Source organism: Aeromicrobium panaciterrae, assembly GCF_031457275.1.
Taxonomy (GTDB): domain Bacteria; phylum Actinomycetota; class Actinomycetes; order Propionibacteriales; family Nocardioidaceae; genus Aeromicrobium; species Aeromicrobium panaciterrae_A.
In genome coordinates this window covers 1179948-1633070 of record NZ_JAVDWH010000001.1, presented here as the reverse complement: position 1 = coordinate 1633070, position 453123 = coordinate 1179948, and the positions used below count along the sequence as shown (strand labels likewise).

Below are 453123 nucleotides of genomic sequence, written 5' to 3'. Positions count from 1 at the left end.
TCCGTCGAGGAGATGGGTCGCAAAAGAGTGCCGCAACGTGTGTGGAGATACGTCCGATGTGATCCCCGCACGCTTGGCCGCCTTCGTGAGTACGGTCCATGCGCTCTGTCGTGAGAGGCGCCCACCTCGTGCGTTGAGGAACACGGCTGGCGAGTTCTGCCGGGCTGACACCAACGCCGGTCGCGACGAGGTCAGGTAGTCGCTCAGCGACGCGAGAGCGAAAGAGCCCACCGGGAGTATGCGTTGCTTGCCGCCCTTGCCTCGCAAGAGGACGGTCGAGTCCTCGAGATCCAGATCGTCCAGGTCGATGCCGACGGCCTCGGAGATGCGCGCGCCGGTGCCGTACAGGACTTCGAGCAGCGCGCGATCGCGTGATGACAGCGTCGTGCCAGGCGCTCCAGCGGCGTCGAGGATCGCCTCAATGTCACTCAGCGGCAAAGCCTTGGGCAGTCGTGCCGCTGGTCGTGGTGGCTTCACGGCTGCCGTCACGTCAGACGTGACGAGTTGCTCTCGCACCATGAAGCGATGCAGTCCGCGCGCCGAGACGATGGTGCGAGCTGCGCTGGCCGTCCCGAGGGCCGAATGCTCGTCATCGCCGGTACGCAACGACCCAAGGAATGCCGCGATGTGGTTCTCGGTGATCGCTGTCGGCTCCGTCAGGCCCTCTGCGTTGAGGAAGTCGACGTATCGCCGCAGGTCACGGCGGTAGGAACGGATCGTGTTGTCAGCCAGGCCGCGCTCGACGCTGAGGTGACTCAGGTAGTCCTGGACGACCCGATCCATGCTCATTTGGAGCGCAGCACCTGCGCGGCAAGGATCGCAGCGACCGTGAGCGAGTCGCTGATCCGGCCAGCGAGTACGGCGTCAACCGCCTCGTCGAACGGCATCCACCACTGGACCATGTCCGCCTCTTCAGCATGGCGCGCAATGCGATCGGCTTCGGGAACCGGGCTCAGATCGGTAGCGGTGAAAACTTGCCAGGCCTCGGTCGAATATCCCGGGGTCGCCAGCAGCTTGAGCTGCGGCTCCCAGTGTCCCGCGATCAGGTCAGCTTCTTCGGCGAGCTCGCGGATCGAAGCGTCGAGTGCGGACTCCCCCGGTACGTCGAGAGTTCCGGCTGGAATCTCGAGCAGACGTCGACGTACGGGATGGCGATACTGCTCGACGAGCAGCAGACGATCCTCGTCATCAAGCGCCAAAATGCCGATGGCGTGATTGGGGCTCACGACCGCCCGAGCGTGCTCAGCACCGTCCGGGGCAACAATCGTGTCGATGCCAAGGCTGACGTACGGGCTTTCATACTTCGACTCGCTCGATGAGACCGGCCACGAAGCCTCGGCGTCGCTCAGGATGCTGCCGGCAAGTTTTCCCGGCAGATGAGGGTGGTCGGTCATGCGAGCTGCTGCTCTTCGACCGGCAAGCGGGTCTCGAGCTGACGTACGAGTGCCGCACCAATCAAGCCTGCGAACAGCGGATGCGCCTTTGTCGGGCGCGAGCGAAGCTCGGGGTGTGCCTGGGTCGACACGTAGTACGGGTGCACTTCACGCGGCAATTCGACGAACTCGACCAACGTCGAGTCGGGCGACGTGCCACTGAAGACGAGCCCGGCCTTCTCCAGCTGCTCACGGTAGGAGTTGTTGACCTCGTAGCGGTGACGGTGGCGCTCTTCGACCTTGACTGCGCCATATGCCTCCGCCACCACACTTCCGGCCTTGAGCGTCGCGGGATACAGGCCAAGACGCATGGTGCCGCCCAGATCGCCCTCGCCGTCCACAATCGACAGCTGTTCAGCCATTGTCGCAATGACGGGGTGGGGGGCTTCCGGATCGAACTCAGAGGAGCTCGCACCTTCGATGCCAGCGACGTTGCGGGCGTATTCAATGACCATGCACTGCAATCCGAGGCACAGGCCGAGGACTGGAATGCCTCGCTCGCGGGCATACTTCAACGCGCCGAGCTTGCCTTCGATACCGCGAATTCCGAACCCACCGGGCACACAAATGCCATCGACGTCGCCGAGATGCTGTGCAGCACCCGCCTCGGTCTCGCAGTCATCTGACGGCACCCAGCGAATCTTGACCCGGGCGTCGTGGGCGAATCCACCGGCACGCAACGCTTCAGCCACCGAGAGATAGGCGTCAGGCAGATCGATGTACTTGCCGACGAGCGCAATGGTCAGCTCCTCAGCCGGCTCATGCACGCGGCGAAGGAGTTCGTCCCACTGCGTCCAGTCGACATCGCGGAACGGCAGGTCGAGGCGACGCACCACGTACGCGTCGAGGCCCTGACTGTGCAGCACCTTGGGGATGTCATAGATCGACGGCGCATCGGCTGCCGTGATGACGGCTTCCTGGTCAACGTCGCACATCAGCGAGATCTTGCGCTTCATGCTCTCGGGGATGTCACGGTCTGCGCGGCACACGATTGCATCGGGCTGGATACCGATCGAGCGGAGCGCGGCGACAGAGTGCTGGGTCGGCTTGGTCTTCAGCTCACCCGACGGCCCAATGTAGGGAACCAACGAGATGTGCAGGAAGAACACGTTGCCGCGTCCGACGTCATGGCGTACCTGACGTGCTGCTTCGAGGAACGGGAGTGATTCGATATCGCCGACGGTGCCGCCGATCTCGGTGATGACGACATCAACGTCAGGACCAGCCATCGCACGGATGCGTGACTTGATCTCGTTCGTGATGTGCGGGATGACCTGCACGGTGTCACCGAGGTAGTCGCCGCGGCGTTCCTTGGCGATGACCTCCGAGTAGACCTGACCGGTCGTGACGTTGGCCATTCCAGCGAGGTCGACATCGAGGAAGCGCTCGTAGTGCCCGATGTCGAGATCGGTCTCGGCGCCATCGTCGGTGACGAAGACTTCGCCGTGCTGGAACGGGTTCATCGTTCCGGGGTCGACGTTCAGGTATGGGTCGAGCTTCTGCATCGTCACGCGGAGACCGCGAGACTTGAGAAGTCGCCCAAGGCTTGAGGCGGTGAGACCCTTGCCGAGCGAAGATGCGACTCCGCCGGTCACAAATACGTGTTTGGTAACCGCGCTACCTGCCAAGGTGACTCCCGTGGTCGAAAACCGATGTCGAGCGCTCACGATGCTTGGAAAAGCATCAGGCCTCCACGGGATTCCAGCCTACCAAGAAGAACGCCGTGTTGGTTACCAACGAGCGTGTCGGCTGCCCCACATCGGGAGATTTAGTCAGGCAATCCGCCGTCAGCGCTGCGGGAGGTGCCCCACGAGCCGCTGAGTCCTGACGCTTCCTTGGCTGCGGCCAGGACCGTGACCACGCGTCCGGCAGCCAGATCCGTCACATCGACGGTCGAGACACTGCTCGTTGCATCGCTGTCGCGTACGGCTTTGACGATTCCGCCGTCGGTGCTCGCGGACGAAGGCCCTGCGACGACAACACCCTTGCCGCTGGCGTCGAGCGCGGCAGCCATGGCGGCCACGACACTTCCCTGGTCTCCGGAGTTGCCTGCCTTCGGGGCAGTGAGGATGACGGCGAGTGTGGCTCGCTTGGTCGGAGTGGACGTCAGGGTGATCAGGTCACCTTCGACGAACGCCGACTGGATCGTGGTGGCCGTGGGGTCAACAGCGGCGGTCTTGTTGGCCATGATCGCCCGGCCCAGTGCTGCGCCGATGCGGCCGTAGCTGTCTCCAGCCGCAGAAACTCCCGGAACATCGGTCGCGGCTTGCTGCGCGATACCCTCGGCGAACTGTCGGTTCGATGAGCTCAGGAGCTTGGACGTCAGCTCGACCTGGCCCGTCACCTCGGCATCCGCCTGCTGCAGCAGTGTCGAAATGCCCTTGGCCTCAGCCGCGCTCGCGCCAGGCATCGTGATCACCACAACCGACTGACCCTTGAGCGCTCCCTTGAACAACGGGAGCGACGTACGCGCGGCATACGCCGACTCAAACGACGTCACCGCAGGATCGGCCGACGCCGTCGTCGACGAATCGTCACCGTCCAGCGCGGATCCGGCATCATCCAGCGGGCCAGATCCGAGCGCAATGCCCGCGGCCAGAGCCAGCAGAATCGCCGCAATCGAGACGAGGTGGTAGCGGAAGTTGATCACGAGACAAGTCCTTTGATCCAGGTGCCGAGGTCGCCGAGCTGTGACCCGATCGAGTCGAACCAGTCCTGTCCGACCGGAGTCACACCAACTGCCGTGATGACGGCAGCCAGTCCGGCGAACAGGAGGAGGGTGATGGGCCAGAGCGGCATACGGTCGTTGCTGAAATGGTGAACGGCCTTGGCGTCGACGATCTTCGACCCAGCCCGCAGGCGCGAGACGAACATCCGCGCAGCCTCAGTCGGAGCCCGATCCAGGAACTGCGAAAGGTCGGCCGGAGCACCCACATGGATGATCACCGATGCTTCGTTGGTGTCTGCCAAGAGAATCGCAAGATCGTCGTCAGCGCCGGTCGAGACGAAGGTGGCCACCTGCTTGCCGTGCTTTTCGAGGCGTTCAGGCATCTCGACGCGTCCAGACGCCGTGGTCACGACCACTTCGCCGGCGGCGCGAATCGCCCGGTCCGACAGATTGTCCAAAGCGCCAATCACGATCTTGGGCGTGTAGCCAGAATCCAGAAGTAGGTCCGCGCCCGCTCCGGCGCCGATCAGGACGGGATCGCTGTCCCGGATGTAGCGGCGAAGGCCACGAAGGTCTGCCACATCATCGTGTCCTCGTGAGACCACGACCACCGGTCGCCGACGCAGTCTGGTGCGAAGACGAGGGATCCGTGCGCCGCCAATGAGCATCGCGTGCTCACGCTGAATGTGGTCAGACGCATTCGCCGCCAACGAGTCGAGCTTGGTGGCGAGGCCGGATTCGGCAGAGGCGAGGTCGGTGCTGGTGCGCTGTTGGTCGAGCTCCGCCCCTGAGGCAACCAGGATCTCGTCCTTGAAAATCTTGCCGGCCTCAATACGCACGGTGTCGCCGGTCTTGAGACGAAGACTGAGATCGATCTGGGACACGTCGACCAGCGTGATTCCCGCGTGCGCGAGCATCTGCGGCCCCACATTGGGTATGCGCCCAGAACTGGATCGTGATGTGTTGACGACCGCCCGAACCCGCCGGTCGATCAACACCTCGGCCTGCTGACTGTCGAGGTCAGGGTGGTCAACCACGGCAATGTCGCCCTCACGGAGGGCGGCGAGATCTTTGTCGCGACGGGCGAACCGAACGGTGCCCACAATCCCCTTCGCCTCAGGCGGCAGGGGCGTCTTGCGGTTGCGGATGGCCATCGCGAACCATGCTGCCACGGACCTCAAGCGATGATCGGGAGGCGCGACGGCGGCGTGTGGCCTAGGCGCGCGCGAGTTCGAGCAGCTCGCGAGCGTGCGCCTGTGCAGCTGCGGAGTCTTCCTGGCCAGCCAACATGCGAGCAAGCTCGTCGACGCGATTGTCTTCGCCGAGCTCGACCACCGAACTGCTGGTGATGGTGCCATCGTCGTCCTTGGTCACGACGAAGTGATGGTGCGCAAACGCGGCCACCTGAGGCAAATGCGTCACTGCGATGACTTGAGCATGCTCGGAGAGCTTCGCCAGTCGGCGTCCCACTTCAACTGCCGCCTTGCCACCGATTCCAGCGTCGACCTCGTCGAACACCAGCGTTGGCACGGTCGTGCGATCGGCCAGTACGACTTCGAGCGCCAACATCAGGCGCGAAAGCTCGCCGCCACTTGCTCCCTTGTGCAGCGGTCGCAGTCCCGTACCGCTGTTGGCGGCGAACTGGAACTCGACCTCATCGATGCCGTGGGCTCCTGGAACTGCGTCCTCCGCAGAAGTCACCTGGACGACCAGACGAGCCGAGGGCATCGACAGCTGTGCGATTTCGGTGTCGACGAGTCCTGACAGCCGCTGAGCGGCTTCTGTGCGGAGATCCGACATGACCTTGGCCAGTCGCATCGTCTCTGGGACGAGTTGGGCCTGCTCTGCCTCAAGCTCTTCGATGGATGCGTCGTCGTGGCTGAGCTCGTTGAGCCTCGCGGCACTCTTCTCGGCCCACGCCATTACGTCGTCGAGCGTTGGCCCGTACTTGCGCTGCAGACCCGACAGCGCCGCGCGCCGTTCCTGAATCGTCGAGAGGCGTTCTGGGTCGAGCTCAACACCACCGGAGTAGGCCGCAAGCTCTGTTGCCACCTCGTCGAGCAGGATGCCGAGCTCGTGAACTCGCTCCCCCAGCGCATCGAGTGCTGGGTCGTGCCCGGCGGATTCTCGCAACGCCGTTGATGCTTCGGCGATTTTGGTGCGTGCCGCCTGCACATCACCATCACCCGCGAGAGCACGTTGCGCCTGATCGGCCGCCCTTGCCAAGGATTCGGAGTGGGCAAGCCGGCTCTCGTCGGCCTTGAGAGTCTCGTCCTCGCGCGGTTCGGGTGCTACCTGCTCGATCTCATCGAGTCCGTAGCGGAGCACGTCGAGCTCGCGGGCTCGCTCCTGTGCATGCGTGCGCAACTCATTGAGAGTTCGCTCGACGATCCGCCACCGCCTGTAAACCGGCTCGTAGGCCTCAGCAGCAGCGGTGAACTCCGCGCCGGCAAAGCGGTCGAGCGCTGAGCGCTGCTCGGTCGAACGCAACAGGCGGTGCTGATCGGATTGACCGTGTACGGCGACGAGCTCGTCGGTGACCTCGGCCAGCAACGCCGCCGGAACCGTGGCACCACCAGCGAGTGCCCTCGACCGGCCCTGGGCAGACAGCACGCGTCCCAGGATCACGACGTCGTCGTCGATCCGACCGCCGGCTTCTTCAACTGCCGCGACGGCCGCCGCTCCCGCAGGAACGCCAATGCTGGCTTCAACCCGCGCCTGATCAGCGCCCTGTCGTACGAGGCCAAGGTCAGCACGATCGCCGCGCAGAAGTCCGAGCGCTGTCACGACCATGGTCTTGCCCGCACCAGTTTCGCCTGTAATCACAGTGAATCCCGCGGACAGCTCGAGTTCAGCGGAGTCGATCACTCCCAACGATGAAAGTCGCAGGTGTTGCCACATCAGCTCTCACCGCGCTGTCGACGCTCAGCTGCTCCGCGCCAGCCATTGATGGGGAGGTCGAACTTGCGCACGAGGCGATCCGTGAACGATGCGGGCTGGAGGCGTGCCAGACGTACGGGTGTCGCGCCCTTGCGGACCTCGACTCGTGCGCCGAACGGCAAATCAGCCGCACGTCGACCGTCGCACCACAGGACTCCAGTGGACTGCTCGCCGACGATCTCAATTGCCAAAGTCGAGTCGGGCGAAACCACGAGTGGTCGCGCGAACAGAGCATGAGCACTGATCGGAACCATCAGCAGCGCCGAAACTTCGGGCCAGACGATCGGTCCGCCCGCACTGAAGTTGTATGCGGTCGAGCCGGTTGGCGTTGCACAGACGACACCGTCGCAGCCCCAGCGAGACACGGGCCGACCGTCGATTTCGACGACGATCTCAAGCATGCGCTCGCGGGCCGCCTTCTCGACGGATGCTTCGTTAAGTGCCCAGTTGGTCGCAACGATCTCGCCGCCCACCGTGACCGCGACATCGACCGTCAAACGCTCCTCGACGGTGAAGCTGCGATCCACAACGCCGCGTACGACGTCGTGCAGATCTTCGGCGTCGGCCTCAGCCAGGAAGCCGACGTGTCCCAGGTTGACTCCGAGCACCGGCGTATCGGTGCCTCGGCACAGCTCGGCGGCGCGCAGGATCGTGCCATCACCACCGAACACAACCGCGAGCTCGCAGCCCTGAGCAGCCCCAGGAGCCGACGGGACAACATCAGTCGCCTCAAGACCCGCGGCCCTGAGTTGATCAACTTCTGTGTCGAGGATGCGTACGTCGAGACCTTCAGCCCGCAGATCAGCCGCAAAGGCCGCAGCAATCTTCGTGGCCTCGTCGCGAGCGACATGCACCGCAAGCAGGATCGTCCTCATGATGGCGTCCTCGAAGTGTCGAGCGGGCCGGCCGCGACAACGTCATGGGCAGCATCAATCGAGGGAGGTTCGGCGTCCGTGCGCAGCCAGCAGAAGTATTCGACGTTGCCGGCAGGACCCGGAAGCGGACTCGGCGCCAACGCGCGTGTCCCCCATCCGAGCTCCGAGGCTGACAAGCACACGCGGTGGACGGCATCGGCATGCAGAAGTGGATCGCGGACCACGCCGTTCTTGCCGAGGTTGCTCTTGCCAACCTCGAACTGCGGCTTGATCATCAGCACGATGTCGCCTCCGTCCTCGCACACCCGCGTCAATGCCGGCATGACCACCGTAAGGGAGATGAACGACAGATCGGACACGACGAGCCCTACCTCTCCCCCAATGTCACCTGCCTCGATGTTGCGGATGTTGGTGCGATCGAAGACGTGAACACGATCGTCGGACTGCAGTGCCCAGACCAACTGTCCGTAGCCGACGTCGACTGCAGCCACCTCGCGTACGCCCTTGCGCAGCAGAACATCGGTGAACCCACCGGTCGAGGCACCGGCGTCGAGCGCCCGACGTCCCTCGACGTTGAGGCCCAGAGGTTCGAAGACCTCGAGTGCACCCAACAACTTGTGGGCGCCGCGAGATGCATAGGTCGGTCCCGAGCTCGTGCGCACCACGATTGCCTGGTCCGTGGTGACTCCCGTGGCTGCTTTGGTCGCCACCGAGCCTGCGACAGAAACCGATCCTTCACCGATCAATGTCGCGGCGTGGTCGCGCGACTTCGCCAGTCCTCGACGTACGAGTTCAGCGTCGAGTCGAAGCCGACGGGTCATGGTGACTCCGGTGCGTCCCCGTCACGACCTGCGCTTGCCAACGACTCACGGAGAGCCTGATGGATGGCGTCGAATTGCTCCGGGTGGTCGTTGATGTCGAGCTCGTCGAGTGACTCGAGTCGCTTGAGAGCCTCGTCGATTCGTTCGTTGCCTGTTGACTCCACCTCGGCCGACTCTGGCTCGGGGGTCGTCACGTCGTCGGCAGGCGTCTCGGTCATGGCTTCATTGTCCCATCGAGCCGTACGTGTTGGCCGGAGTGATCGGCAAGATGCCACGCGAGTCCCACGGCTGCACGGAAACCCGATGTGCTGCGGTCAGCCGCCTCGATGGTCAGGACACCATCACTGACCTGCGCCGATGCCCCATCACAACGTGCCGTCGATCCCTCGATCTGGATGGGTGCATGCGCTTCGTTCAGCCCGCCCAGGTCGTACGAGATGTAGGTCGGCCGATGTCCGACGCCGGCATCGATCACATCCTGCAGACCGTTGACCCCTGTGAGCACGAACAGTGTGTCGATGTCGGCTCCGATCGCACCATCGATGTCGGTGTCGAGGCGATCGCCAACCATCAACGGTCGCTCGCCACCAAAGCGCTCGAGCGTCTCGCGGAACAGCGCTGCTTCGGGCTTGCCCGCAACAGTCGGCTTCGTACCGGTCGCGTTGGAAATCGCTTGGACGAGTGAGCCATTGCCAGGTGCGACTCCACGAGCTGTCGGGATCGTGAGATCGGTGTTGCTCGCGAACCACGGAATACCGGCCTCGATGGCATAGGACGCTTCTGCCAGCTGGACCCAGCTGACATCCGGGTGGAACCCCTGGACCACGGCGAGCGGACCATCATCTAACGTCGCCACGCATCGCAGACCACGTTCTTCCAGAGGCTGACGCAGTCCTTCCCCGCCCACCAAAAGCACGGGCGAACCGGCTGGAAGTGCATCGGCAACGAGATGCGCGACGGCCTGGGCGGAGGTGACCACGTCACCGTCTTCGGCGTCCGACAAGCCGAGCTCGCGCAGATGCGAAGCAACCTCGGCAGCCGTCCGCGAAGCGTTGTTCGTGATGTACGCCAGTTGCGTGCCACTCGCTCGCGCTGCACCAAGAGATTCGACTGCACCAGGCACGGCATCCGGGCCGACGTAGACAACCCCATCAAGGTCGAGCATCGCAAGGTCGTAGGCCCTGCTCAACGGTCGGTCGCTCGAGCCCAAGGTCATGACGATGAGGCTACCGCCGCCTTGTCTGACGCTCGCTCAGCCCTCTGGCACGAATCGAGCTCAACCGTCACGCGGCTGGTCGGTCCGCTCGCTCCTCGCGAGAATCGTCGGCGGATCTCGCCGGTCACCACGACCTCTGTTCCGGCTTCGAGCTTTCGAACAGCACGCCTCATGGCAGTCGTCCAGGCAGCGCAGTCGATCGTGTCGACAGGTTGCTTGGACCGTCGCCGTGCAGCCGGACTCCGCTGCACGATCAGGCGAAACGAGACGACCTCGTCGCCACTGGGCAGGATGTGGGCTTCTGGACTAGCGGACACGCGGCCCGCCAAGCTCACGTGATTGTGTGTTTGGGTCATGAAACGACTCTGCCCCTCACCAATGGCGAGGGGCAGAGTGCAGATTTCGTGCTGTGGACGCGGACAAATCGTCGAGCGCCTGTGGACTATTCGCCCAGGTCAACGAGGCGCTCGTGAGCATCCGTCGCCTGGTTGCCGTCAACAGCAACCGTGCGGTGGAACCACTCAATCGCTTCTTCCTTGCGACCAGCGTCGAGCAAGGCATCGGCGTACGCATAGCGGAGCCGTGGCACCCATTCGCCACGTCCCTTGGTGTGCAGCGGCTCGGTCTCGAGGAGACGAATCGCAGCGTCATACTGGCCCTGGTCACGGCGGGCGCCGGCAACCACGATCGATAGCTCGATCTGGCCGGCGTCGTCGAGGTGGGCTCGGACGGCAGGCGTGTCGTACTCGATCGCCTTCTGCGGACGCTTCAACGCGCGCTCACAGTCGGCCATCATCGGGGCGTAGAGGTAGCTGCCATTCATGCGCTTGGCAGCCCTGAACTCTGAAAGTGCCTCAGCAAACTTGCCCGACGCATAAGCCGTTTCGCCGCACGCTTCGCGGACCAGACCGGTGCGCGTGGCACGTGCGCGAGCTGCGAGTGCGTGCAGATGCGCCTGCTCAGGGTTTTCGTGGATCAACAAACCGGCCATCACGAGGTGTCGCGCAACCTTGTCGGCGAGCTTCTCGGGAAGAGCCTGAAGAGCCTGGCGGGCGTACTTGTCGAGGTCCTTCGCGCTGACATCGTCAGGGATCGGAGGACCGTCGTAGATCTTCTGTGCTGCGGTGCGGTCGCCTTCTTCCTGGCGACGATCGCGGCGTGCTTCGTACGGCTTGCCGTCCCTACGAGGGGTCTGCGGCTTGCCATCACGGCGTTCGGGCCGGCTATCGCGACCCTGTCCTGCGGGCTTTCCGTCGCGGCGCGGCGGATCGCCAGCTCCACGTCGATCTCGGCCCTGACCTGCGGGTTTGCCACCACGAGGTCCCCCGCGACCCGCGGGCTTCCCACCGTCTCGGCGGGGGTTTCTCGACTCTGCCATGAGTCGATCCTTTCATCGAAATGCTCTGTACTTCAAAAGTCGGCGAGTAAATGCAGCAAGGCCGCTCCCATAGGGAGCGGCCTCGCGCTTAATGATTGTCCGGCGGCGTCCTACTCTCCCACACAGTCACCCGTGCAGTACCATCGGCGCTGAATGGCTTAACTTCCGGGTTCGGAATGTTACCGGGTGTTTCCCATTCGCTATGGCCGCCGAAACTCTATTGAGATATCAACAAAACCTTGGAGTTCTCCTGGCCTTCAAAGGCACAGTGGAACTTTTCCGGTTCCCGAACATATCTCGGGAACCTCACAGTGGACGCGGTAGATCTTTGTAAGAAACAAGCCCTCGGCCTATTAGTACCGGTCGGCTCCATGCATTGCTGCACTTCCACCTCCGGCCTATCAACCCAGTGGTCTGCTGGGGGCCTTACCTGGTAAACCAGTGGGAAACCTCATCTTGAAACGCGCTTCCCGCTTAGATGCTTTCAGCGGTTATCGCTTCCGAACGTAGCTAACCAGCAGTGCTCTTGGCAGAACAACTGGCACACCAGAGGTTCGTCCATCCCGGTCCTCTCGTACTAGGGACAGATTTTCTCAAGTTTCCTACGCGCGCGGCGGATAGGGACCGAACTGTCTCACGACGTTCTAAACCCAGCTCGCGTGCCGCTTTAATGGGCGAACAGCCCAACCCTTGGGACCTGCTACGGCCCCAGGATGCGACGAGCCGACATCGAGGTGCCAAACCATCCCGTCGATATGGACTCTTGGGGAAGATCAGCCTGTTATCCCCGGGGTACCTTTTATCCGTTGAGCGACGCCGCTTCCACTTGCCAGCGCCGGATCACTAGTTCCGACTTTCGTCCCTGCTCGAGCTGTCACTCTCACAGTCAAGCTCCCTTGTGCACTTACACTCGAAACCTGATTGCCAACCAGGCTGAGGGAACCTTTGAGCGCCTCCGTTACATTTTAGGAGGCAACCGCCCCAGTTAAACTACCCATCAGGCACTGTCCCTGATCCAGATAATGGACCTAGGTTAGATATCTAGTACAGCCAGAGTGGTATTTCAACGATGACTCCACCTGAACTGGCGTCCAAGCTTCACAGTCTCCCACCTATCCTACACAAACTGAACCAAACACCAATACCAAACTATAGTAAAGGTCCCGGGGTCTTTCCGTCCTGCCGCGCGTAACGAGCATCTTTACTCGTAGTGCAATTTCGCCGAGTCCATGGTTGAGACAGCGCCCAAGTCGTTACTCCATTCGTGCAGGTCGGAACTTACCCGACAAGGAATTTCGCTACCTTAGGATGGTTATAGTTACCACCGCCGTTTACTGGGGCTTAAGTTCTGTGCTTCGCTTGCGCTGACACGTCCCCTTAACCTTCCAGCACCGGGCAGGAGTCAGTCCGTATACGGCGTCTTTCGACTTAGCACGGACCTGTGTTTTTAGTAAACAGTCGCTTGGGCCTGGTCTCTGCGGCCTTCAACGCTTCTCGGAGCAAGTCCGATGACGAATCCGGCCCCCCTTCTCCCGAAGTTACGGGGGCATTTTGCCGAGTTCCTTAACCATGGTTCACTCGATCACCTTAGTATTCTCTACCTGACCACCTGAGTCGGTTTGGGGTACGGGCGGCTCTAGATCTCGCTAGATGCTTTTCTCGGCAGCATAGGATCACTCACTTCGGCTAAAACGCCTCCCCATCAGATCTCAGGCATGTGAATGACGGATTTGCCTATCATTCGCCCTACGTCCTTGGCCCGGGACAACCATCGCCCGGGATGAGCTACCTTCCTGCGTCACACCATTGCTTGCCTACTACTAGATCGGGTCGTGCGCAGCACCGACTTCGCTCCGAAGAGTCCCGTCAGTTTTGGGCACTTAGCATTTCTAGGTTCGGCATGGGCGATCTAATGCCGGTACGGGAATATCAGCCCGTTGTCCATCGACTACGCCTGTCGGCCTCGCCTTAGGTCCCGACTTACCCAGGGAAGATTAGCTTGACCCTGGAACCCTTGGTCATTCGGTGGAGGAGTTTCTCACTCCTCATTCGCTACTCATGCCTGCATTCTCACTCGTGTAGCCTCCACGGCTGGATCACTCCGCCGCTTCGCTGGCCACACGACGCTCCCCTACCGATCCATACGCCTGGACCACAAAGGCCTAGCACGTGTATGAATCCCATAGCTTCGGTGGATAACTTGAGCCCCGCTAAATTGTCGGCGCGGAATTACTTGACCAGTGAGCTATTACGCACTCTTTCAAGGGTGGCTGCTTCTAAGCCAACCTCCTGGTTGTCTCTGCGACTCCACATCCTTTTCCACTTAGTTATCGCTTTGGGACCTTAGCTGATGGTCTGGGCTGTTTCCCTCTCGACAATGGAGCTTATCCCCCACTGTCTCACTGCTGCGCTCTCACTTACCGGCATTCGGAGTTTGGCTGAGTTCAGTAAGCTTGTAGGCCCCCTAGCCCATCCAGTGCTCTACCTCCGGCAAGAAACACGCAACGCTGCACCTAAATGCATTTCGGGGAGAACCAGCTATCACGGAGTTTGATTGGCCTTTCACCCCTATCCACAGGTCATCCCCCCAGTTTTTAACCTAGGTGGGTTCGGTCCTCCACGCGGTCTTACCCGCGCTTCAACCTGCCCATGGATAGATCACTCCGCTTCGGGTCTAGATCCAGCAACTCAATCGCCCTATTCGGACTCGCTTTCGCTACGGCTACGGCTCAACGCCTTAACCTCGCTACTGAACGCTAACTCGCAGGCTCATTCTTCAAAAGGCACGCTGTCACCCGTCACAAGGACGAGCTCCAACGGATTGTATGCACATGGTTTCAGGTACTATTTCACTCCCCTCCCGGGGTACTTTTCACCTTTCCCTCACGGTACTAGTCCGCTATCGGTCATCGAGGAGTATTTAGGCTTAACGGGTGGTCCCGCTAGATTCACACCGAATTTCAGGGGTTCGGTGTTACTTGGGATGACACAAAAGAGCCATGAGCTTACGTGTACGGGGGTCTCACCCTCTATGCCGCGACTTTCCAGTCGGCTTTCACTTCACTCATGGTTTATGACTCTTTGTCTGCTCGGCAGAACAGACCATGTGGTCCCACAACACCGTAATGACAACGCCTGCCGGCTATCACATCACTACGGTTTAGCCTGGTCCGGTTTCGCTCGCCACTACTACCGGAATCACTTTTGTTTTCTCTTCCTGTGGGTACTGAGATGTTTCACTTCCCCACGTTCCCTCCAAACGCCCTATGTGTTCAGGCGCAGGTAACTGGACTTTCCTCCAGCTGGGTTTCCCCATTCGGACATCCCCGGATCACAGGTTGGTTGTCACCTTCCCGGGGCTTTTCGCAGACTCCAACGTCCTTCATCGGCTCTCGATGCCAAGGCATCCACCATGTGCACTTAGTAGCTTGTTGTTACTACAAAGATGCTCGCGTCCACTGTGAAGTTCTCAAAATACGTTCGGTCCCACATAAGTTCCCGCGCCTGCCAGGTATCCCTTGCGGGGTGAACCTGGTGGTTCGTGGGGGTATGTGGTCCGAGAAACCAACTCTTACGAGCTGATCCCTCAGGACCCAACAGTGTGCCTGATTTGTTGACTGTGTTCCAGCGATTTTCCACTCTCCGAGGAGAAGTACTGACGCTGTTGGCTGTCAACAAGCCAAATAGTCGACGATCCACTAGTGAGCTGAGCTGCGTACGAACATTCGCCGTACAAACAGACTCAAATGGACACCGTGTCTTGCGACCGGTGCCATGTGCTCCTTAGAAAGGAGGTGATCCAGCCGCACCTTCCGGTACGGCTACCTTGTTACGACTTCGTCCCAATCGCCAGCCCCACCTTCGACAGCTCCCTCCGTAAACGGTTGGGCCACTGGCTTCGGGTGTTGCCGACTTTCATGACGTGACGGGCGGTGTGTACAAGGCCCGGGAACGTATTCACCGCAGCGTTGCTGATCTGCGATTACTAGCGACTCCGACTTCATGGGGTCGAGTTGCAGACCCCAATCCGAACTGAGACCGGCTTTTTGGGATTCGCTCCACCTTGCGGTTTCGCAGCCCTTTGTACCGGCCATTGTAGCATGCTTGAAGCCCTGGACATAAGGGGCATGAAGACTTGACGTCATCCCCACCTTCCTCCGAGTTGACCCCGGCAGTCTCCTATGAGTCCCCACCATTACGTGCTGGCAACATAGAACGAGGGTTGCGCTCGTTGCGGGACTTAACCCAACATCTCACGACACGAGCTGACGACAGCCATGCACCACCTGTATACCGACTAAAAGGGGCTCTATCTCTAGAGCTTTCCGGTATATGTCAAACCCAGGTAAGGTTCTTCGCGTTGCATCGAATTAATCAGCATGCTCCGCCGCTTGTGCGGGCCCCCGTCAATTCCTTTGAGTTTTAGCCTTGCGGCCGTACTCCCCAGGCGGGGCGCTTAATGCGTTAGCTGCGGCACGGAGACCGTGGAAGGTCCCCACACCTAGCGCCCAACGTTTACGGCATGGACTACCAGGGTATCTAATCCTGTTCGCTCCCCATGCTTTCGCTCCTCAGCGTCAGGTAATGCCCAGAGAACCGCCTTCGCCACCGGTGTTCCTCCTGATATCTGCGCATTCCACCGCTACACCAGGAATTCCGTTCTCCCCTGCATACCTCTAGTCTGCCCGTATCGGACGCACGCTCAGGGTTGAGCCCTGAGTTTTCACGCCCGACGTGACAAACCGCCTACGAGCCCTTTACGCCCAATAATTCCGGACAACGCTCGGACCCTACGTATTACCGCGGCTGCTGGCACGTAGTTGGCCGGTCCTTCTTCTGCAGGTACCGTCACTTTCGCTTCGTCCCTGCTGAAAGAGGTTTACAACCCGAAGGCCGTCATCCCTCACGCGGCGTTGCTGGATCAGGCTTTCGCCCATTGTCCAATATTCCCCACTGCTGCCTCCCGTAGGAGTCTGGGCCGTGTCTCAGTCCCAGTGTGGCCGGTCACCCTCTCAGGCCGGCTACCCGTCATCGCCTTGGTGAGCCATTACCTCACCAACAAGCTGATAGGCCGCAAGCTCATCCTTCTCCGCCGGAGCTTTCCACCTCAGAACATGTGTTCCGAGGTCATATTCGGCATTAGCCACCGTTTCCAGTGGTTATTCCGATGAGAAGGGCAGATTGCTTACGTGTTACTCACCCGTTCGCCGCTCGTGTACTCCCGAAGGAGCCTTACCGCTCGACTTGCATGTGTTAAGCACGCCGCCAGCGTTCGTCCTGAGCCAGGATCAAACTCTCCGTTGAAAGCAGTTAAGTACTGCTCAAACTTCAGTTCGACTCTGACAAACTATTTGCTGACAAATAAATTGTCGGAATTGATTTCCATCAAGGTCGGCGAGCCGAAGCTCTCCGATGGTCTCGACGGGGTATTACTAATTAATCTCGTCGACTTTTGGCACACTGTTGAGTTCTCAAGGATCAGACGCACACCGAAACCCAGAACCTTGCGGTCTGAGTTTTGGGGCAACTCGTCTAACTTACACTGCTCGTTTTCACCGGTCAAACCCGGGTCGGTCACAGTATTTGGCTGCCAGCCCGAGCGACCCGCCTTGCGGCTTTTCGCTCCGTCGTGCTGTGCAACAAGTAGAACACTACGGGGCGGGATTTGCGCACGTCAAATCGGGGTCCTGTGGCTAGCGTCACACGGTCGCCAGCCCCTGAAATTGCAGGGTTCAGGACACCGACACGCCCGAAATCGCCCGCTTGCCCTTACGCAAAACGGCCCACTTGCCATGCAGCAGTTGGTCGCCGGAAAGCACCAAATCAGGGTCCGTGACACGCTCGTTGTTCACGTACGCCCCTCCCTCGGCAACCGCGCGTCTGGCGGCGGACTTCGATTCGGCCAGACCTGTGGCCACAAATGCGTCGACCACAGTCGGCGAATCGGTGGCTTTGAGCTCAACTGCGCCGGCTTCGCGGAGGGCTGCGCCAAGGGTTGTCTCGGGCAGGTCCGTCAGCTCGGCACGTCCGAACAGTGCTCCAGAGGCGAGTTCTGCTGCAGCGGCCTCGTCTGCGCCGTGCACGATCGTTGTCACCTCGGCTGCCAAGCGGCGTTGCGCAGCTCGTAGTCCTGGCTTCTCGGCGTGCTCTGTTTCCAGTGCGGCGATCTCGTCGACCGGCACGAAGGTGAATTGGCGGAGGTACTCCCCCACTTTGCTGTCTTCAGCCTGAATCCACGACTGGTAGAACGCGTAGGGACTGGTCAGTTCGGCGTCGAGCCAGACAGTGCCTGACTCGGTCTTGCCGAACTTGGTCCCATCCGCCTTGGTGATCAATGGAGTCGCGAGCGCATGCACCTTGGCGCCGGCCGCTCGACGTACGAGCTCAACGCCTGCCGTGATGTTGCCCCACTGATCGCTTCCGCCCGTCTGCAGAACGCAGCCGTGGCGGCGGTGCAGCTCGAGGTAGTCGAGCGACTGTAGGAGTACGTAGCTGAACTCGGTGTAGCTGATGCCGGCTTCGAGTCGGGCGCTGACGACTTCGCGGGCGAGCATCCGGTTGACCGGGAAGTGCTTGCCGATGTCGCGCAGGAAGTCGATCGTGCTGAGACCTTCGGTCCAGTCGAGGTTGTTGACCAAGGTCGCCGCGGCGTCGCCGTCGAGCTTGACGAAGTGAGACACCTGCGTACGGATGCGCTCGACCCATTCGGCCGTCGTCTCCTTGGTGTTCATGACGCGCTCGCCGGCTTCCTTGGGATCGCCGATGAGTCCGGTCGATCCGCCGACGAGGATCAGCGGCTTGTGGCCCGCGTCCTGCAAGCGTCGCGCGGTGAGCAGCTGCAGCAGGTTGCCGATGTGCAGGCTCGGGGCCGTGGGGTCGAAGCCCACATAGAACGTGATCGGACCTGTCGTGAGATCTGCTCGCAGTGCATCAGGGTCCGTCGAGTGCGCGATGAGGCCGCGCGCCTCGAGGTCATCAAGTACGTGGGTCACGCTGCCCATTCTCACCCACCGGGCTCATACGGCCCACAGCGGTTCAGAGCACCGCTGCGGCAACTTGTCCTGGCTTCACAGCGAGCACCGGAACCGACGAGTCGAGCAGCAGTTGCTGAGCCGTGCTGCCCATCAGGAACTTGCCGACGGGCGAACGCGGCCGAAGTCCGATCACGAGCAGGCTGGCTGACGTATCTTCGACGACCTTGAGGATCTGAGCAGCGGTATCGGCGCCAACCGGCTGCTGGATCGACACCTTGGAACCGACCAACTCATGGAGGCGCTGGCGAAGCTGCTCGAGCTCGAAGCCACGCAGGAATCCCGGGGCGTCAAGATCGGCGTCGCGGGACACGTTGACCACCGTCAGCGTGTCATCTGTTGCGTTGGCCCGGGCTACACCGTGCTCAAGGGCTGCCTCGCCGTACTCATCACTGCGGTATCCGACCACGACTGACATCGTGTGGGCCTCTCTCTGCTGGTTGGGTCCCCTCCCCACGCCAGATCATGTCGCACCGCGTGCGTCCGTGTCTCCCTTTGTGATCAGGCGCACGGAATAGCCAGACGTACCGATGTGGTTGAAACTTGCATGAGCAATGTGAAGGTAGACATCTGGTCCGACGTGGCATGCCCCTGGTGCTTCATCGGCAAGCGCCGGTTTGAGGCAGCCGTGGGCGACTTCACTGCTGGTGGTGACACCGTCGAGGTCGAGTACCACTCGTTCGAGCTCTCCCCCGACACCCCAATCGATTACACCGGCAGCCACAGCGAGTTCCTGTCGAAGCACAAGGGCATCCCGGAGGCGCAGGCGAGCCAGATGCTCACTCAGATGACGGAGCTCGGCAAGTCCGTCGACATCGCGTACGACTACGACTCGCTGCACACGACCAACACGATCAAGGCGCACGAGCTGCTGCATCTGGCCAAGTCGCACGACAAGCAGCTGGAGATGAAGGAGCGCCTACTGAAGGCGTACTTCGAAGAAGGTCGGCACGTTGGTCAGATCGATGAACTGGCTGACCTAGGTGCCGAGATCGGACTCGACCGCGATGAGGTCGTCGACGCTCTCAAGTCCGAGAAGTTCCTCGACGACGTTATGGCTGACAAGGCGCAGGCCGTCGCGTACGGAATTCGTGGTGTGCCGTTCTTCGTGATTAACGGGAAGTACGGCGTCTCTGGTGCCCAGGAATCAGCCACCTTCGTCGACGTGCTCACTCAGGCGGCAGCCGAGTGACCGGTCCGTTCGAGATGGTCGGCGATGACGCACCGCTGTGTGAAGACGGCGTGTGCGAAATCCCCACCACCGACGACTAGGCGCGCGGGCTTCGGCGATAGGCCGAGACTGTTGGATCGCCCGTGATCCAGAAGCGCCACGGAACATCTGCGGCCTTCGAGACTCCGACACGTGGGCCATCGCTGATGGTGGTCGTCGAGGTCGGCTCACCGCCGAGATGAACTGCGTTGCTCGCGAGCAGGTCCATGCCCAAGTCATCGAGCGACAGGCCGAGCGCTTTGGCGAGGTTGCCGGGTCCACGAGCAAGAGCGACATCCTTCACTTGGTCGCCTCGCCGGTCGCGCGCGAGCTTGATGCCGTCGACGATCTCGCCGGCCCGGATCAGAACTGCCGACGCGGTCTCCGTCGGACCGGTGACGATGTTGGCGCAGAAGTGCATGCCGTACGAGCGGTAGACGTATAAGCGCCAGGGCTCGCCGAACATGATCTCTGAGCGCGGCGTACGGGTGTACGCATGCGAGGCAGGGTCGTTGACTCCCCCGTAGGCCTCGACCTCGGTGATCCGCGCTGCGACGCCGTGGCCATGCAGGACGCGCCCCAGCAGGGCGCGAGCATGATCCGTGACGTCCACCGGTCAGGCGAGACGCTGGCGAAGTTCGAGGAGCTGTTCGGCGACACGGGCCGGCGCAGTACCGCCACGTGAATTGCGTGAAGCCAGTGAGCCTTCGACGGTGAGCACGTCGCGAACCCCTGGAGTCAACAGAGGCGAGATTGCTGCAAAGTCCTCGTCGGTCAGATCCCAGAGCTCGATGCCGCGTTGTTCGCACACCTGGACCGATGCGCCGGAGATCTCGTGGGCGTCACGGAACGGGACACCCTGTCGTACGAGCCACTCGGCGACATCCGTCGCCAGGGCAAATCCCTGAGGCGCGAGCTCGGCCATCCGTTCAGTGTTGAACGTCAGCGTCGCAACCATTCCGGTGAACGCCGGCAGCAGGACCTCGAGCGTGTCGATCGAGTCGAACACCGGCTCCTTGTCCTCCTGGAGATCGCGGTTGTATGCGAGCGGCAGCGCCTTGAGCGTCGCCAGCAGTCCGGTGAGGTTGCCGATCAAACGTCCCGACTTGCCGCGCGCGAGCTCTGCGATGTCGGGGTTCTTCTTCTGCGGCATGATGCTCGAGCCCGTCGAGAAGCCGTCGTGGAGAGTGACGAAGCCGAACTCCTTGGTGTTCCAGATGATGATCTCCTCGGCGAGCCGAGAGAGGTCGATCCCGATCTGGGCAGTGACGAACGCGAACTCGGCGACGAAGTCGCGAGCCGCTGTGCCATCGATCGAGTTGGCAGTCGAGTCGGTGAAGCCGAGGTCCTTCGCAACCTGCTGCGGGTCGAGGCCAAGCGACGAGCCGGCAAGTGCGCCGGAGCCGTACGGCGAATCGGCAGCAACGCGCTTGTCCCAGTCGGCGAGGCGATCGAGATCGCGTATGAGCGGCCAGGCGTGCGCCAGCAGGTGGTGCGAGAGGAGAACAGGCTGGGCATGCTGCAGGTGCGTCCGACCGGGCATGGGCGCATCGATGTGAGCCTCGGCCTGTTCGGCGAGGGTCGTCACCAGCCCGCGTACGAGATCGCCGATCGTCTTGGCATGGTCGCGGAGGTACATCTTGAAGAGCGTGGCGATCTGGTCGTTGCGCGACCGTCCGGCGCGAAGTCGTCCACCCAGCTCGGGGCCGAGACGCTCGAGCAACCCGCGTTCGAGCGCGGAGTGCACGTCCTCGTCATCGGGGTGAGCCGCAAAAGCTCCCGACTCGACGTCGGCCGCGAGTGCGTCGATCCCGGAGATCAGCTTGGTGAGGTCCTCGCGGCTGAGCAGTCCAGCGGCCTGGAGCACGCCCGCATGGGCACGCGATCCGGCGAGATCGTACGGGGCGAGCCGCCAGTCGAAATGGGTCGACCGAGACAGCGCCACGAGTTCGGGCGATGGCCCTGAGGCGAACCGTCCGCCCCACAAAGAGGTCTTGTCAGTCACGAGGTCTCCTTGGAGGTGGATGCGGCAAGCGACATGAGCCGGCTGGCGACAGCGTCGCCACCCAGCGGGTCGCGACAGATCAGAAGAACAGTGTCGTCGCCGGCGATGGTTCCGAGCAGGTCGGGCTGGCCGGCGTGGTCGACAGCAGAAGCGAGGTACTGGGCTGCCCCAGGCGGGGTGCGCAGCACGACGAGATTGGCCGAGGACTCGGCAGCCACGAGAAGCTCACGGCAGATCCGTGCCAGTCGCGTCTGCGCTGCGGCACTGTCCGGCGCGGCCCGCGGAGTGCGGTCGCCACCTTCAGCCGGCACGGCATAGACCAGTCCACCGTCGGGGTGGCGCACTCGTACGGCATCGAGGTCGACCAGATCCCGAGAGATGGTCGACGGTGTCGCATTCACGCCGCGGCTCTCGAGCAGCTCGGCGAGGTCACCCTGGGAGCGAATGAGTTCGTGCCCGAGCAGCTCGACGATCAGCTGCTGGCGAGCGCTCTTGGTGTCGGGAACAGTCATCACTTCTCCCCCGCCTTCTCGAGCAACCAGATCATCAAGGCCTTCTGGGCGTGGAGGCGGTTCTCGGCCTCGTCCCATACGACGCTCTGCGGACCATCAAGGACCTCGGAGGAAATCTCGAGCCCGCGATAGGCCGGAAGACAGTGCAGCACGATGGCATCCGGTGCGGCCTTCGCCAGGCTCTCGGCAGTGATCGAGTAGGCGCCGAACAACTGAAGACGCGCCTCCTTCTCACTCTCCTGGCCCATCGACACCCAGGTGTCGGTGATGACAACGTCCGCTCGGGCAATCGCGGCTTCGGGGTCGGCCATGACGGCGATAGATCCCCCAGTCGTCTTGGCGATCGCTTCGGCGTCGGCGACGATGGCCAGCGCTGGCTGGTAGCCGTCGGGAGCACCGATGCGTACGTGCATGCCGGCGAGCGCGCCACCGAGCAGGTAGGAGTGGCCCATGTTGTTGGCGCCATCGCCGAGGTAAGCGACTGTCAGACCAGCAAGAGCGCCTTTGTGTTCGATCACGGTCTGCCAATCCGCGAGGATCTGGCACGGGTGGAAGTCGTCGCTGAGCGCATTGATGACGGGTACGCCTGCGTTGGCAGCCATCTCCTCGAGGCCGGACTGGGCGTACGTACGCCACACGATGGCGCTCGTCATGCGGCCGAGGACCTTCGCAGTGTCGGCCGTTGATTCGCCGCGACCGCTCTGGGTCGTGGCGGTGTCGAGGATGAGCGGGCTGCCTCCGAGGTCGGCAATGCCGACGCCGAACGACACCCGCGTTCGGGTCGAGGCCTTGTCGAAGATGACCGCCACGGTCTGCGGTCCCTCCAGTGGCTTGCGCGCGTATGGGTTGGCCTTGACCTCGGCTGCGAGAGCAAGCACCTCGGCTTGCTCGGCTGGGGTCAGATCGTCGTCGCGCAGGAAGTGCCTCATGTGCTCACCTCGTCCAGGACAGCCCGCAGCGTTGTGACCGCGTGGGAAGCCTCGTCCTCGGTCAGGATCAGCGGCGGCGCAAGCCTCAGCCGGTCCGGAGTCGGTGCGTTGATGATGAGTCCGGCAGCGAGCGCCGCCTTGAAGGCATCGGGCGCAATCGGCTGCGCGAGCACGATGCCCACCAGCAGGCCGCGGCCGGTCGTGCTCGTGACGAGCGGGTGGTCTTCGAGACCCCTGCGCAACTGGTCACCGATCGTCGAAACGTGGTCGAGGAGCTTCTCCGACTCAATGGTCGAGATGACGGCGAGGGCGGCCGCTGTGGCGACGGGATTGCCACCGAAGGTCGAGCCGTGGTTGCCGGGCTGCAGCAGCGTTGCCGCATCACCAAGCGCGACGCACGCGCCGATCGGGATGCCGCCACCCAGGCCTTTGGCCAAGGTCACCAGGTCAGGCACAACACCCGACTGCTCGAACGCGAACCATGCACCAGTACGGCCAATGCCAGTCTGGACCTCATCGAGCCACAGCAGCGCGCCTTGCTGGGTCGTGATCTCCCGAGCTGCCTGGAGGTAGCCGTCCGGGGGCTCGACCACGCCGGCCTCGCCCTGGATCGGCTCAAGAAGGACGGCAGCCACGGTGTCGTCGACGGCCGCTTTGAGGGCAGCGACGTCGCCGTACGGAACCCAGGTCACGTCACCCGGCAACGGTTCAAACGGCGCGCGGTAGGCCTCTTTGGAGGTCAGCGCGAGTGCGCCCATGGTCCGGCCATGAAACGAGCCCTCAGCGACAACCACCTTGGTGCGACCCGTACGACGGGTGGCCTTGAACGCTGCCTCGTTCGCTTCCGCACCCGAATTGGTGAAGAACACGCGACCCTCGTGACCGAGCAGTGCGAGGAGCTTTTCGGCCAGTGCGATCTGCGGCTCGGACGCGAAGAAGTTGGAGATGTGGCCCAAGGTCGTGAGCTGTGTTGTCACGGCATCGACAATCGCGGGATGGGCGTGGCCAAGCGCGTTGACGGCGATACCGCCGAGCAAGTCGAGGTACTCCTTGCCGTCTGCGTCCCAGACCCGCGAGCCCTCGCCACGAACCAACACGGTCTGCGGCGGTCCGAACGTATTCATGACCGCACCCTCGTAGCGCTGGGTCAACTCAGAGACAGTCATTTCTTGTCCTTCGTGACGCTCGTCGAGTAGAGCGCCGTCCGGATGCGCGTCGGCGCACCGGGGACGACCTGCGTACCGACACCCTCATCGGTGAAGATCTCTAGGAGTACGGCATGAGGCTCGCGACCGTCGATCACGGTGGCGCGATTGACGCCCTCTTCGACAGCCTTGAGGCAGGCCGTCATCTTGGGGATCATGCCGGTCGACAGGGTCGGGATGATCTCGGCAAGCGACTCGGGACTGATCTCGCCGATGACGTCGGTGCTGTTGGGCCAATCGGCGTACAAGCCCTCGACGTCAGTGAGCACCAACAGCTTCTCGGCGCCGAGTGCGACAGCCAGAGCGGCTGCTGCGGTGTCGGCGTTGACGTTGTAGACCTGACCGTCGACATCGGGAGCAACGGTCGAAACGACGGGAATGCGGCCGGCATCGATCAGGTCGAGAACGGCTTCTGGGCGGACACCAACGACTTCGCCGACCAGACCGATGTCGGTCGCGACTCCATCGATGACAGGCAACGTCTTCTTGGCAGTGAACAAGCCACCGTCTTCACCGGACAGACCCACGGCAAGATCGCCGTGCTGGTTGAGCAGCCCAACGAGTTCCCGACCAACTTGACCGGTGAGCACCATGCGTACGACTTCCATCGTCTCGGGAGTCGTGACGCGCAGGCCGCCCCGGAACTCCGACTCGATGCCCAGCTTGTCGAGCATTGCGCTGATCTGGGGTCCACCACCGTGCACGACGACAGGCTTGAAGCCCGCAAGGCGCAGGAACACGATGTCCTCGGCGAACGCCATCTTGAGCGACTCGTCGGTCATGGCGTTGCCGCCGTACTTAATGACGATGACTTTGCCGTGGTACTTCTTCAGCCACGGCAGGGCCTGGGCCAGTGTGGCGGCCTTGGCGGTCGCCTTCTTCCAGTCCTCTGGATGCCACTGCTCTAGTGTCTCGATATCAGTCATGAGCTGTACGCCGAGTTCTCGTGGACATAGGCCTGGGTGAGGTCGTTGGTCCAGATGGTGCCCGTTGCCGAGCCTGACTTGAGGTCAATCGTGACGCTGACCGCCCGCTGCGAGAGGTCGATCGAGTCGGGTGACTCCCCCGGCCCGCTGTTGCGACACACCCAGACGTTGTTGAGTGCAACGTCGAGGTTCGCCGGATCGAAGGCGGCTTGCGTCGTACCCACCGAGGCGAGGATGCGTCCCCAGTTGGGGTCCTTGCCGAAGATCGCGCACTTGAACAGGTTGCTGCGGGCGACGGACCGACCGACCTCGAGAGCGTCGTCAACCGATGCTGCGTTGACGACCTCGATCGCGATCTCGTGGTCAGCACCCTCGGCGTCGGCCAGGAGCTGCATCGCAAGGTCGCGGCACACAGCCGTGACGGCTTCCGTGAAGGCCGCGGCATCCGGCTTGATGCCGGACGCTCCGCTCGCCATCAGGAGCACGGTGTCGTTGGTCGACTGGCAGCCGTCTGAGTCGAGACGGTCGAAGGTCTGAGCCGTGGCGCTGCGCAGTGCCGCATTGGCCGTATCGGCGTCGACATCGGCGTCCGTCGTGACAACCACGAGCATCGTCGCGAGCGCGGGCGCCAGCATTCCCGCGCCCTTCGCCATTCCGCCGACCGTCCAACCATCGCCGTGGGACACCGACTCCTTCGCCACGGTGTCGGTCGTCATGATCGCCGTAGCGGCGGCGGCACCACCGTCGGTCGACCGGGCGGCCAGGGCTGCGTGCACGCCAGAGAGCAGCGCATCACGGTCGTTGAGTAGCCCGATCAGACCGGTCGAGCACACCTGTACGTCGATTGCGCCGATGCCGAGCGCAGTCGCCACGGTCTCGGCGGTGTGATGCGTCGTCGCGAACCCTTCGGGACCGGTGTAGCAGTTGGCGCCGCCTGAGTTGATGACGACGGCAACGGCTGAGCCGGACTTGATGGCTTCTTCGCTCCAAAGGACCGGGTTGGCCTTGCAACGGTTGCTGGTGAACACCGCGGCAGCTGCGTGCGACGGTCCGTCGTTGACGACCAGCGCGACATCGGGTCCGCCATTCGACTTGAGGCCGGCGGCAACGCCCGAAGCGCTGAACCCCTTGGCTGCTGTCACGCTCATGGCGCAACCCCGATCGTTGAGAGGCCAGTGGTCTCGTCGAGACCGAGGGCGAGGTTCATGGACTGGATGGCGCCGCCAGCGGTTCCCTTGACCAGGTTGTCGATCGCGGAGACGGCGACGAGACGGTTGGCCCGCGCGTCGATGGCGACCTGAATCAGAGCCGTGTTGGCGCCCAGGGTTGCCGCAGTCGTCGGCCACTGTCCCTCAGGAAGCAGATGGATGAACGGCTCGTTGCCGTACTCCGTGTCGTATGCCGCCCTGACCGCAGCGATGTCGACGCCCGGCGCGAGCCGAGCGGTCGTGGTAGCGAGAATCCCGCGTGCCATCGGTACGAGCGTCGGCGTGAACGAGATCGTGACTTCGTCTGCGCCGGCGAGCCGAAGGTTCTGCATGATCTCCGGAACGTGCCGATGAACTCCACCGACGCCGTACGGGGTCGCTGAACCGAGACCTTCGGACGCAAGCAGGTGTGTCTTGGGTGCCTTGCCGGCGCCCGAGAATCCGTTGGCAAGAACTGCGACGAGGTCGGTCGACTCCACCAGCCCCGCCGAGATCGCGGGCTGGATACCGAGGGTGATCGCGGTGACGTTGCACCCAGGAACGGCGATGCGGTTGACGCCCTTGAGGTTGTCCCGCTGATGACCGCCGCCCACGATCAGCTCTGGCAGTCCGTACGGCCAGGTTCCGGCATGCTCGCCGCCGTAGAACTCAGTCCATTCCTCAGCAGACTGAAGACGGAAATCAGCACCACAGTCGATGACGAGTACGTCCTCGCCCAGCTGAGCCGCCACGGCACCGGACTGGCCGTGAGGCAGTCCGAGGAACACCACATCATGCCCAGCCAAGGTCTCAGCAGTCGTCGGCTCGAGAATGCGGTCGGCCAATGGCACGAGGTGAGGGTGATGCTGCCCAAGGGGCGTACCCGCACTCGAAGCCGCAGTCAGGGCACCGATCTCGACGTCGGGATGCGCCAGCAGCAGGCGCAGCACCTCGCCTCCGGCGTACCCGCTTGCGCCGGCAACGGCTGCGGTGATCGTGGTCATCTCTCCACCTTTGCAGAAATGTTCTTCAGGAACGTGCAGTGATCAGTCGGTGCCGAACTCCATGGCTGCAGCGTCAAGCGCCTGCTCATCCACTTCATCCACACCGTCGTGGTCGACAGCCGGGTTGGCTTCGATCCGGGTGGCGCCGCCCGCGGGCAGCTCGCCGAACAGCGTGCCGTTCTCGACCAAGACCTGGCCCTGATCGAGCGGCTGCTGGGCGTAGAGCTCCAACATCGCGCGCGAGTCGGCGATGTCGAGGTTGCGCATCGTCAGCTGACCAATGCGGTCGGTCGGGCCGAACACGGCGTTCTCCGTACGCTCCATCGAAAGCTTTTCGGGGTGGTACGAGAAGTTGGGACCCTGCGTATCGAGGATCGAGTAGTCCTCGCCCCGACGCAGCCGGATCGTCACGTCGCCGCTGACGACCGAAGCGATCCACCGCTGAACGGACTCGCGCAGCATCATGGCCTGCGGGTCGAGCCAGCGTCCCTCGTACATCAGTCGACCGAGACGGCGACCGTGCTGGTGGAAGTTGGCGATGGTGTCCTCGTTGTGGATCGCGTTGACGAGCCGCTCGTACGCAATGTGCAACAGCGCCATGCCGGGAGCTTCGTAGATGCCCCTGCTCTTGGCTTCGATGATCCGGTTCTCGATCTGGTCAGACATACCGAGTCCGTGACGGCCACCGATCGTGTTCGCCTCGTGCACGAGAGCGACCGGGTCTCCCCCGAACGTCGCACCGTTGATGGCGACCGGACGGCCGGCCTCAAACGTGATCGTGACGTCTTCGGTTTCGATCTCGACCGACGGGTCCCAGAACTTGACGCCCATGATCGGCTCGACCGACTCGAGTGATGTGTTCAGGTGCTCCAGCGTCTTCGCCTCGTGGGTTGCGCCCCAGATGTTGGCGTCGGTCGAGTAGGCCTTCTCCTGGCTGTCCCGGTACGGGAGGTTGCGCTCGGTGAGCCACTGGCTCATCTCGTGCCGGCCACCCAGCTCGGCAACGAACTCGGCGTCGAGCCACGGCTTGTAGATCATCAGCTCTGGGTTAGCGAGCAGGCCGTACCGATAGAACCGCTCAATGTCATTGCCCTTGAAGGTCGAGCCATCGCCCCAGATGTTGACGTTGTCCTCGTGCATCGCCCGTACGAGGAGCGTGCCAGTGACGGCGCGGCCAAGCGGAGTCGTGTTGAAGTACGTCCGGCCAGCAGAGCGAATGTGGAACGCGCCGCAGGCAAGCGCGGCCAAGCCCTCGTCGACGAGCGGCCGCTTGCAGTCGATCGACCTCGCGAGCTCGGCGCCGTACTCCATGGCGCGGCCGGGGATACCCGAGATGTCCGGCTCGTCGTACTGGCCGATATCGGCTGTGTAGGTGCACGGAACAGCGCCCTTGTCGCGCATCCACGCAACAGCAACGGACGTGTCGAGGCCGCCTGAAAAGGCGATGCCGACGCGTTCGCCGACGGGAAGATGAGTGAGAACCTTGGACATGGCTCACATTCTTGCACACTCTTGCAATTTCTTGCATCTTGGGTCTGGCGTAAATACTTCCCGCGGGCACGCCGCGCGCCCCTAGGATGCAACTCATGAAGCGGACTGCGCTGCGCATCCTGGCGTTGCTCGTGACCGCGGGGGTCTTCGTCATCCCCGTGCTTGTCGGCATGGTCCCGAGTACGACGGCCCCCTCGATCGACCCTGTCTCGATCACCCACTACACGGCCGACTACGTTGTGGGCTCGGATGGATCGCTCGCCGCCAAGGAAGTCATCAAGGCCGAGTTCCCGTTCGGACGCCACGGAATCTTCCGGTTCTGGGACCTCCGTGATCCCACCGACTCCACGGTCCGGCTGACGCCCAAGAACATCAAGGTGTCGCTCGATGGCCAGTCAGTGTCCAACGAACTGCAGTGGCAGAACGGTCGCCGCTACCGCGTCGCCAAGATCGGCGACCCCGACAGCTACGTGTCACCCGGCATCCACGAGTACACGATCACGTACACGATCAAGGGTGCGCTTTCGCCAACATCTGCCAACCCTGGGTCGTTCGCCTCGTCGAGCTGGACCGACAAGCAAAAGGCTCAGTCGGTGTTCAACTGGAACGTCGTCGCGCCCGGCTGGCAAATGGACATCGAGAAGTCGACGATCCACATCACGCTGCCCAAGCCTTCCGGCAAGGTTCAATGCACCTCCAGCTTCGACGGCACTGGCCCGTGCACCATCGAAGGTGCCGGAACAGACCGGGTGACGATCAGCACCGGACCGCTCGCACCGCGTACGCCCGTAACAGTTCGCATCGGACTCCCGACTGCAACGCCGGACCGCGTCACCGTGCCGTGGCCCATCGCGTACGACAGAGTGCTCGGACGCAGCGTCCCCGTGGTCGCAACGCTGCTGGGTATTTCGCTCGCAGCGATGGCGATCGCGTACGGACTCGATCGCAAGTCGCGGGAGCCCGAGCCTGGCTACCCCGTCATGTACGAACCGCCGAACGGTCTCGGCCCGGTCCAGACCGCCTACATCATCGACGAGGCGATTCCGTCGCGCGCTTTGGTCTCAACGCTGCTCTACCAAGCCGAGCAAGGCCTGACCAAGCTCGATGAGAACGGCAGCAAGTCGTGGACCATCACCGGCATCGGTGACGAGAAGGCATGGGCCGCGACGGACGACGTGACGCGATTCGTAGGTGCAGGACTCGGCGTCACCAGTCCCGGCGGAACGTTCAAGTCCTCCCCTTCCTCGGTGTCCTCGGGCCACACGCTTCAGACAGTCAAGGGCGGTATCGACGGCGCAACCGCCACCTGGGCGGCTGGCATCGGAGCCTCCAAGACCTCCACCTCTGAGTGGCTCTCCCGCGTTGCCGTCGTGGTCTCCGCTATCGCCACTGCCGTCATGGTCGTGTTCATTCAGCCGCCCGTCACCCTGTATGTCCTCCCGCTCGCGGCGTTCGTCATCGGCGGGATCGGACTGCTCACTCGAGGCGTCGGCCAGCGCCGCACGACACTCGGGCGCGAACTGTGGTCTCGCGCCGGCGGATTCGAGCGCATGCTGTCCACCGACTCCTCCAAGACGAGGTTCGACTTCAGCGGCAAGCAGGACCTCTACACCGCGTTCATCCCCTTCGCAGTGGCATTTGACTGCGCGGATCGCTGGGCCAAGAAGTACGAGGTCGCAACGGGCTCGGCTGCACCGGTTCCCGTTTGGTACTCGTCCACCGACTCCGGCTCAAGCGGTCTTGGCTTCTTCGGCAACCACGATGCCTACTCCGGATTCGAGTCCTCGTTGTCTTCATCCATCAGCGCTTACGCAGCCACCCAGTCCTCCAGCAGTAGTGGAGGCGGCGGTGGCGGCGGTGGAGGCGGCGGCGGTGGCGGAGGTGGCGGCGGCGGCTCCTGGTAACCCCCAACTTTTCGAATCTCACTGAAGGAGAACCATGTCTACCCTCTGGATCATCGTGGCGATTGTCGCCGCACTCGCTCTGTTCACCGTCTACGCGTTCAACAAGCTTCGCCGTACCGACATTGGCGCTCAGGAAGCCCTCGGCGGGATCGACGTCCAGCTGACCCGTCGTGCCGACCTCATCCCGAACCTCGTCAACACCGTCAAGGGATATGCCCAGCACGAGAAGGGCGTCTTCGAGGCCGTGACGGAAGCCCGCGCGGGCGTCGCCAAGGCAGCCAAGGACGGATCACCCGCCGACAAGGCAGCCGCCGACGCCAAGCTCAGCAAGGCAATCATCGACGTACTCGCGGTCGCCGAGGCCTACCCGGAGCTCCAGGCGTCTGCCAACTTCCAGTCGCTGCAGACCGAGCTTGCCGAGACCGAGAACAAGCTTTCGTTCGCGCGCCAGTTCTACAACGATGCGGTCGCCAAGCTCAACAGCCTGGTCAAGACGATCCCGTGGCTGTTCTTCACTGGCATCGCCGGTGTCTCGGCTCGCGAGTTCTATGACGCGCCCGAGGGACAAGCCGCTCCCCCGACGGTCACGTTCTAGGGCATGTCTGGCAGATCCACGCGGCGATTCGGGCGGCGTCCGCGCCCGTCTGACAAGGCCGAGGGCCGAAGCCATACGAGGGTTGTCTAGCGAGGACCGAGAACGTAGTCAGACGGGATGCGGCGCCGTCCGAGCGTAGTGGGGATCTGCCAGACACGCCCTAGGTACGCAGAGTTGCGCCCGCGGCTGCTGCAGCTTGAATTGCAGCGTCGCGGGCCGACTTGATTTCATCGTCCGCCAAGGTCCGGTCCGGGGCACGCAATCGCAGCGCGAACGCCAGCGACTTCTTGCCCTCGGGCAGCTGATCGCCCTCGTAAACATCGAACAGGCGCACTGATTCGATCAGTTCGCTCGCGCCCTCAAGCGCATGCTGAATCGTGGACGCAGGTACGTCGATGTCGACGGTAAGTGCGAGGTCTTCCTTGGCCACGGGGAACGTCGAGAAGTCGGGTCGCGGTCCCACTCGCGGTGCGACGGCGATGAGCGCATCAAGATCGATCTCGGCGCCGACCACGCGGGGAGGAAGTCCGTACGCCTTGAGGACTCGCGGATGAATCTCTCCGGCATGTCCAATGACGGTGCCGTCGAGAGTGAACGCGGCGCATCGTCCCGGGTGCCAGGGCATCTGCTGTGCCTGCTCGACCGCAAGATCCACGTGCAAAGCGTCAGCGACGTGCTGGACGATCGCAACAGCATCGCTCCAGGTCGCCGCACGTCCGGCACCTGTCCATCCGCCACGCTCGCGCGCACCTGACATCAGGAGCGCGACGTGCTGCGGCTGAGCAGGAAGCGCGTCGTACAGGGCATTGAGCTGCTTGTCGGACGGTCGTGCGTCGACGCCGTAGATGGGCGCCTTGCCGTCGCCGCGGGGGATGAACACGCGTCCGGTCTCGACGATGCTGACGTCGGTGTGTCCGCGTCCGATGTTGAGCACCAGAGCCTTGAACAGACCCGACAGAAGCGTTGTCGTCATACCCGGCTCTTCGGCCGACAGCGGGTTGGCGAGAAGCACCTGTGTACGCCGCGGGTCATCCGCCGCGAACCCGAGCTTGTCCCAGTCACCCGATCCCGCGAACGGGAATGTCTTGACCTCGATCAGGCCTTCGCCTGCCAACACCATGCCGACGCGTCGCCGGATGACCTGTGCGGTGGTGAGTCCGCGACCGGCGGGAGCTTCTGGCAGCACCGACGGCACCTTATCGTAACCCACGACACGGAGCACCTCTTCGACCAGGTCATAAGGGTCTTTGATGTCGAAGCGCCAGCTCGGCGGAGTGGCCGTGACGGTGTCGTGGTCGAGAGCAACCTCGATGGCATTGCCCTCAAGCGCGGACACGACGGTCGCAGCGTCGATCTCGACACCCGACACGCGGCCGGGGAGTTCGACGCTCATGGTGACCGAGGCGAGCTTGGGAGCCTTGCCGACGACCGTGAGGCCGTCGTCGATCGTTCCGCCGCCGTGCTCGACCAGAAGTTCCGCGACACGCTGGGTCGCGCGCGCCGGCAGCTCAGGATCGACGCCGCGCTCGTAACGCTTGGAGGCTTCGGACGGCAGCTTGTGTCGGCGAACCGTACGAGCGGTGGTCACCTGGTTCCAGTGCGCAGCTTCGACAAGAACTTCGGTGGAGGTCTCCGAGAGCTCGGTGTCCTCTCCACCCATCACACCGGCAAGGCCAATGGCGCCACGGTCGTCGCAGACCACTGTGTCCTCGACCGACAGCGTGCGTGCAACACCATCAAGGGTGGTGAGCTTCTCACCCTTTTTGGCGGTGCGTACGACGATGTCGCCCTTGAGCTTGGCGAGGTCATAGCCGTGGATCGGGTGACCGAACTCGATCATCACGTAGTTGGTGATGTCGACCGCAAGAGAGATCGAGCGCATACCGGCCTGCTCGATTCGCTGAGCCATCCAACGCGGAGTGGGGCGCGTCGGGTCGAAGCCCTTGACGATGCGCGCGGTAAAGACCGGGCAGCGCTCCGCGTCCTCGACCTTGATCGGGTAGCCCGTGCCCTTTGACGGCACTTCAATGTCGGCGGGATCGGTGAAGTCGAGACCGTAGGCGAGCGCCGTGTCGCGAGCGACTCCACGCATCGACAGCGCGTAGGCGCGGTCAGGGTTGACCTCGAGGTCGAGCACCTCTGCGCCGAGACCGAGCAGCTCGATCGCGTCGTCGCCGACCTCGGCGGTGCCGGGCTCCACGACGATGATGCCGCTGGCGTCACCCGCGAGACCAAGCTCCGCGCTCGAGCAGATCATGCCGTCGGACACGTGCCCGTACGTCTTGCGTGCAGCGATCGCGAATCCGCCGGGCAGCACAGCGCCGGGCAGGGACACGATGACGAGGTCACCCTCGACGAAGTTGTGGGCACCGCAAACGATCCCGCGGCCGCCGTCGGCGTCGTTGTGATCTGGACCGACGTCGACCCGGCACCAGTTGATCGTCTTGCCGTTTTTCTGCTCTTCCTTTTCGAGCGTAAGAACGCGGCCAACAACGAGCGGTCCAACGACTGAGTCGCCGATGATTTCTTCGAGCTTGAGATCGAACGCCGTGAGACGGGCGGCCAGCTGCTCCGTCGTGACATCGGCGGGTACGGCTACGAGTTCACGCAGCCAGGAAACTGGGACTCTCACGGCCGCAACCCCGTTTCAGAAAGGCGGAGACAATACGGGGCCACGGCCGTGACGCATTGATGGTTCACTCGCTGGCGCTCGCTCACAGCTCCACTCCAAAGGGCTCGGTGAAGCGGATGTCACCGTCGAACACATCGCGCAGGTCGGCGATGTCGTAGCGGGAGGTGATCGTACGGTCGAGTCCGATACCGAAGGCGAAGCCCGAGTAGCGCTCAGGATCGACACCGCAAGCGATCAGGACGCGTGGATTCACGACTCCACATCCGCCCCACTCGACCCAGCCCTCGCCCTTGCACGTACGGCAGGCAGCGACGGCGTCCGGCTCGTTGTGGCAGACGTAGCAGAGCAGATCCATCTCGGCGCTTGGCTCGGTGAACGGGAAGTAGGAGGGACGGAACCGCGTGGTCATACCGTCGCCGTAGATCGCCTGGGCGAGGTGATCGAGCGTTCCCTTGAGGTGCGCCATCGACAGACCCTCGTCGATCGCCAAACCCTCGAGCTGATGGAAGACCGGCGAGTGGGTGGCATCGAGCTCATCGGTGCGAAAAACGCGACCGGGGCAGACGATGTAGATCGGGGGTTCGCGGGTCAGCATCGTGCGCGCCTGAACGGGCGACGTATGCGTACGGAGCACCATCGCCGCAGACTCCGGGCTCACCCAGAAGGTGTCCTGCATCGTGCGGGCTGGGTGGTCGGGTCCGAGGTTGAGAGCGTCGAAGTTGAGCCATTCGGCTTCGACCTCTGGGCCTTCGCCGACTTCCCAACCCATTGCTACGAAGATGTCGGCGACGTGTTCCTGGATCGTGGTGATCGGGTGCCTGGCGCCGACCGGGCGAGCATCGGCGGGCAGCGTCACATCGACGGCCTCGGTGACCAGGGCGATTTCCTCAGCCGCGGTCTCAAGCTCGGTCGTCTTGGCAGCGAGCGCCTGGTTGATCGCACCGCGCGCTTCGCCGACACGCTGTCCAGCTTCTTTGCGTGCCTGGGGCTGCAGCGCGCCGATCTCACGATTGGCGAGGGCCAACGGGGAGCGGTCGCCCGCGTGGTCGATGCGTACCTGCTTGATTGCATCGATCGAGTCGGCTCCCGCGATCGCTGCCAACGCCTCGTCGCGCATGCGCGTGACCTCGTCGGCCCGCAACGGGGTGACTTCGACGGGGTCGTACTCGGAGTTGGGCGCGGACATGCCGACCTTTCGCGTGGGTGGTGCGGTCGACTTTATCGGTCGGCGGGTGGGCCGTGGTCAGTCGGTCAGCGCGTCGGGCTCGTTGATTGGGAACCACGCGCTGATGTCAGCGCCGCCACCGTCGGCGTCGGTGATCTCGACCTGTCCCCCGTGCTCCAGAACGATGCCGCGAACGATGTACATACCGAGGCCACTGCCGGCGCCGGGACCCGAACGCCAGAAGCGGCTGAACACCCGCTGGCGCATCTCCTCGGGGATGCCGGGGCCCTGGTCGATGATGTGGAGGATCACGCCATCCTCGCCGGACACCTGCGCGTTCAAGACTGAAACCTGCTTGAGGCCGAATCCGTGGCGCAGCGCGTTCTCGACCAGGTTTGTCACGACCTGGGACATGCGATCGCTGTCGCCCCAGATCAGGTCGAGGTTCTCGCCGATGCTGACCTCGAACGGCGGTGTCGATCCACCGGAGACGTTGCGCAGCACATGACGTACGACCTCGTCGAGCTTGACCGGACCACGCTTGAGCGTCAGTCGGCCGGCATCGATACGTGCGGCGTCGAGCAGCTCTGTGATGAGTCTGCTCAATCGGTCGGCGTCAGCATCGACGGTCTCGAGCATGAATTGGCGCTGTTCTTCGGAGAACTTGTCCCATTTGGTCAGGAGCGTCGACGTGAAGCCTTTGATGCCAGTCAGCGGCGAGCGGAGCTCATGCGCCACGGTGGCCACGAGATCAGATCGTTCGCGGTCACGCTGGTTGCGTACGCGGGCGTTGCGGATGCTCACCACGACCTGCTGCACAGGTCCTGCCGGTCGATCACGCTTCAGCGAAGCGGTGATGAGGTACTCGCTGCCCTTGGGCGACCACCAGGCCTGCTCGGAGATCCGAGTACGCGTGGCGATGCCGTCGTACGGCTCGGTGCTGTCGTACCAGGAGTTGCCGTTGAGGTCATCGAACGGGACGGCCTCACGCAAATGCATGCCGATCATCTCGTCACCCTCGGCACGGGCCATGACTTTCACCCGGTGGTTGACGTACTCGACGGCGCCATCGGGGCCGGCAATGATGATGCCGTCCGGGAAGTCGTCGAGGTCCATGGTTGGTGAATCTAGTACCAATGAACTAGTTGGTACGACATCGGCGGCCCGATCGCGGGCGTGTCAGGTGCGGGCTTGGGCCGTGGCATAGAGGCACACGGCGGCAGCGGTGGCGAGGTTGAGGCTCTCGGCCTTGCCGTAAATCGGTACGGCAACGACCTTGTCGGCGGCACTTTGAAGCTCTGCAGGCAGTCCCCAAGCCTCGTTGCCCATCAGCCACGCTGTCGGCGCGGACAGGTCGAGCTCGGGGTCAAACAGGCCGACCCCTCCCCCGCCGTCAGCCGCCAGAACCTGTAGCCCTGCGCCCTGGAGACGCGCGATGACCGCGCCGAGGTCCTTGTCGATCACGATCGGCAGGTGGAACAAGCTGCCTACGGTCGCGCGAACGGACTTGGGGTTGTAGGGGTCGACACTGTCACCCCCGAAGATCACGCCATCTGCGCCTGCAGCGTCGGCAGCACGAATCACGGCACCGGCATTGCCCGGGTCGCGGATGTCGGCGCATACGACGACAAAGGTCGGCTTGGTCGCCAACAGTTCGTCGAGGGTCCGATCTATCGCGATGCAGCGGGCCACCACACCCTGCGGCTGGACCGTGTCGGCGATCGCCTCGACGACGTCGTCGGTGACGACGTTCCAGGCGATCCCTGCAGCTTCGGCAGCGGCCTGAAGTTCTGCGTGCTGATCAGTGGCCGTAACGGTCGCGAACACCTCGAGGGTCGCGCCCTCGATGTCGAGCGCCTCGCGTACGGCTTGCGGTCCCTCGGCGAGAAACTCGCCCGAGGACTCGCGGAACGCACGAGTGGCGAGCCGCCTGGCGTACTTCACACGTCCTGAACGGACGGTGAGCTCACCAGGCAGGCTCGCCACTTCGTACGGGGGTACCGCGGTCAGGCCGCGGCGCCATCCTTCGGTGCGTTGACGTCGGCCGGAATGTTCTCCTTGGCCAGCTGCACCAGCGCCGAGAAGGCTGCCGGATCGTTGACCGCGAGGTCAGCGAGGATCTTGCGGTCAACCTCGACACCAGCGGCCTTGATGCCCTGGATGAAGCGGTTGTAGGTCAGACCCTCGGCGCGGACAGCAGCGTTGATGCGCTGGATCCACAGACGACGGAAGTCACCCTTGCGAGCCTTGCGGTCACGGTAGTTGTAGACGTGGGAGTGTGTGACCTGCTCCTTGGCCTTGCGGTAGAGCCGCGAACGCTGACCGCGGTAACCCTTAGCGCGCTCCAGTGTCTGGCGGCGCTTCTTCTGTGCATTGACAGAGCGCTTGACGCGTGCCATCTCAGTTCTCCTTCAGATTTTCGGAATGTCGGGGGGCGCGGTCAGAGACCGAGCATCTTCTTCACGCGCGGAACATCAGCCTTGCTGACGTCAGTCGTGCCTTCGAGACGACGCTTGCGCGAGGACGACTTGACCTCGAGCAGGTGACGACGGTTGGTCTGCTCGCGACGGAGCTTTCCGCTGCCCGTCACCTTGACGCGCTTCTTCATCCCCGAGTGGGGCTTGAACTTCGGCATTTATGCCTCCATGTCTGGGTCGAGGTTCTCGGAACGACGACGTGGCTTCTTGGGTGTTGCAACCTTCTTGGCGGCTTCGCGGTGTGCCTTGTCGGCGGCCTCGTCGGCCTCCTTCTCAGCTGCCTTCTCGCCCATGGACTTGACCTTCTCGGCCTTGACCTCTGCCTGGGCTTCGGACTTCTTCTTGTGCGGACCGAGGACCATCGTCATGTTGCGACCGTCCTGGCGAGCGTTGGACTCGATGAAACCGAGCTCCTCCACATCGCCGGCGAGCCGCTGCAGGAGCCGGTAACCCAGCTCGGGGCGGTGCTGCTCGCGACCGCGGAACATGATGGTGATCTTGACCTTGTCGCCAGCCTTGAGGAATCGAACGACGTGACCCTTTTTGGTGTCGTAGTCGTGCTGATCAATCTTCGGACGCAGCTTCATCTCTTTGATGATGGTGTGCGTCTGATTGCGGCGGGACTCGCGCTCCTTTTGGGCCGTCTCGTACTTGAACTTGCCGTAGTCCATGAGTCGGCAAACGGGAGGACGAGCTGTCGGAGCAACCTCAACGAGATCGAGATCGGCTTCAGCAGCCAGTCGCAGGGCATCTTCAATACGTACGATGCCTACCTGTTCACCGCCAGGACCGACGAGGCGAACTTCTGGAACGCGGATTCGGTCGTTGACGCGCAGCTCTGTGGTGATGGATCCTCCTGAGATCATGTGAGAGGCCATCAAAAAAAATGGCCCCCGTAAGAAACGAAGGCCACCGGTGGCACGCTCCTCCAGACAAGTTCTGTCCAGAATCGGAGCACGCCGTCGGCCAGTCATGTGGACCCAAATCGTGAGATCTGAGTGCTTCTGTCTGGCGTAACCCCAAGGTCTTGTGACCAAGCAGGTGGGAGGTGGACCTCCACTTCGTCCTCAAGGATATCAGCGGAGGCGTTTTGACACCTAATTCAGTCGGCTGCCCTCCGCCACGACAGTGTCGGCGAGGCGAAAACGCACGCCGCAATCAGCAGAGTGCCGAGCACAATGAGCGCGAACACACCAGGCGACTGATCCTCGACCGACTGGACGAGATCCCCGCCCCCGATGCCCGCGCCGAGAAACGTCACGGGGAACGTCATCAGTACGGCGATAGCGAGCCCGATGCGCCGATGGCTGGTCAGCAACCCGCCCCACGCTCCTCCGAGCGCCGCCAGCACAAAGAAGCTGATGATGCCTGCCGTGGCGCCGATCGTGAACTCCGGCTCATCACCCTCGACGAGCGTGATGAGGCGCATGATCAACCGGGCCGTGGCTCCGAGCGCAACGCCGATCAGAACGGCACACGCCGTTGCCACCAGGAATCGCTTCATGGCTCAGAATTGCACCGATCAACAGTTTGCACGTACGAAACATGGTTGAAGTCGAGCGGTAAGACCCAGCAGTCACTCTGGAAACATGATGTGGCGAGTGCGGACGACTTTCGTGGATCGACCAGGAATCCTGGCCGAGACCGCCCTGGCCTGCGGTGCGGCCGGCGTCAACATCCTCGGCATGCAGGTGTTCGCCATGGGCAAGCGGGTGACCGACGTGTTCGTCGTCAGCGCTCCCGAAGGATGGACTGACCTCGACATCGCCCATCTCTTCGAAAGCGCCGGTGGTTCGCAGGTGTCTGTCACCCGCGTCGATCAGGGGGCGACCGTCGACTCGGCCACCCGCTACCTGCAGGGCGTACGCGAAGTTCTTGAGGACGGCCGAGACGTGGCCGACGTACTCGCCGAACTGCTCGAAACTGAGCCACCGGACGTGGCCGACTACGCAGGCCACGATGTCCTGGAACTCGCCCGACGCAATGGTTCGGCACTGAGCATCAGTAGGGCCGGGCCGTTCACCCCCGTCGAGAAGGCACGTGCGCAGGCATTCCTGGCCCTCACGCGCGGAGCGATCGGCACCACCGCGCGTGTCACCACCTTGCCGAGCTCGCAGGTGCCTGTCGTACGGCAGGCGTCCCTCGCCGACGTAGAAGCGGTCGTCGCTCTGCACGATCGGTGCAGCGACAAGGCACTGTTCGACCGCTACCAAGTTCCGCTTCAGCTCCCCATGACGGCACGCATGACTCGTCGCCTCGTTGCACCTGACAACGGCGTGGCCCTGGTGGTTCAGCAAGGGGATGACGTCGTGGGTCACGGTCTGCTCGAGGAACTCGATGGCGTTTGGACTTTCAGACTGCTGATTCAGGACACCCACCTCGGCGGAAATCTCGAGACCCTGCTCGTGAGGCGAGCCGCTAGCCACGCCAAAGGCGATGGCGCGGATCGGCTGACGTTGATCACTGCCGAGTCGAACGACAAATTGCTCCGCGCTGTTGGCAATGCCGGATTCATGGCACGCATTGAACGCCGCGATGGCAGCGTGCACATCTCAGTGCCGCTGAGCTCCATGCCACTCGGCGCGGTTCATACGACCGGCTGAGTCAGTCGACGAGCCAGACGGTGCCGGCCGCCGATCGGACGAGCACGTGGCCTGCTGACAGGTGCTCTACGTCCACCGTCTCGACGACCGTGAACGACGGGCTCCCGAGATCAAGCAAAAGAGCGCTGGCTGCTTCGGCGAGCGTTGCCCGGGCTGCGTCTCGTCCGGTGACGGGTACGGGCCGAGCCTGCGGATCCCATGCGGCCATCGCCTGCACACTGCTGAACGCAAGCAACGCCGTACGACCGTCGGCACCGGTCATCAGTACGGCCGCCATGTCGGCGTTCTTGTCACCTTCGGTCGGCACCTCGCCAAGTAGCGGAATGATCGGCACGAAAACTCGCGCATCGGCGATCGCTTCGAGTACTGCGAGGTCGTCGCCGAGAGCCGGGACCAGGAGCGGATCCGTCAGCCCGTCGTCATCGGGGAACGCGGGCGCAGCAAGGTCGCGCTGGTGGTCGCTCATGTGACCCGCCCGCGAAGGTAGGTCATCGCCTCTCGGGCGTACGGGCCGTCGGAACGCTGGATTGCGAACAGGATGACGCGCTCATCGTCGCCGTAGACCATGGTCGGCCAGGGTGCGCCTTCGTTCATCGCAAAACCCTTGATGTCTGACCACGGCACGAAGCGACGGCTGTAGCCGTTGACGACTTCCACACCCTCGTCGCTGACTCGCACCACGCTGCGCCCGACCGCGTGCAGCAAGGCAAGCACGGTGATCAGGATCGCGGCGAGCGTCGCCAGCTCGAATGGCGTGAACGTCACGTACGACGGCAGCGCCACACCGATGATCGTGCTGAGCACGATCAGAAGAACCGAGACGCCGTACGCAACGATGCGCGAGCCGCCAGGTCGGAACGTTCTCAGATCCGGCACGCCAGGATGTCCGTGACGAGAATTCCGCGAGCGCCGAGCTCGTACAGCCCATCCATCACGCGCTGGGCGGCGTCGCGCGGCACCATCGAGCGCACGGCGACCCACCCTTCGCGATGAAGGGGTGACACCGTCGGCGACTCGATACCGGGAGTCAGTTCAACTGCGCGCTCAACCTGCTCGACACGGATGTCGTAGTCCATCATCACGTAGGTACGCGCGACAATGACGCCGTCGAGACGGCGCTTGAAGACGTCGAAACCGTCCGGGTTGGGCGTGTCCTGGCGAGTGATGAGCACGGCCTCGGAGGACAGGATCGGCTCGCCGAACACTTCGAGGTCGGCCTGGCGCAGCGTGCTGCCAGTCTCGACAACATCGGCGATCGCGTCGGCAACACCGAGGCGTACGGAGGACTCCACAGCACCGTCAAGGCGTACGACTTCAGCCTCGATGCCCTTGTCGGCGAGGTAGGAGCCGACGATGCCTGGGTAGGACGTGGCGATGCGTGCGCCGGCGAGATCCTTGATCGCGCTCATCTTGCCGATGGGCGCGGCGAATCGGAACGTCGAAGCACCGAAGCCGAGCGCGACATCTTCAGTTGCATGTGCGCCAGAATCGAGCAGCAGGTCACGGCCAGTGATTCCGACGTCGAGCGTGCCCTCCCCCACGTAGATCGCGATGTCGCGAGGACGCAGGTAGAAGAACTCGACGTCGTTGTCGGGGTCGAGGGTGACGAGGTCTTTGGCGTTGCGGCGCTGTCGGTAGCCCGCTTCGGCCAGCATCTGGCTGGCGGAATCGGCGAGGGCGCCCTTGTTGGGTACGGCGATCTTGAGCATCAGTTTCTCTTCTCAGGGGTGCTGTGACGGAAGGCGAAGGCACGGATGACCGCGTTGCGGCCAGCCGTCACAGATGCGCGTAGACGTCGTCGAGAGTGATTCCGGTGGCGATCATCATGACCTGGGCGTGATAGAGCAGCTGGCTGAGTTCTTCAGCGGCGCGCTCGGCGCCTTCGTGCTCGGCGGCCATCCACGCCTCGGCTGCCTCTTCGACGAGTTTCTTGCCGATCGCGTGCACGCCGGCATCGAGCTCGGCGACAGTGCGCGAGCCCTCAGGGCGGCTGGCTGCCTTGTCGGACAGCTCAGCGAATAGATCGTCGAAGGTCTTCATCGCCCCGAAGTCTATCCGCGTGGTGACGACAGGGTGCGCAGGACGTTCCAGGTGGACAGCGCGGCCTCGGTCGCCTCGCGTCCCTTGTCCTCGCGACTGTCGGGCAGACCGGCGCGATCCAGGGCCTGCGCCTCGTCGTCGGTGGTCAGCAATCCGAAGCCGATCGGGACACCCGTGTCGAGTGCAACGCGGTTGAGTCCGTCGGTTGCCGCCGCGCATACGTAGTCGAAGTGCGGGGTGCCGCCACGGATGATGACGCCGAGCGCGATGACCGCGTCGTAGCCCTCACGAGCGTAGGCCTGGCACAGGATTGGCAACTCGAACGAGCCGGGGGCACGTATGAGAGTCACGTCCGTGACGTTCGAATCTGCGAGAGCGCGCTGGGCACCCGCGATCAGGCCATCCATGATCTCGGTGTGCCAGCTCGATGCGATGACAGCCACTCGTGCGCCGGTCGCGTCGACCGAGAGGTCGGGTGCGCCTGCCCCGCTCATTTGGCGTCTCCGAGTCCGGGCAGATCGTGGCCCATGCGCTCGGCCTTGGTCTGCAGGTACCGGAGGCTGTCCTCGGTCGGAGCGACCACCAGCGGCAGACGCTCGGTGACCTTCACGCCGTAGGCCTCGAGAGCCGTCGTCTTGTCCGGGTTGTTGGTCAGCAGTCGTACGGACGTCACTCCCAGATCGCGCAGGATCTGGGCGCCAGCGGCGTAGTCGCGCTCGTCCTCGCCGAAGCCGAGGTCGAGGTTGGCGTCGACCGTGTCGCGCCCACTGTCCTGCAGCGCGTACGCCTGCAGCTTGTGCAGCAGGCCGATTCCGCGGCCTTCGTGGCCCCGGAGGTAGACGACGATGCCTGCTCCAGCCGCGGTGACCTCGGTCATCGACAGCTCGAGCTGCGGTCCGCAGTCGCAACGACGCGAGCCGAAGACGTCACCCGTGAGGCACTCGGAGTGGATGCGAGTGAGTACGTCCTGAGTGCCGGGGTCGCCGAACACCAGAGCGATGTGCTCAGCACCATCGATCTGATCGCGGAAGCCGTACGCCGTGAACTCACCGAACTCGGTGGGAAGGCGCGTCGTGGCGAGGCGCTTGACCTGGGTCTCGTGCAGGCGTCGGAAGACCTGCAGGTCCTCGATCGAGACGAGAGCCAAACCGTGCTCGTCGGCGAACTCACGCAGTGCCGGAGCACGCATCAGCGTGCCGTCGTCGTGCAGCACTTCGCCGATGACGCCGGCCGGGGTCAGGCCTGCAAGGCGGGTGAAGTCGACCGCAGCCTCGGTGTGACCGCCACGCTCGAGCACTCCCCCGTCCTTCGCGCGAAGCGGAAGGATGTGGCCCGGCTGGTTGAGCTCGAACGGCTCGGTGGCCGAGTCGGCAAGTACGCGGCACGTGCGGGCACGGTCTGCAGCCGAGATGCCGGTCGTGATGCCGTCACGCGCGTCGATCGAAATCGTGTACGCGGTGCGCATCATTTCGCGGTTGTGCGGGGTCATCAGCGGGATCGCGAGGCGGTCAAGGATCTCGCCCGTCGTCGGGGCGCAGATCAGGCCGCTCGAGTAGCGCACCAGGAAGGCCATGAGCTCGGGAGTCGCCTTGCTCGCGGCGAAGATGATGTCGCCCTCGTTCTCGCGGCTCTCGTCGTCGACAACGATGATCGCCTTGCCATCGCGGATGTCCGAGATTGCGCGCTCGATGCTGTCGAGGCGCACCGAATCGTGCTGAGTCATGATGCTGCTCCTTCTGCTCGAGCGCCAAGGAGGCGCTCGACGTACTTGGCGAGGATGTCGACCTCGAGATTGACCCGGTCTCCGGGTGACTTGGTGCCGAGAGTGGTGTCGGCGAGGGTGGTCGGGATGAGCGACACCGAGAACCAAGGCTCTTCGGCGTCGACGACTTCCACGACTGTCAGGGATGTTCCGTCGACGGTGATCGAGCCCTTGTCGACGAGGTACTTGGCCAGGTCGGCCGGCAGCGCGATGCGTACGACCTCCCAGTGCTCGCTGGGCGTGCGATCGAGGATCGTGCCCGTGCCGTCGACGTGTCCCTGGACGATGTGGCCGCCCAAGCGGGCGCCGGACTGCGTCGCACGCTCGAGGTTGACCTCAGCGCCGACCTCCAGGTCACCGAGCGATGTCTTGTCGAGCGATTCCTGCATGACGTCCGCGGCGAACGTGTCCGAGTCCTGGGCCATCACGGTCAGGCAGCAGCCGTTCACGGCGATGGAGTCTCCGTGCTTCGCGTCGGAGGTCACGAGCGGTCCACGAATCGTGAGGCGGACAGAGTCGCCCAAGGGCTCGATCGCAGTAATCGTGCCCTTCTCCTCGATGAGTCCGGTGAACATCAGTCGAAGTCCTCTCGCTGCATTCGACCGGGCGTGCCGATCATGCGAATGTCGGGGCCGACCATCGTGAGATCGTCGATCGTGATGGGCCGCAGGTCTGCGAGCGTCGTCGCTTCGCCTTCGAGTGCGGCTCGGCCTGAGCCGAGCATCGCCGGAGCGATGTAGCCGATGATCCGGTCGATGACGCCGGCATTCCAGAACGCACCTGCAAGGCGGGGTCCGCCCTCCAGCCAGATGTGTCGAATGTTGTTCTCGACGAGCTTCTGCATCACGACTTCGGGATCGCGCGACTGGATGAGCAGGGTCGGAGCAACCCGATCGAAGACGCGGTAGTAGTTGGGGATCTTGGTCTCGCCAACGACGACGCGCAGCGGCTGTCGGTCGAACGGAAGCGGCAGATCCTTCGCATCACGCACGGTGAGGCGTGGATCGTCAGCGAGTACGGCACCCGTACCGGCGACGATGGCGTCGGCCTCGGCGCGGAAGACCTGCACGTCGCGGCGGGCTTCTTCGCTGGTGATCCACTTGCTGGTGCCGTCAGGGGCGGCGCTCAGACCGTCGAGGGTCGCGGCGTACTTCCAGGTCACGAACGGGCGTCCCGCCGTCATCGCGAAGGTCCACTCCTCGTTGAGGTCTGTGGCTTCGGCGGCAAGCGGTCCCGACTCGACGTCGATGCCTGCGGCTTTGAGCGTCTTGGTCCCACCTGAGGCCGTACGGTTCGGGTCGATCTGCGCGAACACGACTCGGGCTACACCAGCGTCGATGAGTGCCTTGGTGCACGGTCCAGTCGTGCCGGTGTGGTTGCACGGTTCAAGAGTCACGACGGCCGTGGCGCCACGAGCGGCTTCTCCAGCCTGCTCGAGCGCGTCCACCTCAGCGTGCGGCGTACCGGCTCCACGATGGGCGCCGATTGCCAGTTCCTTGCCGTCTGGGCTCAGCAGAACACAGCCGACGCGCGGATTGGGCAGTGTACGGGCGGTAGCTCGTGCGGCGTCGAGTGCACGACGCATCGCGCTGATCTCGATGTCGGTGGCCATTCATCCTCCGGATTCGTGTGTTCACGCACTCCGGGGTTGCTTGGTGTCACCCAAGCGGCCACAGCGCATAGCGCTGCGACATCGTGCGCCTCTCATCCGGACTTTCACCGTCGGTGCCGGAATTTCACCGGCTCAACCGTTGCCTCACCGAAGTGTGGCCGCGGGTCGCGGACTATAACCGCCGGTTCGGAATTACACCGACCCCGGAGCACGCGAGCGTTCAATACTGGTTGCTCGTGAAGCAAAGTCTAGCGGCTGGAAGTCAGTCGGTGGTGTGACGTTCGGCATGTGAGCGCAGTGAGGCGATCATGGCGTCGGGATCATCGGCACCGAAGACAGCCGACCCTGCGACAAACATGTCGGCTCCGGCCTCGGCGCAGCGCTCGATCGTCTCGAGCGACACTCCCCCGTCGACTTGTAGCCAGATGTCGCCACCGTGCTTGTTGATCAACTCGCGGGCGCGCGCCACCTTGGGCAAGCAGGAGTCCATGAACGACTGGCCGCCGAAGCCTGGCTCGACAGTCATGATCAGGATCATGTCGATCTCGGGCAGCAATCCCTCGTACGGCTCCAGGGCAGTGTCGGGCTTAATCGCCATCGAAGCTCGTGCACCCTGACGCCGGATGTTGCGCGCGAGCTGCAGCGGATCACGGGCCGCCTCGACGTGGAATGTGATGCTCTGAGCGCCCGCCTCAGCGAACGCCGGCGCCCAACGATCGGGGTCCTCGATCATGAGGTGAGCGTCGATCGGCTGCTTCGCGACCTTCGCGAGCGCCTCGATGACCGGTACACCGAGCGTCAGGTTGGGTACGAAATGGTTGTCCATCACGTCCATGTGGAGCCAGTCGGCGCCCGGGATACGAGCGGCTTCGGCCTCAAGGTTGGCGAAGTCTGCCGACAACATGCTCGGCGCGATCTGGATGCCCATGCTCAGACAGTATCGGTGCGTCTGAGCGTGGCCATGAACATGGCGTCCGTGCCGTCAATGTGTGGCCACAACTGGCGCGATGCCTCGACCTCGATGTCAGGGCGAGCGGCCGTTACGACGTCGACCACACCCGTTGTCTCGGCCACATGAGGCGAGCAGGTTGCATACACAACGACTCCCCCAGGACGCACGAGATCGAGTGCACGATTGAGCAGCGCCATCTGCAGCGGAACCAGCGACTCGAGGTCCTCGGGCACGCGGCGCCATCGTGATTCGGGCCGCCGTCTCAGCGCGCCAAGTCCGGTGCAGGGCGCATCGACCAACACACGATCGAACGATCCCTCGTCCCACGGGCCGTGCCGTCCGTCGAACGTCGTGACCTCAACGTTGTCGAGCAGGTGCACGCCCTGTCGTACGAGCTCAGCACGGTGCTCCAGCACCTCGTTGGCAACGAGCGACGCACCACGCTGGTAGGCGATTGCACCGAGGAGTGCGGCCTTGCCGCCCGGGCCGGCGCACAGGTCGAGCCAGCGGTCGTCGGATCCTTCGATCTGGGCGCCCGCGAGGGTGATCGCAACGACCTGCGAGCCTTCGTCCTGTACTCCCGCACGACCGTCGCGCACCTGCGGGATGTCACTAGGCGCTCCGCCCTCAAGGATGCGGGCGTACGGCGAGAGTGTTCCGGGTGTGCCGGGCAGGTCGTCGGGCTCGCACAGGCCCGGCCGCGCCACCAGGGTCACCCGTGGCGAGGCGTTGTCTGCCGCGAGGAGCTTGTCGATCTGCGTCGCGTGACCGCCCAGCGCTTCAGTAAGGGCCTTCACGATCCACAGTGGGTGCGAGGTCCGGATCGCGCGAGCCTCGTCGCCTTCCAGTCCTTCTGTGACCGTGTCGAGCCAGCCGGCGAGATCCTTCTGCCCGATCTTTCGGAGCAGAGCGTTGGCGAAATGCACCGGCTTGTGACCGATCTCGCGACGTACGACATCGACCGTCGTCGACACCGCAGCGTGCGGCGGCACTCGCATGCTGAGCAGTTGGTGGGTGCCAAGGCGCAAGGCATCGAGCACTGGCGGATCGATGCCCGCGAGACCTTTGCTGGCGACAGAGCCGATGATCGCGTCGTACGTGCCCTGGCGACGCACGGTTCCGTGCACCAGTTCGGTGGCGAACGCCGCGTCGCGACCTTCGATCGAGTGCTCCTTGAGCATGCCCGGGAGCACGAGGTTGACGTATGAGTCCTTCTCCGCCACGGCCCGAAGCACGTGGAACGCGACCATCCGTACCGGGTCGGTCATTCGAATGACGAATCGTCGGGGACCGAGGTGCCTCGTGCCCAGTCGGCGGCGGGCATCAGCTTCTTGCCGATCGGTTGTACATCTCCAAGGATCACGTCGGTCGTGGTCGTTCCGACCCTGATCTCACGCTTGCTGATCCCCAGCTTGCCGGACGTGAGAGTGCGCTCCTCCGCAATGCGCGGCGGCCCAATTTTGAGGCGCTGATCGGCGAACGTTGTCCACGCACCCGGCGCGGGCGTGCAACCGCGGACGTGCCGGTTGATCGCGAATGCCGGACGGTTCCAGTCGATGCGCCCGTCTTCAGTCGTGAGCTTGTGTGCGTACGAGATGTTCTCGTCCGGCTGTGGGATCGCCGAAATGTCGCCGTCCTCGATGTGATCAATGACATCGACGAGCAACTTGCTCCCCCAATCGGCAAGGCGCACGAGCAGCGTCTCGGCCGTGTCGTCGTCGCGGATGAGTTCGGTGATCGTCCCAAGGGTCGGCCCGGCGTCGAGCTCCTCGACGAGGCTGAACACCGTGGCACCAGTGACCTCGTCGCCGGCCATGATCGCCCGCTGCACGGGCGCCGCTCCACGCCAGGCCGGCAGGACCGAGAAGTGCAGGTTGACCCAGCCGTACTCCGGAATGTCGAGAGCTTCGCGGCGGATCAGAGCGCCGTACGCAACGATCGGTACGCATCCGGGGTTGAGGTCACGCAGGCGAGCCATGAAGTCAGGATCCGACGGCTTGGCAGGCTTGAGCACTTCAATGCCGTGCGCTTCCGCAGCCAGTGCGACAGGCGAGGGCGTCAGCGTACGTCCGCGGCCCGCTGGCGCATCCGGGCGTGTGATGACGGCGACCACGTCGTGCCTGCTCGCAACGAGCGCTTCGAGGGTCGGAACAGCGGCTTCCGGCGTACCTGCGAAGACAACTCTCACGCCGGAGAGTCTAGGTGCAGAGGTCAGAGGCTCTGCGGGTCGACCTGTATGCGCAACGCTGGTTGCTTCGCGGCACTCCGCTCGGCGGCGGCGGTCTTGAGGCCGGCAGCGAGCTGGGTGCCCTCGCGACGCGGCGCACGCAGGATCAACCGTTGGCCAGCCTGATCGTCGCGAGGGTCGACGGGCACGGGTCCCAACACCTCGGTATTCGGTGTCCAGGTGCGCGTCGCCAGCTCAGCGAGTACGTCATCGGCCGCGTCGACCGTTGCCAGCCGCGCGGTCGGCGGCAGGTGTGTCTCGGCCCGGCTCGCCAGTTCGCGAGCGGCGAATCCCGCCGGGTCCGACCGTACGAGCGCCTGCAGGATGGCGGCATCACCGACCGCGATGGCACTGGCACCCGGGCCAGCCAACGCGAGTGCGTTGAACCAGCGCCGATGAGCTTCTTCCTCAACCCGGATGTCATCTCGACCCGTCATCAGCCACGTGTCGAGTAGAACGATGACGTCGTAGCCACCTGAGACGTGCGGCTCGGCGCCGGGAGTGGCGAGCACCAGAACGCGTCCCGGCTCGACGTCGTCGAGGATCGTGTCCCCACCGGACGTCACGACCTGAAGCTCGGGAAATGCTTTGGCAAACTCTTCGGCCGTACGGAGCTGCCCGACCACAGGAGCTCGAAGCTTGGTGCCCTCGCAGTGGGAGCAGGACCAGTTCGGCACTGCAGTCGCGCACCAGCGACAAGCGATCGGCGCTGACGCAGACGTTTGTACGAGGGGCCCCTGACAGGCCGTGCAGCGGGCTGGGTGGCGGCACTCCTGGCACGAGAGCGACTCGCGGTAGCCACGACGTGGCACCTGCATCAGCACAGCGCCCTTGGCCGCGCGCACGGAGCGGAAGACTTCCTGCGGGAGCCTGGCGGGAGCAGACCCCGCGGTTGACCCATCCGTGACCTCGAGGCGTGGCCATGCTGTGCGACGTGTCGACTGCTCAGCGATGAGCTCGGTGCACCATCCGCTCTCGACGAGCGACTGTCCCTCGGCTGTGCGCGCGTAGCCGCCGATCAACAACGCCGTCGATGATGCCGCGGCTCGGAGCAGCAGCACCTCGCGGGCGTGCGGGTAAGGCGCGCGTGGTTCGGCGTAGAGATCGTCACCGTCGTCCCACATCGCCACGAGTCCGAGCTCGTGCACGGGCGCGAAGGCCGCGGCACGCGTACCAAGCACAACCTTCACGTGGCCACGTGACACCGCGAGGAATGCGGCGTAGCGCGCTGCAGGGGTGGACGCGGCAGTCAGCACGACGTGCTGTCCTGCGCCCAGCACCTCGGTGAACGCGGTGTCCCAGCGCGCGACATCTCGTACGTCGGGCACGCATACGATTGAGCCTCGTCCGCTGTGCAGCGCAGCCAAGACCGCCTGAGCGATGGCGCGGGCGGGATCCTGGCCAGGCATGGCACCCCACCAGGCCCGCGGACTTGCGCCAGCAGCGATCGCGCTGAGGAACTCCGGCCCGTGCGTGTGCGTCCGCCAGATCGCATCATCTAGCGCGGGCAACTCCCCCGCCGCCGGCTCACGTACGGACGCCTCGGCTCGGGCATGGCGAGGCGGGATCGCCATCCGCAATACGTCACCCAACGTTCCGGCGTAGCGATCGGCAACCGTCTGCGCTAGCTCAAGGACATCTGGACGAAGGACCGGCTCAGCGGACACGACCTTGGCGACAAACGCAAGCTTGCCTTCATGCTCAGTGCCGTCGACTCGATCCGTCACGAAGCCATCGACGAGACGCCCAGCGAATCGCACCTTGACCCGACAGCCCACGACGACCAATTCGTCCAAAGTGGCCGGTACGAGGTAGTCGAATGGCCGATCGAGGTGCGAAAGCCCCGTGTCGACGGCAACCTGCGCGACTGGGAGGTTGGCCGCTGCCTCGAGCGCAGGCTTGGCTTTGGCGGCACGTTTGCGTGGTGAAGTCGACTCAGGGACCAGAGCAAGCTGCTCCGGCCCTGTCGCATCGCTCCCGTCGCTCGTCACGGTGCAGTTCTACCAGCCGGTGCTGACGCTCAGCCGTCGTGGACAATTGGAGCCGCATCAGCCACGCGCAGCAAAGGACGTTATGACCGAGAGCCAGTACCTCGACCGCATCGCCGACGCCGGCGCGCTCATCGTGGCGGAGGCCGAAGCCCAGCTGTATGCGAGCCGTGGCGAGAACGGTTTCACCAAGCTCAGCAAGGGCACCGGCAACACCGACCTCTACACGGTCAACGGCGCCGACAAGTACATCGCACACATGATCGGCACGACGAGCTCGACGACAGGTCGATTCACCTGGGCTTGGGGCTATCTTCCCGGTGAGGAGACCGGTCCCACGATCGTCCACGACATCCGCACGCAGGGCGCGAAGCTCGGCATCCCCGAGCTGGCCGAGGCCGACTTCGCGAGCGAGCCGCGCCTCATGCAGCGCGTACTGCAGGCCTCGGCAGCCATCTCCCGGGTGTACACCCCCGTCGTCTTCCACACCGACAACGGCGACACGGGCTACTTCCTGATCGACGGGTTCCAGCTGCCGCCGGCGACCGTGGCGGATCTGCGACAGACCATCGAGACGGTCGTGGCCGGACCTGGACATCCGAACGACGTCCGGCGAGCCCTTCACCAGTACGCGGCGACGCGACGCATCGGCTACGCCGAGCAGGACGATGCAGCGTTCCTGCAGGCCGAGGACGGCACGCTGATCATTGGCCTCGACGGCAACGAGATCACCGGCCTCGGCGTTCAGGACGCAGAAAGGCCCTCGCCGTAGCGAGGGCCGTTCTGTTTGAACTGGTGAGCGTCAGGCTCCTGCTGCAGCCTTGAGCGCGTCAGCGCGGCTCGTGTCTTCCCACGGCAGACCCGGACGACCGAAGTGGCCGTATGCGGCTGTCTGCGCGTAGATCGGACGGAGCAGGTCGAGGTCACGAACGATTGCGCCGGGACGCAGGTCGAAGACCTCGAGGACTGCTTCGCGGATCTTGTCGACCGGAACCGTCTCGGTGCCGTAGGTGTCAACGTAGAAACCAACCGGGGTCGAGACGCCAATCGCGTAAGCGACCTGGACCTCAGCCTTGGTGGCGAGACCGGCGGCCACGATGTTCTTGGCAACCCAACGCATCGCGTAGGCGGCCGAGCGGTCAACCTTGCTCGGGTCCTTGCCGGAGAACGCGCCGCCACCGTGACGGGCGTAGCCGCCGTAGGTGTCGACGATGATCTTGCGGCCCGTCAGGCCGGCGTCGCCCATGGGGCCACCGATGACGAAGTTGCCGGTCGGGTTGATGTGGACCTTGTAGTCCGACGAATCGATGTCGTACTGCCCGAGCACCTCGTCGATGACGTGCTTCTGGATATCAACGGCGAGCTGGGTCTCGAGGTCGATACCGGCCTCGTGCTGCGAGGAGATGACGATGGCCTCGACACGTACGGGCTTGTCGTCATCGTCGTACTCGATGGTGACCTGAGTCTTGCCGTCCGGACGCAGGTAGGGCAGCGTGCCGTTCTTGCGTACGGCGGTCAGCTGCTCCGCGAGGCGGTGGGCGATCGTGATCGGCAGCGGCATGAGCTCAGGAGTCTCGTCGCAGGCGTAGCCGAACATGAGACCCTGGTCGCCAGCACCCTGAAGGTCGAGCGGGTCAGTGGCACCGCCAACGCGGGCCTCCTCTGCGCGGTCGACGCCCTGGGCGATGTCGGGGCTCTGCGCGTCGAGAGTCACCTGCACGGCGCAGGTCTCTCCGTCGAAGCCCTTGACTGAGGAGTCGTAGCCGATCTCGATGACGCGATCGCGAGCGATGCGGGCGATGTCGACGTATGCCTCGGTCGTGACCTCGCCACCGACCAGCACGAGGCCAGTGGTCACGAAAGTCTCCGCGGCGACGCGGCTCTTGGGGTCTTTGGCCAGCAATGCGTCAAGGATGCTGTCGCTGATCTGGTCGGCGATCTTGTCCGGGTGTCCCTCGGTGACGGACTCGGACGTGAACAAGCGGCTCAAGGTATTTCTCCTGGGTTGAGGTCTGCAGAGAGTCTAACGAGTGAATCGGTGGGGAGTTTCGCTCAGTCCATGCGTTGGACGACTGCGTCCAGGACCGCATGAGCCAAGTGGATCTTGGGGCCGAGAGGCACCTCGTCCACGGTGCCGTCGGCACCGAGCAGAACAGCCTCGTTGTCCTCGGCACCGAACACCTTGCCAGCCCCCACGTCGTTGACGACGAGGAGGTCGCAGCCCTTGCGAGCGAGCTTGGCGCGGGCGTGTTCGATGACGGAGGCGTTGGCGTCACCAGTCTCGGCTGCGAAGCCGACGATGACGGGTCGCTTGCTCGTACGCGCGGCAACGAGCTCAGCGAGGATGTCGGGGTTTTCGACCAGCTGGATCTCCGGGGCAACACCGTCAGAGGCCTTCTTGATCTTGGCGTCCACGAACTCGGCCGGGCGGAAATCCGCAGGCGCCGCAGCCATGATGACGGCGTCGGCGTCGACTGCGGCCTGGTGAACCTGCTGGCGGAGTTCCTCGGTACTGACGACGCGTACGAGATCGGCGCCTGCGGGATCGGGCAACGACACATTGGCGGACACGACAGTCACTCGCGCTCCGCGTGCGACGGCCGCCTCAGCGAGGGCGTAGCCCTGGCGGCCCGAGGAACGGTTGCCGAGGAAACGGACCGGGTCGAGGAATTCGCGGGTGCCACCGGCGGAGATGACGACATGCTTGCCAGCAAGGTCCTGGGCGTGGGGCTCGAGGAGCTGAGTGGCGATCTGGAAGATCTGCTGCGGATCAGGGAGGCGACCCTTGCCAGTGTCGACTCCCGTGAGCCGGCCGACAGCGGGCTCAACCACGACGTGACCGCGCTCGCGGAGGGTGGCGACATTGGCCTGCGTCGCGGCGTTCTCCCACATTTCGGTGTGCATCGCGGGGACGAACATCACCGGACACCGTGCCGTGAGCAGCGTGTTGGTCAGCAGATCGTCAGCGATGCCGTGCGCAGCCTTGGCCAGGATGTTGGCAGTGGCCGGCGCCACGACGACGAGATCGGCACCCTGACCGATTCGTACGTGCGCGACTTCGTCGACGTGCTCGAAGACTTCGGCTTGTACGGGCTTGCCCGACAGCGCCTCCCAGGTGGCGGCACCAACGAAGTTGAGTGACGAAACGGTGGGGACGACGCGGACGCTATGGCCCGACTCCGTGAAAAGGCGCAGCAACTCAGCGGACTTGTAGGCCGCGATGCCACCCGACACACCAAGAACGATCTCGGCCATGCCTTCCACCTCCGTCAACTGGAGTGAATTAAGCCTTTTCTGCTGCTGCGGCAGCGGCTGCTGCTTCTGCTTCTGGGTCGATGTCCTCGACGGTCAGCAGGTCAGCGTTGATCTCGCGGAGCGCGATCGACAGCGGCTTCTCCTGCACACCGGTCTCGAGCAGCGGGCCAACGTACTCGAGCAGGCCTTCGCCGAGCTGCGAGTAGTAGGCGTTGATCTGCCGTGCGCGCTTGGCGCTGTAAAGGACGAGCTTGTACTTGGAGTCGGCCTTCTCGAGCAGGTCGTCGAGCGGCGGGTTGGTGATGCCGATGGCGACGGAGCGTGTCGTGGACACAGAGAGCCTCACAGAAAAGTTCTAGGAATGTGGTCCGGCTGCTGCCGGATCAGAACAAGTCTACCAATTCCTGGCAGGCACTCTCGACATTGGTGTTGACGATCGTCACATCGAACTCGTCTTCGGCCTCGAGCTCAACGCGCGCTGTGGCCAGGCGGCGCTCACGCTCCTCAGGTCCCTCGGTCCCCCGGCCGACAAGACGGCGTACGAGTTCTTCCCAACTCGGTGGCTTGAGAAACACCATCAAGGCGTCTGGCATGCGCTCGCGCACCTGTCGTGCGCCTTGCAGATCGATCTCCAGCAGCGCTGGCTGACCGGCGGTCAGGCGCTCCTCGACGCGAGCCCTGGGAGTCCCGTAGCGGGCCGCCCCGTGCACGACGGCCCACTCGAGCAGACCGTCATTGGCGACCATCTCGTCGAATTCGGCCTCGGTGATGAAGTGGTAGTGGACGCCGTCGATCTCGCCCGGACGCGGGGCCCGGGTCGTGACGGAGACAGAGATCCAGATTTCGGGGTGCGAGTTGCGTACGCAGGCTGCGACCGTGCCCTTACCGACCGCAGTCGGTCCCGCGAGCACGACGAGCCGTGACCGTTCGGGTGTGGCTTCAGCCACGGCCAGAGCGGTCTGCTCGTTCCTTGAACTCGGCGATCAGGGCGGAGATCTGGTTGTCCCCGAGGCCGCGCAGGCGACGGTTGGCAGCAATGCCTACGCGCTCCATGATTTCTTGCGCTTTGACCTTGCCGACGCCAGGCATCGACTGCAGAAGGTCAACGACCTTGAGCTTGGCGATGAACTGGTTGGCTTTGGATTCCTGAATAACCTCGGTCAGGCTCGCACCGGAATGCTTGAGCTTGTCCTTGATGTCTGCGCGCACTTTGCGTGCGATCGCAGCCTTCTCGAGTGCTGCTTGACGCTGTTCGGCCGTCAGAATTGGGAGTGCCACTTCATCATCCCCTTGCGTAGGTGCTGCGGTGTTGGGTCAGTTCATTTGAGTGTGATCTTGCATTCCTGCTTCACATTCTTCACAACTGCTGTTCTTTCCGCTTTCGTACCGTTGAAAGTCGTGTAAGCGGCGTTGAGTTCCTTGAGTTGCGCTGCGCTGAGCTTCTTGACCTTGGCGGTATCGGTCATGTCCTCAAGCTTGAGGTCTACCGCCTTCTGCGCCGCAATGACACCCTTGGTGACATCGGCGAGCGTCGTCCAGTCCTTTTTGATCGTCGCGGGGGCCACCTTGGCGACTCCCTCGAGCACCTTGGCATAGCCGGCGTACGCGGCATCCGTGCGCTTCTCGCCGAACGTATTGAGCGAGGCCTTGTCCTTGTCGACTGCATCGCAGTAGGCGCTTCCGCCGCCACACCCCGAGAGCACCGTGGCACAGACGAGTGTCGAGACCAGCAAGGCGGCGGTGCGTGTCATGCAAGAGCTCCTAGAGCGTACGTATCGGTGAGCCGGTGACCCGGACCCTAGGAGCCTACAAGTTCGGAGTTCACCCGGGCGACAGAATCGCGGAGGGCGGACACATCGGGTCCCTCAGCAAGAACTCCCCGGGAGGTCGAGGGAATCACGTTGTCGATGACCGAGCTGAACAGTCGTCGTATGTCGTTGACCGTTCCGCCCTGTGCGCCGAAGCCAGGAACCAGCAGTGGGCCATTGATCGCGAGGTCTTCGCCGACATCGCCGATGGTCGCTCCGACAACCGCACCAAAGGACCCCATGGGTGACTGACCAGCGTTCAATGCCGCCAGTTGGCTCAGCATGCCGCCGGCAACCGTGGTGTCGCCGTTGAGCGCGTGCTGCACCTCCGGCCCCTCCTTGTTGGAGGTCAGTGCAAGTACGAAGACACCTGCGTCGTTGCGTTCGGCGACGTCGAAGAACGGCTGCAGTGAGCCGAAGCCGAGGAACGGGCTCACAGTGATCGCATCAGCCGCCATTGGCGCGTCCTCATCGAGGTAGGCGTCGGCATACGCCGCGGCAGTCGATCCGATGTCGCCGCGCTTCACGTCGAGCACCACCAGCGTGCCGGTGTGGCGGAGGTCCTGGATCGTGCGCTCAAGAATCACGACTCCCTGGGCACCGAATCGTTCGAAGAATGCTGACTGCGGTTTGACGAAAGCGACGTGCCCGGCAAATGCCTCGACGCAGATGCTGGCGAAGCGGTCCAGACCCTCAACGGAGTCGGGCAGCTCCCATTCCGCGAGCAGCTCGGCGTGAGGATCGATGCCGACACATGCAGGCCCGTAGGCCGCCATTGCGGCGCGAGCTCGCGAACCGAAGCTCACTCTCGACCCGCCGTCACGATCTTGCCCCACTCCTGGAGCGAGGTGACGCCGATCTTGCCTTCGATCAGCGCCTCGATGCCCTGAACTGCGGCGGCAAGACCTTGCACTGTCGTGATGCACGGGATGCCCTCGGCAACGGCAGCCGTACGAATCTCGTAGCCGTCGATGCGCGGGCTTCCGCCGGACGTCACGCCATGCGGGGTGTTGATGATGAGCTGCACATCCTGCTCGTGGATCTTCTCCACGATCGTGCTGCGCGTCTCGCCCGGCAATGGTTCCTCGTTGAGCTTGCGGATGACCGTCGCCTGGACGCCGTTGCGAGCGAGTACGACGGCCGTGCCGCTGGTCGCGAGGATTTCGAAGCCGAGATCCGCGAGGCGCTTGACCGGGAAGACCATGTGCCGCTTGTCGCGGTTGGCGACAGACACGAAGACCTTGCCCGAAGTCGGGAGTCCGTTCTGGGCTCCGGCCTGCGACTTCGCGAAGGCCGTGCCGAACGCATGGTCCATTCCCATGACTTCGCCCGTCGACCGCATCTCGGGGCCGAGCAACGTGTCGACGTACTTGCCCTCGTAGGTGCGGAACCGGTTGAACGGCATGACAGCTTCCTTGACCGCAATCGGCGCGGAATCGGGCAGGTCTCCCCCGTCGCCCGTCGCGGGCAGAACGCCGGCCTTGCGAAGATCGGCGATCGACTCGCCCAGCATCAGGCGTGCCGCGGCCTTGGCCAGCGGAGTCGCCGTTGCCTTGGAGACGAACGGGACCGTACGCGATGCTCTCGGGTTGGCCTCGATGACGTAGAGGATGTCGGAGCTCAGCGCGAATTGGATGTTGATGAGTCCGCGTACGCCGACACCCTTGGCGATGGCTTCGGTCGACTCGCGGATGCGCTGGATCTCCAGCCCACCAAGCGTGATCGGCGGCAGGGCGCAGGCCGAGTCACCTGAGTGCACGCCGGCTTCTTCGATGTGCTCCATGACGCCGCCAAGGAACAACTCCTCGCCGTCATACAGGGCATCGACATCGATCTCGATCGCATCGTCGAGGAACCTGTCGACGAGGACTGGTCGATCTGGAGAGATCTCGGTGGCACGGTCGATGTAGTCCTTGAGGGTGCCCTCGTCGTACACGATCTCCATGCCGCGACCGCCCAGGACGTACGACGGTCGTACGAGCACCGGGTAGCCGATCTCGCCGGCGATCTTGCGAGCGTTGCTGAATGTAGTCGCCATCCCGTGCTTGGGAGCGACAAGTCCAGCGTCGGCGAGTACCCGGGCGAATGCTCCGCGCTCTTCGGCGAGGTCAATCGCCTTGGGCTGCGTTCCGACAATCGGTACGCCAGCTGCTTCGAGACCTGCCGCGAGTCCAAGCGGAGTCTGGCCGCCAAGCTGGACGATGACGCCGGCAACGGGGCCAGCCTGCTGCTCAGCGTGGACGACCTCGAGCACGTCCTCAAGCGTCAACGGCTCGAAATAGAGACGATCCGACGTGTCGTAGTCGGTCGAGACGGTCTCGGGGTTGCAGTTGACCATGATGGTCTCGTAGCCGACCTCGGAGAGCGCCATCGCGGCGTGCACGCACGAGTAGTCGAACTCGATGCCCTGACCGATGCGGTTCGGACCGCTGCCAAGGATCAGGACGGCTTCCTTGGTACGAGGCTCGACTTCGGTCTCCTCGTCGTACGAGGAGTAGTGATAGGGCGTGGTGGCCGCGAACTCAGCGGCACAGGTGTCGACGGTCTTGTAGACCGGTCGGACACCGAGCGCGTGACGTACGCCGCGAACGACGTCCTCACGTAGCCCGCGAATTCTGCCGAGCTGGGCGTCCGAGAAACCGTGGCGCTTGGCCTTGCGCAGCAGGGCCGGCGACAGTTCCTTGGCGTCGATGAGTTCAACGGCAATCTCGTTGATCAGCGCGAGCTGGTCGACGAACCACGGATCGATCTTGGTGGCGTCGAAGATCTCCTGCGGAGTCGCTCCGGCGCGGATTGCGTCCATGACCTTCTTGATACGGCCATCGTGCGGGATCGCGATCTCCTGCAAGAGTGCGTCCTTGTCGAGGTCGACCCACTTCTGGCTCCAGTCGAAGACCGAGTCAGGGCGCTCGAGGGACCGCAGGGCCTTCTGCAGCGCCTCGGTGAAGTTGCGGCCGATTGCCATGGCTTCGCCGACTGACTTCATATGCGTCGTGAGCGTGGCATCGGCGTTGGGGAACTTCTCGAACGCGAACCGTGGCACCTTGACGACGACGTAGTCGAGCGTGGGCTCGAACGACGCCGGGGTGACCTGGGTGATGTCGTTGGGGATCTCGTCGAGCGTGTAGCCGATCGCAACCTTCGCGGCGATCTTGGCGATCGGGAAGCCGGTCGCCTTTGATGCGAGGGCCGACGAGCGCGAGACGCGGGGGTTCATCTCGATGACGACGATGCGACCGTCATCGGGGTTGACCGCGAACTGGATGTTGCAGCCGCCGGTGTCGACCCCGACCTCACGGATGATGCCGATCGAGATGTCGCGCAAGCGCTGGTATTCGACGTCGGTGAGAGTCATGGCCGGAGCCACCGTGATCGAGTCGCCGGTGTGCACGCCCATCGGGTCGAAGTTCTCGATCGAGCAGACGATCACCACGTTGTCGGCGGTGTCCCGCATGACCTCGAGCTCGTACTCCTTCCAGCCGAGGATCGACTCCTCGAGGAGTACCTCGGTGGTCGGGCTCAACGCCAGGCCGGAACCGGCGATCCGGTGCAGGTCTTCCTCGTTGTACGCGAGGCCGCTGCCGGAGCCGCCCATCGTGAACGACGGTCGTACGACGACGGGATAGCCGCCGAGCTCAGGCACGCCGGCCAGGCACTCATCCATCGTGTGGCAGATGACGGAGTTGGCCGACTCTGCGCCCCACTCCTTGGGCAAGGACTCCACGACCTTCTTGAAGGACTCGCGGTTCTCGCCCTTCTCAATCGCTTCGATCGAGGCACCGATGAGCTCTACGTTGTACTTCTTGAGCACACCCGACTCGTGCATCTGGATCGCTGCGTTGAGTGCGGTCTGGCCGCCCAGCGTCGCGAGCAGCGCGTCGGGGCGCTCCTTGGCGATGACCTTCTCGACGAACTCGGGCGTGATCGGCTCGATGTACGTCGCATCGGCGAACTCGGGGTCCGTCATGATCGTCGCCGGGTTGGAGTTGACCAGGATGACGCGAATGCCCTCTTCGCGGAGGACACGGCACGCCTGGGTGCCGGAGTAGTCGAACTCGCAGGCCTGTCCGATGACGATCGGGCCGGAGCCGATGACCATGATCGACTTAATGTCTGAGCGCTTAGGCATCAGCGACCGCCCATCAGTTCGGCGAAGCGGTCGAAGAGGTAGTCCGCATCATGCGGGCCAGCCGCTGCCTCGGGGTGGTACTGCACGCTGAATGCTGGCTGCTCGAGCAAGGCGAGTCCTTCGACGACTTGGTCGTTGAGTCCGACGTGGGTCACGCGACCCGGACCGTATGGCGTGTCGAACGTGCCCTCGATCGGCGCGTCGACGGCGAAGCCGTGATTGTGGCTGGTGATCTCGACCTTGCCGGTCGTGAGGTCCTGGACGGGCTGGTTGAGTCCACGGTGACCGTACTTGAGTTTGTACGTGCCGAGGCCCAGTGCGCGACCGAAGATCTGGTTGCCGAAGCAGATGCCGAAGTACGGGATCTTGCGCTCCAGCAGCTGCTGGAGCAGCTCGACGCTTGAGTCGGCAGTGGCCGGGTCACCCGGACCGTTCGACATGAAGACGCCGTCGGGCTTGATCGCGAGAACGTCTTCGAGCGTTGCGTTCGAGGGCAGCACGTGCACCTCGATGCCGCGTTCTGACATACGGCGCGGGGTCATGCCCTTGATTCCGAGGTCGAGTGCGGCGACAGTGAACTTCTTCTTGCCGATCGCCGGGACGACGTATGTTTCATCGGTCGACACCTCGCCAGCGAGGTCGGCGCCTTCCATCGACGGCGCGGCCTTGACGGTGGCGAGCAGAGTTTCGACGTCGGTCGAGTCCGAGCTGATACCGGCCCGCATGGCGCCGCGCTCACGGAGGTGGCGAGTGAGTGCGCGCGTGTCCACGCCACTGATGCCGACTACGCCCTGCGCGGCGAGCCGCTCGTCCAGGGTCGTCTTGGCGCGCCAGTTGCTGGAGAGTCGCGCAGGGTCGCGCACGACGTAACCGGCGACCCAGAACGCTGAGGACTCGTCGTCTTCGTCGTTGACGCCGGTGTTGCCGATGTGCGGAGCCGTCATCGTCACGATCTGGCGACGGTAGGAGGGGTCAGAGAGCGTCTCCTGGTAACCGGTCATGCCGGTCGAGAACACGATCTCGCCGACGGTCTCGCCGACGGCGCCATAAGACTCGCCGTGGAACACGCGCCCGTCTTCGAGCACCAGGATTGCGGCGCTCATACGGTCACCGCTTCCACAAGCGTGCGGTCACTGACGGTCGGTCGTCCTCGCAGGAATGTCGCGACCACCTCGCCCGGAAGTGTGAGTCCGGCGTACGGGTTGTTGCGTGACAGCGAAGCCGTGTTGCGCGCGTCGATCAGGCGCGTGGCCTGGGGGTCGACGAGCACGATGTTGGCCGGCTCCCCCACTTCGAGCGGGCGACCCTGGTTGCGGACGCGGCCGATCTCGGCGGGCTTGGCCGACATCTTGTCGGCGACCTGAGCCCAGGTGAGCAGCCCGGTGTCGACCATCGTCTGCTGCACGACTGACAGCGCGGTCTCAAGTCCGAGCATGCCGAAGGCGGCCGCGGACCACTCGCATTCCTTGTCCTCCATCGGGTGTGGTGCGTGGTCGGTGGCGACAATGTCGATCGTTCCGTCGGCCAGCCCTTCGCGTACGGCCTGGACGTCATCGTCGGAGCGCAGCGGTGGGTTGACCTTGTAGATCGGGTCGTAGCTGCGTACGAGGTCGTCCGTGAGGAGCAAGTGGTGCGGGGTGACCTCGGCAGTGACGTTGATGCCGCGACTCTTGGCCCAGCGCACGATCTCGACCGATCCGCGCGTCGACAAGTGGCAGACGTGCAGGCGGGAGCCGACGTGCTCGGCGAGCAGAACGTCGCGGGCGACGATCGCTTCCTCGGCAACAGCGGGCCATCCGGTGAGCCCGAGCTCGCCCGAGAGCGGGCCCTCGTTCATCTGGGCACCTTCGGTGAGGCGGGGCTCCTGTGAGTGCTGGGCGATGACGCCGTCGAACGCCTTCACGTACTCGAGGGCCCGGCGCATGATCACGGCGTCCGAGACGCACTTGCCGTCGTCGGAGAACACCCGAACTGTTGCGGCAGAGTCAGCCATCGCGCCGAGCTCAGCGAGCTGTTCGCCCTTGAGGCCGATCGTCACGGCACCGACCGGCTGTACGTCGCAGTAGCCGCCCTCGCGTCCGAGACGCCAGACCTGCTCCACGACGCCAGCAGTGTCGGCGACCGGATCGGTGTTGGCCATGGCGTGCACGCAGGTGAAGCCACCGCGCGCTGCAGCCTTGGAGCCGGTCAGGACGGTCTCCGCGTCCTCACGACCGGGCTCACGTACGTGGGTGTGCAGGTCGACAAGACCGGGCAGAGCGACGAGGCCCTTTGCATCGACCTCGGTTGCACCGTTAACCGTGAGGTCTGTGCCGATTGCGGTGATGACACCGTCTTCAATCGCGATGTCCGCGACTTTCTCGCCCAGCACCTTGGCCTGGCGAATCACATACGAGCTCATGCGTCCTCTTCAATCGGGTCGAAAGTTTCGTCTTCAGCGGCGCCGCCGAGCAGCAGGTAGAGCACCGCCATACGTACGGCCACACCGTTGGTGACCTGCTCGACGATCACCGAGCGGACATCGTCGGCGACGTCGGCGGTGATCTCCATGCCGCGGTTCATCGGGCCGGGGTGCATCACGATCGCGTGATCGGGCAGCCGGTTCATGCGGGCAGTGTCGAGCCCGTAGCGGCGGCTGTACTCCCGAGCGCTCGGGAAGAACGACGCCTTCATGCGCTCGGACTGCACACGCAGCATCATCACCGCGTCAGCCTTCTCGAGAGAGTTGTCGAGGTCGTACGACGTCTCGACCGGCCACTTCTCGACGCCCACCGGGAGCAGCGTCGGTGGCGCGACGATTGTGACGTTGGCGCCAAGAGTGTCGAGCAGCAGCACGTTGGAGCGAGCGACGCGACTGTGCAGCACGTCGCCGACGATCGTGATGTTCTTGCCCTCGAGGTCACCCAGGTGGCGTCGCATCGTGAACGCGTCGAGCAGTGCCTGCGTCGGGTGCTCGTGCGTGCCGTCACCTGCGTTGATGACCGCACCCTTGGTCCACTTCGCGTGGGCCAGGCGGTGAGGAGCGCCAGAGTTGTGATGGCGTACGACCACCGCGTCAGCACCCATCGCCTGAAGCGTGAGGGCGGTGTCCTTGAGGCTCTCACCCTTGGAGACGCTTGAGCCCTTGGCGGAGAAGTTGATGACATCGGCGCTGAGGCGCTTTGCGGCGGCCTCGAACGAGATGCGCGTACGTGTGGAGTCCTCGAAGAACAGGTTGACCACGGTGCGGCCGCGCAGCGTCGGCAGCTTCTTGATCGGCCGGCTCGCGACGCCAAGGAGTTCTTCTGCTGTGTCGAGGATGCGGATGGCGTCCTCGCGGTTGAGGTCGCCCGCGCTGAGCAGGTGCTTGATCATGCCGCACCTCCCGTGATCGCGACTTTGTCGGCGTCGTCGGTCTCGGAGAGCTGCACCTTGACGCTCTCGCTGAGCGAGGTTGGCAGGTTCTTGCCGACGAAGTCTGCGCGGATCGGCAGCTCGCGGTGTCCACGGTCGATCAGGACGGCGAGCTGCACGGCGCTGGGGCGGCCGATCTCGTTGAGCGCGTCGAGTGCGGCGCGGATCGTACGGCCGGAGAACAGTACGTCGTCGATCAGTACGACGACCTTGTCATCGATGTCGTCGGGGATCTCGGTGTGCTCCAGCGCGCGGGCGGGCTTGAGCCGCAGGTCATCGCGGAACATCGTGATGTCGAGTGCACCTGCGGTGATCTCGCGTCCCTCGACCTCGGACATCCGCTTGGCAATGCGTCGAGCAAGATGGACTCCGCGCGTCGGTATGCCGAGCAGGACGATCCCAGTCGAGTCGCGGTTGCGCTCGAGGATCTCGTGCGTGATGCGAGTCAAAGCTCGCGAGATGTCCTTGTCATCAAGGACCGTACGGTCGGGGGCGTGCGCAATGTCAGCACGTGCAGCGTCATCAGACGCGACCATGTCTGACCTCCTTCTCCGCCTCTCGGGACGGCCGTTAAAGGATGTCGGTGATTCGTCGTAACCCTATCAGCCGATTCGCCGGGCCATGACAGGCTCCGGTGGCGAGTCAGGCAGTCAGAGTGGGCTTGAGCTCGACGATCTTGCTCAGCAAGCCGTTGACGAACGCCGACGACTCATCGGTCGACAGGTCAGCAGCAAGAGCGACCGCTTCGCTCACGGCAACGGCGTCGGGGACGTCGTCGACGTAGAGGATTTCGTACGCACCGATGCGAAGCAGGTTGCGATCAACCGCGGGCATGCGATCGAGCGTCCAGTCGTTCGCGTTCTCGGAGATGATCTCGTCGAGGCGGTCACGATGCAGCACGACGCCCTCGATCAGCGAGATCGCGTAGTCGTTGACTGGGTAGTCAGTTGAGTCTCGACGATCCGCCAGTGTGCCCCCGGGCTCGAGGTTTTGCGCCTCGGACTCAAACAGGATGTCGAGGGCGCGCTTGCGGGATTTCGTACGAGCTGACATCAGCCCTGCACGCGACCGAGGTAGCTGCCGTCGCGGGTGTCGACCTTGATCTTCTCGCCGTTGACGATGAACAGCGGAACCTGGATTTCCTTGCCGGTCTCGAGGCGAGCCGGCTTGGTGCCACCGCTGGAGCGGTCGCCCTGCAGGCCGGGCTCGGTGTACTCGACGAGGAGCTCGACCGATGCCGGGAGCTCGATGTAGAGCGGCACACCTTCGTGCATCGCGACCATCGCGTCCTGGTTGTCGAGCATGTAGTCCTTGGCGTCGCCGACGACCTGCTCGGAGATGCTGACCTGGTCGTACGTCGACTTGTCCATGAAGACGTACGCGTCGCCATCGTGGTACAGGTAGGTGAAGTCGCGCTTGTCGACGTTGGCGGTCTCGATCTTGAGGCCAGCGTTGAACGTCTTGTCGACGGTCTTGCCGCTGAGGACGCTCTTGAGCGTGGTCTTGACCATCGCTCCGCCCTTGCCCGGCTTGTGGTGCTGGAACCAGATGACGGACCACAGCTGGCCGTCGAGGTCGAGGACCATGCCGTTCTTGATGTCGTTCGTGGTGGCCATCAGCCGATCTCCATGAGGTCTTTGGTCATCGTGGTGAGTACCTCGGGGGCTCCCGTGGTCACGAGGACGGTGTCTTCGATTCGCACTCCCCCACGACCCGGAACGTAGATGCCCGGCTCCATCGTGAGGACGGTGCGACTGACCAGTTTACCGGTGTTTCGCGCGGCGATGAACGGGTCCTCGTGTATCTCGAGGCCGACGCCATGTCCGAGCCCTGTCGTGAAGGCGTGGAGCCATCCGGCAGCGTCCAACGAGGCCCTCGCGGCGTCGTCTGAGTCGGACACTTTTGCGCCTTCTCGGAAGTGATCCAGTCCTGCCGCCTGCGAGGCCTGGACAGCGCCGTAGATCTCGCGCTGCCAGTCGTCAGCCTTGCCGATGACGACCGTACGAGTGCAGTCGGCGTGATAGCCGGCAACCCGAGCGCCGAAGTCTGCCTTCATGAACTCGCCCGAGCCGAGTACTCGGTCAGTAGGGCTGTGGTGCGGGATCGCTGAGTTTTCGCCGGTCGCGAGGATCGTTTCGAAGGCGATCGCCTCGGCGCCGAGATCGAGCATGCGGTTCTCGAGGTCGCGAGCGATCTCACGCTCCGTACGACCGACCAGTGGTCCGGCGAGCAGACCATCGAGCGCCTCGGTCGAGATGCGACATGCCGCACGCAGGCGGTCGATCTCTTCTTCGTCCTTGACGAGTCTGAGTTCCTCAACGACTCGCCCGGCTGGCGCCAGCGTGGCGCCGGGCGCCAGCGAGGTGAGGTTGGCGTGTCCATCGACGCTGAGCGTGTGGGTCTCCACTCCCCAGGTCCCCGAGCCCATACGCGGCGACGCTGCGCCCGCGAGGTCCCGGTCGATGACGTGCTCGACGTCGGGCAGCTCCTTGGCTGCCTGGTCGCGGTAGCGACCGTCGGTGAAGAAAACCGGCGCGCCTTCGCGCGGGACCAGCAATGCGCCGTTGGAGCCGGTGAAACCCGTCAGATAGCGGACATTGACCAGCGTGGTGACGAAGAGGCCGTCGAGTCCACGGTCGCCGAGTGCCGCAACCAGCCGTTCGCGACGATCAGCGGTTGTCATTCCGAGATGGCCCGGTAGGCGTCGAAGATCAACGACTCGTCAGGGCCAGCGAGAATCACTGGCGATGCGAGCCCATCCAGGACGACGAAGCGCAGCTGATCGCCACGGGTCTTCTTGTCGACGCGCATCGTCGCCGACAGCGCTTCCCAAATGCCCGGTCGGTACGTCGTCGGCAATCCGAGTGTCGTCAGGATCGAGCGGTGACGTGCCAACAGTTCGTCGTCGATGAGGCCCGAACGGTGTGCGATCTCGGCGACGTAGACCATACCGATCGAGATGGCCTCGCCATGACGGATGCGGTAGCCCTCAAAGCGTTCGACTGCGTGACCGAAGGTGTGCCCATAGTTGAGCGCTTCGCGACCGATCTCGGCTCCACCTGCTGTCTCGCGCAGGTCACCAGCGACGGCGCGCGCCTTGACGGCGATGCCCTTGGTGATGAGCTCGGCAACGATCGGCGAGGTCGCGTCGGAGACGGCTTCAGGAGCGGCTTCGATCAGCTCAAGGATCGTCGGATCGGCGATGAACCCGCACTTCACGATCTCGGCAAGACCGCTGCGCAGCTCGGCGGCGGGCAGCGAGCCCAGGACATCGAGATCGCAGAGCACGCCGGCTGGCTCGTGGAACGCGCCAACGAGGTTCTTGCCTTCTGGGGTGTTGATGCCGGTCTTGCCACCAACGGCAGCGTCGACCATGCCGAGCACTGTCGTCGGCACGTTGACGAACCGCACGCCGCGCAGCCAGCTCGCAGCCACGAAGCCAGCGAGGTCAGTGGTGGCGCCGCCACCAAGGCCGACGATGACATCCGAACGGGTGAAGCCGAGTTCGCCGAGAACCTTCCAGCAGAACGAGAGAACGTCGGCCGTCTTGGCCTGCTCGCTGTCCGGCACCTCGATGAGGTGAACGTCGAGTGAGTCCGCAACGAGCGGCTTGCGCAGCTGCTCGGCCTGCTCGCGCATCGCTGGTGCGTGGATGATCGCGACACGGAGTACGCCCCGTCCGTAACCGATGAGCCCGCGGAGCTCCTCGTGAACGCCATTGCCGATCACCACGTCGTACGGGTGGTCAGTGGGCACGGTGAGCCGCGTCGTCATCGGTCGTCCTCGATCAGTGCGATCGCCTGGTCGGCGACCTGGGTGGCGTCGAGATCGTCTGTCTCGATCGTGAACCGTGCGACGTCGCGGTAAAGCACACGTCGCTGGTCAAGCAAGTTTTTGAGCTGCGTACGTACGTTGCCGAGCAGCAGCGGGCGACCTGAGTTCATACCGACGCGTCGGATGGCGGCTGCGAGCCCGACGTCGAGGAAGATCACCCGATGGCCGGCCAACGCGGCGCGGCTGGCGGGACTGAGGACAGCTCCCCCGCCCAGGCTCACGACACCGTCGTGTTCGGCCAGCGCAGAAGCGACGGCCTTCTCCTCGAGCACACGGAAGTGCGCCTCGCCTTGGTCGATGAAGATGTCTTGGACGCTGACGCCTTCGCCAGCCTCGACGTCCTGATCGGTGTCACGTACGTCGACGCCGAGGCGTTGACCGACGATCTCCGCCACGGTGCTCTTGCCAGCTCCGGGCGGTCCGACGAATACGGCGACCGGGCTCAACGGTGCCTCAGGTTGGCGAGGTAGCCCTCGACGTTGCGCTTGGTCTCCTCGACTGCGTCGCCACCGAACTTCTCGATGATCGCGTCGGCGACAACCAGCGCAACCATTGCTTCGGCGACGATGCCGGCCGCCGGAACAGCGCACACGTCCGAACGCTGGTGGTGGGCGCGCGCTTCTTCGCCGGTCTCGACGTCGATCGTGCGCAGGGCCTTGGGGACTGTCGCGATGGGCTTCATCGCAGCGCGTACGCGGAGGATCTCGCCCGTCGTCATACCGCCCTCGGTGCCACCTGCGCGGCCCGAGACGCGGCGGATGCCTTCGTCGGTAGGAACGATTTCGTCGTGTGCGAGCGAGCCGCGTGTGCGAGCGAGCTCGAAGCCGTCGCCGAGCTCAACGCCCTTGATGGCCTGAATGCCCATGAGAGCCGCTGCCAAACGGCCATCAAGCCGCTTGTCCCAATGGGTGTGCGATCCGAGTCCCGGAGGCAGACCTTCGACGATCACCTCGACGACGCCACCCAGGGTGTCGCCGTCCTTGTGGGCTGCATCGATCTCGGCAACCATCGCGTCGCTCGTCGCAGGGTCGAAGCAACGTACGGGGTCGGCGTCGAGCGATTCGACGTCGCTGTGGCTCGGGATCACGCCGGCGGGCGCGCGTACGGTGCCGAGCTCGACGACATGCGACACGATCTTGGCGCCGGTGGTCTGCTCGATGAACTGCGCGGCAATCTCGCCCAGGGCGACTCGTGCAGCGGTCTCGCGGGCACTGGCGCGCTCAAGAATGGGGCGGGCTTCGTCGAAGCCGTACTTCTGCATACCGGCGAGGTCTGCGTGGCCCGGGCGCGGGCGGGTCAGCGGCGCATTGCGCTTGAGCCCGTCGAGGATCTCGGAGTCGACCGGATCGGCCGACATGACCTGCTCCCATTTGGGCCATTCGCTGTTGCCGATACGCAGGGCGATCGGGCTGCCCATCGTCACGCCGTGACGGATGCCGCCCACCAGCTCGAGCTCATCGGCCTCGAACGCCATACGGGCGCCGCGGCCGTGGCCCAACCGGCGACGAGCAAGCGCCGCCTGGATGTCCTTGCTGGTGACCTCCACCCCTGCGGGCAGACCTTCGAGCACAGCCACCAACGCGGGGCCGTGCGATTCACCAGCTGTGAGCCAACGGAGCATGTCGACAATTCTCCCACGCCCCACCTGCAACGAACGTCAGGCATTCAAACCGGGTAAATCAAGGAACCCCACGCGGCGCCGATCACGGCTCCGGCAACCATGTAGGGACCGAATGCGTAGCCCCTCGCGTCGACAATCTTGAGCCGAGACAGGATGACGCCGAACACTGCGCCGAGGATGAAACCCGAGTACATACCGACGAAAACAGCACTCCCGCCAAGAGCTCCGAGGGCAAGCGCGAGGACTCCCGACAGCCGTACGTCGCCATAGCCGAATGCGCCGCCGAAGAACCGGCCGCCGATCCAATAGAGGACCCGAAAGATCACGTAGACGACGATGTTGGCGACGAGGGCTCGGGTGAACACCTCTGATTCCTTCAAGAGCAACGCACCCAGGCCGACAAGAAGCAGAGTCGCGAGATAGGCCGGGGCGACGATCACAAACGGCAGCAGCTTGGTGCGCCAGTCGATGTAGGTCAGCCACGATCCGACGCCAGCAATCAACACCCAGACCGGCACGAGCTCGGGTCGATCGATCCGCCAGGCGACGAGACCAGCCATCAGCGCCGCAGCAATGGCGAGACCGACGGACAGTCCTCGCGCATCGGCCAGCTGGGCGTACGGAACCTTGTCCTCGGCGGGCTCCTCCGGCTCCGGTATGCGACGAAGCACCCAAGGGCCGGCCGCGCCGAGCATGGCGGCAGCGAAGGCAGCGAGAGCGATGGTCACGCTCGGAACACTAGCGAGAGCCGAGCTCACCCAACGCTGCTTCGCGCAGCAGCTGTGGATCGACCGAATCCCCGGTCATCAATTCGACCTGAAGCGCGGCCTGATGCGCGAGCAGGTCGATTCCGGTGACGTGCGGCAGATCCGCTTCGACCGCGACCTCGATGAGGTGGGACGGCCACGGGTCGTACACGACGTCGAACACAGCGCGCGATGCTGCGACGAGCTCATGAACCTGTCCGTTGGCGACGTCAGCCGGGACTGTGGAAACCAGCAGGTCGACGCGATCGAGCAGCGGTTCGTCGAGCTTGCGTGCGGATGCGGCCATGCCTGCCGTCGTGGCGATGTCGACTGCGGCAGCGGCTCGAGCCGGATCCCGTACGACGAACTCGACCTGTGTCACCCCGATCGTCGAGAGCGCGTACGCAACCGACGCGGCTGTGGCGCCACCGCCGAGGATGCGAGCCGTCATCAGGTTGGTGATGCCTCGTTCGGCCAGCGCTGAGACTGCGCCGGGGACGTCGGTGTTGTAGGTGCTCGGCATGCCGTCATCGATCACGACGGTGTTGACCACTCCCAGGGGCGGTCCCCCGTCCGGCTCGACGAGCTCGGCGAGGCGCCTCTTGAGCGGCGCCGTGACCGACAGCCCCCGAACATCATCGCCAAGCGAGCTCAGGAACTCCTGCAGACCGTCCTCTTCAACGAGCACGGCTTCATAGGTCCAGTCGAGACCCAGTTCCGCGTACGCAGCGCGGTGCATTGCCGGCGACAGCGAGTGGGCTATCGGCGACCCGATGACGGCGCAACGCATCAGCAGATGTCGTCGGTGTCTTTGGAGCTACGGCACCACTCGCGCAACCGCTCGGCCGCCCGTTCGTGGTCGGCGAGGTTGTTGCTGAAGACCGTGGTGTTGTTTTCGTAGTCCGGCACGAAGTAGAGCCAGTCGCCGTCTGCCGGGTTGAGGACCGCTTCGATGGTCTTCTTGCCAGCAGCACCGATGGGTCCAGGTGGCAGGCCTTGGTGCTCGTACGTGTTGTACTCCGACGGGTTGTCGCGCTGCTCAGGAGTCGTCCATACGTCGCCGGTGATGCCGTTGGCGTACGCGACAGTCGCATCGGACTGGAGCGCAATGCCCTGGTCAAGACGATTGAGGAACACACGAGCGACCTTCGGGTAGTCCTCGTCGCGGTTGGCTTCGTACTCGAGGATGCTGGCCAGCGTCATGACCTCGACCGGTGTCATGCCGATCGCGTCGGCGCGGGACGCGAGATCAAGCTCCTTCTCGACGTCGACCGTCTTCTTGACCATCTGCTTGAGCAAGCTGGTCGCGGTCGACCCGGGCGGCACTTCGTACGTCGCTGGGTAGAGGAAGCCCTCGGGGTTGTTGTTGGCTTCTGCGGGCAGACCAAGCGACTGAGGCTTGTCGAGGGCTGCTTCGACGTTCTTCTTCGAGATGTCGGTGCTCTTGGCGATGATCGTGATGATCGTCGTGACGCGCGCACCTTCAGGGATCGTGACCTTGCCTTCGACCCGGTTGTTGCGGTCTGTGAGCTCACGCATGGCCCACTCAGCGGACATGTGCTTGCGGAGCTTGAAGAAGCCGGCCTGAACGGCCTGGAAGCGGGAGTCGTTGAGGCTCAACTGGTAGAACGCCTCAGCGCTCTTGACCACATCGGCTTCTTTGAGAATGTTGGCGATCTGCTGGCCGTTTGCGCCGCTGGGGATCTCGACGACAACGCTGCCGGTGCCCTGGCCGGGGTAATCGGCGGGACCACCGAAGAAATCCATCGCCTTGCCGGCGACCTTGTAACCACCGAACAGAACAGCAAGAAGGACCAGCAGCGTGACGATGCGACGCCCCCAAGGCTTCCTGGGGGGTGCCGCAGCGCGGCGCCGGCCGGGGCCAGACGGTCCGCCGGTCATCATGTCCAGTCCGCCGTCAGCCATGCGTCCTCACTAGTGTCTCGCCGGGCGCAGACCCTCGGGTCCGCTCGGAATCCAGTGCCGTCTGGAGAATCACGGTGGCAGCTGCCTGGTCGATGACTTTCCTCCTCGAGCTTCCGGATCGTCCACGTTCTCTGAGCAGACTCTCCGCAGTCATCGTAGACATCCTCTCGTCAAAGAGCCGGATGGACACTGGGGCGATCGCTTCGAGAAGTTCGGCGCAGAACGCCCTGACCTTCAGCGCCGCCGGGCCTTCCAGGCCCGACAATCCGATCGGCATACCGACAACGCACTCGATCGCGTCGTACTCGTGGACGAGCTCTGCGAGCCGCCCAATCGCATCAGGACCGGCGGCAACTGTTTCGACAGGCGTCGCGAGCATTCCGTCGGGGTCACAGACGGCAACGCCGATCCGCACGTCTCCGACATCGATGCCGATGCGCCGTCCGCGGCGGAACTCAGGCACCTAGGGCGCCCTCAACGGCTGCCAGGGCCGCGGGGATAGCCGACACGTCTGTGCCGCCACCCTGTGCGACATCGGCCTTGCCGCCGCCCCGTCCGCCGAGCTTCTCGCCGACCAGTCCGACGAACGTGTTGGCGCTGAGCCCCTTGGCCTGCGCGGCCTCGTTGAGCGCAACTACCGTCGACGGCTTGTCATCGGCAGTACCGATCACGACGACCACAGCCGGCTTGTCCTTGGGCATGCGTCCGCGAATGTCGAGGGCGAGCGTACGGACGTCGCCGCCGTTGGCTCCCTCAGCGCGGTGGCCGACGTACGCGACGCCGTTGACGTCCTTGGCGGCCGAGGCGATGTCACCTGCGGCACCGAGCAGCTGGGCTGCCTTGGCGCTCTCGACAGCCTTCTCAGCGGTCTTGAGTCGCTCGAGAAGGTCCTGGACGCGACCTGGCACTTCGCCGGGCTGAGCCTTGAGGATGTCGGTCAGCTGGCGTACGACGTCACGCTCGCGGGCGAGGTAGTCGAAGCCTTCGATGCCGGTCAGCGCCTCAATGCGACGGTTGCCTGCTCCGACGGATCCGTCGGAGGTGATGACGACCGTGCCGATCTGCGACGAACGATCGACGTGCGTGCCACCGCAGAGCTCACGCGACCAAGGGCCGCCGATCTCGACGACGCGGACGTCCTCGCCGTACGTCTCGCCGAACAGCGCGAGAGCACCGAAGTCACGAGCCTCCTGCAGCGACATGGTCTGAGCCGTGACGGGCAGATCTGCACGCAGAGCGCGGTTGGAAGCCTCTTCGACACCGTGCAGCTGATCGGGCGACAGTGCGCCGCTCCAGCCGTAGTCGAGTCGCAGGTAGCCGGGCCTGTTGTACGAACCAGCCTGGAGAGCCGTGGGGCCAAGCACCTCGCGAAGCGCAGCGTGCACGACGTGCGTACCGGAGTGCGCCTGACGCGCGCCGAGACGCCACTCAGGATCAACAGCAGCTTCAACGTTCTGGTCGCGCGTCAGCTCACCTTCGAGCACGCGGACCTGGTGAACGACGAGACCTCGTACGGGACGCTGAACGTCGAGCACCTCAGCGCGACCGCCATCCCACGTGATGTGTCCGGCGTCGGCGCTCTGGCCACCCGACTCGGCGTAGAACGGGGTCCGATCGAGAACGACTTCGCCGACCGTGCCGGCAGAGATCGCAGGTACGTCGACGCCTTCGGCGAGCAGCGCGAGAACGCGCGACTCTGTGGTCAGCGTCGAGTAGGCCAGCCACTCGGTCGGGCCACCGGCGTCGAGTGTCGAGCGGTAGATCGAGGTGTCGGCGTGGGCACCCTTCTTGGACTTTGCATCGGCCTTGGCTCGGGCGCGCTGCTCAGTCATGAGTGCGCGGAAGCCATCTTCATCGACGGTCAGGCCCTGCTCCGCGGCCATTTCGAGGGTCAGGTCGATCGGGAATCCGTACGTGTCGTGCAGTGCGAAAGCCTGGTCGCCGGGCAGCGAGCTGCCTCCGGTGTTCTTGATCGCCGAGGCAGCCGACTCAAAGATCTGGGTGCCCTTGCCGAGCGTCTGTCGGAAAGCATCCTCTTCGGCGTACGCAATCTTCTCGATGCGTGGGAAGTCGGCCTCCAGCTCGGGGTACGACGCCTTCATGCGGTCGAGGCTGACCGGGAGGAGCTGCGGCAACGCCGGGTCTTCATAACCGAGCAGGCGCATCGAGCGCACAGCACGACGGAGCAGACGACGCAGCACGTAGCCGCGTGCCTCGTTGCCCGGAGTCACGCCATCGCCCATCAGCATCAGGCCGCTACGCACGTGGTCAGCGATCACGCGGAAACGTACGTCGTCGATTGGGTCAGCGCCGTACTTGCGGCCGGTGATCTCCGAAGCCTTCTCAATGACCGGGAAGACCTCGTCGATCTCGTACATGTTGGTCTTGCCCTGCAGGAGGTAGGCGACCCGCTCAAGGCCCATACCGGTGTCGATGTTCTCCTGTGGGAGCGGACCAACGACGTCGAACTTGTCCTTGGCTGTGACGTTGGTGATCTCTTCCTGCATGAACACGAGGTTCCAGATCTCCAGGAAGCGGTCCTCGTCGACGATGGGTCCGCCGTCGGGGCCGAACTCGGGACCGCGGTCGATGTAGATCTCGCTGGCCGGACCGCCGGGACCGGGTACGCCCATCTGCCAGTAGTTGTCGAGCAAACCGCGGCTCTGGATGCGTTCGTCGGGCAGGCCGGCAATGTCCTTCCAGAGCTGGCGTGCTTCGTCATCGGAGTGCAGCACCGTGACCCAAACTTTGTCGGGATCGAAGCCAAAGCCACCGTCGTCGACCGAGCCGGTGATCAGTGTCCAGGCGAACTCGATCGCGCCGGCCTTGAAGTAGTCGCCGAACGAGAAATTGCCGCACATCTGAAAGAACGTGCCGTGACGAGTCGTCTTGCCGACCTCTTCGATGTCACCGGTACGCACGCACTTCTGCACGCTGACGGCGCGGTCCCACAGCGGAGTCTCCTGGCCCAAGAAGTAGGGCTTGAACGGCACCATGCCGGCGTTGACGAACAGCAGGTTGGGGTCGTCGAACAGCAAAGGGGCAGAGGGCACCGCGGTGTGTCCGGCGTTCTCGAAGTGCGCGAGGAATCGTCGGCGAATCTCAGCGGTCAACATCAGGGGTGGTCCTTCTCAGCAAGTTCAGGGTGGTGAGTATCAAGACTCAAGTGGTCAAGGTTGGGGGTGCCGGACAACTCGTGTGCGACTTCTCGCTCACGAGTCTCCATGCCGTCACGCAGTTCGGAGCGGAAGGCTCGCCATCCGAGCCCGAGGGCCGCGGACTGATCGACGAGGCCAGGCATGGAGAGCCGGTATGCGGCTCGTTTGGCCTTGGCTGCCGCGTAGACCCCGGCTGCCGACCCGGCGACGAACCAGACCATGCGCCTCATGAGCCGATCCAACTGTCTGCGGTGGCGGAGGGTGTTGCCGCTCGGGCGGCTCGGCGGCCGGCCTGCAGGCGCTCACGACGGCGGCGGCGATATTCGCGCCGCATCATCCCGAGGATTCGATCGCGGCTCTCTGGTCGCAGCGCATATGCGACACCCCGCGTGAATACGGACAGACGTACACCAGGTCGGCCGAGTGCAGTCGCGACAACCTGCTGCTGTGTCGGCGGCACGATCAGGCGGCCTTCGACGACGCGCGGTGCCAACGAAGCGGGCAGGTGCGTGACGACCGGTGTGGGCCGTTCGACCAGCGCAATCTCGTGGGAGACCGGGGTCTGGGTCGGCGTCTGACGCAGCGTGCGGACCGCGCGTACGGAGATGGCGGCAGCGCACAGCGCGACCACGGCCAACACCGCGGTCGACACGAGGATCACGAGCTCCGCCGACATGCTGACGAGCCTATCGCGTCACCGTTCGCGCAGAATGGCGCGGATTCGAGCCAGACGTTCAGCGATCGCCGCCTCAGCGCCATGCTGGCCGGGCTCGTAGTAGATCGCTCCATCAACGTCGTCGGGTGCGTACTGCTGACCGACGACTCCGCGGGGGTCACTGTGGGCGTAGAGGTAGTCGTGTCCGTGGCCGAGCTTCTTGGCGCCGGAGTAGTGCGCATCGCGCAACGCGGGCGGCACAGTGCCGACCTTGCCAGCTCGTACGTCCGCGAGCGCCGAATCGATCGCGCGGATGACTGCGTTGGACTTCGGGGCCGTCGCGAGAGCGATAACTGCCTGTGCCAAGACGAGACGCGCCTCAGGGAATCCGATCATCGCGACGGCCTCAGCAGCCGCGACGGCGGTCTGCAGCGCCGATGGATCCGCCATGCCGATGTCCTCGCTGGCCAGGATCATGAGTCGGCGGGCGATGAAGCGCGAGTCCTCCCCCGCCTCGATCATCCGAGCCAGGTAGTGGAGCGACGCGTCGACGTCGGAGCCGCGTATGGACTTGATGAACGCGCTGGTGACGTCGTAGTGCTGATCGCCTTGCCGGTCGTAGCGAACGGCCGCCTTGTCGACAGCGAGTGCAGCGTCATCGACACTGATCGCCTTCTTGCCCTGGGTTGTCGCGGCACCTGCAGCGGCCTCGAGGTAGGTCAGTGCCCTGCGGCCGTCGCCACCGGCAAGGCGTACGAGGTGGTCTTTGGCGTCATCGTCGAGCGTGACGGTGCCGTTGAGTCCGCGCTCATCGGTGAGCGCGCGATCAATCAGCACCGAAATGTCGTCATCGGTCAGGCTCTCAAGCGTCAGGAGAAGCGAGCGGCTGAGCAGCGGCGAGATGACGCTGAAATGCGGGTTCTCGGTAGTCGCAGCGACGAGTGACACCCAGCGGTTCTCGACGCCAGGCAGCAGCGCATCTTGTTGCGACTTGCTGAAGCGATGGACTTCGTCGACGAACAGGACCGTCTCGACGCCACTGTTGGCCAGCGCACGCCGAGCACCCGCGATGACCTCACGTACTTCCTTGACGCCAGCAGACACCGCCGACACCTCGACGAACCGGCGCTCGGTATGCGCGCTCAGCAACGAGGCGATCGTGGTCTTGCCGGTACCGGGAGGACCCCACAGCAGGATCGTCAGCGGCTTGTTGTCGTCGATCATCTGCCGCAACGGCGAGCCCGGTGCCAGCAAGTGCTCCTGGCCGACCAGCTCGTCGAGCGACGTCGGGCGCATGCGTACGGCCAACGGCGCCGACGACGAGTTGTTGCCGCTCAAACTGCCCGAAGGCAGAGGGACAGGCGCATCCGGAATCTCGAACAGCCCGTCAGTCATGCAGCGACCCTACGACTCGGTGCCGACCTTCTTGGGCTCCGGCTTGAAGTCGACGCCCGTCTCCTTGCGCTGATCAGGCGTAATAGCCGCCGGAGCACCGGTCAGCGGGTCGTAGCCGCCGCCTGACTTCGGGAACGCGATGACCTCGCGGATCGAGTCCATGCCGGCGAGCATCGCGCTGATGCGGTCCATGCCGACGGCAATGCCACCGTGCGGCGGAGCGCCGAACGTGAACGCGTCCAGGAGGAAGCCGAACTTCTCCTGCGCCTCGTCCTCTTCGATGCCCATGATCTTGAAGACGCGCTTCTGGATGTCCTCGCGGTGAATACGGATCGAGCCACCACCGAGCTCAACTCCGTTGCAGACGATGTCGTACGCCCACGCCAGCGCATTGCCGGGATCGGTGTCGAAGGTCTCGATGTCCTGGGGCGAGGTGAAGGCGTGGTGCACAGCGGTCCAGGCGCCAGCGCCGACGGCGACGTCACCCGATGCGACAGCGTCGCTGGCCGGCTCGAACAGTGGGGCGTCGACGACCCAGAGGAACTCCCAGGCGGATTCATCGATCAGTCCGCCGCGGCGACCGATCTCGAGGCGAGCCGCACCGAGCAGAGCCCGGGTCGACTTCGTGGCACCCGCGGCGAAGAAGACACAGTCACCAGCCTTGGCACCAACGTGCTCGACGATGCCTGCACGTTCTTCCTCGGAGAGGTTCTTGGCGACGGGCCCGCCGAGTTCGCCGTCTTCCTGCACCAGGACGTACGCGAGGCCCCTGGCGCCGCGCTGCTTGGCCCACTCTTGCCACGCGTCGAGCTGCTTGCGGGGCTGCGAAGCGCCACCAGGCATGACGACTGCACCGACGTACTCAGCCTGGAACACCCGGAACGGGGTGTCCTTGAAGAAGTCCGTGCACTCGACGAGCTCCTGACCCATACGAAGGTCGGGCTTGTCGGAACCGAAGCGACGCATCGCCTCCGCGTAGGTCATGTGCGGGATCGGCGTCGGGATGTCGTAGCCGATCAGCTTCCACATCTCGACGAGGATCTTTTCCATCAGCGCGAGGATGTCGGCCTGCTCGACGAAGCTCATCTCGATGTCGAGCTGGGTGAACTCTGGCTGACGGTCGGCACGGAAGTCTTCATCGCGGTAGCAGCGCGCGATTTGGTAGTAGCGCTCCATGCCGGCGACCATCAGCAGCTGCTTGAACAGCTGCGGGCTCTGCGGGAGGGCGTACCAGCTGCTCGGCGCCAGACGAGCTGGCACGAGGAAGTCGCGGGCACCTTCGGGCGTGGAGCGCGTCAGTGTCGGCGTCTCGATCTCGACGAAGTCCTGCTGCCCGAGCACCGTACGAGCTGCGGCGTTGATCTTGCTGCGGAGGCGGAGTGCCTTGGCCGGAGCTTCGCGACGCAGGTCGAGGTAGCGGTACTTCAGACGTACTTCCTCGCCGACCTCAACGTGCTCGTCGATCGGGAACGGCAGCGGTGCGGACGTGCTCAGGATCTCGACGTCATCGGCGATGACTTCGATCTCACCAGTGGGGATGTTGGTGTTCTCGTTGCCGGCGGGGCGCTGCTGCACGGTGCCGACAACCTTGAGCACGAACTCGGCACGCAGCTGGTGCGCGACCTCTTCGCGTACGACGACCTGGACGACGCCCGAGGCCTCGCGGAGGTCGATGAACGCCACGCCGCCGTGATCGCGTCGACGTGCGACCCAACCGGCGAGGGTGACCTGTTGGCCGATGTGCTCGGCGCGCAGGCTTCCGGCGTCGTGGGTGCGGATCACGTGACTTGCTCCTTGATTCGGGGTTTCAGGTCTTCAGCTGGGGGGTTCCAGGTCGCAGGGTCAGCATCGACCTGGTCGCCAGTGCGGATGTCGCGTACGCGATCGCCGTCATCGCCGTTGGCGGGGAACCACACATACGGGATGCCGCGACGCTCGGCGTAGCGGATCTGCTTGCCGAACTTCTGCGGTGAGGCCGCGATCTCAGTCGGTATGCCACGGGCACGCAGCGCTGCGGCCACGGCAAGGCTCGCCGGGCGGGACTCCTCGTCCGTGAGTGCGACGAGTACGGCGCTGGGTACCGAGCGGTCAGCGGTCAGTCCGCCGGCGACGAGAGGTACGAGCAGGCGCGAGACGCCGAGCGAGATGCCAACGCCTGGGTAGGTGTTCTTGCCGTCGCTGGCGAGCTGGTCATAGCGGCCGCCCGAGCAGATCGAGCCGAGCTGTTCGTGGCCCTCCATGCGGGTCTCGAACACGGTGCCTGTGTAGTAGTCGAGGCCACGGGCGATGCGAAGGTCGGCGACGACCTCGACTCCGTCGGCACCCGAGGCGCCGGTGACAACCTGCAGCAGCTCGTCGAGACCTTCGTCAAGCAGCGGGTGTTCGACGCCGAGTGCGCGTACGGCATCGACGAACGAACCATCGGAGCTGCGGATCTCAGCGAGAGCGAGGCACTGCTTGGCTTGCTCGGCGGTGAGGCCAGCATCGGATTGCAGCAACGCAGCGATCTTGTCTGCCGGCACCTTGTCGAGCTTGTCGACGATCGGCATCACCGTCGTCGGCTCGGCAATGCCGAGACCGAGGTAGAAGCCTTCGAGGATCTTGCGGTTGCTGACCTGCAAGGTCAGGGCAGGCACGGGCAGGCCCGAGAGCGCCTCGGCCATGACCTGGGCGATCTCCACGTCGAAGTGGAACGCCAACTCGTCCTTGGCGACGATGTCGATGTCGGCCTGAGTGAACTCGCGGTAGCGGCCATTCTGCGGTCGCTCGCCACGCCATACCTTCTGGATTTGGTAGCGGCGGAACGGGAAGTCGAGCTTGCCGGCGTTCTCAAGCACGTAGCGCGCGAACGGCACCGTCAGGTCGAAGTGCAGAGCAAGACCGGAGTCGCTGTCGCCCTCGCCCGCCTGGAGGCGACGCAGGACGTAGACCTCCTTGTCGATCTCGCCCTTGCGGAGCAGGGTGTCCATCGGCTCGGCGGCACGTGTCTCGATCGAGGCGAAGCCGTGCAGCTCAAACACCTCACGGAGGTGGTCGAGGACGATCAGCTCGACATTGCGGTCGGCTGGCAGAAACTCGGGAAACCCACTCAGTCCGCTCATGCTGTGCCATCGATCGGGGCAAGCTCAGCCAAGAAGGGGTTGGTGACGCGCTCGCGCGCGACCGAGGTCTGTGGACCATGGCCCGGCAGCACGACGACATCGTCGGGCAGTGGCAGCACGCGGTCGCGCAGGCTGTCCTGCATCTGCGCGTGGGATCCGCCAGCGAGGTCCGTACGACCGATCGAGCCCTGGAACAGGAAGTCACCGGAGAACATCACCTGTGAGATGGCTTCAGGTCCGTCCCAGTCGACGCGGTAGAACACTGTGCCCGGCGTGTGGCCCGGTACGTGGTCAACCGTGAACACGAGTCCGTCGATGTCGATCGTCGCGCCATCAACGGCATCGCGTACGTCCGCAGGCTCAGCGAATTCGGGCAGGTCGCCCATGTTGAGTTGCTGGCGAAGCATCGCCGCCGACTCCCCCGAGATCGCCGCCATGGGGTCGCTCAACAGGTGACGGTCGGACGGGTGAATCCATACGGGGCAGTCGAACTCGGCCGCTACGTCTTGGGCGCACCACATGTGGTCGAAGTGACCGTGGGTCACCAGAACGGCACCCGGAGTCACGTTGAGTTCCTTGATCACGAGGCGCAGGTCATCCATCGCGTCCATGCCGGGGTCAACGACCGCACACTTGGTGCCCGGACCACGCGCAGCGACATAGCAATTCGCCTGCAGCGGACCGGCCGGAAATGACGTGAGAAGCACGTGCGACAGGGTACGCGAGGCGGGCGGTACGCGGCGACGCTGGCTCGCCCTAGACTGTCGCCCATGAGTTCTGCGCCAACGCATCCCTGGGGTCGCGTCGACGATGAAGGCAATGTCTACGTACGCACCGCTGACGGTGAACGACTGATCGGCCAGTGGCCGGGCGGCGACCCCACTGAGGCGATGGCGTTGTACGTCACCCGATTCGAAGGACTCGAGGTCGAGGTTGACCTCCTGGAGAAGCGACTCGAGGGCGGCACGCTCTCCCCAGACGACGCTGCCAAGGCCGTCACCAAGGTGCGCGCGCAGGTCACCGATGCTCAGGCGCTGGGAGATCTCGACGGGCTCCTCAAGCGACTCGATGCCCTCCAGCCCTCAATCGACAAGCTCCGCGAGGAGCGCAAGGTTGCCCGCGTCGCCAAGGTTGCCGAAGCACAGGTCGAGAAGACCCGCATCGTAGAAGAAGCCGAGAAGATCGCCACCGGCAACGACTGGAAGGCTGGCGCGGATCGCCTGCGCGCCCTTCTGGACGAATGGAAGGTGCTCCCCCGGCTCAGCAAGTCCGCCGATGACGAACTCTGGCACCGCTTCTCCTCAGCCCGTACGTCCTACACGCGCCGCCGCAAGACTCATTTCGGTGAGCAGACTGTCCTTCGCGATGCCGCTCAGGCCAAGAAGGAGCAGCTCATCAAGGAGGCCGAGGCGCTGTCCGCCTCGACCGAATGGGGTGTGACGGCTGGCAAGTACCGCGATCTGATGACGGAGTGGAAGAAGGCCGGTTCGGCCCCCCGCAATGTCGAGGACAAGCTTTGGAAGAAGTTCCGCGCCGCTCAAGATGCGTTCTTCACGGCCCGCGACGAGGCCAATGCGCTTTTGGATGCCGAGTACGAAGTCAACGCCGAGAAAAAGCTCGTCATCCTCGCCGAGGCCGAGAAGCTTCTTCCGATCAAGGACCCCGACGCCGCTCGCAAGGCATGGCTCGACATCGCTGATCGCTGGGAAGCCGCTGGCAAGGTGCCTCGCGCCAAGATGAACGAGTTCGAGTCCAAGATCCGCAAGGTCGAGGAAGCCGTACGTGATGCCACCGAGAACAAGTGGAAGCGCACTGACCCCGAGAAGTCAGCACGCGCCGACGACATGATCACGAAGCTCGAGAAGGCCATCGAAGACGCCAAGGCAGAGATCTCCAAGGCCGAGGCCGCTGGCGACGCCAAGAAGGTCAAGGCCGCGAAGGAGAACCTCGCCTCGCGCGAGTCGTTCCTCGAAATGGCACAGAAGGCCCAAGCCGACTTCAGCTAGTTACTGCGTGAGTCGGTAGACGTCGAAGACACCTTCGACCTTGCGTACGGCCGACAGCACGTGTCCGAGATGCTTCGGATCGGCCATCTCAAAGGTGAACTTCGACTTGGCGACGCGATCGCGACCTGTCGACAACGCCGCCGACAAGATGTTGACGTGCTGGTCTGAGATGACGCGGGTGATGTCGCTGAGCAGGTGCGGGCGGTCGAGCCCCTCGACCTGAACCGCCACGAGGAACGTGCTCTTGCCGGTCGGGGCCCAGTGCACCTTGACCAGGCGCTCGGGCTGGTTTCGCAGCTCCAGCAGGTTGACGCAGTCCGTACGGTGCACGGACACCCCTGCGCCACGGGTGACGAAGCCTTCGATCGTGTCGCCAGGCACGGGAGTGCAACACCGCGCCAGCTTGATCAGCACGTCGCCGTCGAGTCCCTCGACGAGTACGCCTGCATCACGGCTGATCGTCTTGATCTTGGTGCCGATGCCAGGCATCGATGTCGCTTCGGCCAGGTCTTCCTCAGCGCCCTCACGCCCACCGGCGAGGTCGATGACCCGCTCGACGACGTTCTGAGCACCGGCGTTGCCTTCGCCGACTGCTGCATAGAGACCGGAAATGTCGGCGAGGTTGAGTTCCTTCGCAACGGCATCAAGCGTTTCATGCTTGAACAGCCGGTGTATCGGAAGACCTTCCTTGCGCATCTGCTTGGCGATCTGGTCCTTGCCGCGCTCGATCGCCTCTTCGCGGCGCTCCTTGGTGAACCACTGACGGATCTTGTTCTTGGCTCGCGGGCTGACGACGAAGTCGAGCCAGTCGCGGCTCGGACCGGCGTCGGGCGACTTGGACGTGAAGATCTCGACGACGTCGCCGCTCTCAAGCTCAGACTCGAGTGACACGAGTCGACCGTTGACGCGAGCACCGATGGTGGCATGCCCGACCTCGGTGTGCACGGCGTACGCGAAGTCGATGGGCGTCGCCTTGGCCGGGAGCTGGATCAGGTCGCCACGTGGCGTGTACGCGTAGACGCCGGCGTTGGTCATCTCGAAGCGCAGCGAGTCCAGGAAGTCGACCGAGTCCTCAGTCTCGGACTGCCAGTCGAGCAGCTCTCGCAGCCACAGCATGTCATTGCTGTCAGGAGCCTTCTCGCCGGTCTTGGAGATCGCGACAGCGTCTTCCTTGTACTTCCAGTGCGCCGCGACACCGTACTCGGCGCGACGGTGCATCGCGTTCGTACGAATCTGCAGCTCGACTGCTTTGCCCTGCGGACCGATCACTGTGGTGTGCAGCGACTGGTACATGTTGAACTTCGGGACCGAGATGTAGTCCTTGAACCGTCCCGGGATCGGGTTCCAGCGGGCGTGCAGCACGCCAAGCACGCCGTAACAGTCGGCCACTGAGTCCACGAGGATACGTACGCCGACGAGGTCGAAGATGTCGGCGAACTCGCGGCCACCAACCAGCATCTTCTGATAGATCGAGTAGTAGTGCTTGGGCCGGCTAGAGACCTTGGCTTTGAGCTTCACGTGGCGCAGGTCGGACTCGACGTCGCCGACGACCCGCTCCAGGAATTCCTCGCGGGATGGTGCACGATCGGCGACCAGTCTCACGATCTCGTCGTAGACCTTGGGGTGCAGGGTCGCGAACGCGAGGTCTTCCAGCTCCCACTTGATCGTATTCATACCGAGTCGGTGGGCCAGCGGCGCGAAGATCTCGATCGTCTCGCGGGCGATGCGCTCCTGCTTGTCCTGGCGGAGGTAGCGCAGCGTGCGCATGTTGTGCAGGCGGTCGGCAAGCTTGATGACGAGGACGCGGATGTCGCGGCTCATCGCCACAACCATCTTGCGGATCGTTTCGGACTGCGCCGAGTCGCCGTACTTGACCTTGTCGAGCTTGGTCACGCCATCGACGAGCCGAACGACCTCGTCGCCGAAGTCCTTGCGGAGCTCCTCGAGCGTGTACTCCGTGTCCTCGACCGTGTCATGCAGCAGTGCAGCGCACAGGGTCGGTGCCGTCATGCCCAACTCGGCAAGGATCGCGGCTACGGCCAGCGGGTGCGTGATGTAGGGATCGCCGCTCTTGCGTTTCTGTCCCTCATGCATCCGCTCGGCGATGTCATACGCCTTCTGGATCGAGGCGACATCACCCTTGGGATGGGTGTTGCGATAGACCTTCAGCAGCGGGTCGAGTACGGGATCGGGCGAGCCGGACTTGCCGCCGATGCGGGAGAGCCGGTTGCGTACGCGCGCAGACGTAGGAGCCGAGTCTGTGTTCTTCGACCCGGCCGGTGGCGCCTCGACGCGATCAGCCACGAACCCTCCTCACTGGCACAGAAACACTGTGTCTATCCATGGTAGGCCAGCGGGGGAAGCCGAGGTCAGGACAACATGCCCTCGACGAGCGTGGCTGCTGTCACGAGTACGAGCACTGCGACCAGCGCGAATGCCACGATGCGTACCTGACGGGGGTTCATGGTTCTCGATTCTGTGGGGAGCTCAGTACGTACGCAAGGCGCTGCCGCCAACAGGGTGCAGCTTCTCTTGCCCGCCGAGAGCTTGGATTTCGATCAGGACGATGTTGCCAGCCACCTGCGCGCCAGCCTGCTGGACGAGGTCGGCGGCGGCGAGCATCGTCCCACCGGTCGCGAGGACGTCGTCGACGACCAGCACGCGATCACCGGGCTGGAGGGCATCACGATGCATCTCGAGCTCTGCGGAGCCGTACTCCAGGTCGTATGACGTCGTGAACGACGTGGACGGCAGCTTGCCTGCCTTGCGAATCGGGACGAATCCGGCGTTCAGCTCCAGCGCAATCGCTGGAGCGAAGATGAATCCGCGTGCCTCAATGCCGAGAACGGCATCGATGGGACCGGTCGTACGCGCAACATCGACGAGTGCGTCGACAACGAGACGCAGTGCCTCAGGATCCGCCAGCAGCGGCGTGATGTCGCGGAAGGTCACCCCCGGCACCGGCCAGTCCTCGATCGGTCGCACAAGGCGATCGATCAGGGCACTGACCGGTGCTGGAGCTGAATCTGTTGCTGAGTTCACCCAGTCGGGTCGTTGAGGTCGACCTTGCACACGCCCTTGGCGTGGACTTCGATCGCCTTGGACGCCTTCTCGAAGTCGGCGCTGCTCAGCTTCTGGAACTCGGATGCGAGACCCGTCAGCTTGGAGACGTCGACGCCCTCGGGAATCTTGCCCGACTGCAGATCGGCAAAGTCTTCGATCTTGATGCCAGCTTCGCTCAGTGCCGTCTCAACAGTGGTGATGGCACCGTCGAGGGTCTTCCAGTCGTCCTTGATGTCGCCTGGAGCCTCGTCGGCCAGCTTGTGGAATGTCGCGAACGCGTCACCGATCGATGCAGTGTCGCCCGACTCGAGGTCGCCGAAGGTCGCGGCCGCAGTCTTGATGTCCTTGCAGTAGTCGCTGCCACTGCCGCCGGAGCCGCCGGAGCCGCCACCGTCGCCGCCGCCACATGCGGTGAGGACACCGCCGAGGAGTACGGCGCTCGCAATCGCCAGGGGGATCTTCATGTGGTGCCCTCCATCACGCAGCGCCATTCGGTGGGCACCGCTTTGGTGCCCAAGCATGCCACGCCACAGCGGGGTTCAGGAACCGCCCTTGCCCCGTTGTGAGCGTGGTTTGCGAGATGGTTGCGAACGCTTGGCCGCGCCTGACGGTGCGGCAAGGCGCTTCGGCTGAGGAGCCACGGCTACCGCCACAGGACCATCGGCCTCTTTCTCCCTGCGACCGAGGACTTTTGCGGTGTGCGCCTTGATCGCGGGCTCGCGATCCTTGAGCTGCACCGCCAGCGGCGTCGCGATGAAGATCGACGAGTACGTACCGGCGAGCATGCCGACGAACAGCGCCAACGCGAGGTCCTTCAGCGGGCCTGTGCCGAGCACGGCCACACCGACGATCAGCAGAGCAGCAACAGGCAAAAGCGCGGTGATCGATGTGTTGATCGACCGGACGAGCGTCTGGTTGAGCGCCAGGTTGGCCTGCTGTGCATACGTACGTGTTGTCGACTTGAGGATGCCCTTGGTGTTCTCGCGCACTTTGTCGAACACGACGACAGTGTCGTAGAGCGAGAAGCCGAGAATCGTCAACAGACCGGTGACCGTTGCAGGGGTCACCTCGAAGCCAGTCCACGCATAGACGCCGACGGTGATCACGAGGTCGTGAGCGAGCGCCACGATTCCTGCAACCGACATTCGCCACTCGCGGAAGTAGGCCCAGATGAAGATCACCACGAGCACGAGGAACACGAGCAAACCGGTCAACGCCTTGTTGGCGACCTGTTTTCCGTAGGTCGGCCCGATCAGGTTCTGACTGACCTCGGTGGCACCGCCCTCGAGCAGCGATTCCTTGATCTTGGTGGTCTGGTCCTGGGTGAGCGGCTTGGTCTGGATGCGGATGAGCTCCGCTCCACCGCCGCCTGACGTTGTGACGGTCGGGTCGCCGGCCTCCGGAACAGCAGCCTCCTCGACGGCTGTACGCATGGCGTCAGCCGTCTTGGAGTCAGCCTTCTGGACTGTTGCCGTGAACTCAACGCCGCCCTTGAACTCGACGCCGTAGTTGAAGCCGCGGGCGATGAGTCCCGCCGCGGCAGCAACCATGATGATCGCCGAAACGGTGTACCAGAGCTTGCGACGGCCGACGAAGTCGAATGAGATCCGACCTTCGTACAGGTGCTGTCCGAATGTGCTGATCTTGCCCATCAGTTGGCCTTTCCAGCGGTGCTGGTCGTTCGGGCCAGCTCGCTGACCTTGCGACCCGAGATGCCGAGGTGTGCTGCGTCAAGGCCGGAGAGCTTGTGACCCTGGCCGAAGAACTTGGTGCGCGCGAGCAATGTCACGAGCGGCTTGGTGAACAGGAACACCACGAAGATGTCGATGACCGTGGTCAGACCCAAAGCGAACGCGAAGCCGCGGACGACGCCGATCGCGAAGATGAACAACACCAGTGCGGCGAGGATCGACACACCGTCGGCGGCCAGGATCGTGGCACGCGCGCGTACCCAACCGGCTTCGACAGCGAGACGAAGTGACTTGCCTTCTCGGACTTCGTCTCGGATGCGTTCGAAGAACACGATGAACGAGTCCGCCGTGATGCCGATCGCCACGATGAGTCCAGCGATTCCGGGCAATGTCAGCGTGAAGCCGACTGCCTTGCCCAAGATGAGCACTGAGGCGTACGTGATGATTGCGGAGACGAGCAACGATCCGATCGCCACGATTCCGAGTCCCCGGTAGTAGAACAGCAGGAACAGGACGACGAGGATCATGCCGACGAGTCCGGCGATGAGTCCGGCATGGAGCTGGCTGCCGGCGAGCGACGGGCCCTCTTCCGAGACGCCGTTGACGCCAAACGTCAGCGGGAGCGCACCATACTTGAGCTGGTTGGCAAGGTCCTTGGAGCTTGCCGAGGTGAAGTTGCCCGAGATCTGCGACCTACCGTCAGTGCTGTGGAACTGCGAGGTGGGCGCGCTGAGGGTCACGCCATCAAGGACGATCGCGAACCGGCTGCCAGCCTCATTGCCTGCCTGAGTCTGCTGGAACAGCGCGTCAGTGATCTTGTCGAACGCATCCTTGCCCTGGCCCTTGAGCGCGAGCGCAACGACCCACTCGACGTTCTGCTGCGACGGAGGCACGGCGTCGGCGCTCTTGATCTGGGTTCCCTCGATGACGGTGGGGCTGAGCAACTGCACCTCACCGGACGAGGTGTCACAGGTGACGAGTGGCTTGTCGGACACGTCGTTGACCTGAAGGTCCTTCGTGCAGATAAATCCGGCGAGGACCTTCTGCAGCGAGGTGACGCCCTTCTGGAATTCCTTGGGCAGCGTTGCGACGCCTTCGGTCTCAGCCTTGATCAGCTGATCGAGCGAAAGCTTCGTCCAATCGAGGTCGTCGACGATCTTCTGATCTTTGGTCGTGTCGGTCGGCGATGCTGCGCTCTGACCTGTGGCCCACACCAGTCGGAACCGCAGCTGAGCGGTCTTGCCGACCTGGTCGACGATGTTGGCGCGCTGCTGACCGGGGATTTCGACGATGATCTGGTTGCCACCCTGAGTGGTGACCTCAGCCTCCGTGACGCCTGTGCCGTTGACGCGCTGGTCAACGATGTCGCGAGCCTGCTTCAGCTTGTCTGGGGTGACCTTGCCACCTTCGGCCTTGGCCTCGAAAGTGATGCGGGTGCCGCCCTGAAGGTCGAGTCCGAGCTTCGGCTTCCACGCGCTGTCATCGCCCTTCTTGCCGTTCGCGTCGATCAGCGCGACGAGGCCGAACATTGCGACCACTGCCGCGAGGAACAGGGTCAGCGTGCGCTTGGGGCGGGGCAGATTGGCGCTTCGCGTCTTCGGTGCGGCCATCAGTCGTCGGAGCCAGCGGTGGGCGCGGCCGGGATGACCCGAGCGACGGCCTGACGGTCGACGGTAACCACGGTCTCGGGCGCGATGCGCAGCTCGAGCGTCGTGTCGCCAATCGAGGAAATCTCACCGTAGATGCCGCTGGCAAGCATGATCTCGTCTCCTACGGAGAGCTCACTCTGCGTCTTCAGGAACGCACGCTGACGGGCGCGAGCCGGACGAATGATCAGCAGCCAGAAGATGAGGACCAGGAACAGCAGGGGCAAAAAGTCGACCCAGTTGGACACGAGAGTGCTCCAGTACGAGTGTTGTGGGAACCGTCGGAGACGGTCAGGCCTGAAGGGCCAACGGGTAGTTTAGCCGGGCGACCGAGCCAGCTTGACCAGGCTCGGATTTGACCGGCTATTCGACGTCGAGCGGGAGCTGGGCGGCCGAAGCTGGTGCCACCAAGCCAAGGTGACGCCAAGCGGCGGCAGTGGCGACGCGGCCTCGCGGCGTACGCGCAAGGAACCCGAGACGTACGAGGAATGGCTCGGCAAGCTCCTCGACGGTCTCGCGTTCTTCGCCGACTGCGACCGCGAGGGTTTGTACGCCGACGGGCCCTCCGCCGAAGCTCCTGCAGAGCGCGCCCAGAACTGCGCGGTCGAGGCGGTCGAGACCAAGCTCGTCGACTTCATACAGAGCCAAAGCATCGCGTGCCACGTCATGGTTGATGACTCCCCCGGCACGCACTTCGGCGAAATCGCGTACGCGGCGAAGCAGGCGGTTGGCGATACGCGGGGTGCCACGCGAGCGGGAGGCAATCTCGCGACCGCCGTCTTCGGTCACCTCGAGATCGAGGAGTCCAGCCGAACGATCGACGATGCGGTGCAGCTCGGCGGTGTCGTAGTAGTCGAGCTGAGCCGTGAAGCCGAACCGGTCACGCAACGGGCTGGGCAGCAAGCCAGCCCGTGTCGTGGCACCGACCACCGTGAACGGTGGAATTTCGAGTGGGATTGCTGTGGCGCCAGGACCCTTGCCTACGATCACGTCGACGCGGAAGTCCTCCATCGCCATGTAGAGCAGCTCTTCGGCCGGGCGCGACATGCGGTGAATCTCGTCGATGAAGAGCACATCGCCTTCGTTGACACCCGAAAGGATTGCCGCCAGGTCACCAGCATGCTGAATCGCCGGGCCGCTGGTGATGCGCAGGGGTGCGCTGAGCTGGTGAGCGATGATCATCGCGATGGTCGTCTTGCCGAGTCCGGGAGGGCCCGAGAGCAGGACGTGGTCGGGAGTACGTCCGCGGGCGACTGCCGCTTCGAGCATCAGCGAGAGCTGCTCGCGTACGCGCTCCTGGCCAATCAGCTCCTCGAGGGTCCGAGGACGGAGTGCGGCCTCGAAGGCGCGTTCCTCCGGCCCAGCATCGGCGACAATCGCCTCGAAGCCGTCGTCTGAGTCGAACTCTGTTTCGTTCATCGGTCCCTCGCCAACGTACGGAGTGCTTCGCGCAGAACGACTGAGACGTCCGGGTCATCGCCTTGTTCTGCTGCGACCTTCTCGAGGGCGGCATCTGCATCACGGGCCGACCAACCGAGCCCGAGCAAGGCTTCGTGCACCTGGTCACGCCATTGCGGCTGGCCTGCGACGACCTTGCTGGTGACCCCGACACGATCCTTGAGCTCAACCACGATGCGCTCGGCTCCCTTGCGGCCAATACCGGGCACCATCGTGAGGGTCGCGAGATCACCTTGCCCGATGGCGCGACGCAGGCGATCGGGATCGAGGACGGCGAGCATGGCTTGTGCGACCTTCGGTCCGACACCGCTGGCGGTCTGCACGAGCTCGAACATGTCGCGCTCGTCCGTGTCGGCGAAGCCGTAGAGCGTCATCGAGTCCTCGCGAACCACCATCGAGGTGGAAAGCTGAGCCTCTTGGCCGATCCGCAGCTGAGCGATCGTGCCGGGCGAGCACATGATCTGCATGCCGACTCCCCCGACGTCGATGACGGCGGAAGTCAGAGTGACGGCGGCGACGGGGCCGCGGACGTGGGCGATCATCGGGCAGCCTTGCCGGAGGCGAGCAATTTGTTCTGCGCTATTGCGTCCTGGAGTCTGTTTTGCGCTCCCCCGCGCCAGATCTGGCAGATGGCGAGCGCGAGTGCATCTGCGGCGTCAGCGGGCTTGGGCGCTTCGGTCAGTCGCAGCAGCCGCGTGACCATCTGAGTCACCTGCGGCTTGTCAGCGCGGCCACTTCCGGTCACTGAGGCTTTGACCTCGCTCGGAGTGTGGAGCTGAACCGGGATGTCGTGGCGTGCAGCGACCAGCATTGCGATGCCGCTGGCCTGAGCTGTGCCCATGACGGTGCGAACATTGTGCTGGCTGAAGACTCGCTCGACGGCGACGATGTCGGGCTGGTGCTTGAGGATGCTCGCCTCGATGCCCTGCTCCAACAGGTGCAGGCGTCGGGAGGTGTCCATGTCCGGCGGTGTGCGGTAGACACCGACGTCGACCATGGTCAGCGCGCGTCCGACGGACCCGTCAACGACTCCGAAGCCGCAGCGAGTCAGGCCTGGGTCGATGCCGATCACCCTCAACGGACACACCTCGCAACCGAACGCATGTTCGACAGCCTAGTCGCGCTCCCCCTCAGGGCAGGGGCGACACGCGGGTCATTCGACCTGCGCCATGACCTCGTCTGAGGCGTCGAAGTTGGAGAAGACGTTCTGTACGTCGTCGCAGTCCTCGAGCGCATCAATCAGTTTGAGGATCTTGGTTGCCGCATCCACGTCCACGTCGACAGTCATCGTCGGAACGAACGAGGCATCCGCCGAGTCGTAGTCGAGTCCCGCATCCTGCAGCGCCGTACGTACGGCGACCAGGTCAGTCGCCTCGCTGATGATCTCGAAGGTGCCATCGAGGTCGTTGACCTCTTCGGCGCCGGCATCGAGGACGGCCATGAGAACCGTGTCCTCGTCGGTCTCGCTGCCATCCTGCTCCGCCGGGACCATGATGACGCCCTTGCGGTGGAACATGTAGGACACCGAGCCGGGATCGGCCATCGTGCCGTTGTTGCGAGTCATCGCCGTACGGACTTCCATCGCAGCGCGGTTCTTGTTGTCCGTCAGGCACTCGACGAGCAGCGCGACACCACCCGGGGCGTATCCCTCGTACATGATCGTCGTGTAATCGACCGCGTCCGCGCCTATGCCGCCGCCGCGCTTGACCGCGCGATCGATGTGGTCCTTGGGGACCGACGACTTCTTGGCCTTCTGGATCGCGTCATAAAGCGTCGGATTGCCCTCGGGATCGGCGCCGCCAATGCGCGCTGCGACCTCGATGTTCTTGACCAGCTTGGCGAACATCTTGCCGCGCTTGGCGTCGACAATGGCCTTCTTGTGCTTCGTGGTTGCCCACTTGGAATGGCCTGACATGACGCTCCCCTTCTAGGACTGCTTGACGAGTTCGACGAAGTAACGATGGATGCGATCGTCACCGCCCACTTCGGGGTGGAAAGACGTCGCCATCAGGTTGTCCTGTCGAACGGCGACGATTCTACCGGCGGCTTCCCCAGACGTGATCGTGGCAAGTACCTCGACCTTCTCGCCAGCGTCCTCAACCCATGGTGCCCGTATGAATACCGCATGCACGGGATCGGCGAGACCATCGAACTCGATGTCACCCTCGAACGAATCGACCTGACGACCGAATGCGTTGCGGCGCACGGTGATGTCGAGTCCACCGAGCGTCTCCTGCCCGTCGATTCCGCCGGTGATGCGGTCAGCGAGCATGATCATTCCGGCGCAGGTGCCGAAGGTCGGCATGCCGCCACGGATGCGCTCAGCCAGCGGCTCGAACAGGTCGAACGTGCGCGCGAGCTTGTACATCGTGGTCGACTCCCCGCCCGGGAGGACCAGAGCGTCGCAACGTGCCAGCTCTTCCGGTCGGCGGACCGTGAACGCAGGCACACCGAGGTCGGCGAGGACGCGTACGTGCTCACGAACATCGCCCTGCAGGGCGAATACGCCGACCGATGGTTGAGCTGTCACTGAGCCAGCCTACGAGGCAGCCCGACTGACGACGGTGGCGGCGTGGGAGACGAATCTCCAGGGGATACGCCACCACCGTCGCTCCCTCTCGGATATCCCTCCCGATCGGGTTCAGCGGAGGTGAGATCGATCGCGAACAGTTGCTCAGCGGTTCGTGCTCCCTCTTGCTTTGCTGCCCATGTGAGGCACTCCCATACCTCGAACAGCAATGGCTAAATCATACGCCTGAGGTGGTTCATTTCCACCAACAGATTTCTAGAATTCCGAAGCTGCCCGGCGCCAGGGACCTGAGACGACCCATGCCAACGCCGCCACCAGGAGTCCACCGACGAAGATGCCGACCGGCCCGATCGCGACCCGCAAGGGATAGCCAAGCTTCGGAACCGTCCACAAGACCTTGTCGATCGAGGTCTCGTTGTAGACCTGCGAATCGGGCACAGCGTTGGCATCGCCCTTGAGCGTGAACTGGATGCTGCTGCCATAAGGATCGACAGTCTCGACCCGGTGGGTCACGCGCTCGCCGGCGCGGTTCTCGACGCTGATCACGTCACCTACCGCGACCTCTCCTGCCGAGGCGCCACGCGCAATCACCAGATCGCCACGGTTGATCTCGGGAGCCATCGAGTCGGACCGGACCACGATCGGCGTCAGGTCAAAGAGTGCAACAACAGCCGTCGCCAACACGCATACGAGCCCGAGGAATGCAGCAAGCGAGATCGGGGTCGACCGGCTGGGCCGCCAGTCGCGCAGCCTGCTGAAAATATTGGGGGCACGTTCAGCCACCTGGTCAGTCCCCTGTTCCGACAATCTGAGCGCGCATTGGGAGATGCACGGACCCCAGTGTGTCGGATCACCGAGCCGAAGTCGGCTATTGCGTCAGGTCGCCGTGCCGCAGGACATGCCCAGTCCGAGCAGCGTGATCGTGACTGGCTGATTGCTGACAACCGACTTCCACGTCCCGTTGGGGGAAGGCAGAGATGCCTGGATCCGGATGTTGTAGGTCGCGTTGAGGATCGTGCTCAGCAGTCCGGCGCTGAACTGGACCTGGCGAGTGGAGCCGTTGTCCGTCACCGTCATCGTCTGACCGGTCTCGACGATCGTCGCTGTGTAGTCCAATGCGTACGGCGAGGAGACCTCGGTCCATACGATCGTCGCCGTCTTCTGTGACAGCGCGCCACCGGTCACGGTGCAGCTCGTGATCGCCGGCTTGGTCACCGTGTACGCCGTGTAGGTGCCACCGCCAATGACGACGTCATCGGTCCACGGAGCAGCGGCAGCCGGAGTTGCGACCGCGATGGCGGCCGCGAAGGCAGTGGTGGCGATCATGCGCGGAGTGACCTGCGCGCCCTTCTTGTCGGCCTTGCGGGCACCGCCCTTGCGTCGCGGTTCCGGCGACGGACCATCGCCATCAGTGGGTCCCCTGCGGCGGAATACGAGCAAGAGCATCATCGTGACGTACGCCCCGAGAACGAAAACCCCGACCGGACTCGCAGCCGCGTTGACGACATATCCCGCCTTCGGGATGTCGAACAGCACCCGCTCTGCCTTCTTGACGGTGTAGACCTCGGCGTCAGCGACCTTGTTGTCGTCACCCTTGAGGGTCAGCTGCCGCTCATCGCCCTGCCGAGCGATGTTGACGAGACGGTGCGTGACTCGATTGCCCTCTGCGTTGACCACAGAGACGATGTCGCCGACCTTGAGGTCGCTCGCATTGACTGTCCGTGAAACCGCGAGGTCGCCGGTATGAATCGCCGGCGACATCGAGCCTGATCGGAACACCAGCGGCTTCACGCCGAACGCGACTCCCGCAATTGTCGCGATGATGCAGAGGACACCGAGCAGCGCACCGAAGGTCAGGAAGACCTCCCGTGCGCCGCGCCCGATGCCCTTGATTGTCATGAGACGTCAGAGGTTCCCGTCGCGGTGAACGTCGCAGTTGCTGTCTTGCCTTGCAGCGTGGTCGACGCAGCGTCGGCGAGTTTGACCTGGAAGCAGAGTGCCTCGGTGGCGTTCTGGACCATCGCCGACGCCGGGCGGCGTGGTGTGATGATCGCTGTGCTCGTCGTGCTCGTCAGCGGGACCGCACTGACGATCACCGTGCCGCCGGTGCAGGTCGAAGTGTTGCCGGATCCCGACTTGGTGCCGCCGACGGAGATCGTCAGGAGCAGACCGTTGGCTCCAGCTGTGTTGTAGTCAGCTGCGTGGGTGCCGGTCAGTCCGCCGGTCATCGTGTACTTGAGGGGCGCGGTGCCGTTGTTCTTGACCGTCAGCACCTCCGCGGAGGAGTTGCCGGGCACCATCGACGTCATGCTCAGGGTCGTCGTGGCGTACGAGTCGGCGTTGTTGACCTGGAGGTCGAGCGTGCCTGCGGTGAAGGTCGAGCCACTGACGACGACATCGTCAGTCCAGTAGGCGAACGTTCCGACTGCCCCGAGTCCGAGTGCAACGCCGAGAGCCAGTACGGCTCGGACACGGCCCGTACGAGCTGTGCGCTTGCGTCCTGCGTGGTCAGACATGATGTGCCTCTCCGCTTGATTCGGATAGTTCGTTGCTGTTTGAGACGAGGCCGAGCCCCGTGCCGAGTAGAAGTGCGCTGAGAACTGCGTAGAACAACAGATTCGGTGCGCCAGTGTCAGGAAGGCCTGCGCCAGCGTCGCCCACGTCGCCGTTCGGTGCGGATTCGCTGAGCGTGACGCGGAAGGTCAGCTGCGATGCGAGAAGTTGGGTCGGGTTGGTCGACGACGGGTCGTACGCGACGTTGACCTTGATCTTGCTCACCGCGCCATCAGCGAGGTCCGGCGCAGTCAGCAGGCGATGTATGCCGCCCTCAGAGACGGCAGTCCAGTCACCGCCACCGCCCTTGGCAGTAACGTGCAGGTCGCCGGATTCGATCAAGCCGTCAGCGGCCGGCCCCAGGATGTCAACCGTCAGGTCACCGGATGATCCGCCCTGGTTGCGAATAAAGAAGGCCTCAGTTTCCGAGTCGCCCGGTACCCAACGGAGCGACGGATCGAACAGCGGCGTGGTGATCGACGACATCCAATGGGTGCCATCCAGGCTCAACTCCAGCTCACCCGCGGCTACTGCCGAGGATGCCGAGGAGCTCGCAAGGATCAAGGTCATGCCTAAAAGACGCCCGAGACGGCAGTTCATGACGCGTCCGCCGAAGAGTGTTTGCGGGGCTTCCGCAGGCGATCCCGCAGGGAGCCTGTGAACATGTACGCCGCATAGAGCAGCAGGCCGGACACAACGACGACCATCGTGAGCCTGCGCTCCTTCCCAGTGATGTATTTGTTGACGTAGCCCAGGTAGGGGACGTCGTACCAGAGGGCACCCTTGACCTGCACCGGCCGAACGAGCTCTCGGTCCGGAGCGTCGTTGGCGTCTCCCTGAGTTCGAAACCGCAACGTTCCGTCGGGACTTTGAATCATTCCGACGACACGGTGGGTGACCACGGTCGGTTTGCCCGACTTGAGTTGATACGTGACGACCTTGCCGATCGCGATGTCTTCCGTGTCGATCGGCTTGACCACGACCAACGTTCCCGGCGGGTATTTCGGCTGCATTGAGCCGGTCAGGATCGAGTACGGGGTCGCGCCAGCGATTCGCGGCACGACTACTGCGGCCGCGATGACCGCGACCACCCCGATGATGACCAACCAGGCGACCAGTTGGCCGAACCATCGAAGAGGCCCAGTCGACCTGATCTTGACCTTCGACGTATTCGACATGCGCTTCTCCGTCCCAGCGGGCCGGCCCAGCTTTCGCTGGCGCCGGACCGCTGGACGCGGCAGCTGGTCCTAGTTGTGGTCCTGCGTGGTGTCGATGTCGATGTCGTCGAGCACGGCGCTGTCGGTCTGCGACGTGTTGCCAGAGGCCGAATCGAAGGTCACGGTGACCGCGACGGTCAGCGTGTCGCCGTCGTTGTCCTCAGTGATCTCGGTGACCGGCGTGGCGGCAATCTCGAGGCTCGAGCCGATGGTCAGTGGACCACTGGTGAGCAGGTCGCCTGAGTCTGTTCCGGGCACTGCCTCAACAGTGGCGCGCAGGTGCGTACCAACAGCGTCGACGGTGAACGTGCAGAGCTTGGTGACGACGTCACCCGGAACGAGCCTGTCAGTGCCAGGTACGAACGGCTGACCGCCCGGCTCGTCGGTGTCGAGGTTCCACTCATCACAGTCGTTGAGCGCAGTCAGCGACAACGAACCTGCGGTGAACGTGTCACCGTCGACAGCGTCAGAGTCGGACCAGTAGGCGAGCGATCCCGCGCCGCCCAGGAGTAGTGCAGCCGCTGCAGCCGCCGCGATGGCGCCCTTAGTGGATCTATTCATGATGCTCCCTCAGATAATCGATCCCGATCGACATTCGAATCGGGCTCCCTACCTGAGTGTGACTCGGGGCCAGGTCATTTATGACGCGAAAATGTGACCCGAGTCGCAAAATGGCTCAAAGTGACTAGGTCAGCGCACAAAGCGACCTGTGGGTTGAGCCTGGCTAGGCTCACCAGCCACGTTCGGCCAGGCGGTGGGGCTCGGGGATCTCGTCGACATTGATGCCGACCATGGCTTCGCCGAGTCCGCGGGAAACCTTCGCGACAACGTCCGGGTCGTCGTAGAACGTGGTGGCCTTGACGATCGCCGCGGCACGCTCGGCGGGGTTGCCGGACTTGAAGATGCCCGAACCGACGAATACGCCTTCCGAACCGAGCTGCATCACGAGTGCTGCGTCGGCGGGAGTCGCGATGCCGCCGGCTGTGAAAAGCACGACAGGCAGTTTGCCGGCTTCGGCAACTTCCTTGACGAGCTCGTACGGGGCCTGCAACTCCTTGGCTGCGACATACAGCTCGTCGTCGCGCAGGGTCTGGAGCTTGCGGATCTCGCCGGTGATCGCGCGGATGTGGGTGACGGCGTTGGAGACGTCGCCCGTACCGGCCTCGCCCTTGGAGCGGATGAACGCGGCACCTTCCGTCAGTCGGCGAAGCGCTTCGCCAAGGTTGGTCGCGCCGCAGACGAACGGCACGGTGAACTGCCACTTGTCGATGTGGTTGGCGTAGTCGGACGGCGTCAGAACCTCTGACTCGTCGATGTAGTCGACGCCGAGGCTCTGCAGGATCTGCGCCTCGGCGAAGTGGCCGATACGAGCCTTGGCCATGACCGGGATCGAGACGGCCTCAATGATGCCGTCGATCAGATCTGGGTCGCTCATACGGGCAACGCCGCCCTGGGCACGGATGTCGGCGGGCACGCGCTCGAGCGCCATCACGGCAACGGCGCCAGCGTCTTCGGCGATCTTGGCCTGCTCAGCGTTGACGACGTCCATGATGACGCCGCCCTTGAGCATTTCGGCCATGCCGCGCTTGACCTTGGAGGTGCCGACTGTTGCTTCGTTGCTCACGTGCGTGTCCTTAGAGGAGTACCGGGAAAGTCGTCACCCAGTCTACTCGTCAGGCGCGCACCATCTTGCTGAGTCCACGTCGCGGCCCGCGCTCTGACTGTGCCACCTCGAGCAGCTCATCAACGCTGGTGATCTTGCGCCGCGGACGACCCGCTCCTGCTCGGCGTTCTGCACGGTCGATCGCACGCCAGCCGCGGAGGTTGACGGCACGCAGTCCGCCCCTGTCGATCGCTGCGCGAAGCGATTCGCGACTCCCCCGCGTCACGAGCACTCCGGCGTTGAAGTCAGCGATCACGTGGCCGATCGTCTCTTCAGAGCAGGACTTGTTGGTGCCGATGAAGCCCGTGGGGCCGCGCTTGATCCAGCCAACGGCATACGCACGCGGAGTTCCGGACACACGTCCCTCGACATTCGGGATCACTCGCGCCTCGTCGTCGAACGGGACCCCAGGTACGGCGACTCCCTGGTAGCCGATCGCCCGCAGGACGAGCGGGGTGTCGATGGTCTCGCGACGATCAGTAGGCACGGCTCGTATATGACCATCGAGCTCAACCAGGTCGTTGTGGGCAACCCGCAAGCCAGTCACGCGGCCATCGCCGATCAACTCGGCCGGAGACTCTGCGAATCGGAACACGATGCGCCTGGATCCAGGGGCAGTTGGCCGTGCAACCGCCTCACGAAGAGCCGTGGCCTTGCGATTGGCCATCGGGTCCGCGATCGGCTGGTCGAGGTCTGCCCCTTCGACGACGATCTCGATCTCTTCGTGGGACAGCAGCCCGATGAGCTCCGGGAGCGTGAATGCCGCCTGAGCGATGCCCCTGCGCCCCAGGATCACCACTTCTCGTACGGCGCTCGCACGCAGTGCTGCCAGCGCATGTTCCGATATGTCCGTCGCCGCGAGCGACTCGGGGTCGATCGACAGCAGGCGCGCAGCGTCGAGCGCAACGTTGCCGTTGCCGATGATGACTGCCCGGTCGCCGCTGAGATCGAAGGTCCGGCCCGCGTGATCTGGATGGCCGTTGTACCAAGCCACGAACTCCGTCGCGCTCTCACTTCCCGGCAGATCCTCGCCCGGAATGTCGAGTTTGCGGTCCTGCGATGCGCCAGTCGCGTAGATGACGGCATGGCAGTGCTCGAGAAGGTCCTCGTGCGAGATGTCGGTCCCCACGTTCACGTTCAGCAGGTAGTGGAAGCCACGCTGATCCTCGATCTGGCGGAACAGCTTGTCGATCGACTTGGTTTCGACGTGATCGGGTGCGACTCCGCTGCGTACGAGACCGTGCGGGGTCGGCAGTCGGTCAAGCAGCGTCACGTGCACGTCGTCCTGCTTCAGCAGCTCATCGGCGGCGTACATGGCGGCCGGACCTGACCCGACGATCGCGACGTGCAACGGACCAGGCGCCTTGCGGATGATGGGCGTGATGGGTGCCTGGATCGGGTACGTACGCGGCTCGGCGTGGAACAACGCGTTGATGTCCACGAAGGGCAACTGATTCGCAGGAACCTTGGTGTCGGGGACGATCGCACCAACCGGGCATGCGCCCACACACGCGCCGCAGTCGACGCAGGAAACCGGGTCGATGTAGAGCATGTCGGCGAGACCGAAGTCTGGCTCGTCGGGAGTCGGGTGGATCGCGTTGACAGGACACGCGAACACACAGGAGGCGTCAGCGCAGCACGCCTGCGTGACGACATGGGCCACGGAGAATCAGCTCTCGAGGAACGCGACAGAGGGCTCGCTGCGGAAGCGCGACGAACGGCCGTCAATCTTGAGCAGTCGCCACATGCGCCTTGAGGTGCGGGTCATCAGACCAGACTGCTCGGCGAGCATGCGGGCGTCGGCGAACATGTCCTGCAGACGCACTCGCGACTCGGGCGCCTTCCAATAAAGCTCCTTGATGACCTTGCGGGGGATGCCGAACTCCTTGCGGAACGCCTTCGGCGGGATCATGATCAGGTCGGCGCCGGTGCGCATGATGAGCGGGAACAGCAGCGACACGATGAACTTGTTGATCCGGCCGAGGTTCGGGCCGTGGATCTTGATGAACTCGTGGGCGAACGAGATGTGCCGAGCTTCCTCGGCGACGTGGATCTCCATGATCCGCGACATCAGCGGCGGAAGATCCTTGCCACCGCGCAGAATGCCCTTCTGCGTATGGTCAATCGGCTCTTCACCTGCAAGGACACCGATGAAGAAGCTGACCGGGAAGGTCGAGGCAGCACCTGGGATCGCCCACGAGATGCGGCGCATGAGCCACGGCATTCCAGGCGCATCGACGCCGATGCGGTTGATCGCCTCCTGGAACATCTGGTTGTGGTGGCATTCCTCGGTCGCCTCGTGCATCAGGTAGCGGAACTCAGGCGACTGGTTCTTGAGCTCGAAGCAGTACTGCATGATGCCGCGGATCAAGATGTTCTCGAACTGCACGCCCACGCGAAGGATGTTGGCCTGACGCCACAGCCCGATCTCGATCTGGCGCTCAACGGACTGGGCTTGGTACCACGGGTGGGCGCCAAGCGGATCGACGTTCGCCGGCAAGATCCAGCGCGGATCGGTGCGGTCGATCTGGAAATCAGGGTGCTCCCACGGGATGTCGATGAAGGCATCGAAGTGGTGCTCCGTCGACGCGACTGACAGTCCGTGCAGGACCTCTGCGTATTCCTCACGGCTGCGGGTCGCGGAAAGCTCGGTGGGGTTTTCGAGTGTCTGGGTCATCGCTGCTCCTCAGCAAATCGCGTCATACCGTCAGCATGCGCCGTACTCACGGTATGTGTCAACGGCTATGTGACATTCGGCGTGTCGCATAGCCGGAGTCTCCCGCAAACAGGAAGAGCCCCGCACCGTGTTGGTGCGGGGCCTTTCCGTGTGTGTGTCAGGCGTTGGTGCGCTTGCGGGCTGCGAACGCGATACCCGAGGCGGTGACGACTCCGCCACCGACGAGCAGCCAGGTGATGTCGAGTCCACCGTTGTTGTCGTCGGCTGTGAGCTCAACTTCGGCCGGACCGGCGACGAAGAGATTCTCGCTGCGATCGATCGAGTCAGGCGAGCCCTTCGCGCTGACGACCTTGACGACCTTCTTCTCTTCGACAACGTCAGCCTGGGGAACAACAACCTGCGGCTGATCGGCCGGCTTGGGCTGCGGCTTGGGCTTGTTGGGCTTGGGAGCGTTCTGCAGCGGCAGATCCTTGTCGAACTTCGGACCCGGGTGCGGCTCAGGAAGGGTGTCGGGCTGACCGATGATGACCGGACCGTTGGGACCAGCGGTGGCTGCGGTAGCGCCGACCATCGTGAAACCGACAGTGGCGAGCGGGACTGCGATGACGAGGTTGCGGATGATGCGGTTCATGATTTCTCCTGTGGTTTTGGTGGTGTGTTTTTTGAGTTGGTCTGTGGTGTTGCTTGTAGGTAGGAGCCACAGACCCCACGGGTCCTTACAACTTTTCTGAAGATCTTTTCTGCGCGTACATATTTCGTTGGTATTCCAGTCTCAAATTCATCGAAAGGTTCTCTCAAGGGGTGTCTAACACTCTGGTGTCACCAGCTCGACCCCACACACCAGGAGAACAAGATGACCACCATCCAGAACATCCAAGCTCCCACCATCCGCATCAGTAGCAACGTCGTCCGCAACGCAGTATTCGTGGGCAAGGCCCTCGCCGGTACGGCAGCACTCGTTGCCCTCACCGTCGCTACGGTCGCCTTCGCTTCGGTCGTCGACATGACCACCGCGACGTACTTCTTCGTCCTTCTCTCGACGGTTGGTGCGATCTCCGCACTGGGCATCCGCGAGAACCGCAACGAAGCGATGAAGACGAAGTACGACATCCGTTGACCAAACGGCCCCAAGCCCGATCAATCGCCTCAGGTGAGTTGATCGGGTTTGTGGTGTCTCAACCGGGCTATCCCGGGCAGGGCGTTGCCTGGACGGAGCCAGCAGGCCCAGTCGCACTGTTGCCGCGGGTGTCGGTGGCCACGACTCGCATCGTCACCTTGCCGCCGAAGTTGACTGGGCCCATCTGGGCAACCCAGCGCGAGCCCTCCTTGTGCATGGTCTCCGTGCCGGATTGACCGTTGACGCTCCAGCGCAATCTGACCGACGACAAGCCACTTTCGTCTGTCACGGTTGCCCTCACCGGAACGGTCGGGTCTTCACAGGTTGGACTGTCTCCAGCACTCGGCCGCCCGACGTTGGGGTTGCGCTCCTGGGTGAGGGTGACAGCGACCTTCCCGCTGCCAGCCCCCCACGACACGCCAATCGTGCCGGCCGACTTGCCTTCAGCGACTGCGCCACGGTTGGCGTGAACGGCAATCTGTACGGCTTTGCCTGCTTTGACCTTGCCGGTGCTCGGCGAAGCGGTGAGCCACCCTGCGCTTGAGGTCAGCTGATAGTTCACGGCCTTGCCGCCGGTGTTGGTCAATACAAAGGTCGAGTTGCTGGCGCTTCTACCAAGCGCGATGGCGGTGGTCGACAACGTCAGCGTGCCAGGCTCGACTGGTTTCGCCGAGGGCGATGCGATCGACTCAGTGGGGGTCGGCGACGGGGTCGGCGTCGCAGACGAAGCCGCAATATCCTTGGGGCTGTCGTCGTTCTGCAAGGCAACGGTTGCTGCCGTGCCACCGATGAGGACGACGGCCGCCACGGCTGCACCAGCGACCTTCGTCTTGGTGGACACCTTGCCCTTGGCGGGCGCAGATGCGGTGGTGGTCGTGAGTGGCTCCCCCGACGGCGTCGTGTACGCGACGAGCTGGGTGTCCTGGATGACGCGATCACGCAAGAAGGCAGGTGCAGCGAACATCGGTACGCCGGCAAGCAGCATCCATGGGCTGAGGATCTTCTTGCGGCGCTCGCCGCATACGTCGCAGTCGTCAACGTGACGCGAGACGCGCTTGCGGATGAGCGGCGAAAACGTACCGTCCCAGTCGGCGAGCAGTTCGTCGAGCTCGTCGCAGTCATCGCGGCCGAGGCGGGCGATCAGCAAAGCACCCAGCGAACGGTCAACTTGGGCGCGCAGGCGGTTGAGCATTGTGTACGCGTTGGCTGCTGAGACGCCCATGGCCTCACCAAGCTCGGCACCCTCGAGACCCTGACGGAGGTGCAGGTCGAGCAGGGCGCGATCGCGCTCGGCGAGTCCGGCCGCCGCGTCCCACACGATCTTCTGCGCGGCGGAGCGTTCGGCTTCCTGATCTGGTGTGAGGGCGTCGTCAGCCATGTTGATCAGCTGCTCCTCGCCGCCATAGTCCACGCGTTTGCGGGCTCGGAGCGTACGCAGGCACTCGCTGCGCACGATGGAGTACAGCCACGGTCGAAGCCGGTCGGCCTCCCGCAACTGGTTGATACGTTCCGCGACGATCACGAAGGAGTCCGCCACGGCATCCGCGGCATCCTCGCGCTGACGCAGCATCGAGTAGGCGAAGTCGTACAACTTGTTGCCGTACTTGTCGTAGACCGCGGCAAAGGCCTCGCGATCGGCTGCTAGTACTCCGGCGACGAGCTCCGCGTCGGTCGGCGCGGCTGATCCGGTCGCGGAAGTCACGTTCGCATCCTATGTGGGATGAGACGTATAGCCACGACATCGGTCTTCCTTCCTACGTACGGTCAATTCCGTATGTAGGAGTCGCGAGCGTGCGAAGTCTTACAACTTTTCGCCGACGGCTTGCTTGTGAACCATGATCAGGCGCTGGAACACCGTGATGAGGCTGGCCAGCGCGAGTGCCCACAGCGTGATTTCACGCATCCAAGGCTGCTCGAAAAGTCCTGCCAGACCTGTCATGACCAAGATTGCGACGAGCCGGTCAGCACGTTCTGCGATGCCACCCTTGGCCGTCATGCCAAGGCTCTCGGCGCGCGCGCGAGCGTACGAGGTGATCGAACCGAGAACGAGGCAGGCAAGGCTCAAGCAAAGGTAGAGACGCGGGTCGCCGAGGTCAGCCTCGGGCGCCTTGCCCAGGAAGGCACCGGAGTAATAGAGGACGAGCCCGCCGAAGATCGCTGCGTCGCCGAAGCGGTCGAGGGTCGAATCAAGGAAGGCACCCCATTTGGACGACTGGCCAGATTTGCGCGCCATGTAGCCGTCCATGATGTCGCTGAACACGAACGCCGTGACGACCAGGACGCCGACGAAGAACTGCCCACGGGGGAAGAACCACAGAGCACCGGCGCTGACGCCGATCGTTCCAACGATCGTCACCTGGTCAGGCGTGACGCCCCACTTGAGGAGGCGGTCGGCGAGCGGAGCCCACACATTGGTCCAGAACTGGCGAAAACGTTCGAGCACGATCTAGTCCTTCGCGGTTGGCCAGGCGGCAGCGAGCATCTCGCGTGTATCACCCAGGAGTTGGGGCATGGTCTTGGTGTGTCCGATGACGGGTAGGAAGTTGGCGTCTCCACCCCAGCGTGGCACCACATGCTGGTGCAAATGGGCAGCAATGCCGGCTCCGGCCACGGGACCTTGATTCATGCCGAGGTTGAACCCGTGCGGGTTGGTGACCTCGCGCATCGTCTGCATCGCCTGCTTCGTGATCGCAGCAACTTCGACGGTCTCGTCCTCGGTCAGCTCGGTGTAGTCGGCGACGTGACGGTACGGGCATACGAGCAGGTGGCCGGCGTTGTACGGGTAGAGGTTGAGCACCGCGTACGCCGATTTCCCGCGATAGACGATGAGCCCTTCAGCGTCGTCCATCTTGGGGATTCGGCAGAACGGGCAGTCGGCTTCATCGGCAGTCTCGGGCTTGTTCTCGCCCTTGATGTAGACGATGCGGTGTGGCGTCCAGAGTCTCTGGAACGCGTCCGCCTCCCCCACGCCCTGCTGCTCGTCGGTCATGTCGGCACCTCCGTGGAAAAGGCACGATACGGAGTCACCGCCACGACAGCTCTGATTGTTCGCTCGCTGCGCTCGCTCATACCTGTACGCGCTGCTCGATCGCTTCGGCGATGCGGGCAATCGCATCGTCGATCGGCACACCGTTGTCCTGGTTGCCGCTGCGGTAGCGGAACGAAACAGCGCCGGCCTCGATGTCGTCGTCTCCGGCGATCAGCATGAACGGGACCTTCTGGGTCTGCGCGTTGCGGATCTTCTTCTGCATGCGCTCATCGGAGTTGTCGACCTCGACCCGAATGCCCTTGGACTTGAGCTTCTTTGCGAGCTCATACAGATAGTCGGCGTGACGCTCAGCGACCGGGATGCCGACGACCTGCACAGGCGCGAGCCACGGAGGGAACGCTCCCGCGTAGTGCTCGACGAGGACACCGATGAAACGTTCGATCGAGCCGAACTTCGCCGAGTGGATCATCACCGGTTGCTGGCGCGAACCGTCAGCGGCGACGTACTCAAGGTTGAAGCGAGCCTCAGACGGCATGTTGAAGTCGTACTGGATCGTCGACATCTGCCAGGTACGACCGATCGCGTCGCGAGCCTGGACCGACACCTTCGGGCCGTAGTACGCGGCGCCGCCGGGATCGGGGACGAGCTCCAGTCCGCTCTCGATGCAGACATCCTCGAGCACCTTGGTGGCGACCGCCCATTCCTCGTCTGAGCCGATGAACTTGTCCGGCTTGGAGTCGTCGCGGGTGGACAGCTCGAGATAGAAGTCGTCGAGTCCGAAGTCGCGGAACAGGCTGAGGCAGAAGTTCAGCAGATGCCTGATCTCGTCGGGCGCCTGCTCCGGAGTCACGTACGAGTGCGAGTCGTCCTGCGAGAAGCCGCGTACGCGGGTCAGCCCGTGGATCACGCCCGACTTCTCGTTGCGGTAGACGTGACCGAACTCGAACAGTCGCAGTGGCAGCTCTCGGTAGGAGCGCTGGCGCGACCGGTAGATCAGGTTGTGCATCGGGCAGTTCATGGCCTTGATGCGGTAGTCGCCGCCGTCGAGCTCCAGCGCAGGGAACATGCCTTCGCCGTAGTACGGGAGGTGGCCCGATGTGTAGAAGAGCCCCTCCTTGGCGATGTGCGGAGTGCCGACGTATTCGAAGCCTTCTTCGATGTGCCGACGACGTACGTAGTCCTCCATCTCGCGCTTGATGACACCACCGCGCGGGTGGAACACCGGCAGACCGGAGCCGATCTCGTCGGGGAAGCTGTAAAGGTCGAGCTCCTGGCCGAGGCGACGGTGATCGCGACGCTGGGCCTCTTCGATGCGGTGCAGGTGCTCGTCGAGGGCTTCCTTGGTCTCCCAGGCGGTGCCATAGATGCGCTGCAGCTGCTTGTTCTTCTCGTCGCCACGCCAGTACGCGGCGGCGCTGCGCATCAGCGTGAACGCCGGGATGCGCTTGGTGGTCGGCAGGTGCGGGCCGCGACACAGGTCGCCCCAGGCGACTGAGCCGTCGCGCTTGAGGTTGTCGTAGATCGTCAGTCCGCCCTCGCCGACCTCGACGCTGGCGCCTTCGGCTGCGTCACCGGCCTTCGACTTCAAACCGATCAGCTCGAGCTTGTAGGGCTCGTTGGCGAGCTCAGTGCGCGCTGCGTCGTCGCTGATCTCGCGGCGGTCAAACTTCTGACCTTCCTTGATGATCTTGCGCATCCGGGTCTCGATCTTCTCGAGGTCCTCGGGTACGAACGGCTCAGCGACGTCGAAGTCGTAGTAGAAGCCGTCAGTGATCGGCGGGCCGATGCCGAGCTTGGCGTCGGGGAACAACTCTTGGACGGCCTGGGCCATGACGTGCGCGGTCGAGTGGCGCAGGATGTCGCGGCCATCGCTGGAGTCGATCGCAACGCCTTCGACAGAGTCGCCGTCGGCGAGCTCGTACGCGAGGTCCTTCAGGTCACCGTTGACGCGGGCAGCAATGATCTCCGGCAACTCGGCGAACAACTGCCAAGCCTTCGTCCCTGCGTCGACCTTCTGAGCATCGGCGTTAATCACGATGGACAACTGCGACATGGGGCACCTCGGTAGATATGACGCGCCCTACGGGTGGCGCGTTCTGCTTGCGCCCACCGTATCTCAGCCAGTCGCGCGAGGTCAGCGCGGCGGAACCGCCGGGACTGGGAGCAGCAACGCAGCGGGCGCTCCGGCCGGGACCGCAGGGCGTACCGGAGCGACCGCGGCAACGCGTACGTACGGCTCACCGAGGGCTGGTCGCGCATCAACTTCGCCCTTGTTGGGCCACAGCGCCATCGCACGTTCGGCCTGAGCCGCGATCGTCAACGAGGGGTTGACGCCAAGGTTGGCAGTGATCGCCGACCCATCTGTGATGTGGAGTCCCTCGTAGCCGTGGACGCGTTGATACGGATCGATCACGCCGGTGTCTGCAGTCGTACCGATGACGCAGCCGCCGATGAAATGGGCCGTGAGCGGTACGCCAGCGAGCTCGCCGAACGCCGCGCCCGGGTAGCCGCCAATCTGCTGCGCGATGTCCTTGGCCGAGCTGTCGGCAACGGGGATGTACGCGGGGTTCGGCTCACCACTCCCCTGCTTGCTCGTCATCTTGCGACCGAACAGTCCGCGCTTCAGGTATGTCGTGATCGAGTTGTCGAGCGACTGCATGACCAGGATGATCACCGACTGCTCGGCCCAGCGGCGCGGGCTGTGGAGCCGAAGCGTGCCCCGCACGCCCAGTTGCCGATAGCCGCGAAGGACCGCACGGAATCGCCCACCAGGACCGGGCCGATCGGGCAGCGCCATGTTCATGAGGCTCAGAAGCCCCGAGCCGCGCCCGTAGCGAACCGGCTCGATATGAGTCTGTCGATCGGGGTGGAACGATGACGTGATCGCGATACCCGGTGTGTAGTCCGCGTTCTTGTCTGCCGAGCGTGCGGTCAGCACGGCCTCGGAGTTCGTACGGCTCAGCTCGCCGACCCGCGGAGACAGCTTCGGCAGTGAGCGCAGCCGCAGCTTGTGCAGCAGTCGCTGAGTGTTCAGCGCATTGCCTGCAAACACAACCTGACCTGCGGTGACGGTGCGTCGGCGCAGCGGGTTTCCCGTACGGCGCGTGCTCACCCGATATCCGTCTGCGTGCGGGCGTACGTCGACCACGCGGGTCATTGGGCGCACTTCAGCGCCAGCCTGCTCGGCGAGGTAGAGGTAGTTCTTGACCAACGTGTTCTTGGAGTTGTGACGGCACCCCGTCATGCAGGCGCCGCAGTTGATACAGGCCTTGCGAGCTGGTCCGGCACCTCCGAAGAACGGGTCTTCGATCACGGCGCCGGGCTCTGGGCCGAACAGGACACCAACATCTGCCGGGTGGAACGTGTCCCCCACGCCGTAGTCGTTCGCGATCGCCTGCATGACGTCGTCGGCCGGGGTGTGGCCGCCGTACGTCGTGACGCCGAGCATCTTCTTGGCCTGTGCATAGTGCGGCGCCAGCTCGGATTTCCAATCGGCGATGTCAGCCCACTGCGGATCGTTGTAGAAGTCGTCTAGCGGTTCGTACAGCGTGTTGGCGTAGACCAGCGAACCGCCGCCAACGCCTGCGCCGCTCGCGATCAGCACGTCCTTGAGCAGAGTGATGCGCAGAATGCCGAAGCAGCGAGCCCACGGTGCCCACATGTAGCGACGCACTCGCCAAGACGTCTCCGGCAGTTCATCGTCGGTGAATCGTCGCCCGGCCTCGATGACTCCGACGCGGTAGCCCTTCTCCGTCAGCCGCAGCGCAGCGACGCTGCCGCCGAAGCCGGATCCCACCACCAGGACGTCGTAGTCATGTGTCATGCGCAGATCGTACGACTCTTGTTGACACTCTGCCAATAGGCCGCGAAACTGTCTCGCATGACTGCCGCCCGACTTCGCCTCGCTCCCGCGGAGCGACGCCAGCAGATCATCGAGGCGGCGCAGGATCTCTACGCCACGCGACCCTACGACGAGGTCTCGACCGTTGAGCTCGCGGCCGCAGCTGGCGTAGCCCGCGGACTCATCAACCACTACTTCGGCGACAAGCGCGAGTTGTTCCTCGCCGCCATGCGCGAGTCAGTGCTGATGCCCGAGCAGCCGCTCCAGGGACTCGAGGGCAAGTCGCTCGAAGAGCGCGCGCGACTGACGATGTCCTGGATCCTCGACGCCGCGACAACGTATGGCGAAGCATGGGTCAACGCGAGTGGTGCGGCAAACCTGCACGGCAGCTCAGACATCCAGGCCGTCATCGACGAGGCCGACGATCGGGCCGCTCGCCTTGTGCTCGATGCGCTCGGTCTGCCCGACGACGCGCAGTTGCGCGCCCGGCTGCGCCCGGTCGCAACGCTCACCAAAGCCGTATGTCGAGAGTGGCTGCAGCGCGGTACGTTCACGCGAGACGAAGCCCTCGACCTACTCACAACCACCGTGCTGCTGTTTGTCCAGAAGGAGAACGCATGACTTCGATCGGGATCATCGGTTCCGGCTTCGGCGCTGTCGCCGTGGCCGTGGAGCTGAAGCGATCGGGTCATACCGATCTCCGCCTATGGGAGCGAGCCGACGATCTCGGCGGAGTCTGGCGCGACAACACCTACCCCGGCGCCGGCTGCGATGTGCCGTCACCTCTCTACTCCTACTCGTACGAGCCCAACCCCCGCTGGACGCGCCGCTATGCGCTGCAGGAGGAGATTCACAGCTACATCCGCAAGGTCGCCGACAAGCACGGCATCACTCCCCTGCTGCGTTTCGGCCGCGAAGTCATTGCGGCGACCTGGGACGAAGGCACCTCGACGTGGACCGTGACGTTCTCCGATGACTCCACCGAAACGGTCGACGTGCTGATCAGCGCCGTCGGCCAGCTATCCCTACCCAAGTTGCCCCCGATCCCGGGCATCGAGACCTTCCAGGGCACCTCGTTCCACTCCGCTGAGTGGGACCACGACTTCGACGCAACGGGCAAGAGGGTTGCCGTGGTCGGCGCCGGCGCGAGCGCGGTCCAGTTCATCCCGCACCTCGCCAACAAGGCCGCTCGGCTCACGGTGTTCCAACGCTCCCCCAACTACCTGATGCCCAAGCCCGACAAGCCGTACAAGGCCTTCCACAAGACGATGTTCCGCGTCGCGCCGGTGACTCAGACCGTCGAGCGCGGCGGCATCTGGGCAATCATGGAGCAGTTCGCGAAGGGTCTGAAAGACGAGTCGCGGGTTGGCCGGATCAACAAGAAGATCGCGCTGCGACACCTCGACAAGCAGGTCACCGAGCCCACGCTGAACGCCAAGCTGCGGCCTGACTACCCGATGGGCTGCAAACGGATCCTGTTCTCCAACGAGTTCTATCCCGCGCTCGCGCAGGCCAACGTCGACGTCGTCACAAGCGCCGTCGCCGCGGTCACCCCGGACGGCGTGGTCGATGCTGACGGCAACGAACACAAGGTCGACGCGATCGTCTATGCGACTGGCTTCGACGCCCAGAACTTCCTCGAGTCGATCGACATCACGGGCACCGGCGGACGGAAGCTGGCGACCCAGTGGGCCGATGGCGCGCACGCGTACCTCGGTATCTACGTCCCCAACTTCCCCAACCTGTTCGTGACCTATGGACCCAACACCAACCTCGGCGGCGGGTCGATCATCTACATGCTCGAAGCCCAGGCCCGGCACATGCGCCAGGCCCTCGACCGCCTGAAGGCTGGCAAGTACACCACGGTCCAGGTGACCGATGAGGCCGAGGAAGCGTACGACCGCGAGATCCAGGAACGGCTCGATGTCTCGGTGTGGTCGTACTGCGAGAACTGGTACCGGCACCCGTCGGGTCGCATCACATCTAACTGGCCGGGAGCGACCCTGCCATTCGCCAAGCGGACGAAGGTCCTCGAACCGGAAGCGTTCAGCTGGTCATGACACAGAATTCATCAGATCTGGCATATCCAGCATCTCCCTGGGACCTCACCGGCCACACCTACATCGGTGTCTGGCTCCTGCCCAAGCGACTCGCTCCCCCACCACACAACGCGTCGACCAAGGCGATCACGATCTTCGGCCGAACGATCGTGTCGGCGGCGTTCTTCGTCTACGAAGAGCCGAGCCCGTTGACGTACGACGAGATTATGTCGACCGTTCTGGTGCGTGACGGCTGGCGGCTTCGCGTGTCGATCACTCACATCTGGGTCAACTCAGCAGCATCGCGCGATGGCGGACGCGAGCTGTGGGCGATCCCGAAGGACCTCGCCGACTTCGACGTGGCGCCCCACTCGTCGTACGCCGCCCAGGGCATCGGGTCACTGAGCCTGCGGCGCGTACGTCGACTACCGTTCCGTCTCCCTGCGATGTTCAGCTCGGCTCAGGATCGGGACGGCAATCTGCTCGTCACTCCGGTCCACGGCAAGATCCGTCCCGGACTCGCGAAGGCGCGTTGGTCGTTCGCTGCAGATGGCCCGATCGGGTTCCTGGCAGGGCGCAAACCACTTCTCACCATCGCGGGACGCCCGTTCCACCTGATCTTCGGCCGCAGCTGATCAGGAAGGTCAGTTGAGCGCGGTGCCGAACTCGTCGGATATCTCACCCACACCTGGTGCATTGAATCCCTGGTAGATCTCCAATGCCGATGTGGTGCCGAGACCAGTTGACGATCCCCGAAGTACGACAACGGAGCCAGCATGTGCGGCGCCCGGGCCGTCACCGGGAACACCGATCGCGAGGTCGTCCCTGTCGCCGCTATTGAAGTCGCCGGTTGCCAGTGAGTACCCGAAATAGTCTCGATAGCCCGTAGCGCCCGGCACGCCACTGGTGTTGGCATGCCACTGCTTCGAGCCGGAAGTCGTGAGCCCGCTGGAAGAAGATCCCTTCATCACGACAACTGCGCCAGCAAAGTCCGACGCGCCAATCGACTCGCCTGCGACGCCAATCGCGAGGTCGTCGCGCCCGTTGTCGTCGAAATCGCCGGCAGCCAGAGCGGAGCCGAAGTTGTCCTGCTCCTCGGCGGCACCGGCAACGCCGGACGTGTCCTCGTGCCACACCTTCGATCCGGTTGCGGTGAGACCGCTCGACGAGCCTTTGAGCAGCGTGACCGCGCCGGCAGACTCAATGGAACCGATGTTCTCGCTGGGGGCGCCAATGGCGAGGTCATCGCGTCCGTTGCCGTCGAAGTCTCCGGTTGCAAGGACATCAGTCCCCCAGTTGTCGCCAGTCTCGCCAGCGCCGGGCACGCCAGATGTGTCCTGGTTCCATTGCTTCGACCCCGTGGCGATGATGCCGGTAGCCGAGCCTTTGAGCACGGTGACGGCGCCAACGCTGCCCTCTGACCCAATGTTCTCGCGCACTCCGATGGCGAGGTCGTCGCGACCGTCATTGTTGAAGTCACCCGCTGCAAGTGCAGAACCGAACCGCTCAAAATCGTCAGCACTCCCGGCGACACCTGTGGTGTCTTCGCTCCACTCAGTCGAACCAAGGCCTTTCAGACCCGTCGACGAGCCGTAGAGCACTGTCACCATGCCGCCACCCGGTACGGCTCCAGCGTCTCTCGACGGCGCTCCAACTGCGAGGTCGTCGTAGGTGTCTCCGTTGAAGTCACCGGTCGCAATCGTCTCGCCCCAGCTGTCGTCCTCGCCGGTACTGCCAACCACGTCAGCGGTCGTCAGCGTCCATTGCTTCGAGTCCGTCGTCGTCACACCGTCGTTCGAGCCAAGGAACACCGTCACCGCACCCGCGTCCTCGACGTCGGAAACGTCCTGATCCGACACTCCCACTGCCAAGTCGTCTCGGCTGTCTCCGTTGAAGTCACCCCACACGAGCCTGTTGGCGAAGCCATCTCCGGCCTCAAGGGTTCCCGCGGCTCCCGACGTTCCCTCGTTGATGAGGGTTCCGTTTGCTGGACCATTCGTCGAACCGTCAAAGATCCACATTGCACCGGCATCTTCGAGGTCACTGACATCCTCGCGAGGCGATCCGACCGCAAGCTCGTCACGGCCGTTGTTGTTCGCGTCGCCCGCCTGAGCTGGCGACATGAAGGCTCCCAGCATCGCCGTCACAAGTGTGATCGTCAGGATCACCGAGCGCCACACCCCTGAAGGTCTTTCAAACCTGCTGCCCGACTTGGTCCGCTGGTCCGAGAGCTCTCTGTTCACCATCGCAAACGCCTCCGTTATGAGTGAAAAGACGCTATCACCAGAGGCGCTTGAGGACGAGAGCTACGAGTCGCGCTTGACCCGATCGCTCACCGCTCCCACCGTCGCTCCAATCAGCGGGATCCAGATGGGTAGAAGCATCATCGCGACCATCAACAACGGCGTGCTCATCGAACGACCTCGGCAACCAGCACCTGACCCTGCTCTGCGTCACGCAGAACACCTTGGATCGTCGCGTTCCGCTCTGTTCGGCGATCAAGCCCCGGGTTGAGCAATCCACGAAGGACGGAGTACGTAGTCCACCGCCTAGGAGCGATGATGCGCGCTGCTCGACGTTCAATGCCGTTCGCAATAGCTTCGGCCGCAGCGGACGGCTGAAGGCGCTTGCGGAGGAAGCCAGGAAACGTCGCCTCGAAGCGTTGGGCGATCGGGCTCGCGAAACCTTCACGCACCATGGCGGTGTCGATGAAGCCGAAGTACGCGACGCTTGCCGAAGCACCGTGTTGGGCGAGCTCTCCGCGCAAGGCCCGACCAAACTGCTCGACGGCGGCCTTGGACATGGCGTACGGCGCCAGCAGCACCCCGTTGACGAACGCGTAGACCGAAGCGACGACCACGACATGTCCCCCGCTGGCGATGATGTGCGGCAGCGCGGGCTTCACCGTGCGATAGACACCCAAAGCGTTCACCTCGAGAACTCTCTCGAACTCCGCCGAGTCCATCGCGTGCGTCGTGGTGGGTGCTGGGGCAATTCCTGCATTGGCAACCACCACGTCCAACCGTCCAAATCGCTCGACGATCTCGTTGACGACGGCCGCCATGGCAGCCGGATCGGTCACATCTGCGGGAAGTGCGACGACTCCATCGCCGAGTCGTGCCGCCGACGCACCCGTTTCGTTGGGGTCGAGGTCGACCAGGGCGACCCAGGCTCCTCGTTCGTGGAGCTGACGGGCGGTCTCGTAGCCGATTCCGCGCGCGCCGCCGGTGACGAGCGCAACCTTGCCTTGCACGGAGAAGCTGCTCATGAGTTCATCGCTTTCTGTTCGGTGCGACCTGTGACGCGAGGAGATTGAAGGAGGAATTCAAGCTGGTCGGTCAGGGCTTGTTGCTGCCACTGGCCGTCGTACACATCGAAGTGATCGATTGGGTACGTCTTTGTGTGGGCGAACTTTCCTGCTTTGGTGGCCGCCCGGGCCGCCGCTGCCGGTGGTGCGACCGAGTCGTGGTCCCCGATCTGGAACATGATCGGGACACGCAGTCCAGGAGCGAACCTGATTGGCCGATTGAACGCGACTTCGAGTGCCGTACGTGCACACACCTCGTTGCGCCACGTGGGTCCGGCAAGCGCCAGGTAGCCCTCGAGCGCACCAGGAGCCGTGATGACAGCGAGCGATCCCGGTTCACCCACGACAGCGATGCGGTGCGGGCTACGCCGAGTCAGCAGATGGCCGGCGTCTTTGAGCCCATGCTTCGTGAGGACACCGAGTTTGCGGAAACCGCTGTGCTTGGCGATCGCCAACAATGCCGCTGCGCCGTCAACCGCGGGCGTCATGGAAATGACCGCAGCGATCCGATCATCCGCGACAGCTTCCGCAATGACGTGACCGCCGGAGTAGGAGGTACCCCACAGGACAATGCGATCGGGATCAACGCCATCAAGTGCCCGTGCCGCCGCAATCGCTGCACGATAGTCGGAGCGCTGACGACGGAACGATATGTGCTGACGGGGTGTGCCGTCGGAGTCTCCGAAGCCTCGGTAGTCGAACAGGAGCACGTCGAGGCCAGCGTCCGCGAACCCCTCGGCGTACCCGGCGAGACCCGTGTCGCGGGTACCGCCGAATCCGTGAGCCATCACGACGCACGGGCGACCGCTGGGGGTTTCGATCTCGTCGGTCGCAGCAGCGAAATGCCACGCGCGGCAGGTGACGCCGTTGCTCTCGAAGGAGACGTCCTGTCGATTCGTCATGCGACCGACACCTCTTCCAGTGCACCCGCAGTCTCAAACCGCATCGCTGCGTCGTCGACCGGATCTTCCAGAAGGAGATCCGTGTCGCGGCTGTAGTTCATGAGGACCTTCCACGGCCCAGTCGCGCCCTGGCGCGGGAGCGTCTCCTTGGCGCGCTGCACGTAGCCCGACTGCAGGGAGTCGAGGATGCCGTCGTCAAGAGCGGAGTCGTCGGCGTCATACGGGGTGGCGATGGCCAGACCGTTCTCATCCATGTGCTTGAACAGGCGGCACAGGTACTTGCCCGCGATATCGGACTTCAGCGTCCATGGAGCGTTGGTGTAACCGAAGATCCACGCGAGGTTCGGCACGCCTTCGATCAGGACACTCTTGTACGTCAGCTGGTCATGAAGTTCGCGAGGCTGCCCATCAACGAACAACTTCATCCCGCCAAGCATCTGGACGTCGAGGCCGGTGGCCGTGACGACGATGTCCGCCTCCAGCTTTTCGCCCGATTTCAGGAGGATGCCATCGTGGGTAAAGGTCTCGATGTGGTCGGTCACGACTGAGGCGTCACCCGCTGCGAGCGTCTTGAACAGGTCGCCATCTGGCACGGCGCAGAGGCGCTCGTCCCATGGCATGTAGCTCGGCGTGAAATGACGCATGTCGACCGAAGGGCCGACCTTCCGACGCACCTGCGAGAGCAGGAAGCGGCGGGTCTGCTTGGGCCAACGGCGGCACGAGTTGTACATCCAGCGCTGGATCAGAATGTTGCGCTTGCGACCGAGCTCGAAGACCCAGTCGTCCGGAAGGAAGCGGCAGAGCGCCTGCGAGATCTTGTCGAACGCGGGCAGCGCAAAGATGTACGACGGCGACCGCTGCAGCATCGTCACGTGCTCGGCCTTTTCGGCCATGGAAGGCACCAGAGTCACGGCCGTTGCACCACTGCCGATGACGACGACCTTCTTGTCGGCGTAGTCGAGATCCTCGGGCCAGTGCTGCGGGTGGACGGTCTGTCCCTTGAACGAGTCGATGCCCGGGAAGCTCGGGAGATGTCCGGCGTCGTAGTTGTAGTAGCCAGTGCAGCTGACCAGGAAGTCGGCTGTGTACGTCCGAGCCTCGCCGGTGGCCTCGTGAAATGCCGTTACGGTCCACTGTGCGTCTGCGGTTGAGAAGTCTGCCGAGAGTGTCTTCACCCCGTAGTGGATCTTCTTGTCGATGCCGTACTCGGCGGCGGTGTCGGCGATGTAGTCACGGATCGAGGCGCCGTCGGCGAGAACCTTGAGGTCGTGCCAGGGACGGAACTTGTAGCCGAACGTGAGCATGTCGGAGTCGGATCGCACACCCGGGTAGCGGAACAGGTCCCAGGTTCCGCCGAGACGTTCGCGGCGTTCGAGGATGGCGATATTGCGATCCGGGAACTCGTCCTGGATCTGGCAGGCTGTGCCGATACCGGACAGTCCGGCGCCGATGATCAGGGTGTCGAAGTGCTGGGCGTTCATGACTTCCTCGCGTTCGCTCGGCCTGCAGTTGCAGGACATCTATAAGCAGAATGCGTGCGCGACGCTCTCCCGGTCTTGACACGCTGCGACATACTTTTGTCATTTCACGACAGGGGTTTCGGATGGGCAGCCTGCTCCGCGCCACTGCTCTGTGGGGGTACGACGACCTCGTCACCGAGCTGAACGGCGATCCCGCCCTCCTGCGTGAGCGGTTCGACATCCCACTCGGAATCGAGCTCGGCGCGGAGTCGTTCGTGCCTCTACACGACTATGTGGGACTCCTTGAAGCGACTGCCGCCGAGTTGTCATGCCCGGACTTCGGCATGCGCTTGTCGCACTGGCAGGGGCTCGACATCCTCGGCCCAGTCGCAGTCATTGCGCGAAATACGCCCACTCTGATCGAGGCAATCGGGTCCATCTCCCGCTATCTCTATGTCCACTCGCCGGCCCTGCACCTGATCAACGATCCAGACGTCGATGGCTCTGATCTGCGCTTCACGTACGACGTCACGGAGCTGGAGCTGAACGACCTACGGCAAGCCTATGAAGTGAGCATGGCGATCGTTGTCCAGATCCTGCGCCTCCTCGGCGGTCCCGGTGCAGGTCCCAGCTCCATCTCGTTCCTGCACGAGCAAATCGGGCCAAACAGCGCGTACGCCGAAGCACTCGCGTGTCCTGTTTCGTTTGGCCAGACCTGGTGCGGGTTCGAACTCTCGCCTGAGCTGGCAGACCGCCCTATCGACAGTGCGCACCCTGAGACGCGTCGCATCGCCGAGGCGTACCTCGAGTCTCAGTACCCGATCGGAACCGCAACGCTGACCGAACGCACGGTCGAACTCACCCGCCGACTTCTTCCGACCGGAACGTGTTCGATCGATGCGATTGCGGATCAACTGAACCTCCATCCACGGACACTTCAACGACGCCTCGCCGAAGAAGGCGCCCATTGCCAAGACCTGATCGAGAACGAACGCCGCGACCAGGCTGCGAGATATCTCGCGCAGCCCGGCCTGCACCTCAGCCAGATCGCCGGACTCCTTGGGTACGCCGAGCAGAGCACGCTCAACCGATCGTGCCGACGTTGGTTTGGCAAGACGCCATCGCAGTTTCGGTCTGATCTGCGAAGCCAATCCGCATCCCGCTAATCGAACATATGTTCTACTCTTTGCAAGGTGAGTGCGAACCCTCCCAAAGCCGATGCCTGGCCGCCATTCAAGCGGGTTCGCTTCGTACTCGTACGGCGGGAACCGTGGACCGCGCTCCCGGTTCAAGGGCTCGTTCTTGATTGGCGCAAGGCAGGACGGCGGCACCAAGCATTGGTCGCGTACGTCGACGAAGCTCTACATCCCAAGCGCATCATCACCGAATGGATGCCAGCCGAGAAGTTGACTCCAATCCGAGCCGATCCCAATGTCATCGACTACGGCCGGTCGCCCTGGGATCGTCGCCGCTGAACCTTCCCGCCGACTCTCAGGAGTGGGACAATCCGAGGGCGCTGGTCAGCGCACCGACAAGGAGGTCTTCATGTCGAACCACCAAGAACAGATCATTGCCGCGGCTGTCGGAAAGGTCGCCGAGCCCATCCTTGGAGCTGCGTTCGCGAAACCCCGAGGGGCGACGACGGCCGCCATTGGCGGAGGTGTGATCACCGGCGCTATCGGCGCCAAGAAGGTCGGTGACCAGACCAAGGGCGCGGAGGCTGCCGGCATCGTTCTCGGCAATCCCGGTGCCGTTGCCGTGACCGCCACGAGCCTCGTCACCATGCAGGTCAAGGTGAGCATGATGGGTCAGATCAAGGAGATCGCCGAGGTCCTCAGCTCAGTCCCGCTCGCCGAGATCGATTCCCTTGAGGTCAAACGCATGGGTGCAGCCGGCGTGATGGAAATCAGCTCGCACGGCAGCACGTTCAAGCTCGAAGGCAAAGCCGGCGACATGAAGGAGTTCGCTTCGACCTTCGACCGGGCCAAAGCCTCCGGCTGACGCAACAAACCGCAAGCCAGAAAGTACTCTGACCTGCGGTTACGTTGGTGGGCGATACTGGGTTCGAACCAGTGACCTCTTCGGTGTGAACGAAGCGCGCTACCACTGCGCCAATCGCCCGGTGCGTCAGGAACTTTAACGTACGGCCGCGCCTCCAGCCGAACTGACCTAAGCCCCGTAGCGCTCGTCGGTGTACTTGCGGAGGTTCTTCAGGAACCGACGGAAGGTCGCGTTCAGCACAGGCTTGCTCACGCCGAGAGTGTGGCGGGCAATTCCTGTCACCTCGAGAGCGAGTGTCCAGGTCAGCGTGCACCCTGACGCCGTCGGGACGATGTCGTATCGCTCGGCGAATGCCTTGATCCGCTTCTCGGAGGCCTCGTTGAAACGGAACGCCATCATGGTGTGCTCGTCCCAGCCGAGGAACTCCTCGGATCCGAGCAGCCCACCGCGCATCGTGACGAGACGCGTCGTACCGACGCCGCGCGGCTCCGGAGTCGTCCATTCGACGTTGGTGATGACCTTCGCCCAACGCGGCCATGAGTCAGCGTCTGCGAGTACCTCGAACAGCTGCTCCGGGGTGATGTTCAGCTCGACGGAGTTGGCGAAGCGGTTGGGCGCGGAGTCGACGAAGTCGAGGCCGACCCGATCACATGGGTGAAGGGCAGAAGTCATGGGAGCAGATTAGGGGTCGGCGTTCTTGTCCGACTCGCGAGCCCAGATTTTGCTGTCGGAAACGTCAAAGCGGCGCCGACTGCTGCTCTAGCGCCTCGGACCACGTAGAAGCGCCGAGCTCGGCGAATGCTGCTCGGGCGGCGTCGAACAGCGGGGCCGCCTCATCGGGGCGCCCCTGACCCACGAGCCACCTACCCAGGTCGACCTGTGTCCTGGCGGTGTACGGCTTTGCTCCCCACGTCTCGAACTCGGCGATCGCCTCACGCAGGGTCGACTCGACAACCTCGGCGGGTTCGCCGTCTCGGATGGCCAGGAGACCTGCCACTCGCTTGCGATGGATCCGCACACCATCGGGGTCGGGGCGGCCCGACTCGCCTTCGATGAGGCTGATCAGAGTCTCGACCGCCGCATTGTCACCGTTCTCAAGTGCAATCTCAACGGCGGTGGGCCACATGTGACAGAGGTCGTCCCAGGTTCCGGAAATCTCATACATCTTCTCGCTGGCGAGCACACCCAGTCGCACAGCGGCATCGAGATCACCGCGCTGCCTTGCATCGATCGCCTCAGCGAAGGCCTTCCAGGCCACGTCCGACGAGTCATCACTCGCAAGCGCAACCTCGGCGGGCCATGTCAACGTCCACGGCATGCCGCGCGCCACGCTCATGGCGCCCTCTATCGCTGTTGAGCTCGGGACCGTTGAAAGCTCCTCGCGCAATACTCCGCTCGTGAGCATCTCGTCAGCCTCCGCCCATCTGCCACTGGTCCAGAGCGCGATGAGCAGGTTGACCTGGGAGTAGCCGATCCAGATGGCAACACCGGTATCGGTGGCAACCGAGACGGCCTCGTGCCCGATGTCGACCGCCTTGTCGAGATCGTCGAGCATCCTGCTCGCGGTGAGGTTGAGAAGCGCCCGAGAAAGAGAGCCCGGCTGATGGTTGACTCGCGACATCTCCGCGGCCGCTTCCAGGAGCACGCGGGCCAACGAGATGGCACCCACCGTGCCGTAGTAGATGCTGAGCCCTGTGAGGCAGTTGGCCACCTCCCCAAGGTCGCCCACTTTCTCGGCCAGCTTGATCCTTCTCTCGAGAAGATCCTGGTTGTTGGTCCCCATGCGCGAGTTTGCGGAGCTCATTGCCCTGGTCAAAGCCAGTTGGGCGACGTCCGCGTCCCGACGTTCCGAGACTGCGTCCCAATGGGGTTGGGCAACCGCCAGTGCCTGAGCGTTGTCACCCAGGAACCCAAGTGCGAGCGACTGCGCAGCCGCCGCATAACCTGCATCGACGACATCACCTCGGCCCTCGAACAAGTTGACAGCCTGGATCGCGTGGTCGATGGCCTCTTGGTACTCCCCCGTGTCGATGAGAGCGAACGCCAAGTCGCGTTCGAGATCGGCGCGGCTGTCGGTGTCACCCGCGAGTGCAATAGCTCCGCTGATATGGCCTGCAGCTTCCTTGGGTGACCCCAGGGCTTTGGCGCGACTGGCGGCCTTCTCCAGTTGGGCGATGGCAGCCTGCTTGAGGGTCTCGACATCAGTATCTGACGGCACCGCTTCGATCGCGTCGAGATAGTGCTGGGCAAGAATCGGTGCCAGATCGCCTCCGGATGCACCCTCACCTTCAAACTGGCTGATCACAGCGAGGTGACTCGCCTTGCGGTCGCGGCGGGACAAGGTGGCGTACGCGACCTGCGGCACGACGGACTGCATGAACTTGAACTGACCGAGCTCGGCACTCTGTCTGCTCGCCTCTTGGCGAAGGATCTGCAGGCGCACCAAGCTCGCCAGCACGTCGTCGATGTCGGCAATGTCTGAGCAAAGTCCGGCTATCGCGTCCCGTTTGAACGAACCTCCGAGGACGCTCGCCTGGTCGACGACCCTTCGCTGAACCACCGACAACGTGTCGAGTCGGGCAGCAATGAGTGCTTGCAGCGAGGCAGGGGCGCCGACAGAGTCCAGGTCGATGGCCGACGGGTCGGCGACGACGTATTGGCCCCCGCGCGGCACGATCAGGTCACGGTCGATCAGGGATCGGACTGTTTCCACAGCGAACAGCGGCACCCCCTCGGATCGTTCGACGAGGGCTGCGCGGATGTCATCGGGAAGGCCCGCCACCAACCCGCCGAGCAGTTCGGAGATGTCTCGATCATCCAGCTCTGGAAGGTGGAGGACCGTGGCCTTGCGGTTCGTCGCCAGTGCCGGATGCCCCTCGAGCAGGCCGGGCCTGGTCAGCAGGACGACGAAACACGGGAACGAGGCGACGAGCAGCAGATGCTCGACGAAGAGCAACAATCCCTCATCGGCGTGCTGGGCATCGTCGATGACGAGGACGACCGGGTTCTCACCCTGTCCGGCGCGCTCCAGGAAGGTCGTCCATGCGGCGAACAGGTCTTCGCGGGGGAAGGTGCCGACGGATCCGATCCCGATAAGGACTCCGAGCCGCGGCCGCAGCCATGATCGCTCCTCCATGTCGGGCACGTAGGCTTCCAGGCCGGACTCCAGGAGCTCGGCGGGATCTCCGTTGCTGTCCCCTGCCACCGCTCCGAGTCGCCCGCGAATCGCCTCGGCGAGAGCAAAGAAGGCCACGCCCTCGCCGTACGCGACACAGCGTCCGCTGTGCCACATGACATTGGTCGAGAGGCCGTCGACATACTTTTCGAACTCCCAGGCAAGTCGAGATTTTCCGACTCCGGGTTCGCCGTCGATGACCAGTAGTGCAGGCTTCTTGGTCTCGTCGGCCGAGTGAAACAGCTCCTTGAACAGGCGCAGCTCTCGATCTCGCCCAACCAGCGGAGCCTCCAGCCCGTCGGCACGCTGGGCACCGCGCATCGCCGCGACGACCGCTCGGACCGACCACAACGGCATCGGGTCAGCTTTGCCCTTCATCTGATGGCTGCCGACGTCGACGTATGTGATCGCCGACGAGGTCAGGAGTCGCGTCGTCTCATCCACCCAGACCTGTCCGGGTTCGGCTGCGGTTTGGACTCTCGAGGCGGTGTTGACGACATCGCCTGCCACCATCCCCTGATGGTCGGCACCGATTGTCACTGCCACCTCGCCGGTCACGATGCCCACCCGCATGGCGAGCTCGGGCACTCCGAGCTCCTCGCCGATCGCCGCCACTTTGTTGACCAGCTCGAGTCCGGCTCGCACAGCCCGCTCGGCGTCATCCTCGTGCGCGGTCGGCACACCCCACACCGCCATCACCGCGTCACCGATGAACTTCTCGACCGTGCCGCCATACCGACCGACGATCAGGCTGGACTCCTCGAAGTAGCTGGACAACAACTCCCGTACGTCCTCCTGATCACGCGCCTCGGACAGCGAGGTGAAGCCGACCAGGTCTCCGAACAGGACGCTCGTGACGCGGCGCGCAGCAGACGGAGGAGCATAGGCCGGAGCGTTCGGAACTGCACGCACCTCGGTCTGGGTGGCTCCGCACGCGCTGCAGAATTTGGCACCCGGGACGACCGGCTCACCGCAGGAACCACACGCGGGTGGTGCAACTGCTGACCCACACTCGTGGCAGAAGCGGGCACCATCGACTTGATTCGTGCCGCACGACGAGCACGTCACGGCCATCAGACTGTCAGCCTGCGAGTGACGATGTCATCGACCGCGAGGTAGGAATCCCGTTCACCGTTGACTGCCGACAGGAAGGCCTCTCGGCTGAGACTCTGGAGCACGGTGTCCTCGACCGCGGTGACCGTGGCGGTGCGCGGCACATCTCGCAGCAAGCCAATCTCGCCGAAGAACTCGCCCGGACCTTCTCGACGAAGCACCACGCCGTCCTGGGTGACCTCGACGAGTCCGGTGTCGACGATGAAGAAGCGATCGGACTCGTCGCCCTCCCGCACCACGACGCCGCCCGCAGCCACAGGCACCCTGATCAGGTCGCGAGCCAGGCTCTCGACGACGGCCGAGCTGAGGGGCGTAAAGATCGAGATCCTTCGGAGCAGGTCCAGCCCGACAGGTGCGGTCAACCTCGCATCGAGGCTACGCATCCGCGGCAGCAGTGGGAGCGCCAGAACCGTGACTCCCACTCCAACGACGCCCAATGCCGTTCTCAGACTCCAGAGATTGAGGACCATCGGCATCACGAACGCACCCAGCGCCATCGAGCCGATGAGGCAGGCTTCGAGAGAGCCGAACACGCGACCAAGCACCTCGTCCGGGGTCACTCGCTGGACGATCGTGTCGAAGTTGACGTCGACCAGCGGGTTGGCCAGGCCGAGAAGAGCCACGGCGGTGAACACTGCGGCCGGCGTCGGCCATACCGTCACCAGCAGAAGCGGCAGCGCCCAGAGTACGACCCCGATTGTCAGATCCTGCGCAAGGTGATTTCTGGCTGCTCTCGCGATGGCGAACAGACCTCCAAAGATGGCACCGACGCCGAGCGTCGAATCGAGATAGCCCAACCCGTGAGGACCAGTACCGAGTATCTCGACAGCCATGACCAAGAACATCACGGCGGACGCGCCAGCCACGATTGTCTGGGCTGAGACGAGCCATGCCACTGCCAAGAGGTCGCGATTGCCTGCAATGGTTCGGAATCCGCCTGTCACCTCGGAAAGGAAGCTCTCCTTGTCGGGCTCATCGGCACCCACCGGGGAGTCGGACTGCCGGTCTTCGGCTCGCTCGGGAACCTTGATCCCCAACACCGAGACAGTCGACCACAAGAAGGTGAGGGCATTGAAGGCGAAAACAGTTTGGACGTTGGTCGCGCCGATCAACAGCGCGCCAATCGCCGGGCCTATGAAAACAGCCAGGCTCTCGATGGTGCTTGATGTGCCGTTGGAGGCAGTCAGCTCGTCCGGGGTCTTGGCCAGCGACGGCGTCAGTGCTCGCTGCGCGGATCGGAAAGGTGTTCCCATCAACGACGTGAGGGTCGCCAGAATGAAGATCGGAGCTGGCGGGGTCTCGAGCACCAGACACATGACCGCGGCGCTGACCAGCGCGACGCGGGTGAGGTCGGCGATGATCATCACGTTCTTCCGCGGGAATCGGTCTGCAAAGGTCGCACCGAACGGCGCCGTGAATGCCATGAGCCCGAGCCGGATACCGGTCCATACGCCCACGGCGGTGACTCCCCCGACCCCGTACGCCCACACGGCGACCGCTGTGGCATACGCCCAGTCGCCGATCATGGACCCGGCGAGGGCGATCTGCATGCGCCTCAGTGCTGGGTTTCGAAAGACCGAGGCGATGGACGTGCCCGTCTCCCGCAACGAAGACGTGGCAGTGCCGATGAAGCCCTTGGGAGCCTGGACTTCATCGCCTACTTCGTCCTTCGGATCAATCGCTGTCACGTACGCACCCCTGTGAGTCACACAGAATGATCTTCAGGTCATGACAATAGGTCAGTTCAGACGCCGCGACATGCATTTGCGTGGATAGATCCATGACGCGGCGGCCGACTCAGGGGTCCGTCGTCCTGGCGCTCTCGCGGGCCCAGATCTGCTGAGCCTTGAGCGTGATCGGACCTGGGGCGGCGAGCTCGCGGTCGTCGACGTGCGAGATCGCCTGCACGTCGCGGGTCGTGCCGACCAGGATCACCTCGTCAGCCTCCTGCAGGACCTCGATCGGGGCGTCACGTTCAACGACATCAAGCTCTCCCACGCACCACTCGAGCACCAGAGCACGGGTGACGCCGGCAAGCGGGCCAGCGTCAAGCGTCGGCGTGATGAGCTGCTCGCCGACCACGTACATGATGTTTGAGCCGGTGCCCTCACATAGGTGACCTGCGGTGTTGGGCATGACCGCCTCGGAGGCACCCCTCGCGAGTGCGTACTCGACCATGAGCGCGTTCTCCGCGTACGAGGTCGTCTTGAGCCCGGCCAGTGCGCCACGCTCGTTGCGAGGCCACGGGACGGTCGCGATCTTGCTGATCGACGGCGGACGATCGCACGGTTCGGTGATGACGACTTGGGTGAGACCCGATGAACCGCGAGGCGAGCCCAGCGGGCCGGGCCCAGAAGTCACCGTCACGCGTATGCGACCGAATGGCAGTTCCTGGCCATCCATCGTCGCGAGGACGCCGTCGCGGATGGCTGCGACATCCGGTGTGCCGATTCCGAGGCCCTGGGCGGATCGTGCGAGTCGGTCCAGATGTCGGGTCAAAGCGAAGGGTTGACCCTGCTCAATCTTGATCGTTTCGAAGACTCCATCACCCACGATCATCCCGTGATCGAGGGCGCTGATCGATGGTTCGTCCGGGGATCCCAGCAGATGGCCGTTCAACCATGTCTTCATGCTTCAAAACTAGCGAACCCGGTTTGGGTTCGCCCCTGCTCATCCGCTAAAGTCTGGGGTCGCCTCAGTTTGAACGAAGTTCTTTGGGGCAGTGCGGACATAGCTCAGTGGTAGAGCATCACCTTGCCAAGGTGAGGGTCGCGAGTTCGAATCTCGTTGTCCGCTCGGAGCGGGTCTCCATACCCATCCAGCGGTGGGTTGGCCGAGAGGCGAGGCAACGGACTGCAAATCCGTGTACACGGGTTCAAATCCCGTACCCACCTCGAAAGTTTCACCAAAACTGAACAAGCACGGGCGATTGGCGCAGCGGTAGCGCGCTTCCCTGACACGGAAGAGGTCACTGGTTCAAACCCAGTATCGCCCACTAGAACCGCACACCCAGGTGTGCGGTTTTTGCTTTCCCAGGAGCAGCGGTAGCGCGACTCTGCCCCCGCACGGAAGAGGTCACTGGTTCAAACCCAGTATCGCCCACTAACGAACTCCCTGTTATTGCAGGGAGTTTTTTAGTTGAAGGACTCCGCTAGGCCTTGGGTCGACGAGTCGCGCCCCAGATGCCGACTCCGATACCAACGATCGCGCCGCCCATTCCGATCGCTTTCTGGGACGTCGACAACTCGGAATGCCGCTTGAGTCCTCCGATGAAGTCAGCAGCGTCAGCGCCGCCAGAAGCTAGGAACCATCCGCGGGTGTCGCGGCCGCGCAATGCTGCCGAGGCGAGCAGTCCGCCGATGAGGGCGTCGCGGTAGCCCATCGAGTGCAGAAGCAGGAAATGGCTGGGGTGCTCGGGCGGCTCCGTCTCGCCCCACATCCGGTTGGCCCGTAGCGGGTCGACCAGGAACTGGATTCCGGAGGCGAAGCGGATGCCTCCGGCGAGAACGGCAGGGATGTCCATGCCAGCAACGTACGCGATTTTGCAAGCGTTCAATTGTTCCGGCTCGTGCGAATTCTCGTGACACGTGCCGCGAACCGTTCTAGCCTTCGGCTTATGACCATCGACGATCCCGCCAAGCCCGCGAAAGGTCTGATCAAGCGCGGCAAGGCAGTACCCGGCCAGGCTGTTTCGCTCGGAAAGACGACGGCTGGCCAGGCCGTCTCGATCGGTAAGGCCGCAGCCGGCCAGGTCGCAGGACAGGCGGACGGTCTCCTCATCGATCAGCTCGGTGAGCGTCTCGAGTCCCTCCAACTTCTGCGCGGTGGCGGCGACGAGTCATCGACCAACCAACTCCTCGAGGCGTTCGGTAGCAGCGGCGTCATTGAAGACCAGATGCTCAAGGAACTCAGCAGCAAGGAGCCCCTCCGTCACACCGAGCGGTTCGACGAGGCTCACCGCCAGGCAATGCGCGCCTTCGAAGTGTTCGATCGCAACGGTTCCCGTCCGCCTTCAGCACTCAACAAGGTTCCGCCGCTGATCAAGCCGGTCGCCGAGAAGATCGTCCAGCTGTTCATCACGTTCATCGCACGTAGCCATCAGAAGCGTCTCGTCAAGAATCTCCGTCAGCTGTACGCGCTTCGTGAAGCCAACAGCCCCGTTGGATCAGACGACTATCAACTTCTCGCGACGGCACGAATCCAAGTTGATGCGATCACGCCCGATCTCAACAAGTCGAGCCTGCCGCTGCCTGCCTTCCTGGTCGGCGGCGCCGCGATCTCCGGAACCATCTCCTTCATCGGTAGAAGCCTCACTACCGACCTCGGGCGCTTTTGCTTTGCGGCCGGATTCTTGGTCGTTGGTCTTGGCCTGTTCTGGTGCGTGCTCAAGGCCGCCGGCATTGCGCGCAGCCGCGCTCGCATTGCTCTCGACGGCTCGTTCAAGGCGCTGTATGAGGTGATCGGCGACGCCGGGGATCCGCCCAAGGATCAGGCGAAAATGTTCGCCGTCATCGCGTCGTTGTTGTTGCTGGCGATCTGGATCGTTGTGCCCGGACTGCTCATCGGTCAAACCATCAAGACAGCGCTGAACTAAGTGGCTTCCTCGTCGTCGTCGCTCTTGACCTTCGGCTCGGACTTCCAGCTGAACTCGCCGTTCGGGCCGTCGACCACGACATGCGCGGTGGCAATGGCATCCTCGCGATTCGGGAAGAACACATCGCAGTCGAACTTCGTGCCGATCGCCTGATCGACCTTCTTGGGGCACTTGGCGACGATCGGACGGCCTTCGCGGCCACTGAGCCGACGCTCGATATTGTCCTCAACGCCGTCGCTTGACATCAAGATGACCGGCGCAACGGTCTCCTTGGACTCAGGCCTGTTCTGTTCCTTGAAGTTGTCCTTCGCCCAGAAGATTGCGCCCGCAATCATCAGAAGCGTGGCGACCACAAATGCGACATTCGTCGCCGTCTTGCTTCGAAACGGATTTGCCATGACGGGAAGCCTACGATGCGCGTTCGGCGCGCATTTGCTCGACCGCCGCGTTGATCGCGGCACCGATCAGCACGGCGATCGACAGCACGTACAACCACAGGAGTACGGCGATCGGCGCGGCTAGCGGTCCGTAGATCGACGTACCACCTGAAGAGAATCCGAGCGCCCACCGTACGAAGTAGCTACCGAAGATCCACAGCGTCAGGGTGAACACCGCTCCAGGCATTCCCACCATCCACTTGCGACGTACGGGAACGGCCAAGTGATAGAGCGTCGTCAGGAACAGGATCGACAACACAAGGACGGCTGGCCAATAAAAGTGCTTCAGGAAGCTGAAGCCTTCCGGCATTACATCCGCAGCCACGGACGGACCGGCCAGCACCAGCGGCACGAGGACGATGCCGACCAACAGGGCGACGATGTAGAGGCCGAATGACAGTGCGCGCGTCTTGACGATGCCGCGCTTGCCGCCATGGCCATAAAGAATCGTGATGGTGTCGATGAAGACGTTGAGCGCGCGAGAGCCCGACCACAGCGCAAGGACAAAGCCGATCGAGATGACGTCGATACGACCGCTGCCGAGCACGTCGTTGAGCGTCGGCGCGATCACCTGGTCGACAGTGTCCGGCGTCAGCGCCTGAGACGACAGGTCGAGGATCCGGTCCTTGAGCACGTCGACCTGGTCCACGTCGAACCGTTCAGCGATGAAGCCGATCGAGCCAGCAAGACCGAACACCAAGGGTGGAAGCGAGAGGATCGCGAAGAACGCGGCCTCGGCCGCGAGGCCAGTGACGCGATAGCGAAAGCAGCTGCTGACGGTGCGGGCGATCAGCTGTTTGACGAGCAGCAGAAGAGAATCAGCGCTGCCCGGTCGGTCTACCGGTTCCACCGCCATGGCTCTACCGTAGCGACATGGATCCCCTGCAACGTGCACCAGAGAACCAGGCGACCCCACTGGTTGGTTACAACGTCGCGACCAGCGACAACGCCTTGATGGATGCCGTACGCGCATACGGCGGTGAGCACACCGCCGAGATCGTCGAGGACATCACTCCGATCGGCTCGTTGTCCGGCTCAGCGCAAGCGCGCGAGGCCTGGCACCTGTCCAACGAGAACGAGCCCAAGCTTCGTACGAATGACCGCTACGGCAACCGCATCGACGAAGTTGAGTTTCACCCGTCGTGGCACTGGCTGATGACGCAGGGCGTGGGCTTCGGGCTCACCGCCGAGCCGTGGACCTCGCAGAGCCCCGTCGCTCACCTCAAGCGTGCAGCCGGCTTCTTCACGTGGGGCCAGGCCGAAGGCGGCCACATGTGTCCCATCACGATGACGTACGCCGTGGTGCCCGCCCTTCGCGCCGACGACGCGCTGGCGAAGCAATGGATCACCGGACTCGCGTCGCGTACCTACGACTTCGGCATCCGCCCGCCCGAGGAGAAGGCTGGCCTTCTCGCCGGCATGGGCATGACCGAGAAGCAGGGTGGCTCAGACCTCCGCACCAACACGACGATCGCCCGCCCGACCGAGACGCACGGCGAGTACCTGCTGACCGGCCACAAGTGGTTCACCTCCGCGCCAATGAACGACATGTTCCTCGTGCTGGCTCAGGCACCCGAGGGCGTCACCTGCTTCGTTGTCCCGCGCGTCCGCCCCGACGGCACCCGCAACTCGCTGTCGATCGTGCGGCTCAAGGACAAGCTCGGTAACCGCTCCAACGCCTCGAGCGAGCTCGAGTTCAACGACACGTACGCGACTCGCCTTGGCGACGAAGGACGCGGCATCCGCACGATCATCGAGATGGTCTCCGCGACTCGTATGGACTGCGTGCTCGGCTCAGCCAGCTTGATGCGCAAGGCGCTCGCCGAAGCCGCGTGGCACACCTCGCACCGCTCGGCCTTTGGCGCGACACTGGCTGACCAGCCGGCGATGACGAACGTGCTTGCCGACCTCGCCGTGGAGACAGAGGCGGCAACGTTCGTAGCGATCCGTCTGGCGTCAGCTGTCGACAAGCCCAACGATCCGCACGAGCAGGCACTGCGCCGCATCGGCCTTGCACTCGAGAAGTTCTGGGTCTGCAAGCGCACGCCGATGATGGTCGCCGAATCGCTCGAGTGCCTGGGCGGCAATGGCTACGTCGAAGAGTCCGGCATGCCGCTGATGTTCCGCGAGTCTCCGCTCAACTCGATCTGGGAAGGCAGCGGCAACGTCAACGCACTCGACGTACTGCGCGCTCTCGGTCGCGAGCCAGAGTCGCTCGACGCATGGATCACCGAGATGGCTGAGGTACGTGGCGAGGACGCGCGACTCGACACCGCCGTCGACGGCGTACTCACCGAGCTCGCCGATCTGACCGACGTCGAAGTCCGAGCACGCCGCATCGCCGCCAGCATGGCGACCTCCCTGCAGGCTGCCGTCTTGATCAAGCACGGCGACCCCAGCGTCGCCGACGCGTTCTGCGCCTCCCGCCTCGCAGGCGACTGGGGCGGTACGTTCGGCACGCTCCCCCGCGGACTTGATCTCGCAGGCATCGTTGCCCGCACCACACCTCACCTGGAGAATTAGGGCATGCCTCCCAGTTCGATGGCCGGCTCGCGCGGCCCCGCATCCCGTCTGGCGGCGTTCTCGTCGCTCGCAGCACAACACCGGTGCGCCTCACTCCTCGGCCTTGCCAGCCGGGCGCGGATGCCACGCTCACTACCGACCACCAACTGAGAGGCACGCCCTAAATGCGCAAGCCAATTCTCGGAGCGTTGTTCTCAGCGCTCCTCACACTCATTGCTGCCATGGCTCTGCGTGCCGCCGATGCCACTCTCGCGGTCGCCGCGGTTGCGGCTGTCGCGGTGCTGTTCACCTGGTACGCCCAGTTGCACTCCACCGAGGAACGCGGCACTCTCGGCCTGGCCAATCCCGCCTCGGCAGTCACTCTCGCCGTTGTCGGCCGTCGTCCCTGGGGGACGCTGCTGCCGGTACTTGCGGCGCATACGGTCGGCGCCGTCATCGGAGGCTTCGTCGCCCTGGCGCTCGAGGACAAGCTCGGCGACACCCTCGTGTTCACGCAGCCCGGTCTGGTGGTGACGGCCGTCGGAGCAGCGCTGGTCGGCCTGCTCGGTGCCTGGGTGACGCTCAGCATCGACGGTGGCGGCAACGAGACACTGAGTGCCGTACCCACGATCGTGGCTGGAGCAGTGCTCCCGCTCGGTCTGATCGCTGCGTTCCAACCTGCCGCCGTCATCGGCCTGGCGACCGCTGGATTGGTCCCCTGGGACGTTGCACTGGTGGCTGCCGGAGTCGTACTCGCGGCGTCAGCAGCGGGCGCATACGCCGTTTCACTGCTCGTTCCGCAGGAGTGACTCAGCCCACACATTGACCCGCTTTACGCGGGGCAAGCACCTGCTTGTTTCATAATGTGGACAGGTGTCCCACATCATGGGACAAATGCTTGTCGTACGGGTGTCCGGTCCCGCAAACTCAACGCATGCTTTCGGCACAGACTCTCTGGCTCGTGGGACGTATCCACGTGGACCTCGGTCGTGCCCGCAACATGATGTGTCGCTGACAACGCGCCCACCTCTTTCTTTTTGATGGCGCGCGGCGACTAGGCCTCACGCCACGCCGCATGCCCCTGTTCTAGGGAATTTCATGGCACCAGCACCCGGTACCGACACCACTGCCCGTCGACCGCGCCCCAAGCGCGGCGAGGGCCAGTGGGCGCTGGGCTACCGCGAGCCGCTGAATGCCAACGAGCAGTCCAAGAAGGACGACAACCCGCTCAACGTCCGCGCCCGCATCGAGAACATCTACGCGCATCGTGGCTTCTCCTCGATCGATGGTGGCGACCTTCGCGGCCGTTTCCGCTGGTGGGGCCTCTACACGCAGCGCAAGGAAGGCATCGACGGCGGCAAGACCGCAACGCTCGAGCCCGAAGAGCTGGACGCTGAGTACTTCATGATGCGAGTCCGCATCGACGGCGGGCAGCTCAACCTTGAGCAGCTTCGTACGGTCGCTGACATCTCGACCGAGTTCGCTCGCGACACCGCAGACCTCACCGATCGCCAGAACGTCCAGTACCACTGGATCGACGTACGCGACGTGCCGACGATCTGGGAACGCCTCGAAGCGGTCGGCCTGTCGACCCAGGAAGCGTGCGGCGACTGCCCCCGCGTCATCCTCGGCTCCCCCGTCGCCGGCATCTCCGCCGACGAGATCATCGACGCCACCTCTGCCATTGAGGCGATCGAGAGCCAGTTCATCGGCGATCGCGAGTTCTCCAACCTGCCTCGTAAGTTCAAGTCCGCGATCAGCGGTCACCCCGGCCACGACGTCGTCCCGCAGATCAACGACATCGCGTTCACCGGTGCAGTGCACCCCGAGCACGGCCCCGGACTCGACCTCTGGGTCGGTGGCGGATTGTCGACCAACCCGATGCTCGCCCAGCGCGTTGGCGTGTGGGTACCGCTCGACGAGGTGCCCGAGGTCTGGAAGGGCGTTGTCAGCATCTTCCGTGACTACGGCTACCGCCGTCTGCGCACCCGCGCACGCCTGAAGTTCCTCATCGCCGACTGGGGCATCGAGAAGTTCCGCGAAGTCCTCGAGACCGAGTACCTCGAGCGCAAGCTCATCGACCTCGAAGCGCCAGAAGCGCCCGAGACACCTGCTGACCACGTCGGCGTGTTCCCGCAGACGGACGGCAAGTTCTACGTCGGCGCAGCCGCCACGGTGGGTCGCATCTCCGGAACCCTGCTCAACCAGGTCGCCGACATTGTCGAGGCCCACGGCAGCGACCGCGTACGTACGACTCCGATGCAGAAGCTCGTCGTGCTCGACATCGACGAGGACAAGGTCGAGTCGCTGGTCGCCGCACTCGACGAGATCGGTCTGCACGCCCGTCCTTCGCAGTGGCGCCGCAACACGATGGCCTGCACCGGCATCGAGTACTGCAAGCTCGCCATCGTCGAGACCAAGCAGCGTGCTGCTGACCTGATCGACGAGCTCGAGCAGCGTGTCCCCGAGCTCGACACTCCGATCACGGTGAACGTCAACGGTTGCCCCAACTCCTGCGCCCGCATCCAGACGGCCGACATCGGCCTGAAGGGAATGCTCGTCATGGACGAGCACGGCGAGCAGGTCGAGGGCTTCCAGGTTCACCTCGGTGGCGCACTCGGACTCGAGGCCGGCTTCGGTCGCAAGCTCCGCGCACACAAGGTCACCGCCGATCACCTCCCCGAGTACGTCGAGAAGTTGTCGCGCACGTACCTCGAGCAGCGCGACGACTCTGAGTCGTTCGCTCGCTGGGTCGCTCGTGTCGACGAGGAGGTCCTCCGATGACCGGTCGCGCGGTTCCATTTCACTGCCCGTACTGCGCCGACGAGGACCTTCGTCCCCACGGCGAACAGCACGGCGAGTGGGAATGTCGCTCGTGTCTGAGGGCATTCAAGCTCAACTTCATCGGCCAACTTGCAAACCCCGCAACAACCAACCCCGCATCACCCGGAAGGAGGCACACATCATGACCGCACCAGCACTTATTGCTCTTGCGCATGGCAGCCGCGACCCGCGTTCTGCCGCCACTATCAACGCCCTCACGGAGCTGGTCGCATGCATGCGTCCCGACCTCCGAGTGGAGCCTGCGTTCCTCGACCTCGCGGAGCCCAGCTTCGATGCGGCCGTCGACCGTCTGGTCGCCGAAGGGCACCAGGAGATCGTCGTCGTACCGCTGCTGCTGAGCGAGGCTTACCACGCACGGGTCGACGTACCCGCTGCGATCGAGGCCGCGGTTCAGCGTCATGACGGCATCCAGGTCCACGCCACACGCGTGCTTGGCATGGAGGCCGCGTTCTTCCGCGTGCTCGACACGCGACTGCGTGAAGCGCTCTCCAAGAACCGTGTACGTGAGCTCGACGCACTCGTGCTTGCCGGTGCAGGCTCGTCCGACCCGATCGCGAACGCTGCGATCTCCCGGGCTGCCCGCGCTTGGGGCGCTCACCACAAGCTGCCGACGATCGCCGCCTTCGCGTCGAGCGTTCCGCCAGCTGCCGGTGAGGCCGTACGCCAGCACCGTGCCGACGGTCGTCGTCACATCGCGGTTGGCACGCTCTTCCTCGCACCGGGCGTCCTGCCCGACCGCGTGGCCGAGCTCGCCTACGAGGCCGGAGCCGTTGCGGTCGCCGAGCCGCTGGGTGCAGACGTCGAAGTGGCCCGGGTCATCCTGGCTCGCTACGCCGTCGGCGCTGTCGACCTCGTACCGCTGGACGCACTCTTCGCCTGATCAGCAGGACCAGACAGGCCCGCCTCACGTGTTTGCGAGGCGGGCCTTCTCGGCATCTACGTCGAAATTGGCGGGCGGCCACTCGAGGTTGAGGCCACGAAGCTTCTCTGCGAGCAGCGCCGCCACAGCCCAGTTGCGGTACCACTTGCGACCGCTCGGAATCAGGTGCCATGGCGCCCATTCGGTTGAGCAACGCTCGATGGCGATCTCGTACGCGCGCTGGTAGTCATCCCAGAGCATCCGCTCGTTGACGTCGTTGGGGTTGTACTTCCAGTGCTTGGCCGGATCCTCGAGGCGCGCGGCGAGGCGCTCCTTCTGGTCATCGGAGTGGATGTGCAGGAAGCACTTGATGACCACACCCCCGGACTCGACGAACTTCTTCTCGAACTCGTTGATCGCGTCGTACCGCCGCTCGATCTCTTGCGGCTCAGCCAGCTGACGTACGCGGGCGATGAGCACGTCCTCGTATTGCGAGCGATCGAAGACGCCGATCTTCCCCGGAGCTGGCAGTCCCTTCTCGATGCGCCACAGGAAGTCGTGCTTGAGCTCTTCCTGTGTCGGCTTCTTGAACGACGTGATGGTGAGTCCCAATGGGTCGACCAGGCCCGCGGCATGCCGGATGATGCCGCCCTTGCCGGAAGTGTCCATTCCCTGCAGCAACAGGAGGACCTTCCTGTCGGAAATCTTGGCGTCACCGTTGGCGTACAGCCGTTCCTGCAGGTCACTGAGCTCTTCTCCGAGCAGCGTGAGCGACTTCGCCGAGTCGTCCTTGCCGCCGTCGAAGCCAGTCGTGGCGCGCGAGTCGTAGTCGGCGAGCTTGATCTTGCCGGAGACGGCGAGCTGCTCATCAAGAGTCTTGGCCATGTTCGGGAGTATGCCGGAGAGACGCCATACGATGCACTCATGTTTCCGGAGCAGGCTGAGCTTGAGCGTCTGTACGCCTACCCCGAGGGCAAGACCTGGGTGCGGACGAACTTCGTCTCGACACTGGACGGAGCCGCGTACGACGAGAGCGGCAAGTCCGGCTCACTCGGCGGCGAGGTCGACAAGCGCGTCTTCGCGCTGCTGAGGTCACTTGCCGATGTGATCATCGTTGGCGCCGGAACCGCTCGTACCGAGGGATACCAACCCGTCGGGACCGATGAGGTTGATGGAGACCTCCGCTCACGGCTCGGGCTCGCTCCCGTGCCGCCGATTGCCGTGGTCAGCCGCCGGCTCGACATCCCCGACGTACTCCGCGATCAACTGCTGATCACCACGACCGACGCTCCTGGACTCGCCGAGCTGCGCGACGAGATGGACGTACTCGCGTTCGGTGAGGGTGTCATCGACTGGCCAGCAGTTCTTGCCGAGCTCGCCTCCCGTGGACTGACACGCGTGCTCTGCGAGGGCGGCCCAACGCTGCACGGAACTCTCGTCGCGCACGACCTGGTCGACGACCTGTGTCTCACGATTGCGCCGGTTCTTGCCGCTGGCGCCGCGCCTCGTATCGCCCACGGACCCCAGGCCGTCACGACCCACATGCAGAGAGCGCACGTACTCGACGCCGACGGAGTCCTGCTCACGCGTTGGGTGCGGTCGTAGTCTGAGACCACGGACATCCACCGAGAGGCTACGTATGTATGACGTCGCACTGCTGATCGAACGACAGCTCAACGATCTCGACGCGGATCAGATCATCGCTTTGCACGAAGGGCTCGAAGACACCGTCCGCTATCACCTGCTGCTTCCCGTTCAGCCGTCCGCTGCGGTGCTGACCGCCTCGATGGGCACGCTCGGCGGACAGGTCCCGCTCACCGAGCCTGACATCCTCGAGGACGTACAGCACGAGATCGTGCAGGCCGGCCAGGCGGAGCTCGACGCCAGCGCTGCACTCATCGCTGCCCGAGGCGCCGACGTCACGAGTCTGCTGACCGAGGAAGATCCGATCGACGCCCTGATCGCCATGGTCAAGGACACCGGCTCGGACGAAGTCATCATTTTGACCGAGCCGCACATCGTGAAGGAGTTCCTCCAGATCGACTGGACCTCCCGCGCCCAACGCAAGCTCGACGTTCCCAGCATCCACCTCCTCGAGCACGTACCTTTTGATGCCCAACGCTAGCGAGGCCCGGTTCCTAGGGAGGCCGCCCGCGGCCGACCGGGAGCGAGCGAGGAACGAGCGAGCGAAGGACGACGCGCAGCGCTAGGAGCCGCGCGTACGCTTGAGGCATGGCTTACGACGTTGAAAAGACCGAGGAAGAGTGGAAGGCCGAGCTCAGCCCGGCCGAGTACGACGTGCTCCGCAAGGCCGGCACCGAGCGCCCGTTCAGCTCCTCGTACGAGACCGATCCGACGGTGGGCGTCTACAAGTGCCGCGCCTGCAACGCGGAGCTGTTTCGCAGCAACACGAAGTTTGACGCTCACTGCGGCTGGCCCGCGTTCTACGAGCCGCTCGCCGAGGATCGCGTCGAGTACATCGAGGACCGCTCGATGTTCGGCGGTGTCCGCACCGAGGTCAGATGTGCCACATGTGGCTCGCACTTGGGCCACGTGTTCAAGGGTGAAGGCTTCGGCACTCCGACCGATGAGCGCTTCTGCATCAACGGCATTGCCCTGAGCCTGGAGCCCAAGAACGACTAACGTCGTGCCATGACGCTCTCGTTGCACATGGTCACAGTCGACAGCACGGATCCGATGCCGCTTGCCCAATGGTGGGCTGAGCAGCTCGGCGGTCAGATCGAGGCCGAGATGGGTGGCTGGTACATCATCGTCGGCCTGCCAGGGATTGCTCAGAAGGTGTCATTCCAGAAGGTTGACGAGACGACGTCGGGCAAGAACCGACTGCATCTCGACCTCAGCACGCAGGATCTTGAGGGCGACACGAAGCGGTTGTTGGACGCCGGCGCGGGGCTCGTTCAGGAGCACCATATGGAGCAGTTCAGTTGGAACGTCTTCACCGACCCCGACGGCAACCAGTTCTGCGTCGCCCAGGCCTAGGGCCAGAGGGTGGTGAGCTCGCTGACGGTGTGAGCCTGACCGGTGTAGAACGGGATCTCCTCGCGCACATGGCGTCGCGCTTCAGTGGCGCGCAGCTCGCGCATCAGGTCGACGATGCGGTGCAGCTCGTCAGCTTCGAAGGCCAGGATCCACTCGTAGTCGCCGAGCGCGAACGAGGCGACGGTGTTGGCGCGAACGTCGGGGTAGTCCCGCGCGGCCATGCCGTGCTCCTTGAGGATGTCGCGGCGCTCTTGGTCGGGCAGCAGGTACCAGTCGTACGAACGCACGAACGGGTAGACGCAAACGAAGGGATGCGTCTCTTCCTCGGCCATGAAGGCAGGAATATGTGAGCGGTTGAACTCCGCGGGACGATGCAGCGCTAGTTGCGACCAGACCGGAGCCATACGTGAGCCGAGTGCCGTGCGACGGAACGAGTTATATGCCGCCTGCAGCGCTTCGCTCGTCGGCGAGTGCCACCAGATCATCAGGTCGGCGTCGGCGCGAAGTCCACTGACGTCGTACGTTCCGCGGACCACGACATCGTCAGCTGCGAGCTTGGCGATCAGCGCCTCGACCTCGGCGGCCTCGGCCTGGCGATCGGCATCGCCGAGTACGCGCTCGAGCTTGAAGACCGACCACATCGTGTAGCGGATCGTGTCGTTGATCTCTTTGGCCAGCTTGCCTTTGTTCGCGACGCTCATGAGGCCATTGTCCCACCGAGCAGCCGGCGCGCGGCAGCCTGTCCGGACGCGATCACGGCGGGAATGCCGACACCGCGATAGGCGGCGCCGCAGACCTCGAGTCCCGGCACGGTCGCAATGTCGCGCTCGATCGTGTCGACGCGGTCGAGGTGACCAACGGCGTACTGCGGCAGACCACCTCCCCAGCGCTGCACAAGCGAGTCGAGCGGGTCAGGCAGGCCACCAAACGCCGTACGCAGGTCGGCCAATGCTCGGGCGGTGAGGTCTGTGTCATCGCTCTGCAGCAGAGTCGCCTCCCCGGCCCGTCCAACCGAGGCACGAATGACCGTACGACCGGTGTCGGCGACCCATCCCCACTTGTTCGAAGAAATGGTGGCGGCCTTGATGAACGTGCCGTCAACGGGTGGCACCAGGAATCCGGACCCCTCGAAGCTCGGCCCGTCGTCAAAGACGTACGTGACTAGCGCGACGCTGGCGTAGTCGATCGCCGCCAGGGCGAACGCCGCGTCAGGCGCGACCTCGGCCAACAGGCGTGCGGCTGCCGGTGCCGGAGCGGCGACGACGACCGCATCGACGTCGATTACCTCGACATCGGTGGTTGGGCCGACCGAGATTCGCCAACCGTCATTCGTACGGGCGACCTCGCGAACGGTCGCGTCGAGGCGGACCTCGATGCCTGCGGCGACTGCGTCGGGCAGCTGCCCGACTCCCCCAACAAGACCGGCGAACACAGGACCCGAGGCGGCGGCCTCCGCCCTTGCCTTCGTCGCTCCCGCGAGGAGGTCGCTGCCGAGTGCTGCGATCTGTGGTGCCGTGGCCTGCAGCGAGAGCTGATCGGCATGCCCGGCGTACACACCACCAAGCAGCGGCTCGACGAGCCTGTCGACCACGTCAGCGCCGAGTCGCGCGCTCACGAACTCCGCGACCGACACATCAGCTTCGGGGACATCTACGACATGAGGAGTGACTTCGGCGATGCCGTTGAGCTCAGCTGAAGCAGGAATGCCCATCACGGTCGGCGGCATGGCGCGCAGGGAGCCGTGAGTCCAGATCGCGGCGTCGCTCGTACGCGGGTTGACCACGCGATCGTCGAGACCGACGGCGTGCATGAGGTCGAGCCCTTCGGGACGACGAGCCAGGATCGATTCCGCACCCAGGTCGAGGGACAGTCCACCGACCTCGCCGAGCAGCAACTTGCCACCGAGGCGGCTGGAGCCCTCGAGCAGAACGACATCGGCGCCGTCGTCAGCGAGCTGGCGGGCAGCAGCAAGCCCCGCCATGCCACCGCCGACGATTGCAACGCGCACGGTCAGTTCCCGTTCTTATAGGGAGATGTCGTAGCCGTGGACGAAGTCGACGAGCCGAGCCAACGAGTCGGGATCGGTTGCCGGGAGAACACCATGGCCGAGGTTGAACACATGTCCTTCGGCGCTGCGACCGGCATCGATGATCTCCGCGGCACGCGCATGTACGAGCTCGGTCGGCGCGAAGAGCAGTGTCGGATCCAGGTTGCCCTGCACAGCCTTGCCCGGGCCAACGCGGCGTACGGCTTCGTCGAGCGGCACTCGCCAGTCGACGCCGACAACATCAGCGCCAGCCTGGCCCATCGAGTGCAACAGCTCGCCCGTGCCCACACCGAAGTGGATGCGGGGTACGTCGAGGTCGGCGACCGATTCGAGCACAGCGGCCGAATGCGGACGTACGTACTTCTCGTAGTCCGCGAGCGAGAGGTTGCCAGCCCACGAATCGAAGAGCTGGATCGCCGAAGCACCGGCCTCAACCTGCAGGCGCAGGAACTGGCCAGCGATCACCGAGATGCGGGTGAGCAACGCGTGCCACAGGTCGGGGTCGGAGTACATCAGCTGCTTGGTCTTGCGGTGGTCCTTCGAGGGACCGCCTTCGACGAGGTAGGACGCGAGGGTGAACGGTGCTCCAGCGAAGCCGATCAGCGGTGTCGAGCCGAGTTCGACGACCAGCGCCTTCACGGCATCGGTGATCGTCGTGACGTCATCGGCTTCGAGATCGCGGAACTGGTCGAGCTGCGCGTGGGTACTGACCGGATCAGCGATCACCGGACCCACACCCGGCACGATGTCGAGGTCGACACCGATCGCCTTGAGCGGGACGACGATGTCGGAGAAGAAGATCGCCGCGTCGACGCCATAGCGGCGTACGGGCTGCATCGTGATCTCGACGACCATGTCGGTGCGGAAGCACGAGTCGAGCATGGCGACGCCTTCGCGCAGCTTGAGGTACTCCGGCAACGAGCGGCCGGCCTGCCTCATGAACCACACGGGCGTGTGCTCGGGCTGCTCGCCACGGCACGCTTGAAGGAAGGCACTGTCGGTCAGGGTTGCGGTCACCCATCCATTGTCTCAGGGCGCAGTCTGTCCGGCCGAGCGGAGTGTCGGGATCCCGCGCTGACCCCATCGCGCCTACGATCACAGTGTGGGAGCCCGAAGTGAAATAGACCGCACCCCCGCACAATTCACGGCTGCGGTCGAACAGGTACGGCACGCGTCGCTTCGACCTGAGGTCGTGGTCGACGAGATGCCCGCGCCCCAACGCATCGCCCCACACTCGTTCGCCATCAGTGGCGATGTGCTCGTCGGCGAAGAAGAGCTCGCTACCGGCCGCTTCATCCTGTTGCACGATCCGGCGGGCAATGACGCATGGGGCGGTACGTTCCGCTGCGTCACCTTCGCTCGCGCCGAGGTCGAGGCCGACATGGCCGCCGACCCCATGCTTGCGAGCGTCGGGTGGAGCTGGCTCACCGAGTCACTCGAGGCTCAGGGCAGTCACCACACCGCAGCCAGCGGCAGCGTGACCGTCGTACGGTCCGAAGGCTTTGGCGAGATGGATGCCGACGGTTCCAGCGCGCAGATCGAAGTACGTGCGTCGTGGACGCCGTTGATGGACGCCAAGTCCACGATGGCGACCCATGCGAGCGCCTGGACTGATCTGCTGTGTGCCATCGCCGGTTTGCCCCCGCTCGCTCCAGGTGTGATCCGACTCCAGCGCAAGCGTGGCGTTCGTTGACGGTTGCAGAAGAACCCGAGACACCGGTGACGGTGGAGCCGGTCGAGCCGGAGGCCCCGCGCCTCCAGCTTCGCGAACCACTCACCGCAGTCGTCGACACTCCGGCGGCACTGGCTGAGACGTGCGAACGGATCGCGGCAGGCACCGGCCCGATCGCCCTGGACGCCGAACGCGCCTCCGGCTACCGCTATTCGCAGCGTGCGTACCTCGTGCAGGTCAGGCGCGAAGGCTCCGGCACACACCTGATCGACCCGATCGCGTTCGACAACCTGATCACCCTCGACACCGCCTTCGACGGCAACGAGTGGATCCTGCACGCAGCAACGCAGGACCTCATGTGTCTGGCCGAGGTCGGCCTCTACCCCGAGTCACTGTTCGACACCGAACTGGCCGGCCGTCTGCTCAACCTTCCTCGAGTGGGTCTTGCGGCGCTCGTCGAGCACTACCTCGGCTTGAGCTTGGCCAAGGAGTTCTCGGCCGCTGACTGGTCAACGCGCCCGCTGCCGGACCCGTGGCTCGTCTACGCGGCCCTCGACGTCGAGGTGTTGGTCGAGCTGCGCAATCTGATCGACGCCGACCTCGTCGAGGCAGGCAAGCGCGAGTGGGCTGCCGAAGAGTTCGAGGCACTGCTCACGTTCCAGGGACCGCCGGAGCGCAAAGAGCCGTGGCGCCGCACGTCGAGCATCCACAAGGCTCGAGGACGACGCGCACTCGCCGTCGTACGCGAGCTCTGGGAGGCACGAGACGCCATCGCGACCGATCGCGACATCACGCCCGGGCGCATCCTCCCCGATTCGTCGATCATCGAGATCGCCGTCACCTCGCCTCAAGACCTCAACTCGCTGAAGTCGATGAAGGTCATGAAGAACCGCGGGCCACGTCGTTTTGTCAGCGAGTGGTTCGACGCCGTCGAACGCGGACTGGCCCTGCCCGAGATCAAACTGCCCACCACCGGGCAGAAGGTCGACGGTCCCCCGCCGCCGCGCGCCTGGGCCGACAAGAAGCCCATCGCCGCCGTACGCCTCGGCCGCACCCGCGAGGTGGTCACGTCACTCGCCGAGAAGCACAATCTCCCGGCCGAAAACCTGATCAGCCCGCAGCTCGTACGCAATCTCGCATGGGAGCCACCCGAGGACCTCACGGTCGATGTGGTGTCGGCATCCCTGGCGGCACAGGGTGCCCGCCAATGGCAGATCGGTCTCATCGGAGAGCTGTTGACCGAAGCGCTCGACGCACCAGAAGAGGCCGAGTAATCGTCCGCTAAGGAGCGGAGCGACTGGGAGGCCGAGGTACGAGGCCGAAGCGTTGTCAGACGCATGACTCAAGCGAGCCTCTCGTCGTACGCCCCTTCGCTTCGCTCCCGCTCCTCGCAGAGCTCGTCGCTAGGGGACGGGGCGGAGTGAGGGTCGCCTTAGTAGACTGCCCTCATGCTCGCCAACTTCCTGATCGGTCTACGCGAAGGCCTCGAAGCCTCATTGATCGTCAGCATCTTGGTGGCGTACCTCGTGAAGTCCAAACGCCGGCACGAGATCCGGTACGTCTGGATCGGCGTTTCGTCGGCCCTGGTGCTGGTGGTCGCGGTGTTCTCGGCGATCAACGTGGCGTTCGACCAGCTGTCGTTCAAGACCCAAGAGATCGTCGGCGGCACGATGTCAATCCTCGCCGCCGGCCTCGTCACCTGGATGATCTTCTGGATGCGCCGCACAGCGCGCTCGCTCAAGTCGGAGCTCGAAGGTCAGATGTCTGCCGCCCTCGGACCGTTCGCCCTGGCCACCGTCGCCTTCGTCACGGTCGGCCGTGAGGGCCTCGAGACAGCAGCCATCATCTGGTCGACGATCAAGGGCAGCACCACGGCTCAGCCCTTCGTCGGCGCCACGGGAGGAATCCTCGTCGCCGTCATCCTCGGCTTCCTGATCTACCGCGGTGCGATCCGCATCAACCTCAGCACGTTCTTCACGATCACCGGCGCACTCCTGATCATCGTCGCGGCCGGCGTTCTCGCGTACGGCATCTTCGATCTGCAGGAGGCGCGCGTACTCCCCGGCTTCAGCGATCGAGTCTTCGACATCTCGTCGACGATTCCGCCGGACAGCTGGTATGGCACGTTGCTTAAGGGCACGATCAACTTCCAGCCCGACCCCTCGTGGCTGCAGGTCATCGCGTGGGTCGGCTACCTCGTACCGGTGCTGTGGCTCTACCTCCGCAAGCCGAAGCCGGCTGCAGCAAAGCCCGAACCAGCAAGTGTCACAGCAGGCTGATTCAGGTACGTCCGGTTACGGTGGTCGCATGAAACGCGGGTGGCTGCATGACTGAGCGGTTCAAGAAGCCTGCTCTGCCCGGCGCCGAGCTGTTCGAGTCGCAGGCCGACAACGTGTCCGACCCGGCCGAGATGGCGGCCGCTGGCCACCGCATCGCCAACCTCCTCGTACGCGGTCCGCGCAACGATGAAGATCAGGGACTCGTCGATCGCGTCCTGCACCTCGCGGACGCTGAGGGACTCGGCGTCATCGCCGACCTCTGGTCTCATGCGGCCGCCGACACCGTCGCCGGATCACTGTGGCGCCTCTACCTGCTTCGTACGTGGGTCTACCGCTCGCCCGAGCAAGCCGCGCGCGAATATGCAGCAGGCAAGGCCTACGCGCCCGTACACGAAGTGCTCGCCGGCGTCGTTGACCCTCCTGGCCCTGACGAAGTCATGGCACTGGTCGACACTGTGATCCGCGGTGTCGTTGGCGAAGACTTCGATGTGACTCTCGATCGAGCCGCAGCATTCGCGCACATCATCGGTGTCGGTCGCGGGCAACTCGAGTCCGGCGACCCGCACAGCGCAGCCAAATTGGTCGACACTGCAATGCACCTGAGGCACTGCGCCGAGCTCGAACGCGCCGCACGCCTGCACTGATTGCACTTGAGGTCGAGGGCCTGTCAGTTAGGCTTATCTATGCGTCGGGCTGTGGTAGCCCCGGGACCTAAAATCAGCCGCTTCGAGCGGCCACGCGCCGTGAGGCGCTTCCCAGCCCGGCGCATCATCTTCAGGCGAATGTCGTGTACGACTGGTCCGGTTTGCCGATCAACGCGAGCTCTTCAAGGTCGCTGTCTGAGGGCGTCCACTCCCCTGCTTTCGCGTTGGCAGCAACCTGCTCAGGCTTGGTCGCACCAGCGATGACACTGGCCACTGCGGGCTGCGCGGCAAGGCCACCGATGGCGAGGTCGAGGATCGAAATGCTGCGGGCATTCGCGAATGCCTCCAGCGCTTCGATGGTGTCCCAGTTGGCCGCTTCGAGGCGATGCGTCTGCACTGCAAGCCTCGTACCTTCTGGAGCCTGCTCGCCACGTCGGTACTTGCCGGTCAGCAATCCGTACGCCAGCGGGAAGTACGGCAGGATGCCGACGCCCAGCTCCAGGCAGGCCGGTACGAGCTCGGTCTCAGCGGTGCGGTTGTAGAGCGAGTACTCGTTCTGCGCCGTCACGAACGAGGCGAAGCCCTTGGTCTTCGACACCCAGTCCGCGTCCACTGCCTGCCAGGCCTGCAGGTTTGAACTGCCGATAGCGCGCACCTTGCCCTCGACGACGAGCTCATTCAGTGCACCGAGCGTCTCCTCGATCGGCGTCTGCGGATCCGGCGTGTGCAGTTGGTAGAGATCGATGTGATCGGTTCCGAGTCGCTTCAGGCTCGCGTCAATCGCAGTCTTCACGTAAGCGGCGCTGCCTCGGCGGCCCTGGTCGTCGCCGTTGCGACCCTGGAGATCCATGCCGAACTTGGTGGCAATGATGACTTCGTCGCGGCGTCCCTCGAGTGCTTTGCCGAGCAGCACTTCGCTCTCGCCGTACACATCGGCGGTGTCGAAGAAGTTCACGCCATGCTCGAAACACGCGTCCACGACGGCGGTGGTCTGGTCCTGGTCGATCCGGGTGCCGAAGGCGTTGCAGCCGACGCCAACGGTCGAGACCTTGATGTCGCTGGAGCCGAGGGTGCGAGTCATGTGGCCAGCCTAGGCCGTCGTCCACAGGAGCAAATTGAGTGCTGACAAACCCCGCCCTGCTCGGTAGGTTTTTCGCATTCGATTCGGGGGGATCATGCTGAGACTTGCCGTAGCCACTTCGCTGTTGATCCTGGTTGCCGGGTGCACTGATCCCGAGCCCAAAGAACCCAAACCCACGACGTCTGCCACGCCCACCGCGACAGCACCGACGATGCCCGCGCAGGCGAAGGAGAACACCCCCGAAGGCGCCTCAGCCTTCGTCGCCCACTACATCGACGTTTTCAACTACGCGGCGAACACCGGCGATGTGGCGGAACTTTCCCGGCTCTCTTCGCCCAAATGCAGCGGTTGTGAGAACTACATCCAGCTGTACCGAGACACCTATGAAAATGGCGGATTCTTCAAGGGTTCAGATTGGAAGCTTGGCGAGCTTGAGGTCACATTCGACGACGGCAAGGCTCTGGTGTTTGCAACGGTCAAATCGGAACCCGGCACTTACGCGGAATCCAGTTCAGCCACTCCGCAGCCGGGCAATCCCGAGGATTCCGACCTGACATTCGTCCTCATCAAGAAGTCCCAGGCGTGGACGCTCGAGACTCTCGAACTGCAGGCTGCGTCGTGATCCGTCCAGCGATCGTGCTCCTTTCGAGCCTGCTCTTCCTCGGCACGAACTGCCCCAGCAGCTTCGCAGGTGTTGACGTGACGCCGAAGCCCAAAGACGCGCGAATTCAGCTCGACGCGGGACGAGAGTCTCCAGGAAGCAAGCACTCCTTCGATCGAGTCTTTGGCAAGCGAGCGGACGGTCCCAAATTCATTCAGGTTGCGTGCAGGACCGACGAAGAGAACCTGACTTTCGGATGCCGGGCAATTCAGCCGGTCGATCCTGATGGGCCTGAGCTGACTGAGGGTGCGATCTTGCGGGCCGCTCGGGAGCTGGGGTTGCCGAGCCTTGAGGTACAGATTCAGCCGGGCGCTTCAACGCTCGTGAACGTGCCGACGATCTTCTACGCCGAGCCAGAAGCATTCAACCGAAGCGTGACGCTGCTGGGCTTCGACATCGACCTGATCGCAACGCCGATCCGCTATCGCTGGCTTCACGGCGACGGCACGGCATCGACGACGGCCAAGCCCGGCAAGCCGTATCCGTCGACCGACGTGACCTATCGCTACCGGCAGCCCGCCGAGGCGATCAGCCCACGCGTCGACGTGACATATCGGGTGCGATACCGCGTCGATGGCGGCTCGTGGAACACGATCGACCAGACCCTCCTCGCGTCAGGACCAACCACGTCGCTCGAGGTCAAAGAGGCAGCCCCAGTCCTCACCCACCCGTGACTTCTGCGAGTGCGAGTATGGACACATGCGAATCGCTGAACACATCGTTGAGCTCATCGGCAACACCCCGCTGGTCAAGCTCACGTCCGTCACCCCCGCAGGATCTGCGACGGTGGCCGCCAAGATCGAATACCTCAACCCCGGAGGCAGCGCCAAAGACCGCATCGCGGTCAAGATGGTCGACGCTGCCGAAGCCGCTGGACTACTGAAGCCGGGCGGAACGATCGTCGAACCCACATCGGGCAACACCGGTGTCGGCCTCGCGCTCGTCGCCCAGCAGCGCGGCTACAAGTGCATCTTCGTGTGCCCTGACAAGGTCAGTGAGGACAAGCGCAACACGATGAAGGCGTACGGCGCCGAAGTCGTCGTTTGCCCCACCGCCGTCCCGCCGGAGCACCCCGACAGCTACTACAACGTCTCCGACCGCCTCGTGCGCGAGACCGAGGGCGCCTGGAAGCCCGACCAGTACTCCAACCCCGCAGGACCCGAAAGCCACTACGAAACGACCGGACCCGAGATCTGGGCAGACACCGACGGCAAGGTGACGCACTTCGTCGCCGGCGTCGGCACAGGCGGCACCATCACCGGCGTCGGCCGCTACCTGAAGGAAGTTTCTGGCGGCAAGGTCAAGGTCATCGGAGCAGACCCCGAGGGCTCGGTCTACTCCGGCGGCACAGGTCGCCCCTACCTCGTCGAAGGTGTTGGCGAAGACTTCTGGCCCAGCGCGTACGACCCCGCGATCCCCGACGAGATCATCGCCGTCTCCGATGCTGACTCGTTCGACATGACTCGTCGCCTCGCCCGCGAAGAAGGCCTCCTCGTCGGCGGCTCCTGCGGAATGGCCGTCATCGCCGCGCTCCGCGTCGCCGAGAAGGCTGGCCCCGATGCACTCGTCGTCGTACTGCTGCCGGACGGTGGCCGCGGCTACCTCTCCAAGATCTTCAACGACGATTGGATGGCGTCGTACGGCTTCCTCCGCGAGCCGCTCGATGGCCAGATCCACGAGATGACCGTCGGCGACCTGCTGCGCAGCAAGACCGGTGGCATGCCGGCGCTGGTTCACACGCACCCGTCGGAAACGATCCGCGATGCGATCGAGATCCTCCGCGAGTACAACGTTTCTCAGATGCCCGTCGTCGGCCCCGAGCCGCCGGTCGTGATCGGCGAGGTCGCGGGCAGCGTCAACGAGCGCGCGCTGATCAGCGCGGTGTTCGAAGGCCGCGCCCAACTCACCGACGCAGTCTCGGAACACATGGAGCCACCGCTGCCCCTCCTCGGCTCGGGCGAAAGCCTCGACGACGCCCTCAAGGCGCTCAGCGAGAGCGACGCGGTCATGGTCGTCGAAGACGGCAAGCCGCTCGGTGTCCTCACCCGTCACGACCTCCTCGGAGTTCACGTATGAGTGAGAAGAAGAGCAAAGCCGACGAGGGTACGACCCAGGGCTTTGCGACCCGGGCGATCCACGCCGGCTACGAGCCCAATGCCGAGAACGGCGCGGTCAACGTGCCGATCTACGCCAGCTCGACGTTCCAGCAGGATGGCGTCGGCGGTATGCGGTCGGGCTATGAGTACGCCCGCACCGGCAACCCCACTCGTACAGCACTGGAGGGCAACCTCGCGGCGCTCGAGGGCGGCTCGTACGGGCGCGCGTTCAGCTCCGGAATGGCAGCCACAGACTGTGCGCTGCGTTCGATGCTGCGCCCCGGCGATCACCTGGTGATCCCCAATGACGCGTACGGCGGCACCTTCCGGCTGATCGACAAGGTCTTCAGCCAGTGGGGACTGACCTACACACCCGCAGCGGTCAACGACCTCGATGCGATCAAGGCAGCCGTCACCCCGGCGACCAAGGCGATCTGGATCGAGACTCCGACCAACCCGCTGCTCAACGTCGGTGACATCGCTGCGATCTCGGAGATCGCGCACGGCGCCCAGGCCAAGCTCGTCGTCGACAACACGTTTGCGTCGCCCTACCTTCAGCAGCCGCTCGCACTCGGTGCCGACGTCGTGCTGCATTCGACGACCAAGTACATCGGCGGCCACTCAGATGTCGTCGGCGGAGTGCTCGTCACGGACGACGAAGAACTCGACGCAGCGTTCGCGTTCCTGCAGAACGGCGCTGGTGGCGTTCCCGGCCCGTTCGACGCGTACCTGACCCTCCGTGGGGCCAAGACGCTTGCCGTTCGTATGGACAAGCACTGCGACAACGCCGAGGCCATCGTCGACATGCTCGTCGGTCACCCGGCAATCGACTCAGTCCTCTATCCGGGACTCGACGGCCATCCGGGGCACGAGGTCGCGACGAAGCAGATGTCTCGCTTCGGCGGCATGATCTCCGTACGTCTCAAGGGCGGCAAGCAGGCAGCGCTCGACATGTGTGCGCGCGCTGAACTGTTCACGCTTGCCGAGAGTCTCGGGGGTATTGAGTCGCTGATCGAGCACCCAGGTGCCATGACACATGCTTCGACCGCCGGATCGCTGCTCGAGGTGCCGGATGACCTCGTACGTCTCTCGGTCGGCATCGAAGACATCGCCGACCTGATCGGCGACCTGGAGCAGGCGCTGAGCTAGTCCTCGGCTGGCACGCACAGCACCGGTCGCGTCGACAGGTGCAGCAGTTTGTGGGGTGTCGAGCCGAGCATCGCACCCTTGATCGGGCTCTCGCCCCAGTTGCCGACGACAATCACCCTCGCGTTGTGCTTGTCAGCGGCTTGGAGGAGCGCTTGAGCGGGCTTGGCGTCGATGATCTCGACCGTGCTCGGCACGCCAGCCTCATCGGAGGCTTCGACCGCGTGGGCCAGAGCCTTGCGTCCGATCTCCTGCAGAGCCTCAGCGTGGGACTTGTACTCCTCGCCCACGCCTCCCGGTGCACCAGCGCCGTAGACCAGCACCAGCGGCTCGCCAAATGCCGCCGCCACCTCAATGGCTGCGCTGAGGGCACGCGTCGCACCTGGCGACTCGTCATATCCGAGGACGACAGACATCAGGACTCCTTGCCGTGGACGAGATCTGGATCGGCGACGCCGGGGCGCTCTTGCCAGAACTTTGGTGCCCGGATGCGCCAGTAGACCATGATCAGGATGCCGGTGAGAGCAATACCGATCGCGATGACCAGCGGCGGGCCGAGACCGAACCACGAGACGCCGCTGTATGAGTTCTCCGGCTCAGCCAGATCCCCGATCGCCTTGTAGAGCAGCCAGATCAGCAGACCTGAACCGATGAGCGGGCCAACACCGATCAGGAAGAAGTTCCGCACGCTCTCTGTGAGGTGGCGTCGGTAGTAGACGGCGCACGCGATGCCGGTCAGCGCGTAATAGAACGCGATCAGCAGCGACAAGGCCGACAGCGAGTCGAACAGAGCGTTCTCGCTGATCTGATTGACGATGACGTACCAGGCGATCGCGATGCCAGCGACGGTCCAGGTGCTGACGTCCGGCGTACGGAATCTCGGATTAATGTGCGCGAATGAGTTGGGCAGGGCCTGACGACGAGCCATCGACAGCGCGGTACGCGAAGCCGGAAGGATCGTTGTCTGCGTCGAAGCGATGGCGGAGGTTGCGACGGCAAAGAAGACGATCCAGTCCCAGTTGCCCAGAACCTCTGTGGCGAGCAGCGGGAAGATGAATTCCTCTTCCTCGGCGTTGTCGGCAAGGAATGTCGTACCGGCGTATGCGACGACTGCGAACGCGACCCCGACATAGGTGACCAGCAGGATGACGGTCGACCAGAGGCCCGCGCGTCCCGGAGCCGATGCCGAATCCTCGGTCTCCTCAGTGAGATTGACCGCCGACTCCCAACCCCAATAGGCGAAGACGCCGAGCAGCAGGCCTGCGGTGAGGGCACTGCCGCCCTCGGAGAACGGGTTGAGCCAGTCGAGAGCGGGCTTCACCGAGTCGAGCGAGCTGTCGTCGGCATAGACCCGATAGAGCGCCACAACCGCGAACACCAGCAGGAAGACGACTTGGAGGATCGCCAGCACGTTCTGGAGCCTCGATGACCCTTCGGTGCCGGCCACGCAGATCGCGGTCATGACGATGATCAGTACCACCGCAAGCGATTGTCGGATGAGCGTGTCGTCGGCCCAGTCGTCGAGCCCGAATCCGCGCAGACCGAAGCTGACGCCGACATCAGCGAGCGATCCGACGACGAGGACACCGGTCATCGTGATGGCCCAGCCACCGAGCCAGCCCGCCCACGGACCCATCGCGCGGGTGACCCAGGAGAATGTGGTGCCGCAGTCCTGGTCGACCTTGTTGAGGTAATAGAACGCCGAGGCGATGAGCAGCATCGGCACGAAGGACGCAAGCAGGATGCCCGGCGCGTGCACGCCCACCAACGCGACGATGGCGCCGATGACGGCAGCGATCGAGTACGCGGGTGATGTCGCGTTGAGCCCGATCACCAATGCATCGACGAAGCCGATCGCTCCTGGCTTGAGAGTGTCCTCGGGCTTTTCGTCGAGCTGTGACATCGCGTACCTCTCCCTGGTCGTACGCACATGAAACCGTGAATCAGGCGCGCCGTCTAGGAAGCGGACAGGAATCCGTCGTTCAGGCGGTTTCTTCCTCATCAATCACGACGGGAAGGCCGATTTGTTCGAAGTCGATCTCGGGACGCTCGACATCATCGAGGAGAGAGAACTCAGCGGCTGTCAGGCGGCGTGGATCAGCTTCAATCTGCTTGACCTCACCGAGCATCTTGGCGTCGTCGATGGCGTCCAATCGGCGCGCTGTCACCAGGACTCGGCTCTCCAGCGTGCCGGCGAATTCGTTGTAGGAGCGGACGGTGCCCTCGATCGAGCGGCCGAGCTTGGAGACGTGATCAGACAGCTTGCCGAGGCGCTTGTAGAGCTCGCGACCGAGGTCGACCAGCTCTTGAGCGTTGTCGGCGAGGTCTTCCTGCTTCCACGTCAGTGCGACTGTCTTGAGGGTGGCCCACAGGTTGACCGGCGTGGCCAACACGATGCCGCGACTGAACGCGTACTCGAGCAAAGTCTCATCGGCTTCAAGCGCGGCGTTGAGGATCGCCTCGTTGGGGATGAACGCGATCGTGTATTCGGGGCTGACGGGCAGGCCAGTCCAGTATTCCTTGCTGGCAAGCGCGTCGACGTGACCACGCACCTGCTTGGCATGCTGCGTCAGGAACGTCTTGCGCTCGATATCGCTGATGTCTTCGCGGAACGAGTCGATGAACGCGCTGAACGGCACCTTGGAGTCGATCGCAACCTGCTTGCGGCCGGGAAGCTTGATGACCATGTCGGGGCGGCGGGCTCCTGAATCTGCCGTGATCGACTCCTGCACGGAGTAGTCGATGCGGTTGAGCAGGCCAGCTGACTCGACCAGCGTCTTGAGCTGGAGTTCGCCGTAGGCGCCGCGTACAGAGTTGTTGCGCAAAGCCGCGGACAACGTCTCGGCAGCCATCTTGGACTGCTCGGCACTGAGCTGGGTCGCCTTGATCTGCTCGGCGAGATTGCCATGCTGCTCGCTGCGCTGCTTCTCCAGATCGAGCACCTTCTGTTGCATGTCCTTGATTTGGTCAGCGACAGGCGCAAGCTTCTGCAGCACCTTGCTTTCGACCTGATCCTCCGCTGCACGCTTTTGCGCATCCTGGCGGTGCCGCTGGACGATCTCGTCGTACTGCGCCTTGGCCGTTCCCAGCTGCTCACGGAGTCCGATCACGGTGGCGCGAGCCTCAGCGAGATCCTGTTCGATCTGCGCACGCAGCGAGCTCTCGTCGTGACGAAGCTCGGCGAGGGCGGTGGCGTGGCGCGCCTCGAGCACGGCTGGTTCGGTGCCCTGAGCAGGGGCGCGACCGATGAGCCAACCGACGACAAGGCCGAGCAGCAGACCGCATACGAGGACCACAATCAGTTCCATGTGGCCAGTGTGACAACTGGGACCGACACAATCGCGCAGGCAGGCCGGGCCCTGCCCATGTCTCCCATACGCTTGCAGTTATGTCACGACGTCGCGGCCTGCTGGGAGAAGTCTCCTGGCTCCAGCTCATCGCCAGCGTTCTGGCCGCCGTCACCGCCGCCTGGATTGCCTCTCGCCTCGGCGTCGCAGGCACCCTGATTGGCGCTGCGCTGGGCAGTTTTGTGGTCACGATCAGCTCCGCGTTCTACGGCCGCACGCTCGACCACACCCGCACGCTCCTGATCCAAACCGAGTCCGGAACGGTCATCGAGCGTCATGTCGAGGAGGGCGAAGTACGCGAGGCGCTCGACGAAGCGGCCGACGTCGATTCAGCCGCTCGCGGGGCGCGATTCGTCGACGACAAGCCGCGCCTGCACTGGAAGACAATCATCGTCACCGCCATCGTCGTGCTGTCGTTGTCGCTCGCCGCGATCTCAACGTACGAGCTGATCTCCGGGCGCACGCTCGACGGCGATCACGGTACGACGATCGGCGACACCATCAGCGGCAATCGCGACAAGCCAACCCCCAAGCCGACCGCCACCGAAACCACCACGGCGGTGCCGACCACGCCCACGGCAACAGAAACGACGACAGAACCAACGCCCACGGCGAGCACTGACACCCCGACACCCACCGCAACTGAGACGACGGAGTGAACGCGGACCAGACGGTCTGGGCAGCGGCAGCGCTGGCAGCCGTACTCGTATTCGCCCCGCCCGCGTGGGGCTTCACGCGCCATCTGGTGACGCTCGTTCACGAGGCAGGTCACGCGGTCGTCGCTGTGCTCACCGGGCGGCGACTCAATGGCATCCGCCTGCACACCGACACGTCGGGCCTCACGCTCTCCACCGGCAAGCCCCGCGGTCCCGGGATGATGGCGACTGCAGCAGCCGGCTATCTCGCTCCCGCCGCGCTCGGACTCGGATCGGTCTCGCTCGTACGCGCTGACGAGACAGACATCGCCCTGTACGCCAGCCTCGGCGTGCTCGCGCTGATGCTCGCGTTCATCCGCAACTGGTTCGGCCTCCTCGTCGTTGGCATCTCAGGCGCGGTCGTTGCGGCACTGGTCTGGAAGGCCGATCAGCGCGTGCAGGATTTCGCCGCACTGACATTCGCGTGGTTCCTGCTCCTCGCCGCACCGCGTACGGTTCTCGACCTCTGGTCGCACCGTCGCCGCACCCGAACCCGTACGAGCGACGCCGACATCCTGGCTCGTCTCACCCACCTCCCGGCGGCCGTCTGGAACCTCCTGTTCCTGCTGCTCACCGGTGCCGCGCTCGGCACCGCCATCTGGCTGGTTGGATAGCGACGTGTTCACGATTGGCAAGGAGCTCGACGGCGCGCTCGGACGTACCGGCACGATCAGCACTCCGCACGGCGAGATCCGTACTCCGGCGTTCATCCCGGTCGGCACCCGCGCAACCGTGAAGTCGGTGCTGCCGGAGACGATGGCCGACCTCGGCGCCCAGGCCTTGCTCGCGAACGCCTATCACCTCTACTTGCAGCCAGGCGCCGACATCGTCGACGAGGCAGGCGGCCTCGGCACGTTCATGAACTGGCCCGGTCCGACGTTTACCGACTCGGGCGGGTTCCAGGTGCTCTCGCTGGGAGCCGGGTTCAAGAAGACGCTGTCGATGGATGCCACCGGCGTCGAAGCTGATGACGTCATCGCGCCCGGCAAGGATCGCCTGGCCAAGGTCGACGACGACGGCGTGACGTTCAAGTCGCACGTCGACGGCACGATGCACCGGTTCACCCCCGAGGTGTCGATGCAGATCCAGCATCAGCTCGGCGCCGACATCATGTTCGCGTTCGACGAACTCACGACTTTGATGAACACCCGCGGCTACCAAGAAGAGTCGATCGTCCGTACGCAGGCGTGGGCCGAGCGCTGCGTCGTCGAGCACCAGCGACTCACCGAAGAGCGGGTCGGCAAGCCGTACCAAGCACTGTTCGGCGTCGTCCAGGGCGCTCAGCACGAAGATCTCCGTCGTACGGCTGCCCGCGGCCTGGTGTCTCTCGACTTCGACGGCTACGGCATCGGCGGCGCGATCGAGAAGGAGCGCCTCGGCACGATCGTCGGCTGGGTCAACGAGGAGCTGCCTGACGACAAGCCTCGGCACCTGCTCGGCATCGGTGAGCCTGACGACCTTTTCACCGGCGTCGAGAGCGGCTGCGACACGTTCGACTGTGTCGCCGCCTCGCGCGTCGCTCGGTCAGGTCGCGTCTACACGGTGACCGGGCACTTCAGCGTTACGTCGGCGGCCAACCGGCGCGACTTCACGCCGATCGACACCGAGTGCGACTGCTACACCTGCGCCAACTACACCCGTGCCTACATGCATCACATGTTCAAGACCCGCGAGATGATCGGCGCCACGCTCGCCACGATCCACAACGAGCGTTTCATCGTCAGGCTCGTCGATCAGATGCGCGACGCCATCGAGGACGGCTCGTTCAAGGATTTCAAAGCCGACTTCATGGCGAGGTTCTACGCCTGACGACCCACTCGCTCGCTAAGGAGCGAAGCGACTGGGAGGCCGAGGAACGAGGCCGAAGCGTAGTGAGGTCGAGGGCTCGAGCGAGCATGTCGTGCTGCGCCCCTTCGGTCGCTCGTTCCTCGCTCCCTCCCGCGACTTCGTCGCTAGGGGACGGAAGGGGCCCAGTAGGTCTCTTCACGGTCCTTGAGTACGCGGATCACGAGCATGGTCAGGGGCATGACGAGCAGCTCGACAGCGCACTTGAACAGGAAGCCGACGACGAAGTAGTTCACGAAGTCGCCAGGCTTCTCGATGCCGATGGCCGTCGCGGCAATCGCGCAGAAGATGAACGTGTCTGCCGCTTCACCGACGCCAGTCGATCCGGCCAGCCGACGCCACAGCCCGGGCTCAGCCGATCGCGCCTTCATTTTGACCAGCACGTACGAGTTGAGGAACTGACCCACGACGTACGCGATCAGGGACGCGGCGACGATCTGTACGCCGGACCAGACGACGCTCTCGAACGCGTCCTGGTTGTCGTAGAACTCTGCGCTCGGCAGCTGGATGACGATCAGGAACGTCACGAACGCCATGATCGCGGTGCCAAAGCCGACGAAGATCGCGCGACGAGCCGCCTTCAGCCCGTAGACCTCCGAGATGACGTCGCCGATGATGTACGCGAGTGGGAACAGCACCGCGCCGCCGTCGGAGAAGACCGGGATGATCTGCACCGGTCCGAGCGACACGTCTCCGGAGAAGAATTGCGTGCCCTTGGTCGCGGCGATGTTGGAGACGACGAGCACGACGCAGAACACCGCGAGCAGGACGTCGAAGTACGACGATCCGCGCGATGCGTAGTGGATCTCGGTCTCAGGTTTTGGTGAGGTTGCCTGTGAACTCATGGGCACATCCTGCCAGTCACCCCTGTTCTGGGAGAATCAAGACATGAGTGAGCGCAGCGAGCGAATCATGGGCGCAGTCCGCCTTTGTGCCTCATGCGCGCACGGAGCGAAGCGAGCCCTCGTATGACGTGCTCACTCACAAACCTGGCTGAGCGAGTACGCGTATGAGAAACCTGCCGACGCGTACCGACGTTCTCGTCGTCGGTGCCGGACCCGCAGGTGCGGCGGCCGCAGCGTGGACCGCACGGCTCGGCATGGAGACCGTACTCGCCGATGCGGCGACGTTCCCGCGCGACAAGACCTGCGGCGACGGCCTCACCCCGCGCGCGATCGCCGAGATGGAGCGACTCGGACTCGGCGAGTGGGTACGCAGCCACGGCACCAACCGCGGACTGCGTGCTGCCGGCTTCGGTCAGGAGCTGCTGCTCCCCTGGCCCGGCGGCTCATTGCCCGACTACGGCTCAGCCGTTCCGCGTACGGAGCTGGACGACAAGATCTTCCGCGTCGCCATCGAGGCCGGGGCCAACCCGCTCGAAGGTGCGCGCGCTGTCGACGCCGAGCGAGACGCCAGCGGCAAGGTCATCTCGGTGACGTTCCACCTCGGCAAGGACAAGACGCCGCACACCATCGCGTGCGATCGGCTGATCGTCGCCGACGGCGTTCGTTCGCCGCTCGGGCGTGTGCTCGGTCGCGAGTGGCACCGCGAGACCGCCTACGGAGTGGCCGGCCGCTCGTACGTGAAGTCCGGCCGCAGCGACGACCCCTGGATCTCCTCGCACCTCGAGCTGCGCGGCGAGGACAACGAACTGCTGCCCGGATACGGCTGGATCTTCCCCTTGTCCGATGGCGAGGTCAATCTCGGCGTCGGCGCTCTCGCAACGTCCAAACGGCCTGCTGACCTGCAGATACGCCCACTGATGGAGTACTACGCGACCCTCCGCCGCGAGGAGTGGGACCTCAGCGGCGAGCTTCGTATGCCGACCAGCGCGCTGCTTCCGATGGGCGGCGCCGTCTCAGGCGTTGCAGGTCCCAACTGGATCCTGATCGGCGATGCCGCGGGCTGCGTCAACCCGCTCAACGGCGAAGGCATCGACTACGGCATGGAGACCGGTCGCGTCGGCGCCGAGCTGATGGCTGCCCAGACCGATCTGCAGGACGCCTGGCCCGCGCTCCTCACACACCACTACGGCGAGGCATTCTCGATCGCCCGCCGACTCGCAGGCCTGATCACCGTGCCCCGCCTCCTGCCAACGGCCGGTCCGATCGGCATGCGTTCGCACACGCTGATGACATTCGCCCTTCGCGTGATGGGCAACTTCGTCACCGACGAGGACCACGACTTCACCGCGCGCCTGTGGCGCTGGGCCGGTCGCCAGTCCGTGCGCCTCGACGACCGTCCGCCGTTCACCTCATGAGCGAGCGCCAGCGAGCTCATCATGAGGCAGGGCTCATCGCGCCGGCTCCGTATCTTTGCCTTCCCACGGTGGTCACGCGATGACGCGTCCCCGGTACGACCTCGAGTTGCTTCTCGACGTCGCGATCGAGGAGTTCACCAAGCGCGGCTACGACGGAACCAGCATCGAGCACCTCTCAGCCGCAACAGGCCTGTCCAAGTCGTCGCTCTATCACCACGTCGACGGCAAGGAGCACATCCTGCGCCTCGGCCTCGAGCGCGCGGTCACTCCCCTGCTCGGCCTGCTCGACGAGCCGGAGGCCCGCGAGGGCAAGGCGATCGACCGGCTGACGTACGTGCTGCGGCGCCAGATCGCGATCCTCGCCGATCAGCTCGCCGCCGTGACACTGCTCCTCCGCGTACGCGGCAACACTGAGACCGAGCTCTGGGCACTGGAGCAACGGCGTACGTTCGACGCCTTCGTCGCCGATCTCGTACGCGCCGGTGTCGCCGAAGGTGACCTGCGGGGAGACCTCGACCCAACGGTCGTCGCTCGACTGCTCTCGGGCACCGTCAACTCGCTGACCGAGTGGTACCGCCCCGGTCACGGCTCCCTCAGCGCCGACGCCCTCGCCGACACCATGCTGTCCTCGAGCCTCGCCGGTCTGCGCACCTAATAGCCCGCAAGCACTTCGGCTCGCGAGGTTTCGATACGTCGGCCGCGGGCGGCCTCCTACTCAACCACCAGTTGGTTGAGTAGCCATGGGGGTCCCCCCAGCGAGCGCAGCGAGCGAGGGGGCGGAACGAGGGCGTATCGAAACCTCCTGCGCCAGAGAGCTCGCTGCGCTTGATCTGACCCTCCTCAAGGGTGATGATGGAAACCGAACGATCATTCGGTTTCTGGAGGCGGTTCCGTGCAGGACACAGCAGAGCTCGGCGATCCTGAGTTCCTCGCACTGCTCGACAACGAAGGCCGCATCGAGCCACGCGACGCGATGCCCGACGCGTACCGCAAGACCCTGATTCGACAGATCGCCCAGCACGCGCATTCGGAGATCATCGGCATGCAGCCGGAGGGCAACTGGATCACCCGCGCTCCGAGCCTGCACCGCAAGGCGATCCTGCTCGCCAAGGTGCAGGACGAAGCCGGCCACGGCCTCTACCTGTACGCCGCCGCCGAGACGCTCGGCATAGACCGCTCAGAACTTCTCGACGCACTGCACGAAGGCCGACAGAAGTACTCCTCGATCTTCAACTACCCCACCACGAGCTGGGCTGACATCGGCGCAATCGGTTGGCTCGTCGACGGTGCAGCCATCGTCAACCAAGTACCGCTATGCCGCTGCTCGTACGGTCCGTATGCACGGGCGATGATCCGCATCTGCAAGGAGGAGTCGTTCCACCAGCGCCAGGGATTCGACCTGCTCCTCACGCTCAGCAATGGCACTCCTGCGCAGCATGCGATGGCCCAAGACGCCGTGAACCGCTGGTGGTGGCCGAGCCTGATGATGTTCGGCCCACCTGACGAAGCGTCGCCCAACTCCGCACGGTCGACCCGTTGGGGCATCAAACGGTTCAGCAATGACGAGCTGCGCCAGCGCTTCGTCGACATCGCCGTTCCTCAGTCCGAGGCGCTCGGGCTCACAATTCCCGACCCTGACCTGCGGTGGAACGTCGACCGCGACCACTACGACTTCGGCGAGATCGACTTCTCCGAGCTGTTCGACGTCATCGCGGGCAAGGGCTACTGCAACGACGAGCGCATGGAGCGCCGTACGTCAGCGCACAACGACGGCGAATGGGTACGCGAGGCCGCCATGGCCTACGCCGCCAAGAAAACCGAGGCAGCAGCATGAGCGGATTGCCCCTCTGGGAGGTCTTCGTACGCCCCAAGCGCGGGGTCTCCCACGTCCACGCCGGCAGCCTGCACGCCTCCGACGCCGAGAGTGCCCTCCGCAACGCCCGCGATGTCTACACGCGCCGCGGCGAAGGCGTGTCGATCTGGGTCGTGCCGGCCGCCGAAGTCACGGCGAGCAGCCCGGACGAGAAGGAAGCCTGGTTCGACCCCGCCGCCGACAAGATCTACCGCCACCCCACGTTCTACGACGTGCCCGATGGGGTTGAGCACCTGTGATCCTCGAACTCGCCGACGACGCGCTGATCCTGTCGCACCGCTGCAGCGAATGGCTGACCCGCTCTCCAGAGATCGAGCTCGACATTGCCTTCGGCAATATCGGTCTTGACCTGCTCGGACAAGCCCGAAGCCTGTACGCCTTGGTTGGCGACGAGGACCAGCTCGCCTACCACCGCGATGCCCCTGAGTGGCGCAACTGCACGCTGGTTGAACTCCCCAACGGAGACTTCGCGTTCTCGATGATGCGCCTGCTCTCCTTTGCGTCCTACGAATGCGCGCTGTTCCGTACGGATCCCGGCACCGACGAACTGCGAGCGATCTACGCCAAAGCAGCCAAGGAGGCGGCCTATCACCTCGAGCACGCCGAAGCCTGGGTCCTTCGGCTCGGCGACGGGACCGATGTCTCCCATGCCCGTATGCAGGAAGCCGCCGACACCGTATGGCCTCTGCTCACCGAGCTCTGCTCACCAGCACCCGAGGTCGAAGAAGCCGTACGTACACAGCTCGCCAGCATCCTGACCACCGCCACGCTCACCGTCCCGAACGCCGCCGCGGATACGCAGCGCGGCGAACACACTCCTCACCTGACTGAACTGCTCGACGAGATGCAGGCGCTGGCCCGTGAGCACGAGGGCGCGACATGGTGACTCTCGCCGATGCCCGTACGCGGATCGAAGCCGTCGTCGATCCTGAGCTGCCGTTCGTGACGATTGCCGAGCTCGGGATCCTGCGCGACATCGCCGTCGACGGCGATCACGTCAACGTCACGATCACGCCCACCTACTCCGGATGCCCGGCGATGTCGGCGATCGAGGAAGACATCCGCGCCGCCATGGAGGGCATCGACGTCTCCATCAAGACCGTCCTCTCCCCCGCCTGGACCACCGACTGGATGACGACAGCTGGCAAGAGCAAGCTCCACGCCGCCGGCATCGCCCCGCCGACCCACCACGCAGGCACCATCCCGCTCAGCCTGTCCGTACGTTGCCCGCAATGCGGATCGACCCGCACGAGCGAAATATCGCGCTTCGGCTCCACGAGCTGCAAAGCGCTGTGGCGTTGCGATGACTGCCTCGAACCGTTCGACTCGTTCAAGGTGCTCTGATGTTCCACGCCCTGCGCGTCTCCGCTATCGACGAGCTCACCGCAGACTCCGTCGCCCTGACACTCGATGTTCCTGACGACCTCCGGGATGAGTTCGCGTTCGAACCGGGTCAGCACGTGATCATCGGTCTGGACGGACTCGAGCGACGCACGTACTCGCTCTGCACCGCACCCGGCTCAGGCCGCTGGCAGATCGGCGTCAAACGCCTGCCAGGCGGAGCGTTCTCCGAGTCTCGCCTCGCGGCGTTGCAACCCGGCGACACGATCGATGTCATGGCACCGACCGGTTCGTTCGGTCCAAGGTCGCACGCCGAGCATGTTGGACTCATCGCCGCAGGTAGCGGCATCACGCCGATCCTGTCGATTGCCCGCGCAGCGCTCGCAGCGGGCGGCTCCGTCACCCTCTTGTACGCGAGTCGCAACGAGCAGGCGGTGATGTTCCTCGATGATCTCGCTGACCTGAAGGACACCTACCCCGAGCGCTTTCACCTGGTCCACGTGTTCAGCCGCCAGCAGACCGAATCGGAGTTGCTCTCCGGGCGACTGGACGGTGACCGACTCAAGCGCATCCTCGGCGAACTCGTAGAGCCAAAGACCGACTGGTACCTCTGCGGCCCGCTCGACATGGTCACCGAGCTCGCGGCGACTCTCGAATCAGCAGGGGCGACCAGCGTCCACCGCGAGCTGTTCCACGTCGACGACGCTCCCCCGCCGCCACGCCCCGCCGACGCTTTCGTCGATGGCGGTCCTGCCGTCACGGCCACTCTCGACGGCCGCACCAGCGCGTACACACTCACGCCCGAGGACGACTCCGTGCTTGCTGGTCTCCTGCGTGTACGGCCTGAGGCGCCCTTCGCCTGTCGCGGCGGCGTCTGCGGAACCTGCAGGGCCAAGGTGCTGGATGGCGCAGTGGAGATGCGGCACAACTACGCACTGGAGCCCGATGAGCTCGAGGCGGGCCACGTGCTCACCTGCCAGAGCTGGCCGACTACGCCCGACGTGACGCTGTCGTACGAATAGCAGAAGGCCCGGCCGAAGCCGGGCCTTCCGTCAATGCTGAGTGGTCACGCCGCAGGCGGTGTGTCCGTCTTGCGCTCGGGCAGCTTGTCGCCCGACTTCTTGAACTCGCCGAAGGCGAAGTACGTCAACGCTGCAGCTGCGATGAACAGCGCGTATCCCGACCAACCGGGACCAACGCTGATGCCACCTCCGCCACCACCGATGGTGAACGCGCGCAGGACCAACAGCACGAGACCCAGTGCAGCGGCACCGAATGCAGCGAGGTTCCACGGGACGCCGTCAGGCAGGGTGTCCGCTGCGAACGCCTTGAGCGCGAGGATCGCAGTCGCGGCAATCACGAGAAGGATTCCCAGGGTTGCGTAGCTGTGCCAAGCGCTGATGCCGTACGAAAGGTCGAGTCCTGCAACCTTGCCGTCATAGCTGACGCTGATGTAGGACGAGATGAACGACAGGATCGTCGCCAACCCGCCAGCAATGAGGGCGCCTTGTACGTTCTTGTCGAGCGCCTTGAAGTCTGCCGCCATGGTGATTTTCTCCCAACGATGAAGTTCTGACACTTTGAATCTAGTCCTCAAAAGTGCCTCCGGACAGTCATTTCACGCGGTATTTACGCGGCGCGTCGCTGATACCGCATGTTGGGACGCGTACGGCGTAGGACAGAATCTCGGGCATGGACGCAGATGTGATCGTTGTAGGCGCCGGCCTCGCCGGATTGGTTGCCACCGCGGAGCTCGTCGAGGCGGGCCGCAAGGTGATTCTGGTCGACCAAGAAGGCGAGCAGGGCATCGGCGGCCAGGCCTTCTGGTCGTTCGGCGGGCTCTTCTTCGTCGACTCCCCACAGCAGCGTCGGATGGGCATCAAGGACTCCGTCGAGCTCGCGATGCAGGACTGGATGGGTAGCGCCCAGTTCGACCGCGACGAGGACAAATGGCCCCGTCAGTGGGCCGAGGCGTACGTCAACTTTGCGGCTGGCGAGAAACGATCGTGGCTCAAGGAACGCGGCCACAGTGTGTTTCCCGTCGTCGGATGGGCCGAGCGTGGCGGTGGCCTTGCGGGCGGTCACGGCAACTCGGTCCCTCGCTTCCACATCACCTGGGGCACCGGCCCCGGCATCGTCGAGCCGTTCGAGAAGATCGTCCGCGAAGGGCACGACAAGGGGCTCGTCCAGTTCGCGTTCCGTCACCAGGTCGATGAGCTGCTCACCACGAACGGCGCAGTAACTGGCGTACGCGGTCAGGTCCTCGAGCCGACTGACGCCGAACGCGCAGCCCCCACCTCCCGTACGTCGATCGGCGAGTTCTCGCTGACCGCTCAGGCCGTGATCGTCACCTCGGGTGGCATCGGCGGCAACCACGAGCTCGTACGCAAGAACTGGCCCGACCGCCTCGGCACACCGCCAACGCACATGATCTCCGGCGTACCCGCGCACGTCGACGGCCGCATGCTCGACATCGCTGAGCAAGCCGGCGCGAGCCACATCAACCGCGACCGTATGTGGCACTACGTCGAGGGCATCAAGAACTGGGACCCGATCTGGCCCAAGCACGGCATCCGCATCCTGCCCGGCCCGTCGTCGATCTGGCTCGATGGCGCGGGTCAGCGTCTCCCGATTCCCGGGCTCCCCGGCTTCGACACGCTCGGCACTCTCAAGTTGCTGCGCCAGAGCGGCCACGACCACTCGTGGTTCGTGCTCAGCCAGGCGATCATCGAGAAGGAGTTCGCCCTCTCAGGCCAGGAGCAGAACCCCGACCTCACTGGCAAGAGTGTCAAGACGCTGCTCAAGGAGCGCCTTTCCAAGGGGGCAACCAGCCCTGTCGAGGCGTTCAAGGAGAAGGGCGAGGACTTCATCGTCGCCGACACGATCGAAGAGCTCGTGGAAGGCATGAACAAGCTGACGCCCGACTCCCCCGTGAGCCTCGATGACGTACGTCGTCAGGTCGAAGAGCGGGATCGCGAGCTCGACAACGAGTTCACGAAGGACCTCCAGATCGCGGCCATGCGTCAGGCCCGGGCCTACCGCGGCGACAAGCTGATCCGCGTCGCCACACCGCACAAGATCCTTGATCCCAAGAAGGGACCGTTGATCGCCGTACGCCTGCACGTGCTCACCCGCAAGTCACTCGGTGGCCTCGAGACCAACCTCGACTCAGCTGTGATCGGCACGGACGGGTCGCCGGTCGATGGCCTGTACGCCGCTGGTGAGGTTGCTGGATTCGGCGGCGGTGGCGTACATGGCTACAACTCGCTCGAGGGCACGTTCCTCGGTGGGTGCATCTTCAGCGGTCGCGCCGCAGGTCGGGCCGCCGTGAAGCAGACTGGCTAGGAGATCGCGGCGGCAAACTGCTCAACAGGTACCGCGCGGCTGTAGCGGAAGCCCTGCGCCTGATCGCACCCCTTGGCGCGCAGATAGATCTCTTGCTGCTCGGTCTCGACACCCTCAGCCACCACGGTCATGCCCAGCGTGTGCGCCATGACGATGATGGTGTCAACGATTGCGGCGTCAGCGGAGCTGTCGACCAGATCGTGGATGAACGAGCGATCAATCTTGATCTTGTCGATCGGGAACCGGGTCAGATAGGCGAGGCTCGAGAAGCCCGTACCGAAGTCATCGACCACGATCGCGACTCCCAGCGCCCGAACGGTGTTCAACATCTCGACGACCGTACGGGGATCTTCCATGAAGATGCCCTCGGTGATTTCCAGCTCAAGTTGGTTGCCGGAGAGGCCCGAATCGGCCAGCGCCCGCTTGAGTACGGTCAGCCATTCCTTGTCGCGGAGCTGACGCGGGGACACGTTGACGGCCAACCGCATCGGTCGGCCAAGCGACTCAGAGATTCGCATGGCGTCCGCACACGCCGTACGCAGGATGTGTTCACCGAGCCGAATGATCAGTCCGTTGTCTTCCGCGACCGGAATGAAGCGATCTGGCGGGATCTCCGAGCCATCAATATCGTTCCAGCGAGCCAACGCCTCCAGCCCGACGACTTCACCGCTCGTCAGGTTGATTTCGGGCTGGTATGCCACCGTGATTTCGCCGCGATCCAGGGCATGGCGCAGAGCTGCTGCCATCACCAGCTTGTCGTTGGTCTCGTCGAGCATGGAGTCGCGGAACCACTGAAACGAGTTTCTGGCCGCAGACTTCGCGTGATACATCGCGGTGTCAGCGTGCTTGATCAACGTGGTCGAGTCGGAGCCGTTCTGTGGGAACAGCGAGCCACCCAGGCTCGCACTGACAATGAGCTCGTGGCCGTTGCAGATCAGCGGCTCGGGGATCAGCTCAAGCAACGCCGTGATTCGTTCGGTCAGCTCCTCTGCTGATTGCACATCGGTGAAGACGAGGACGAACTCGTCGCCTCCGAATCGGGACACGAGATCGTTGGTGCGAACCTCACTGCGCAAGCGTGCTGCCATCTGCAGCAGCAGCTCGTCGCCGATGTGGTGTCCCAGGGAGTCATTGACGCGCTTGAAGTGGTCGAGATCGAGCATGATGACCGCGAGCCCGGTTTTCTCACGAGCGGCACGTTCGAGCTCGGCGTCGAGACGGGTGAACAGCATGGTGCGGTTTGGCAGATCGGTCAGGAAGTCGTAGTGCGCCATGTGCCGAATGAACGCCTCGGCTTCCTTGCGTTGCGTGATGTCGTACGCGACTGCGAGGTATCCGGTTACTTCTCCGACTTCGTCGACGATCAGCGAGATCGCCTCATTGACCGGTACGTCGACCCCGTCCCTGCGGTGATACTCGACCTCGCGCTCATCAACACCATGCGTACGCACTGCGAGCAACGGGACCTGATCGAGCCTGCCGTCACGGATCTCGGAGATGCGCGACCCGACGAGCTCATTGCGCTCGGCATGAAGCAAACGCTCGGCCGCCGGGTTGGCCGTGACGATGAGCCCGTTTGAATCGGTGGCGATGATGCTGAACGGCAGACTGTCGAGGATCGAGCGCCGCAGCCGGTCAGCTCGCTCTGCACTCTCCGTCGCTTGCACGACGAGGCGCTCGGTGATGTCAATGACCGAGGCCAGTACGTGTTGCTCATCCAGCACCTGGATCGGGTTGAGTCCGATCTCGACCGGGATCTCGCTGCCGTCCTTGCGGCGCCCGAACAGCTCACGTCCGGCGCCCATCTCTCGGCGGTCAGGGTTGTGGAAGTAGCCCATGCGATAGCCGTCGTGCTTGGCCTTGAAGCGGGTGGGGATGAGGTCCTCAATGTTCATGCTGAGCAGCTCGTCACGCGAGTAGCCGAACGATCTCTCGGTCTGCGTGTTGACCAGCACGATGTGTCCGAGGGAGTTGACCATGATCATGGCGTTGGGGGCTGCCTCGACGACGTGCAGGAGGCGCTCTTCGGCTCGCTTGCGCTCGGTGATGTCGATGATCGATGCGAGCACCTGCGGTCGGTCATCGATAATGACCGGGTTGAGCCCGATCTCGATCGGGAACTCGCGACCATCACTGTGCAGGCCGAACAGGTCACGACCAGCGCCCATCGAACGCGTGTCGGGGTTGTCGAAGAACCCTTCGCGAAATCCCTTGTGCCGCGGACGGAACCGGTCAGGGATGAGACGGTCGACCGTCATCGACAGCAACTCTTCGCGGCTGTAACCGAACTGGTGCTCGGTCTGCGAGTTGACGAGGGTGATCAATCCGAACTCGTTGACCATGACCATGGCATTTGGAGTCGCCTCGATGATTTGTCGCAGCACACGACCTTCGTCGTCGCCACCCAGCATCTGCGATTTACCCATGTGTGCACTCCTTGAGCCGAACATAACGCCTTTCGGGGCCACCCATGCCTGATCAGCCGCTAGATTCGGCGCATGACCGCTATCGCGCTTGTCGCCGCCAGCATCGCCGCCCTGCTGCATTTGTTGTTTTTCAAGCTGGAGTCGATTGACTGGAAGAAGCCCAAGACGTGGAAGACATTCGGGCTTGAATCGCAAACAGATGCCGACACCACGGCGTCGCTGGCGTACAACCAGGGCTTCTACAACCTGTTCCTGGCGATCGGTGCCGGAACAGGCGTCAAGATCATCGCGTTCTCCGACAGCCACGACTCAATCGGCTGGACGCTCATCGTGTTCGCGTGCGGCAGCATGCTCGCCGCGTCACTCGTGCTGCTGTCGACCGGCAAGTCGTACGCCCGCGCCGCAGCAATTCAGGGCGTACCGGCGCTCGTTGCAGTCGTTGCTGCACTCGTCGCGGCCAACTAGCCAGCGTTGATGCGCCGTACGAACTCCGGCGTGAACTCCGCAGCTGAAACAGCGGGGCTGAACAGGTAGCCCTGCAGCTCGTCGCATTGACGATCTCGCAATGCGTCACGCTGCGCTGCCGTCTCAACACCTTCACCGACGACCGTCAGCTCGAGCGCATGCGCCAGGTCGATCAGCCAGGTGCAGAGCATTTGATCAAGCTCGTTGTCCGGCAGTCCCGCGACGAAGCTTCGATCGAGCTTGAGTACGTCAACTTCGAGCTGCTTGAGCAACGTCAGGTTGGAGCTCCCCGTACCGAAGTCATCGAGGGCAACCCGCACGCCTGTGCTTCGCAGCGCCTCCAGGTCGGGCGCGAGGTCGACAGCGTCATTGAGTGCTGAGCTCTCGGTGATCTCGAGCAGCAGGTTTTCGGGATCGTGATCTGCCGCTGCCATCGAGTCAAGAGCATCGAGAACGAATCGGCCATCACGCAACTGGTGAGGCGAGATGTTGACGGCAAGGTTGAGCGGGCCGACCGTTCGGCGGATCGCCTCGGCCTCAACCATGGCCTTGTGAAGGACCCATACGCCGAGATCTCGGATCAGACCGTGCTGCTCAGCTGCACCGATGAACACATCCGCTCGTACGTCACCGATCTTGGGGGACGTCCAGCGGCACAGCGCCTCCATACCGCTGACATTGCCCGTCTCGGCGTTGACGACTGGTTGATACGCCAGTCGCAACTCGTCCGCAGTCAGGGCGCGCTCAAGCTCGACGGCAACGTCGTAGGACGGGAGCCAGCCTGAAATGGGTTCGGTCGATGATTCGGTCATTTGCGCAGATCAACGATCTCGACCCGCCACTGTTACTGCTGTCAGAGGCCCTGCATAGGGTTGCGGCGTGCTACGAATCGCTACCGTCAACGTCAACGGCATCCGTGCCGCCTACAACAAGAACCGCGGGCAGACGAGCGGGATGGCCGAATGGCTGGTCGAGCGCGACGCCGACATCGTGACTCTGCAAGAAGTACGCGCGCCTGACGAGATCGTTCACGAGCTCACCGCAGAGGCCGGCTACCACGTGGTGCATACCGAAGCGGCCGCCAAGGGACGCGCCGGCGTCGCCGTGCTGAGCCGTGCAGAACCGACCGCCGTACGAATTGGCAACGGCGACGACCTCTTTGATGACTCGGGTCGCTGGATCGAGTCCGATATCCCGCTTGCGGATGGCTCCACGCTGACTGCGATCTCCGCGTACGCGCACTCAGGCGAGGCGGGGACGCCGCGCCAGGAAGAGAAGCTTCGCTTCTTCGACCAGATGCACATACGGCTCGAAGCGATCCGCGAGTCTGGCAACCACGGCCTGCTGACCGGCGACCTCAACGTTGCCCACACCGAGCGCGACATCCGCAACTGGAAGGGCAACCTCAAGAAGGCAGGTTTCCTGCCTGAGGAGCGCGCCTACTTCGACCGGTTCTTTGGCGAGCTCGGCTGGGTCGACGTTCACCGCCACCTCGCTGGCGATGTCGACGGGCCCTACACGTGGTGGTCCATGCGCGGCCAGGCGTTCGACACCGACACAGGTTGGCGCATCGACTACCAAATCGCGACACCTGAGCTCGCAGCCGCAGCGCGTACGGCGACCGTCGACCGGGCGATCAGCTGGGCCGAACGCTGGTCTGACCACGCTCCCCTCGTCATCGACTACGACTTCTGACCATGTCTGACTCGCTCGATCGTCGAATCGGACTCACTGGTTCGGTCGCGATCGGCATGAGCGCCATGATTGGCGCCGGGTTGTTCGTCGTCTTCCCTCCCGCGATCGAAGCGGCAGGAGATGGACTCCTGCTCGCACTCGGCCTGGCCGCGATCATCGCGGCGTGCAACGCCTTCTCGTCCGCGCAGCTGGCGAGCCGCTATCCGGTCGCCGGCGGCACGTACGTCTATGGACGCGAGCGGCTGGGACCGTTCTGGGGCTACCTCGCGGGCTGGGCGTTCGTGGCGGGCAAACTCGCATCCTGCGCGGCCATGGCTTTTGCCGTCGGCACATACGTCTGGCCCGAGCATGCCCGTACGCTCGCCGTCGCGACCGTCGTCGCCGTGATCGCCATCAATCTCGTCGGCGTCGAGAAGTCAGCCGTCGTGGCCGTGGTGATCGTGAGCGTCGTGGTCGCTGTCGTGGCGCTCGCGGTGGTGGCGATGTTCGCCGGACCGAGTGCACCCGACACTTCGGCAGGCGACGCCAGCGCTGGTGGCGTACTCCAGGCTGCAGCTCTCCTGTTCTTCGCGTTCGCGGGCTACGCCCGGCTGGCAACGCTCGGTGAGGAAGTTCGCAACCCCACTCGTACGATCCCCCGCGCCATCGCCACGTCGCTAGCACTGGTCGTGGCGTTGTACGCGGTCGTCGCCCTCTCTCTCAACCACGCGCTCGGTGCCAAGGAACTCGCTGACTCGACACGGCCGTTCGTTGACGCCCTCGACGCTGCCGGGCGAAGCGGCTTCGTACCCGTCATCCAGGTGGTGGCAGCTGTCGCCGCCGGCGGTGCGCTGCTGTCGCTCGCGCTGGGCGTCTCGAGGACGATGTTCGCGATGGCTCGCGACGGGCACTTGCCGCGTGCGATCACGCTGCTCAGCGGCACATCGCGCGTACCGCGGGCTGCAGAGCTCACCGCTGGAGCCTTGATCATCGCGCTGGTGCTTCTCGGCGACCTCGGTACGAGCATCGCGTTCTCGTCGTTCTGTGTGTTGCTTTACTACGCCATTGCCAATGTTGCAGCCTGGACGCTGCCATCGGCTTGGACACACCGCGCAATCGCTGCGATCGGCTTCGTGGGATGCGTCGTACTGGCCTTTAACCTCACAATGCCGACCATCGGTGCAGGCTGCACCGTGGTCGGCATTGGAGCGGTCATCTACGTCGTGCGTGCCGCCCGTTGAGGAACCCCCCGATCCCCTCAACGGGCCACACCCACCTAAGGGAGCCGCGCACCCCCTGATGCGCGGCCCCCGACCGTGGTGAAGGTCAGTTGAACCTGACCTTCAGGCTGGTGCCATCCTCGGAGAGGACCCGAACCTTGACGCCTGCTGCGGGCAGCTTGACGCCGTGGTTGGGGAGCTCGGCGAACCAGTACTTCTTGGTGTCGTCGAACAGCGGCTTGGCAGCCTGACCCCTGATGTAACTCGCGATGCCGTTGGTGTGCAGCGTCATCGAGTCAGCCTTGTGCAGTGAGAACGGCGCGTCGTACATCTGGATTCGTGCGCGCCACGGCTTGCCCGTCGCCTTGTTGATGATCGGCGTCGGGTTTGCGTCGATGGGCAAGTTGCGGCCCGTTCCCGCGTGCTGGTTGGTGTTGTTGTCGCCTTCTGAGGTGTCCCAGTAGGAGATCAACAGACCGTGGCCGTACTTGTAGTGCTCGACCCAGTCCGGCTTCGTGTTGGCGAAGCCGAAGTTGTAGGGACCAGTCTTCAAGTAGCGGTCATATGAGACGTATGAGCGGTGGCCCATGACGTAGTAGTTGTCGAACTCAGACGTCGTGGTGGCACCGACGATGGAGAACCCATCGAGATCCCACGCAGCTCCGCCATCTTCAGCGCCGTCCTCAACCAGAGTCTCGGCACCAGCCGCGACCTTGGTGTCATCGACGTACAGGCCAGGAAGCGCCAGACCACCATCGGTCTTGTAGTAGAAGCGCAACTTGATGGACTGGCCGTCGTACGCGCCGAGCGGCACGTTGAGGTCAGCCCACGTCTCCTGCTCACCGTCGATGGCCGGACGCCCTGAGGTGTCCACACCGATCGGATCGCCGTTGAGCGTGCCGTCCAGCGACGTCCAGTTGGCGCCGCCATCGGTGGAGGCCTGGATGTACGCGAAGTCGTAGTCCTCTTCAATCGAATAGCGGACCTTGGCGGTCAGCACTCCACCCGTCTTGCCGGTGAGGTCGACGTCAGTTGTCTGCGAATTGGCGAGATCGTCACCGCTGCCGGAGAAGAACTGCTTGCTTCCGGAGGCCGGCGCACCGTTGTCGGTGGTGACTTCCTTCTTTGGCAGTACGACGACCGCACCCTGAGCCTTGGCAGAGTTGTACTCCTGCGGACCCATTTCGATCGTCTTCTTCTGATGCGTGCTCAGCGTCTCGTAGTCGAGCCAACCGAGCTGCAGCTTCTCCCACGCTCCGATGTCGCCGGGACGTGTGCCGAGAGGTTCACCCTTGGCGTTGAGTCGGCTCTGCGCCATCAACGTCCAGTACTCGTTGGAGTTGTCGCCGCCACCTGACGTGTCGTACGCGTCGGGCAGGCCGAGATCGTGACCGTACTCGTGGACAAAGACCGACAGGCCACCGTTCTCGGGCTGGACTGTGTAGTCGCCGACCCAGATGCCGGTGTTGCCGACTTCAGTGCCGCCGAGGCGGTTCTGCGCCGGGCCGGTGATGCCGGCATCGGTCAGGAAGGCGTACCAACGGTGCGACCAGATGGCGTCCTCACCCTGCTGCGGGTCACCATCAGCCTCGTCGCCACCTGCGTGGACGATCTGGAAGTGGTCGAGGTAGCCGTCGGGCTCGTTGAAGTCGCCGTCACCGTCGAAGTCGTAGCGGTCGTACTTGTCGTACTCAGCCATCGCTGTCTGGATCTCAGCGTCGGTCTTGCCAGCAGCGTGCTGCTGCTCGACCCATGACGTGAGTGCGTCCCGGATGAGGTCCCAGGTCGTGGCGTCTTCGCGGCCGTAACGGGCCTCGTTGTAGGGCACCTTGACCCAGTCAGAGACCTGGCCGTCGACGGAGTAGCGACCCGACGACTGCGCCTTGTAGTACGTCGAAAGCGACTCGGCGCCAGCGGACTTCTTGAAGTAGAGGTCCTGGAAGTGCTGCTGGTTGAAGTCGGACTGCCAAACCGTCGTGTTGTCCTTGGTGCGGTCGGGCGCGGGGATCTTGTTGTGAAGCGGACCTTCGAAGGTGGTCGGACCAGGCGTGTCGGGGTCAGTGTCGGCATCCGGGAAGTCGGGGTGACGCTGGTTGCCGAACTCGACGAGGATCACGAAGACCTTGTCGGCACGTTCCTGCGACAGCTCGACGTACTGGTCACGCGTCTTGCCTGACTTCGAACCCTTGTAGGCCGAGGCCTTCTGGTTGGCGCGGCGAGCGGCTTCGGCGGGGCTGACGCCCTTGCCGACCTTGACGACGGTGCTGCCGTCCTTCTCAACTGGCTTGAGGTCGCCATTGAGTACGCCGGAGAGGGCGGTCTCACGCAATGCGCGGCGCTTGTCCTCTAGAGGGTTGGGCAACTCGTCCTTCTTGTCGGCACGATCGCTGCCGGAGACGGGAGGTGAGGACTGGGCAGTGCTCGGAGACGCATAAGCGAATCCAAGCGAGGCCGCGAGTCCTAGGCCGACAAGGCCTGAGGTCACACGCTTCACTGATTTCCCCTTGTTACTTGACGCAGGTCGGACGGTCGTCCGGCCCGTTAGTGCGCACACCTTTGTGGGGTGTGCGTCGGCACAACGTGCTCAACTTAGGCAATTTTCAGGAACTTCGGCAGTCTTGACTTAGGCGAGAACTAGTTATAAAGAACTAGTTCTTTACGCGTGAATAACTAGTTCCAACTAGTCAGGACTTCTTTTGCGGCAGATGCGTAATTTGAGCATCAAGGGAGGGAGCCCTGATGAAGATCCAAACGGTCGTGACGAGCGCGGCACTTGCCGTGTCGCTGCTCGTCGCGCTGCCCAGTCCGGTCACCGCGACCACCGAACCGACGGCTTCGGACGTCTACGAGGCTGCAGTGATCACGTACACGAACAGACACCGGGTGAATCACGACCGCGTGAAGCTGAGGTCGCGAGAGTGCGTCGAACGCTATGCCGAATCCTGGGCTGCATGGATGGCGGCAAACCAGACCATGAAGCACCAGAGCATGACCAAGATCCTCAACGATTGCGACCTCAAGCTGGTCGGCGAGAACATCGCGTACGGCTACTCGTCTGGCAAGTCCGTGGTCTCTGCATGGATGAATTCGACCGGTCACCGACGGAACATCCTGAAGTCCGGATATCGGCAGATCGGCGTGGGCGCGGTCCAGGATAAAGACGGCCGATGGTGGGTCTCGCAGGTCTTCGGTACGCGGAGATAGCACTGTTACGGACACATGAAACCTTTTCCCAGATGTCGGAAAACACTTGCTTTTGGCCCGGGGCGGTGCCCTAGGGTTGAAGCAGTTGCACGACGTTGGCCGTATGAAGCATGAGTTCCTTTCGGGGTGTCTAGTTCTTCTCAAGGTTGGATGTACGTCGCGACAGCCGCTCGCGAAAGTCGGGGGTGGCAACTCGCCAAGAGGAGTACGACATGGCAACAGGAACCGTGAAGTGGTTCAACGCTGACAAGGGCTTTGGATTCATTGCCCCCGACGACGGCAGCGAAGACGTATTCGCGCACTTCAGCGCGATTCAGTCGAGCGGCTACCGCTCGCTGAACGAGAACCAGAAGGTCGAATTCGACGTCGAGCAGGGCCAGAAGGGCCTGCAGGCAGCGAACATCCGTCCTCTCTGAATCTCACGAGACGTAGAAAACCCCCGGAGCGTGCTCCGGGGGTTTTCGCGTTACTGGGGAAGCTGGCTCAGATGTGCCCGCCCTCGTCCCAGGCGTGCCGGCCAAACTCTGCTGCCGTGGCGATGTAGCTCACGTCGCTGTTGGGGTGACCGCTCAGCGTCGTCAGACGGTGCGCGGGAAAGCGCTTGGCCGCTTCGCGGACCTGTGCTGGGTCGATTTCAAACGATGAGTCATCCATAAAGCCGAGGTTAACCTCATGTTCGGCACGGCAAAACCCTTACTGATCGGTAGTTTTGGTTGATTTCCCCGTAACAACTGGTCAGAGAGTGATTCGGAGGATCCGGTCGTCATCCGACGCGGGTTGACCTCGACTGTCGGTGTTGCTCGTGGTCACCCACAGAGACTCGTCGGGAGCGACCACGACATCGCGGATGCGCCCGTATTTGCCGGTGAACAATGCCTTCGGCTTGCCCGCTGACTCGCCGTCGAGCGGGATCATCCAGAGGCGCTCACCACGAAGCGCTGCCATGAACGCGGTGGATCGGGTGATCGCGAGCCCAGCCGGGGATGCCTCTTCGGTGCTCCAGGTGACCTTCGGCGAGACGAAGTCCGGGTCGTCGGACTTCCCCTCGAAGCGCGGCCAGCCGTAGTTCTTGCCCTTCACGATCAGGTTGAGCTCATCGCGAGTGTCCTGACCAAACTCCGAGGCCCACAGTCGTCCGTCGGCGTCGAACGCCAAGCCTTCAATGTTGCGATGCCCGTAGGACCAAACTTCGTTTTCGAACGGATTGCCTCTCGCCGCGCGCCCCTCTTTGTCGAGCCGCAGGATGGTGCCGTTCGGGCCGTTGCGGTCCTGAGCGTCCTCGGGCACGGCGCCGTCGCCGATCGCCAGGAAGAGATGACCGCTGTCGTCGAACAGAAGTCGCCCGCCATGGTGGTTCGCTGCCGATCGCACGCCAGTGAACAGCGGTTCGGGTCGGCTGATCTTGTCGCCGTTCACGCTGAGTCGTACGAGGCGATCGTCGGAGCTGGTGCTCATGTACGCGTACAGAACCGACTCGTCGTCGGGATCCAGCGCGATGCCCATCAGGCCGCCCTCGCTGGTGGCGGAGTCGACGCCCTGGACCTGACCGAGGTCGGTTACTTGGCCGTCAGGATCGATCCGCACGATGGATCCGGCGTCGCGCTGCGACACGTACGCGGCACCACTGGCGAGGAACGCGATGCCCCACGGGACGTTGAGTCCTGTGGCGATCGTGGACGCCACTTTGGGGTTCACGGATGCTTCCGCAGTGGTGGCGGAGGGAGTTGGCGACGTCTTCGACGGCGTCGCCGGCTCGCCGTCGCTGCTGCAGCCGATCAAGGACGCGGCGCCAACCGCTGCAATGCCGGTGAGGAACGTGCGCCGTTCGATCATGGCCTCGATCATGCCCGGTAGGGACAACTAGTCACAACGAACTAGAATGAATCAATGCCTGCAACGCTCTCGGATCGCTATCGCCTGGATGCCCTCATCGGCGACGGCGGCATGGGCGAGGTGTGGAAGGCCCACGATCCAGTGCTTGATCGCGTCGTTGCCGTCAAAGTCATCCGGTCGCATCTCGCCGGTGATCTGAGGATCCGTGAGCGGCTCCGCACGGAGGCCCAACTCGCTGGCTCTTTGCGCCACCCGGGCATCGTCGACGTCTTCGACTATGGCGAGCACGTCGACGTCGATGGTCGTACGACGCCCTACCTCGTGATGCCGCTGGTCGACGGCACCACACTGTCCGAGGTCTTGTCGTCGCGCGGCTCGCTGCCCCTCGGCGAGACCATGAAGATCGTCGCTGAGATGGCAAGCGCACTCCAGACTGCCCACGGCGCAGGCATCGTGCATCGCGACCTCAAACCGGCCAACGTCATGCTCACCGCGTCTGGCCGAGTGATGATCCTCGACTTCGGCATCGCCCGATCGACAGGTGGCGAGTCGCTGACGCAGACTGGTGCAATGGTCGGCACCGCCGACTATCTGAGCCCGGAGCAAGCTGCGGGTCACCCAGCGACGTACGCCTCAGATCTCTACGCGCTCGGCATCGTTGCGTACACGTGCCTCACTGGCGCTCCCCCGTTCCGCCGCGACACCGACGTCGGTACGGCGCTCGCTCACCTGCACGAGCCAGTACCGCCGCTGCCTTCCGAGCTGTCGATGGCCGACCCGTTGATCAGGTCGCTGCTCTCGAAGGAGCCCACGCATCGGCCGTCCGCAGGTGACGTGGCTGCGATCGCGGGAACCATGGCGACGAGCCTCCCCACGACGAGCAAGAGCAGCGCTGAGCACACTCGTACTGACCTGGCACCTCTCGATCGGGACGCCACCGCGACCATCGACATCGTCGACACCAAGCGCCGTCGCCCACGCAAGGCGCTGTGGATTGGCGCGGCCATGCTCGCGCTGGTCGGCGTACTGATCGGCGGGTTCGCGTACGCGAATCGTCCGGTCAAGATCGCTGTGCCCAATGTCGTCGGTATGTCCAGCGTCGAAGCTGCGTCCACCCTGGGCCGGTCAGACCTCACCGTTGAGACTCACGAGACGAACGTCGCAGGTCACAAGACCGGCGAGGTCATCAAGCAGTCGGTCAAGCCAGGTACGGAAGTTGGCGAGGACGCACTCGTATCGCTGACGGTCGCTACCGGGCTGTTCTCGATCCCTGGCGATCTGGTCGGCAAACCGTACGACGAGGTCGCGGCGACGCTTGAGGACCTCGGACTCACGGTCAACAAGACGCAGAAGCTCTCGCAGGAGGAGTCCGACACGGTCCTCTCGGTTGAGCCTTCAACGCTAGCGAAGGCTGGCGACACCATCACGGTGACGGTTTCGTACTCGTTCTTCGACTTTGACTTCAACGGCGATGACGACGACAAGGGCCGTGACAAGAAGCACGACGACTAGGGAATCTGTGTTTGGCCGGGTTTGTTGAACTGGTCGTACTCAACGGAAGGCAAGGCATGAGCACCATCAACCTGACCAAAGACAGCATCGACGAGGCCGTCTCCGCCGACGGGATCACGTTGGTCGACTGGTGGGCTTCTTGGTGTGGCCCGTGCATGCAGTTCGGCCCCGTCTACGAAGCGGCGAGCGAGCAACACCCCGATGTTGTCTTCGCGAAGATCGACACCGAAGCTGAGGGTGAACTCTCCGGTGCGGCCGGCATTTCCTCGATCCCCACGCTGATGGCATTCCGCGACGGCATCCTGGTGTTCTCGCAGCCCGGCGCGCTTCCCGCAGCTGGCCTCGAGCAGGTCATCCAGGCGGTCAAGGGACTCGACATGGACGACGTGCGCCGTCAGGTCGCCGAAGCCGAAGCGGCCGAAGCAGCTCAGTCCGAGGTCTAGGCACCTCTCGCTCAACAGGAGATTTGTTCCGATCGGACCTAACCTGATCGGGTGCCCAAAATCCTCGGAGATCGCTACCGCCTGGACGCCGTAATCGGCAATGGCGGCATGGGCGAGGTGTGGCGAGCTCACGACCAGCTGCTCAACCGCGAGGTTGCGGTCAAGGTGATCCGCGAACACCTCGCAGATGACGAATCGATCCGCGAACGACTCCGTACCGAGGCGCACCTTGCTGGGTCACTGCACCACCAGAACATCGTCGACGTATACGACTACGGCGAGCATCCCGACGAGCACGGCCGCACGACGCCCTACCTCGTGATGCCATTGGTCGATGGGGTCTCACTGTCCGCCATGCTCAAGTCCCGGGTGGCGCTGCCCGTTGGCGAGACGATGTCGATCATCAGCGAGATGGCGAGTGCCCTTGCCGCCGCCCACGAAGCCGGCATCGTCCATCGCGACCTCAAACCCGGAAACGTACTGCTTTCAGCGTCGGGCCGGGTCATGATCCTCGACTTCGGTATCGCCCGATCGACGGGTGGCGAGTCGCTGACCAAGACGGGCGCTCTCATAGGCACAGCCGACTACCTCTCCCCCGAACAGGCAAGCGGGCGACAGGCCACGTATGCCTCGGACCTGTATGCCCTCGGGATCGTCGCCTACACCTGTCTCACTGGCGCTCCCCCGTTCCACCGCGAGACCGACGTCGCCACGGCACTGGCGCACATCCAGGCGCCGATTCCTGAGCTTCCGGATGAGATCTTGGCGTCGGGGATTGGCCCGCTCATCGAGAGCATGCTCGCCAAAGAGCCAGGTCAGCGACCTTCTGCGAGTGAAGTTGCGGCGATTGCCGGCGAGTTGGCGACCACGGTGCCAACAGAAGTTGAAAGGGCGACCGATCCTGATGCGACTCAGCCAGGCGTCACCACACCGACCGTCGGTGTGGCCGCGCCGACCGGTGTGCTGCCCGCTGTGTCGGATGAAGCAACCGCGGAGGTAGTCACCGAAGACCGCCAGAGGCCTCGGCGCACGGTCCTGATCAGCTCGGCTGTGCTTGCGCTCGCTGCGATCATCTTCGCCCTCCTGTACATCAACCAGCCGACCCAGGTCGAGGTGCCGGACGTACGCAAGATGTCGAGCGTCAAGGCCGCGGCAACGTTGGCGAGCAAGGGCTTCAAGGTAGAGACCCACGATGTGGATGCCGCTGGCTACAAGCCCGGCGTCGTCGTGACTCAGTCACCCGAGGCCGGATCAGACGCGGACAAAGGCAGCTCCGTCGACCTCGGCGTCGCCACAGGATTTGTCGCGATCCCCAAGAACATCGTCGGGAAGTCGTACGAGGATGCCGCGAAGATCGTGGACAAGTTGGGTCTGGTGCCGCAGCGCAATGACCAGCCATCGGGCGAGACTGCCGGAACGGTGACCACTGTCGATCCATCCAAGCGCGCGGAGCCGGGTTCCGTCGTCGTCCTCACCGTCTCGACCGGGTCTGGCGGCAACGACTCGAAGGACGAGAAAAAGAAGGGCAAGAACAAGAAGAAGACGACCGTCGAGCCCACGGCGACGGCCACGACCGAACCGCCAGCAACAGATGCCGACGCTGATGCGGGAGACCCTCCCGCTGCCCCTTAGTCGCGCTAGGCCTGGACGGTCTTGGTCTCCCCCGGGTTGAGCCACGTGACCTTGTGGTCGGCGAGGACCTTCTCGGCTTCGTCGCGGCCTTGCTGGAAGTGTGACCAGCCCTCGTAGTGCACAGGGATGACGTTGGTCGGCTTGACCAGGTCGAGCAGCTCGAGGCCTTCCTTGGCGTCCATCGTGTAGCGGAACCAGCCAGACAGGTAGCGGAAACGTACGGAACCAAGGTGCATCAGCATCGTGCCGACCTTGAGGCGCTTCGCGACGTCGCGGAGTCCGTCGTACAAGACCGTGTCGCCGGTGACCCAGAGCTCGCCGTGCTCCTGGCCTTCCCACTTGAGCGAGAAGCCGACGACGGGGCCGGTGATCGGGTCGCTGCCGGCCGGGCCGTGACGGCACGGGGTCGCGGTGATCGTGACGCTCAGCTTGCCGGGCGCCTCGAGGGTCGTTGTGTCCCAGGCGGCGAGGCCGACCGTGTTGCCGCCGAGCTTCTTGGCGGCCTTCTTGGTCGTGTACGTCGTACCCCAGGTCGGCAGCAGAGCCTGAGCGCTGGGGTCGAGGTTGTCGCCGTGATGGTGGTGGCTGACGAGTACGGCATCGATCGGGCCGAGATCCTTGGCGAGGATCGAAGGGCCGACGAGCTTGCGCGACATCGTGCCCCAGCCGAAGAAGTAGCGCTTGCCGGGAGGGTCGAATGTCGGGTCGGTGAGGATGCGCCATCCGCCGACCTCAATGAGCGCGGTCGGTCCGCCGATGTGCGTGATCGTGACGTCGGTCATTGGCCGAACCTACGCGAGGATCACGGTGTTTGCAGCGATTTCGTGACCTGCTCAACCACTGGCGGCTCGGCTGCGGCTGCCGGCGCCGGGTGCCGCCGCTCGGACGAGATGACCAGGGCGACAGCCGCGACGACGATCGCTCCGCCGGCGACGATCGGCCAGGTGATCTTCTCGTCGAGAATCAGCCAGCCGAGGAACACCGCGATGACCGGATTGACGTACGCGTAGGTCGCGACGAGCGAGATCGGGGCGTTGGCCACGAGCCAGACGTACGCGGTGAAGGCGACGACCGAGCCGAAGATGACCAGGTAGGACAGGGCAAACCAGGTCTTGGCCGGGTAGTCGAACGTCATCGTCTCCCCCACCGACAGGCCGAGAACGACCATCATTGCGCCGCCGAAGATCATCTCCCAGACGGCGACGACGAACGGGTTGGCTGGCAGCCAGAGTCGAGGCTGGACGTACGAGCCGAATGCCCAGCACGAGGCCGCGAAGAGAACAATCAGGGCTGGGCCCAGCTCGAAGTCGCCCGCATCGCGTCCGAGCAGCACGAGTAGGGCGAGCCCGACGAAGCCGAGCAGCACTCCGACGATGGTCTGGGTGTTGGGCAGATCTCGCTCGATTGCCCTGAAGATCACGATGACCAGCGGCGCCACGGCGATGAGCAGAGCGGAGAAGCCAGAGGTCGCGCCTTTGTACTCCGCGACGGACACCAGTCCGTTGCCGAGCAACGGCAGGCACAGGCCGAGGAAGGCCGTGCCGATGACTTGCCGCCGCGTGAGGGCGAGGAACTTGAATCCACGGCGCACGGCGAAGAAGGCGCCAAGCAGCAGGCCCGCCGTAGCGAACCGCAGACCCATTGACGTCATCGGTGGCGCGTCTTCGACCACGACGCGGATGCCGAGGTAGGTCGAGCCCCATACGACGTAGACGATTCCGAGAGCGACGGCGACCAGCCCGGTACGTGGAACGGCCACAGCGTCACAGTCCTCTCGTCGACTCCCGCCAGCCTAGGGTCCGGGTCGGACAGGTGCGTTCGGGATTTCGGCCAGCTCGGCACGAGATTCGGCCACGTGTCAGCGGTGCAGGGCCTTCAGCACGCCCTCAGTAAACGACGCGTACGAGAGCTGTTCGGGGGTGTTGGGACGTGAGCCCATACGTACAGCGACGAGCCCTTCCGACGGGATCACCATGACGTACTCGCTGCCGTAGCCGAGCGCCCAGAACGTGTCTTCCGGCGCCTTGGGTGCGAGCTGGCCCCGGTATGGCGGCTTGTCGTTCGGGAAGCCGGCGGCGCGGTCGATCGTGACGATGCGACCGGGTTTGTTGACCCACCAGAGCAGCCCATATGCGGCGTTGAGCTGCGACGATGACTCGTTGGTGGCCTCTGCGACGAACGAGTCGGAGACAAGCTGCTTGCCCTTCCAGGCACCGCTTCGCATCATCAGGTAGCCGACGCGAGCGAGATCGCGGCACGACGAATCGATGCCCGAGTACGTCGTGGTGTTACCGGCTGCGTCGTGCGCCCAGGTGGTGTCGCGCATACCGATCGGATCGAGGAGTCGCTTCTTGCCGTACGCGGCGACGTCCTGACCAGTGGCCTTCTCGAGTACCGCCTCAAGGGTCTGCACCGCGGAGTTGTTGTAGTCCCACTTGGTGCCGGGCTTGGCGTCCTGGCCGAGCCCGATCGCGAAGGCGGTCTTGTCCGGTGCCCGGCGCACCATCTGGCTGTAGTCGGTGTTGTAGTCCCAGTGCCGGCCAGAGGTGTTGGAGAGCAGGTCGCGGATCGTGACGTTCCGCGCGGCGGTGCGGCGCCATTCGGGGATGTACTTCGACGCGTTGTCGTCGAGCGCCAGCTTGCCTTCGTCGGCGGCGATGCCCACCAGGATCGCGGTGACGGACTTGGTGATCGAGTACGCAGGCCGCGTCGTACGAATGCTGGTGCCGCCCCAGTACGCGTCGTACACGAGCTCGCCGTCCTTGATCAGCGCAAAGCAGGTCGACCTCGCGTTGGCCAGATCGGTGTTGAGCTGCTCGAAGTTCGCATCGATCGTCGCAGCCTTCGCCCAGTCCTTGCCCGGGTAGATGAACGTCGGCGTTGGAGTCGGTGTCGACGTCTCGATGGTCGGCTCAACAAGCGGCTCGACAGGGTCACTGGAGCAAGCAGCGAGCAGCAGAAGAAACACAGCCGCCGCGAATCGCATGAACCGAACCTACCCATCGACGCGCTCAAGCACTTCGGCTCTCGAGGTCTCGATACGCTCGTTCCTCGCTACTCGACCGCCAGGAATTCGTTGGTTGAGTAGCCCGAGGAACGAGGGCGTATCGAAACCCCGTGAGATGAGGACTCCCCGTTTTGGTCCGTTTGGCCGCGTGCGGGACAATGGAGGGATGCCCACATCGACTGATTTGCGCCTATTGCTGCGCTATCCGGTCGATTTCGAGGTCGCGGAAGATCCGGCGGAATCGCGCTTCGTATTTCACGGTCCAGATGGCGAACAGCGGGCCACTGCGAGCGAGTCGATTGGGCCGCTGAGCCAGGGCATCCGTGCCATGTCGGCACACGCTTCGGTACGCGCGTGGGCGACGCCGGCGATCCTCGCCCTGCGCATCATGGCCAAGGGCAACCTCGGCTCCCCCGAAGCCTCCGAGCTCTCGCAGCTCCAACAAGCCGCGACCGCGATCCCAAGCGGAGGCGCGAAGGTCCAGGCATTCCTCAAGGCGCTAGCCGTCGACGCTCCAGCGGCTGCATCCACACCGCAGCGTCAGGCGTACGTCTCTCCCCGTGCTGCATCGCCACGCGAACGCGAGCGGCTGTTCTCGTACATCTTCGAGGTCTCCTTCTTGTACGAGTCCGAGGAGCTGGAGGACGGCACTGTCCGGATCGCGGAGATCGACCTCCGCATCAAGCCGCGTGACAGCTCGTTCGGTGCCGCGCGTGCCAGTGACGTGTGGTCGCAGGACAACCACCACCTCGGCCCGGGCGTCCGCCAGGCAACCCGCACGATGCTCACCCGCACCGCCGACACATGGCCGCCCGCGGCTCGACTGCTCGCGGACATCTCGAAGGGCTCGGTTCGAATCACCGCCGACGAGCTCGCACTGCTCGGCGACGGTCGTACGGTTTCGCATCTGATGGCGGCACATATCGACGTACGGTGGCCGCCCGATCTCGTACGTACGCTCGAGACCAAGGCTGTTGTCGGGCGCCAGGAGGCTCCTGGTTCAGAACGGGCCAAGGCGTTTGCCGCAGATCAGCTGTTCAGCTTCGATTGGCAGGTCGCGCTCGGCGACAAGACACTCACAAAGGCCGAGCTCGACCAGCTTGCTGCGTCGCAGACTGGCTTGCTCAAGCTCCGCGATCAGTGGGTGTTCGTCGATCCGCGCCGCCTGCAGCGCGTGCTCGAGCGTGGCACTCGCACCATCACCTCGGGAGAAGCGCTGCGTGCTGCCGTCTCCGGCACGCTCGTGGTCGACGGGCTCAGCACTGAGGTCGACACGATTGGCTGGCTCGAGGACCTGCGCCGCAAGCTCGCCACCCAGGACCGCGACATCATGCCCGCAGTGCAGCCGCACGAGCTGGACGGCACGCTGCGCGAGTACCAGCTCCAAGGCCTGCAGTGGATGACGCAACTGGTCGACCTCGGACTTGGCGGAATCCTCGCCGACGACATGGGTCTCGGTAAGACGGTCATGTTGATCGCTCTGCACCTGCAGCGCGCGCGTACGACCACAGCACCGACGCTCGTCGTCGCCCCCGCATCCGTGCTCGGCAACTGGGAGCGCGAGATCAAACGCTTCGCGCCGGGCGTCAACGTACGCCGCTATCACGGTGCCGGCCGCCGTCTCGATGGCGTGAAGGACGGGTTCGTCGTCACGACGTACGCGACGATGCGCGCTGACGCCGACTTCCTGCGCTTCCACCAGCCCGGCTGGGGTCTGGTCGTCGCCGACGAAGCGCAGAACGTCAAGAATCCTCGCGCCCGTACGGCACAGGCACTGCGCACTATCCCCGCCGAGGCCAGGCTCGCGCTGACGGGTACTCCGGTCGAGAACAACCTCTCCGAGCTCTGGGCGATCCTCGACTGGACGACGCCGGGACTGCTCGGCACCTACGAACAGTTCCGCGTGCAGTGGTCACGACCGATCGAGGCGCGACGCGACAAGGCGAAGGCTGCGGGTCTGTCACAGCTGATCCGCCCGTTCGTGCTGCGTCGACGCAAGTCTGACCCCGGCATCGCTCCGGAGCTGCCGCCCAAGATCGAGACCGACCACTCGGTCAACCTCACCCGCGAGCAGGTCGGCCTGTACGAAGCGGTCGTCCGCAACACGCTCGCCGAGATCGAAGCCGCCGTAGGCATCCAGCGCCGTGGCCTCGTGGTCAAGCTGCTCACCCAGCTCAAGCAGATCTGCAACCACCCCGCGCATTTCCTGCGCCAGTCCGACGGTCGTCTGCCAGGTCGTTCCGGCAAACTCACCGTGTTTGACGAACTAGTCGAGGAGATCGTCGCCGAGGATGGCGCGGTGCTGGTGTTCACGCAGTACGCGCAGATGGGCCGACTGCTGTCGCGGCACCTGGACGAGAAGAAGATCAAGAGCCAGTTCCTGCATGGCGGCACCACGATCAAGGCGCGCGAGAAGATGGTGCACAAGTTCCAGGGCGGCGAGGTGCCCGTCTTCGTACTCTCGCTCAAGGCAGCCGGCGTCGGGCTCAACCTGACCAAGGCTGATCACGTGATCCACTTCGACCGCTGGTGGAACCCGGCCGTTGAGGACCAGGCCACCGACCGTGCTCACCGCATCGGCCAGACCAAGAACGTGCAAGTACACCGCCTGATCAGCGAGGGCACGATCGAGGAGTCGATCGACGAGCTCATCCGCTCCAAACGATCGCTGGCTGATGCCGTCGTCAATGGCGGCGAAGGTGCGCTGACGGAACTGTCAGACGCCGAGCTCGCCAAGCTCGTGAAGCTGCGCCACTAAAGCAAGCAATCCTTGAGCTCCGCGACGGTGTAGAAGTAGCCGTTCGGGACAGTCGGCGTACACGACGCGCGGAACTTCTTGGGTACCTCGTTGAATCGCATCGTCACCAGCGTGGGGCTACCTGACTTCTTGTACGCCACCCACTCGGTGCTTCCAGCCGGCAAAGCAGCGATGCGGCCGCGCCACGGATTGTTCGATCGGGTGTAGTAGCTGCTGGCGGACGCATGCTGATCGCTGCCCGGGACTCTGATCAGCGCCGCGAACGGAACCGTCGTCTCGCCGTGCCCGTGCCTGAATACCGCCGCGGTCGAGCCACCCGCAACGCGCGCGTCGAGTCGGGCGAAGAAGTCGTTGAGCAGCGGCTTGGCTGCCCGGTACGAGTTGGTCTGCCCGGCAACGCCCGGACCGTACTCATAGAACTTCTCCGCGTCCTTCACATACCCGAGCACGACCGCGTCGGCCACCGGCACGTAGTCGTTGAACGTCACGTCTGTGTCGTCGGCCATGCCGGGGCCGGTGGAGTAGATCACGTAGATGTCGAGCGCAGCGGCCACCGGAGCATCAAGGCTGTCGACGTACGACTTCGTGTACATCGTGCGAAGTACGTGCTTGGCCGCCAAACGGACGTCGTACGAGTTCTTGATCTTGGCTATGGCCGAGCGTCCTGCAGATGTTGAGCCGACGGGGAGCTCGAGGAGGGCCTTGGCTTCGTCCTCGACTTTCGGAACATAGGTCGGCAGACCCGGGATCACAGATTTGATGCCGGCGCTCATGGCGGTGGCACTCTGCCTGGTGCGCGTGTACGTCGATGTCACGTACGCGATTTGATCGGGCGCAAGACTGGAGAAGAAGGGTTCGTAGTTCTCGGCGGTGCGCTTCCCGATCCCCGTCCATTCGGCTTTGCCGATCGTGGTCAGTCGGCCGTATCGGACGACTCCTTCAGCCTCTTGGAAGTCTGCGAGGTCATCGTCGAATGACTGACCGATGGTCGTCAGCTTGCCCTTCGACTTTGCCGTGTTCCAAATCTTCAGAGCGCGCGTCTCGGCGGAATTGCTCGTCATGGACCGGGAACCGTGACGTCCGACCGTCTCGATGAACACCATGTCGTAGCCGGCAGGCGGGGTCAGCGGCGTGGCCGCAGGATCGAGATACGGCGTCTGGTTCGCGTACGGCGACTCAGGGATGGCGTGCGCAGGACCTGCGAGCGCGACAGCCAGAACGGCACACGCTGCGCTGAGCTTGAACGCCTTCGACATGGATCCCCCGGACGGTATGTGGGCTTTGAGTCTACGGCGAAGAGGATCAGGCGGGCGGGAACTGTTCGCTGAGGTAGGTGTGCAGCTTCGCGCGCTTGTCGGCCGTCAGCGGACCGCGACGCTTGAGCATCTTGGCGACCCCGTGAAGCGTCGTCGCGGGCACGTCATCGACCACGAGGCGACCGAGCGGCAGGTCAGCGTTCATGAAGCAGAACGCGCCTGACACCGGTGCGTCCGGCATCGGGCCGACGTCCACTGCCTCACGTACGGCTTCGATGTGGCGCCGCATTGAGTCCGCGAGCCCTGGACGCGCGCGGCCGTTCACGACGAACGAGTCGCGCGCGCGGTTGGCGCGCACCTTGCGTCCCCAATAGTCCTTGGGGTCGAGTACGAAAACGCCCGAAGCAGCGATCACGATGATGTCGACCTTGGCGGTGCCAACTCGACGCTTGAACAGGAACTGGACCGAATTTCCCAGTGTGCGCGTGAGCATTCGCGCGGCCTCGCGCTCGCCCGTATCGGTGTAAGAAAACGGTGCGGTCGACTTGAACTCGCGTTCCAACGACATTTCCGGCGTGCGTGAGTCGCTCGCGTCCATCGGGGCTCCCTCCCGCGTTCTTGCTGTGTGAATTCTCGGGGAGGTTGAGCACTCTGTCCAATCGAAACGTCAGAGAAGACAGCGTTTGAGCTCTGCGGCTTCAGGCCGGCGGGAATTGAGTGCCCAGATACTGATGGAGTGCTGAGCGATCCTCAGGCGTCAGAGGACCCGAGCTTGTCAGCATCTTCACCACACCACGCGGTGTCGTTGCAAGCACGTTGTCGACGACCAAACGGCCCCATGGCAATTCAGCCCCGATGAAGCAGTACGCCGCCGAAACCTCCGCCGCGGGGATCGGTCCCTCAGAAACGGCAATAGCCACGGCATCGATGTGACGCCTCATTCCGAGTGCGAGGGCAGGCCGCAACCGGCCGTCGACGACAAAGTTGTCCCCGGCCTTGTTCGATCGAATCCGCTTGCGTGAATACGCCTTTGGATCGATGACGAAGACGCCGCCCGGCGCGATCGCGATGATGTCGATATCGCCGCGCTCGCTGCCGTTGCCCACACGTCGGTTGTAGAGGAAGCTCACGCAGTGGCCTAGCTCTCGATTGAGTTTCCTGGCCACCATCCGCTCCCCTGCCGCGCCCTTGGCGAATGCCGTGACGGTGTGCGGTGGCTCAACCGTTCCGATCAGCCAGCGGCCGATCCACGGATGAGCGGCAGTGATGCGCGCGCGACGCTCGGCGACGCGCCCCTGGTGCGCGGCCAACCGCTTTTCGTACTCTCGTTGCAAAGACGCTCCGGGCGTCCCTGACTCCCTGATACTCATCTCGGGTCTCCCTCCCGCAATGCTTGATTTGAGTCTCCGGGAGATTGACTCCTAGCGTCGTGAAATGACGAAAGTCAGCGCAGGCAGCGCTTGAGCTCGGCGACTTGGTAGAAGTAGGGCTCAACCGCCTTGCAGCCCTTGCGAAACTTCACCTGCTGCTCGTTGTAGCGCATCGTCACGAGTACGTCCTTAGCCGCGTTGCGGTAGGCGACCCACTCGACGTTGCCGGCGAGCCTTCCGGCGACGCTCCCCCGCCAGGGGTTGTTCTCGTAGGTGTAGACATCGCCCTTGGCGGCCTGCTTCTCGCTGCCTGGCAACCGGAGCAGGGCCGCGAACGGCATGATCGTCTCGCCGTGCGCGGGCCTGAACACCGCGGCTGTTGAGCCGCCCTTGATGCGCTTGTCGAGTTCAGTGAAGAAGTCGGCGAGGATCGGCTTCGCCTGGCGGTACGAGAAGTCCTGCCCGGCGATGCCGGGCCCGAAGCCGTAGAAGAGCTGCGCATCGGTGGCGTACGCGAGCACCTTCGCGTACTTCAGCGCTACATACTTCTCGAACGTCACGTTGGTGTCGCCCTGCATGCCGGGTGCGGTCGCGTACACCTTGTAAATGTCGAGTGCTGCGTCCACCGGGTCCTCGATGCTGTCGACATATGTCGGCGTGTAGAGCTCGCGGAGCAGTCCTTTGGCCGCGTCGACGACGGCATTGCTCGCCAGGATCTGGTTGACCGCATGGTTCGCCTCGATGGTCGATCCGCGAATGATCAGCAACCGCAGGTCGACGAAACGCTCCGAGAGCTTGAGGTCCGGGACGACCTTCTTGAGGCTCCCGATCATCGCGTCAGCGCTCTCTTCGGTGCGCTGGAACGTCGTCACTTTGTAGGCGACTGAGTCGCCGTCGGCGGTGGCCTTCTTGAGGTAGTCGCCGTAGTTGTCTGCCGTACGTCGCCCGATCCCGGCCCATTCAGCTTTGCCGAGCTGACTCATGTTGCCGTAGCCAATCTTCTGCTCGGCCTTCTGGAACGCCGTGAGATCTTCGTCGAACGTCTCGCCGACCTGCGTCAATGCGTTCTGCTTCTTGGCTGCATTCCAGATCTTGCGGGCTCTCGCCTCGCCAGCGGAACTGGTGAGCGTCCGGGACCCGTGTCGCCCGAGGTTCTCGATGAAGATGGGTTCGTAGCCATTCGGCGCCGCTTTGATCGGCGACGACAAAGCGTTCCCGTACGGGACTTCCTTGTTGTAGCGGCCGTCATCGGGAGCCGCGCTCAGCGACGACACAAGCGTGCTGAGGAGCGTCACCAGCGCTGCAAAGAAGTTCACCATGTCGTCACCACTGTATGGATGCGATCTGACCACGAGACGGACGCGACAACACCCGGCGGGTTAACTGCGAGCGAACAATCTCTGACGTGGGAAGGTGTTGCCCATGACGACTCCCAAGGGCGCTGGATTCATCGCTGCCGTTGCCATCCTTTCTCTCACGGTCATCCAGCTCGTTGTCGGTGCGTTCGGCGGCTTCGATCAGTTCGAGGGCAAGGGATTCGGCTACCGGCTGATCGTCTACCCGATCCTGATGCTGATCGTCCCGTTCATCTGGTGGCGGAAGTCGAAGTCAGCCGACCTCCCCTGGGGCGCATTCGCGCTGATCATGTCCCCATTCCTGGTCGACGTCACCGGGAACACGCTCGATCTCTACGACTCTGTGGACTGGTGGGACAACGCCAACCACTTCTTCAACTGGACGCTGCTCCTGTGGGGCTGCGGACTCCTCCTGCGCCTCATCTGGACCGGCCCGACCTGGGCGCTCGTCCTCACCATCACCGGCCTCGGCGCGATCCTGGCTGTCGGCTGGGAGATCGGTGAGTGGTACACGTTCATCCGCCGCGGCACAGAGCTCGACGGAGCGTACGAGGACACCCTCAGCGACGAGCTGCTCGGCACGCTGGGCGCACTCGTGGCTGCACTGATCGTGGGGCGTCGCCGAAAGGCGGACTGAACGCATTCCGGCCGCACACCGTGATGGTGTGCGGCCGGAGAGGCGTACTGCTGGCTCAGTGGAACGTGTCAGCAGCGTTCTTGTTGGTGACCGTGAAGTCGAAATTGTCCTTGTCCACATCGTCACGGTTCGCTTGGCTGTGCTCGAAGGTGTCCTTCACGGCGAACTTGTCCTTGCCCTGGCTGTGCAAAGCAGCGTCATCACAGCGGATGAGCAAGTCGAGCTGATAACAGCAATCCGTTTTCGCAACGAGGCAACGCACATGAATGCGTCACCACCCTTGCGCAATGCGCGGAGCCTCGTCCAGTTGATCCTCGAAGTGATTGAACGACTCCGAGGCATCAACTAAGGAGAAGGGGATTTAGCCCGAAACGGGCGTCCATCCCCTTCCCGTCTGCTCAGCTGCAGCCGCTCGTGCTGCCGCAGCCTTCGCAGACGTGGCAGGAGCCGGCGGGGCGCATCTTGGTTCCGCAGGTCATGCAGAGCGGCGAGTCGACTGCGGAGCCGGTGATGGCCTCGAAGAGCTCAGCGCTCGTGTGAGCCGTTGCCGGAGCCGGCTTGGCTTCGATGACTACGTCGGTCACCTTGGGTGCTTCGGCTTGCGCCCCTTCGCTCGCAGAGCTCGCTCCCGCGACTTCGTCGCTAGGGGACGGGCTTTCGATCAGCTCGGCGGCTGTGCTGCCTGCGCTGATGGGCTGGTGAGAGCCAGTGTCGAGGTAGCGCTGACGCTCGTCGGCGGAGTGGATGCCGAGAGCTGAGCGAGTCTCGAAGTCCAAGTAGTCCAGGGCCAGGCGACGGAACGTGTAGTCCATGATCGACTGGCTCATACGGACATCCGGGTCGTCGGTCAGACCGGCCGGCTCGAACTTCATGTTGGTGAACTTCTGAACGAAGGTCTCCAGCGGCACGCCGTACTGCAGCGAGATGCTGATCGCGATCGAGAAGGCGTCCATCATGCCGGCGAGGGTCGAGCCCTGCTTGCCGAGCTTCATGAAGATCTCGCCGAGCTGACCATCTTCGTGAGCACCCGAGGTCATGTAGCCCTCGGCACCACCCACGGAGAAGGACGTCGTGATCGACTGACGCGACTTCGGCATCTTGCGACGGATCGGCTTCTCGACGATGACCGTCTTGACCTCAGCGTCAGAACCACCGGACGACTTGGCTTCCTTGCCGTCCGAGAGCGGCTGACCGACCTTGCAGTTGTCGCGGTAGACCGCGAGCGCCTTGAGGCCGAGCTTCCAACCCTGGAAGTAAACATCCTTGATCTCTTCGACCGTGGCGTTCTCCGGCAGGTTGACCGTCTTGGAGATGGCACCCGACAGGAACGGCTGGCACGCAGCCATCATGTGCACGTGGCCCATCGGAGCGATGGAACGCTGGCCCATGGCGGTGTCGAAGATCGAGTAGTGCTCGGTCTTGAGACCCGGCGCGTCAACGACGTGACCGTTCTCGCCGATGAACTCGACGATCGCTTCGATCGTCTCGCCCGTGTAGCCGAGCTTCTTGAGCGCAGCCGGGATGGTCTGGTTGACGATCTGCATCGAACCGCCACCGACGAGCTTCTTGAACTTGACCAGCGAGAAGTCCGGCTCGATACCGGTCGTGTCGCAGTCCATCATGAAGCCGATCGTGCCGGTCGGTGCGAGCACCGACGCCTGGCTGTTGCGCCAGCCGTTCTTCTGACCGATCTCGAGGTTGAGCTTCCACTGCTTGGCAGCCTCACGGTGTACGGCGATGTCCATCGCGTGCAGCGTGCGAATCTCGTCGTTGGCGGCCTGGTGCTTGCGCATCACGCGCTCGTGCGCCGAAGCGTTGAGCTGGAAGCCGTCGTACGGGCCGACAACACCGGCAACCTCAGCCGAGCGACGGTAGGACGTACCGGTCATCAGCGAGGTGATCGATGCAGCCAGCGCGCGGCCACCGTCGGAGTCGTACGCGAGACCCGACGCCATGAGCAGCGCGCCGAGGTTGGCGAAGCCGATGCCGAGCTGGCGGTAGGCACGAGTCGTGTCACCGATCGCCTCGGTCGGGAAGTCCGCGAAGCAGATCGAGATGTCCATCGCGGTGATGATGAACTCGGTCGCCTTGACGAACGTCTCGGTGTCGAACGAGCCGTCGTCCTTGAGGAACTTCAGCAGGTTGAGCGAGGCAAGGTTGCAGCTCGAGTTGTCGAGGTGCATGTACTCGGAGCACGGGTTGGACGCTGTGATGCGGCCAGCCTCGGGCGACGTGTGCCAGTCGTTGATCGTGCCGTCGTACTGGATGCCGGGGTCGGCGCACGCCCAGGCGGCGTGAGCGATGTCGTCCCAGAGCTTGCGGGCGTCGACGGTCTCGATGATCGAGTTGTCCGTACGAGCGCGGAGACCGAACTCGGTGCCCTGCTCGACTGCCTGCATGAACTCGTCGTTCACGCGGATCGAGTTGTTGGCGTTCTGGTACTGGACCGACGTGATGTCGGCGCCGCCGAGATCCATGTCGTAGCCGGCATCGCGGAGGACGCGGATCTTGTCTTCCTCGCGCTCCTTGGTGTGGATGAACTCTTCGATGTCCGGGTGATCGACGTCGAGGACGACCATCTTGGCCGCGCGGCGCGTGGCGCCACCGGACTTGATGGTGCCCGCCGAGGCGTCAGCACCACGCATGAAGGAGACGGGGCCGGAAGCCGTACCGCCCGAGGAGCGGAGCAGCTCCTTGGAGGAACGGATGCGCGAGAGGTTGAGGCCAGCGCCTGAGCCGCCCTTGAAGATCATTCCCTCTTCGCGGTACCAGTTGAGGATCGAGTCCATCGAGTCATCCACCGCAAGGATGAAGCAGGCGGAGACCTGCTGGGGGCTCGACGTACCGACGTTGAACCACACCGGGCTGTTGAAGCTGAAGACCTGGTGCAGGAGCATGTGCGTCAGCTCGTGCTCGAAGATCGTGGCCTGCTCCTCGTCGGCGAAGTAGCCGTTGTCGCGGCCAGCCTGCGTGTAGGTCAGGACGACGCGGTCGAGCAGCTGGCGGAGGCTCTGCTCGCGCTCGGGCGTGCCGACTGCACCACGGAAGTACTTGGTGGTGACGATCGTGGAGGCGTTAACGCTCCAGAAGTCGGGGAACTCCACGCCGCGCTGCTCGAAGACGTTCTCGCCGGTCTTCCAGTTGGTCTGGACGACATCGCGACGCTCCCAGGTGACGGCGTCGTACGGGTGTGTGCCGGGGGTCGTGTAGACGCGCTCGATCGTCAGCTGCTTGCCCTTGTTGCGTGTCTTGCGCGAGGACCCGGTGGGCCCGTTGACCGTCTCCGTCATGGGAGTGCTCCTAAATGTCTGTGCTTGCGGTGGGGGGAGGTGGGTGTTGCTGGTCTTGCTGGTGCGGCGGTTTCGATACGGTCCTCGTTCCTCGGACCTACTCAACCGGCGAACCTTTAAGTCTTGTGTTGCTGTGCTGTGTGTTCGGCGAGCTCGCCATCGGCCGTGGCCGACATGATGCTGGCGATCTCGGCGGCGAAGTCGTCTGCTGACTCGAACGCCTTGTAGACGCTCGCGAAACGCAGGTATGCGACTTCGTCGAGGCTTTTGAGTGGTTCGAGGATGGCGAGGCCGACTTCGTGGGCCGGCACCTCTGCACATCCCGAATCGCGGAGGGTGTCCTCGACCTGCTGGCCGAGTCGTGCCAAGTCGTCATCGGAAACCGGTCGGCCCTTGCAGGCCTTGCGGACACCGGCGATTGCCTTGTCGCGGAGGAAGGGCTCAGTTGCTCCCGAACGCTTGACCACGGTGAGCTGCATTTGCTCGATCGTGGTGAAGCGCTTGTTGCAGTCAGAGCACGAACGACGGCGGCGGATGGCTCCACCTTCGTCGGCGACACGGCTGTCCAGGACTTTGGTGTCGGTGTTCTTGCAGAACGGACAATGCATCGCGTGCTCCTCTCCCCATACAAAAGGATTGTCAAAGGGCTGTTCTGAGTCATAAAGTCCTCCGTTTTGGGGAGAACCTGTGGAAACCGTGTGGATTCCGAGCTATTTCGGTGTGTAACCCGTCCCTACCTGTGGAACTAGATGTGGACGAACAACAACGGTGTAACTACTAGATGTAGTGCCACTGTACGCCCGAGGTGTGGCCCACGCAACACAATTCCAGAAGGTGCCCACACTTTTTCTGGGGTGCCCTGAAACCGCAGGTCAGATGCGATTTCAGCGACAAAATTGCGGCGTGTCGTGACGCAAGACACGCACTGTTTACGTAAACGGGCGTGACACCCAACCGTGGCCGTCGTTTTTGACGTTAGACACAACAAACTTGGCCACGCTCGAGGGAGCAACGATGACCAAAGCACGCTTCGCGGCAGCGACCTTGGCGATCCTGATCGGGATCGCCTCCTTCGTCTCCGCGCCTGCCATGGCAGCGACGTCGAGCTTCCACTACACGGGGTATGCCGCCGGATCGAAGGTTGTGCTGCTCGGTGGCGTCGTGCGTTCGGACTTCACGTCGGCTTCCGCTCTTGATGGCACCGAGGTGCCGGTTCACCACAGGAACACGCTCGCCTCGGTCGAGGTCGGCAAGCTCGCGTCCGTCGGAGCCATCTCGACGTCTGCCTCCGCTGTTGCAGCGGGCGATGGTGCCGCGACCGAATACACCGCGACGACCGCCAAGGTCTCGCTCCTCGATGGGCTCATCAAGGCTGACGCCATCGAGACGATCAACAAGTCGACGGTCAACTCCACGACGAAGACTGGCGGCGTCGACACGACGTTTGTGAAGCTCGAGATCGCCGGCACGGTCCTCCCCCTCAAGATCAGCAAGAACTTCACCGTCACGATCCCCGGCATCGCCCGCGTCGTTCTCAACGAGTCGAAGACGGCGCCCAACGGCAACGGTCTGATCACTGAAGGCTCGGCGATTCACGTCAACCTGCTGGCCGATCGCGACAACGCTCCCGCCGGCAGCACGATCATCATCAACCCGACTCGTACCCAGAACGGACCCACCGGCACCGGTACGCCCATCGGCGGTCAGGCGTACGTGACCTCGGTGCACGCGAGCGTCGGTCCGGCGATCCAGGCCAAGTCCGGCCCGACTGCTGCGATCGGCGTACCTGCGATTGGTACCGGCGGCACCACGATCTACAACAGCACGCTCGCCGTGGATCTGCCCAAGCTTCTGTACGTCGGTGCGGTCGAGTCCTCGGCGACTGGCACCACGACGGCGGCTCTGCAGGACTCGTCCACCACGGCTCAAGCCGCTCGGGTCAACCTGCTCAACGGTTTGATCACGGCTGACGCGGTGAAGGCGTCGTCTCGTACGAAGAAGGTCGGCAGCGCCGCCGAGACCTTGGAGCAGTCGACGTCGTTGGTCAACATCAAGCTGGCCGGCATCCCGCTCAAGCTCGATCCCAAGGCGAACCTGGTCATCAACATCCCGGGACTCGTCAAGATCGTCGTCAACGAGCAAGTCACCGTCGGTGGTCGCAAGACCGTCACAGGTCTGCACGTCACGCTCCTCGCACCCGCTGGCGGGTACGGCGTCGGCGCCGATGTGCGCGTGGCCGTGGCCAGCTCCTGGATCGGCAAGTAGCAGCAACTCAGGATCTGCGGTTCGCCACGGCGCTGACGCGCTATCGTGGCGCATCATCGTTGACCTCTCGGGAGACCCTGGTGGACAAACCCCGCATCTTTCTTGGCTCCTCGGGCAAGCAGGCCAAGCTCCTGCAGTCGCTGACGCGCGGACTCGAAGAAGTCGCGCACGTTGAGCCGTGGACCACGGTCTTCAACCCCGGGACCTCGACACTCGATCGACTCGTGGAACTCACGGGCGAGGTCGACTTCGCGGCCTTCGTGTTCGCCCAGGACGACTGGACCTCAGTCGCCGATCCGTCCGAAGCGAGTCAGGCGTCGCCGCGAGACAACGTCGTATTCGAAGCCGGACTCTTCGGCGGAGTGCTCGGGATGCGACGGACGTTCATCCTGCATGCGAACGGATCCAAGCTCCCGAGTGATCTCCTCGGCCTGACGTGCGTTCGGTACGACGTACCGACCACTCCCGCCGAGATGAAGGCCATCAACCAGAAGCTCCGCAAGGCGATCGAGGACGAAGGCCGCCTCTCTGCAATCGAAGGTCTGTGGTGGCAGTTCTCCCTCACCGAGCGCACTGAAGGTGAGCCCTCCGCCATCAGCCTGCTGCGGATCTCGCGTGATCGGAACGGGTCACTCGAAGTGAATGGTCGCTCGTGGCAGGAGGACGGCACCCTGTCCGCCCGCTACTGGAGCGAGGCAACGAAGGAGCAGAACGATCCAGCCGGCGTCTTCTATTACTGGAACGGTGAGCGCCCGCGGCACCCGAACGCGCCACAACTCGAAGGCACCGGCGAGATCGTCCTTGAGTCAGTCGATCGCGCCTCGGGCTATTGGACGACTCGCTCGCACACAGATCCGAACGTGAACGCGCGAACGTCAGGCATCTTCGTACGAGCCGATCCCGGTGACATGGCCACCCTCGATGGCAGCGACGCAGCACAACGCGCCAGCCTGATCGCCGAGAAGCTCACCGACTGGAAGTCGATCTCCTAGCTCTTGCGAGTCCGCTCGTCCGGCGCCTTGTAGGTGCCTGTCGTGTGGCGTGCCATCAGCAACTGCTCATTGCCTTTGCCAGCTTCCTGGACGAACTTGATCGCCTTGGCGCCTCGGAGCACCGTCGCCTCATGGCCGTGATGCGAGATCACGACCTCCTTGCCGCGGACTTCCCACGAGTAGCCGCTGGGCCGGCCCTTCATGAGCTGACTCCCAAAAACGTGAGCGCCGAGTCGGTGAGCTTGTGGGCGGCGATGCGGCTGCGCGCCTCGTTCTCGTACGCCTGACGGATCAGGTCCTTCTCGTCGACGCCACCGTCCCCGTAGTAGCCCTCGTTGACCCAGCGCTCGTACGTCGCCGCGGTCACCTCGGGGTGGAACTGCCACGCGATCGCGCGCGTACCCAGCGAGTCATCGATGAAGCATTGGGTGCCGCGCCAGGACGTACCGAGTACGCGGGCTGTGGGAGGCGGTGCGAAGACGTCACTGTGAAGCTGAGCCCACGGTCCTTCGGGGCACAGCACCGGATCGACAGTGTCGATGCGCTGCCAGCCGACCTCGGCCTGGTCGGCCCGCCAAGACGTACCGCCCAGTGCGCGAGCCATCAACTGGGCGCCGTAGCAAATGCCGATCACCGGAGTGCTGTCGCGAAGCGCAGCGCGTACGAACACCGACTCAGCTTCGACGACATCGAGCCACTTGGGCTCGTGCGCTGCGCGGTCCGAACCAAGCAGCAGGATCAGGTCGGAGTCGCCGATCGAGTCGTACGTGGCGAGTTCATCGCGATCGAGCTGGACGATCTCGCCACCGAGCTGCTCGAGGCGTTCGACGACGTGGCCGCCGTCGGAGTCGACGACGTCAGCAATGACATGGATCCGCATGTATCCATTGTGCGCTGTCCGCCCTGAACGCAGATGTCCGCGGTCAGCCGTCTTCCCAGCGGCTGCCGCGGACTTCTGTGTGGTGGGTCAGTTGTAGACCGGCACCGCGATCTCCGAACCCATCTGCAGGGCGGAGGCGTTGGGGAGGGAGTTGAGCTGCAGGATGTCGTCAACCGTCGAACGGATGTCTCCGTTGGGGTTGGCGTCTGCGGCGATCTCCCAGAGCGTGTGGCCCGGCAGGACCGTGACCGTGGTGGTGTTGGGCAGCGCGCCAGCCTTGTCGCCGGCGAGTGTTGACGAGCCGAACAGGACCACCAGGACCGCGATGATCGCGATAGCGATGGTGAAGACGACGGCCTTGCCGCGGCGGGTCAGACGAACCGCTGGTGCAACTGGCAGGTCAGGAACTGCGACCAAGTGACGGACCGGAAGTACGGCCGTGCGGGTCGGGCTGTGATCAAATGCGATGCTGCTCATGAGGTGCCTCCGTGGGGGAAGTGAGACGGTGTGTATCGAGTTGGTGCGTTCGAGCGAACCCTGTTCTTCGATGTCATTCGATGGTGCGAACAGGCGTTCGATCGAACACATGTACGACATTAGAGGACGAGTCCGACAAAAGCACGCATTTATCGAACAGAAATTCGAACGGGCGTGTCGCACCCTGCAATTGCAGGCAGAATTCGTACGACATGCGGACGCTTCCCACCGGCACTAGCGTCGAGGAATGCTCCGTCAACAGGTCGTGACCGCGTGGAAGCAAGCTTCGGAACGCCAGGCTCCCCTGCTCGCGGCCGGTGTTGCGTTCTATGCGTTCCTATCCCTTTTCCCCGCAATGATCGCGGCCGTCGCCCTCTACGGACTGTTCGCAAGTCCCGAGACCGTGCAGCGGCAGTCGGAGCGCATCGCAGACGCACTGCCGGCCGACGCCGCGTCGGTGGTCAACGGCCAGCTCGAGTCACTGACCTCGACGTCACCCGGATCCCTTGGCCTTGGTCTTGTGGTCGCCCTGGCGCTCGCGATCTATGGCGCGTCCGGTGGTGTCGGCCACCTCGTAACGGCGATCAATCAGATGTTCGGACAACGCGATCGCCACAACTTCTTAGAGCAGAAGGCGCAGGCACTCCTACTCACTCTCGGCGCCATCGCGTTCTTTGCAGCGATGATCGCCCTCGTCGCTGTTGCCCCCGCGGTGCTGGATTCAGCGTTGCTCGGATCATTGCGTTGGGTTCTGGTGGGCGCATCCATCAAGCTGGCGATCGCCGTACTGTTCCGTATCGCTCCCGACCGTCGCGGAGACACTGGTCCCCTGATCAGCAAGGGCGTGCTGGTCGCCAGCGGACTGTGGATCGCGGCCTCGGTCGGGTTCTCGGTGTACGTCGACAACTTCGGTAGCTACGCCAAGACATACGGCGCTCTCGCCGGAGTGGTTGTTCTATTGCTGTGGCTCTGGGTCGGCGTGTACGCGTTGCTGCTCGGCGCGACGGTCGAATCGCTCGACGAGGGCATCAGCTCACTGGTTGAGTAGGGTCGACCAACTCCCAGGAGGACCAGTGGCCGGCTTCATCCCTAAGAACCCAGCGCAGATTCTGAACCGAGCCGATACAGCGCTCACGAACGTCGACGGCGTCCTCGGTCGAGTTGAGGGCACGCTGAACACGGTCAGCGAGACCTTGTCATCGGCCACGACGACTCTGGACGAAACTCAGACTGTCCTGACCCAGGTCCAGGGTCTACTCACCGAGCTGCAGGACGAGATCGCGCTGATCCGCCAAGTTCCGGAGATCGCCGCCAAGGTCGACGAGATACACGCGATCGTCACGACGCTCGCGGCGAAGGGCTAGAGAACCCGCCCGAGCACGAAGGCTGCTGCGCCAACCACCACGGCCAGCAGGATCAGTCCGCTGATCAGCTCGATGTTCGGCCGGTTGCCGCGCGGGATGCGCGCCTCGTCGAGGTCGGCTTCGAAGTCCGGCAGGAGCAGCTGGAGGTCGACTGTCGCGGCGTCAGCCTTGCCTTCTGAAGCCAGGAGCGCTCGGGCGGCAGCCTCGACGCCGTTGAGGTCGGGTGACGTCGTCGTACCGACTCCGCGTACCTCGACATCCCACGCTTCGCCCGACTTCTTGCCCACGACCAGATAGCTCATGACGCCAGCCTACGGCTCACACAGGCGCGACACGCTAATCGAACAGGTGTTTGAATTGAACACCTGTTCGGGGATACGCTGCCCGCATGACCGACGATCGCACTGCCGAAGTCACCGAGCTCCCCGACGGGCCGGCCGACTCCTCCGGGCTGACCGCCCGCCAGCGCAAGGTGCTGGAGTTCTTGCACGAGGAGATCGCCAAGCGTGGCTACCCGCCAAGCATGCGCGAGATCGGTGCCGCAGTCGGTCTGACCAGCACTTCGTCGGTTGCGCACCAGCTTCGTACGCTCGAAAGCCTCGGCTACGTCAAGCGCGACCCCAACCGTCCGCGTGCGCTCGAAATCTTCCTGCCTGACGTCATGGCGGCTCGCCGCTCCATGGGTGCGGCCAGCGATTCGACGTTCGATGAGACCGGTATCGGCGATGCCATGCCAGCTGCGATCAACGTCCCGATGGTCGGCCGTATCGCCGCTGGTGGACCGATCCTCGCTACCGAGCAGGTCGAGGAGATCTTCCCGCTGCCCAAGTCACTCGTCGGCGAGGGCACGCTGTTCATGCTTCAGGTCGTCGGTGACTCGATGATCGACGCTGCCATCTGCAACGGCGACTATGTCGTCGTACGCCAGGAGCAGACCGCGAACAACGGCGACATCGTCGCTGCCATGCTCGACGGCGAAGCGACCGTGAAGACGTTCCAGCGAAAGGACGGCCACGTATGGCTGCTCCCGCACAACGAGGCCTACTCCCCCATCGACGGTGACCACGCCACGATCCTCGGCATCGTCACCACAGTCCTCCGCCGCGTCTAAGCCCAATCTGCCTGCGAGTCCCAGAGCGACCCTTTCGGCGTACGCCCCTTCGGTCGCAGAGCTCCCTCCCGCGACTTCGTCGCTAGGGGCCGGGAATCCGCCCGCTAAGGAGCGGAGCGACTGGGAGGCCGAGGAACGAGGCCGAAGCGTAGTGAGCCGAGAAGCTCGCCTGTGGACTCGAAGCAGCGAGACTGCGAACGTTCCAACACGCTCCGGCAATGGGCTACTTCTACATCCTTCTCTGCGCTGATGGCACGTTTTATGTCGGCAGCACGCGAAACCTGCTCGGCCGACTCTGGGAACACCGCCAAGGGATAGGCGACTACACGCGCACACGGTTACCGGTGACATTGCTTTACTTCGAGCAGTACGACTACGTCTCCGAGGCATGGGGTCGAGAGCGTCAGGTCCACGGTTGGACCCGAAGCAAGAAGAAGCGACTCATCGCAACAGGCCCAGGAATTCGAGTCGAGGACGAGTCGCAGCTCCACTAGGAGTCCAGCAGCGAGCTTCTCAACTCACGACGCTTCGGTCGCTCGTTCCTCGCTCCCTCCCAGTCGCTTCGCTCCTTAGCGGTCGAGATTGCGGGCTTGCCAGGCGCTGGTGACCATGTCGGCGACCGTATGACGCATCGCCCAGTTCAGGTCGCGAGCGGCAAGCTCGCCTGACGCGACGATGCGCGCTGGATCGCCCTCGCGACGCGCTGCAATCTCGGGCTCGAACGCGATGCCCGTGGCATCCGCGACAGCCGTCATGATCTGACGCACCGACACGCCATCACCGCTACCGAGGTTGTAGACCGGATGCAGCTCGGTGCCGGCAAGCAGCTTCTGTGCCGCCACCACGTGAGCATCGGCCAGGTCGGCGACGTGGATGTAGTCGCGTACGCACGTGCCGTCGGCCGTTGGGTAGTCATCGCCGTAAATGCGCGGCGTACGGTCTTCCAGCAATGCCTCGATGACCAGTGGGAACAGGTTGTGCGGGCTCGAGTCATAGAGCTCGGGCGTCGCAGAGCCGACGACATTGAAGTAGCGCAGCGAGGTGTGGTGCAGCGGGTGCGCTCGCGCTGCGTCCCGCATCAGCCACTCACCGATCAGTTTGGTCTCGCCATAGGGCGACTCGGGCGCTGTCGCTGTCGCCTCGGTGACGATGTCGACGTCCGGGGTGCCGTACACGGCGGCGCTCGAGGAGAAGACGATCTTGTCGACGTCGGCTTCGTGCATCGCCTGCAGCAGGCTCACCGTGCCCTGCACGTTCTGCTCGTACGTATGCAGCGGGCGCTGGACGGAAACGCCGGCGTACTTGAAGCCAGCGAGATGCACAACGGCTTCGACCTCGTGCTCGACCATGGCCTTCGCCAGGATCTTGGTATCGAGAATCGACGAATCGATCACTACGCAGTCGTCAGGGACGAACTCGCGGTGCCCGCTCGAGAAGTCGTCGACGATGATGCAATCGAGTCCGGCGAGCCGGAATGCCCGCACGATGTGCGAACCGATGTAGCCGGCACCGCCGGTGATCAGAACAGTCAACGGTGGTCCCTACGAACGTTGGTTGGTCAGAGCCTCAACAGGCTATCAAGGCGTGGCGGCGGCTTCGTCGAGTCGGCGCAGCGCACCCAATGCAATCTCGCGATCCGTGGTCCTCCACATGTCGGGCAGCGAGGCCGCCAGGAACGAGCCATAGCGAGCCGTGACGATGCGCGGATCGAGGATCGCGACGACTCCCTTGTCGGTCGCCCGACGGATGAGGCGGCCGGTCCCCTGCGCCAACAACAATGCAGCGTGATGAGCAGCGACGTTCATGAAGCCGTTGCCGCCACGCTTTTCCACGAGTCGCTGGCGTGCACTCATCAACGGATCATCGGGTCTCGGGAACGGGATGCGGTCGATGATCACGAGCTGGCAGGTGTCGCCCGGGAGGTCGACGCCCTGCCACAGGCTCAGAGTGCCGAACAGGCAGGTGCTTGGCGTCTCGGCGAACCTGCGCGCCAACTCGGGCAACTGGGCGTCGCCTTGGCACCAGATGTCGATGTCGGGCAACCGCTCGCGTACGACTTCGGCCGCCCTCTCGGCAGCGCGGCGTGAGGAGAAGAGCCCGAGCGTACGACCACCGGCCGCCTCGACGAGTGCGGTGATCTCGGCGAGCTGCGCCTCCTCTAGGCCATCGCGGCCTGGCAGCGGGAGGTCCTTGGCGACGTAGAGCATGCCCTGCTGCTGGTAGTCGAACGGCGAGCCGACATCGAGTGACGACCAGTCGTCGTCGCCGGGTTTGAGGCCCAGAGACTGGGCGACTGGATCGAATCCCCCGCCGAGCTTGAGGGTGGCGCTGGTCAGGACAACGGTCTTCTCGCCGAAGAGCTTCTCGCGAAGACTCGCGGACACGTCGATCGGTGCGATATGGAGTCGTTTGTCGCGCTGACCTGCGCTCATCCAGAGCACTTCGGTCTCACCCTTGGATGCCATCCGGTCGGCGATCTTGCGAATGTCATCGACCATGCCTCGCGCTTGCTGCCGTGCAGCGTCGGGCTCGGACTTGCCGTCCTCCTTGGGGAAGTCCGACAGCGTCGCGCGGGCCGAGTCACGTATGAGCTCGAGCACCTCTTGCAGCGACTCCTCGACGGCGTCAATGCGCCCTTCGTCCATGCGGACCATCACGTCGTTGAGGGCGTCGGACGCATCGGAGAGGTCGTCAGCTGACTGGCCGTCGGCCTGCGCGCGAGCTCGTCGTGCAGCGCGCTCGATCATGGCGGAGTCGAGCTCATCGGTCGACGCCTGCGTCACTCGAGCGGCGAGCTCATGGGCCTCGTCCACGATCACGGCGCCGTACTCCGGCAGCATCGGCACACCGTCGATCGCATCGATCGCGAGCAAGGCGTGGTTGGTGACGATCAGCTGGGCGTCTTGGGCGTCTTCGCGGGCCAGCTCGGCGAAGCATTCCTGCGCATGCGCGCAGCGCGAAGCGCCGAGGCATTCGCGGTGGTTGACGCTGACCTGGCGCCAGGCGCGGTCGGTGTGGGAAGGCGCTGAGTCCTTGTCGCCTGAGTGACCGGCGGAAGCCTGCTCCTCGGCCCACTCGCGAAGCTCGACGACCTCGGCTCCGAGCGAACCCTCGGGTACGTCGACGAGCGTGCCCTGATCGTCGGGCGCACCCTCACGTACGCGGTGCAGGCACGCGTAGTTGCTACGGCCCTTCACGACCGCGTGATGGGGTACTTCGCCCATGGTCTTGCGGGCAGCGTCTTTGAGCGCCGGTATGTCGCGCTCCACGAGTTGGTGCTGAAGATTGAGCGTTGCGGTGGCGACGACGACGCGCCTGCCGTGCAGGAGGCTCGGTACGAGATAGCCGAGCGATTTGCCGGTGCCAGTGCCGGCCTGGACGAGGAGGTGCTCGCCGCTGGCGAGCGAATGCTGAACGGCTTCGGCCATCTCGATCTGGCCCGGACGCTCCTCTCCCCCGACAGCTTCGACGGCGGCGTGAAGCACCGCGCGAACGTCAGGGGTCTTGGACACAGCCGAAGGCTATCCGCCAGCGCAGACGAGCGTCGGTCTGCGTCCACCGCTAGCGTTTGAGACATGGAGCTTCGGGCTGCAACCGTTGAGGATGCTGACGCGATCGCCGACATCTGGCATCGCGGATGGCACGACGGACACGCGGGGAATGTGCCGGAGGCGATGTACAAGTACCGCCAAGCCGAGCACTTCCATACGCTCGCCAACTCGCGGATCGCCATCACAACCGTTGCGGTCATCGACGATCGCATTGCCGGCTTCGTGACTGTCCATGACGACGAGGTCGAGCAGGTGTACGTCGACGCGTCAGCCCGTGGCAGTGGAGTCGCTGACGCGATCCTGAGTCACGGCGAGCGGACCGTCGCCGAGACGTACGACGTTGCCTGGCTCGCCGTTGTCGCGGGCAACGCGCGAGCGCGTCGCTTCTACGAGCGCAGCGGGTGGGCCGACACCGGCTCGTTTGAATACTCGGCCGAGACCGAGGACGGACCCTTCACTGCACCGGTCAGGCGCTACGAGAAGCGCCTGCGCTGAGCGCTACTCAAACCAGCGAGCGCCTCCCTTTAAAGCAGCTCGCTGGTTGAGCAGGTCTGGATAGCTCAGGCTGTCAGGACAGCGCCTTCGGCAGGATCGGCGTGGCCGGTGAGATGAAGTCCGACGAGTCACCCGAGATCACTACGTAGAAGCGCTTGTGGTTGACGGCCGAGGTGACCGAACCGTCACTCAGACGCGGGCTCACCACAAAGTGATTGCGGTTGTTGGCACCGGGAGGAGCGCAGCCGACGATGCCAGTGATGCCGCACACCGTGGACGTGATCTCACCGGAGAACTCCGCGTTCGCGTCGGGTCCTGCCTTGCGACCGTTCGTGTTGGCGTTGTCGTCCTGCTCTGTCACGTTCTGCAGCGCAATCGTCACGCTGATCGCGTTGTTGCTCAAGTTCTCGTTGGCGTTGATGTAGACGTTGCCGGCCGCGCGCATCGAGTTGTCGGGGACGCCACCGGGAGTCGAGTTGTCCAACGTCGGGTAGGCCGCGTTGATGCTGAAGCCGCCGGACTGGGCGATGATCGCGCCGTCCTTGTCGACCAGCAACCAGCGGTTCCCCAAGCTGCCAATAGCGCTCTGCGACAGGTCCTTGGTGTTGAGCGTTCCATTCATGACATCGATGCCGCGAATCGAACCGTCCTTGATCTCGTTGGTGCCGATCGTGGCTGCGGCATAGGCCGTACCGCTGGATGCAACAACGAGGGCGAGCGAGGCAATGACTACTGCGGGAGAGATCTTGATACGTCGCATGAGCAAACCTTCTGTGAGGTAGGTAACACTGATTGCTCGGGGTTCGAGACGGATCCCCCCACAGATGGGTCCTCGCCCAAAGTTTCTTGGCGCGGGTCAGACGGCGTAGGGCTCGAGCTCTGCCGCAAGGTGGCCGTGGACTCGCGCGACGACGTGAGTGCCGTCGCCCTCATGGTCGAGCGATTCGATCTCGCCCTGCGTGTGGATCTGGTTGAGCAGGTCGCCACGCGCGTACGGGAGCATCACGTCGACGCGAGTCGCCGGTTGCGGCAGATCGGCTTCGATCGCGCTGAGCAGCTCGTCGATACCTTCGCCAGTCTTGGCGCTGACGACGACTGCATGCGGCTCCTTGGCGAGCAGCGTCTTGAGGACGATCGGATCGGCAGCGTCGGCCTTGTTGATCACGATGATCTCGGGCACCTTGTCGGCATCGACATCAGCGAACACCGCACGTACGGACCGGATCTGGCCCTCGGGGTCGGGATGCGCACCGTCGACAACATGCAGCACGAGGTCGGCCTCGGCGACTTCTTCGAGCGTTGAGCGGAAGGCCTCGACGAGCTGGTGTGGGAGGTTGCGTACGAAGCCGACCGTGTCGGACATCGTGTAGACGCGACCGTCTGACGTCTGCGTACGGCGGGTGGTCGGATCGAGGGTCGCGAACAATGCATCCTCGACCAGCACGCCCGCATCCGTGAGGCGGTTGAGCAGGCTCGACTTGCCAGCGTTGGTGTAGCCCGCGATCGCGACCGACGGGACCTGGTGGCGCTTACGGTTCGCCTTCTTGGTCTCGCGAGCAACGCCGAGCTCCTTGAGCTCACGGCGCAACTTGGTCATCTTCATCTGGATACGACGACGATCGGTCTCGAGCTTCGTCTCACCAGGTCCACGACCACCGATGCCCTCGCCGCCTGCGGCCTGACCACCAGCCTGGCGCGACAGCTCGCCACCCCAACCGCGGAGACGCTGGGTTTGGTACTGCAGCTGGGCCAGCTCGACCTGCGCCTTGCCCTCTTTGGACTTGGCGTGCTGGGCGAAGATGTCGAGGATCAGCGCCGTACGGTCGACGACCTTGACCTTGACGCGGTCCTCCAGGTTGCGGAGCTGGCTCGGTGCGAGCGCTCCATCGCAGATGACGGTGTCGGCGCCGGTCGACTCAACGGCAGCACGAAGCTCTTCGACCTTGCCGGTGCCGATGTATGTCGCCGGGTCTGGCTTCTGGCGTCGCTGGATCAGCGCGTCGAGCACCTCTGAGCCGGCGGTCTCGGCGAGCAGCTTGAGCTCGGCGAGCGAGTTCTCGGCGTCGAGTGCCGTGCCTTCGGTCCATACGCCGACGAGGACGACCCGCTCCAGGCGGAGCTTGCGGTATTCGACCTCGGTGATGTCCTCGAGCTCGGTACGCAACCCATCAATGCGGCGGAGTGAATTGCGTTCTTCGAGCTCGAGTCCCTCTGTGTTGCCTTGCTGCTCGGTCATGCGATCCATTCCATGTCGCCGCGGGCGACAATCTCGGCAGGGCCGGTGAGGATGAGGTGGTCGTCGTCGGTCCAGGTCACGTGGACTGTTCCGCCTGGTACGTCGACGCGATAGGTGACGGGGCGGGCAGCGCCGTCGGAGTGCGCCGCTGCGGCCGCAACCGCGCATGCACCCGTGCCGCACGAGCGGGTCTCTCCGGAGCCACGCTCGTGAACGCGCATCGAGACGTGCTGTGCACCCTCGCGTACGACGAACTCGATGTTGACGCCTTCGGGGTACGTCGTCTTGTCGTAGTCGGGCTCGACCAGCAGCGAACCCGCGTCCGTGAGTCGCTCGACGAACGCGACAGCGTGCGGGTTGCCCGTACGTACATCCTGCGCCTCCCACGTACGACCATCGGCCGTCACCTTGGAGACGCCGCGAAGTTCAGGCTTGCCCATATCGACCGAGATCTGGTCGCGGTCGAACGTGATCGTCTTGTCGCCGTCACGCGTGCCGACCACGAACGGCTGCGACGGATCGGCGAGTCCTTCTTGTACGAGATGCAGGGCGAAGACGCGGATGCCGTTGCCGCACATCTCACTGACCGAACCGTCGGCGTTCTTGTAGTCCATGAACCACTCGCCGGCCGACTGCTCGCCAAGCGCCTGCGTGCGGACAACACGCATCACACCGTCGGCGCCGATGCCGCGACGACGGTGACACAGGGCTGCCACGAAGGCACCGTCCAAGTCGCCGTGGATCGTGCCGTCATGGTCAGGAAGCAGCACGAAGTCGTTCTCCGTCCCGTGCCCCTTCAACCATGGAAAGCTCATAGGTCCAGTCTACGTGCCGAAACCATCTCGCTCGCTAAGGAGCGAAGCGACTGGGAGGCCGAGGGACGAGGCCGAAGCGTCGTGAGGCGGATTACCCGAGCGAGCCTCTCGTCGTACGCCCCTTCGCTTCGCTCCCGCCCTCGTTCCTCGGGCTAGGGGCCGAGTGGTTGAGCGAGGCTTGCGGCTTGGTCGACGAGGTCGCTGGCGTCGTACGGGAGCCAGTGGATACGGGGGTCCTTGCGGAAGTCGCGATCCTGGCGACGGGCGAACTTGCGCGTGCCCGTCACGGTCGCCTCGCGCGCTTCGTCCTCGGTCATCTCGCCACGCAGGAACGCCAGGATCTGCTGATAGCCGAGCGCACGGCTGGCAGTGAAGCCGTCCTCGAGACCAACCTCGCGCAGCGCACGTACCTCGTCGACAAACCCGTCAGCCCACATCGCATCGACACGCTCGGCAAGGCGTACGTCGAGCACGTCGCGCGGCACGTCGAGCCCAATCAGGGTGACGTTGTCGTACACGGACTCGAACGGTGGCATGGTCGCCGCGAACTTCTCGCCGGTGAGCTCGATGACCTCGAGCGCTCGTACGATGCGACGCCCGTTCGAGGGCAGGATGATGGCCGCCGCCTCGGGGTCCTTCTGAGCAAGGTCGGCATGGAGCGCTTCAGATCCGCGCGCCTCAAGCTCAGCAGTCCACCGCTCGCGTACGTCCTCGTCGGTGCCTGGGAAGTCGAGCCGGTCGAAGACTGCTCGTACGTACAGCGCAGATCCGCCGACCAGGATCGGCGTGACTCCCCGGTGGTGACATTCGGCAATCGTGCTGCGTGCCATCGCCTGGAACTCAGCCACTGTGGCGATGTCCGTGACGTCCAGGACGTCGAACAAGTGATGTGGGACGACGCCGCGTTCTTCGGTCGTCGGCTTGGCCGTACCGATATCCATACCGCGATAGAGCTGCATCGAATCGACATTGACGATCTCGGCTTTGCCGAGGCTCAGGGCCAGGTCAACTGCCAATCGTGACTTGCCGGACGCGGTCGGGCCAACCACTCCCACGATGCGGTCGACGGATGCCATGTTTCAAGTCTCGCAGTACCGTGGCAGACATACGGGGGCCACCGCCCACACCAACTCTCAGGGGACAGAACCATGGGTTTTCTCGACAAGTTCAAGAAGCAGAGCTCCGGCCTGAAGGACAAGGCAACTGACCTCGCCGCTTCGCAGAACGCGAACATTGACAAGGGCATCGACAAGGCTGCTGACCTCGCCAACAAGGCGACCAAGGGCAAGTACGACGAGCAGATCGACGGCGCGGCCGACAAGGCGAAGGACGCTGTCGACGATCTGGCCGAGGGCGACAAGCCCACTGCCTAGCTGACACTCCAGTTGGCTACCCAGTAGCCGACGCCCAAGGGCGCCACGTTTGCTCGCATCTGTGCGGTGATCGTGGCGTCCTTTGTCATCTCTCCCAACGTCGCAAGCGGCCGCGCTCCAGCGACCCAGAGTTCGACGGCCAGACTTTGGTCGAGGTCGGCGAGAGTTCCGGCGTCGCCAGCCTCGAGTGCCTGCGCAATCGCCGTGTCGTATGCAATCGCGCGCTCGTCGAAATAGCCCGGTGCCTCGGTCGTACGTTTGGCGCTGCCGTCTGCCATCACCAGTAGCGCGACGCGGCCCTCGATGTCGGGCGTGCCGGTCGAGTACCTACGCGGTCCGACCCATCCAGCACGGGCGAGCAGCCAGGCGCCAACGGTCAGGCTGAGCGGGAGTTCAGTCGAATGGCCGCCGACGTGCAGGTCGACGCCGAAGTCGGCAAACGTACCTCCGGCGGTCTCGTCTAGGTCCTTGGCAAGCGAACCGGACCCGATGATCACGACACGCTCAGGCTCACTCGCCAGCAGCGTGTCAATGGCGTCGTCGCAGGCCTGCCGCAGCTCGGCAAGGTCATCAGCTGCGCCCGTGGCGACCTCGGGCACGAGCATCGGCGGGTGGGGGCACACCGCGGCAGCAACGATCACGTCCCGAGGCTATCGCCCATGGCACGATGAGCCGGTGAACCAGGACCGCGAGCTGCCGCCGTATCCGCCGGCGCGCAACGCGTGGGACTACCCGCCGCCGCCCATCTCGCGCCACTGGCGCTGGGCGCCGATCGCCGCCATCGCCCTGGCCGCGATCGTTGGCACAGGGTTGATCGTCGCCAGCGTCGTGATCATGGGCAAGGACTTCCCCGGCATCATCCAGGACGATCAGATCGTCTCGGTGATCGATCGCGAGTGCGACATCATGACCGAGACCGTGAAGTCGATGCCGATCAAGGGCTCATCGACTGAGCAAGCGAAGATCGTCACCGACCAGAACCAGGCGATCACGAACATGCTCACCGAGGTCCGCAAGCTCGACGAGGACGTGCTCAAGGCCGATCCGCCGACCATTTCGTGGCTGGATGACTGGGACACGCTCATCGCGGCGCGCGAGGCGTACGCCGAACAACTGCGCGACGGGTACGACACGGACTTCCGCATTCCGCGCGATACGCACGGTGATCGGATCTACGAGCGCATGGACCTCGTCTGGCTCACCTCGCCGGTGTGCGAGGTGCCCGAAGAGCTGCTTGAGCCCTACCCGGCCGACGTGTCGGCGGTCTGAGCTGCCGCAGCGGCCTTCTTCTTTGCGACCTGCTTGAACGCGCGGACCTTGGCCAGCGACTCCGCGTCGACAACGTCGGCGACCGAGCGATAGCCCTTCTTGCCGTAGTCGCCCACGACAGTGGTCCAGCCCGGAGGCTTCACGTCGAGCTGCTTGGCCAGGAGAGCCGTGAAGATCTTGGCCTTCTGCTCGCCGAATCCAGGCAGCGCGCGTACTCGCTGGAAGAGCTCCTTGCCCGTACGCGGTTCGGTCCAGATGCGGGTGGCGTCACCGTCGTACTCCTCGACGACGTGACGAGCGAGTTCCTGCAGGCGTCCAGCCATCGATCGTCCGTAGCGGTGGATCGCTGGCGGTGTCGAGCAGAGGTCGGCGAACGCCTCAGGCTCGGCTTCGGCGATCGTCGCGGGATCGAAGTTTCCGAACCGGTCCAGCACCTTGGCTGGTCCACGGAAGGCGTGTTCCATCGGGTACTGCTGGTCCAGCATCATTCCGACGAGCAGAGCGAACGGACTCGAGTTGAGTACCTCGTCGGCGTGGGGCTCCTGCGCGATCTTGATGGCCATGAGTCCATCCTGCCACCGTGCGGCCCGGGGATGCTGAGTCCGTGAATCTGTGCCTTCACCCTGTTCTCGATCGATCCAACTTCTTCCTCGAATCCCAGTACCAACGAGGAACACCAGAGGCAGACTTTAAGCCAAACAGGAGGTTCACATGAAGCGATCGACCCTCGGCCACGTGTTCGGCTACACCGCGCTCACAGTTCTGCTCACTGCCGGAGCCGCACAGGCCCTTTCGGGTAGCAACACCGTGAGGTCAGACGACATCGTGGCCTCCAACGTTAAGAACTCGGACATAGGAACCAGCGCGGTCACCAGCAGCAAGGTCGCTCTCGACACCCTGACAGGTGACGACATCAACGAGTCCACCTTGGTGTTCCCGAAGCCCATGATCGCGTTCGTGAGCGAGACCGCCGTCCTTGACACGCAGCGATCTTCGAGGGCATCGTCAGCGGGCCGGGTCACGCCATTCCAAGGCTGGTATGAGGTCGTGTTCGACCGCGATGTCTCAACATGCATCTACCAAGTGACGGGAAAGAATCAAACAGTAGCCACCGCGTTCAGCGCGGCGCCTCGCAGTGGGAATGCGAATGCAGTCTTCGTCGAGGCACGGACAGTAGGAACAGGCGACCGCGCAGACGGTGCGTTCTATCTGACAGTCATCTGTCCCTCCTGACTGGGGATAAATCCGATTCGGCGACCCAGACGATGCCTAACCTCTAGCCTCATCGGATGGCAACCACTGGATTCCCAGCCCAAAAGCCCGGTACGCAGTACCTCACCGAGGGCGGCATCGAGACCGAGATCATGTACAAGTGGGGCCACGAGCTCCCCGAGTTCGCCATGTATCCGTTGCTCGACAACCCAGCGGCAATGGACGACATGCGGACGATGTACCGCGGCTATCTCGACGCGGCTGCCACCCACAAGATGAACGCGCTCATGGGCGGGCTCGACTACCGGGCCAGCCCCGACTGGGGAACCAAGCTCGGCTACTCAGCTGAGGGACTAGCCGAAGCGAACCTCGCGTCGATCGACTTCCTGCGTACGTTGGCGGCCGAGTACGAGAACGACATCGACACGATCCTGATCCAGGGCTTCGTCGGCCCGCGCGGGGATGCGTACGAGCGCAATGTCGTCATGACCGCAGATGAGGCTGAGGACTACCACTCAGTTCAGCTCACGACTCTCAAGCAGGCAGGCGTCGACTTGGCTTGGGGCTTCACGTTCAACGACGAGCAGGAGTCGATCGGCCTCGCTCGTGCGGCCAAGGCGATCGGCGTACCTGCTGCGGTGTCGTTCACGCTGACGTCAGACGCTCGTGTGCACTCCGGCTCGACACTCGCCGACGCCATCAACACCGTGGACGCGGCGACGGATGGGTCGCTCGAGTTCTTCGCCATCAACTGCTCACATCCGGTCGAGTTCGGTCCGGCATTGACCGAAGGCGCGTGGACCGATCGACTGCGGGCGTTCAGGCCCAATGCCTCCAAGATGGAGAAGATCGCGCTCTGCCAGATCGGACACCTTGAAGAAGGCGAGCCTCCGGACCTCGCATCGATGATGGGCGACCTGTCGAAGCGCTACCCGCAGGTCGACATCTGGGGTGGCTGCTGCGGCACGGGCGCCGAGCACCTCAATCTGATCGCTGAAGCCGTCTCCTAGCGGAACGAGTCAGCGGCGGCCTGGATGCGATCCACATACGTCGACCAGTCGGTCTCGCTCGTCGCAGTGTCGGAACCCGTACGTCCGTCGATCAGCTCGCGGACGATGTCGGCATGGCCCGCGTGGTGCGCGGTGTCTTCGAGCACCCACACCAGCAGGTAGCCCAACGTCGTATCGGGCGAGGGCCAGTGTGGAACCCGACCTGGGATGTCGAGGTCGAGAGCCTCGATCGTCGCATCGCTGTGGGCGCAGGCTCGCTCGTACAGGCCGAGGATGTAGTCGCTCGACTCGTCGGCCTTCGCCCACATGTCAGCACCCTCCCAGACCGAGCCATCCTCATTCCACGGAAGCGCATCGGGTGGCGGGCGGTCGAACGAGTCGCCGAAGTAGACCTGCTCGACGCCGGTGAGGTGCTTGATCAGCCCAAGCAGGTTGGTGCCAGTCGGGGTCATCGGGCGGCGGCGATCGTACTCACTCAGCCCCTCGACCCTGTCGACCATGATGGCCCGACTCGCCTTGAGCTTCTCGTGCAGAACGCCTTTGAGATCCATGCAAGCCATGCTGCCATTCGGGGCCGACATGGCCTGAGCGGCTGACACACTTCTCCGTGTGACCACACCAGATGACCCGTACGCGGGACAACCTGCGCCTGAGCACGGGGCCACACCGGTGCAGCAGCCTGCGACTCCCCCGGTCCAGCCCCCATACTACGGGCAGCAACCGCATCCGTACTACTACGGCCCGCCAGTACCCAACCCTCCGAGCCGCGTCGCGTGGTTCGCGATTGGTGCTGGATCCATGCTCATGGTCGGGCTAGTCGGGCTCTTCGCACTCGGCGTGATCCTCGCCATCGTTGGCGGCGAGTTGGACGAGTACGCGGACGACAGCTACTACTACGTCGATCAGACATCGGTTCTCGATGCCGTGGAGGGTCCGTGCGAGGACATGCTCGAGGCCGGTGCCGAGGTCAAAATGTTCGACGATCCCAAGAAGATGGCTTCCGCAATCAGAGCCTTCGCGGTCACAGCACAAGGAGTCGCGGACGCCATCGCTTCGGCCAATCCGAATCAGGACAGCAAGGAGTGGCGAGCCGACTGGGAGACCCTGTCATCCGACCTGACCGCGTACGCCGGCAACTTGTCTGACGCCGGCGCGGGCGCCCTGTACACATCGACTCATCCATCCGGGGAGATGCCGGCCATGGTGCGCATGGCGTACGGCAGCGATGCGTACTGCGAGGTGCCTTCGGTCATCGTCGCCCTGGATCCAGAGGTCGACGAGTACAACTCCGGGCACTACTAAATCGCGCAGGCGGGTGCTGGCGGGAGCGGCGCGGGTGCGCCGAGCGTCGGCATACCGAGTCCCACGCTGAGTACTTGTGTCTTGCCCTGGCGTGACTCCCAAGCGTCGCCAGCCGGCGTACGGCGGTAGCTGATCGGCTCGTCATCGCTGACGAGGTGATGCGGGGCCGCGTACGTGATGCGCACTTCGACCATGTCGCCAGGCCGTACGGGATGGTCGCCGGGCGCGAAATGCACGAGGCGGTTGTCGCGAGCGCGGCCCGACAGGCGATGCATCGCATCATCCTTCTTGCCCTCGTGGTCGGCGACGAGCAGCTCGACGACCTGACCTTGTTGCTTCTTGGCCTCGTCCCACGCGACCTCGTTGACAACATGGACGAGTCGCTCGTATCGCTCCTGCACGACCGCCTTGGGCAGCTGATCGGGCAGGTCCGCGGCCGGAGTGCCGGGGCGCTGGGAGTACTGGAACGTGTAGGCACCCGTGAAGCGCGCGCGACGAACGACGTCGATCGTCTCGAGGAAATCCTCCTCGGTCTCGCCCGGGAAGCCGACGATGATGTCGGTCGTGATCGCGGCGTGGGGCATCGCTTCGCGGACGCGATCGATGATGCCGAGGTACTTCTCTTGGCGGTACGACCGGCGCATCGCCTTGAGCACGCGATCGGAGCCCGACTGCAGGGGCATATGGAGTTGCGGCATGACTGTCGGCGTCTCAGCCATCGCGGCGATGACGTCGTCGGTGAAGTCCTTGGGGTGAGGGCTGGTGAAACGTAAGCGCTCCAGCCCCTCGATCTGCCCGCAGGCGCGGAGCAACTTGCCGAAGGCGAGCTTGTCGCCGAACTCAACGCCGTACGAGTTCACGTTCTGGCCCAGCAGGGTGACCTCGACGACGCCATCAGCGACGAGCGCCTCGATCTCGGCGAGGATCTCGCCGGGTCGGCGGTCCTTCTCCTTGCCGCGCAGGCTCGGGACGATGCAGAACGTGCACGTGTTGTTGCACCCAACGCTGATCGATACCCACGCGGCGAACACAGAGTCGCGCTTGGTGGGCAGCGTCGACGGGAACATCTCGAGCGACTCGAGGATCTCAACCTGCGACTCCTCGGCGATGCGAGCGCGCTCGAGGAGGACGGGCAGTGAGCCGATGTTGTGCGTACCGAAGACGACGTCGACGTACGGCGCCTTCTTCGTGATCGTGTCGCGGTCCTTCTGCGCCAGGCAGCCACCGACGGCGATCTGCATGCCTGGGTTCTTCTCCTTGACCGACGCGATGTGGCCGAGGTTGCCGTAGAGCTTGTTGTCAGCGTTTTCACGCACGGCGCAGGTGTTGAAGACGACGAGGTCAGGTGTCTGATCGGTCGCGGCGGTGTAGCCGGCGGTCTCGAGTAGGCCCGACAGCCTTTCGCTGTCGTGCACGTTCATCTGGCACCCGTAGGTGCGCACCTCATACGTCTTCGTCATGACCGCTCAAGGATACGTGGGCGTTGATCTATGAATCCCAACGAGGACACCTGGCGGTTGCCGGCAGCGATTGTCTCTAACGCCCACGCGGAAAACTGCACGTGTCGGATGATGTGTGACATGCGCATTCACACCCGATTCTTCCTGTCCCTCCTCTTCGCTCTCGTTCTCGCTCCCGTAGCGGGCTGCGGTTCAGGCTCGGAACCCTCTGGTAGCGGCGAAAGTGTGAATCTGGCGAAAAGCTGGGTGCTCCCGATACCGAAGATGCAGCGGTCGCGGCGTTCAGCGCTTGGATCGATGCGATTGAGGAGGGAGACGGCAAAGCGGCATGCGCACTGCAGACAGATGAATACACGAAGGTTTCCCTGGCTGAGTCTGTTAAGGATGAATTCATCCCAAAGGGCGGGACATGCGAGATGGAGGTCGCGGCCGCCAAGGCTCTCTATGACGCGTTTGAGCTGGACTTCTCCGAGGCCAAGACAACCGTGACCGCGAAGTCTGCAAAGACGGCAACCATTGAATTCGTCCTCCTTGAGGAGGAAGGCGATACGTACACGATGGAGCTCGACTCGGATGGCTGGAAAGTCGCGGAAGAGGTCCAGACCGAATCCGACGAGTGAAGGTTGGTCCGAAACGTGTTCTAATCTGCATCCGGTACAAGCGCTCGTGAAGCGAGCGACCAATCAGCTCGCAGCCAATCCGAGTACGTGCTACTCACCCTGATTGGGTCGACGCACCTCTTGCAGCGCAAGGACAACGAACCGGAAGCTAGTTTCGCCTTGCCAGCCGATAAACGCCGTACACCACGGCCATTAGGAAGTCGACGACTACCCAAAAGGCAACGATCAGCGCAACGCCAATGCTGGTGCCCACGTCGGACGCAGCATTGCAGGTTTCGAGATCAAGGGATCCGCAATCGCTCGGATTGCCTGATCCAGTTGACGCGCCTCCAACAACCCAAACGATAAAGAGCACCTGCACGGCCATGAACACCCACAGGAACACACGCTTCTTCTTCTTTTTGGGCTCAGATGTCGCTTGCCCAACTAGCGGCCCGACGTCTGCTTGGAAATGCTCCGTCCATTCATTGCCGTCCCACCACTGCATCCGGCCAGAATTCGGATAGAAGCCAGCCGGCGGCTTGCTTGCGCCCGTAGGCGGGACTGCTTCTGACATGTGGATACCTCTTCTTAGAGAAGATGCTCGACTGGCTGGTTACCGAGGCGAGCTTTCAGCCTTACAGAGCGAAGTCGGCATAGACCGTGTCGAAATCGGCGTCATAGCCTTCGACCGACAGGGTCGCTCCCGTGAGCAGGTTCGTAGCGATGTCGAACACGACTTGGCCTTTCACCGTGCCACCCTTGCGCGCCTCGGTGGGGACTTCGGCCGTGTCTGCTGGGGTTACCGCGCTTGCGGAGTCGTTGACTTGGTTGTCATTCCCAGTCACTGTCCACGAGAGATCAGAAAATATGTCGGCGGTCCGTTCGGAGCCGTTGTAAGTGGCCTCAAACGAGACCAACACGTACTGGCCCTTGGGCTTTTCGTTGAACTCGTTCGCTTTTTCGATAGCGGAGTTGGCATCCAACACAACCTTTGTGACTCTGACATCCCAATCGCCTACCTCTACCAAGTCTCCAACCTTGGCAGTCTCCTTCACTGCTTCAGTCGGCTCAGTCTTCTCGACCTGTGCAGGCGTGCCCGTGTCTTTGACCTTCGCCTCTTTGTCATCACAGCCAGCCAAACCAAACACGGCGACCAGTACCAGCGGAATGAGAAGCGAACGCTTCATTTGTAAGCCTCCAGGGAGTGTCGAATTCGGTCAGACTCGCACACTCCTTCAGGAGATTCTCAGATTCCTCTAAATTGAGTGGCGCGACCGAGTCCCGGCAACTTCGGATCTGCTTGACGGGATGCACTAGTTACGCAACCATACATACGGATGCGTAACTAACTCCCAGGAGCTCACATGACCTCGAGTCGCCCCAACACCCGCAAGATCGTCAAGCGCCAGCGCGAGGACCACGGATTCTTCGGCCCCGACTCGGTCACCTGGCGTCTGTGGGGCTACCCGACATCGCTGACGGTCGGCTTCCAGCGCTCCGTCGTGATCGAGGAGCTCGACCCGTTCCTACTCGCCGCAGTCGTCGGCACCGACAAGGTGCGCTACAACCCTGCCGGCCGTTACGACAACACGATCATCTACTTCGCGACCATGGCGCTCGGCGACAGCCGCGCAGCGATCGAGGCGTCGGAGATCCTCGTACGCGTGCATTCGAAGGCCACCGGCATCGAGCCTGTCAGCGGCCGCCCCTACAGCGCCAACGACCCCGAGACGCAGCTGTGGATCCACCTCACCGCATGGCACTCGATCCTATACGTCTACGAGACCTTCGGACCCGGCCGCTTGTCCGAAGAGGACGAGAAGCAGTACTGGGCTGAATGTGCGATCGCTGCTGAGCTTCAGACCTGCGACCCAGCTGATGTGCCGCGTGATCGCGAGGGCATCCGCCAGTACTTCGAAGACGTACGTCCGCGACTCTGCGTGACCACCGAGACGCAGGACATGATGGACCACCTCCTGGACGCCGCGATCCTCGTCCAGCCCCGACAGCTCGTACTGCGACCGTTCACCACCGTGATCGGCAAGGTCACGCGCGCTGCCACGATCTCGACGTTCCCGAAGTGGATGCAGAAGATGAGCGGGTTCAACCAGTCGTGGGCGACGCGCCTCGTCGTACGACCGCTGGTCAAGATCTCCGCGCGCCTCGCCACTCCGCTGCCAATCAAGCTGCGGGTACTCAAGGTCATCTCCCCCGGCACACTCGCCGTGGTGAAGCCAGCACTCACCGGCGAAGAGCCGATCAACCCCGTCGTCGTCACTCCGGCCGAGGCTCGCGCGAAGTACGGACGCCTCGCTTCGCCGGCAGAGCTGGCGCTGCAGGCCGTATGACCGCGCGAGCGCGTCAGCCGCGCCTGAGCATCGAAGTACGCCGTGAGCAGGTGCTCGACGCCGCACTCGAGATCATCGTCGAGGACGGCTATTCGGCCGCTTCGATGGAGGCGATCGCTCGACGCGTCGATATCGCCAAGCCTGTGGTCTACAACGCCTTCGGTGATCGTCAGAAGCTGCTGATGGCATTGCTCGAACGCCAGGAAGAACGCGCCTTCACTGCGCTGGCTGCCGCCATGCCACCTCGAGCAGCGGACAGCGCACCCGAGGATGCGCTCATCTCCTGGGCCAACACGCTGGCGATCGCGATCCACGAGCAGCCCACCTTGTGGCGGCTCATGCTGATGCCCACGGATGGAACGCCCGAGATCGTACGTGCGCACATCGACGAGGGCCGCGAGTTCGTGCTCAACCAGATCCGCGGAGTGCTCAGCGAGTACCTCACTGGCGCAGAGATGGACGTCGAGGTGGCTGCGGTGGCCGTACTGGCGATGGCCGAGGGTCTGGCGGCGAAGCTCATCACCGAGCCAGATGCGTACCCACCCAAGCGCGTCGTTGCCTTCGCCAAAGGTGCGCTGAAGCTGATCTCCGCAGAGTGATCTAGGCCGAGCCGTAGCGGCGGTTGCGAGCCGCGTACTCCTCGATCGCTGCCCACAGGGCTCGCCGATCGACGTCAGGCCAGGCGATGTCAGAGAACACCATCTCGGCATACGCAGACTGCCACAGCAGGAAGTTGCTGGTGCGCTGCTCCCCCGACGTCCGCCAGAACAGATCGACATCTTCCATGTCCGGCTCGTCGAGGTAGCGGGCGAACGTACGCTCCGTGACCTTGTCTGGGTTGACCTTGCCGGCAGCTACATCGCGCGCGAGGGCGGCAGCGGCGTCGGCAATCTCAGCTCGGCCGCCGTAGTTGACGCACATCGTGAGGGTGAGGACCTTATTGTGCTTGGTCATCTCCTCGGCGACCTCGAGCTCCTTGATGACACTGCGCCACAGCCTGGGACGACGACCGGCCCAACGCACACGTACGCCGAGCTCATGCATCGCGTCGCGACGACGTCGGATGACATCGCGGTTGAAGCCCATCAGGAAGCGCACCTCGTCGGGTGAGCGCTTCCAGTTCTCGGTCGAGAACGCATAGGCCGACACTGCCTTCACGCCGACCTCGATCGCTCCTTCGACGACGTCGAACAGCGCGGCCTCCCCCATCTCGTGACCGGCCGTACGCGGCAGTCCGCGGGCTTTGGCCCAGCGGCCGTTGCCGTCCATGACGATCGCAACGTGCTTGGGCACCTGCTCAATGGGGATGGCAGGAGGCTTGGCACCCGAGGGGTGCGGCGTGGGCTTGATCATCGATCGACGTGGCTCAGCGATCGAAGGCCTCGCTCCAGGTGCCACGAGAGGTAGGCGCTGACGATACTGCTCGCCTCGCGGCGGGTGCGGTCGTCGGAGGTCGCGACGGTCTCCCAGTCACCGCTGAGCAGACCAGCGAGCAGGGTGACCGTGAACGGCGACGGAGCGGCGGAACCGGCGACGCGACAGTCGTCGCACAACATGCCGCCGGACTGAGCGCTGAAGTTGCGGTGCGGGCCCTCGGCGCCACAGCGCGCACAACCATCAAAAGTCGGTGCATAGCCGGCGATCGAGAGAGCTCGAAGTTGGTAGGAGTCGAGGATCAGGCTGGGCGTCATACGGCCCTCGGTCAGCGCATGCAGCGCGCCGGTCAGCAGCTGGAACTGCTGGATCGCGGGCTCGCCGTCCTCCTGCACGAGCCGCTCTGCGGTCTCGAGCATGGCGGTGCCCGCGGTGTAGGCGGCGTAGTCGGCGCCCAGATCCTTGGCGAAGGCATTGACCGTCTCGACCTGCGTGATGATGTCGAGCGAGCGTCCCTCGGCGAGCTGGAGCTCAACGTGCATGAATGGTTCGAGTCGGCCACCGAAGCGTGATGTCGTCTTGCGGATGCCCTTGGCAACAGCGCGTACGAGACCGCGTTCGCGGGTCAGCAGCGTGATGATGCGGTCTGCCTCGCCGAGCTTGTGTACGCGCAGCACGATGCCAGCGTCGCGGTAGAGACTCACCCCCTCATTGTGCCGTGCAGGGAGGACGAAAGCCGCACACGCCGCGCCTATGCTCGTGCCATGACCGAGGGATATTCCGGTACGCCGCAGCTCAAGAAGCTCGGCATCAAGCCAGGCGTACGACTGGTTGTCGTGGGCAAGTCGCCCGACTGGGAGTTCGCCGAGCCGCTCGAGGACGTTGAGCTGGTCGAGCCCGGTCCCACCGATGTGGCGCTGGTGTTCGTACGAGAGCGCGGGCAGATCGACTACGCCACGTGGGGTAAGTGGATCTTCCCCGCCGGTTCGATCTGGGTGGCATGGCCACGCAAAGCCGCAGGTCACGTCAGCGATGTCGACGAGAACGCAATCCGGGATGCCGCATTAGAACTCGGCTTGGTCGACGTGAAGGTCGCCGCGATCGACACCGACTGGTCAGGATTGAAGATCGTCTGGCGCAAGGAGAACCGGAGCTAGTCGAGGCAGAACTCGTTGCCCTCGGGGTCGTACATCACGATGATTCCTTCATCCATCGCATTGCCCTCCAACCGATACCACTCGCTCGCGCCCATCGCGATGAGGCGATCAGCCTCGGCCGACAGCGCCGCCATACGCTCGTCACCGGTCAAGCCAGGGGCAGCGCGTACGTCGAGGTGAACCCGGTTCTTGGCGGTCTTGCCCTCGGGTACCCGCTGGAAGAAGATCCGTGGCCCGACGCCGTCGGGGTCGATCAGGGCCGAACGAGAGTTTCGCTCCTCGGGCGGCACGCCCCAAGCGTCGAGGGCAGCGTCCCAGGTCTCAAATTCGGCTGGAGGCGGTGCGAGAACATAGCCGAGAGCCTCTGCCCAGAATCCCGCAAGAGCAGCAGGGTCAGCGCAATCGAACGCGAATTGGATGACTTTGGCCATGGCTCAGACGAACTCCACGCCCTGTGCGAGCGGCAGCTCGGTTGAGTAGTTGACCGTGTTCGTCGACCGACGCATGTATGCCCGCCAGGCATCCGAGCCCGACTCGCGACCGCCACCGGTCTCCTTCTCGCCACCGAACGCTCCGCCGATCTCGGCGCCCGAAGGACCGATGTTGACGTTCGCGATGCCGCAGTCCGAGCCGACGACCGATACGAATGTCTCGGCCTCGCGGACATTGAGCGTGAAGATCGACGACGACAAGCCCTGGGCCACGTCGTTGTGAAGCGCGAGCGCCTCATCGAAGTCGGAGTAGGTCAGGACGTACAACAGGGGTGCGAACGTCTCGGCCTTCACGATCTCGGTCTGCTTGGGCATGTCGATGATCGCTGGGTGCACGTAGAAGCCACCGTCGCTCTCCGACTGTGTGCCGCCGGTGACCAGGTCGCCGCCATCGGACTGCGCCTGCGCAACGGCAGCGCCGAAGGCACTGAACGCCTGCTCGTCGACCAGCGGTCCGACCAGCGTCGAGGACTCCAGCGGCGAACCGATCGGGAGCGTCTCGTACGCGGCCTTGAGGCCAGCCACGAGCTCGTCCTTGATCGATTCGTGCACGATGATGCGGCGCAGCGAGGTGCAGCGCTGGCCGGCAGTGCCGACAGCCGAGAACACGATGCCGCGTACGGCGAGGTCGAGGTCCGCGGATGGAGCGACGATCGCGGCGTTGTTGCCGCCGAGCTCGAGGAGCGTACGACCGAGGCGAGCGGCCACGCGAGGTGCGACCTCCTTGCCCATGCGGGTCGAACCGGTCGCCGACACCAGAGCCACGCGGCGGTCATCGACCATGAGCTCGCCAACCGTACGGTCACCGATCAGCAGAGCCGACAGACCATCGGGCACGCCAGCACGGCGTCCGGCTTCGGCGGCAAGTGCCTGGCAACCGACAGCGGTGAGCAGCGTCTTCTCCGACGGCTTCCAGACGACTGCGTCGCCACAGACGAAGGCGAGCGCAGCGTTCCAGGACCACACGGCAACCGGGAAGTTGAAGGCCGAGATGACGCCAATGACGCCCAGCGGGTGCCACTGCTCCATCATCCGGTGGCCGGGACGCTCCGTGGCGATCGTCAAACCATGCAGCTGGCGCGACAGGCCAACAGCGAGATCGCAGATGTCGATCATTTCCTGGACCTCGCCGAGGCCCTCCGAAACGATCTTGCCGGCCTCGATCGAGACCAGAGCGCCGAGATCTTCCTTGTGCTCACGCAGCAGCTCACCGAGCTCGCGCACGAACTGACCGCGTACCGGGGCCGGTACAGTGCGCCACTGCTCGAACGCCGACTGGGCGCGCCCGATGATGTCGGACGTCTCGTCGGGCGTGTGCGACTTCAGGCGGCCGATCTCGCTACCGTCGATCGGCGAGCGGCAGATCAGGTCGCCGTCTGCGACGAACGGGTCGCCGGCGCCGAGGCGTCCGAGGATGTCCTTCGTACGGGTTGCAATGTCAGTCATGTCAGATCCGTCCCTGCTCGGCGAAGTGCCGGCCTGCCTGTGTTGAGTAGAGCTGCTCGAGGGTGATGTCTTCCTGCTTGATGAAGCCAGCCGCCGGGAGCACGCCGTCGGCAACGAGCTCGACGACGCTGACCGCTGAAGCAGCCGTGGTCCACGAGATGGCGCGCCAGATGCGCCCCGAGATGTCGAGTGGCTTGTAGCCGCGTACGTAGTTCTCGCGGAACGGCTGGCCTGACTTCACACCTTCGACAGCGGCGTGGATGTAGACGATGTCGTCGTTGACCGGTGGCTTTGAGTCGACCAGCATCTTGCCGACCAGCTCGGGCTGATCACGCAGGTTGAGCTCGTCGAACAGGAAGTGCATCTGCTCGAAGTGCCCGGGGTAGCGCAAGGTCTTGTAGTCGAGGCGCCGGACGCCACCTTCGTACGTCTGGCACATCGTGCCGAGACCGCCGGAGGTCAGCGCCGCTTCGAGCTCGATGCCGCCGATGAAGACGCGCTCCTTCTCGGTCATTGCGGGCACCATCTGGCGGTGGCCAGAGCGAAGGACTTCACAGTCGTTGAGGTATTCGTTGACGACACCCTCGGGCGACCAGTTGATGGCGTAGCCGAGCAGACCCGTCGGGTTCTGCGGCAGCGCGCCGACCTTGAGCTCGATCGAGCGGATCTCGTCGAACGTCTTGGCAATCGAGGCACCAATGATGCCGATCAGACCGGGCGCGAGACCGCACTGCGGCGCGAAGGCGATCTGGGCACCTTCGGCGAGCTCGATGACGCGGTTGGTCGTCGGCACGTCCTCGGTGAGGTCGAAGTAGTGCACGCCCGCGTCGGCAGCAGCCTCGGCGACCGCAATGTTGAGGCTGTAGGGCAGGCACGAAATGACCGCGTCCACTCCGCGCAGCGACTCGCTCAGACCGTCACGCACATCCAGCGGTCGCACTTCGAACCCGAGGTCGTCGCGGGGCGCTGCGTCATACCCGATGACCTTGAAGCCGGACTCCCCCAGCATGACGGCCACGAGCTCGCCGACCTTGCCCAGACCGAATACGGCCACCTGATTGATGATGCGCGCCACGAACCCTCCTCCGTAGAAACCGAACTATCGTTCGGTCTAGAAGAATCCTATCGCGTCAGGGTCCGACGACTGTACCGGCCGGTACAGTCGGCGAGTCAGTCTGGAACCGCAGTCCCAGCCGCACGGTTGGCGGCCGACACCACTGCCCGCAGCGATGCCGTCACGATGTTGGCGTGGATGCCAACACCCCAGACGGTTTCGCCAGCGACGCTGCACTCGACGTAGGCGGCGGCTTGCGAGTCGCCACCCTTCGACAGAGCGTGCTCTGAGTAGTCGAGCACCTGGATGTCCGCACCGGCTTGGCGCATGCCATCGACGAACGCCGCAACTGGGCCATTGCCCTCGCCCTTGAAGGCGCGAACCTCACCACGTACGCGCAGGTCAACGACCTGCTGGTCGCGACCGTCTTCAGCCGTCACCGAGCTGAAGCTCTGGAGCTCGTAGGGCTCGACACGATCGATGTATTCGCGCTGGAATGCCGCCCAGATCTCGTTGGGCTCGATCTCGCCAGCCTCACCCTCGGTGAGCTCCTGCACGACACGACTGAACTCGATCTGCAGTCGCCGCGGCAGGTCGAGGTGGTGGTCGTTCTTGAGGATGTACGCGACGCCGCCCTTGCCGGACTGGCTGTTGACGCGGATCACGGCTTCATACGTACGGCCGACGTCCTTGGGGTCGATCGGCAGGTACGGAACCGCCCACGTGACGTCATCGACGGACTCGCCGGCTTCGGCAGCGTCCTTCGCCAGCGCCTCCAGGCCCTTCTTGATCGCGTCCTGGTGCGAGCCCGAGAACGCGGTGTAGACCAGGTCGCCGCCGTACGGGTGACGCTCCGGAACCGGCAGCTCGTTGCAGTATTCGACCGTGCGACGGATGCCGTCGATGTCGCTGAAGTCGATCTGCGGGTCGATGCCCTGGCTGAACAGGTTGAGGCCGAGCGTCACCAGGCATACGTTGCCGGTGCGCTCGCCATTGCCGAACAAGCAGCCTTCGATGCGATCGGCGCCGGCCAGGTAGCCCAGCTCTGCGGCTGCAACGCCGGTACCGCGGTCGTTGTGAGGGTGCAGCGACAGCACGATGCTGTCGCGGCGAGGCAGGTTGCGGTGCATCCACTCGATCGAGTCGGCGTAGACGTTCGGCGTGGCCATCTCGACGGTCGCCGGCAGGTTGATGATCAGCGGCCAGTCAGGCGTCGGGTTGATGACCTCGATGACCTTGCTGCAGACCTCGAGCGCGTAGTCGAGCTCGGTACCCGTGTAGGACTCCGGCGAGTACTCGTACGAAATCTTGGTGTCAGGCGTGTGGATGTCGGCGTACTTCATGCACAGCCGTGCACCCTGCGTCGCGATGTCGGTGATGCCGTCCTTGTCCAGCCCAAACACGACGCGGCGCTGCAGCGTGGACGTCGAGTTGTAGAAGTGCACGATGGCCTGCTTGGCGCCGACCAGCGACTCGAAGGTGCGGTCGATCAGCGGCTCACGGCACTGCGTCAGCACCTGGATCACCACATCGTCAGGGATGTGGTCACCCTCGATGAGCTGGCGTACGAAGTCGAAGTCGGTCTGGCTGGCGCTGGGGAAACCGACCTCGATCTCCTTGTAGCCCATCTCGACGAGCAACTTGAACATCGCCAGCTTGCGCGGCGGGGTCATGGGGTCGATCAGGGCCTGGTTGCCGTCGCGCAGGTCAACAGCGCACCAGCGAGGTGCCTGCGTGATGGTCTTGGCTGGCCAGGTGCGGTCTTCCAGGGCGATCGGCACAAATGGCTCGTATCGCCCAAAGGGCATACCGCTGGGTTGCTGTGGGGTGTTGGGGTAGCTCGTCATCGGAGATTTCCTCGTGAAGTTTGTCTGGGGCTGAGGTGGCCGGTACGTGACAAACTCCGCGCCGAGGGGTCCGACCTAGAGGACCTCGACGCGGCAACGAAGGAGCAGGCTCTTCATCCGCATGATGGATTTAGGCTAGCACCTCGGGCCGGAGGACCGCGTAGGTTCCCCGCCCTGCGAGCGAGCGTGGCAGGGCGGCCGCCCGCAGCCGTTCGCCGCGGGAGGCACCCTCGCCCAGAGAGCGAAGGACTGCTCGCAGGTCTGCACGGCCATCCTTCTCCTGTGCACCTGCCCTGGAGAACCGCTCCGCCTCAACCTGCCGGAGCAGCCTGTCGAGCGCCTCAACATTGACTCCCTTGCGCGTACGCAGACGTGAAGCGAACCCTCGCGGGGTGTCAGCACGCGACGTGACGATGCCGAAGTCTTGCGCGGTGTCCTCGAGCTCGTGCCACAGCGGATCGACGGCCCGGCGGCTCGTACGCCACCACCGTCGAATGTGCCGCAGCAGCCACGGCGTGATCCCCAGCAGGAGCAGGCCGGCAAACGTGACGACCATCGTGCGCGTTGTTGTGGAGTCGGCCGTCTCGGTCGGAGCTGGACCGTCTGCACCGAACTCCTGGCCGTCGAGTCCGCCGGGACGCTGGGTCGCGTCGCCCTCGCCGCCGGTCGACTCAGGCACGACGCCGTTGGCCTCGGCAAACGCAGTCGCCGATCCCACGCCCGGGGTCGGTTCAAAGCCAACCCAGCCTGCGCCCTCGAAGTAGAGCTCAGTCCACGCATGAAGATCATCGGACGTGTTGCCGTACACGTTCTTGCCGGCGCGAATGTCGATGACGTCACCGGGCGCGTAGCCGACCGCAATGCGCGACGGAATGCCGAGCGTGCGCGCCATGACAGCCATGGTCGACGAGAAATGAACGCAGTAGCCGGTCTTCTTGTCGAGGAACTGGGCGATCACGTCCACGCCATTGCCGTCGTACCCGTCAGCGACCGGTGCCGACTCGGAGTAGCGGAAGCTGCCGTTGCGCAGGTAGCGCTGCAACGCCAAGGCCCGGTCGTAGTCGTTCCCCGCATCCGCGGTGACCTCGCGCGCTGTCGCACCAATGATCGTGGGCATGTTGGACGGCAACGTGAGGTACGGCTCGAGCGAAGGCCTGGACCTCGACGCCAGCGCGCGCATCTGGTCAGCAGTTGGGGCGATCTTGATGCTGTTGACGGTGTAGGTCTGACCGCGGGTGTCGCTGCGGGTCGATCGGATCGTCAGTCCCATACGTTCGAATTGCCAGGGGCCCTTGAGTCCCGAGATGCCCAGAGCCGGATAGGGCGCCGGCACCAACGAGCTGCGGAGGTTCTTGATCGAGATGGTCGTCAGCGTGTCGGTCGTCTTGATGTCGGGATCGAGCCCGATCTGGCCCTCGAACCGGTCACCAGCGACCGACTCCCCCGGGTGCCAGGTCTTGCCCGAGAAGTCTCGCAGCGTCGAGACCTTCAGGTAGGGCGCTGACTTGGCGTTTGTCGTATAGGTCAGTGCGAGCGTCGTGCTGTTGCGGCGAAGGTTCTGACCCAACTCGAGCATGGGGTTGATACCGCGCCCGAACACCGGAGTTGGAGCTTTGCCCCACGAGGTGGCGACTGCTCGAATGTCGGGCAACAGCGGCGGAATCAGCGCGCTCACCATCAGGGCCAGGATCGCGACGATCAGGGCCGGTGAGCGCCCACGCCACCCTCGATCCGTACGTTCGCGGGTGCGCGACCTGAGCAGGAACAGCCACAGGGTGGCCACAACGATGAAGATCCACACCGCGGGCGTATCACCGGCAGTGATGGCTGGTGCGACAAAGACCGCCACCAGCATCACGCCGACGAACTGTGCGGCTCGTGCGCGCTCCAGTAGCCAGTCGCCCAAGATCGCGAGGAGACCGAATGCTCCCGCGATCACCAAGACGATCGGCTTGGCCGCGGCGACGGGTGCGGCCTCCTCGACCATGATGTCCTGCGCACGACCGAGCATGCGGCCCAGCTCGGCGAGGCTGCTGGGCGTCGGGATGATGCCCAGCATCGTCTCCGGCACGAAGATCCAGGCGAGCACCAATAGCTCGACGACCATGGCGATTGGCCAGACCCTTCGTACTCCCACCGATCGCAGCACGGCGCAGGTGACACCGGTCAAGATCGCCACGAGGATCGCCGACACGTACCAGGAGCGTCCATCGATGACGGTGGTGAAGCCGGAGAGAAGCGCCGCCAAGGCGGCGGCGAGCAGAGCGTGATCGGACCACACGGCGCGTGCGCTGCGCCGCGTCGTCTGGCGAGCGGCCGGTCTAAGCACGGATGACCCCGTCGAACAGCGACCACATCTGGTTCAGGTCGTCGTTGGGCCGATAGGTGACGACCTTCCAGCGCGCGTCATCGAGCACATCGAGCGCCGCGGCGGACGTACCGGCGGCGACGAAGGCGTGCACGTCGCGCGCTCCCCCGACGGCGTGCACCCAGTGCTCGGCGCGCGGTATGTCGATGCGGCCAAGAATCGCGAAGGCAGCACGCTCGGGCTTCATGTGGCGATCGTGATCGTTCTCGTCCGGCTCGAGTACGGCGAGATCGACCATCGCGTCCTCGACGGAGTCCTGGCCGTCGGCGATCTCGTATTCGATCGCGGGGCTGCTGGTCTGGAACGCCACCACGTAGCCCGTACGCGCAAGGTGATGAACGATCGACGCAGCGGCGACGATCCCCCACTCGAACGTCGGCGAGTGCTCCCACAGGCCCTTGCCGTCCCGAGCCGTGCCCTGCGAACGCGGGTCGCAGTCGAGGAACACCCCTGCTCGCGGGTTGATCTGCTGCTCCTCCTGCCGCACCATCAACTCACCCCGATGGGCGGTCGCCTTCCAGTGCAGACGCTTCATGGCGTCACCCGGCAGGTAGGCGCGGGCGATGATGTCGTCGTCGCCGACGCCGACATGTTGCGGAGCGGGACGAGTCGCTCCGGCATCACTCTCACCGCGTGGAGCCAACGGCTGCAGATCAATCCGCCGCGGGAGAACAATCAAGGGTTCGGGCGATCCGAACGAATGCCGCCGAAACACCAGGCCGAACGGATCGAGCACCTGCACGCGCAGAGGGCCGATCGAGTGGCGGCCGCGTCGCAGGCCCTGTAATCCGTACGAAAACGAGACCCGCGAGTCCTCCTGACGGCTTCCTCCCAGCGCCGGGAGAACCCCCGCCGAGTCGCCGGAGATCCCCGCGGGCAGTTCGTCCTGCCATTCGGCTTCCAGGCACGGGATCATCGACAGATTCGTGACTCGTACGGTCGCCTTGGCCGTGTTGCCAGGCGCCACGACCTGCGGTGAGAACGATCGCTCAATACGTACGTTCGAGTGGCCGCCGAACACGAAGATCGTCGAGAACAGGACGAGACCGGCCAGCAGAACCGTGACGTACAGCAGCGCAGGCAGCGACAGGACCGGTGCGGCGACAAAGCAGACCAACGCGGCGATCAGGAAGCCGATGCCCCGCGGGGTGAGAACGACAGAGCGCGCCGGCCTCACGACGGCTGGACGGCTCCGGCGGGCACTGGCGTCTCCGCCACAATGCGCTCCATGACGTCCGCGGTATCCGCAACACCGCGCATCGGGATGAGTCGGTGCGGGAGCACCACAGGGATCAGCACATCAATGTCGTCTGGAAGTACGAAGTCGCGACCCTGCACTGCGGCCCTGGCCTTGGCCGCGCGCACCAACTGGAGGGTGGCTCGCGGGCTGGCCCCGAGCCGGAGCTCAGCGTCATCGCGGGTGGCTTGAGCGATGTCGACGGCGTACTGCTCGACCGCGGGCGACACGTAGATCGCGCGGGCGGCGGCGATCATGCTCTGCACGTCCTCGATCGATGCGACCGCGTCGAGCTGGTCGAACGGGTTGCTGGTGTCGCGGCCCTGCACCATCTCGAGTTCGGCGGCCGGCGACGGGTAGCCCATCGAGATGCGTGCCATGAAGCGGTCGCGCTGAGCCTCGGGCAACGCGTACGTGCCCTCCATCTCGAAGGGGTTCTGCGTGGCGACGACCGTGAAGGGGCTGCCCAGCTCGTACGTGGTGCCGTCGACCGTGACCTGGCGTTCTTCCATGGCCTCGAGCAGCGCGGACTGGGTCTTGGGCGAGGCACGGTTGATCTCGTCGCCGATGACGATGTTGGCGAACACTGCTCCGGGCTTGAACTCAAACTCACGGTCAGCCTGGTTGTAGACCGAGACGCCAGTGATGTCGGAAGGCAGCAGATCCGGAGTGAACTGGATGCGGCGAACCGAGCAGCTGACTGAGCGAGCGAGCGCCTTGGCGAGCACGGTTTTGCCGACGCCCGGAACGTCTTCGATCAGCAGGTGGCCTTCGGCCAGGAACACAACAAGTGCGGCTTCAGCCGCTTCTGGTTTGCCGTCGATGACCTTCTCGATGTTGGCGAGGATGGCTCGAGCGGCTGTCTCAAACTCCATACGTGATGGTAGTCACACTGGGTCAAACACGCACCAAACGCGCGCCCAACACCTCTACCTCTCGAAGCGGCTGGGCACCGGGAAGTACGACTCGAGGAACTCCCTGAGTTCCTCGGCGGTGACTTCCTGCTCGCCCACACTCGTGGCGTTGGCACAGAAGGCTTGCTGGTCGCGCATCGCCAGGAGCAGACCCATGGTCCGGCGCGCATCGCCCTTGCGGAGATCGAGGTACGAGTACCGGATCCGACCGGGCACCGCGCGGCCCGTCGAGAACGCATAGTGCTGGTAGAACGACGAGAGCAGGGAGATGTCGTCGCGGCTTCGGGCCTTGTTGCCCATCGTCACCCGGATCTCGTCGGAGAACTTCGCCTCGATCTCTTCGAGCACGCTCTTTCGGAGCGCGTACGGCACGTGCTTCATCTTCTGAGTCAGCGACGTCCCGAAATGTTGCTTCAGGAGCCGCCGGTTGTTCTTGGCTGCGATCGTCACGGGCACGTCATCCGCGGTCGGGTCGCCCTGTGGCTCGTTGACCGGACTGAGAAAGAACTTCGTGATGCCGTTGGCGTGGAAGAAGTGCTGCGGGATGACTTCGGCGCCGAGCATCATGTCGTCGTTGAAGTAGATGAAGTGCTCGCTCAGTCCTTCGATGTGATGGAGCTGAGTCTCGATGGCGTGCGAGTTGAAGGTCGGCAAGACTGAGGTGTCCGAAAAGATGTCCCGGTGATCGACGAGAGTCAGGCCAGGGACTGACTCGTCCAGCCATGACGGCCGCTGATCATCGGTGACGACGTAGATGTTGCGTACCCACGGTGCGTTCATCTCGATCGATCGCAGCGCGTACTTCAGCTCATCGCGACTGCGATAGCGCGTCTCGTTGGCTGATTCCTCGTGATACGAATCCGGGGAGTGTTCGGCCCGCTTGCGCTGCCATTCTGCGTCGGCACCGTCGACCCAGGTGAAGACCACATCGATCGGGAAAAGTACGTCGTCGGGGCGTCCATCCGTGAACTCGATACGGGTCCGCACATCGGGCAGCGGATTGCGATCGGCCGGCGCGAGACGCGTGAACAGCGAATCGCTCGCCAGGACTGCCTCGTGCTGGTCTGACACGAACGGGGCGACAGCATTGCGAAGCGGTGCAGTCAGTCGACCGCCGTCGGATCGTTCCCATCGCTGGATCTCGCACGAGTAGCGCTCTCCGTAGACAGCGCGACCGGTTGAGTCTGTTCTGAACCAGGCCACGCGGACGGCGGCCGCAGCGTGGGCTCGACGCGCGATCAATCGGCGATAGCCGGGCCGGCCGCGTACCTCTACCGGTTCGGCATCGCCGTACACCAGAGCCAGGTAGCCCGTCGTATCCGAAGCCAGTTGGCTCAGCAGCGACGTCACGGCAGCCCAGTCATCGGAAGCCACTGCGACCGTGCTCGTGGTGTCCTTGAGACCGCGCACGCAGAAGTGGTCGATCCCGGCTGCTTCGAGAGCACCCAGCACGGTGAGGAGATTCTTGCGTCGGCTCTCGAGCGGGGACTGAGCCGTGTCCGCCAGGGCCGCGACGTGGCGCACCCCGTCGAGAGCGAGAGCTCGACCCTCTCCTCGGTAGAAGGATCGGTGGGCCCTGGAGGCCACAGCGAACGCCACTCTTGCGGGAGTTGGCACAACGCGACCGAGTCCCGCGATCCGCTTCACCGCGAACCTCAGGCGCAGCGGAACTCGCCGATCGATTCGAGCGCGGGTATTGGCGCTGAGCAGGCTGCGATAGATCCGAACCAAGCCCGAGGATTCGGCGTACGCGTCCGTCTTCGTCATACGACTCCGCGATCAAGCTCGAACGGGCTGGCCACCGGGAAGTAGTCATCGAAGAAGGCCACCAGCTCGGCATCGCCGAGCTCGAACGGCGATTCGTTGGTGGAGTTGAGGCACATGGCCTGCCAGTTCCGCGTCACCAGCATGCGGTCAAGGCGCAGGGAAGCGTCGTGCATACCGAGGTCCACGTACGTGTAACGGATGTGTCCCGGCACGCTGCGACCCGTCAACAGCGCGTAGTAGTGGTGGAGCGAGGAGACGACCGACAGGTCGCCACGATCCCGGATCCGGTGCGACGCCGTGGCGCGATGCTCGTCCTCGAACTCCTTCTCGATCTCCTCAAGCACGCTCTTGCGAAGAACGTACGGCGCGTGCTTCATCTTCTGGGTGATATCCAGGTCAAAGCGGTCGCGGATCAGCGTCCGGTTGTTCTTGGCTGCGACTGACACCGGTACGTCGTCCTCGCTCGGCTCCCCGGACGGGACGTGGGCTCGGCTCGGGAAGTGCTTGGCGATGCCGTTCGAGTGGAAGAAGTCCTCAGGCGAGACCGGCGCACCTAGGAACATGTCGTCGTTGAAGTAGATGAAGTGCTCCGAGAGGCCCTCAATGTGGTGCAACTGGCTCTCGATGGAATGGGAGTTGAACGTCGGCAAGACGTTCTTGTCCGTGAAGATCTCGGTGTGGTCGACGACCGTCAGTTTGGGAGATGTCGTGTCGAGCCACGCCGGCACCTGGTCGTCGGTGACGAGATAGACGTGGCGCACCCATGGGGCGTACATCGCCAGCGATCTCAGTGAATAGAGCAGCTCGTTGCGGTCGCTGTAGCGCGACTCGTGCGCGGCATCCTCGTGATACGCGTCCGGCAAGTAGGTCGCGCGCTTGGACTGCCACTTCTCGTCCGAGCCGTCGACCCAGGTGTAGACCACGTCGATCGGGAATCTGACGGCGTCGGGGCGCTTGGCTGTGAACGACCAGCGCGTACGCATCGTCGGCAGCTCTCCGCGAACGGGCGGAGCGAGCCGGGTGAAGATCTCGCCGGGCGCTTCTACGACGGGATCGTCGACGGGGATCTCCTGCGTGACCCGGTTGCGCCGACCCGTGACAAGCAGGCCGTCCTCACGGCTCCAAAATTGCACCTCGCACGCGAAGCCCGCACCCAGCACGATCCTCTTGCTGGGATCGGTTCTGAACCACAGCAGGCGAACCGCCTCGAGACGCTTGCCGGCGGACCATCGGAACGACGACGTACCGGCCCGAAGCTTGCTGCTGCCACCGCCAACCCATCGCCAGTAGCCACCGGTTTCGCGCGCGAGGGTCGACAGGGCGGCACTCGCGCGCTTGGCGTCCACGTCTTCGATGCCGACGGCGGATCCTGTCGTCATCGGCTCCGGAAGAACGAAGTAGTCGACTCCGGCCTCGTTGAGCGCTTCGACGACCAGGTCGAGGTTGGCTTGGCGAGCATTGAGCGTCGTGAGCCCGCGGTGAACGTGCCCGACGCGGGTCCTGTTGCCGTCAGCGATGGTCACGCGTGATGGCCCCGCGTAGAACGCTCGGTGACTCACACGATGGAGACTGCCGCGCACCCAACCCGACGCTCGCCCGACAGAAACGAACGCGACGGCTCGCTTCACGCGTTGGCGCGCGGCCATGGAAACGGAGTGATCAATCCAGCGCCGCATACGCTCCGGCAGTAGCGCGCGATAGACCCGAACCGGGGTTGACGACTCAGGATTGTTCGACATCAAATCCCCTAGAGTTCGTCATCTGTCAACGTGCTGATGTTATCAGCCGATTGCCCTGCAATTCGTGATGTTGAGCGGGCCATCACCGCGGTGGCGGCAGCACCAGGGTCGCGCTCACCATGTTGTGATCAGACGGCACCGTGCGTGTCACCTTGAACTCGCTGTCGTATCTGATGACGACCTTCCACTCCTCGACGGCGAGTTCATTCGAGGCAAAGATCCAGTCAATGTTGTTGCCGGTCTTCTGTTGCTCGTCCCAGAAGGTCCACGTGTTGCCGTCGTCTGTGAGGCCCTTGAGGTTCTTGCTCCAACCGTTGCGGGTGTTGATCCACCCGTTGACCGCGTTCTTGGCGCGCGGCTCTGCAATCGGATTTTCGTGGAACTGCTGATTGAGTACGTCCCCAAAACCGGCAGTCTTCATGGCTGGCACGAGTCGTTCGGCGTAATCCGTGTTGCGAGTGGTGTTGAAATCACCGGTCACTGCAAGAGCTGCCCCGTCGAGAGAGTCTCGCTTGGCCTTGACCCAGCTGATCAGCTCATCCCACTGCGCGATTCTCGTCGCCCGCTGAGTGGAGCTTTCGAATGGCTGCAGGTGGGTGGTGACAAACAGGAAGACTCGGCCGTTCTCCTTCACCCGGAAGGTCGCCCAGGCGAGATAGCGCTCGACAGTGCCCGTCTGGTGGTCGTACCTGAACGAGCCCTGCTGCTGCAGCGCAAGCGTGGCGGTGTTGTAGAGGATCCTGACGCCTCTCGACGCACCCTGGTCCTTCTTGACGCAGTCCGCCGAACTGACCCACCGCACACAGTTGTAGTTCTTGTCGTTCGCGAGGGCGTAGTTCACTCCGCGAGCGTTGACGGCGTTGAGCAAGTCGAAGTACTGCGTCAATCCCGAGTTCGCCGGGTAGTAGCTGGTCGACTGGTTGGCTTCCTGAAGCCCGACCACATCGGCCCCGTCGTCGACAATGTCCCTCGCGACCTCGGGCTTTCGGGTAGCCCAGACCTTTTGGTTGCCACTCGCTTTGGAGTCGGCATCGATGCCGAAGATGTTGAAGTTGGCGACGCGCACCTCAGCGTCTCTGGCGTCGGGATCGGGCTCGCCAGTCCGTGGCGTCGTGACGTGAAGCGCGTCGGTGTACGCGCTCTTCACGTTTTGCGATGTCACGGCCCTGACCCGGAACCAGTAGTCGGTGACGGCTGTCAGTGGTTTCACCGTGACGTCGTTGGCCACAGTCTCAGTCGTGACAGCACCGGTGAATTCCTCGTTGCTGGATCGATCCAGCTCGTACTTGGCAGCGCCTTCGGGTTTGGACCATTCCAGACCGGCCGCAGTGGACACGAGACTGGTGACAGCGAAGCCCGTCGGGGCTGCGAGGGCAAGAGTCCTTGTGGTCGGAAATGGCGACTTCGTGTAGTAGCTGTAGTTGGACCCGGACTTCCTGAGTGCGCGAACCCGGAACCAGTACGACGTGTCCGGGTGAAGTCCTGCGACCGTTCCCTTGCTCGCGGTGAACCTGACCGACGTTGGGTTCGACATGTCCTTCTTGGTCGAGTACTGCACTCGGTACTGTCCCGCGCGAGAGACATACCGCCAATCGAGACTCACCGTCGTTGCCGTCTGCCCCTCAACCACGAGCCATTTGGGCGCGGAAACAAGCGCTTCTGCAGGCGCAGCAAGGAGAACCGAGGCAAGCATGCCCCCGAGCGCAGCAGCGATCCACACACGTGTTCTAGTCACGGTCTTCCTCCCACTACCAACTATAAAGTCCGCAGGGGCGCTCTAGGAGGACTTCTCGAAAGGTCCTGCGACCGGGAAATACGCCGACAACAGGGCTTCTACGACCAGTGACTGCTCGCTTGCCGGGACCGTCCCATTGCTCGAGGTGCTGAGACAGAAGGAGTCGAGATTGCGCATCGTCAGCAAGCGAGTCATCGCCGCGTGATCTTCGCGTCTCGCAATGTCGAAGGTTGATGCGCTGAGCTTCCCTCGGACGAAGTGGCGCTGCATGAAGCCGTACTCCTGCAGCAGCGAGCCGTAGATCGTGACATGGTCGGCGCCGCCGCTCGCAGTGTCTCGCCACTGACCACCGAATTGCCCTTCGAGGTCCTCGAGAACGCTGCGCAACGCTGAATACGGTGCGCGCACGTAGTCGTGGGTGAGAGTTCGACCAAAAGCCTGCGCCACCAGTGCGCGGGCGTTCTTGCAGCCCGCGACGTAGTAGTCGTCGTCAGGCAGAGCTGGGCCAAGTGGAATCTGCTCCTTAGACGGGAAGCAGACGGCAGTCCCATTTGCACGGAAGAACCTGGACGCCCCAAGCGATCGGCCGAGGAACACGTCGTGCTTGAAGTACAAGAACTGCTCCGACAACCCGGCGATGTGGTGCAGTCGGCCCTCGATCGCCGCGACTCCTGAGCCCGCTTCCACGATGGAATCCGGGGAAACAACCGTGACACGCGATTGATCAGCGTCGAGCCAATCGGGCACCGGGCTCTCAGCCACGATGTAGACGTGCCGAATCCACGGTGCGTACATCGCAACCGAGCGAAGCGCGTACCGAAGCTCGCCCTGTCCCGACCAGATCCACACGGCGTCGATGCCGTCGTCCACCAAAGTCGTGTCTCGCAGGATCAGCTCGGTCCGCGTTGGGTGGTCTTTGCCGGCGACTGAGATCGATGCCGTCGGTTCGAGCGACTCCAGTGAATTGCCACGTACGGTCGGCAAGAGCGGCGCGGTACGGATTTCGCCGTCGCCGTCCAGTGGCCAGAACTCGAGGTCACAACCCACCCCGGGACCATGCCGCAGGGTGCGCGACGTCGTGACCACTGGCGAGAAGACGCGAAGGCCCTTGACCTCAATGTCGGACGGAAGCGTGCTCGCCAGAACCGTGCCGGGTTGCCGGGACCGAGGCGACAGAAGTTCGGCATACACGGGCAGCCCGTTGGTAGCGGCTGAAAGCGCACTTACGGCTGCCGATCGAAGCTCACTCTCCACCGCGATCCTGGTCTTCTGGCCGACTGTCGGTATGACGATGAATGGCACGCCCGCGGCTGCGAGCGCTTCCGTCACGCGCAGGAAGTTCGCGGATCGAAGATCTGCGGGCAAAGCTGCATCGCTGACTTCAGCCAGACGACCGCCCGACCGCACCAGTTCGGGACGCGATGCCACGAGCGCCCGCTCGTGAGCGTCCTGGTCCGTACGCCAACCATCGCTGGTGTTGGCTGGGGTCGTTGGATGGAATCGCGATCCGCCAAGCGCCGCGCGTCGACCGATCCGGTCCGCTCGTCGGGTGGCTCGTTCGGGCGACCCGATCTCAGCGACGAGCGACAGCATCAGGTCTTCCCACAGCGGAACGACGCGAGCAGGTGAAAAGGCCTTGGCACGCTCAAGCGCGCCTTCGGCGAGCGACTTCCTCAGCTTCGCGTCGCCCATCAGTTGGCCGAGGGCGTCACCCAAGCGTTCGATGTCGCCGGTCGGGACAAGTAGGCCATCGATCCCATGACGAATGATCTCGACCGGTCCGGGTGGGCTGTCGTACGAGACAACAGGAATTCCCGCGGCCATCGCCTCGATCTGAACCAGACCGAACGCTTCGGTGCCCAGCGACGGGAGGACGGCGATGCTCGCCTGCGCCCACTCCAATTCCATCTGCTTGGAACTGCCAGGGAGGAAGATTCGATCGTGCCGACCTAACGCATCGACCAGTCGCTTGAGACGAGCCTTTTCGGACCCATCGCCGAATATCTTGAGGATCCACTCCGGGTGGTCGTCGGCGACCGCATCGAACGCCTCGATGGCGTGCGCGAATCCCTTCTCCGGGATGATCCGTCCCGCCATGACGATCACGGGCTCGCTGCCGCTTGACCTCGGACGATAGCCATCGGGCAATGCGTTCGGGATCGTCACCAACCGAGGTGCGTTGGGACCCAGAGACTCCGACAGCCACGCGGTGGTGCTCTCCGTCAGCGCCACAATCGCGTCAGTGTGAGGCGCAAAAGCCATCAGTGGCTCGCCACTCGCGTGACGGAACGGCGACGGGTGATGCTCCTGCTGGATCATCACCACGTCGGGCGGCGCCAGCTGGGCAGCAGCGGCGGTCAGTGGGGGCGTCGTCACCACGAGCACATCAGTGTCTAGCGACGGCAGGCACAGCTCGAGCTCAATGTCGGTCAGTCGGTTGAACGCCGGATCCCAGGTCGGGTCGACATATGTGCTGCTGAGCTCCGTGAGCCGGATGCACTCACCGTCCGTCAGCCCCGCATCTCGCAAAGGGCGCGGGCTCCCGGAGGATACGTCGATCAGGTGCGTCACCGGCACCGACTCATTGACGAAGAACGGATCGGGACGCGATCGGTAGACGCTGATCACCCTGACGTCATGCTTCGACGACAGGTGGCTGGCCTGTGTGACGACCGCGTTCTCCGTGCCGCCCAAGTCGTCGGCGGTCATCAGCAGGTAGGTGATCTTCACGCTGCCCGCCCCACCGGAACGACTGACAGCCGCACCCGTCCATCAGGAGCGCAATACCCACGCACACGGGCGGTTCCGCCCTCGAAAGCGACGATCTGTACTGGGGTCGAGAGGTCGTAGCGGCGGTCACGCCCGTCAGGAAGCCCGTGTCTTACCGGCATCCGCTGCCCGCTCTCGTTGACGAGATAGAACTCCCACACGTCGTCGCCCTGCGCCATGGACGCGACCGGCGCCGCGGCGCTGAATGAGCTTCCATCGACGACCCATTCCATGTCGAGCTCACGCTTGTCGGATCGACAGCGGGCGATCACCCTCCACACTTTCGGCCATGCGCCGAGAAGCGTTCCGGTCAGGACAACTTGTGTGAAACCGACCTCGAGACCGCTCAACTGGGCCTGGCGAGGCAACAGGTCGACGACCACGGCAAGGCCGTCATCCTGAGTCGACAGACTCAGGGCCCGAGGCTGCATCGACGATGCACCTAGCAAGCTGGCCGGACCTTGGCTCGCCGCCACGAATCGCGATGTCGACGACCGCAGGCCTGATCTCGTGGTCAACGAGATCTCCCATGTACCTGGACCGACATCACCCAGATGGGCCACCGACTCAGCCCAGCGCTCGCCCTCCATGGTGTGGCCGATCGACGTCTTCATCTCAACCCGCTGGCCGTCAGGGCTTGAAAGGACGAACGTCGCTCGCTTCACCTTCGCCGCGACGGGCGCGCACAGGTTCAGGGTTCCGCCGGCGGTCAGGGATGCTTGACCGTGCACACTGGGCCGACTATCTGACCGAGATGAGCTGCGCATGAAGATCAGAGCATATCGTTCGGGCCGACCGGCAGCCGTCGAAAACGCATAGCCAATTGTCAGGTTCAGGTGTGGAGTTGCAAGCGACAATTGCTGCATGGCAATTCCCGACTTTCTGCCGACGCTCTCGGCTGGATCCCACGACGCCGAGCACGGCGAAGCGTGCGTCATGGAGTACGTCTCGCTGCTTGCCGGCGAGGAGTGGAGCGATCGCCCCGAGTGCACGCACCCATTGCTGGCGCACGAGGCACGTACGACCAACGATCTGCTGCGCGAGAGCGATCGTACGAGGCTGGTACCGCTGATCGGGCGACTGTTCGGCACAACCGAGGACTCCCCCGAACTCCGCGCCAGACTGCGCATCGCCCAGGCGCGCCAGGTCATCGCCCTTCTGGAGCCCGAGTCGCGCGCTCACGCCTTGGCCGCAGTCGCACGAGCCGAGTCGTGGATCGGCCGCGCCAGCGATGACGAGGACGTACGGCAAGCATTCGCCGAGGCGATGGCGTTCCCATTCGCCTCCGGTGACCTCGATCCCGAGCACGTCGAGTTCCACCACATCGCGTCGCGCATGTTCCCGTTCGCCCTGTCCCCCGAGCTCGAGGCTGCCGAGGCGTACGCGCTCACGGCGATTGTCATCGCTCACCGCATTGCAGCCTCCGGCGAGTGCCGCGCTGATTGCGGCAACGGCCCGGCTCGAGCCCGACGCATGGTCAAGGACTTGAACGGTCTGATCGACGTGTACGACGAGGTCACTGGACGCATCGCGCGCGAAGTCACTGTCGACCAAGTACGCGAGCTAGCCGACAGCCTCAGCTAGCTATCCTCTCTGATCGCTCTGCGCCCGCTCTGGACCAGGTAGGCGATCGCAAGTACACCCAACGCTCCTAACATGAGTGCCCGCAGCACTTCCGTTCGGGCGGCAGATGGACACAACGCGTCAAGCTGTTCGTAGGGGAACTCTCCACCCCGCCGCGCCTCGCCATGCAGAGCAACGTCGTAAACAGTCCCGCAGAATTCGTACGCTCCGGGCTCCGCGAGATCAACATTCAGGTCTGCCGTCAGGATCTTGAATCCCCAGACAAGGGCGATGCATATCGCGACGAGCGATATAACCACCTTGAGACTCTGGATCATTCGCTCATCGTGCCAGCCGTTCAGCGCTTGGCGTGTGACCACTCGAGCAGCTTGTCGACAGGCCACGTCGTGACGATGCGGTCTTCTGGAACGCCATTTGCGTCAGCACGTTCCGCGCCGTAGTCGAGGAAGTCCAACTGCCCAGGCGCGTGGGCGTCAGTGTTGATCGCGAACAGGCAGCCGGCGTCGAGCGCCATGGCGATCAGATTGTTGGGCGGGTCCTGACGCTCGGGTCGAGAGTTGATCTCGACGGCCACGTCGTTCGCAGCACACGCCGCGAACACCTTCTTGGCGTCGAATTTCGACTGGTCGCGCTTGCCACGCGATCCCTGGACGAGCCGGCCGGTGCAGTGGCCGAGAACATTCGTATGCGGATCGTTGATGGCTTTGACCATGCGGTGGGTCATGCCGATCGAGTCCATCTTGAGCTTCGAATGCACGCTGGCGACCACGACGTCGAGCTTGTTGAGCATCCGATCGGTCTGGTCGAGCTTGCCGTCATCGAGGATGTCGACCTCAATTCCGCTCAGGAACTGGAAGTCGTCGTACGAGTCGTTGACCCTCGCGACGATCTTGAGCTGCTCAGTCAAACGCTCAGCGGTGAGTCCGTTGGCCACGGTGAGTCGCGGCGAATGGTCAGTCAGCACTTGATACTCACGACCTCGCCAGCGCGCGGCGCGTGCCATCTCTTCGATGGGCGATCCGCCATCGGACCAGTTGGAGTGACTGTGCAGATCGCCGCGCAGTTTGGCTCGCAACTCGGCGCCACCCTTGGCCAGCGGCTCGTCCGTACGGAGGTCCGCGAGGTAGTCGGGCACCTCGCCCTCGATGGCCTGCTTGATCACCGTAAGCGTACGGTCGCCGATGCCCTTCGTACGTTTGAGCGCACCGCTCTCGAGCCGCTTCGCGAGCTCTTCCTGCGACAAATCCTCGATGATCACAGCTGCCTTGCGGAACGCCTCGACCTTGTAGCTCACGGCGAGTTGGCGCTCTAGCCAGAACCCGATCTCGTTGAGCACTTCAGCCGCATCCATGCGGCAATCCTGCCTCAAACCGGAATGCCCTACTCCGTGACATCATTCGGGGACCCTGAGGAAGGATTCACATGACGACGCCCGACGCCCCGGATCCGACGCCCCGCTCGGCGACGCTTCTTGAGTCGATCGATCACACTCGATCCTCGCTGTTCGACGCAATTCGGACGGGCGTCATCTCGTACGCAGCGGTGTGGGTGGTGACCTTTCTGATCGGCGGCCTAGCGCTATTGGCCATTGAGGCGGAGGACAACGTCCCGTGGTCCTTGTACCTGACCGCGCCCGGCCAGATCGTCGCGATGTCGTCCAACGGAACGTTCGACCAGACGACAACGGTGGACTTCGACGAGGAGTTCGCTGAGTTCGAGGACGAGGACTACAGCGAAGACTTCAGCGAGTTCGAGGACGAAGAGTTCGACGAAGACTTCAGCGAATTCGATGGGGAAGAGATTCCGTTCCCCGAGGACGAGGGCGGACTCACCTTCCCTGAGGAGGACGAGTGCTGCACTGATGAGGAATGCTGCTCCGACGAGCTCAACGTCGAAGAGTTCGAAGAAGACATGGATGGCGAAACGTTCATTGGCGGAGACGACGAGATGGGCGGGTTCACGTCGAGCTCACAGATGAACGTGATCCCGCTGACGATCCTCGGACTCATGATCGGCGCATTGTGGATTGCCAGCCGCCGTGCCGAGCGACTCCGCCCGACTCCGTCGCGCAAGGCTGTGCTCGCGGCCGCAGTCGTAACAGGAGCAACCTTCGCCGTGCTGACCTGGGCTGTGGCATTCGCAGCGCGGGTCGACGTCATTGGCGACTTCGGACATGCCGGCAGCTTGTCGATTCTGTTCTACGGCTCTGCGCTCGGGACCGTCGTCGGCCTATTGGCCCGACGCCCCATCGCGCGGCGCAATTCGCTGAACAAGGTCCCGCCTCAGCTGGTTTCGGCAGTCCGCGGCGTCGTGGTCTACCTCGCGGTGTTCGTCGTATTGCTGGTGCCGGCGGTAGCCATCTACGCGGTCGCCAATGGTGAGGCGGAGGCGATCTTGGCGCTTCCCCTCGCGATCCTCAACCTCGCGGTCTACGGGATCACTCTCGGCCAGTTCGCAGGCATCGATTCACCCATCTTGGGGCTTCGCGATGACGAGTCGGGGCCGAACTTCTTCTGGCTGTTCACCAACAGCTCGGAAGGAGTCTTCTTCGTGTTGATTCCACTCTCGGTCGTGGCGCTTGCCGTCGCAGTTGCTGTTCTGGCACGGCGCTCAGCAGGCCGTCCGAGGACTTCCCTCGATGCATTCTGGCTCGTGGCGACATTCGCCGCGGCCGGGGCTCTGCTGACGGCCATCGGCGAGGTGGGCACAAGCACCTCAGGGTTCGGCGAACCCTATGGATCGGGCGGTGCGCTCTTCATCTTCGCGTTCGCGCCGGTGCCCTGGTTCTTCCTGGTGATGGCCGGGTGGGGAGTCGTCACAGAACTCGCCATACGCACCATCGGGCGACCGCTGGCCGCCGTGGCGCCGGACAAGCTCCTCGATCGACTCGCGGGGAGCTAGAACCCGAGCTTGCGCAGCTGCTTGGGGTCCCGCTGCCACTCCTTGGCGACCTTGACGTGGAGGTCGAGATAGACCGGCGTGCCGAGAATTGCCTCGATCTGGGCGCGGGAGTTCGAGCCGATCTCCTTCAGCCGCGCTCCCTGCTTGCCGATGATGATGCCCTTCTGGCTGTCGCGCTCGACGTAGACGTTGACGCGTACGTCGATCATCGGCTTGTCCTTGGGACGATCGGCCCGGGGCACCATTTCGTCGACGACGACGGCGATCGAGTGCGGGAGCTCATCGCGTACGCCCTCGAGCGCGGCCTCGCGGATGATCTCGGCGATCAACGTTTCTTCGGGCTCGTCCGTCAGCTGACCCTCGGGATAGAGCGCCGGGCCCTCGGGCAGCGTCGCCACGAGCAGCTCGGCCAACAGTTCGACCTGCTCACCGGAGACTGCCGAGACCGGGATGATCTCTTTCCACTGCAACCCGGCGTCGGCGCCAGCCCGCTGGATCGACAGCAGATGGTCGCGCAGCTTGTCACCCTTGACGAGGTCAGTCTTGGTGGCGATGGCGAACACCGGCTTGCGGCTGATCTGAGCCAGCTCGCGGATCAGGAACTTGTCACCCTCACCGACCGACTCGTTGGCGGGCAGGCACATACCGATCGTGTCGACCTCAGACCACGTCGTACGTACGAGAGCGTTGAGGCGCTGACCAAGCAGCGTGTGCGGCTTGTGCAGGCCAGGTGTGTCGATCAGCACCAGCTGACCGTCCTCGCGGTGAACCAGCCCACGGATCGCGTGACGCGTTGTCTGCGGCTTCGAGGACGTGATCGCGATCTTGCCGCCGACCAGCGCATTGGTCAGCGTCGACTTGCCTGCGTTGGGACGGCCGACGAAGCAGGCGAATCCGGAGCGGAAGGTGCTCACGTGACGCCTACTCGAATGACATTGCCTTCGAGATCTGCGATGTAGACATTGATGCCGTGGCCCGACACATCACGCACGGCGGTGCCATCGACGATCGGCTCAGGGTGGCGGTCGGCGACAAGCGCCGCCGCCTCAATGCCCTTGGCTCCCGAGGAGACAGCCATCGCGACAGCGAGATCGAGTGCGTCGAAGCGCAGCGACGGGAGCACGACGGTGGCTGCCGTGTAGGTACGGCCGTCCTGATCGCGTACGGCTGCACCATGTTGTGCGCTCGTACGGGCGCGCGAGGCGCGTGCCAGCGTGATCAGCTTGGCGTCTTCAGGACTGAGCTCCATCGTCACTTCCTTCCGTTAGCCGGCTGACCAGCACGTGGCCGATGCGATTGCGTCGACCTGTGGGACCTTCGGCCTCAAACCGTAAGCCCTCGACCTCGACAACGCTGCCTCGGATCGGCACCTTCCCGAGGTGCTTGGCCATGAGACCGCCCACGGAGTCGACGTCTTCGTCCTCGATCGGTATGTCGAACAGGTCTTCAAGGTCGTCGACCTCGAAGCGAGAGCTGAGACGCCAGGAGCCGTCGGCGAGCTTTTCGTTTTCCTCGGGCTCAGAGTCGTACTCGTCGGTGATCTCGCCGACGATCTCTTCGACGATGTCCTCGATCGTGACCATGCCCGACGTTCCACCAAACTCGTCGACCACGATCGCGACGTGGGTGCGCTGCGCCTGCATCTCCTTGAGGAGGTCATCGATCGGCTTGGTGTCCGGGATGTAGAGGACCGGTCGGGCGAGCGACTCGATGCGCTCGGTTGTCTCTGCCTCGTGGTTGTCGAACACCCGCTTGGTGATGTCCTTGAGGTAGGCCATTCCAACGATGTCGTCGAGGTTCTCGTCAATCACCGGCATACGACTGAATCCGCTGCGGAGCGCCAGCGACATCGCCTGACGAAGCGTCTTGTTCTGCTCCACGAAGACGAGATCCGTACGCGGCACCATGACTTCGCGAACGATCGTGTCGCCGAGCTCGAACACCGACTGGATCATTTTGCCCTCTTCGGACTCGATGACCGAGCTCGCAGCGGCGAGGTCGACGAGTTCTCGAACCTCAGCCTCTGAAGCGAACGGCCCATCGCTGAAACCCTTGCCGGGCGTCACGGCGTTGCCGAGCAGGATCAGCAGCTTGGGCAGCGGGCCCAGTAGTCGGGTCAGCACCACGACCGGGACCGTCGACCTGAGGGCGATCGATTCGGCGTGCTGGCGGCCGAGCGTACGAGGGCCGACCCCGATCAGCACGAAGCTGACGACGACCATGATGCCTACGGCTACGGCGAACCGGGTCCAGAGACCATCGAGCTCGTCGGCGACCACGAGCGCGACGAGCACAATGCTCGATGTCTCGGCGAGCACCCGCAGCAGCAATACGGAGTTGAGGTACGGCGCAGGGTCTTCGAGGATCTCGGCGAGCCGAGCCGCGCCGGCGCGTCCCTCGTCCTCGAGCTCCTCGGCGCGGGCCTTGGAGAACGCCGAGAGTGCGGCGTCGACGCTGACCAGTAATCCGGCCACGACGGCCAGGACCGCTGAGACAACTATCGGTAGGAGCATCACGACGACTCGGGGTCCACGCCGTCGGCGGCCTGCTGCCACTCGAGCAGCAGTCGACCCTGGACGCCGAACATTTCTTTGTGCTCAGCGGGCTCGGCGTGGTCGTAGCCGAGCAGGTGAAGGATGCCGTGCACGGTGAGGAGGTTGACCTCATCCTGCGTGGTGTGACCGGCAGCAGGTGCCTGCTGCTCAGCGACCTGCGGGCACAGCGCGATGTCGCCGAGATAGCCCTCAGGGGATTCCTCGCCGTCACGGCCCGGGGTCAGCTCGTCCATCGGGAACGACAGGACATCGGTTGGTCCTTCCTTGCCCATCCACTGCTTGTTGAGCACGGCGATCGTCGCCGGATCGACCAGGCGGAGCGTCAGCTCGGTGGCGGGGTGCAGGCGCATACGGCGCATCGCGAAGCGGCAGAGTCGAGTCAGCGCGACGACATCAACGTCTGCGCCGGACTCATTGAGAACGTCGACGTTCATGCGTTGCCTGCCCATCCGCTTCGTATTCGCCATATGCAGCGACGATGCGGCCCACGAGCTTGTGGCGTACGACGTCAGATGCCGTGAGCATCGAGAAGTGGATGTCGCGTACGTCCTCGAGCACGTCCTGGACTACCCGGAGTCCGCTCTTCGACGCGGTCGGCAAGTCGACCTGCGTGACGTCACCCGTCACGACCATCCGCGAGCCGAATCCCAAGCGAGTCAGGAACATCTTCATCTGCTCCTGCGTCGTGTTCTGTGCCTCGTCGAGAATGATGAACGCGTCGTTGAGCGTGCGGCCGCGCATGTAGGCCAGCGGCGCGACCTCGATGACGCCTGAAGCCAGGAGCTTGGGGATCGTCTCGGGGTCGATCATGTCGTGCAACGCGTCATACAGCGGGCGGAGATAAGGGTCGATCTTCTCGCCGAGCGTGCCGGGCAGGAAGCCGAGGTGCTCGCCAGCCTCGACGGCAGGACGAGTCAGGATGATGCGGGTGACTTCCTTGGCCTGCAGCGCCTGGACGGCCTTGGCCATCGCGAGGTAGGTCTTGCCCGTACCGGCAGGGCCGATGCCGAAGACGATCGTGTGCTTGTCGATCGCGTCGACGTACTTCTTCTGGTTGACCGTCTTGGGGCGGATCGTCCGGCCACGGTTGGACAGAATGTTGAGGCTGAGGACCTCGGCGGGCTTCTCCTCGGTCTCGGTCTGCAGCATCGTGATGCTGCGCTCGACCGTCTCGGGAGTCAGGTGCTGTCCAGTACGCACGATCGTCACGAGCTCATCGAGCAGGCGCTCAACCATGGCCGCTTCAGCAGGCGATCCGGTGACCGTAATGGTGTTTCCGCGCACGTGAATGCGCGCCTCGAAGGAATCTTCAATGAGGCGGAGAAATTCGTCGGCAGGCCCGAGCAGGGAAACCGCCGGAACGCTCGACGGAATCGTGAACGTATGTGCCGGTGCAGTGTCTTCAGTCATCTGTATCCATCGTACGGGCAGGCTCAGCCCGGAGGCCAACTCATTGAGCGGCCCGCCAGCACATGGCCATGGCAGTGGAACACCGTCTGATTGGCGTCGGCACCGGTGTTGAACACCAAGCGGTATGACCCGTTGCCTGCTTGATCGGCAATCGACTTGGCTTCGTTGAGCAGGGCAATCGCCGCGTCGGGGTCAGCGGCCGCGAGGCTGCCGATATCGGGCTCGTGCCGGCGCGGGATGACGAGGACGTGAGTCGGCGCCTCGGGGTTGATGTCCTTGAACGCGAAAGTGTGCTCGGTCTCGCTGACGACCTCGGCCGGAATGTCACCCGCGACGATCTTGCAGAACAGGCAGTCTGGATCGGGCTGGCTCATTTGAACGCATCCTTGATCTTGCCGAAGACGCCCTTGTGGTTGACGCCCATCAGCGCTTCGGGTCGCTCCTCGTCACGGAGCTTGGCGAGCTGAGCGAGCAGCGCACGCTGTTCCTCGTCCATACGTGCGGGGGTTTCGACGATGACCTGCACGTTGAGGTCGCCGCGTCCTGATCCGCGCAGACGAGGTACGCCCCAACCCTTGATCGTGATGGTGTCGCCGGACTGGGTGCCGGCAACGACGTCGAGGGGCACGGTCTTGGTGTCTTCATCCGTGTCGGGTACGTCGGCTTCGAGCGTCGGCAGGTCGATGTGCGCGCCAAGTGCGGCGGCAGTCATCGGCAGAGTGACCTGGCAGAAGAGCTGATCACCCTTGCGGCTGAACATTGGGTGACGTCGCACGTTGATCTCCAGGTAGAGATCGCCGGCAGGTCCGCCGCCGGGTCCGACCTCGCCCTCACCGGAGAGCTGGATACGAGTTCCGTGATCGACGCCGGCCGGGATCGTGACCGAGATCGAGCGACGCGAACGTACGCGGCCTTCGCCAGCGCACTCGGCGCACGGCTCGGGGATCACGGTGCCGTAGCCGTGGCACGCGGGGCACGGGCGCGACGTACGGATGTCACCGAGCAGCGAGCGCTGAACGTGCTGGACGTCGCCGTGGCCGTGGCACGTACGGCAGGTGACGGGCTCCGAACCTGCCGCTGCGCCACTGCCGCTGCAGGTCGTGCAGGTGACAGCCGTGTCGACCTTGATCTCCTGGCTGACGCCGAAGGCGGCTTCGGCCAGATCGATCGTCAGGCGAAGCAGCGCATCCTGGCCGCGCTGGGTGCGGGGACGGGGTCCGCGACCGGTGTTCTGGCCGAAGAACGCATCCATGATGTCGTCGAACGAGAAGCCCTGCCCGAAGCCCGATCCACCGGAACCGCGCAGCGGGTCGCCACCGCGATCAAATGTCGCGCGCTTTTGAGGATCCGAGAGCACCTCGTACGCGATGGTGATGTCCTTGAAACGCTCGGAGGCGTCAGGCGCATCGTTGACGTCAGGGTGCAGCTGACGCGCGAGCTTGCGGTAGGCCTTCTTGAGCTCTTCCGCGCTCGCGTCGCGTCCGACGCCGAGTGTTGCGTAGTAATCCTGTGCCATTGGTCCAGTTCTTGTTGAGGTTTAGGTGTCCGCCAGCGATCGCCCGACATAGCGGGCAACGGCGCTCACAGCGGCCATGGTTGCGGGGTAGTCCATACGGGTTGGTCCGACGGTGCCGAGCGTTGCTAGTGCTTGCTCATCGGCGCCGTACGAGGTTGAGATGACAGCCGTACCGAGCAGGTTGTCGTTGCCGGTCTCAGCACCGATGCGTACGGTCAAGCCCGAGGTGGCTTCGCCGAGCAGCTTGAGGAGTACGACCTGCTCCTCGATGGCCTCGAGCACCGGCTTGATCGCCGAATCGAAGTCACTGCCGAAACGAGCGAGGTTGGCGGTTCCTCCGACGGCGATGCGCTCGTCCGAGCGCTCGTTGGTGAAGGTCTGGGACAACGTCGTGACGATCGACGAAACGATCGGGCGATCATTGGGGTCGAAGGTCTCGATCATGTCCGCCAGTCGCAGCGATGCTTCGGGGAGTCGCTGACCGAGTGAAGCGTGTGAAATTCGCGAACGCAGATCCGACAACAGCTGCTCAGTCGGTGTCTCAACGAGCTCGATGATCCGCTGCTCGACGCGTCCGCTGCTGGTGATGACGACCAGCAGGACGCGCGAGCCCTCGAGCGCCACGACTTCGATGTGACGCACGGTCGAACGGGTCAGGGAGGGGTATTGAACGATGGCGACCTGGTTGGTGAGCTGCGCCAGCACTCGTACGCTGCGCTGCACCACATCGTCGACATCGACCGCACCGGTCAGGAACGTCTCAATCGCCCGGCGTTCCGCCTGCGAAAGCGCCTTGACCGTGGCCAATCGGTCGACGAACATCCGGTAGCCCTTGTCGGTCGGGATGCGACCGGCGCTGGTGTGGGGCTGGGTGATGTAGCCCTCGTCCTCGAGCGCGACCATGTCATTGCGGATCGTTGCAGGCGAGACACCCAAGTGGTGACGCTCTACGAGAGCGCGTGATCCCACCGGTTCCTGCGTGGAGACATAGTCCTCGACGATTGCGCGGAGAACGTCAAGACGTCGATCGTCAGACATACTTCTCCGTTCCGCGCGTCGCGTTGGCACTCCCCCAGGGCAAGTGCCAGTCTAGCGATGTGAGTGACAATGCCGAATCTCCGTACGAGGTCGGCGGCACTGAGCGCACGCTGACCTATTCGCCGCGGCGCATCACGATCGACGACGGCACCGAGATCGTCCACGAGTCCCTCGGCGGCACCCTCGTGTCAGCGTGGGCAGGCGACCTCGGTGAGCAATACGTCGAGGTGGTCCATCTCGGACACGGCCCATCCGGTGGTGAGCTTGTCCTCGTCCTACCGGACCGCAATGTCGTCGTGATCGGCGATCTGTATGCCGCCAGCCCTGCTGGCGCCACGCCGACGTGGGCTGAGGCAGTCGACCTGACCCTCGGACTCACTACTCTCTCCACCAAGATCCTCTCGAGCTCAGGTCCGGTCACCCGGGATGAGCTCGAGGCATTTCATCAACAACTTCTCGGGGTTCTGCATGGCTGACAGATATGGCACTGACGTGCTCTCAGGCGACTGGCGCAAGCCACCGCGTGGGCGCTCAGTGGAAGTGGTGGCCGAACGCGGCATGGTCGTCGAAGATGCGACGACCGGATTCGTCGGCGAGATCATGGTGGTCGAGAAGGATCTCGGCATGATGGTGCTCGAAGATCGCCGCAACACTCGGCGCTCGTTCCCGTTCGGCCCGGGCTTCCTGCTCGATGGGGCACCTGTCGTTCTGCGCCCGCAAGCCGCGAGAGCACCCAAGACGAGCGCGCGTACGGCCTCAGGCTCCCGCACGGTCGAAGACACCCGGGCGCGCGTCGCTCTGCCGAGCCGCATCTACGTCGAGGGTCGACATGATGCCGAGCTGGTCGAGAAGGTCTGGGGAGCTGATCTGCGCGTCGAAGGCGTGGCAGTTGAGTACCTCGGCGGCATCGATGATCTCGTCGGCGTCGTCGACGAATTCGATCCCGGAGCCGGGCGACGCCTCGGCGTACTGGTCGATCACCTCGTACCGGGCTCCAAGGAGACCCGCCTCGCCGAGCAGGTGTCCGGCCGCGAGCACGTGCTGGTTGTCGGCCACCCGTATGTCGACGTCTGGCAGTCGATCAAACCTGATCGACTCGGTCTGGAGGCCTGGCCCGTCATCCCGCGCGGCACTGACTGGAAGCACGGCATCTGCGAAGCACTTGGCTGGCCGCACACGGATCAGGCGGACATCGCTCGTGCGTGGAAGCACTTGCTGAGTCGGGTGGACTCGTACGCCGACCTCGAGCCGTCGTTCCTTGGTCGGGTAGAAGAACTCATCGACTTCGTCACCGTTCCCTAGTCGACGAGTTCGCGCACGACCGCGTCGGCGAGCAGCCGTCCCGGGAGCGTCAGCACCAGACGCTCGTCTGCGACATCGGCGAGCCCACGGGACACCAGGCCCGGTACGGCCGCCGTCGCGCCTGTGCTGAGTGCGTCCAGCCCAAGGCCTGAGCGGAGGCGGGTCTCGAGCATGATCCGCTCAACCCTCGCCGTGTCCGCATCGATCGTCTCGCCGTCGTGGCGAGGCGCTTCACCAGCCGCGAGCCGCTGCGCGTACGCAGCGGGGTGCTTGACGTTCCACCAGCGCTCTCCGTTGACGTGTGAGTGCGCGCCGGGTCCGATGCCGAGCCAGTTGTCGCTGTGCCAGTACAGAACGTTGTGGCGACACTGCGCTGCTTCGTCGCGTGCCCAGTTGGAGAGCTCATACCAACCGAGCCCCGCGGCCGAGAACAGTTCGTCGGCCAGGAGGTACTTGTCGGCGGTCTCATCGTCGTCGGGCATGACGACCTCGTGGCGATTGACCTTGCGGGCGAAGGCGGTGCCCTGCTCGACAATCAGCGCGTACGCACTGACGTGGTTCGGCTCCAGCGCGATCGCCTGCTCGACGCTGGTGCGCCAATCGGCCATCGACTCCCCCGGCGTGCCGTAGATCAGGTCGACGCTGAGCTGGTCGAAGCCGGCCTCCCGCGCCCACTTCACGGCCTGTGGCACGTTGTCGGGGTTGTGGGTGCGATCCAAGGTCGCCAGCACGTGAGGCACCGCGGACTGCACGCCGAATGAGATCCGGTTGAAGCCGCCTTCGCGCAGGATCGCGAGCGACTCCGGCGTCACGCTGTCGGGGTTGGCCTCTGTGGTGACCTCGACATCAGCGGCCAACCCGAAGTTGTCACGCAGGGCGTCAAGGAGACGTACGAGATCAGCCGACGGCAGTTGGGTAGGAGTGCCGCCGCCGAAGAAGACCGTCTCGATCTCTTGGCTGTACGTGCGTGCCGCGAGCTCGATCTCGCTGATTGCGGTGTCCGCGTACGACGCTCGCGTCGCGCCTTCACCGAGCTCGTCTGCCGTATAGGTGTTGAAGTCGCAGTAGCCGCAGCGCACCGAGCAGAACGGCACATGGACATAGACGCCGAAGGGCCGCTCACCTCGGGAGGTGAGCGGCCCTGTCGTGGTCATCTACTTAGCGTAGAAGCCGTCGAGGATTGCCTTGTTGTTGGCTTCGACGACATTGCGCTTGACCTTCATGCTCGGTGTGATCTCGCCGTTCTCGATCGAGAGATCGTGGTCGAGGATCGCGAACTTCTTGATCGTCTCCCAGCGGTTGACCTTGGAGTTGAGCTCCTCGATCTGGCCTTCGATGAGATCGTGGATTTCCTTGGAGCTGACGACCTCCGCGTATGACTTGCCCGCCATGCCGTTGTTGGCAGCCCACTCGGCGACACCGTCGGGATCGAGGGTGATCAGCGCTGAGCAGAAGTTGCGCTCGTTGCCGTGTACGAGGATCTGGCTGGTCAACGAGCTGATGCCCTTGAACATGCCCTCGATGTGCGGCGGCGCGACGTACTTGCCGCCCGACGTCTTGAAGAGTTCCTTCTTGCGGCCGGTGATGTAGAGGAAGCCGTCCTCATCGATGCGACCCTCGTCACCGGTGTGCAGCCAGCCATCCTCCAGCGACGAGGCGCTCTCGCCCTCGAGGTTGTGGTAGCCGCGCATGATGTGCGGGCCCTTGATCAGGACTTCACCATCAGCCGCGATCTTGGCTTCGCTGCCGGGGAACGGCGTACCGACCGAGCCGAGCTTGAAGTTGTCGGGCTGGTTGACGAAGGCGCCAGCCGACGTCTCGGTGAGGCCGTAGCCCTCGAGAATCAGCACGCCCGCCGCGTGGAACCACTCGGCGATATCGGGCGACAGCGCTGCAGCGCCGGAGATGAAGAAGCGGACCCGACCACCAAAGCGCTCGCGCACCTTGGAGAACACCAGCTTGTCGGCAATACCGTGCTGAAGCTTGAGGATCGGCGAGATCGACTTGCCCGAGCGCACAGCGCGCGAGTGCTCGAGCCCGACCTTCTCGGCCCAACGGAAGATCTTGAGCTTGGCGCCACCCTCGGCTTCGGTCATACCGACGATTCGGCCGTAGGCCTTTTCGAAGATGCGAGGAGCCGCACCCATGAACGTCGGCTTGATGATCGCCAGGTTGTCGACGATCTTGGGCACGCGGCCATCGATCGCGGTGGCGAAGCCCACGGCCAGCTGGGTCGTCAGCAGCACCTTGCCGAACGAGTGAGCCATCGGCAGCCACAGGAACTGCAGATCGTCGATGCTCAGGAAGTCGCCGGCAACCATGACGGAGCCTTCGTACGTCCAGCCGTCATGGCTGAGGCGTACGCCCTTGGGGCGGCCCGTGGTGCCGGAGGTGTAAATCAGGGTGGCGAGTGAGTCGCCTGTCGTCGCGGCGACGCGCTCTTCGATGACCTTCGGGTGCTCGTTCAGGTAGGCCTCGCCGAGCTTCTCGAGGTCATCGAGACCGATGACCCAGTCACCGTCAGTGGTGCCTTCGAATACGACGACCTTGGTGATCGACGGCAGTTCGGAGTGCTTCTCGCGGAGCTTGGCGACCTGATCGTCGTCCTCGGCGAACACGATGCGGCTGTCCGAGTCGGCCAGGATGTATGCGACGTCGTCCGACATGGTGCTCGGGTAGACCGTGGTGGTTGCGGCGCCTGCGGCGTTGACCGCGAGGTCAGCGAGGATCCATTCGAGGCGGGTGCCGGACGCAATCGCGACACGCTGCTCGGCTTCGATACCAAGTGACACCAGGCCAGCAGCAAGATGCGTCACTCGCACGCCGGTCTCAGCCCAGGTCAGCGAGTGCCACTTTTCGTTCTCGTCCGGGTAGCGGTATGCCTCGTGGCCGCCCGATTCCTTGACGCGGTTGTAGAACATCGCGCTGACGCTCTTTGCGCGGTTCTTGACGATCTCAAGCTGTTCGGGGGTGGCAACTGAAGTACTCATGACATTCCTTCATACGCGCGTACTGGGGGGATGTGGTGCGGATCACCCTAACCTACCGCTGGGTCACTTGTGAGGCGTGTCCGCACGCTCACCGAGGCGTCTGCGGACGAAGGGTTCGAGCCTCGGCTCGGCCCCCAAAGCCGGGATCAAATCACGCTCGGTTGTGAGCGCGCGGAACAGGAAGTCGATCGTGATCTCGTGGCTGCGTTCCTCCACGATTTCGATCTCGTCGCCGGCCGAAATGTCGCCCTCTTCGATCACTCGAAGGTATGGGCCGGGCAACCCTCCTTGGGTGAATCGCTTCACCCAGTGCGGCTCGTCGAGGAAGCCCTGGAACACCGAGCAGGGGATACGTACGCCCGACACTTCGAGGAGTGCGCCGCCAATGCGCCACCGGTCCCCCGCGTGCACTGCGTTCAGGTCGATGCCCTGGGTCGTGAGGTTCTCACCGAACTGGCCAGCGCTCAGCGTTCGGCCGAGGATGTCGGCCCACGTGTCGAGATCCTCGCGGGAGTAGGCGTACACAGCCTGCATCTCGCGACCGTGGTTCACCAGATCCGCGATCTCGTCATCGCCGACGCCCAGCGTGTGAACACGTACGGGGCCGATGACAGGCCGTTTGTCGATCGCGGTGCGCTTGAGCTGCCCCCACGGCACGTCGACCGCCGTACCGACATTGACCGACTCGACGAACGCCACGTGGCTACTTCTTGTCGGCGTCGCCGGTCGAGAGAGCTGCGATGAAGGCCTCTTGCGGCACCTCGACGCGACCCACCATCTTCATGCGCTTCTTGCCCTCTTTTTGCTTCTCGAGGAGCTTGCGCTTGCGGCTGATGTCGCCGCCGTAGCACTTGGCGAGGACGTCCTTGCGGATCGCGCGGATGTTCTCGCGGGCGATGACGCGCGCACCGATGGCGGCCTGGATGGGCACCTCGAACTGCTGGCGCGGGATGAGTTCCTTGAGCTTCGAGGCGAGCGAGACGCCATAGGCGTACGAGTTGTCGCGGTGGACGATCGCGCTGAACGCGTCGACAACCTCGCCCTGGAGAAGGACGTCGACCTTCACGAGATCCGAAGCCTGCTCACCCGTGGGTTCGTAGTCGAGCGAGGCATAGCCCTTCGTACGGCTCTTGAGCGCGTCGAAGAAGTCGAACATGATCTCGCCCATCGGCAGCGTGTACTTGATCTCGACACGATCCTCGGAGAGATAGTCCATGCCGATGAGCTGGCCACGACGTGCCTGGCAGAGCTCCATGATCGTGCCGATGTAGTCGGTGGGGCTGAGCACGGTGGCGCGTACGACCGGCTCGAAGACCTTGTCGATCTTGCCCTCGGGGTACTCCGACGGGTTGGTGACGACGATTTCCTTGCCGTCCTCCATCTCGACTCGGTAGACGACGTTTGGCGCGGTCGAGATGAGCTCGAGGTTGAACTCACGCTCCAGGCGCTCGCGCACGATCTCGAGGTGCAGCAGGCCGAGGAAGCCGATGCGGAAGCCAAATCCAAGTGCACCGGACGACTCGGGCTCGTAAACCAGGGCCGCGTCGTTGAGCTGGAGCTTCTCGAGCGCGTCTCGCAGTGTCGGGTAGTCGTCGCCGTCGAGCGGGTAGAGACCGGCAAACACCATCGGTACGGGGCTCTTGTAGCCACCGAGCGGTTCCGTTGCACCGCGAATGTTGGAGGTCACGGTGTCGCCGACTCGCGACTGACGCACTTCCTTCACACCGGTGATCAAGTAGCCAACCTCGCCCACGCCGAGATCGCTGGCCTTCACTGGCTCGGGTGAGATGACACCGACTTCGAGCATTTCGTGCACGGCGCCCGTCGACATCATCTTGATCTTGTCGCGGTGCGAGAGCTTGCCGTCGAACACACGGACATACGTGACGACGCCGCGGTAGGTGTCGTAGACCGAGTCGAAGATCAGCGCGCGCGGCGGAGCATCCGGGTCGCCCTTTGGCGGCGGAATCTCGTCGACGATCAGGTTGAGGAGCTCCTCAACACCCTGACCCGTCTTGGCCGAAACACGGAGTACGTCGTCGGGGTTGCCGCCGATGATGCCGGCGATCTCCGCGGCGTACTTCTCGGGCTGCGCACCCGGCAGGTCGATCTTGTTGAGCACCGGGATGATGTCGAGGTCCGCGTCGATCGCGAGATAGAGGTTGGCGAGCGTCTGCGCCTCGATGCCCTGTGCAGCGTCGACGAGCAGGATTGCGCCTTCGCACGCTTCCAGGCTGCGGCTGACTTCGTACGTGAAGTCGACGTGGCCGGGAGTGTCGATCATGTTGAGGATGTAGACCTTGCCCGCGTCGTCACCACTCGACTTGGTGAACGGCATGCGTACGGCCTGGCTCTTGATCGTGATGCCGCGCTCGCGCTCGATGTCCATCCGGTCGAGGTACTGAGCCTTCATGTCGCGGCCGTCGACGACACCGGTGTGCTGCAGCATGCGGTCGGCCAACGTCGACTTGCCGTGATCGATGTGCGCGATGATGCAGAAGTTGCGCAGGATCTGCGGGTCGGTGGCCCCGGGCTGGGGTACGGGGCTGGAACTCATGGTGACTCCATTGTCCCATCTGGGACGGCCTCAGATCACCAGAGGTATGCGAGTGCCACGTTGACGACCACGAGCGCCGCGACCACGTGCGCGATCGGGTTGGGCGCGGGCCTCTTGCGGGTCGAGTGAGCCAGCCCCACGGCGACGAAGGCGATGACGAGTTTGACGCCAACCTTCGCGTTGTTGGGGTCGGCCACGTCGTCACTCATCGAGGCAATAGCGACGAGCGTCAGACCCAGAACAAGTGCCGCCGAGAGGCCGTGGGCCATCCAGAGGTTGACCTTCGGACCGCGGATGTCCTTGAGGTATCCGAGCAACACCACTGCCCAGCTCGCCACATGGACCCAGACGAGAACGTCATAGAGCGTCTGCATGACAGCAGAATAGAGCCACGTCACGGTTGGGAGTCACCTCACCAGGTTTCGACCTTCCTGGCGCCTTCGGCGCGATTCGCTCAACCTGCCTCGGCGTTCGCTCGCAGAGCTCGCTCAGCCTCGCCAATTTTGGCGGCGTGCGCCTGCGCTGATAGAGTTGGTGGTCGCGTGCTTCGGCGCGTCACATCAACTTTCGCATCACCATCCTTCAAGAGAAACAGGTTTGCCCCGTGGCGAATATCAAGTCGCAGATCAAGCGCAACCGGCAGAACGAGCTGGCTCGCGAGCGCAACAAGTCCGTGCGCTCCGCTCTCAAGACCTCGATCCGTCGTTTCACCGAGGCTGTCGAGGCTGGCAACAAGGACGAAGCCAAGAAGCTCGCTGGTGAAGCCACCAAGAAGCTCGACAAGGCAGCTTCCAAGAAGGTCATCCACAAGAACCAGGCAGCCAACCGCAAGTCGGCTATTGCCAAGAAGGCCGCGTCTCTCTGACGTACGCCTCGTGAATCAAGCGCCCTTCGGGGCGCTTTTTTCTTTTCCCCACACGGACAGCCGTCGTACGAGCCACTCGAGTGGGCCCTTGCCGAACGACAGGCTCCAGATGGTTGCCGCAGCCGCCAACACCACGACCTGCAGCAGCCAGATCTCGTAGGTGCCCTCGTGGACTCCGCCGGGATGGTCGTGCAGGAAATCGACCCTGAGGCGCCACGACCACAGCACGTGAACTGTGTAGAGCGTGAGAGTCATAGCGCCCGCCGCACGAACCGGCGTCAGAACCAGTCGCGCCCAAGGAACCTTGACCAGTAGGGCACACAAGCCAACGACCAGGATCGCCGAGCCAATCGCGCTCAGCATGCCCAGCGGTCGCGACGTGTGTTGACCGACGAGCAACAACTCATCCCAGGTCGGTCGCTCATAGGGATAGACGGGACCCACGAACAGTCCGCGCCACGTGCCGTCGAGCAGGTCGTCGAACACTCCCGCCTTGATCGCCACCATCCCGGCCGCCAAAGTCGACACGACGAGCGCGACACCCGTTGCGACAAGCCGCCACGCGACCTTCACGCTGCGCAGGTCGAGCCGCCCAATCGCCATACCGATCAGCACGTATGCGATCCAGACGCCGACCGGGTAGATCCCCCACACGACGATCTCCATGAACAGCTCGCCGGGGTGCTGGAGATCTGCCCACTCGGTCTGCTGGGTGTAGACCTGCTTCTCTCGCTGCGCCCAGAGCAGAACGACCGGAGCGACGAGCGCCCACACGGTTCCCAGCACAAATAGCCACGTGGTCGACAGCCGTCGGAACGGCAGAACCAGGACGATCATCACGCCGTAATAGGCCAAGATGATGAACATCGGCACGTGTTCCAGCGAGCCAAGCGCGAGTCCCAGCGCGATGAGGAGGACCGCCCTGATCCAGGTCGCGCGCGTTGATCCGGCGCCGCGCGGATCACGTTGATGAACAATCGTCAGTGCAACTCCGGCCAACAAGGCAAACAACGGGGCCGCTCGACCACCCGCGATCACATCGCCAACTGGTGGATTCTTGTTCATCCAATGGGGACCGATGTGGGTAAACATCATCCCGATCAGGGCGAGCCCACGCGCGAGGTCTACTGCCTCGATACGGCTGCCGGGGCGTGGCATCAGCGTCGCCGCTGGGCTGCGACCTTGAGCACCATCCGCTCGATTGCATAGGCGGGGTCGGCAGCGCCGCCCTTCACGTCGAGATCGGCTTGCGCGACGGCGTCGAGTGCCTTGGCGAGTCCGTCGGGCTCCCATGCGCGTAGCTGCTGTCGCATGGCGCGGATCTTGAACGGGGGCGCGCCGACCTGTGCGGCCAGATCGTTGTCACGCATACCGGACGGGGCCGATGACAGTTTGGCGAGCGATCGCAGACCACTGGCGAAAGCACTCGTGATCAGCACCGGCGCGACCTTGGCTGCCTCGGCCCATCGAGCCTGCTCAAGTGCGACGTTGATCCGTCCATCTATCGCGGCATCAGCAATTTCGTAGCCGCGTACGTCGGCACGACCACCGAAATAGCGCCGCACAATGCTTGCGCTGATCTCGGTTCCACGTTCGACAGTGGAGACGAGTTGGTCAGCCGCACCGGCGAGTGATCGCAGGTCCTGGCCGACTGATGCAACGAGAAGCGTCGCGGCTTCTTGGTCGATGCGGGTGCCGAGATCACGGAACTCGGTGTGCACCCACTGCGCGTAGTCGCGTTCGTATTTGGGCGCTTCGAGCTTGACCTCGCTGACGGCAGGCAGCTTGCGGAGCTTGTCGAGCAGTCCCTTGCCCTTGGCTCCCCCGCCGTGCACCAGTACGAGGGCGATCTCGGGCGACGGGCTTTCGCAGTATGCGAGGAGTTCGGCCTGGGCGGCATCTCCGGTGTCCTGAAGGTCGGTGATGACGAGCGCGGTGTTATCGCTGAACAGCGAAGCGCTGGTCAGGCCAGCGAGCTCGCCAGCCTGGAGGCCGCTCGCACTCGCCTCGGACACTTCGCAGTCCGCGTGCTCCGCGGTCACGGCGGCAATCGCGCGTGCGCGCGTGCGCTCAGCGAGGAACTCGGCATTGCCTGAGATGAGGAGAATCTTGCCGAATGCCGAAGCCACGTGGACAGACTATTGGGTCGTGGCCACAAGAAGGCGCCCGTCACGCAGGACCACGGCAATGTCGCCATCTGTGTCGGTACGCCACCACTCAGCGCCGCGCTCCCGCAGCATGGCCAGTGCCTTCGCGGCAGGGTGACCGTAGTCGTTGTCGACGCCCGCGCTAACCGTCACGATGCTGGCACCGACCGCGTCTAGGAATGCCTCTGACTGCCTGGCGCTGCCGTGGTGCGGCATCTTCATGACCTCGGCAGATAGCTCGGGATGTTGCAGCATGAGCCTCGCCTGGGCTTCGGGCTCGATGTCACCCGTCAGCAGGATTCGTACGCCATGCACGCGTACGGCGAGGACGACGCTGACGTTGTTGGCACTCGATCCGTCGGTCACGGGCAGCGGCTCTGACCGTGGCGGCCACAGCACCTCAGCCGCGATCGCCCCGACCGTGAACGTCTCCCCGGGTACGGCGACGTGAGGCCTGGCGCCCGGCCCACCAGTCGGACCAACGGCAACCTGATCGACCTGTCGACCACGCACGACTCCACGCCATCCGTCGACGTGGTCGGCATGACCGTGAGTGAAAACCATCAGTCGAATGTGGTGCACGTCGAGTCGGTCGAGACACCGGTCGATTGCCGCCGGTTCGGGACCTGCATCGACAACGACCGCGGTGCCATCTCCAACGTTGAGCACGGTCGCGTCGCCTTGGCCGACATCACAAGCGACCATTAACCACGATTCTGGAGGCCAGCCGGGGTGAGGCGGCCGCCAGATCGCAACGAGCAAGCCCAGCGCTATCCCGCCGAACAGCACTGGACGAGCCGAGATCCGAACGATCGCCCAGGCCACAGTTGGGACTACGACGAGCAGGAGCTGCCACGGCGCGCGCCATGCCAACGAAGCGGCCTCAAGCGAGGCAGCCCGATGGCCGACCTCCAGGATCCAGCTCGCAGCCGCACCGGCCACGAAGCCGACGACATGGGCGAGTGGAGGCGATACCAGGGCGACCAGCCCGCCGAGCAGGCCAGCCACCGTCGCGGGAGCGACTGCCGGTGCGGCCAGTAGGTTCGCGACCACTGCGACCAGCGAAACCTGTCCAGAGATCGCGGCAATGGCCGGAGTACAGGCGAGTTGGGCTGCCAGTGGCACCGCGATCGCCAAAGCGCACCAGCGAGGCATCCACCGCAGCAGCGGGCGAACCATCACCGGTGCAAGAAGCAGGATCCCAGCCGTGGCGCACACCGACAGGACGAAGCCCGCCGAGCGTGACAACCACGGGTCGATGAACAGCAACGCGATGATCGCCCAGGCGAGAGCGCGTACGCCACCGCGATGCCCGTAGCCGAGCGCCGCGACGCCGACCGCACCCATGGCTGCCGCCCGGACGACGCTGGGATCGGGGCGCGCGAGGATCACGAACCCGACGATCGACACCGCTCCGAGAACCCAGAGCCCACGCCGACGTACGCCGACTGCACGTCCTACGACGAGCAAGACGGCGAGCACGATCGTCAGGTTCGTCCCCGAGACGGCCATCAGGTGCGTCAGTCCCGCACGCCGGAAGTCCTCCTTGACCTCGTCACTGACCCGACTGTCGTCACCATCGACCAGGGCTGGCACGAGTGCTCGCGGTTCATCCGCAGTTCGCTCGACTGACGTGCGCACCCCCTCGCGCACCGTCTCGGACACCTCCCACCACCAGCTCGCTCGATCGGTGGGTCCTCGACGTACGACATCGATCACGGCCGCCTCATCGGTTGCGTCAGACGGTGCGAGTCGGCCGATGATCGTCAGCCGGCGCCCGACGACCAGGTCGTCAGCCGATCCGTCGATGAACGCAGTGACACGATCGCGGGTGCGTACGTCCATGTCGCGCGAGACGACTCGACGAACGAGCAGTTCGACGACGATCGACTCCTGGCCGTGCTGTTGGAAGGTCGTCGCATCGCGCCTGACCTCCACGTCCAGCGTCGCAATGCGGTGCTCGGCGGCCAGCTGCGTCACAGGTGAGTGCTCGATCGCGTTGAGTCGCCATGCGCAGGATGCGGCTATGGCGGCGACCGTGATCGCGAGAACGGCCACCGATGGACGTCTGGCAGCGATCCCAGCGGCCAGCACACACACCAAGGCGACCACCAGTGCCGCGTTGGCGCCTGAGGTCACGAGCGTGGCCGCAACCGCCCAGCACAGGAGCGCAGGCGCGGCCATGCGCAGGTCGTGCATCAGACCGTGACGAGATCTCGCAACTCAGCCAAGGTGGCGTCGCCGATGCCCTTGACCTCCAGGAGGTCCTCAACCGAGCCGAAGCGGCCGTTTTCCGTACGCCAGCTCAGGATCGACTGCGCTGTGACCGGCCCGACCCCAGGCAAAGTGTCGAGTTGCTCGGCCGTGGCGGTGTTCAGATTGACCTTGGTCGTTGTGAGACCGCCCGGTGCCGCGGCAGCAGCGGGAACCTCAGCCGGATCCTGACCCACCAGGAGTTGTTCGCCGTCGCTGAGCACGCGCGCCATGTTGAGCGCACTCGTGTCGACTCTTCCTTTGAGTCCACCGGCAGCCTCGATTGCCTCGTAGACGCGCGAACCCGTGGGGACCGTGACGATCCCGGGCTTGCGAACCTTGCCGACGACATCGATCACCAAGTCGTCGATCGGCTTCTGGTGCGAGGCGGCCTCTGTTGTCGCAAAGGCCAACGGCGCCTGCGGTTCGCTGGTTTCCGGGCGCGAGGACAGCAGCCACCAGACGAGCAACACCGATGCCGCAGTGGAAAGGGTCGCCAGGACCCTGACGTGCGGGACCTCTAGACGTCGCCGCTGACGCTCGATGGCCGGCTCATCGTCGGGCGGTGGCAGCTCGGCATCGAACGATGCGGCGAGCTGAGCGAGCCGACGTCGGGCGATCTCGGCCCGTGTCTCTTCTCGTTCGACCCTCACACCGTGACGCTAGGCAGCGGCAGTCGTACGACGCGTGGACTAGCGGCGTGGCTGTGGACTCGCAGGACTCAAGTCCGGATCGTGGAAAACGCTCAGCAGCGCGGAGTGACCGTCACCGAGATCATGCCGGGCCCGACGTGGGCACCGATCGATGCGCCCACCTCGTCCACCGGGATCGAGTCGACCCCGAGTGCCACGGCCAGGCGGCCCGCCACAGCGTTCGCGATCGAAGGGTTGGCGAGATGCTGCACGCCAATCTGGAAGCCCTTGTCGCACGACTGAGCGCTTTCGACGGCGAGCGCCTCGACCCGCGCAAGCGCCTTCGCGGCCGTACGTACGCGTTCGAGCGGGACGACTACGCCATCCTTGATCGTCAGAATCGGCTTCACGGCGAGCGCCGAACCGATCAGCGCGGCAGCAGGACCTACACGGCCTCCACGCTTGAGGTATTCGAGTGTGTCCACGTACAGCAGGATCGTCGACGACTCCCCTGCTCCACGCGCTGCTGCAGCGACCTCAGCCGCATCCTTGCCAGCGTCGCGTGCCTCAGCGGCACGACCCGCGGCGAAGCCGGTCGCGATGCCTACCTGGGCCGAGTCGACGACTGTCACAGGGACGGGTGAATCCTTGGCGGCGAGCAGTGCAGAGTCGTACGTGCCCGACATCTTCGAGCTCAAGTGCACCGAGACGATCGCCTCGGCTCCCTCATCAGCCAGATCCCGATAGACCCGCAAGAAGTCGTCGGGCGTCGGACGCGAGGTGCTGACCGGTACGAACGAGGCGAGCGCTTCGGCGATCATGTCGGCCGTGACGTCAACACCTTCGGTGTGAACCGCAGCGCCAATGATGACCTGCAGCGGCACGACAGCGATGTTCTCCTTGGCGGCGTCGGCTGGAGCCAACGACGCCGTCGAGTCCGTGACGATCGCTACCTTGGCCATGCGCGAAGACTATCGAGCCAAGGCTCAAACGACGATCGACACGAGCTTTGGCGCGCGGACGATGACTTTGCGCACCTCGCGACCGTCGATCGATCGCACGACATTCGGCTCGGCAAGCGCCAGAGCCTGGAGGTCCTCGTCGCTGATGTCGGGGCTGACCTCGAGCTTGCCGCGTACCTTGCCGAGCACCTGCACGACGCACGTGACGGACTGCTCGACGAGATGGGCTGCGTCTGCCACCGGGTAGGGCGCGCGTGCCAGCGAGTCAGCGTGGCCCAGCTTGGCCCACAGCTCTTCCGCGACGTGCGGCGCGAGCGGAGCCGTCATCAGGACCAAGGGCTCCAGCGCAGCGCGGCTGCGAACGTTGGCCTTGGTCAGGTGGTTCGTCAGCTCGATCAGCTTGGCGATGGCGGTGTTGAACCGCATCTCATCCATGTCGACGCGGACGCCCTCGATCGTCTTGTGCAGCGCATGAAGCGTCTCGGCATCGAGCGCGTCGTCCGTTGCGACCGATTCACCGGAGTCCTCGTCGACCACCAGGCGCCAGACGCGCTGGAGGAATCGCTGAGCACCCACAACGGCGCGGGTCTCCCACGGGCGGGACACGTCGAGCGGGCCCATCGACATCTCGTAGACGCGGAACGTGTCCGCGCCGTACGCGTCGTACATCTCGTCAGGCGTGACGATGTTCTTGAGGCTCTTGCCCATTTTTCCGTACTCGCGATTCACGGGCTTGCCGTCGTACGTGTAGGTCGTCTCGGCGCCATCGACGTGCTCGACGACGTCTTCGGCAGGCACATAGACGCCGCGAGCATCTGTGTAGGCGTAGGCCTGGATGTAGCCCTGGTTGAACAGCTTCTGGAAGGGCTCTTCGCTCGACAGATGGCCGAGATCGAACAGCACCTTGTGCCAGAACCGCGCATAGAGCAGGTGCAGTACGGCGTGCTCGACTCCACCGATGTAGAGGTCGACGCCACCAGTGTCGCCGGCCTTGCGCGGGCCGAGCCAGTAGGCCTCGTTCTCCGGATCGACCAGAGTCTTGTCGTTGTGCGGGTCGGCGTAGCGCAGCTCGTACCAGGACGAGCCGGCCCAGTTGGGCATCGTGTTGGTCTCGCGGCGGTACTTCTTCAGACCGTCGCCGAGGTCGAGCTCGACGTTGACCCAGTCGGGCACGCGCGCCAGTGGCGGCTCGGGCTCGCTGGTGACGTCGTCGGGCTCGAACGTCTTGGGCAGGTAGTCAGGCACTTCGGGCAGCTCAACCGGCAACATCGAGTCGGGCACCGCAATCGGCGATCCGTTCTCGTCGAAGACGATCGGGAACGGCTCGCCCCAATAGCGCTGGCGGCTGAACAGCCAGTCGCGGAGCCTGTATGTCGTGGTGCCGCGGCCCGAACCCTGCTGAGCGAGCCACGCGATGATCGTCGACTTGGCCTCAGCGATGGGGAGACCGTTGAGGTCAATGTCGTCATTCGCTGAGTTGATCGCTGGTCCCTCGCCGAGGAACGGTCCGTCTTCGAACCCCTCCGACGGCTGGACCGTACGGATGATTGGCAGGCCGAACTTCTCGGCGAACTCCCAGTCGCGGGAGTCCTGACCAGGCACGGCCATAATCGCGCCGGTGCCATAGCCCGTGAGCACGTAGTCGGCGATGAACACCGGGAGCGACGTGCCGTTGACTGGGTTGATCGCGTAGGAGCCGGTGAAAACGCCGGTCTTGTCGCGGTTCTCCTGGCGCTCGACGTCGCTCTTGGCACCGGCCGCCGCGCGATAGTCCGCGATCGCTTCGGCGGGCGTTGCCGCTCCCCCGGTCCATGCAGCGTCAACACCATCGGGCCAGGCGGCTGCGGTCAGCTCGCCGACGAGCTCGTGCTCGGGGGCCAGCACGACGTACGTCGCACCGAAAAGCGTGTCGGGACGCGTGGTGAACACGTCGATCTTGGTCTCGGCGCCGTCGACCGCGAAGCTGACCTCGGCGCCGTGTGACCGACCGATCCAGTTGCGCTGCATGTGCTTGACCGATTCGGGCCAGTCCATGCGGTCGAGATCGTCGATGAGGCGGTCGGCGTACGCCGTGATGCGCATCTTCCACTGGCGCAGGTTGCGCGGGAACACCGGGAAGTTGCCGCGTTCGCTGCGACCTTCCGGCGTCACCTCCTCGTTGGAGAGGACGGTTCCGAGCGCCGGACACCAGTTGACGGGTGATTCATCGATGTACGCGAGGCGATGCTGATCGATGACCTGGGGATCGTTGGTGCCGAGCTTCTCAATCAGCTCGCTGATCGGGCGGGCGCGATTGGCATCGGTGTCGTACCAGGACTCGAAGATCTGGATGAAGATCCACTGGGTCCAGCGCATGAATTCGGAGTCGATCGTCGCGAATGAACGGCGGGGATCGTGTGCGAGGCCCAGGCGTCGCAGCTGGCGCCGCATGTTGGCCATGTTGGAGATCGTGTTGCCGCGCGGGTGCTCGCCAGTCTGTACGGCGTGGATCTCGGCCGGCAGACCGAAGGCGTCGTAGCCGAGGGCGTGCAGCACGTTGTCGCCCTGCATTCGGCGGTAGCGGCCGATGACGTCAGTCGCGATGTAGCCGAGCGGGTGGCCAACGTGGAGTCCCGCCCCGGAGGGGTACGGGAACATGTCCATGATGAAGAACTTCTCGCCCGTGACCTCACCGGCGAGATCGCCTGTCGGGTTCGGGGCTTCGAACGTGCCCTCGGTCTCCCAGCGGTCCTGCCAGCGGCGCTCAATGTCGCCTGCGAGGTCGCTCGAGTAGCGATAGGCGGACGGCTTGGGTTCGGGCGTGCTCACTGCCCGAATGTTACCTGTCACAAATCGGGAGGAGTGGCGCCCGTCGCGAGGTGGGCTACGCGTTCTCCCATGGCCGATTCGGGACGTACGACGTGAGTTGCGCCGACGCGCTCGAGCAGGCGCGCATGTTTGTCGTTGATCGCCTTCGCCCACACATCGGAGATGCCAAGATCCACCAGGCTCATCACCGTCAGGACACTCGCCTCGATATCGGTACCAATGCCAACGACCGCCAGGCCGAACGACCCGGCATCGATCTGCTTTAGTGCCTCGGTGTCGGTCGAATCGGCCGCGACGATGTGGGTGAACTCCCCCGCGAGGCGCTGCACAATCTCGGGATTCTCGTCGACCGCGAGCACTTCGTGGCCCAGGCGCACGAGCGACTCGGCAACGGACATGCCGAACCGTCCGAGACCGATCACCAGTACCGGAACCGCCGCAGGACTGCTCTTCCTAGCCAATGATCGGTTGCTCCTCGGGAAGGTGATACCGCGGAATCCTACGCCGGAGCACGAGCGCTCCAGCCGCAGCGATCGTACCGACACGACCGAGGAACATCAGCACGATGATGACGATCTGTGCGTTTGCGGGCAGATCAGGTGTGATGCCCGTGCTCAGTCCCACAGTCGCAAACGCGGACGTGCACTCGAACAGAACTTCGTCGAAGTCGAAATCGGTCATCAGCATGACGAGGAACGTCGTGACCGTCACCAGCATCACGGCAAGCAGGGCGATCGTGATCGCCGTACGTACGACGCGAGGACCAATCGAGCGTGAGCCGATCCTGATTTCGGGATCACCGCGCAACTCCGCCCAGATGACGTAGGCGAGCAGCAGGAAGGTGGTGATCTTGATTCCACCGGCCGTACTGGCGCTGCCGCCGCCGATGAACATCAGGATGACTCCGATGTTGAGCGTCTCGGGACGTACCTCTCCCCAGTCGAAGCTGTTGAGTCCACCCGAACGGGGCATGATCCCGCCCTCGATACCGGTCACCAGTTTGTGCCCGAATCCGCCGCCGCCGAGGGTGTTGGGGTTGTTCCACTCCAATAGGAGGAAGGCTGCGGCACCGACGAAGAGCAGTCCGAACGAGCCCCAGACCGTGAGCCGGGTATGAATCGTCCACTGAGCGGGTCTACGCCATTCCTGGAACAGCTCGGCGAGCACCGGGAAGCCGATCGCGCCGACGAACACTGCGATCGAGATCGGGATGATGATGAGGCCGTCGCCGGCATAGCCCACCAGACTGTCGCGGTTGAGCGAGAAGCCCGCGTTGTTGAACGCCATGACGGCGTCGAACACCCCGTGCCAGATTGCAGTCGGCAGATCGCTGAAGTACGCACCGCGATAGCGCAACGTGAGCACGATGGCAGTGACGGTCTGGAAGAACAGCATCGTGAACGCGACACGTTTGAAGAGCGGTCGCACTTCGCCGATATTGACGACGTGCATGTCCGCCTGGGCGACGAGTCGCGTACGCAGGCCGAGTCGTCCACCGATGAACAAACCGAGGATCGTGGCGAGCGCGATGATGCCGAGACCACCGATCTCGACCAGAACCAGGATGATGCCCTGCCCCGTGGGCGACCAGTATGACGACGTGTCGACCGTCGCCAGGCCGGTGACGGTCACTGCCGACGCTGACGTGAAGAACGCCGCCATGAAACTCGGAGACCCCGCGCCCTCCCGGGCGACCGGCAGCAGCAGAAGCAGGGTGCCCAGGACGATCAAGGCGAAGAATGTCAGCGGCAGCAGACGTACGGGGTGGGAGATCGAAGCCGGCATCTTCAGCCTCATGGTGCGGAGCACGGCACGACGCTACCCCAAAATTTACTGTGACAAGAGTGGCGCGTGGGACTTACGGGATCAGCGGGACAGATGGTAACTTTTTATGTCTGCCGCGTTCGTAGATCGATTTTGCACGTGGACGCACGGAACTCGGTCCGCGCCTAGGGAGTCATCTGACATGACACGTTCACCTTCGACTTCGTCACGACTGCGAGCACGCGTCGGCGTGTTCGTCGGCTCTGTTGCGCTGTTGATGAGCGGTGCCGTCGTCACCGGTGGAGCTGCACAGGCGATCGACGCCCCAACCGGCCTGAAGGCAGTCGACGTTGCGTCCAAGGGCGTTGCCCTCAAATGGAGCAACACCGGCCAAGGCGCTTACCGCGTACGCATGTCGACGAGCTCATCGATGAGCTCCCCTGAGGCCTGGGACGTCCTGGACAACTATTACGAGTGGACCCGCACCGACGCCAGCCCGTCGGCGCGCGCACCACGTCTGACACCGGGCAAGACCTACTACTTCCAGGTTAAGGCCATCAAGCGAGCAGCAGACAGCAGCGACCGCGACTCCCTCAGCAACTACAGCAGCACCCTTGCTGTCACCCTCCCCACGACAGCGCTGCCCGAACTCAAGCCCGTCAAGGTCAAGGCAACAGCCGGTGGCAGCACCTCGCTGCACGTGTCGTGGAGTGATCGCGGGCCGGGCTATTCCTACCTCCTGCGCTTCACACCCAATCCCGACAAGTCGGTCACGAAATGGTCATCGGTCAAGACCGATAGGCCTGCCGTCACCCTCAAGGGACTGACACCGGGCAAGACCTACTACTTCCGGCCGCGCGTCATCGACTCCCTCGGCAAGGGCGCGAGCCCGTACGGCGAGCTCGGCCCTTCAGAGGCGACGCTCGAGAGCACGCCCTCCCCTGGGCTATCAGTCGCCACCTACAACATCCGCAAGAAGTACTCCGACGCTGACTGGACCGCTCGCCGCAAGGCGGTCGCGACCAACATCCTCACCACGGCTCCCGACGTCATCGGCATCCAGGAAGCCATTCCCACCACGTACGGCGTCAATGGCAAGAAGCAGTACGCCGACCTCATGGACCTGATGGGCGACCCGTACGCATATGTCACGAGCGGCTCCGGATCCAGCGGTACTCAACTCGCGTACAACACCGAGCGCCTCACCAAGGTGAAGTCCGGCATCAAGATGCTGTTTGAAGACGGTGCCGCCGAGCGTTACGCCGTCTGGGCGATCTTGAAGGACAAGATCAGCGACAAGTCATTCTTTGTCGTCTCCACGCACCTCGAGCCCGGCACCACTACCCCCGAGCTCAACGCCGTGCGCATCCACCAGGCCCAGGACATCCTCGACCTGGTCGAGGACAACGCCAACGGGCGGCCGACGATCATCGTCGGCGACATGAACACAAGCCGCACGGCAGAGCCCAACAACGGCCAGTACAAGACGTTCACCGGCGCCGGCTACATCGACCCAATCGACAACTCGGTCGCCAACTGGTTCTCAGGCGAGAATGCGACAGCCGAGCACATCGTCAACGCGCAGTACAGCAGCGCCAACAAGTTGGAGAGGAAGGCGCTGCTGTCGTCCTTCCCCAACGGCACCCACATCGACTACATGTACACGTCTCCGAGCATTCGAGTCGCAGTATGGCGTCAGGTACTCAACCTCGACACCACTGGGTCCTTTGTGGGCACGATCCCCTCGGACCACAACATGATGCAGATGACGATCCACCTGCCGTAGCAGGAGTCAAGAACGACGCAGGATCTTCTTGGCGATCGGTACGAGCGGGCGTAGTGCCTTCGACTCCCGGAGCAACTGCTTCTTGGGAGCAAACGGGTACTTCGGCTTGTGCCGGCGCTGGAGAGTCGCCTCGCCCGCTGCCTTGTAGACCTCGGCAACGCGCTTGATCATCGCGTCGTGGGCCGATTCAGACTCTGCGAACAGCGTCTCGACCGGTCCTGGGAAATCAGCCTTGGCAATCTGCTTGTCGTACTCCGGGTTGGCTTTGCCGGCCTCGTAGACATGCTCGACGCCGTTCTTCTCGAGGAACCGAGCGAACTTCTCCCAACGGGCGAGATGTCCGTCATTGAACGCGGTGTAGTCGGTCTGGTCGTACAGATCGGCGGCGTCCGGCTTCTCAGGAAGGTTCGGCACGAGCGTGTGCGGGATCTCGTGATAGCGGGCGAGCTCAAGAGTGCGCGCGTCGTGGGCGAGGACGTGTGCAGGCGTTCCGGCCAGGATCGCGGCAATGTTGCCGTGAATGCGGGTTCCGAAGGAGAACTCCCGCTCGGCGAGGTAGTCGTTCCACGTCGACGGGTCGACGAAGAAGCGCATGCGGTTGGCGCGGTAGAGCGGGTGAGTCGTGTGTGCCGGCAGGTCCGGGCGCTTGTTCGGACGGCGATCGACGCCCCAGAGCAGCATCTCGAGCGAGTCGTGGCCCTGCGGGATGTACGTCATGTGGGGGTACTTCGCCGCGTGACGTATCGACAACTCGTCCATGATCGGGACGTACGGCGACAGATTCATCGTGAAGTGGCTGTCTTCGGTGAGGTGGTCGACCTTCTTGTCGACACGCAGGTCTGCACCGCGACGGAAGAGCGAGGGGCAACCGACGACCTCAACGTGCTCGTCTCCGAAGCCAAGACTTGCCAGATATTCGCGAGTGGTCTCCCCGCGTACGCCGATCGTGGAAGACCGGTCGAGCACTGCCTTCAGGAACCGCTCGATGTTCGCGGTGACCTCGGGCGGGTTGTTGGGGAACGGGTTGTCGAGGCTTCCTGTTCCGCCTGCAACGCCCACTCCCGCGACCACAACAGGGATCTTCAGTCGCTCGATGAGCTGCGTCATCTGCTTCAGATTGCGATAGAACGACGGTCGGAAAGCGTTGGCCAGCGGAATCACGAACTGGTCGAACTCTTCGTTGATGCGCTTGGCATGCGAACGAGAATCGGCCAGTCGCTCGCTGAGGAACGAGTCTGAGACGACGTCCGCGTCCGGAACCGTGATCAGCCGGTGCATCGATTCAGTGAAGATCATGTTGCCCACGTTGCGGCCGAAGACACCCTTCGGATAAAGGGCGAGCGCCTGCTCAGGACTGATGACGTGGAACGGATCCTTCGGGGATCGCACCAGAATTCGCTTCACTTGAACTTCTTCTCAGTTGAATCGGAGAGCCCGCTAGCGGGCGCTGCGGTGACCTACCGGGTCAAAGACGCCGCGCGTCAAAGGCTACTTCGCCGCGACCTTGACGGTGTTGGAGACCTTGGTAGTGCCCGTGCTGGTGGCGATCCGCCAGTACTTCGTGTTGAGAACCGGAACGATGATGAACTCTTCGTTCTTGCCGCTTGGTATCGAATAGACCGCGTGCGTCTTCCACGGTCCCGACGATCCACGCTGCTGCAGACGGAAGACCCCTCCGCCACGGTCCCAGGAGATCAGGAACGGGATCTTGCTACCGCTCTTGACCATCGTGGTCGCGTACAGGCGCGGTGTGGAGCTGTAGGGATGCTGACGGACCGTGTTGATGCTCCAGTTCGACATCGCCTTGGACGTCAGGTTGGGTACATCGACGCCGTCGATCTTGTCGAGTCGGGCGCCGTAGGCGCGCCAAGTCTTGCTGCTCGACATCGCAGCTGAGAGGTGGCCCTTGCCGTTGCTGACAGTGATGTCCTTGTCGTACGACTTCCAGCCGCCCGAGTAGTACTGCAGCTTCACGATGCCGCTGTAGTTCTGCTTGCCGTAGCCCCAGGTGACGACAATGTCGGTCTTGTCGCCGTAGGCCTGCTTGTTGTCCATGGTGAGCGTCGGCGGAACGTTGGCACGAGTGCCGCCGCCTGAGGACGACGCGAGGCCAGCCCCGACCGTGACGGTGGCTGTCTTGGACTTCTGGATGGGCCCCGACGTGGTCGACGGTGGCGACGTCACAGTCGCATGGATCGTGGTAACGCCATCCGCAACACCCGTGAGGACGCCAGTGGTTGGGTTCACCGAAGCGATCGAGGGATTGTCCGAGACCCACGACGTGTTGGTGATCAGCGCGTTGTTCGGGGACGGGTTGGCGCCGAGTCGAATGTGATCGCCGGTCTGGACCTTCAGAGTGCTGGAAGGGCTGATGGCGACCGAGGTAGGCGCTGTCCAGGTCACCTGACCGCGGGCAAGCTGGTAGATCCGCTCCGAGTGCTCTTGGACCGAGTCAGTGATGCCGGTGTCGTTGGCCCGCCAGGCCAGCTCGTCGTACTCCAGGCTGGTGCCGGTGAAGTTCGAAGCGCCGCCGAATGCAGTGGCGTTGCCGCCGTACTTGTAGCTCAGAGTCTTGTCGTGCACGTTGGCGAATTCGACCTTGCCGATCAATTCGCGAAGGTCTTCGCTCATGTTGAAGTAGCCGTCGACGATGTCGGAGATCGCGTTGTCGCCGAGCACGATCTTGATGTCGCAGCTCTGGTTCTTGAGCCGGAGGAGTCCGTCGAGGACTCCCGCTCGCGTGCTGTTGAACAGCGAATGCACTGCATAGACCTTGCAGCCTGGCTTGGCGAGGTTGTCGTCCGCCTGCTTGTTGAGGAACGCTGCCTCAACATCGGTCTGGTCGGTGTGCTCCGAAGCGTTGGTGACACGCCTGGGCGACGGGAGCAGCGTGATGCCCGAGTCGGTCGGCATACCCGCAATAACGCCCGTTGCCGGGTCAACGGTGATCGCAGCCTTGTAGCGCGGGTTGCCGTTGATCGCGGCGGAGGGAGACATTCCGTTGGCGACCTGGATCGACGGAGCGTAGATGCCATCTCGGATGGCCTTGAACGCTTCTTCATCGTCGTAGATCGCGATGCTGATGTTGGCCTTCTTGGAGCCGCTCGAGCCGTTGAGGTTCGACGATGTCATCCAGATGACGTTGTCGTGCATGTTGCCTGCGGAGTCTTTGGCCTTCTCGAAGGCGCCGTACTTGGAGTGCATGAGGTGGTTGGGGCCAGAGAGGCAGCCTCCGTCGCCTGCGCACTCCCGGTAGTCGACTGCACCGTTCTCAACCAAGCGGGCCAGCGAGCTGTTGGCCGCGTAGGCCTCGTTCATGCTCTCCTTGGCGCCAAGGACGTGGATGTATTGCTTGCGCTCGGAGTAGGTGTCGTACTTGTTGGCTAGGTTGATGTACGCCGCAGTCGGGGAGAACACTTCGTCACGATGAGTGACGGTCCACTTGTAGTTGCCAGTGTCGTCGGGAAGGTCGGCCTTGCTGACCGACCTGTCGTCGTACAGACTGTTGAACAGGGTCGTGTAGGAGTGATAGCCCGCCGGCACCGAGTTGACGAGTGACGCAAACGCGTTGACAGTGCGCCAGTCCATACCGGTCTCGTTGTCGCCGACTGAGCCGTAGATCTCCACGCGACGGCCGTTCGGGTACGACACGTCATTGGGGGCCGGACGAATGGCATCGAACGAGTTGGGATCGTCAAGATTGACGTAGCGATTGTTCTCGCGCGGCTGCGTATCGGCCGATGCGGGAAAGCCCGCCGGGACCAGGAGCGTCGCTAGAAGTGCCAGGGCACAGAAAACCGAGAACCTACGTGGCATGAAAATGACTTCCCCTGATCGACGAAAGCGTCCCGAACAGGATACATACCTTTCTGGCCTTCGTACGTCGCGAGTGACGAGGCACTCACGCGATCAGCGGATCTGGCCGCGCAATGCCTTGGCTGCAAGGCTGAGCCGACGGCGTACTGGCACGGACGGAGTCTTGTCGCTCACTACGCCCAGAGCACGCGCTGGCTGCTCCAGCGAGGCGTCGAAGGCGGCGAGCGCCTCACCAGGCGCCTCGTAGGCCGATTTGAGCGAGTTGCGCGCCAGGAAGGCCGTGAAACGGTCGAAATTGCCGCGATAAGCCTCGTTGAACGCCGTGTAGTCCTGCCGCGACGCGACCTCAGCTGCCGAAGCGGTGGGGCCCATGTCTTCGATCAGGGTGTGCGGCAGGTGGTGATGCTGGGCTACCTCGAGGGTGCGCGAGTCGTGAACCATCAGATGTGCCGAGGTTCCGGCCAGTGTCGCCGCCACCGTGCCGTGCAGGCGCGGGCCGAAGGCGAAGTCATAGCTCTCCATGTGCCGGATCCACGACCAAGCAGTCGGGAAGTACTCCAGACGGTGTTCGCGGTAGGCGCGATGGGCTGTCTTCACCGGGAACCGCGGGTCACCGGGCCACGTCGCACGAGTCTCTTCGCCCGTGATGACCATCCTGGCGCCAATCGTCTCCTGCATGTAGACGCTCGACTTCGGGTACTCGGTGATGGTGCGGTCGAGAAGCCCTGCCGTCGACGCGATGCGGTGGTCGAACGACAGTGACATTTTGGAACGCTTGCCCAGGCGTACAGGCTTCTCCGGCATGCGGAAGTCAGGGCCCCACATGAACAGGGACGGGCATCCGATGATGTCGATCCGGTCGGCCGGAAAGCCGAGGTATTCGAGGTACTTCTTGCTGACCTCACCTCGGACGCCGATCGACTCTGATCGGTCGAGAACTGCAGCCACGAACCGGCGAGCTGCCGCCTCGTGCTCAGCAATCTCGGCCGCAGAGGCAGCGATACCGGTGACCCGGCTCGGCACGAAGGTTCCGTCGCGCACGTCCTGCAGACGCAGCTGGGCGCCGATGCCCACGACCGTCACGGGGACCGTCAGACGTTCCACCAGGTCAGCCCACGCGTCGAGGTTCTTGAGGTTCTGAAGGCGAAATGAGCTCGACAGTGGCAGAACCAGGCGGTCACACTCGGAGTTGATCCACTCGGCACGCTCTTCGACCGGCCCCTTGCCGAACTTGCCGTACGAGATGGTCCGCACGTCGACGTCGTCGCGCACGAGGGCGCGGTGCGTTGAAAATTGGTAGAGCAGATTGCCCTGGTTGCTTCCGATGAAGCCGATCGACTTCAGTGGGTCGAGATTGGCTGTCGGCGACTGGCACGAACGGACCAGGATCTGTTCACGCTTGATGTTGTCGTCCACCCTGGTTCCCTCACTGTCGCTGGGCACGCCGATGATTCTCTCATTCGGACAGCGTGGGCCACACATCGCCCGAGCCGCGCGCACCTCGACTGGCTCCGTCTTTCAGCGGAGTCTAGGCTTGCGAGAGCGTCGGCGGGCAATCGGCCCGGCGACGTACGTACGAATGAGGTGAATATGCCCGCGTGGTTGAGTCGACTGCTCGACTCCCCGAGGGATCTCGCCATTGCGGGTGCCAGCCTCGTGGCTGTAGCGGCCGTGGTGACCGCACTGTTCGTCCTTCCGGCCGACTCCAACGGTGGCGGCAAGCCGAGTGCTGAGTCACCCTCTGCTGGCTCCTCCTCTGCTGCACCGTCCGCCGAGGCCTCGCCGTCCAGCCTCCCGCCTGACAAGGACAAGTACTGTCCTGCGTTCCGCCAGATGCAGAAGGGTGGCTTGGCGGACTCCGGCGACAAGGAAGAGGAGGGCGTGGATACGTCCGAGCTGTCCAAGCTGTTCGACCAGCTCCTCTCTCGCTACAGCAAGGCGGAACGGGTGGCTCCGCTGAGTCTGAGGGACGACTACGCCAAGGCCCTGGGCTTCCTCCGTGAAGGCAAGAAGGCGGCCGACTCCAACGATCCCGAGCTCCTCAAAGCCCTCGCGGTGAACCTCGAGACTCTCAACGCCTCGATGGACGCCATTCAGACCAAATCTGCCAAGTTCTGCCGCTGAGCCAACGGAAGAATCTCCTCAAGTACGCTGTCAATCTCCCCGCCATACCCCGCAGAAAGGGCACCATGCCGCCTTCACTTCGTTCTGGATTCTCATCAATCCGGTACATGGGGCGGGCCCTCGGTGGCCTCACGACCGTCCTCAATCTTCTGAGCGTTCTCACCGCCGCCATCGCGATCAGCTATCCCGCCTCGACCACCGCCCGCATAGCGGTGCTTGTCATGGCTGTATTGATCATCGGACACGTCGTGCTCGAGGAAGTTCAGTCAAGACGCTCTGGCGAGGCTCCAGCCTTGTTGATGGGCAAAGTGCCCCTTCCTCGTGCCGCCACCGCTTTGGCCGCGCTGGCTTTGACGGTCGCGCACGACCGTTCCTGGTGGGTTGTCGCGGTGACATCGGTACTTCTTGCCCTGATCGTCGTCGAAGGGGCCGTACGACGCCCTGTCATCAACGCGACTCCTCAGTCCGCCAACATCCCGGGTCGGGACGTCGCGCTGCCGTCGACTCCTGTCGCCAATGCCTACTTCTCGCTGACCACGACGGCCGTACTGCTGCTCTTGGTGTCGGCCGCGTTCCACTGGTCCCAGCTTCCGGCGACGGTCGCGACCGTGGCCACCCTCGGCGCGGCGACGTTGGTCGGCAAACAATCCGCCTCGTACCTGATTGGTCGCAACCGGTTCGAGCGCGAACTGCCGAAGATCATGCTCGAACTCGCTCCGGCGTTCGCCTTCCACTGGCAGGCACCGGCCGGCACCGCCTACCAAGCCACGATGTGGCTGCCGTACCTCGACCGCATTGGTGCCCCGTATTTCGTGCTCGTCCGCACGATCGCGAACTTCCATGAGGTTTCGAAGATGACCAAGGCCCCCGTGATCCTCCGGGTTGGCCTCGAGGATCTCGATCCGGTCATCTGCCCGTCGATGAAGGCCGTGTTCTACGCCAACACCGCCGTACGCAACTCACACATGATCCGGTTCACGCATCTGACGCATATCCAGCTGAACCACGGCGACAGCGACAAGATCGCCAGCGTCAGCCCGACTTTCCGCCAGTACGACCGCAACTTCGTCGCAGGTCAGGCCGCGATTGACCGATTTGCCAAGCATGGGGTCTCGACCCTGCCGGAGCAGTTCGAGATCGTCGGACGCCCCCAACTTGAGCACGTGCACCAGGCTGGCCAGCCGATTGCAGAGATCGACAAGCCCACAGTTCTCTACAGCCCCACCTGGTCGGGCTTCTACGAAGACTCCGACTACAGCTCGTTGTCTGCAGGCAAGAAGATCGTCGAAGCCCTGCTCGCGCGTGACTGCACCGTCGTGTTCCGACCGCACCCGTACGGTCGCCGACACAAAGGCAACGCCCGCGCGTGCGACGAGATCATCGCTCTGCTGGAGCAGCACTCGCGCGACACGGGAACTGCGCACGTGTTCGGCCCAGCAGCCGAGACGGAGATGTCAGTGGTCGACTGTTTCAACGCCAGTGACGCGATGATCTCGGACGTGTCGAGTGTCGCCTCGGACTTCCTGATCTCGGGCAAGCCGTTCGCGATGACTGCTGTGTCGGCCCATGGAGACGCGTTCCTCGAAGGTTTCCCGCTGGCACGCGCCGCGTACGTCATCGATGTCGTCAAGAAGGTCGCCGGCGGACTCGACGAGGCGCTCGACGACATGTTGGGTCCAGACTCGCATGCTTCGACCCGCAACGGGCTGCGCACGTACTACCTCAGCGACACTCCGCCTGAGCGGATCACCGAGCGCTTCCTTGAGGTCAGCAGAAGCTACCTCGCCTAGCGCGAACGCCTACGGCAGGTAGACAGTCGCCCGAACCAGGTTGTGGTCCGAGGGAATCGTGCCGATGAAGCGGCCTGCCGAGTCGAGCTTCGCGACGACCTGGAACTGCGAGACCCGCATTCTCGATACAAAGATGTGGTCGAGGAATGCCGGATTGGAACGGCGCGGCGCCGTCCGGTTCAGCCCGTTCGAAGTTGTGAGGTTGCCGTCGACAACCTTCTCCGCCATTCCGAGCTTCTTCGATTGGACGAGTGGGTCGATGTAGCCGGCGCCGGTGATTGTGCCGTAGATGCTGTTGCTCTTGGTCCGGGAGCCGCCTGAGTTGAAGTCGCCGACCAAGATCACGGGCAGGTGGTGGGTGTTGACCGCCTTCAGCGCTGCCACGATCTGGCGCGCCTCGGATGCGTGTTGCGCCCGGACACTGCCGGACGTGCCAGGCGTGAGGTGAGTGTTCGCGAAGATGAACTGCTTGCCCGTGCTGCGCTGCTCGAAGACGGACCACGCGAGATAGCGGGTCGTGCCGCGGAATCGTGAGCTGCCAGCCAAGGCCTGATAGCCCTCGGCCACCTGCTTGAGCTTCGTCGTGTTGTAGACCGTGCGGGTCTCCCCCGTGGGTCCCTTCTTGTTCGATCGAGTCACTGCCCAATCGGAGCCCAGGTGGTTGACGATGTCCTGGTACTGCGGCGGACCGCCCGGTGTGTAGGACGGCACGGCCTCCTGGAGGCCTACGACGTCAAGGTGGCTGTCCTTGATCAGGTCAACAACGGCAGCGCGTCGTGCTGACCAATTGCCCTTGCGCCACTTGAGCACGTTGTAGGTGCCGACACCCATGGGCTCGTAAGCGGCAGTCGTCGATTGCAGGGTCTTCGACCATGCGCTGAGCGGGCCGCCATCCTTGCTGACGACTCGAACGCGTACGGCGTAGCTCGTGTTGGGCTCAAGCGTGGCCAGCTTCTTCTGGCGCTTGGTCGTTGGCACCACGACGGGACTGCTGAACTTCTCGCTGTTGTCGATCTGAGCCTCGAAGCGAGCCTTCTTCACGCCGGACGTCCAGCGCGCTGTGACGTTGGTCGACTTCGCATTGGGCAGCGACAGCTTGGGAGCCTTGTAAGGGAAGGCGGTGGTGAACCGGACCAATCGGCTCGGGTCGCTCGCGTCGCCCTTGTCGTCGATCGCCACGACGCGCAAGAAGTAGGTGGTGCCGGGGATCAGCGCACGAAGCGAGAGGCGGTTGCGCGTGACCTTCTCGGTCTTCGCGTCCGAGAAGTCGACCTTCTTCGAGTACTGCACGCGGAACGCCTCAGCCAAGCCTCGGTCCCACAGCGCCTCGGCGCTCGTGCTCTCAGACACGACCCGTACGTCGTTCGGCGACGGCGGCCCGGAATCCAGGATCTTGGGAATCCACCAGATCGACGACAGAAGGACAATCGCGAGTACGACGCCTCCCGCAATCTGGGGTGTCCGATTCGAACGGCGCACGCTGCGGCGGCGGGATCCACTCAGACGAGACGAAGCTTTGCGGCTTGCCGAGCCACGGTCCTTGGGGACGTGGCGCCGACGGCCCGGCGAGGTCACCACGTACGTGATCCGGACGTGCGTGAGTGCAACGCGACGGCATCGCGGCGTCTGATCACGTCAGACACGGGGAAAGGGTGCGCGAGCGGCGACGATAGACTGTCCCGGTGAACCGCCCCAAGATCGCCATCGTCATCGTGACGTTCAATCGATCGGGATATCTCCAAGACCTCCTTGTCAGTGCCGCGGCGATGGAGACCGACCCGCATGCGATCGTCGTCGTCGACAACGCCAGCACCGACGACACCCAGGACGTACTCGCCTCTGCGGCGACCAGCTTCCCCGCAGGGATGCTTATCAACCACCAGCTCAAGACTAACACCGGCGGGTCCGGCGGATTTAGCGAAGGGACCAAGGTTGCGCTCGAACTGGGCGCCGACTGGGTATGGCTGATGGACGACGATGTCGAGATTCTCCCCGACGCGCTCGAACAGTTCGCCCCATGGATGGAGCGGTTCAAGGTCATCCACGGACGTCGCTACGACTTCGACGGCACCCCGTTCTACTGGCAGGCCAAGTTCAACGAGTTCCTCGGAGTGCCACTCCCCTACAGCGGCAAGCAGTTCAACCGCGAGGGCTTCGCGGTCACCAACTCCGGCACGTTCGAGGGCATGCTCATCAAGGCCGACATCGTCCGCGAGATCGGCCTGCCCGACCCGCGCTTCTTCATCTCCTGGGACGACGCCGCGTACGCGTGGCTTGCAGCCCAGCACACGAAGGTTGTCTACGTCGACGCGTTCGTCCTCAAGCGCAAGCGTGAGCAGAAGCAGGTCAACCTCGGCATCCGTCACCTCAACGACGGCAGCCCACTGTTCCGCTTCCACGTCATCCGCAACCGCGCCTACGTCGGCAAGTACTTCAGGGAGTACGGCAAGCTCAACCGCTTCGGGTTCGGCCTCGGTACGGCACTGACCTTCGCCAAGGAGATCTTCCGCCTGGTCGTCGTCCAGCACACGCTCAAGGGTTTCGGCGATCTTGTCCGTGGCTTCCGCGCCAACCGGGCGCTGTGGCGGGACAAGACGTGGCGTCCGATGGATCCCGCAGACGTACCGGCACAATTGACTAATGACCGCTGACCTTCTCATCGTCGGCTCGGGATTCTTCGGGCTGACGATCGCGGACCGTTGCGCCCGTGAGCTCGACCTCAAGGTCCAGGTCATCGACCGGCGCGATCACATCGGCGGCAACGCCTACAGCGAGATCGATCCAGAGACCGGCATCGAGGTGCACCGCTACGGTGCGCACCTGTTCCACACGTCCAACAAGCGGGTCTGGGACTACGTCAACCAGTTCACTGACTTCACGCCATACGTGCATCACGTCTACACGACGTACAAGGACGAAGTGTTCCCGATGCCGATCAACCTCGGCACGATCAACCAGTTCCAACGGGCTGCGTACACGCCCGAAGAAGCACGCGCGTGGGTCGTCGAGCAGGCGGCCATGCTTGAGGGTGAGCCGACCAACCTCGAGGAGAAGGCGATCTCGCTGATCGGCCAGCCCCTCTACGAGGCGTTCATCAAGGGCTACACGGCCAAGCAGTGGCAGACCGACCCGCGGGAGCTGGCGGCGGAGATCATCAGCCGCCTCCCGGTCCGCTACACGTACGACAACCGCTACTTCTCGGACACGTACGAAGGTCTGCCGGTCGACGGCTACACCGCATGGCTCGAGAAGATGGCAGACCACCCCAACATCACCGTGACCCTCGACACCGACTTCTTCGACGAGTCGCAGCCGTGGAACAAGGCCGACGTCGTCGGGCAGATCCCGGTCGTCTTCACCGGCCCGATCGACCGCTACTTCGACTTCAAGCATGGCGACCTGTCGTGGCGCACGCTCGACTTCGAATCCGAAGTGCTGCCGATCGGCGACTTCCAGGGCACGCCGGTCATGAACTACGCCGACGAGTCGATCGACTACACGCGCATCCATGAGTTCCGCCATTTCCACCCTGAACGCGACTACCCGGATGACAAGACGATCATCATGCGGGAGTTCAGCCGGTTCGCGGAGCACACCGACGAGCCCTACTACCCCGTCAACACGCCTCAGGATCGCGAGCGACTACTGTCCTACCGCGAGCTGGCCAAGGACGAAGCCAACGTGCTGTTCGGCGGCAGGCTCGGCACGTACCAGTACCTCGACATGCACATGGCCATCGGAGCGGCGCTCAGCATGTACGACAACAAACTCGCCCCACACTTCACCAATGGCTTGCCCCTCGACGGACCTGGTCTGGTCGACGATGGCGTCTGAGGCCCGCGTCGGACTGACCCGTCGCCTGCAGCTGTGGGCGATCAAACGCCTGCGCCGCTCGCGCTTCCTGCCGGTCGGCATGCCCGACAAGGTCACCGACGAGGACCGTCTGGGCAAGCCGTTCGCCCAGCAGGTGATGGTCTACTTCCCGACGGCCAAGGACAGCCTCTACCAGCTACGCCCCTGGTTCCACGCTCTCAAGGCACTCGACGCGGTCCACCCCATCGTCTGCGTCTTCAAGGACTCACGCACCGCCAAGGTCGTCCGCAAGGAGACCGACTTCGACTGCGTGACGCTCGCCCGCTACGGCCAGCTCGACGAGATCCTGTCGCTGAGTGAGATCAAGCTCGCGCTCTACGTGAACCACGATCCCGTCAACTTCGAATCGCTCCGCTTCAGCTCGATGGTGCACGTCTATCTCGGTCACGGCGACAGCGACAAGGGCGTGTCCGTCTCCAACCAGGTCAAGGCGTACGACTTCTGCTTCCTCGCCGGCCAGGCAGCGCTGGACCGTACGCTCTCGGCGGTCATGTCGTACGACGCGGAGGCCCGCAGCGTGCTGATCGGCCAGCCGCAACTCGACGCCGCTGAGAAGTTCGAGGGTGAGCCGTCGCCCGATGGCCGACAGACCGTCCTCTACGCGCCCACGTGGGAGGCCTCGCAGCCGTCCGTGTCGTACGGGTCGGTCGAGACTCACGGCGAGAAGATCATGCAGCAGCTCCTGGGCCACTACCGGGTGATCTATCGCCCGCACCCGCTCAACGGTGTCATCCGACCGTCCTACGCCGAAGTCGACAAGGCCGTGCGGCTGCTCGCCGAGCGCATCGACACTGACGTACCGCTTGAGAAGTCGTTCGCAGACGCCGACCTGCTAATCACCGACGTCTCCGCCGTCACGCTCAACTGGCTGCCGACTGGCAAGCCCCTGCTGGTGACGACGCCCTCAGTGCCCTATCCCCCGAGCCGGCTGATGATCATCGTTCCTCAGCTGTCGGCCAAGGACGACATTGCCGCCGAGGTCGAGGAGCAGCTGACGAAGGATCCGACCAAGGCACTGCGCAAGAAGCTCATCACGTACTACCTCGGCAACCCGAAGCCAGGTGTGGCGACCAAGAACTTCGTCGAGGCCTGCACCAACGCAATCGAACTGCGTGATCGCGAGTGGGCCGAGAAGCAGATCACCGGCGCAACGGGACCGTAAGGGTTAGCTGCCGCCGCCGATAGCTGCGGGTCCGTCTTCGCGGCGGATGTCGATGATGTGCCCGGTCTGATGTGCGAGCAGGATGTCGATCGACTGGCGAGCGACCTCCATTGAACTGAGCAGCGTGCCTTCGGGCTCGTCCCCGAATGCCTTCGTGCGCATCGGCGTACCCGTACGTTCGGGGTTGATGCAGTTGACCCGCACCTCGCCCGCCCACTCGTCGGCGAGAGCCTGCGTGAGGTTGACGACGGCGGCCTTGGCGGAGCTGTAGAGCGAGTAGCCCTTGCGGCCGCGCGTATAGGACGACGACGTGAACAGCAGCAGCGAGCCGTTTGCAGCAGCCAGGTGCGGGTAGAACTCCTGCGCGATGAAGATCGGCGCCAGGTAATTGATCTCGGTCGCAGCGAAGATCGTCTCTTCGGTCGTGTCGGCCAGATCGCCGATCGGCAGAACGCCGGCGGTGTTCACGACGAAGTCGATCGTGTCGGTCTCCTTGAGGACCGTCTGCGCAGCCGCAGCGATGTCATCGCGGCGATCGACGTGGGTGTTGGTCGTGGAGCGCGAGAACGAGTGCACGGTGGCACCGAAGCCACGAGCAAGCTCAGCGATGTCGCCGCCGATGCCGTACGAGCCGCCGAATACGACCATCGTCTTGCCCTCGAGTGCCTTGCGGTACTCGTCGTCGCTGAGCTGGTCAGGTGCATCGGCTGAGTGCAGCTGGAAGAGCTTGTCGGCGATGTAGACGTCGATCGGCTCCGTGACCTTCATGTTGCGCTCGTGGCCCAGGACGACCGCGATCGGCACGTCCGGCAAGTAGCGCAGCACGACAGTGCAGTCGTCGGTAGCCGTGAAGTCGGGATCCTTCCACGCCAGTTCGTACGCCTTGCGGATCACCGAGAGGCGAAATGCCTGCGGAGTCTGACCGCGGCGCAGCAGCGAGCGCTGAAGGACGTCCTCGATGACGTCATGGCCATCGGCGCCGGGCTCGGGACGTACCTGAACGATCGTGTCGGCGGACGGAATGGCGGTGTCGACGGCCTCGTGGGTGCCAAGTGCCTCGACACAGTCGCTGATGATCGTCTGGGAGACGAGTGGGCGTACGGCGTCGTGGAAGAGAACGTTGCACTCGTCGGTGCCAAGCGCCTCAAGGGCGCGGCTGGTGGAGTCGTTACGGGTGACGCCTCCTTCGACGATCTGAGTGACCTTCGAGTAGCCGCCAGCATCGACAATCGCGCGTACGGGATCAAGGTGGCCAGGAGCCATCAGCACCACGATCTCGTCGATCACGGGAGATGCCTCAAATGCTGCGATGGTGTGCTCGATGATCGTCTTGCCAGCGATCTTGATGAGCTGTTTGGGGATCGAGAGTCCCACTCGCGTACCGGTGCCACCGGCAAGGATCACGGCCACATTTCGCAGTTCAGTCACCACACGAGGTTACCGGCTAGGAGGCTTGCTCAGGCACCCGGCCGGATGACGGCCTCGGTCTGTTGCGACTTCCAGACCCGGAAGCCCTCCTCCGTCGTACCGCGTCGCCAGTAGCCGGAGATCGATGCGTCTGCGCGCGGCACCTCACGCTCGGTGAGTACGTACGGGCGCACGCTCTTGAGCAGCGCTGATTCCCCGTGCACGAAGACGTGTGCGCGGCCGGGACGCCATTCCCACGCTCGTACGGCGTCATCGAGCAACGTCGTCGTGCCAGGGCCTGCGCTGCCGCGATGCAGCCAGTGCACCTCGAGGTCAGCAGCCGTCCTCAGAGCAAGCTCGTGGTCGGGCCCATCGACCTCGATGAACGCGACAGCCTGAGCGCCAGGCGTGAGCGTCTCAAGCGCGGAGGTGATCGCCGGAAGGGCAGCCTCGTCGCCGACGAACAGGTGCCAGTCAGCCGTCGGGTCAGGTAGGTAGGCCCCGCTCGGGCCGCGCAGGTGCAGCACGTCGCCGGGCTGTGCCGAGCTCGCCCATGGTCCCGCGAAGCCTTCATCCCCGTGAATCACGAAGTCAACGGCAAGCTCGCGCGCGTCGTGATCGACCCAGCTGACCGTGTACGTACGCAGCACCGGCCACGCGTCCTGCGGCATCGTCTCGCGTACCTCTTCGAGGTTCAGCGGCTCTGGGTAGTCGAAGCCGTCTGCGAGGAATACGAGCTTGCAGTACTTGTCCGTGAAGGCCCCACCGTTGAGTGCAAGGTCGCGTTGCGCGAAGTCATCGAAGCCATCTCCACCGAAGACCACACGGAGCAACGAGGGGGTCAACTGCTCGGTCCGGATGACGGTCATTCGCGCGGGGTGGGTCTTGCTCACGTGTGTAGCCTACTGGCGTGACCCACGGCATCGACACGACTCAATTCGACCCCGAGATCCGCGCCCAGGATGACCTGTTCCGCCACGTGAACGGTCCTTGGCTACGCACCGAACAGATCAAGCCTGACCGGGCCACCGCTGGCGCGTTCGTCGTGCTGGTCGATGAGGCCGAGGCCAAGGTGCGCGAGATCATCGAGACCGCGAGCAAGTCCCCTCAGGACGATGAGCAGCGCAAGATCGGCGACCTGTACGCGAGCTTCATGGATGAGGCGCGCGCGGAGAAGCTCGGCGCCACTCCCCTGGAGCCCGAGCTTGCACAGGTCGACTCCATCACCGACATCGCTGGGTTCGTCGCAACCCTCGGCGTGCTCGATCGCCAGGGTGTCGCCAGCGTCTTCGGCATGTACATCGGACCCGACAGCGGCAATCCCGAGCGCTACATCACGCACCTCAACCAAGGCGGAACCGGACTCCCTGACGAGTCCTACTACCGCGAGGACGCCACGGCCGACATCCGTGCGGCGTACGTCAGCCACGTCACGACCATGCTGGGGCTCGCCGGCCTGAGCGATGCCGCCGACCGCGCTGCGCGAATCATGGACCTCGAAACCAGGCTTGCGAGCCACCACTGGGACCGGGTCGCCTGCCGCGACGCCCAGAAGACCTACAACCTGGTCAGTCGAGACGAACTGCAGGCGCTGGCGCCGACGTTCGACTGGGCCTCCTGGTCGGCTGGTGCGAAGGTGTCCGCCCCAGTGATCGCCGAGGTCGTTGTCGGCCAACCGTCATTCCTCGAGGGCCTCGAGACATTGCTCGTCGAGGGCGAGCTCGAGTCGTGGAAGGACTGGCTCCGCTGGCAGGTCGTCCGCAGCGGATCGCCGTACCTGTCGTCGGCGTTCGTCAACGCCAACTTCGAGTTCTACGGCCGAACCCTCAGCGGCACCGATGAGTTGCGCCCCCGCTGGAAGCGCGGCGTCGGCTTCGTCGAAGGCGCTATGGGTGAGGCTGTCGGTCGCATCTACGTGCGTACGGAGTTCCCTCCCGCTTCCAAGGAGCGGATGACCGAGCTGATCGACAACCTCATCGAGGCCTACCGCTCGAGCATCACAGCACTGCCCTGGATGAGCGACGAGACCAAGAAGCGGGCGCACGACAAGCTCAACTCATTCGATCCCAAGATCGGTCACCCGGCGAACTTCCGCGACTACACAGCGCTCGAGACCGCGCCCGACGATCTGCTCGGCAACGCTCGCCGTGCGCTTGCCGTCGCAACGGATCGCGAGCTGGCCAAGATCGGATCGCCGATCGACCGCGACGAGTGGTACATGACGCCGCAGACCGTCAATGCGTACTACAACCCGACGATGAACGAGATCGTCTTCCCCGCCGCGATCTTGCAGCCGCCGTTCTTCCACGCGGAGGCCGACGACGCGGTCAACTATGGAGCGATCGGAGCGGTGATCGGCCACGAGATCGGTCACGGCTTCGACGACCAGGGTTCGCACTACGACGGCACGGGCGCACTCAACAACTGGTGGACCGATGAGGACCGCAGCGCGTTCGAGGAGCTCACCTCGGCCCTGATTGCCCAGTACGACGCGCTCTCACCCGAAGGTGCCGATGACAAGAACGTCAACGGCTCTCTGACGATCGGCGAGAACATCGGCGACCTAGGCGGACTCGGCATCGCCTACAAGGCCTTCAAGCTCGCCCAGGCTGACGGCTCCGACAACTCGATTGACGGGCTGACCCCGGATCAGCGGTTCTTCATCTCGTGGGCACAGGCCTGGCAGTCCAAGGTTCGCCCAGCGGAGACCGTACGACGTCTCACCGTCGATCCCCACTCGCCGCCCGAGTTCCGCTGCAATCAGGTCGTACGCAATATCGACGCGTTCTACGACGCATTTGGCATCACTGCCGAGGACGCCGCCTGGCTGGCACCGGAAGAGCGCGTCGCGATCTGGTGACGCTACGTTGCTCAGGTGAGTGACCCAGCACAGAAGCGCATTGTCTCCGTACTCTCGGCTGTCCAAGTCATTGGTGGGGTCGGCAATGGCGCTGGCCTCGCCGTCGGCGCCCTGCTGGTCAAGGAGGTCAGCGGCTCCTCGGGGTGGTCCGGCATGGCTGTCGTCATGCTCACGCTCGGTGCAGCGGCGTTCACGATCCCGATGGCGTCGATCGCCGCGCGTACGGGCCGTCGTCCCGCCCTCACGCTCGGCTGGCTCTGCGGCGCCAGCGGTGCCGCGGTCACCGTCGTCGGCGCCGAGGCCGACTCGCTGCTGATAGTCCTTCTGGGACTCATTCTGTTCGGTGCAAGCACGGCCGCCAATCTCCAGTCACGCTTCGCGGCAGTCGACCGCGCCGAACCCACTCAGATCGGACGTGCGCTGTCACTCGTCGTGTGGTCGACCACCGTCGGGGCCGTGATCGGTCCCAACCTCACCGATCCCGGAGCATCCGTTGCCAACTCGCTCGGCATTCCCGAGCTCGCGGGTCCGATGCTGTTCTCGGCCGCTGGATTCGCTGTCGCCGGCATCATGACGTTCGTTCTCCTGCGACCCGATCCACTGGTGCATGCGGTGAGCGCAGAACCCGTGGCACGTGGCATACGTGCCGCCCTCCCCCACGTTCGTGGACGTGCTCTCACAGCGATCCTGGCTATCGCCGCATCGCATGCCGTCATGGTCGCCGTGATGGCGCTGACCCCCGTACACATGCAGGACCACGGCGTGGCGCTCAAGATCATCGGTTTGACGATCAGCCTTCACATCGCCGGCATGTTTGCCCTGTCCCCGCTCATGGGCTGGCTGAGCGACCGTTGGGGCGCCGGACAGACGATCCTGCTTGGGCAGTCGATCCTTCTCTTGGCCGCCTTCGTCGCTGGCACGTCCGGGCACTCGAACACCCAGATCATGATCGGGCTCACCCTCCTGGGAATCGGCTGGTCTGCCTCGGTCATAGCAGGCGCCGCCATGCTGAGCGCTTCGCTGGAGGTTGCCGTGCGTCCGTTGGTCCAAGGTTTTTCGGATCTATCAATGAATCTCGCCGGAGCGTTCGGTGGTTTGCTCGCCGGCGTCGTCGTGGCCACGGCCAGCTACGGAACGCTCAACGCCGCGGCGGCTGTACTGACGGTTCCCGTCATCGCGTTGGTGCTCGCCGGCCGCAGAGTCGCCGCTCAGGTCTAGCGGCGGAAGATGGTGAAGCGGATCCAGTCGGTGATTGGGTAAACCGTTCGGTGCAACACTGCGTCGAAGGCGTCAGTCACACCACCGAAATGCACCGCAAACCAGTCACCAATCGGACCGAACCGGTCGCGCATCCACTCGTCGATCCGCTCAAAGGCTCCGTCTGAGGCAAACAGGCAGGTCACGGCGATCACCGCGGCTGACGACCACGGGGCGGCGAACAGAATCGCAAAGATGACGTTGACCGTGATCGCGAGCGTGAGCACGATCCGGCGAGAGCTGGGGTTGAGCAGCAACGGCGCGAAGAACAGCTGCACGAACAGCACGGTGTAGGTGATCACAGCGAGCACGAACGTGCTTGAGCTCAGCAGGTCCGACAGCCATGGGAACGGCCGGTATTCGGGCAACTGCATCGTGTAGTAGAGCGCTGTGCCGTGCTGCCAGGACGTCTGCGCGATCTTGTCGAGACCGGCCGCCGAGTAGACGAGGATCGTCTGGACGGCCAGCGCGACCAACGCGAGGTTGTGCAGGCTGGTTGCCAGCCAGCGCGGCAAAGCGTCTTCGCTCACCGTTGTACGCCCTCGGCGAGCTCGCCGTCGGGCATCGAGCGACCAGTGGTCTGCCGTTCGCATCAGCAACAACCACAGCAACGTCAGACGTACGAGGTTGTCACCCTCGCCACCGACCACCGGGTTCTGACCGACGATCGCGATGAAACCGACGAACGTGACAACGTTCGCGGCTTTCGTACGCCAGCCGAGAATGAACGCAAAAGCCGCGAGCATCGTCACGACATAGGCGACGGTCAAGATGTCGGAGCTGACGTCCTTCAGTACCGCGAGCTCCGGGAAGCGGCTGATGGCTCGTGCCGGCTCAGCCCAGATGGACGCCTGACCAACCCAGAGGTCGCGCGTGGTGAAGTTGGCGGCGAGCAGGCCGAGCACCGCCACACCCGTACCGATGCGGCACGCTGCAGCGCCGTACAAGGCGTGCTTCTCGTTCATCACCCAGTGCTCGATGCGCTCGCGCGCCTCAGCCACCGAGTCGATCTGGTTCCACATGAAATCGCGAACCATGTCAGCCCCTCACGTACTTGTCGAAGGGAGACTGCGCTTCAAGCGAGCCATGGAAACGTGGCCGCCACCCGAAGCTGAACCACAGGTAGTCGATGTCCTCGATCTTGGTGTCGTGTCGCTTCGAGTACTCCGGCACACTTCGACGACCTACCTTGAATTGCAGCTGAACGATGGTGCCCTCCCATTTCGAGGTCGCATACAGGGATGCGAACTGCGTTGCCATCTGGTCGTAGGCCATGTAGTTCTGCACGACCGCCGGATTGTCGCCCGCCTCGTTGAGGGCAGCCGCCCGGGCAGTCGTCGAGTCGCTTGCCTTCGACTCACGCACGATCTTCCTCTGTTGCGGCTCGAGAGCGAACATCGACCGGTTGAGGTTCGTCGCCAGTCGACGTGCGATGAGGTGGACTCGAGCGGGGTTGGGGTTGAACCTCGCGTCGTGCACATCCTCTTTGGTGAGGTCCACCCACTTGGTTGGCTTTGCCTTGGCGGTCCCGTCCTTGACGAGTGCCCGAACCTGAAAGGACTCGTCGACGAATTGAACACTGGGATCAACGGTGTCGACGTCCTGCTGGAAGTACGGATCGACGTACGACGCCAGGTTGCGCGAGCCGACCAGGTCGCGGATCGGGCTGGACGGTGCGAGCCAGAGCATCAGCAGCGCCGAGTGGATCGCCACGAGAAGTGCCAACCCTGTGACCAGTCGCCGTTGCCACGGACGCACGGGTTCGTGGACGTCGGGCATGGGCTCCATCCTAGGTGGTGAACGCACAACTGCCGGTGACCCCTAGGGGCCACCGGCAGCCGTGTTAGGCGTTGCTATCAGATCTGAAGGCGACGCTTTTCGTTCAGCAGGACGGTTGCACCGAAGAGCAGCAGTCCAAGACCAAGCATCCAGAACGGAAGCAGGTTGGGCGATCCCGTTGCCGGGAGCGTCGTGGTCACGTCGGCGTCAGCCTGGCTGTCAGCATCTGCTGCAGCGTCAGCGTCGGCGTCAACATCAACGTCAGCGTCAACGTCGGTGTCCGTGTCGACATCAACGTCAACGTCCTGGTCGACATCCTCGTCGGCCTGCGTGTCTTCGTCATCAGCGGCGACGAGCGAGTTGGGACCACACGAGGTGCGGGCCAAAGCGAGTGTCGCAGTTTCACCGATGACATTCAGGTCCACGGCAGTGACTTCGATCGACTCTCCACCATCGCCGGAAACCTGCTTGTTAACAGTGCCGTCGATGAGCGGGATGAGTGCCTCGCCCAGCGGATCAAGGATGGCCGGACCAACCTGCGCGAGGATGGGGTCAATGATCGAAGTCTGAACATTGTCGACCAGGTCAGCCAGCGGGCCGAGAGCACCATTCAGGCTCTCAGTCAACGTGTCCTCGATGCCGTTGACCAGACCGGCGACGAGCTGAGCCGGAGCAACCGAGCCAACAAGCGCGGAGTTCGGGTCCGTCTCGAGTGCGATCGGGATGATGATGTCGTTGTCACCCGGCAGCACGATCGTGATGTCGATTCCGGAAACAGTCGCGTTTCCGGTGGCACCGTCACCCGCAGTCGCGTCACACGTGCTGGTAACTGCACCGATCTGGGCCGTAACTGGGATGGCCTGCTGCAGAGCAGTCGTGAGCGGACCAGTCACAGCGTCCTGGATCCCTGTGAGGAGATCGTCGAGCGAAAGGCCGAGAAGGTCGAGCGCCGTGTCGAGCAGCGGGCCGAGGTTTCCGACGATCGGGTCGAGAACAGTGCCGGTGTCTATACCTTCAAGGTCTTCTGCGACCGGCGAAAGGTCGATCGTCGTAAGGGCAGCGATGCCGGTACCCGCAACTTCTGCGTCGGCAGTGGAGACACCCTTGTTGCCGTCGAGCGAGGTGGAAGCCGTCTGGTCGAACGAGGTAACAGCCGGCTGGCTGGCGCCGAGGCCAACTCCACAGGTGCCCGTACCGTCGGTCGGTGTTCCATCTGCCGACTCGGCGGTGCACTGGTCACTGTTGATGATGCCGGTCAGACCCGTGGCCGTGATGGCGCTCGAGTTGGACTGTGCAACGTCACCAGGTGCGCCCTGGGCTGAGAACGACAGTCCGGCAGTCACGATCAACGTGACAAGACCGACCGCGATCGAGTTCTTGGCGAGCTTGTTCCTCATCCGAGAGGCTCCTTGTTTCGATTAAAAGTCAGGGCACCCTTTTGGAGGCCCAGACAACGTAAAGGGATTGGCGACTGGGAGATCGCTGAGAGACAGTCAACCACATTCTCAGGTTTGTTTAGAACACCATCGCCAATTTTGATACATGAACGTCACATATCACACGGGGATCACGCGGAAATTCTGCGATTTCGTTGATTTCTGAGCCATTCCAGCCCTCGGACCCACGATCTGTCGCTCACCAGGATCATGTCGACGGCGATCATGACGAGCGAGAAGTACAAAATGCCCATGAAGATGCCGATTCCGAGGTGCATGCCGGTGACGAGCAGGAGCGCGACCATGCGCGTGGGGCGATAGAGCAGCAGAACCGGAAAGAACAGCTGAACTACGATCGCCATGTACGTCGCACCGGCAATGACGGGCGCTGCCGCGTACACAGGGTGCAGCCAGTCGTTCCAGGGCGAATACGCATCCGTCTGCAATGGGAAATAGACCGCAGTGCCGTCCCGCCACACCGTGCTCTGCAGTTTCCAGAACGCGGATCCGACGTAGACCATCACGACCTGGTGAATGATCAGGATGACGGCGAGATTGTGCAGTGTCGCGCTGAACCAGCCCGGCATCAACGGCCTGACTCCCCCGCGACGCGCCTGGAGCCTCGCATCAAGCGACCACTGCCTGCCGGCGTCGGTGAAGCAGATGTAGAGCAAGACCATGCGGAGCACAGCGTCGCCGCCAGAGCCAACAAACGGGTTGGACACATACAGCGACAACCACAAGAACAAGGTCATCACGGCCGAAGCACGCGTGTAGAGCCCGACCATGAGAAGCAGACCGAAGATGATTGTGACGATGTACGCCAGGTCGAACATGTGCCCGTCGAGCCGCTTGAATAGATCGAGGAACGATGGCCAACTCTTGGAGTTGCGCACTTGCTCGGACCAATTCGCACCGTCTCCCCACGTGTAGTGGCGATCTGGCCAGTTGACGATGAGCTGGCTCGCGACGATGAACCCGAGGATCATCCGCGTGACGGCGACTCCGTACGTTGACCGCTTGTCACCGGTCAACCACTCGATGGCCTGGCCGATCATCGGTGTCTCCGATCGAAGTCGGCAATGACACGTTGTTCAGCTTTGGAGCCCACTTCAGGGATGCGCCAGCCGCCCACACGCCGGATCTCCCGCGGGCGAGCGGCCTCGCGTTCTTGCTTTGAACCGTGACGTGCGTCGTACGGCGTGACTCGCTGGCGGTTGAGGGAGTAACGAACCGCGACAAAGGTTCGGTCAGGCCAACGCGACTCCAGGACCTCCGTGGCGAGCCGGATCGTCGCCCGTTCGTACCGGAGGTAGACCTCGACCGAGTCCGGTCGGCTGGGACCTGCAGCCAGCAGGCTCTTGCGCAGCTCGCTCCAGCTCGGCGGATCCTTCTCCTCGGTTGTGACTGCTACGTGGCGCTGCGCGTCGAGCAGCTTCCCGTATCGGGCGCCGAGTGGGCTGAACAGCTTGTTGGTGACGTAGCCCGCGCGGCCACCGACTAGTCGGTGGTGAACCAGGTCGAGCTCGACATCAGTCCAGTCGACCCACTCCGTCTGCTTCAGGGTGCCATCGGCCGCGCGGTAGGAACCCTGGAACAGGATCCGGCGGTCCTCAGCAATCGGATTGGGCGCGAACAAGCGCCAGTTCTGCGTGAACATCGGGCTCAGGTACGTCGTGTGAGGCGCCGCAGCGTTCGAGTAGCGGTTGGGAGGCAGGGAAGCGAGGGTCACAGCGGTGAGCTGGGACAGAGCCACCAACGAGGCGGCGACGACAAAGGTCGTCTTGAGCGTCAGCCGGGGCACGGCCACACGCTACAACGTCCGCCTGAGTCACGAGGCAATGACAAAGGGCCCGGGAAGGTGTCCCAGGCCCTTCGTAATCTGTGGAGCATAGGAGATTCGAACTCCTGACCTCTTCCATGCCATGGAAGCGCGCTACCAACTGCGCCAATGCCCCGCTGTTGCCCGTGAAGGCCTCGCCAATGTTAGCCGTTCGGACCGTCTGACCCCAAACCGGGTCACTCGTCGTCGGAGAGCACAGGCTCCGGCAATGTGCCCGCATTCCACTCCGTCAGGCGCCACTTCGACCAGTCGTCGCGACTCCACTCCTCAAGCACCGACCACGAACAGTTGCCGAGCCCGCCGAAGGTACTCCAGTGCTCCTCGGGAATTTCGAGGAACGCGCAGGCACCCGTACGCAGGACTGCGCCGTGGGCAACGACGATCAAGACTCCCTTGGGCGGGAGGTCCTTGAGGTGATCGTGCAGTGCCGCGGCGAACCGCTCCCCTGCCTGACGATGCGTCTCACTGCCCGGAATCTGCGTCTCGTCGCCGTCGATCCACGCCTGCATACCGTCGGGGAACTGCGCCCAGGCCTCGCCCCACGTCAGCCCTTCGCGTGCGCCAAAGTCCATCTCACGAAGTCGCGGGTCGAACTCGACCTCCTTCGAGGCCACCTCGCCGAGAATCTGCGCGGTCTCGGAAGCCCGCGACAGATCGGAGCTGACGATCCGATAGGGGTTCAGCCCGGCGAGACGCGCGGCAGCCTCGCGTGCCTGCTGACGTCCGACATCATCAAGCGGTACGTCGCTCTGCCCCTGCACCCGGCCGGCGACGTTCCATTCAGTACGCCCGTGACGCCACAGAACGACCTGACGCCAGCTCATGAGAGCTTCACGACCGGACAGTCACTCCAGAGTCGTTCGAGCGCATAGAACGCGCGATCCTCCTGGTGCATCACATGCACCACGATGTCGGCAAAGTCGAGCAGCACCCAACGACCCTCGCGCATGCCCTCACGGCGTACGGCTTTGGCGCCGAGCTCGATCATCTTGTCCTGGATCGCGTCCTGGACCGCGCGCACCTGGCGAGAGGTTGACGCGGAGCACAGCAAGAACACGTCCGTGATCGCCAACTGCTCGGAGACGTCGAAGGCAATGATGTCCTGCGCCAGCTTGTCCTCGGCGGCGGTCGCCGCAGCACGCGTGAGCTCAACTGCCCACTCCGTCGCGCTCAGGGTGTCGACTCCGGCTTGGCGTACAAGCGGTGCTTGCCGATGTATTGGACGACGCCATCTGGCACGAGGTACCAAACGGGCTCGCCACGCTCGACGCGGTCGCGGCAGTCGGTCGAAGAGATGGCAAGTGCGGGGATCTCGACGAGCGTGATCCGGTCCTTCGGCAGACCTTCGAGCGTGCTCTCGTCCATCTCGTGTCCGGGACGCGTACAACCGACGAAGTGCGCCAGCTTGAAGAGCTCCTCGTGGTCACGCCAGGTGAGCAGCGCGGCCATGGCGTCAGCGCCGGTGATGAAGTAGAGGTCAGCGTCTGGGTGCAGCGCAGCCAGATCGCGAAGAGTGTCGATCGTGTATGTGGGACCGTCGCGGTCGATGTCGACTCGGCTGACGGCGAAACGCGGGTTGGCGGCCGTCGCGATGACGGTCATCAAATACCGATCTTCGGCAGGCGACACATCGCGATCGGCCTTCTGCCAGGGCTCGCCGGTGGGAGCGAAGATGACCTCATCGAGGTCGAACCACGACTGGACCTCACTCGCAGCCACGAGGTGGCCGTGGTGGATCGGGTCGAACGTGCCACCCATGACGCCTATCCGGCGGCGACCATCCGGACGATGATCAGTCATGGGGCTCAGGAGTGCTCGCGGCCCTTGCCGAATTGCAGCAGCGCAAGCATCGACAGCGTCAGGATGCTGAGCGCGATGGCGCCGACGGCGTACGGGTCGATGCCGATGTCGCGGAGATGCTCTTCGGCCGTTGCAAGCGTGGTCAACATGTTGTCAATCTATCCGATTCGAAGTCAGCGCACGTGACCGGAGCCGGTCACGACATAGGTGGTCGTGGTCATCTCGGGCAGACCCATCGGTCCGCGGGCATGCAGCTTCTGGGTCGAGATGCCGATCTCCGCGCCGAAGCCGAACTCTCCGCCATCGGTGAACCGGGTAGAGGCGTTCACCATCACCGCTGCCGAGTCGACGCCCATCGTGAATCGCCTAGAAGCCGCGAGCGACGACGTGACGATGGCCTCGGTGTGGCCCGACGAGAACGTGCGTATGTGATCGACGGCGTCATCGAGCGACTCCACGACCTTGGCGGAGATGTCCGCTGAGAGGTACTCGGTCGCGTAGTCCTCGTCCGTCGCGGGCACGACATCACCGTCGATTGCGCAGAACGAGGGATCGCCGTGAACCGTGACGCCCTGCTTCTGCAGAGCAGCAACGACCCGGGGCAGGAACGTGTCGGCGACGGCCTTGTGGACCAACAACGATTCCGCCGCATTGCAGACGCTGTTGCGCTGGGTTTTGGCGTTGATGACGATGTCGAGTGCCATGTCGAGGTCGGCGTCGGCGTCGACGTACACGTGGCAGTTGCCCACGCCCGTCTCGATCACGGGGACGGTCGACTCGCTGACGACCGCATTGATCAAGCCCGCTCCTCCGCGAGGAATGACGAGGTCAACGAGCCCACGCGCCTGCATCAGATGCGTCGCTGAGGCGCGGTCGTCTGCGGCAATCTGCTGGATCGAGTCGGGCGGGATCGATGTCCCCGCTAGCGCTTCGCGCATCACCTTGATGATCGCCGTGTTGGATTCAGAAGCCGATGACGATCCGCGCAACAGCACGGCACTTCCTGCTTTGAGGCAGATTGCGGCCGCATCGGCGGTGACATTGGGGCGGCCCTCGTAGATCATGCCGATCACGCCCATGGGAACGCGGATCTGCTGGAGCCGAAGTCCATTGGGAAGAGTCGATCCACGTACGACCTCACCGATCGGATCGGGCAAGGCGGCAATGTCGCGCACGCCATCTGCGAAAGCAGCGATTCGCCCCTCGTCGAGGGCCAAGCGATCGATGACGTTCTCACCCGTACCGGCTTCGCGAGCTGCAACAACGTCCTTGTCATTGGCGGCGATGATTTCCGCCGATGCTGCGACGAGCGCGTCGGCCATCGCCTTCAACGCTTCATCCTTGGCGGCGCGAGGTGTCAGCGCCAAGGTCGCAGCAGCAACCCGCGCTCGACGGGCTGCATCGTGCACCTGCTGCTTCGCGTCAGTCATGGTGACAATTCTAGATGTCAGGCGTCAGTGGGCACAGAAACTCCTCGTACGCGGGCAGCCAACGCTGAGCGGCTGTGCACCTGCAGCCGATCGAAGAGATCGGCGACGTGCTTTTCGACGGTCTTCTCACTGATGCCGAGTGAACGCGAGATCGCAGCATTGGAGAGGCCCCGAGCGACCAGGATCGCCACATCACGTTGCCGCGGCGTCACCTGCTCGGCGAACACCGGATCCACCTCTTCGCCCTCGAGCTCGCGGCCGATGCCGACGCGGTTGGTCGTGCCGAGCGCACCGAGCACAGCAGCGATATGCGTTTCGACAGTCTTCTCCGAGACGTACAACGCTGTGGCGATCTCCCGGTTGCGCAATCCTGCTGCCGCAAGTCGAGCAATGATCTTCTGCGTCGGGGTCAGCGCGTCCCAGCCGACGCCTGGCACATTGCGCAGCCGCCGACCGAAGACAGCCAGCTCACGCTCAGCCCATGCCTTGACCGCCGAAGCGCCCGTCGCCTCGGCGCGACGCGCCGCTTCCTCTAGTTCGTCGATACCGCGGACCCGATCGCCAGAAGCGGCCCGGGCCGACGCCTCGATGATTCCTGCTCGCACCACTTCGAGATCTCCGCCGACAAGTGCGGCCAGCATTCCGGCGTCGGCCGACTCCCGTATGCCCGCTTCGTGGTCGCTCAGGGCCGATGCAACTCGCGCCTTGATACGGCCGAGCGCTGCGCCGGCCATGTTGTGTCCATTGATGGGCAGGGTTGCGGCCTTCTCGGACCAGGTGAGCGCCTGAACCGCATCGTCCTCGGCCAGCGCGGCCTCGACGAGCATCTCGTAGCCATAAACGCGATCGACCACTTGGAGCCGCGGGAGGTTGTCGCCTCCGCCTCCGTGGAGCATGAGGCTTGCCGCTTCTGCCAGGTTGCCGAGCGCGTTGACGCCGAATGCCGCCAACACGTAGGCGCCTGCGTAGACGTAGTCCGGTTTGACGGTCTGCGGGTACGAATCTGACAGCCACTCAAGACCTGCTTGGACTGCTTCAGCACGGCCAAGGTGTCCGTCGACAAAGATCCGTGCGCCCCGCGCCAGCAGGACGAGTTGTGGCAGGCCGTCCAAAGCAGGCGCCGCCTCAATCCGGGTGAGCAGTTCATCGGCATCCGTGAAGCGTCCGGCAAATCCACGGGCTCTTACCAGCGCAATACCGGCCCAGATCTGGTCGATCGACGTCGGCGTCTCGTCGGCGCCGAGCCGGGTTGCGATCTGATCGGCGGCCGAAATCTGCCCGCTGGACATGGCTGACTCCAGCTCAAGCATCGACGTGAGTCCGTTAAAGGGCCCCGCCTCCGGCACCGTGTCGGGCAGTTGCCAGGCCAAGCCGGTGCCAACGGCCCGCGCCATCGCGACAGCAGCGGCGGCCATCCGTCCGCAGTCACACAACGCGTTGGCGCTATCGAGAGCGTCATCGAACCGACAGCTCAGGATCTGCAGGAATATGGCAGCCGCGGCGGCATCGTCGTCATCTGGGACTCCGAGCAGCACCTCGAGCCCGGCATCTGCGTCGTGACTGAGCCCGCGCAAGGTGACGCGCACGATCTCAGTTGACTTCATGACGACCAGACTACGTCGTGTTGTCAGGTCAGCATCAGGTCATCGCGGTGAATGACCTCACGTTCGTACTCCTCGCCAAGCTCAGCGGCAAGCTCCCGCGTGGAGCGGCCCATGAGGTCGGGAAGCTCGGAGCTGTCGTAATTGACGACTCCACGAGCAATGACTGCTCCGTCAGGGCCGATGACGTCGATGGGGTCGCCTGCCTTGAAGTCCCCAGTGACCGACGTGATTCCGGCCGGAAGGAGCGAGGCCTTGCGCATGGTGAGCGCTCGTACGGCGCCCTCGTCCAGATGAACGCCGCCCTTGGTCTCACTCGCGTGCGCCAACCACAGCAGACGGGTGGACCGACGTCGTCCGGTGGGCTCAAACCGGGTGCCGACCTTGTCGCCCGCGAGCGCTGTGCCAGCGTTGGTAGCTGAGGTGAGGACAACCGGTATGCCCGCGGCCGTGGCGATGCGGGCAGCTTCGACCTTGGTGACCATTCCCCCGGTGCCGACCTTGGACGTGCTGACGTGGGCAATGTCGAGCCCATCGATCTCGGCAGGATCGCTGATCTTCTCGATCAGCTTGGCCCCAGGCGTGCCCGGGCGACCGTCATACAGTCCGTCGACGTCCGAGAGCAGGACCAGCAGATCTGCGTGCACGAGATGCGCGACGAGTGCGGCCAGGCGGTCGTTGTCACCGAACCTGATCTCGGTGGTGGCAACGGTGTCGTTCTCGTTGACGATCGGCACAACGCCGAGCTCGCTGAGCTTGGCGAAGGTCTGGTGCGCGTTGCGGTGGTGACTACGACGGGTGACGTCATCGACCGTCAGCAGAACCTGGCCCACGACGAGGCCCCGAGCGGCAAAGCGCTCGCTGTAGCTGGCGATCAAGGCGCCCTGGCCGACACTCGCGGCAGCTTGCTGTGTCGCCAAGTCGCGAGGGCGAGCCTTGAGGTCCAGCGGGCCGAGTCCAGCGGCAATCGCTCCGGACGAGACCAGCACAACCTCGTCGCCACGATCGCGGGCATCGCAGATTGCCTCGACAATGCCGTCGAGGCGCACGGGGTCGATGTGACCCTCCGCAGTGGTCAAGGACGAGGAACCGACCTTGACGACGACGCGAGACATCAGTCTTCGTCCTCGTCCAGCGGATCGTCCTCGGGGAACGTCCAGTCAGGGTTGGGACCGGCGGCACCCTCAGCGCGCGCTTCGCGAGCTCCGGCTTCAAAGGCTCGCTTGGCGGCCAGCTCTTCGCGGCGTTGCACGTTGGTGCGGCGATCGGACTGGTCGATGCGAAGGTCCTCGCCACGACGACCGAGCACCTCGGCGCCGGCGGTGACCTGCGGATCGAAGTCGAAGACGACGGCGTTGTCCTCGTCGCCGATGACGACGTCGTCGCCTTCCTTGGCGCCGAGCTTAAGCAGCTCATCCTCGACACCCAGACGGTTGAGACGATCGGCGAGGAAGCCAACTGCTTCATCGTTGCTGAAGTCGGTCTGGCGAACCCAACGCTTGGGCTTCTCGCCGCGTACGACCCACTGTTCGTTGATACGGGTGATTGTGAACTCGCGACCGACACCTGCTTCTGCGGGCGGGCGAAGCACGATGCGCGTGGCCTCGGACACCGGCGTTGCCGCGCGGCGTGATGCGACGATCTCCGCCATGGCGAAGGACAGCTCTTTGAGTCCGGCCCGGCTCGCGGCCGACACGTCGAACACCTCAAGTCCGCGAGCCTCGAGATCAGCGCGTACGAAGCTGGCGATCTCCTTGGCATCTGGTACGTCGGTCTTGTTGAGTGCAATCAGTCGGGGACGATCGTTGAGGCCGCCATAAGCCGCAAGCTCCGCCTCGATCACGTCGAGATCAGAGAGCGGATCGCGGCCAGGATCGACCGTCGCGCAGTCGATGACGTGCACCAGCGCGGCACAACGTTCGACGTGGCGCAGGAATTCGTGTCCGAGTCCGCGGCCTTCGCTTGCGCCCTCGATCAGTCCGGGCACGTCGGCGACAGTGAATGTGGTCGAACCAGCCGTGACGACACCCAGGTTGGGGATCAGGGTCGTGAAGGGGTAGTCGGCAATCTTGGGACGAGCGCGCGACATCGAGGCGATGAGGCTCGACTTGCCGGCACTCGGGAAACCCACGAGACCGATATCGGCGACGACCTTGAGCTCGAGGGTGATCGTGAGCTCGTCGCCCGGTTCACCCTTGAGCGCGAAACCGGGAGCCTTGCGCTTGGCCGAAGCGAGCGCAGAGTTGCCAAGACCACCGCGGCCACCGGCCGCGATGACGAGTTCGGTTGAGTGGCCGATCAGGTCAGCAAGCACCTCGCCGGACTCGTCGCGTACGACCGTGCCGTCGGGAACGAGGAGGACGAGATCTTCACCCTGTGAGCCGCTGCGGTTGTTGCCCGCGCCAGGAGCACCGTTGGTGCCCTTGCGGTGGGGCTCGTGGTGATAGTCGATCAAGGTGGTGACATCGGCGTCGACCTTGAGAATCACGTCACCGCCATGACCACCGTTGCCGCCGTCAGGTCCACCGAGGGGCTTGAACTTCTCTCGGTGCACCGAGGCAACACCATCGCCACCGGATCCGCCCGCGACATGGAGCGTCACCTTGTCGACGAAGCTGGGAACAGCCACGGTGTCGCTCCTTTCAGTACGGGTCTAAGCAAAGAAGATGGGGCAGCCCGCTGCTGCGGACTGCCCCATCGAAGTGAGTGTGCGCCTGGTCAGTCCGCCGGCGTGCCGGGGACGATGTTGATGACCTTGCGGCCGCGACGGCGGCCGAACTCCACGGCACCAGCCGAGAGAGCGAACAGAGTGTCATCGCCACCACGACCGACGTTGGTGCCGGGGTGGAAGTGCGTGCCACGCTGGCGGACGATGATCTCGCCGGCGTTGACAAGCTGGCCGCCGAAGCGCTTTACGCCCAGTCGCTGAGCATTTGAATCGCGGCCGTTCTTGGTAGAGGCTGCGCCCTTTTTGTGTGCCATGTCAGTCCCCTACTTCTTGATTCCGGTGATCTTGACCTGGGTGTACTTCTGACGGTGACCCTGGCGCTTCTTGTAACCGGTCTTGTTCTTGTACTTCTGGATGACGATCTTGGGGCCCTTGGTGCCACCGAGAACCTCGGCGGTGACCTTGACCTTGGCGAGCGAGTCGGCGTCAGCCGTCACGGTGTCGCCATCGACGAAGAGCACGGCGGTCAAAGACAGGGTCTCACCTTCGGCCTGCGTCACCTTGTCGATCTCGATGACGTCGCCGACCGCAACCTTGGTCTGGTTGCCGCCACTGCGCACGATTGCGTACACCACGGTTACTCACTCACATTTCTGATACTGGGGCGTCCCTGCCGATGGACAGGACACGCGGATAAAGGCGCGCATGGCGCACCAAGGGACTAGTTTACGGAGCCTGACCCTCGCTGGTCAAAACGGGGCTCGACTCACCGCTTGAAGCGGGTGCTTCTGGAGTGCTTCCGACGGCTCCGGCAGGCGGTCCGGCGGGCTTTGATGCCGAACGCTTGCGTGCCGTCTTCTTCGGCGCTTCGGGCTCGGCAGCAGGTGCTACTTCGACCTTCGGCGCGTCGTTCTTGGGTGCTACATCGGCCTTGACGTCGTCTGTCGGCGAGCTGTCGACCTTGGCGTCGTCCGCGGGCTTGCTGTCGTCTTTGGCGCCGGAATCGTCGGTCTTGCGACCTCCACCACGGTTGGTGTTGCCATTTGCAGCTCCACCGCGGCCTCCGCCACCACCGTTGCCGCCACCACCGTTGCCGCCTCCGCCGCCACGACCACCACGGCCGCCGCGACGCTGCTCTTCCTTCTTGGGCTCGACCGGCGCATCAGCGATCACGACGCCACGACCGTTGCAGTGCTCACACTCGTGGCTGAACGACTCGAGCAGGCCCGTACCGATGCGCTTGCGCGTCATCTGGACGAGACCAAGCGAGGTGACTTCGGCGACCTGGTGACGCGTACGGTCACGGCCCAGGCACTCGACGAGACGGCGAAGCACGAGCTCGCGGTTGCTCTCGAGAACCATGTCGATGAAGTCGACGACGATGATGCCGCCGATGTCGCGCAAGCGGAGCTGGCGTACGACCTCTTCTGCGGCCTCAAGGTTGTTCTTGGTGACGGTCTCTTCGAGGTTGCCGCCCGAACCGGTGTACTTGCCGGTGTTGACGTCGACGACCGTCATGGCTTCCGTGCGGTCAATGACGAGCGATCCGCCTGACGGCAGGAACACCTTGCGCTCGAGCGCCTTGTGGATCTGCTCGTCGAGTCGGTAGGACGTGAACGCATCGACGTCGGCGTTGTCGTAGCGCGTGACGCGCTCGGCGAGATCGGGAGCGACGTGGTCGATGTAGCCCTTGATCATGTCCCAGGCGTCTGCGCCTTCAACGACGAGACCGTTGAAGTCCTCGTTGAAGAGATCGCGTACGACCTTGATCATCAGGTCAGGCTCGGAGTAGAGCAGGTCGGGCGCCTTGCCAGCAGTGACCTTGCGCTCGATGTCTTCCCAGCGCGCGGTCAGGGCAGTGACGTCGCGGGTCAGCTGGTCCTCGGTCGCACCTTCAGCAGCTGTACGGACGATGACGCCGACGTTCTCGGGCAGGACCTCCTTGAGGAGAGCCTTGAGGCGTGTGCGCTCGTTCTCGGGCAGCTTGCGGGAGATTCCGCTGGTCTGACCGTTGGGAACGAGCACCAGGAAGCGACCGGGCAGGCTGATCTGGCTCGTGAGCCGTGCGCCCTTCTGGCCGATGGGGTCCTTGGAGACCTGCACGAGGATTGTCTGGCCGGGCTTGAGAGCGTCTTCGATCTTGCGAGCCTTGCCGTTGCCAAGCGTGGTCCAGTCGACCTCACCCGCGTACAGCACGGCGTTGCGGCCTGCACCGATGTCGACGAAGGCAGCTTCCATGCTGGGCAGAACGTTCTGCACCTTGCCGAGGTAGACGTTGCCGATAATCGAGACCTGCGACTCGCGGGCCACGTAGTGCTCGACGAGCACGTTGTCCTCGATGACGGCAATCTGCGTGTAGTCGTCGCGCTGGCGTACGACCATCTCGCGCTTGACCGACTCGCGGCGGGCCAGGAACTCGGCCTCCGAAACGATCGGAGCGCGACGACGTCCAGCCTCACGGCCTTCGCGACGGCGCTGCTTCTTGGCCTCGAGTCGAGTCGATCCGGCTACTCCGGTGATCTCGTCTTCGGGGCTTCGGCCGGTACGTACGCGGACCACGGTGTTCTCGGGATCGTCGGGCGATCCGTCGACACCTTCACCCGCGCGGGCGCGGCGACGACGGCGACGGGTGTTGCCGTTGCCGTCATCTTCGGTGTCGTTGTCGTCGCCATCTTCGTCGTTGATGTCGTCATCGATGGCGTTGTCGTCGCCGGCACCCTTGCTGCGGCGGCGGCCTCCACGGCTGCGGCGGCGGCGCTTGGGTGCGTTGGGATCGTCATCGTCTTCGCCGTCGTTGTCATCGTTCTGCGACTCGACGGGAGCTGGCTTGGGGCGAGCCGGTGCGAGACCGGGCTCGGGTGCCTTGAACATCGCGGCAGTCGAAGACGCGGCCGGCTTCTTGGGCTCCTCCGCATCGTCCTTCTTGGCGGCGGCCTTCTTCGCCGGCGCCTTTTTGGCGGCAGCCTTCTTGGCGGCCGGTGCGTCGGCGGCGGGCTCATCGTCGGACGACTCGGCCTTCTTGGCGGGCGCCTTCTTCTTCGGCGCCTCAGGCGGAGCAAAGCTCACGGCGGCCGGCGGTCCGGCGGGACGACCAGCGGCGCGGCGTCGGGCGGGAGCGGTTTCGGATGTTGCTTCTGCAGTTGTTTCGTTGTCGTCGAGCATGTGCTCTCCTTCGCCCGGGCCGATCGAAATCGGGCCGGACACGTCTGCGGCCCGCAAGCGGGCCTAAAGCCTTCGGTCATCCCCAGCGCCACGCGCCAGGGTGTTGACGACGATCAGCGGCTTGTCACATCAACTTTCACACTCACCGCCGCGGTCAGCACCCGATCAGGATGCGTCGCGGTCGAAGGCAAGTGGATCGCCTACCGTGCCGGTCTCAGTCTCCAGAGGACCCTGGGCCAAACGAGTCGCCATGGGCGTCTGCTTGAGCTCGAGGCCACCGCTGGACTTAAGTCCGGCGAGAACGTCATCTGGTCGCACTGACGGTGTTACGTGCAGTACAACCATGGCCAGTATCGCACACGGGACCCCATTGCTCACATCGGAACGCGCCACGAGATCGACCACTGGTTCCCGGCAGTTCAGGATGCGAGGGCCCTGCTTCATCATCCGCTCGATCGGTACGTCGCTCTCCGCTAGGAACGCCCGCACAGCAGATTCGGCGTCCTCCAGGGCAACTTCCGGCAGCATGATGTCCCACTTGCTCGCCTGCAGCCGGTCGGCCAGAGCTCCCGGTTTCGCGACCACGATGTCGACAATGTCGAGGCCGTCAGGCAACGCGGAGTCGAGCAGCGTACGGACCTCGTCGGGGTCACATTCACGTGTCATACCGATCTCGAGGTACTCCGCCTCGCTCGCGGCGCCGGTCGGAGAAGCGTTGGCGTACGAGATCTTCGGGTGAGGCGTGAAGCCCGAGGAGTGACCGATCGGAATGCCTGAACGTCGGATCGCCCGCTCGAAGGCCCTGGCAAAGTCGCGGTGACTCGTGAACCGGAGACGGCCGCGTTTGGCGTATCGCATGCGCAGCTTCTGGACGATCGGAAGCTGTGGGTTGGGGGCCTCCGGATTGGGAGTTCCCTCGAGCGTCGTCACCCGACGAGACTACCTGCGGACCGGACGCGCAGAATGGGCGAGTGCCGACGCCCAGACGAATGATCCCGAGGGGTGCCGGTAAAGCGAGCGGCGCATCCGGGCCCGATCCGGCAAGGCAGAGGAGGGAGGCGGACCGGGGTTGTCCGTCGACCGACGAAAACGCCGCCGGTCGGGATTCGGGGTGCCGCGAGTCAGGCAACGTCCCTCGGGATCACTCGTCTAGCTCCGGTCGCTGGCTGGTCGGTGTCGCGATCGTCCTTCTCGCCGTCAACCTGCGCCCTGCCGTCGGAAGTGTCGGCGTCGTCCTCGAGGCACTTCGCGGCGATCTCGGCATGTCGGTCACGGTCGCGGGACTCCTGACCACTCTGCCCGTCCTGTGCTTCGCCGCAGCGGGCATCGCCGCGCACAGTGTGATTGCAAAGCTCGGCCTGCACGTGACGACAGTGCTGGTGCTCTTGCTGGCCATCGTCGGTGTCGTGACTCGTTCGCTGGTCGACTCCCCCGAATTCTTTCTGTTCTTCTCGGTGGTGGCGCTCTCTGGATGCGCGATCGGCAACATCCTGCTCCCACCCCTCGCCAAACGGCACTTCCCCGATCACATCGCTGGGATCAGCGCCGCGTACGGGGCGGCGTTGATGGGTGGAGGCGCGATTTCCTCGTTCGTCACCGTGCCACTGGCTTCGGCGCTGGGTGATTGGCGCTGGGGTACGGCGGCCTGGGCCGTTCCTGCTCTGATCGCGCTTCTGCTCTGGCTCCCCCACCTACGCGAATCCGTTCATGTAGACCCCCTCGCAGATGCGCACTACAAGCTGCGCGATCTGGCGAGATCGCCTCTGGCGTGGGCGATGGCGCTGCTGTTCGGTGTCCAGTCGGCGCAGGCGTACGCACAGTTCGGCTGGATGCCGGCAATCCTCGTCGACGCTGGGCTGAGTGACTCGTACGCCGGTGCCATGCTCGGCCTGCTCGGCGCCGTTGGAGTACCGCTGACGCTGTCGTTGCCGTTCCTGATGAAGCGCGTCGGCGACCGCGCATGGCTACCGTGGGCCTTCTCCACCGTCACGGTGCTCGGCTGGCTGGGGTTGATGCTTTGGCCCGATGCAGCGCCATGGCTGTGGGCGATCTTGCTGGGCCTCGGCGGCGGCGCGTTCACGTGGACGCTGACGATGATCGGGCGTCGGGCTCGTACGCCAGGCGGCACCGCCGCGCTGTCCTCGTTCGTCCAGGGGTCGGGCTATGCCATTTCCGCGATCGGCCCCTTCGGCACAGGACTGCTTCACGATCTCACCAATGACTGGTACGCCTCGATCTCGCTGATGATCGTGCTCTCGGCCTTCATCGCGGTGTTCGGAACGATCGTCGCGCGTCCGACCTACGTCGAGGACACCCTGCGCAGGTCGCACGGATGATTGACGGCTCGCTCGCACCGTCGATACGTTCAAGATGACTTTGAGTCCGGCTGTCACACATCGCTGACCTCAGACGTCTTGATGTTGAACACCCGCCGCGTCTCCCACCACAGTCAGGATTCTCGTCATGGAACGTCTTGCACGTCTCGTCATGCACCACCGCCGCATTGTGAGCTTCTTCTGGATCGCCATGCTGCTCGTCGGCGGCTACAGCGCCTCACAGCTGACCGATCGCCTGACGATCGACTTCTCGCTGCCCGGTCAACCGAGCGACGACGCCGAAAAGCAGCTCGTCAAGGAGTTCGGCGCCGGATCGTTCGATACGTATGTCGGCGTCTTGACCGTGCCGGAGGGACAAACCGTCGAGGGCCACAAGAGCGAAATCGCCGCGGCATTCAAGAGTGCACAGGAATCCGCCCCCGAAACACGGATGGTCGACCTCGCGAGCACGAGCGACCTGGGATTCATCTCCGACGACAAACGCACGACGTACGCGCTGTTCCAGGCTCCCTTCCCTGAATCGTTCGGACCTGGCGTCGAAGTCCAGATTGAGCCTGCCCTGGAGAAGGCGGCCGAATCAGCGGGATTCGAGAGCGGGTTGACGTCGTACAACATGTTGGCGGCCGGCGGCGAGTCCGAAGGGCCGAGCGTCTTGCTGGAGACCCTGTTTGGAGCGGCCGGCGCCCTGCTCGTCCTGGTCTTCGTCTTCGCGTCCTTCCTTGCCTTCCTACCGCTCATGGTCGCTGCGGTGTCGATCCTGACGACGTTCACGTTGGTCTTGATCCTCTCGACCTTCAGCGATGTGAGCTTCGTCGTCCAGTTCTTGATCGCGTTGGTCGGACTCGGTATCGCAATCGACTACTCGTTGCTCCTTGTTTCACGATGGCGGGAGGAACGCGCGCACGGTCGCGACAACGAAGAAGCTGTCGTCATTGCGATGAAGACGGCCGGGCACGCAGTGCTCGCGTCTGGTGTCACAGTCGCCATCAGCCTCATCGCGCTGATCGTCGTACCTGTTCCCCTCGTTCGCAGCATGGGCATCGGCGGCATCCTCATCCCGTTGGTCAGCACTGCGGTCGTACTCACCTTGGTGCCGGCGCTCTTGTCGAGCATCGGACCCAAGATCGACTGGCCCCGCGTCCGCAAGGAAGGCACCGCCTCGAAGGGCTGGACGGCCTGGGCACGCACGATCGTCAAGCACCGAACTATCGCCGTCGCGGCCGCGCTCGTCATGCTGGTTCTGCTGATCCTTCCGGTCTTCAACCTCAAGATCGGTCAGGCCGATGTCGACTCTCTGGCTTCCGCCGGACAGCCGTTCGAAACCGCACACACCCTGCGTGACAAAGGCATCGGAACCGGAGTCCTGACGCCCATGGAGATCATCGCTCCTGCGGCTGATGCTGACGCGATAGCCGCGGCTACCCGCGAGATTGACGGAGTCCGCATGTCCGTCGTCGGCGGTGTCAACGGCGACGTTGCTGTCATCGACGTCATTCCTGAGAAGGAGACGGTCGACAGCACGGCCAACCCTCTCGTTGACGGTGTGCGCGACGCGGCCGAGGGCGCCTCGGACGGTGAGGTCGGTATGACGGGCGCCGGTCCGGTCGTGCAGGACTACTTCACCGCGGTGTACGAGAAGTTCCCGTACGTCCTGGCGCTGATCGCGTTCATCACGTTCATCCTGTTGGTGCGTACGTTCCGATCAATCCTGCTGCCCATCAAGGCGGTCCTCCTCAACCTGGTCTCCCTGGCTGCGGTGTTCGGCGGCGTCGTCTACTTCTGGCAGCAAGGCCACGGATCTGACGCCATCTTCGCGGTGTCGCCGACAGGTGCCATCACGTTCTGGTTGCCAGTGCTGATCTTCGCGTTCCTGTTTGGCTTGTCGATGGACTACGAGGTGTTCATCCTGGCGCGCATGCGTGAGGAGTACGACGCCACGGGAGACACCAACGCGGCCGTCATCACGGGTATTGGGCGTACGGGCAGATTAGTGACGTCTGCGGCGCTGATTCTGTTCTTTGCGTTCGCTGCTCTGGCTTCTTCGCCAGGTGTCGACATCAAGGTTCTGGGTACGGCGCTCGGAGTGGGCATCCTGATCGACGCCACGATCGTGCGGGCACTCCTGGTGCCGGCACTCGTCAGCGTCCTGGGCCGCTGGAACTGGTGGCTGCCGGATTGGCTCGCGAAGCTTCTTCGGGTCGAGCCGTCACCGCTGGCGCCAAAGGAAGGCGTTCGGACATAGAAGAACTCCCCTCCACCACGTGAACTTCAGTGGTTGGAGGGGAGTTCCTTTGGCCCCATCAAACGGCCGGGTGTGCAACCGCGCGGGTGGCGCGTGCCTGACGGGCGATGTGTGCCATCAGTGCGAGACGGTCGCCATTGAAGTTCTTGGCGGCGGCACGCTCTGCGGCGACCCGGCGACGCTCGACCTTGGTGACGAGCTCACGCTCACGGTTGTGGATTTCCTGCTGTGCGATGTATTCGGTGATCATGTCGATTTCCCTTTCGGAGGACTTGCTGACATGACCTACATTCGTCGCTGAGGTAGAGCCCACACATCGGACATGTGCCCTAACTTCTGCCTGGGTCCTACCTCAGAAGTACGTCTGAGGTACCTCACTCAGACGCACATGTCTTAGGCGACTTAGGCGCTCAGACGACGCTGAGCGGCAAGAGCGTCTTGCCGGTGGGGCCGATCTGAATCTCGGTGTCCATCTGCGGGCATACACCGCAGTCAAAGCAGGGAGTCCAGCGGCAGTCCTCGACTTCGAGGGCACCATCGGGGTTGAGCGAGTCCTGCCAGTCTTCCCACAGCCAGTCGCGGTCGAGCCCGGCGTCGAGGTGGTCCCATGGGAGCACTTCGGCGTACTCGCGCTCACGCACGGTGTACCAGTCGAGATCGATCGGCTCATCGGCCAGAACCTCGGCCGTCTGGGTAGCCCAGCGGTCGTACGAGAAGTGCTCGCTCCAGCCGTCGAAACGGCCGCCATCGCGCCATACGGCTTCGATGATCTTGCCGACGCGACGATCGCCGCGAGACAGCAGTCCTTCGATGATTCCGGGCTTGCCATCGTGATAGCGGAAACCAATCGCCTTGCCGTACTTGCGATCGGAGCGCACCTCGTCGCGAAGCTTCTTGAGTCGCTCGTCGGTGGTCTCGTGATCGAGCTGGCTGGCCCATTGGAACGGCGTGTGCGGCTTGGGCACGAAGCCACCGATCGAGACCGTGCAGCGGATGTCGTTGCGGCCCGAAACCTCGCGGCCGGTCTGAATCACGCGCTTGGCGAGCTCACCGATCTGCATGACGTCTTCGTCGGTCTCGGTCGGGAGCCCGCACATGAAGTAGAGCTTCACCTGGCGCCAGCCATGCGAGTAGGCGGCGGCAACCGTACGGATCAGGTCTTCCTCAGTCACCATCTTGTTGATGACCTTGCGAAGGCGCTCGCTGCCGCCCTCAGGAGCGAACGTCAGGCCCGAACGGCGGCCGTTGCGGCTGAACTCGTTGGCGAGCGTGATGTTGAAGGCGTCAACGCGGGTCGACGGCAGGGAAAGCGAGGTGTTGGTGCCCTCATAGCGGTCGCCGAGCTGCTTGGCGACCTCGCCGATCTCAGTGTGGTCGGCGCTCGACAGGCTGAGCAGGCCAACCTCTTCGAAACCGGTCTTGTCGAGTCCGTTCTGCACCATCGCGCCGATGCCCTCGATCGAACGCTCACGTACGGGCCGCGTGATCATGCCGGCCTGGCAGAAGCGGCAGCCTCGCGTGCAGCCGCGGAAGATCTCGACACTGAAGCGCTCGTGGACTGTCTCGGCGAGCGGGACCAGTGGGTTCTTGGGATAGGGCCACGAGTCCAGGTCCATCAACGTGTGCTTGACAATGCGCCACGGGACACCGGGGCGATTGGGCACGACGCGCTGAATGCGGCCATCGGGCAGGTAGGTGACGTCGTAGAACTTGGGTACGTAGACGCCGCCGGACTTGGCGAGGCGCATCAGCACCTCGTCGCGACCGCCGGGGCGACCTTCGTCCTTCCACTCACGTACGACCTCGCTGATCGCGAGCACGATCTCCTCGCCATCGCCGAGAACCGCAGCGTCGAGGAAGTCGGCAATCGGTTCAGGGTTGAACGCCGAGTGGCCGCCAGCGATCACGATCGGGTCGTCATCGCCGCGATCGACCGCGTGCAGCGGGATGCCGGCAAGATCGAGCGCCGTGAGCATGTTGGTGTAGCCAAGCTCGGTCGAGAACGAGAGACCAAGCAGGTCGAACGCCTTGACGGGTCGGTGCGCATCAACCGTGAACTGCGGGATGTCGTTGTCGCGCATGACCTTCTCCATGTCGGAGAACACCGCGTACGTCCGCTCGGCAAGGATCCAGTCGCGCTCGTTGAGGACTTCGTACAGGATCTGCACGCCCTGGTTGGGCAGGCCGACTTCGTACGCATCGGGGTACATGAGAGCCCAGCGCACCTCGGCTGAATCCCACGGCTTGGTGGTCGCATTGAGCTCGCCGCCGACGTACTGGATCGGCTTGCCAACGGACGGCAGCAACGGCTCCAGGCGGGGGAAGAGTGACTCGACGGACATGTCAACAAGGGTAACTGGCATCGCCGCCTAGGATTTCCGGTGTGGCCCGCCGATCTCGCACCAAGCGTCCGTTCTCGATCAAGTACGTACCGGTTGCGATCGATGGCGGCCCTGACCAGGTGCTCACCGTCGAGAACCACACCGACGTCTCAGTGCTGCCGACCTTGGCGTTCACGACCCGCGACATCTGGGGCCGCGAACTGCCGAACGTCGTCACCCAAACCGTGCACGGCTCGCACCGCGGCGGTCCGCTGCTGCCTGCGGGCGGCACACTGCGCGACATCCTGCGATTCGACGGACCCGGCGCGCGCGACGTACGTGTCATCGACGTGACGCTTGCCGACGTCGAAGAGATCGATCATCCGGTGCTCGAGGCCGACATCAAAAGCGTGATGATCGACCTCGACCAGAAGGCCACCGATGAGCCTGCAGACTTCTGGGGCATTGGCTTGGTCAACCCCAACCCGTTCGGCGTCACAGTTCGCATCTCACTGCTCGAATTCGAGGAGCGCGAACGCGACTACCCACGCCAGGTGATCGACGTCGCCACGTTGGAGGAGGACGTCGATCTGGCGTCAGTCTCCAACCACGTCATCTGGCTGCCCGAAGACGTACGTGGCCAGTTCCACGAGGTCAGCCACCACTTGCGGCAACCCAACTACAGCTAGCCGTTGATCGCCCAGTTGAAGCGCGGAGCGTCGTTGCCGCGGGCAACAGTCACGCGCATCCAGAGCGACATCGTCATTTCGACTGCCGCCGCAGTGTCTATGCCACCCAAGTCGATCATCTGCTCGGGACGCCAACCCATCAGGGCGAGCACCTCGCGCGTACGGTCCTTCGCGTCAGCGTCATCGCCGCTGAGGAAAACGACGTGATCGCCCGGAACACTCGACGGATCCGCCATGACCGTGCAGTTCATGGTGTTGAGGGACTTCACGACATACAGGTCGGGAAACGCCGCCTGGATGCGCTGACCCAACGAGTCGTCGGCTGATGCCAGCGGTTTGGGGAATCCACCCTCTACCGGCTCAAGCTCGTTGGAGACATCAATCAGGGTCTTGCCAGCAAGAGGCCCCGCGCTCTCGAGAGCAGCGAGCGTATGACTGCCATTGGTCGCGTTGATGATCACATCAGCGTGAGCAACCGCGTCGGCAAACGAGCCGGTCTTCACGCCCAAAGCACCGAACGGTTCGAGGCTGGCCGAGTCGGCCGTACGGGCACCGACCATCACGTCAGAGCCGAGCTCGGCGAGGCGGGCCGACAGCGTACGTCCGACGACACCGGTGCCCAGAACGCCGAACGAGGTCATGACAGCTCGGGGAACCAGAGAGCGATCTCGCGGGTCGCCGACTCCTCGGAGTCAGACGCGTGGACGAGGTTCTCGCGGTTGGACAGCGAGAGATCGCCACGAATCGTGCCCGGAGCGGCCTGGCGGCCATCCGTGGCGCCGTTGAGAAGGCGCACAACCGCGATGGCTTCGTCACCCTCGAGGACAAGGGATACGAGCGGGCCCGAGACGGCGAACTCGCGCAGCGGCGGGTACCAAGGCTGCTCGGTGTGCTCGGCGTAGTGAGCGTCAGCCTGAGCGGCATCGATCGAGCGGTGCTCCATTGCGACGATGGAGAGCCCCTTGGCCTCGAAGCGAGACAGGACTTCACCCACCAGACCGCGACGTACGGCATCGGGCTTGATCAGGACAAGAGTGCGTTGAGCCATGCTGCGACCCTATCCACCCTCGGCTTCAGCAGCCCATCGCGCCTTGTCGGCCTCGATCTTGCGACCCAGGAAGAACGCTGTGAACCAGAGCGCAGCGAACATCGCGCCGACAAAGAACATCACGGGTACGAGGAAGCCAAGGCAGATCGCCCCGACCTGGATGAGATGTCCGATGGCGTATGCCTCCGGACGTCGCAACGCACCAGCTGTCAGGAGGCACAGTGCCGCCAGACCCAGACCAAGGGTCAGCGCCAGAGGCTTGGACACGCCCTCGACGGAGATCATGACGGGCACTGCGAGGGCAAGGATGATCGCCTCGAGCGACAACATTGCCGCGCACATGCCTCTCACGAAGTAGCTCCGCCGAACAGCGTGCGTGCCTCACCAACGGTGACCACCGAGCCGGTGATGAGTACGCCACCGCTGCCGATCGCGTCGTCATAGCCCTCGGCTGCGTCGGCCATCAGCACCGCGCGCTCCAAGGCGTCGTCGAGGCGGGCCACGACAGTGACTCGCTCGGCGCCAAAGATGTCCTCGGCAATCTCGGCCAGATCCATCGCCGACATCGATCGCGGAGTGCTGTTCTGAGTGCAGATGATCTCGGCCATCACAGGTTCGAAGATGCGCAGCATCTCCTCGACGTCCTTGTCAGCCATCACGCCGACGACACCGATGAGCGGGCTGAACGAGAAGGCGTCCTGCACTGCCTCGACGGTTGCTCGAGCCCCGTGCGGGTTGTGAGCCGCATCGAGCAGCACAGTTGGGCTCCGGCGTACGACTTCAAGGCGACCAGGTGACGTGACCTGCGCGAACGCATCGCGTACGAGCTCTTCGTCCAGCTGCTTGCTGCCCGTGAACGCCTCGACTGCTGCGAGCGCGTACGCAGCATTGTGCGCCTGATGCGCACCATGCAGCGGCAGGAAGATGTCGGTGTACTGAGCGCTGATGCCCTGGAGCGAAATCTGCTGACCGCCGAGAGCAGTTGTCCGCTCGGTGACGCCGAAGTCATTGCCTTCGTGCAGCGCGATCGCTCCGACATCGAGGACTCGACGCATCAGTACGTCAAGCACCTCCTGCTCCTGCTGGGCGATCACGGCGTGCGATCCGGCCTTGATGATGCCTGCCTTCTCGACGGCGATGATCTCGGGACGATCTCCCAGATAGCTGGCGTGATCGACGCCGATCGGTGTGATCACCGCGACCTGGCCGTCGGCAACGTTGGTCGCATCCCACGAGCCGCCCATGCCGACTTCGATGACTGCTGCGTCGACTGGTGCGTCTGCGAAGGCAGCAAACGCCATCGCGACCATCATTTCGAAGTACGACAGCGGGTGCTCTGACGAGTCGTCGACTATTTGGGCGTAGGCCGCGACGTCGGCGAACGCGTCGACAAACAGCTGCTCGGACAAGGGCTCACCATCGAGCACGATCCGCTCCGTCATCGACTGCAGGTGAGGGCTGGTGAACCGGCCCGTACGCAGGTCGAGCGCGCGCAGCAGCGTGTCGATCATTCGACTCGTCGAGGTCTTGCCGTTCGTACCCGTCAGGTGGATGACGGGATAGGCGTGCTCGGGGTCGCCCAACAGCCTGCACAGTGCTGCGATGCGATCGAGGGAGGGTTCAAGTCGGGTCTCGGGCCAGCGACCAAGGAGTGCCCGTTCGACCTCGGCGTACGTGGGTGTCATTGCCGCCCAGTATCGCATCGCTCAGGGGACGTCTCAGGGTCGACACCGATGGCGTTTCTGTCGGTCAGTACCGGCATGATGAGACCACCGAAATCACGACCAAACTTCGCTCGCCACGAGGAGCTTCTTCATGCAACGAAATTTCGCCGGGTGGGTCACCCACCATTGGACCAAATGGGTCATTTTGGCCCTCTCACTAGGCCTGATCATGGTCATGGGCTCGCTGGGCTCCAAGCTCACCAGCGTCCAGGAGAACGACATCAGTTCGTGGCTCCCGGGTAGCGCCGAGTCGACCAAGGTGATCAACAAGTCCGCCGAGTTCTCCGATCCCGACGCAATCCCCGCAGTCATCCTTTACGTCAACGACGCGGGCATCACCGCCGCCGACAAGGCCAAGGCCACCGCCGATGCCGAAGCATTCAAGTCGGTCGAGTCGGTGACCAACGTCGTCATCGGTCCGATCGAGTCCGAGGACGGCAAGGCTCTCCAGGTCATCCCGACGCTGCTGTTGGGCGATGATGGTTGGGACAAGCTTCCCGACCTGATGGATGACATCGGCGCCATCGCCAAGAAGGACACCGGCGATCTCAAGGTCAGCCTCGCTGGACCTGCTGCGCTCGGCGCCGACCAGTCCGAAGCGTTCTCCGGAATCGACGGAATCCTGCTGCTCTCTGCAGTCCTGATCGTCTTCATCATCCTGCTCATCACCTATCGCAGCCTTCAGCTGGCAATCCTGTTCCTGATCTGTGGCGTTGCCGCGGTCGGAGTGGCCCAGGGCTTCGTCTACCTGCTGGCCAAGTACGCCGATCTCACCGTCAATGGACAGAGTGCTGGCATCTTGAGCGTTCTGGTGCTCGGTGCGGGAGTGGACTACGCCTTGCTGCTGGTGGCCCGCTACCGCGAAGAGCTGCACAACTACGAAGACCGCCACGAGGCAATGGCCCACGCTCTGCACCGCGCAGCTCCGGCCATCCTCGCGAGTGGTGCGACCGTGATCATCGGCCTCTTGTGCCTGATGTTTGCGCAGATGAACTCCACTGCCGGCCTCGGTCCGGTTGGTGCCGCGGGCATCGCCTGTGCCCTGCTCGTCATGATGGTCACGCTTCCTGCGCTGCTCGTCATCGTCGGCCGTTGGATCTTCTGGCCGTTCGTCCCGCGTTTCGGTGACCCGATCAAGGCCGAAAAGGGCATCTGGGCCAAGACCGGCCAGCGCATCGCCAAACGTCCTCGCGCAGTGTGGGTGACCACCACGTTGATCCTGATCGGTCTCGGTTTTGGCATCACCCAGCTGGGCGCCAACGGACTCAGCAACGAGGACAGCTTCACCAAGGAGCAGCCTTCGGTTGTTGCAGAAGCCAAGCTTGCCGAGCACTTCCCCGGCGGTGCCGGTAGCCCGGTCGCGGCGGTGACCAACACCGCACAGGCCCCGGCGGTCGTCAAGGCACTTCAGGGCGTTGAAGGTCTCGACCCCAGCTCGGTCGCCGAGAAGGGTGCGGCCGGAGGTACGAGTTACATCGAGGCCACCCTCGAATCGGCTCCCGATTCGAAGGACGCCTACGACACGATCGACCGAGCACGCGATGCAGCGCACGCGGTCGACGGTGCCGATGCCCTCGTGGGTGGTTACACCGCGATCAACAAGGACGTTCAGGAAGCATCTGCCGAGGACAACCTGCTGATCATCCCGATCATCCTGATTGTCGTGTTACTCGTGCTTGCGATACTCCTGCGCTCGATTGCCGCTCCGGTGATCCTGTTGCTGACAGTCGTGGTGTCGTTCGCTGCTGCACTCGGCATCAGCGGACTGGTGTTCAAGTACGTCTTCGGTTTCGAAGGTGCTGACTCGTCGCTGCCACTGTTCATCTTCGTGTTCCTGGTGGCACTGGGCATCGACTACAACATCTTCCTGATGACGAGAGTCCGTGAGGAAGCGTTGAAGTTCGGCACCCGTCGAGGCGCGTTGATCGGCCTCGCCGCAACGGGCGGTGTCATCACGTCCGCCGGGTTCGTGCTGGCCGGTACGTTCGCAGCCCTAGCGACCCTCCCGATCGTGTTCTTGGCCGAGCTTGGATTCGCCGTGGCAATCGGTGTTCTCCTCGACACGATCATCGTGCGATCGGTGCTGGTCACGGCGCTCAACCTCGACATCGGCAAGAAGATCTGGTGGCCGAGCAAGCTCGCCCACAAGGACGATGTGCCCGAGGGAACAGCTGGCGATGACCTGATCGAGGACAAGGTCAAGGTCTAGAGACAGTCAAGGCGTCGCGGGTCACTCAGGTGGCCCGCGACGCCGCCGCTTAGACTTGGGTGTTGTGACTAGTTCCTCGCCGTTGGGCGTTCCCGAGAAGCCCGTCCTCGAAGGCCTGGAAGCCACGTGGACGGCTCGCTGGGCCGAGCAGGGCACCTACACGTTCGACCGCACCAAGACGCGCGACGAAGTCTTCTCGATCGACACTCCCCCGCCGACTGTTTCGGGATCGCTGCACGTCGGCCACGTGTTCTCCTACACGCACACGGACCTGATCGCGCGCTACCAGCGCATGCGCGGCAAGGAAGTGTTCTACCCCATGGGCTGGGACGACAACGGTCTTCCCACAGAGCGCCGTGTCCAGAACTACTTCGGCGTTCGCTGCGATCCATCGCTGCCCTACGAGCCCGACTACACGCCTCCGGCCGAGCCTGACCCCAAGCGCCAGGTTCCCGTCAGCCGACAGAACTTCATCGAGCTCTGCAACAAGCTCGTGATCGAGGACGAGAAGGTCTTCGAGCAGCTCTGGCGCACCCTCGGCCTCAGCGTCGACTGGCAGCAGACCTACACGACCATCGGCGACGAGTCCCGTACGGTCGCGCAGCGCGCTTTCCTGCGCAACGTCGCTCGCGGCGAGGCGTACCAGCAGGACGCACCGACCCTCTGGGACGTCACCGACCAGACAGCGGTCGCCCAAGCCGAGCTCGAGGCGCGCGAATACCCCGGCGCCTACCACCGCGTCGCCTTCCACGGCGAAGATGCGCCGGTCTACATCGAGACGACCCGGCCTGAGCTGCTCGCAGCTTGTGTCGCGCTGATCGCACACCCTGAAGATGACCGCTATAAGGCCCTCTTCGGCACCACGGTCCGCTCCCCCTTGTACGACGTCGAAATCCCCGTCGTCGCGCACCCGGCCGCCGAGATGGACAAGGGTGCCGGCATTGCAATGTGCTGCACGTTCGGTGACCTCACCGACGTCATCTGGTGGCGTGAGCTGCAGCTCCCCAACCGCACGATCATCGGTCGCGACGGACGGATCCTCGCCGACGCTGGCGACTGGATCATCGACGTACAGGGCAAGGAGCGTTACGCGGAGATCGTCGGCAAGACGACCTTCACAGCGCGCGAGCTCACCGTCGCTGCACTCCGCGAGACCGGGGACCTGGACGGCGAGCCCAAGCCCACGCAGCGCATGGCCAACTTCTACGAGCGTGGCGACAAGCCGCTCGAGATCGTCTCGACCCGCCAGTGGTACATCACCAACGGCGGCCGCGATGCAGACCTGCGCCAGGCCCTCGTGGCCCGCGGCGATGAGATCAACTGGGTCCCCAAGTACATGCAGTCGCGCCTGACCAACTGGATCGACGGACTCAACGGCGACTGGCTCGTCTCACGTCAGCGCTTCTTCGGCGTCGCCTTCCCGGTCTGGTACCGACTCGACGCCAACGGCGAACCCGAGTACGACGCGCCGATCCTCGCGGAAGAGGCATCGCTTCCTGTCGACCCCGCGGCCCAGGCACCTCCCGGCTTCGAGGAGTCACAGCGCGGCGAGCCCGGTGGATTCATCGCCGATCCCGACGTCCTCGACACCTGGGCGACGTCGTCACTGTCGCCGCAGATCGCCTGTGGCTGGGAGACCGACAACGACCTGTTCGAGCGCACCTTCCCGATGGACATGCGCCCTCAGGCTCACGACATCATCCGTACGTGGCTGTTCTCGACCGTGGTTCGCTCGCACCTCGAGCACGGCGTTGCTCCCTGGCGCAACGCAGCCATCTCCGGATTCGTTGTCGACCCTGACCGCAAGAAGATGAGCAAGTCCAAGGGCAATGTCGTCGTACCCGACGAGATCATCAGCAACTACGGCGCAGACGCCGTACGTTGGCGCGCGGCTGGCGCCCGCCCCGGAACCGACTCACCGTTCGACGAAACGCAGATGAAGGTCGGACGCCGTCTGGCGATGAAGGTCCTCAACGCGAGCAAGTTCGTGTTGGCTCCCGAGGAGCAGTACGGGCTCGGCGCCGACGCCGCGTTCCTCGATGCATCGCTCGTCACCGAGCCCCTCGATCAGGCCATGCTTCAGCGCCTTCGCCTGGTCGTCGATGAGGCCACAGCGCGCTTCGACGAGCTCGACTACGCGACGGCCCTCGAGGTCACCGAGAAGTTCTTCTGGGAGTTCTGCGACGACTACCTCGAGCTCGTCAAGGAGCGCTCGCGCGGCGACGACGCAGGAGGCAAGTCCGCAAAGGCGGCCTTCGTGCTCGCCCTGTCGGTCCAGCTCCGTCTGCTCGCACCCTTCCTCCCGTACGTGACCGAAGAGGTGTGGTCGTGGTGGCAGGAAGGCTCGATCCACCGCTCCACCTGGCCCGTCAACGACACCGACCTGACGACGGCTTCACACGACGCTGCACTGCTCGCAGCGGCTGCGACCGTTCTCGCGGGTATCCGTGGCGCCAAGTCGACTGCCAAGGTCAGCCAGAAGACCGAGGCGACACTGGTCACGGTTCGCGGACCACAGGATCAGCTCGACGCACTCGCGCACGCGCTGGACGACGTACGCGCTGCCGGCAAGGTGACCGGCGAGCTGTCCCTCGTCACCGAGGCAGTCGAGCACCTCGCGGTCGACGTCACCCTCGCTGAGTGAGCCTCAGAGCGTTTCGAACGTGATGCCTGCGGCCTGCAGCCGCTTGATCAACACGTCACCCATGGCAACTGCCGTGGTGGTCTGACCCGACACATTCGGAAGCGTGTCGAACGCCAGGCACATCGCGGCTTCGCTGAGCATCTTGGACGTCTCGGTGTATCCCGGGTCGCCACCGCTGACCTGCGTCGTGACGGTCTTGCCGCCACCCTCGCCGACAAGACGGAGCTTGAACCACGACGACGCACGCTTGGCTTCGTCTGGACCATCTCCCGGATCCTTGAGCTTGAGCAGGAGGTTGCGCGTGAGGCTCAGCTGCGAGCCGGCCAGCAGCACTCCGCCGCCCACCACAGTGCCGACCATCATCGGAAGTCGCTTGAACTGTGCAAAGTGCGAGTAGGTGAATTCAGGACCGTAGCGCTCCAGCGCACGAGCTGACCGGAGCACGATCTGAGGGTCGATCGTGGGAAGTGGCAATGCCCAACCGTTGCCATCCGCGCCGCGACCGATCTTGCCCGAACCCTTGATGCGGCGACCCAGCGGTCGACCTTCGGCCTTCTTGCGCTCAGCCGCCGTCTTGCCGGCCTGGCGTACGCGAGAGAACGCACCGATCGCCGAGTGATAGGTGCCGCCCGACGGTCCGCCTCCGGCGCGGATGTAGCCCTTGACCGAAAGCGGAACACCCTCGGGGAGCTGCTGGACTGTGTAGAGGACGCCGAGGTCGTACGGGATCGAGTCGAACCCGCAGGCGTGGATGATCCTGGCGCCGCTCTTCTCGGCAACGTCGTTGTACTTGAGCCACATGTTGTCGACGAACTCTGGCTCACCGGTCAGGTCGACGTATGCGATACCTGCTTCGGCACATGCCTTGACCGCGGCCTCGCCGTGCTTGATGTAGGGGCCGACGGTTGTGATGAGCACCCGCGTCTGCGCTGCCAGTGCCGCCATCGAGAGCTCATCGGCAACATCCGCCTCGAGGATGTGCGGACGAATGCCGCCGTTGCCCTCAATGCGCTCAGCGATCGCCTTCAGCTTGTCCTTGTTGCGACCAGCGATGGCCCAGTTGGAGCCCGCCGGGAGGTGCTCGCCGAGGTAGTCAGCGGTCAGGGAGCCGGTGAACCCGGTCGCCCCCAGAAGTGCGAGGTCGGCGGTTGCCACAAGCGTGTCCCTTCAAACAGTCGTTCCGGGTTAGGACGCCTTCTTGGCCACTTCGTCGTGGGTGAGAATCGTCGGACCCTCGGCGCCAGCAACGGTCTGTTCCGTCACGATCACCTTTGCTACGTCATCACGGCTCGGAATTTCGTACATCACCGGCTCGAGCACAGCTTCGATGATGGAACGGAGGCCACGAGCACCTGTGCCGCGAGTCAGTGCCAGCTCGGCCATCGCATCGCAGGCGTCGGTGCTGAACTCAAGCTCGACGCCGTCGATCTCGAAGAGTCGGACGTATTGCTTGGTCAACGCGTTGCGCGGCGTCGTGAGGATCGCGACGAGCGCTTCCTTGTCGAGGTTGTCGACAGCGGCAATGACGGGAAGGCGGCCGATGAACTCCGGGATCAGACCAAACTTGAGCAGATCCTCTGGGAGGACCTTGGAGTAAAGCTTGGACGGCTCGTCTTTGAGCTTGGAGACATCAGCGCTGCCGGGGTTGAAGCCGAGGCTGACCTTGCCGCCGCGCTGCTCGATGATCTGGTCGAGGCCAGCAAAGGCTCCACCGACGATGAACAGCACGTTGGTCGTGTCGATCTGGATGAACTCCTGATGCGGGTGCTTGCGTCCACCCTGGGGAGGCACCGAGGCGGTCGTGCCCTCAAGGATCTTGAGCAGCGCCTGCTGCACACCTTCGCCGGAGACATCGCGGGTGATCGACGGGTTCTCGCTCTTGCGCGAGATCTTGTCGACTTCGTCGATGTAGATGATCCCGGTTTCGGCCTTCTTGACGTCGTAGTCAGCGGCCTGGATCAACTTGAGCAGGATGTTCTCGACGTCTTCGCCGACATAGCCGGCTTCGGTCAAAGCCGTGGCATCGGCGATCGCGAACGGCACATTGAGCATGCGGGCGAGCGTCTGCGCGAGGTAGGTCTTGCCGCAACCGGTCGGGCCGACGAGCAGGATGTTGGACTTGGCCAACTCAACCTGGTCATCCTTGCCACGGCTGCTGGATGCCTGCGACTGAACACGCTTGTAGTGGTTGTAGACCGCGACGGCGAGCGACTTCTTGGCGCCGTCCTGACCGATCACATAGCCATTGAGGAAGTCGTAGATCTCCTGAGGCTTGGGCAGCTCGCCGAGGCTGAGCTCAGCACCTTCGGCGAGCTCTTCCTCGATGATCTCGTTGCAGAGGTCGATGCACTCGTCGCAGATGTAAACACCCGGACCTGCGATGAGTTTCTTGACCTGCTTTTGGCTCTTGCCACAGAAAGAGCACTTCAGCAGATCGGCGGTTTCACCAATGCGTGCCACGGGAAGAGTCCTCTCGATCGCTGCGTTCGGCCCGAGACGTCGAAGGCGTCAAATTCACCCTAGCCGCGATTGGGCGCTCCGTCTTGGTCATCCGCTCGCGTCCTGAACGTGTCTGATGTCAGACAGCCGGGACCTTGAGCGTGTTGAGCACTTCGTCGACGAGGCCGTATTCGACTGCCTGCTCCGCCGTCAGGATCTTGTCGCGGTCGACGTCTTTGCTGATCTCTTCGATCGGCTTGCCGGTCGCTTCAGAGAGCATCTTTTCCATCAGCTCACGCATACGGAAGATCTCGTTGGCCTGGATCTCGAGGTCGGAGATCTGGCCGCCGGTGCCCTCCGTGTAGGGCTGGTGGATCAGGATGCGGCTGTTGGGCAGCGCGAGGCGCTTGCCAGGAGTGCCAGCAGCCAGCAGGACCGCGGCAGCCGAAGCGGCCTGGCCCAAGCACAGTGTCTGCACGTCGGGCTTGATGTAGCGAATCGTGTCGTAGATCGCCGTCAGCGCCGTGAACGAGCCACCGGGCGAGTTGATGTAGATGCTGATGTCACGGTCGGGGTCCATGGCCTGAAGCGACATGAGCTGCGCCATGACGGCGTTGGCGACATCATCGCTGATCGGAGTGCCGAGCATGATGATGCGGTCTTCGAACAGCTTGGTGTAGGGGTCGATGCGACGAAAACCGTAAGAGGTGCGCTCTTCCCACTGCGGGATGTAGTAGCTCATGACTTCAAGTCTCCTGCGTTCGACACGACGTGATCGATGAGTCCGTACTCCTTGGCCTCGTCCGGCGTGAACCACCGGTCGCGGTCGGAGTCGAGCTCGATCTGCTCGACGGTCTGGCCACTGTGCACCGCTTGCAACTCATTGAGCTGCTTCTTGAGCAGGATGCTCTGCTGCGCCTGGATCTTGATGTCCGAGGCGGAACCACCGATGCCTCCCGAGGGCTGGTGCATCATGATGCGCGCGTGCGGCAGTGCGTAGCGCTTGCCCGGGGTGCCTGCGTTGAGCAGGAACTGTCCCATCGAGGCAGCGAGTCCCATGCCGAACGTGGCGACATCGTTGGAGATGAACTGCATCGTGTCGTAGATGGCCATGCCTGAGTCGACTGAGCCACCGGGCGAGTTGATGTAGAAGTAGATGTCTGCCTGCGGGTCCTCAGCATTGAGGAGGAGCATCTGCGCGCAGATCGCGTTGGAGTTGGTGTCCCTGACCTCAGCACCGAGGAACACGATGCGTTCCTTGAGCAAGCGCTGGTAGATGTGCCCGTCGAGATCGGAAGGTCCGGCCTCGCCGGCCATGGCCGTCGGAAGGAGGTTCGGTGAGTTGGTCACGCCACAAACCTAGACGGCGCGAACCCGCAACACACGCGAAAACACGGCTGTTCGCTGACAGCGTGACGATCGTCCGATCAGCGGGCAGCGCCTAGTCGCGGGTGCGGAGCCAGACTGCCAGCGCGCCCAGGCCGAGGACCGGATCCAGGATCGCGAACGGTACGACGAGTCCTGCATCAACGGTGTCGGTGAACACCAATGCCAGCAGGAACACCGGCACGATCAGCACCCGGTCGAAGACCGTGGCCAGCCCGAACGAGTCGGAACGGGTCCGCGCTCCCATGATGTAGAACCAGCCGATCACGCCCATCACGAAGCCCAGGACGCGTACGAGCCCCGACTCCCCTGCCTCGAAATCGGCAGCGCCGATGAGTTGGGTCACCTCGGGCCAGGCGTAGACCACAACCCCGAACACGACGTAAAGGACGCCGTTGGCAGCGGTGTAGCGAGACAACGGTGTCGAAGGGCCGGAGGCCCATAACGTCTGGAAGAACTTGCCGATCATGGCTGCTCGACCTCAACCTTGAGGGCGGCGAGCGTGGCGTTCATGCCTGCCAACAGCTCGGTGTCGTGGTTGTCGGCGCCGCCCAGAGCCCACTTGGCGGTGAGCCGTACGGACAGCGACGGATCGGGCAGCGCCGTACGCCGCTCGACGACGCGAGTGCCGGTGGACGACGGCTCGAGGTCGTAGGACCACTCCACGTCGGTCGGCCACACGTAGAACGCAAACGACCCATTGCCACCATCGTTGGTCGGTGGCTTCCAGCGGGTGATGCGCGCCGTCGTCGGCCAGGCAAAGCCCTTGCGTCGGTTGATGTTCACACTCCGGCGGCCAACCTTGGGCTTGCCGAAGGTACGCATCACGACCAGCTCAGGACTGCGCTTCTTCATGGCAGCAACATTGGAAATCGCCGCCCACACCTCATCTGGCGTTGCAGCGATCTCAATCTCGGCCTCAAGTGGTGGCTGGCCCATCAGGCTGCCTCTGCAGCGGCCTTGATGCGCTCCAGCGTCGTGCTGATGCCGGTGCCCAGCGATGCCTCGAACGTCTCGGCTCCGCCCAATCCCTTGTCGACACTGAAGTCGGAGAACTTGGTCGTGCCGTTCGGGGTGGTGCGGGACTCGGTCAGGCGCGTGCCGGTGGCGGTGGGCTCGAGCTCATAGGTCCAGATCGAGCGGTTCTCAATGATCTTGAACGCGAGCTTCTTGTTGGGCTCGAAGGCAATGACCTTGGCGGTCGTGGGCCAGCGCAGCTTGCCCTGGCCGTTGATGTTGAACGTGCGCGTGCCCTCTTTAACGGTGCGCCCGAGCACGAACTTCTTGCGCACCTGGGGACTCCACTCGGGCATGCGCTTGAGGTCGGACACCAAGGCCCATACCTTCTCGGGAGGGGCGGCGATCTCGACGCTTCCCTCGATCAGTTGCTTGATGGACATGGAGCTCCTCAGGTCGGGACTAGGCCTGTCGTGGTGCCGCCGGGAGTGCACGCATCGTGCGCGTGCGGGCGTTGAGCCACGTGACGAGCCAGTCTCCCACCTGAGGATGGTTGAGGAGAGCAAAATGATGAGCACTGGGGAGGTATTCGAAACGCGCGCCATCGACGATCGCACCAGTTCGGCCCACGCCAGTCGCCGAAGAGAAGTGCACGAGCAGATCGCCGAGCACCGCGCTCAGCGGGTGGCCCTGGGAAGCGCCGAGAGTGGCGGCGACGAAGTGGTATTCGGCCTGCGGGAGCGGCGCTGCTGCAATCCGGTCGAGACCCCACTGTTCGGTGAGGTCCTGGCCTTCCCACTCGTCCTGAGTGATGTAGCCGTGGCGAAGATCCACGATCCCGGACGAGCGGCTCTCAAGGATTGAGCTGAACGGCGCCGACTCGGGCCAGAACCGGAGCAGGCGCGAGCCGATGTGCGCAACCTTTTCGAGGTTGGCGCCCGCGTGAGGTGTGCCGAGGCAGACCACATCGCGTACGAGGTGCTGCCACGTCTGACCCGACGCGGTGGCGTGGTTGGTGGCCGCGCGAACGACCAGGCCGCCCATCGAGTGGCCAACCAGGGTGATGCGAGTGACGGCGACTGGCCACGAAGCCACGAGCTGCTGGAGCAACGTGTCGAGGTGCTTGCCGTTCTCGGAGATGTGGAGGCCGGTGTTGTAGCGGAGCATGACCGGCGTGCCGTCGGTCTCGGCAACGACTCGCTGGGAGTACGTCGTGCCCCACTTCTCAGCGGAATTGCTCCACGACTCGTCGTTCTCGCACAGACCGTGCAGGAAGACGACCGGGTGGCTGGTGGCGCCGCGGAATGCCTCGGCGAGCGGCCAGCCCGTTGCGGGGATGTCCTCACCGTCGACGCGGATCGACATCGTGATGGCCTGCGGGTCGTCGAGCATGCGCAGCTCGTCACCGATGAGCCCGTTGACCGCGGCCACGATGAGACGGCCACGGCGTGAGCTTTCGATCGGACGGCCAACACCCTTGGTGGACAGCGCCCTGATCGAACCGCTCGACAGGCGCAGTAGACCAGAGATAGCGCCATAAACGCTGGTCACAGCGGCATCGTGCAGCGACTCGGGAACCTGACTTCCGATGACTCGGGTAGCCCTGAACGCGCGCGACGTGACGGCCTGATGCAGGTCGCGAATCGTCCCGACGATCAGTCGATCGCCGTAGTCGAGCGCGAGTGCAGCGACGTCAGTCGTGCGTGCGGTGTCGGCGGGCATGACCCAAGTGTGCCGGTCTTGCCACGGGAAGTGGCAATTCCGGCAGCGCGTTCTTGGTCACGTCCCGCGCGACATCGAGCGTTCCGAGCCGAGGTCGCGTCGGACTAGGACTTGGCTGCAGCCTTCTTGGCAGGCGCCTTCTTGGCGGCCTTCTTGGCAGGCTTGGCGGCGGAGTCGGCCTCAGCTTCGGGCTCGTCGTCGCTGTACGTACCGTCAGCCAGCAGGCGCGAGAGCTCGATCTTCGTTCCGGACTTGTCCTTGACCTGAGCCGACTCGACGAGCGATGCGAGAGCCTTGCCGCGCAGCACTTCGCTGACCATCTCGGGCACGTGGTTGTGCTCCATGATGTGCTGGATGTACGCGCTGGGCTCTTCGCCCGACTGCTGAGCACGACGCATGATGTGCGCCGAGAGCTCGGCGTCATCGATGCCGAACTCTTCGGTCGCGACGACCTGGTCGAGCACGAACTGAGCGATGAGCGCTTCGCGTACGCGCTTCTCGAGGTCAGCCTCGAACTCTTCCTTGGTCTGCTCTTCGTCGGCGAGGAACGTCTCGAACGGGATGCCGGCGTACTCGAGCTGCTGCTCGATCTGCTGACGGCGCGAGTCGAGCTCCTCGGTGACGAGGTTCTCGGGCAGCGGAGCGTCGATCTTGCTGACGATCTCGTCGAGGATCAGGTCGCGGGCTTCGTTGGCCTGCTCCATGCGCTTGCCGCGGGTGACGCGGTCGGTCAGATCGGTGCGGAGCTCATCGAGCGTGTCGAACTGCGACGCGGTCTGGGCGAAGTCGTCGTCGAGATCAGGAAGCTGCTGCTCCTTGACGTCCTTGAGGACGACGGTCACGTCGGCGTCTTCACCAATGAGGTCGCCACCGGCAAGCTGGGTGGAGAAGGTGTTGGTCTCGCCAGCCTTGAGGCCAATGATCGCTTCGTTGAGGCCGTCGAGCATCGTGGCCGAGCCGATTGTGTAGGGCATTCCTTCGGCCTGGGCAGCCTCAATCGGCTTGCCGTTCTGCGCGGCGGAGAGGTCGATGGTCACGAAGTCGCCATCAGCGGCCGCACGCTCAACCTCGGCAAAGGTGGCGAAACGCTTGCGGAGCTCTTCGATCTGCTCGTCAACGTCGTCGGGGGTCACAGCAGCATCGGCAACTGTGACGGCAATCTTGGAGACGTCGGGGAGGACGAGCTCGGGGCGTACGTCGAGCTCGGCCGTGATCTCGATCGGCTCGCCGTCTACGAACTTCGTCAGGTCGATGTCGGGCTGGCTGAGCGGCTGAGTCTTGGTGTCCTGGAGTGCCTGGCTGTACCAACCGGGCAGAGCGCTGTTGATGGCCTCATCGAGGACGGCGGGGCGACCCACGCGCTGGTCGACGATGGTGTTGGGGATCTTGCCCTTGCGGAAGCCGGGGATCGTGATCTGCGAAGCGATCGTCTTGTACGCCGACTGGAGGCTGGGCTCGAACTCCTCGAACGGCACCTCGATGGTGAGCTTGACCCGTGTCGGGCTCAGGGACTCGGTGCTGCTTTTCACGTGCTGACTCCTGCGTATAAGGGATGTGGCGCTTGGGGGCGCAGCGGGCGACTCTCGGTCGGCGGCGCGGCGAAATACCAGTCTCTCATGCGTCCCGTTTCGGCCCCAATTGAGGCTTGGCGATCAGGCCAGGATCGCGCGAGTGGTGGGCTGTACTCGCGGAGTGCCCGACGCCACCGTCCACGACGTCAGCTTCCGCGAGGTGGCGTTCCTGTCAGCCCGATCGCTGATCGCGAACCAGTCCATCTGCACTTTGGCCTTGGTCACCTGAAGCACGCAGTAGCCATGGTCATCGAGGTTCACAAACCGTACGTGCGGGTTCTCGGTCTGGATTGCGGCTTCAAGTGAGAGCGAGAGCGTACGTGGCGCGGCACCGACAAAGTCGTCGACGTTGTTGCTCGTGATCGAGCTGCACACCAGCTCGGTCGCGACTGGCGTGCCACCCTCCGTCGGTACGTCATTGGCCCACGCCGTGTGCACATCGCCGCTGAGGAACACGACATCCTCGATCTGGTCCTCCACGAGGTGGTTGAGCAATCGCTTGCGGTCGGCCGTGTAGCCATCCCATACGTCGGTGTTCGGCGCTGACGGCTCGAGTGGAGTGAAGCTCACGGTCTGGCTCAGCGCGTACTGCTCGGCTTTGGGCCTCGGCGGCAGCAGAACCGGAGCGACCATCACCGGGTTGCCGATGAACTTCCAGCGCGCTGGTGTCGTCGAGAGGCTTTCTTCGAGCCAGCCGAGCTGGCGGGCTCCTGTGATGGTGCGGCCAGCATCGTCGATTGCCGGGTCCTCCGGCTCGACGCGTTCGCTGCGGTACGTACGGAGATCGAGCATCGATAGATCTGCGAGAGTGCCGAACTGCAGGCGGCGATACATGCGCATTCCGTCGCCGACCACGGCCGTGCCCGAGATGCGTACCGGCATCCATTCGTCGTACGCACGCTGCGCGGCCTCGCGTCGGGCCGCAAACGAACCCTCGTTCTTCTGGTGCTCGAATGCGCCATTGGCCCAGTTGCCATCACAGACCTCGTGGTCGTCCCACGTCACGATGAACGGGACCGCTGCGTGGAGTGCCTGCAGGTCGGGATCGGTTTTGTACTGTCCGTGGCGCTCGCGGTAGTCGGCGAGGCTGACGATCTCGCGCGGCGGTTCGTGGCGACGTACGTCGCGATTGCTGTGGCCCATCGAATATTTGCCCGGCTGATATTCGTATAGGTAGTCGCCGAGGTGGATGATCGCGTCGAGGTCGCCGCGCTCGGCCAGGTGCCGGTACGAGGTGAAGTAGCCCGCCTGCCAGTTCGCGCATGACACGACGCCGAACCGAAGCTCTCCGGGATCGCTGTCCGGAGCTGGCGCCGTACGAGTCCGTCCAACCGGTGACTCGTGCGTGCCCGCGAAGAATCGGAAGTAGTAGTCGGTCGCCGGTTTGAGGCCGTTCGCGTCGACTTTGATGGTGTGGTCGCGGGACGGGCCGGTCGTCAGCGAGCCGCTGTCGGCGACGAGGCTGAAGTCGTTGAGCTCCGAGATCTCCCACCGCACAGACACGGCCGGACCAACTCCAGATCCGGGAGTCGCCCGCGGCGTTGGCGTGACACGCGTCCACAACACGATGGCGTCTGGCAGCGGGTCACCCGAAGCGACGCCATGCGCAAAGAGCGACGGAGCACTCGCTGGCGCGGGAGACGACATCGCCGCTGGTCCCAGCACGCCCAGTCCGACGGCGATGCCAACACTGCCGCCAACGAATTGGCGGCGATTCAGAACTGGGGGTCCCCCCACGAGCTCTGCGAGTAGGGGGCCCGAGACTGCGCTGTTTCGCACATACCCCATTGCCGCGTATGCAGATGTCTCAACGTGATGTTGAAGGTGAACGTGGCCTGACCACTGGCGGTACGTCTGGTGTGCCTGAGGCACGTGTGAATCGCGGTCACACGAAGCAGTGTCGGGATGACAGGATTCGAACCTGCGACCTCACCGCCCCAAACGGCGCGCGCTACCAAGCTGCGCTACATCCCGTAGCCAGATCACTGTAGTGGACACTGACAGGGTGAACCGTCACCGGTACGCCGAGCTCAGCGCGCTGATCGCGCAGCGGCAACCTGCCTGCGGGACGACGACGGTGATTGCGCTCGATGGCCCGAGCGGAGCTGGCAAGACGAGCCTCGCCCAAGGGCTGGCCGAGGCGACGGGTGCTGACGTACTGCACCTCGAGGACATCTATCCCGGCTGGCATGGCCTCGAAGCGACTCCCCCGTTGGTTCGGCAGGTGCTCGATCGCATTGCCGCTGACGAAATCGGGGAGGTGCACCGGTGGGATTGGGAGGCTGATCGGCCCGGCGCGATAATGCGTGTCCCGCCCGCTCCCCTGCTGATCCTCGACGGCGTCGGCAGTGGGGCGTCGAGGATTCGCCCGTTCCTCAGCCTGCTGCTCTGGGTCGAGGCGCCAATCGAGGCTCGGCGCAAGCGAGCCCTCGCTCGCGACGGTGATGTGTACGCGCCGTTCTGGGAGATCTGGGCTGAGCAGGAGATTCGGCATTTCGCGGCTGAGCAGACCCGCATACACGCCGATCGCATCATCGACACGGGTGACTGAGTGACGCTTGCCTTATGGCAAGATGGATGTCGTTGCCGCAAGGCTTCGCGGACGTAACTCAATTGGTTAGAGTCTCTGCCTTCCAAGCAGAATGTTGCGAGTTCGAGTCTCGTCGTCCGCTCCAATCACGCCGTAGGCGTCCCTCGAGCGGACGCAACCACTCATGGGCCCCGCCTCACGCGCCGAAGGCGCCATGCGAGGGATCGTCGTCCGCTCTCAATCACGGCGAAGCCGTCCCCCTGAGCGGACGCATCACTCATGGGCCCTGCCTCACGCGCCGAAGGCGCCACGCGAGGGATCGTCGTCCGCTCTGAACCGCCGTGCGCCCTGCCGCTCGTCCCTAGAATGCCCGCATGGCTAATCGCACTGTGCTCATCACTGGCTGCTCCTCCGGTATCGGGGAGGCAACCGCTGAGCGTCTCGCCAAGTCCGGGTGGACTGTGTACGCGACCGCCCGCAAACCCGAGACACTCGAGGGGCTCAAGGCCAAGGGATGCCGCACGCTCGCTCTCGACGTGACCGATGAGGAGTCGATGACCAAGGCGGTCAAGACAGTCCTCGATGAGACCGGCCGCATCGACGCCCTGATCAACAACGCGGGCTACTCGCAGTCCGGCGCGGCCGAGACTCTCGACCTTGATGACGTACGCCGGCAGTTCGAGACCAACGTCTTCGGGCTCCTCCGTATGAGCCAGCTCGTCCTCCCCGCCATGCGAGAGCAGGGCTACGGGCGCATCGTGAACATCTCGTCGATGGGCGGCAAGCTCGTCTTCCCGGGCGGCGGGATCTATCACGCGACGAAGTACGCGGTGGAAGCCTTGTCCGACGCCATGCGCTTCGAGGTTGCAGGCTTCGGCGTGGAGGTCGTGATCGTCGAACCCGGCCTGATCACCACGAACTTCGAGAACGCCGCGGTTGCCTCGATGGAAGGCAACGACGACGGACCGTACGCGGAGTTCAACAAGCACGTCGCGAAGTCGACCAAGGAGGTCTACTCAGGGCCCATGCGCCACCTCGGTGGCGCGCCGGATTCGGTTGCGAGGGTCATCGAGAAGTCGCTCAAGGCCAAGCGGCCCAGGATCCGCTACACCGTCACGCCGTCGGCGAAGCTGTCGATCGCGACCCGACGCCTTATCGGCGCGCGCGCTTGGGACGCAGCAATGAAGAGTCAGTTCCCACAGCCGAAGGCGACAAAGCGCGCGTAAGGATCAGCACAGCTCGGTCGTCGTCTCCGGATTCAACCTGGGCGATGATGCGCTTCGGCGCCTGGTCGAATCCAGTGGACACGACCTTGGCCGCGATCGTGCGCAACCACTCGATGCCAGCCGTGAAGTCCTTGGTGCGACTCTCGACGACACCGTCGGTGTAGAACATCAGCGCGTCACCGGCAGCGAGCCCGCCGACCGTCTGGTGGAACTCTGCGTCCTTCGTGATGCCAAGTGCTGTTCCTCGAGCACCGTCGATGATCCATTCGCGCTGGCCAGCGTCCCATCGCAGCGCGGGTGGATGACCGGCGTTGATGATTGTGTACGCGCCCGAGTTGAGATCGATCAGCACGTGCACTGCCGTGGCGAAGCCTTCGTTCCAGTTCTGACGGAGCAGGAAGTCGTTCGCGGCGCTGAACAGCCCAAGTGGGGGCAGCGCGCCGATCAGTCCGCCCAACGCACCGGCAAACTGCAGCGACTGCGTACCAGCCATCACGCCCTTGCCACACACGTCGACCAAGACCATTTCGAGCCGCGACTCATCGTCGGACAGGTTGGCGACCAGGAAATCGCCCGCGAACTTCACACCACCAGCCGTCAACATCGCCGACTGGGCGGTCCACCCCGTTGGCAGAGGGGGTACGACACCTTGGGCCTGAAGTCGATCGCGCAGGTCAACCAGCATCGCTTCGCCCAACGGTCCCGGAAGACCACTGCGGCGGCGGCTCGAGTCGAAGAGCAGGATTCCGAAAATGATGGCGATCGCAGCCAGCGAGCTGACGCGGCCAGCGACGAAGCCCGACTGCGCGGACTCCTTGGCCACGGTGCCACCGAGGCAGAGGACCTCGAAGATGATCAACGTCAGAAGTGGTTTGAACCGAAGCGCCAACATCCCGAGCAGAGCGGGGACCACGAATGTTCCAGCAGGTACGGCGGCGTAGTTGAGCAGCGATATCACCGTCATTCCGGCGACCACGCCAATCAGTGCAGCAAGGACCAGGAACTGGCCTTCGTTGGAGCCCGTACGCCAGCGAACTATGCGGTCGTCGAGATATCTCGCCATGTTCGGCGTCGCCCGACGGAACCTGTTAACCACCTAGTCGACCCTATCGACGATGCTGGCACGACGGACACCAAAACAGGTTTCTGCCGGCATGGACACGCGTGCACACGGTGGCGCCGCACACGAGGCATGCCTGACCGTCACGCCGATAGACATAAACCTCTCCACCATGATCGTCCACACGGGGGTCACGGCCCATCGCCTCAGGCTCATGCTCCGCGTCCACCGTGTCGATTCGTCCGGTTTGGACGCCAGTACGCATCAGCGTCATCAGGTCGGCCCACATCGCGGCGAAGGTCTCGCGATCGAGCTCATGACCGGCAAGGTCAGGGTCGACTCGGTGCCGGAAGAGAACCTCGGCGCGATAGACATTGCCGACGCCAGACATCACTCGCTGATCCATGAGCAGAGTCGCAATCGGCGCACGAGACGAGCTGATGCGCTGCCACGCCTGATCAGGGTCAGCGTCTGCTCGCAGCGGGTCCGGGCCGATCCGATCGATGAGCGCGTCCGCATCATCGGGCTCGAGGAGCTCACAAACGGTCGGTCCGCGCAGGTCAGCAGTTGCGGTCCCTGTGGCAAGACGCCAACGGACCTGTCCGACCACGGGCTGATCCGCGGCGGCAACGACGAACGACCCGTAGATCCCCAGATGCACGTGTACGCGCTCGCGCAGTCCTGCGAAGTCGACCAGGAGGTGCTTGCCCCAGGCCTCAGCCCGTTCGAGAACACGACCATCGAGACGTGAGGCGCCAACGCCGAACCGGCCCTGCGGGCTGGATGACGAGACGACGCGACCGCCGAACGTGTCGGTCAGCTCGGAAGCAAGCCGGTGGAGCGTGTGCCCCTCAGGCAAACTGGCCGGTCTCCTCGTACGTGAGGAGCAGGTCGATGCGGCGCTGGTGGCGAGCTTCATCGCTCCACGGTGTCGTCAGGAACGACTCAACAATCGCGGTTGCCTCGTCAGCCGTATGCATACGGGCACCAACCGACACGATCTGCGCGTTGTTGTGCTGGCGCGCGAGCGCGGCCGTCTCGACACTCCACGCGAGTGCTGCGCGTGCGCCTTTGACCTTGTTGGCGGCAATCTGCTCGCCATTCCCCGACCCACCAATCACGATGGCCAGCGAGCTGGGATCCGCCACTGCTGCGGCGGCGGCATCGACGCAGAACGGCGGATAGTCATCGTCGGCGTCGTACTCGTGTGCACCGTGGTCGACGACGTCGTGGCCGTTGGCATTGAGCCAGTCGATCAGATGAGTCTTGAGCTCGAAGCCGGCATGGTCGGCGGCAATGTGAACGCGCATGGGTGAAGTGTGTCAGCCCCAGGTGCGAGGCGTCACCCGTGTCGGCTCAGCTGAAGTCGAGGTCGCCAGTGCGAGTGCGCTTCAGCTCGAAGAAGTAGTCGAACCCCGCCAGCTGACGAGTGCTATCGAAGATCACACCGGCATCCTCGCCGCGAGGAATCTTGATCAGGACCGGCCCGAAGAACGCCGTGCCGCCAACGGATACGACTGGGGTGCCGACTTCTTCGCCCACGCGGTCGATGCCGTCCTTGTGTGAAGCACGCACCGCATCATCGAGTGACGTGTCTTCTGCCGCGTTGGCCAGGTCGAGCGGGAAGCCAATTTCGGCGAGCACCTCTTCGTACAGCGCCTTGTCGAACTCGCGACCCTCGTTGTGATGCTTGGTTCCGATCGACGTGTAGAACGGGCGAAGTGCATCGGTGCCGAGTTGCTGCTCGATCGCGATGGCGATCCGCACCGGGCCCCAGCCGCGCTCGATCATTTCCTTGTACTTCTCCGGCACGTCCTTGTCGGCGTTGAGCACCGACAAGCTCATGACGTGGAACCTCGTCTCGACGTTTCGAACCTTCTCAACCTCGAGCATCCAGCGGGAGGTGATCCACGCGAACGGGCAGAGCGGATCGAACCAGAAGTCGACAGTCTCTGTCGCGGTCGACGGGGCGGAAATGGTCAAGGTGTCGAAAGATGTCATACAAATTTCAACAACTTGTGGCAGGTCGAGGATTCCGTCAGTGGAGGTGACCTGCTTCACACGGGACTAGCCAGGCGTCGACAACGGGCGCCCCGCTCGCATTTCCTCAACGAGTAGCTGCGCGACCCCATCCAAATCCGTGCCGTTTCCACCGACTGCGACCTGCCGTTGGTACGACGCTCCCACACGTACGATCTCGTCGATTCCGGCAAGTTCGTCCGTGCACTTGAGCTTCTCGGCAACCGGCTCGAGCCGCTTCAAAAGCTTCGCCAGGTCGGTCGTGACGAGCTCCTCCTCGGCGTTTTTGTCGAGGATCAGGATCGCGTCCATGCCGTAGCGCGCTGACCGCCACTTGTTCTCCTGGGCGAACCACGGAGGGACCGTCGGCAGCTCGCGCCCGGCATCCAACTCGCTCGAGAAGTACTCGACCAGGCAGTGGGTGAGCGCAGAGATGCTCATCAGCTCCGACATCGTCGGTATGCCGTCGCAGATGCGTACCTCGAGAGTGCCGAACTTGGGTGACGGGCGGAGGTCCCAGCGGATCTCGTCGAACACGTCGATGACGCCGGTCTTCATCATGTCGGCGACGTAGCCCTCGAGCTGTCCCCACTCCTCGAACTGGAACGGCAGGCCGGCCGTCGGCAACTGCTGGAACATCAGCGCGCGGTTGGACGCGTAGCCGGTCGCCTTGCCGCCCCAGAACGGCGAGGACGCACTGAGTGCCTGCAGATGCCCGTAGTACGTGAGCATCGCCCGGCTGATTGGCAGCACCTTGTCCCGGTCCTCGATGCCGACGTGCACGTGGACGCCGTAGATCAGCATCTGCCGGCCCCACCACTGCGTACGGTCGATCAGTGTCGCGTAGCGCTCCTTGTCGGTCACCTTCTGGTGATCCCAGGCCGCGAACGGGTGCGTTCCGGCGCACATCAGCTCGACTCGCAGCGGATCGGTGATGACTCGGATCTCGTCAATCGCGCGCTGGAGATCGGCGCCGGCTTCGGCGACGGTGTGGCACACACCGGACACAATCTCGACGGTGTTGAGGAGCAGCTCCTGGCGGATGTGCGGGTGCTCACCACCGCCGGGCGGCGCCACTGCGTCGAGCACCGTCTGCGCGACCTGGCGCAGGTCGCCGGAATCGGTGTCGACCAGGGCGAGCTCCCACTCGATGCCGATGGTCGACCGCTCGGACTCGGCGAACGGTATGTGCATGCGTACATCCTGCCCGAGAACGGTGTACTGCCCGTCTCGTCTCGTGATCCGGCGCGTGAAAGCATGGCGACATGCCTGGAACTAACCTCACCCGCGAAGAAGCCAGCGAGCGCGCAGCGATCATCTCTACAGAGACCTACGATGTCGCACTCGACCTCACCCTCGACTCCGAAACCCGCTTTGGATCGACCACGACCATCACGTTCGGGGCAACTCCCGGAGCGTCGACATTCGTCGATCTGGTCGACGGAGAAATCACCTCAATCACCCTGAACGGCGCTGACGTCGATGTCTCGGCGTACACCGACAGCCGCATCGCCCTAACCGGTCTCGCCGAGAAGAACGAGCTCCGAGTCGAGGCCACCTGCGCCTACTCCCGCTCCGGCGAGGGCCTGCACCGCTTCGTCGATCCGGTCGACGGCCGCTTCTACCTCTACACGCAGTTCGAGGTCCCCGACGCTCGACGCGTGTTCACGACCTTCGAGCAGCCGAACCTCAAGGCAACGTTCGAGTTCCACATCACCGCGCCGTCCAGCTGGGAAGTTGTCTCCAACTCCCCCACGCCCGAGCCCGTGCCGGCAGCCGAGGGCACGAGCACGTGGCATTTCGCGCCGACCAAGCGCATGTCGACCTACATCACCGCGCTGATCGCCGGTGAATACCACCAGGTCACCGACACCTACAAGGGTGCGTACGACGAGATCCCGCTCGGCGTCTTCTGCCGACAGTCTCTCGTCGAGCACCTCGATGCCGACGACATCTTCCTCATCACGAAGCAGGGCTTCGAGTTCTTCGAGAACGTCTTCGAGATGGGCTACCCGTTCGGCAAGTACGACCAGCTGTTCGTGCCCGAATACAACATGGGCGCGATGGAGAACGCCGGCGCCGTGACGTTCCGCGACGAGATGATCTTCCGCAGCCGCCAGACTGTGTCGGCGTACGAGCAGCGCGCCAACACGATCCTGCACGAGATGGCTCACATGTGGTTCGGCGATCTGGTCACCATGAACTGGTGGGACGACCTGTGGCTCAACGAGTCGTTCGCGGAGTTCGCGGCGTCGCACTCGTCGGCCAACGCAACCCGCTTCACCGACTCCTGGACCAGCTTCACCAACAGCCGCAAGAACTGGGCCTACCGCCAGGACCAGCTGCCGTCGACACACCCGATCGCGGCCGACAACTACGACCTGCACGCAGTCGAGGCCAACTTCGACGGCATCACGTACGCCAAGGGCGCCTCCGCGCTCAAGCAGCTCGTGGCCTGGGTCGGCGAGAAGGACTTCTTCGCCGGTCTCCGCGCCTATTTCACCAAACATGCCTACGGCAACACCGAGCTCTCGGACCTGCTCAGCGAGCTGGAGACCGCCTCCGGACGCGAGCTGGGTGACTGGTCGAAGGAGTGGCTGCAGACCTCGGGCGTCAACACTCTCAAGGCTGTCTTCGAGACAAATGACGAAGGCATCTTCACGTCCTTCAACATCGAGCAGACAGCCATCGAGGCATACCCCACGTTGCGTCGCCACCGCATCGCCATCGGCCTCTACAACCAGGTCGAGGGACAACTCGTACGCACCGAGCGCATCGAGACCGACATCCGGGGCGCCTCGACCCCGATCGCAGAGCTGCTGGACCACGCACAGCCCGACCTGATCCTGATCAACGACGACGACCTGACGTACGCCAAGATCCGGCTCGACGATCGCTCGTTCGATACTTTGATTGAAAGTATCGCTTCGTTCGACGAGTCACTCCCCCGCGCACTGTGCTGGGGATCGGCGTGGGACATGACGCGCGACGCAGAGCTGCCCGCGTCCGACTTCGTGGCTCTCGTGCTCGCCGGGGTCGGCTCCGAGACCGACCTCACGGCCGTCTCGTCGCTGCTCCGCCAGGGCCTGACCGCAGTCAACATCTACACCGCAGACGATGCACGTACGGACCTCGCTGAGAAGTGGGAATCGGGCCTTCGTGCGCTGGTCGACGAAGCTGAAGCAGGGAGCGATCACCAGCTCGCCCTGGTACGCGCATACGCCAACGCGGCTTCCGGCCCCGTCCGTCTCCGCGAGATCCTCGACGGTGGCCTTGAAGGACTCGCGGTCGACACTGATCTCCGCTGGACTCTGCTGACCGCGCTCGCCCGCTTGGGCGAAGCCGGCGAAGCCGAGATCGTCGCAGAGCTCGAACGCGACAAGACGATCTCTGGCCAGGAGCATGCTGCCTCGGCACGTGCGATCCAGCCGCTCGCCGAGTCCAAGGCTGCCGCTTGGGACGCCGTCGTCAGCGGAGACGTACCCAACGAGACACGTCGTTCGATCGCCTACTCATTCCAAGTCTCCGGACAGAGCGAGCTGCTCGAACCGTACGTCGACCGCTACCTCACGATGGCCGAGACCGTGCTCGAGGAGAAGGGCGTATGGATGGCGCAGGTCGCGTTGATCCCGCTCTTCCCGCTGGCCAACCCCTCGCAGGCGACGCTCGACAAGGTCGACGCGTGGCTGGAGAAGACCCAGGCCGGAGCGGCGACGGTGCGCTACGTGTCAGAGGGTCGCGATGACCTCGCTCGTGCGCTCCGCGCTCAGGCAGTCAAGGCCTAGCTAGGCGTCTTCACCACCAGCGGCGGGCGGGCGCCAGCTGGTGACGAGGAGGAAGGCTGCGCCGAGAACTCCGGCTGCTGCGGCACCGAGTCCAACGGCGATGCCGTGCAGCTCGATGTCGAAGGCATGATCGAGCGAGATCTTGCCGGCGCCAAGCACGGCCAACGCCGTGAGCGCGAAGGCAACCGTGCCGACGTACTCGTAACCCTCACCCGGGTTGAAGATGAAGAAGCCGTTCTTGCGGTGCACAGTCACGAACGCGACCGTCATGGTCGCGACACCGGCGGCGGCCGCAAACGGTACGAACAAGCCGAGCAGCAGGAGGATGCCGCAGGCAACCTCCATGTAGGCGCTAATCGCCGCGTGCAGCTTGGCCGGGCGCAGGCCGATGCTCTCGAACCAGCTCGCAGTACCGGCAAGACCGCCGGACCCCCAGCCATGGTTGCGGCCGTGCATCAGCAGAACGATGCCGAGAGCAACCCGCAGGATCAGTGCTGCCAGATCCGCGCTGGTCATGATCAGTGGTGCGCGCTGGTCTCGAGCTCAGTGCCCGGTTCGGGCACGAAGTTGTTGCGTGCGGTCAGCAGACCGAACAGCGAGATGACGATGAACAGACCAACTGTGCCGCCGCCAAACAGGATCAGGGTGTCGAGAACGCTGCGGCCCTCGGCAGCCGGCCAGGCCGCACTGTCAGGCGTATCCGCCACAGCAGACACGGCGCCAACTGCGAGGTACGTCGCAGTGGCGAGCAGCAAACCGAAGACACGGGTAGGAGTCGTCATGACGCAATCGTAGCCACCCGTAGGCTGGAGGAATGCCGCACCTCGACGTCAACTGGGACATCCGGGATCTCGACCTTCATTGGGCGACTCCCGGCACCATCGTCCTGATCATTTTCGTCGGCCTGCTGTTCCGATGGTTCGTCAACCGGGCGATCGATCGACTGGTCGCCCGAGCCAGCAAGGGCAACCTGCCGGGCATCATCGCCAACACCAAGGCAGGCGACTTCCTGTCTGAGCTGCGCCCCGGCAACAGCGAGCGACGCAAGCAGCGCGCACAGACCATGGGTTCGTTGCTCAAGAGCATTGCGTCAGGTCTCATCCTGGCGATCGTCATCGTCATGGTGCTGGCACAGCTCAACGTCAACATCGCGCCGATCATTGCCAGCGCCGGAATCATCGGCGTCGCGTTCGGCTTCGGTGCACAGAACCTCGTCAAGGACTTCCTCGCCGGGATCTTCATGATCCTCGAGGACCAGTACGGCGTCGGCGATGTTGTGGACCTCGGCGAGGCAACTGGAGTCGTCGAGGCAGTGGGTCTGCGCGTCACGCGACTGCGCGATGTCAATGGAACTGTTTGGTACGTACGCAATGGCGAGGTGCTGCGGGTCGGCAACCAGAGCCAGAACTGGGCACGCACCGTTCTCGACATCACCGTCGGCTACGAGGCTGACCTCGACCAGGTGCAGACGATCCTCCAGGAGGAGGCCACCGCGATGTTCGAGGATCCCCAGTTCCACGACGTCATCATCGAGGCGCCGGAGGTATGGGGCGTCGAGCGCTTCGACAAGGACGGCGCCGTCGTACGCGTCGTACTCAAGACCGCACCCCTCGAGCAGTGGCAGGTGGCTCGCGCAATGCGCCAGCGCATCAAGCACCGCTTCGATGCCGCCGGCATCCGTATCCCGACGTCCTTCCAGACCTCGACAGGACCGGACGCATGAGCGATCAGAGTTTCTATGACGCCATCGGCGGACACGACACGATCAAGCTGATCGTTGACACGTTCTACGACGGCGTCGAGACGGACGAAGTTCTACGTCCGCTCTATCCCGAGGCGGACCTCGGACCCGCGAACGAACGGTTCCGGATGTTCCTCGAGCAGTACTGGGGCGGACCGACGACCTACTCCGATCAGCGTGGCCACCCTCGTCTGCGCATGCGTCATGCCCCGTTCGAAGTCACGATCGAAGCACGCGACCGCTGGCTCGTGCACTTCCGCGCTGGTCTCGACAAGGCAGCCCTGTCACCCGAGCTGGACGAACAGTTCTGGGCCTACGTGCAGCACGCAGCGCAATTCATGGTCAACTCCGCACGCTGACGCGAGCTCGAAGGCCAACGCCACGGCGGAGTTGGGCCATGAACGTTCAACACGGCATGGTCAGGACTGCGCTCTGAGCGAAGCGAAGCAGTCATGGTGAATTCCGCGCGTTAAGCGGGACCGCCGGAAGCCTTCAGCCCGTCAAACACGGCGCGCTCCTCGGGCGAGAACGCCCGCGACTTCTGAGCAGCCAGGTCGAACCCGACCAGGAATGTCGTGCCTCTGGCCAACAGCACATCGCCGTCGGACAGCTCGGACTCGATGGTCACCGAACCAGCACCAACACGGCTGAGCCAGCTGCGCGATTCATACGGTTCCAGCCGCCAGGTGATTGGCGAATGGAAGTCAACGCTCACCGTGCCCACGACGAACTGCCCGGACTTGAGTCCCGCCAGATGGTTGGAGATGAACAGCACTCGCCCTTCCTGGAAGAGCTCGAAGGTCTTGATCAGGCTCACGGCGCCGGTCGAGTCAATGTCGCTGCGTCGGATCCTGGACGGCAGTGGGTCTGAGGTGACAGCCGAGCGGCTCGCCGTGGACGGCGTCCCGAGCGTGGTGACGAGGGTCGAATAGACCGTACGCGTGCCGTCGCGGTCTGAGCAGATCTGCTGTGTCAGCTTGTCGCCGTCGATCACAGAAGTGACGACCACTGGGTGACGGCTCAGCAGCATCGGCCGGGAGTAACGGACTGACATGTGCGAGACACCGAGGCCGGCCTCGATCAGTCCGTCCTCGACCAGCAAGTCGCGTACTTCGGACGCGTAGTCGACATAGACGACGTTGTTGACGTGGTTGAGGGAATCAAGATCGGCCCAGCGCATGGGCAGTTCATGGACGATCTCTTCTTTGGAAGGCACCCGCCGATGATGGCAGACGGCGGGGTGGGGCGCCCTGGTCAGGCGCTGGCGGTCTCGTCGATCTCGATCAGCGGGTCGCCCTCTTGGACGATCTGCCCAACCTCGACGAGGATCTTGCTCACGAAGCCGGAGGCCTCGGCGTAGACCGGGATCTCCATCTTCATCGTTTCGAGGATCGCGAGCACGTCACCGGCTCCGACCTGGTCGCCTTCACGGGCGACGATCTTCCAGACGTTTGCGACGATCTCGGCTCGTGCAGCAAACATCAGGCGGTGCCGGCGGTGAGCATGCGAAGCGCCGCAGTCATACGGTCGCGTGTCTCCTCGGGATGGATCACATCGTCGACGATACCGGCCTCAGCGGCCAAATAGGGGCGAGCGACTTCCTCGCGGTAGACAGCAGCAAGCTCGTCGCGAAGCACGGTCGGCTCCTCGGCTTCCTTGAGCGCACGTCGATGAAGTAACGCGACGGCGCCGCCGGGACCCATCACCGCGATCTCGGACTGAGCCCAGGCCCAGTTGACGTCGGCACCGAGCGACGCAGCGCCCATTGCGATGTACGCGCCGCCGTACGCCTTGCGCACGACGACCGTGAGCTTGGGCGACGTCGTCTCGACGTACGCCTTGAGGAGCTTGGCACCATGCGTGATGATGCCGCGACCCTCTTCGACCGTGCCGGGCAGGAAGCCGGGAACGTCGACGAATGTGATGACCGGGAGGTCAAAGCGGCCACAGAAGTCCACGAACCGCGCGGCCTTGACGGCTGCCTTGGAGTCGAGGATGCCGCCGCGGGCGTCGGACTGGTTGGCGATGACGCCGACCGCGTGACCGTCGAGGCGGGCGAACAGCGTGAGGATGCTCGGCGCATGCGTCGGCATGAGCTCGAGGCGCGCACCGTTGTCGAGGACACCGTCCATGACGGCATTCATGTCGAAGACGATGCTGGACTTCTCCGGGACGATGCCAGGCAGGCGCTCAACGGCGCCGGGGTTGGCCGGTACGGGGCTGTGGCGCTTCTGCGCACCACCCTTGTGGGTCGGCAGGAACGACAGCAGCAGGCGTGTCGCGTGGAACGCCTCTTCTTCGTTGTCGACCTCGAGGTGAGCAACGCCGCTGACGCGGGTGTGGAGGTCTGATCCACCGATATCTTCCGCTGAAGCGTCCTCGCCGGTGGCCGCCTTGACGATGTCCGGGCCGGTCAGGAACATCTGTCCCTGCTCCTTGACCATGATCGTCCAGTCGGTCAGAGCTGGTGAGTACGCGGCAGCGCCGGCGCACGGGCCCAGGATCAGCGAGATCTGCGGGATGCGCTTCTGCGCCTCAATGTTGAGCGCGAAGATGCCGCCACAACCGTGCAGCGCGAAGATGCCGTCGTGGATGCGAGCTCCACCCGAGTCGTTGATGTAGACGATCGGGTAGCCCTTGTCGATCGCGAAACGCTGAGCCTTCTGAATGCTCTCGGCCATGACTGCGCCGATCGCACCAGAGGCCACCGCTGCGTCGTGCGAGACGACGACGAGCGGGTGACCGTCGGTCGTACCCCATCCGGCAATGACGCCGCTGCCCTGACCGGCGCCGGCAGAGCGCAACGGTGTCATGGACACGAAGGAGCCCTCGTCGACGAGCATCTCGGCACGCTGAAGTGCCGTGTAGACCCGCTTGCCCTTGGGCTCGACGTGGGCGAACCGATCGGCACGACGCTGCGTAAGCATCGAGCGATGACCAGTCTCGTCAGGCGCTGAGAGCACCGAAGGTGTTTCACGTTGCGACACGACGACTCCTAAAACATGAGGTTTTCCTCAACTATACACAAACATGAGGAAAACCTCACTTTCCGTGAGCGATGTTTTTGAGTGATCTGGCTCTCGCGTGCGCGGTTCGTCTGCGATACGGTTCTGAGGAACTTGCTAAGCAAGCGCTTAGGTCACCTTCGAAGGAGCAAAACAGTGAGTGAAGCCCGTACCGCGATCGTCACCGGCGGAGCCCGAGGAATCGGCGCCGGAGTGGCCCAGCGACTTTCGGCCGACGGGTTTAAGGTCGCCGTCGTCGACCTCGACGAGGCGTCCTGCGCTGGAACCGTCGATGCCATCACCGCCGCCGGTGGATCAGCCCTCGCAGTCGGCGCAAACGTCAGCGACGAGGAGCAGGTCAAGGCCGCCTTCGCCCGCATCGAGTCAGACCTCGGCGCTCCGACCGTGCTGATCAACAATGCCGGTGTCATCCGCGACAACATGCTCTTCAAGATGACGACGGACGACTGGGACACCGTCATGAACGTGCACTTGCGCGGAGCATTCCTGATGACCAAGAGCGCTCAGAAGTACATGACTGAGGCCAAGTGGGGCCGCATCGTCAACCTCTCCAGCAGCTCGGCTCTCGGCAACCGCGGCCAGGCCAACTACTCGGCCGCCAAGGCTGGCGTCCAGGGCTTCACGAAGACGTTGGCGATCGAGCTCGGCAAGTTTGGCGTCACCGCCAACGCGATCGCACCCGGCTTCATCCAGACCGACATGACGGCCTCCACGGCTGAGCGCCTCGGCGTCGCGTTCGATGACTTCATCAAGTTCAGTGCCGAGCAGATTCCCGTCCAGCGGGTTGGCCAGCCCGAGGACATCGCCCACGCTGTCTCGTACCTCGTCAGCGAAGGCGCCGGCTTCGTGTCCGGCCAGGTCATCTACGTCGCTGGCGGGCCGCTCTGCTGATGTCCGAAGATCCGAAGGGGCTCGATCTTGCTGCGCTGCACACCTGGCTGTCGGCGAATGCGCCGACACTCGCCACGGGTGAGCTGTCGGCCGGCCTGATCACGGGCGGCAAGTCCAACCTCACCTACCTGGTGAGCGATGGAGCGACGGACTACGTCGTACGCCGCCCTCCCCTGGGCCATGTGCTCGCCACGGCACACGACATGAGTCGCGAGTACACCGTCATGGCCGCCCTGGGCGACACAGATGTGCCGGTGCCGCAGACACTGGCCCACTGCGAGGACGTTGACGTCATCGGTGCACCGTTCTACGTCATGGCGAAGGCCGACGGGACTCCGTACGGACGGGCCGAACAGCTCAAGCCGCTCGGTGCCGACCGCACCCAAGCGATCACCGAACAGTTGGTCGACACGCTGGCCGCTCTGCACGCCGTCGACTACGCCGCGGTCGGCTTGTCCGAATTCGGTCGGCCGAACGGATACCTCGAGCGGCAGGTCTCACGCTGGAAGAAGCAGCTCGCTGCATCTACGAGCCGTGAGCTCCCCGGCATGGACGAGCTCATCGCCCAGTTGGATGCCAACATTCCGACGTCGAGTGACGGCACGATCGTGCACGGCGACTACCGGCTCGACAACGTGCTGGTTGACGACTCCGACAACATCACGGCTGTGCTCGACTGGGAGATGAGCACACTCGGGGATCCGCTGACGGACGTCGCGGTGCTGTTGGCCTATCAGCAGCTCGCCGAGGAGGCACCGCCCTCAAGCATGGGCGCAGCGATGGTCACGGACGCGCCTCTGGCTCCCGGCTACCTCAGTCGTCATGACACTCTTGAGCGCTATGCCGCCAAGTCCGGCAGGGACGTCAGCAACATCTCGTTCCACCTGTCGCTGGCATTCTTCAAGCTCGCTGTGATCCTCGAAGGCATCCATTTCAGGCACTCGGCGGGCCAGACGGTTGGCGGCGGGTTCGATGGAATCGGCGACATGATTGAGCCATTGATCGCCGCAGGACGCGCCGCTTCGCGCTAGGGTCAACGGCGTGACGGCCGAGATTCTCGAACCCAGGCGCCGCCCGACCCAGGAGCGCAGCCACAAGAAGTTTGACTACCTCTTGTTGGTGGCTCGCGAGCTGCTGCTCGAGGTCGGGTTCGAGTCGTTCACCTGCGAGGAAGTCGCACATCGCGCGGGCCTGCCGATCGGCACGCTGTACCAGTTCTTCCAGAACAAGTACGTCATGGTTTGCGAGCTCGACCGCGTCGACGCTGTGGCCGTACGCATGGAACTGGCGTCATTCGCCGAGGCGATCCCGTCACTCGACTGGCTGAAGTTCCTCAACCGACTCGTCGACCACATGGCCAAGATGTGGGTCGACGACCCCTCGCGCCGCGCTGTCTGGCTCGCGGTTCAGTCGACACCCGCCACTAGGGCCACGGCGGCTGTTACTGAGCGTGAGCTTGCCGCCGAGGTAGCCAAGGCCCTGGCTCCCCTGACGCCGGGCACACCGCGCGAACGCCGCACGATCATGGCCGAGGTGCTGGTGCACGTCGTCTACTCGATGCTCAACTTCTCGATCCGCGATGGCCAGGAGCACACCGAGGCGGTCATCGAGCTCAAGCGTCTCGTGATGGCGTACCTGCTGAGCGCCGAGCACTCGGAGTAGCGGGCGCCTCAGTCGGACAGGATGACGTACGCGGTGGCGTAGTCGCCGTCGTGACTGAGCGACACCTCAAGGGTGTGCCCAGTGAGCCTCTTGGCTACTTCGCCATGCAGTCGAATGCGCGGCCGTCCCCACGCGTCGGTGACAACCTCGATCAGATGATGGATGCCCTCATCCATGACAGGCGCCTCGCCATACATCGACGCCGACCAGGCCTTGATCACAGCTTCCTTGGCAGCCCAGCGAGCGGCGAAGTGACGCGCGGGATTGGAGGGACCACTCCGCGCATCACTCCGCTCGCCAGGTGAGAATGCCTCGGCGAACCTCGTACCGGGCTGGTCAAGCTGGTCCGCGAACGTAGGAACGTGGACCAGATCGACACCAACCCCAAGGATCGTCATTGGCATGACACCGACTGGTAGATGTCTCCCTCACCCAGTCGTGCTTGCGGATCCAGGAGCATCGCAGCCTCCCGTGCCCGCACTCCCTCGCTACCGAGGCGACGGTCGGGACGTTCGTACAGCGAGGGGCCGCCGTACATTGCCCGAACCAGACGCATCCGGCCCCCGATCGTCCGCGCTTCCGCGCGGGTGGCGTAGGAGTCTCGCTCCTCCGCCGTGAGGGTTGCAAGGAAGGCTTGGGGGTTGACCAGCGCGATCAGGCCCGCCACGTGACCGAAGCCGAGGCTCGTCACGAGGCCCGCCTTCAGCTGACCGGTCGCCAGCGGCTCACGGAGCCAGACGAGGTGCTCGTGCTCGGCGAGGTCGTCCATGACGCAGTCGAGACTGCGGTTTGGAGGAACGACTCCACCCGTGAGCACCTGGCTGAGTCCGATGAGCTGGAACGCTGCCGCTCCACCCTTCGCGTGACCTGTGAGGGTCTTCTGCGAGATGACGTAGAGCGGGTTGCCCTCGCTGCGGCCGATTGCCGCCGCAAGACGCTCATGGAGCTCGGACTCGTTGCGCTCGTTGACGCCCGTCGACGTGTCGTGCTTCGACAGCACGCCGATGTCGTCGGCGGTCAGACCGACCTGCGCCAGCGACTTCGCCAGAGCGGACTCGCGTCCGCCGCGGCCTGCTGCCAGTGCACCGATGCCCGGAGCCGGGATCGAGGTGTGGACACCGTCAGCGAACGATCCGGCGTACGCGACGACTGCGAGCACAGGCAGACCCATGCGGGCAGCGACATCGCCGCGCGCAAGGAGAATCGTTCCGCCGCCCTGTGACTCGACGAATCCGCCGTAGCGGCGGTCGTTGCCGCGGCTGAAGTAGCGGTCCTCAATGCCCTTGGCCTTCATGGCTGCCGAGTCGGCCGTGGCTGACATGTCAGCGAAGCCGACGATGCCTTCAACGCTCAGGTCATCGAATCCGCCGGCGACGACGAAGTCCGCCTTGCCGAGCTTGATCTTGTCGACGCCTTCTTCGACAGACACCGCGGTCGTTGCGCAGGCGGCGACGGGGTGAACCATCGCGCCGTACGAGCCGACGTACGACTGCACGACGTGCGCTGCGATGACGTTGGGCAACGCCTCCTGGAGGATGTCGTTGGCCTTGTTCTCACCCAGCAGCGTGTCGAGGTAGAGCGACTGCATCGACTGCATGCCGCCCATGCCGGTGCCCTGCGTGTTGGCCACCATCGCCGGGTGAACCCAACGCATGAGCTCCGACGGTTCGAAGCCGCTCGAGAGGAATGCGTCAACGGTGCAGACGAGGTTCCACAGGCCGACGCGGTCGATCGACTCGACCATCTCGGCTGGGATTCCCCACACCGTGGGATCGAAGCCGGTCGGGATCTGGCCGCCGACCGTACGGGTCAGCTTTAGTCGGCGCGGCACGCGGATCTCGGTGCCGGCCTTGCGGGTCACGGTCCAGTCGCCGTCGGCTGTCGCCGCGATGACCGTACGCTCGGGGTCCGCGTCGCGGAGTGCCTTGGCTTCGGACTCGTTGGAGACTGTGAACGACAGGTCCTTGTCGAGGAAGACCGACGTCAGCAGCGGTGCTGCGTTGTCGACCATGTTGCCTTCGTCGACGTAGCGGCGGATGCCACAAGCTTCGCGGACTGCCTCTTCATAACGATCGGCGAGATCAGCCTCATCGACACTCTCTTGCGAGGCCGTGTCGTACCAGCCACCAGCGTTGGTGTCCCAGGCGACGAGCCCTGTGGTCCAGGCAAGCTCGAGGATTCCGGCGGCCGACAGCTCGTCGGTCACTTCGACCTCGAAGCGTGTGCGCGAGGAGCCGTACGGGCCGAGCTCTCCGGCGCCAACCATGACGACGAGGTCCTCAGGACGCGCCTCGAGCGGCGCCCAGTCGAGGGTGTCGACTCGGTCGAGCTGTGCCGGCGACGGGGCCAAGGCGGCGATCATGCCGGTCTCGTCCTCGGCCTCGACTGCAGGCCGCTCGACACCTTCGGCGAGTGCACGCATGTCGAGGTTCACTCCGCCAAGCCCACCTGTGAGGTCGACTGTCTGCGGCTCGATGTGAGCTGCAGCGCGAGCCTCAGCCGTGCAGGTCTCGAGCAGCGCTGCGGCCATTTCGTCAGGCGTCCACGTGCGTACGCCAGCGGCCTCTACGGCCTCGACCAGCGGGTCATTGCCGCCCATGAGGCCCGTGCCGCGTACCCAGCCGATGATGGCGTGGCTAAGCGAGACGCGGTTGGCCCACGCAGGCTCGGCCTTCCAGCGGGTGACGAGGGCATCGAGAGCAGCCTTGGCCTCGCCGTAGCCACCGTCGCCACCGAACATGCCACGGTTGGGCGATCCGGGAATCACAACGTGCAGCGTTGCGTCGATGTCGTGGTCCTGACCGTGCGCCGACAGCGAGGTGATCAGGCGCTCGACCGACCACAGCAGAACACGCATGTCGATCTCGGTGCGGCTTCCTACGTCCGACATGTCGCCGGCCACGCGGCCCGCTGCGAACGGGAAAAGCAGGGTCGGTGTCATGGCGGGCTTGAGCACCGTCGTCGTACCGGCACGTGTCTGCGTCTGCTCGGCGCCGATCCACTCAGTGAGCGCGTCGACGTCAGCGAAGGATGCCATGTTGGCCGGGACAACCCACAGAGCAGCACCGTTGATGGCGTGCGTGCGGTAGAGCTCGCGGTAGAACGCGAGGCGCTTCGGATCAAGACCCGACGTCGTCGCCACGACCGTGGCGCCACCAGCAAGAAGCTGGCCGGTGATTCCGGCAGCGATCGAGCCCTGGCTTGCGCCGGTCACAACTGCGGTCTCGCCAGCCCACGGAGCACTCGGCTCGGTAAGAGCGTCGGTCGCGATCTGGGCGAAGCGGTCCTTGCGGGCCGGATCACCGTTCGTCGCATGCCACTGAGCCTGAGCCGCAAGCGCCTTGCCGGCGCCCACGAAGCTGACGTCCAGGTTGTCGCCATGGACGATGCGCGCGAGATCCTCGCGTGCGCTGGCCCAACGGTCGTCCAGCTGCACGGCCTTGTCAGAATCGAACGCGGGTGCGGTGAGCTTGGCCCAGTCGCTGCCGAGCTCAGACTCGACGCGAGCAAGAATCTCGGCATCATCCGCGTTGGGCTCCGCCACGATCGGCTGCTCGTTGAGACCGAGCTGGTCGAGTACGAGGCGGGCAGCAGAGGCGAGTACGCCGTCAGGTCCGGTGATCTGCGAGGTGAACTCAGCCATTGCCGCAGCATCAATCGTGGCTTCTCCTCCGCCAGTCGACGGGAGGTCGACGCTCACACCGTGGCGCGAGGCGACTGCCGCAACGCTGGCATCGATCGCAGCGTCGACATCGGCACCCGTGGCGAGGCCACTGAGCGAACCGAAGTCACCGCCGCGAACACTTGCACCCTCGCGGCTCGACATCGCGAGCTCGGCGAGCACGTGACTCGCCCAACCCGGTTCCAGCTGCCAGACGTCAGTAACGCGCTCGGCGACGTACGCCTGACGCTTGCCGGTCGGTCCGAGCACCTTCTTGAGGTGATCGCCGAGTGCTTCAGTGAGTACCTGGCCGAAGGCCTTGTATCCACGCGCGAGGCCCTTGACCTGGCCAGACAGCGTCGGCAGGTCAGCGTCAGCAGCACCATCAATGGCACCGAGGCCGAGTTCTCCGCCCAGGTCGACGAGCAGCTGGTTGCGTCGAGAGGACGCTCCATCGCACAGCGACTCAATCGAGTCGGCGGCACCGATCTGGTCGATGCGCATCTTGGTCCACCAAGCGATGAGGACCGTGGTCGCGTCAGCGGCATCGAAGGTGATGTCAGCAGGACGCGGACCACTGGTCGTCATCGAGGTGACCAGTTGAACACTCGGCGAAGCCGCATCCGAGGTGGGCATCTCGACTACTGCCTCATCCTCCTCGAACTCAACCATCTCCTCATCGGTGCTGAAGACTGCGGCGCTGTCGCGCTCGAAGTTGAGCACCTCGACAGGTCCGCCGTGACGGCCCGGAAGCTTCAGCGTCTGCGACGCGAGGTTGGCGACCGTAGGTGCCTGGCCAACGCCGACCTCGATGAATCGCTCGACACCGAGCTCACCGAACATCAGGTCCTGCGTCTCGATCCAGCGCACCGGGCTGGCGAACTGCCAGGCCAGAAGCTCGATGAGGACAACACGGCACAGCTCGCCGGGCTTCTTGGACCACGCGGCGAAGTCTGCGAGGACTCCGTCGAGCGGCTCAGACGGTACGAGATCGGCGATCTCCTGGATGAACGCGCGATCCAGCGAGAACGGCTTGGGCACGAGGTTCGGTACGTACCGACCCGCAAGGATGGCCGGGTCGATCGTCGGCGGCAGCAGCTCGTCGAGTCGCGCACGGAAGTCCGGCACACCTCCACGCAGCACCGTCGAGTGGAACGGCACATCGATGCCCGGGATCAGGATGAAGGCACCCTTGCCACCGAACTCGTCACGACGTTTGTTGACCGCGGTCTCGAGAATCTCGAGGCCACGTACGGTGCCGGCGATCGCGTACTGCGAGTCGCGGAGGTTGTAGTTGACGATCTGGAGGAACTCGCCCGACTGCTCGGCGATCCCGTCAACGAACTCCTTGACGTTGTCGTCGACCAGTCCGATCTGCGACGGTCGGATCGCCGCGAGGCGGTAGTCGCTGCGTCCCTCAGCGTCACGCTCCACGAGCGTGTGCATGACCGAACCGCGCTGGAAGACAACCTCGACAACACCTTCGAGAGCGATGACGCCCGAGACGGCGGCGAGAGCGTTGTATTCACCAACAGAGTGACCCGCGAGGATCGATCCTTCGACGAAGGCGCCAGCTTCACGAAGCTCGGCCATCTGTGCGGCACCGAGGACGGCCATGGCCACCTGGGTGAACTGGGTCAGGAACAGCACGCCATCGGGGTGCTTGTGCGTGACGCCCTGAGCGACGAGAACCGTCGGGTTGTCGCGGACGACATTCAGGATCGAGAAGCCGAGGGCTTCGCGAGTGTGTGCGTCGGCGCGATCCCAGATCTCGCGGGCTGCCTTGGAGCGCGCGTACGCGGCCATACCCATACCGGCGTGCTGAATGCCCTGACCCGGGAAGGCGTACGCCGTGCGCGGCGCCTCGAGGCGAGCGGTGGCGGCCATGACGACCTCACCCTCGACGCGGCAGCTGATGTCGAGGACCTCAGCGCCAGCATCCAGGCCGACACGATCAGCGCGGACGTCGACAGTCGCACCCGGACGTACGGGCGCCATGAAGCGTGTCGTCCAGCCGGTGATGCGGCGACCGGAGACGATTTGCTGCGCGGCGGCCGACACCCACATGCCGTGGACGATCGGATCGCCGAGTCCCGCGAGGCGGGCCGCGGCAATGCTGGTGTGGATCGGGTTGTGGTCGCCGGTGACTGCGGCGAACGCCCGCAGATCGGTCGGCGCGACCACGGACGCGGAGCCACGCGACTTGCGCGGGGTGTCCTGGACATCTTCGCCCAGCGCACCGCCAGCGCGTGCCGGATCGGCAAGCTCGCCGGCGCCCGTACGTCCACGGATGGCAAAGCGTTCTCGGAGGTTGGCGATGTCATTTCCGGAGGAGGTGACGGTCACGTCGACGGTGACGACACGGCCATAGTCGGTGTCAGACACCGACTCGACCGTCGCACCGATCGTGAGCTTCGCCGGGGCCGTCGGCAGTGCGCCGACGAGAGTGACGGCGTGGTCGAGGTGAACCAGGTCGAGCATGCCTTCGATAACAGGGATGCCATCGGCAGTCGTGACGTCGCCGAGCACGGCGAACACCGACGGCCAGGCAAGTCCGACGAGCACGTCAGGTACGGGGTGCACCGGCACGTCTGCGCCCGTCACACCTGCGTGGTCAGCGATCAGATCCGGATCCCAATCGACCGAGACTGTGGCATGACCATCCGCAATCTTGGGCACGGTTCCACCGGCGGCGCCGGCAACCAATGCACCCATCGCTTCTGCGGCGATCTCGGTGGTCACGACCGGAGCGGCACCAGCGACCACGGCGTCGCCGAGGTCGATGCGCAGGGAGAGCGGGCGTGCAAGCGGTACGTGGAGCTCAGCGGTACGAGCGTCGATCGCGATGACCGTTGCGCCAGTCTCCGGGTGCTCAGCGCGCTCGGGGTCGACGATGACCCAGTCGGCGCCGAGGCGGTGAACGGGGTTGCGAACCGTACGACCAGCCCAAACCAGGTCGGGAGCGGCGAGCACGAGTGACAGCACGTCTCCCGCACCGTCGACGCGGCGACGACCTGCAACGCGCTGCGGTGCACGACCGGAAGCAAGCAGGCCATCGATGGTGGCGTCCTCAAAGCGGCGCAGAAGCTCGGCCACGGGCTCATCGACGCGATCGATGCCGCCGACGGAGACAGGTCCGGGGATGACGCAGACCTGATCGGCGCCATAGCGGGCATCGTGTGCCTGCCAGAGCGAGTCGGAGCGCCACCAGCGACGTACGTCCTGGTCGAGGACGGGTACGAAGTTGACGGGCTTGCCGGGCGTCTTGCACTGGTCGACGAAGAACAGCACGTCACCCGGGTGCAGAGTCACTTCGGCAGCTTCGGGGTACGCACGAAGCAGCACGTCGAGCGCGGTCGCCCCGAAGGCAACGCTGGACTCGTTGGCGAACAATGTCGGGATCGTGCCGCGATCGGCAGAGTGAAGGCGAGCTTCAGCGCGCTGCAGCATTGCGGTGAACCGCTCCTGCATCGTGATGTCGAGCCACGTCGGGGTACCGCTCAGCTCGAGGAAGCGACTGAGCCACTGCGCGTACGTCATGGTTGCGACATCGCCGAAGTAGGGCTTGGCCGTGCGATTGAGCGCGTCGATGATCTCGTCACGACGTTCGGCAACGGCTTCGGCGTCACCGGCGACCTCGTCGAGCAGGTGGCCCGTACGCGAGGCGGTGTTGTCGATCTCGTGGATGTCAGCGCCGAGCTGGCTGAGGCTGGAGGCCATGCCGCCCTTGGCTGTGCCAGCGCCGATCCATGAACCGGTGCCACGGGTGTCGACCAGCAGCTGCTTCACATCAGGAGCCGTGGTCGCCTCGAGCGTTGCCATGGCAGCGGTGCCGACGAGGATGCCGTCGAGCGGCATCAGGGGGAAGTCGTGGCGACGAGCCCACTCACCGGACAGATAGGCCGCAGCGACCTCGGGCGTACCGATGCCGCCGCCGACGCAGACGACGACGTTGTCGAGAGCGCGCAGTTCGCCGTAGGTGGCGAGGAGCAGGTCGTCGAGGTCTTCCCACGAGTGGTGACCGCCAGCCTTGCCTCCCTCGATCTGGACGATGATCGGAGTCGGAGCGACTTCCTTGGCGATCGCGACAACCTGGCGGATCTGCTTGACCGTGCCGGGCTTGAAGACGACATGCGTGATGTCGGCGTCGCGCAGCTCGGAGACAAGTGCGACGGCTTCTTCAAGTTCAGGGATGCCCGCGGTGACGATGACCGCGTCGATGGGTGCACCAGCGGCGCGTGCCCGCTGGACGAGGCGCTTCTGACCGAGCTGCAGCTTCCAGAGGTACGGGTCGAGGAACAGCGAGTTGAACTGGAACGTGCTGCCAGGAGTCAGCAACTCGTTCAGCTCAGCGACGCGGTCGGCGAAGATCGGCTCGGTGACCTGTCCGCCACCGGCGAGCTCGGCCCAGAAACCCGCGTTGGCGGCTGCCGCGACGATCTTGGCGTCAACCGTTGTCGGCGTCATTCCGGCGAGCAGGATCGGCGACTTGCCGGTCAAACGAGTGAAGCGAGTTTCGGCGTGGATGCTGCCGTCCGGCAGGGTGACGACGCTGGGCGCATAGGCCGACCACGGAGTCGCTAGGCGCGGAGCCGCACCAGCCGCGACGAGCTCACGGTGACCACGACGTGTCGTCGTGGCGATGATGCCAACGCCGCGCGTACGCAGCTCGCGAGCCGAAAGGCGTGCGGCGATGTCGCCGGGCCCCAGATCAAGGATCCAGGTGGCGCCGGAGTTCATGGCTGTCTCGAGGGACTCGACCCAGTCGACCGGGTCGACGAGCGAGCGCTTCGCGAGATCGCGAGCACGTTCGGCGTCGATGCCACAGGCGGTCGCCCAGGTCGCGACGAGGTCTGCGGCCTCGGCGAGATCAGGGTGGTGGAACGCCAGCTGCGATGTCAGCGGCTCGATGACCGGGGCGAACGGAGTGCCGCCGGTTGTCTTGCGGTCACGCTCGGCCTTCTCAGCAGCTGCAACCTCTTCGAGATGGGCCTGTACGACGTGGAGGCTGCTGGCCGGACCGCTGATGACGACACTCCGACGACCGTTGCGCATACGCGCCACGACCCGAAGGGATGCCGGCAGCTCAGCGAGGATTTCGTCGATGCGCTCGGGGCGTACGTTCGAGATGCTCAGCATCGAGTTGCCGAGCAGCCCGCGACGACGGCCGACCAACTGTCCTGCTGCGCCAACGAGACGTGCGATCGCCAGCAGCTCCACGTCGTCGACACCGGCGAGCGACTGCGCTGCGATGAGGCCCTGCGAGTGTCCGATCACGGCGGACGGCTTGATGACCTGGGTGTCAATGCCCTGACGGTGCAGAGCGCGGATCCCGGCGAGCTGCGTCAGAAGGATTCCGGGCAACGAGACGCCAGGCGTACCAAGCATGTCGGTGTCGGGCAGCTCAGGAGCGTCGTCGTCTTCGGCCGACTCCCCCACAGCAAGAACGTCAACCCACGCCAGAGGCGTGAAGGTGATGCCAGCGCGAGCGAGCTCGCCAGCGACAGGAACGAGCTTTGCCTCGGCCTGACTCACCAGGGCTTCGAGGTCCGCCTCCAGGGCGAAGTCACGTACGAGATCGGCCAGCGGCTCCAGCCACGAGGCACCCTGTCCGCCAAAGCCCACTGCGTAAGGGGCGCCGTCGACGATGCGGTCAACGAGAGCGCCGCGGCGCTCAGAAGTGCGGGTCGGGGCAAGCGATGTGTCGATGGTCGTCACGTGAGTTCCCTCGGGTACTGCCGTCTCGGGATCGACGGGCGGTAACCCCAGTCTCGCAAAACATGAGGGAAACCTCAACTTTAATGCGAGGTTTTCCTCATGTTTTTCAAGAGATGTGGATCACGCCCTGTTGACCGATCCTCGATCAGGAGCGCAGAATGAATGAACATTCAGTCATAGGAGCTCCGATGAGTTGGACCCAGAACGACATCCCCGACCAGTCCGGCCGTACGGCGGTCGTCACAGGCGCCAATGGAGGTCTCGGCCTCGAGTCCGCCGAAGCCCTGGCCGGTGCCGGTGCACACGTGGTGATGGCCGTGCGCAACCAAGACAAGGCCAAGGACGCTGTCGAACGCATCCAAGCCAAACACCCCAAAGCCTCGCTCGAGCTCGTGCCCCTCGACCTCGGCGACCTCGCTTCGACCGCGGCGGCTGCCGACAAGATCCTGGCAAAGCACTCATCGATAGACTTGCTGATCAACAACGCCGGTGTGATGGCCATGCCTGAGCGCACCACCGTCGACGGGTTCGAGATGCAGCTGGGTGTGGACCACCTTGGTCACTTCGCCTTCACCGCGCACCTCCTCCCCGCGATCGTCAGTACGGATGGAGCTCGAGTCGTCACTGTCACCAGCATCGCCCGCTTCCAGGGCACGCCGATTGACCCCGACAATCCGCACATGAAGGGCAACTACGGCGCCTGGCGCTCCTACGGGCAGGCCAAGTTGGCCAACTACCACTTCGGTCTGGGGCTTCAGAAGAAGTTCGTCGAAGCCGGCGTCTCGACCCAGAGCCTTCTCGCCCATCCAGGTCTCTCCCGGACGGACCTACAGACCACCACCTCGGCCGAGGGCGGCGCAGGATGGCTGGGGAGTGCCTCGGAGTTCCTTGCCGCTCGCACCGGCATGAAGCCCCATGTGGGCGCCCGCCCGCAGCTGCGTGCTGCGACCGACCCGAAGGCCAAGGGCGGTCAGATGTACGGTCCTCTCTTCGCTTCGAACGGGGCCGCCGTCAACCGCCCCATCCTTCGACGCATCGGACTCGACAAGCACGTCCAGGAGCTCTGGGACGTGTCCGAGCGTGAGACCGGCGTGACTCTCGACGTGGCACAGGCTGTGCGATCGAAATGACCTCCCCTGTCGCGGTCGATCGGGCGGAGGCGGTTCGTCACGCTCTGATCCGGCTGGTCGCCCGCGACGGATTCCATGGCACCTCCATGGCTGCGATCGCCAAAGAGGCCGGGGTCGCGACGGGTACCGCATACGTCCACTACGCGTCGAAGGACGAACTGGTGCTCGCCACCTACCTCGAGGTCAAGCAGGGCTTGGGCGAGGCAGCCCTGGCCAGCGTGGACGCCAAAGCCACGTCTCGGGACCAGTTCGCCCAGCTCTGGACTGGCGTCCAGCACCACCTCGAGGCCGATCCTGATCGAGCGCGATTTCTGGTGCAGGCAGACAGTTCGCCGTACGCAGAGATCGCTCACGAAAAGGCGATCGCCGCACTCGACGATCCGCTGATGTCTTCGCCGGTGGTCGCCGCCCTGCTCGAGCAGATGGTTGATCTGCCGCCTGAAGTTCTCTTCGACCTGGCCGTTGGCCCAGTCGTCCGGCTCACGGCCAGTCAACGGAGCGTCGACGAATCCTTGGTGGATCCGCTGATCGAGGCGTGCTGGCGAGCTGTGACGACGCCCTAGGTCAGACGCCGCCGGTGAGCAGCAGTCCGCCATCGATCGTGAGGGTCTGGCCTGTGACCCACGCAGCGTCCTCGGACAGCAGGAATGCAACAACCGAGCCAACATCGCCCGGAACGCCGAGACGCTTGAGCGGGTAGGCGGCCGACACCTCGTCCTCCTTGCCCTCATAGAGAGCAGCGGCGAACTTCGTCTTGACGACGGCTGGCGCGACAGCATTGACCCGGATGTCCGGACCCAGCTCGACGGCTAGCTCCTCGGTCACATGGATGACGCCGGACTTCGACGCTCCATAGACTCCGATCCCGGGCGCAGGCTTGAGGCCTGCGACGGACGCGACGTTGACGATCGCTCCCCCGTTTTCGCCCATCCATGCGTGATAGACCTTCTGTGCCCACGCGATCGACGAGATCACGTTGACCCGGAAAGTCTTCTCAGCCGCGCCCAGATCGACGTCGATCATCCGCCCGTACGTCGGGTTGATGCCCGTGTTGTTGACCAGGAAGTCGATCCGACCAAACGCATCGAGAGTCGCCGCTACAGCGGCTGCCTGATGCGCCTCGTCGTCGGCCGCGCCGGCTGAGAAGATCGCATTCTCGTGACCTCCGAGAGCCTCGACCGCCTCCGCCAGCGCATCAGCCTTGCGAGCCGTGATGCACACCTTCGCACCATCAGCAACGAGTCGCTCCGCGATGGCAAGGCCGATGCCCCGGCTTGCGCCGGTGACAATCGCGACCTTGCCGTCGAAGCGGCGAGTCATCAGGTGAGGCGCTCGATGACCATGGCCATACCCTGGCCACCGCCGACACACATCGACTCGACGCCGAACTGCTTGTCGTGGTGCTGCAGCGAGTTGATCAGCGTGCTGGTGATGCGAGCACCGGTCATACCGAATGGGTGACCAATCGCGATTGCTCCACCGTTGACGTTGAGCTTGTCCATCGGGATGCCGAGCACCTTCGCCGAGCCCCACGACTGAACTGCAAACGCCTCGTTGATCTCGTAGAGGTCGATGTCGTCCAGGCTCATGCCTGCGTTGCGCAGCGCGGCCGGAATCGCTTCAACGGGGCCGAGGCCCATGATCTCGGGCGAGAGACCGGTGACCGCGGTCGACACGATGCGCGCGAGCGGGGTGAGACCGAGTTCCTTGGCCTTGGTGTCGCTCATGATCACGACAGCAGCTGCGCCGTCGTTGAGGGGACAGCAGTTGCCGGCCGTGATGGTGCCGTCGGGACGGAAGACGGGCTTGAGCTGCGACACAGCCTCGAGCGTGACGCCGGCACGAGGTCCGTCGTCCAGGCTGACGACCGAGCCGTCGGGCAGGGTCACGGGCGTGATGTCCTTGGCCCAGAAGCCGTCGTTGATGGCCTTCTCGGCGAGGTTCTGGCTACGTACGCCGAACTCGTCCTGCTCTTCGCGGCTCATGCCGAGCTTCTGCTGGACGTTCTCTGCCGTCTGACCCATCTGGATGTAGACGTCCGGAACATCACCGTCTTCGCGCGGATCGCTCCACGAGGCGGCTCCACCCTGCTCGCGCTTGGCCGTACGGGCGATCGCGTCGTCGTAGATCGGGTTCTTGGTATCAGGCATACCGTCCGAGCTGCCCTTGCCGAAACGGCTCACGGTCTCGACACCGGCCGAGATGAACACGTCACCCTCGCCGGCCTTGATCGCGTGGAACGCCATGCGAGTGGTCTGCAGGCTCGAAGAGCAGTAGCGGTTGACCGTCACGCCGGGTACGTGGTCGAAACCAGCCTGGACGGAGACGATGCGACCGAGGTTGTAGCCGCTCTCACCGGCGGGCTGACCGACACCGAGGTGGAGGTCGACGATGTCCTTGGGATCGAGTCCCGGCACCTTGGCCAACGCTGCCTGCACCATCTGGACCGTGAGGTCATCGGGGCGCATGTCCTTGAGCGAGCCCTTGAATGCGCGGCCGATCGGCGAGCGAGCGGTGGAGACGATTACGGCTTCAGTCATCAGTGGTGCCTTCCGTTATGCAAACAGCGTGTTGGACTCAGAAACCGAGGTCTCGGCCTATGAGCTCTTTCATGATCTCGTTCGAACCAGCCCAGATCTTGCTGACCCGGGCATCTCGCCAGGCGCGAGCGACACGGTACTCGTTCATGTATCCGTACCCGCCATGGAGTTGGACACAGTGGTCCAGGACGTCGTTCTGAATCTCCGACGACCACCACTTTGCCTTGGCTGCATCGGTAGCTGTCGCCTCGCCACGCGTGTGCGCGAGCACGGCCGCATCGACGAACGTCTCGGCGACCTCAATCTTGGTCACCAGCTCAGCGAGCAGGAACTTGTTGTGCTGCAGGCTGCCGATCGGCTGCTTGAACGCCTGGCGGTCGTGGGCGTACTGGATCGTCTCGCCGAGGATCTGCTTGGCGTGCGCGACGTTCGACACGGAGCAGCTGATTCGCTCCTGCGGGAGACGCTGCATCATGTAGATGAAGCCTTGGTCGACTTCGCCGATCAGACGATCGTCGCCGAGACGTACGTTCTCGAAGAACAGCTCTGCCGTGTCCGCTTCGCTCTGGCCGACCTTGTCGAGCTTGCGTCCACGGCTGAAGCCGGGATCGGTCGCTTCGATCGCGAACAGGCTGATGCCCTTCGCTCCCTTTTCGGGCGAGGTGCGTACGGCGGTGATCACGAGATCGGCGGAGAAACCGTTCGTGATGAACGTCTTGGAACCGTTGATGACCCACTCGTCACCGTCACGGACGCCCGTCGTCTTGAGCGCCGCCAGGTCAGAGCCACCACCGGGCTCTGTCATCGCGATAGCGGTGAGGATTTCGCCGGTCACACAACCCGGGAGCCAGCGAGCCTTCTGCTCGTCGGTGCACAGGTCCACGAGATAGGGGACGGCGATGTCGGTATGGATCGCGACGCACGATGCGAGTGCGGCGTTGAGCTTGCTCAGCTCTTCATCCAAGACCGCATTGAAGCGGAAGTCGTCGGCCTCGGCGCCGCCGAACTCCTCGGGGATCTCAAGGCCGAGGAAGCCCTCAGCTCCGGCTGCGAGCCAGAAGTCACGTGGAAGGGCCTTTTCCTCAAGGTACTTCTCGAGATTGGGCTCGACATGCTTGGCGAGGAATGCCGCACAGGAGGCACGGAATGCCTCGTGGTCCTCGTTGAAGATCGTTCGCTGCAAAACTCTGCCTTTGCGGTCCAGGAAACGCGCACTAAGCGCTTGCTTAGCATGCAAGCACTGGGGCATGCTGTCAACCAATTAGGAGGCCAGCATGACGACCATCACAGCGCGTGAACGGCTCATCAATGCTGCCGTTGAGGCCTTCGCTGAGAAGGGTTTCGCGGGGACGACAACGCGAGACATTGCCTCCCGCGCCGGCATGAGCCCGGCTGCGGTCTACGTGCACCACGACTCCAAGGAGAGCTTGCTCTTCTCCGTCAGTCTCGACGGTCACCGTCGCGCGCTTGAAGTCATCACGTCAGCTGCCGCGTCGAGCACCGATCCCGTCAACCGGCTGCGCGCCATGGTCTACAACTTCAGCCTCTGGCACGCCGACAACAGCCGCGTGGGGCGCATCGTGCAGTACGAGTACCACGCGCTGACCGACGAACATCGCGCAGAAGTCGCGACCTATCGCCGGGACATTGAGAAGACGATGCAAGACGCCCTGGCCGACGGTGTCGACCAGGGCGTCCTGGATGTTGTTGACGTCCCCGGAACAGCGTTCTCGCTGCTCTCGTTGGGCGTCGATCTCGTGCGCTGGTTCGAGCCCGGAGGTTCTCGCTCCGGCCACGAGCTGGCCACCCTGCACGCCGATCTGGCGGTCAGAATGACCAGGCTTCGTTAGGCTGCGTCAGCCTGCAGGACAGCCTCGGCCACGATGTGGATCGAGATCTTGTCGCCGATGACGACCTTGTCGCCCTCGAGCGGGATGTTGAAGTCGATTCCGAACTCCTTGCGGCTGATCTCGGTAGTCGCCTCGACGCCCACGCGCGTTCCGCCCCACGGGTCCGAGCCCTCGCCGAGGAAGTCGACGTCGAGCTCGACGGCCTTCGAGACGCCCTTGATGGTCAGGTCGCCGGTCACGACGAACTCGTTGCCACCCTTGGCGACGACACCAGTCGAGACGAAAGTCGCCTTGTCCTGGTTGTCGGCGTCGAAGAAGTCGCCCGAGCGCAGGTGATCGTCACGCTGCGTGTTGCCGGTGTTGATCGACGACAGGTCGAACGAGACGTTGACCGACGAAGTGGTGATGTCGTCAGCAGTGACGAGCGCGCCTTCGAAGGTGTCGAACTTGCCGCGCACCTTGCTGATGATGTGGCGGACGGTGAAACCGATCTCGGTGTGAGTCGGGTCGATCGTCCAGGTGCCAGTGCTGACGTTGATGTCTGTGGTGGTGCTCATGTGATGCCTCCGGGTACAGTAGTTGATTGTTCAACAAATACGACATTACAGATAGTACAACGTTCAATCAAGTGGGCAGGCTTGTATGATGGATCACATGGAGACCGCAACCGAAACTCCGTGGCTCACCGCCGCAGAGCAGCAGATCTGGCGATCGTTCCTGGGCGGAACAATCGTCCTGAATGATCGCCTCGACCGCGACCTCCGGACCGCACACGGCCTCTCGATGCCCGAGTACGAAATCCTCGTGCGATTGTCCGAAGCGCCTGACCGCTCGATTCGTATGGCAGAGCTTGCTGCTGCGGTTTCGCACTCACGCAGCCGCGTCACGCACACGATCGCCCGCCTCGAACGAGAAGGGCTGGTCTTCCGAGGCCAGTGCTCCGAGGACGGCCGCGGTGTGTCCGCCGTGATGACGGACAAGGGCTTCGCCTTGCTCGAGGAAGCCGCTCACACCCACGTACGCGGCGTCCATTCCTACCTCGTCGACAACGCCTCCCCCGAAGAATTCGCCGTGCTTGGTCAGATCATGCAGCGCGTGATCACCCAGCTCGGCGGGACGTGCTGACTGACAACCCGAGACTCACAGGGTTGGCACAGGTTGGCCATACGGTCCTGCCATTTGAGCGACGCACCATGAATCGCACCAACGATTCAAGGAGCACGTCATGCAAAAACGCACTGCGAGCATCATTCTCGCCAGCACCCTCGCCGTCGGAGGTGGCGCTGTGGCACTCACTCCCGCCTCAGCGGCTGACTCCGACAACCCCGTCAAGAGTCGACTCGCCTCTATCAAGGGGTCCCTCAGCGGGCTCGTGAAGGACGGCACGCTGACTCAGGACCAGGCCGACAAGGTCGCAGAAACTCTCAACGAGAAGCTGCCCAAGGGCGGACCCGGACGCGGCGGTCCCGGCGGCGAGCACCTCGCCGCGGCAGCCAAGGCTCTCGGACTCACCGAAGCTGAGCTGCGTACGAAGCTCAAGGACGGCAAGACGAGCCTGGCCGATGTCGCCAAGGACGAAGGTGTCAGCACTGACACGCTGGTCAAGGCACTTGTCGCCGAGGCCGAAGAGCGCATCGCAGCGGACGTCAAGGCGGGAAGGCTCACCGAAGCCGAGGCTGCCGAGCGCAAGAAGAACCTGACCAAGCACATCACCGACCGCATCAACAACGTGCGGCCAGAACGTCCCGCAGGCGATGCAGGCCGACCGTTCGACGGTCCGCCGCCGAAGGACAGCAGTAGTTAGTCAGTCGCGGGTGAGTTTGCGGTACGTCACGCTGTGCGGGCGTGCCGCTTCCTCGCCCAGACGCTCCACCTTGTTGATCTCGTAGTCGGCGAAGTTGCCCTCGAACCAGAACCAGTTGGCTGGATTGTCGGCGTCACCTTCCCACGCGAGGATGTGCGTCGCGACGCGGTCCAGGAACCACCGGTCGTGCGAGACGACGACGGCACAGCCGGGGAAGTCGAGCAGGGCATCTTCGAGCGACTGCAGGGTCTCGACGTCAAGGTCGTTGGTCGGCTCATCGAGCAGAAGCAAGTTGCCGCCCATTTTGAGCGTCAGAGCCAGGTTGAGGCGGTTGCGCTCACCGCCTGACAGGACCTTGACCAACTTCTGCTGATCCGGACCCTTGAAGCCGAATGACGCGACGTACGCGCGGCTCGGCACTTCGAAGTTGGCGACCTTGATGAAGTCGAGTTCGCCCGAGACAAGCTGCCAGACGTTGAGCGAGTCGTCGATGCCGCCACGACCCTGGTCAACGTACGAGATCTTGACGGTCTGGCCGACGTCGAGGGAGCCGCTGTCGGGCTTCTCCTCCCCCACGATCATGCGGAACAGCGTCGACTTGCCGACACCGTTGGGTCCGACGACGCCGACGATGCCAGCGCGCGGCAGGTCGAACGTCAGGCCATCGAACAGCTCTCGCTCACCGAAGCTCTTGTGGAGCTCATTGGCCTTGAGAACCACGTCGCCGAGGCGCGGACCGGCCGGGATGTTGATCTCCTCGAAGTCGAGCTTGCGTCCCCGCTCGGCCTCTGCAGCGAGCTCTTCGTAGCGGCTGAGTCGTGCTTGGTTCTTGGTCTGACGCGCCTTGGCATTCGAGCGAACCCACTCGAGTTCCTTGGCGAGGATCTTGGCGCGCTTGGCGTCCTTCTTGCCTTCGACCACGAGACGGGCCTGCTTGGTCTCGAGGTAGGTCGAGTAGTTGCCTTCGTACGGGTGAGTCTTGCCGCGGTCGAGCTCGAGGATCCACTCGGCGACGTTGTCGAGGAAGTAGCGGTCGTGGGTGATGGCGAGGACAGCGCCCGGGTAGGACGCCAAGTGCTGCTCGAGCCACAGCACGCTCTCGGCGTCCAAGTGGTTGGTGGGCTCATCGAGCAGGAGCAGGTCGGGCTGCTCGAGCAGAAGCTTGCAGAGTGCGACGCGGCGACGCTCGCCACCTGAGAGGTGGTCGACCAGCTCGTCGGCCGGCGGGCAACGCAGCGCGTCCATGGCCTGGGCGAGACGGGAGTCGAGGTCCCATGCATTGGCATGGTCGAGGTCGGTCTGCAGCTCGCCCATCTCGGGGAGGAGCTTGTCGTAATCGGCATCAGGATCGGCCATCTCTTCGGCGATCTTGTTGAAGCGGTCGAGCTTCCCCTTGATGTCGCTGACGGCCTCTTCGACGTTCTCCAGGACCGTCTTGCCCTCGGTCAGCGGCGGTTCCTGGAGCAGGATGCCGACGGAGGCCTCTGGGTCCTTGATCGCATCGCCGTTGTTGGGCTGCTCGAGCCCCGCCATGATCTTGAAGAGCGTCGATTTGCCGGTGCCGTTGGGACCGACAACGCCGATCTTGGCTCCGTGCAGGAAGGACAGCGTGACGTCGTCAAGCACCACCTTTTCGCCGAGCTTCTTGCGAACATTGCGGAGTGTGAAGACGTAGTCAGCCATAGGGCCCAAGTCTAACGAGCGGCTCCCGGCGCGAGCCCAGCGGTCAAGCCGCTGGCGACAGGTCAGCCGAGGGCTGTGGTGATGCCGGCGCGGTAGGCGCCGTACGCGTCGAGCTCCGCCTGCACGGGACCGAGAATCTGGGACACCGTCACCTCGTCGATTGCTGCCCGGAGATCGCGATTGGCACGCTTGGCGCGACGTCGGCCACTGATCCTCGCCAAGACTCGCGAAACCAAGCCCAGGACAATGCCGACCACGGCTGCGCCAGCGGCGACCACCGCGCCAGCCGGGTAGCCCTCAATGTCCTTGATGTCGGGCAACTTCGTGTCGGGGAAGAAGTTGTCGACGATCGCCTCAGTTGCAAGCCAGCCGAGACCCGCGAGTAGAGCGAGGAACGCAAGCCACTGGAGGATGTACACGCCTCGCCACCACAAAGCCGTACGAGCACGGACGTGGGTGGCCTCGATCGCCGCGTCGAGGTCCTCGACGATCGAATGACCCTTCGGACTTGCGGCATTGCGGACGGCGTCCCGCCAGGGGTGCTCGAGGCCAACAGATGCCTTCTCGGCCAGATCGCGGATGGCGAGTTCAGCATTGGCGCGCTGCACCGGACTGGCTTCAGGGAGGGAGGCCTTGGCCAGGGCCGCCATCGACATGTCGGAGCTCAACTCAAGACCCTTGAGCGGGTCACGACGGAGCTTGCCGAGCCAACGGAAGACGGGCCAGCCCGTCCGCAGAATTGCCTGGCGCCGCGTGGAAGCGGCAATTGCGTCGACAACCTGGGGCACGCCTGCGCAAGCCACAAGAGCGTCGTCGAGCGTCTGGCGGTCGACCGAGCTGATGCCGGGCACCTGGCTCGTACCGCCGACCTGAGCCATGACCTTTGCGGCCGCCGTGATGTCTGAGCCAAGACGTCCCTTGGCCGACGCCTTGGCACGGATACGAGTGGCGAGTATGCGCTTCATGTCGTCGATGCCGTCACCGCGGGTGGCTGACACTCCGACGACCTCGACGTTGGGCAGACCCTCTGCGGCCAGAATCCGCTTGACGTCTTCGAGCGTGCGCGCACGCTGCTCGTAGGGGATGCGATCGATCTGGTTGAGCACGACGAGCGTCACATCGCTGTAGGACGCCATGGGACGGATGTAGCGGTCGTGAAGCGCTGCGTCGGCGTACTTCTGCGGGTCAAGCACCCACACGAGCAGGTCGGCGTACTTGACCAGCCGATCCATCTCGAGGTGGTGCGAAACTTCAGTTGAGTCGTGGTCGGGCAGGTCGAGCAGGATCAGGCCGTCGAGCTTGGTGTCCTCAGCTGACGTGTCGAGCATGCTGAGTCGCGACACCTGATGGCGTGGCGGGATGCCCATCCACTCCAGCAGACCCTGGGCTCCGTCTGGACCCCACGCGCAGGCCAGGGCCCAGGACGTTGTCGGTCGACGTACGCCAACGCCCGCAAGCTCGAGGTCTGTCAGCGCATTGAACAGTGACGACTTGCCCGAGCCGGTGGCTCCGGCGAGGGCAACGATCGTGTGGTCGCCCGACAGGCGAAGACGCTCCGTCGCACGTCCGGCAAGCATCTCGGCCGGCGCAAGGATCTCTGCGTCAATGCGCCCTCGGCTGGCCGTGACGGCCTGCGTCAATCCATCGAGGCGCTTGGCGACGTCATTGGGTTCGCCTACGAACGCGGGAAACGCGACACCGTCAACAGTGGTGCTCATGCTGAGTGCTCCCCGCCGCGAATGAAGTCAGCGTGACGAGCGCCCTCGGACAGGCGGGCAGACTCGCGCAGGTCTGCCTGGCGAGCCTTGAGATCGTCGGGGCGGCCGACCAGCTCGACGAAGCGATTCATTTCGGCATCGAACAGAGCCGCAACTCGCGCGTCCAGATCGGCGTGGGCCTTGGTGACCAGAGCCTTCACTGCATCGTCTCCGAAGATCGCCGACAGGAGCTTGTGCCCCAGGGCGACAGTGCTGTCTTTGTCTTTGACCGCGTCGGCGAACATCACGACCATCAGCGCAACGCCGATGCCGTTGACGCCGAAGGCCAGGAACTTCGCGGTCATGCGCTTGTCGCCGCCATCAGTGCGTACGAGCTCCAGCACCGCCTGACGCCAGTCGCGTACGGTCCGTTCGGCCTTGACGCGGAAGTCACGAGAAGCGCGATCAAGGTCTCGTGAACCGGCGAGCAGTGTCTTGCCAGCTGGCGCTTCGGCCCACGACTGCGCTCCAGCAGCGGCGGCCTTCTCGGCCTGCTCGACGATCAAGTTGAAGACGCCGGTTTCGATCGCGGCAACGATGTCGCTCGACCGGGTGCGCTTGCCTGTGACTCCGTCGACGAAGCGGTCACGGATGCGGCCGACCTTCTCCTCGACGGATCGCAGCAGGTCACCGGTACCGACGAACTCCTGCCAACGCACCTGCACTTCGCCACGCAGCAGGGTGCCGTCGGTGCTCTGCGTCGTAAACGACTCGAGTGCCTGGCGGTAAATCTCGTCAACGCCTGTGTAGAGCAGCTCCGAGATCTCGATCTGAGCGTCCATGGCGTCAGCAACGTCGTGCGAACGCAGCACGATGTGCCTGATCGAGCCATCAAGAGTGTGTGAGATGACCTTGCCCCGTGCGTCCGGGTTGCCGGCGAGATCGTGTAGCCAGCCGACAATCGGCGCCACGGACTCTGCCGGGAGCAGACCCTCGGCGTCGACATTGGACTCAGGAACCGTGAACAGAGGCGAGTCGGACAGCCCGCGAGACGTCATCATGCGAGCAAGGTGTCCGCGAACCTCGGTGACGGCATCGGGACTCGTACGGTCGAGCACCACGGCAACCGAGGTGCTGCGCTCTGCCGCGAGCCGGAGGTAGTCCCACGGCACCTGGTCGGCGTAGCGCGCTGCAGACGTCACAAACAGCCACAAATCGGCGGCTGCGAGGAGCTGCGCGGCGAGCTCCCGGTTGCCCTTGTCGATCGAGTCGACATCGGGTGCATCGAGGATTGCAAGACCGCGCGGGATCTTGGTCGAGGTCGCGAGTCGCAGCGCGTATGTGTCGTTGCTCGGCACGGTGGTGCGCGGCAGGTCAGGCAGGATGCGGTCCGGGGCGAACCATTTCGCGTCGTCCGGGTGGTGGATCAGCACAGGCGAGCGCGTCGTCGGTCGCAGAACACCCGATTCGGTGATCCGCTCTCCCAAGAGCGAGTTGACCAACGTCGACTTGCCAGCACCCGTCGAGCCGCCGACCACGGTCAACAGCGGTCCATCAAGCTGGACGAGGCGCGGGATGACGTAATCGGACAACTGAGTGGCAATGTCTGCGCGGACGCGTCGGGCGTCGACGACACCCGGGACGTCGAGCGCGAGCGCTGCTGCATTGACGTTGCCGAGCAGCCCACTCAGGGCACCGAGAAGCTCGGCCGAAGCATGTTCGCCGGGCACGGGAGCTCCTCTCATCGACTGGCGCAGTCACATACGGGGTATGGAGACAGATTAGTGGACGCGCGGGTACACCGTCGCCACGGCTGCATGTGAACCGCGGGTCAGAAGTGACGAACGGTGTTTTGAAGCGCTGGGGGAAAACGCAGGTCAGGACGGAGTGCGTACATCTGATCCAGCATTGCGTAGGTCCGCTCAACGCCATGCGGCTTCGAACGCCCGCTCATCATGGCGTCATGCAGGAACGCCATCTCGGTCGCGATCTGCTGATAACGCTTCACGACCTTGCGAGCGTCCTTGCCGTGATGCTCCTGGGCAAAGCGACGCGCCGCCTTGCGATAGGTGAACCGTGACAGGTACGGGATCTCGGCCGGGTGGATCCACCCACGCTGCGCGACATACGACAGTGAGCGCTCCAGTACGCGGATCTGCTTGGACCGGGCGACAATCGCGACGGTCGCGACGAGCAGGAGTACGACGGCGAGTCCCAGGTAGACCAGCAGGAAGCCGGCGCCTCCGCCGAAGCTCAGCGAGGCGTTCCACATGCCGTGCAAGCCAATGCTGAGCGCGAGCCCAAGCAGCACGAGAGCGACCTTGGCGAACTTCGACTTGCGCGTGACTGCCAGGCCGATCGCGATGCCAAACGCAGACGTAAAGAGCGGGTGGGCGAACGGGCTGAACACCCCACGCACGATGAACGTGGTCGTCACGCCTGCCGGACCATCAATCTTGATGTCCTCAGAGCCGAGATAGCTCGCGGCGTAATAGCCGATGTTCTCGACGAACGCGAAGCCGATACCGACCAGGCCCGCGAAGATCAGCCCGTCAAGGAATCCGTCGATGACACGGCGCGCACGGGCGAACGTGAGCAGGAGGAACAGGCACTTGGCGGGCTCCTCGGTGAGCGGTGCAACGAAGGAGGCCATCGAGTCGTCATTGACGTCGTACGCGCTCTGGATCCAGATCTGCAGTACGAGGGCTATCGCGACGGCGACGACGCCGCCCCAGACGAACGCGGCGAACTTGTAGCGGCGCGGTTCGGGCTCGTACCGATCAAGCCACCAGAAGGACACCCACAGCAACGGCAGCGGAATCAGCGCGAACAGGAACGACATCCCCGCACCAGCCACATCGCCAGCGCCGACAATCGCAAGGGCAATTCCGCCGATGACGCCAACTCCGCCGAAAATGCCGAAGATCACCATCAGCAACGTGCGGCCGCGCTGCCGGAACGGCTCGCGACGCTCCACACCGGCGAAGGCAGGATTCGTCGTGATTGTCACCTGCGAATCGTAGGGCATACGCAGGGTCCGTCATCGAGCGAACTCTCGCGGATACGCTTGTCCCGGGCATCCCGCCCAGGGCCCCCGTAGCTCAGTTGGATAGAGCAAGTCACTTCTAATGATTAGGTCGCAGGTTCGATTCCTGCCGGGGGCGCTTCTTCGAAAGGACTGAGTAGTGCTGGTGTCGCTGGTCGCTGGCGTCGGCTTCGGCCTCTCGCTGATCATCGCAATCGGCGCCCAGAACGCGTTCGTACTGCGTCAGGGTCTACGACGCGAGCATGTGTTCGCTGTCGTTGCCGTCTGCGCGCTCTCGGATGTGCTGCTGATCGCCGTCGGCGTCGGTGGTCTCGGCAGCCTGATTCAGGCGGCTCCGTGGCTGCTCGACACCATGACGATCGGCGGTGCCGCCTTCCTGATCGTCTATGGCCTGCTCGCCGCGCGAAGAGCTTTTCGACCATCCGCGATCGACGCCGATGCCGCGGGCAAGCCGACCAGCCTGCGGACGGCAGTCACTACGTGTCTCGCGCTGACCTGGCTCAACCCGCACGTCTACCTCGACACCGTGATCCTGCTCGGCTCCGTCGCGGGATCGCACGGTGACGATCGCTGGTGGTTCGGCCTCGGTGCTGCGATCGGAAGCATCGTGTGGTTCACCGTGCTCGGGTATGGGGCGCGGGCCCTACGACCGCTGTTCGCCAAGCCCGCAGCCTGGCGTGTGCTCGATGCGCTGATCGCAGTCGTGATGTTCGCCATCGCCGCAAGTCTGCTGCGAGGTGTCGGATGAGAGCCCTCGCACTGGTTGTGCTCGGCGGCTCCCTCGGAACGCTGAGCCGGTTCGGGGTCAACGAGACGCTGCCCGATGAAGGGCTGTTCCCGTGGGCAACATTCATCGTCAACGTCATCGGGTCATTTGCCCTTGGGGTGCTTCTCGCCGCGGTGCTGCACCGTCGGTCGCAGTCGTTGCGGCTGCTGCTCGGCACGGGATTCCTGGGCGGGTTCACCACGTACAGCGCCCTGGCGGTCGAGACCGACGCGTTGCTCCGCGGCGATCACCTCGTACTGGGCATTGCGTACGCCGTCGGCAGCGTCATCGCCGGTCTCGCCGCGGCCCTTGCGGGCGTCGCGCTCGGATCGAGGTCCCGCGCATGACCGCGCTATGGGTTGCCCTCGCCGGCGGGCTCGGAGCCGGTGCACGATTCCTGGTCGACTCATGGGTCAGACCTCGCGTTCCCGCATCACTCCCCTGGTCGACACACCTGATCAACATCTCGGGGTCGCTTCTGCTCGGTCTGATCGTCGGCGCTGGATCGTCCGATTCGTGGCACACCATCGCCGGCGTCGGATTCCTCGGCGGCTACACCACGTTCAGCACGGCCAGCGTCGAAACGGCACATCTCGCTCTCGAGCGGCGCTACGGCGCAGCATTCGCCAACGCCGTCGCGATGCTGGTGTTCAGCGTCGCCGCAGCGGCGCTTGGCTATGCAATCGGTCGAGCTACTCGTTGACGGCGCCCACGACGCCGCCGTACTGACCGATCGCCCTCGGCTTGCCGTTGCCGCCCGGCAGGTGGAGCAGCACCTGGTGTTTGTACTGCAGGGTGCCGGAGCCAGAGATTCCTGTCGACAGGAATGCCTGCTGCGGGGTGCCTTCAGGCCAACTCACGGTCAGACCTGACTTGACCTTGTAGGTGTCGTAGCGGAGGAGCGTGACGAACGCGAGTGCGCCACCATCGGCCGTACGAAGTACGAAGCGGACATTCTCGGCGGTCCACCGCTGGGCAAACTTGACGCCGGAGAGGCCAGTGCTGGAAGCGGCAGCGGCGCGCATTTGCCGGATGAATGAGTCATTGACGACCGTCTTGGCTTCGGGCGAAGCAGCGTTGCCCAGCGTTGCGGCGTACGCCGTCGCCGCGGCCTGCGCAGACAGGGCCATTCCCTTGCCGTTGTCCGGTGCCACCGTCATCACCTTTGACCCGGTCGAACGGAGCTCGGGCAGATCAATCTCAGAAACCGTTTCGGGACTCGCCACCAGCAGCCACGGGTCGACTGCCTGCGCGCGCTCGAATATCTGGATGCGATTAACACCCTTCGCCTTGTCGCGGACCACAGCAAGGAACCAGAGCGGGTACTTCGCGAAGTGCGGTGTCACGACCCTGGTGACATCGATGGCCGAGGTGTCCTGCTTCTGCTTCTGAGCCAGTCGCTGGGATACCTCGAACGAGCCCGAGTCGATGTCGAGCACCGCGTCGCTCTCGACCGTCGACAACGGCCTCGGGTCGAGCAGCTTGATGGCTGCGTTGCGTACGAGGCGATAGCGCTCGAAAACCTGGTTGATCTCAGACGTGCGCGCGGCGTCCTTGCCCACCGACAGGTCGGAGCGTTCGTGGGGACGGCTGCATGCAGACAGAACCAGTAGGCAGCACGCGGCGGCTACTAGGCGCTTCACGGCTTGTCCTCCTCTTCGTCAATGACCTCGAAGTCTGCGAGCTCATCCTCGCTGACCTCGTGTTCGACGCCGTCCTCGTCCACGAAGACGTACATGACTCGCTCCTTGGGAGCAGGTGCTGGCGGCTCGACTTTCACGTCGTCCTTCTCGTCAACCTCGTCGTCAACCTTGTCATCAACCTCGACGACGACCTCGTCGATGAACTCGTAGTTCGCGGCCTCGTCGGCTGAGATCTCGTGTTCGACGCCGTACTCGTCAACGAAGATGTAGACGAGTTCTTCGTCGTCCGATGCAGTCGAGTCTGGCTCTGGCTTGGGTTGACGTTCAAAGGTGGATCCGACCGTGGACTTGAGCGCATTGAGTCTGGAAGCGAATCGGCCAGCGGGCTTCGGTGCTGGTGCGGCAAGAGGTTCGGACTCCTTGACGGCTTCCGGCGCGGCGTCGTCGACCACGACCTCCTCGACTTCGACCACTTCGTAGTCCTCAGCCTCCTCGGCCGAGATCTCGTGTTCGACACCGTCGTCATCGATGAAGACGTACACAACGTCTTCCTCATCGTCTTCGTCGTGTGCCCAGATGTCCTCACCTCGACGCAGCAGACGACTCAACAGGATGGCGCCGGCGCCAAGCATCAGCAGACCGATTCCCTTGAAGAACCCGCCCTTCACGCCGTACGCAATGCTGACCTTGAGACCGGAGAGGTTGCTGTCACCGACGGACAGGATCGCGAGCGACACCGTCTCGTCGGGAAGGTTGGTCGAGATGGTGGCTCCGCCTCGGCCCGCTGACGCTGCGCGCCACCAGTCGAGCGCGGTCGGTGCACCCGGGAGTCCGGGCCTGCCCGCAACCTGGCGTGTCTTGGGTCTCCATGGCGTGTGGAAACCAGTGACCTCAAGGCGTGCGGTCTCGCCGACATAGTTCTCGACGTCGACCGTGTTGCCGATGCCAACGAAGACCGGCTTCTGGGCCGGCACCTCGGCGAGTACGTCGACCTGTAGGTCGGCCCAGCTGATCACCTTGGGAGCCGTCACCACAGCAATGCCGTCGGTCTCAACTGCATGCGGTCCAGTCGAGAATCGGCCGTCAGTTCCGAGGATGAGGATCAGCGCGAGCCCGACGACACCAAAGAGCGCGCCAAGACCGGTGAGCACCCAGCTCAACCTCGTACGCATCAACACGCTCCCCTGCGGCTCTTCCGTGTGGACGCCGGGTTAGACCTTATCGGGAAAGACTGAGTCGGTCAGAACAATGCCGACGCGAGTGCCCTACGTGCCGCGGCCACCCGCGGGTCCGCGACACCGACAACGGTGAACAGTTCGACCAGCCGAGTGCGTACGTTTTCGCGATCGTCCTCGGTCGTGCGCTTGACCAACTGGATCAGCCGATCGAACGCATCGTCTACGTGACCGCCGCTGACATCGAGGTCCGCGACGAGCATCTGCGCTTCAAGATCGTCGGGCGCGTCTGCCGCTGCCTTGCGTGCCGCCTGGAGATCGGCGCCACTCGTACGCGCGAGCAGCTTGACCCCAGCTAGTCGCTCACCGATCTCGACATCAGCCGGATACTGAGCGATCAGCTTTTCATACTCGGCCACTGCGGTCGTGAAGTCGCCTGCACCAAATGCCTCGTCGGCAGCAGCAAATCGTGGGTCGGCGGGAGCCTCGACTTCGGCTTCCTCGCCGGGAGCGCCGGCAGGTTGAGCACGCCCGGTCAGGCCATTCTCGGCCGCTACCGTCACGAGTTCGGAGAAGAAGCGCAGGACCTCTGCTTCATCGACTGTTCCCTGGAACAACGGCACTGGCTGACCCTTGACGAGCCCGACGACGAGCGGCACGGCTTTGGCCTCGAGTGCCTGGGCGATCGCAGCATTGGTGTCGACGTCGACCTGCGCCAGGAGGATCTGGCCGTCGAACTGATTGGTGACCCTCGCCAACACATCGTTGAATTCGGCGCTCTGTGGCGACCGCGGCGACCACAAGCTGAGCACGACAACGTGCTGCAACGATGCCTCAAGTGCGGCGGACTGGAAGTTCTGCTCGGTGATGTCGATGACGTACGAGCCGCCGCCTGGCGCTGCCGCACGTGGGGCCGGCTGCTTGAGCGCAGACAGGTCAATCGCGCCGGGACGGGAGAAGTTCATGTGTCCAGTGTAGGAAGTCGGCGGTTGGTCGGGCGATCAGGTGATCTTGCCGGTGAGCACGCAGTACGTAATGAACGTGACGCCCAAGAGCATCCCGACGTGTCCAAGGATCGACAACGACGGTCCCTGAGCCCAGCTGTCGTCAACCGACGGTGCGGCATGGCGGCCCCCTCCGGGGAGCCAGCGCAGCAGGATCAGGATCCCGAGGATGACCTCCAACCACCACAAGGCGACAGAGACAAGTCCTAGCAGGTCGCTCGGCGACGTCAGGTAGTAGATCCACACCGTGAGGGCGGAGACGCCGACCACGGCATGCATGGCGAGGATCGACCCAGAAACCTGGGCATGCCCGGATTGTCGTCTGGTCGCGGACAGTCGCATCCTCGTGAGGAGGATGACGACAGCCGCCAGGGCCGTGAGCATCCAGAGGACGTTGTCGAGTTCCACGCAGGCATCGTGACACAGGTCACGACGTTGGTGCTTTGCGACCGCTTGTTGAGTCTCAGCGACCTTCGAGCAACTGCTGCTCGATCGTGCGACCGCGGAGGCCGGATCGCTGGACCACACGCTGGATCGTCAGGTCCCGTTCGTCGGGGTCGCCGATGTAGCGGATGTTGCGAAGCCCCTGCGCCTGAGCAGCCGACTCGAACGTGAAGTGCCCATAGCCGAGCAACCTTCCGAGCAGCGGCTTCTCGACCGTGATGTCGAGGATGCGGGTGATCGGCATCGTCGCGATCTTGACGGTGAAGACACCGCTGGCGCGGAACACCCTCATGTTGGTCACGACGAAAACGTCCCGACGCTCACGAAGAGTCAGGTAGAGCGCGTGCACCGCGAGAGCGAAGCCGCCGATCAGGAACAGCCATCCGAGCTGGATGGGACCGATGAGCGCCAGCGTCCACAACACGACCGTGCCGATGGCTTCGGCGATCGGACGCCAGAACACGATGTCGTGGTGATAGACGAGGTCGATGACCTGCTCACCCTCATCGACCAGGAGGTGGCTGTCGATCTCCTGATCGGGCAATCGGTCGAGCAGAGCCCGAATCATGGTTCTAGGCGACGAGCTCGTTGACGAAGACGCCGACCTGGCTGAATGCATCGATGACCGCTCCGGCCGCGTTGCTCACGGCATCGGCCGCGCCAGCAGGCGCCGTCAGCAGGTAGTAGACCCCGAAACCAACGACGAGCAATGTGATGACCTTCTTCAGCACAACCCCATTCTTAACGATTGGGCGGCTCGGCGCGCGTTCGGCGCGCCGCGGAGCTAGAGATTCTCGATCAGCGTGTCTGCGGCGGCGTACGGGTCCGTCGTGCCGCTGAGCACGTCTGCAGCCAGGGTGTCGAGCCGAGCATCGCCGGACAGATCTCCCAGTTTTTGTCGCACAGCGTTGAGCGCGAGAGCCTCGATCTCGCGTCGCGTGCGAGCGAGTCGGCGACGGCCCAGCTCACCCGAGTCCGCGAGATGAGCGTGATGCAGGGCGATCTGTTCGGCGACCTCGTCGACACCTTCGCCAGTCGTCGCAACTGTCAGAAGCACGGGCGGCGTCCATGCGTCGCCCCCTCGATCGGACATCGCTACGACGGATCGGAGCTCGCGACGCGTCGACGCAGCACCTTCGCGATCGGCTTTGTTGACGACGAAGATGTCGCCGATCTCGAGGATTCCGGCCTTGGCGGCCTGGATACCGTCGCCCATTCCCGGTGCCAGAAGTACGAGCGTTGTGTCCGCTAGCCCCGAGATCTCGACCTCGGACTGACCCACTCCGACGGTCTCGACCAGTACGACGTCGCAGCCAGCGGCGTCGAGAACTCTCAACGCCTGCGGCGCCGCGACTGACAACCCACCGAGGTGGCCCCTGCTCGCCATCGAGCGTATGTAGACACCCTCGTCAGTCGCGTGGTCCTGCATACGGATGCGGTCGCCCAGCAACGCACCGCCAGAGAACGGGGACGTCGGGTCGACAGCCAGGACTCCAACGCGTCGCCCTTGGGCACGCAGTGCCTTGACCAACGCCGAGGTCGAGGTCGACTTACCGACGCCGGGCGCACCGGTCAGGCCCACGATGTGGGCTCGACCGGTGTGCGGCGACAGTGCAGCACTGACCTCACGCAGCTCAGGTGCCTGGTCTTCGACCAGCGAGATCAGACGAGCGACCGCCCGAGCCTCACCGGCCTGAGCGCGCTCGACGAGATCGGCGACCGAAACCGCCTTGCTCGCCACGGTCCGAGGACTACTTCTTGGGTACGCGGATGATCAGGGCGTCACCCTGACCGCCACCGCCACACAGAGCAGCCGCGCCGATGCCGCCACCGCGGCGACCGAGCTCGAGCGCAAGGTGCAGGACGACTCGAGCACCCGACATTCCGACCGGGTGACCGAGCGCAATGGCGCCACCATTGACGTTGACCTTGTCCGCCGGGATACCCAGTTCAGCTGCGGATGCGAGACCGACCGCAGCGAAGGCTTCGTTGAACTCAACGAGGTCGAGATCAGCAGCGGTGAGGCCTTCCTTCGCCAGCGCCTTCGCCGTCGAGGCAGCGGGCTGAAGCTGGAGCGACGAGTCGGGGCCGGCAGTCTGACCGTGAGCGCCGATCTCGGCGATCCAGGAGAGGCCCAACTCTTCGGCCTTGGCCTTGCTCATCACGACTACCGCGGCTGCACCGTCGGAGATCTGCGAAGCCGATCCAGCAGTGATCGTGCCTTCCTTCGACACGGCGCGCAGATTGGAGAGCGATTCAGCAGTCGTGTCGCCGCGGACTCCCTCGTCTGCGGAAATGACAATCGGGTCGCCCTTGCGCTGAGGAATCTCAACGGGGACGATCTCGCCGTCGAACACGCCGTTCTTCTGAGCCGCGGCCGCACGCTGGTGCGACTCAGCCGAGAAGGTGTCCTGCTCTTCGCGGGTGAACTTGTTGGATGCCGCGTTGCAGCCATCCGTCAGGTTGATCATTGCCTGCTTGGTGAACTGATCGAACAGCGCGTCGTACGCCATCGAGTCAACCAATGCGACGTCACCAAACTTGATGCCCTCGCGAGACTTCGGCAGCAGATGAGGTGCATTGGTCATCGACTCCATGCCTCCGGCGACGATAATCTCGAACTCACCTGCGCGGATCAGCTGGTCCGCGGTCGCGATCGCGTTCAGACCCGACAGACACACCTTGTTGATCGTGATCGTCGGCACCGACATCGGGATTCCAGCACCCGTGCTCGCCATGCGCGCCGGATTCTGACCTGCACCCGCCTGGATGACCTGGCCCATGATGACGTAGTCGACCTGCTCGCCGGTGACGCCGGCCTTCTCAAGGGCACCCTTGATGGCGATTGCGCCGAGGTCGGCTGCTGACAGGGACTTGAGACCACCGGACAGACGGCCAATCGGCGTACGGGCTCCGGCAACGATCACGTTCTGCGACATGTGTACTGCTCCTTCAGAAGACTGTTGTCCCCACGTTTGTAATAAGCACAGTACTCACGAGTAACCATTGTGTGACGAGCGTGTGCGCGGGATCACCCCCGACTCTACGACGCATCTGCTCTACCCTCTAGGCATGCCCAGCGACCCCCTTGTTCCAGGCCACCTGCTGCTCGCGATCGATCACGTCGGCATTGCCGTCCCCGATCTCGATGACGCCCTTGAGATGTATGCCTCCACATTCGGACTGCATTCGATCCACGAGGAGATCAACGAAGAGCAGGGTGTCCGTGAAGCGATGCTCGCGGTTGGCGATTCAGGCAGCTGCATCCAGCTCCTAGCCCCGCTGAGCGACGACTCCACCATCGCCAAGTTCCTGGCCCGCAACGGCCAAGGCATACAGCAGCTTGCCTACCGCGTGTCAGACATCGACGCCGTGTCAGAGACGCTGCGCGAGCGCGGCGTACGCCTGCTCTACGACGTGCCCAAGCGCGGCACGTCCGACTCCCGCGTGAACTTCGTCCACCCGAAGGACGCCGGAGGCGTACTGGTCGAACTCGTCGAGCCGGCGGCCCACGCAGCTCATTGAGGTCAGGATCACAGCGCGACGAGATAGCCGGACAAGTTAACGCCGAGTAACATCGCTGAGACCCCAAAACCGAAGGAAGCCCCGTGCAGAACATCCTTGACGCCATCCTCGCTGGAGACACCGCCCCCGAGGACTTCGCCACTCTTGAGCTCCCCGAGACCTACAAGGCCATCACGGTCCACAAGGACGAGGTCGACATGTTCGAGGGCATGGCCAGCCGGGACAAGGACCCCCGCAAGAGCCTGCACCTCGACGACGTCCCGATCCCCGAGCTCGCTCCGGGCGAGGCGCTCGTTGCCGTTATGGCCAGCGCGATCAACTACAACACGGTGTGGACCTCGATCTTCGAGCCCGTCTCCACGTTCAGCTTCCTGGAGCGTTACGGCCGCCTGTCGGAGTACACCAAGCGCCACGACCTGCCCTACCACATTGTCGGCTCCGACCTGGCCGGCGTCGTGCTGCGCGTGGGGCCCGGCGTCAACAAGTGGAAGCCGGGCCGTGAGGTAGTTGCGCACTGCCTGTCAGTCGAGCTCGAGGCTCCCGACGGTCACAACGACACGATGATGGATCCCGAGCAGCGCATCTGGGGCTTCGAGACCAACTTCGGTGGTCTCGCTCAGCTCGCCATCGTCAAGGCCAACCAGCTCATGCCCAAGCCCGACCACCTCACGTGGGAAGAGGCCGCATCGCCGGGGCTCGTGAACTCGACGGCCTACCGCCAGCTCGTCTCGACCAACGGCGCCAACATGAAGCAGGGCGACACCGTCCTGATCTGGGGCGCCTCGGGTGGTCTCGGCTCGTACGCGACGCAGTTCGCCCTCAACGGTGGCGCGACGCCCGTATGTGTCGTCTCTTCGCCCGAGAAGGCCGAGATTGTTCGATCGATGGGTGCCGAGCACATCATCGATCGCTCCGCTGAGGGCTACAAGTTCTGGAAGGACGAGAACACCCAGGACCCCAAGGAGTGGCAGCGCTTCGGCAAGAAGATCCGCGAGCTCACCGGTGGTGACGATCCGGACATCGTGTTCGAGCACCCTGGTCGTGAGACCTTCGGCGCAAGTGTCTACGTCACCCGCAAGGGCGGCACGATCGTCACCTGCGCGTCGACCTCGGGCTACATGCACCAGTACGACAACCGCTACCTCTGGATGAACCTCAAGCGGATCGTCAGCTCGCACTTCGCCAACTACCGCGAGTCGTGGGAAGCCAACAAGCTGATCGACAAGGGTCTGATCCACCCGACCGTTTCGCGCGTCTACAAGCTCGAGGACACCGGCCAGGCCGCCCTCGACGTGCACCACAACCTTCACCAGGGCAAGGTCGGCGTGCTGTGCCTGGCACCCGAAGAAGGCCTCGGAGTGCGGGACGAAGAGAAGCGCGCCAAGCACATCGACGCAATTAACCGCTTCCGCGGCGTCTGAGAACCAACCCTCAAGCAACCCCTCGACTTGGTCGGGGGGTTGTTTGTGTGTGATTGAGGCCTCCTGATCGGACTGTTTCGGTGCCACGAACGGGAGGTATGGTGTACGGCACAACCAATTCAGCTACATATCTCGAGGGAATCGCATGTCCGAACAGTCCGGATTGTCCATCTTTGACGCCGCGCAGAAGGCTGCCGACGCATCGTTCCCGCTGGCACGCCGCGGTGGATATGACAGCGATGCAGTCGATGCGTGGGTTCGTTCACAGACCACCGACTTCAAGAGTGCCGCCGACACCGTCAAGAAGCTTGGCGCCGAGAACGAGAACCTTCGCGAACTGATCGAAAAGCTCAAGGACCGCGTCGAGGCTGTCGAGAAGCCGACCTACACCGGTCTGGGCAACCACGCCGCCCAGTTGCTGGGCCTCGCTGAGCAGGAGGCCGAGGACGTACGCAACCGCGCCACCCGCGAAGCCGATGAGCTCGTCAAGAAGGCTGAAGAAGAGGCGAGCATGGTTCGCGCCGCCGCCAACCACGAAGCCGAAGAGATGCGCACCAAGGCCGTGACCGAGCTCGAGGAGAAGCGCAAGCAGCTCCTTGAAGACGCCGAGGCAATGCACGCTGATGCTCTCGCGCACACCGAGGATCTCCGCGCCCACGCTGAACGCGAGGCAGCTCAGGTCAAGCTCGCCGCCGAGCAGGACGCGCAGAACCTCCGTCTTGGCGCGACTCGCGAGGTCGAGCAGGCTCGCGCGGCCGCTGACCGCGAGGTCACCGAGGCACGCCGAGTGCTCGCTGTGGAGAAGGAGCGTCTCGCCCGCGAGGCCTCCGAGCACCACGAGTCGGCCAGCTCGCAGACCGCCAAGCTCGTCGCAGATGCCGAGTCACGCGCCGGCGCCGCCGACGAGCGCGCTCGCGAGATCATGGCGAAGGCCTCCAAGGCTCGCGACATCGCCTCCGAGGAAGCAGCACGAGTGCTCGAAGGCGCCAAGTCCGAAGCGTCGGCCATCATGTCGAGCGCCAGCTCGGAGGCCCAGCAGATCCGGGTCACCGCGACAACCGAGATCGAGCGTCAGACACGCACGCTGCGCGCTGAGGTCGAAGAGCTCCAGCGCAAGCGCGACGGCATCATGTCGCAGATGGGCCAGCTCCGCGACATCGTCTCCACGTTCGCTCCGAGCGTCCCCAAGGAGTCGGCCCCCAAGGCAGAGCCCAAGGCCAAGGCAGCAGAGCCGAAGGAAGAGCCCAAGGCCGCTGCAGCCAAGGCTGAGCCCAAGGACGACGACGCCCCCAAGACTGAAGTCATGGCCGCCGTCAAGGACGACGACAACAACTAGTCAGTCTCGAACGCGGCCACCGTACGGTCTTTGTAGGCCGAGGAGTCCGCGCGTTCCATCGGTCCGTCCCAGGTGTTCGGCAACGGCACCGGGACGTCCGGTGCGAGCTTCCTGACGATCTCGTCGAGAACCCGCTCAGAGTCGCCCACCCACAGGTGCTTGGCGCCATCGACACCGATGACGTCGGCCTGAGGGATCGCGGCGAATCGTTCGCGAGCCTCCGGCGGCTGAAGGTAGTCGTCGTGTTCGGGGATCAATGCCGTGACCGGCTTGCCGGAGTCGGCCCATGCTTTGAGGTGCTGGGGTCCCGCAGATCGAATCGGCGGAGACAGCAGGACGATGCCCTCGACCGATGGCTCGAGCCCGTACATCAGGGCCAGGTCAGTGCCGAAGGACCAGCCGACGATCCAGATGTGTGGCAAGTCGGCGAACTCCGCATGCTCGACCGCTGCGGCAACGTCGAACTGCTCCCCCACTCCGTTGTCGAACTCGCCCTCGCTGGCGCCCTGGAGGCTTGACGTTCCCCGGGTGTTGAACCGCAGGACGGCGATGCCCGCCAGCGCAGGCAGGCGGTACGACGCCTTCCGGAAGAGATGGCTGTCCATCATGCCGCCGTGCGTCGGCAACGGGTGAAGACAGATCATCGTCGCTACGGGTGGGCGGTCGATCGGGGTCGCCAACTCTCCCACCAAGGTCAGTCCGTCGGCAGTTTCCAACGTGATGGCTTCACGTTTGGCCGGGAGCACAGAATTGCCACGAATACGTTCAGTCACGTCAGTGCTTCCTCGTCCAGCACGCAGAGTGCCAATGTCGTCGTTCGTCGATGGCTGCCTCACTGAGCAGCGCCTTCTCGACCGGCCAGGCCACAACGTGGGGCGTTGCGATGGCGATCAGCTGGCCACATCCGGGGCAGCGATAGGTCTTGGATGAGCCACGCAGTGCACGGAAATGCCAGTCGCCGTCAGCCTTGGTCTCGACCCGGTCGGGCATCGGCCGTGCGACGGGCCGCTGGCGCGGGGCGACACGGCGGCGAGGCATGTCGCAAGTCTACGGTCGCCGGGCTTGGCGCCAATCAGAAGCAGTAGCGGCGGATCCAGCCCTCACGGGCACTCGAGGCGGCAATGGCCTGCTCGAAGGTGAGTATCTGGACCTCAGACTGCTCCAGAGCCTGGAACAGGATGGTGTCGGTGAGTGCCGGTTCTTCGCGGCACGTGAGGCCACGGGACACCTGCTCCGTGATCGCTGCCGCCAGCGCGGCATTCGACGCAGGCTGCGCGACAACATTGTGTGTCGAGGGCACCGCGTTGTAGTGGCTCGCGAACGCCTGAACAGCGATGTAGGCGACGAAAAGGATCGCAACAGCGGTGAGCGCGCTGACCCGGACGAGCCGGGACACAGCAACGAGGTGGGCTGAGCCCACCGTCATCACTCCTGTTGCGTTGACCTTCACGTCAGAGCCAACGAGGCCGGCGACCCGGAAGTTACCGGTTTTTCAGGAAATAAACGCCACGCCCAATCGGCGTAACTTTTGGGCGTTTAGTACGTGTGGAAGCCTGCGCCGGTCTTGCGACCGAGCTTTCCTTCTGCAACGACGCTCTCAAGGAGCGCTGCCGGCTTCCATCCCTCGTGCCCGAAAGTCTCGACGAGCGAGTTCTCGATCGCGAGCGACACGTCGTTACCGACCACGTCGAGAAGCTGGAACGGACCGAGCGGAAGCTGGGTCGCCTTCATGGCTTCGTCGATCGACTCCAGCGAGTCACCATCGGCTTCGTGGAGCTTGATGGCGTCGTTGAGGTACGGGAACAGCAACGCGTTGACGATGAATCCAGCGCGGTCGGTGCAGGACACCGGGTGCTTGCCTGTAGCCAGACACAGCGCACGCACGGTCTCTGCAACGTCGGCTGAGGTGTCAGCACCGGACACAACCTCGACCAGCTTCATCACAGGTGCGGGGTTGAAGAAGTGCATGCCGATCACGTCGGCGGGGCGCTTCGTCGCCGCGGCGCAGTCGTTGATCGACAGCGACGACGTCGTCGTGGCGAGGATCGCGCCGGGCTTGCAGATGCGGTCGAGGTCGCGGAACAGCTCGAGCTTGATGTCGAGGTCCTCAGCGATGGCTTCGACGACGATGTCAGCGTTGGCGAGCGCCTCACGCTCAGTCGAGCCGGTGAGGCGGTCGAGCACGTTGGACTTGCCGTCCTCATCGAGCTTGCCGCGCGAGATGGCCTTGTCGAGGCTCTTGGTGATCGCGGTGAGTACGCCAGCGACCTTGTCCTCGCCACGGCCGACGTACACAACGTCGTAGCCGGACTTGGCGAACACCTCCACGATGCCCGAGGCCATCGTGCCGGTGCCGACAACGCCGACCACCTTGATGTCGTGGTGCAGATCGGGGGCTGCCACCGATCCGGCGACCGAGGTCTGCGCGAAGGTCGAGTCGTTCCCGGCCATCGTCGTCAGGATGCTGGTTGGCTGGTGGACTTCGTCACCGGTCTCGGCGAAGAGCGCCTCGAGTCCAGTCGTGACCGTCTTCGCACCAATCGCGTCGATCAGGGCCAGCGGGCCGATCGGGTAACCACAGCCGAAGCGCATCGACGCATCGATGTCGTCGCTGGTGGCGTAACCACTCTCGTACATCGTGGCGGCGTGGTTGAGGTACGGCAGCAGCAGCGTGCGAGCGATCTCGGCACCTCGGTCGCTTCCGGCCAGTTGGTCGACGATCTCCTGCATGGCTACTCCTGAGTAATAAGAGGGTCGTGACAGACTAACGTGACTCACAGGGGAGATGGATGAAACTGCGTATGACACTTGCCACAAGCGTGGCTGTGACCGCTTTGCTGGCTCTCTCCGGGTGCAATGATCCCGACGACAAAGCCGAACCAGGGGTCACCCCCAGCACCTCCGAATCCGCATCGCCATCGACCTCGGCAACGCCCGACACAGCCAGTCTGGTCGGCACCTGGTCAGACGAGGAAGCGGAGTGGACAGTGCACTTCAACGAAGACGGCACGTTTGTCGAGGACTTCCAGGGCATCAAGGATTTCCGCGTCGGCACCTACTCCGTTGAAGGCGAGACCGTGTCGCTCAAAGGTGACGACGGCAACACCACCACCGGCTCGATCGTCGGCGTGACGCTGGCGTTCAAGCTCGGCACACTGATCAGGAACTGACATGCGTCTCGTTATCGCCCGGTGCCAGGTCGACTATGCCGGCCGCCTCGCCGCCCACCTCCCGCTCGCGACGCGCCTGATCATGGTCAAGAACGACGGCTCTGTGCTGATCCACTCTGATGGTGGGTCCTACAAGCCGCTCAACTGGATGAGCCCGCCGTGCACGCTGCGCGAAGGCACCGGCGAGGACGGTGGCATCGAGTGGACCGTCATGGCCGGCAAGACCGATGACACCCTGCGCATCACGATCGAAGAGATCCTTCATGACTCGGCCCACGAGCTCGGCATCGATCCCGGCCTGCAGAAGGACGGCGTCGAGAAGCACCTCCAAGAGCTCCTCGCCGAGCACACCGTCGCGCTCGGCGAAGGCATGAGCCTCGTACGACGCGAGTTCATGACCGCAATCGGACCAGTTGACCTGCTCTGCAAGGACGGCGGCGGTGCATCCGTCGCGGTCGAGATCAAGCGCCGCGGTGACATCGACGGTGTCGAGCAACTCACCCGCTACCTCGAGCTGATGAACCGCGATCCGGCCCTCAGTCCAGTCCGTGGCATCTTCGCTGCTCAGGAGATCAAGCCGCAGGCCCGGACGTTGGCACAGGACCGCGGCATCGAGTGCGTCGTCGTCGACTACGACGCGCTACGCGGCATCGACGACCCGTCGCTTCGCCTGTTCTAGCTCACTGCAGCGGGACGTCGAAGACTGTTGTGCCGAGCTTCTCCCAGCGGTCGATCTCGCAACCATTCGTACGGCTGAACGTCGTGTCGACGTCGATGCCCTTGTAGGTGCCGACAACAGTCGCGACCTGAGGGCCGCCGTAGATCATGGTGCAGGCCTGATCGGCCGGCACTGGGTCAAAGCTCTTGATCCCATCGACGTTGATGGCATCACAGGCCTGCTTGGCCTGCGGGTGATCGCCGCCAGGCGGGAAGCACCTCAGCTTCATCACTACTGGCTCGGCGCCTTCGTCGGCAGTGACGGTGATCGTAAGCGCTGTCGCCGTATGTTCCTTGTCATCACACGCGCCGAGGGCCAAAAGCAGCGTCGCAGCGAGCAGTGCGTTACGCACCGGCGATAGCCGGGGCAGTCGGGTCAGCGCCTTCGCTCTTGTCCTCGCGGGCAACCCAGTCCTCGATGCGCTCGTAGTCATCCTTGGAGCGCGTCACGACTGCAAGCAAGTCGCTCATCTTGGAGACTTCCTCAACCTGCTCCTTGATGAACCACTGCATGAACTGGTCGGAGGCGTAGTCGTTGTTCTCGCGGGCGATGCGGGTCAGATCATTGATCTGCTCGGTAACGCGCTTCTCCTGCTCGAGCGCGGCCTTCACCGGCTCGATCACGTTCTTGAAGTCCGAGCGCGGGGCATCGAGAGCGGGGATCGTCACCGGCTCGTCGGCGTCCAGGAGGTAGCGCACCATCATCATCGCGTGGTCGCGTTCTTCGATGGCCTGCTGGTAGAACAGGCCGGCCATCTGGGGCATCGTCAGGGCATCGAAGTACGTCGCGATCGCGATGTACTGCTGGTGGGCACCGAACTCGTTGCCGAGCTGCTCGTTGAGCCGTTTGACGAACGCTGCTGCTGCCATGCGTGAATTCTCCCTATCTGAGTAAGGCGAGCCTCACCTCACGTAGTACGATATCAAGGTGCCACCGAAGCCGAAGAAGAAGTGCTGCAGCGACAAGCCTGCGTGCAAGCGCTGTCCGCTGATGATGATGAAGAAGGGCACACTTCCCGAGGGCTACACCGTCAAGAAGCGGAAGCTCGTCAAGGCCAAGAAGAAGCACCCCGTCAAGGTCGCCGCTTAACGGCAGTGTGAGCCTAGGGCACCGCGCCCTTGGGTTCTACGAAGGTGTGGCTAGCCTTCAAGCATGACCAACGTCGCCGAACAGGCCACCGCACTTCTCGCCCTTCACTCCGACCCCAAACTGCTCACGGTCGTCAACGTCTGGGACGCGATCAGCGCCAAGATCGTTGCCGAGGTCGAGGGCACACAGGCACTCGCCACGGCCAGCCATTCGATCGCCGTCGCACATGGGTACGAAGATGGCGAGAACATCCCCGTCGACCTCATGATCGCCGCCGTTGGGCGCATCGTGGCTGCCACGGACCTCCCGGTCACAGCTGATCTGGAGGCGGGCTACGGCAATGCCGGCGAGACCACGCGCATGGCGATTGGTGTCGGCGCGGTTGGCGCCAACATCGAGGACCAGATGAAGCCTCTCGCCGAGGCCGTAGCTGTCGTCGAAGCTGTGATGGCTGCAGGCGAGTCCGAGGGCGTCGACTTCGTACTCAACGCCCGTACGGATGCGTTCCTGCGCGCTGGCGACCGCCCACATGCTGACGTACTGGCCGATGCCATCGAGCGTGGCTCGGCCTATCTCGCAGCTGGCGCTCCGGTCGTGTTCGTCCCCGGCGCAGTGTCGGAGGACGACATCAAGGCCATCGTCGACATCTGGGGCCCGCAGAAGCTGACGCTGATCGGTGCGCCCGGATCGGTGCCACTCGCCCGTATGCAGGAGCTGGGCGTTGCCCGAGTGTCCTATGGCCCGTTCAGTCAGTCAGTCGCACTGATGGCCCTGCAGGACCTCGCCAAGGACGTCAACGCCGGCGGTGGACTCCCGAAGCACTACCGCCACCTCAACTAGAAGCTGAGGTGGTTGGCCTTGCGGATCTCGTCGACGATGCGATCCATGATCGTCGTCATACCGAAGTCCTTCGGCGTGAACACGGCGGCCACTCCAGCGGCCTCCATCTTGCGAGCATCTGACTCGGGGATGATTCCACCGACGATCAACGGTACGTCACCGATGCCGCCTTCGGCCATGGCCTTCTGCACCTCGGGCACGAGCTCCATGTGCGAGCCCGACAGGATCGACAGGCCGACACAGTGGACGTCCTCTGCGACGGCCGCAGCGACAATCTGAGCGGGTGTGAGGCGAATGCCCTGGTAGATGACCTCGAAGCCGGCATCGCGCGCGCGTACGGCGATCTGCTCGGCACCGTTGGAGTGCCCATCGAGACCTGGCTTGCCGACGAGGAAGCGCAGGCGCGTGCCAAGCTCCTCCCCCGTCTTCTTGACCTTCTCACGTACGGCGGTGAGCTCCTTGCCGGAATCAGCAACGCCGACGACACCGCTGACACCTGTGGGTGCGCGGTACTCGCCGAACACCTCACGCAGCGCGCCAGCCCACTCGCCGACGGTCGCTCCAGCGCGTACGGCCGCGAGCGTTGCTTCCATCAGATTGGTGTCGGTCTTGGCCTCAGCACGGAGGCGATCGAGGGCTTCATCGACAGCACCCTGGTCGCGCTGCGCGCGCCACGCGATGACATCGGCGACGGCGTTGGCCTCGGCCTCGGGATCTGACGTCATGATCGCGGCGTCGAGGTCCTCGGTCAGCGGCGACGGCTCGGTCTCGGTGTAGGTGTTGACGCCCACAACCTTCATCTCGCCCGACTCGATGCGAGCACGACGCTCGGCATGCGAACCGACCAGCGCCTGCTTCATGTAGCCGGACTCGACAGCAGCAACAGCGCCGCCCATCGCCTGTACGCGATCGATCTCAGCCTTTGCGCCTTCGATGAGCTCGGCAACCTTGGCCTCGATCACGACCGAGCCTTCGAAGATGTCGTCGTACTCAAGAAGGTCGGACTCGAAGGCGAGCACCTGCTGAAGGCGCAGAGACCACTGCTGGTCCCACGGACGCGGCAGACCGAGGGCCTCGTTCCACGCGGGGAGCTGTACGGCGCGGGCGCGAGCATCCTTGCTCAGCGTGACGCCGAGCATCTCAAGCACGATGCGCTGGACGTTGTTCTCGGGCTGAGCCTCGGTGAGGCCGAGTGAGTTGACTTGGACGCCGTAGCGAAGGCGGCGCATCTTGGGATCGGTCACGCCGTAGCGCTCGCGGGTGATCTCCTCCCACAGTCGACCGAACGCGCGCATCTTGCACATCTCTTCGATGAACCGCACGCCAGCGTTGACGAAGAACGAGATGCGTCCGACGACCGCTTCGAACTCTTCAGGCGGAACCTGACCGGAGTCGCGTACGGCGTCGAGGACGGCGATCGCTGTGGTCAGCGCGTAGGCCAGTTCCTGCGTGGGCGTCGCGCCGGCTTCTTGCAAGTGGTAGCTGCAGATGTTGAGCGGATTCCATTTCGGGATCGTGCTCACCGTGTAGGCGATCATGTCGGTCGTCAGGCGCAGCGACGGCGCGGGACCGAAGACATACGTACCGCGCGACAGGTATTCCTTGATGATGTCGTTCTGCGTCGTGCCTGAGAGCTGCACAGGGTCGACGCCCTGCTCCTCAGCCGCGACTTCGTACATCGCCAGGAGCCACATCGCGGTGGCGTTGATCGTCATCGACGTGTTCATCGTGTCGAGCGGGATGTCCTTGAACAGCTGGCGCATCGCACCGAGGTGCGGGATCGGCACGCCGACCTTGCCGACCTCGCCACGACTGAGCTCGTGATCCGGGTCGTAGCCGGTCTGCGTGGGCAGGTCGAAGGCGACCGAGAGTCCGGTCTGACCCTTCGCAAGGTTGCGTCGGTAGAGCGCATTGGACTCGGTCGCCGAGCTGTGTCCGGCGTAGGTGCGCATCACCCAGGGCTTGTCAGGCATAACGTTCAGGTTACCGCGCAGTATCAACGCTGGTCACGGCTTCGTCGGGGCGTTCTGCCTCACACTCCCCGCAGGCCTAGACTCGGATGCATGGTCAATCTGACACGGATCTACACGCGTACGGGTGACGATGGCACGACCAACCTCGGCGACATGAGCAAAACGTCCAAGCTCGACCTGAGGCTCGCCGCGTACGCCGATGTCGACGAGGCCAACAGCCAGATCGGTCTGGCGATTGCCCTCGGCGGGCTCGAGGATGACGTCATCAAGGTCCTGACCCACGTACAGAACGACATGTTTGATGTCGGCGCTGACTTGTCGTGCCCTGTCGTGGAGAACCCCGAATATCCGCCGTTGCGAGTCGAGCCCGACTACATCGACCGCCTCGAAGGCTGGTGCGACCACTACAACGAGAAGCTGCCCAAGCTGCGTTCGTTCATCCTGCGCGGCGGTACTCCCTCAGCGGCAGCCGTTCACGTCGCGTGCACCGTCGTACGACGAGCAGAGCGCTCGGCTTGGGCTGCGCTTGAAGAGCATGGCGACACCATGAACGTGCTGACCGCGAAGTACCTCAACCGCCTCAGCGATCTGCTGTTCATCCTGGGTCGCTACGCGAACCGAGAAGACGGAGACGTCCTCTGGGTTCCGGGTGGCGAACGGGGCTAATCAGTCCCAGTCGATGGCGCGGTTTGTCGCGCCACCCGGAGCGGGCTTCGGTGCATCCCAGTCGATGACCTGGACGACCTTGGGCGCGTGCGGACGCTTGGCGGCGGAGGCAGCCGGAGCGACACCCACCACAAGCAGAACCGACGCACATACAGCGGCAAGAGAGCGCTTGAACAACGAGAACACCAACTTCGTCAGGGGCCGTCGGGCTTCGGGCAATGCCCGAGTCTTGATTCTCGTACGGCGAGGCAACAGCGTCAACCGTCAGACCACGTTGTTGACGCGCTGACCGGGTGGAGCTGACTCCAGCCAGGACAGGAGGCCGGTCAGGGCGTTGGCACTCATCGCGAACTGTCGTACGCCGGCGGTGTTCTCCGCTCCGACGATCAGATGACCGTCGTGCAACGCGTGCACTTCATCGCCGTCAGGTTCGCGACGTCCCTCGATCTGTACGTCACCGCGCTCAAACCGATAGCGCGGACGCAGCGAAAGAGAGAAGGTTCGAAACCACTCGAGGTGGTTCTCGCGGTAGACGGCAAGACCCAGGGTCCAACCCTTGGAAATGCCGGCGACATTGCGGTTGATGCTCATGTCGAACGTGCCACCCGAGCGGGCAAGCACGCGCCGCCGAACCATCAACCCAACCAGCGGCACCAGGAACAGCAGGACGACGAGCACGAGGGAGTCGACGAGCCACAACCAAAATGGCATCGCGAGCTCCCTCCTGACGTCAGGACGTCTTGTCGACCAGGCTCAATTTCGCCTCGGCTCGCAGGATAGCGGTCGCGTCTTCGTCGGCTTCCGCCGCTTCGAGCTCTGCGCGCGCAGCCGCAACGTCGATTTCGTCAGCGAGGAACGCGTCTTCGCTCAGAATCGACACACGGTTGTTGGCGACGGAGATGAATCCCTCGGCCACGGCAGCCTTGATCGGGTCCTCACCTTCGAGTGGTGTGATCACGACAACGCCGGGTACGAGCAACGACAGCAGCGGAGCGTGGTCAGCCAGCACGCCGAGGTCACCCTCGACGGTGCGGGCCAACACCTCACTGGCCTGGCCGGACCACACAACGCGGTCGGCCGAGACCAGCTCGATCTGCAAAGGATCTGCCATCAGAGGCTCTTCTGGATTTCTTCCCACTTCTTGTCGACGTCTTCGAGACCGCCGCACATGAAGAAGGCCTGCTCAGCAACGTGGTCGTAGTCGCCGTCGCAGATCTTGGTGAAGCCGTCGATCGTCTCGTCGATGGAGACGGTCGAGCCTTCGATACCGGTGAACTGCTTGGCCACGTACGTGTTCTGCGACAGGAAGCGCTGGATACGACGGGCGCGACCCACGAGGGTCTTGTCCTCTTCGCTGAGCTCGTCAACACCGAGGATCGCGATGATGTCCTGAAGCTCCTTGTTGCGCTGCAGGATGCTCTTGACGCGGTTGGCGGTGTTGTAGTGATCAGCGCTGATGTAACGCGGGTCGAGGATTCGTGACGTCGACGTCAGCGGGTTCACGGCCGGGTAGATGCCCATCGAGGCAATCTCTCGGTCGAGTTCCGTGGTGGCGTCGAGGTGCGCGAACGTCGTGGCAGGAGCCGGGTCGGTGTAGTCATCGGCCGGAACGTAGATCGCCTGGAGCGACGTGATCGAGTGACCACGCGTCGAGGTGATGCGCTCCTGGAGCACGCCCATCTCGTCAGCCAGCGTCGGCTGGTAACCCACGGCCGACGGCATACGGCCGAGCAGCGTGGACACCTCCGAACCTGCCTGGGTGAAACGGAAGATGTTGTCAATGAACAGCAGCACGTCCTGGTTCTGAACATCGCGGAAGTACTCCGCCATGGTCAGCGCCGACAGTGCGACACGAAGACGCGCTCCCGGCGGCTCATCCATCTGACCGAAGACGAGTGCGGTCTGTCCGAGGACGCCGGCCTCTTCCATTTCGGCGATGAGGTCGTTGCCCTCACGCGTACGCTCACCGACGCCGGCGAACACTGACACACCACCGTGGTCGCGAGCGACTCGGGCGATCATTTCCTGGATCAGAACGGTCTTGCCGACACCGGCACCACCGAAGAGGCCGATCTTTCCGCCGAGCACGTACGGCGTCAGGAGGTCGATGACCTTGATGCCGGTCTGGAACATCTCAGTCTTGGACTCAAGCTGGTCGAACGCAGGAGCCTTGCCGTGGATGCCGCGGCGCTCCTTGACCTCCCACTTCTCGCCCTCTTTGAGGTTCATGACGTCACCCGTGGTGTTGAACACCTTGCCGAGCGTCTGGTCGCCAACGGGGACCGAGATGGGCCCACCAGTGTTGGTGACCGTGGCGCCGCGGACGATGCCGTCGGTCGGGCGGAGGCTGATGGCTCGCACCATGCCGTCACCGATGTGGAGCGCGACCTCGAGGGTCAGCGTCTCCTTGACGCCGGCGACCTCAGTGTCCACCTTGAGCATGTTGTACATCTCGGGGATGGCATCGCTGGGGAACTCGATGTCGAGCACCGGGCCGATGACGCGAGCAACACGGCCGGTGGCCAGGTTGGATGCCGCGTCGTCGGTCTTCTTGGCGGGAGCCTTCTTGGCTGCGGTCTTCTTGGCGGTTGGCATATCTCTCACTCACTCCCAGCGGTGGCGTCGGCAAGCGCGTTGGCGCCACCTACGATCTCGCTGATCTCCTGGGTAATCCCGGCCTGTCGGGCCTGGTTGGCGATTCGGGTGTACTTCTGGATCAGATCGTCTGCGTTGTCAGTTGCGGACTTCATCGCCTTCTGGCGGGCAGCCAGTTCGGACGCTGCAGCCTGCAGCAAGCAGTAGTAGATGCGACTCTGAACGTATTTGGGCAGCAGGGCATCGAGCACCTCGCTGGCGGACGGCTCGAATTCGTACAGCGGCAGGACTTCACCCTCGGGCGGAGCCTCAGTGCCCTCGACAACCTCGAGCGGGAGCAGGCGAATGACGTCCGGCTCCTGCACCAGCATCGACTTGAACCGGGTGAACACGATGTGAAGCTCGTCGACAACGCGGTCAGCATCGACCTTGTCCTCGTCGTCCTCGTCTACGTGGAACGTACGGACCAGGGTCGCGCCGATCTCACGTGCGTTGTCATATTCGGGCTTGTCGGAGAATCCGGTCCAGGACTGGATGAACTCACGCTGGCGGAAGTTGTAGTAGGCCTCTGCCTTGCGTCCTGCGAGGTAGAGATCGACATCCTTGCCCTCGGAGTGAAGCTTCTCAACGAGACGCTCCGCTTCCTTGAGCACTGACGACGAGTAGGCGCCGGCGAGTCCACGGTCGCTGGAAATGACCAGCACCGCGGCCTTCGTCGGGTTCTCCTTCTCGGTCGTCAACGGGTGGTCGACGTTCGAGAAGGTAGCCACTGCCGACACGGCACGGGTCAGCTCACGGGCATACGGAGCTGCTGCTGCCGCGTGCTGCTGCGCCTTGATGATCCGGGACGCAGCAATGAGCTCCATGGCGCGCGTGATCTTCTTCATCGACGTCGTCGACTTGATCTTCGCGCGCAGTTCGCGCACTGATGCTGCCATGCGTCAGCTCCGCTTCTGCTTGACGATCTGCTCCTGCTCGACATCTTCGTCGGCAAGGGCTTCGTGCTCTTCGTGGCCGGCCTTGATCGAGTGTCCATCGCTGGTCTCGAACTGGTCGAGGAACGACTCGTACGCCTTCTCAAGCGCCTGCTCGTTCTCGTCTTCGAACTTGCCCGACTCCCGGATCGCGGCGAGCACGTCACCGTGCGAGCGCGACAGGTAGTCGAGGAACTCCGACTCGAAGCGGCTGACGTCGCTGACCGGCACGTTGTCGATCTTGCCGGTCGTGGCGGCCCAGATCGAGACGACCTGGTTCTCAACCGGGAACGGTGCGTACTGGCCCTGCTTGAACAGCTCCATGATGCGCTGACCACGAGCAAGCTGCTGCTTGGACGCGGCGTCGAGGTCAGAAGCGAACATGGCGAACGCTTCCATCGCGCGGTACTGCGCGAGCTCAACCTTGAGCGAACCGGTAACCGCCTTCATCGACTTGTTCATCGCGGCACCACCGACTCGCGACACCGAGATACCGACGTCGACGGCGGGGCGCTGGTTGGCGTTGAACAGGTCGGACTGCAGGAAGATCTGGCCGTCCGTGATCGAGATGACGTTGGTCGGGATGTAGGCCGACACGTCGTTGGCCTTGGTCTCGACGATCGGCAGACCCGTCATCGAGCCAGCACCGAGCTCATCGCTGAGCTTGGCGCAACGCTCGAGCAACCGCGAGTGCAGGTAGAACACGTCGCCGGGGTATGCCTCGCGGCCCGGCGGGCGGCGGAGCAGCAGCGAAACGGCGCGGTATGCCTCAGCCTGCTTCGACAGGTCGTCAAAGATGATCAGAACGTGCTTGCCGGCGTACATCCACTCCTGGCCGATGGCCGAGCCGGTGTACGGGGCGAGGTACTTGAAGCCAGCCGAGTCGGAGGCAGGAGCGGCGACGATCGTCGTGTACTCCAGCGCGCCGGCCTCTTCGAGCGAGCCGCGTACGGCTGCGATCGTCGAGCCCTTCTGACCGATACCGACGTAGATGCAGCGAACCTGCTTGTCCGGATCGCCTGACTCCCAGAAGTCCTTCTGGTTGATGATCGTGTCGATCGCGATGGCGGTCTTGCCGGTCTGACGGTCACCGATGATCAGCTGACGCTGACCGCGGCCGATGGGCGTCAGCGAGTCGATCGCCTTGAGGCCGGTCATCAGCGGCTCGTGAACGCTCTTGCGCTGCATGACGTTGGGGGCCTGCAGTTCGAGCGCACGACGCTTGTCGGTCTTGATCTCGCCGAGGCCGTCGATCGGGTTGCCCAGCGGGTCGCACACGCGACCGAGGTAGGCGTCGCCAACGGGAACGGAGAGGACCTCGCCGGTACGGCGTACCTTCTGGCCTTCTTCGATGCCGGAGAACTCACCCAGGATGACGACACCGATTTCGCGGACGTCAAGGTTGAGCGCGAGGCCGAGCGTGCCGTCCTCGAACTCAAGGAGCTCGTTGGCCATGGCCGACGGGAGACCTTCGACGCGTGCGATGCCGTCGCCGGCCTCGGACACGATGCCGATCTCGTCGGTCGCCGCAGCGCTCGGGGTGTAGTCGGCCACGAACTTCTGCAACGCGTCGCGGATCTCGTCCGGACGGATGGTGAGTTCCGCCATGTGGGTGCCTACCTTCTTGTGGAGTCGTGCGGGGTTCTGGAGATTACGTTTTTGAAGATTGATTTGTGTGGTGCTGGTCAGCCTGCGATGAGCCGTCGGGCGTCTTCGAGTCGGCTGGATACGGAGCCATCGATCACGTCACCGCCGACGGAGACACGGATGCCTCCGACAAGGTCGGGATCGATGACGGTGTTGAGGTGGAATTCGCGGTCGTAACGCTTGGCGAGTGCGGCCGCGATGCGGTCGAGCTCTGCGTCAGTCAGCGGGTACGTCGAGCGGACCTCGGCGAGCAGGCGGTTGCGGCGATCGGCGACCTCGTCAGCGAAGGTCGCGAGGACCTTCTCGAACGAAGCGGTACGTGCCGCGGCTGCCTGGCGTACGAGGGCGACCGTCGGTGCGGTGACTTTGCCTTCGAAGATCGAGTTGACGAGCTCGGCCTTGGCCGAAGCAGCAGTCGTACGATCCGTCAGCGCAGCGCGGAGATCACTGTCAGCGACGACGATGTTGCCGACGTCGAACAGCTCGCTCTCCATTGCCTCAAGCTGGCCATCCTTCTCGGCGGCTGCGACGTGAGCCGCAACGCCGGAGATCTCCAGGCCATCCGTCAGGTCGCGGCTTGATGCCCAACGACCATTGGCAGCGACCGTGAGGATCGCCAACGTTCCCGTGCTGACCTTGTCGCCGAGCACCTGCTTGAGCAGACCGACGCGGGCGTCGGGCTCGGTGGCGGGGTCCGTGAGGATCCGTCGAAGTGACGGCGTCGCGTCGAGCAACGCGGTGACGGAGAAGAGCTCGTCACCGATGTCAGAAGTGCCGGAGCCTTCGACGGCTGCCAGGACCTCTTCGAGCGTTGCTGCAGATACGCCGCGCATCAGTTCGAAGACTCCTCGAGCTCGGCGATGAACCGCTCAACCGTGCGCTTCTGGCGTGCTTCGTCGTCGAGTGACTCTCCGACGATGCGGCCAGCGAGCTGGGTCGCGATGGAGCCGACCTCACCCTTGAGCTGAGCCAGAGCCTGCGAGCGCTCGGCTTCGATCTGTGCGTGAGCGTGCGTCGTGATGCGGTCAGCTTCGGACTGTGCCTGCTGACGCATCTCGGCGATGATCTGCGCGCCCTGCTCCTTGGCTTCCTCACGGATGCGAGCGGCTTCCTGCCGTGCGTCAGCAATCTGCGCGCGGTAGGACTCCTTCTCAGCCTCGGCGTCCGACTTTGCCTTTTCGGCATCGGCGAACTGCTGGCGAATGTTCTCCTGGCGGTCCGTCAGTCCCTTGTTGACCGGCGGGATGACGTACTTGGCCAGGATGAACAGCAGGATCGCGAACGCAAGAATCTCAAAGAGGATCGTGCCGTTCGGGACGAGGAAGTTACTCTCGGCCGACGTTGTTTCGGGCATCACTGATGTTCCCGTCTGCTCAGAGGTGCTGCACTCGTCACTTGCCGAGGACGAATACGAACAGCGCCATGAAGGCAAGGTTGATGAAGTATGCGGCTTCTGCCAGACCGACGGTCAGGAAGAAGATCGTCATGAGGCGGCTCTGGGCCTCCGGCTGACGAGCGACGCCCTGGATCGTGGCGCTACCGGCCAGACCGTCACCGATGGCCGCACCGACGGCGCCGCCACCGAGGGCGAGTCCGCCTCCGATGAATGCTCCGGCAGTCTTGATTGCGCTGTCGAGGTTTGCTGCGTCCGTTGCCATGTTTCTCCTTGGCTCTCACGGGCGGTGGTCCCGCTCGTGATGTTCGTGGATGTTGCTATTGCTATTTAGGTATGGGGTGAAGCTCAGGCCGCGACGGCCACTTTTTCTTCGGCCTTCTTGGCCTTCTTTTTCTTCTTCTCTTTTGGCTCGTCGTGGTGCTCGTCGTCTCCGCCGTGGCTCACAGCGAATCCGAAGTAGAGGATCGTCAACAGGGTGAAGATGAACGCCTGGATGCCGCCGATCGCCATGCCGAAGATCTTCCAGAGGACTTCGGGGATCCAGGCACCGTAGTTGGGGATCAGGCCGATCAGGCTGAGGATGATGCCGCCGGCGAAGATGTTGCCGAAGAGTCGCAGTGCGAGGCTGAACGGCTTGACGATCTCTTCGATCAGGTGCAGCGGCGAGAGGAACGGCTTGAGGTAGTGACGAAGACCGACCTCACGGATGCCGAAGGTGTGCACGGCGATGATGACGACGAGCGCGAGGCCGTAAGTCATGTTGGTGTCGGCGGCCGGCGGCGGGAGCTTGTGCCCCGTCGGGATGGCTTCGAACCAGTTGCCGATCAGGATGAAGAGGAACAGCGCTACGCCGAGCGGGACGATGAACGGGTTGAGCCGTCCGATGCTGCTGAGCGTGAGGCCCTGAACCCACTCAACGAGTGACTCCCAGAGCAGCTGAATCTTGCCGGGGACGCCGTCGGTCACCGAGCGGCGAAGCAGGAAACCGAAGATCAGCACGACTACGCCGGCGACGGCCGTCGACAGCATGGTGTCGGAGTTGAACGTCAGTCCGAGCCACTCGAAGGTCGTGTGGTGACCGGCTTCGATCTCGGTCTCGGTTGCGAGTCCAGCAGCTACAAGGCTCATGCCTTCTCCTCGATTGGCTCGTTCAATTCCTTGCGCACCTCTCGGAGAAGCGGGATACCCGTGAAGACCAGGGCGATCAAGTGGAAAATGGCCAGTCCGAACAGTACGGCTGCACCGTGGGGCCAGAAGACGAGGGCGATCACTACGGCGATGCCGGAGATGCCGAGCAGGCGTACGGCCGAACCAGCGGCGTACTGCTTGCGGGTCGGCAACTCGCCGCCTTCGACCTGGCGAAGTAGGAAGTGCTCGGTGAGCAGGTGGTTGATCGCGCCGAGGACGATGCCGATCGCGAGGAACATGCCGCCGCGCCACTCGCCGAGGGGAACACTGATCCAGACGGAGGCAACAACCAGGCAGCCGGCAGTGATGAGCGCGCGCTTCTGGTTGCGGATGGAGCGGACGATGGACGGAGTCGTGGTCATCGTGTCCAGCTCCTCTCTGTCATCTGTCCCTCATGTGCGGAGGAACGATCTGATCTGCAGCCAAGCGCTGACGAAAGCGGTGACCATGCCGAGTCCGATGCCCGAAAGGACGAAGACCGGCGAGGTGTTCCAGTGTTGATCAGCGAGCCATCCGAGAACGAGGCCACCGACGATGTTGCCAACGAAAACCATTCCGAGACCGACGAGTCGCCAGACTCCAAGTGAGGCCGCGTCGGGAGAACCGTCGAGTGCTTCATCGTTCATCGTTGGTCGTCATTTTCGGCGGCCATCCTCGGTGGTTCGGGGTCACGAGCAAGGCTCGCAATCTGTTCGTGAAAGTTATCACGAGCGTCAAAGGCGCTCCAACTTGGGTAACCCCTAAGACCAGACCTTCTCGTCGAGCTTGGGGAGTACGAAAACTGCTGCCGCTGTGAGCACGGCGAGGACTCCGAATCCGACGATCGACTGCCATCCGCTGAACAAGCTGATCACAACGCTGCCGAACGCCACCAGCCCGGCTCCCGCGTACATCAGCAGCACTGCACGTCGGTGGGAGTGGCCGATCTCGAGTAGCCGGTGATGGATGTGCATCTTGTCCGGGCTGAAAGGGGACCTTCCGGCCCGCGTACGTCGGACCACGGCGAGGCCGAGGTCGATGAACGGCACCAGCAGGATCGTGAACGGGAGGATCAGCGGGAGCAGAGCCGGCAGGAAACTCGCCTCCGCGCCACCAACACCCTCGGTCAGGCTCGTCGCCGGGAACTGGCCGGTCAGACTGATCGAGGAGCAGGCGAGCACGAACCCGATCAGCATCGACCCCGAGTCGCCGATGAACATTCGGGCTGGGAAGAAGTTGTGCGGGAGGATGCCGATGCAGGCACCCGCCAGAGCCGCCGTCAGCAGGGCCGCGGCAATCGCGCGGGTCTCCCCGTTCTCGACCGCGAGGATGAACGCGTACGCGAAGAACGCCACAGCACCGATCGCGACGATGCCGGCGGCCAAACCGTCGAGACCGTCGACGAAGTTAACCGCATTTGCCGTGCCGACAATCAGGATGACCGTGAAGATCATGGCCTGGATTTGGTCGAGGCCGAGGTAGTTGCCATAGAGCGGCAGGTAGAAGAACTGCACGCCCTGGGTCACGACGATGATCGCGGCGAGCACCTGCCCGGCGAACTTGCTGAGTGCGTCGAGCTCGTACAGGTCGTCGATGATGCCGACCAAGCAGATGACGGCGCCGCCGAGCAATACTCCGCGCACGGGACCGAACACGGTCGAGTCGGCGAGCGACAGGAACGGCAGATGCATTGAGACGAGATAGGCCGACAGCAATCCGCCGAACATCGCGGGACCGCCGAAGTAGGGCGTCGGGATCGCGTGCACGTCACGGTCACGCACTCGCGCAACGGCGCCGAAGCGTACGGCGAGCTGGCGCGCGATTGATGCCAGGAGATAGGTGACTCCCAGGGAGATGCCGAAGACGACGAGATACTCGCGCATGGGTCAGCTGACCTCGTCCGCTGGCTCGATCGTGTTGTTGTACGCGTGCAGCATCTCGAGGGTGACTCCCCCGGCTCGCAGGATGCGCGGGGTTGACCCGGTGGCGTCAAGGATCGTCGATGGCACGCCAGACGCTGATGGACCGCCATCGAGATAGACCGCGACTTTGGCGCCGAGCATCTCCTCAGCCTCTTCGATCGTCTGAGCGGCTGGCTGGCTGGTGATGTTGGCACTGCTGACAGCGAGCGGCCCGGTCTGTTTGAGAAGCGCGAGGGCGCGTTCGTCGTCAGGCATTCGTACGGCAACGGTGTTGTGAGTCTCGCCGAGATCCCAGGTCAGCGATGACTGCTGCTTGAGGATCACGGTCAGCGGCCCTGGCCACAGCTCGTCGACCGCTGCTCGGAGCCAGGACGGTACCTCGGCGGCAAGCGCATCGAGCGTCGTGGGCGCACCGACCAGCACCGGCGGCGGCATCTGACGGCTACGACCCTTCGCATCCAGCAGGGACTGCACGGCGTGCGGAGAGAAGGCGTCGGCAGCGAGTCCGTAGACCGTGTCGGTCGGCAGGACGACGAGATTGCCGGAGTCGAGAGCGGTCTTGGCGGCCTTGAGTCCCTTGTCGAACTCTTCGGGCACAGCGCAGTCGAACTTCACGGAGTCATCCTAGGTGGAGCTAGAACCAGCTGATGCCGTGGAGGACAAAGGCGATCGCCAAGAACTGCAGCAGTCGTCCGATGAACACCATCGACAGGAACAGCCACTGAGGCTGTCGCGACGCTCCGGCAAGGATCGTCACGATCGCCAGCGGTGGGATACCGGTCAGAGACGACGCGAACGCCGTGATCGCACCCGCGTACGGGCGGTCGAGCAACGTCAGCAGCCAGTCGCTCAGCCGGCGTACCTGGGCGAACAGCTTGTTGCGAGGGGGCTTTCGCTCGACTGACGACCGGATCTTGCGGCTTCCGGTACGGGCGAGCTGGAAGACGAAGGCCTTGCCGATCACCGTGGCAATGACCAGGCACACGATGGCGAGCACGAGGGTCACTCGGCTGTCGACTGTGGCGCCGAGGCTGCCGACGAACAACTCCGCATTGATGAAGATCGGGAGCAGTGCAGACCCGATGCCTACGGCGAACGCGGCTCCAAAGAGTGCAAGGTCGCCGCCCATAAGGGCTTCAGCCTAGACGACCTCAGTTGGCGGGTTTGGTAGCCGTCACGAAGCGTGGCCGGCGCGCCAGATCGAGGTTGTCGCGCACGCTGGTCCAGCGCGGCACGAAGACCTCCGGAGCGGACTCCCCCTGTGCGTCAGCATGCTCGGCACCGACGACTCCCCCAGGCTTGAGGAGGCGCCAGGCGGTCTGCTCGAGCACGCGCATCGCGTCGAGTCCGTCATCGCCTGACCACAGCGCGAGCGACGGGTCGTGATCGCGTACCTCTGGGGCAACGCTTTCCCACGCATCAAGCGGGATGTAGGGCGGGTTGGCAACGACGATGTCGACCGTCCCGTCAAGGTCCGAGAAGGCGTCAGCCATGTCGCCGAGCCGGAGATCGACACCAGTTCCGTCAAGGTTGCGTTGTGCCCATTCGTACGCGGGCTCGTCGAGCTCGACAGCGTGGACCCGTGCGCTCGGCACCTCGTGCACGACCGATAGCGAGATCGCACCTGAGCCTGCGCACAGTTCAACCACCACTGGGTCGGTGAGTGTCTTGGCGTGGTCGATCGCCCAACCAGCGAGCATCTCGGTCTCGGGGCGCGGCACGAAGACGCCGGGTCCGACCTCAAGATCGACGTACCTGAAAGCAGCCGAGCCGGTCAGGTGTTGCAGGGGAATGCGAGAGGCGCGCGCCTCGATCAGCTTGAGGAACGCATCCTTCTGGATGCCATCGGGCCTCGCCCTGGTGACCAGTGACATGCGAGGTATGCCGGTGACATGGCTGAGCAGCGACTCGGCGTCATGCCGCGCCGACTCGACGCCAGCTGCTTCGAGAATCCCCGTCGCCTCGGCGAGCAACCGCTCGGCCTGCGTACGTACTGCGCTCATTCTCCGGCTTCGACCGCATCGAGGCGGGCGGCCAGGTCGGCCTCGACGAGCGAGGTGATGACGTCGTCGAGCGCGCCGTCCATCACCTGGTCGAGGTTGTAGGCCTTGAACCCCGTGCGGTGATCCGAGAGCCGGTTTTCGGGGAAGTTGTAGGTGCGGATGCGCTCGGAACGGTCGACAGTACGGATCTGCGACTTGCGAGCGTCTGATGCCTCGGCATCGGCAGCAGCCTGAGCAGCTTCGAGCAGTCGGGCGCGCAGGATGCGCATGGCCTGCTCACGGTTCTGCAGCTGACTCTTCTCGTTCTGACAGCTCGCGACGATGCCGGTCGGAACGTGGGTGATGCGCACGGCCGAGTCGGTCGTGTTGACGCTCTGGCCGCCTGGGCCCGACGAGCGGTAGACGTCGATGCGCAGGTCGTTGTCGTTGATCTCGACGTCAATGTCCTCGGCCTCGGGCATGACGAGCACGCCGGCAGCGGACGTATGGATGCGGCCTTGCGACTCTGTCACCGGCACGCGCTGCACACGGTGCACCCCACCCTCGAACTTGAGCTGCGCATACGGCGCCATGCCTGGTTCGGGAGTACCCGATGCCTTCACCGCCATCGTCACGGACTTGTAGCCGCCCAACGCTGACTCAGTCGAGTCGAGAATCTCGGTCTTCCAGCCACGCTGCTCGGCGAAGCGCGAGTACATACGCTGCAGGTCGCCTGCGAACAGAGCTGACTCTTCTCCGCCCTCGCCGCCCTTGATCTCCATGAGGACGTCCTTGGAGTCGGCGGGGTCGCGCGGTACGAGCAGTCTCTGAAGGCGCTCGCCGAGCTCAGCGATACGTGGCTCGAGAGCTTCGATCTCCGCAGCAAAACTGGGATCCTCGGCGGCGAATTCACGCGCAGCTTCAAGATCTCCTGTTGCCTGCTGGTAGTCGCGGTAGGTCTTCACGATCGCGCTGACCTCGGCGTACCGCTGACCAAGCTTCTTGGCCAGACCCGGATCGGAGTGCACGGCGGGATCGGACATCTTGCGCTCGAGCTCAGCATGCTCAGTAACGAGCGTCTCAACGGCTTCAAACATCACGCACTCCTCTCGCAGTCAGGAAGATGTAACAACAGCGCCGACCCGAGCCTTTGCAGGCTGGGGTCGGCGCTGGAACGTTGCTACTTCTTGGCGTAGCGCTTCTCGAAGCGGGCCACGCGTCCACCGGTGTCGAGGATCTTCTGCTTGCCCGTGTAGAACGGGTGGCAGGCCGAGCAGACATCGGCGCGCAGAACGCCCTCAGGCGCAGTGCTCTTGGTCGTGAACGAGTTGCCGCAGGTGCAGGTGACCTGGGTCTCGACGTAATCGGGGTGAATGCCTTGCTTCATGGTGTCCTCTCGCGGCGGCTGGGTCGTTTCGCTGAATGCGATCCGTGAACCAGCACCAAGGGTCAATTGTGCCAGTTGGCATACGTACAACGCCAATCCGGGCTCAGCCATTCCCTGCGTTACTCAGGCAGGAGCGCTTCGATGTCGCTCTTGATGTCTTCGGGAGCAGTCGTCGAGCTGTAGCGCTTGACCACATTGCCCTCGGTGTCGACCAGGAACTTGGTGAAGTTCCACTTGATCGCGCTCGGGCCAACGCCGCCCTTTTCCTTCTTCAGCCACTTGTAAAGCGGGTGGGCGTCCTTGCCGTTGACCTGGATCTCCGAGAACAGCGGGAACGTCACGCCATAGTTCTTCTCGCAAAACGCGCCGGTCTCGGCGTCGTCTCCGGGGTTCTGGCCGGCGAACTGATCACAGGGGAAGCCGAGGACGACGAGACCACGATCTACGTACTCCTGGTAGACCCTCTCGAGCCCCTTGAACTGAGGAGTGAGGCCGCAGTGGGTAGCAACATTGACGACCAGCAAGACCTTGCCTTTGTAGTCAGACAGCAGTTGCTCAGTTCCGTCGATGGCGTTGGCGGAGAAGTCGTGCGCAGTAGTCATGCGTCCAGACTAGTAGGCCGTTCAACTACCGCTCACCCAGACAGCACAAAGCCCGGCACCCATCAGGATGCCGGGCCTCGCGATTGACTCAGTTGCCGTTGGTGCTGTCCGGCATCGTCTTGTTGATCTCCATCAGGAACTCGACGTTGCTCTGCGTCTTCTTGAGCTTGCCGAGAATGAGCTCGAGGCCCTGCTGGCCTTCGAGGCCCGAGAGCACTCGACGCAGCTTCCATACGACAGCGAGCTCGTCCTTGCCCATGAGCAGCTCTTCGCGACGCGTGCTCGACGCGTCAACGTCGACGGCCGGGAAGATGCGCTTGTCGGCGAAGTCGCGGCGCAGACGGAGCTCCCAGTTGCCGGTGCCCTTGAACTCTTCGAAGATGACCTCGTCCATACGCGAACCGGTCTCGACCAACGCGGTGGCGAGGATCGTCAGCGAACCGCCGTCTTCGATGTTGCGAGCAGCGCCGAAGAACTTCTTGGGCGGGTAGAGCGCCGACGAGTCGACACCACCCGACATGATGCGTCCGCTTGTCGGAGCAGCGAGGTTGTAGGCGCGGCCGAGACGCGTGATGCCGTCGAGCAGCAGTACGACATCGTGACCCAGCTCGACGAGACGCTTGGCGCGCTCGATGGCGAGCTCGGCGACCATCGTGTGATCTGTTGCCGGACGGTCGAAGGTCGACGCGATGACTTCACCCTTGACGGTCCGCTGGAAGTCAGTGACTTCTTCGGGACGCTCGTCGACGAGGACGATCATCAGGTGGACCTCGGGGTTGTTCTCGGTGATCGCGTTGGCAACCTGCTGCATGATCATCGTCTTGCCAGCCTTGGGCGGCGAGACGATCAGGCCGCGCTGGCCTTTGCCGATCGGGGCAACGAGGTCAACGACGCGTCCGGTGATGCCGCCGGCTTCACCCTCGAGGCGCAGGCGCTCCGACGGGTAGAGCGGGGTGAGCTTGGAGAACTCCACGCGCTTGTTGCTGTCGTCGAGCGTCATCCCGTTGACCGAGTCAATCTTGACCATCGGGTTGAACTTTTCCTTGCGCTCGCCCTCACGGGGCTGGCGTACCTGGCCGATGACAGCGTCACCGCGACGGAGTCCCCACTTGCGGACCATCGTCAGTGAGACATAGACGTCGTTCTCGCTCGGCAGGTAGCCCGTCGTACGAACGAACGCGTAGTTGTCGAGGATGTCGAGGATGCCCGCAGCGGGCACGAGGATGTCGTCCTCGGTGAAGGTCGGCTCGGCTTCCATGCCGCCACGTCCGCCGTTGCGGTTGCGTCCGCGGCGGTTGCGACGACGACCTGCGCCGAACTCGTCGTCCTCGTCCTCGGGGCCCTGGTTGCGGTTCTGGTTCTGGTTCTGGTTCTGGTTGCCGCCACCCTGGTTGTTCTGGTTGCGATTGTTCTGCTGGTTGCCGCCACCCTGATTGTTCTGGTTGCGGTTGCTCTGCTGGTTGCCGCCACCCTGGTTGTTCTGGTTGCGATTGTTCTGGTTGCGGTTGCGGTTGTTGCCGCCATCGCTGTCAGAATCGTCCTTGGACTCGTCGTCCTTCTTGGGTGCGTCGGCCTTCGGCTCGGACGCATCGCTCTTGGGAGCGGAGTCTGCCTTCTCGGCCTTTGCCGGGGCGTCCGCCTTCTCGGCCTTGGCTGGGGCGTTCTCGCCGCGAGCCGTCTTGATGGCGTCAATGAGGGCGCCCTTGCGCATGCCGGGCGCGCCGTCGATACCGAGTCCGCCAGCAATGTCCTGCAGCTCGGCGAGCACCTTGCCGCCCAGTCCTCCCCCGGACTTCTTGGGGGTTTCGGTAGCTGCGTCAACAGCGATGGGGTCAGGTGTCGTGGATGTTTCTGTCACGTAGGTTCCTTTGAATGAGGCCACTGGCCAAGTAACTGGAGATTCCAGATCACATAAAAGGCTTGCCCGTATCCGACGGGCTTCTTAAATGGCTTGCCGGGGAGTATGAACTCGACTCCGACTCATCCACCATAACACCATCAGGTCGCCCAGCATTCCTGCTGGGTTCATGTCACAACGACGTGTGCGCCCTCAAGATCGACGTCCAGTTCGTGCAGTGCCCAGCCTTCCGGAAGGCGGTCGCCGAGCCCTCTGGCGAAGGCCAGAACAGTTGGCCCAGCACCCGAAATCGTGGCGGCAATACCGTCAGCTCGCAGGCTCGACATCAGGTCGTACGAGTCCGACATCGCGCTCGCTCGGTAGGACTGGTGGAGCCTGTCCTCGGTTGCCGCGAGAAGCAAATGGGGTGCGCCGGTCAGCGCGCGTACGAGCAATGCAGCTCGACCAGCATTGGCCGAAGCATCGGCGTGCGAGACCGTCTCGGGGAGCAGTCCGCGAGCCTTCTCGGTCGACACCGCTTCAGACGGGATGAACACAGTCACCTCGACTGCTGAATCGAGTCGTTCTACCTGTGCGGCCTCGCCTTCGAGCCAGGCGATCGTCAGCCCACCGAACATCGCCGCAGCGACATTGTCGGGATGACCTTCGAGGTCAGCCGCGAGCTGGAATGCAGCAGCGCCGTCCAGTCCGTCTCCGTCGACCAGCGCATTTGCCAGGGTGATGCCCGCAACAATTGCAGCCGCCGAGGAACCCAGCCCACGTCCATGCGGAATCGCATTGATGCAGCTGAGTCGCAGTCCGGAAGGTCGCTCACCCAGCAGGTCGAACGCGGCATACATCGCTCGTACGATCAGGTGCGTTTCGTCCTTGGGTACGCCGTCGCTTCCTTCGCCGACGACGTCGATTTCCAGGCCGGAAGACAGCACCTCGGCGGTGACATCGTCGTACAGCGAGAGGGCGAGTCCGAGCGCGTCGAAGCCGGGACCGAGGTTGGCACTTGAAGCCGGGGTACGTACGGTGACCGGCCCGGCGATGAAGCTCACGCGAGGCCCGCAGCGGCTGCCGCGGCGTCGACGTCGGCCTCGATAACTGCGTCGACGATGGAGCCAATGCCCGACAGTGCGGTGTCGACATCCTTCAAGCCGTGGCCGGTGACGGTGACGGCAATCGTCTGCCCAGGCTCAACCTGACCCGCCGAGGCGGCAGCAACGAGTCCCGCGACGCCGGCTGCTGAGGCAGGTTCGACGAACACTCCATCGTGCGAGGCGAGGTCACGCTGGGCCTGAAGGATCTGCTCGTCGCTGACCGAGTCGATACGTCCACCCGACTCGTCACGTGCCGCAGTAGCGAGGTGCCACGAAGCCGGATTGCCGATGCGGATCGCAGTTGCCAAAGTCTCGGGGTGCTGGATCGGAGCGCCCTGGACGATCGGGTCTGCGCCCTGCGCCTGGAAGCCCCACATCAGTGGAGTCTTGGTGGCGATGCCCGCATCGGCGTATTCGCGATAGCCGATCCAGTAAGCCGAGATGTTGCCCGCGTTGCCGACCGGAAGCACGTGCATGTCCGGAGTCGCGCCGAGCGCGTCAACGATTTCGAAGGCAGCGGTCTTCTGGCCCTGAAGGCGTACGGGGTTGACCGAGTTGACCAGTGCGACGGGGTACTTGTCCGCGAGGCCGCGTGAGAGCTGCAGACACTCATCGAAGCCGCCCTTGACCTGGATGATTTCGGCACCGTGCATGACGGCCTGGGCCATCTTGCCCGCGGCGATCTTGCCGTGCGGGACCAGGACGATCGGCGTGATGCCAGCCCGAGCGGCGTAGGCAGCCATCGAGGCAGAAGTGTTGCCGGTCGACGCGCACACGACGGCCTTGGCGCCTTCACCGACGGCGACCGAGATCGCCAGCGTCATACCGCGATCCTTGAACGACCCCGTGGGGTTGTCACCCTCGACCTTGAGCCACACGTCGCCGTGCACCAGACCTGACAACCAGGCCGAGTGCACCAGCGGAGTGCCGCCTTCACGGAGCGTGATGACCGGGGTGTCAGCGGTGACCGGAAGCCACTCGCGATATTCCTCGATCACGCCTCGCCACAGGTGAGCCATCAGAATCCTCCCTCGACGCGCATGACAGACGAGACATCGCGGACCATGTCCATCTCACGCAGCGCGGCGACGGTCGCTGAGAGCGCAGCGTCGTCAGCTTCGTGGGTGACGATGACCAGCTGCGCATCGAGGCCGGAGCCTTCCTGGCGCACAGTTCGGATCGATACGTCGAACTCGGCAAAGGCGTGAGCCACAGCCGCGAGCACGCCCGGACGGTCGTCGACGTCAATGGCCACGTGATAGCGCGTACGAGCCCGACCGATGTCGAGTACCTCGAGCTGCGCGTGGGTCGATTCACCCGGGCCGAACACGTCATTGCGACGGTTGCGGGCGACCGAGACGACGTCACCGAGCACAGCACTTGCCGTTGGGGCACCGCCGGCACCCGGACCGTAGAACATGAGCTGACCCGCGGACTCGCTCTCGACGAACACCGCGTTGTAGGCGCCACGAACACTGGCCAGCGGGTGGGACAGCGGGATCATCGCGGGGTGTACGCGCGCCGAGACGGCAGGACCGTCTGGGGTGTCACGCTTCTCGCAAATCGCGAGCAGCTTGACGACGCAGCCCATTTCGCTGGCAGAGCGGATGTCGGCAGCACTGACTTCGGTGATGCCTTCGCGGTGGACGTCACCGAGGGTCATACGAGTATGGAATGCGAGTCCCGACAGGATCGCCGCTTTGGCTGCCGCATCGAATCCCTCGATGTCTGCAGTCGGATCGGCCTCGGCATAGCCGAGCCGCTGCGCCTCGTCGAGCGCCTCGGAGAATCCAGTGCCATTGGTGGTCATGGCGTCGAGGATGAAGTTGGTGGTTCCGTTGACGATGCCGAGCACGCGCTCGACTGAGTCGCCTGCGAGTGACTCGCGCAGTGGGCGCACGATCGGAATGGCGCCAGCCACGGCGGCCTCGAAGTAAAGGTCGCGCTCAGCCTTCTCAGCGGCCTCGAACAGGGTCGCGCCGTCCTCGGCGAGAAGCGCCTTGTTGGCGGTGACCACAGATGCGCCGTTGTCGAGGGCGGACAGGATCAGCTCGCGAGCGGGCTCGATGCCACCGATCACCTCAATGACGACGTCGATGTCACCACGACTCACCAATCCCGCGGCGTCCGTCGTGAAGAGGTCAGCCGGCACATCGAGGTCGCGTTCGCGACCAAGCCGACGTACGGCAATGCCCACCAGCTCGAGCGGAGCACCCACGCGCTGTGCCAGCTCCTCGGCGTCTCGCGTCATCAGGCGCGCGACTTCGCTACCCACGACACCGCAGCCCAGCAGGGCAACGCGAAGTGGGCGGCCGGCAGACCACGATGAGGCGTTCACTGGTCAAGGGTATCGGCGCACGACTTTCGGCGCGCCACTCCCCGAATAGATGGACAGTGACGTGCCTCGCGATCGGGTAACTCGACCGCTCCGCAGTCGTTGTCCCGAAAGCAAGGTTTGCTCCAACACCATGTTAAGAAGGGCTCATGCGCCACTCCCGACGTCGAGGACAAAGAATCGCCGTACTGGCGACGGTCCTCGGGACGATCCTTCTTCTTGCAGGCGCATACATGGTGTTCGTGGAAAACAACGATGAACCGAGCACCGAGGGGCCGACCGCACCGAAGGTGAGTGTCCAGCCGATCCAACCGCCGCGCGATGAGATCCCCGAGGGCTTCGAGAAGTTCTTCGAAGCCGGTGGAGGAACCACCACTGTCACCGGAGATCCACTGAAGAACGCGGGCACCGGCAACACCATCTATGAGGTGACGATCACTCTGCGGGGAAACGGACCATTCAAGTACATGATCCGCACCCAGGCCGGAGACAGCACACCGATGTCGTCAAGCAGCACGGTGACGATCACCAAGCGACTTCGCGGACCCCGCGCCGTCGCCCAGGCTTTTGTGCAGGCTCTCGGCACGTCCGCGACGTGCACCATCGCGATTGACGGCAAGGTCGTCAGCTCAGCCACCGCGTCGAAGCGCTACCAAGTCACCGGCTGTACCGGCTGATCACTCCCTGGCCTCCAGGCGGGCGGACACCGCGACCGCAACCACAGCGGTGAGCATCGCCAAGACGAACACGAGGACGTAACCAGTCATCGCATGGCTCGTGAGCAGGATCGCAAAGACGACACTTCCGATCGCCAACACGATCGACTGAACCGCAGCATCACTGGTCTGCATCGCAGCACTGTTGACGCCCTGCTCTCCTGCCGCCGAATGGTCGAGCAGCAGGACACCGAGCGTCGAGGCTGCCATTCCCATTCCGAGGCCAGCGATGCTCCAGATCGCTGCGATCAGTACGACGGGCACGGCGTCAACGAGGCTCAACGCGCCGGCAGAGGTGCCGATCAACACGCAAACCGCGCCGACCCTGACTCTCAGCACCTTGGATGAGAGTGCGGGGACATTGGCTGCCACCCACGAACCCGTGAACCACAGCACCGCTGCGCTGGTCAGCAGTAGGCCTGCCTGCGAAACACTCAGTCCGCGGTGCTCCACAAGGGAGAGCGGCACGTACGTCTCCGCGCCGAAGAACGCTGCACTCAGCAAGCTTCGTGCTGCGATGACGCTCGGCAGGCCTCGACGCCCCAGCCAGGTGCCTCGAGGAAGAAGCCGGGGCCCGTACGCAAACGTCAGCGCGAATCCAGCGACCAACAAGACCGGCCACAGAGCGAACCCACGCTGTCCCGACAAGCTCATGCCAAGGATGCCGGTCGCCGTGAGCGTGGCCCACCAAACGCGTCGGTGATCGCTCGTCACGCCAGCATCGCCCTTGACGCGACGCACCGCGTCCCAGAACAGCGCCACTGAGCAGACCGCGATGAGCGGAACGCTCAGGAACACCCAGCGCCAGCCGATGTGGTCAGCGATCATTCCGGCGATCACTGGCCCGACCAGCCCCGGCAGTAGCCACGCGCTCGTCATCACAGTCCAGACTCGGGCGCGCATTTCGTCGGGAAATACCGAGCCAATGACGACATAAAGTCCGACACCCACGAAGCCGGTGCCAAGGCCCTGCACGCAGCGACCCAAGAGGAACACCTCCATGTTCGGGGCTGACCCGGCACCCACGAGTCCGAGCACGAAGATCCCTACGCCAGCGAGCAAACCTGGGCCGGGCCCTTGTCGATCGATCATCGGGCCCGCGATCGCCATCGTGATCACGGCGATTGCTGTGGGAGCGGCGAAGGCGAGCGCGTACAGGCTCAGTCCATCAAGGTCTTTCGCAACGACCGGCATGACCGTGGCAACGGCCAGCGACTCGAAAGCAATGAGGAACGCCAGGGCGAAGATCCCCGCGACAACACGTCCGTACGGACCAAGCCACAGGCGTTCGCGTTCAGTCGCGGTCTCAACAGTCATGAGAGGTATCAGACAACCTGAAGCACTGTTAAGGTCAAACCCGACACCAAAAGTGTTGGGAAGCGGTGGGAGGCTGGATCCATGGCCAGCACTCCCCCGCTCCTAGCGGAGGATCCCCGCGCCTCGTTCGTCGCTGGAGCAAAAGCTGGCATTCCGTACGCCGCCGTTGGGCTTCTTCTCTCTGCGTCGTTCGGTGTCATTGCTCGGGATGCCGGATTCTCAGTCGCGGCGGCCATCATCATGTCGGCCATCGTTTTTGCCGGTTCCGCCCAGTTCACCGCGGTTGCGATTCTCGTCGGCGGCGGCACTGCCGGAGCAGCGATTGCCGCGGCCGCGCTGATGAACTCACGATTCCTGCCGATGGGTATCGCTCTCGGTCCATCGTTGCCCGGTCCGCCTGCGCTCCGTGCTGCCCAGGGGCAGACGGTCGTCGATGCCTCGTGGGCCATGGCCAATCGCGGCGACGGGACATTCGACCGGTGGTTCCTGTTCGGCTCAACGGCTCCGCAATACGTCTGCTGGGTCGCGGGAACCACACTCGGCGCGTTTGGCGGAGACCTCCTCGGCGACACCTCTCGGTTCGGCCTCGACGCGATCTACCCGATGTTCTTCCTGGCCCTACTGATCTCCGAGATCAAGAACCGTCGCGCTGCGGGCATCGCGCTCGCGGGATCCGTCGTTGCCCTCTCACTGGTCGAGGTCACTCCGGCGGGCGTACCGGTGCTGGCCGCAAGCCTCGTCGCACTGTGGGGTCTCCGCCAGAAGAAGACGGCATGACGAGCACAATCTGGTGGACCATCGCGGGCGCGACGGTGGTCACGGCACTCATCAAGGGCTTCGGCCCCGTCGTGATGGGTGGCCGTCAGCTGTCGCCGCGCATCAACGGCGTCATCACGCTGATGGCGCCCGCGCTCCTCGCGGCACTCGTCGTCACCAGCATCCTCGCCGACGGCGATCGATTGCACGTGGGAGCCGATTTCGTGGGAGTTGTCGCAGGTGGGGCACTGATGATCTGGACGCGCGCCGGCGTACTCACCGCTGTTCTGGTTGCAGCGGGCGTGACCGCAGCGATTCGCTTCTTTGGCTAGCCAGACCTCAAGTACCGTTCAGGTCATGAGCAATGCCTCCCTCCGCCATCGCGAGCTGACGCCCGGCGAAACAGCCGAACGAGCGGGAGTCGCCGTCTCGGCGCTCCACTTCTACGAGCGCGAAGGTCTGATCACGAGTCGACGTACGGCCGGCAACCAACGCCGCTATCACCGCGACGTGCTGCGACGTATCGCGTTCATTCGCGTGTCGCAGAGTCTCGGTATCTCGCTCGCCCAGATCGAGCAAGCCCTGACGTCGCTCCCCAGCGGTCGAACCCCCACCAAAGCCGACTGGGCTCGCCTATCGGCACGCTGGCGGCCTGAGCTCGATGCTCGGATCGATCAGCTCGAGCGCCTGAGGGACACACTGGACGGGTGCATCGGCTGCGGGTGCCTGTCGCTCAAGAGCTGCGCTCTCTACAACTCCGATGACGGGCTCGGAGGCAACGGTTCTGGTGCTCAGCGACTTGTACGCCGACCAGTCAGCGCCTGACTTGGGCGCAAAGCCACAACGACTGTTTCGCTCCTCTCGACGGACTGGAGCCTCACGCTCTACCTTCTGTGCAGGGGCTTGAGGAGGCGACATGACCGGCAGAGCTGCGCTCGGGCCCGTCGACGTCGATGACGAGACGTTGGCCGAGATGTTGTCGGCCGACGGCATCATCGAGTCGAACGTCGAGGACGTCGACTACGGACTGACGACCTTGACGACCGGCGAACGGTGGTGGGTCAGCGGGACAGCCCGACAGGACGGCGCGGACGTGCCTTTCCGTCTGTTCGTGAAAGTGGTGCAATCCGCGCTGCGCTCACCCGCCCTCTCCGGCATACCTCCCCAGTTCCACCACGCCATCGCGGACGCACTCCCCTGGCACATCGAACCGAATGCGTACCGAAGCGATCTGGAGACGCGCGTGCCGGATGGAATGCGCATCCCCAAGGCCTATCGCGTGGCGGAGATTGACGCCGATTCTTGCGCGTTGTGGCTCGAGGCAGTCGAGCACGACGACAAACCCTGGGTCCTTGAGCGCTATCGAGACGCAGCCGCGATGCTGGGTCGATTTGCCGGATCAGCTTCAGTGGCTGCCATCGACACTGAGCTGACCCATCCCGCAGGTCCGCACCAAGCACGCCTCTACTTCGAGACTCGATTGAATGACCAGTTCGTCAGCGCGTACGAACAGGGCGGAGTCTGGGATCACCCCGCCGTCGCAGCCCACTTCGGTGGTGATCTCAGGGCGCGCCTCATGTCCTTGATCGCGGCTGCCCCGGCACTGATTGACGAAATCGAAGCACTCCCCCTGCTCAATGCTCACGGGGATGCGGCCCCTCAAAACCTTCTGGTCGTGCCCGACGGGTTCTGTGTCATCGATTGGTGCTTCTGGTTCCGCACCGCTCTCGGATTCGACCTGAGCCAGTTGGTCTACAGCGAGATCGACCTCGATCGGTCTGACGCGTCGACCTTCCGCGACATCCAAGGCGCCTCGCTCGTCGGCTATCGGGAAGGGCTCGCAGACGAAGGGGTCGAGATCAGCGAGGCCGAGCTCAAGCGCGCTCACACCATCCAGCTGGCCATCGCGCACGGGATCTCGGCCGTTCCGCTTGAGCGACTCGGCGATGAGCCATCGGCCGTCGAGGCGAGCGTACAAGCGCGCGCCACCGTCCTACGGCACGTGCTGGACGACCTCGGGTTGTAGTTCAGCCCAAGTCGAGGGCGAGCAGATCGTCCTCAGTCTCACGTCGCACGATCACGCGCGCTTCGCCATCGCGTACGGCGACGACTGCTGCTCGGGGAACGTGGTTGTAGTTGCTGGCAAGCGACCGGCAGTAGGCACCCGTACCAGGCACGGCCAGCAGGTCACCGGCTCGTACGTCGCTGGGCAGGAACTCGTCCTTGACCACGATGTCGCCCGACTCGCAGTGCTTGCCGACGACACGGCTCAGAATCGCTGCAGCGTCCGAGCTGCGTGACGCGAGCGTGCAGGAGTAGTCGGCGCTGTAGAGCGCAGGACGGATGTTGTCGCTCATGCCGCCGTCGACCGACACGTAGCGTCGCGACGCTCCGCCATCGAGGGCAACGGTCTTCGTCGTGCCGACTTCGTAGAGCGTGAAGGTCGACGGTCCGGCGATGGCTCGACCCGGCTCGATCGAGAGCTGCGGCACCTCGATCCCCATGGCAGCGCATTCGTCGTCGACGATCTTGAGCATGCCGCGGGCGAGGTCTTCGGGGGTCGAGGGATCATCCTGCGTCGTATAGGCGATGCCGAAGCCGCCGCCGAGATCGAACTCGGGCAGCGCGACGCCAAGCTCCTTCTGGATCTGCGCGTGCAGGCGGAGTACGCGGCGGGCCGCGACCTCGAAACCATCTGTGACGAAGATCTGCGAGCCGATGTGGGAGTGCAGTCCGAGCAGCTTGAGGCCCGGCGCGGCGAGCACGCGGCGTACGGCGTCGAGTGCGTCGCCACCGGAAATGGAGAAGCCGAACTTCTGGTCCTCGTGCGAGGTCGAAATGTATTCGTGCGTATGAGCCTCGACGCCAGCGGTCACCCGGATCATGACCGGAGCGGTCACTCCGAGCTCAGTTGTAAGAGCCGCAAGACGCTCAATCTCCTCGACCGAGTCGATGATGATGCGGCCAACGCCAATCTCAAGCGCACGGCGGAGCTCAGCGACTGACTTGTTGTTGCCGTGCAGGCCGATGCGCTCGGGTGGGAACTCGGCCTTGATCGCGACCGCGAGCTCGCCACCGGTGCACACGTCGAGGTTGAGGCCCTCCTCGGCGATCCACCGGGCAGCAGCGACGCAGAGGAATGCCTTGCCGGCGTAGAACACGTCAGCGTCGGGGAATGCTTCCTTGAAGCTGCGCGCGCGACGTCGGAAGTCGTCTTCGTCAACGACGTAGGTCGGCGTGCCGAACTCCGCAGCGAGGTCTGTCGCCGACTCGCCAGCGACGGTCAGGACTCCATCAACCTTGGAGACGTTGGACGCCCAAAGGTGCGGGACGAGCTCGTTGGGGTCTTCGGGCGTACGGAGCCAGGCCGGTCCGCGATCTCCGGACTGACCGTGCAGAGCACCCGCTTCGTGTGACCGCATGGCTACATCCTCTCCGGGGCCGAGACACCCAACAGGCCAAGACCGTTGGCGATGACCTGTCGCGTTGCAGCGACCAGCATGAGGCGAGCGCGGTGAAGATCGGTCGGCTCCTCGTCGCCCTTCGGCAACACGTGGGCGACGTCGTAGAACTTGTGGAACGCCGCAGCGGTGTCCTCGAGGTAGCGCGCCACGCGGTGCGGCTCGCGCAGCTCGGCAGCGCGCGCGACCACCTTCGGATAGTCGGCGAGCGAGCGAAGGAGTGCACCCTCCTGCTCGACCGCGAGCAGGGACGGATCGAAGCTCGACTCGTCGAGCACGACGCCAAGGTCGACCGCATTGCGGATGATTGACGAAAGCCGCGCGTGCGCGTACTGGACGTAGTAGACCGGGTTGTCGCTGTCCTGCTTGGCCCACAGGTCGAGGTCGAGGTCGATCGAGGAGTCCATCGAATAGCGCGCCAGCGCGTAGCGGGCTGCATCGACGCCAATCGACTCGACGAGGTCCTCCATCGTGATGACGGTTCCGGCGCGCTTGCTCATCCGCAGTGGCTCGCCGTCGCGTACGAGATTGACCAGCTGGCCGATCAGGAGCTCCAGGTTGACCTTCGGGGTGTCGCCGAAGGCAGCGCACATCGCAAGCATCCGCGACACGTAGCCGTGGTGGTCGGCGCCAAGCATGATGATGCAGCGGTCGAATCCGCGCTCGCGCTTGTCGAGGTAATAGGCGAGGTCGCCGGAGATGTAGGCGGGCTGACCGTCGGATTTGATGACGACACGGTCCTTGTCATCGCCGAAGTCAGACGTACGCAACCAGGTCGCGTTGTCCTGCTCGTACATCATCCCGAGCTCCTGCAGCCGCTTGATGGCGCGATCCACGGCGCCGGACTCGTGCAGGTCGTTCTCGTGGAAATAGACGTCGAAGTCGACGCCGAAGTCATGCAGGCTCTTCTTGATCTCCGTGAACATCAGGTCGACGCCCTCGGCACGGAACGTCTCGAGTGCCTCGTCATCGGGCAGCGTCGCCGCGTCAGGGTGCTTGGCGATCACGGTCGCGGCGATATCGGAGATGTACTGACCGCCGTAGCCGTCCTCCGGCGCTTCTTCGCCGCGTGCGTCGGCGAGCAGCGAGCGGGCGAACCGGTCGATCTGTACGCCATGGTCGTTGAAGTAGTACTCCCGCGTCACCTCTGCGCCGATCGCCGCGAGGATGCGGCCGAGCGAGTCGCCGACGGCCGCCCAACGTACGCCGCCGATATGAATCGGTCCCGTGGGGTTGGCGCTGACGAACTCCAGATTGACCCGCTGACCTGCATAAAGGTCACTCGTGCCGTATGCCTCGCCGGCCGCGACGATCTGCGGCGCCAAAGCACCTTGAGCGCCAGCAGCAACCCGGATGTTGAGGAAGCCGGGACCGGCGATCTCTGCACTGGCGATGCCGTCGGCGCTGGTCAGCGCGTCAGCGAGCAGCTGGGCGAAGTCACGCGGATTCATACCTGCGTTCTTGGCCAGTCGCAGCGCGATATTGGTCGCGTAGTCGCCGTGCTCGCGGACCTTGGGACGCTCGACGAGCACCTCGCTCGGGACACCATCGGGCAGCACGATGGTGCCCGCCTCGCTGAGCGAGGAAAGGGCACCGACGATTACCGCAGAAAGCTGCTCGGGAGTCACCGGTCAAGACTATCGGCCTCAGGCGCTGTCCCTTAAACGCGGACGACCCGCAGGGCTGCGCTCGCCTCCGAAGAGTAGGAGCACGGTCCGAGTGGACTACTCGGATTCCCTGCGGGTCGGGTGGCTGCGGGTTTTGCGCCGCCGCCGGCAAGCCTTGCGGCTAGCGGACAGCCACCTCACATGTCCAAGAGCTATTCATTCCTGGGACCACCTCCTCTCCGTGTACGAAAACCGTACGTCCGGGAAGGGCCGCATTCAAGGATGTTTGAGTCGCTCAATGACTTCGCTGACCGTGTCGACCATGAAGTCGGGGTCGAAAGGCTTCGTGATGTACGCGTCAACGCCAGCGTCCATGCCCCGCTGGATGTCCGCGGGGTGGCCTTGAGTGGACACCATGATGATGGCGATCCCCTCATGGCGCGGATCGGCCCGGATTGCCGCGACAGTCGCAACTCCATCCATGCGCGGCATCATCACGTCGACCGTGATGGCATCCGGCATCTCGGTTGTACGGCTCAAAATCTCGAGGCAGTCGACGCCATCGACCGCCTCGTCGACGTCGAATCCGGCGAGCTCCAAATTGGTCCGGATGAGGAAGCGAATCGAGGCGGTGTCGTCGACGACGAGCACTCTGGGCACGGGATTCACGGTAGCCCCCGTGCGATAGGCTCACACGGCAGTTGGCCCCATTGGGCCCCCGTAGCTCAGGGGATAGAGCGCCGCCCTCCGGAGGCGGAAGCGCAGGTTCGAATCCTGCCGGGGGCACGTGACTTCAAGCAGTGCAGGCCAGGTGGCGATTGTTACGGGGTCAAGCGACGGAATCGGATTCGCCACGGCCCAACGACTGCTGCAAAGCGGAGCCACAGTGGTGGTCAACGGGCGCGACCTGGCCAAGCTGGACGCTGCGTGCGCACGGCTCGAAGAGTTCACCGGAGAGCAGTCACAGGTCGTCGGCGTCGTTGGCGATGCCGCGGACGAACAGACCCTTGATCAGCTGATCATCACTGCTGAATCTCTAGGTGGCGTCCACATCGCTGTGGCCAATGTCGGCGGCGGCACGGTGGGTGTCGGCGTCGATGACCTCACCAGAGAAGCCCTGCAAAAGATGTGGGACTTCAACGTTGTTTCGACAGCCTTGCTCATCCAACGCGTCGCTCCGGTCATGCGGACTCAGGGCTACGGACGAGTTGTCACCGTTTCGAGCTTTGCCGGGCGCAGATACGGACGAGTCTCGGGCCCCGACTACTCGGCCGCGAAGGCCGCGGTCAGTGGCCTCACGCGCCACGCCGCAGCGGAACTAGCTCCGTTCGGAGTCACGGTGAACTGCGTCGCGCCAGGGATCATCGCGACCTCGAGAGCGCTGGGCATGGTCGCCGAGAAGAATTCTGAGTCAACCGACTCTCAGACGACTCCGATCGGACGCATGGGTACGCCTGACGAAGTAGCCGCGGCCATCGCATTTCTCGCGTCGCCCGACGCTTCCTTCATCACCGGCGTCACCTTGGACGTCAGTGGCGGAGCGTTCATGGGCTAGACGGCATCCTGGGGAAGTCACTCAGAATTCTGTCGACCCTCGTCGTGGGCGTCCCAGTCCACGCGGGAACCGTGTTCTCGCCGAGCCAGGCGTTCAGCACCCATGCGACTTCATCGAAGCCCAAGTGGAGGCGCCCCGACGTACCCCCGGAGAACCTCGGATTGAGCTCGATGATGTGCCAACCCGTCGCGTCATGTCGGAGCGGGACGCTGAGGGGACCCAACCAACCAGCGCTGGCAAGCTGATCACTGAGAGTGTCCGCGAACGCCTGGAAAGCCTCGTCGGCGATTCGATTGACGCCTTCGACACGACCCAACCGTTGATCAGCGGTGAAGCAGAGCGGCCTCATCGCTGTGCCGTTGGGACCGATGACAACCGTCACTGCCGGCGTCGCCTGGACGGGGATCTCCCAGAACAGCGGGAGGCCATCGTTGAGGTCGAGGGAGAGCGCCGCTGTGCTCGGCGGGTCGATGAACGGCTGCACGATGTAGCCCGGCTGTTCCAGCGTGCGCCCGAGTTGAGCCTGATCAAGGACCACCCTCACCCCGAGCGACGCGCTCCCGGCGCGAGGTTTGGCAATCAAGGGGAAGCCCCATTTCGCCACAAATTCGTCTACATCGGCGGACGTCGCGACATCCGTACAGATGGTTGGGGCGAACGGGATGCCCCGGTCGGAGCACCAGAGGTAGGTCAGCCACTTGTCGCGAGTCATTCGGACCAGCTCAAAACTCGGCCCTGGGACAACGATGCGTGATTCGGGATCTTCGTTGGCCTGCGCCAGGAAGAGGGCATCCGGATCCCGGCAGGGAATCACCAGGTCAGCTCCGACTCGGTGTGCAAGCGACTCGACTGCTGGAAGGAACTCAGCCGACTCGGTCTGCGGAAGTACGAACTGTTCATCGCACTCCTGGACTGTCGGGCCACTGGGATCTGCGTCGCCTCCGACAATCCGAAGGTTTTCGCGGCGACCCGACAGTGCATCCAACACACCTCGCCCGACCAACGAGCCTGCGCTGGTGAGCAGGATGGTTTTCAACTCAGATTCCTCCGACAGCGGCTGATGAAGATTGGAAGTGGGCGTCTACCAACGGAATGCCAGTTGGGCCAGCCAACTCATCAGGCAATTCAACCGGACAATCGACCAGGAGAACTTGCGGACCGCTCCCCGTTTCGAGATGCGCAACGACATCATCCAGCAAGTGGCGGTCGGTTGACCCATGTGGAGTGACTGGAATGTTGAACGCGGCACAGAGCCGTTCCCAATTCACCTGAGGTAGCTCAAGACCTACGTTGTCCTGGCTGCGTACGTTGCCCTGTCGGCTCCCCAAAGTGCCATTGGTTGCGATCACGACGATCGCTGGGACTCGGTGTGACGCGAGCAGTGCCAAGTCCGCTACCGCTCCTAGCGCGGAGCCGTCACCCAGTACGACGAGGAGCGGTCTGCCCGGATGGGCGTAGGAGGCACCGAGCGCCGCGGGAAGCGACCAGCCCATCGGCGTGAGCACGTCAGTCATCAAACATTCGTGCCCCCGATTGGCCAGGGCAACTGCCACTGCACGGTGCGAGGTCCCAGCATCAGCAACCGCAATCGATGTCGGGACTCGCCGGGCAAGCTCAACCAGGAGCCTGGGAAGCGGCGAGGCGAACTCCTCGACAGTCGGCGCGACTGGTCGGCTGTTGGCCCCGTTGGCACTGGCTTTGAAACCTTCGAGCTCGTGAAACGATGCGATCACTGTGCGCTCACCAGGAACCGACTGACTGAGTTCCGCCCCAGGAAGCAGGGCCCACCTGACATTCGGAGCCGAGGACGCCATGAACCCGACCCTGCCCAGCCAAACGTCTGGGTCTGAGCGCGGAAATGAGTCGAAACCCGATGTCGTGACAGCACCTACTCCGGATTCTCGAACCCACTTCTCGGCTTCACCACGTGCTTGGTGGAACTGCCCTGGCAGCACAGCGGCGAACAGGGCGGCGCGCTCTGCGGAGTCGCCTTCGTTCTCCATCGCGGGCCCGGAAACTGCCTCGACCGCATCGCGAATCTCAAGGCGGCCATCCTGGGCAGACGCCACACCGATCTTGGTGCCCGGTATGAGCAGCGGTTCGATGCTGCGCGCCCAGTAGCGGTCCACCAGCACCATCGCGTGCTGGCCCGAACTCGCTGCGAACCCCTCCGCGACGAAGCCAGCGGCTCTTTCGCTTGAGGCAACCACGACAGGTGGGCAATCAGATTCGTGAGCCAGTTCCCTGAGTGTCTGATCGACGCCAATCGAGGGATACGTGGCGATCAACGACGCGGAACAAAGGGCATCCAGGCCCTGTGCTCGATCGGTCATGACGCCTCGCAACTCTTGGACTCGTGGATCCGACAGTTTCCCGTCCCGCAGACCCTACCGACGCCGAAGGCGCTGGGAGTCGGAAGCGCAGTTCGAGTCCCGCCGGGGGCACCACCCCCATCGCGAGCGCAGCGCTTAGAGCTCAACGGGCACACCTAGACTTTCGCGCGTGACGATCATCGGGACGCCTCTGTCGGCCAACGCGACGCGTGTACTCCTCCTCGGCGCGGGTGAGCTCGGCAAGGAAGTCGTGATCGAGCTGCAGCGCCTCGGTATCGAGACCATCGCGGTAGACAGGTACGCCAACGCCCCGGCGATGCAGGTTGCACACCGCAGCCATGTCATCGACATGCTCGACCCCGTCGCGATCAGGGCCGTCGTCGAGCAGGAGCAGCCTCACTGGGTGATCCCGGAGATCGAGGCGATCCACACGCCGACCCTGCTGGAGCTTGAGGCAGAGGGCGTGACCGTGGTGCCGACGGCCCGCGCGACCCGACTCACCATGGATCGCGAAGGCATCCGACGACTCGGTGCCGAAGAACTCGGCCTACCGACCTCCCCTTACCGATTCGCTGACTCGCTCGAAGAGTTCGAGGCAGCAGTCGCTGAGATCGGCACCCCCTGCGTGGTCAAACCCGTGATGTCGTCGTCGGGCAAGGGGCAGTCAGTGGTCCGCGAGCCCGCCGACGCCGCCACGGCCTGGGACTACGCGCAGGACGGTGGCCGCGCCGGCGCAGGTCGCGTGATCATCGAGGGCTTCGTCGACTTCGACGAGGAGATCACGCTCCTGACGGTCAAGCACGCGGCGACCGACGGCGGGCCCGACGAAATCTCGTTCTGCTCACCCATCGGGCACATCCAGATCGACGGCGATTACCGGGAGTCCTGGCAGCCACAGGCGCTTGATCCCGCAGTACTGGACCGCGCGGAGCAGGTGTCGGCTGCCGTCGTCGCGAACCTCTGTGGAGAGACTGGCCGCGGGCTCTTCGGCGTCGAGCTCTTCATTCGAGGCAACGAGGTCATCTTCTCTGAGCTCTCCCCACGGCCCCACGACACCGGGCTCGTCACCCTGGTGTCACAGGACCTCTCCGAGTTCGCTCTTCACGCCCGCGCCGTCCTGGGTCTGCCGATCCCCAACATCCGGACCCGCGGACCTGCAGCGTCGTGCGCAGTCCTTTTCGAGGGCGAGCTCGAGGCACCACAGATCGCCGGGGTCGAGGCCGCCTTGGCCGAACCCGACACGACCTTGAGGCTCTTCGGCAAACCCGCCGTGTCTGGGCGACGGCGCATGGCGGTCACGCTCGCTCTCGGCGAGGACGTGGACGCGGCCCGCGCCCGCGCCAGACGTGCTGCAGCCCATCTGCGCGTCGCAGACTGAGAAGCTCGCACGTGTAATCTTCACCAAAGGCGACAGCGCCTCACCGAGCAGCGGACTCCCTGTCGAAACACCTACGGCAGGTCTCGTATGAGCCAGCTCGATCTGGGCGTCATTGCCCACACCTCCAAGGAGAACGAACGGCGTCTGCCGTTGCACCCCCGCCATCTGGAGCGACTCACGAAGGCTGCCCGACCGCACGTGTTCCTCGAAGAGGGATACGGACGCGACTTCGGCTACTCCGATGAAGAGCTCCTCCCGCTTGTCGGCGGCATACTCCCCCGCGCAGAGCTGATCGCCACGTGCGACGTCATCCTGCTGACCAAGCCGCACGCGTCAGACCTGCTCGAGATGCGCGAAGGGCAGACGCTCTGGGGCTGGCCGCACTGCGTACAGGACACCGAACTGACGCAGGTGGCGATCGACCGCAAGCTCAACGTGATCGCCTTCGAGGCAATGAACCACTGGAGCGGTGACGGATCCTTCCTGCTCCATGTCCTGCACAAGAACAATGAGCTCGCTGGCTACTGCTCAGTCCTGCAGGCGATGGAGATCGCCGGCCTGACCGGTAACTACGGTCGCCGGCTCAGCGCCGCCGTCATCGGTTTTGGAGCCACAGCTCGCGGCGCGGTGACCGCGCTCAGTGCTCACGGGATCCACGACGTCGACATCTTCACCCAACGCGGCGTGGCCGCCGTGAGCGCACCGATCCATTCAGCGCGAATCGTGCACTTCGACCCGGCAGACTCACCGGCCGAGAGCCGCGCCTTCATCGACCAGAACTGGGTTCCGATGCCCGCGTTGTTGGCCGAGCATGACGTGATCGTCAACTGCGTGCTGCAGGACCCCAATTCCCCCATGTCATTCCTCATGAACGTCGATCTGCCGACGCTCGCCTCAGGCACGCTCGTCGTTGACGTCTCATGTGACGAGGGAATGGGATTCGAATGGGCCAAACCGACCACCTTTGAAGAGCCAACGTTCACGGTGGGAAACGGTGTGACCTACTACGCCGTCGACCACAGCCCGTCCTACCTCTGGAACTCCGCCACGTGGGAGATCAGCCAGGCGCTGCTGCCATATATGAGGACAGTCCTCAACGGCCCCAAGGCATGGGCCGCCGACGACACGATCCAACGCGCGATCGAGATCCGCGACGGCGTGATCCAGAACCCCGCGATCCTCGCGTTCCAGCATCGCAACGAGGCGTACCCGCACGCCTTTGAGTAGGACTCAGACGAGCGGCTTGCCCTTGCGCAGGCGGCGACGGAAGTCGCGCATGTAGAAGTTAAAAGGGAACTCCCGCAGGATTCGGGGACTGTGCCGCGTCACGAAGCCGACGACCTTCATGAGCCGGTCGAACCTCTTCTGCTGGCGCGCTGTCCAAGCCAGCTGCATCTCGTCTCGGAATCGCGGCGGCAGGAACCCCGTCGTGACGAAGGTGTTGAACGTCGCGAAGATCTTGCCGAGCTTGAGCGGCAGGTGCTCAAACCGGACGACCTCCATCAGGTACGCGCGGATGCGGTCGTCAATGTGAACCTGGTCGAGACCCTTCTCCCAGTACTCCTCGAACGCCTCGCGGGTTGCGGGCCACATGGACTCGCGCACCTGCAAAGTCGTACCGAGCTTTGCCGAGTGCTGATAGACCGCCTCACGGTCAGCGGGATCGATCCCGCCAACGAACAGCCGGTAGACATCCTCGACGCCGTAGTAGATGCAAGCCGCGACCCACAACTGCAGGTCTGGGTTCATGCCGTGGTACTTGACCGGGCTCTCACTGTTCTCGTCGTTGAAAACCTGGGTATGCGAGGTGTCAACGGCAGCCTTGTATGCGGCTCGCTCCTCGTCGGTCCCGTATGCGACGACCGAGAGGTAGGTCAGGGTGGTGCGCTGTCGCTTGACCGGGTGCAGGTCGATACGTCCGGACAGCACACGGCTCTCCTTGACGCCATAGCCGACGCCAGGCCAAGACAGCTGCATGATCACGTTGGCCGTACCGGCGAGCAGAGCTGCACCGAAGACTCCCTTGTGGATCTCTGGGACTTCAGTGACGGCGGTCGTGGTCATGCGATCTCTCAATCTGATTACGGGCGTGTTCAGATTCTGTCCTGCCAGCCGCCGGATAGCAAGAGATTCCACCCTCGCTTCTTGACGGGCTCCACGAGTAGCGTCGGCTCCATACCTTCGACGAGAGGCGCCACCATGCCCACACGTACAGCCCGCACCGCCTGGGACGGCGGACTGCAGGACGGTTCCGGCCAGGTTGAGCTCACCAGCTCAGGACTCGGCACGTTCGACGTGTCGTTCCCCAAGCGCGCGTCTGAGGACGGCGGTGGCGTCACCAACCCCGAGGAGCTCGTCGGTGCAGCCCATTCGGCTTGCTACGCAATGTCCCTGGCTGCCGCCCTCGGCAAGGTCAACGCAACCCCGCACTCGATGGAAGTGACGACTCACGTATCGGTCGGGATGAGCGCGGCTGGCTTGGGTCTTACGGGCATCGAGCTCGTCGTACGCGCTGAGGTCGAAGGCATCGACGATGCGACCTTCCTCGAGGCCGCGGAGTCCGCCAAGATCAACTGCCCGATCAGCAAGGCGTTGACCGGTGTGCCGATCACGCTGGACGCCGCACGCGTCACAGCCTGACGCGGTGTGAAGCCTTCGATCTCGGGACGCCTGCACGCGCAAGGGCTCGACACACCACGATTCGGCACGGCAATCGAGGTCGTACGACATCTCGGCTGTGTCCAGTCCCAACTGCACGACATGGGGCTGTGGGCTGTCGCCAAACGGACGACAGGACTCACGAAGTCAGACCTGGACGCCGCATTCGCGCGAGGCGACTTCCTGCGCACGCACGTGTTGCGACCGACCTGGCACTTTGTCGACCCGTCGGACATCCATTGGCTGCTCACGGTGACGGCTCCGCGGATCCGGCAAATGATGTCGTCGAGCAACAACACGATCGGACTCTCTCCGGACAAGCTCGATCGCAGTGCGGAGGTCATCGTCGAGGCCCTCTCAGACGGACCGCGTACGCGCCCCGAACTCGGGACCGCCCTTGCCGATGCAGGGGTGGATCCCACAGGTCACCTGATCCACATGGCCATGAACGCCGAGATCGAAGCACTCGTCGTCAACGGGCCGATGCGCGGCAAGCAGCACACGTACGTACTCCTCGACTCAGTCGTGACCGCTCCCCCGGCGCAACCACGGGACGAGCTGCTGGCCCTCATCGCCAGACGCTATGCCCGCGGTCACGGTCCAATCCGGGACAAGGACCTCGCCTGGTGGACCAGCCTGACGTTGACCGACAGTCGCCGGGCACTCGAGCTCGGTGAGCTGCGGCCGACAGACATTGACGGCGAGACCTACTGGTCGCACGACGAGCTGGTCGAGGCTGAGCAGCCCGCCGCGATGCTGCTGTCGAACTTCGACGAATACATCTCCTACGCCCGCGACCCAGGGGACTATGAACGGTTCGACGGCACTGCGGAACAGATGATGCGCAGCACCGGGCTCTTGGCCATCGACGGCCAGCTCGCAGGTCTGTGGACCCGAACCATCAAGTCGAAGGCGGTTACGATCACGGTCCGATGCTCACCACGCGTGACTACGGCGATCAAGCGCGCGCTGGAGTCTGAGGCGGCGGCGTTCGGCCGCTTTGTCGAGCGTGAGCCTGAGTTGCAGATCACGGACTGAACACGCCCACCAAACTCGCCAGAACACGCCCGAACGCGGCGTCATCGTGGCAATCTGAAATGCGAGCCAACCGGCGTCATAAGCGCTGGGCTCGCGCGTTACCCTTGTAAGCGAAGTTTTCACATGCGTTTCAGCACTTAGCCGGAAGAGGCGATCGAGGCAGTGGCCAACTCCTCACCAGACCACACAACCCCTGATTTTGGAACGAATCAGTGGCTCGTAGAGGAAATGTACGAACGCTTTCAAGAGGACCCGACTTCGGTCGATCCGACCTGGGCGACATTCTTCGAGGATGGCCCTCCGCCGTCGACCAACGGCAACACGCCGGAGGCCGTCGCCGTTGCCACCGTGACGCCTGAGGCGCCCGCCGCCACGCCGGCCGCTTCCACACCGGCCCCTGCAGCCACGGCGGCTCCAGCCGCCCCAGTTGCGCCTGCTGCGCCTGCTGCGCCGGCTGCCGAAGCGCCCGCAGCACCCGCCAAGCCCGCAGCTCCTGCCGCGACCCCAGAGGCGCCCGCAGCCGAGAAGGTCGGGCCCGGCGAGGTCGGCAAGACCGTCCTCAAGGGTGCAGCCGCTCGCACGGTCCAAAACATGGATGCCAGCCTCGCGGTCCCGACCGCGACAAGCGTTCGTTCGATGCCCGTCAAGTTGCTGTTCGACAACCGCGTCGTGATCAACAACCACCTGGCGCGTGCGCGTGGTGGCAAGGTCTCGTTCACACACCTCATCGGTTGGGCCATCGTCCAGGCCATCAAGGCCATGCCGGCCATGAACACCGGCTATGAAGTCGACGAGAAGGGCAAGCCCAACCAGCTCAAGCCCGAGCACGTCAACTTCGGTCTCGCGATCGATCTGCAGAAGCCCGACGGAAGCCGCACGCTCCTCGTTCCCTCGATCAAGGCCGCGGAAACGCTGACGTTCGCCCAGTTCTGGGCCGCGTACGAAACCATGGTCACCAAGGCGCGCAACAACAAGCTTGAAGTCTCCGACTTCCAGGGCACCACGGTCAGCCTGACCAACCCCGGCGGCATCGGCACCAACCACTCGATCCCTCGCCTCATGCAGGGCCAGGGCGTCATCGTCGGCGTCGGATCGATGGAGTACCCGCCCGAGTTCCAGGGCGCCTCCGAGCACACGCTCGCGCAAATGGCGATCTCCAAGATGATGACGTTGACGTCGACGTACGACCACCGCGTCATCCAGGGTGCGCAGTCCGGCGAGTTCCTCAAGAAGGTCCACGGACTGCTCCTCGGTGAAGACGAGTTCTACGACAACATCTTCCGCGCGCTCAAGATCCCGTACGAGCCCATCCGCTGGGCACAGGACATCGCCGTCAGCCACGACGACGAGGTGCACAAGCAGGCTCGCGTTCTGGAGCTCATCCACGCGTTCCGAGTGCGCGGCCACCTCATGGCCGACACCAACCCGCTCGAGAACCACGCACGCAGCCACCCCGATCTCGACACCGCGAGCCACGGGCTGACCCTGTGGGACCTCGATCGAGAGTTCGCCACCGGTTCGTTCGGCAACGGCAAGCGCTTCATGAAGTTGCGCGAGATCCTCGGCATCCTGCGCGACTCGTACTCCCGCACCATCGGCCTCGAGTACATGCACATCGACGACCCGGCCGAGCGCGCCTGGTTCCAGGAGCGCATCGAGCGCCCGCACACCAAGCCGCCGCGCGAAGAGCAGCTGCGCATCCTGCAGAAGCTCAACCAGGCCGAGGCGTTCGAGACGTTCCTGCAGACGAAGTTCGTCGGGCAGAAGCGGTTCAGCCTCGAAGGCGGCGAGACGACGGTCCCCGTCCTCGACGAAATCTGCGAGGCTGCCGCGGCCGACGCGCTCGACGAAGTCTGCATCGGCATGGCTCACCGTGGTCGCCTCAACGTCCTCGTCAACATCGCTGGCAAGCACGCCAGCCAGGTGTTCCGCGAGTTCGAGGGCAATATCGACCCGCGTACGGTCCAGGGCTCCGGCGACGTGAAGTACCACCTCGGCGTCGAGGGTGAGTTCACCTCCGGTTCCGGCGACAAGATCAAGGTCTCCGTCGCGGCCAACCCGTCGCACCTCGAGGTCGTTGACCCGGTGCTCGAGGGCATCACTCGCGCCAAGCAGGACCGTCTCAACCGCGGCACTGACTACCCGGTTCTTCCGGTCCTCGTGCACGGCGATGCCGCGTTCGCTGGCCAGGGTGTCGTAGCCGAGACGCTCAACCTGTCGCTGCTCCGCGGCTACCGCACCGGCGGCACAATCCACCTGATCGTCAACAACCAGGTCGGCTTCACGACGTCACCGTCGTCCTCGCGCTCGTCGCAGTACTGCACTGACGTCGCCCGCATGATTCAGGCGCCCATCTTCCACGTCAACGGCGACGATCCCGAAGCCTGCATCCGCGTGGCACACCTTGCGTACGAATACCGCAAGACGTTCAACAAGGACATCGTGATCGACCTCGTGTGCTACCGCCGCCGCGGTCACAACGAGGGCGACGATCCCAGCTTCACCCAACCGCTGATGTACGACACGATCGAGAACAAGAAGTCGGTGCGCAAGCTCTACACCGAAGCTCTGGTTGGTCGTGGCGACATCACGCTCGAAGAGGCCGAAGCGGCTCTGACCGACTACCAGGCACAGCTCGAGCGCAACTTTGCCGAGGTCAAGGAAGCCGCGGCCGATCCCGGCTACTCGCGTACACCTGACTACCCCGAGAAGCCTGAGCACTCCGGCGAGCTCGTCACCGCAGTCACGCCCGAGATGCTCAAGGCGATCGCGGATTCCTACACGAACGTGCCTGAGGGCTTCACGGTTCACCCCAAGGTGCTCCCGCAGCTCCAGCGTCGTGCTGCGTCGATCACCGCCGGCCCGATCGACTGGGGCACTGGCGAAATCATCGCGATGGGCTCGTTGCTTGCCGACGGCCGTCCCGTACGCATCTCCGGCCAGGACACGCGTCGAGGCACCTTCGCTTCGCGGTTCGCGACGATCATCGATCGCGTCAACGCGAACGAGTGGACGCCGCTGACCAACGTGACCAAGGATCAGGCCACGTTCTACGTCTACGACTCGCTGCTCAGCGAATACGCAGCGCTCGGATTCGAGTACGGCTACTCCGTCGCACGTCCCGAGGCGCTCACGATGTGGGAGGCGCAGTTCGGTGACTTCATCAACGGCGCTCAGTCCGTCGTCGATGAGTACATCTCCTCCGGTGAGACCAAGTGGGGCCAGAAGTCTGGCGTCGTGCTGCTTCTCCCGCACGGCTACGAAGGCCAAGGTCCCGACCACTCGTCGGCGCGTATCGAGCGCTTCCTCGAACTGTGCGCGGACAACTCGATGACTGTCGCCCAGCCGTCGACACCCGCGTCGTACTTCCACCTGCTGCGCCGCCAGAACCTCGAGAGCGAGCACCGTCCGCTGATCGTCTTCACGCCGAAGTCGATGCTCCGCAACAAGGCCGCGACCTCGCAGCCTGAGGACTTCACCAGCGGCACGTTCCGTCCGGTGATCGGCGACGATTCGGTCAACACCGCATCGGTCGAACGTGTTCTGGTCTGTTCCGGCAAGATCGCCTGGGACCTGTTCGCCGAGCGCGCCAAGCGTGAGCACGAGGCATCACGTACTGCCATCGTGCGACTCGAGCAGATCTACCCGCGCCCGACGGCCGAACTCAACGCAGAGATCGCCAAGTTCCCCAACGCGCGCGAGATCCGCTGGGTTCAGGACGAGCCCGCCAACCAGGGCCCCTGGCCGCACATCGCCCTCAACTTCATGGGCGAGTTCGACGGCCTTCCGCTGTCGCGGGTGTCGCGTCCGGCGTCGTCAGCTCCGTCTGTCGGTTCGCACGCACGCCACGTCGAGGAGTTCGAGGCGCTGATGGCGCAGGCATTCGCCTGATCGTCTGATGTACTTCACCGACCGCGGGATCGAAGAGCTTCAGAGCCGGCGAGGTGACGAGCAAGTCACCTTCGCCTGGCTCGCGGAGCAGCTCAGCACGTTCGTCGATCTCAATCCCGACTTCGAGATCCCCGTCGAGCGCCTGGCCACCTGGCTGGCCCGCCTCGACGATGACGAGGATTAGTCACACGCTCCTGACAGGCTTGTCCCGTGAACTTCGACCAGCCTCCCGTCGTACGAGTTTCTCGTAGTTCGCACGCCGAGCTCACCGCTGGCGAGTGGCCTCGGACGATTCCTGCCGCGGAGCAGCTGCTGAAGGATGGTCTCGACCTGGGGCCTGGAGTCACGTTCCTCGTAGGTGAGAACGGATCGGGCAAGTCGACTCTCGTTGAAGCGATAGCGGTTGCCTACGGGCTGTCACCCGAAGGCGGCAGCGCCCACGGCCGACACGAGACGCGAAGCACCGAGTCCCCGCTTCACCGCGACCTGCAGATTCAGCGAGGCATAGGGACGGGCCGTTGGGGCTTCTTTCTGAGGGCCGAGACCATGCACGGCTGGTACACGTACATGGACGACTACGGCTCCCCCACCGAAGCCGACTATCACGCCATGAGCCACGGCGAATCCTTCCTCGAGGTGCTCAACAGCAAATTCGACTCGCCGAGCTTCTACTGCCTCGACGAGCCCGAGGCTGCGCTTTCCTTCCGGTCGACCCTCACCCTGATCCGGGTGCTGCACGACATTGCCGCGGTGGGTGGACAGGTCCTCTGCGCGACTCACTCGCCCGTGCTCGCCTCCATGCCAGGCGCACGCATACTCGAAATCGGCGACTGGGGAATCCGCGAATCAACCTGGGACGAGCTAGAGCTCGTCAAGCACTGGAAGGCATACCTAGACGCTCCGATGCGCTATCTCCGCCACACGCTGGCGGATGACTAGAGCGTCAGGACGATCTTGCCGAAGACGCTTCCGTCGATGACCGATGCGAGACCCTCGGCGGCATCCGCCATGGGGAGCTCACGGTCGATCAACGGCCTGGTGCCGGTGACGTCCATGAACTGCGCCAACGCATGAAGCTCATCACGGGTGCCCATCGTCGAGCCGTGGACGCGCATCTGCTGGAAGAAGATCCTGGTCAGCTCCGCATGTGACGGGGCATCGCCCGACGTCGCACCGGCAATCACGATCGTGCCGCCAGGGCGCATCGACTTGACCGAGTGTGACCACGTGGCGGCTCCAACCGTCTCGATGACGGCATCGACCTTCGACGGCAATCGGGCACCGGACTCAAAGGCTTCATGGGCACCGATCTCGACGGCACGGTTGCGCTTGTCCTCATCGCGACTGGTCGCGTACACGCGGAATCCAGCTGCCCGCGCCAAGGTGATGGCCGCTGTCGCGACTCCGCCACCGGCGCCCTGCACCAGAACGGTGTCGCCCTGCCTGAGATCTGACTGGGTGAACAACATCCGGTACGCAGTCAGCCACGCCGTGGGTAGGCAGGCGGCCTCGGCGAAGGAGAGTCCCTCTGGCTTGGCCACAACGTTGCGCTTCGGCACCGTGACACGTTCGGCGAACGTTCCCTGGTGACGCTCCGAGAGCAGCGACCTCTTGGGGTCGAGTGTCTCGTCGCCGCGCCACGACGGATCGCTGATGACCGCATGTACGAGGACCTCGTTGCCGTCCTCGTCGAGACCAGCAGCGTCACATCCAAGAATCATCGGGAGGCGATCAGCCGGCAGGCCGACTCCGCGCAGGCTCCACACATCGTGGTGGTTGATGGATGCGGCCTTGACCGTGACGGTCGTCCAACCGTCGGGCACCTCAGGCTCGGGGCGCTCCCCTACGACGAGGCCATCCAGCGGCGCGTCGGGGTTGATCTGGTCTGCATAGACGGCGAACATCCAGCTCCTCGGGAAAGTGAGTGCGTTGGGGCGTCAGTATGGCCGACGCGCGAGACCCTCGCGCCGGGCGGTGTCGGTCACGGCACGCGCCACTGTCGCTGCGACCCGCGGGTCGAACGGCGATGGAATGATGAACGACTCGGTGAGTTCGTCGCCGACGAGATCGGCAATTGCCTGAGCTGCCGCGAGCTTCATACCTTCGGAGATGCGCGTCGCACGTACGTCGAGCGCTCCGCGGAAGATGCCCGGGAAGACCAGCACGTTGTTGATCTGGTTGGGGAAGTCCGAACGCCCGGTCGCAACAACGCGTGCGTACTTGTTGGCGATGTCGGGATGAATCTCAGGTTGCGGGTTGGCGAGTGCGAACACGATCGCGTCAGGAGCCATTGATGCGACGGCTTCCTCGGGAACGGTGCCGCCAGAGACGCCGATGAAGACGTCAGCGCCGGACAGTGCGTCCGACACCGAGCCGGGACGCGCCCAGTCAGCCGTCTCGTCGGCGAGCCACTGCTTGACCTCGTCGAGCTGGCCGCGGCTGGAATGCACCACGCCGCTTCGGTCGACGATCGCGATCTTGGTGACGCCTGCGGTCTTGAGGATCTTGGTGATCGCAACACCGGCTGCACCAGCGCCGGAGATGACAACCTTGACGTCCTCGATGTAGCGATCTGTGACGCGCAGGGCGTTGAACAGAGCCGCGAGAACGACGACCGCCGTACCGTGCTGATCGTCGTGGAAGACGGGGATGTCGAGGCGCTCGATGAGACGGCGCTCGATCTCGAAGCAGCGCGGGCTGGAGATGTCTTCGAGGTTGATGCCGCCGAACGACGGAGCGAGTCGGACGATGGTCTCGACGATCTCGTCTGGGTCGGTGGTGGCCAGGGCGATCGGAATCGCATCGACACCGCCGAACTGCTTGAACAGCACGGCCTTACCCTCCATGACAGGCATGGAGGCTGCGGGTCCGATGTCACCGAGGCCGAGAACGGCGGTGCCGTCAGTAACAACGGCGACAGTGTTGGACACCCAGGTGTATTCGTGGGCGACCTCGGGATCAGCCGCAATGGCCTCACACACCTGAGCGACGCCGGGTGTGTAGGACATGGAGAGATCGTCGGCATTGTTCAGCGGTACGGTCGCCGTGATCGCCATCTTGCCGCCGCGGTGCAGCGCAAAAATGGGGTCTTCGGGGTCCGGTGCCGGTGTATGCACGTCGATATCTGTCGCAACCATTGAATGCCTCGGGAAGTTGAAAGCTAGTGACGGGACCGATCAGATCGCCGATGCGGCAGTTGGCCGCTCATGGGTACCCGCACTGAAGGGGTGGTTTGTGCAGGTCGTACCCGGTTCTCAGTCTCTCACAACCGGTATGTCACGTCCCAACGCCCGGTTGACTGGAGGAGCAAGCAGACATCCGAGCACAACAACCGCACTAACTCCCATCACGATCGCCAGCCACGTGGTGTCGCCGTCGCGCAGGTTCCAGGCGAGCAGCAACTGGATCAGGTGAGTGACGATGAGTGGGCTACGCGCCCAGGATTCGCCCTGCGAAACCCGCCAGGCGGCGAACAGCTGTCCGAGGCCGTAGACCCCGAGGAGGAGCCCAGCTCCGACGCCGAGACCCAACCGATCGCGTGACACATCCGCCACGTCGAGCACGGCCAGAACTACATATGCGAGAGCCTCCACAGCGACCACGACAGCGGCGATGCCGAGCAGTGTTCGAGCCGACTTTTTGAGCGGTTCTGGAGGTGTCACCTCGCCAGCCTACGAAAGTGTGACCCAACTCAACAATTCGCAAGGGTCCTTACCCTTGTAATGCAGTTGAAACCTTGAAAACATGGAGCCTCAGCCTTGGAACGGGTCAGACCGGCCTGCCCACGGCGCAACCGAACGGGAAGGAGTGTCCACATGGATTGGCGTCATCGTTCCGCATGCCTAGATGAGGACCCTGAGCTCTTCTTCCCCATCGGCAACACGGGTCCCGCCATCTTGCAGATCGAAGAGGCGAAAGTCGTATGCCGCCGTTGTGATGTCCGCGAACTGTGCCTGCAATGGGCACTGGAGAGCGGCCAGGACCACGGTGTGTGGGGAGGCTTGAGCGAAGACGAACGTCGTACGCTGAAGCGCCGCAATGCTCGGGCACGTATTCGTACTGCCTGACGTACACGTATCGGTGAACCCCGTGCTCTTTGGAGCGCGGGGTTCTTTGCGTCCCGACCCGTTCTAGACCAGCAGTGAGATCGCGACCGTCGTACCGCCGCTGTTGCGACGCTCGAAGGTCAACGTGCCGCCGAGCTCACCTTCGACCAAGGTCGTGACAATCGAGAGCCCGAGGCTGTCTGCGGGATCGAAGTCCTTCGGCAATCCGACTCCGTCATCACTCACGCGAAGCCGGACGCGGTCACGTATGCGGTTGACCGCCAGCGTCAAGGTGCCGCCGCCGGCGCCGTACGCATGCTCCACGGCGTTCTGGATGAGCTCGGTGAGCACCATGGCCAGCGGTGTGGCGATCACGCCGGGCAGCGAGCCGAACGATCCGACTCGATCGGCGTGGACGACACCGACGTCAGGTCCGCGAGAGACATCGAGGACGTTGTGGATCAGCCGGTCGGCGATCTCATCGAAGTCGACCTCGTCCCCGAATGACTGGCTGAGTGTCTCGTGCACGAGCGCGATGGAGGCGACGCGGCGTACGGCGTCATCGAGTGCGGCCCGCGCTTCGGGCAGCTCAACACGGCGACCCTGAAGCCGAAGCAGCGCTGCGACAGTCTGCAGGTTGTTCTTGACCCGGTGGTGGATCTCGCGGATCGTCGCTTCCTTCGAGACGAGCTCACGCTCACGCAACCTGAGCTCGGTGACGTCACGCAGCAGGATCAGGGCCCCGTTGCGATGCCCGCCCGACTTCAGCGGGATGACGCGGAGCAGCAGCGATCCGGTCGCATTCTCGATCTCGGCCTCACCTCCCGAATCACCGCGCAACAAGCCCAGCGGTCCTCGATCGGTGGGTCGGCGGTCGATCAAGCCGGTCGTGACCTCGCCCAGCTCGGCACCCATCAGGTCGCCGGCAAGCCCGAGCCGTCGATAGGCCGACAAAGCGTTGGGACTGGCGTACGAGACACGGCCGCGGCCGTCGGTACGGATCAGTCCATCGCCGACTCGCAGCGAGTCAGCGAGGTCGGATCGAGTGCCGTCAAGAGGGAACTCGCCGCGCTGAATCATGTCGATCAGCTCGTCGGCCGCCTCAAGGTACGTCGCCTCGAGCTCACTCGCCGTACGCGGCGCATTGTCATTGCGCCGCGACGAGATGATCGCGATTGCCGAGCCCTCACGCTTCACCGGGATCGTGCGGGTACGGACGCGCGTACCGTCTGGCATTTCTTCGATCTGCTCGTCGACAACTTCGCCGCTGGCCAGGGCTTGATCGAGTCGATCCGTATGGCCGGCCGGCAGGAACGTGCCCGCGGCATCCTCGAGCAACGTAGTGGGGCCCGTCGTCGGGCGAATCTGGGCGCCAGCCCACATTCCCTTCGACTCTGAATCGGGCACCCACAGCACAAGGTCAGAGAACGAGAGGTCAGCAATGATCTGCCAATCCGTCACCAGGGCATGCAGCCACGAGACATCGCCGGTCGACAGCGACGTCTGGAATCGCGCGATGTCATCCAGCGAGGGCACACGTCAAGCGTAGTGGTGAGCGGCGCATGTAAGGATGGATGAGTGTCTGAGGCGTACTGGCAATCAGTGATGCAGGCCGGTATGGAAGTACCGGCCGATCGAAGTCTGGACGAGTGCACTGTCGAACTTGTCGAGATGCTCGGCCACCCCAATCCTCGCTGGCGCGAAGACATTGCTTATCCACTGTTGACGACGTGGATCACCAAAGGCGTCTACGACGAACTGCTCTCCGGCTTGGGCGACGGCATCGTCCCCGGCCTCCGCTACGGGCTGGGCCATGACGGCGACCTCTCAGTGCTTCGCCGCTCCTACAGTGCGCTGATGCTCGCCGAGATCATCGGACGCGACAACAACGAGCACCTGATGACGTCCGACTCGGTGCTGGCCTGGGGCGACAGCGCGACGGCTTGGTACGTACGCGAGCAGGACCACCGCGGATGGGTGCCCGAGCAGGGCTGGGCCAATGCGATCGCGCACGGCGCCGACCTCCTCGCCGCACTCGCCCGCTCCCGCCACTTCGGTCGCCTCGAGCTCACCGTCCTGCTGGACGTCATTGCCGATCGCGTACTCACGCCGACTTCGTACATCTGGCGACACGGCGAGGAGGATCGCCTGGCGTACGCGGTCATGACCTTGCTGCATCGCAACGCGCTCGACGCCGGCATCGTTGAGCCGTGGTTGGCCCGACTCGGCGCTGGTATCCAGGTCCCTCGTACGCGCGGCCACATCGAGGCGGAGTGGCCATCACCATCGGTGCGCAACACCTCGTCCCTACTTCGAGCGCTCCACCTGCAGCTTGCGCTCGGCGTACAAGGGCGAGCCGATCTGCGCGCGGATGCCGAGCTGTTCGCTGAGCAGCCGGCTCACCGAGCCGACTTGATCCTGGCTGTGCTCGACCAGATCCGCGCCGAGAGTCCATGGCTCTATCGCCCAACCACACGTGCCAAACCCGTCACATAGACGCTCCTACCACCGGGCGCTCCGCCTCTTTAGTAGCGTGCGTCACATGACTCACGAACCCCAGCACGGCGGAGTCCACGCCGTAGACGTCGCCCGCGCCCACGGTGTCGAGCACATGTTCACCCTTTCCGGCGCTCACGTGTTCCCGATGTACGACGGCGCCGTCAAGGCTGAGCCGGCGATGCCGATCATCGACGTACGCCACGAGCCCACCGCCGTCTTCGCCGCCGAGGCCATCGGCAAGCTCACCCGCAAGCCGGGTCTTGCGGTGCTGACAGCCGGACCGGGAGTCACCAACGGTGTCAGTCCCATCGCCCAGGCCACCTTCTCCGGATCGCCATTGGTGGTCGTCGGTGGTCGCGCGCCCAACAACCGATGGGGTTCGGGCAGCCTGCAGGAGCTCGACCAGCCGCCGATCGTTGCCAGCGTCTCGAAGTCGGCTGTCACAGCGCACAAGGTCGACGACATCGCCCCCGTACTGGATGAGGCCTTCACACTTGCCGGCTCGTCGCACCGCGGGCCGACCTTCGTCGACGTGCCGATGGACGAGTTCTTCAATGCCACGACGGTGACCACCAAGTCCAAGGGCAACACGACAGCGCCGATCGAGCCCGACTCCGGCGCCCTGTCCAAGATCGCCGGACTCCTCCGCGAGTCTGCTCGTCCCGTCCTCGTGATCGGCACCGACGTATGGGCTGACCACGCCGAGCAGGCAGCACTTCAGTTCGTCGAGGAGACCGGCATCGCCGTCATCTCCAACGGCATGGGTCGCGGCATCATCCCCGGCGGCCACCCGCAGCTCGTGACCAAGGCGCGCTCAACGTCGTTCAACGGCGCCGATCTGGTGATCGTCGTTGGTACGCCGCTCGACTTCCGCCTCGGGTACGGCATCTTCGGCGGCAAGGAAGGCGCGACGCCGGCCAAGACGGTGCATATCGCCGACTCCCCCGGCCAGGTCTCGACCCACGCCGAGATGGCCGCTTCTGCCAGCGGTGACCTGACGCTTGTCTTCAATGGAGTGCTGGCTGCGCTCCAGTCCGGTGCTGGCAGCAAGCCTGACTGGTCACCCTGGCTCAGCACGCTGCAGGACGAGGTCCGGGCAGCGACGGCTCGAGACAACGAGCTGCTCACAGCATCTGCGGACCCGATCCATCCCGCCCGCATCTACGGCGAACTGCTGCCACGACTCGCGGACGACGCCGTGGTGATCGGCGACGGCGGAGATTTCGTGTCGTTCGCCGGCAAGTTCGTGGAGCCCAAGCTCCCGGGTGGCTGGCTCGACCCAGGTCCGTACGGCTGTCTTGGCGCTGGCATGGGAGCGGCGATGGCCGCCCGTATCGCGAAGCCCTCCAGCCAGGTCGTCCTGCTGTACGGAGACGGTGCCGCAGGCATGTCGCTGATGGATGTTGACACCTTGGTGCGCCACAACCTGCCGATCGTCATGATCGTCGGCAACAACTCGGCCTGGGGGCTCGAGAAGGGCCCGATGCAGTGGCTCTACGGCTACGACGTGGCTGCCGATCTCGCACCTCAGACGCGCTACGACCAGGTTGTGACCGCTCTGGGCGGTGGCGGCGAGATGGTGACTGACCCCAAGGACATCGGACCCGCACTGGATCGCGCGTTCGCCTCGGGCGTTCCGTACCTCGTCAACGTCATGACCGACGTCAACGCCGCCTACCCGCGCGCCACGACTGGCATCTGAGTCGATGGACTCGGCATCGATCACTCACACGGTCAGCGAAGCCGACACGGCGATCGCGGTCGGCAGCGGAGACCTTCCGGTCCTTGGTACGCCGGTCGTGCTCGCTTGGTGCGAGGAGGCTACCTGCGCTGCTCTCGAGCTCATGCCCAACCAGACGAGCGTTGGCACCCGCGTGGATCTGGAGCACCTTGCTGCAAGTCCGGTCGGGACAGAGGTCACGGCCACCGCAACCGTGATCCACACCGATGGACGGCTCGTACGTTTTCAGGTCGCTGCGCTGGATGCGGCCGGGACGCTACTGGCGAGCGGTGAGATCCGCAGAGTGATCGTGGATCGGGAGCGATTCATGAGCCGGATCAAGCCTGTGGGAGACTAGGTCTTCCAGCTTTTCGAGGAGGATCAATGAGCCGTCGAGGCCGCAAGCGCCGCGCTCGCAAGAAGAAGGGCGCAAACCACGGCAAGCGTCCCAACGCTTGACCGTCGTTTCCAAGACATGAGAAATCCCCGTCCATCGGACGGGGATTACTCTTTGGCCAACGCAGTGTTACTGGTTCTTGGTCTCGGTGATGTGGACTTGAACCGTCCGAATCGAGACAAGCACCTTCTGTCGGAGCACCTCGGGGGCGACCTCCGAGCAGGACCGCGACACCAGCGACTTCACGACTCGCTCAAGCTCAAACTCTGAGAGGCACGGCGTGCATTCGTCGATGTGAGTCTGGATCTCGGCACAGCTGGCCGTGTCGATCTCCTGGTCAATGAAGAGATAGAGGTTCTCGAGAGCCTTCTCGCAGTCGGGTCCGTCGCACTCACTCATTTGGTGTCACCTCCACCGGTGACGGCCATGCCGCGATCGCGGGCATAGTCGCTAAGCATGTCGCGGAGCATACGACGGCCGCGGTGCAGTCGTGACATGACTGTGCCGATCGGCGTCTCCATGATCTCGGCGATCTCTTTGTAGGGGAAACCCTCGACATCTGCGAGGTAGACAGCCATGCGGAAGTCTTCGGGCAGAGCCTGCAGGGCGTCCTTGACGTCGCTGTCAGGCAGGTGCTCGAGGGCTTCCATCTCGGCGGACTTGAGTCCGGACGAGCCATGCGACTCCGCGCGCGCAATCTGCCAGTCCTCGATCTCGTCGGTGACTTGCTGCGGCTGACGCTGCTTCTTGCGGTAGGAGTTGATGTAGGTGTTGGTCAGGATGCGGTAGAGCCACGCCTTGAGGTTGGTGCCCGGCGTGAACTGGTGAAATGCGGTGAATGCCTTGGCGAAGGTCTCCTGGACCAGGTCCTCGGCATCATGCGGGCTGCGGGTCATACGCAGCGCGGCGGAGTAGAGCTGATCGAGGAAGGGCAGGGCATCGGCCTCGAAGCGCGCCTGGCGCTGCTCCGGGGTCTCAGTGCTGCGCGGGTCAGCGTCAGCGGGGCTTGCAGGGGTGACTGTCATCGCGTCCCAGCCTACTCCGGGGGTCGGACGCTTACGCAGTGGAGTGATGGTCGCCACGCTGCGTTCGGCACATATCTGCATGCCTAGTAGAACGACGTAGGGATGCTCGCTATTCCGGGGGAATCGGGACGATCAGCTCGGGTCCGTTGTTGCGTACGTTGTTGACCTCTGTCGACACCGGAAAGGCGTCGAGACGGCCCGGCGCGGCAGGAATTAGCAGCTCAAGCAGTTCTTCGGTCGCATGCGGCGCAGGATCGAGCCACGCGTCGTAGCCGCCTGGTTCGACAAAGAGCGGCATGCGGTCGTGCAAATGGCCCAGCTCGTCCTCGGCAGTGGTGGTGATGATCGTGTAGCTGATCACCCACTCGTCGTCTTCGCGGTTCTTCCAGAACTCGTAGAGACCCGCCATCGCCAGGATCGAACCGTCCTTGGGCGTGATGTAGAACGGCTGTTTGGGGGTCTTCTTGCCATCGATCGGCTCTCGGGCGTACCACTCGAAATAGCCGTCAGCCGGTATGAGCGCCCGCCGTTTGCCGAAGGCCTTCTTGAACGCAGGCTTCTCAGCAAGCGTCTCGGACCTGGCGTTGATCATGCGGTTGCCGATCGACTGGTCTTTGGCCCAGCTCGGAATGAGGCCCCATTTGGCGGTCAACAGTTCGCGTAGCGGGCGATCGGCGCTCGCCTCTTCGGGCGCACGACCGATCACAATCGGGGCGAGCTTCGTCGGCGCCATGTTGTAGTCGGCCTCGAGCTCAACGAACGAGTTGACCAGGTCGACCTCAAAGGCCTGATTGAGCGATGCCGAGGTCTGAGTTGTCGCGTAGCGGCCGCACATACGGCAAGCCTGCCACGCGGCACTGACTATCTAGGGGGGTGTCTCCCTAGGTTGTCAGGCCGGCAAGCATCGTCGCGATGCCGTCGGAGGTGCTCGGCAGGTGCTCGACCCACAGGCGTGCCTGTGACTCGTCTCCCAGCACCTGCTCGAGCATCATCGCCAACAGTCGCACCGTCACGGCATCCGTGCGCTCGATCCCAGCGAGCGCGGCGAATCGCCGCGGGGACAGTTGCGCGATGGTCTCGTCTCCCGCGTAGACCATGCGCATTGCCTCAGCGACCTCAAGAGACCGCAGTTCTTGCTCCAACTCATTTCCAGGATCCAGACGCGGCAGCTCCACCACGACCAACGCGTAGCCATCCGCGGCACGCGTCCCGTCCCGCTCGGCCCCCCGATAGACGTCGCCGAGCCGGGAGCGGACATGCGGAACCGTCGACAATGCAGTCAACGGGTGCTCGCACGATGCATCCACCTGGTGTACGAGAGCCTCCTCGACCCATGCCAATGCTGCAGCACGGACCGTCGCGAACGGCGGCTCTTCTGGGGCGTGCGCGCGCTCCACGTGGTCCATGACCTCGTGGAGCGGCACGCCCATCTGCGCTGCACGCGCTCCCACCCCGCGTGCAACAACAGCGATGTCTGAGCGACCGTCACGGACGGCGTGCTCGAGAGGAACGAAGCTCATACCCGAGTTGAACATCGATTCCCCCCCTTCCCTCTTTGAACAAGAGATGTGCTTGATCAGACACATATGAGACGCGCGAGTACCTGACCTATGACGCAGGTTCTGTGCGGAACTTTCGGGAGATTTCCTCGTTGTGTATCCCGGAGGTCTCACGTCGTGACAGACATGCTCAGCACTACAGCGGAGTCGACCGACGCCGACCTCATTGCTGCGGTCCGCGCCGGCGACACTGACGCGTACGGATTGCTGTTCGAACGGCACCGTCAGGCGGCCGGTCGACTGGCGGGACATCTGGTCCCCGGTCCCGACGCGGACGACCTGGTTTCCGAGTCATTCATCCGCGTCCTCGGCGTACTCCAGGCCGGCAAGGGCCCCGATGAGTTCTTCCGCGCCTACCTGCTGAGCTCGATTCGACGTCTCCACCTCGACCGCATTCGCGGCAACAAGAAGGTCAAGACAACCGACGACGAATCAGAACTCGACCGCGCGGTCGAGTTCGTCGATCCCACGACCATGCAGTTCGAACGCAGCGCTGCCGCTGATGCCTTCGGCTCACTGCCCGAGCGCTGGCAGCTGGTCCTGTGGCACCTGGATGTCGAGGGCCAGAAGCCGGCCGAGATCGCACCGATGCTCGGTATGAGCGCCAACAGCGTCTCCGCACTTGCCTATCGCGCTCGCGAAGGACTGCGACAGGCCTACCTGCAGGGCCATCTCGCTCCACAGCTCCACGAAGGATGCCGCAAGACGACGGGCCAGCTCGGCGCGTACGTGCGCAAGGGCCTTTCGGCTCGCGACTCGCATGCCGTCGAGGATCATCTCGACGGGTGCAGTCGTTGCACCGGCCTCTACCTCGAGCTTGCCGAGGTCAACTCCAACCTCTCCGGCATCCTCGCCCCTGCTCTGCTCGGATCCGCCGCAGCCGGTTACGTTGCTGCCGCCACTGCTGCTGCCGGAGTCGGAACGGTTCTCGGTCTCACCGGCACTGCCGCTGAGGTTGCTCGGGTCGCGATCCTGCCCGTCAAGGCGATCTCCGCTGGTGCAGCCGGTGTTGCGGGCGCCGGAGCCCAGGGCATCGTCACAGCGACGGTTGTGGCGGGACTCGCGACTGCTGGCACGGTCGCCGTGGCCACAGACTTCGGCGGAGTGACGAACTCCGCCCAGCCGTCGGCCGTTGCTCCTCAGATCACGCCCGATGCGGCGATCCCCACCGAGACGACACCGGAACTGGTCGAACTTGAGCCAGGGCTGGAGCCCGGGGTTGAGCCGACGCCGTTGCCCGAACCCACTGAGACGCCGACTGTCGAGGCGGAAGTGCCCACCACAGCCGAGCAGCCTGAGGTTGTCGTTGAGCCCACCCCGCAGCCGTCGCCGGACGTTTCCGAAGAACCGCCGCCGCCTCCACCTCCACCGCCGCCGCCGCCGCCGAAGCCGACTGACTACGGCATCGCGTCCGTCGCGATCACGAACGACGACGCTCTGCTGCAGCATCGCTACACGGTAGGTATCTCGGCCGCGACCGACGGACGAGCGATCGCCCGCGACGTGACGGTCAGGATTGCCTTCCGCCGCAGCACCATCTTCCGCGGAGTAGTCAGCCCGGGCTGGGCGTGTGGCGACGCCGTACGCAACCGACGACTCACAACCCTCACCTGCACCAAGACGCTCGAAGCTGGCGAAGGTGCGACCTTCATCGCCAAGGCTCGTGGACTGGGTCAGTCCGGGGTGATCTCGGTTGCGTCGCCTGAGGATCCGAATCCCGGCAACGACTCGCAGTCGTTCCGCGCACCGCTCTGGCTTCCGCTCTAGACACTCGGACTTGCTGGCGTGCAGGTGTCGGGTATGAATGAGGCATGACCCTCCTGCGAATTGCAGCTCGCCCGATGCTTGCGTCGATGTTCGTCTTTGGCGGCGCCATGGCGCTCAGGGATCCCGGTCCGCGCGCTGCGAAGGCTCAGCCTGTTGCTGATGCGATCAAGCGGGTTGCTCCTGACCTCCCTGTCAACGGTTCGAATCTGACGCGCTTCAACGGTGGCGTACAGCTGGTTGCTGGCACCGCGTTGGCGACCGGCCGATTCCCGCGGCTCTCAGCATTTGTCCTTGCTGCCACGATGCCGCCAACCACGTACGTCGGTCACCCCTACTGGGACGAGACAGATCCGGTCGTCAGGGCCAACCAGCGCATCCACTTCTTCAAGAACATCTCGATGATCGGTGGCTTGCTGATGGCCACGCTCGATCCCGATCCGCACAAGAAGTTCATCGCCCGCCGTGCAAAGGACAAGATCACCGAAGCCGCCGCCCGCCGATAGGCTGGGGGTGATGAACGCACCCTTGCCTTGGCTCGCGCCCTACCGCGACACGCCCGTCGTCGGCGAGGTGCTCGTGCCGGGGTCGAAATCACAGACCAATCGGGCGCTGATCCTTGCCGCGCTCGGCGATCGTCCGTCGGTGCTGACCCGCCCACTGCGCTCTCGCGACACCACCCTGATGGCCGATGCCCTGGTGGCTCTCGGGGCCACTATCGATCGCGACGGCATGGTCTGGACCATCACTCCCGCAGCACTCGATCACACTGCGGCCGCCACCGTCGACTGCGGTTTGGCTGGCACGGTGATGCGATTCGTGCCGGCTGTCGCTGCGCTGACGAGTGCCGACGTCACATTCGACGGCGATGAGCACGCTCGCGTACGGCCCATGGCCACCACCATCTCCGCGCTTCGGGGTCTGGGCGTGGCGATTGACGACGAGGGTCGTGGCTCGCTGCCATTCGTGGTCCATGGTTCGGGAACGGTCGCCGGCGGACCGCTCGAAATCGATGCGTCATCGTCGAGCCAGTTCGTATCGGCGCTTCTGCTTGCGGGCGCACGATTCGACAAGGGTCTTGAGTTGCAGCACGTCGGTGCCGCCTTGCCGTCGATGCCGCACATCGAGATGACCGTCAACGAACTGCGCAAGCGTGGAGTCGAAGTCGACGACAGCCAGCCCGATCGCTGGGTTGTCGCACCCGGACCCATCGCCGCGCTCGACGACGAAATCGAGCCAGACCTCTCCAATGCAGGCGTCTTCATCGCCGCAGCACTGGTCACCGGCGGCAGCATCCGCATACGCAACTGGCCCGAGCAGACCGATCAGGCTGGTGATGCGTGGCGCACGATCGTCGAGGCTTTCGGCGCGAGGGCCGTGCGCGATGGTGCAGATCTGGTGTTCACTGCAGGTCCCACGCTCAACGGAGTGGAGCTCGATCTGCACGATGTCGGCGAGCTGACTCCGGTGGTTGCCGCGATGGCCGCACTGGCCGACGGTCCGTCACGGCTCACAGGAGTCGCACATCTGCGCGGGCACGAGACCGATCGTCTTGCAGCTCTCGTCACCGAGATCAACCGGCTCGGCGGCGATGCTGAGGAGCTTGAGGACGGCATCGCGATACGTCCTCGTCCGCTGCACGCCGAGACGTTCAAGACGTACGACGACCACCGCATGGCACATGCGGCCGTGGTGCTCGGACTTCGCGTCGAAGGGCTTCTGGTCGAGAACGTCGTCACGACGGTCAAGACCTACCCCAACTTCGCACCGGTCTGGGAACGGCTCATCACGACATGAGGTGCGTAGCGTGGTGAGGGAACGGGACGACGAGCACGACAAGTTCGACCGGCCGAAGCGCCGGACGAAGCCTCGTACGAAAGATCGCCCCAACTACGACGACGCCGCGATCGCCCGTGTTGTGACGATCGACCGCGGCCGCTACACCGTGACCCTCGACGATCGCACCATCACCGCCATGAAGTCCCGCAACCTCGGACGCAAAGGCGTCGTCGTCGGCGACGAGGCTCGCGTGGTCGGCGACACCAGCGGTGACGAGGGCTCACTTGCCCGCATTGTCGAGGTCCTGCCCCGCCGCACCGTCCTGCGCCGATCGGCAGACGACGACGATCCCATCGAGCGCATCATCGTCGCCAACGCTGACCAGCTCGTCATCGTCGCCGCACTCGCGGATCCGCCGCCGCGTGCTGGCCTGATCGACCGTTGCCTGGTCGCAGCATTCGACGCGGGTATGGAACCACTCGTCTGCCTGACCAAGGCCGATCTCGGCAAGCCCGACGAGATCCTCGCTCTGTTCGAACCGCTCGGCGTACGCGTCGTCGTGACACAGCAAGGCGGCGACCTCGGGGCCGTACGCGATGTGTTGCGAGACCGCACCAGCGTGCTGGTCGGCCACTCGGGCGTCGGCAAATCGACGCTGGTCAATGCGCTCGTCCCCGACGCACATCGGTCGGTGAGCTACGTCAATGCCGTGACTGGGCGCGGCCGCCATACATCCACGTCAGCGATCTCGCTGGAGCTTCCGTTCGGCGGCTGGATCATCGATACGCCGGGCATTCGCTCCTTCGGTCTGGCGCATGTCGAGATCGACCAGCTGATCAAGGCGTTCCCGGATTTGCAGGACGCGGCACGCGACTGCCCGCGCGGTTGCCTCCACTCAGCAACGGAGCCCGAGTGCGCGCTCGATGTCGCTGTCGGCGACGGCACCATCCCGGCGGAGCGCCTCGTCTCCTTCCGGCGCATTCTGGCAAGCATGAGCACGAAGGACGACTACTGACCGAGGACGCGCGGCCTCCGGCAATTCCCCGCGCGAACGTCGTACTCTGAGGGCCATGGCTCACTCGTACAACGACGACTTGCGCCTCGCTCACGTACTCGCCGACAGCGCCGACAACTTGTCGATGGATCGGTTCGGCTCGATCGACCTCCAGGTCTCGACCAAACCCGACATGACGTACGTGACCGAGTCCGACGAAGCCGTCGAAGCGACCATCCGTCGCACGCTCAAATCCGCCCGCACCCGAGACATCGTTCTCGGCGAAGAACAGGGCGAGGAAGTGGGCACCTCAGGCCCGGGTGGTCGTCGTTGGATCGTTGATCCGATCGACGGCACCGCCAACTTTGTACGCGGCGTACCCATCTGGGCAACGCTCATCGCGCTCGAGGAGGACGGCGAGATCGTCGCTGGCTGCGTCTCGGCTCCCGCCCTCGGCCGCCGCTGGTGGGCGAGCAAAGGCACCGGCGCCTACACCGGCAAGTCACTCATGTCATCGCGCGAGATCCGCGTCTCCCGCATCACCGAGCTCGAGAACGCCTCGCTCTCCTATGCGTCACTCGGCGGATGGGACGCGATCGGCAAGGCAGACGCCTTCGCTGCGTTGATGCGTCGCTGCTGGCGCACGCGCGCGTACGGCGACTTCTTCTCCTACATGCTGCTCGCCGAAGGTGCTGTCGACATCGCAGCAGAGCCTGAACTGAAGGTCTGGGACATGGCAGCGCTCGACATCGTCGTACGCGAAGCAGGCGGCTCGTTCACGAGCCTCGCCGGCAAGCCCGGCCCTTGGGGCGAGAACGCACTGGCGACCAACACGCGTCTTCACGACGCTGCGATGGCATACGTCGGCCACTTCCCTGACACGGAACCGCCGGAGCCGTCATGGGACGACGAGCCAGAACCCACCGCTGCCGAGCCCAACAACGTGCACAACTTCGACTTCACCCGCGAAGCCAGCGACGAAGCGCCCTAACGATCCCTCGCAGGACGGCCCCCTCGGCGTTACAGTTCCAGAACGACCACCGGAGGAGTTACGTATGCGCGTGAGCGACGTCCTGGCGTCCAAGGGCAGCGATGCCATCTACACGATCAAACCCGAGGCTTCGATCCGCGAGCTGCTCGACGTGCTCGCCGACCGCAACATCGGCGCCATGGTCGTCAGCGACGACGGGGAGACGATGATCGGGATCGTCTCTGAGCGCGATGTGGTCCGCAAGCTCCGAGATGTCGAGAACGCCCGCGATGTGACGGTCGCCAGCATCATGACGACTGACGTGCAGGTGGCTGGGCCGGATGACTCGTTCAAGTCGCTCATGATCGCGATGACCGAGCACCGCGTACGCCACATTCCCGTACTCGACGACGGGCGACTGGTCGGCGTGCTCAGCATCGGCGACGCCGTGAAGCACCGCATGGAACAGCTGGAATTCGAGCGAGATCAGCTCAACAAGTACGTCTCAGGCGGCTGACCCGGGCAGCATCTCACTTTCGTATGTTGACATCCGATACCTTTACGATATATCGTTTATGTATCGGCACTAGATCAATCAGATCGTGTCGACGTACACAGAAAGTGGGTAACCCCCATGCGTAACAACAATTCTTCAGAACACCGCAATCCGGCCGATCGCCGTCGCGGACGTGGACACTCCGACTTCGGCTTCGGCCGTGAGTTTGGCCCCGGATTTGGTGGCCCCGGATTTGGTGGCCCCGGCCGCCCCCGTGGACGCCGTCGTGGCGGACGAGGTGGCGACGTTCGCGCCGCCGCCCTCCTGCTCCTCAGTGAGCAGCCGCAGCACGGCTACCAGCTCATCCAGGAGATCGGCGAGCGCTCCAACGGGGCGTGGAAGCCCAGCCCCGGATCGATCTATCCCGTGCTCCAGCAGCTCGAGGACGAAGGCCTCATCTCGTTCGATCGCGTCGACGGTCGCAAGACCGCAACACTGACCGACGACGGCGCCTCGTACGTTGAGGAGAACCGCGAAGAGCTCGGCACCCCGTGGGAGGCCGCCGCTGGCGACCCGACCGACGAGATGCGCGAGTTCGTTCTCGTCCTCAAGGGCCTCATGGGTGCCTGGAAGCAGGTCGCCCAGGCCGGCAACGCCACTCAGCGCGAGCAGGCTGCCAAGGTCGTCGACGATGCCCGGAAGGCTCTGTACCGCATACTTGCGGACGATGAGTCATAACGGACGTCTGTCCCTGCCCGAGAGCGAGATGACCTGGCGGTTCTCTCGCTCTTCGGGCGCCGGCGGCCAACACGTCAACACGACCGATACTCGCGTCGAGCTGATCTGGTCGCTCACCGACACCACCGCGCTCTCCCCCGCCCAGAAGGAACTCGCCTCACACAGGCTGAGCAACCGACTGGTCGGCGGGACGATCACGGTGGTGTCGTCTCAATATCGCTCGCAACACCGCAATCGCGAGGCAGCACGCGTACGGCTCGAGGATCTCGTGTCCCACGCGATCGTTCCGCCCAAACCGAGGCGAGCAACCAAGCCCAGCCGCGCCTCGAAGGAGCGCCGGCTCGACTCCAAGAAGAAGCGCAGCGCCATCAAGCAGGGGCGCTCCGGCGCGTGGGAATAGCAGCGACCTGACAATCGTTGTCATCTGTGCGGGTCGATCCCCGCATAGAAGGACACACATGAAGGTCCGCAACTCCCTCCGCTCGCTCAAGAACCAGCCCGGTTCGCAGGTCGTACGTCGCCACGGCCGCACGTTCGTGATCAACAAGATCAACCCGCGTCTCAAGGCTCGGCAGGGCTAATCTCAACAGCATGAATGTGAAAGCTGTTCGCATCATGCTCGTCGTCGCCGTCGTGATCGATGTCGCGTACTGGGCAACGTGGTTCACCAACCGCGGATGGGTGGAGAGCGACACGTCCGAGGCGTACGTAGCGTTCGAGAATGCGTTCCCACTCGCGGACGCATGGCTCGGACTGACCTGCGTACTCGCGTTCTTCGCGCTCGGACGACGATCGCCGACGGCTCTGCTGTGGCTGATCGCCGCTGGCTCATCCGGGATGTACCTGTTCTGCATGGACGTGCTCTACGACCTCGAGAACGATATCTACGGCAAGGGCGCTGGCGGCATCATTGAGGCTGGAATCAACCTGATCACGCTCGCGTTCTCGGTCGTCGCACTGCGCTGGGCCTGGACCCGGCGTGACGCACTCCTCACCGGATCTGCGACCTAAAGATTTCGTCCAGAAGCTCCCGCCCGATAGCCTGAATGGGCGCTGACGGCACACTCCCATTCGTCGAGGCGCACGAGGAGTCCCCCGTGTACAGCAAACCTTGGCCGCGAATCATCACCGGCGCTGTGGTCGCCATGATCGCTGTGGCGGCATTTGTGACGTTCACACGCGGCGAGACTCCCGCAACTGACACGGCATCGGCGACGCTGCCCGGCGTCAGCGGCAAGAATGCGCCGGTCGTCGTCAGTTCCACACCCACGCCGTCATCGCCGGCATCTGCCGATGCCGCCGAGCGCGAGGCCGAGAGCACCGACTCCAAGGGCACAACCAAGACGCCCACTACGTCCCCTACTCATAGTGGCCCCACGACATCGCCCACGACATCGGCACCTGATCCTGATCCGACGACAGAGCCGCCTCCGCCGTCACCGTCACCCAAGCCTCCGTGCGGACTGGTCGGCTCTATCCTCGGCTCCTGCAAGTAGCTCGAATCAGAGGACAACGGCGACTGCACATGCGGTAGACATGACTGCCTCATCAGTTATTGGAGAGTCATGCCCAGCATTGCGACGACGCACGGCCTGATCAGCTATCGCGAAGGCGGCACCGGCGTACCAGTCGTCATGCTTCACGCGACCCTTCACGATCGCCGTGACTTCGATCCAATCTTTGACGAGATCACCCGCAATCACCGAGCAATCGCACTCGACTGGCCCCACCACGGCGAGTCGTCCAACAGCGGTGCGCTCCCTCTCGCCTCCGACCTGGTCGTCACCCTCAAGGATGTCGTCAACGCGCTCAACCTCGAACCAGCGATTTTCATCGGCAACTCCGTCGGCGGCTATGCCGCAGCTCAGCTCGCGATCGACGACCCGGAGCGAGTGGCTGGTCTGGTGCTCGTCAACTCGGGCGGATTCACCAAGCAAACCCCCGCGACCAAGGCGTTCATCAAGCTGATGAGCAGTCCAGCCATCTTCACCAAGCGCATGTTGCCGCTACTGGCCAAGGCGTACATGCGCGCCAAGACGGACTCCGACAAGGCGATCATCACCCGAGTCAAGGCGCGAGCTGCGGGCAGCGGCGCAGCTGTCGCTGCCAAGCTCTGGAGCAGTTTCGCCGACCCCTCCTTCGACTTGCGCTCGACAGCCGCCAAGATCACCGCACCGACGCTGCTCATGTGGGGCACGAAGGACCTGACCACACCGTTGGGCGATGGCAAGCGTGCTGCCGCCGTCATACCCAACGCGACACTGCACGAGTTCCCAACGGGGCACCTGCCGTTCTCCTCCCAGCCTTGGGAGTTCCTCGAGATCGTCATGCCTTTCATCGACGATCCCGCGTAGACGTGCAAAGATCCCCGACCGGCATCTCTGCCAATCGGGGATCTTGCCTCCGTCACCGCAGGATCGCTGAACCCTCGACCAGCGGCTGGCGCTCCCAGACCTTGCCGAAGCCCAAGGTGCGACCTGCGTGACCGAAGGCCAGGACTCCGAGTACGAGTGCGTAGATGACGTGGTCATCCATGATCGGGTTGTTCTCCGGCGGCAGCGTCGCAGCAAACATGAGGATCAGCAGCAGCGCTCCTGTAGAGGTAGCCAGGCGCATTGCCACACCGAGGATCAACGCGGTACCGATGCCAAGCAATCCGAGCATGAAGCCCCAGTCAGCCCAGGCGTGACCGGCCATGCCCTGGAAGAAGTCAGCGAACGGGCCACTCGTGGCGTGTCCGAGGAATCCTGCCGTGGGGCTGCCGCCGTTGATCCAAGCGTCTGCCGATGCTGTTTCGTGTCCGAGGCCAAAGGCCTTGTCGAGGAACGGCCAGAGGAAGGTGAATCCCAAGGCAATCCGGGTCACTCCGAGCACGTAGTCCAGCGGTGATGTGTGATCGGGACCGGCGTGCGAGACGTGGGTCCTGTCAGTGTTGACGGTGGCGGTCATCATGTTCTCCTTCTCTTGGTGGTTCGTGGAAGCTTTTGGTCTTGGCCCCAGCATTGCCCCGAATCGCTCGCTGGCTCAGGGCCCTTCGTAGGTGATCCGCAGGGCGTTGGTCCAATGGTCAACAGGGACCAGACGGGACCAAGGTCCTGCCCCCTGGGGGAGAACGGCCATACGTACGCCCGGGGAGGTCAGCAAGAATTGGATCTGAGAGTCCATCGGGCGGCTGGAGCAAGCCCCGCTCTCCCGAAGGTTGGCCCCCGATGAGATTCGCCATCGCCAGGGAGACCACATGACAACCAGGATCAGCTCGATCAGCGTGCTCGATGAGCAAGAGTGCTACCAACTGCTGTCGACGACGACAGTCGGCCGTGTTGCGTTCATCAGCCATCACGGCCAGCAACTGCTGCCCCTCAACTTCGCCATGGTCGACGGGGTGATCTACTTCCGTGTCAATGAGGAAGGAGTCCTGTCCGAGTTGGCGGACGGACTGGTCGATGTTGCCTTCGAGGTCGACCACCACGGAACGACGACCCGCGATGCGTGGAACGTGACCGTACGCGGGACGACCTCACGTGTCCATGAATCGGCAGGATTGGCCAGCACGGCTAACCTCGCTTCCCTCCGCCCTTGGGCGCCAGGCGAGCGAGCGCTGGTCGTTGCTCTCACACCAGAGTTGATTGACGGTCGGCGCGTGTCGAGTCACTGACACGGTCATGTCGATAGTCCCGCGGGACGATCGCAACCGCGCACTGAGCTCGGCGCAACACACTCATCGCAACAGGTCGCGCCAGCGCGAACGAACCGACTCGCCCGTGGGGCCGACCGATCACCACGAGGGACGCCGAGCTGCTCGCCCCGACGCACGCGTCGACGGCATCGCCGATCGTCGAGGACACCAGGACCTTGACGTCAGGGAACAGGCCATTCCAGCCGGCAATGATCTCGGCGACGTTGGCACGGTGACTCTCGAAATCGGCGTCTGACGTACCAAGAGGCACGGCATGCAGGATGATCAGCAACCTGTCGCGCGACTGTGCCTGTTCAAATCCATAACTCAGCGGCCCGAACGCCGACGTGTCCCCGTCGATTGTGACGACGATGGCACCGTGCTCGTCCACCGAGGCACAGCGCTCAGGCACCATGATCACGGGACAACTCGCGTCGCGAGCGATGCGCCCCGCCATGGTTCCCCCGCGCACCCAATCAAGCCAGGACGCCTCACCGGCTCCGAGGATGATCGTTTGTGCATCGCGGGCGTGCGCAAGTAGGACTTTGCTTGTCTCGCCCTCGACCTCCATGAAATTGACGATCTGTGACGGCGCCTCGCTTTTGATGAAATCGTGGGCATCCGTCAGGGCCGCCGATGCCGCCACAGATCCCACGAACTCGCCCTTGCCGTGAAAGTCGGCCGTCGAGAGTTGGACGTCGTGGCAATGCACCACGTGCAGCGCCGCTCCGAGCCGATCGGCTTCAGCCAAGGCCTGCCTGATGACGCCGGGTTGCTTGCGAGAAACACCGACAACGACGTGTGGACGAAATCCGCTCATGATGTCTCCTAACAGTGGACATTCCCACTGTCGGGCAGAACAAAACCGGGGAGCACGGTCGCAGGGCCGTGATCCTTAGGACCATCGTCCCGCCGAAAAGCGCGTATGGTCGCGCCTATGTCGCTCCCACGACGCATGCTGCTCGCCGCCGTTTCGATCGGCTTGAGCCTGACGGCACTGCCGGCCAACGCAGGCACGCTGGATCCGATCATCGAGATCCTTCCGCCACTGCCGGTGCCGTACCACCCGACCAGCGCGACCGAGTGCGCTGACGGCAGTCCCACGTGTATCGGCGTGACGATCGCGCAGATGGAGAAACGCTACGACGCCCTGCGTGCGACATGCGACCACGACGCGGTGTTCGCGCTGGCGTACCTCCGGGTGACCGAGAACGTGCGAGACGCTCTCGACGAAGGGATCTACGACGATCCTGTGTGGCTGCGCAACCAGGACGCAGCGTTCGCACAGGACTACTACGACTCGTACGACAACTGGCACGCCGGCCGCAAGAACCTCGTCCCGCAGGCCTGGCGTATCGCGTTCCAGGCGGCCGACGACGGCTCGGTCAGCGCACTGGGCAACTTCATGCTGTCGATGAACGCGCACATCAACCGCGACTTCTCGTACGTTCTGGCGGATGCCGGACTCACCGGTGCAGACGGCGTGTCGCACAAGCCTGACCACAACAGGTTCAATGCGCGCCTCGACAGCCTCTACCACCCGGTCTTCTCCGAAGAAGCCCTCGAGCTCGACCCTCGGTTCGATGACGTCAATCTCGCCAATCTGGACGAGGAAGCAGTCGGCGCCATCATGCTTGGCTGGCGCGAGACGGTCTGGCGCAATGCCGAGGCGCTCTCACTCGCGAAGACTCCGCTGGCACTCTCGATCGCCAAGTCGAATATCGAAACCTACGCGACCACGCAGGCCGTTCTGTATCGCAGCCTCTTCGCGTCGTCCAAGGCCAGAACCGCCGAGCGCAACGCGTACTGCCACGCACGCCAGGGCTGATCAGGAGTCGGTCAGGTTTGGAGAAGCGCGGTGTCTCCGCCCCTCGCTAGGGTTGCCGTGAACGAGCCACCGCGAGCGACGGAGACACGATGAGCACCGCCGAACATCCGGCTGACAGCCACGATCTGATCCGCGTGCAAGGTGCACGCGAGAACAATCTCAAGGACGTCAGTGTCGAGATCCCCAAGCGCCGACTCACTGTGTTCACGGGAGTCTCGGGTTCCGGCAAGAGCTCGCTGGTGTTCGCCACCATCGCGGCCGAGTCGCAGCGCATGATTAACGAGACCTACAGCGCGTTCGTCCAAGGATTCATGCCCAACCTTGCACGTCCCGACGTCGACTACCTCGAAGGTCTGACGACGGCGATCATCGTCGATCAGGAGCGGATGGGTGCCAACCCTCGTTCAACTGTGGGCACCGCAACGGACGCCAATGCGATGCTGCGCATTCTCTTCAGCCGTCTCGGCGACCCCCAGATCGGGCCGCCGACGGCGTTCTCGTTCAACGTCCCCACCCGCAAGGCGAGCGGCGTGATGAGCACAGAGAAGGCTGGCGGACGCGTCGAGAAGGCCGTCGTGCAGAACCAGGTTTATCTCGGCGGAATGTGCGCACGCTGCGAAGGTATGGGAGCCGTCTCCGACTTCGACATGACGGCGATCTATGACGAGGAGAAGTCGCTCGGCGAGGGCGCCCTCACCGTCCCGGGCTACAGCATGGACGGCTGGTACGGCCGAATCTTCAGCGGCTTCGGCTTCGACATGGACAAGCCGATCAAGAAGTTCACCAAGAAGGAGCTCGACGATCTGCTCTACAAGGAGCCGACCAAGATCAAGGTCGAAGGCATCAACCTCACGTACGAAGGCGTGATCCCCAAGATCCAGAAGTCGATTCTGACCAAGGACGTCGACGCCATGCAGCCGCACATTCGGGCGTTCGTCGAGCGAGCCATCACCTTCCAGACCTGCCCCGAGTGCGAAGGCACCCGGCTCAGCGCCGAGGCTCGATCCTCCAAGATCAAGGGCAAGAACATCGCTGACGTCTGCCGGATGCAGATCACGGATCTGGCCGACTGGGTGCGCGACCTCAACGAACCCTCGGTAGCACCCTTGTTGACCGGTCTACAGCACGTGCTCGACTCATTCTCCGAGATCGGGCTCGGCTACCTCTCGCTCGACCGGCCAGCAGGCACGCTGTCTGGCGGCGAGGCTCAGCGCACCAAGATGATCCGTCACCTCGGTTCGTCACTGACCGACATCACGTACGTCTTCGACGAGCCGACGATCGGTCTGCACCCGCACGACATCCAGCGCATGAACCAGCTGCTGCTGCAGCTGCGCGACAAGGGCAACACTGTCTTGGTCGTCGAGCACAAGCCCGAGACAATCGCGATCGCCGATCACATCGTCGACCTCGGCCCTGCGGCAGGCGCCGGAGGCGGCGCGGTCTGCTTCGAAGGATCAGTCGATGGTCTCCGCAAGAGCGACACGACAACCGGACGTCATTTCGACGACCGGGCGAAGCTCAAGGACGAAGTCCGTACGTCGTCCGGCGCTCTGGAGATCCGAGGCGCTTCGACTCACAACCTCCAGAACGTCGATGTCGACATCCCGCTCGGTCTGCTCTGTGTCGTCACAGGCGTAGCCGGCTCAGGCAAGAGCTCGCTGATCCATGGGTCGGTCGATGGTCGCGACGGCGTGGTCGTGATCGATCAGGGCGCGATCCGCGGCTCACGTCGCAGCAATCCAGCGACCTACACCGGGCTGCTCGAGCCGATTCGCAAGGCGTTTGCCAAGGCCAACAACGTGAAGCCGGCACTCTTCAGCTCCAACTCCGAAGGCGCCTGCCCGAGCTGCAACGGCAACGGCATCATCTACACCGAGCTGGGCGTGATGGCGACGGTCGAGTCCGTCTGCGAGGAGTGCAATGGCAAGCGCTTCCAGGCCTCGGTGCTCGAATACACGCTGGGCGGACAGAACATCGCTGAAGTGCTGGCGATGTCGGTCGACGAAGCCGAAAAGTTCTTCGCCGCCGGCGACGCCGACACACCTGCTGCTCACAAGATCCTCGATCGCCTGTCCGATGTCGGACTCGGCTACCTGACGCTCGGGCAGCCCCTCACGACTTTGTCCGGTGGTGAGCGCCAGCGCATCAAGCTCGCCACCCAGATGGCTGGCAAGGGAGACATCTACGTCCTCGATGAGCCGACCACCGGCTTGCATCTTGCCGACGTCGAGAACCTCCTCGGACTGCTGGATCGTCTGGTTGAGTCCGGCAAGTCGATCATTGTGATCGAGCACCACCAGGCTGTGATGGCGCATGCCGACTGGATCATCGATCTCGGACCCGGTGCAGGTCACGACGGCGGCAAGGTCGTCTTCGAGGGCATCCCGGCGGACCTGGTCGCCAACAAGAAGACGCTGACCGGCAAACACCTCGCCGAATACGTCGCGGGCTAGCTACCAGGGATCGGGGAGACCTGTGCCGGTGGTGATCAGACTGCGCAGGCTCCCGCTGACGTAGTGCAGCCATCCCGCCGAGCACGCTCCAAAGCACTCGACGTCTGGCACCAGCCCGACATGGGTGAACCTCAGTTCGGTGCCGTCGGCCACCGGCACGATGTCGAACACGATCTCACTTCCAGTCCACTCGGCCGGCTCCGAGATGAAGGACAAGTGGCTGTCCGTCACCCGCCACACCACACGTCGGCTTGGATCGAGCTCGACGACGCGCTGGAGGCTGTAGTGCTGCGGCGGGTGTCGGTACGAGAACTCAGCGCCCACCTCGTCCGCGTGGCCCTCGATCTCTCCCGTCCACCATGCACTGACGTCGAGGATGGCCGCGAAGACCTCCTCCGGTGACTGCTCGACCGCGTACGACACTGAGTAGCCGTTTTGTGCCAGGCCAGGCGTGGCCGCATCTGCTCTGTCTTGTGTGGTCATGTGTTGATTCCTTGCCTATTGGCTTTCTGCCAGCTTCTTGAGGGCAGCGAGCCTGGTGTCCCATGCCGCTGCAAGTTCGGCCATCCGGCGCGCCGTCGCGTCGAGGCGTTCGGATCGGGGCGAGTAGAGGACCTCGCGACCGACCTTTCGAGAACCGACGAGACCCACCCGGTCCAGCACCTGAAGATGCTTAAGTACGGCAGGTCGACTCACCGGCAGATCCCGAGCTAGCACCGTGGCTGAGCCCTCACCACGCTCGGCGAGCGAGGTGAGGACCTGCCAACGGGTTGCGTCACCGAGGGCGCTGAACACCTCGGTGTCGGTGGCCATCACTCAGGCCGCCACGACTGCAGCGTGGTCCTTGAGGTGGCCGAGCTCGACCGGCCAGCCGCCGCTGTGATCGGCATGCATCGCGACCTGCTGCTCAGCGGGCAGTGCGAGCGAGCCGAATCCGCTCTCCACCAGGCGTACGTGGGTCGTGTCGCCCTCGCTGGTGAGTGTGAACTCCACCAGCGTCGAGTTCTGCTCGGTGAGATCTGCGCCGGCGGGAGTGTCCAGCTGATGCCAGCGGAACGTGAATCGGCTCGTCGGCTCAACCGCGTCAACAGTGCCAATCAGCGTATGGCCGTCCCAGCGGACCTCAAGGGCGCCGCCCGGGCGAAGGTCGATGTTCGCGCCAGCGTCACCGAACCAGGTGCCGAGATGTTCGGCCTGGGTGATCAGCGACCAGACACGCTCGACGGGCGCCTCGATGGCGATCTCGCGCTCGATGGTGTTGGTGTTCATGGGTTCTCCTCCGATGTATGTGTAACCACGACCTTACACATACGATCGGGCAATGTGCAACCCTTTGGTTACTCATCGATCATTGGCAACCGGGCCCCGGGTCCAGCACCTAGGCTCGCCACATGGCAACGGTGATCTTGGTGCGACACGGACGTACGACGGCGAACGCCAGCGGGCTGCTTGCAGGCCGTACGCCGGGCATCCAACTTGACGAGGTCGGACACGAGCAAGTCGCACGCACGGGAGAACGACTCGGTGATGTGCCACTCGTGGGCATTGTCACCAGTCCGCTCAAGCGCTGCCGTCAAACGTCCAAGGCGATCGTCGGCCAGCAAGCCAACAAGCCGAAGGTCGTGACCGAGAAGGGCATCACCGAATGCGACTACGGGGACTGGCAGGGCCGATCTCTCAGCGATCTCGCCAAGGAGGACCTCTGGTCGATCGTGCAGAACCATCCAGCAGCGGCAGCCTTCCCAGGCGGCGAGTCAATGGCAACGATGCAGGCACGAGCTGTCGAGGCAATCCGGCGGCACGATGCGGCGATCGAGGCCGAGCACGGCGCCGGTGCCGTGTGGGCTGCCGTGAGCCACGGCGACATCATCAAAGCGATCCTGGCTGACGCACTCGGCATGCATCTCGATCTCTTCCAGCGGATCAACGTCGATCCGGCATCTGCGTCGATCATCCGTTACACGTCCGCTCGCCCGTACGTCGTGGCCTCCAACACCCATGCTGGAGACCTCTCATGGATGCGCGGGAAGCCTGCGTCCGAGGACGCGCCCGTGGGCGGCGGAGCGGGTCACGCAGCGGACGTTGCCACCGACTCCTAGGCTGGTCGTCATGGCTCCCATCGTCCACGGATTCGACTGGCCCGATCGACTGGTCATCGGCACCGTTGGCCAACCCGGCGAGCGCACGTTCTACATCCAGGCCCGTGCAGGCAAACAGCTCGTCAGCGTCTCGATGGAGAAGCAGCAGTCCGCGGCACTCGCAGAGCGCATTGAGGAGATCCTCGACGAACTGATGGCCGAGGACGGCAACCCATTCAGCGTGCCTGCTCTGACACCCGAAGGTCTGGTCGACAACGATCCGCTCGAGCAGCCGATCGAGGAGCAGTTCCGTGCCGGCGCGATGGGCTTGGGTTGGGACCCGACGACCGCACAACTCGTCATCGAAGCATTTCCGATCATCGAGGTGGACGCCGAAGAGCTCGAAGTGCTCGACATGGACGAGCTTGAGCCCGAAGAAGTCCTCGTCGTACGCATTCCAGTCGGCACAGCACGCGCCTTCGCCAAGCGCACGCGTGAAGTCGTCGGCGCTGGTCGGCCCCTCTGCCCGCTGTGCAGCCTGCCCATGGATTCTGATGACCACATCTGCGAGTTGCCCGAAGGGTTTCGGTGACTGACCTCCTCGCCGCCGAGCTGGTCCTCACAAGCCGGATCATGCCGGCCTCCAATGCGACCTTCGTCGGCCAC

At 64.0% G+C, this 453123-nt stretch carries 449 protein-coding genes, 9 tRNA genes, 3 rRNA genes, 1 pseudogene and 1 riboswitch (2 of these 463 running past the window's edge); of the genes and pseudogenes, 151 read left to right on the top strand and 311 right to left on the bottom strand.

All coding sequences use genetic code 11. From position 1 onward, the window contains the following. The 17 genes from xerD to J2X11_RS08385 form a co-directional block, all read right to left on the bottom strand. On the bottom strand, positions 1-789 hold the 5' portion of the coding sequence (xerD, locus tag J2X11_RS08465) for a site-specific tyrosine recombinase XerD (protein WP_309969369.1). The gene continues 132 nt to the left of window position 1, outside the view; only the first 789 of its 921 coding nucleotides appear in the window; it begins with the start codon at positions 787-789; its stop codon lies off the left edge, out of view. Further along, complete coding sequence (locus J2X11_RS08460) at positions 786-1394, bottom strand: NUDIX hydrolase (RefSeq protein ID WP_309969366.1); 609 nt, start codon at positions 1392-1394, stop codon at positions 786-788. The genes xerD and J2X11_RS08460 overlap by 4 nt, the downstream gene beginning before the upstream one ends. Further along, positions 1391-3061 (bottom strand): CTP synthase, encoded by a 1671-nt coding sequence (locus J2X11_RS08455; RefSeq protein ID WP_309969363.1) that lies wholly within the window; start codon positions 3059-3061, stop codon positions 1391-1393. Before J2X11_RS08455 ends, J2X11_RS08460 begins: the two co-directional genes overlap by 4 nt. 140 nt (positions 3062-3201) lie before the next feature. After that, positions 3202-4083 carry a copper transporter gene (locus J2X11_RS08450; RefSeq protein ID WP_309969360.1) on the bottom strand — a complete coding sequence of 294 codons (882 nt, stop codon included), beginning with the start codon at positions 4081-4083 and terminating at the stop codon, positions 3202-3204. Then, a complete protein-coding gene (gene steA / locus J2X11_RS08445; RefSeq protein ID WP_309969356.1) occupies positions 4080-5273 on the bottom strand; it encodes a putative cytokinetic ring protein SteA in 1194 nt (397 codons plus the stop codon). Before steA ends, J2X11_RS08450 begins: the two co-directional genes overlap by 4 nt. Positions 5274-5316: 43 nt before the next feature. Then, complete coding sequence (gene recN / locus J2X11_RS08440; protein ID WP_309969353.1) at positions 5317-7002, bottom strand: DNA repair protein RecN; 1686 nt, start codon at positions 7000-7002, stop codon at positions 5317-5319. Continuing rightward, positions 7002-7916 carry an NAD kinase gene (locus J2X11_RS08435; protein ID WP_309969350.1) on the bottom strand — a complete coding sequence of 305 codons (915 nt, stop codon included), beginning with the start codon at positions 7914-7916 and terminating at the stop codon, positions 7002-7004. Before J2X11_RS08435 ends, recN begins: the two co-directional genes overlap by 1 nt. Continuing rightward, positions 7913-8737, bottom strand: a complete 825-nt coding sequence (locus tag J2X11_RS08430; protein ID WP_309969347.1) for a TlyA family RNA methyltransferase — start codon at positions 8735-8737, stop codon at positions 7913-7915. Before J2X11_RS08430 ends, J2X11_RS08435 begins: the two co-directional genes overlap by 4 nt. Beyond that, positions 8734-8955 carry a hypothetical protein gene (locus tag J2X11_RS08425; RefSeq protein WP_309969344.1) on the bottom strand — a complete coding sequence of 74 codons (222 nt, stop codon included), beginning with the start codon at positions 8953-8955 and terminating at the stop codon, positions 8734-8736. Before J2X11_RS08425 ends, J2X11_RS08430 begins: the two co-directional genes overlap by 4 nt. Beyond that, positions 8952-9953, bottom strand: a complete 1002-nt coding sequence (locus J2X11_RS08420; RefSeq protein ID WP_309969341.1) for an HAD-IIA family hydrolase — start codon at positions 9951-9953, stop codon at positions 8952-8954. The genes J2X11_RS08425 and J2X11_RS08420 overlap by 4 nt, the downstream gene beginning before the upstream one ends. Continuing rightward, positions 9950-10309: a single-stranded DNA-binding protein gene (locus tag J2X11_RS08415; protein ID WP_309969339.1), complete on the bottom strand. Its 360-nt coding sequence runs from the start codon at positions 10307-10309 to the stop codon at positions 9950-9952. Before J2X11_RS08415 ends, J2X11_RS08420 begins: the two co-directional genes overlap by 4 nt. A gap of 86 nt (positions 10310-10395) precedes the next feature. Then, positions 10396-11331, bottom strand: a complete 936-nt coding sequence (locus J2X11_RS08410; protein WP_309969336.1) for a tetratricopeptide repeat protein — start codon at positions 11329-11331, stop codon at positions 10396-10398. Positions 11332-11428: 97 nt separating this feature from the next. After that, positions 11429-11545, bottom strand: a 5S ribosomal RNA gene (gene rrf / locus J2X11_RS08405). Between the two features lie 119 nt (positions 11546-11664). Then, positions 11665-14765 (bottom strand): 23S ribosomal RNA (locus J2X11_RS08400). 353 nt (positions 14766-15118) lie between these two features. Continuing rightward, positions 15119-16635: ribosomal RNA gene (locus J2X11_RS08395) — 16S ribosomal RNA — on the bottom strand. The 16S, 23S and 5S rRNA genes sit together here, the layout of an rRNA operon. 428 nt (positions 16636-17063) lie before the next feature. After that, positions 17064-18332, bottom strand: coding sequence for a tyrosine--tRNA ligase (gene tyrS, locus J2X11_RS08390; RefSeq protein ID WP_396127850.1), 1269 nt, complete (start codon positions 18330-18332; stop codon positions 17064-17066). Positions 18333-18366: 34 nt separating this feature from the next. Beyond that, on the bottom strand, positions 18367-18780 hold the full coding sequence (locus J2X11_RS08385) for a universal stress protein (RefSeq protein WP_309969330.1): 414 nt from the start codon (positions 18778-18780) through the stop codon (positions 18367-18369). A 129-nt stretch (positions 18781-18909) separates the two neighbouring features. Here J2X11_RS08385 and J2X11_RS08380 point away from each other — a divergent pair, with 129 nt between their 5' ends. Beyond that, positions 18910-19554: a DsbA family oxidoreductase gene (locus J2X11_RS08380; RefSeq protein WP_309969327.1), complete on the top strand. Its 645-nt coding sequence runs from the start codon at positions 18910-18912 to the stop codon at positions 19552-19554. Between the two features lie 76 nt (positions 19555-19630). Here J2X11_RS08380 and J2X11_RS08375 read toward each other — a convergent pair whose 3' ends face one another. The 9 genes from J2X11_RS08375 to argG are packed head-to-tail and all read right to left on the bottom strand — an operon-like array spanning position 19631 to position 28831. Beyond that, complete coding sequence (locus J2X11_RS08375) at positions 19631-20185, bottom strand: DNA-3-methyladenine glycosylase (RefSeq protein ID WP_309969324.1); 555 nt, start codon at positions 20183-20185, stop codon at positions 19631-19633. Positions 20186-20188: 3 nt separating this feature from the next. Further along, complete coding sequence (gene argH / locus J2X11_RS08370) at positions 20189-21577, bottom strand: argininosuccinate lyase (RefSeq protein WP_309969321.1); 1389 nt, start codon at positions 21575-21577, stop codon at positions 20189-20191. Then, a complete protein-coding gene (locus tag J2X11_RS08365) occupies positions 21574-22089 on the bottom strand; it encodes an arginine repressor (protein ID WP_309969318.1) in 516 nt (171 codons plus the stop codon). The genes argH and J2X11_RS08365 overlap by 4 nt, the downstream gene beginning before the upstream one ends. Further along, positions 22089-23018 (bottom strand): ornithine carbamoyltransferase, encoded by a 930-nt coding sequence (argF, locus tag J2X11_RS08360; protein WP_309969315.1) that lies wholly within the window; start codon positions 23016-23018, stop codon positions 22089-22091. Before argF ends, J2X11_RS08365 begins: the two co-directional genes overlap by 1 nt. Continuing rightward, positions 23015-24184 carry an acetylornithine transaminase gene (locus tag J2X11_RS08355; RefSeq protein ID WP_309969310.1) on the bottom strand — a complete coding sequence of 390 codons (1170 nt, stop codon included), beginning with the start codon at positions 24182-24184 and terminating at the stop codon, positions 23015-23017. The genes argF and J2X11_RS08355 overlap by 4 nt, the downstream gene beginning before the upstream one ends. Then, on the bottom strand, positions 24181-25149 hold the full coding sequence (gene argB, locus J2X11_RS08350; RefSeq protein WP_309969308.1) for an acetylglutamate kinase: 969 nt from the start codon (positions 25147-25149) through the stop codon (positions 24181-24183). Before argB ends, J2X11_RS08355 begins: the two co-directional genes overlap by 4 nt. Then, positions 25146-26297, bottom strand: coding sequence for a bifunctional glutamate N-acetyltransferase/amino-acid acetyltransferase ArgJ (argJ, locus tag J2X11_RS08345; protein WP_309969306.1), 1152 nt, complete (start codon positions 26295-26297; stop codon positions 25146-25148). Before argJ ends, argB begins: the two co-directional genes overlap by 4 nt. Beyond that, positions 26294-27340 (bottom strand): N-acetyl-gamma-glutamyl-phosphate reductase, encoded by a 1047-nt coding sequence (gene argC / locus J2X11_RS08340; protein ID WP_309969303.1) that lies wholly within the window; start codon positions 27338-27340, stop codon positions 26294-26296. Before argC ends, argJ begins: the two co-directional genes overlap by 4 nt. 42 nt (positions 27341-27382) lie before the next feature. Then, positions 27383-28831 (bottom strand): argininosuccinate synthase, encoded by a 1449-nt coding sequence (gene argG / locus J2X11_RS08335; RefSeq protein WP_309969299.1) that lies wholly within the window; start codon positions 28829-28831, stop codon positions 27383-27385. A 95-nt stretch (positions 28832-28926) separates the two neighbouring features. On the opposite strand from argG, the gene J2X11_RS08330 reads away from it, so the two are divergent. Beyond that, entirely contained in the window at positions 28927-30735 is a 1809-nt protein-coding gene (locus tag J2X11_RS08330) for a DUF2207 domain-containing protein (protein WP_309969297.1), read from the top strand. A 34-nt stretch (positions 30736-30769) separates the two neighbouring features. Further along, positions 30770-31330 (top strand): LemA family protein, encoded by a 561-nt coding sequence (locus J2X11_RS08325; RefSeq protein WP_309969294.1) that lies wholly within the window; start codon positions 30770-30772, stop codon positions 31328-31330. A gap of 160 nt (positions 31331-31490) precedes the next feature. Here J2X11_RS08325 and pheT read toward each other — a convergent pair whose 3' ends face one another. The 8 genes from pheT to J2X11_RS08285 all read right to left on the bottom strand — a co-directional run bounded on the left by pheT (position 31491) and on the right by J2X11_RS08285 (position 39108). Next, positions 31491-33962 carry a phenylalanine--tRNA ligase subunit beta gene (gene pheT, locus J2X11_RS08320; protein WP_309969291.1) on the bottom strand — a complete coding sequence of 824 codons (2472 nt, stop codon included), beginning with the start codon at positions 33960-33962 and terminating at the stop codon, positions 31491-31493. Positions 33963-34044: 82 nt separating this feature from the next. After that, on the bottom strand, positions 34045-35148 hold the full coding sequence (pheS, locus tag J2X11_RS08315) for a phenylalanine--tRNA ligase subunit alpha (RefSeq protein WP_309969288.1): 1104 nt from the start codon (positions 35146-35148) through the stop codon (positions 34045-34047). A gap of 57 nt (positions 35149-35205) precedes the next feature. Beyond that, positions 35206-36243, bottom strand: a complete 1038-nt coding sequence (locus J2X11_RS08310) for a sensor histidine kinase (RefSeq protein ID WP_309969285.1) — start codon at positions 36241-36243, stop codon at positions 35206-35208. A 63-nt stretch (positions 36244-36306) separates the two neighbouring features. After that, the gene (locus J2X11_RS08305; RefSeq protein WP_309969282.1) at positions 36307-37113 is read right to left on the bottom strand and encodes a TrmH family RNA methyltransferase; all 807 of its coding nucleotides are present in this window, start codon (positions 37111-37113) and stop codon (positions 36307-36309) included. Positions 37114-37133: 20 nt separating this feature from the next. After that, positions 37134-37526: a 50S ribosomal protein L20 gene (gene rplT / locus J2X11_RS08300; protein ID WP_309969279.1), complete on the bottom strand. Its 393-nt coding sequence runs from the start codon at positions 37524-37526 to the stop codon at positions 37134-37136. 41 nt (positions 37527-37567) lie between these two features. Then, on the bottom strand, positions 37568-37762 hold the full coding sequence (rpmI, locus tag J2X11_RS08295; protein WP_309969276.1) for a 50S ribosomal protein L35: 195 nt from the start codon (positions 37760-37762) through the stop codon (positions 37568-37570). Continuing rightward, positions 37763-38470: a translation initiation factor IF-3 gene (gene infC, locus J2X11_RS08290; protein ID WP_309969273.1), complete on the bottom strand. Its 708-nt coding sequence runs from the start codon at positions 38468-38470 to the stop codon at positions 37763-37765. It abuts the gene before it with no gap. A gap of 236 nt (positions 38471-38706) precedes the next feature. Further along, positions 38707-39108, bottom strand: coding sequence for a hypothetical protein (locus J2X11_RS08285; protein ID WP_309969271.1), 402 nt, complete (start codon positions 39106-39108; stop codon positions 38707-38709). Positions 39109-39220: 112 nt separating this feature from the next. On the opposite strand from J2X11_RS08285, the gene J2X11_RS08280 reads away from it, so the two are divergent. Further along, positions 39221-40207, top strand: a complete 987-nt coding sequence (locus tag J2X11_RS08280; protein ID WP_309969269.1) for an ACT domain-containing protein — start codon at positions 39221-39223, stop codon at positions 40205-40207. A 1-nt stretch (position 40208) separates the two neighbouring features. On the opposite strand, the gene J2X11_RS08275 is transcribed toward J2X11_RS08280, so the two are convergent. From J2X11_RS08275 to J2X11_RS08220, 12 genes are all read right to left on the bottom strand, one after another. Beyond that, positions 40209-40673: an SseB family protein gene (locus J2X11_RS08275; RefSeq protein WP_309969266.1), complete on the bottom strand. Its 465-nt coding sequence runs from the start codon at positions 40671-40673 to the stop codon at positions 40209-40211. Further along, positions 40670-41083 carry a PH domain-containing protein gene (locus J2X11_RS08270; protein WP_309969264.1) on the bottom strand — a complete coding sequence of 138 codons (414 nt, stop codon included), beginning with the start codon at positions 41081-41083 and terminating at the stop codon, positions 40670-40672. The genes J2X11_RS08275 and J2X11_RS08270 overlap by 4 nt, the downstream gene beginning before the upstream one ends. After that, positions 41071-41916 (bottom strand): ATP phosphoribosyltransferase, encoded by an 846-nt coding sequence (gene hisG, locus J2X11_RS08265; protein ID WP_309969263.1) that lies wholly within the window; start codon positions 41914-41916, stop codon positions 41071-41073. Before hisG ends, J2X11_RS08270 begins: the two co-directional genes overlap by 13 nt. A gap of 67 nt (positions 41917-41983) precedes the next feature. Beyond that, the gene (locus J2X11_RS08260) at positions 41984-42247 is read right to left on the bottom strand and encodes a phosphoribosyl-ATP diphosphatase (protein ID WP_309969260.1); all 264 of its coding nucleotides are present in this window, start codon (positions 42245-42247) and stop codon (positions 41984-41986) included. An 11-nt stretch (positions 42248-42258) separates the two neighbouring features. After that, positions 42259-42741: a 6,7-dimethyl-8-ribityllumazine synthase gene (gene ribH / locus J2X11_RS08255; RefSeq protein WP_309969257.1), complete on the bottom strand. Its 483-nt coding sequence runs from the start codon at positions 42739-42741 to the stop codon at positions 42259-42261. Then, a complete protein-coding gene (locus tag J2X11_RS08250; RefSeq protein WP_309969253.1) occupies positions 42738-43970 on the bottom strand; it encodes a bifunctional 3,4-dihydroxy-2-butanone-4-phosphate synthase/GTP cyclohydrolase II in 1233 nt (410 codons plus the stop codon). The genes ribH and J2X11_RS08250 overlap by 4 nt, the downstream gene beginning before the upstream one ends. Continuing rightward, complete coding sequence (locus tag J2X11_RS08245) at positions 43967-44584, bottom strand: riboflavin synthase (RefSeq protein WP_309969250.1); 618 nt, start codon at positions 44582-44584, stop codon at positions 43967-43969. The genes J2X11_RS08250 and J2X11_RS08245 overlap by 4 nt, the downstream gene beginning before the upstream one ends. Further along, positions 44584-45621 carry a bifunctional diaminohydroxyphosphoribosylaminopyrimidine deaminase/5-amino-6-(5-phosphoribosylamino)uracil reductase RibD gene (ribD, locus tag J2X11_RS08240; protein WP_309969246.1) on the bottom strand — a complete coding sequence of 346 codons (1038 nt, stop codon included), beginning with the start codon at positions 45619-45621 and terminating at the stop codon, positions 44584-44586. The genes J2X11_RS08245 and ribD overlap by 1 nt, the downstream gene beginning before the upstream one ends. Positions 45622-45701: 80 nt before the next feature. After that, positions 45702-45836, bottom strand: a riboswitch (FMN riboswitch). A gap of 47 nt (positions 45837-45883) precedes the next feature. Continuing rightward, positions 45884-46549 (bottom strand): ribulose-phosphate 3-epimerase, encoded by a 666-nt coding sequence (gene rpe, locus J2X11_RS08235; RefSeq protein ID WP_309969243.1) that lies wholly within the window; start codon positions 46547-46549, stop codon positions 45884-45886. A 2-nt stretch (positions 46550-46551) separates the two neighbouring features. Then, complete coding sequence (locus J2X11_RS08230; protein ID WP_309969240.1) at positions 46552-47841, bottom strand: RsmB/NOP family class I SAM-dependent RNA methyltransferase; 1290 nt, start codon at positions 47839-47841, stop codon at positions 46552-46554. After that, complete coding sequence (gene fmt, locus J2X11_RS08225) at positions 47838-48761, bottom strand: methionyl-tRNA formyltransferase (RefSeq protein WP_309969237.1); 924 nt, start codon at positions 48759-48761, stop codon at positions 47838-47840. The genes J2X11_RS08230 and fmt overlap by 4 nt, the downstream gene beginning before the upstream one ends. Positions 48762-48784: 23 nt before the next feature. Next, positions 48785-50791 (bottom strand): primosomal protein N', encoded by a 2007-nt coding sequence (locus J2X11_RS08220; protein ID WP_309969235.1) that lies wholly within the window; start codon positions 50789-50791, stop codon positions 48785-48787. An 82-nt stretch (positions 50792-50873) separates the two neighbouring features. Here J2X11_RS08220 and J2X11_RS08215 point away from each other — a divergent pair, with 82 nt between their 5' ends. Then, a complete protein-coding gene (locus J2X11_RS08215; RefSeq protein WP_309969232.1) occupies positions 50874-51560 on the top strand; it encodes a DUF6882 domain-containing protein in 687 nt (228 codons plus the stop codon). A 30-nt stretch (positions 51561-51590) separates the two neighbouring features. On the opposite strand, the gene metK is transcribed toward J2X11_RS08215, so the two are convergent. From metK to J2X11_RS08070, 29 genes are all read right to left on the bottom strand, one after another. Further along, positions 51591-52778 carry a methionine adenosyltransferase gene (gene metK / locus J2X11_RS08210; RefSeq protein WP_309969228.1) on the bottom strand — a complete coding sequence of 396 codons (1188 nt, stop codon included), beginning with the start codon at positions 52776-52778 and terminating at the stop codon, positions 51591-51593. A gap of 62 nt (positions 52779-52840) precedes the next feature. Then, positions 52841-54043: a bifunctional phosphopantothenoylcysteine decarboxylase/phosphopantothenate--cysteine ligase CoaBC gene (gene coaBC, locus J2X11_RS08205; protein ID WP_309969224.1), complete on the bottom strand. Its 1203-nt coding sequence runs from the start codon at positions 54041-54043 to the stop codon at positions 52841-52843. Positions 54044-54071: 28 nt separating this feature from the next. After that, on the bottom strand, positions 54072-54377 hold the full coding sequence (rpoZ, locus tag J2X11_RS08200; RefSeq protein WP_309969221.1) for a DNA-directed RNA polymerase subunit omega: 306 nt from the start codon (positions 54375-54377) through the stop codon (positions 54072-54074). Between the two features lie 49 nt (positions 54378-54426). Beyond that, complete coding sequence (gmk, locus tag J2X11_RS08195; RefSeq protein WP_309969218.1) at positions 54427-54990, bottom strand: guanylate kinase; 564 nt, start codon at positions 54988-54990, stop codon at positions 54427-54429. Then, complete coding sequence (mihF, locus tag J2X11_RS08190) at positions 54983-55321, bottom strand: integration host factor, actinobacterial type (RefSeq protein ID WP_309969216.1); 339 nt, start codon at positions 55319-55321, stop codon at positions 54983-54985. Before mihF ends, gmk begins: the two co-directional genes overlap by 8 nt. A gap of 41 nt (positions 55322-55362) precedes the next feature. Further along, positions 55363-55794 (bottom strand): hypothetical protein, encoded by a 432-nt coding sequence (locus tag J2X11_RS08185; RefSeq protein ID WP_309969213.1) that lies wholly within the window; start codon positions 55792-55794, stop codon positions 55363-55365. 47 nt (positions 55795-55841) lie between these two features. Beyond that, positions 55842-56657, bottom strand: a complete 816-nt coding sequence (gene pyrF / locus J2X11_RS08180; protein ID WP_309969210.1) for an orotidine-5'-phosphate decarboxylase — start codon at positions 56655-56657, stop codon at positions 55842-55844. Continuing rightward, a complete protein-coding gene (gene carB / locus J2X11_RS08175) occupies positions 56654-59980 on the bottom strand; it encodes a carbamoyl-phosphate synthase large subunit (protein ID WP_309969207.1) in 3327 nt (1108 codons plus the stop codon). Before carB ends, pyrF begins: the two co-directional genes overlap by 4 nt. Next, the gene (gene carA, locus J2X11_RS08170) at positions 59980-61083 is read right to left on the bottom strand and encodes a glutamine-hydrolyzing carbamoyl-phosphate synthase small subunit (RefSeq protein ID WP_309969204.1); all 1104 of its coding nucleotides are present in this window, start codon (positions 61081-61083) and stop codon (positions 59980-59982) included. Before carA ends, carB begins: the two co-directional genes overlap by 1 nt. After that, positions 61080-62381, bottom strand: coding sequence for a dihydroorotase (locus J2X11_RS08165; RefSeq protein WP_309969201.1), 1302 nt, complete (start codon positions 62379-62381; stop codon positions 61080-61082). The genes carA and J2X11_RS08165 overlap by 4 nt, the downstream gene beginning before the upstream one ends. Then, on the bottom strand, positions 62378-63334 hold the full coding sequence (locus tag J2X11_RS08160; RefSeq protein ID WP_463675072.1) for an aspartate carbamoyltransferase catalytic subunit: 957 nt from the start codon (positions 63332-63334) through the stop codon (positions 62378-62380). Before J2X11_RS08160 ends, J2X11_RS08165 begins: the two co-directional genes overlap by 4 nt. Next, entirely contained in the window at positions 63331-63909 is a 579-nt protein-coding gene (gene pyrR, locus J2X11_RS08155) for a bifunctional pyr operon transcriptional regulator/uracil phosphoribosyltransferase PyrR (RefSeq protein ID WP_309969197.1), read from the bottom strand. The genes J2X11_RS08160 and pyrR overlap by 4 nt, the downstream gene beginning before the upstream one ends. Positions 63910-64015: 106 nt before the next feature. Then, positions 64016-64426 carry a transcription antitermination factor NusB gene (nusB, locus tag J2X11_RS08150; RefSeq protein ID WP_309969194.1) on the bottom strand — a complete coding sequence of 137 codons (411 nt, stop codon included), beginning with the start codon at positions 64424-64426 and terminating at the stop codon, positions 64016-64018. Continuing rightward, the gene (gene efp, locus J2X11_RS08145; RefSeq protein WP_309972315.1) at positions 64426-64992 is read right to left on the bottom strand and encodes an elongation factor P; all 567 of its coding nucleotides are present in this window, start codon (positions 64990-64992) and stop codon (positions 64426-64428) included. The genes nusB and efp overlap by 1 nt, the downstream gene beginning before the upstream one ends. Further along, positions 64989-66056, bottom strand: a complete 1068-nt coding sequence (locus J2X11_RS08140; RefSeq protein WP_309969191.1) for a M24 family metallopeptidase — start codon at positions 66054-66056, stop codon at positions 64989-64991. The genes efp and J2X11_RS08140 overlap by 4 nt, the downstream gene beginning before the upstream one ends. Next, positions 66053-67147 (bottom strand): 3-dehydroquinate synthase, encoded by a 1095-nt coding sequence (gene aroB / locus J2X11_RS08135; RefSeq protein ID WP_309969188.1) that lies wholly within the window; start codon positions 67145-67147, stop codon positions 66053-66055. Before aroB ends, J2X11_RS08140 begins: the two co-directional genes overlap by 4 nt. Next, complete coding sequence (locus J2X11_RS08130) at positions 67144-67653, bottom strand: shikimate kinase (protein WP_309969184.1); 510 nt, start codon at positions 67651-67653, stop codon at positions 67144-67146. Before J2X11_RS08130 ends, aroB begins: the two co-directional genes overlap by 4 nt. Next, a complete protein-coding gene (aroC, locus tag J2X11_RS08125) occupies positions 67650-68828 on the bottom strand; it encodes a chorismate synthase (RefSeq protein WP_309969180.1) in 1179 nt (392 codons plus the stop codon). Before aroC ends, J2X11_RS08130 begins: the two co-directional genes overlap by 4 nt. Positions 68829-68872: 44 nt before the next feature. After that, complete coding sequence (locus tag J2X11_RS08120; RefSeq protein WP_309969177.1) at positions 68873-69556, bottom strand: A24 family peptidase; 684 nt, start codon at positions 69554-69556, stop codon at positions 68873-68875. A gap of 10 nt (positions 69557-69566) precedes the next feature. Beyond that, a complete protein-coding gene (locus J2X11_RS08115) occupies positions 69567-70364 on the bottom strand; it encodes a shikimate dehydrogenase (RefSeq protein WP_309969174.1) in 798 nt (265 codons plus the stop codon). Continuing rightward, the gene (mltG, locus tag J2X11_RS08110; protein ID WP_309969170.1) at positions 70364-71500 is read right to left on the bottom strand and encodes an endolytic transglycosylase MltG; all 1137 of its coding nucleotides are present in this window, start codon (positions 71498-71500) and stop codon (positions 70364-70366) included. The genes J2X11_RS08115 and mltG overlap by 1 nt, the downstream gene beginning before the upstream one ends. Then, complete coding sequence (gene ruvX / locus J2X11_RS08105) at positions 71493-71963, bottom strand: Holliday junction resolvase RuvX (RefSeq protein WP_309969167.1); 471 nt, start codon at positions 71961-71963, stop codon at positions 71493-71495. The genes mltG and ruvX overlap by 8 nt, the downstream gene beginning before the upstream one ends. Further along, on the bottom strand, positions 71956-74616 hold the full coding sequence (gene alaS / locus J2X11_RS08100) for an alanine--tRNA ligase (protein ID WP_309969164.1): 2661 nt from the start codon (positions 74614-74616) through the stop codon (positions 71956-71958). Before alaS ends, ruvX begins: the two co-directional genes overlap by 8 nt. Next, complete coding sequence (locus J2X11_RS08095) at positions 74616-74888, bottom strand: DUF6167 family protein (RefSeq protein ID WP_309969161.1); 273 nt, start codon at positions 74886-74888, stop codon at positions 74616-74618. Before J2X11_RS08095 ends, alaS begins: the two co-directional genes overlap by 1 nt. Then, positions 74885-75334: a hypothetical protein gene (locus J2X11_RS08090; protein ID WP_309969158.1), complete on the bottom strand. Its 450-nt coding sequence runs from the start codon at positions 75332-75334 to the stop codon at positions 74885-74887. Before J2X11_RS08090 ends, J2X11_RS08095 begins: the two co-directional genes overlap by 4 nt. A gap of 18 nt (positions 75335-75352) precedes the next feature. Further along, the gene (locus tag J2X11_RS08085) at positions 75353-76708 is read right to left on the bottom strand and encodes a replication-associated recombination protein A (RefSeq protein ID WP_309969155.1); all 1356 of its coding nucleotides are present in this window, start codon (positions 76706-76708) and stop codon (positions 75353-75355) included. A 9-nt stretch (positions 76709-76717) separates the two neighbouring features. Further along, entirely contained in the window at positions 76718-78490 is a 1773-nt protein-coding gene (gene aspS / locus J2X11_RS08080; RefSeq protein ID WP_309969152.1) for an aspartate--tRNA ligase, read from the bottom strand. Beyond that, the gene (hisS, locus tag J2X11_RS08075; protein WP_309969149.1) at positions 78487-79809 is read right to left on the bottom strand and encodes a histidine--tRNA ligase; all 1323 of its coding nucleotides are present in this window, start codon (positions 79807-79809) and stop codon (positions 78487-78489) included. The genes aspS and hisS overlap by 4 nt, the downstream gene beginning before the upstream one ends. Further along, positions 79806-80516 (bottom strand): MBL fold metallo-hydrolase, encoded by a 711-nt coding sequence (locus tag J2X11_RS08070; RefSeq protein ID WP_309969146.1) that lies wholly within the window; start codon positions 80514-80516, stop codon positions 79806-79808. The genes hisS and J2X11_RS08070 overlap by 4 nt, the downstream gene beginning before the upstream one ends. A gap of 63 nt (positions 80517-80579) precedes the next feature. On the opposite strand from J2X11_RS08070, the gene J2X11_RS08065 reads away from it, so the two are divergent. Next, complete coding sequence (locus tag J2X11_RS08065) at positions 80580-81815, top strand: DUF349 domain-containing protein (protein ID WP_309969143.1); 1236 nt, start codon at positions 80580-80582, stop codon at positions 81813-81815. On the opposite strand, the gene J2X11_RS08060 is transcribed toward J2X11_RS08065, so the two are convergent. The 21 genes from J2X11_RS08060 to J2X11_RS07960 all read right to left on the bottom strand — a co-directional run bounded on the left by J2X11_RS08060 (position 81816) and on the right by J2X11_RS07960 (position 100944). Continuing rightward, the gene (locus tag J2X11_RS08060) at positions 81816-84119 is read right to left on the bottom strand and encodes a RelA/SpoT family protein (RefSeq protein ID WP_396127849.1); all 2304 of its coding nucleotides are present in this window, start codon (positions 84117-84119) and stop codon (positions 81816-81818) included. A 183-nt stretch (positions 84120-84302) separates the two neighbouring features. Further along, a complete protein-coding gene (locus J2X11_RS08055; RefSeq protein WP_309969140.1) occupies positions 84303-84857 on the bottom strand; it encodes an adenine phosphoribosyltransferase in 555 nt (184 codons plus the stop codon). Then, positions 84854-85342 carry a hypothetical protein gene (locus J2X11_RS08050; RefSeq protein WP_309969137.1) on the bottom strand — a complete coding sequence of 163 codons (489 nt, stop codon included), beginning with the start codon at positions 85340-85342 and terminating at the stop codon, positions 84854-84856. The genes J2X11_RS08055 and J2X11_RS08050 overlap by 4 nt, the downstream gene beginning before the upstream one ends. A gap of 75 nt (positions 85343-85417) precedes the next feature. Continuing rightward, complete coding sequence (gene secF / locus J2X11_RS08045) at positions 85418-86530, bottom strand: protein translocase subunit SecF (RefSeq protein ID WP_309969135.1); 1113 nt, start codon at positions 86528-86530, stop codon at positions 85418-85420. Beyond that, the gene (gene secD / locus J2X11_RS08040; RefSeq protein WP_309969133.1) at positions 86530-88179 is read right to left on the bottom strand and encodes a protein translocase subunit SecD; all 1650 of its coding nucleotides are present in this window, start codon (positions 88177-88179) and stop codon (positions 86530-86532) included. Before secD ends, secF begins: the two co-directional genes overlap by 1 nt. Then, a complete protein-coding gene (yajC, locus tag J2X11_RS08035; protein ID WP_309969131.1) occupies positions 88179-88463 on the bottom strand; it encodes a preprotein translocase subunit YajC in 285 nt (94 codons plus the stop codon). The genes secD and yajC overlap by 1 nt, the downstream gene beginning before the upstream one ends. A gap of 115 nt (positions 88464-88578) precedes the next feature. Further along, positions 88579-89634: a Holliday junction branch migration DNA helicase RuvB gene (gene ruvB, locus J2X11_RS08030; RefSeq protein WP_309969130.1), complete on the bottom strand. Its 1056-nt coding sequence runs from the start codon at positions 89632-89634 to the stop codon at positions 88579-88581. Beyond that, positions 89631-90215: a Holliday junction branch migration protein RuvA gene (gene ruvA, locus J2X11_RS08025; RefSeq protein WP_309969128.1), complete on the bottom strand. Its 585-nt coding sequence runs from the start codon at positions 90213-90215 to the stop codon at positions 89631-89633. The genes ruvB and ruvA overlap by 4 nt, the downstream gene beginning before the upstream one ends. Beyond that, positions 90212-90751 (bottom strand): crossover junction endodeoxyribonuclease RuvC, encoded by a 540-nt coding sequence (ruvC, locus tag J2X11_RS08020; RefSeq protein ID WP_309969125.1) that lies wholly within the window; start codon positions 90749-90751, stop codon positions 90212-90214. The genes ruvA and ruvC overlap by 4 nt, the downstream gene beginning before the upstream one ends. A 75-nt stretch (positions 90752-90826) precedes the next feature. Continuing rightward, positions 90827-91588, bottom strand: a complete 762-nt coding sequence (locus J2X11_RS08015) for a YebC/PmpR family DNA-binding transcriptional regulator (RefSeq protein WP_309969123.1) — start codon at positions 91586-91588, stop codon at positions 90827-90829. A 12-nt stretch (positions 91589-91600) separates the two neighbouring features. Then, complete coding sequence (gene pdxT / locus J2X11_RS08010; RefSeq protein WP_309969120.1) at positions 91601-92203, bottom strand: pyridoxal 5'-phosphate synthase glutaminase subunit PdxT; 603 nt, start codon at positions 92201-92203, stop codon at positions 91601-91603. Positions 92204-92458: 255 nt separating this feature from the next. Then, positions 92459-92986: a signal peptidase I gene (locus J2X11_RS08005; RefSeq protein WP_309969116.1), complete on the bottom strand. Its 528-nt coding sequence runs from the start codon at positions 92984-92986 to the stop codon at positions 92459-92461. A 93-nt stretch (positions 92987-93079) separates the two neighbouring features. Next, positions 93080-94102: a signal peptidase I gene (locus tag J2X11_RS08000; RefSeq protein WP_309969111.1), complete on the bottom strand. Its 1023-nt coding sequence runs from the start codon at positions 94100-94102 to the stop codon at positions 93080-93082. Beyond that, on the bottom strand, positions 94099-94719 hold the full coding sequence (locus J2X11_RS07995) for a TasA family protein (RefSeq protein WP_309969108.1): 621 nt from the start codon (positions 94717-94719) through the stop codon (positions 94099-94101). The genes J2X11_RS08000 and J2X11_RS07995 overlap by 4 nt, the downstream gene beginning before the upstream one ends. Next, a complete protein-coding gene (locus J2X11_RS07990; protein WP_309969105.1) occupies positions 94712-95326 on the bottom strand; it encodes a hypothetical protein in 615 nt (204 codons plus the stop codon). Before J2X11_RS07990 ends, J2X11_RS07995 begins: the two co-directional genes overlap by 8 nt. 26 nt (positions 95327-95352) lie before the next feature. Then, positions 95353-95934: a signal peptidase I gene (locus tag J2X11_RS07985; RefSeq protein ID WP_309969102.1), complete on the bottom strand. Its 582-nt coding sequence runs from the start codon at positions 95932-95934 to the stop codon at positions 95353-95355. A 69-nt stretch (positions 95935-96003) separates the two neighbouring features. Then, positions 96004-96534, bottom strand: coding sequence for an alternate-type signal peptide domain-containing protein (locus J2X11_RS07980; protein ID WP_309969099.1), 531 nt, complete (start codon positions 96532-96534; stop codon positions 96004-96006). A gap of 169 nt (positions 96535-96703) precedes the next feature. After that, entirely contained in the window at positions 96704-97597 is an 894-nt protein-coding gene (gene pdxS, locus J2X11_RS07975) for a pyridoxal 5'-phosphate synthase lyase subunit PdxS (RefSeq protein ID WP_309969095.1), read from the bottom strand. Positions 97598-97646: 49 nt separating this feature from the next. After that, entirely contained in the window at positions 97647-99299 is a 1653-nt protein-coding gene (locus tag J2X11_RS07970) for an FAD-dependent oxidoreductase (RefSeq protein WP_309969091.1), read from the bottom strand. Between the two features lie 6 nt (positions 99300-99305). Next, the gene (locus tag J2X11_RS07965; RefSeq protein ID WP_309969088.1) at positions 99306-100313 is read right to left on the bottom strand and encodes an AurF N-oxygenase family protein; all 1008 of its coding nucleotides are present in this window, start codon (positions 100311-100313) and stop codon (positions 99306-99308) included. Positions 100314-100470: 157 nt separating this feature from the next. Continuing rightward, positions 100471-100944 (bottom strand): hypothetical protein, encoded by a 474-nt coding sequence (locus J2X11_RS07960; RefSeq protein WP_309969086.1) that lies wholly within the window; start codon positions 100942-100944, stop codon positions 100471-100473. Between the two features lie 222 nt (positions 100945-101166). Between J2X11_RS07960 and J2X11_RS07955 the strand changes: the two genes are divergently transcribed. Then, positions 101167-101430, top strand: coding sequence for a hypothetical protein (locus J2X11_RS07955; protein WP_309969082.1), 264 nt, complete (start codon positions 101167-101169; stop codon positions 101428-101430). A 67-nt stretch (positions 101431-101497) separates the two neighbouring features. On the opposite strand, the gene J2X11_RS07950 is transcribed toward J2X11_RS07955, so the two are convergent. The 5 genes from J2X11_RS07950 to J2X11_RS07930 all read right to left on the bottom strand — a co-directional run bounded on the left by J2X11_RS07950 (position 101498) and on the right by J2X11_RS07930 (position 108242). Next, a complete protein-coding gene (locus J2X11_RS07950) occupies positions 101498-103132 on the bottom strand; it encodes a sigma-70 family RNA polymerase sigma factor (RefSeq protein ID WP_309969078.1) in 1635 nt (544 codons plus the stop codon). A gap of 99 nt (positions 103133-103231) precedes the next feature. Continuing rightward, positions 103232-103873, bottom strand: coding sequence for a phosphatidylinositol phosphate synthase (gene pgsA, locus J2X11_RS07945; RefSeq protein WP_309969074.1), 642 nt, complete (start codon positions 103871-103873; stop codon positions 103232-103234). 3 nt (positions 103874-103876) lie between these two features. Beyond that, a complete protein-coding gene (locus J2X11_RS07940; RefSeq protein WP_309969071.1) occupies positions 103877-104419 on the bottom strand; it encodes an HIT family protein in 543 nt (180 codons plus the stop codon). Between the two features lie 76 nt (positions 104420-104495). Further along, positions 104496-106472, bottom strand: a complete 1977-nt coding sequence (gene thrS, locus J2X11_RS07935; protein ID WP_309969068.1) for a threonine--tRNA ligase — start codon at positions 106470-106472, stop codon at positions 104496-104498. A gap of 81 nt (positions 106473-106553) precedes the next feature. After that, a complete protein-coding gene (locus tag J2X11_RS07930; protein ID WP_309969066.1) occupies positions 106554-108242 on the bottom strand; it encodes a GMC family oxidoreductase in 1689 nt (562 codons plus the stop codon). A gap of 57 nt (positions 108243-108299) precedes the next feature. On the opposite strand from J2X11_RS07930, the gene J2X11_RS07925 reads away from it, so the two are divergent. The 3 genes from J2X11_RS07925 to J2X11_RS07915 are packed head-to-tail and all read left to right on the top strand — an operon-like array spanning position 108300 to position 110934. Further along, positions 108300-108881, top strand: a complete 582-nt coding sequence (locus J2X11_RS07925) for a TetR/AcrR family transcriptional regulator (RefSeq protein WP_309969062.1) — start codon at positions 108300-108302, stop codon at positions 108879-108881. After that, a complete protein-coding gene (locus J2X11_RS07920) occupies positions 108878-110320 on the top strand; it encodes a flavin-containing monooxygenase (RefSeq protein ID WP_309969058.1) in 1443 nt (480 codons plus the stop codon). The genes J2X11_RS07925 and J2X11_RS07920 overlap by 4 nt, the downstream gene beginning before the upstream one ends. Next, on the top strand, positions 110317-110934 hold the full coding sequence (locus J2X11_RS07915) for an acetoacetate decarboxylase family protein (protein ID WP_309969055.1): 618 nt from the start codon (positions 110317-110319) through the stop codon (positions 110932-110934). The genes J2X11_RS07920 and J2X11_RS07915 overlap by 4 nt, the downstream gene beginning before the upstream one ends. Positions 110935-110943: 9 nt before the next feature. On the opposite strand, the gene J2X11_RS07910 is transcribed toward J2X11_RS07915, so the two are convergent. The 4 genes from J2X11_RS07910 to J2X11_RS07895 all read right to left on the bottom strand — a co-directional run bounded on the left by J2X11_RS07910 (position 110944) and on the right by J2X11_RS07895 (position 115989). Then, complete coding sequence (locus J2X11_RS07910; protein ID WP_309969052.1) at positions 110944-112467, bottom strand: hypothetical protein; 1524 nt, start codon at positions 112465-112467, stop codon at positions 110944-110946. Positions 112468-112709: 242 nt separating this feature from the next. Then, positions 112710-113567 carry a short-chain dehydrogenase/reductase gene (locus J2X11_RS07905; RefSeq protein ID WP_309969049.1) on the bottom strand — a complete coding sequence of 286 codons (858 nt, stop codon included), beginning with the start codon at positions 113565-113567 and terminating at the stop codon, positions 112710-112712. Next, positions 113564-114508, bottom strand: coding sequence for an alpha/beta hydrolase (locus J2X11_RS07900; protein WP_309969046.1), 945 nt, complete (start codon positions 114506-114508; stop codon positions 113564-113566). The genes J2X11_RS07905 and J2X11_RS07900 overlap by 4 nt, the downstream gene beginning before the upstream one ends. Then, the gene (locus tag J2X11_RS07895) at positions 114505-115989 is read right to left on the bottom strand and encodes a flavin-containing monooxygenase (protein ID WP_309969043.1); all 1485 of its coding nucleotides are present in this window, start codon (positions 115987-115989) and stop codon (positions 114505-114507) included. The genes J2X11_RS07900 and J2X11_RS07895 overlap by 4 nt, the downstream gene beginning before the upstream one ends. Positions 115990-116111: 122 nt before the next feature. On the opposite strand from J2X11_RS07895, the gene J2X11_RS07890 reads away from it, so the two are divergent. The 3 genes from J2X11_RS07890 (at position 116112) to J2X11_RS07880 (ending at position 117969) form a co-directional block, all read left to right on the top strand. Next, positions 116112-117134 (top strand): AraC family transcriptional regulator, encoded by a 1023-nt coding sequence (locus J2X11_RS07890; protein ID WP_309969040.1) that lies wholly within the window; start codon positions 116112-116114, stop codon positions 117132-117134. A gap of 27 nt (positions 117135-117161) precedes the next feature. Beyond that, entirely contained in the window at positions 117162-117443 is a 282-nt protein-coding gene (locus J2X11_RS07885; protein ID WP_309969037.1) for a hypothetical protein, read from the top strand. A 70-nt stretch (positions 117444-117513) separates the two neighbouring features. Continuing rightward, a complete protein-coding gene (locus J2X11_RS07880) occupies positions 117514-117969 on the top strand; it encodes a hypothetical protein (protein ID WP_309969034.1) in 456 nt (151 codons plus the stop codon). 45 nt (positions 117970-118014) lie between these two features. On the opposite strand, the gene J2X11_RS07875 is transcribed toward J2X11_RS07880, so the two are convergent. From J2X11_RS07875 to J2X11_RS07855, 6 genes and pseudogenes are all read right to left on the bottom strand, one after another. Further along, positions 118015-118089: transfer RNA gene (locus tag J2X11_RS07875), tRNA-Val, on the bottom strand. A 48-nt stretch (positions 118090-118137) separates the two neighbouring features. Continuing rightward, complete coding sequence (locus tag J2X11_RS07870) at positions 118138-118641, bottom strand: SRPBCC family protein (protein ID WP_309969031.1); 504 nt, start codon at positions 118639-118641, stop codon at positions 118138-118140. A 64-nt stretch (positions 118642-118705) separates the two neighbouring features. Further along, complete coding sequence (locus J2X11_RS07865; RefSeq protein WP_309969028.1) at positions 118706-122056, bottom strand: adenylate/guanylate cyclase domain-containing protein; 3351 nt, start codon at positions 122054-122056, stop codon at positions 118706-118708. 27 nt (positions 122057-122083) lie between these two features. Further along, positions 122084-122218 (bottom strand): annotated as a pseudogene (locus J2X11_RS14440) (double zinc ribbon domain-containing protein); the annotation flags it as partial. Then, on the bottom strand, positions 122218-123945 hold the full coding sequence (locus J2X11_RS07860; RefSeq protein ID WP_309969025.1) for an MFS transporter: 1728 nt from the start codon (positions 123943-123945) through the stop codon (positions 122218-122220). The pseudogene J2X11_RS14440 and the gene J2X11_RS07860, both read right to left, overlap by 1 nt. A gap of 109 nt (positions 123946-124054) precedes the next feature. Beyond that, a complete protein-coding gene (locus J2X11_RS07855; protein WP_309969021.1) occupies positions 124055-124888 on the bottom strand; it encodes an aminotransferase class IV in 834 nt (277 codons plus the stop codon). A 93-nt stretch (positions 124889-124981) separates the two neighbouring features. Here J2X11_RS07855 and J2X11_RS07850 point away from each other — a divergent pair. From J2X11_RS07850 to J2X11_RS07840, 3 genes are all read left to right on the top strand, one after another. After that, positions 124982-125053 (top strand) — tRNA-Gly (locus J2X11_RS07850). 27 nt (positions 125054-125080) lie between these two features. Continuing rightward, positions 125081-125151 (top strand) — tRNA-Cys (locus J2X11_RS07845). A 29-nt stretch (positions 125152-125180) separates the two neighbouring features. Further along, positions 125181-125252, top strand: a tRNA-Val gene (locus J2X11_RS07840). A gap of 156 nt (positions 125253-125408) precedes the next feature. Here the strand turns inward: J2X11_RS07840 and J2X11_RS07835 are convergent. Next, positions 125409-125780 (bottom strand): DUF4267 domain-containing protein, encoded by a 372-nt coding sequence (locus tag J2X11_RS07835; protein WP_309969018.1) that lies wholly within the window; start codon positions 125778-125780, stop codon positions 125409-125411. Positions 125781-125873: 93 nt separating this feature from the next. Here J2X11_RS07835 and J2X11_RS07830 point away from each other — a divergent pair, with 93 nt between their 5' ends. Beyond that, positions 125874-126851 (top strand): hypothetical protein, encoded by a 978-nt coding sequence (locus J2X11_RS07830; RefSeq protein WP_309969015.1) that lies wholly within the window; start codon positions 125874-125876, stop codon positions 126849-126851. Here the strand turns inward: J2X11_RS07830 and J2X11_RS07825 are convergent. Together J2X11_RS07825 and J2X11_RS07820 are read right to left on the bottom strand one after the other, a co-directional pair. Beyond that, positions 126848-127249 (bottom strand): hypothetical protein, encoded by a 402-nt coding sequence (locus tag J2X11_RS07825; RefSeq protein ID WP_309969011.1) that lies wholly within the window; start codon positions 127247-127249, stop codon positions 126848-126850. The two genes, J2X11_RS07830 and J2X11_RS07825, sit on opposite strands and share 4 nt — an antisense overlap. Positions 127250-127259: 10 nt before the next feature. Then, positions 127260-128144 (bottom strand): YihY/virulence factor BrkB family protein, encoded by an 885-nt coding sequence (locus J2X11_RS07820; protein ID WP_309969009.1) that lies wholly within the window; start codon positions 128142-128144, stop codon positions 127260-127262. 17 nt (positions 128145-128161) lie between these two features. On the opposite strand from J2X11_RS07820, the gene J2X11_RS07815 reads away from it, so the two are divergent. The 4 genes from J2X11_RS07815 to J2X11_RS07800 all read left to right on the top strand — a co-directional run bounded on the left by J2X11_RS07815 (position 128162) and on the right by J2X11_RS07800 (position 133514). Further along, positions 128162-129811 (top strand): acyl-CoA dehydrogenase family protein, encoded by a 1650-nt coding sequence (locus J2X11_RS07815; RefSeq protein WP_309969007.1) that lies wholly within the window; start codon positions 128162-128164, stop codon positions 129809-129811. Positions 129812-129975: 164 nt separating this feature from the next. Continuing rightward, entirely contained in the window at positions 129976-130599 is a 624-nt protein-coding gene (locus J2X11_RS07810; RefSeq protein WP_309969004.1) for a hypothetical protein, read from the top strand. A gap of 289 nt (positions 130600-130888) precedes the next feature. Continuing rightward, complete coding sequence (locus tag J2X11_RS07805; RefSeq protein ID WP_309969001.1) at positions 130889-132574, top strand: nitrite/sulfite reductase; 1686 nt, start codon at positions 130889-130891, stop codon at positions 132572-132574. Between the two features lie 181 nt (positions 132575-132755). Beyond that, positions 132756-133514 (top strand): sirohydrochlorin chelatase, encoded by a 759-nt coding sequence (locus J2X11_RS07800; protein ID WP_309968998.1) that lies wholly within the window; start codon positions 132756-132758, stop codon positions 133512-133514. 24 nt (positions 133515-133538) lie between these two features. On the opposite strand, the gene J2X11_RS07795 is transcribed toward J2X11_RS07800, so the two are convergent. Then, complete coding sequence (locus J2X11_RS07795; RefSeq protein ID WP_309968995.1) at positions 133539-134378, bottom strand: PPK2 family polyphosphate kinase; 840 nt, start codon at positions 134376-134378, stop codon at positions 133539-133541. Positions 134379-134417: 39 nt separating this feature from the next. On the opposite strand from J2X11_RS07795, the gene J2X11_RS07790 reads away from it, so the two are divergent. The 4 genes from J2X11_RS07790 (at position 134418) to J2X11_RS07775 (ending at position 136493) form a co-directional block, all read left to right on the top strand. Continuing rightward, positions 134418-135098, top strand: coding sequence for a pyrimidine reductase family protein (locus J2X11_RS07790; protein WP_309968992.1), 681 nt, complete (start codon positions 134418-134420; stop codon positions 135096-135098). A gap of 34 nt (positions 135099-135132) precedes the next feature. Continuing rightward, the gene (locus tag J2X11_RS07785) at positions 135133-135618 is read left to right on the top strand and encodes a hypothetical protein (RefSeq protein ID WP_309968990.1); all 486 of its coding nucleotides are present in this window, start codon (positions 135133-135135) and stop codon (positions 135616-135618) included. Positions 135619-135725: 107 nt separating this feature from the next. Then, a complete protein-coding gene (msrB, locus tag J2X11_RS07780) occupies positions 135726-136136 on the top strand; it encodes a peptide-methionine (R)-S-oxide reductase MsrB (RefSeq protein WP_309968987.1) in 411 nt (136 codons plus the stop codon). 9 nt (positions 136137-136145) lie between these two features. Beyond that, positions 136146-136493, top strand: a complete 348-nt coding sequence (locus J2X11_RS07775; protein WP_309968985.1) for a VOC family protein — start codon at positions 136146-136148, stop codon at positions 136491-136493. Here J2X11_RS07775 and hemQ read toward each other — a convergent pair. From hemQ to hemE, 3 genes are read right to left on the bottom strand one after another with little or no spacing between them, the layout of a single operon-like run. Continuing rightward, positions 136490-137194 carry a hydrogen peroxide-dependent heme synthase gene (gene hemQ / locus J2X11_RS07770; protein WP_309968982.1) on the bottom strand — a complete coding sequence of 235 codons (705 nt, stop codon included), beginning with the start codon at positions 137192-137194 and terminating at the stop codon, positions 136490-136492. The genes J2X11_RS07775 and hemQ overlap by 4 nt on opposite strands. Then, positions 137191-138501 carry a protoporphyrinogen oxidase gene (hemG, locus tag J2X11_RS07765; RefSeq protein WP_309968979.1) on the bottom strand — a complete coding sequence of 437 codons (1311 nt, stop codon included), beginning with the start codon at positions 138499-138501 and terminating at the stop codon, positions 137191-137193. The genes hemQ and hemG overlap by 4 nt, the downstream gene beginning before the upstream one ends. A gap of 15 nt (positions 138502-138516) precedes the next feature. Next, entirely contained in the window at positions 138517-139557 is a 1041-nt protein-coding gene (hemE, locus tag J2X11_RS07760) for a uroporphyrinogen decarboxylase (RefSeq protein WP_309968976.1), read from the bottom strand. A gap of 85 nt (positions 139558-139642) precedes the next feature. On the opposite strand from hemE, the gene J2X11_RS07755 reads away from it, so the two are divergent. From J2X11_RS07755 to J2X11_RS07740, 4 genes are all read left to right on the top strand, one after another. Next, positions 139643-140233, top strand: coding sequence for a DUF3000 domain-containing protein (locus J2X11_RS07755; protein ID WP_309968973.1), 591 nt, complete (start codon positions 139643-139645; stop codon positions 140231-140233). Next, positions 140230-141486 carry a ribonuclease D gene (locus J2X11_RS07750; RefSeq protein WP_309968971.1) on the top strand — a complete coding sequence of 419 codons (1257 nt, stop codon included), beginning with the start codon at positions 140230-140232 and terminating at the stop codon, positions 141484-141486. Before J2X11_RS07755 ends, J2X11_RS07750 begins: the two co-directional genes overlap by 4 nt. 174 nt (positions 141487-141660) lie before the next feature. Beyond that, positions 141661-142491, top strand: a complete 831-nt coding sequence (efeU, locus tag J2X11_RS07745; protein ID WP_309968968.1) for an iron uptake transporter permease EfeU — start codon at positions 141661-141663, stop codon at positions 142489-142491. 47 nt (positions 142492-142538) lie between these two features. Beyond that, on the top strand, positions 142539-143135 hold the full coding sequence (locus tag J2X11_RS07740; RefSeq protein ID WP_309968965.1) for a hypothetical protein: 597 nt from the start codon (positions 142539-142541) through the stop codon (positions 143133-143135). Positions 143136-143265: 130 nt separating this feature from the next. Here J2X11_RS07740 and J2X11_RS07735 read toward each other — a convergent pair whose 3' ends face one another. Then, a complete protein-coding gene (locus tag J2X11_RS07735; RefSeq protein WP_309968962.1) occupies positions 143266-144216 on the bottom strand; it encodes an aldo/keto reductase in 951 nt (316 codons plus the stop codon). Between the two features lie 94 nt (positions 144217-144310). Here J2X11_RS07735 and J2X11_RS07730 point away from each other — a divergent pair, with 94 nt between their 5' ends. From J2X11_RS07730 to J2X11_RS07715, 4 genes are read left to right on the top strand one after another with little or no spacing between them, the layout of a single operon-like run. Next, positions 144311-144838 carry a DUF6318 family protein gene (locus tag J2X11_RS07730; protein ID WP_309968959.1) on the top strand — a complete coding sequence of 176 codons (528 nt, stop codon included), beginning with the start codon at positions 144311-144313 and terminating at the stop codon, positions 144836-144838. Continuing rightward, positions 144835-145551 carry a hypothetical protein gene (locus J2X11_RS07725; RefSeq protein WP_309968955.1) on the top strand — a complete coding sequence of 239 codons (717 nt, stop codon included), beginning with the start codon at positions 144835-144837 and terminating at the stop codon, positions 145549-145551. Before J2X11_RS07730 ends, J2X11_RS07725 begins: the two co-directional genes overlap by 4 nt. A 25-nt stretch (positions 145552-145576) precedes the next feature. Then, the gene (locus tag J2X11_RS07720; RefSeq protein WP_309968951.1) at positions 145577-146953 is read left to right on the top strand and encodes a cystathionine beta-synthase; all 1377 of its coding nucleotides are present in this window, start codon (positions 145577-145579) and stop codon (positions 146951-146953) included. Further along, entirely contained in the window at positions 146950-148122 is a 1173-nt protein-coding gene (locus J2X11_RS07715; protein WP_309968948.1) for a cystathionine gamma-synthase, read from the top strand. The genes J2X11_RS07720 and J2X11_RS07715 overlap by 4 nt, the downstream gene beginning before the upstream one ends. Here J2X11_RS07715 and J2X11_RS07710 read toward each other — a convergent pair. The 3 genes from J2X11_RS07710 to J2X11_RS07700 form a co-directional block, all read right to left on the bottom strand. After that, positions 148119-148535, bottom strand: coding sequence for a universal stress protein (locus J2X11_RS07710; RefSeq protein WP_309968945.1), 417 nt, complete (start codon positions 148533-148535; stop codon positions 148119-148121). The two genes, J2X11_RS07715 and J2X11_RS07710, sit on opposite strands and share 4 nt — an antisense overlap. Then, a complete protein-coding gene (locus J2X11_RS07705) occupies positions 148535-150022 on the bottom strand; it encodes an APC family permease (protein ID WP_309968942.1) in 1488 nt (495 codons plus the stop codon). The genes J2X11_RS07710 and J2X11_RS07705 overlap by 1 nt, the downstream gene beginning before the upstream one ends. A gap of 79 nt (positions 150023-150101) precedes the next feature. Continuing rightward, the gene (locus J2X11_RS07700; protein WP_309968939.1) at positions 150102-151427 is read right to left on the bottom strand and encodes a DNA recombination protein RmuC; all 1326 of its coding nucleotides are present in this window, start codon (positions 151425-151427) and stop codon (positions 150102-150104) included. An 80-nt stretch (positions 151428-151507) separates the two neighbouring features. Between J2X11_RS07700 and J2X11_RS07695 the strand changes: the two genes are divergently transcribed. From J2X11_RS07695 to tgt, 3 genes are read left to right on the top strand one after another with little or no spacing between them, the layout of a single operon-like run. Further along, the gene (locus tag J2X11_RS07695) at positions 151508-152125 is read left to right on the top strand and encodes a hypothetical protein (protein WP_309968936.1); all 618 of its coding nucleotides are present in this window, start codon (positions 151508-151510) and stop codon (positions 152123-152125) included. After that, positions 152122-152775: a M50 family metallopeptidase gene (locus J2X11_RS07690; protein ID WP_309968933.1), complete on the top strand. Its 654-nt coding sequence runs from the start codon at positions 152122-152124 to the stop codon at positions 152773-152775. The genes J2X11_RS07695 and J2X11_RS07690 overlap by 4 nt, the downstream gene beginning before the upstream one ends. A 4-nt stretch (positions 152776-152779) precedes the next feature. Then, positions 152780-153970: a tRNA guanosine(34) transglycosylase Tgt gene (gene tgt / locus J2X11_RS07685; protein WP_309968930.1), complete on the top strand. Its 1191-nt coding sequence runs from the start codon at positions 152780-152782 to the stop codon at positions 153968-153970. Positions 153971-154113: 143 nt separating this feature from the next. Here the strand turns inward: tgt and J2X11_RS07680 are convergent, their stop codons facing one another. Further along, a complete protein-coding gene (locus J2X11_RS07680; RefSeq protein ID WP_309968927.1) occupies positions 154114-154851 on the bottom strand; it encodes a queuosine precursor transporter in 738 nt (245 codons plus the stop codon). 164 nt (positions 154852-155015) lie between these two features. On the opposite strand from J2X11_RS07680, the gene J2X11_RS07675 reads away from it, so the two are divergent. From J2X11_RS07675 to J2X11_RS07645, 7 genes are all read left to right on the top strand, one after another. Continuing rightward, positions 155016-156266, top strand: a complete 1251-nt coding sequence (locus J2X11_RS07675) for a geranylgeranyl reductase family protein (protein ID WP_309968924.1) — start codon at positions 155016-155018, stop codon at positions 156264-156266. 79 nt (positions 156267-156345) lie between these two features. Then, on the top strand, positions 156346-156921 hold the full coding sequence (locus tag J2X11_RS07670; RefSeq protein ID WP_309968921.1) for a TetR/AcrR family transcriptional regulator: 576 nt from the start codon (positions 156346-156348) through the stop codon (positions 156919-156921). A 237-nt stretch (positions 156922-157158) separates the two neighbouring features. Further along, on the top strand, positions 157159-158100 hold the full coding sequence (gene paaA, locus J2X11_RS07665) for a 1,2-phenylacetyl-CoA epoxidase subunit PaaA (RefSeq protein ID WP_309968918.1): 942 nt from the start codon (positions 157159-157161) through the stop codon (positions 158098-158100). Beyond that, a complete protein-coding gene (gene paaB, locus J2X11_RS07660) occupies positions 158097-158378 on the top strand; it encodes a 1,2-phenylacetyl-CoA epoxidase subunit PaaB (protein ID WP_309968915.1) in 282 nt (93 codons plus the stop codon). The genes paaA and paaB overlap by 4 nt, the downstream gene beginning before the upstream one ends. Next, on the top strand, positions 158375-159025 hold the full coding sequence (paaC, locus tag J2X11_RS07655) for a 1,2-phenylacetyl-CoA epoxidase subunit PaaC (RefSeq protein ID WP_309968911.1): 651 nt from the start codon (positions 158375-158377) through the stop codon (positions 159023-159025). The genes paaB and paaC overlap by 4 nt, the downstream gene beginning before the upstream one ends. Continuing rightward, entirely contained in the window at positions 159019-159483 is a 465-nt protein-coding gene (gene paaD / locus J2X11_RS07650) for a 1,2-phenylacetyl-CoA epoxidase subunit PaaD (RefSeq protein ID WP_309968908.1), read from the top strand. Before paaC ends, paaD begins: the two co-directional genes overlap by 7 nt. Further along, the gene (locus J2X11_RS07645) at positions 159483-160502 is read left to right on the top strand and encodes a 2Fe-2S iron-sulfur cluster-binding protein (RefSeq protein WP_309968906.1); all 1020 of its coding nucleotides are present in this window, start codon (positions 159483-159485) and stop codon (positions 160500-160502) included. The genes paaD and J2X11_RS07645 overlap by 1 nt, the downstream gene beginning before the upstream one ends. Before the next feature lie 44 nt (positions 160503-160546). Here the strand turns inward: J2X11_RS07645 and J2X11_RS07640 are convergent, their stop codons facing one another. Then, positions 160547-161026, bottom strand: a complete 480-nt coding sequence (locus J2X11_RS07640; RefSeq protein ID WP_309968904.1) for a hypothetical protein — start codon at positions 161024-161026, stop codon at positions 160547-160549. Between the two features lie 146 nt (positions 161027-161172). On the opposite strand from J2X11_RS07640, the gene J2X11_RS07635 reads away from it, so the two are divergent. Further along, complete coding sequence (locus J2X11_RS07635; protein ID WP_309968900.1) at positions 161173-162825, top strand: FAD-binding dehydrogenase; 1653 nt, start codon at positions 161173-161175, stop codon at positions 162823-162825. Here the strand turns inward: J2X11_RS07635 and J2X11_RS07630 are convergent. Continuing rightward, on the bottom strand, positions 162822-165251 hold the full coding sequence (locus J2X11_RS07630) for a sensor domain-containing protein (protein ID WP_309968897.1): 2430 nt from the start codon (positions 165249-165251) through the stop codon (positions 162822-162824). The genes J2X11_RS07635 and J2X11_RS07630 overlap by 4 nt on opposite strands. A 72-nt stretch (positions 165252-165323) precedes the next feature. Here J2X11_RS07630 and J2X11_RS07625 point away from each other — a divergent pair, with 72 nt between their 5' ends. Then, entirely contained in the window at positions 165324-165716 is a 393-nt protein-coding gene (locus tag J2X11_RS07625; protein ID WP_309968894.1) for a DUF1304 domain-containing protein, read from the top strand. On the opposite strand, the gene J2X11_RS07620 is transcribed toward J2X11_RS07625, so the two are convergent. Next, positions 165713-166528, bottom strand: a complete 816-nt coding sequence (locus J2X11_RS07620; RefSeq protein WP_309968891.1) for an EAL domain-containing protein — start codon at positions 166526-166528, stop codon at positions 165713-165715. The two genes, J2X11_RS07625 and J2X11_RS07620, sit on opposite strands and share 4 nt — an antisense overlap. A gap of 67 nt (positions 166529-166595) precedes the next feature. On the opposite strand from J2X11_RS07620, the gene J2X11_RS07615 reads away from it, so the two are divergent. Both J2X11_RS07615 and J2X11_RS07610 read left to right on the top strand, forming a co-directional pair. Next, entirely contained in the window at positions 166596-167411 is an 816-nt protein-coding gene (locus J2X11_RS07615; protein ID WP_309968888.1) for an exodeoxyribonuclease III, read from the top strand. Between the two features lie 2 nt (positions 167412-167413). Further along, a complete protein-coding gene (locus tag J2X11_RS07610; protein WP_309968884.1) occupies positions 167414-168631 on the top strand; it encodes an APC family permease in 1218 nt (405 codons plus the stop codon). A gap of 85 nt (positions 168632-168716) precedes the next feature. Here the strand turns inward: J2X11_RS07610 and J2X11_RS07605 are convergent, their stop codons facing one another. Continuing rightward, positions 168717-171104 carry an immune inhibitor A domain-containing protein gene (locus J2X11_RS07605; protein ID WP_309968880.1) on the bottom strand — a complete coding sequence of 796 codons (2388 nt, stop codon included), beginning with the start codon at positions 171102-171104 and terminating at the stop codon, positions 168717-168719. A 245-nt stretch (positions 171105-171349) separates the two neighbouring features. Here J2X11_RS07605 and J2X11_RS07600 point away from each other — a divergent pair, with 245 nt between their 5' ends. Continuing rightward, complete coding sequence (locus tag J2X11_RS07600; protein WP_309968877.1) at positions 171350-171814, top strand: CAP domain-containing protein; 465 nt, start codon at positions 171350-171352, stop codon at positions 171812-171814. Positions 171815-172026: 212 nt separating this feature from the next. Then, complete coding sequence (gene cspE, locus J2X11_RS07595) at positions 172027-172230, top strand: transcription antiterminator/RNA stability regulator CspE (RefSeq protein WP_056214575.1); 204 nt, start codon at positions 172027-172029, stop codon at positions 172228-172230. A 67-nt stretch (positions 172231-172297) separates the two neighbouring features. Here cspE and J2X11_RS07590 read toward each other — a convergent pair whose 3' ends face one another. Next, positions 172298-172468, bottom strand: coding sequence for a hypothetical protein (locus tag J2X11_RS07590; RefSeq protein ID WP_309968866.1), 171 nt, complete (start codon positions 172466-172468; stop codon positions 172298-172300). Positions 172469-172549: 81 nt separating this feature from the next. Continuing rightward, entirely contained in the window at positions 172550-173647 is a 1098-nt protein-coding gene (locus J2X11_RS07585; RefSeq protein WP_309968863.1) for a PQQ-dependent sugar dehydrogenase, read from the bottom strand. A gap of 54 nt (positions 173648-173701) precedes the next feature. Here J2X11_RS07585 and J2X11_RS07580 point away from each other — a divergent pair, with 54 nt between their 5' ends. Genes J2X11_RS07580 through J2X11_RS07570 form a run of 3 tightly spaced genes read left to right on the top strand, consistent with a single transcriptional unit; the run spans position 173702 to position 177234 of the window. Further along, positions 173702-175159, top strand: coding sequence for a protein kinase domain-containing protein (locus tag J2X11_RS07580; RefSeq protein WP_309968860.1), 1458 nt, complete (start codon positions 173702-173704; stop codon positions 175157-175159). Positions 175160-175215: 56 nt separating this feature from the next. After that, complete coding sequence (locus J2X11_RS07575) at positions 175216-175602, top strand: thioredoxin family protein (protein WP_309968856.1); 387 nt, start codon at positions 175216-175218, stop codon at positions 175600-175602. Between the two features lie 51 nt (positions 175603-175653). After that, entirely contained in the window at positions 175654-177234 is a 1581-nt protein-coding gene (locus J2X11_RS07570; RefSeq protein ID WP_309968853.1) for a protein kinase domain-containing protein, read from the top strand. A gap of 5 nt (positions 177235-177239) precedes the next feature. Here the strand turns inward: J2X11_RS07570 and J2X11_RS07565 are convergent, their stop codons facing one another. From J2X11_RS07565 to J2X11_RS07555, 3 genes are all read right to left on the bottom strand, one after another. Next, the gene (locus J2X11_RS07565) at positions 177240-178016 is read right to left on the bottom strand and encodes an MBL fold metallo-hydrolase (protein WP_309968850.1); all 777 of its coding nucleotides are present in this window, start codon (positions 178014-178016) and stop codon (positions 177240-177242) included. A gap of 20 nt (positions 178017-178036) precedes the next feature. Next, positions 178037-178993 (bottom strand): EamA family transporter, encoded by a 957-nt coding sequence (locus J2X11_RS07560; protein WP_309968847.1) that lies wholly within the window; start codon positions 178991-178993, stop codon positions 178037-178039. Positions 178994-179092: 99 nt separating this feature from the next. After that, complete coding sequence (locus tag J2X11_RS07555) at positions 179093-180220, bottom strand: serine hydrolase domain-containing protein (protein WP_309968844.1); 1128 nt, start codon at positions 180218-180220, stop codon at positions 179093-179095. A gap of 187 nt (positions 180221-180407) precedes the next feature. On the opposite strand from J2X11_RS07555, the gene J2X11_RS07550 reads away from it, so the two are divergent. Continuing rightward, the gene (locus J2X11_RS07550; protein WP_309968839.1) at positions 180408-182999 is read left to right on the top strand and encodes a DEAD/DEAH box helicase; all 2592 of its coding nucleotides are present in this window, start codon (positions 180408-180410) and stop codon (positions 182997-182999) included. Here J2X11_RS07550 and J2X11_RS07545 read toward each other — a convergent pair. The 4 genes from J2X11_RS07545 to J2X11_RS07530 all read right to left on the bottom strand — a co-directional run bounded on the left by J2X11_RS07545 (position 182996) and on the right by J2X11_RS07530 (position 186944). Beyond that, positions 182996-184255 (bottom strand): histidine-type phosphatase, encoded by a 1260-nt coding sequence (locus J2X11_RS07545; protein ID WP_309968837.1) that lies wholly within the window; start codon positions 184253-184255, stop codon positions 182996-182998. The two genes, J2X11_RS07550 and J2X11_RS07545, sit on opposite strands and share 4 nt — an antisense overlap. A gap of 46 nt (positions 184256-184301) precedes the next feature. Further along, the gene (locus J2X11_RS07540; protein ID WP_309968833.1) at positions 184302-184853 is read right to left on the bottom strand and encodes a nuclease-related domain-containing protein; all 552 of its coding nucleotides are present in this window, start codon (positions 184851-184853) and stop codon (positions 184302-184304) included. A gap of 100 nt (positions 184854-184953) precedes the next feature. After that, positions 184954-185565, bottom strand: coding sequence for a nuclease-related domain-containing protein (locus tag J2X11_RS07535; protein ID WP_309968829.1), 612 nt, complete (start codon positions 185563-185565; stop codon positions 184954-184956). 134 nt (positions 185566-185699) lie between these two features. Next, complete coding sequence (locus J2X11_RS07530; protein ID WP_309968826.1) at positions 185700-186944, bottom strand: histidine phosphatase family protein; 1245 nt, start codon at positions 186942-186944, stop codon at positions 185700-185702. A gap of 103 nt (positions 186945-187047) precedes the next feature. Here J2X11_RS07530 and J2X11_RS07525 point away from each other — a divergent pair, with 103 nt between their 5' ends. Beyond that, a complete protein-coding gene (locus tag J2X11_RS07525; protein WP_309968823.1) occupies positions 187048-187617 on the top strand; it encodes a hypothetical protein in 570 nt (189 codons plus the stop codon). Positions 187618-187672: 55 nt separating this feature from the next. On the opposite strand, the gene J2X11_RS07520 is transcribed toward J2X11_RS07525, so the two are convergent. The 3 genes from J2X11_RS07520 to nrdR all read right to left on the bottom strand — a co-directional run bounded on the left by J2X11_RS07520 (position 187673) and on the right by nrdR (position 191515). Next, positions 187673-187834, bottom strand: a complete 162-nt coding sequence (locus J2X11_RS07520) for a hypothetical protein (RefSeq protein ID WP_309968821.1) — start codon at positions 187832-187834, stop codon at positions 187673-187675. Positions 187835-188015: 181 nt separating this feature from the next. Continuing rightward, positions 188016-190907 (bottom strand): vitamin B12-dependent ribonucleotide reductase, encoded by a 2892-nt coding sequence (locus J2X11_RS07515; protein ID WP_309968816.1) that lies wholly within the window; start codon positions 190905-190907, stop codon positions 188016-188018. A 116-nt stretch (positions 190908-191023) separates the two neighbouring features. Continuing rightward, positions 191024-191515, bottom strand: coding sequence for a transcriptional regulator NrdR (nrdR, locus tag J2X11_RS07510; RefSeq protein ID WP_309968813.1), 492 nt, complete (start codon positions 191513-191515; stop codon positions 191024-191026). A gap of 406 nt (positions 191516-191921) precedes the next feature. Here nrdR and J2X11_RS07505 point away from each other — a divergent pair, with 406 nt between their 5' ends. Further along, complete coding sequence (locus tag J2X11_RS07505; protein WP_309968807.1) at positions 191922-193172, top strand: choice-of-anchor P family protein; 1251 nt, start codon at positions 191922-191924, stop codon at positions 193170-193172. 80 nt (positions 193173-193252) lie between these two features. Then, entirely contained in the window at positions 193253-194164 is a 912-nt protein-coding gene (locus J2X11_RS07500) for a TIR domain-containing protein (protein ID WP_309968804.1), read from the top strand. On the opposite strand, the gene J2X11_RS07495 is transcribed toward J2X11_RS07500, so the two are convergent. The 3 genes from J2X11_RS07495 to J2X11_RS07485 all read right to left on the bottom strand — a co-directional run bounded on the left by J2X11_RS07495 (position 194161) and on the right by J2X11_RS07485 (position 195521). Continuing rightward, a complete protein-coding gene (locus J2X11_RS07495; protein WP_309968801.1) occupies positions 194161-194367 on the bottom strand; it encodes a hypothetical protein in 207 nt (68 codons plus the stop codon). The genes J2X11_RS07500 and J2X11_RS07495 overlap by 4 nt on opposite strands. After that, complete coding sequence (locus J2X11_RS07490) at positions 194364-195044, bottom strand: type 1 glutamine amidotransferase (RefSeq protein WP_309968798.1); 681 nt, start codon at positions 195042-195044, stop codon at positions 194364-194366. Before J2X11_RS07490 ends, J2X11_RS07495 begins: the two co-directional genes overlap by 4 nt. An 87-nt stretch (positions 195045-195131) precedes the next feature. Continuing rightward, positions 195132-195521: a LysM peptidoglycan-binding domain-containing protein gene (locus tag J2X11_RS07485; protein WP_309968795.1), complete on the bottom strand. Its 390-nt coding sequence runs from the start codon at positions 195519-195521 to the stop codon at positions 195132-195134. A 247-nt stretch (positions 195522-195768) separates the two neighbouring features. Between J2X11_RS07485 and J2X11_RS07480 the strand changes: the two genes are divergently transcribed. Beyond that, the gene (locus J2X11_RS07480; protein WP_309968790.1) at positions 195769-196569 is read left to right on the top strand and encodes a YihY/virulence factor BrkB family protein; all 801 of its coding nucleotides are present in this window, start codon (positions 195769-195771) and stop codon (positions 196567-196569) included. A 25-nt stretch (positions 196570-196594) separates the two neighbouring features. After that, the gene (locus J2X11_RS07475) at positions 196595-196885 is read left to right on the top strand and encodes a hypothetical protein (RefSeq protein WP_309968787.1); all 291 of its coding nucleotides are present in this window, start codon (positions 196595-196597) and stop codon (positions 196883-196885) included. Here J2X11_RS07475 and J2X11_RS07470 read toward each other — a convergent pair. After that, complete coding sequence (locus tag J2X11_RS07470) at positions 196882-197187, bottom strand: hypothetical protein (protein ID WP_309968784.1); 306 nt, start codon at positions 197185-197187, stop codon at positions 196882-196884. The genes J2X11_RS07475 and J2X11_RS07470 overlap by 4 nt on opposite strands. Before the next feature lie 86 nt (positions 197188-197273). Here J2X11_RS07470 and lexA point away from each other — a divergent pair, with 86 nt between their 5' ends. Together lexA and J2X11_RS07460 are read left to right on the top strand one after the other, a co-directional pair. Next, positions 197274-197996 carry a transcriptional repressor LexA gene (lexA, locus tag J2X11_RS07465; protein WP_309968782.1) on the top strand — a complete coding sequence of 241 codons (723 nt, stop codon included), beginning with the start codon at positions 197274-197276 and terminating at the stop codon, positions 197994-197996. A 218-nt stretch (positions 197997-198214) separates the two neighbouring features. Further along, the gene (locus tag J2X11_RS07460) at positions 198215-198490 is read left to right on the top strand and encodes a GIY-YIG nuclease family protein (RefSeq protein WP_309968779.1); all 276 of its coding nucleotides are present in this window, start codon (positions 198215-198217) and stop codon (positions 198488-198490) included. Between the two features lie 75 nt (positions 198491-198565). Here J2X11_RS07460 and galE read toward each other — a convergent pair whose 3' ends face one another. Beyond that, positions 198566-199528 carry a UDP-glucose 4-epimerase GalE gene (galE, locus tag J2X11_RS07455; protein ID WP_309968776.1) on the bottom strand — a complete coding sequence of 321 codons (963 nt, stop codon included), beginning with the start codon at positions 199526-199528 and terminating at the stop codon, positions 198566-198568. A 45-nt stretch (positions 199529-199573) separates the two neighbouring features. Then, positions 199574-201508: an ATP-dependent DNA helicase gene (locus J2X11_RS07450; RefSeq protein WP_309968773.1), complete on the bottom strand. Its 1935-nt coding sequence runs from the start codon at positions 201506-201508 to the stop codon at positions 199574-199576. A gap of 63 nt (positions 201509-201571) precedes the next feature. Here J2X11_RS07450 and J2X11_RS07445 point away from each other — a divergent pair, with 63 nt between their 5' ends. Continuing rightward, complete coding sequence (locus J2X11_RS07445; protein WP_309968770.1) at positions 201572-202042, top strand: GNAT family N-acetyltransferase; 471 nt, start codon at positions 201572-201574, stop codon at positions 202040-202042. 73 nt (positions 202043-202115) lie between these two features. On the opposite strand, the gene J2X11_RS07440 is transcribed toward J2X11_RS07445, so the two are convergent. From J2X11_RS07440 to miaA, 4 genes are all read right to left on the bottom strand, one after another. Next, positions 202116-202802: a hypothetical protein gene (locus J2X11_RS07440; protein ID WP_309968766.1), complete on the bottom strand. Its 687-nt coding sequence runs from the start codon at positions 202800-202802 to the stop codon at positions 202116-202118. Positions 202803-202898: 96 nt separating this feature from the next. Next, complete coding sequence (gene hflX, locus J2X11_RS07435; protein WP_309968763.1) at positions 202899-204278, bottom strand: GTPase HflX; 1380 nt, start codon at positions 204276-204278, stop codon at positions 202899-202901. Further along, positions 204275-205093: a diaminopimelate epimerase gene (dapF, locus tag J2X11_RS07430; RefSeq protein WP_309968761.1), complete on the bottom strand. Its 819-nt coding sequence runs from the start codon at positions 205091-205093 to the stop codon at positions 204275-204277. The genes hflX and dapF overlap by 4 nt, the downstream gene beginning before the upstream one ends. A 152-nt stretch (positions 205094-205245) precedes the next feature. After that, positions 205246-206169, bottom strand: coding sequence for a tRNA (adenosine(37)-N6)-dimethylallyltransferase MiaA (gene miaA, locus J2X11_RS07425; protein ID WP_309968758.1), 924 nt, complete (start codon positions 206167-206169; stop codon positions 205246-205248). A 72-nt stretch (positions 206170-206241) separates the two neighbouring features. On the opposite strand from miaA, the gene J2X11_RS07420 reads away from it, so the two are divergent. After that, complete coding sequence (locus J2X11_RS07420) at positions 206242-206466, top strand: antitoxin (RefSeq protein ID WP_309968755.1); 225 nt, start codon at positions 206242-206244, stop codon at positions 206464-206466. Here J2X11_RS07420 and J2X11_RS07415 read toward each other — a convergent pair. Next, positions 206463-207107: a class III extradiol ring-cleavage dioxygenase family protein gene (locus tag J2X11_RS07415; protein WP_309968753.1), complete on the bottom strand. Its 645-nt coding sequence runs from the start codon at positions 207105-207107 to the stop codon at positions 206463-206465. The genes J2X11_RS07420 and J2X11_RS07415 overlap by 4 nt on opposite strands. A gap of 34 nt (positions 207108-207141) precedes the next feature. Between J2X11_RS07415 and J2X11_RS07410 the strand changes: the two genes are divergently transcribed. Then, entirely contained in the window at positions 207142-207735 is a 594-nt protein-coding gene (locus J2X11_RS07410) for a hypothetical protein (protein WP_309968749.1), read from the top strand. On the opposite strand, the gene J2X11_RS07405 is transcribed toward J2X11_RS07410, so the two are convergent. Then, a complete protein-coding gene (locus tag J2X11_RS07405; protein ID WP_309968747.1) occupies positions 207708-208298 on the bottom strand; it encodes an HhH-GPD-type base excision DNA repair protein in 591 nt (196 codons plus the stop codon). The two genes, J2X11_RS07410 and J2X11_RS07405, sit on opposite strands and share 28 nt — an antisense overlap. Positions 208299-208470: 172 nt before the next feature. Here J2X11_RS07405 and J2X11_RS07400 point away from each other — a divergent pair, with 172 nt between their 5' ends. Next, positions 208471-208968 (top strand): hypothetical protein, encoded by a 498-nt coding sequence (locus J2X11_RS07400; protein WP_309968743.1) that lies wholly within the window; start codon positions 208471-208473, stop codon positions 208966-208968. 56 nt (positions 208969-209024) lie between these two features. Beyond that, a complete protein-coding gene (locus J2X11_RS07395; protein WP_309968739.1) occupies positions 209025-209957 on the top strand; it encodes a homocysteine S-methyltransferase family protein in 933 nt (310 codons plus the stop codon). Here J2X11_RS07395 and J2X11_RS07390 read toward each other — a convergent pair. Next, positions 209954-210508 carry a DinB family protein gene (locus J2X11_RS07390; protein ID WP_309968736.1) on the bottom strand — a complete coding sequence of 185 codons (555 nt, stop codon included), beginning with the start codon at positions 210506-210508 and terminating at the stop codon, positions 209954-209956. The genes J2X11_RS07395 and J2X11_RS07390 overlap by 4 nt on opposite strands. Positions 210509-210566: 58 nt before the next feature. Between J2X11_RS07390 and J2X11_RS07385 the strand changes: the two genes are divergently transcribed. Then, positions 210567-211259 (top strand): hypothetical protein, encoded by a 693-nt coding sequence (locus tag J2X11_RS07385; protein WP_309968733.1) that lies wholly within the window; start codon positions 210567-210569, stop codon positions 211257-211259. On the opposite strand, the gene miaB is transcribed toward J2X11_RS07385, so the two are convergent. Next, positions 211256-212719, bottom strand: coding sequence for a tRNA (N6-isopentenyl adenosine(37)-C2)-methylthiotransferase MiaB (gene miaB / locus J2X11_RS07380; protein ID WP_309968731.1), 1464 nt, complete (start codon positions 212717-212719; stop codon positions 211256-211258). The genes J2X11_RS07385 and miaB overlap by 4 nt on opposite strands. Before the next feature lie 416 nt (positions 212720-213135). Here miaB and J2X11_RS07375 point away from each other — a divergent pair, with 416 nt between their 5' ends. Next, positions 213136-213339 (top strand): hypothetical protein, encoded by a 204-nt coding sequence (locus tag J2X11_RS07375; RefSeq protein ID WP_309968727.1) that lies wholly within the window; start codon positions 213136-213138, stop codon positions 213337-213339. A gap of 148 nt (positions 213340-213487) precedes the next feature. Here J2X11_RS07375 and J2X11_RS07370 read toward each other — a convergent pair whose 3' ends face one another. Together J2X11_RS07370 and J2X11_RS07365 are read right to left on the bottom strand one after the other, a co-directional pair. Continuing rightward, positions 213488-213895, bottom strand: coding sequence for a DUF2510 domain-containing protein (locus J2X11_RS07370; RefSeq protein ID WP_309968724.1), 408 nt, complete (start codon positions 213893-213895; stop codon positions 213488-213490). A 61-nt stretch (positions 213896-213956) separates the two neighbouring features. Beyond that, positions 213957-214508 (bottom strand): hypothetical protein, encoded by a 552-nt coding sequence (locus J2X11_RS07365; protein WP_309968722.1) that lies wholly within the window; start codon positions 214506-214508, stop codon positions 213957-213959. 177 nt (positions 214509-214685) lie between these two features. Between J2X11_RS07365 and J2X11_RS07360 the strand changes: the two genes are divergently transcribed. Beyond that, positions 214686-215669: an oxygenase MpaB family protein gene (locus J2X11_RS07360; RefSeq protein WP_309968719.1), complete on the top strand. Its 984-nt coding sequence runs from the start codon at positions 214686-214688 to the stop codon at positions 215667-215669. Next, on the top strand, positions 215666-216268 hold the full coding sequence (locus J2X11_RS07355) for a TetR/AcrR family transcriptional regulator (RefSeq protein ID WP_309968716.1): 603 nt from the start codon (positions 215666-215668) through the stop codon (positions 216266-216268). Before J2X11_RS07360 ends, J2X11_RS07355 begins: the two co-directional genes overlap by 4 nt. Before the next feature lies 1 nt (position 216269). Here the strand turns inward: J2X11_RS07355 and J2X11_RS07350 are convergent, their stop codons facing one another. After that, positions 216270-217022 (bottom strand): isoprenyl transferase, encoded by a 753-nt coding sequence (locus tag J2X11_RS07350; protein ID WP_309968713.1) that lies wholly within the window; start codon positions 217020-217022, stop codon positions 216270-216272. Then, the gene (gene recO / locus J2X11_RS07345) at positions 217019-217747 is read right to left on the bottom strand and encodes a DNA repair protein RecO (protein WP_309968710.1); all 729 of its coding nucleotides are present in this window, start codon (positions 217745-217747) and stop codon (positions 217019-217021) included. The genes J2X11_RS07350 and recO overlap by 4 nt, the downstream gene beginning before the upstream one ends. A 60-nt stretch (positions 217748-217807) precedes the next feature. Here recO and J2X11_RS07340 point away from each other — a divergent pair, with 60 nt between their 5' ends. After that, positions 217808-218200 (top strand): DUF3052 domain-containing protein, encoded by a 393-nt coding sequence (locus J2X11_RS07340; RefSeq protein ID WP_309968707.1) that lies wholly within the window; start codon positions 217808-217810, stop codon positions 218198-218200. Here J2X11_RS07340 and J2X11_RS07335 read toward each other — a convergent pair. From J2X11_RS07335 to J2X11_RS07280, 12 genes are all read right to left on the bottom strand, one after another. Continuing rightward, positions 218197-218631 (bottom strand): VOC family protein, encoded by a 435-nt coding sequence (locus J2X11_RS07335; RefSeq protein ID WP_309968704.1) that lies wholly within the window; start codon positions 218629-218631, stop codon positions 218197-218199. The two genes, J2X11_RS07340 and J2X11_RS07335, sit on opposite strands and share 4 nt — an antisense overlap. A 3-nt stretch (positions 218632-218634) precedes the next feature. Further along, positions 218635-220137 carry an L-piperidine-6-carboxylate dehydrogenase gene (gene amaB, locus J2X11_RS07330; protein WP_309968701.1) on the bottom strand — a complete coding sequence of 501 codons (1503 nt, stop codon included), beginning with the start codon at positions 220135-220137 and terminating at the stop codon, positions 218635-218637. Between the two features lies 1 nt (position 220138). Then, entirely contained in the window at positions 220139-221212 is a 1074-nt protein-coding gene (locus J2X11_RS07325; RefSeq protein ID WP_309968698.1) for a saccharopine dehydrogenase family protein, read from the bottom strand. Between the two features lie 95 nt (positions 221213-221307). Continuing rightward, complete coding sequence (leuA, locus tag J2X11_RS07320) at positions 221308-223038, bottom strand: 2-isopropylmalate synthase (RefSeq protein ID WP_309968695.1); 1731 nt, start codon at positions 223036-223038, stop codon at positions 221308-221310. Positions 223039-223168: 130 nt separating this feature from the next. After that, positions 223169-225367: a transglutaminase TgpA family protein gene (locus J2X11_RS07315; RefSeq protein ID WP_309968692.1), complete on the bottom strand. Its 2199-nt coding sequence runs from the start codon at positions 225365-225367 to the stop codon at positions 223169-223171. Continuing rightward, a complete protein-coding gene (locus J2X11_RS07310; RefSeq protein WP_309968689.1) occupies positions 225360-226583 on the bottom strand; it encodes a DUF58 domain-containing protein in 1224 nt (407 codons plus the stop codon). Before J2X11_RS07310 ends, J2X11_RS07315 begins: the two co-directional genes overlap by 8 nt. Then, positions 226580-227518: an AAA family ATPase gene (locus J2X11_RS07305; protein ID WP_309968687.1), complete on the bottom strand. Its 939-nt coding sequence runs from the start codon at positions 227516-227518 to the stop codon at positions 226580-226582. Before J2X11_RS07305 ends, J2X11_RS07310 begins: the two co-directional genes overlap by 4 nt. A 54-nt stretch (positions 227519-227572) precedes the next feature. Continuing rightward, positions 227573-229324 carry a stealth family protein gene (locus tag J2X11_RS07300; RefSeq protein ID WP_309968683.1) on the bottom strand — a complete coding sequence of 584 codons (1752 nt, stop codon included), beginning with the start codon at positions 229322-229324 and terminating at the stop codon, positions 227573-227575. Beyond that, positions 229321-230883, bottom strand: a complete 1563-nt coding sequence (locus tag J2X11_RS07295) for a stealth family protein (protein ID WP_309968678.1) — start codon at positions 230881-230883, stop codon at positions 229321-229323. Before J2X11_RS07295 ends, J2X11_RS07300 begins: the two co-directional genes overlap by 4 nt. A 262-nt stretch (positions 230884-231145) precedes the next feature. Further along, positions 231146-232798, bottom strand: a complete 1653-nt coding sequence (locus tag J2X11_RS07290) for a fibronectin type III domain-containing protein (protein WP_309968675.1) — start codon at positions 232796-232798, stop codon at positions 231146-231148. Positions 232799-232840: 42 nt separating this feature from the next. Next, positions 232841-235528: a glycosyltransferase gene (locus J2X11_RS07285; protein WP_309968672.1), complete on the bottom strand. Its 2688-nt coding sequence runs from the start codon at positions 235526-235528 to the stop codon at positions 232841-232843. Continuing rightward, positions 235525-236181, bottom strand: a complete 657-nt coding sequence (locus J2X11_RS07280; RefSeq protein ID WP_309968669.1) for a hypothetical protein — start codon at positions 236179-236181, stop codon at positions 235525-235527. Before J2X11_RS07280 ends, J2X11_RS07285 begins: the two co-directional genes overlap by 4 nt. 250 nt (positions 236182-236431) lie before the next feature. Between J2X11_RS07280 and J2X11_RS07275 the strand changes: the two genes are divergently transcribed. Beyond that, positions 236432-237151: a hypothetical protein gene (locus J2X11_RS07275; protein WP_309968666.1), complete on the top strand. Its 720-nt coding sequence runs from the start codon at positions 236432-236434 to the stop codon at positions 237149-237151. On the opposite strand, the gene J2X11_RS07270 is transcribed toward J2X11_RS07275, so the two are convergent. Together J2X11_RS07270 and J2X11_RS07265 are read right to left on the bottom strand one after the other, a co-directional pair. Next, entirely contained in the window at positions 237148-237468 is a 321-nt protein-coding gene (locus J2X11_RS07270) for a hypothetical protein (RefSeq protein WP_309968664.1), read from the bottom strand. The genes J2X11_RS07275 and J2X11_RS07270 overlap by 4 nt on opposite strands. Before the next feature lie 20 nt (positions 237469-237488). Further along, positions 237489-238502: a PHP domain-containing protein gene (locus tag J2X11_RS07265; protein WP_309968661.1), complete on the bottom strand. Its 1014-nt coding sequence runs from the start codon at positions 238500-238502 to the stop codon at positions 237489-237491. 71 nt (positions 238503-238573) lie between these two features. Here J2X11_RS07265 and J2X11_RS07260 point away from each other — a divergent pair, with 71 nt between their 5' ends. After that, entirely contained in the window at positions 238574-240052 is a 1479-nt protein-coding gene (locus J2X11_RS07260; protein WP_309968656.1) for a hypothetical protein, read from the top strand. Here the strand turns inward: J2X11_RS07260 and era are convergent. The 8 genes from era to hrcA are packed head-to-tail and all read right to left on the bottom strand — an operon-like array spanning position 240049 to position 246571. Then, positions 240049-240966, bottom strand: a complete 918-nt coding sequence (gene era, locus J2X11_RS07255) for a GTPase Era (RefSeq protein WP_309968653.1) — start codon at positions 240964-240966, stop codon at positions 240049-240051. The genes J2X11_RS07260 and era overlap by 4 nt on opposite strands. Continuing rightward, positions 240963-241301 carry a cytidine/deoxycytidylate deaminase family protein gene (locus J2X11_RS07250; protein ID WP_309968650.1) on the bottom strand — a complete coding sequence of 113 codons (339 nt, stop codon included), beginning with the start codon at positions 241299-241301 and terminating at the stop codon, positions 240963-240965. The genes era and J2X11_RS07250 overlap by 4 nt, the downstream gene beginning before the upstream one ends. Continuing rightward, on the bottom strand, positions 241285-242565 hold the full coding sequence (locus tag J2X11_RS07245; RefSeq protein WP_396127848.1) for a hemolysin family protein: 1281 nt from the start codon (positions 242563-242565) through the stop codon (positions 241285-241287). The genes J2X11_RS07250 and J2X11_RS07245 overlap by 17 nt, the downstream gene beginning before the upstream one ends. Next, positions 242565-243041 (bottom strand): rRNA maturation RNase YbeY, encoded by a 477-nt coding sequence (ybeY, locus tag J2X11_RS07240; protein ID WP_309968644.1) that lies wholly within the window; start codon positions 243039-243041, stop codon positions 242565-242567. Before ybeY ends, J2X11_RS07245 begins: the two co-directional genes overlap by 1 nt. Beyond that, positions 243019-244017: a PhoH family protein gene (locus J2X11_RS07235; RefSeq protein ID WP_309968641.1), complete on the bottom strand. Its 999-nt coding sequence runs from the start codon at positions 244015-244017 to the stop codon at positions 243019-243021. The genes ybeY and J2X11_RS07235 overlap by 23 nt, the downstream gene beginning before the upstream one ends. A 23-nt stretch (positions 244018-244040) precedes the next feature. Further along, a complete protein-coding gene (locus J2X11_RS07230; protein WP_309968638.1) occupies positions 244041-244391 on the bottom strand; it encodes an HIT domain-containing protein in 351 nt (116 codons plus the stop codon). Beyond that, the gene (gene dnaJ, locus J2X11_RS07225; protein WP_309968635.1) at positions 244388-245533 is read right to left on the bottom strand and encodes a molecular chaperone DnaJ; all 1146 of its coding nucleotides are present in this window, start codon (positions 245531-245533) and stop codon (positions 244388-244390) included. The genes J2X11_RS07230 and dnaJ overlap by 4 nt, the downstream gene beginning before the upstream one ends. A gap of 21 nt (positions 245534-245554) precedes the next feature. Next, a complete protein-coding gene (gene hrcA, locus J2X11_RS07220) occupies positions 245555-246571 on the bottom strand; it encodes a heat-inducible transcriptional repressor HrcA (RefSeq protein ID WP_309968632.1) in 1017 nt (338 codons plus the stop codon). A 59-nt stretch (positions 246572-246630) separates the two neighbouring features. On the opposite strand from hrcA, the gene J2X11_RS07215 reads away from it, so the two are divergent. After that, positions 246631-247047 (top strand): MBL fold metallo-hydrolase, encoded by a 417-nt coding sequence (locus J2X11_RS07215; protein WP_309968629.1) that lies wholly within the window; start codon positions 246631-246633, stop codon positions 247045-247047. Then, on the top strand, positions 247040-247873 hold the full coding sequence (locus J2X11_RS07210; protein ID WP_309968626.1) for a DUF3097 domain-containing protein: 834 nt from the start codon (positions 247040-247042) through the stop codon (positions 247871-247873). The genes J2X11_RS07215 and J2X11_RS07210 overlap by 8 nt, the downstream gene beginning before the upstream one ends. On the opposite strand, the gene hemW is transcribed toward J2X11_RS07210, so the two are convergent. The 5 genes from hemW to J2X11_RS07185 all read right to left on the bottom strand — a co-directional run bounded on the left by hemW (position 247870) and on the right by J2X11_RS07185 (position 253794). Next, positions 247870-249027: a radical SAM family heme chaperone HemW gene (gene hemW / locus J2X11_RS07205; RefSeq protein ID WP_309968623.1), complete on the bottom strand. Its 1158-nt coding sequence runs from the start codon at positions 249025-249027 to the stop codon at positions 247870-247872. The genes J2X11_RS07210 and hemW overlap by 4 nt on opposite strands. Next, entirely contained in the window at positions 249028-250863 is a 1836-nt protein-coding gene (locus J2X11_RS07200; protein ID WP_309968620.1) for an AMP-dependent synthetase/ligase, read from the bottom strand. A gap of 63 nt (positions 250864-250926) precedes the next feature. Then, a complete protein-coding gene (locus J2X11_RS07195; protein WP_309968617.1) occupies positions 250927-251562 on the bottom strand; it encodes an MOSC domain-containing protein in 636 nt (211 codons plus the stop codon). 4 nt (positions 251563-251566) lie between these two features. After that, on the bottom strand, positions 251567-253420 hold the full coding sequence (gene lepA, locus J2X11_RS07190) for a translation elongation factor 4 (RefSeq protein ID WP_309968613.1): 1854 nt from the start codon (positions 253418-253420) through the stop codon (positions 251567-251569). A 35-nt stretch (positions 253421-253455) separates the two neighbouring features. Further along, the gene (locus J2X11_RS07185; protein ID WP_309968610.1) at positions 253456-253794 is read right to left on the bottom strand and encodes a hypothetical protein; all 339 of its coding nucleotides are present in this window, start codon (positions 253792-253794) and stop codon (positions 253456-253458) included. 230 nt (positions 253795-254024) lie between these two features. Here J2X11_RS07185 and rpsT point away from each other — a divergent pair, with 230 nt between their 5' ends. Beyond that, positions 254025-254285, top strand: a complete 261-nt coding sequence (gene rpsT / locus J2X11_RS07180) for a 30S ribosomal protein S20 (RefSeq protein ID WP_309968607.1) — start codon at positions 254025-254027, stop codon at positions 254283-254285. Positions 254286-254300: 15 nt separating this feature from the next. On the opposite strand, the gene J2X11_RS07175 is transcribed toward rpsT, so the two are convergent. The 8 genes from J2X11_RS07175 to J2X11_RS07140 all read right to left on the bottom strand — a co-directional run bounded on the left by J2X11_RS07175 (position 254301) and on the right by J2X11_RS07140 (position 264896). Continuing rightward, positions 254301-255443: a heparan-alpha-glucosaminide N-acetyltransferase domain-containing protein gene (locus J2X11_RS07175; protein WP_309968604.1), complete on the bottom strand. Its 1143-nt coding sequence runs from the start codon at positions 255441-255443 to the stop codon at positions 254301-254303. Then, positions 255443-256414 carry a DNA polymerase III subunit delta gene (gene holA / locus J2X11_RS07170; RefSeq protein ID WP_309968601.1) on the bottom strand — a complete coding sequence of 324 codons (972 nt, stop codon included), beginning with the start codon at positions 256412-256414 and terminating at the stop codon, positions 255443-255445. The genes J2X11_RS07175 and holA overlap by 1 nt, the downstream gene beginning before the upstream one ends. A 9-nt stretch (positions 256415-256423) precedes the next feature. Beyond that, positions 256424-258616 carry a DNA internalization-related competence protein ComEC/Rec2 gene (locus J2X11_RS07165; RefSeq protein WP_309968598.1) on the bottom strand — a complete coding sequence of 731 codons (2193 nt, stop codon included), beginning with the start codon at positions 258614-258616 and terminating at the stop codon, positions 256424-256426. Between the two features lie 14 nt (positions 258617-258630). Next, the gene (locus tag J2X11_RS07160; protein WP_309968594.1) at positions 258631-259338 is read right to left on the bottom strand and encodes a ComEA family DNA-binding protein; all 708 of its coding nucleotides are present in this window, start codon (positions 259336-259338) and stop codon (positions 258631-258633) included. Positions 259339-259430: 92 nt separating this feature from the next. Next, a complete protein-coding gene (locus tag J2X11_RS07155) occupies positions 259431-260279 on the bottom strand; it encodes a DegV family protein (RefSeq protein WP_309968591.1) in 849 nt (282 codons plus the stop codon). A gap of 24 nt (positions 260280-260303) precedes the next feature. Further along, positions 260304-263087 (bottom strand): leucine--tRNA ligase, encoded by a 2784-nt coding sequence (gene leuS, locus J2X11_RS07150; protein WP_309968589.1) that lies wholly within the window; start codon positions 263085-263087, stop codon positions 260304-260306. A gap of 17 nt (positions 263088-263104) precedes the next feature. Further along, positions 263105-263509 carry a potassium channel family protein gene (locus J2X11_RS07145; RefSeq protein ID WP_309972310.1) on the bottom strand — a complete coding sequence of 135 codons (405 nt, stop codon included), beginning with the start codon at positions 263507-263509 and terminating at the stop codon, positions 263105-263107. A gap of 31 nt (positions 263510-263540) precedes the next feature. After that, the gene (locus tag J2X11_RS07140) at positions 263541-264896 is read right to left on the bottom strand and encodes a TrkH family potassium uptake protein (protein WP_309968586.1); all 1356 of its coding nucleotides are present in this window, start codon (positions 264894-264896) and stop codon (positions 263541-263543) included. Between the two features lie 157 nt (positions 264897-265053). Between J2X11_RS07140 and J2X11_RS07135 the strand changes: the two genes are divergently transcribed. After that, positions 265054-266637 carry a fibronectin type III domain-containing protein gene (locus J2X11_RS07135; RefSeq protein WP_309968583.1) on the top strand — a complete coding sequence of 528 codons (1584 nt, stop codon included), beginning with the start codon at positions 265054-265056 and terminating at the stop codon, positions 266635-266637. Between the two features lie 6 nt (positions 266638-266643). Here J2X11_RS07135 and J2X11_RS07130 read toward each other — a convergent pair whose 3' ends face one another. The 3 genes from J2X11_RS07130 to J2X11_RS07120 form a co-directional block, all read right to left on the bottom strand. Next, complete coding sequence (locus tag J2X11_RS07130) at positions 266644-268041, bottom strand: polysaccharide pyruvyl transferase family protein (protein WP_309968580.1); 1398 nt, start codon at positions 268039-268041, stop codon at positions 266644-266646. A gap of 84 nt (positions 268042-268125) precedes the next feature. Next, positions 268126-270453 carry an Ig-like domain-containing protein gene (locus J2X11_RS07125; protein ID WP_309968578.1) on the bottom strand — a complete coding sequence of 776 codons (2328 nt, stop codon included), beginning with the start codon at positions 270451-270453 and terminating at the stop codon, positions 268126-268128. A gap of 93 nt (positions 270454-270546) precedes the next feature. Beyond that, entirely contained in the window at positions 270547-271896 is a 1350-nt protein-coding gene (locus tag J2X11_RS07120) for a polysaccharide pyruvyl transferase family protein (RefSeq protein WP_309968575.1), read from the bottom strand. Between the two features lie 147 nt (positions 271897-272043). On the opposite strand from J2X11_RS07120, the gene J2X11_RS07115 reads away from it, so the two are divergent. Both J2X11_RS07115 and J2X11_RS07110 read left to right on the top strand, forming a co-directional pair. After that, a complete protein-coding gene (locus J2X11_RS07115) occupies positions 272044-272577 on the top strand; it encodes a hypothetical protein (protein ID WP_309968573.1) in 534 nt (177 codons plus the stop codon). Positions 272578-272684: 107 nt separating this feature from the next. Next, positions 272685-274367, top strand: a complete 1683-nt coding sequence (locus J2X11_RS07110; RefSeq protein WP_309968571.1) for a CDP-glycerol glycerophosphotransferase family protein — start codon at positions 272685-272687, stop codon at positions 274365-274367. A 9-nt stretch (positions 274368-274376) separates the two neighbouring features. Here the strand turns inward: J2X11_RS07110 and J2X11_RS07105 are convergent, their stop codons facing one another. Continuing rightward, complete coding sequence (locus J2X11_RS07105) at positions 274377-275846, bottom strand: endonuclease/exonuclease/phosphatase family protein (protein ID WP_309968568.1); 1470 nt, start codon at positions 275844-275846, stop codon at positions 274377-274379. A gap of 203 nt (positions 275847-276049) precedes the next feature. On the opposite strand from J2X11_RS07105, the gene J2X11_RS07100 reads away from it, so the two are divergent. The 3 genes from J2X11_RS07100 to J2X11_RS07090 are packed head-to-tail and all read left to right on the top strand — an operon-like array spanning position 276050 to position 279402. Then, positions 276050-277018, top strand: coding sequence for a glycosyltransferase (locus J2X11_RS07100; RefSeq protein WP_309968564.1), 969 nt, complete (start codon positions 276050-276052; stop codon positions 277016-277018). Next, on the top strand, positions 277008-278201 hold the full coding sequence (glf, locus tag J2X11_RS07095) for a UDP-galactopyranose mutase (RefSeq protein WP_309968561.1): 1194 nt from the start codon (positions 277008-277010) through the stop codon (positions 278199-278201). The genes J2X11_RS07100 and glf overlap by 11 nt, the downstream gene beginning before the upstream one ends. Beyond that, positions 278155-279402, top strand: coding sequence for a CDP-glycerol glycerophosphotransferase family protein (locus tag J2X11_RS07090; protein ID WP_309968557.1), 1248 nt, complete (start codon positions 278155-278157; stop codon positions 279400-279402). Before glf ends, J2X11_RS07090 begins: the two co-directional genes overlap by 47 nt. A gap of 3 nt (positions 279403-279405) precedes the next feature. Here the strand turns inward: J2X11_RS07090 and J2X11_RS07085 are convergent, their stop codons facing one another. Beyond that, a complete protein-coding gene (locus J2X11_RS07085) occupies positions 279406-280830 on the bottom strand; it encodes a bifunctional cytidylyltransferase/SDR family oxidoreductase (protein WP_309968554.1) in 1425 nt (474 codons plus the stop codon). Positions 280831-280859: 29 nt separating this feature from the next. Beyond that, positions 280860-281702 (bottom strand): siderophore-interacting protein, encoded by an 843-nt coding sequence (locus J2X11_RS07080; RefSeq protein WP_309968551.1) that lies wholly within the window; start codon positions 281700-281702, stop codon positions 280860-280862. Between the two features lie 17 nt (positions 281703-281719). Between J2X11_RS07080 and J2X11_RS07075 the strand changes: the two genes are divergently transcribed. Beyond that, the gene (locus J2X11_RS07075; protein WP_309968546.1) at positions 281720-283669 is read left to right on the top strand and encodes a M13 family metallopeptidase; all 1950 of its coding nucleotides are present in this window, start codon (positions 281720-281722) and stop codon (positions 283667-283669) included. 15 nt (positions 283670-283684) lie between these two features. Next, complete coding sequence (locus J2X11_RS07070; RefSeq protein ID WP_309968544.1) at positions 283685-284887, top strand: MFS transporter; 1203 nt, start codon at positions 283685-283687, stop codon at positions 284885-284887. On the opposite strand, the gene J2X11_RS07065 is transcribed toward J2X11_RS07070, so the two are convergent. The 18 genes from J2X11_RS07065 to J2X11_RS06980 form a co-directional block, all read right to left on the bottom strand. Continuing rightward, positions 284884-285963: an HTTM domain-containing protein gene (locus tag J2X11_RS07065; protein ID WP_309968541.1), complete on the bottom strand. Its 1080-nt coding sequence runs from the start codon at positions 285961-285963 to the stop codon at positions 284884-284886. The genes J2X11_RS07070 and J2X11_RS07065 overlap by 4 nt on opposite strands. A gap of 1 nt (position 285964) precedes the next feature. Then, positions 285965-286705, bottom strand: a complete 741-nt coding sequence (locus J2X11_RS07060; protein ID WP_309968538.1) for a DUF5819 family protein — start codon at positions 286703-286705, stop codon at positions 285965-285967. Between the two features lie 77 nt (positions 286706-286782). Continuing rightward, positions 286783-288102 carry a hypothetical protein gene (locus J2X11_RS07055; RefSeq protein WP_309968535.1) on the bottom strand — a complete coding sequence of 440 codons (1320 nt, stop codon included), beginning with the start codon at positions 288100-288102 and terminating at the stop codon, positions 286783-286785. A gap of 170 nt (positions 288103-288272) precedes the next feature. Continuing rightward, a complete protein-coding gene (locus tag J2X11_RS07050) occupies positions 288273-289199 on the bottom strand; it encodes an HTTM domain-containing protein (protein ID WP_309968533.1) in 927 nt (308 codons plus the stop codon). Continuing rightward, on the bottom strand, positions 289196-289945 hold the full coding sequence (locus J2X11_RS07045; RefSeq protein WP_309968528.1) for a DUF5819 family protein: 750 nt from the start codon (positions 289943-289945) through the stop codon (positions 289196-289198). Before J2X11_RS07045 ends, J2X11_RS07050 begins: the two co-directional genes overlap by 4 nt. An 81-nt stretch (positions 289946-290026) precedes the next feature. Next, positions 290027-290099 (bottom strand) — tRNA-Ala (locus tag J2X11_RS07040). Between the two features lie 61 nt (positions 290100-290160). Continuing rightward, positions 290161-290808, bottom strand: coding sequence for a histidine phosphatase family protein (locus J2X11_RS07035; RefSeq protein WP_309968525.1), 648 nt, complete (start codon positions 290806-290808; stop codon positions 290161-290163). After that, entirely contained in the window at positions 290805-291158 is a 354-nt protein-coding gene (gene rsfS, locus J2X11_RS07030; RefSeq protein ID WP_309972309.1) for a ribosome silencing factor, read from the bottom strand. Before rsfS ends, J2X11_RS07035 begins: the two co-directional genes overlap by 4 nt. Next, a complete protein-coding gene (nadD, locus tag J2X11_RS07025) occupies positions 291155-291742 on the bottom strand; it encodes a nicotinate-nucleotide adenylyltransferase (RefSeq protein ID WP_309972307.1) in 588 nt (195 codons plus the stop codon). The genes rsfS and nadD overlap by 4 nt, the downstream gene beginning before the upstream one ends. A 47-nt stretch (positions 291743-291789) precedes the next feature. After that, positions 291790-291933, bottom strand: coding sequence for a hypothetical protein (locus J2X11_RS07020; RefSeq protein WP_309968522.1), 144 nt, complete (start codon positions 291931-291933; stop codon positions 291790-291792). 24 nt (positions 291934-291957) lie between these two features. After that, positions 291958-293214, bottom strand: coding sequence for a glutamate-5-semialdehyde dehydrogenase (locus J2X11_RS07015; protein WP_309968519.1), 1257 nt, complete (start codon positions 293212-293214; stop codon positions 291958-291960). Positions 293215-293231: 17 nt separating this feature from the next. Next, complete coding sequence (locus tag J2X11_RS07010; RefSeq protein ID WP_309968515.1) at positions 293232-294818, bottom strand: LuxR C-terminal-related transcriptional regulator; 1587 nt, start codon at positions 294816-294818, stop codon at positions 293232-293234. 23 nt (positions 294819-294841) lie between these two features. Beyond that, the gene (gene proB / locus J2X11_RS07005; protein WP_309968511.1) at positions 294842-295930 is read right to left on the bottom strand and encodes a glutamate 5-kinase; all 1089 of its coding nucleotides are present in this window, start codon (positions 295928-295930) and stop codon (positions 294842-294844) included. Further along, on the bottom strand, positions 295930-297444 hold the full coding sequence (gene obgE / locus J2X11_RS07000) for a GTPase ObgE (RefSeq protein WP_309968508.1): 1515 nt from the start codon (positions 297442-297444) through the stop codon (positions 295930-295932). The genes proB and obgE overlap by 1 nt, the downstream gene beginning before the upstream one ends. An 89-nt stretch (positions 297445-297533) precedes the next feature. Next, the gene (rpmA, locus tag J2X11_RS06995) at positions 297534-297797 is read right to left on the bottom strand and encodes a 50S ribosomal protein L27 (protein ID WP_309968506.1); all 264 of its coding nucleotides are present in this window, start codon (positions 297795-297797) and stop codon (positions 297534-297536) included. A gap of 9 nt (positions 297798-297806) precedes the next feature. Next, positions 297807-298115 carry a 50S ribosomal protein L21 gene (gene rplU / locus J2X11_RS06990; protein WP_309972304.1) on the bottom strand — a complete coding sequence of 103 codons (309 nt, stop codon included), beginning with the start codon at positions 298113-298115 and terminating at the stop codon, positions 297807-297809. A gap of 94 nt (positions 298116-298209) precedes the next feature. Next, positions 298210-300645 (bottom strand): Rne/Rng family ribonuclease, encoded by a 2436-nt coding sequence (locus J2X11_RS06985; RefSeq protein WP_309968503.1) that lies wholly within the window; start codon positions 300643-300645, stop codon positions 298210-298212. A 165-nt stretch (positions 300646-300810) separates the two neighbouring features. Beyond that, positions 300811-301575: a TIGR03936 family radical SAM-associated protein gene (locus J2X11_RS06980; RefSeq protein WP_309968500.1), complete on the bottom strand. Its 765-nt coding sequence runs from the start codon at positions 301573-301575 to the stop codon at positions 300811-300813. 41 nt (positions 301576-301616) lie between these two features. Between J2X11_RS06980 and J2X11_RS06975 the strand changes: the two genes are divergently transcribed. Beyond that, a complete protein-coding gene (locus J2X11_RS06975; RefSeq protein ID WP_309968498.1) occupies positions 301617-302981 on the top strand; it encodes an MFS transporter in 1365 nt (454 codons plus the stop codon). A gap of 127 nt (positions 302982-303108) precedes the next feature. After that, positions 303109-305223, top strand: a complete 2115-nt coding sequence (locus J2X11_RS06970; protein ID WP_309968495.1) for an MMPL family transporter — start codon at positions 303109-303111, stop codon at positions 305221-305223. Positions 305224-305281: 58 nt separating this feature from the next. On the opposite strand, the gene J2X11_RS06965 is transcribed toward J2X11_RS06970, so the two are convergent. After that, entirely contained in the window at positions 305282-305473 is a 192-nt protein-coding gene (locus J2X11_RS06965) for a hypothetical protein (RefSeq protein WP_309968493.1), read from the bottom strand. 160 nt (positions 305474-305633) lie between these two features. Then, entirely contained in the window at positions 305634-307565 is a 1932-nt protein-coding gene (locus tag J2X11_RS06960; RefSeq protein WP_309968491.1) for a TIGR03960 family B12-binding radical SAM protein, read from the bottom strand. 41 nt (positions 307566-307606) lie between these two features. Between J2X11_RS06960 and J2X11_RS06955 the strand changes: the two genes are divergently transcribed. Next, positions 307607-308233: a hypothetical protein gene (locus tag J2X11_RS06955; RefSeq protein ID WP_309968488.1), complete on the top strand. Its 627-nt coding sequence runs from the start codon at positions 307607-307609 to the stop codon at positions 308231-308233. Here J2X11_RS06955 and J2X11_RS06950 read toward each other — a convergent pair. From J2X11_RS06950 to J2X11_RS06935, 4 genes are read right to left on the bottom strand one after another with little or no spacing between them, the layout of a single operon-like run. After that, entirely contained in the window at positions 308230-308874 is a 645-nt protein-coding gene (locus J2X11_RS06950) for an NADPH-dependent F420 reductase (RefSeq protein WP_309968485.1), read from the bottom strand. The genes J2X11_RS06955 and J2X11_RS06950 overlap by 4 nt on opposite strands. Continuing rightward, positions 308871-309281: a nucleoside-diphosphate kinase gene (gene ndk / locus J2X11_RS06945; protein WP_309968482.1), complete on the bottom strand. Its 411-nt coding sequence runs from the start codon at positions 309279-309281 to the stop codon at positions 308871-308873. The genes J2X11_RS06950 and ndk overlap by 4 nt, the downstream gene beginning before the upstream one ends. 9 nt (positions 309282-309290) lie before the next feature. Then, positions 309291-309623 carry a DUF4233 domain-containing protein gene (locus J2X11_RS06940; RefSeq protein WP_309972301.1) on the bottom strand — a complete coding sequence of 111 codons (333 nt, stop codon included), beginning with the start codon at positions 309621-309623 and terminating at the stop codon, positions 309291-309293. 5 nt (positions 309624-309628) lie between these two features. Continuing rightward, positions 309629-310966, bottom strand: coding sequence for a bifunctional folylpolyglutamate synthase/dihydrofolate synthase (locus J2X11_RS06935; RefSeq protein WP_309968479.1), 1338 nt, complete (start codon positions 310964-310966; stop codon positions 309629-309631). A 130-nt stretch (positions 310967-311096) separates the two neighbouring features. On the opposite strand from J2X11_RS06935, the gene J2X11_RS06930 reads away from it, so the two are divergent. Both J2X11_RS06930 and valS read left to right on the top strand, forming a co-directional pair. Then, a complete protein-coding gene (locus J2X11_RS06930; RefSeq protein ID WP_309968475.1) occupies positions 311097-313214 on the top strand; it encodes an MMPL family transporter in 2118 nt (705 codons plus the stop codon). 64 nt (positions 313215-313278) lie between these two features. Then, positions 313279-315858, top strand: a complete 2580-nt coding sequence (gene valS / locus J2X11_RS06925; protein ID WP_309968472.1) for a valine--tRNA ligase — start codon at positions 313279-313281, stop codon at positions 315856-315858. Positions 315859-315861: 3 nt separating this feature from the next. Here the strand turns inward: valS and J2X11_RS06920 are convergent, their stop codons facing one another. The 11 genes from J2X11_RS06920 to J2X11_RS06870 all read right to left on the bottom strand — a co-directional run bounded on the left by J2X11_RS06920 (position 315862) and on the right by J2X11_RS06870 (position 325907). Next, the gene (locus J2X11_RS06920) at positions 315862-317013 is read right to left on the bottom strand and encodes a saccharopine dehydrogenase family protein (RefSeq protein ID WP_309968469.1); all 1152 of its coding nucleotides are present in this window, start codon (positions 317011-317013) and stop codon (positions 315862-315864) included. A gap of 30 nt (positions 317014-317043) precedes the next feature. Further along, positions 317044-318318, bottom strand: a complete 1275-nt coding sequence (gene clpX / locus J2X11_RS06915) for an ATP-dependent Clp protease ATP-binding subunit ClpX (protein ID WP_309968465.1) — start codon at positions 318316-318318, stop codon at positions 317044-317046. 118 nt (positions 318319-318436) lie between these two features. Continuing rightward, complete coding sequence (locus J2X11_RS06910) at positions 318437-319039, bottom strand: ATP-dependent Clp protease proteolytic subunit (protein ID WP_309968462.1); 603 nt, start codon at positions 319037-319039, stop codon at positions 318437-318439. Continuing rightward, positions 319036-319614, bottom strand: coding sequence for an ATP-dependent Clp protease proteolytic subunit (locus J2X11_RS06905; protein ID WP_309972298.1), 579 nt, complete (start codon positions 319612-319614; stop codon positions 319036-319038). The genes J2X11_RS06910 and J2X11_RS06905 overlap by 4 nt, the downstream gene beginning before the upstream one ends. A gap of 124 nt (positions 319615-319738) precedes the next feature. Beyond that, a complete protein-coding gene (locus J2X11_RS06900; RefSeq protein WP_309968459.1) occupies positions 319739-320152 on the bottom strand; it encodes a hypothetical protein in 414 nt (137 codons plus the stop codon). Next, a complete protein-coding gene (locus J2X11_RS06895) occupies positions 320149-320622 on the bottom strand; it encodes an SRPBCC family protein (RefSeq protein WP_309968455.1) in 474 nt (157 codons plus the stop codon). Before J2X11_RS06895 ends, J2X11_RS06900 begins: the two co-directional genes overlap by 4 nt. Next, on the bottom strand, positions 320622-321083 hold the full coding sequence (locus J2X11_RS06890) for an SRPBCC family protein (protein WP_309968452.1): 462 nt from the start codon (positions 321081-321083) through the stop codon (positions 320622-320624). The genes J2X11_RS06895 and J2X11_RS06890 overlap by 1 nt, the downstream gene beginning before the upstream one ends. Before the next feature lie 19 nt (positions 321084-321102). Next, complete coding sequence (locus tag J2X11_RS06885; protein WP_309968449.1) at positions 321103-322362, bottom strand: esterase/lipase family protein; 1260 nt, start codon at positions 322360-322362, stop codon at positions 321103-321105. 104 nt (positions 322363-322466) lie between these two features. Continuing rightward, on the bottom strand, positions 322467-323891 hold the full coding sequence (gene tig, locus J2X11_RS06880) for a trigger factor (RefSeq protein ID WP_309968446.1): 1425 nt from the start codon (positions 323889-323891) through the stop codon (positions 322467-322469). Positions 323892-324014: 123 nt separating this feature from the next. Beyond that, entirely contained in the window at positions 324015-325670 is a 1656-nt protein-coding gene (locus J2X11_RS06875) for an alkaline phosphatase D family protein (RefSeq protein ID WP_396127873.1), read from the bottom strand. 163 nt (positions 325671-325833) lie between these two features. Beyond that, positions 325834-325907: transfer RNA gene (locus J2X11_RS06870), tRNA-Pro, on the bottom strand. A gap of 31 nt (positions 325908-325938) precedes the next feature. On the opposite strand from J2X11_RS06870, the gene J2X11_RS06865 reads away from it, so the two are divergent. The 3 genes from J2X11_RS06865 to J2X11_RS06855 all read left to right on the top strand — a co-directional run bounded on the left by J2X11_RS06865 (position 325939) and on the right by J2X11_RS06855 (position 327689). Continuing rightward, positions 325939-326484, top strand: coding sequence for a nucleoside/nucleotide kinase family protein (locus J2X11_RS06865; RefSeq protein WP_309968439.1), 546 nt, complete (start codon positions 325939-325941; stop codon positions 326482-326484). 47 nt (positions 326485-326531) lie between these two features. Continuing rightward, positions 326532-326608 (top strand) — tRNA-Gly (locus J2X11_RS06860). A 229-nt stretch (positions 326609-326837) separates the two neighbouring features. After that, the gene (locus J2X11_RS06855) at positions 326838-327689 is read left to right on the top strand and encodes an oxidoreductase (protein WP_309968436.1); all 852 of its coding nucleotides are present in this window, start codon (positions 326838-326840) and stop codon (positions 327687-327689) included. On the opposite strand, the gene J2X11_RS06850 is transcribed toward J2X11_RS06855, so the two are convergent. The 5 genes from J2X11_RS06850 to J2X11_RS06830 all read right to left on the bottom strand — a co-directional run bounded on the left by J2X11_RS06850 (position 327616) and on the right by J2X11_RS06830 (position 331962). Next, on the bottom strand, positions 327616-328752 hold the full coding sequence (locus J2X11_RS06850) for a PP2C family protein-serine/threonine phosphatase (protein WP_309968434.1): 1137 nt from the start codon (positions 328750-328752) through the stop codon (positions 327616-327618). The two genes, J2X11_RS06855 and J2X11_RS06850, sit on opposite strands and share 74 nt — an antisense overlap. 43 nt (positions 328753-328795) lie before the next feature. Next, complete coding sequence (locus tag J2X11_RS06845; RefSeq protein WP_309972296.1) at positions 328796-329608, bottom strand: Fpg/Nei family DNA glycosylase; 813 nt, start codon at positions 329606-329608, stop codon at positions 328796-328798. Next, positions 329601-330059, bottom strand: a complete 459-nt coding sequence (locus J2X11_RS06840) for a ribose-5-phosphate isomerase (protein WP_309968430.1) — start codon at positions 330057-330059, stop codon at positions 329601-329603. The genes J2X11_RS06845 and J2X11_RS06840 overlap by 8 nt, the downstream gene beginning before the upstream one ends. Before the next feature lie 46 nt (positions 330060-330105). After that, positions 330106-330750, bottom strand: a complete 645-nt coding sequence (locus tag J2X11_RS06835) for a mycothiol-dependent nitroreductase Rv2466c family protein (RefSeq protein ID WP_309968427.1) — start codon at positions 330748-330750, stop codon at positions 330106-330108. Positions 330751-330816: 66 nt separating this feature from the next. Next, positions 330817-331962, bottom strand: a complete 1146-nt coding sequence (locus J2X11_RS06830; protein WP_309968424.1) for a glutamate--cysteine ligase — start codon at positions 331960-331962, stop codon at positions 330817-330819. Between the two features lie 71 nt (positions 331963-332033). On the opposite strand from J2X11_RS06830, the gene pepN reads away from it, so the two are divergent. After that, positions 332034-334553, top strand: a complete 2520-nt coding sequence (gene pepN, locus J2X11_RS06825) for an aminopeptidase N (protein WP_309968422.1) — start codon at positions 332034-332036, stop codon at positions 334551-334553. Here the strand turns inward: pepN and J2X11_RS06820 are convergent, their stop codons facing one another. Both J2X11_RS06820 and J2X11_RS06815 read right to left on the bottom strand, forming a co-directional pair. After that, positions 334554-335069, bottom strand: coding sequence for a DoxX family protein (locus tag J2X11_RS06820; RefSeq protein WP_309968418.1), 516 nt, complete (start codon positions 335067-335069; stop codon positions 334554-334556). It lies immediately after the preceding gene. Positions 335070-335071: 2 nt separating this feature from the next. Next, positions 335072-335335, bottom strand: coding sequence for a hypothetical protein (locus J2X11_RS06815; protein WP_309968415.1), 264 nt, complete (start codon positions 335333-335335; stop codon positions 335072-335074). Positions 335336-335367: 32 nt separating this feature from the next. On the opposite strand from J2X11_RS06815, the gene J2X11_RS06810 reads away from it, so the two are divergent. Both J2X11_RS06810 and J2X11_RS06805 read left to right on the top strand, forming a co-directional pair. After that, positions 335368-336276, top strand: a complete 909-nt coding sequence (locus J2X11_RS06810) for a mechanosensitive ion channel family protein (RefSeq protein WP_309968412.1) — start codon at positions 335368-335370, stop codon at positions 336274-336276. Then, complete coding sequence (locus tag J2X11_RS06805) at positions 336273-336653, top strand: globin (RefSeq protein ID WP_309968410.1); 381 nt, start codon at positions 336273-336275, stop codon at positions 336651-336653. The genes J2X11_RS06810 and J2X11_RS06805 overlap by 4 nt, the downstream gene beginning before the upstream one ends. A gap of 110 nt (positions 336654-336763) precedes the next feature. On the opposite strand, the gene J2X11_RS06800 is transcribed toward J2X11_RS06805, so the two are convergent. From J2X11_RS06800 to J2X11_RS06790, 3 genes are read right to left on the bottom strand one after another with little or no spacing between them, the layout of a single operon-like run. After that, complete coding sequence (locus tag J2X11_RS06800) at positions 336764-337510, bottom strand: thioesterase family protein (RefSeq protein ID WP_309968406.1); 747 nt, start codon at positions 337508-337510, stop codon at positions 336764-336766. Between the two features lie 38 nt (positions 337511-337548). Beyond that, positions 337549-337776: a biotin/lipoyl-binding carrier protein gene (locus tag J2X11_RS06795; RefSeq protein WP_309968403.1), complete on the bottom strand. Its 228-nt coding sequence runs from the start codon at positions 337774-337776 to the stop codon at positions 337549-337551. Then, on the bottom strand, positions 337776-339281 hold the full coding sequence (locus J2X11_RS06790) for an acyl-CoA carboxylase subunit beta (RefSeq protein ID WP_309968400.1): 1506 nt from the start codon (positions 339279-339281) through the stop codon (positions 337776-337778). Before J2X11_RS06790 ends, J2X11_RS06795 begins: the two co-directional genes overlap by 1 nt. Positions 339282-339455: 174 nt before the next feature. On the opposite strand from J2X11_RS06790, the gene fabG reads away from it, so the two are divergent. The 3 genes from fabG to J2X11_RS06775 are packed head-to-tail and all read left to right on the top strand — an operon-like array spanning position 339456 to position 341873. Then, positions 339456-340211 (top strand): 3-oxoacyl-ACP reductase FabG, encoded by a 756-nt coding sequence (fabG, locus tag J2X11_RS06785; RefSeq protein ID WP_309968398.1) that lies wholly within the window; start codon positions 339456-339458, stop codon positions 340209-340211. Beyond that, on the top strand, positions 340211-341242 hold the full coding sequence (locus J2X11_RS06780; protein ID WP_309968396.1) for a phosphotransferase family protein: 1032 nt from the start codon (positions 340211-340213) through the stop codon (positions 341240-341242). The genes fabG and J2X11_RS06780 overlap by 1 nt, the downstream gene beginning before the upstream one ends. Positions 341243-341252: 10 nt before the next feature. After that, positions 341253-341873, top strand: coding sequence for a TetR family transcriptional regulator (locus J2X11_RS06775; RefSeq protein WP_309968393.1), 621 nt, complete (start codon positions 341253-341255; stop codon positions 341871-341873). Between the two features lie 8 nt (positions 341874-341881). Here the strand turns inward: J2X11_RS06775 and acpS are convergent, their stop codons facing one another. Next, positions 341882-342277: a holo-ACP synthase AcpS gene (gene acpS, locus J2X11_RS06770; RefSeq protein ID WP_309968390.1), complete on the bottom strand. Its 396-nt coding sequence runs from the start codon at positions 342275-342277 to the stop codon at positions 341882-341884. Beyond that, complete coding sequence (locus tag J2X11_RS06765; RefSeq protein ID WP_309968387.1) at positions 342268-351252, bottom strand: polyketide synthase; 8985 nt, start codon at positions 351250-351252, stop codon at positions 342268-342270. The genes acpS and J2X11_RS06765 overlap by 10 nt, the downstream gene beginning before the upstream one ends. Before the next feature lie 188 nt (positions 351253-351440). On the opposite strand from J2X11_RS06765, the gene J2X11_RS06760 reads away from it, so the two are divergent. Both J2X11_RS06760 and J2X11_RS06755 read left to right on the top strand, forming a co-directional pair. Further along, on the top strand, positions 351441-352382 hold the full coding sequence (locus J2X11_RS06760; protein ID WP_309968384.1) for an oxidoreductase: 942 nt from the start codon (positions 351441-351443) through the stop codon (positions 352380-352382). Next, positions 352379-352945: a TetR/AcrR family transcriptional regulator gene (locus J2X11_RS06755; protein WP_309968380.1), complete on the top strand. Its 567-nt coding sequence runs from the start codon at positions 352379-352381 to the stop codon at positions 352943-352945. Before J2X11_RS06760 ends, J2X11_RS06755 begins: the two co-directional genes overlap by 4 nt. A gap of 1 nt (position 352946) precedes the next feature. Here J2X11_RS06755 and J2X11_RS06750 read toward each other — a convergent pair whose 3' ends face one another. Genes J2X11_RS06750 through J2X11_RS06740 form a run of 3 tightly spaced genes read right to left on the bottom strand, consistent with a single transcriptional unit; the run spans position 352947 to position 356105 of the window. Further along, entirely contained in the window at positions 352947-353702 is a 756-nt protein-coding gene (locus tag J2X11_RS06750; protein ID WP_309968378.1) for an SDR family oxidoreductase, read from the bottom strand. After that, positions 353702-354922 (bottom strand): acetyl-CoA C-acetyltransferase, encoded by a 1221-nt coding sequence (locus J2X11_RS06745; protein WP_309968375.1) that lies wholly within the window; start codon positions 354920-354922, stop codon positions 353702-353704. Before J2X11_RS06745 ends, J2X11_RS06750 begins: the two co-directional genes overlap by 1 nt. Before the next feature lie 37 nt (positions 354923-354959). Continuing rightward, positions 354960-356105 (bottom strand): acyl-CoA dehydrogenase family protein, encoded by a 1146-nt coding sequence (locus J2X11_RS06740; RefSeq protein ID WP_309968372.1) that lies wholly within the window; start codon positions 356103-356105, stop codon positions 354960-354962. A gap of 91 nt (positions 356106-356196) precedes the next feature. On the opposite strand from J2X11_RS06740, the gene J2X11_RS06735 reads away from it, so the two are divergent. Beyond that, positions 356197-356772 (top strand): TetR/AcrR family transcriptional regulator, encoded by a 576-nt coding sequence (locus J2X11_RS06735; RefSeq protein WP_309968369.1) that lies wholly within the window; start codon positions 356197-356199, stop codon positions 356770-356772. Here J2X11_RS06735 and J2X11_RS06730 read toward each other — a convergent pair. Next, positions 356769-357329 carry a YceI family protein gene (locus J2X11_RS06730; RefSeq protein ID WP_309968366.1) on the bottom strand — a complete coding sequence of 187 codons (561 nt, stop codon included), beginning with the start codon at positions 357327-357329 and terminating at the stop codon, positions 356769-356771. The two genes, J2X11_RS06735 and J2X11_RS06730, sit on opposite strands and share 4 nt — an antisense overlap. Before the next feature lie 97 nt (positions 357330-357426). On the opposite strand from J2X11_RS06730, the gene J2X11_RS06725 reads away from it, so the two are divergent. Both J2X11_RS06725 and J2X11_RS06720 read left to right on the top strand, forming a co-directional pair. Next, positions 357427-357897 (top strand): MarR family winged helix-turn-helix transcriptional regulator, encoded by a 471-nt coding sequence (locus tag J2X11_RS06725; RefSeq protein ID WP_309968363.1) that lies wholly within the window; start codon positions 357427-357429, stop codon positions 357895-357897. Between the two features lie 100 nt (positions 357898-357997). Next, a complete protein-coding gene (locus J2X11_RS06720) occupies positions 357998-358576 on the top strand; it encodes a hypothetical protein (RefSeq protein ID WP_309968361.1) in 579 nt (192 codons plus the stop codon). Here J2X11_RS06720 and ettA read toward each other — a convergent pair whose 3' ends face one another. From ettA to J2X11_RS06700, 4 genes are all read right to left on the bottom strand, one after another. Then, entirely contained in the window at positions 358577-360259 is a 1683-nt protein-coding gene (ettA, locus tag J2X11_RS06715) for an energy-dependent translational throttle protein EttA (RefSeq protein WP_309968358.1), read from the bottom strand. Positions 360260-360321: 62 nt separating this feature from the next. Further along, positions 360322-361977, bottom strand: a complete 1656-nt coding sequence (locus J2X11_RS06710; RefSeq protein ID WP_309968355.1) for a GTPase — start codon at positions 361975-361977, stop codon at positions 360322-360324. After that, on the bottom strand, positions 361974-363686 hold the full coding sequence (locus tag J2X11_RS06705) for a dynamin family protein (protein ID WP_309968352.1): 1713 nt from the start codon (positions 363684-363686) through the stop codon (positions 361974-361976). The genes J2X11_RS06710 and J2X11_RS06705 overlap by 4 nt, the downstream gene beginning before the upstream one ends. A gap of 101 nt (positions 363687-363787) precedes the next feature. Continuing rightward, positions 363788-364966: a PrsW family intramembrane metalloprotease gene (locus J2X11_RS06700; protein WP_309968349.1), complete on the bottom strand. Its 1179-nt coding sequence runs from the start codon at positions 364964-364966 to the stop codon at positions 363788-363790. Between the two features lie 80 nt (positions 364967-365046). Between J2X11_RS06700 and J2X11_RS06695 the strand changes: the two genes are divergently transcribed. The 4 genes from J2X11_RS06695 to J2X11_RS06680 all read left to right on the top strand — a co-directional run bounded on the left by J2X11_RS06695 (position 365047) and on the right by J2X11_RS06680 (position 366471). Further along, positions 365047-365120: transfer RNA gene (locus J2X11_RS06695), tRNA-Arg, on the top strand. A 21-nt stretch (positions 365121-365141) separates the two neighbouring features. Then, positions 365142-365750 carry a LysE/ArgO family amino acid transporter gene (locus J2X11_RS06690; RefSeq protein WP_309968346.1) on the top strand — a complete coding sequence of 203 codons (609 nt, stop codon included), beginning with the start codon at positions 365142-365144 and terminating at the stop codon, positions 365748-365750. Continuing rightward, positions 365747-366115, top strand: a complete 369-nt coding sequence (gene crcB, locus J2X11_RS06685) for a fluoride efflux transporter CrcB (RefSeq protein WP_309968343.1) — start codon at positions 365747-365749, stop codon at positions 366113-366115. The genes J2X11_RS06690 and crcB overlap by 4 nt, the downstream gene beginning before the upstream one ends. Then, positions 366112-366471: a fluoride efflux transporter FluC gene (locus J2X11_RS06680; protein ID WP_309968339.1), complete on the top strand. Its 360-nt coding sequence runs from the start codon at positions 366112-366114 to the stop codon at positions 366469-366471. Before crcB ends, J2X11_RS06680 begins: the two co-directional genes overlap by 4 nt. On the opposite strand, the gene J2X11_RS06675 is transcribed toward J2X11_RS06680, so the two are convergent. The 8 genes from J2X11_RS06675 to J2X11_RS06640 all read right to left on the bottom strand — a co-directional run bounded on the left by J2X11_RS06675 (position 366461) and on the right by J2X11_RS06640 (position 372973). Continuing rightward, entirely contained in the window at positions 366461-367411 is a 951-nt protein-coding gene (locus J2X11_RS06675) for a hypothetical protein (protein WP_309968337.1), read from the bottom strand. The two genes, J2X11_RS06680 and J2X11_RS06675, sit on opposite strands and share 11 nt — an antisense overlap. Further along, on the bottom strand, positions 367408-368583 hold the full coding sequence (locus J2X11_RS06670) for a hypothetical protein (RefSeq protein WP_309968334.1): 1176 nt from the start codon (positions 368581-368583) through the stop codon (positions 367408-367410). The genes J2X11_RS06675 and J2X11_RS06670 overlap by 4 nt, the downstream gene beginning before the upstream one ends. A 68-nt stretch (positions 368584-368651) precedes the next feature. Further along, positions 368652-369551, bottom strand: a complete 900-nt coding sequence (locus J2X11_RS06665; protein ID WP_309968331.1) for a tetratricopeptide repeat protein — start codon at positions 369549-369551, stop codon at positions 368652-368654. A gap of 36 nt (positions 369552-369587) precedes the next feature. Further along, the gene (locus J2X11_RS06660; protein WP_309968327.1) at positions 369588-369998 is read right to left on the bottom strand and encodes a hypothetical protein; all 411 of its coding nucleotides are present in this window, start codon (positions 369996-369998) and stop codon (positions 369588-369590) included. 55 nt (positions 369999-370053) lie between these two features. Continuing rightward, on the bottom strand, positions 370054-370602 hold the full coding sequence (locus J2X11_RS06655) for a PH domain-containing protein (RefSeq protein WP_309968323.1): 549 nt from the start codon (positions 370600-370602) through the stop codon (positions 370054-370056). 4 nt (positions 370603-370606) lie between these two features. Beyond that, positions 370607-370765: a hypothetical protein gene (locus tag J2X11_RS06650; protein ID WP_309968320.1), complete on the bottom strand. Its 159-nt coding sequence runs from the start codon at positions 370763-370765 to the stop codon at positions 370607-370609. 53 nt (positions 370766-370818) lie between these two features. Continuing rightward, the gene (gene meaB / locus J2X11_RS06645) at positions 370819-371775 is read right to left on the bottom strand and encodes a methylmalonyl Co-A mutase-associated GTPase MeaB (protein ID WP_309968317.1); all 957 of its coding nucleotides are present in this window, start codon (positions 371773-371775) and stop codon (positions 370819-370821) included. Positions 371776-371785: 10 nt separating this feature from the next. Continuing rightward, positions 371786-372973 carry an acetyl-CoA C-acetyltransferase gene (locus tag J2X11_RS06640; RefSeq protein WP_309968314.1) on the bottom strand — a complete coding sequence of 396 codons (1188 nt, stop codon included), beginning with the start codon at positions 372971-372973 and terminating at the stop codon, positions 371786-371788. A gap of 133 nt (positions 372974-373106) precedes the next feature. On the opposite strand from J2X11_RS06640, the gene mce reads away from it, so the two are divergent. The 3 genes from mce to J2X11_RS06625 all read left to right on the top strand — a co-directional run bounded on the left by mce (position 373107) and on the right by J2X11_RS06625 (position 376316). Beyond that, entirely contained in the window at positions 373107-373559 is a 453-nt protein-coding gene (mce, locus tag J2X11_RS06635) for a methylmalonyl-CoA epimerase (RefSeq protein ID WP_309968311.1), read from the top strand. Positions 373560-373642: 83 nt separating this feature from the next. Continuing rightward, positions 373643-374980: a crotonyl-CoA carboxylase/reductase gene (ccrA, locus tag J2X11_RS06630; protein WP_309968308.1), complete on the top strand. Its 1338-nt coding sequence runs from the start codon at positions 373643-373645 to the stop codon at positions 374978-374980. A 145-nt stretch (positions 374981-375125) separates the two neighbouring features. Next, entirely contained in the window at positions 375126-376316 is a 1191-nt protein-coding gene (locus J2X11_RS06625; RefSeq protein WP_309968305.1) for a DivIVA domain-containing protein, read from the top strand. Here the strand turns inward: J2X11_RS06625 and J2X11_RS06620 are convergent. The 4 genes from J2X11_RS06620 to J2X11_RS06605 all read right to left on the bottom strand — a co-directional run bounded on the left by J2X11_RS06620 (position 376313) and on the right by J2X11_RS06605 (position 379046). Then, a complete protein-coding gene (locus J2X11_RS06620; protein ID WP_309968302.1) occupies positions 376313-377089 on the bottom strand; it encodes an alpha/beta hydrolase in 777 nt (258 codons plus the stop codon). The two genes, J2X11_RS06625 and J2X11_RS06620, sit on opposite strands and share 4 nt — an antisense overlap. A 1-nt stretch (position 377090) precedes the next feature. Further along, on the bottom strand, positions 377091-377354 hold the full coding sequence (locus tag J2X11_RS06615; protein WP_309968299.1) for a hypothetical protein: 264 nt from the start codon (positions 377352-377354) through the stop codon (positions 377091-377093). Positions 377355-377388: 34 nt separating this feature from the next. After that, positions 377389-377766 (bottom strand): hypothetical protein, encoded by a 378-nt coding sequence (locus J2X11_RS06610; protein WP_309968296.1) that lies wholly within the window; start codon positions 377764-377766, stop codon positions 377389-377391. 86 nt (positions 377767-377852) lie between these two features. After that, a complete protein-coding gene (locus J2X11_RS06605; RefSeq protein ID WP_309968293.1) occupies positions 377853-379046 on the bottom strand; it encodes a 3-hydroxyacyl-CoA dehydrogenase family protein in 1194 nt (397 codons plus the stop codon). A 71-nt stretch (positions 379047-379117) separates the two neighbouring features. Here J2X11_RS06605 and J2X11_RS06600 point away from each other — a divergent pair, with 71 nt between their 5' ends. Both J2X11_RS06600 and nucS read left to right on the top strand, forming a co-directional pair. Further along, the gene (locus J2X11_RS06600; RefSeq protein WP_309968291.1) at positions 379118-379486 is read left to right on the top strand and encodes a lipocalin family protein; all 369 of its coding nucleotides are present in this window, start codon (positions 379118-379120) and stop codon (positions 379484-379486) included. A 1-nt stretch (position 379487) separates the two neighbouring features. Beyond that, positions 379488-380165 carry an endonuclease NucS gene (nucS, locus tag J2X11_RS06595; protein ID WP_309968288.1) on the top strand — a complete coding sequence of 226 codons (678 nt, stop codon included), beginning with the start codon at positions 379488-379490 and terminating at the stop codon, positions 380163-380165. A 1-nt stretch (position 380166) separates the two neighbouring features. Here the strand turns inward: nucS and J2X11_RS06590 are convergent, their stop codons facing one another. Together J2X11_RS06590 and J2X11_RS06585 are read right to left on the bottom strand one after the other, a co-directional pair. Next, positions 380167-380556 (bottom strand): SSI family serine proteinase inhibitor, encoded by a 390-nt coding sequence (locus J2X11_RS06590; protein WP_309968285.1) that lies wholly within the window; start codon positions 380554-380556, stop codon positions 380167-380169. Further along, the gene (locus tag J2X11_RS06585) at positions 380549-381073 is read right to left on the bottom strand and encodes a ferritin (RefSeq protein WP_309968283.1); all 525 of its coding nucleotides are present in this window, start codon (positions 381071-381073) and stop codon (positions 380549-380551) included. The genes J2X11_RS06590 and J2X11_RS06585 overlap by 8 nt, the downstream gene beginning before the upstream one ends. Before the next feature lie 58 nt (positions 381074-381131). Between J2X11_RS06585 and J2X11_RS06580 the strand changes: the two genes are divergently transcribed. After that, on the top strand, positions 381132-381293 hold the full coding sequence (locus J2X11_RS06580; RefSeq protein ID WP_309968280.1) for a hypothetical protein: 162 nt from the start codon (positions 381132-381134) through the stop codon (positions 381291-381293). A 63-nt stretch (positions 381294-381356) separates the two neighbouring features. Further along, the gene (locus J2X11_RS06575; RefSeq protein ID WP_309968277.1) at positions 381357-382133 is read left to right on the top strand and encodes an isocitrate lyase/PEP mutase family protein; all 777 of its coding nucleotides are present in this window, start codon (positions 381357-381359) and stop codon (positions 382131-382133) included. On the opposite strand, the gene J2X11_RS06570 is transcribed toward J2X11_RS06575, so the two are convergent. Further along, the gene (locus tag J2X11_RS06570) at positions 382130-384133 is read right to left on the bottom strand and encodes a protein meaA (RefSeq protein ID WP_309968275.1); all 2004 of its coding nucleotides are present in this window, start codon (positions 384131-384133) and stop codon (positions 382130-382132) included. The genes J2X11_RS06575 and J2X11_RS06570 overlap by 4 nt on opposite strands. A 63-nt stretch (positions 384134-384196) precedes the next feature. Between J2X11_RS06570 and J2X11_RS06565 the strand changes: the two genes are divergently transcribed. After that, positions 384197-384772 carry a cob(I)yrinic acid a,c-diamide adenosyltransferase gene (locus J2X11_RS06565; RefSeq protein WP_309968272.1) on the top strand — a complete coding sequence of 192 codons (576 nt, stop codon included), beginning with the start codon at positions 384197-384199 and terminating at the stop codon, positions 384770-384772. On the opposite strand, the gene J2X11_RS06560 is transcribed toward J2X11_RS06565, so the two are convergent. The 23 genes from J2X11_RS06560 to J2X11_RS06450 all read right to left on the bottom strand — a co-directional run bounded on the left by J2X11_RS06560 (position 384773) and on the right by J2X11_RS06450 (position 403725). Beyond that, positions 384773-384991, bottom strand: a complete 219-nt coding sequence (locus tag J2X11_RS06560) for a hypothetical protein (RefSeq protein ID WP_309968269.1) — start codon at positions 384989-384991, stop codon at positions 384773-384775. Positions 384992-385036: 45 nt separating this feature from the next. Continuing rightward, on the bottom strand, positions 385037-385483 hold the full coding sequence (locus J2X11_RS06555) for a DUF2550 domain-containing protein (RefSeq protein WP_309968266.1): 447 nt from the start codon (positions 385481-385483) through the stop codon (positions 385037-385039). A 19-nt stretch (positions 385484-385502) separates the two neighbouring features. Further along, on the bottom strand, positions 385503-385883 hold the full coding sequence (locus J2X11_RS06550; protein ID WP_309968263.1) for a F0F1 ATP synthase subunit epsilon: 381 nt from the start codon (positions 385881-385883) through the stop codon (positions 385503-385505). Beyond that, positions 385883-387367 carry a F0F1 ATP synthase subunit beta gene (gene atpD / locus J2X11_RS06545; protein WP_309968260.1) on the bottom strand — a complete coding sequence of 495 codons (1485 nt, stop codon included), beginning with the start codon at positions 387365-387367 and terminating at the stop codon, positions 385883-385885. Before atpD ends, J2X11_RS06550 begins: the two co-directional genes overlap by 1 nt. Before the next feature lie 5 nt (positions 387368-387372). After that, a complete protein-coding gene (locus tag J2X11_RS06540) occupies positions 387373-388305 on the bottom strand; it encodes a F0F1 ATP synthase subunit gamma (protein WP_309968257.1) in 933 nt (310 codons plus the stop codon). A 3-nt stretch (positions 388306-388308) separates the two neighbouring features. Next, on the bottom strand, positions 388309-389949 hold the full coding sequence (gene atpA / locus J2X11_RS06535) for a F0F1 ATP synthase subunit alpha (RefSeq protein ID WP_309968254.1): 1641 nt from the start codon (positions 389947-389949) through the stop codon (positions 388309-388311). A 77-nt stretch (positions 389950-390026) separates the two neighbouring features. Beyond that, positions 390027-390821 carry a F0F1 ATP synthase subunit delta gene (locus tag J2X11_RS06530; protein ID WP_309968250.1) on the bottom strand — a complete coding sequence of 265 codons (795 nt, stop codon included), beginning with the start codon at positions 390819-390821 and terminating at the stop codon, positions 390027-390029. Further along, the gene (locus J2X11_RS06525; RefSeq protein ID WP_309968246.1) at positions 390821-391342 is read right to left on the bottom strand and encodes a F0F1 ATP synthase subunit B; all 522 of its coding nucleotides are present in this window, start codon (positions 391340-391342) and stop codon (positions 390821-390823) included. Before J2X11_RS06525 ends, J2X11_RS06530 begins: the two co-directional genes overlap by 1 nt. A 37-nt stretch (positions 391343-391379) precedes the next feature. Beyond that, on the bottom strand, positions 391380-391646 hold the full coding sequence (locus J2X11_RS06520; RefSeq protein ID WP_309968243.1) for a F0F1 ATP synthase subunit C: 267 nt from the start codon (positions 391644-391646) through the stop codon (positions 391380-391382). Positions 391647-391729: 83 nt separating this feature from the next. Then, positions 391730-392512, bottom strand: coding sequence for a F0F1 ATP synthase subunit A (gene atpB / locus J2X11_RS06515; protein WP_309968241.1), 783 nt, complete (start codon positions 392510-392512; stop codon positions 391730-391732). Continuing rightward, the gene (locus J2X11_RS06510; RefSeq protein ID WP_309968238.1) at positions 392509-392934 is read right to left on the bottom strand and encodes a hypothetical protein; all 426 of its coding nucleotides are present in this window, start codon (positions 392932-392934) and stop codon (positions 392509-392511) included. The genes atpB and J2X11_RS06510 overlap by 4 nt, the downstream gene beginning before the upstream one ends. 30 nt (positions 392935-392964) lie before the next feature. Then, the gene (locus J2X11_RS06505; RefSeq protein ID WP_309968235.1) at positions 392965-393198 is read right to left on the bottom strand and encodes an AtpZ/AtpI family protein; all 234 of its coding nucleotides are present in this window, start codon (positions 393196-393198) and stop codon (positions 392965-392967) included. A 114-nt stretch (positions 393199-393312) separates the two neighbouring features. Beyond that, complete coding sequence (locus J2X11_RS06500) at positions 393313-394434, bottom strand: glycosyltransferase family 4 protein (protein ID WP_309968232.1); 1122 nt, start codon at positions 394432-394434, stop codon at positions 393313-393315. 3 nt (positions 394435-394437) lie between these two features. Beyond that, on the bottom strand, positions 394438-395088 hold the full coding sequence (locus J2X11_RS06495; protein WP_309968229.1) for an L-threonylcarbamoyladenylate synthase: 651 nt from the start codon (positions 395086-395088) through the stop codon (positions 394438-394440). Positions 395089-395107: 19 nt separating this feature from the next. Next, the gene (locus tag J2X11_RS06490; RefSeq protein ID WP_309968226.1) at positions 395108-395602 is read right to left on the bottom strand and encodes a VTT domain-containing protein; all 495 of its coding nucleotides are present in this window, start codon (positions 395600-395602) and stop codon (positions 395108-395110) included. Between the two features lie 22 nt (positions 395603-395624). Then, positions 395625-396476, bottom strand: a complete 852-nt coding sequence (gene prmC, locus J2X11_RS06485; protein ID WP_309968223.1) for a peptide chain release factor N(5)-glutamine methyltransferase — start codon at positions 396474-396476, stop codon at positions 395625-395627. Next, the gene (gene prfA, locus J2X11_RS06480; protein ID WP_309968221.1) at positions 396473-397552 is read right to left on the bottom strand and encodes a peptide chain release factor 1; all 1080 of its coding nucleotides are present in this window, start codon (positions 397550-397552) and stop codon (positions 396473-396475) included. The genes prmC and prfA overlap by 4 nt, the downstream gene beginning before the upstream one ends. Before the next feature lie 83 nt (positions 397553-397635). Then, positions 397636-397842 (bottom strand): 50S ribosomal protein L31, encoded by a 207-nt coding sequence (rpmE, locus tag J2X11_RS06475; RefSeq protein ID WP_309968218.1) that lies wholly within the window; start codon positions 397840-397842, stop codon positions 397636-397638. Positions 397843-397961: 119 nt separating this feature from the next. Continuing rightward, the gene (locus J2X11_RS06470) at positions 397962-398444 is read right to left on the bottom strand and encodes a glutathione peroxidase (protein ID WP_309968215.1); all 483 of its coding nucleotides are present in this window, start codon (positions 398442-398444) and stop codon (positions 397962-397964) included. An 88-nt stretch (positions 398445-398532) separates the two neighbouring features. Next, complete coding sequence (gene rho / locus J2X11_RS06465) at positions 398533-400302, bottom strand: transcription termination factor Rho (RefSeq protein WP_309968212.1); 1770 nt, start codon at positions 400300-400302, stop codon at positions 398533-398535. A gap of 167 nt (positions 400303-400469) precedes the next feature. Next, positions 400470-401345 carry a homoserine kinase gene (gene thrB / locus J2X11_RS06460; RefSeq protein ID WP_309968209.1) on the bottom strand — a complete coding sequence of 292 codons (876 nt, stop codon included), beginning with the start codon at positions 401343-401345 and terminating at the stop codon, positions 400470-400472. Then, on the bottom strand, positions 401342-402406 hold the full coding sequence (gene thrC / locus J2X11_RS06455) for a threonine synthase (protein WP_309968207.1): 1065 nt from the start codon (positions 402404-402406) through the stop codon (positions 401342-401344). Before thrC ends, thrB begins: the two co-directional genes overlap by 4 nt. Next, positions 402406-403725, bottom strand: coding sequence for a homoserine dehydrogenase (locus J2X11_RS06450; RefSeq protein ID WP_309968203.1), 1320 nt, complete (start codon positions 403723-403725; stop codon positions 402406-402408). The genes thrC and J2X11_RS06450 overlap by 1 nt, the downstream gene beginning before the upstream one ends. Positions 403726-403871: 146 nt before the next feature. Between J2X11_RS06450 and J2X11_RS06445 the strand changes: the two genes are divergently transcribed. Continuing rightward, complete coding sequence (locus J2X11_RS06445) at positions 403872-404399, top strand: hypothetical protein (protein ID WP_309968199.1); 528 nt, start codon at positions 403872-403874, stop codon at positions 404397-404399. Here J2X11_RS06445 and J2X11_RS06440 read toward each other — a convergent pair whose 3' ends face one another. Then, positions 404400-405755 (bottom strand): MFS transporter, encoded by a 1356-nt coding sequence (locus tag J2X11_RS06440; RefSeq protein WP_309968196.1) that lies wholly within the window; start codon positions 405753-405755, stop codon positions 404400-404402. An 81-nt stretch (positions 405756-405836) separates the two neighbouring features. Here J2X11_RS06440 and J2X11_RS06435 point away from each other — a divergent pair, with 81 nt between their 5' ends. From J2X11_RS06435 to J2X11_RS06420, 4 genes are all read left to right on the top strand, one after another. Further along, positions 405837-406532, top strand: coding sequence for an AzlC family ABC transporter permease (locus J2X11_RS06435; protein ID WP_309968194.1), 696 nt, complete (start codon positions 405837-405839; stop codon positions 406530-406532). Continuing rightward, on the top strand, positions 406529-406843 hold the full coding sequence (locus tag J2X11_RS06430) for an AzlD domain-containing protein (RefSeq protein WP_309968191.1): 315 nt from the start codon (positions 406529-406531) through the stop codon (positions 406841-406843). Before J2X11_RS06435 ends, J2X11_RS06430 begins: the two co-directional genes overlap by 4 nt. A gap of 25 nt (positions 406844-406868) precedes the next feature. Beyond that, positions 406869-407336 (top strand): redox-sensitive transcriptional activator SoxR, encoded by a 468-nt coding sequence (gene soxR, locus J2X11_RS06425; protein ID WP_309968188.1) that lies wholly within the window; start codon positions 406869-406871, stop codon positions 407334-407336. 91 nt (positions 407337-407427) lie between these two features. Continuing rightward, positions 407428-408537 carry a phosphotransferase gene (locus J2X11_RS06420; RefSeq protein ID WP_309968185.1) on the top strand — a complete coding sequence of 370 codons (1110 nt, stop codon included), beginning with the start codon at positions 407428-407430 and terminating at the stop codon, positions 408535-408537. Position 408538: 1 nt separating this feature from the next. Here J2X11_RS06420 and lysA read toward each other — a convergent pair whose 3' ends face one another. The 3 genes from lysA to J2X11_RS06405 form a co-directional block, all read right to left on the bottom strand. Further along, positions 408539-409933 carry a diaminopimelate decarboxylase gene (gene lysA / locus J2X11_RS06415; protein ID WP_309968182.1) on the bottom strand — a complete coding sequence of 465 codons (1395 nt, stop codon included), beginning with the start codon at positions 409931-409933 and terminating at the stop codon, positions 408539-408541. A gap of 2 nt (positions 409934-409935) precedes the next feature. Further along, positions 409936-411600 carry an arginine--tRNA ligase gene (gene argS / locus J2X11_RS06410; RefSeq protein WP_309968179.1) on the bottom strand — a complete coding sequence of 555 codons (1665 nt, stop codon included), beginning with the start codon at positions 411598-411600 and terminating at the stop codon, positions 409936-409938. 255 nt (positions 411601-411855) lie between these two features. Then, positions 411856-412239 (bottom strand): response regulator transcription factor, encoded by a 384-nt coding sequence (locus J2X11_RS06405; RefSeq protein WP_309968177.1) that lies wholly within the window; start codon positions 412237-412239, stop codon positions 411856-411858. Between the two features lie 54 nt (positions 412240-412293). On the opposite strand from J2X11_RS06405, the gene J2X11_RS06400 reads away from it, so the two are divergent. Beyond that, positions 412294-412365 (top strand) — tRNA-Arg (locus tag J2X11_RS06400). A gap of 25 nt (positions 412366-412390) precedes the next feature. After that, entirely contained in the window at positions 412391-413134 is a 744-nt protein-coding gene (locus J2X11_RS06395; protein WP_309968174.1) for an SDR family NAD(P)-dependent oxidoreductase, read from the top strand. Here the strand turns inward: J2X11_RS06395 and J2X11_RS06390 are convergent. Then, positions 413124-414170, bottom strand: coding sequence for an ATP-grasp domain-containing protein (locus J2X11_RS06390; protein WP_309968170.1), 1047 nt, complete (start codon positions 414168-414170; stop codon positions 413124-413126). The two genes, J2X11_RS06395 and J2X11_RS06390, sit on opposite strands and share 11 nt — an antisense overlap. 1 nt (position 414171) lies before the next feature. Then, entirely contained in the window at positions 414172-415467 is a 1296-nt protein-coding gene (locus J2X11_RS06385) for a thiamine pyrophosphate-dependent enzyme (RefSeq protein ID WP_309968166.1), read from the bottom strand. 169 nt (positions 415468-415636) lie between these two features. On the opposite strand from J2X11_RS06385, the gene purT reads away from it, so the two are divergent. Then, complete coding sequence (gene purT / locus J2X11_RS06380) at positions 415637-416845, top strand: formate-dependent phosphoribosylglycinamide formyltransferase (protein ID WP_309968162.1); 1209 nt, start codon at positions 415637-415639, stop codon at positions 416843-416845. 87 nt (positions 416846-416932) lie between these two features. Next, entirely contained in the window at positions 416933-418072 is a 1140-nt protein-coding gene (locus J2X11_RS06375; protein ID WP_309968159.1) for a N(5)-(carboxyethyl)ornithine synthase, read from the top strand. A 3-nt stretch (positions 418073-418075) separates the two neighbouring features. Here J2X11_RS06375 and J2X11_RS06370 read toward each other — a convergent pair whose 3' ends face one another. Next, a complete protein-coding gene (locus tag J2X11_RS06370) occupies positions 418076-418909 on the bottom strand; it encodes an oxygenase MpaB family protein (RefSeq protein WP_309968156.1) in 834 nt (277 codons plus the stop codon). A gap of 135 nt (positions 418910-419044) precedes the next feature. On the opposite strand from J2X11_RS06370, the gene J2X11_RS06365 reads away from it, so the two are divergent. From J2X11_RS06365 to J2X11_RS06345, 5 genes are all read left to right on the top strand, one after another. Beyond that, positions 419045-419485, top strand: coding sequence for an OsmC family peroxiredoxin (locus tag J2X11_RS06365; protein ID WP_309968151.1), 441 nt, complete (start codon positions 419045-419047; stop codon positions 419483-419485). A gap of 6 nt (positions 419486-419491) precedes the next feature. After that, entirely contained in the window at positions 419492-420541 is a 1050-nt protein-coding gene (locus tag J2X11_RS06360; protein WP_309968148.1) for a winged helix DNA-binding domain-containing protein, read from the top strand. 162 nt (positions 420542-420703) lie between these two features. Beyond that, positions 420704-424432, top strand: a complete 3729-nt coding sequence (locus J2X11_RS06355) for a multifunctional oxoglutarate decarboxylase/oxoglutarate dehydrogenase thiamine pyrophosphate-binding subunit/dihydrolipoyllysine-residue succinyltransferase subunit (protein WP_309968145.1) — start codon at positions 420704-420706, stop codon at positions 424430-424432. Positions 424433-424439: 7 nt separating this feature from the next. Further along, entirely contained in the window at positions 424440-424616 is a 177-nt protein-coding gene (locus J2X11_RS06350; RefSeq protein WP_309968142.1) for a DUF6104 family protein, read from the top strand. Positions 424617-424642: 26 nt separating this feature from the next. Beyond that, complete coding sequence (locus tag J2X11_RS06345; protein WP_309968139.1) at positions 424643-425371, top strand: AAA family ATPase; 729 nt, start codon at positions 424643-424645, stop codon at positions 425369-425371. On the opposite strand, the gene J2X11_RS06340 is transcribed toward J2X11_RS06345, so the two are convergent. The 3 genes from J2X11_RS06340 to J2X11_RS06330 form a co-directional block, all read right to left on the bottom strand. Continuing rightward, entirely contained in the window at positions 425368-426336 is a 969-nt protein-coding gene (locus tag J2X11_RS06340) for a zinc-binding dehydrogenase (RefSeq protein WP_309968136.1), read from the bottom strand. The genes J2X11_RS06345 and J2X11_RS06340 overlap by 4 nt on opposite strands. 33 nt (positions 426337-426369) lie before the next feature. Then, the gene (locus J2X11_RS06335; protein WP_309968134.1) at positions 426370-427569 is read right to left on the bottom strand and encodes an NAD(P)-dependent malic enzyme; all 1200 of its coding nucleotides are present in this window, start codon (positions 427567-427569) and stop codon (positions 426370-426372) included. Between the two features lie 117 nt (positions 427570-427686). Continuing rightward, positions 427687-428094 carry a hypothetical protein gene (locus J2X11_RS06330; RefSeq protein ID WP_309968131.1) on the bottom strand — a complete coding sequence of 136 codons (408 nt, stop codon included), beginning with the start codon at positions 428092-428094 and terminating at the stop codon, positions 427687-427689. 153 nt (positions 428095-428247) lie between these two features. Between J2X11_RS06330 and J2X11_RS06325 the strand changes: the two genes are divergently transcribed. After that, complete coding sequence (locus J2X11_RS06325; protein WP_309968128.1) at positions 428248-428499, top strand: WhiB family transcriptional regulator; 252 nt, start codon at positions 428248-428250, stop codon at positions 428497-428499. Between the two features lie 63 nt (positions 428500-428562). On the opposite strand, the gene J2X11_RS06320 is transcribed toward J2X11_RS06325, so the two are convergent. Continuing rightward, entirely contained in the window at positions 428563-430014 is a 1452-nt protein-coding gene (locus J2X11_RS06320; protein ID WP_309968125.1) for a sensor histidine kinase, read from the bottom strand. 42 nt (positions 430015-430056) lie between these two features. On the opposite strand from J2X11_RS06320, the gene J2X11_RS06315 reads away from it, so the two are divergent. Genes J2X11_RS06315 through J2X11_RS14435 form a run of 4 tightly spaced genes read left to right on the top strand, consistent with a single transcriptional unit; the run spans position 430057 to position 433156 of the window. Then, entirely contained in the window at positions 430057-430974 is a 918-nt protein-coding gene (locus J2X11_RS06315) for a DUF2785 domain-containing protein (protein ID WP_309968122.1), read from the top strand. 46 nt (positions 430975-431020) lie between these two features. Continuing rightward, positions 431021-432679, top strand: coding sequence for an acetolactate synthase (locus tag J2X11_RS06310; RefSeq protein WP_309968119.1), 1659 nt, complete (start codon positions 431021-431023; stop codon positions 432677-432679). 4 nt (positions 432680-432683) lie between these two features. Further along, the gene (locus J2X11_RS06305; RefSeq protein WP_309968117.1) at positions 432684-433055 is read left to right on the top strand and encodes a thioesterase family protein; all 372 of its coding nucleotides are present in this window, start codon (positions 432684-432686) and stop codon (positions 433053-433055) included. Between the two features lie 26 nt (positions 433056-433081). Continuing rightward, positions 433082-433156, top strand: coding sequence for a 50S ribosomal protein bL37 (locus J2X11_RS14435; protein WP_396127872.1), 75 nt, complete (start codon positions 433082-433084; stop codon positions 433154-433156). Positions 433157-433223: 67 nt separating this feature from the next. Here the strand turns inward: J2X11_RS14435 and rsrA are convergent, their stop codons facing one another. The 4 genes from rsrA to J2X11_RS06285 all read right to left on the bottom strand — a co-directional run bounded on the left by rsrA (position 433224) and on the right by J2X11_RS06285 (position 435639). After that, positions 433224-433493 carry a mycothiol system anti-sigma-R factor gene (gene rsrA, locus J2X11_RS06300; RefSeq protein ID WP_309968115.1) on the bottom strand — a complete coding sequence of 90 codons (270 nt, stop codon included), beginning with the start codon at positions 433491-433493 and terminating at the stop codon, positions 433224-433226. Continuing rightward, on the bottom strand, positions 433490-434119 hold the full coding sequence (locus J2X11_RS06295) for a sigma-70 family RNA polymerase sigma factor (RefSeq protein ID WP_309968111.1): 630 nt from the start codon (positions 434117-434119) through the stop codon (positions 433490-433492). Before J2X11_RS06295 ends, rsrA begins: the two co-directional genes overlap by 4 nt. 109 nt (positions 434120-434228) lie before the next feature. Continuing rightward, positions 434229-434954, bottom strand: coding sequence for an SOS response-associated peptidase (locus J2X11_RS06290; protein WP_309968108.1), 726 nt, complete (start codon positions 434952-434954; stop codon positions 434229-434231). Positions 434955-435000: 46 nt separating this feature from the next. Beyond that, complete coding sequence (locus J2X11_RS06285; protein WP_309968105.1) at positions 435001-435639, bottom strand: hypothetical protein; 639 nt, start codon at positions 435637-435639, stop codon at positions 435001-435003. Positions 435640-435804: 165 nt separating this feature from the next. Between J2X11_RS06285 and J2X11_RS06280 the strand changes: the two genes are divergently transcribed. The 12 genes from J2X11_RS06280 (at position 435805) to J2X11_RS06225 (ending at position 444773) form a co-directional block, all read left to right on the top strand. Beyond that, a complete protein-coding gene (locus J2X11_RS06280; protein ID WP_309972294.1) occupies positions 435805-437445 on the top strand; it encodes a sigma-70 family RNA polymerase sigma factor in 1641 nt (546 codons plus the stop codon). A 44-nt stretch (positions 437446-437489) separates the two neighbouring features. Then, positions 437490-437948 (top strand): DoxX family protein, encoded by a 459-nt coding sequence (locus tag J2X11_RS06275; RefSeq protein ID WP_309968102.1) that lies wholly within the window; start codon positions 437490-437492, stop codon positions 437946-437948. A 10-nt stretch (positions 437949-437958) separates the two neighbouring features. Next, positions 437959-439239: a 3-phosphoshikimate 1-carboxyvinyltransferase gene (gene aroA / locus J2X11_RS06270; RefSeq protein WP_309968098.1), complete on the top strand. Its 1281-nt coding sequence runs from the start codon at positions 437959-437961 to the stop codon at positions 439237-439239. Position 439240: 1 nt separating this feature from the next. Then, complete coding sequence (gene rsgA / locus J2X11_RS06265) at positions 439241-440236, top strand: ribosome small subunit-dependent GTPase A (protein WP_396127847.1); 996 nt, start codon at positions 439241-439243, stop codon at positions 440234-440236. A 55-nt stretch (positions 440237-440291) separates the two neighbouring features. Continuing rightward, on the top strand, positions 440292-441206 hold the full coding sequence (locus J2X11_RS06260; RefSeq protein ID WP_309968093.1) for an inositol monophosphatase family protein: 915 nt from the start codon (positions 440292-440294) through the stop codon (positions 441204-441206). A 64-nt stretch (positions 441207-441270) separates the two neighbouring features. Continuing rightward, positions 441271-441702 (top strand): CBS domain-containing protein, encoded by a 432-nt coding sequence (locus tag J2X11_RS06255; RefSeq protein ID WP_309968091.1) that lies wholly within the window; start codon positions 441271-441273, stop codon positions 441700-441702. 117 nt (positions 441703-441819) lie between these two features. Continuing rightward, positions 441820-442419 (top strand): PadR family transcriptional regulator, encoded by a 600-nt coding sequence (locus J2X11_RS06250; RefSeq protein WP_309968089.1) that lies wholly within the window; start codon positions 441820-441822, stop codon positions 442417-442419. Further along, a complete protein-coding gene (gene arfB, locus J2X11_RS06245) occupies positions 442409-442819 on the top strand; it encodes an alternative ribosome rescue aminoacyl-tRNA hydrolase ArfB (protein WP_309968086.1) in 411 nt (136 codons plus the stop codon). The genes J2X11_RS06250 and arfB overlap by 11 nt, the downstream gene beginning before the upstream one ends. A 58-nt stretch (positions 442820-442877) precedes the next feature. Then, positions 442878-443000, top strand: coding sequence for a type B 50S ribosomal protein L36 (gene ykgO / locus J2X11_RS06240; RefSeq protein ID WP_309968083.1), 123 nt, complete (start codon positions 442878-442880; stop codon positions 442998-443000). Between the two features lie 10 nt (positions 443001-443010). Beyond that, positions 443011-443430, top strand: coding sequence for a hypothetical protein (locus tag J2X11_RS06235; protein ID WP_309968080.1), 420 nt, complete (start codon positions 443011-443013; stop codon positions 443428-443430). A gap of 86 nt (positions 443431-443516) precedes the next feature. Beyond that, positions 443517-443915, top strand: coding sequence for a hypothetical protein (locus tag J2X11_RS06230; RefSeq protein ID WP_309968073.1), 399 nt, complete (start codon positions 443517-443519; stop codon positions 443913-443915). 69 nt (positions 443916-443984) lie between these two features. After that, positions 443985-444773, top strand: coding sequence for an alpha/beta fold hydrolase (locus tag J2X11_RS06225; protein WP_309968070.1), 789 nt, complete (start codon positions 443985-443987; stop codon positions 444771-444773). Between the two features lie 52 nt (positions 444774-444825). On the opposite strand, the gene J2X11_RS06220 is transcribed toward J2X11_RS06225, so the two are convergent. Beyond that, positions 444826-445371, bottom strand: coding sequence for a hypothetical protein (locus J2X11_RS06220; RefSeq protein ID WP_309968067.1), 546 nt, complete (start codon positions 445369-445371; stop codon positions 444826-444828). 286 nt (positions 445372-445657) lie between these two features. Here J2X11_RS06220 and J2X11_RS06215 point away from each other — a divergent pair, with 286 nt between their 5' ends. Beyond that, positions 445658-446074 carry a pyridoxamine 5'-phosphate oxidase family protein gene (locus tag J2X11_RS06215; protein ID WP_309968064.1) on the top strand — a complete coding sequence of 139 codons (417 nt, stop codon included), beginning with the start codon at positions 445658-445660 and terminating at the stop codon, positions 446072-446074. Here the strand turns inward: J2X11_RS06215 and J2X11_RS06210 are convergent. Next, positions 446031-446915, bottom strand: coding sequence for a universal stress protein (locus tag J2X11_RS06210; RefSeq protein ID WP_309968060.1), 885 nt, complete (start codon positions 446913-446915; stop codon positions 446031-446033). The two genes, J2X11_RS06215 and J2X11_RS06210, sit on opposite strands and share 44 nt — an antisense overlap. A 117-nt stretch (positions 446916-447032) precedes the next feature. Here J2X11_RS06210 and J2X11_RS06205 point away from each other — a divergent pair, with 117 nt between their 5' ends. Both J2X11_RS06205 and J2X11_RS06200 read left to right on the top strand, forming a co-directional pair. Continuing rightward, positions 447033-447923 (top strand): DUF5995 family protein, encoded by an 891-nt coding sequence (locus J2X11_RS06205; protein ID WP_309968057.1) that lies wholly within the window; start codon positions 447033-447035, stop codon positions 447921-447923. A gap of 89 nt (positions 447924-448012) precedes the next feature. Then, a complete protein-coding gene (locus tag J2X11_RS06200; RefSeq protein WP_309968054.1) occupies positions 448013-450379 on the top strand; it encodes an excinuclease ABC subunit UvrA in 2367 nt (788 codons plus the stop codon). Here J2X11_RS06200 and J2X11_RS06195 read toward each other — a convergent pair whose 3' ends face one another. The 3 genes from J2X11_RS06195 to J2X11_RS06185 are packed head-to-tail and all read right to left on the bottom strand — an operon-like array spanning position 450380 to position 451648. Beyond that, positions 450380-450862, bottom strand: coding sequence for an SRPBCC family protein (locus J2X11_RS06195; protein ID WP_309968051.1), 483 nt, complete (start codon positions 450860-450862; stop codon positions 450380-450382). 15 nt (positions 450863-450877) lie between these two features. Then, positions 450878-451192: an ArsR/SmtB family transcription factor gene (locus tag J2X11_RS06190; protein WP_309968048.1), complete on the bottom strand. Its 315-nt coding sequence runs from the start codon at positions 451190-451192 to the stop codon at positions 450878-450880. A gap of 3 nt (positions 451193-451195) precedes the next feature. Continuing rightward, a complete protein-coding gene (locus J2X11_RS06185) occupies positions 451196-451648 on the bottom strand; it encodes an SRPBCC domain-containing protein (RefSeq protein ID WP_309968045.1) in 453 nt (150 codons plus the stop codon). 122 nt (positions 451649-451770) lie between these two features. On the opposite strand from J2X11_RS06185, the gene J2X11_RS06180 reads away from it, so the two are divergent. The 3 genes in view from J2X11_RS06180 to J2X11_RS06170 are tightly spaced (at most 10 nt apart) and all read left to right on the top strand, a layout consistent with a single transcriptional unit that may run on beyond the window. After that, positions 451771-452478 carry a histidine phosphatase family protein gene (locus tag J2X11_RS06180; protein ID WP_309968041.1) on the top strand — a complete coding sequence of 236 codons (708 nt, stop codon included), beginning with the start codon at positions 451771-451773 and terminating at the stop codon, positions 452476-452478. A 10-nt stretch (positions 452479-452488) separates the two neighbouring features. Further along, a complete protein-coding gene (locus J2X11_RS06175) occupies positions 452489-453049 on the top strand; it encodes a DUF3090 domain-containing protein (protein WP_309968038.1) in 561 nt (186 codons plus the stop codon). Further along, on the top strand, positions 453046-453123 hold the 5' end (the start) of the coding sequence (locus tag J2X11_RS06170; protein WP_309968034.1) for an SCO1664 family protein. 681 nt of this gene lie beyond the right edge of the window; the window shows 78 of its 759 coding nt (coding positions 1-78); its start codon is at positions 453046-453048; its stop codon lies off the right edge, out of view. The genes J2X11_RS06175 and J2X11_RS06170 overlap by 4 nt, the downstream gene beginning before the upstream one ends.

Coding starts and splice junctions, on each gene's coding strand:
- J2X11_RS08460 (WP_309969366.1), bottom strand. CDS start 1,394: ATGACCGACCACCCTCATCTGCCGGGAAAACTTGCCGGCAGCATCCTG.
- recN (WP_309969353.1), bottom strand. CDS start 7,002: ATGTGGCAACACCTGCGACTTTCATCGTTGGGAGTGATCGACTCCGCT.
- J2X11_RS08435 (WP_309969350.1), bottom strand. CDS start 7,916: ATGAGGACGATCCTGCTTGCGGTGCATGTCGCTCGCGACGAGGCCACG.
- J2X11_RS08430 (WP_309969347.1), bottom strand. CDS start 8,737: ATGACCCGTCGGCTTCGACTCGACGCTGAACTCGTACGTCGAGGACTG.
- J2X11_RS08425 (WP_309969344.1), bottom strand. CDS start 8,955: ATGACCGAGACGCCTGCCGACGACGTGACGACCCCCGAGCCAGAGTCG.
- J2X11_RS08420 (WP_309969341.1), bottom strand. CDS start 9,953: ATGACCTTGGGCTCGAGCGACCGACCGTTGAGCAGGGCCTACGACCTT.
- J2X11_RS08415 (WP_309969339.1), bottom strand. CDS start 10,309: ATGACCCAAACACACAATCACGTGAGCTTGGCGGGCCGCGTGTCCGCT.
- J2X11_RS08410 (WP_309969336.1), bottom strand. CDS start 11,331: ATGGCAGAGTCGAGAAACCCCCGCCGAGACGGTGGGAAGCCCGCGGGT.
- tyrS (WP_396127850.1), bottom strand. CDS start 18,332: ATGGGCAGCGTGACCCACGTACTTGATGACCTCGAGGCGCGCGGCCTC.
- J2X11_RS08385 (WP_309969330.1), bottom strand. CDS start 18,780: ATGTCAGTCGTGGTCGGATACCGCAGTGATGAGTACGGCGAGGCAGCC.
- J2X11_RS08380 (WP_309969327.1), top strand. CDS start 18,910: ATGAGCAATGTGAAGGTAGACATCTGGTCCGACGTGGCATGCCCCTGG.
- J2X11_RS08365 (WP_309969318.1), bottom strand. CDS start 22,089: ATGACTGTTCCCGACACCAAGAGCGCTCGCCAGCAGCTGATCGTCGAG.
- argF (WP_309969315.1), bottom strand. CDS start 23,018: ATGAGGCACTTCCTGCGCGACGACGATCTGACCCCAGCCGAGCAAGCC.
- J2X11_RS08355 (WP_309969310.1), bottom strand. CDS start 24,184: ATGACTGTCTCTGAGTTGACCCAGCGCTACGAGGGTGCGGTCATGAAT.
- argB (WP_309969308.1), bottom strand. CDS start 25,149: ATGACTGATATCGAGACACTAGAGCAGTGGCATCCAGAGGACTGGAAG.
- argJ (WP_309969306.1), bottom strand. CDS start 26,297: ATGAGCGTGACAGCAGCCAAGGGGTTCAGCGCTTCGGGCGTTGCCGCC.
- argC (WP_309969303.1), bottom strand. CDS start 27,340: ATGACCACGATCACCGCAGCCGTTGCCGGCGCAAGCGGGTACGCCGGA.
- argG (WP_309969299.1), bottom strand. CDS start 28,831: ATGTCCAAGGTTCTCACTCATCTTCCCGTCGGCGAACGCGTCGGCATC.
- J2X11_RS08330 (WP_309969297.1), top strand. CDS start 28,927: ATGAAGCGGACTGCGCTGCGCATCCTGGCGTTGCTCGTGACCGCGGGG.
- J2X11_RS08325 (WP_309969294.1), top strand. CDS start 30,770: ATGTCTACCCTCTGGATCATCGTGGCGATTGTCGCCGCACTCGCTCTG.
- pheS (WP_309969288.1), bottom strand. CDS start 35,148: ATGTCCGCGCCCAACTCCGAGTACGACCCCGTCGAAGTCACCCCGTTG.
- J2X11_RS08310 (WP_309969285.1), bottom strand. CDS start 36,243: ATGGACCTCGACGACTTCCCGGACGGCATCATCATTGCCGGCCCCGAT.
- rplT (WP_309969279.1), bottom strand. CDS start 37,526: ATGGCACGCGTCAAGCGCTCTGTCAATGCACAGAAGAAGCGCCGCCAG.
- rpmI (WP_309969276.1), bottom strand. CDS start 37,762: ATGCCGAAGTTCAAGCCCCACTCGGGGATGAAGAAGCGCGTCAAGGTG.
- infC (WP_309969273.1), bottom strand. CDS start 38,470: ATGATCTCAGGAGGATCCATCACCACAGAGCTGCGCGTCAACGACCGA.
- J2X11_RS08285 (WP_309969271.1), bottom strand. CDS start 39,108: ATGAAGCGATTCCTGGTGGCAACGGCGTGTGCCGTTCTGATCGGCGTT.
- J2X11_RS08275 (WP_309969266.1), bottom strand. CDS start 40,673: ATGAGCGACCACCAGCGCGACCTTGCTGCGCCCGCGTTCCCCGATGAC.
- hisG (WP_309969263.1), bottom strand. CDS start 41,916: ATGCTCAAGATCGCCGTACCCAACAAGGGCGCCCTCGCCGATTCCGCC.
- J2X11_RS08260 (WP_309969260.1), bottom strand. CDS start 42,247: ATGAAGACCTTCGACGATCTATTCGCTGAGCTGTCCGACAAGGCAGCC.
- ribH (WP_309969257.1), bottom strand. CDS start 42,741: ATGAGCGGGGCAGGCGCACCCGACCTCTCGGTCGACGCGACCGGCGCA.
- J2X11_RS08250 (WP_309969253.1), bottom strand. CDS start 43,970: ATGACTCAGCACGATTCGGTGCGCCTCGACAGCATCGAGCGCGCAATC.
- J2X11_RS08245 (WP_309969250.1), bottom strand. CDS start 44,584: ATGTTCACCGGACTCATCGAGGAGAAGGGCACGATTACTGCGATCGAG.
- ribD (WP_309969246.1), bottom strand. CDS start 45,621: ATGGCCACCGACATCGAGATCAGCGCGATGCGTCGTGCACTCGACGCC.
- rpe (WP_309969243.1), bottom strand. CDS start 46,549: ATGGGCATCCAGATCGCGCCGAGCATGTTGTCGGCAGACTTCGCCAAC.
- J2X11_RS08230 (WP_309969240.1), bottom strand. CDS start 47,841: ATGACCGACCCGGTACGGATGGTCGCGTTCCACGTGCTTCGGGCCGTG.
- J2X11_RS08215 (WP_309969232.1), top strand. CDS start 50,874: ATGACCGAGAGCCAGTACCTCGACCGCATCGCCGACGCCGGCGCGCTC.
- coaBC (WP_309969224.1), bottom strand. CDS start 54,043: ATGGCCGAGATCGTTCTTGGTGTGTCGGGTGGCATCGCGGCCTACAAG.
- J2X11_RS08185 (WP_309969213.1), bottom strand. CDS start 55,794: ATGACACGCACCGCCGCCTTGCTGGTCTCGACACTCGTCTGTGCCACG.
- carB (WP_309969207.1), bottom strand. CDS start 59,980: ATGCCTAAGCGCTCAGACATTAAGTCGATCATGGTCATCGGCTCCGGC.
- carA (WP_309969204.1), bottom strand. CDS start 61,083: ATGAGCGCCGCAATCCTGGTGCTCGAAGACGGGCGCGTGTTCCACGGC.
- J2X11_RS08165 (WP_309969201.1), bottom strand. CDS start 62,381: ATGAGCTCGTATGTGATTCGCCAGGCCAAGGTGCTGGGCGAGAAAGTC.
- J2X11_RS08160 (WP_463675072.1), bottom strand. CDS start 63,334: ATGATCAAGCACCTGCTCAGCGCGGGCGACCTCAACCGCGAGGACGCC.
- pyrR (WP_309969197.1), bottom strand. CDS start 63,909: ATGGTCGCGTCTGATGACGCTGCACGTGCTGACATTGCGCACGCCCCC.
- nusB (WP_309969194.1), bottom strand. CDS start 64,426: ATGTCAGCTCGTACGAAATCCCGCAAGCGCGCCCTCGACATCCTGTTT.
- J2X11_RS08140 (WP_309969191.1), bottom strand. CDS start 66,056: ATGACAACCGCTGATCGTCGCGAACGGCTGGTTGCGGCACTCGGCGAC.
- aroB (WP_309969188.1), bottom strand. CDS start 67,147: ATGACGACGCGGCTCACCGTGCCCACTGACCACCCGTACGACGTGGTG.
- aroC (WP_309969180.1), bottom strand. CDS start 68,828: ATGCTCCGTTGGCTCACAGCTGGTGAATCGCACGGCCCCGCGTTGGTG.
- J2X11_RS08115 (WP_309969174.1), bottom strand. CDS start 70,364: ATGCGTTGCGCCGTCATCGGGTCGCCGATAGCCCACTCGCTGTCGCCG.
- mltG (WP_309969170.1), bottom strand. CDS start 71,500: ATGGCTGACGGCGGACTGGACATGATGACCGGCGGACCGTCTGGCCCC.
- alaS (WP_309969164.1), bottom strand. CDS start 74,616: ATGTTGACCGCTGAGATTCGCCGACGATTCCTCGCGCACTTCGAGAAC.
- J2X11_RS08095 (WP_309969161.1), bottom strand. CDS start 74,888: ATGAGGCGCATGGTCTGGTTCGTCGCCGGGTCGGCAGCCGGGGTCTAC.
- J2X11_RS08090 (WP_309969158.1), bottom strand. CDS start 75,334: ATGTCGGCGGAGCTCGTGATCCTCGTGTCGACCGCGGTGTTGGCCGTG.
- J2X11_RS08085 (WP_309969155.1), bottom strand. CDS start 76,708: ATGACTGACGGGCTGTTCGAGATTCCGGATGCGCCTGTCCCTCTGCCT.
- hisS (WP_309969149.1), bottom strand. CDS start 79,809: ATGAGCGGACTGAGTGGGTTTCCCGAGTTTCTGCCAGCCGACCGCAAT.
- J2X11_RS08065 (WP_309969143.1), top strand. CDS start 80,580: ATGAGTTCTGCGCCAACGCATCCCTGGGGTCGCGTCGACGATGAAGGC.
- J2X11_RS08050 (WP_309969137.1), bottom strand. CDS start 85,342: ATGAAGATCCCCCTGGCGATTGCGAGCGCCGTACTCCTCGGCGGTGTC.
- secF (WP_309969135.1), bottom strand. CDS start 86,530: ATGGGCAAGATCAGCACATTCGGACAGCACCTGTACGAAGGTCGGATC.
- secD (WP_309969133.1), bottom strand. CDS start 88,179: ATGGCCGCACCGAAGACGCGAAGCGCCAATCTGCCCCGCCCCAAGCGC.
- ruvB (WP_309969130.1), bottom strand. CDS start 89,634: ATGAACGAAACAGAGTTCGACTCAGACGACGGCTTCGAGGCGATTGTC.
- ruvA (WP_309969128.1), bottom strand. CDS start 90,215: ATGATCGCCCACGTCCGCGGCCCCGTCGCCGCCGTCACTCTGACTTCC.
- J2X11_RS08015 (WP_309969123.1), bottom strand. CDS start 91,588: ATGTCAGGCCATTCCAAGTGGGCAACCACGAAGCACAAGAAGGCCATT.
- J2X11_RS08000 (WP_309969111.1), bottom strand. CDS start 94,102: ATGACAATCAAGGGCATCGGGCGCGGCGCACGGGAGGTCTTCCTGACC.
- J2X11_RS07995 (WP_309969108.1), bottom strand. CDS start 94,719: ATGTCTGACCACGCAGGACGCAAGCGCACAGCTCGTACGGGCCGTGTC.
- J2X11_RS07990 (WP_309969105.1), bottom strand. CDS start 95,326: ATGACCTTGATCCTTGCGAGCTCCTCGGCATCCTCGGCAGTAGCCGCG.
- J2X11_RS07985 (WP_309969102.1), bottom strand. CDS start 95,934: ATGTCGAATACGTCGAAGGTCAAGATCAGGTCGACTGGGCCTCTTCGA.
- J2X11_RS07980 (WP_309969099.1), bottom strand. CDS start 96,534: ATGAATAGATCCACTAAGGGCGCCATCGCGGCGGCTGCAGCGGCTGCA.
- J2X11_RS07965 (WP_309969088.1), bottom strand. CDS start 100,313: ATGACCCAGACACTCGAAAACCCCACCGAGCTTTCCGCGACCCGCAGC.
- J2X11_RS07960 (WP_309969086.1), bottom strand. CDS start 100,944: ATGAACCGCATCATCCGCAACCTCGTCATCGCAGTCCCGCTCGCCACT.
- J2X11_RS07955 (WP_309969082.1), top strand. CDS start 101,167: ATGACCACCATCCAGAACATCCAAGCTCCCACCATCCGCATCAGTAGC.
- J2X11_RS07940 (WP_309969071.1), bottom strand. CDS start 104,419: ATGACCGACGAGCAGCAGGGCGTGGGGGAGGCGGACGCGTTCCAGAGA.
- thrS (WP_309969068.1), bottom strand. CDS start 106,472: ATGTCGCAGTTGTCCATCGTGATTAACGCCGATGCTCAGAAGGTCGAC.
- J2X11_RS07930 (WP_309969066.1), bottom strand. CDS start 108,242: ATGACACATGACTACGACGTCCTGGTGGTGGGATCCGGCTTCGGCGGC.
- J2X11_RS07925 (WP_309969062.1), top strand. CDS start 108,300: ATGACTGCCGCCCGACTTCGCCTCGCTCCCGCGGAGCGACGCCAGCAG.
- J2X11_RS07920 (WP_309969058.1), top strand. CDS start 108,878: ATGACTTCGATCGGGATCATCGGTTCCGGCTTCGGCGCTGTCGCCGTG.
- J2X11_RS07915 (WP_309969055.1), top strand. CDS start 110,317: ATGACACAGAATTCATCAGATCTGGCATATCCAGCATCTCCCTGGGAC.
- J2X11_RS07905 (WP_309969049.1), bottom strand. CDS start 113,567: ATGAGCAGCTTCTCCGTGCAAGGCAAGGTTGCGCTCGTCACCGGCGGC.
- J2X11_RS07900 (WP_309969046.1), bottom strand. CDS start 114,508: ATGACGAATCGACAGGACGTCTCCTTCGAGAGCAACGGCGTCACCTGC.
- J2X11_RS07895 (WP_309969043.1), bottom strand. CDS start 115,989: ATGAACGCCCAGCACTTCGACACCCTGATCATCGGCGCCGGACTGTCC.
- J2X11_RS07890 (WP_309969040.1), top strand. CDS start 116,112: ATGGGCAGCCTGCTCCGCGCCACTGCTCTGTGGGGGTACGACGACCTC.
- J2X11_RS07880 (WP_309969034.1), top strand. CDS start 117,514: ATGTCGAACCACCAAGAACAGATCATTGCCGCGGCTGTCGGAAAGGTC.
- J2X11_RS07870 (WP_309969031.1), bottom strand. CDS start 118,641: ATGACTTCTGCCCTTCACCCATGTGATCGGGTCGGCCTCGACTTCGTC.
- J2X11_RS07855 (WP_309969021.1), bottom strand. CDS start 124,888: ATGAAGACATGGTTGAACGGCCATCTGCTGGGATCCCCGGACGAACCA.
- J2X11_RS07835 (WP_309969018.1), bottom strand. CDS start 125,780: ATGGACATCCCTGCCGTTCTCGCCGGAGGCATCCGCTTCGCCTCCGGA.
- J2X11_RS07830 (WP_309969015.1), top strand. CDS start 125,874: ATGACCATCGACGATCCCGCCAAGCCCGCGAAAGGTCTGATCAAGCGC.
- J2X11_RS07825 (WP_309969011.1), bottom strand. CDS start 127,249: ATGGCAAATCCGTTTCGAAGCAAGACGGCGACGAATGTCGCATTTGTG.
- J2X11_RS07820 (WP_309969009.1), bottom strand. CDS start 128,144: ATGGCGGTGGAACCGGTAGACCGACCGGGCAGCGCTGATTCTCTTCTG.
- J2X11_RS07815 (WP_309969007.1), top strand. CDS start 128,162: ATGGATCCCCTGCAACGTGCACCAGAGAACCAGGCGACCCCACTGGTT.
- J2X11_RS07810 (WP_309969004.1), top strand. CDS start 129,976: ATGCGCAAGCCAATTCTCGGAGCGTTGTTCTCAGCGCTCCTCACACTC.
- J2X11_RS07805 (WP_309969001.1), top strand. CDS start 130,889: ATGGCACCAGCACCCGGTACCGACACCACTGCCCGTCGACCGCGCCCC.
- J2X11_RS07800 (WP_309968998.1), top strand. CDS start 132,756: ATGACCGCACCAGCACTTATTGCTCTTGCGCATGGCAGCCGCGACCCG.
- J2X11_RS07795 (WP_309968995.1), bottom strand. CDS start 134,378: ATGGCCAAGACTCTTGATGAGCAGCTCGCCGTCTCCGGCAAGATCAAG.
- J2X11_RS07790 (WP_309968992.1), top strand. CDS start 134,418: ATGTTTCCGGAGCAGGCTGAGCTTGAGCGTCTGTACGCCTACCCCGAG.
- J2X11_RS07785 (WP_309968990.1), top strand. CDS start 135,133: ATGTATGACGTCGCACTGCTGATCGAACGACAGCTCAACGATCTCGAC.
- msrB (WP_309968987.1), top strand. CDS start 135,726: ATGGCTTACGACGTTGAAAAGACCGAGGAAGAGTGGAAGGCCGAGCTC.
- J2X11_RS07775 (WP_309968985.1), top strand. CDS start 136,146: ATGACGCTCTCGTTGCACATGGTCACAGTCGACAGCACGGATCCGATG.
- hemQ (WP_309968982.1), bottom strand. CDS start 137,194: ATGAGCGTCGCGAACAAAGGCAAGCTGGCCAAAGAGATCAACGACACG.
- efeU (WP_309968968.1), top strand. CDS start 141,661: ATGCTCGCCAACTTCCTGATCGGTCTACGCGAAGGCCTCGAAGCCTCA.
- J2X11_RS07740 (WP_309968965.1), top strand. CDS start 142,539: ATGACTGAGCGGTTCAAGAAGCCTGCTCTGCCCGGCGCCGAGCTGTTC.
- J2X11_RS07735 (WP_309968962.1), bottom strand. CDS start 144,216: ATGACTCGCACCCTCGGCTCCAGCGACATCAAGGTCTCGACCGTTGGC.
- J2X11_RS07730 (WP_309968959.1), top strand. CDS start 144,311: ATGCTGAGACTTGCCGTAGCCACTTCGCTGTTGATCCTGGTTGCCGGG.
- J2X11_RS07720 (WP_309968951.1), top strand. CDS start 145,577: ATGCGAATCGCTGAACACATCGTTGAGCTCATCGGCAACACCCCGCTG.
- J2X11_RS07715 (WP_309968948.1), top strand. CDS start 146,950: ATGAGTGAGAAGAAGAGCAAAGCCGACGAGGGTACGACCCAGGGCTTT.
- J2X11_RS07710 (WP_309968945.1), bottom strand. CDS start 148,535: ATGTCTGTCGTCCTCGGATATGACGAGTCGCCAGGTGCGACGCGTGCC.
- J2X11_RS07705 (WP_309968942.1), bottom strand. CDS start 150,022: ATGTCACAGCTCGACGAAAAGCCCGAGGACACTCTCAAGCCAGGAGCG.
- J2X11_RS07700 (WP_309968939.1), bottom strand. CDS start 151,427: ATGGAACTGATTGTGGTCCTCGTATGCGGTCTGCTGCTCGGCCTTGTC.
- J2X11_RS07695 (WP_309968936.1), top strand. CDS start 151,508: ATGTCACGACGTCGCGGCCTGCTGGGAGAAGTCTCCTGGCTCCAGCTC.
- J2X11_RS07680 (WP_309968927.1), bottom strand. CDS start 154,851: ATGAGTTCACAGGCAACCTCACCAAAACCTGAGACCGAGATCCACTAC.
- J2X11_RS07675 (WP_309968924.1), top strand. CDS start 155,016: ATGAGAAACCTGCCGACGCGTACCGACGTTCTCGTCGTCGGTGCCGGA.
- J2X11_RS07670 (WP_309968921.1), top strand. CDS start 156,346: ATGACGCGTCCCCGGTACGACCTCGAGTTGCTTCTCGACGTCGCGATC.
- paaB (WP_309968915.1), top strand. CDS start 158,097: ATGAGCGGATTGCCCCTCTGGGAGGTCTTCGTACGCCCCAAGCGCGGG.
- paaD (WP_309968908.1), top strand. CDS start 159,019: ATGGTGACTCTCGCCGATGCCCGTACGCGGATCGAAGCCGTCGTCGAT.
- J2X11_RS07645 (WP_309968906.1), top strand. CDS start 159,483: ATGTTCCACGCCCTGCGCGTCTCCGCTATCGACGAGCTCACCGCAGAC.
- J2X11_RS07640 (WP_309968904.1), bottom strand. CDS start 161,026: ATGGCGGCAGACTTCAAGGCGCTCGACAAGAACGTACAAGGCGCCCTC.
- J2X11_RS07635 (WP_309968900.1), top strand. CDS start 161,173: ATGGACGCAGATGTGATCGTTGTAGGCGCCGGCCTCGCCGGATTGGTT.
- J2X11_RS07630 (WP_309968897.1), bottom strand. CDS start 165,251: ATGGGTAAATCGCAGATGCTGGGTGGCGACGACGAAGGTCGTGTGCTG.
- J2X11_RS07625 (WP_309968894.1), top strand. CDS start 165,324: ATGACCGCTATCGCGCTTGTCGCCGCCAGCATCGCCGCCCTGCTGCAT.
- J2X11_RS07620 (WP_309968891.1), bottom strand. CDS start 166,528: ATGACCGAATCATCGACCGAACCCATTTCAGGCTGGCTCCCGTCCTAC.
- J2X11_RS07610 (WP_309968884.1), top strand. CDS start 167,414: ATGTCTGACTCGCTCGATCGTCGAATCGGACTCACTGGTTCGGTCGCG.
- J2X11_RS07600 (WP_309968877.1), top strand. CDS start 171,350: ATGAAGATCCAAACGGTCGTGACGAGCGCGGCACTTGCCGTGTCGCTG.
- cspE (WP_056214575.1), top strand. CDS start 172,027: ATGGCAACAGGAACCGTGAAGTGGTTCAACGCTGACAAGGGCTTTGGA.
- J2X11_RS07590 (WP_309968866.1), bottom strand. CDS start 172,468: ATGGATGACTCATCGTTTGAAATCGACCCAGCACAGGTCCGCGAAGCG.
- J2X11_RS07585 (WP_309968863.1), bottom strand. CDS start 173,647: ATGATCGAACGGCGCACGTTCCTCACCGGCATTGCAGCGGTTGGCGCC.
- J2X11_RS07580 (WP_309968860.1), top strand. CDS start 173,702: ATGCCTGCAACGCTCTCGGATCGCTATCGCCTGGATGCCCTCATCGGC.
- J2X11_RS07575 (WP_309968856.1), top strand. CDS start 175,216: ATGAGCACCATCAACCTGACCAAAGACAGCATCGACGAGGCCGTCTCC.
- J2X11_RS07565 (WP_309968850.1), bottom strand. CDS start 178,016: ATGACCGACGTCACGATCACGCACATCGGCGGACCGACCGCGCTCATT.
- J2X11_RS07555 (WP_309968844.1), bottom strand. CDS start 180,220: ATGCGATTCGCGGCGGCTGTGTTTCTTCTGCTGCTCGCTGCTTGCTCC.
- J2X11_RS07550 (WP_309968839.1), top strand. CDS start 180,408: ATGCCCACATCGACTGATTTGCGCCTATTGCTGCGCTATCCGGTCGAT.
- J2X11_RS07545 (WP_309968837.1), bottom strand. CDS start 184,255: ATGTCGAAGGCGTTCAAGCTCAGCGCAGCGTGTGCCGTTCTGGCTGTC.
- J2X11_RS07540 (WP_309968833.1), bottom strand. CDS start 184,853: ATGGACGCGAGCGACTCACGCACGCCGGAAATGTCGTTGGAACGCGAG.
- J2X11_RS07530 (WP_309968826.1), bottom strand. CDS start 186,944: ATGGTGAACTTCTTTGCAGCGCTGGTGACGCTCCTCAGCACGCTTGTG.
- J2X11_RS07525 (WP_309968823.1), top strand. CDS start 187,048: ATGACGACTCCCAAGGGCGCTGGATTCATCGCTGCCGTTGCCATCCTT.
- J2X11_RS07515 (WP_309968816.1), bottom strand. CDS start 190,907: ATGACGGAGACGGTCAACGGGCCCACCGGGTCCTCGCGCAAGACACGC.
- nrdR (WP_309968813.1), bottom strand. CDS start 191,515: ATGCATTGTCCGTTCTGCAAGAACACCGACACCAAAGTCCTGGACAGC.
- J2X11_RS07505 (WP_309968807.1), top strand. CDS start 191,922: ATGACCAAAGCACGCTTCGCGGCAGCGACCTTGGCGATCCTGATCGGG.
- J2X11_RS07495 (WP_309968801.1), bottom strand. CDS start 194,367: ATGAAGGGCCGGCCCAGCGGCTACTCGTGGGAAGTCCGCGGCAAGGAG.
- J2X11_RS07490 (WP_309968798.1), bottom strand. CDS start 195,044: ATGCGGATCCATGTCATTGCTGACGTCGTCGACTCCGACGGCGGCCAC.
- J2X11_RS07485 (WP_309968795.1), bottom strand. CDS start 195,521: ATGAGCAGCATCGCATTTGATCACAGCCCGACCCGCACGGCCGTACTT.
- J2X11_RS07480 (WP_309968790.1), top strand. CDS start 195,769: ATGCTCCGTCAACAGGTCGTGACCGCGTGGAAGCAAGCTTCGGAACGC.
- J2X11_RS07470 (WP_309968784.1), bottom strand. CDS start 197,187: ATGAGCTATCTGGTCGTGGGCAAGAAGTCGGGCGAAGCGTGGGATGTC.
- lexA (WP_309968782.1), top strand. CDS start 197,274: ATGACCGACGATCGCACTGCCGAAGTCACCGAGCTCCCCGACGGGCCG.
- J2X11_RS07460 (WP_309968779.1), top strand. CDS start 198,215: ATGGGCTACTTCTACATCCTTCTCTGCGCTGATGGCACGTTTTATGTC.
- J2X11_RS07445 (WP_309968770.1), top strand. CDS start 201,572: ATGGAGCTTCGGGCTGCAACCGTTGAGGATGCTGACGCGATCGCCGAC.
- J2X11_RS07440 (WP_309968766.1), bottom strand. CDS start 202,802: ATGCGACGTATCAAGATCTCTCCCGCAGTAGTCATTGCCTCGCTCGCC.
- hflX (WP_309968763.1), bottom strand. CDS start 204,278: ATGACCGAGCAGCAAGGCAACACAGAGGGACTCGAGCTCGAAGAACGC.
- dapF (WP_309968761.1), bottom strand. CDS start 205,093: ATGAGCTTTCCATGGTTGAAGGGGCACGGGACGGAGAACGACTTCGTG.
- miaA (WP_309968758.1), bottom strand. CDS start 206,169: ATGGCATCCGTCGACCGCATCGTGGGAGTGGTTGGCCCGACCGCGTCC.
- J2X11_RS07420 (WP_309968755.1), top strand. CDS start 206,242: ATGGGTTTTCTCGACAAGTTCAAGAAGCAGAGCTCCGGCCTGAAGGAC.
- J2X11_RS07405 (WP_309968747.1), bottom strand. CDS start 208,298: ATGGCCATCAAGATCGCGCAGGAGCCCCACGCCGACGAGGTACTCAAC.
- J2X11_RS07395 (WP_309968739.1), top strand. CDS start 209,025: ATGGCAACCACTGGATTCCCAGCCCAAAAGCCCGGTACGCAGTACCTC.
- J2X11_RS07390 (WP_309968736.1), bottom strand. CDS start 210,508: ATGGATCTCAAAGGCGTTCTGCACGAGAAGCTCAAGGCGAGTCGGGCC.
- miaB (WP_309968731.1), bottom strand. CDS start 212,719: ATGACGAAGACGTATGAGGTGCGCACCTACGGGTGCCAGATGAACGTG.
- J2X11_RS07375 (WP_309968727.1), top strand. CDS start 213,136: ATGGAGGTCGCGGCCGCCAAGGCTCTCTATGACGCGTTTGAGCTGGAC.
- J2X11_RS07370 (WP_309968724.1), bottom strand. CDS start 213,895: ATGTCAGAAGCAGTCCCGCCTACGGGCGCAAGCAAGCCGCCGGCTGGC.
- J2X11_RS07365 (WP_309968722.1), bottom strand. CDS start 214,508: ATGAAGCGTTCGCTTCTCATTCCGCTGGTACTGGTCGCCGTGTTTGGT.
- J2X11_RS07360 (WP_309968719.1), top strand. CDS start 214,686: ATGACCTCGAGTCGCCCCAACACCCGCAAGATCGTCAAGCGCCAGCGC.
- J2X11_RS07355 (WP_309968716.1), top strand. CDS start 215,666: ATGACCGCGCGAGCGCGTCAGCCGCGCCTGAGCATCGAAGTACGCCGT.
- J2X11_RS07350 (WP_309968713.1), bottom strand. CDS start 217,022: ATGATCAAGCCCACGCCGCACCCCTCGGGTGCCAAGCCTCCTGCCATC.
- J2X11_RS07340 (WP_309968707.1), top strand. CDS start 217,808: ATGACCGAGGGATATTCCGGTACGCCGCAGCTCAAGAAGCTCGGCATC.
- J2X11_RS07335 (WP_309968704.1), bottom strand. CDS start 218,631: ATGGCCAAAGTCATCCAATTCGCGTTCGATTGCGCTGACCCTGCTGCT.
- amaB (WP_309968701.1), bottom strand. CDS start 220,137: ATGACTGACATTGCAACCCGTACGAAGGACATCCTCGGACGCCTCGGC.
- leuA (WP_309968695.1), bottom strand. CDS start 223,038: ATGACGAGCTACCCCAACACCCCACAGCAACCCAGCGGTATGCCCTTT.
- J2X11_RS07305 (WP_309968687.1), bottom strand. CDS start 227,518: ATGGAGTTTGAGACAGCCGCTCGAGCCATCCTCGCCAACATCGAGAAG.
- J2X11_RS07300 (WP_309968683.1), bottom strand. CDS start 229,324: ATGACGAAGACGGACGCGTACGCCGAATCCTCGGGCTTGGTTCGGATC.
- J2X11_RS07280 (WP_309968669.1), bottom strand. CDS start 236,181: ATGAAGACGTCGATCGGCCACACCATGGAGGGCGAGCGCTGGGCTGAG.
- J2X11_RS07275 (WP_309968666.1), top strand. CDS start 236,432: ATGGCAATTCCCGACTTTCTGCCGACGCTCTCGGCTGGATCCCACGAC.
- J2X11_RS07270 (WP_309968664.1), bottom strand. CDS start 237,468: ATGATCCAGAGTCTCAAGGTGGTTATATCGCTCGTCGCGATATGCATC.
- J2X11_RS07265 (WP_309968661.1), bottom strand. CDS start 238,502: ATGGATGCGGCTGAAGTGCTCAACGAGATCGGGTTCTGGCTAGAGCGC.
- J2X11_RS07260 (WP_309968656.1), top strand. CDS start 238,574: ATGACGACGCCCGACGCCCCGGATCCGACGCCCCGCTCGGCGACGCTT.
- J2X11_RS07250 (WP_309968650.1), bottom strand. CDS start 241,301: ATGGAGCTCAGTCCTGAAGACGCCAAGCTGATCACGCTGGCACGCGCC.
- J2X11_RS07245 (WP_396127848.1), bottom strand. CDS start 242,565: ATGCTCCTACCGATAGTTGTCTCAGCGGTCCTGGCCGTCGTGGCCGGA.
- ybeY (WP_309968644.1), bottom strand. CDS start 243,041: ATGAACGTCGACGTTCTCAATGAGTCCGGCGCAGACGTTGATGTCGTC.
- J2X11_RS07235 (WP_309968641.1), bottom strand. CDS start 244,017: ATGACTGAAGACACTGCACCGGCACATACGTTCACGATTCCGTCGAGC.
- J2X11_RS07230 (WP_309968638.1), bottom strand. CDS start 244,391: ATGAGCCAGCCCGATCCAGACTGCCTGTTCTGCAAGATCGTCGCGGGT.
- dnaJ (WP_309968635.1), bottom strand. CDS start 245,533: ATGGCACAGGATTACTACGCAACACTCGGCGTCGGACGCGACGCGAGC.
- hrcA (WP_309968632.1), bottom strand. CDS start 246,571: ATGTCTGACGATCGACGTCTTGACGTTCTCCGCGCAATCGTCGAGGAC.
- J2X11_RS07210 (WP_309968626.1), top strand. CDS start 247,040: ATGGCTGACAGATATGGCACTGACGTGCTCTCAGGCGACTGGCGCAAG.
- hemW (WP_309968623.1), bottom strand. CDS start 249,027: ATGACCACGACAGGGCCGCTCACCTCCCGAGGTGAGCGGCCCTTCGGC.
- J2X11_RS07200 (WP_309968620.1), bottom strand. CDS start 250,863: ATGAGTACTTCAGTTGCCACCCCCGAACAGCTTGAGATCGTCAAGAAC.
- lepA (WP_309968613.1), bottom strand. CDS start 253,420: ATGAGTTCCAGCCCCGTACCCCAGCCCGGGGCCACCGACCCGCAGATC.
- J2X11_RS07185 (WP_309968610.1), bottom strand. CDS start 253,794: ATGCAGACGCTCTATGACGTTCTCGTCTGGGTCCATGTGGCGAGCTGG.
- J2X11_RS07175 (WP_309968604.1), bottom strand. CDS start 255,443: ATGCCACGCCCCGGCAGCCGTATCGAGGCAGTAGACCTCGCGCGTGGG.
- J2X11_RS07165 (WP_309968598.1), bottom strand. CDS start 258,616: ATGGCCGCGCCTGCGCTCCTGTGCTGGGCGGTTGCGGCCACGCTCGTG.
- J2X11_RS07155 (WP_309968591.1), bottom strand. CDS start 260,279: ATGGCCAAGGTAGCGATCGTCACGGACTCGACGGCGTCGTTGGCTCCA.
- J2X11_RS07135 (WP_309968583.1), top strand. CDS start 265,054: ATGACACGTTCACCTTCGACTTCGTCACGACTGCGAGCACGCGTCGGC.
- J2X11_RS07125 (WP_309968578.1), bottom strand. CDS start 270,453: ATGCCACGTAGGTTCTCGGTTTTCTGTGCCCTGGCACTTCTAGCGACG.
- J2X11_RS07115 (WP_309968573.1), top strand. CDS start 272,044: ATGCCCGCGTGGTTGAGTCGACTGCTCGACTCCCCGAGGGATCTCGCC.
- J2X11_RS07110 (WP_309968571.1), top strand. CDS start 272,685: ATGGGGCGGGCCCTCGGTGGCCTCACGACCGTCCTCAATCTTCTGAGC.
- glf (WP_309968561.1), top strand. CDS start 277,008: ATGACCGCTGACCTTCTCATCGTCGGCTCGGGATTCTTCGGGCTGACG.
- J2X11_RS07090 (WP_309968557.1), top strand. CDS start 278,155: ATGGCTTGCCCCTCGACGGACCTGGTCTGGTCGACGATGGCGTCTGAG.
- J2X11_RS07065 (WP_309968541.1), bottom strand. CDS start 285,963: ATGGTTCGCGATTTCATGTGGAACCAGATCGACTCGGTGGCTGAGGCG.
- J2X11_RS07060 (WP_309968538.1), bottom strand. CDS start 286,705: ATGCCCGACGTCCACGAACCCGTGCGTCCGTGGCAACGGCGACTGGTC.
- J2X11_RS07055 (WP_309968535.1), bottom strand. CDS start 288,102: ATGAGGAACAAGCTCGCCAAGAACTCGATCGCGGTCGGTCTTGTCACG.
- J2X11_RS07050 (WP_309968533.1), bottom strand. CDS start 289,199: ATGATCGGCCAGGCCATCGAGTGGTTGACCGGTGACAAGCGGTCAACG.
- J2X11_RS07035 (WP_309968525.1), bottom strand. CDS start 290,808: ATGAGCTGGCGTCAGGTCGTTCTGTGGCGTCACGGGCGTACTGAATGG.
- nadD (WP_309972307.1), bottom strand. CDS start 291,742: ATGGGTGGCACGTTCGACCCGATCCACCACGGCCACCTCGTGGCTGCG.
- J2X11_RS07020 (WP_309968522.1), bottom strand. CDS start 291,933: ATGTTGACCACGCTTGCAACGGCCGAAGAGCATCTCCGCGACATCGGC.
- J2X11_RS07015 (WP_309968519.1), bottom strand. CDS start 293,214: ATGACTGACGCGAAGCAGCAGGTGCACGATGCAGCCCGTCGAGCGCGG.
- J2X11_RS07010 (WP_309968515.1), bottom strand. CDS start 294,818: ATGAAGTCAACTGAGATCGTGCGCGTCACCTTGCGCGGGCTCAGTCAC.
- proB (WP_309968511.1), bottom strand. CDS start 295,930: ATGTCTCGCGTCGTCGTCAAGGTCGGTTCCTCGTCCTTGACCACTGCG.
- rpmA (WP_309968506.1), bottom strand. CDS start 297,797: ATGGCACACAAAAAGGGCGCAGCCTCTACCAAGAACGGCCGCGATTCA.
- J2X11_RS06985 (WP_309968503.1), bottom strand. CDS start 300,645: ATGCTCGACGACAACGAAACAACTGCAGAAGCAACATCCGAAACCGCT.
- J2X11_RS06970 (WP_309968495.1), top strand. CDS start 303,109: ATGGAACGTCTTGCACGTCTCGTCATGCACCACCGCCGCATTGTGAGC.
- J2X11_RS06965 (WP_309968493.1), bottom strand. CDS start 305,473: ATGATCACCGAATACATCGCACAGCAGGAAATCCACAACCGTGAGCGT.
- J2X11_RS06960 (WP_309968491.1), bottom strand. CDS start 307,565: ATGTCCGTCGAGTCACTCTTCCCCCGCCTGGAGCCGTTGCTGCCGTCC.
- J2X11_RS06950 (WP_309968485.1), bottom strand. CDS start 308,874: ATGACCTCGTTCGGCGTTCTGGGCACCGGTGTCGTCGGACGTACGCTG.
- ndk (WP_309968482.1), bottom strand. CDS start 309,281: ATGGCTCAACGCACTCTTGTCCTGATCAAGCCCGATGCCGTACGTCGC.
- J2X11_RS06940 (WP_309972301.1), bottom strand. CDS start 309,623: ATGTGCGCGGCAATGTTGTCGCTCGAGGCGATCATCCTTGCCCTCGCA.
- J2X11_RS06935 (WP_309968479.1), bottom strand. CDS start 310,966: ATGACACCCACGTACGCCGAGGTCGAACGGGCACTCCTTGGTCGCTGG.
- J2X11_RS06930 (WP_309968475.1), top strand. CDS start 311,097: ATGCAACGAAATTTCGCCGGGTGGGTCACCCACCATTGGACCAAATGG.
- J2X11_RS06910 (WP_309968462.1), bottom strand. CDS start 319,039: ATGAGCTACTACATCCCGCAGTGGGAAGAGCGCACCTCTTACGGTTTT.
- J2X11_RS06905 (WP_309972298.1), bottom strand. CDS start 319,614: ATGGCCGGCGAGGCCGGACCTTCCGATCTCGACGGGCACATCTACCAG.
- J2X11_RS06900 (WP_309968459.1), bottom strand. CDS start 320,152: ATGATCGGCAAGTTCTTCCAGACGTTATGGGCCTCCGGCCCTTCGACA.
- J2X11_RS06895 (WP_309968455.1), bottom strand. CDS start 320,622: ATGGGCCAGCCACCACTTGAGGCCGAGATTGAGATCGCTGCAACGCCA.
- J2X11_RS06890 (WP_309968452.1), bottom strand. CDS start 321,083: ATGTCCATCAAGCAACTGATCGAGGGAAGCGTCGAGATCGCCGCCCCT.
- J2X11_RS06885 (WP_309968449.1), bottom strand. CDS start 322,362: ATGCCCGCCGACACCGCACGCACGACTGACGTCGCTGCACTCGCGCTC.
- J2X11_RS06855 (WP_309968436.1), top strand. CDS start 326,838: ATGGCTAATCGCACTGTGCTCATCACTGGCTGCTCCTCCGGTATCGGG.
- J2X11_RS06850 (WP_309968434.1), bottom strand. CDS start 328,752: ATGGCGAGATATCTCGACGACCGCATAGTTCGCTGGCGTACGGGCTCC.
- J2X11_RS06840 (WP_309968430.1), bottom strand. CDS start 330,059: ATGCGCGTTCACATTGCCGCCGACCATGCCGGCTTCGAGCTCAAGACT.
- J2X11_RS06835 (WP_309968427.1), bottom strand. CDS start 330,750: ATGACATCTTTCGACACCTTGACCATTTCCGCCCCGTCGACCGCGACA.
- J2X11_RS06830 (WP_309968424.1), bottom strand. CDS start 331,962: ATGCACATACCGTTCGCCGAGTCCGAGCGGTCGACCATCGGCATCGAG.
- pepN (WP_309968422.1), top strand. CDS start 332,034: ATGCCTGGAACTAACCTCACCCGCGAAGAAGCCAGCGAGCGCGCAGCG.
- J2X11_RS06820 (WP_309968418.1), bottom strand. CDS start 335,069: ATGACCAGCGCGGATCTGGCAGCACTGATCCTGCGGGTTGCTCTCGGC.
- J2X11_RS06815 (WP_309968415.1), bottom strand. CDS start 335,335: ATGACGACTCCTACCCGTGTCTTCGGTTTGCTGCTCGCCACTGCGACG.
- J2X11_RS06810 (WP_309968412.1), top strand. CDS start 335,368: ATGCCGCACCTCGACGTCAACTGGGACATCCGGGATCTCGACCTTCAT.
- J2X11_RS06805 (WP_309968410.1), top strand. CDS start 336,273: ATGAGCGATCAGAGTTTCTATGACGCCATCGGCGGACACGACACGATC.
- J2X11_RS06795 (WP_309968403.1), bottom strand. CDS start 337,776: ATGTTTGCTGCACGAGCCGAGATCGTCGCAAACGTCTGGAAGATCGTC.
- J2X11_RS06780 (WP_309968396.1), top strand. CDS start 340,211: ATGTCCGAAGATCCGAAGGGGCTCGATCTTGCTGCGCTGCACACCTGG.
- acpS (WP_309968390.1), bottom strand. CDS start 342,277: ATGCCAATGACGATCCTTGGGGTTGGTGTCGATCTGGTCCACGTTCCT.
- J2X11_RS06760 (WP_309968384.1), top strand. CDS start 351,441: ATGAGTTGGACCCAGAACGACATCCCCGACCAGTCCGGCCGTACGGCG.
- J2X11_RS06755 (WP_309968380.1), top strand. CDS start 352,379: ATGACCTCCCCTGTCGCGGTCGATCGGGCGGAGGCGGTTCGTCACGCT.
- J2X11_RS06750 (WP_309968378.1), bottom strand. CDS start 353,702: ATGACTCGCCGCTTCGACGGCAAGGTCGCGATTGTCACCGGCGCAAGC.
- J2X11_RS06745 (WP_309968375.1), bottom strand. CDS start 354,922: ATGACTGAAGCCGTAATCGTCTCCACCGCTCGCTCGCCGATCGGCCGC.
- J2X11_RS06735 (WP_309968369.1), top strand. CDS start 356,197: ATGACGACCATCACAGCGCGTGAACGGCTCATCAATGCTGCCGTTGAG.
- J2X11_RS06730 (WP_309968366.1), bottom strand. CDS start 357,329: ATGAGCACCACCACAGACATCAACGTCAGCACTGGCACCTGGACGATC.
- J2X11_RS06725 (WP_309968363.1), top strand. CDS start 357,427: ATGGAGACCGCAACCGAAACTCCGTGGCTCACCGCCGCAGAGCAGCAG.
- J2X11_RS06720 (WP_309968361.1), top strand. CDS start 357,998: ATGCAAAAACGCACTGCGAGCATCATTCTCGCCAGCACCCTCGCCGTC.
- ettA (WP_309968358.1), bottom strand. CDS start 360,259: ATGGCTGACTACGTCTTCACACTCCGCAATGTTCGCAAGAAGCTCGGC.
- J2X11_RS06710 (WP_309968355.1), bottom strand. CDS start 361,977: ATGAGCACCACTGTTGACGGTGTCGCGTTTCCCGCGTTCGTAGGCGAA.
- crcB (WP_309968343.1), top strand. CDS start 365,747: ATGAGAGCCCTCGCACTGGTTGTGCTCGGCGGCTCCCTCGGAACGCTG.
- J2X11_RS06680 (WP_309968339.1), top strand. CDS start 366,112: ATGACCGCGCTATGGGTTGCCCTCGCCGGCGGGCTCGGAGCCGGTGCA.
- J2X11_RS06670 (WP_309968334.1), bottom strand. CDS start 368,583: ATGCGTACGAGGTTGAGCTGGGTGCTCACCGGTCTTGGCGCGCTCTTT.
- J2X11_RS06665 (WP_309968331.1), bottom strand. CDS start 369,551: ATGAACTTCTCCCGTCCCGGCGCGATTGACCTGTCTGCGCTCAAGCAG.
- J2X11_RS06655 (WP_309968323.1), bottom strand. CDS start 370,602: ATGATTCGGGCTCTGCTCGACCGATTGCCCGATCAGGAGATCGACAGC.
- J2X11_RS06640 (WP_309968314.1), bottom strand. CDS start 372,973: ATGTCGCAGAACGTGATCGTTGCCGGAGCCCGTACGCCGATTGGCCGT.
- mce (WP_309968311.1), top strand. CDS start 373,107: ATGCCCAGCGACCCCCTTGTTCCAGGCCACCTGCTGCTCGCGATCGAT.
- J2X11_RS06625 (WP_309968305.1), top strand. CDS start 375,126: ATGTCCGAACAGTCCGGATTGTCCATCTTTGACGCCGCGCAGAAGGCT.
- J2X11_RS06615 (WP_309968299.1), bottom strand. CDS start 377,354: ATGCCTCGCCGCCGTGTCGCCCCGCGCCAGCGGCCCGTCGCACGGCCG.
- J2X11_RS06605 (WP_309968293.1), bottom strand. CDS start 379,046: ATGCAGGAGATCGTCGACCAACTGGCCGGAAGCGACCGAGGTGCCGAG.
- J2X11_RS06600 (WP_309968291.1), top strand. CDS start 379,118: ATGACACTTGCCACAAGCGTGGCTGTGACCGCTTTGCTGGCTCTCTCC.
- nucS (WP_309968288.1), top strand. CDS start 379,488: ATGCGTCTCGTTATCGCCCGGTGCCAGGTCGACTATGCCGGCCGCCTC.
- J2X11_RS06585 (WP_309968283.1), bottom strand. CDS start 381,073: ATGGCAGCAGCAGCGTTCGTCAAACGGCTCAACGAGCAGCTCGGCAAC.
- J2X11_RS06575 (WP_309968277.1), top strand. CDS start 381,357: ATGACCAACGTCGCCGAACAGGCCACCGCACTTCTCGCCCTTCACTCC.
- J2X11_RS06565 (WP_309968272.1), top strand. CDS start 384,197: ATGGTCAATCTGACACGGATCTACACGCGTACGGGTGACGATGGCACG.
- J2X11_RS06555 (WP_309968266.1), bottom strand. CDS start 385,483: ATGCCATTTTGGTTGTGGCTCGTCGACTCCCTCGTGCTCGTCGTCCTG.
- J2X11_RS06550 (WP_309968263.1), bottom strand. CDS start 385,883: ATGGCAGATCCTTTGCAGATCGAGCTGGTCTCGGCCGACCGCGTTGTG.
- atpD (WP_309968260.1), bottom strand. CDS start 387,367: ATGCCAACCGCCAAGAAGACCGCAGCCAAGAAGGCTCCCGCCAAGAAG.
- J2X11_RS06540 (WP_309968257.1), bottom strand. CDS start 388,305: ATGGCAGCATCAGTGCGCGAACTGCGCGCGAAGATCAAGTCGACGACG.
- atpA (WP_309968254.1), bottom strand. CDS start 389,949: ATGGCGGAACTCACCATCCGTCCGGACGAGATCCGCGACGCGTTGCAG.
- J2X11_RS06530 (WP_309968250.1), bottom strand. CDS start 390,821: ATGCGCGGCGTATCTGCAGCAACGCTCGAAGAGGTCCTGGCAGCCGTC.
- J2X11_RS06525 (WP_309968246.1), bottom strand. CDS start 391,342: ATGCCCGAAACAACGTCGGCCGAGAGTAACTTCCTCGTCCCGAACGGC.
- J2X11_RS06520 (WP_309968243.1), bottom strand. CDS start 391,646: ATGGCAACGGACGCAGCAAACCTCGACAGCGCAATCAAGACTGCCGGA.
- atpB (WP_309968241.1), bottom strand. CDS start 392,512: ATGAGCCTTGTAGCTGCTGGACTCGCAACCGAGACCGAGATCGAAGCC.
- J2X11_RS06510 (WP_309968238.1), bottom strand. CDS start 392,934: ATGACCACGACTCCGTCCATCGTCCGCTCCATCCGCAACCAGAAGCGC.
- J2X11_RS06505 (WP_309968235.1), bottom strand. CDS start 393,198: ATGAACGATGAAGCACTCGACGGTTCTCCCGACGCGGCCTCACTTGGA.
- J2X11_RS06500 (WP_309968232.1), bottom strand. CDS start 394,434: ATGCGCGAGTATCTCGTCGTCTTCGGCATCTCCCTGGGAGTCACCTAT.
- J2X11_RS06490 (WP_309968226.1), bottom strand. CDS start 395,602: ATGGGCGGCGACCTTGCACTCTTTGGAGCCGCGTTCGCCGTAGGCATC.
- prmC (WP_309968223.1), bottom strand. CDS start 396,476: ATGAGCGCAGTACGTACGCAGGCCGAGCGGTTGCTCGCCGAGGCGACG.
- prfA (WP_309968221.1), bottom strand. CDS start 397,552: ATGTTTGAAGCCGTTGAGACGCTCGTTACTGAGCATGCTGAGCTCGAG.
- rpmE (WP_309968218.1), bottom strand. CDS start 397,842: ATGAAGCAAGGCATTCACCCCGATTACGTCGAGACCCAGGTCACCTGC.
- J2X11_RS06470 (WP_309968215.1), bottom strand. CDS start 398,444: ATGACTACTGCGCACGACTTCTCCGCCAACGCCATCGACGGAACTGAG.
- thrC (WP_309968207.1), bottom strand. CDS start 402,406: ATGGCTCACCTGTGGCGAGGCGTGATCGAGGAATATCGCGAGTGGCTT.
- J2X11_RS06445 (WP_309968199.1), top strand. CDS start 403,872: ATGCGCCACTCCCGACGTCGAGGACAAAGAATCGCCGTACTGGCGACG.
- J2X11_RS06440 (WP_309968196.1), bottom strand. CDS start 405,755: ATGACTGTTGAGACCGCGACTGAACGCGAACGCCTGTGGCTTGGTCCG.
- J2X11_RS06435 (WP_309968194.1), top strand. CDS start 405,837: ATGGCCAGCACTCCCCCGCTCCTAGCGGAGGATCCCCGCGCCTCGTTC.
- J2X11_RS06430 (WP_309968191.1), top strand. CDS start 406,529: ATGACGAGCACAATCTGGTGGACCATCGCGGGCGCGACGGTGGTCACG.
- soxR (WP_309968188.1), top strand. CDS start 406,869: ATGAGCAATGCCTCCCTCCGCCATCGCGAGCTGACGCCCGGCGAAACA.
- J2X11_RS06420 (WP_309968185.1), top strand. CDS start 407,428: ATGACCGGCAGAGCTGCGCTCGGGCCCGTCGACGTCGATGACGAGACG.
- lysA (WP_309968182.1), bottom strand. CDS start 409,933: ATGCGGTCACACGAAGCGGGTGCTCTGCACGGTCAGTCCGGAGATCGC.
- J2X11_RS06385 (WP_309968166.1), bottom strand. CDS start 415,467: ATGACCGATCGAGCACAGGGCCTGGATGCCCTTTGTTCCGCGTCGTTG.
- J2X11_RS06375 (WP_309968159.1), top strand. CDS start 416,933: ATGAGCCAGCTCGATCTGGGCGTCATTGCCCACACCTCCAAGGAGAAC.
- J2X11_RS06370 (WP_309968156.1), bottom strand. CDS start 418,909: ATGACCACGACCGCCGTCACTGAAGTCCCAGAGATCCACAAGGGAGTC.
- J2X11_RS06365 (WP_309968151.1), top strand. CDS start 419,045: ATGCCCACACGTACAGCCCGCACCGCCTGGGACGGCGGACTGCAGGAC.
- J2X11_RS06350 (WP_309968142.1), top strand. CDS start 424,440: ATGTACTTCACCGACCGCGGGATCGAAGAGCTTCAGAGCCGGCGAGGT.
- J2X11_RS06340 (WP_309968136.1), bottom strand. CDS start 426,336: ATGTTCGCCGTCTATGCAGACCAGATCAACCCCGACGCGCCGCTGGAT.
- J2X11_RS06335 (WP_309968134.1), bottom strand. CDS start 427,569: ATGGTTGCGACAGATATCGACGTGCATACACCGGCACCGGACCCCGAA.
- J2X11_RS06325 (WP_309968128.1), top strand. CDS start 428,248: ATGGATTGGCGTCATCGTTCCGCATGCCTAGATGAGGACCCTGAGCTC.
- J2X11_RS06310 (WP_309968119.1), top strand. CDS start 431,021: ATGACTCACGAACCCCAGCACGGCGGAGTCCACGCCGTAGACGTCGCC.
- J2X11_RS06305 (WP_309968117.1), top strand. CDS start 432,684: ATGGACTCGGCATCGATCACTCACACGGTCAGCGAAGCCGACACGGCG.
- rsrA (WP_309968115.1), bottom strand. CDS start 433,493: ATGAGTGAGTGCGACGGACCCGACTGCGAGAAGGCTCTCGAGAACCTC.
- J2X11_RS06295 (WP_309968111.1), bottom strand. CDS start 434,119: ATGACAGTCACCCCTGCAAGCCCCGCTGACGCTGACCCGCGCAGCACT.
- J2X11_RS06290 (WP_309968108.1), bottom strand. CDS start 434,954: ATGTGCGGCCGCTACGCGACAACTCAGACCTCGGCATCGCTCAATCAG.
- J2X11_RS06285 (WP_309968105.1), bottom strand. CDS start 435,639: ATGAGCTTCGTTCCTCTCGAGCACGCCGTCCGTGACGGTCGCTCAGAC.
- J2X11_RS06280 (WP_309972294.1), top strand. CDS start 435,805: ATGCTCAGCACTACAGCGGAGTCGACCGACGCCGACCTCATTGCTGCG.
- J2X11_RS06275 (WP_309968102.1), top strand. CDS start 437,490: ATGACCCTCCTGCGAATTGCAGCTCGCCCGATGCTTGCGTCGATGTTC.
- aroA (WP_309968098.1), top strand. CDS start 437,959: ATGAACGCACCCTTGCCTTGGCTCGCGCCCTACCGCGACACGCCCGTC.
- J2X11_RS06260 (WP_309968093.1), top strand. CDS start 440,292: ATGGCTCACTCGTACAACGACGACTTGCGCCTCGCTCACGTACTCGCC.
- J2X11_RS06255 (WP_309968091.1), top strand. CDS start 441,271: ATGCGCGTGAGCGACGTCCTGGCGTCCAAGGGCAGCGATGCCATCTAC.
- J2X11_RS06250 (WP_309968089.1), top strand. CDS start 441,820: ATGCGTAACAACAATTCTTCAGAACACCGCAATCCGGCCGATCGCCGT.
- arfB (WP_309968086.1), top strand. CDS start 442,409: ATGAGTCATAACGGACGTCTGTCCCTGCCCGAGAGCGAGATGACCTGG.
- ykgO (WP_309968083.1), top strand. CDS start 442,878: ATGAAGGTCCGCAACTCCCTCCGCTCGCTCAAGAACCAGCCCGGTTCG.
- J2X11_RS06235 (WP_309968080.1), top strand. CDS start 443,011: ATGAATGTGAAAGCTGTTCGCATCATGCTCGTCGTCGCCGTCGTGATC.
- J2X11_RS06225 (WP_309968070.1), top strand. CDS start 443,985: ATGCCCAGCATTGCGACGACGCACGGCCTGATCAGCTATCGCGAAGGC.
- J2X11_RS06220 (WP_309968067.1), bottom strand. CDS start 445,371: ATGATGACCGCCACCGTCAACACTGACAGGACCCACGTCTCGCACGCC.
- J2X11_RS06215 (WP_309968064.1), top strand. CDS start 445,658: ATGACAACCAGGATCAGCTCGATCAGCGTGCTCGATGAGCAAGAGTGC.
- J2X11_RS06210 (WP_309968060.1), bottom strand. CDS start 446,915: ATGAGCGGATTTCGTCCACACGTCGTTGTCGGTGTTTCTCGCAAGCAA.
- J2X11_RS06205 (WP_309968057.1), top strand. CDS start 447,033: ATGTCGCTCCCACGACGCATGCTGCTCGCCGCCGTTTCGATCGGCTTG.
- J2X11_RS06200 (WP_309968054.1), top strand. CDS start 448,013: ATGAGCACCGCCGAACATCCGGCTGACAGCCACGATCTGATCCGCGTG.
- J2X11_RS06195 (WP_309968051.1), bottom strand. CDS start 450,862: ATGACCACACAAGACAGAGCAGATGCGGCCACGCCTGGCCTGGCACAA.
- J2X11_RS06190 (WP_309968048.1), bottom strand. CDS start 451,192: ATGGCCACCGACACCGAGGTGTTCAGCGCCCTCGGTGACGCAACCCGT.
- J2X11_RS06185 (WP_309968045.1), bottom strand. CDS start 451,648: ATGAACACCAACACCATCGAGCGCGAGATCGCCATCGAGGCGCCCGTC.
- J2X11_RS06180 (WP_309968041.1), top strand. CDS start 451,771: ATGGCAACGGTGATCTTGGTGCGACACGGACGTACGACGGCGAACGCC.
- J2X11_RS06175 (WP_309968038.1), top strand. CDS start 452,489: ATGGCTCCCATCGTCCACGGATTCGACTGGCCCGATCGACTGGTCATC.